Genomic DNA, 461,373 nt, shown 5'->3' on the forward strand with positions numbered 1-461,373 from the left:
TCGCCGAGTGTGGAAGTTGTCTCCGGCCCCTTTCGCTTGCGAAAGAGCGGTTGTTCTGCGTCATCCGTCTGACCTGACTCGCTATCCATAGCACCTACACTTCGAGATCTACTGCACAACTTGCGTGAGTCGAGGCTACCCGCGCAGACATTAAAATTACATTTGCATTTTGTTGATCTGGCGTTGGCATTTGCGCCAAAACCTAAGGTTGCAAGCCCCACGCTATTGCTTTTTCAGCAACCAAGGTTTGCGTCAAGCGAAGGTGCGTTGCGCAAAGCGCAGCCACGCATTGCGGAGTCGGACCACGGCGGATAGCGCACAAAACGCGGCAACATCACTTAGCACGTGCTGCTCCCAATCGTTATCACGCCGATCCTAGGCTTCTATCACGTCAGCCACCGCCCCCATCACCACCACCACTGGACGCGTCTGACATCGCCTGCTGTTGAGAGTGGCCAGCAAGCGTCATTACGGGGCCCGTAGGGTTCTTGTCGATTTCTTCGCGCTCGCGCTGGAATTGCACCATCTCCTGCGCCCGTTGTTGATCCAATGCCTCTGTCTTCTGCAAGGTTTCATTGATGCCAGGCGATGGCGTGTTGAGCGCAGTTTCCGAGTGGAACCCGGGCGTTTTGCCAAAGACGAACGCGACATCGTCTTGGATGATCACTTTGCGGAGTTCATCCGCACGCTCGATCCCTGAATCTTTGACGGCATGGAGCACTTCGGCCGTTTTCCCATCGGACGTGCCCTTCGGGAGCTGAGCCTGGATGGCGGAGAACAACGCGTAATCCCGATGGTCAGACGGAAATGCCGGCCGAGCGACATCTTGGGAGGGTCTCGCTTGCTCGGCCCGATCCTCGTCGTTCATATCTGGGCTTGAACGCCCGCCAGCCCCACCTACGCTCGGCGATGACACATAGGAGGAGGTCATGCGCTCAGGCAAGATGATCTGTGCCGGCATTTCGCTCTGCGTTGGCGTTGCCGGCAATGTCGCTTGCGCAACCTCTGGCTGCGTTGCCTGCAATGGAACAGCCGACGGCGCTTCGTTCTGTGGCGTGACTACGCGGGCTTGTTGCTCGCTACCCTGCTCCACTGATCCATTTGCCGATGCCGGCGCTGTGGGTTTCAAGGCTTCTCGGCGCGCGTGTTGTGCTTGGGACAACGCCGCATCCAGATCTTGCCCAGCAACGCCCGTCGCCGGCAAACCTTGGTCCTGCTGGAACTGCCTCACGGCATGTTCGGTCTCTGGACCGTAGTGCCCGTCTTGCGGCACGGCCTGACCGTTTGGACCCCGGGCATCCGCTTGCTGCAAGCGATACTGCAAGAACTCGACCTCTTGTCCCCGGTCGCCCAGGCGCAACCCTTCCACCTCAGCTGATGCCGACGGCGTTGGAACAGTTGCCTGGGTTGGGGTTTCCTCACGAGACGTGAGAGCTGATGAAGGCGATCCGACACTCGACACAGATGCGCTTGCAGAAGCTGGCGCCACTGCCTCTGCCTTCGGCTGGACTGCGCCGGCTGCCGAGGGTGCGGCAACCTCAGGTGTTCGGGTTTCTTGGGATTCGCGTTGTGGGACAGACTCGGGCTTCGGTTCGGTAGGCTTGGCAACCGGGCGCACGTCTTCTGGCAGCGGCACGTTGACGGATGCAGGAGTCGCGACCGGAGCAGGCGTGCCGACCTCAGCAACAGTAGGCTGCTCAGCGGCGCGTGCAATGTCTCGATCCCGCTGCGCATCAATGGCTGCCTGAGGCGCTTGGGTTTCGTCTACACGCGGATCAGTAGCTGATGTCGCCGCAAAGCTCGCAACCTGTTGCGCTTCTTGCGTGGAAACGCCCTGCCGATTGGCCTCCCGCAGGGCTTGCTCGTAGGCATCGCGCTCTTGGGGCGATTGCGCGTCAATGCGCCGCTCGGGTGCACCCGTCGAAGGCGGTTGCTCCTGCCGAACTGATTGCACCTGCCCAAATGCCTGATGGATCTCATCAGTGCTGGTGGTTGCCGCAACACGCACTACACCATCGGCGTCACGGCTCAAATGCTGGATGGGGCTGTCCACCGAATATTGGCCGGTCGCATCACGCTCCAATGCCAAAGAACTGTTCGCTGCATCAATCCCGTTTGCCTCACGGGTCTTCTGCACCGCAAGCTGGATCGCGCCTGCGGTCTGGGCATTGGGCGCAACGCCATAGGCGGCATACGTCGCTTCTGTATTGGCCTGGTCTTGTTGCTGCGCGGTTGGCGTTTGCCGCGCGGGCATCTGTGCCATTGCCTGCGCATGCTGCTCCAAGGCTGGCTGCAGGCGTTCACGCGTCGCGTTGAGTTCCAACGGAATATTGCCTTCGGCAGCAACGCCGTCATGCCGCCACTGGCCTTGCGTATCGCGCTGATACTGCTTGCCGTCCGAGGCTTGCAGTGAGTCTGGGTTTAAGGCGGCTTGCACGGCCGCTGGCACAGGCCCGAAGTCCTCCCAGCCATTGCGCTGATAGGCAGCTTGATAGGTTGCCGCAATTGCAGCTGGGCCACGGGCAATGTTGGCGTCCACCACCTGAGCTGCTTGCTGATCCAACGCAGCACTGCGCTCGGGGCTTGCCGGATCCACCGTCCAGACAGGTCGATCGTTCCGATCGACTTCGTCGGCGATCATCCGTGACCACTGGCCACTTGCCGGATCATGCCGCCAATCACGCGCATAGAGATGCGCCGCATCTGCCTCACTGGATGGCTGCACATAGGGATTACTGGGTTGCACCTTGCCCAGCGCCTGCTCGGTCGCTTCGCCACTGGCGTGATAGTTCAGCTCGCGCGCTTTTTCAGGCAGCGCGAACATGCCCTGCTTCTGTGGGGTATCCGCGCCATCGTTTTGCAGGTCTGCTTTTTCTTGGCGAAGCCACTGGCTGCCGTTGAACTCCCAGCTCACGCCCTGCTTGTCGGTCTGCGCATAGATCTGACGGTTGTCCCAGAGCGTCACAGCCTTGTCGGCAGCAGCACTGAACAGATAACCATCGGCCACCACCAGCGCGACCGGACCGGTGCCGGTCGTGCCCACAACGGCAGCGGCAGCAGCACCCCCCGCCCAGCCGCCCGCGCCTCGGGCAGCAAAGTGCAACGCTTCTGAGCGCGCAGCGGTGAGATTGTCTTGTGCCAACAACGTGCCAACACGCTCTCCAGTTTGCGACGCATCGTAGGCAGTGGCGGCAACGCCCAAACCCGCAAGCCCTGCTGTCATCCCGGCGCGACGCAAGCCTGGGATCTCAGGCTCAGGCGTGGTCTGGATATTGCGTCCCTGCCACTCATCCCAGCGCTGCTGACCCGCTTGGGCATGCTCGGTTGGCGGACTCATACGCTGACTGAGCGGAAGCGTGCTCTGGTCTAACGCCTTTGATGTTCCTTCAATGGCCGTTCCGCGAAAATACTCTCTGTTGTCGAGCCTCAGAACTTTGTTCTCGCGGAGCGCATCATCACTGGCTGGAATGCGCAGCATGCCCTCGTGTTCACGCGCACGGGCCACGATCAGCTCAAAGGCCGCTTGCTGACCGAGCCGGTCTTTCACACCGGCCAGCGCTTCACGTGGAAGGCCCTCAATCGAGGTGACGTTTGGATTGGCAAGAATGCGAGGCACTTCAATTTCGCCAAAGACACGGCTTGGCTGAGCGTCGCCCACGATGGCATGAACCTCACCTACGGTTGCATCTGCAAACCGTCCAGACGCATCTGCCCAAGGACCTTGCGTGGGGTGGTAAAGCCACTCTGTGGCAGGCCCACGATGAGACCCGTCTATCAGCTCACGAGGCGAAATGTCATAGATGTCGGCGAGCGCGGTATAGAACTCACGGGAATTCAGAAACTTCGATGCCTGGCTTTTATCGATAACCCGGATGTCTTCACCAGAATCGATCATCGATCCAATGACATCAGTCGACCAGATGTCCTTCGCTGCCGGGCCACTATAAAGAACAGTGACCTTGCCGGAGGCATTCGCATCCACCTGTGCGGCGAGCGACCGCAGCGATTCTGGTGTTTGGTAATCGTCAGGGCTCTGACGAATTCTATCGATTGCGTCCTGGGCAGATATCGAGCCATTCACACCAAGCACCCCTCATCGACTTCAAAAACGATGTGGTAGTCCGTGTTCCTGGAATGGACGCCAAAATCCTTGTATGCAAGCAAGGCCTCTTTGAGGTCAGCTATGAATTGCTCCTTGTCAGCCTTGAGATGCTCAGGCAGTCCATCTCCACCATTGATCCACATCAGTCTCCAATGGGACCAACCGGGCTGACCACGCGTGCCTCCACCGTCGACCAAATCCAATCTCAGCGTTAGAAGCTCTCCATGCCAATAGAAGGAAAATTTGGTCTGGTTTCTGACTTCAATTTCAGTGCCGCCACCGTTTGCGACATTGCGTAAATACATGTCGCGATCACGATCAATTGTCCAGTCTCTCGCATTGGTGCCACCGACCACGAAGTCTCTGTCGATCGCTTCTAGGTTGTATTTGACAACATCTGGCTCAGGAATAAATTCATTTACAAATGGCATCTTCATTTCCCGGCAATGGCTTGGAATTTTTCGTCAAGAGCTAATTTCATGAGCCCGAGACGGCGGCAGATAACTTCTTCACCTCGGCTTTTGGTAGCAGCCGTTTGGTGAAGTAGGTATCTTCGTAATACTTAATCTTCTCGCAGAGCACCGGGCTTGGGATGCCTTCATAGAGGAAGACCTCCTTGTCAAAGCCCATCGCTTTCAACTCTTGCGGCAGCATCAAGGCACGGCGTTGCTCGGTTTCGGAGTAGGACACACTGCTTTGCTTGCCACTCGTGTGCGACTTGTTCTTCTTGCGCACCGTGGTGTAGCCAAGCATGTCCGAGTAGTCGTTGGCGTCTTGCTGCTCGCGTGGGGCGTAGACGATTTGCAACGCATGGTTGGTGATGATCGTGCGCGAGACATCCTTGCCATAGGTCGCGTCCAGCTGCGCCATGCTCTGGATGATCGGCAGCAAGCGGATGTTGTAGCCGGCCATGTAGCTCACCGCGCTTGCAATGATGTCGACCCGGCCGATGGACGTGAATTCGTCCATCAGCAGCAAGCACTGGTGTTTGAGCGCCGGGTTGTTCTGCGGCAATTCTTTGGTGTTGAGGTTGATGAGCTGACTGAAAAGCAGATTGATCAGCAAGCGGCTTTCGGCCAGCTTGTTCGGCTGGATGCCGATGTAGATGCTCATCTTCTTCTTGCGCACATCGGTGAGCAAAAAGTCGTTGCCGCTGGTGGCCGCATCCAGGATTGGGTTGATGAACTGGTTGAGCGGCTCCTTGAACGTGCCCATGATCGAGGCGAACGTCTCTTCGGCTTGCGAGAGCAAATTGTCGAACGCCATCTTGGCGTCGCGGCCCAGGAAGTCGCGCTGAGAAAGCTTTTTAAGGTAGCCCTTCAAGTCGCTCCCATCCCCAGACGACACGCGATAGAGCAAGCCAAGGGTTGGGAACATCCAGGTGTCTTTCGGGTGCTTGCGCTTGATCTGATCGTCCAAGCTATCGAACAGATAGAGCGTAAACGCCATGAAGGCGTTGCGCGCTTGGCTCACCCAGAACTTCTGGGCGTCAGAGCCGTCTGGATAGAGCATCGCCGCGATACTCATCAGGTCCGACACGCGAAAGGCGGGATCGGGCGAGATGTAGCTCAGTGGATTCCAGCGGTGGGTGCGCCCGTCTTCGGCAAAGGGGTTGAACAAAAAGACCTCTTGGCCTTGGCTCTTGCGCCAGCCGGAAGTCAGATCGAAGTTTTCCTGCTTGATGTCCAGGACCACCACCGAGCCTTGGTAGTCGAGCAAATTGGGGATGACGATGCCCACCCCCTTGCCCGAACGCGTGGGCGCGGCCAGGATCACAAACTGTTGCCCAGGTAGGCGCACCAACTTGCCACCGTGCTTCCCAACCACAATGCCGGTTGGCGACGGTTTGAGCATGTCCTTCTTGGCCAGATCACTGCCGGAGGCAAAGCTCGCGTCGCCATGCAAGGCGGCGACCTTTCGCTTGAACAGCGGGATCAGCAATGCGATCCAGGCCAGCAGCGGCACACCGAAGCCGAGGGCGCCAGCCAGCTTGATCTTGGTGGCATAGGGAGCGAACTGCGGGAGGTCGAGCGCTTTGACGTAAGACCAGTAGGTGCCGACGGTGAGGGGACCGGCCACCTTCAACAGCATCAGGATCAACTGACCGGAGAGGTAGACCCCTGCGGTGAGGGCGATGAGCAAGAGCGCGATGGCGACACTGAGCTTGATCTTGCCGGTCATGACGCGCTGCCTTCCATCTGTGATCCCTGGCTTGTTTGAAAACGACCGTCCGCTCGCAAGATTACAGGATCACATCGCCCGCTCAGATCGGATGGGTGTTGGCATCTGTGTAGGAATTGTCTGATCTGCACACAGGCCAAGACACCAGCAGCGAGGTCCGATGCACTATGGGCTAGGCGGATCGCTGCGCTGGGCTTTGAGCTGCAATTCGGCGACGACCTTTCGCTGCTCCTCGACGGAGAGCTTGGCGAGCGCTTGGATGGCGTCTGCCACCTCATCGGTCTCGGCGAAGAAAGCAGCCAATGGCATGCCGAGGGCATCGGCCAAGCGCTTGGCGGTGCGTAAATCGCACTCGTTGACGCCCTTCTCGTAACGATTGATGCGCGTCCTGGCCACCTCAGGTGCCAGTCCAGCGGCAACCCCCAAGGCTTCCTGGGTCAGCTCGGCCTTCTGGCGCGCGTGACGGAGGCGGTTGGCGAAGATGAGACGAGCGTCGTCCAGATCCAAAATGTGACCACAAACATGCAATGACGTGTTTGAGCATGAGGTCTCCGACTTGCCTTGTCTGTTACTTTATCAGTAACATGGTTCCGTCAGCCAATCAACTGCGACTGCCAAGCACCAACACCGGTCATTCCTGCCGGTGTGCGGAGGCTTGCAGTCATTGAGCATGCCGGCAATCAGGGCATCCGAACCTGTCGGTCTGGTGGATCCCCAGCGCTCTTCCCTTCCTCTTTTGGAGATGCACATGTCAAAGCTTTGTTTGGCCCTGGTTGGCCTGATGTCGGTCTGTTTGGCCAGCTGCTCGGGCGGCGGCCCCGCTGAGACTGAGCGGGAGCACGCTTTTTTGCAGTTCGTCAAAGCGAACAGCAATGAAGAGGCGCGCATCGAAGACTTCGAGAGCAATCAGTGCACGAAGGCGGAAGGTGCGCCCAGCTACACCTGTGACGTAAGTGCCAAGGTTGAAGCCATGGAGCGGGACTTTGGTCATCAAATGGATGGGGTCTACACCTTCACCAAGGTGGGCGGCACTTGGAAGATCACCGGCCGCGTCCAATAGCCACCGTTGGCAATCCACGATGGTCCAATTCTGTTCTCAGGAGTTCACATGACCGTTAGCACGTTTCTCATCTTGCTTGCCCTGGGCACAGCGGTGCTGGTCGCCGTTGCCGTCAATCGGGCTGACCGATTGCGCAACCAGCGGGAGGCCTTTGGGCGGGAGTTTGATCGCTCCTATTTTGGGCGACAAGGCGCTTTGGCGATCTCGATTGAGCGGTCGCGGTTGAAGATTCGTGCCGGCAGGACAGTAAAGATCTACCCGTTGATGGATGTTCGCTCTTGGGAGAAGCACTGGCACAACTCAAGGCGGGAAGGCACGATCACGGTCAGCGTTCGAGATGTGGATCATCCAGTCTGGACGATCAAGTTCGGCAGCGAGCGCGAGATGAACCAGTGGTATGAGATCTTGAGTCAGGCGATCAATAACGGCGAGAAGCTCTGACCGTTCGTTTTGCAAGCGGCTAGGGGCGGCTTGACGAAGAGCCGCTTTGTGCTACGAATCAAGTGCATCAGCCACTTGGATTCTTCGCCATGCCTCCTTCCGCCAGTCAGCAAGCCTTACCTCTGGACCACCAAGAGCATCAACTCCGCCAAGCCCATGTTGAAGGCTGGATCGCCCAACAGCATGCAGCTGGCTTTGGTATTGATCAGCACATGGCCAATGCGCTCAACGACTATCTGGATGGTCGCTTCGATCTTCTTGGTTTGCTGACAGAGCTTCGTCGTCCCTACTTGAACTGAGCCCGCCAGTGGGTGACAGCATGATGGGCATCTGCGCCACCGAAGCCTCATCAACAGAAGTGTCCATGCCTGGTCCTAGGCGCTCTCGCTGGGCCTGTTCCGCCGCGTGGCCATCCGGCACGCTCAACAGTCGCCCCTCTTGGCGATAGCGGGACAGAAGCTGCTCGAAGCTTGCTTGTCCTTGGACAAAGATACCGTTGCCTCGCATGGCTTCCAAGCGTTCCGTCAAGGGCCGATGCTCAACCGCCTTGGCGATACCGGCCTCGGCAAGGTGCGCATTGATCCGGTCAGCGATCATGGCACGGATCCACTCAACTTCCTCCTTGCCATTCATGCGCCCGTCTAGCACCCGCGTCTTTGTCGTCAGTCCCGATGCTTCCATCTTTCGCGTCGTGGCGAGCAGATGGGTATAGAAGTAGCGTGGGTCATCTTTGGTCGGGCGATGGTGACTCGCTTGCAGGGCAAAGCCATATCGCTCAATCAGGCAATGTGCGATATCGAGCACTAACTCCCAGCGCTTGGGGTCATCGAGTTCGTGCGGCAGCGCAATCGCGAAGTCGCGGCAGACGGTGCTGTTGCGGCGTCGCTCTGCCGCTTCTGCAGCGGCCCAAAGTGCTTGCGGGTCATCTGCCCATGCCGGTGAACCAGCTGGTGCCAGGCAACGCGACTGGATGATGCCTGCCCTGCCCCGGTAGTCGTGGCGAGCGTTCGACTTGGGATCGGTGAACAAGTAGCCGCCGCGATAGGCGGCAGCTGCGATTGCAGAATGCCCTTTGGCTCGGCTGTAAGTTTTGATTCGGGTGTGATAGATGGCCATGTGTATTTCCTGAGTCAGAGTTCATCAGTTCTGACTCAAGATTTGCCAGGGCTCAAGAGCGTAAGACGGCTATTTTCGAGGGTTCTACTTTGCCTGTTATGGAATCAGGCCAGACTTCGATCGACCTCAAAAATCTGCCCCAAACTCACGAAAGGCTGGGCGTATCAAAGCTCAACACTCCATTTAGCAAAGCGCTTGACCGCACCACGGGGATGGTCACCAAGGGGCTGTCCACGCATGCCAAACGCGATCTTGTCGCCGTCTCCCCATTGGCTAGGCATCTGACCAACAACCACCGGACCAGCTGACGTAAGTGATAGTGATGCGGTATCCACCACATCATGTGTTGGAGGCACTCCCTCTTTCACCGATGCGAACCATCCGAACGGTTCGGCCAGAGTCAGGCATGGCGGCATGCCTTTTCCGACCTTTAAGAGCGAGCCTGCGCGCTCTCCTTGGAGCATCAAGAAAGCGAGAACGGGCTCTGGTTCTTCCTGCTGGTTGTTGACCAACATTGCCCAACTCTCTCGGAAGAGAAAGATGCTGCCAGGCAAAAGATCATTGGGCAGCCGATCTGCAAAAGCTTGTGCGGGAACGCTCATTGATTTCTCCCGGTTGATGTCCTACTGGATCTCAGTTGATCCAACGACGGCGCAGCAGCACGACCAGATCTTCTCCGATTCGCTGAGCGTCCATGGATAGCGATTGCCTAACTCGATGGGCCGGTGAAAGGAGCACGGGCGCTTGGTGCTCACCTTCCCGGTAAGACACCTGCATGCTGTTAGGACTGGCCTCGTGCTCAGCACGGGTCCTCCAAGCACCAGCATGCTCTCCCAACAATCGCACCACAGGAACGACATGGCTAAGCCGTTCGGTTGGATCAATATGAGCCAGGAGCCAGGCAGCATAGCCGATAGCGGCTTCCAGCTTTCCTGCGATATCTTCTTCTACGACGACCGATAGCCCCATACCGCGTTCTGGCGGCGGAACAGGCAAGCTGATCAGGACATCCCCGTTGGGCCAAAGTCGGATCGACGCGCCGTCACTACGCTGCGCTTCCTGGACCAACACGAGCGCCTCACCGTTCAAGCCCGCCTTCATCCCCAGGCTCCGATCAAAAACGGCTGGGGCTCCAAAGAGTGCGTGCTTTTGCATGGCATCTAGGAGGAGCTGAGCTTCCATCTCGGCGGGGCGAAGCACTGTTGAGTCCGGTCCAGCTGCAACAGCAAGCTGCAAGACCGCGCCACTTTGCTGATAGCCGCGCTCGATCCGTGGGAAGAGTGTCAGTGCACGATCGCGCAATCCTGTGGGATCGAGGGGCGCCACGGCCTGCGTCAGCTGGAACCGATGGATGGCGAGAGTTGCCTTTTGCCCCAGTTCATCCGCTGAGACAAAGCCGTCCCAGAGCTGACCACCTTGCCAATTGCCGATCTCTCTAATCAAATCGGCTTGATCCGGTTCCGCTTCCATGCCCGACTGCACGAACATCAGGAGTGGCTTACGGTTCCGGGCTTCATGCACCTCTTCGTGGGTTGCCGAGACGCCTCCTGCCTGCTTGGCACCGTAGCGAGGCCCAAGAACGAGGATGACGAGGTCAGCCTCGCGCACACCATTGAGGCATGCGACCTGAGGGGAGCTTGCCCGCGCTCCGAAGTCCTCCGCCATGATGGCTTGATGACCGAGAAGCTCGATGGCCTGCTTGACTGCTGCTCGCTCGGCTTCCATTCCGGTGATAAGCGAACTGATGAAGATTTTCATGTCGAACCCCCTTAGTCAGCAGACGATATCCAGATCGTGGCATTCTCAAAATGAAGACTAGGCATTTTGAGAAGTGAGGTCCAAGCGGCGCTCTGTTCGGTCGATCAGCGCCTTCTGGCGTGTGATGTAACCCGCTCCCTTCCTCAGGCGCGCCATCATGCCAAGCGGATAAATCACACACCCGTAGATCGACAAGCCAAGCAACCCTAGCCCTGGCACGATCCACTTCGCTCCGTCGGTCATAAAGGCCAGTGGGGCAAGCATGATCGCAATGCCCAAGATCCCAAAGCAGCAAAGCACTTGGATTAGCAGGAACTGCACGATATGGAACTTGTCTTGGCCAAGGTGCTCAATTTTCCGCAGCTCGGCTCGATTGATGGCTAGGCTTATCCGATCGTTCCAGAAGATCGCTTTGCCGTAAGCCCAACGCGCCAAGTAGATGACCGCTGAAGCCACCACCCCACCGATCACCGCTTGTGCCAACCAGTTGTCCATGCGTTATCCCCGTCAGTGAGTTTACGGGCTCCTGAGGTCTGCGTGTCAGCCCCTGCCCCAGGGCTGATCTCAGCCGAGTTGTGTCTCAAATTCTGCGACGCCCCCAAAATCATCCCTGCCGACACTGGGGGACCGAATTCGGATTGCCTAACTGTCTTCTTAAGAATATTTAAATTAGGCAAAGCCCTCTTCATTTATCTGGCGTTCATTTTATCTGTGTGAGATATCTCTTGCTTTTCGTCATTTTGTTACTTTTAAACACTACAAGCGCATTGATGGTTTCAAACCCATTTATACCACTGCAATCATTACCCCGTATAGCTTGCCGATAAAATCTTTTATGAAAGTCGAACTGAAAATACAGCTGCTTGAATGACAAATATTGAGATCACCTTAGGCAATCATCGGCACGAAATTTCTGTCCTATTTTATCATTGACAGAAAATCCCCTCCCCTTATCAAACGTCTACCTCCTCAACACTGGATCGTAGATGCACTTTAAACACTCCCAACTTCACAAGTATTTGCAGCACCCCAAAGGTCAGTTATTTATCCGAAGCATTCGCATCGGCAAAGTCGAATTCACTGACATGGTCGTTCAAGACCGAGCCGGCGCGCTTCACCTTCAGGATCTGGTCCAAGCGACTTACGACCATCATGAAAAACTCCGACGACTTCGCCGATCCGGAACTCGCTATCCTGAGCCCCTGCCCTTGGCCACCCCGGCGCGACTCCTCTCTGAAGAGGTCGACGACTTCCTCAAAGACAAGGAGCGGCAGAACCTTCGCACCACCACGATCGATGCGTATCGTCGGACGCTTGCCATCCTTCAACGCGTTAGCGGCAACACCTCTGTTGCTCGGATCGACCACACGCACATCTACCAAATGTGGGATCTGCTGCGATGGGCACCCGAAGACTTCATGACGAACCCCAAGCACCAAGGGTTGAGCGTAGAAGCCTTGATAGCCAAAGGTCAACGCCAAGGGCGGGCCCAACCGGCCAACGCCACCTTGGAACTGCATCGGCGCTTCCTCGCGTCCTTCTTCAACACCCTGGTCAAAGCACGTGCCATCCCACACTCGCCCATGGATGCGTTCAAGCCGGCCAGAGAAGAGCTACTGGCTGATCAGGATGAACCCGAGCGGCTGCTCTCACCAGAGGAAATCCAGAAGATCTTCAACCCCGAGACCTTCCTGCCCTGGGCCAAGAAGTATCCGCACCGTTGGTGGTGCCCGCTCATCGCCCTTTACACGGGCGCCCGGATCAATGAGATCGCCCAGCTCAAAGTGGCTGACATCGTGCAAGACCAAGGCGTGTGGTGCTTCTCGATCCAGAAGACGGTGGACGAGGACCTGGCGCAAAGCGCTGGCAAACGAAGTCGGCAAAGCCTGAAAGGAAAGAGCGCCATCCGTAAGGTGCCGATCCACGCAAGCCTCATCCAGGCGGGCTTCCTCGACTTCCTGGCCGACATCAAGGCGTCTGGTCACCCTCGCCTCTTCCCCAACCTGTCGGCTGGCACCTGCCGCAAGACCGGTGAGCCTAACGGGCGCTACAGCCAGGGCTTCGTCAACCAGTTTGCTGCCTACTTAAAGGGCTTAGGCTTTGGCAAAGGAATCGGATCGCATGCGTTCCGTCACACGCTTGCAACCGAGCTGGACGCCAAGGGCGTGCGGGTCGAGCACATTGCCCTCATCACGGGTCATGCGCTCAACAAGAAAGCGCCAGTGCTGCAGGACAACTATGTCCACAAGTCAGCCAGCAACACACGGAGGATCCAGGTCGAAGCGCTCGGCCACTATCAGCCGGCTGTGAAGCTGCCGGGCTATGTGCGAGGTCAATTTAGGGAGCGGCTGAGGAAGGGAGCGAGGATGTATCCATAGACCGGCGTAAAAGGCGTCTGTTCAACCATTGAGCTGAGCAGCGCCGCCTTCACAGAGGCTACATGCTGTGCGTTTTAATGGACGCGGGGACTGGTGTTGATTCTTGCAAATCCAAGAGGGGCCGACTAAGCATCCCCCGCTCTATCCCCATCCCAAATTCCAGCTGCGGGCCGCCTGAGCCCTCTCGGGCAACGACGACAGGCATCAGCTCAACCAAAGCGCTGAGATCGATAGAGGCGGGCAAACCCGCATCATCAAGTGTCGGAAGATCAAGCCATCCATCTGCCTTTTGGCTGCAGCTGCTTTTGAGAAGCAGATCCAGCTGTACCCCCTTATCGGAAGTGAGCGTCAAACGCACCTCCTTGCAGGATTCGATCGATTGCAGAACGTGACTTTCGATTTTTGAAAGCGCAACGGCTTCGATGCCCAATTGGAACTGACAAAGGTAATGAACCCACGAAAGATTGCTGATCGAGATACTCTTGTTGTCTTTTAATTCAATACCATTGGCTGTTTTAACAAGCGCCTCGATCTGATTCCGGGAGTACGCATCATGTATAACGATACCATCGACATTCTTCTCTTCGGGCACCTCCTTAATTTGCCCAACAACGAGCGTATTTTTGGTTGCGGATGCGGACCAGTCGCTCTTGGCTTGAAAAATAGCCAAGCGTAATCGACCATCTGGCAAAGAAATCACCAGTGCAAAGTCAGCGCCGGAACTGCGCTCGCTGTTTATTCCACTGCCATGCTTGGCGTAGCCGGACCATTGGATCGCCGATGCCTGATCTGATGGGAAGCTTGCTGCGCTCATCGGGTGAGCGGCTACCAGCGCCCCGATCATAGCACCCGTCAATGTCTCTTCATCTAAGCGACTAGAAGAACCGTTAAGAGCCTCTACAGTCTTAGCTGCTAGCTGCAAATTCAGTTCAATTGCCGAGTTAATGTTTTTCGGCAAATCCAAAGAAGCGACAACCCAATCTCTGAAATCCATCTCGCGTCCTTTTCCAAAGATCATAGACTATGCCTTTGGACCGCTGACTGTCTAGGGCACGAGCGGCCAGGAAGGCATCAAGTTCCAAGCCCATGTGAGTTCCTAGTGGCAAATATCTTCGCTGCATGTGGGGAGCAAGAATTTCCAAAGCAAGGCTTAGCCAATCTTTTTTGGCCAGAACTACTTCTTGGCGCGATACACGTAGCACCTCGTCCACAACGACCTCTGCTGCACCTCGGACCCGACTACCCTCGCACCATGATTTCAGTCCATTGATGGTTTCTGCATCTGCAGAACCCAAAAGTTCTCGAAAACGCAAAATGGCCAGATATTGAGGATAAAGACTGACCCCGCGTGAATATAGCCACTTCGCGATATCGGCTCTTGACTCACACTGTCTTCCATGATCCCACTGCGGGTGTGTAACCATCCAACCATGATCGTCGCCAATCGAAGAATTACTCAAATTGTCGGGAGCGACGAAAAATCCGAGGTTTTCCAGTAATTGCGCTTCAAATTTAATATTCATCTTCAAACCTCACCGCAGAAGGTAAGGCAATAAACGCGCCGGTCAAGATTCAAAAAAAAAGAATTTGAAAAATAGTCGGCGCTAGAAGAAAATTCAAAGGGCGCCGAATACTCATCAAGCTCAATCTCCATCAATGTAGCTCACAAATCGTCTTAGTGTCCACGCAAGTTCTTTGAGTTCCGATTCCAATATGAGCATTGGACTTGCTACGTTTAAGCTTTTGTCGATCTGATCTGCAAGCGCGATCGCCGATACACGATCCGCCTTAACGTAGGCTGCAACATTGCTTATACTAAGCCGCTTGCGAAGTATCTCTTTCAAGCGCAGAACAGCATGCATGCCAGCCATGCGCAGCTTTGCTAAAAACTCAGACTCAGAGCCTTCTACCGCCACGAGAAGAGGGCTAATAGTTGCGTCAATGCCCATGGTCGTCCCATCCAGCAATGCAGCCAGGGCGTCGTTTCGATCATTTTCCTTTCTTAAATCAAGAGCCGCATTGTGCACTTGCTCAAACTTCTCAAAGACAGACTGTTCTTCCGGATCATAGCTTCCAGGGAAAATTTCAAATACCTCCGGAGTTAGCCAGTGCGGCTCAGCAATTAGACCGATCAACCTGTCCACCACCTCCCTTCTCCATGCATCTTTAGTAATGGCAAAAATTTCGCGAGATGCCATGTAGTGCAAGGCTCGATAGATATCAAAAAGACGCGTGAGTTCAGCGGGGTTCCTATTGAATTCCTCGTGCGCGCTCTTAATCGCCATCTGAACAGCCTCATCATCATGACTAGCATAATGATTGATTACAGCAATAGGATCATAAGTCTCAACTGCCGTCTCCGCCAAACCAAAATCAATACTCAACTGGCCGTAATCGACTCGTTCCAAACCCAATATATGATCGACAAAAGCGGAGGATGCCGGCCAATTATTATGCTCTTGGGATAGTCCAAGCTCATTCAACAAGTCTGAAAATTTATCTATATCATCAGGATCAGCATCACCATCTCGCTGGTCTCTTTTTCTTTTTTCGTATACACGCATAGTCAGCGCCAGGTCCATACCCTGACTTAAAAACGCCTTTTCTACAATTCTAAGATTGCCAGCATCCTTACTTGTTGCACCAATCCAAAAGAGCAAAGCACTTGGCAAAGAACTCGCGATAGCGCGGCTTATAAGATCAGGCGACAGTGACCTCAACACAATCTCCATTTCAGTTAGAAAAAATCTAACTGCCCGAAGATTTCTCAATTTAGCACCTTCAATCAGGGCAACGAGTCTTTCAGCGCCAGCAAGCATTGCCTCGCGAACTTGCTGATTAGCAAATCCTTTTATTACCTGATCACAAAAATCATGAATGTTTGGCTGCAACACGATTGTCTTGCCAACAATCCTCTCCTTATATTTCCCATACTCATTCTTAAATCGCTCATTGGCTCGCTCCTCATCGGCGATAAGCACGCAGTGAACGCCATTAACATCAATCAAATTAACCACAAACCCGAAGATGACGTTGAAATCACCTGCAAACCGCTCAATATCGTCTATACATATGACACTACGTCCACCTGTCACATCAGCCTTTAGCTTGATGTCGTTGGGATCGACCTTCACGACGCGCAGCAGAGCTCTTCCCACTACTGAGCCTAACTCAATCATTGGCTTTGGACCCAAATCACTGATTGAGGCCTGAAATAGAGCACGCTCAAGATCTTCTGCTGTCTGAAGACCCGCGGCTGAAATCGTAATTGGTGTGATTTCCTCAAGTTGCCTAGCATATCGCTGCCAAACAAAGGACTTTCCCACGCCCCAACTTCCTCCAATCAGCATAGCGTAGCCAGGCTGTGGACCCTGCAGATATAAGTCGAGTTGCTTCATTCCAATCCTCGCTTACCATTTTTAATCTGATTAGATCACTTATTCCTTTAAACTGCTACGGCTGCTTGAGGGCTTTTTAGTGGGATCACTGTGCTTCTCGCTTGTGTTGCCGACACGCTTCCTATGGCCACGCTTGCCCGACATGCTCACATCACTCGTTCATCGCTTCTGAGCGTGCTGCACCTGGTGCTGGTCCCCATTGCCTTGGGCACAGGGATGATATGGCGAGCAAATCCATCCGGCTTTTTCCGCACTACAATGGTTTAGGAATACGCCGTAGGCAGGGGGCCACGTGGCGAGACGCAGGAAAAAGCAAGGCTCAGACCTTACCGTGATCGCATTGATGATCGCATTAGCGATCATCGCGATGGTGCCGAGACAGGTGTGGATTGCCCTCGGCATTACTGTTGTGGTCGCTTTCGGGCTCTACCTCTTCGTTAAGTGGCAGACTCGGAGGAAGCCAGCAGCCCCGATCGTGCGTGAGCCGACGCTCGCCGAACTGACTGGGTTGAAGTCAGCTCAAAGCAAACCTCGCAGCTCTACAGCGCCTGCTCTCGCCAGCGCCAACCGGAAGATCCTGTCTTCCATGCTAGAGGCAGCTCAATCGCCGATTGCTCCATCGCCTTCGCAGAGCAACCGGCTTGCCAGTGAGTTCGTCGCGGACCCCACCATAGCGTTGAGCCAGTCAGTCCCCCCTGCTCCCCAGGTGGCGATTCCACAAAACCCAGCTTTGGCTGAAACCGACCGGCTGGGGAACTTACGGAACGCGATGGCACACATTGCCGAGCACGGCCCGACGACGCCAATAGCACCGCCGACTCCTACCCCTCCCGGGCAGGCGGAAACGTCTCCGATCATTCTTTCAGGCACACGTGCCGCACTTGAACCGAGCGCTACCGGAAATGCTCAGGATCGTCCCGTCTCCCGGCAGCCCAACGGCAATTTGCTTGAAGCAATGCGCGCTGTGGCTGAGCAACCATCAACAAGTCGGCAAGCGAACTCTGCCATTAACGCCGCATTAGACGCTCCGCGCATTATCGTGCCCACCCCGAGCCGCCCGCGCTCCACTGCCTTGCCTAGTCCAAGCGATCTGGGAGTAACCGCAACACCTGACGTCCACAACATCGCCTCTGCACCTACGGAAACCACGTCATCGCCGCAGCAACCGAAGAGCAATCTTCTCGACGCCATGCGTGCGGTCGCCGCTAAAGCATCCATGCCTGGGCCAGCTCAAGCTTTTGCCGACGCCAATCTTGAAGATCAGGGCGCGATCGCACCGATCGCAAGCCAGCCAAGCCCATCTGCAGAAAGAATTGAGGCGATCCAGACTCTGACACCTACTGTGCCGCCTACTCCTGCTCCTGCTCTGCAGCGCGAGGCACATGGGCCATCGACCCCACCACCGTTGCCTGAGGCCTCCCGCACAGAAGCACCCAGGACCATGGACGAGCTTCATCGCACCAGCATCGCCGGCAGTGCACCCGCCAAAGAATTCTCTGTGCCCAAGCCTCCTGAGGGTTGGGAGAAAACACGCTGGGTGCAGCCAGGCGAGATCATCGAAATTCGTGGGGTAAAAATCTCAGGCGGACTGTTCTACTCTGGGGTCAGGCTCGCCACACCAAGGGGAGGGACTGAACCCAGCTTGGTCAATGGCGTTCTCGCCGTTGCACCGACTGGCAACTACCGCGAGCCAGTCGGCTACCAGGAAGACTACGCTGACCTATCTGCAACCGAGCGCCGCGCCTACATCAATTGGCTCGCTTCTGATCGATCCGATCCCGAATGCAACTACCGATACGTGATGTTGTTCTTGTATGGCATTGAACGGCGGGTCTTGATCGATGGGGTCGATGAGCCAGAGTCAAAGCAGGGTTGGCCAGCCATCAAAGCAGCACTGCGGCATCTAGAAGCCGCCTACGGCAAGATCTACACCGTTATCCGATTCCAGATCAACAGTTTGCTCGACTGGATGGAACTCGATGACGTTGGAGAAAAGCTTTACACCAAGCCGCTCCCCCGCTTTCAGCGCACCCATGAACTTCCCTTCTACCTACGCCTAGCGTTGGGTCAATGCTCCTTGGATCGTGCCCCGATTCCAGCACAACTGGCCCTCGCATGGGCACGCCTGAGCCCCGAAATCCCCCTCAGAACTGCCACAACGCGCTGCGCAGAGGAATTCGATCAGCTCTTCGTTGAGCGCTACCGGGAGCTTTTTGATGCAGGGTTGGTCCTGCCCAAGAACCGCACCAAGCTGAAACTTTCGAGACAAACATTTTCCCCTGCCTTTTATGGCAGCAGCTTCAAACCCAAGACCTTTGGCGAAACACCTGATGTCACCGCGCTCACCGCGCCCATCAAGAAACTCAACGAAATCGTCCAGCAATGCACGGATGAACTCGGCCCGCTGAGTCGCCTTATCAACAAGAACCCCGAGGCTCGGAATACGCTGGATGGCTTGCTACACCTGCCAACCAGCATTTGGCCGGCACCGCGCAAAGCAGCGCTCCAATTGCTGGTGGACGAGGTTCAAGATCGTGCGATCACCCTGCCCCTGACTCAGCTTGCCGATCGCTTTGGCAATGGTGGAGCGTCGCTCAACCGAGAAAAGATCCGAGATCTTGCCAGGACGCTCGAAGCGGCTCACATCGGCATGGAGCCTAACGTGCTCGAAGGCGCGCGGGCGCCTGGCGATACTGATCCTGTGGTCCTCTTCGCGTTGTTGCCCGGCCAAACCCATCAAGCCCAAAGCAGCGCGTATCAAATCGCCCTGTTGACCTTGCAACTTGCTTCCACGGTTGCACAGGCCGATGGCGATTTCAGTGCACACGAAATTGACCATCTTGGCCGAGAGATTGATGCATGGAGTCACCTCAGTCCCGCCGACCACAAGCGTCTTCGTGCGCATCTTGTCTGGCTGAGCCAAGCGCCCATCACCCTAACCTCGCTCAAGAAAAAGCTTGATCCGTTGGATCAAACCACCAAGGAAGTGATCGCCGCCTCCATGGCAAGCCTTGCGCAAAGTGACGGCACCGTCTCGCCAGACGAAATGCGCTTCTTGGAGAAGGTCTACAAGACGCTCGGCGTGGAGACCAAGCGTGTCTTTAGTGACGTCCATGCCGTGAGCGCGGGAAGAAGCACCACCAAGGTAGAGCCAGCCAAGCAGTTTCGCCTGGACCCCAAACGTATTGCCGAACTCCAACATGATACCGCCAAGGTCTCTGCCCTCTTGGCTGGCATCTTTACCGAGGATGTGCCTGAGCCCATCATCGAGCACCAAGCACTGCCGCTCCCCAGTCAAAAAGCTGCTTCTACTCCTGGCCTGTTGGGTTTGGATGAAGCGCATAGCGCACTGCTGCGCCTCATGCTCTCCCGACCCAACTGGACGCGCTCCGAACTGGAAGATGGCGCTTCGGATCTGGAGCTGATGCTCGACGGCGCACTTGAACACATCAATGATGCATCGTTTGATGCTTACGACATCCCATTCTCTGAAGGAGACGATCCGGTGGAGATCAACCCTGAGTTCATCGAGAAAATAGAGCAATGAGCAACCCTATTCGTGCCAAGGATCGTGATGCGGTCATCCAGTCATTGCGTGCAGGTGTCGTGCCTCGTGCGGGTCAGCACCTGATCCAGGTCGGGCGCATTCGCGAAGTTGAAACGCTGGTCAGCGACATTGATCGCTTAGCCGATGGCGGCTCCTCGTTCCGACTGGTCGTTGGTGAATACGGTGCTGGCAAGACCTTCTTCCTCAACCTGGTGCGCGCCATCGCGATGGAGCGCAAGCTCGTCGTGGCAAGCGCTGACCTCAATCCCGATCGGCGTTTGCATGCCTCCGGTGGCCAAGCCCGTTCGCTTTATGCAGAGCTGATGCGCAACTTGGCCACGCGCACCAAGCCTGACGGTGGCGCGCTGCCAGGAGTCGTTGAGAAATTCATCGCGACCGCCAAGACCGAAGCCAAAGCAAAGGATGTTCCCACCGAGCAAGTCATCCGCACCAAGCTTGAACAGCTGACGGAACTCGTTAATGGCTATGACTTTGCCGATGTCATTGCGGCTTATTGCAAGGGCTTTGAACAAGGCAATGAGCAACTGAAATCCGATGCCATTCGCTGGTTGCGTGGCGAGTTCTCCACCAAGACAGACGCCAAAGCTGCGCTTGGTGTGCGCTCGATTGTCGATGACGCCTCGGTCTACGATCAGCTCAAACTAATGGGGCGCTTCGTGCGACTGGCCGGCTTTAGCGGGCTTCTGGTTTGCCTGGACGAGCTCGTTAATCTCTACAAGCTTGCCAACGCCCAGGCACGCAACTCGAACTACGAGCAGATCTTGCGCATGCTCAATGACTCCTTCCAAGGAACGGCGGTAGGTCTTGGCTTCGTGCTGGGTGGCACGCCAGAATTCTTGATGGATCCCCGTCGCGGCGTTTACAGCTACCAAGCCCTCCAAAGCCGCTTGGCCCAAAACACCTTTGCCAAAGAAGGGCTGGTCGACTTCTCGGGACCTGTCGTGCGCCTTTCGAGCCTCACTGCAGAAGACTTCTATGTGCTTTTGACCAAGATCCGCCACGTCTACGCAGGCGGTGATGCGGATAAGTATTTGCTGCCTGACGAAGCGATCCAGCAATTCATGGAGCACTGCGCCAATCGGATTGGTGACAGTTTCTTCCGCACGCCTCGCACCACGATTACGGCGTTTATTAATCTGTTGGCCGTCTTGGAGCAAAATCCCGGCACGGCTTGGCAAACCTTGATCGGAGAGATTGAAGTCAAGGAAGACCATGGCGGCGACGAAGATCTAACGGTCCAGGCGGATGACGAACTGGCTTCGTTCAAACTCTAATCGATGAGCCAGTCAAGCGCGTTCTCTCTTCTTTCGCCAGGCATCCAGCGCTACTTGTGGGCGGAGCAATGGGAAGCCTTGCGGGATGTGCAGGAAATGGCCATCCCACTGATCCTGCCTGCCGATCAAGATGTGATCGTTGCCGCCAGCACCGCCTCGGGCAAGACGGAAGCTGCTTTCCTGCCGGCGCTGACCTATCTTGAACAGCAGACCCCAGCAGGTTTGATCGTTTACATCAGCCCCTTAAAAGCCTTGATCAATGATCAGTTCGGTCGATTGGAGCGGTTGTGCGAAGACCTCGACATTCCGGTGTGGCCGTGGCATGGGGACATCAGCAGCACAAGCAAACAGCGCTTCTTCAAGAAACCACATGGCGTCGTTCTAATCACGCCAGAGTCGCTAGAAGCAATGCTGTGCAACCGAGGCACCTCGATTGCCGGCATCTTCAAGCACCTGGCTTACTTTGTGATCGACGAGCTGCATGCCTTCATCGGCAGTGAGCGCGGCAAACAACTTCAATCCTTGTTACACAGGATCGATACCGTCGTTGGTCGCAAACTGCCTCGCATCGGACTGTCGGCAACACTCGGTGACATGCAGGCTGCGGCGTGCTTTCTGCGTCCAGCGGGCACCGCCGCGATTGTAGACGCCCCTTCCGATGCGTCAGAACTTCTCCTTATCATCAAAGGCTTTGAAGAACCTGTTCCTCAAAAGGGCGAAGCTGATGACAAGAAGGAGAAGCAAGAACTAGCACCATTGGCTGTGGCCGAGCATTTGTTCAAAACCCTTCGCGGCAGCAACAATCTGGTCTTTCCCAACAGCCGCCGGGAGGTCGAGCGCTATACCCACCTGCTCAATGGGCTTTGCGAAAAGGCTGGCGTGTCGCGCGAGTTCTGGCCGCACCATGGCAGTCTTTCCAAAGAAATTCGCTACGACACTGAGGCTGCGCTCAAACAAAAGGATCAGCCAGCGACTGCCGTCTGCACCAACACATTGGAACTCGGCATCGATATCGGAGCGGTCAAGAGCGTTGCCCAGATTGGCACGCCCCCTACCGTTGCCAGTCTTCGTCAACGCATGGGCAGATCCGGAAGACGCAAAGGTGAAGCTGCGATCTTGCGCGGCTATGTGATTGAAGATGCCATTGACTCGCAGGCGGATCTTCGAACACGCCTGAGGCTCGACACCTTCCAAACTTTGGCCGTGGTCATGCTGCTCACCGAGAAATGGTATGAGCCGCCTGTGGTCAAAGGTGCGCATCTTTCCACCTTCATCCAGCAGCTCCTTTCAGTCATCGCACAGTATGGCGGCTTGACCGCACCCCAGGCGTTTCAGTTGCTATGCGCGCCTAGCGCTCCTTTCAATCAAGTGTCTCGTGATGCGTTTGTCGAGCTGCTGCGCCATTTGGGTCAACAAGACATCTTGATCCAAGACGGATCCGGACTTTTGCTACACGGGTCTGTCGGTGATCGGATCGTCAACCACTATTCGTTCTATGCAGCGTTCACGGTCGACGAAGAATTCCGGATTGTCGCCGCTGGCAAGCCACTTGGCACCCTGCCCGTTTCTCAGATGCTCACGACCGGCCAACGCATCTTGTTTGGTGGACGCACTTGGCTTGTCGAGCAAATCGATGAGGCCCAGAAGACAATTCATGTATCTGCGACGAAAAGTGGCGCGCCACCATTGTTCAGCGGCGGCGGCGGACGCGTGCACACCAAGGTGCGTCAGACCATGCGCGCGATCTATCAGGGAACACTGACGCCGACTTTTGTGGATGCGTGTGCGCAGCGCTTCATCGACGAAGGACGGACCAGCTACCAGCACCATGGCTTGGATGACCAGCTTTTCCTGGATCGGGGAAGCGACATCCTGCTTCTCACTTGGCTGGGCGATGCGGCCAACGATGCAATCGCTTGCTTACTCAATGCTAGGAACTTCAAGGCACAGGGTAGCCGCCTGGGGGTCGAGATCACGCGGGGTCCGAATGCCCTTGAGAACATCCAGACAGCGCTCAGAGCGATTGCCGCTACACCAACCCCGTCCATTGAAGTGCTATTGGCAGGTGCGAAAAATCTGGCCAGCCAAAAGTGGGACAGTTTGCTTTCGCCCCACTTGCTTCAAGTGTCTTATGCCAGCTCTAACCTAGACCTTGATGAGGCGATGGGTTGGCTACGCAGCTCCTTCCCATCTCGAAGTTGATCTACGAAAACTATGCGCCATATCGAAATTGTCCGATCGAAGCGTTCCACCCCGTCACCAGAAGACGCGAACACTGCATCTTCCAAGAGGTCGTGGTCCATCACCCGCTTCGTCGGTAGTCTGGCTGCCGTGACAACACTGGCTGGGATCGTGCTTCATGGCTGTGGGCATGTCGCCTACACAAGCTATCTCAAAGCCTGGGGCGTTCAAGCCGACCTATTTCCCCAATCGGCCGACTGGAAGGTTGTTCGCGGTTACTATGCCATCGTGCTGCAAGGGCTTGGAATGTTTCGCTCGTTCCCCTGGTTTTCCGTAGCAACAGCCTTTGTTTTTGTGTGGATCGCAGTTTTGATCTACCGGCTGCCCACTCGACCAGTTGGCGAAGGTCGAATTAAAGAATTTTTCTTGCGACGTCCATGGATCAAGCTTATTTCCTCATCGGCCGGCATTGCTGCCTCGGGGGTTTATCTCTCACTGACACTATTTCTCGTCGGCCTGTTGGTGGCGACCCTGCCGGGTTTGCTTGGCGAGCATGCTGGTAAAGATGACGCAAACACAGAAAAGGGTCGACTCCTTGGTCCGGTATCGCGAGGCGATTCAGAACTCTGGGAAAAGGGTGAGCGAAAGATCCGAGGCCACATCATTGCCAGCAGTTCTGACCTGATCGCCATCTACGACATCGATCTCCATCAGGTCCGAACGCTATCGCGTGGCGATTGGGAAATACGAAGAGTAGGTCCTTAGAAGCATAGGTGTCAGGATGCTGGCAACATCTGGTCTTATCTCGGCAACATCTGCTTACAAGCGCACGCTACGAGATGAGTTCATCATCACCGGCCCTGCCGTATCACTCTGCGCCACCCTTTTGCGCTCGTTGGATTGAAGCTCCCTGCGCTGCTTGGCCGTATCAACTCTGGCAATCGCCTCATCAAGCTTCGCCTCAATCGCTTCGTCTGTGATCAGGTCCCGCACGTGATCTAAGTTCACTCGGCGAACCAGAACATCCGCCACTTCATCATGGCCATTTTGGAGTGCAGCAAACAAGCCTGCCTCCGGATAAGCGGTCTTGTGGGCGAACTCCAAGATCGACTTGACCATTCCTGCATCGCCCTTCGTTGCTGCAGCGAACAGTGCTTTCTCGCCAAAGTCGCGAGGCGCGTGGCCTGTTTTGACGATCGCCCAAAGCAGACGCCCCACCAAAGTTGCATGTCCCTTAGAGGCGGCAGCATTGAGACCCAACGAAAAGGTATCTTCCGGATCCGGAAGACCAGCTTCTATCAAGAACTCAACGACCTCGACATGGTTGTTCTCGGCTGCCGCTGCCAAGCCGTGCTGCGCACATTGGATCTTGGATGAATAAGGCAACAGATGCTTGACCACTTCCAAGTGGCCTTCTCGACAAGCGGCGATCAGCGCCCGGCTGTCCTGCGCTTTGGCATCTGAGAACAGGACCAATTGAAAGACGACATCTGCATGACCATGGCGCGCAGCCTCATACAGCGCAAGTGAGTCGTGTTGCAGAGGACTGCACTCTTTGAGCAGTCGTTTGACGCACTCCGTGTGCCCGCGCCTAGCAGCAAGCACCAATGCCTCGTCATCTTCTGCGTCGCAAAACGCCATGAGCTGCTCAACTGCCCGCGCTGAACCCGCCTTGGCAGCGACATCAAGCGGATAGACCGAAAACGACTTCGACAACAGTGGCACCAGTTGATCAATCAAGCTTTCTTTGCCGCTCTTGATCACTACCTCAATGGCGTAGCGTGCCGCAGCATCGCTATCACTTTGAGCCTGACAAAGCGACGTCACATACGTCTCACTCCCCTGCTTCACAGCCTGTCTAATCTTTCTTTTAAGTGCCTGGTCCATTTTCTCTCCTCCCCCTTCAACTTAACGCCATCACGTCTTTCGTCAAGATCACAGCGTGATGGCGTCAGTCGATTGGATAAGCCCAACGGGACTTACAGATCATTGATGTCAGGAACATCATCCTCGTAGTCGCACGCAATGAGCGAGCCGGTTTCATCTTCGATGCGAAGGATCTCAGGCGCGCTGTGCCATTGGTCGAAATCAAAGTCGCTGTAAGCGATCGCGTCGATATCGCATTTGGAAAGTGCTTCCTCTGGCGAGCTCGCCTCAATCGTTGCCCAGTGGACGATTTGGGCATACGCATTAATCTCGATGGTGTATTTCATGCTGCTCTCCGTGCCTGGTAACCCACCAAGCTTCGGAACGCAATCTATGCATCAGGCCCGGATAGCTAAAGGACGAGGTCGTCCCGGGTCGCTGAACAACCATTCATCCGTTGCCTACAATCCTGACGATAAGATGCGCCAGGCAGCCGTTACGTAGGGTGGGTGGTCACGCTACACGGGCTTCGTGTCTTCGTCTAACTCCTGGCGATCCAGCAAGGCCATCTGGGCTGCATGAATCGCCATCAGGTGGGTTCTGTAAGCCTTCCGCCAAAGTTGCTTCTCGCCATTTGACTGCCAAGGTAGCGCTAAGGCTTGATCAATGGTCAGAGCCACCACCGTTGCCCCATCGCGGAAGGCTTCTTCAATCGCACTCATATCAAGGTCCGTGATGCCCGCATGCGAGATCACGCTCTTGATTTTTTCTGAGGACTCGCGGATCACAATGAAGGGAATGCCCTTCCCCGTTCTGCCAAACTTGCCCGAGATAGGCTCTTGGATCTTTTCGCGTGCTTTCGTGATTTTGGCATACCACGTCAAAAGCTCGGCTTTGGTGATGAATCGTGGCGAGCTTTTGCTGGCTGCAAAGGGATTGCCCTGCTCTCGTTTGAGCTTGTCGAACTGTCGTCTCGGGATACCGAGGTAGAACTCGGCCATCGGCTGCGTGAAGCGCGTCGTGCTCGGTGAGCGATCAAGTCGCTGTTTCAGGCCATCGAAGTCCTGGCTGTCGATGGTGACTTTACGCTCATCGCGCTTGGCGATGACTTCAAGTGCTGCGCGGAGAAATCCGTCATCGAAGCTTTCCGCCTTGCTGATATTCGTCATCCGCCCCCCTCACTTGTTCAGGCCTTAATGCGAGAACTTTGCATCGTAAGCTTTGCCACTCGCCAGCCTTAAAGTCCGCGACCGATGCTATTGAGCATAGCCTAACGTGTTCGCAGAGGAAGCACATCGGAAAAGCCATCCGCCGTCTTGGCGACCCAGCGCACCGCGTCTTGACTACCAGTTATGATCGCGAGTTGCATGTGAGCCATCACTACGAGCGCGTTACTTTGTTTGACGATTAGTTCCACGAGTTCAAGCGGGAAGCCCGTTCGTAACCGATGAAGTGCATGTGCACCCGCGTGGACAAACGAGTTGAGTGCCGCCCAAGAGTATTTCTTGAACTCCAAAAACGCCCGTAGCGGCTCGGTTGCCTGCTTCACTGTTTCCAGAGCTTGGAGCATCTTGGAGAGCATCGGCAAGCGAGCAGCTAATGATTCACTTGTCGGTGTCAGCTCTTCCTTCAAGCAGGCCACCTCATCATCGCTTGCACAGTAAAGGACCCAGACGGCTCTCACCAGCGCTTCGAACTGCGCACGGTGGATGATGACCGTCGATGGTCCCGCACGAACCGCAAGAAGACAGCGACTCGCAACGGCATGCTCAATGGAAAGCAGGCAAAGGGCGCGACAGACTTGCAGTCGATCACTTTGATCGAAGCCCGGAAGCTTGGTGATCGATGTCAATGCCTGCAACAGTGCGTCAGACCCATCAAAGAGCTTCTCAACCGGCTCAGACATCGTGCTTCTCCAAGCATTGAAACAGTTGGATCGCATCCTGGCGCATCAGCAGTCGCCTCCTTTGATTTCTCATTTGAATCTTGCCGTAATGGCGTAAGCAGCAAAAGAAGCCTGACGACCGGCCTCAAGCGCAGCGTGATGTCTCTTGCAAGAGCAGGTGCACTGGTGGTCCTATGCCAACAACCGATGAAAGAGGGGCGCTACGCCCACCCTCTTGCTGCAAGGCTGGTGTGCTGACGCCCGCCGATCACCAAGTGGTCCAGCACCCGGATGTCGAGAAGGCCCAGAGCCTGCTGCAGGCGCTCGGTGACCTTGCGGTCGGCCTCACTTGGCTCCGGATTGCCGCTCGGGTGGTTGTGGAAAAGGATCACGGCAGCGGCGTTCAAGCCCAGGGCGCGCTTGGCGACCACCCGAGGGTGCACGTCGCAGCCGTCGATGGTGCCGAAGAAGAGATGTTCGGTTGCCAAGATCTGATGCTTGATGTCCAGGAAGACGACCCCGAAGACTTCGTGCGGCAGGTGAGCGCAGCGGGCAATCAGGTAGTCGCCGGCTTGGTCCGGGCTGTCAATGCGACCTTGCCGATGAAGGCGTTGTTCCAGGATGGTGGCTGCTGCGAGCAAGATGCCCTTTTCGTCCATCTGAATTTGGTATTGGGCTTTGATGTCTCTGGTGCGCTTCATCGGTTCTTCTCCACCAGCGCGTTGTGCGCCTCGTGGGACCCGACAGGCGAAGCGTCCGGCCCTACCGCACCCGGGAGTGAGCACCGTGCACGGCGCACAGCGAAGGGCCGCAACAAAGCGCCAGCGTCGAGAAGGAGGCCTGCCCTTGCGGTCGGGACAGCGAAGCTAAGGTCCCTTTCAGAGGCCCAGCGCTGGTGGATAGCATTGATGGGCGACTCCCCTGCCGGCGATCGAAAAGCCAAGGAGATCCGAGTCCTGTGTGCGCGCAACTTTTGTTCCTAATCCTCGCGCACTTTGCCGGCTGCTTGCTTGCTCGATTGCTTGCTTGCTTGCTTGCTTGCTGTCGCTAGCGTTCGCTCACCGAGAGTGCTTATGCTCACAGCGGTCAAATTCGATAGCCCATGGCGCGCATCTCAGCCGTGCATCGCAGAGTTATGGGACATTCGGACCACCTTCAGAGCCGACCCCAACCATGCCAATCAAACAACGAAAAGCTACCCTGGCTTCTTGAATGCGAGTGCAAATGCTTGCAGCACTGGTGGTCATCTCACTTACGGGATGCACAGCGGCCGCCCCCGCCAAGATCAAGCCTATCGAAGGGCCCGTGCGTCTGAGCGAGATTGCAGCGGTCGACGGTCCCAAGGTGCGTCCCGACCAAGTGATTGAAGACAGCCGTTGCCCGATCGATGTTCAATGCATTCATGCCGGGCGGTTGATCGTCAGGGCGGCCGTGATGGGCGGCGGCTGGTCCAAGCAGATTGATCTCACGCTTGGCGTTCCGGTGCCTGTCGGCGATGGCATGTTAACGCTGGTGGACGCCATACCCTGCCCATCAGCGGGGACACCGCTATTTCATCCACCGCACGTTTCAGCTTCACGTTTAAGGGTGGCCGTTAGCCAAGCGTGTTTAACGTGCAGCGCCCTGGTCATTTGCGCTTTTAGCTTGGTTCGTCAGTGCTGGTGAGCCCATGCCAAGCCAGGAATTCGTCAAGACGCCATCTGACGAATTCAGCATCTTGAGCAGTGAGAGCCTTTGCCTCAACGACCTGCGCCATGCCCGGGAACGCTCGCAAGAAGTGTCAACGGTCGGAGCTCGACGCCCTCAACGTGGGCACTGCGTCGTCCAGGTGATCAAGGTGGATGCGCAACTCAGCTCTGTCCATTGCAATGAGTATCAGCACCCCTGTCGCATCGGCTGAGACACATGCCAGTCCCAGTAAAGTAAGGAAGTGATACAGGTGAAGGTTTGATGCATCACCTTGTCCTGGCTACACCAGACAGCCACGCAGCCAGCACCAATGGAGGCACTCCCACGACAGAGGCTGCCTGTGTGCCGGCACGACGCTGTTCAAGGCGTCTCGTGAGGTGAGCGACCATCGGTCCCGCGTCGTGGACTGATGTGTCCTTGGTGCCCAAGCGCTGAGGGATACGCAAAGTCGGTCATTTCTCCATTTACGCACGCCGCTGTTTACGCACGCGGCTGTAAAAGGCCTTGCTCAGCAGCACCAGAAGACCAGCCTGGGAGATTCGACACTCCATGTGAAATTTAACAAAAAACCGCCCTAAGGCGGTTTTTTGTTAAATTTCACATCGCAGTGGGCGATTTAACGCCGTCATGAAGGCCGTCACTGCACCGCGTCCTCCACCAAGTGACAGGACTATAACGGTCGCGTAACGCACTGTCAAGCACATGGGACAGGCTATTCAGCATTGAGCTTACGAAGCTCCTCAACCTCTTGATCCAGCGAGAGTTTAACCGCCTCTTCCCATCCTCGGGCCACCTCGCGAACCAACTCAAGCTCCCGTTCCAGAGCGGCGATTTTACCCTCAAGCTTTTTCTCACGCTTTACTTCACCTCTATGAGGCTTCTCTGGCCTCATTCCGACAGAGTGAGACACGCCCAACATGATTTCACGCCGCTCAGCCGAGGAGACGCGTGCCGGGTAGCTGTGGTCCCGAGACTCGCCTCTGTGACCAGCATAACTGGGAGGCAAAACGCGAGCGAATGCAACACTGGTGACCATCCCACATAGCACCCAGCTCTCTAACCCGCTATTGGCGTAAAACGGCAAGCTTGCCAAAGTGTCCCGACTAATGGGCACTCGCGTGGGGTCTGCGGGATATCCTGCCTTGGACGTAACCGGAGCTACTTGTAGAGTTCCGTTACCAATACTCAAAACCACAGCTAAGCGTCGCTTGTGCATCTCTCCTCGCAAGTGCATATCGAAGAATGATGTGTTGCCGGCGAATAAACCATCCACCCCAACGACTTGGGGAATATGGCCATACTCCACTTCAACTAACTTTCCTGGGTGCATTAACTCCTTGAGCTTCACGCCGACTTTAGCGACCGTCTCCGCCAAATTCCTGACTGCTGCATTGTGTCGCTGAAGGATAATACGCACGACTGTAGGTGAAGCCCCTACACAAGGTTCGATGGACATGACTTGCCAGCGCGTTGTCTGCTGCCCTGAGAAAGCCTTGCAGCAAATGGTGACTTTCCCAGTAATATGAGGAATAGTCACCCCAAGGATTTCTGAATAATCTTCTCGCCCCAGGATATCCCCGGACGACATATCTACGTATTCGACAGAAATAGTTGTCACGCCTAGCTTTCCTTGCCCTCTTTTGGACATACCCTTTGCCAGCCAAGGCCGCTAAGGCTCCCTGCACCAATACTAACGCAGGCGAGCCCACTCGTTCGGGTGACCAGTGCACGGTGGCGCGACATCTCGTATCAAGGGTCCATCAATATGCGTCTGCTCTGGCCTGGGAAACAAGCGCTTGTGACCAGCAGTCTTTCGGCCTTCCACCCAGTCCCAAAACCCTAGTGCCAGCAGATCCGGATGCAGCGGCACCGTGTGTAGACTCGTTTCGGTTTTGACCTTCTGGTGCTCGCCCTAGTCCGATCAGAAGGGGCTACCGACCAAGCGGTGCAGCCGGCTGGCTTGCTGCACCCGATCAGCAGCGCCACTCCCCACTCACTCAGCTCAGGACTTTAGGTATCATTCGAGGTATCAAAGCAGGCTCAGCTGCAAGACCCGAAATGCTTTAGGGTCAATGGCTTGCGAAAGGGTGTCTTCAGGCTCCGCCCACCTCCACCATTCTCACCTGCAAATCTAGCGTAAGTAGCTTGATTTTGCAAGGTTTTCTGGTGATTTACGACCCTCAAACGATGCCCCTTAAAGGTATCGTTTGAGGTATCGTTTTGCCCAAACCCTTTTTGTTGAAGCGCGCCAGCGGGCTCTATGCCCGCTTTCTTGTGCCCGCTGACCTGCGTCCGCTACTGGGGTGCCGCTTCCTCGTGCGCGCCCTGCCCGGTCGAGGCGACGCCGCCCGGCTGGTCGCAGCCCGCATGGCGGTGGCACTATCGGAGTCCTTCAAGGCGCTGCGGACAGGGACGATGGTGAACGACGACATCAAGGACATCTTGCGCCGGGTGCGCGAGCACGGGCATCAGGATTTGACCATCCAGCAAGTGCGCCTCCCCAATGGACTGACGCTCGGCGGCGTGGAAATCAACACGGCCGAGGACCGCCGGCTTTTCCGGCAGACTGTGCAAGATTTGAACGCCCTGGCGGCTAAAGACCCGCTCATGGCGGGCATGCACGGCTGGGAGCCCCCACAGCCCCCCGCACCGCCTAAGCCGCCTGCCGGGCCGCTGCTGTCCGAGCGCATTGACGTCTACCTCAGCGACATGCGGCGAGCCCAGCGGGCCGTGCGCAACGTGATGGACACCGAATACACGCTGCGCCTGTTCCTCGCCCTCGGCGGCGACAAGCCGATTGAAGAGGTCACGGCCACAGACGTGCGGGCTTTTCTCTATGCCCTGGCGGTCTACCCGGCCAATGCCAGCAAAAAGCCGTGTTTCGTGGGCTGACGCCCTGGAAGTGGTGCAAAAGGCCAAGGGCGGCGGCCACCCCACCCTGCTGGAACGCACCCAGGAAAAGCGCCGCGACCACTTGGCCGCGTTCTTCAATGCGCAAGCCGATGAAGCGCTCATCCCAAAAGCCCCGCACAAGGCCATCATGAACCGCTCCAAGTCCAAAACCGATGCCCCAACCCGCGAACCCTTCACGGCCGCAGAGCTGGCCGCGCTGTTCGATTCCGAAGCCTTTCCTGAGTGGGCCAGCAAATACCCGCACCGCTGGTTCGGCTCTATCCTGGGCGTGGCCACGGGCACGCGCATCAATGAGCTGGCCCAGCTCTACGTCGATGACGTGGCCGAGGTTGGGGGCCGTTGGGGCATCCACATTCGCGCCCAGCGACCGGACCAACGGCTGAAGAACGCGCATTCCTCGCGTTTCGTCCCCCTGTCGGACACCGTCCTGCAGGCGGGGTTCATGGCGTTCGTCGAGGAAGTGAAGCGCGCCGGGTTTGAGCGCCTGTTCCCGCACCTCCAGCACACAGAGGCCGGCGGCTACGGCGACACCATGGGCGACCAGTTCCGCGCCTACGCCATCAAGCGCGGCCTGACCGGCCGCCTGAAATCCTTCCATTGCTTCCGCCACAACATCGTGAGCAACCTGGTCAACGAGCGGGGCATTGCCATCCAGGTGGTGCAGGAAATCACGGGGCACGACCTGACCTTGCCCGGCGGCCTCAAGCACTACGTCAATCCGGGCACCATCCCGAAGCGCTTTGACGCGCTTAATCTCTACGGGCCGCCTGTGGTTCTGCCGCCCTACGTTCCGGGCCAGTTTGACCTTGCCTTCCAACAGGTGCGTCATATTCAGAGACGGCGGGAAAAGCGAGCACAGAATCGTTGAACCGTGCACCCCACGCCGGGCGTGAGAGCCAAACCTGTATTCCCTGGAAACGCCCCATGAAAAACCTTGCTGCCCTTACGGTGCTCCTGACGGGCGTTACTGCTACAGCCGGCGCTGACAGCTTCACCGAGAACGAACTCAATCCGTCAGCTATCGTTCTAGACGGCAGTTATCGATACGAGCTGACAGAGCTTTCGTGCGCAAAGGAAGAGCGCGTCCAAAACGCTTCTGACTCGGCCAGGCCGTCAGCTTTTGGGCGCTGGCTGAGCCAACATGTAATAAATCACCCCAAGACCAAGTCTTTTACTCGGTTTACGGGTTCTGCGTATGACGGCGGGGGCTGTTACGAACGCACGGCGAAAGGCATCCGGGTCTACCGCCCCGACACAGCGGCAGCCGAGCTAACCGCAACCGTCTTGCCTTGCCGTGCCGAACTCACGCAGTCCGGAACCTGCGCAGGGCCTGAGGCTCTTCCCCCTATGACGCCGCACCACTGGACTCCAAGCCCGATTTCTAGCGAAAAGCTCATTGGGACGCTGATGAGTCAGCCTTATGCGCGCTCGGCAGAACATTTCCTTTTTGAGAATCAACCTGCTGTTCTCTGGACAGCAAGCTGCAAGTTGGTCGCGCAGATGCAGATGTCAGAGATGGATGGTGCGGATTTCCCATTCTTTCGATGGCAGGCCTCCCAGCAAGGCAGTCTTCTTACGGTCCAACGCTCCGATGGCACTTATAGCCAAGGATGCTATGAGCGAGTCACCGAAGGCATACGCGTCCATTCCTTCGGCAGTGCAGAACCCTACGTCATGCGCTGGAAGTAGCTATCGGTGAAAGATGGCAGTGGAGCGTGATGCTTTGGTGCTACGAGCGCCCGATATGCTTTGCAGTAACAGAAAAGCACTCATGCGTTTGCCTTCTCAGAGCCTAAAGCTTTGCTAAAGCTCCCCTGCTTTTGCCCTTCGGCTCTCGGGTCCCCTCCGGGGCCCCGAGAGCCGAAGGGCAAAGTCTCCCCTTACCCGCTGACTAAAAAAGCGGTGGGGTGACTTGGCCCGTGCGTTAGTCCCGTGACGGCGACCCCCAGCACTCAGGGCGTGGTGATTCTCTGCTCTGCACCACTACGACAGGTTCACGCGAGCAACCGCGCCGGGTCCGGGTCCTGTCACCAAGGTTCTCTTGGCGTCTCTCCGGTGTTGCTTTACTTTTCCCGTGCCCAGGCGCGTTTTTCCTGGGGCTTCTCCTAGCAACGAACCATTGGTAACGGGACCGCGAATGGGAGACGCTGCTGGGGCCAGATTGAGCACTCCCCAGTTACCATCGACATCTGCGTTACTTGGCTGGCGCGAGTTTCACCCCCCTCGCTTTACTGCCTGCGCACCCGGTGACGGTCAGTCCAAGCCCGCAATGGGCTCCCGGAAACCGTGCGCACCTCAACTCAATGGATCGTCGTGATACGGCTACCAACGGCCTTCGGGCTGGGCAGATTCGGGGGCGAGGAAAGGGAGGGGGGCTTGCGGGTCCGTCCAGGCTTGTTAGAGTGGCTTCAAGGGGCCTTGCCTGGGCATGTCGTAGCTGATTCCTACATTTGCTCGCCTCCGAGTCGGTCAAACTCGGGGGCCGTGGATTCAACATAAGCCGCCCCGGCGCCTTGTCAAGGCCGGGGCGGCTCTTTCTTCGAAACACCATCTAATCAGGACGCGACCAGGGCCATGACCGAATATATCGACTTTGTAAAAAAGGAAATACTGAACTACTTTTCCGAGAAGAAAGCTAACGTCGGCCATGTCCTCCACCCTCCTGCATTCAACTTCCAGCGAGTCATGAATTGGAACCCGAAGCAGAAAGAGGCCCTTGATGCTGCAATTTCTCAGCTTGTTGACGAAGGCATTGTGGAAGAAAAAAACGGCACAATCGCACTCACAAAAAAGGGTGTTGACTCAATCTATTGACAGCGCGCCAATATCTTTTTGAGCTTTGGCGCCGGTGGCCCGCGAAGCGGCAATCTTTGAATAGAGCTCATCGAATGCGGCCCAATCGGTTCTGCCGCTGGGCCCCACTCGCTTTATCCAAGTGCTTGACGTGACATCCTCGCTGTTTGTAAGGACGTTTGCGGCATTCTCCCAGTATGAAATCATTTCTGGAAAACCCTTAAGGGCCGTTGGATATTTCGCCGCCCACACCACAGTGGACGAGTAGAACTGCAGCAACTCGGTTTCGCTTGAAGATGCAACGAGGCCGACTTTTTTGCACAGTTCAACGCAATCATGAATGGTCGGCGCTTTCTCTCCGCGACTCACCAAGACGGCCTTCAACAAAACTTCCAGCGCCAAACCACAAAGCAGATGGTAGGACGGGCGAGCCGCCAGCGGAGTCGAAAACCCCACTGGCTCGCCAAGCAGTTGTCTTACTTCCTCTGGGTGCTCCCGTATCGAAAGCCAGAGGCAGGCCGCAGCCGCTCGCAATCCAGCGGCTTGCGCGAACCAGTGGTTTTCGTGGTTTCGGTCCTCAATCAGGTCGTCCATTCCAACCACCGCAAGCCAAGGGACTTTTAGTCTAGGCCTCGCAGCCAATCGACGGCAAAGAAGCGCGTCGCCTTTCTGGAATGGGCGCTACCCCAGAACGCTCGTCACGAGAAGAAGCAGGGTTGGCGCCAAAGCCACCAAGCCGATGAGCCCAACGACGCCGCAAGCGGTGATGGCCCACAGCTCGCCCGGTAATCCCCCGCTTTTAGCGTTCGCCAAAAGTGGAGCTACGCGGCCATCGCCAATTTCATTGCTGGGGTGATACCGCCGAGCGCCATGTTGGGGCGCTCATGGTTGTACGTCCATAGCCAGCGCGTGGCCTTGTCCTGAACCTGCTCGATGGTGTCGAACAACGTTGTGGCCAGCCAAGCGTAGCGGACGGTGCGGTTGTAACGTTCGACGTAGGCATTTTGCTGCGGTTTGCCCGGCTGGATGTGCTCGATCCGAATGCCGCGCTGCTGTGCCCAAGCTAGCAGCGCGCCGCTGATGTACTCCGGGCCGTTGTCGCAGCGAATGGCGTTTGGCTTGCCGCGCCAGTCGATGATCTGATCCAACGAGCGGATCACCCGGGCCGATGGCAGCGACAGGTCGACCTCAATGCCCAGACCCTCGCGATTGAAGTCGTCGAGCACGTTAAATAACCGGAAGCTGCGACCATCGGCTAACTGGTCGTGCATGAAGTCCATCGACCAGACCTGGTTGATCGTCTCCGGTACCGACAACGGCTCTGGACGCTCACGTACCAGCCGTTTCTTCGGCTTGATCCGCAGGTTCAACTCCAGCTCCCGGTAGATGCGGTACACCCGCTTGTGGTTCCAGCCGAAGCCCTTCACGTTGCGCAGGTGCAGAAAGCATAGGCCGAACCCCCAATCACGATAGGTCGTGGTCAACCGGACAAGCCAATCGGCAATCTGGACGTTCTCCTCGCTGGCCTTGGCTTGATAGCGGTAGCAGGTCTGGCTGACCTCAAACGCCTGGCAGGCATGCCGGATGCTCATCGCCTTGTTCGCCACCGCCCATCGGGCCATCTCCCGGCGTTGAGATGGCCTCACCATTTTTTTGCCATCGCCTCACGAAGTACTTCGGCAGCCATTTGCGATTCGGCGTACATCTTCTTCAGGCGCCGGTTCTCGTCCTGCAGCTCCTTGAGCTGGGACATCAGCGACGCATCCATGCCGCCGAACTTGCTGCGCCACTCATAGAACGTTGCCGAGCTGATGCCGTGCTCTCGGCACAACTCCGGCACTGACGTGCCGGCCTCGGCCTGTTTGAGGACGGCGATGATCTGGCTGTCGGTGAAACGGGATGTCTTCATGGAACCTCATCAGAAAAGGGTACGAGAAAATTCCACTTCTGGCGTCAGCTAACCTGTGGGGGGATTACCCCTCCTAGCACTCCCCCTGGATTGAAGCTCTGCACCGTGCCGCCGACGCAGACGCAAAACGTGAACTGCCCCGCAGGACAGATTGGGACTGTGGCGCAGCAACGCGTGGGCTACTGCGGCGAGGTGGGGGGTGGCTATGAAGCCTGGGCCACAGCAATCTATGGCCCCTGGACGACGGTCAACAGCACCTGCGCGCCGGCGTGCGTGGCCCCCTCGCCCACGTCGGTGGCCATCTCCCGCGATGCGCCGGCCGAAAGCCAGAACGTGGGCTGCCCGGCTGGCCAGGTGGGCGAGCACTGGCAACAGCGCAACCGCGTCGAGAATGGAACTCGCACCACGTCCTGGAGGTGCCCGGCCGCCACCGGGTCCCCCGTGTCGAGCACGTCGGAGAGCTGGAGCGGCACTTACTCCGCCACTAGCGGCTGGGTCACCACGTCCAACACCTGCGCGCAATCCGGCTACCCGTCAGAACGCTACATCGAAGGCTGTTTTGCTTACACAGACGGCGATTCGGTCCGATGCCAATACCCATCGGGCCCCGGTTGGACGGTTCAAGCAGGCGGACCTAACTCGAAGGGTTACACCTGGACGGCTATTCGCTCTCAAGCGCTATGTGCCAGCGGCAAGTCACGATGGATTTTCATCGGCGGTGGCCCGGGTGACGCGGCGTGGGAAGAGTGCTTTTAAAGACTCCCCACCCGCTCACTCTTTCCGTTGACGATATGGAGCAAGCTTCCACCAGCAACAAGCCAACCGTCGCCATTGGCGCGGTCAGCTTTGCTAAAACCACTCGCCCCGTCGTTTCGCAGCGACGAGGCGCGTTCGTTGCCATCCCGATGCTGACGGCTCCACGCCATCGCCGCAGGCGTCATTTTCAATACTTTTTGCCAAGGGTGAGAATGGATCGTTTCCCCCGTATAGGCGAAGCCCTCGAGCACTTCGTTGGTCCGAATGGCGCAGCCATGGGGCACCCCGTCCGTGTAGAGGCGCAGTGAGAAGCGCCGCCCATCGCTAGCAATGGCCCCGCATGCTTCGTTTCCGCTCTGGCGTGTGAATTCGTGAAGCACTCGCCCAGTGCGGCGCAGGAAGTCGGGCAGTGACTCCCCCGGCCCGCTGACGTAGTCGCCCAAGTGCTGACGCTCCCAACCACCCGATTCGATTCCGGTGGGCGGAACCGAACCGCCCTGCGCCCACGCCGGGCCGCCGGCCACCAATGCCACCACCGCCAAGAGTTTCCACAGCATGCCGTCCTCTTTCGAGAACGGCCGCCCACGAGCCCCTTACCGTGCCTGCATGCTACGATTGCGTATCGTTTGAGGTATCGTTTTGAGGGAGTGGTGTCGCCGGCTTTTCCTTGCAGTTCAACTGCTTAGGAAAGGGTGCCGGGACGATCCGCCCACCTCCACCATCTGATCGCGGAAAAGAGCAGTAAGTGCTTGATTCTGCGAAGGTTAGGCCCGGGGTTTGATGTTCAGTTTGAGCCTGCGTTAGGTATCAAACGAGGTATCAAACCCCGTGCCGAAGCCTTATTTTCTGCGCCGCCCTGCTGGGCTGTATGTGCGCTTCTTCGTCCCGACCGACCTGCAAAGCCCTCATTGGCTCGCGCTACCTTGTCCGTCCCGTTCGCTTGTCCCTGGGCGATGCTGCCCGTCTGGCCGTGGCACGAACGATCGGATACGGCCGGGGGCAAGCAGCATGAAGGACGATTTGCTGAGCCAGGCCTTGGCCGCATTGCAAGGCAACGAAGCTCGGCCCTACACCATCAAGGTGGGTGGAATGGAACTGTCTGCTGACGGAGCCGAAGATCATGCCCGGTTGCTCGAAGGGCTGAAAAATCTGCCGTTGCCCTCTTCCACCGAAGTGACGAAGAGGGCCGGGCCGTTGTTTTCTGAACGCGCCGCTATCCATGTTCGTCAGATGAAACGAGTCGGTCGAAGTGCGACCAACATCTTCGACACCGCATACAGCCTCGGCTTGTTCGTTGCATTGGTTGGCGACAAGCCTGTGGAAGACTCAAAAGCCGATGACGTGCGGAGCTTCCTAGAAGCCATCGAGCACTACCCCAGCAACGCGAGTAAAAAAGGCAGAGTTTGCAGGAGTGGCTCCTGCTGACATTTTGAAAAAAGCCAAGAAGGCAGTTACGCCAAGCTTGGGATGCGCACGAAGGAAAAGCATCGAGATCGTTTGGCTGCGTTTTTTAATGCGTTGGCCAGTGAAGATCTGATCAGCAAAGCACCACACAAGGCCATTATGAATCGGTCGAAGGCAAGCACATCCCAAGGACGCAGCGATCTGGACTAGTCCAATCTTACTTGGCACCGCATCCAATTAGGTAATATTCATAGCTAATTACGACTATTTATGCCTAATTTTTAGCTTAAGCAGGCATAATGGCACACCGAGCAAGAGGAGCTCTGTGTGCCGATATACATGGTTAGTTTCGAGTGTAAGAACAACGCCAAAGATTACACAAGCTTATTTTTCACAATTAAATCAATTGGGCACCCTTGGTCTAACCACATAGGATCGACTTGGCTCATCGGCCATCTGGGAAACGCAAGCACCATACGCGACGTGTTAAGGCGGCACCTTGATCAAGAGGATCCCCTTCTCGTGGCTAAGCTGGCAAAGAAAGACGCTGCGTGGTCCGGCTTTTCAACGATGAGTTCTGAATGGCTGTTGCGACACCTCAGCTAGACAATTTTCCGCCGGCTTATGAGATCGCTGCGTTAGGCATAGGCGACAAGCGGCTATCTAGAGCCTTTGCGGCAAAGCGGCTTGTCCCGCAAATCTTAAATTATATATACCCAAAATTGCATAGCACTATCAAGGAGGATCACTGTTGAGCATTATGGCAACTCGGCACGTGGGCGATTACCTGCTTACAGCCCACGTCACCCCGTCTGGCGGTAATTTTCTACCCGAGCTCCTGATTTCGAGGCCCGGCGGTATCACACTTCACTGCTACCCAGTCCCCAGTGTCGCTTTCCCGGATCGGGACGAAGCGTACGCCTACGCCAAGCACTGGATGATCACGTGCTATGTGTCGAGCACAGGCTCAATAAGCGCAGCCTAGCAGCTGCTTGGCATCAGTCCTGACCTTCCACACCCAGGTAGCGGCTAACTGCCTTCGTGATCCAGTTCCCCTGCCCGTTCATGGCGTCTGCTTTGGCCTGGGGGAGTAATCGCTTGTGACCATTAGCCTTTCAGTCCTCCACCCAGTCCCAAAATCCTAGCGCCAACAGATCCGGATGTAGCGGCACTGTCCGCAAGCTCACTTTGGTCTTGACCTTCTGGTGCTCACCCTCGTCCGAAATCCGGATGCATGGGATGTTGTCCTCATTGAACACATCGGCCACCCGCAGCTGCCCCACCTCGGAGGCGCACGCCCCCGTGTAGAGCCCGATGAGCGCCGCCCAGCGCGCATTCGGCGGGAGCCGTGAGACATTGACCGGCGAGAAGACCGCATGAATTTGCTCACGATCAAAAGCCTTGAACCCAAGCTTCCGTCGAGCCCGCCGTTCCCTTACCCATAGCTGACATGACCCTTGGCCGGGTTATCGCCTTGAGGGTAGTGACCGGAGACCATGGCCCAATCGAAAAATCCTCCCTTCCCGCCCATGTAGCTCTGCTTGTTCGTCAGCGTTGGTGTGGACGCAGCCTCCTTCCGCATCTGCTGAGACCAGCGAGCTAAGTCTGACCGCGTAATGGTATGGATCTTCGTCTTCTCACCCAGGTAGTCCACCAATACTTGGATGGCCGACTTCTTGATGACATAGGTCTTGCGCAAGGTGCGCTTGATCGCCTGCAAGCCGAGCAGCGGCTGGAGGTCAGCGGGAACCCGCTACCGAAAGGACCATCGACCGCAGGGCAACGAACGCGACAAATACTGAGGGATACGGATCAACAACGAACCGGCTGCGCACTGCCTTGCCTCCTTTGGAACTCCTGTTGAGCTCCGAAAACGACGACAGCGCGGACCGGTCAACCTCTCAAACCGCGTGCGGGGCAGCACTATCGCCGAAGGTAACTGGTGGTCAAGGTTGCGGCTTCGCTTTGCGCCAGCCGCTGTCAGCAGCCGTGGACTTGACCTATCGCCAGGCCCTGAGGCATCGGTCTCGGAGTGCGGCAAGCCAAGACGCGGCAGCAAGCTGGACTGCTGAGCAGCCATCAGAAGGGGCTACCGATCGAGCGGTGCAGATGACTGGCTTGCTACACCTGATCGGCAGCGCCACTCCCCACTTACTCAGCACAGGACTTTAGGGAGCATTTGAGGCATCAAGGCAGGCTCAGCTGGAAGAACCGAAATGCTTTAAGGTCAATGGCTTGCGTAAGGGCGTCTTCAGGCTCCGCCCACCTGCACCAAACAACGGTCCTAAGACGACCGACCAAGGCCGGGAATTCCCGATGCGGAGGGTTCCCGGCCTTTCCATAGGCGTTGCGAAAGACCGATGCCGGCTAAGCCCGCTGCGTCAGTTAGTGACGTTCACTGCGTAGTCGTGTTCGGCGCTACAGACAACGGCACCGGCAAGGCTGTCGGCAGGGGGCGCATCGCCGCGGAGTTGATCGAATAATGCGAGCAACTCGCTGGCTTCGTGGTGCAGCAAGACCAGGGCGCTTTTGTTGGGCTCTTCCATTGCACGTGCTCCAGAGACGCTCGACGGCGTCCTGATCACGTCACAGCAAACTGCGTGCCAGCATTCCAGCACCCGTTGCTCAAGCGTGTTCGCGCTGCTCTTGCGCTTTGGCGTGCATGGCTTCGAGTGTGACCATACCGGCAATCCGGGCGGCGGCCATGGCACTGCGGTGGTCCGGGAAGCTTGGCGAGAGCGCAGCGCCTGCCAGGTTCCCAGCTCCGCCGACGCCGATCTGTGCGATATCCCAGCCGGCGATCCAGCCTGGGGCGGATATGTCGCCTTTGGCGGCGTAACAGGTCAGCTGGTAGTTGCCTAGAAAAATGACCAACGGCTGCTCTTCTGAATGGGGCATACGAGGATACCGCCACGTCGCTGCGACCGGGGGAGCTGTGCCGTCTGCCAGCTGACTCGCCAAGCAGAGTGGAGCGTAGGCACGCGGCTTGCATCGACCTCAACCAGACAATCGTGCGGGGGAACGCGGTGGTAAACAAACGAACGAAACGCCGCGCTGCCGGGGCGCTGCTGGTAGGCGGACTGATCTTTGTGCTGATCGGCGTGGGTGGTTATCTCACGACGCGGCAGACGCTGTCGGCCGCCAGCTGGGTGACGCATACACAGGAGGTCATTGCCAGCATTGATGAGATTCAGGCGGGCATCCTGTCGGCGGAATCGTCGGTGCGCGGCTATGTGCTGACCGACAACGAGGCCTTTTTAGGCATCTATGCCGATGCGATCGGACGCTTGCCCGAACGTATCGTGCGGCTGGATGCCTTGGTGCAGGACAACCCGGTACAGCGGCGCAATGTCGCGACACTCGGCCGGCTGGTGGATGGGCGCATTGTGCAGATCGACGATCTGTTGCACAGCTATCGCAAGCAGGGCCTGGACGGCGCACGGACGTCGATCGCACGCGGCGTGTTCCAGACCTCTTCATCGCTACGCCGCCAGGTGCAGACCATGACGGAGCTTGAGCGCCAGCAGTTGGTGCGGCGGAACGACGCCACTACGCGCAGTGCGCAATGGGTGCTGTGGGTGACGGTGATCGGTATTGTCAGCGGACTGCTGGTGATGTTGCTGGCCTACCGATTGCTGTCGCGCGAGCTGGAACGGCGCACGCGTGCCGAAGACGAGGCCAGCCATACCAGCGAGCGCCTGGCCGAATCGTTTGCGGCACTTGAACGCACCTCTGCTGGTCTGGAGGCGCTGTCGCGGTACTCAGGGTTGCTGCAGAACTGCCGCGATGCCGAAGAAGCGCTGGAAATCACCGCACGCACGATCGCGCCGCTGATGCCCGGCGCGGCGGGCGCGGTGTATCTGCTGCGTGCCTCGCGCGATCGCGCCGAACAAGTGGTCGCCTGGGGCACGATGGCCGACGACGCCGGTGCCAGCATCGCACCGGACAACTGCTGGGCGCTGCGTCGCGACCGCACCCATGTGGTGATGGACGCCAGCCAGGGCATGCTGTGTCAGCATGCCGGCGTCAATCTCCCGCCGCATGCGGGCACGGCCTGCATTCCGCTATCGGCGCAAGGCACGCAATTGGGAATGCTGGCGTTGCGCAGCGAAGACCCAAGCGATCTCGCATCGCTGACCGTCGCCGAGGCGGCAGCGGAGCAACTGTCGTTGGCGCTGCACAACCTGCGCTTGCGCGAAACGCTGCGCCAGCAATCGATCCGCGACCCGCTGACAGGTCTGTACAACCGCCGCTATCTGGAAGAAACCCTCAATCACGAACTGGCGCGCTGTACGCGGCGGGTGCTGCCGCTGTCGGTGCTGATGCTGGATGTGGATCACTTCAAGCAATTCAACGACCTGCATGGGCACAGCGGTGGCGACCGCGTGCTGGCGGCCATCGGCGAGTTGCTGCTGTCGCAAACCCGCGGTGAGGACATCTGCTGCCGGTACGGCGGCGAAGAATTGACGATCATCCTGCCCGAGGTGGATCTGCCCACCGCCTGCATGATGGCCGAGAAACTGCGCGCCGGCATCGAGGCCTTGCAGGTGATGGGCGATGGCGTCTCACTGCCGAAGGTCACCGCATCGTTCGGCGCGGCCAGCTTCCCCGATCACGCCGTCACCGTGGCGCAGTTGCTGCGGCGGGCGGACGAGGCGCTGTATCGCGCCAAACAGGGTGGCCGCAATCAAGTCGTGAGTGCGCACGTGCTCGCAACCGCGGCGTGAGCGCCGGCGGCCAAGCCTGCTTCGCCAAGCTCATGCAGAGGCATGGTCACGCGGTCGATTCTGGTATCCGCATTTAGCGCTTGCGCCTTGCGGCTGTGGACGCGAGCGACTGCACGACACCGCTTGCGTCATTCACCCGCGCGCATTGCAGTGATGGACGCGCACGCAGATGCATTCGCACACAGGACAAGGCATCAACCGCAGGCGTGGCCAGCGTCATCGGTGGGAATCAGGCCAGCGCTGGCCAGCATGCCATCGATGCGGGTGCGTACATAGGCTGCATCGTCCTGCGTCGCGCTGCGCAGCATCGCTTCCGCACGCGCCTGGAAATCCAGATAGTCGAAGTCCGCATCTTCATCTGCCGACAACTTCGGCAACGCTTCCTGCAACGCGTCCAGACGCATCTCGAGTTCTTCGCGGGTGGGCATGGCAGACTCCGACGACAAAGACGATACAGTTGCCGCAAGAACGTCAAGGATGTGCGAAGCCTTGCGCTGCAACGCTTCATTTTCCTACCCGGCGCGCAGATGAAGACACGCTCAACTTTGACGACACCCCGCCGATAATGTTGCCGACTCCTACAGAACCTTCCCTGTGATCCTCCACCTGCGGCGGGATTTCCGCCTTGGCATCGTCAAGATGCTTGGGCCAATCACTGCGCTGTTGCTTTGCCTCTATGCCGTGTACCTGGCCATGACCGGTCAGGTGGTTGCTTGCCTGGTCACCATGTCGCTGGGCTTGCTCGCGGTCTGGCGCGGCTGGCAGATGCGTAGCGCCGAACAAACCGGCTCCGGCGGCGTGTGGCTGGCGTCGATCAATGTCGGCGGGTGCCTGGTTGCATGCTGGACCGGTGGCGATGGCGCCCTGCCCTGGCTGTTCCCGGTCCTGGCCACCAATTATTTCTTGTGCGGGCCGCGACGGGCGGTGTTGTTGAGCTTGCCACTGCTGGCCGCGTTGCTGTTCTTGCCCGGCTTGATCACCAGCCCCGGCCAGGGCGTTTCGACGATTGTGGTGACGCTGGTGACGCTTGCGGTGGGCTACGTGTTTTCGCTGCGGATGGAGGACGACCGCGTGCATCTGGAAGAGCTGGCCTCGCTGGATGCGCTGACCGGCTTGCCCAATCGCCGCATGCTTGAACGCGCACTCACCCATCAGATCGATCAACGCCAACCGCATGATCGGCTCAACAGCCTGATTATCCTGGATCTGGATCATTTCAAAGAGGTCAACGATCTGTACGGGCATGCCGCAGGCGATGCGGCGCTCTCGGATCTGGCCACCATCCTGCGCTTCGAAGTACGCGAACCGCATCAGGTATTCCGCTTTGGCGGCGAAGAATTCGTGGTGCTGTTGCGGGCCGGTTCGCTTGCGGAACTGGAAGCGGCCACCGAACGCTTGCGCAAGGTGATACGCAACGGCCTGCGTGGACCGGGCGGGCGCATCACCGTCTCGCTGGGTGCGGCACGGCACGACGGCGAAACGCATTGGCAGGACTGGTTTTCGCGTGCCGATGCAGCACTGTATCTGGCCAAGAACGGCGGACGCGACAGCGCGCGGGTGGCAGGGTAAGCGCCACCAGCCAGCGTGCATGCCATTGGCATGCAGACGCACATGGCAGATGGATTGAAGGCACTCGGGGCGAATGCGATTGTGCTGCCGACCGTGTCAGTAGCAACCCGAAGCCCGGCGTGAGCGAACGCACGGCGACGGATGCGCGGCCGATCTTGCCAACGGTCATGCGTAAACGCGTTGGACCACAGCCAGCGGCCTATCGCTTATCGCCACAGCCCAGCCTGCGGGGCGACCCATTGACCGCCCCGCCTGCAGCGTTCAACGATTGACCACGGCCACCGGCGCCGCAGGCGCTTGGTCCTGCTTCCAGCCACCGAGCGCCTTGTACACGCCGACCACGCCGACATTCACTGCCGCCTCGGCCTGCGCCAGTGCATCGTCGGCGGCCAGCTGGGTGCGTTGCGCATCCAGCAGGGTGAGGAAATCTTCCGAACCCTCGCGGTAGCGGATTTGCGCCAGCTGCTCGGCACGCCGCGCGGCATTGGCCTGCTCCACCACGATGGCCAAACGTGCCTGCTGGCGACCATAACCGATCAACGCGTTCTCGGTGTCTTCCAGCGCCAGCAAGACGGCTTGCTGATACTGCGCCAACGCACCTTCAGCCTGCGCCTTGCTGGCACGCAAGCGCGCACGCACAGTGCCGAAGTCGAAGGCCGCCCAGCTGATCGACGGGGTCACCGACCAGGCCTTGGCGTTGCCCTGGGTCAACCTGGCCGCATCGCCGGACAGGAAGCCGACAAACCCGCTCACGCTGATGCGCGGAAACAGATCGGCAGTGGCCACACCCACTTGCGCGGTGGCCGCCGCCAACCGACGCTCGGCGCTGCGCACATCGGGGCGCTGCCGCAGCAAGCCGGCGGTATCGCCCAGCGGCAATGCACGTGCGAACGCCGGCGTGGTGCGCGCAACCAAGGTGGCATCCAGCGCATCCGGCTGCTGGCCGAGCAGGACGGCCAGGCGATGACGGTATTGCGCTTCTGCGGTTTCCAGCAGCGGAATATCCGCTTCGATCGCCTTCAACCGCGCCAAGCTGCTCTGCACATCCAGTTCGCTGCCGGCGCCCAGGTCCCACCGCGTCTGCGTCAGCCGCTGGGTGTCGTGCAGGTTGGTCAGCGTGCGCTTGGACACCTCCAGCTGCTTTTGGGTGCCGCGCAACTCGAAGTAGTTACGCGCCACTTCGGCAGCGACGGTGACCTGCACATCCTGCAGGTTGGCCTGCTCGGCATCCAGATCGGCACGCGCCGCCTCCGATGCGCGCCGCTGACGACCGAACAGATCCAGCTCCCAGGCCGCATCCAGACCGAGCGTGGTTTGCTCGGTGAGAAAGCGCTGATTGCCGGCGACCACCTGCTGCTGCTCGCGACGATCAAAACTGCTTTGCGCGGTGATGTGTGGCGCCTGATCTAGCCGGCGTTCGACGAACACCGCGCGTGCCTGCTTGACGCGCGCCACGGCGATGCGCAGGTCGTGGTTGGCGAACAAGGCGTCGCGCACCAGTTGCTCCAGCACCGGGTCGTCGAACTGCGACCACCAGTTGCCTACCGGCGACTGCGTGCTGTACGCCGGATCCTGCGCGCCTTGCAGCGTCACTGCGGCAGGCGGTTCGGGGCGGTAATCCGGCCCGACCGCGCAACCGCTGAGCACCAGCGCGGCCAGGGTGAGGCCCAGGGCGTTCCTTACCATGGCAACACTTCTCCCAAATGCGTGAAGCTGCCGGTGGCGCCGTGCGCGTCGAGCAGCGCCATCTGCACGCTGCTGTAGGCGCCCTGCTCCACCTCGATTTCGCCGCCACCACCGTTCATGTCGGTTTTGACATAGCCCGGGTGCACGGTGTTGACCTTGATGGCGGTGTCGCGCAACTCGTAGGCCAGATGCACCGTCCAGCTGTTCAACGCGCTCTTGGAAGCGTCGTAAGCGGGAATCTTGAAGTCGTAGATCGGCGAGCCGGGCTGGCTGTGCAAGGTCAGCGAGCCGAGGATGCTCGACACGTTGACGATGCGCCCGGCCAGCGAGCGGCGCAGCAGCGGCAGGAAGGCCTTGGTCACCTCGACCACGGCGAACAGGTTGGTGTCGAACGTGCGCTTCCATACCTCCAGGCTTTGCTGCGACGGAGCGCGCTGCATGTCCTCGATCATGATGCCGGCGTTGTTGATCAGGATGTCCAGATGGCCATGACGCTGCTCGACCGTGCCCACCGCGGCGGCAATGCTGATGTCGTCATTGACGTCGAGCTGGATGGCCTCCACCGGCAGGCCTTCGGCCTGCAATTTCAGTGCGGCGGCGACTGCGTCGTCGCGCTTGCGGCCGGCCAGCAGCGTCTGCACGCCGGCGGTGGCCAATTGCCGAACGGTCTCCAGGCCGATACCACGGGTGGCGCCGGTAACTAATGCGATCTTGGTGTTGCTCATGTGTAAGTCCTTCGAATGTATGTAGGGGGGATGCAACGCGCGCTTAGGCGTTGACGTGCGCATGGTCGTGCGCAACGGCAGGCGGTGTCGCGGGCCCGCGACGGGTCACCCACTTGCGCAGGGCCACGTAAAACACGGGAGTCAGGAACAAGCCGAACAAGGTCACACCGAGCATGCCGGCGAACACCGTGATGCCGGTGACCGAGCGCACTTCGGCGCCGGCGCCATGGCCGAACACCAGCGGCACCGTGCCGGCGATGAAGGCAATGGAGGTCATCACGATCGGACGCAGGCGCAGGCGGCAGGCTTCCAGTGCCGCTTCAACAATGCCCTTACCGTGCATTTCCAGTTCGCGGGCGAACTCCACGATCAGGATCGCGTTCTTGCACGCCAGGCCCATCAACACCACCAGGCCCACCTGCACGAACACGTTGTTGTCGCCACCGGTGAGCCACACACCGAACAGCGCAGACAACAAGGTCATGGGCACGATCAGGATCACTGCCAGCGGCAGGGTCCAGCTTTCGTACAACGCGGCCAGCACCAGGAACGCCAGCAGCACCGCCATCGGGAACACGATCAATGCGGAGTTGCCTTGCGTGGACTGCTGATAGCTCAGGTCGGTCCATTCGATGTTCATGCCGTTGGGCAATACCTTCGGCGCCATGCTGGACAGCTTCTGCATTGCTTCGGTGGACGACAGCACGCGCGGGTCCGCTTCGCCGATGAGGTCGGCGGCCGGGTAGCCGTTGTAACGGATCACCGGATCCGGGCCATAGGTCTGACCCAGTGTGACCATGCTGCCGATCGGCACCATGTCGCCGTTGGCATTGCGCGTGCGCAGGTTGGCGATGTCTTCGACGCTGTCGCGGAACTGTCCATCGGCCTGGGCGATCACCTGATAGGTGCGACCGAAGCGATTGAAGTCGTTGATGTAGGCCGAGCCCAGATAGGTTTGCAGCGTGTCGAACAGGTTGGTCAGCGGCACGCCTTGCGCCTTGGCCTTGTCGCGGTCGACCTTGGCATCGAGCTGCGGCACGTTGGCCTGGTAGGTGCCGATCGGGAACTGCATGCCCGGCGTTTGCGAGATCGCACCGGACATCGCATTCACTGCAGTCTGCAACTGGCCATACCCCAGACCGGCGCGGTCCTGGATGTACAGCGAGTAGCCCGAGCCCTGGCCCAAGCCCAGAATCGGCGGCGGCATGAAGGCGAACGCAAAACCCTGCTGGATCTGGCTGATGCGCGCATTGATTTCCGCATTGATCTGCGCGGCAGTACGGCTGCGCTGACTGAATGGCTTGAGCGTCAGGAACACCGTGCCGGTATTGGGCGTATTGGTGAACTGCAGCGGGTTCAGACCGGGGAATGCGATTGCGTGATCCACGCCTTCGGTCTGCAGCGCGATCTGGGTGATCTGACGGATCACCTCATTGGTGCGCTCCAGGGACGATCCTTCGGGCAGTTTGGTCCCGGCGATCAGGTACAGCTTGTCCTGGGTCGGAATGAAGCCACCCGGCACCACCTTGAACATGAAACCGGTACCGACCAGCAGCAGCAGATACACCACAAACACTGCACCACGCTTGCCCAGCGCACGCGACACCGCACCCTGATACTTGTGCGAGCTGGTGTTGAAGAAACGGTTGAACGGGCGGAACAACCAGCCGAACAAGCGGTCGATCAACCGCGACGGGCCATCCTTCGGTGCGTCGTGCGACTTGAGCAGCATCGCCGCCAGCGCCGGCGACAAGGTCAGCGAGTTGATCGCCGAGATCACCGTGGAAATGGCGATGGTCACCGCGAACTGCTTGTAGAACTGGCCGGTCACGCCCGACAGGAACGCCATCGGCACGAACACCGCGCACAGCACCAGCGCGATGGCGATGATGGGGCCTGACACTTCGCGCATCGCCTGATGTGCCGCCGCCAGCGGACTCAGACCTTCTTCGATATTACGTTCGACGTTTTCCACCACCACGATCGCATCGTCGACCACGATGCCGATCGCCAGCACCAAGCCGAACAGGCTCAGCGTATTGATCGAAAAGCCCAGCAGATACAACGCGGCGAATGTCCCGACCACCGACACCGGCACCGCCAGCAACGGAATGATCGAGGCGCGCCAGGTCTGCAGGAACAGGATCACCACCAGCACCACCAGCAGCACCGCTTCCAGCAGCGTGTGCACCACCGCGCTGATCGAATCACGTACGAACACGGTCGGGTCATAGGCGGCCGACCACGCCATGTCCTGCGGGAACTGCTTTTGCAGCTCGGCCATCTTGGCGCGCACGGCGTCGGACAATTCGATCGCATTGGCACCGGGCGACTGGAACACGCCCATGCCCACGGCGTTCTGGTTGTCCAGCTGCGAGCGCAAGGTGTAGTTGCCGGCGCCCAGTTCCAGACGCGCCACATCGCTCAAGCGCACGATCTCGCCGCTATTGCCGCTGCGGATCACGATATTGCCGAACTCTTCCTCGGTGGTGAGGCGGCCCTGCGCATTGATCGAGAGCAGGAAATCGCTCTTGTTCGGCATCGGCTCGGCGCCGAGCTGGCCGGCGGAGACCTGCACGTTCTGCTCGCGGATGGCGGCGACCACATCACTGGCGGTGAGCCCGCGTGCGGCCACCTTATCCGGGTTCAACCAGATGCGCATGGCGTAGTCGCCGGCCCCGAAGATCTGGACCTGGCCGATACCCGGCAGACGCGAGAGCTCGTCCTTGACCTTCAAGGTGGCGTAGTTGCTCAGGTACAGCGAGTTGTACTTGCCCTTGGGCGAAGTCAGATGCACGACCATGGTCAGCGTCGGCGATTGCTTCTGCGTGGTCACGCCCTGTCGGCGCACGTCTTCGGGCAGACGCGCCTGCGCCTGGCTGACGCGGTTCTGCACCTGCACCTGTGCCTGGTCCGGATCGGTGCCGGGCTTGAAGGTCACGGTGACCACCAGCACACCGTCCGAGCCGGCCACCGACTTCATGTACATCATGTTTTCCACGCCGTTGATGGCTTCTTCAAGCGGCGTGGCGACGGTTTCGGCGATGACCTTGGGGTTGGCGCCCGGATACACCGCGCGCACCTGCACGCTCGGCGGCACCACTTCTGGGTATTCGCTGATCGGCAACAGCGGCATGGCAATCAAGCCAGCCGCGAAGATGATGATCGACAGCACCGCGGCAAAGATCGGCCGGTCGATGAAAAAACGGGAAAAGTCCATGGGAATGGTCCTGAAAGAGGTTGCCGCCGGGTGGCGGCGCGGCACAGCGGCCCCGGACCTTCCTGATGACGAGGCCAGCGGTCACGGGTTGCGATGCAGCGATGAATCAGTGCAGCCGTGGCAGGTGGTGCGTAGTCGCCGGGCAGGCGCGACTGCGCGCAACGTGCGTTGGCGATACCTAATTGGAAGCGGTGCGCTTGTCTGACGCCGGTGCCATGGCCACGGTCTTGGCATCGACCGGCATGCCCGGCATGAAGATCTTCTGCACGCCATCGATCACCACGCGGTCGCCGGCGGCCAGGCCACCGCGCACGATGCGCAGACCATCGGCACTGCGGCCGAGTTCCACATCGCGGCGTTGCGCCTTGCCGTCCTTGTCCACCACATAGACGTACTTGCGGTCCTGGTCGGTCAGCACGGCCTTTTCATCGACCAGCATGGCCTTGAACTGGCCGCTGCCCAACAACTGCACGTGCGCATACAACCCCGGCGTGAACTGCCGCTGCGCGTTATCCAGTACCGCGCGGACGCGGATGGTGCCGGTGCTACGGGTCACCTGGTTGTCCAGGAAATCCACGCGCCCGGTATGCGGGAAGCCCTGCTCGCCGACCAGCCCGATCCGCACCGGCAACTCGCCGCCACGTGCGTCCGGGCGCTCGCCGTTGCGGGCCATTTGCGAATAGCGCAGGAAGGTGCCTTCGTCGGCATCGAAATAGACGAACACCTTGTCCAGCGACACCAGGGTGGTCAGCACACTGGCGCTGTCGCCGGCCGTGACCAGGTTGCCGGCGGTGACCATCGCACGCCCGGCGCGGCCGTCGATGGGAGCGCGCACGCGGGTCCAATCCAGGTTGAGCTTGGCGGTGTCCACCGCGGCCTGGGCGGCCTGCAGGTCGGCGTCGGCCTGATCGGCGGCAGCGCGGCGCTGCTCCCAGGTTTCGGTCGAGATCGCCTGCTGCTCGGACAGTTTGCGCGCGCGTAATGCCTCGCTGCGCGCCAGCGTGGCCTGCGTGCGGGCGCGGACCAGCGAGGCATTGGCACGCGCGAACTCGGCACGGTAGCTACGTTCGTCGATGGTGAAGAGCACATCGCCCTTCTTCACTTCGGCGCCTTCGGTGTAGTTGACCTTGTCGATATAGCCGGATACGCGTGGACGCAATTCGACGCTTTCCACCGGCTCGATGCGGCCGCTGAATTCGTCCCACTGGCTGATCTCCTTCATCAACACAGGCGCGACGCTGACGCTGGGCGGCGGGGGTGCGCCGGTCTCGGCGGCCTTGCTGCCGCAGCCGGCGAGCACCACTGCGAGCACGGCGCCCGCCAACGCGGTACGCAAGGGAAAACGGAACGGGGTGGCGTTCGTGGTCATGGGGAAATCTCTCGGGTGGGGATGGGAAATTGCAGACCGGCCAGCCGGCTCGCCGACGGTGCGGCCGGCGGGCGACGACTGACGGTCACGATGGCTTGTCCGGGCTGGCCAGGCCCGGCAATGAGGGAAACAGCGGCGCGACCGACATCAATGGCGCGGATCCATTCCGGACACGCGTCCTTGGCGCGGCCGGGGGTACACACCGGCTGCTCGACCGACAGCAGATGCACACGGACGCCCAACGGCTTGGCTTCCTCGTGCAACACCTGCGCAAGCATGCGGGAGGCTGAGGCCGCAACCGAGCGATCGCCATGCGCCGACCAGGCACGCAGCGCACACGGGCTACCGAGCAACAGGTAGCGGCCACCGCCATCGGCCTCGGCCAGCAGCGGCAGCAGATGGCGGGCGGCAGCCAGATGCGGCAGCACGTCGCGCTCCAGGCGACGACGCAGGGCGGCCACCGGCCGATCCAACAGACGTCCGGCCTTGGGCGGGCTACCCAGGCTGGCGATCACCGCGCCCAGCGGTCGGCGCCGCTGTGCCAGTTCGGTCGCCAGGCGCTGCGCGGACGCATCGTCGGCAACCGATCCCTGGACGATGTCCAGCAACGGCGAGTCGCCATGCTGCGCGCGCAGGGCATCGAGCTTGACGGTGTCGCGTCCAATCACCACGGTCGGCATGCCGGCGTCGAGCAGCGCGGCAACGATGCCGGCACCCACATTGCCCGCGCCACCAATGACGGCCGTCTCGGACTGGACCATCCCAATCATGGGACTTTCACTCCCGAGATCGGGACAATTCCGCGCTGCACCCAGTGTGCCGGCAGTCCAGTCCGCTGCGCTGGAGCGCCGCCAGCCTGCCGACGCGGCGAACTGGAGAATTGGCGCGAAACGCTGCTGCGAGACCGATTTCCGGCGGAAACCACCGGATCGAAGGCACTTTCGATGGCGCTGCGGGACGTGGAGGACAAGCCGAAGACATCGCACAACCACATGGCCATGCTCCTGCGTAGAAGGGATGCCGCATAAGCTAGGCCTCAAAGCAGCACTTGATTAGTCCGGATTTAGGGGAATAATCGTCCCGCAAGCGGTCTAATCCCTCCTGACCCCGGAAGGCAGTCCCATGACACACGATCTCAACGACACCTTGATCTTCGTCAAGGTGGTCGAACAAGGCAGCTTCATCGCTGCCGCCAACGCGCTTGGGTTGCCCAAGACCACCGTCAGCCGCAAGGTGCAAGAACTGGAAACCCGGCTGGGCGCGCGCCTGTTGCACCGAACCACGCGCCGCATCGGCCTGACCGAAGCAGGCTCGGTGTACCACGAGCATTGCCAGCGCATCGCCCGCGAACTGGAAGAAGCCGAAAGCGCGGTGGGGCAATTGCAATCCGGTCCGCGCGGCTGGTTGCGTTTCACCGTGCCGTATTCGCTGGGCATTACCTGGATCGCGCCATTGCTGGGCGAATTCCATGCGCAATACCCGGAAATCCAGTTGGACATGCATCTGGGCAACGAGAAGTTGGATCTCATCGGCGGCGAAGCCGATCTGGCATTGCGCGTCGGTGCGCTGCCCGATTCCAATCTGGTCGCACGCAAGCTCGGCAGCCTGCGCACGCAGGTGTTCGCCAGCCCGTCGTATATCGAACGCTATGGCGAGCCGCTGCATCCGGACGAATTGCAATTCCATCGCACGCTCGCGTTGCGCAAGAACCGCAATGTGCACAACAACCGCTTTTTCTGGTCGCTCAGCGACGGTAGCGATGTGCGCGATTTCCCGGTCAATCCGCTGATGGTGGCCAACGATCCGGCGGCGCTCAACGGCGCAGTGCTGTGCGGCGAAGGCTTGTTGCTGACCGGCGACGTGATGGCCAAACCCTTCGTGCAATCGGGGCTGGTGCGCCGCGTACTGGCTGGTTGGACGGGGCCGGAAGTGGACTTCAACGCGGTGTTCGCCGGCGGTCGGTTGGTGTCGCCGAAGGTCCGTGCGTTCGTGGACTTTTTGGTGACGCGCATGAACTTCGACGCGGACTACATGATGGCGCAATGCCCGGCCCGTCTGGCCGCGCAGAAGGCCGACAACGACGCGAAAGTCGAAGTGGGCGCAGAAGCGGAATTGCGCGCCGAAGGCAAGCGCATTCTGGAAGACGTCACGGCGTAGTACCGAATCGAATGCGCCGACGGTGTCAGCCGTCTGGCGCAGGCCGTCCGTTCAGCGATGCAGCTCTGTGAGTGCATCTGTGTCACCACATGGCGTGCAGCCGACGACAGCCCGGTACTTTGCAGACGATCTCACTGTGCTGAGTGGTGAGTTGGAAAAGATTGAGGCGTCATCCGTAGTGTCGTTGGCTGCGATTACCTGATGCGCGCAAAAGCCGAATCGGCCGGGCGTGCGGTGCCCTCGCCGCTCGCGGGACACGCCGTAAACCCATCCATGTGGGTTCGTTGGCGGCATCCATGCCGCCAACGGTCCCGCAATCGGCGAGGGCACCACACCAGCACGTTGGTCGTTGCTTCGAGAAAAACTGCTCGTGTTACGAAGCGATGGTGAAGCTTCTTGATTGGGCACTGCGAACTAGCCGCAACTCGCCACCAGCCAGCGACCGTCGCTTCATCAACGCACCGACCATCGTGACTGATCCTTGCCCGCTCACCGTCGCGGGACCCTTGGCGGCATGGAGGCTGCCAAGGAGCCTGTAAGGACGTACTTGTGGCGTGTCCTGCGATGGTGGGCGGGCAAGGGCCCTGCAGCAACACTCAGATGCGCAGTTCTGCAGACGCACCAGCCGATGACGCGAGAAGGGCCGAAACCTCACAACCGTGCACACCAGCCGCTCTAAACCGAAGCGATTGGCTTCGCTGCTCTTGATCACACACCATGCGGAAAAAAGGCCGCTTTCGCGGCCTGTTTTCAGTACATCAGTACATCGCGGGTGAGTCATCCGACTCGCCACGATTCACTGCATCACACTCAACGCATGCCGGTAGTGCTGGCCGCGCCTTCGGCACGTAACGGAATCAGGCGGATTTCGACGCGACGGTTCTTCGCGCGGCCGGCATCGGTGGTGTTGTCGGCAATCGGATAACGCTTGCCCGCGCCCATGGTTTCCATGCGCTCGCGCTGCACACCCTGCGCGGTCAGGTACTGCGCCACTGCACCGGCGCGCTCTTCGGACAAGCGCTGATTCACTGCATCGCTGCCGACGCTATCGGTGTGCCCAACCACTTCCACCATGGTCTGGTTGTACTCGCGCAGCGTGGAGGCCACGCCGTTGAGCGCGGTATAGAACTCAGGCTTCAGTGCAGACTTGCCGAAGTCGAAGGTGATGCCGTCCGGCAGGTTCAGGCTGATGTTGTCGCCCTGACGCTGTACTTCGATACCGGTGTTGGCGGTGCGCTCGCGCAACGCGCGCTCCTGGCGATCCTGGTACTGGCCGATTGCCGCGCCGCTCAGTGCACCGATACCGGCGCCGACCATTGCGTGCTGACGACGCTCGGTGGCGCTATCGCCGGTGAGCAGGCCTGCAGCCACACCAATGGCGGTACCGATCAGCGCATTGCGGCCGGTCCGATTCTGCTGTTGCGTCTGGTCGCCGTACTGATCGCGCTGTACGTACGAGCCGCCGGTGGCGCAAGCGGACAGCGCAATCGCGCTGGCCAGGGCAACGGAAAGACTCTTGGTGGCTGCTGGGGACATGGTGTTCTCCTATGGCCGGACCATCCGGCACTCAATCGTATGCGCGAGGATAAACAGCCCCACGCGACTGCCGCATGATGAAGAACGCCGCACCACGCGCGCAGCGGGCATGCCATTCAGGAAAACGTTTTCGGCGTGGACACGCCACAAGTGCGCCATCACATTCGCACGCGCACGCGCGGCGATACACGCGCACGCTGCCCCGTACCAACTCTTCAGGCAACGCGGCGTGCGCTGTAGAAACAAGCACACACGCATCAATCAGCTACGACTACGCGCGCGATTTTGCATAGGCTGCCAGCGCCGCGTCGCGTCCCTCGGCTAGGCCAATGATCGGTGCGCGCGGGTACTCTGGTGCGAAGCGTGCGAGCGACAACGGATGCAACCAGGGCGCGAAGCGTTCTTTCACCGCAAGCTTGCCCAGCTCGGGCACCCAGCGCGTGATGTAAGTCGCTTGCGGATCGAATTTTTCCGCCTGCGTCACCGGGTTGAACACGCGGAAATAGGGCGCTGCATCGGCGCCGGTGCCGGCCACCCACTGCCAGCCCAGCGTGTTGTTGGCCAGGTCCGCATCCACCAAGGTGTCCCAGAACCAACGCGCGCCTTCGATCCAGTGGATGCGCAGATGCTTGCACAAAAAACTGGCGACAATCATGCGCACGCGGTTGTGCATCCAACCGGTGTGCCAGAGCTGACGCATGCCGGCGTCGACGATCGGAATGCCGGTACGACCACGTTGCCAGGCCTGCAACGCAACCGGATCGACCTTCGCCCAGTCGAATCCTTCGAAGCGCGGATTGAGATTCTGGTTGGTGGTGTCCGGAAAGTGATGCAGCAGGTGATACGCAAAATCGCGCCAGCCCAGCTGGCGGATATAGCCATCGATTTCCGCGCCATTGCGCGCATTGCGATGCGCTTCAAGGGTGCTGGCAATGCGCCAGGGCGCGATCTCGCCGAAGTGCAGATGCGGCGAAAGTTGCGAGGTGCCAACACGATCGGGACGGTCGCGGTTTTCGCGATACCCCGATAGCGCCCCATCGATGAAGATCTCCAGCATTTCGTGCGCGCCGGCTTCACCGGGCTGCCAGTGCTCCCAGAAGCCCTGGTCCCAGCTCAAGTTCGGCGCCAACTGCAGCGTGTCGAGTGCATCTGTCTTCAACGTCGCAGGCAGCGGCGGCAGGCTGCGCGGCGCAGGCGCTGCGGCGGGCAATTGCAGCTGCGTCAGCGCATTGCGCCAGAACGGCGTAAACACCTTGTACGGGCCGCCCTGCTGCGTGGACAGCTGCCACGGCTCGAACAGCAATGCGGAGTTGCAGCTCTGTGCCTGGATCCCGCGCTCGCGCAATTCACGTTTGATCTGCGCATCGCGCGGCTGCGTGGCCGGCTCGTATTTGCGGTTCCAGTACACCGCCACCGCGCCAGTTTGCGCGATCACCTCATCCAGCACCTGCGCACTGTCGCCAGTACGAATGACCAGGCGACTGCCACGCGCTTGCAGTGCATCATCCAGCGCTGCAAGCGAGCGATGCCGCCAGGTGCGCGATGCGGCGCCGGGCCTCCATTGGCCTTCTTCGTGCGGTGCGTCGATGTACAACGCAATCGGGTGATGCCCGGCATCGAGTGCGGCACGCAAGGCCGGGTTGTCCTCCAGACGCAGATCGCGACGGAACCAGACGATGGCGTATGACATACGAACTCGGCAGCGAACGATGAGGCTGGGCAGCATATGCCAGCGGGCGCAACGATGGCGCGATGCCGGGCAACGGATGGCCGCCCAGCGGGTCCACTGCGCTTACTCGAAACTGCCCACCGAGTCGTGCGCCAGATTGTCGAACCGGGTGTACTCACCGAAGAATTTGAGCTTACACGCACCGGTCGGGCCGCCACGGTGCTTGCCGATGATGATCTCGGCCAGGCCCTTGTCCGGCGAATTTTCCTTGTTGTAGTAATCGTCGCGGTAGATGAAGACGATCATGTCCGCGTCCTGCTCGATCGCGCCGGATTCGCGCAGGTCGGCCATCACCGGGCGCTTGTCGGTGCGGGTTTCCAGCGAGCGGTTGAGCTGCGACAGCGCGATCACCGGCACGTTGAGCTCCTTGGCAAGCCCCTTGAGACCACGCGAGATTTCCGAGATTTCGGTCGCGCGGTTTTCGCTGTTGCCCGGCACCGACATCAGCTGCAGGTAGTCGATGACGATCAGGCCCAGGTCGTGTTCGCGCTTGAGCCGGCGGCATTTGGAACGCAACACTTCCGGCGAGACACCCGGGGTGTCGTCGATGAAGATCTTGGTTTCCTTGAGCATCTTGATCGCGCCGGTCACGCGCGCCCAATCCTCGTCTTCCAGTGCACCGGTACGCAGGCGCTGCGCATTGATGCGGCCATTGGAAGAGATCAGACGCATCGCCAGCTGCGAGGCCGACATTTCCATCGAGAACACCGCCACGCCCTTCTTGGACTTGATCGCGGCGTATTCGGCGATGTTCAGCGCAAAGGTGGTCTTGCCCATCGCCGGACGCGCGGCCAGGATGATCAGATCGGTCGGCTGCAGGCCGGCGGTCATCGCATCGAAATCGGTGTAGCCAGTCGGTAACCCGGTGATATTGCCGCCATTTTCGAAGCGATTACGCAGTTCTTCGAAGGCGTCCTTCAAGGCGCCCGGCATCGCGACGAAGTCGGTGCGCCCGCGCGCGCCGGCTTCGGCGATCTTGAACACCGCTTTTTCCGCAGCCGACAGCAGCTCCACGCTCTCGCGGCCCTCCGGCTGAAAGCCGTCGTTGACGATGGTGGTGCCTACTTCGATCAACTGCCGCAGCACCGCCTTGTCGCGCACAATCTCCGCATACGCGGCGATGTTGGCGGCCGACGGCGTGGTGCTGGCCAGCTCGATCAGGTAGGCGCCATCGCCCACCTGCTCCAGCTTGCCCTGCGATTCGAACCACTCGCCCAGGGTCACTGCATCGAACGGGCGGTCTTTCTCGTTCAACTCGCGAATCGCGCGGTAGATCAACCGATGGTCACGTCGGTAGAAGTCGTTTTCGGTGAGCTGGTCGTTGACGCGGTCGAACGCGTCCGGCGCCAGCATCAAGCCCCCCAGCACGGCCTGCTCGGCCTCCACCGAATGCGGCGGCACCCGCAACTGGTCAATCCGCGGCTCGGGACGATCGTAATCGTCGTCATCGCGATCGCGATTGCGCTTGGAACGGAAACCAGGACGAGCGGACATGGACAAACACACCTGACGCGGGGAGACGAGGGCAGGAAGCATAGTCACCGACGGCGCCGACGACCATGCACAACTCTGTGGATAACTGGTGTATAGCCGGTGTATCAGCGTTCTACGCGCCGGTCGTCGCAGATGCCGAGACCCTTGTGCCGCCTGGATTTTCACCCCTCCACCAGGCCCAGCAGGACGCCGCCCGCGAGTGCGGCGCCGCTGTGGTCAACTCAGCGCTTGAGCTGCCCGATCAGGCCCAGGAACTGGTCGATGAAGCCCTGCAGGAACTTGCGGCTGTCGGCGTTGGCGATCTGATCGCCGGGCCCGAACAGGCCGTCCTTGTACTGCAGGAACACCTCTGGCTGGCCAAGCACGTGCATGTTCAGATACGCCAACACGTTGCGCAGATGCTGCTGCGCAGTAGCAGTGCCGATGGCGCCGACCGAGATGCCGACCACCGCCGCCGGCTTGCCGGAAAACGCGCTATCGCCATAGGGGCGCGAGCCGGTGTCGATGGCGTTCTTGAGCACGCCGGGAATCGAGCGGTTGTATTCGGGGGTCACGAATAGCACCGCATCAGCAGCGCGGATCTGCTGCTTCAGGCGCGTGCCTTCGGCCGGGTAATCGCCATCGCGGTCCTGGTTGTACAGCGGGATATCGCCGATTTCCAGGTACTCGAACACGGCCTTGTCGCCGGCCAGATGCTCCAGCGCACGCGCCAGCTGACGGTTATACGACTCTGCGCGCAGGCTGCCGACCAGCACGGCAATGGTGAGCTTGCTCATGGGAATCTCCGTGAAAAACAAGGATCCACCCTACCCAGCCCGATGCTCAGAGCTGGTGAAACCTCGCCGGCATCGGCGACCCAAGCGCCAGTGGATGCACGCGGCGGCATCTGCGCGCACAAGCGCTAGAACCCACTGCCACCCCGTGTCCACACCGCAACGCCACGCATCAGCGCGTTATGGCGGCCCGCTGTGCGCGCCAGTGCGCCTGCCAGGCCTGGAACATCAGCACCGTCCACAGGTGCGTATGCCATTTGCGCTCGCCACGGTTGAAGTCGCGCCACAAGCCAGCCACGGTGTCGGCAGCGAACACGCCCTCGCGCTGCAGCGCGCCGTGTGCCAGCAGATCGTCCGCCCAGCCGTGCAGATCGCCGCGCAGCCATGCACTGACCGGCGCGCCGAAGCCGCGCTTTCCGCGGTACACCATCGCGTCCGGCAGGTAGCGGCATAGCACGCGCTTGAGCAGATATTTGCTGACCCCATCGCGGTACTTCAGCGACAGCGGCAACGACCAGGCGAATTCGGCCACGCGCCAGTCCAGCAGCGGCGCGCGCGCTTCCAGCCCCACCGCCATGGTGGTGCGGTCCACCTTGCACAGCAGATCGTCGGGCAGGTACGCCGCGAAGTCGGCCAGCATCATCGCGTCCGCCGGGGTGCCGGACCCATGCAGCGGGTCAGCCAAGCTGTAGAAACTGTCGGGTTCGGTCGCCCCCAGCACCACCGCGGCCGGGTCGCGCCAGCGCGAAATGCGATTGCGGTAAATGTCCCCGATGCCGCGCGCGCCGGCCTCGGCCACCAGCGCAGCCAACCCACCGGTGCGTGAGGATTCGCCATTGCTGCGCGCTGCCACCGCCATCAGGCGACGCAGCGGGCCAGGCACCAGGCCATGCATGCGCCAGTTACGCAGCGCACGTTGATAGCGGCCATAGCCGAAGAACAATTCGTCGCCGCCGTCACCGGACAGCGCCACCGTCACCCCACCACGCGCCAGCCGTGCCACCAACGCAGTCGGTACTTGCGAAGCATCGGCGAAGGGCTCGTCGAACATGTCCGGCAAGCTCGGCACCACCGCCAGCGCATCAGCGCCGCTGACATAGAGTTCGGTGTGGTCGGTGTGCAGATGCGTGGCGACTTCGCGCGCCAGCGGCGCTTCGTCGTGATGCGAACCTTCGAAGCCAATGCTGAAGGTGTGCACGGGCTGCGCACTCTGCGCCTGCATCATCGCGGTGACGATGGACGAATCGGTACCGCCGGAGAGGAATACGCCTACCGGCACGTCGGCCACCATGCGCAAGGCCACCGCATCGCGCAACACGCTATCCAACTGCTCTTCGGCCTGCGCGTCGCTGCCGGTGAACGGCACAGCGAGCGCGCGTTGCATCGCCTCGCGAGCGTTCCAGAACGGTTGTTGCACCTGATCGGGACGATGGGCGGTAGCGCCAGCCGCCACAGCCTGCGCATCCATGCGCAGCACACGGCCAGGCATCAACTTGAAGGTGTGCTCGTGGATGCAGGCCGGCGCCGGGATGTAGCCCAGCCGCAGCAGCAGCGTGAGCGCATTGCGGTCGACGCCGTTGTCGAAATCCGGGTGCTGCCACAAGGCCTTGAGTTCGGAACCGAACACCAAGGTGTCGCCGGCCCACCCGTAGTAGAGCGGCTTCTTGCCGACGCGGTCGCGCGCCAGGAACAGGCAGTTGTCGCGCTCATCCCACAACGCAATGGCGAACATGCCGTTGCAACGGGTCAGCGTGTCCTCCAGGCCCCACTCCACGACGGCCGCCAGCAACACTTCGGTATCGGAGTGGCCGCGGAAGCGATGCCCGAGCGCGGACAGTGCCGCGCGCAGCTGCGCAAAGTTATAGATCTCGCCGTTGTAGGCCAGCACGTAGCGGCCATCAGCCGAGCGCATCGGCTGATGGCCCAGCGGCGACAGATCAAGAATGCTCAAGCGCTGATGCGCCAGCGCCACACCCGCCTGCGCATCGCACCAGGTGCCTGCATCGTCCGGGCCACGATGGCGCAACGCGGCGCCCATCGGCCGCACCAGCGCATCAAGCTGTTCGCCATGCAGACGCGGCGAAGCCAGCAACAGTCCTGCCAATCCGCACATCGTCAGTGCTCCTGCGTGCCGGCAATGGCTAGTCGCCGGGCGTCGCCGACACGCGTCACGCGCAGCGCGCGCGCGCGCATGGCGAATGCCGATGGAAGAAAGTGCAGCCCAGAGTCCGCCAAGTGCGCAGCAGTGCTGCCGGCAGCACCGTGCAGGTCGCGCGCACGGCTCATGCCGTCACCGAGGCAGCTGCCGGCATCGGCACGAAGCGCGGCAGCACCTGAACGCGTTGCAACCATGCCGTGATCGCCGGCCAGCGCTCCAGATCGAAACCGCCGTCTTCGGCGCAATGGGTGTACGCAAACAGCGCAATATCGGCGATGCCGTAATCGCTGCCGGTGAACCAGGCGTGCTCCTGCAGGTGCTGTTCCATCACTGCCAGCGCCTGCTCTCCACGCGTGCGCAGCTGCGGCAACTCGGCGCGGCGTGCGGCATCGCGCGGCGTCCACAGGCTGATGAACCGCGCCACCGCCACATACGGCTCATGGCTGTATTGTTCGAAGAACATCCAGCTCAGCGCCTGCGCGCGCTGCCACGCGTCGGTGGGCAGATACGGGGTGCCTTCGGCCAGCCAGAACAGGATGGCGTTGGATTCGGTCAACACCCGACCGTCGTCGCGTTCGACCATCGGCACCTTGCCGTTGGGATTCTTGGCCAGGTACTCGGGCGTGCGGGTCTGCCCGGCCACGCTATCCACTTCCACCCAGTGATAGCGGCTGCCCAGTTGTTCCAGCAGCAGGCGCACCTTGTAGCAATTGCCGGAACTGGACATGCCATGGACAGTCAGCGGGGGACGCACGGTCGACATCTAGCTGGCTCCGCGGCAGCAACGAGGGGCTGGCAGTGTCACAGCCCGGCGTGCCTTTGCAAAGCCCTGCATGCAGCAGTGGCACGCCGATGCCACGCTTGCGTGCGCTGCCGCGCAGAGCGCGTTCAGGCCAATGCCGCCACCGCCACCGGCACACTCAACACGGCGATCAGGATGCCCAGTGCCGAAACCGTCAGCGCCCAGGCACCGAATGCGCGCGTACGCGCACAGCCGCTAGCAGCAGCCACCGCCTGCACTGCGCAGACCGACCACCACAGCGCGCCTAGCATCAGCAGCAAGATGCACGTCGCCAGCTGCGCCATGCCGGCCGGATCGGTCGCACCAGTGCGCAGCAACGCCACTTGGCCCTTGAGCGCGACCACCGACGCCAGCAGGCAGACCAGCCACGACAAGGCACAGCCCGCCATCGCCGGCAACACGTGCGTGAGCTGCGTGCCGCTGCCCATCCAGCGCAAGATCTGCTTGAGCAGCACGCATCCCAGCAGGGCGATTGCCACGAACACGATGATGCCACCGGCCTTGGCCCACCATGGCAGCGCGTGCAGCCACACCCATGCCGACAGCAGCGTGGTCGCCGCGAACGCGGCCCAGGCGCTCCACCGCAGCCCAGCGTGCTGCGGCATCCGTATCACCGTGGCATAGGGATCGAACATGATTCCGCCCAGCCCACCGCCGCGCCACCAGAGCAGGCACGCCACCAGTAGCACCACCAAGGCGATCAAACCGGCCAGCGGGTAGCTGAGCGCGCGCCAGTCGGGCGGCTGCGCGCGTCGTTGCGGCTTGAGATCGTGATTGAAGTACAGCAGGTCGCGCGCGCGCTCCATGTCGACCGCAGCACGCGCCACGCCGTTGGCCGGAATACGGTCGGTGAAGCGCTGCCACTCGCCCACGATGACCATCTTTCCGTCGCGCATCGCGATGCTGCGCGAAAAGCGGAACCACGGGTTGGCGATCACTTGCGTGTCCGCTTCTACCTGCGTCGCCGGGTCGCTGTGCACACGCACGGTCTGCCGCGCCAGCCGCGGGCCGCCCAGCGCCAGCGGGCTCTTACGCGCTTGCTTCGGTAGCGCATCCATCCACTCGCCGAGCTGGAACAATGGGAAGCCCAGTTCATCGCCCTCTTTCGCCGGCCACTCCAACCGGTAGGCCTCATGCGTGCGCACATTCAGTGGGTCGGAATCATCGATGCTCGGCACGCTGACCTGCGTCAGCGCGGTGTAATACTGCTGCATGAAGTCCAGATAGCGTTCGCCCACCGTCTGCGCACCATCGTCGTCGAAGCTGCTGGCGACACGCTCGCCGCGGCCCTGGCGATAGATGGTGTCCACCGTGAAGCTCGCCCAGCGCTGCGGCTTGCGCAGCGAAACGGTGACTTCTTCGTTCACTTCGATTTGCGGCAACGCGGGCATCGGCGCTGGCACCTCAACCAACGTGCCCTGCCCTGCAATCACCGGCAAGCCGCGCACGAACGGCAGCGGCCGGCGTTGCGCCAACGGACCGTCTTCGCGGTCGCGCGTGGCATCTACCCACACCTCGCCCTGCGGCAGATGTGCGCGCACCACCACGTGATCGAATGCGTACGGACTGGGTAGCCGCTTCTCCAGCCCGTGGCCGTTGTCGCTGTTGACCAGCACCGGCTCTGCGCGGATGCCGGCCAATTGCAGCAGTGCGATCAGCAGCGTCGCCTTGTCCTTGCAGTCGCCGTAGCGGTTACGCAGCGTGACTTCGGGCGCGTGCGGGGCATGCGAGTTTTCACCCATGTCCAGTCCGACGTAGCGGATCTCGCCCTGCACAAATGCCACGGCGCGCAGCAGCGCATCCTGCGGGTCGTCGCTGCGCAGCTTCAGGCTCTGCACCATCCTGGCGGCCACCTGCGCGTCCTTGAACGACCCCGGATAGAGCTGTGCCGCCCAGGCAGCCACCGTGCCCCAGCTACCGGCAGTGGACACTTCAATCAACCCATAGGGGTCGACATCCTGCGGGGCGTCTTTTTCCTCCTGCACCGCCGCGACGTTGCTCGCGCCGATGTTCAACAGCGTCACCCCATCGACCGTGCGCACATTGCGGCCAAAATCCGGCGCGCTAATACGCCACTGCAGCGACATGGCGGCGGGATAGCGCACACGCACCCGGCGCTCGCCCAGCGGCACGCCGTAGCGCGCTTCGAACACGTCGTAATAGCCTTTGCCGAACACCGGATTGCTGCCGCTGATGGTCACGCCATAGTCGACACGGTCACCCACGCGTAGATCCGGCAAGGTGATCGACAGCGTCAGCGCGCCGTCGATCAACCCACTCTCCAGGCCGCTTTCGCGCCGCAATCTGGCGTAATGCGCCTGGGTGCGCATGTCGATGCGCTTGCCGGCGCGCCAGACGTCCAGGCTGTTGAGTTCCAGCTGCTGGTATTGGGGCTGATAGTCGATGGAAATCTGCCCGGCTTCCTCCAGGCTTTTGGCGCGCTGCACGGTATAACTGAGCCGGCGGTAGGCTTGCGGCACGCTGCCGGTCAGATCGACCTGGTCGGACACCAGCTCATAGCGCAGCCCAGTGGCACCAGGCACGTTTTCGGGCACGGCATCGGCCACTACCCACGCTGGCGTCGGCGCCATGCGTGGCGCCTCGTTGGCCTGCGCTGGCGCGATTACCATGCCGGCGAGCGAACACACGGTCCAGAAAACGCCGCGCAGGCGTCGCATCCCATCCTTGCTGATCAATCACCCACTCCTCGTCAAAACGCATTGAGCCCTGTCAGCGCACGTCCCACCACCAACTGATGCACGGTTTCGGTGCCCTCGTAGGTGATCACCGATTCCAGGTTCAGCGCATGCCGGATCGCCACATGCTCTGTGGTGATGCCGGCCGCACCGAGCAGGTCGCGGCATTCGCGCGCCACATCCAGCGCCATCCGACAATTATTCCATTTTGCCAGCGAGATCTGTTCCGTCCGCAGCCTACCGGCTTCCTTCAAGCGGCCTAGCTGCAAGGCGAGTAGCTGGGCGGTGGAAATCCGCCGCGCCATGTCGGCCAATTTGATCTGCGCGCTCTGCGTGGCCGCCAGCGGCCGGCCGAACAGGATGCGCTCACCGGCATAGGCCAGCGCCTCGCGCAGGCACGCCACTGCCGCGCCGATCGCGCCCCAGGCGATGCCGTAGCGCGCCTGGTTGAGGCAACTCAGTGGCGCCTTCAAACCGGCCGCCTCCGGCAGCCGCATCTGCTCCGGCACGAACACGTTGTCCAGGAATAGGCCCGAGGTAACCGACGCACGCAGGCTCATCTTGTGGCTGATGTCGTGCGCGCTGAAGCCGGCGCTGTCGGTCTCGACCAAAAAGCCGCGTATGCCATCGTCGGTGTGCGCCCAGATGATCGCCAGCCCGGCAATGCTGCCGTTGGTGATCCACATCTTGGCGCCGTTCAAGCGCCAGCCGTCGCCCTCGCGCACCGCGCGCGTCGTCATCGCGGCAGGATCCGACCCGCCCTGCGCCTCGCTCAGGCCGAAGCAACCGATCACCCGGCCGGCGGCCATCTGCGGTAGCCAGCGTTGCCGCTGTTCGTCGCTGCCATAGGCGTGGATGGGATACATGCACAACGAAGACTGCACGCTGACGAAGCTGCGCAGCCCGCTGTCGCCACGCTCCAGCTCCTGGCAGATCAGTCCGTAAGACACCGCGCCCAGACCCGCACCGCCATCGTGTACCGGCAGACTGGCGCCCAGCAACCCTAATTCCGCCAGTTCCGGAATCCACTCGCGCGGGAAGCGCCCGGCATCGAAGGCGTCGCCGATCGCCGGCACCACCCGCGTGTCGGTAAAACGCGCTACCGCCTCCTGCACCGCCCGCTCTTCGTCGGTGAGCAGCGCGCGTACGTCGAACAGGTCATCAGGGCGTACCGGCATGTTGGCTTCCATCGCAAGCGAAGCAGCGATTATCTGCCAGTTGCCGGCCGAACATCGTGGTGCCGGTCGGCCCGGGGGATGGCACAAACGAAAAGAGCCGGCAATGCCGGCTCTTTTCTCATCACTGCGCTACCTGCGCATCGCTTCTGCTCACCCGTTACTGCCGGGTGCTCAAACCATCCTGACGCACGTTGGAGTCGCCCGCCGTCGATGCCATCTGCGTCACCAGCTGACCATCGACAACCGGCAGACGGTCGCTCGTCGGCTTGTCGTTCATGCGCACGGTCTTTTCGAAACCGTCGTAGCGGTAGGTGACGTCATAGGCCACCACGTTGTCGGCATCGCCCAGCGAAATACGCTCGCCCGGCTTGCTGTCCATGCGCATGGTGCCGGTGGTGCCATCGGCATTGCGGTAGGTCACGTCGTAGCCGACCACACGCGAGGACTGCGAGTTGGCATTTTCGGTATGGCACTGACGCTCGGTGCGATCGACCACGCGGCCGCCGACGTGGTCGCGGTCGATGCGATTACCGATGAAGCCACCGCCCACCGCGCCTGCGGCGGTCGCCAGCTTGCGCCCGTTGCCGCCGCCCACCTGGTTGCCTATCAGGCCACCGATGACCGCGCCGGCCACGGTGCCGCCGACATTGCCATCACGCTCGGGCAGACGTTCCTGCACCACCACATCGCGACACACTTCGCGCGGCGAGGTGCTGGTGGTGGTTTCGCGGATGGCGTTGCTATTAATCACCTGCGCGTACTGCGGCTCACGCTGGGTGATCGGAGCCACCTTGACCACGTCGGCATATTCCAGGCCACGCGGCGCCGGCTGGCCATTGGCCACGAAATCGCCGGACGACGGACGGTTATTCATAAAAGCGGCAGTGGCCACGCCTCCGACCAGCAAGGCACCAGCAGCGACCAGTATAGTTGTCGTGTTGCTCTTCATAACCAGCTCCCTGCGGACGCACCGCATTGTTGACGGCCGTGATTCCAGCATGGGAAGCCTGAACGAAAACGCCCTCACTCATGAACGCGACGGTTAAGTTCAGCTAGCGGTTACTTCATGCATCTCTAACAGCCGGAGCACTCGCATGCGAAATCCCCTTGCCGCACGCGCCCTGAATTGGGCCAGCACGCTGCGTTATCCCACCTTGTTCAAGCTAGCCGCCGCGCTGTTTCTGGTGGACTTGGTCATCCCAGACCCGATCCCGTTCCTGGACGAATTGCTGTTCGGCCTGACCACACTGCTGCTGGCCAACTGGAAAACCCGCAAGGCACCATTGCCGGCACCGGTGCGCCGCGACTGATGCAGCTGATCGACAGCCACTGCCATCTGGACGCAGACGAATTCGACCACGACCGCGCTGCGGTGATTGCGCGCGCGCAGGCCGCGGGGGTCATCCAGCAGGTACTGCCGGCGATCACCGCTGCCAGCTGGCCAGGTCTGCGCGCGGTCTGCACGCAAGCGCCCGGCCTCTACCCTGCCTATGGCCTGCACCCGCTGTTTCTGGATCAACACCGCCCAGCGCATCTGGAGCTGCTGGCCGAATGGATCGAACGCGAGCGGCCGTGCGCGATCGGCGAGTGCGGTCTGGATTTTTTCGTCGACGGGCTGGATGCAAAGGCCCAGCGCGACTACTTCGACGGCCAGCTGCAGCTGGCCAAGCGCTTCGACCTGCCGCTGATCGTGCATGCGCGCCGCGCCACCGAGGAAGTCATTGCCCGCATCAAGGCGGTGGGTGGCCTGCGCGGTGTGGTGCATAGCTTTGCCGGCAGCCCCGAACAGGCGCAGCAGTTGTGGAAACTGGATTTCATGATCGGCCTGGGCGGCCCGGTGACCTACCCCCGCGCCAATCGCCTGCGCGGGCTGGTGGCCGGCATGCCGCTGCAATACCTGCTGTTGGAAACCGATGCGCCGGATCAACCCGACGCCAGCATCCGCGGCCAACGCAACGAACCGGCGCGCCTGCGCACGGTGCTGGATTGCATCGCCGAACTGCGCGGCGAAGAGTCTGCGCACATTGCTGCGCAGACCGCCGCTAACGCGCGCAGCTTGTTCGGTCTAGCGCACTGAGCGCAGCATGGGCGTCACCGCGGCCGCGTCGTCAACGCGACCGCGCAATGCGCACGCGACGTTACGCGGCTGCAACCGCCTCGGCTGCCGGCGTCGCCGCGGGGACCTTGGGCTTGAGCAACATCTCCAACGCCTTGCCCACCGCCACGAATGCGAAGGTGCCGGTGATATGCGTGGCCGCGCCCAAGCCTGCCCCGCAATCCAGCTTGAGCGTGGCATCGGCATCGAGCTGCGGGCGGATGCCGCAGACGCTGCCATCGGCCTGTGGATATTTGACGTTCTCCAGCGAATACACCGCCGGCACACCGAAGTAGCGCTGCGGATTCTTCGGGAAATTGAATTCGCTGCGCAGCTTCTTGCGGATCAGCGCCAACATGGCATCGTGCTCGGTGCGCGAAACGTCGCGCACGCGCACCAGGGTGGGATCGGTGCGGCCGCCGGCCGCGCCCACGGTCACCAGCGGCAGCTTGCGCCGCCGGCACCACGCAATGTTTTCCACCTTGACCCGGAAACTGTCGCAGGCATCAATGACCAGATCGAAGCCCTCGCCCAACAGCGTTTCGATATTGCCAGAGGTCAGAAACGCTTCCACCGCATCGGCTTCGATGTCCGGGTTGATCGCCACGCAGCGCTCGGCCATCGCGCGCGCCTTGTTGCGCCCGTACTGGCCGGCCAGCGCCGGCAACTGCCGGTTGGTGTTGGAAACGCACAGATCATCGGCATCGATCAGGCGGATATGCCCCACCCCGGTGCGTGCCAGTGCCTCGACCACCCACGAGCCCACACCGCCCATCCCAACCACCGCCACGCGGCACGCCGACAAGCGCTCGACCGTGCCGACTCCATACAGCCGGTCGATACCGGCAAAGCGTTCACGCCATTGTGCTTTCATCGGCCTATTTTACGCGCCTAGCCCAAGCCGCGCCCACGCCGCCACGATGAACGTTGCATCCCAGGAGCCACCTCATGCACGCCCCGCCTCCCAACCAATCCCGCGCGGCCCGTTACGCCTTCATGCTGGTGCTGGGCGGGCTGATCGGCCTGGTCGCCACTGTCATGGTGGCTAACGCGCTGCAGGCGCGGCGCGACCCGGTGCCCGACAGCCTGATGCAGGTCATGGCCTACCAGTTACGCGCGCTGCGAGCCAATACAGGTGCTGCCTGTACGCCGTCGCAGCAACAGCGCCGACTGCAATCGCTGCGCCTGCTGGCCGACGAGGTCGAGCCAGCATTTCCTGAGATTGGCGAAGACCGTCGCTTCGGCGAGCACGCACAGGCACTGCGCGCCGCGCTGGATCAGGCGCAGGGTCTGCCGCTGGCCGATTGCAACGCCATAGGCCACGTACACACCCGCATTTCCGAGGCCTGCGAGGCCTGCCATCGCGACTTTCGCTGAGGTTTCATGAAGACGGCGCTCGGGTTTCGTTAAGCCTGCAGTGAACCAGTTGGCAGACCGTTCACCTGGACCATCACAGGATGACGTCGCCGCGGCCCTGGCCGCCTTTTCGAACCACCCGGAGAGATCTCATGAAGACCCGACTGCTCGTCATTGGCCTGGCTGCAACCGCGACCCTGGTTGGCTGCGCCACCTCTCAGCCGCAATACGGCAGCTATCGCGGCGACCGCGGTTACGACCAGGGCTACTCGCAGACGCAGCGTTGCGTGGATTGCGGCATCGTGACCCGGATCGACGAAGTCGGCCCGACCCGCTCTGCGCCCACCGGCACCGGCGCGGTCCTCGGCGGCATTGTGGGCGCTGTGGCCGGCCGCCAGATTTCCAAGGACACCGGTGGTAGCACGGGCAACAAGAACGTCTCGGCGGTTGCCGGCGCTGCTGCCGGTGCGCTGGCGGGTAACGCGATCCAGAACAACGTCACCAGCTCCAGCTTCGACGTGCAGGTGCGCATGGACGACGGCCGCGTGATCGTGGTGAACCAGCGCGACCTGGCCGGCGTGCGCGAAAATGCATATGTGCGCGTGGTCAACGGCAAGGTCGTGTTGCGCTGATCCATGCGTGTCTGCGGCGGCGGTATCGCCGCCGCGTCGCCAACTAGCGATGCGTCGCATCCAAATCAAATGTCTCAACGTGCTTCGGGCTGGCGACGCGCCAGTTGCGGCAACAAACGCCCGGACCGGACCCGCACTTCACCCTACGAACTGCGTGCGGCGAGACAACAAGACCGAGAAAACAGAAAGGCCCGATCACGGGCCTTTCTGCTGTCTGCGTGATGCGCCTTACGCAATGGGCCTCAGACCACCTGCACTGCGTCAGCCTGCAGGCCCTTCTGGCCTTGCACGACCGTGAAGCTGACCTTCTGACCTTCCTTGAGGCTCTTGAAGCCCTGGATCTGGATCGCGCGGAAATGGACGAAGACGTCTTCGCCATTTTCGCGGCTGATGAATCCAAAGCCCTTGGCATCGTTGAACCACTTCACGACACCATTCTCGCGTTCGATGTTGGACATCTCGACTGACTCCCTACGACACTGTGATGGACTAGCGGTGGTGGCTGTGATTGCAAGGAGGAAGCGAGGTACAAGGATGTAGCGGATCGGACGATCTACCGCATCAGGCCACGATTCACGGTGACCTTTGCAAACAGCAGCGGCTGCAACTTAACCCGCACAAAACCAATTTTCAAGCACCTCTCGCACCTTTCTGTCAAGCGTGAAATAGGACATTCCTAAACCATCATGGACACCACCGTCGTTTACTACATCCTGGCTGCAGCGCTGGTGCTGATCGGTCTGGCAGGCGTGATCCTTCCTGCCCTGCCAGGCCTGCCATTGGTGTTCGCCGGCCTGTTGGTTGCGGCCTGGGCCGATAATTTCACCCATGTCGGCTGGGTCACGCTGGTCGTGTTGGGACTGGTCACTGCGCTTTCGTTCCTCATCGACTTCTTGGCCACGCTCTACGGGGCGCAGCGCGTGGGGGCCAGCAAAATGGCGTTGTGGGGTTCGGTAATCGGCGGCATTGCCGGCATTTTCTTCATGCCGGTCGGGCTGTTTGTCGGCCCGTTTGCTGGCGCATGGATCGGCGAGTACTACCAGACACGCAAGACCGGCCAGGCCACCAAGGTCGGCATCGGCACCTGGGTGGGCATCATGCTTGGCACCGCCACCAAGCTGGCGCTGGGTCTGTGCATGCTCGGCGTGTTCGCCATCGGCTGGTTTTTCTAGGGTGAGGCCTGAACAACCCATCTGATCCTGAGATCATCCCTCAACGAACAGACCGGACGATCCTGATGCAACTGACCTTCGGCGACGCAGATTACAACGGCAACGCAAGCGGCAGAGCCTGCGCGGCGGGACGATGGTCGATGCCACGATCATTGCTGCACCAGTTCGACCGATAACAAAGACGGCGAGCGCGATCCGGACATGCACCAGACCAAGAAGGCAACCAGCCCTTTGTTCGGGATAAAGGCGCACATTGGGGCGCACGATGAGTCGGGCCTGTTGCAGCACTTGGAATGCACGGCAGCTAAGGAAAGTCTGAACAAACCAACGAACCTCTCAAATTCCAGCCTCTTGCATATCAGTGACGCGCAAAATGTTGCGTTTGGTGCGATTTGTGAAACTTTCTAGCGGTTTTAGCTGCCGTCAGGCAGCACTATGCCCGGGCCGGCAGCAATTGCCGGCGCACCATCCACAGGTTCGACAGCGCAAACAAAGTCAGCACCTGTGCAGTGTTCTTGGCCAAGCCGCGATAGCGCACCTTGGTTTAGCCAAACTAGCGCTTGATCACGCGAACTGAAGCTGTTTGCGCTGTCGAACCTGTGGATGACGCGAACGCAGATGATACCTGCCACAGGCAAGATGTACCTGCGATGGTGGCAACGCCCCGCAACTGCACCGGAAACGGCGCAAAACCCAAGATCTGAGTGGGGTCAGGGCGACCGATATGGCTTGCCGCATCGTCCGGTCGCGTTGATCAGAATATCACCAAGCGCTGCAAGGCGTCCGAAGTGAACTTGCTGCGGCCCGGACTGACCTGATCCAGAAGCGCCAGCGCCGCGAACACGCCTAGATCAGCAGCAACCACTGCGCCCCGTTGGCCAACCCGAAAAGGCCATCTCAGCCGGTGCAATGCCAGCACTCAGATGATCAGCCGTTTGGCGAAGGCTCGGGACTTCCCCGCATCTGTGCTTCGCCTTCCCAACCAGAACTTCGGCCAGCCACAACGCGAATCGGACATATCTTCGCTACCGCTGATCAAGCACGCCGAGCATCAAGGCAAACCAAATATCCGGGGTACGCGACTGCAGCGCAACCGGCCTGCATTCATCCGCTATGGTTGTAAGCGCGATTTGGTAATTCTGCGCCTTGAAGGCTGGCGGAATACCTCCAAGCGGATCCATCGCGCCTGCAAGAAAAAGCTTGCCTTCAAGGCATTTTCGGCCGCATCGCAGTCGCAGCAGCCTTCGAAGGCAACCGATCAAGGTGGACACCGAGCCGATACGTTTTGAATTGAGGGGGACGTCGCTGGGCGCACGCTCCAGTACTTCGGCGATGACGCGCATCGACATCCCGGTTTCATACAACGCATGTAGACGGTATCGTTCCGATAGGTCCAGGCGGCTAGACGACATGGGCAACTCCACTTGGCTGTGAAGTCGCTCAGGTCAGGTCGCCTGGACCACTTCACAACCGTTGGTGTTGCGATCGTTGGTGTTGCGATCCAGAGTTGAAGCCGCCGCCCATCGACGTAAGGCCTGTCAGGCAGGCGACACCCACGGCAGCGCTCCGTAGAAAATAAGGATTCTCTAACTTAATGCAGACGACGACCAACCGCTCCGGTCCCGAGTTAATGGCACACTTATACGAGAATATTCGAAAAGCCTACCCGGCACTTTCTCGCCACCTCGTCAAAACTCCCTTAGTCGAGCTGCCTTGGCTTGGCGCAAACAACCGACGGGTGTGGGCAAAACTGGAGTGCATGCAGCGTACTGGATCTTTCAAATTGCGCGGGGCTTATAATTCTCTGCGCTTGCTTGCCCCCGGTGCCTTTGTCTATACGGCCTCGGCAGGCAATCACGGGCTGGCAATTGCCACATTGGCGCGCGAACTCGGCTTGCAGGCCAATATCTTCGTGCCGTTGAACGCTTCCGAAATTAAGATTCGTCGGCTGCGGGCAGTAGGGGCGCGAATCGTGCAGGGAGGTGCAGATGTCTCTGAGGCCTATGTCGCAGCACATCAGGAGGCACAGGAAAATGGCGGGTATTATATCTCTCCGTTCGATCACCCCGACGTGGTCGCAGGCCAAGGGTCACTGGCACTGGAAATCGCAGAGCAGGATGATCGGCGGTTTGATCACATCCTGCTGCCATTTGGCGGTGGCGGCCTGCTCACCGGTTTCGGCTGCGCGGCGGCCAAGCTATGGCCAGAGACAAGGTTGCATGGAGTGCATCCGGCTATTTTTGGTCGTAACCTACATAACGGCTTCGATGGTCAGCAGATGCTTAAAAGCGTCATGCCCACACTTGCCGATGGACTTGCGATCGAACACGAGCCATACAACTGGCTGTGGCCGTTGATACAGGCATTGGCACCCATTTTTCACGCAGTGCCTGAGGATCGCATCAAGACCAGCATGATGACGCTCTTGCATCAGGAAAGCATTCTGTCCGAGGGAGCGGGAGCCATTGCTTTGGCGCCCTTGCTGTTCGACGAGAGTCCTAATCTGAAAGGCGATATCCTGGTCCTTGTCAGTGGTGGCAATATTTCCGTTCCGCTGCTGGCGAAAGCCATGACTGCCGTCATCGAAGAGCCCAGACTGCGCAAGATAAACGGCCTGAGAGCAAGCACACTCGGCATTGAGCTGTCGGCCTCGGCGTCCGCGCCTGGCAAGACATCTCAGGCTGTCGAAAAGACAAGCACTTACAGCCCATCGCCAATCAGCGAGGCCACGCTTCTGTCGATGTGGCTGCAATTGGTAGATCGTGTAGAACAAGGCTTGGACAAGTTGCAAGCAACCCTGCAGCAACACCTATCGTTTGCCCTGCGCGAGTCGTTGCCAGTAGACCCCATAGTTGAAAGCTTCATGGGAGATGCGCTGGACAGCACCCGTAAAATGATCAGCAGTTGCCGCAGCCCGGGTCTGGACGGGCGTCAGGTTGCGCAGCGATATCGCTTGTTGATTCAAAATTTCGGACTCGCCCGCTCAGCCTTGAACTGGTGTAGTGCAAGTACCGATCAAAGCAGAGAGATCATGTTTTTCGATCCTGCGGACCTGCAAACCAGCTCTGTGAACTATGAACGCTATGGTTCGGTGGCCCTGCGCGAACTTGAACTGAACTTGGTGCGCGCGATCGGGTTTGGTGGAGGAGCGCACACAGCGCTGCTAACCTCCAGCGGCCAAGCGGCCTACTCGACACTGGAAAGCTATCTTTTACGCGAAGTCTTTCCAAAACACCCGGAAGTAGCCCGAGTGGCAAGGGTCCCCTATCTATACTTTGAAGCGCTGGAACAGCTGGAAGCACTTCCGCAGGTTTCAATGACTATCGCGGAGGACTGGAGCGTAGAGGCATTGATCGAATGCGTGGAGCGCACTGACAGCCATGTTGTATTCGCGGACCCCATGGCAAATATCGGTGAACTGCCCTGCTTTGATTTCCAAGCGCTGGCCAACGCCTTGCGTACCCGCGACTGGCGAAACCGCTGGCTGGTTATTGACGGCACCATGATCTCCGGTGGCTTCAACCCTTTCACGCTGTTCGATGCGCCACATCATCCACAAATTCTCTACTTCGAAAGCGGCAGCAAATACCTGCAGTTGGGACTGGATCTACAGATGCTCGGCGTGATTGTTTGCAGCGAGCAACATGCGCCTACCCTCGCCCGGCACCGACGCAACCTGGGCACTGGCTTATACCAAAATCAGGTAGCGCGCTTTCCGTTGTTCGACCGAGAGCAGCTGCTGCAACGCATGCAGCGCTTGACGCGCAACGCCGAGTATCTTGCGGCCTCACTGGACGCCATCGAGCACCCATGCAGTAAATTGCGTGCTGCCTATCCGCGCGACTGGCGTAAGCGACAGTGGAACCATGGTGGAGGTGTCGTCGCCATCACCTTTAGTGAGCCGGGCTTGAACAATCGGCACTGCTTGGAGGGCTTGATCGAACTCATCATCAACAGCTGCCGAACCTCAGGCGTATCGATCACCAAAGGTGTGAGCTTCGGTTTTGGCGTTACCCGTATTTCAGCTGCTGCGGCAATAGCAGAGTCAACAGATCCCTTCTTGCGCTTCTCGATGGGCGAAGAAGCCAGCGAACAGCTGGAACAGCTGGTCGCCTGCGTTACCCAGTCTATTTACACCTTTCTGGAAACCTTCGAATGAACCTCGACATCAGCTCCGACACCTCATTGATACATGCAAGATTACCTATGCGTGCAGGTTTATTGATTTTGCGCGATGCGACTCCGCAAGACGCCGACGCATTTGTCGAATACTGGACGGACAGCCCGAAGTCCTACCTGAACGTACTAGGTGTGGATACAGCACGCTTGGGCGATGCACAGCAAATTCGTGAACGATTTCTGCGTAATATACCGTCCAGCGAACCACTCGGACAATCAACCGTCATTTACTCTCTTTATCTGCACGACATGCTGATTGGTTACACTAATATCAATCGATACGACACTCAGGAAAATTACGTGCACCTGCACATCTACCGCAAAGCCTTGCGCAAAGCGGTAGACCAAGGCCCGAAAGCACAAACAACCGGAGGCGGCGTAGGGGCTTGCACCATAGGTTTGATCATAGCGCATTATCTGAAAAATCTTGACGTGGAGCGCCTGGTTATGCAGACACGCACTCGCAACATGCTTATTAACCGCGCACTGGACCTATATCTACCAGCTTCCAGGACGTGTTATTTCGAAAAGCCTGATGGCCTTTCCGCGCCTGGCGAGTTTCACGTTCGCTACGCCTATAGAGGCCAGCATCATTTTTACCAAGAGCGAGCACAGGTGTTGGCCAGACAAAAGAACTGAACCGTCCCGGGTTGACCCCCCCCCGGGAAACCGGGCCAACGTAAAGTAGAGACTTCGCCCCGCGTGGACTCCCGTGGATTACGAGGAATCAGGCGATGAAGAAATCCCGTTTTACCGAGGAGCAGATTGCGTACGCGCTCAAGCAAGCCGAGCTGGGCATGGCAGTCGGGGAGATCTGCCGCAAGCTGGGTATCGCGGAGGCGACGTTCTATGTGTGGCGCAAGAAAGACGGCGGGCTGGGCCCGTCCGAGCTCCGGAGCTCCGCGGCGTTTCGCCCTCTCAGGCCTCGTTGTTCAGGCCTTCCCTGGTGTCCCGTTCCGTTGATAACTTTGCATAGCCGTTCGATTTTGGCGAGGATCGAGTCAGCTGTCGCAGTCCATTTGAACGGTCGCGGATTTTGGTTGTGGTGTTCGACGAAAGCATTGATCTTGCGTTTAAGATCGACCACCGAGTCGAAGGAGCCGCGTCTGATCGCCCGTTGGGTGATCAGGCCAAACCAGCGTTCGACCTGATTGAGCCAGGAACTGTAGGTCGGCGTGTAATGCATGTGGTAGCGCGGCCGTTTGGCTAGCCATGCCTTGATCCTGGCGTGCTTGTGGGTGGCGTAGTTGTCGCAGATCAGATGCACGTCCAGATCCTGCGGCACCTGCGCGTCTACATGTCGCAGGAACGAGAGAAATTCCTGATGTCGGTGCTGGGTCTTGCATTGGGTGATGACGCTGCCGTTGGCGATGTCCAGCGCAGCAAACAGCGTCGTGGTGCCGTGGCGCACGTAGTCGTGCGTGATGCCTTCGACCTACCCCAACCCCATCGGCAGCACAGGCTGGGTGCGCTCTAAAGCCTGTACTTGGCTCTTCTCGTCCGCGCACAACACAAGCGCATGATTGGGCGGATTCAGATACAGGCCGACGATGTCGCGCACCTTCTCGATGAAGAACGGATCAGTGGAGAGCTTCAAGCGCTTGGAGCGATGCGGCTGCAGGCCGAACAACGTCATGTAGTCGCCCCTGAAAACCCCCAGACCACATCCATTGCAAGGCTTCATCTGCGTTTTCGGTGTGCTGGAATTGCCAGTTTTCGCCCATGCGTACACGCCGTCCTGCCGCCGAGCAGTTGCCTGCCGATGAGCTGTTTCGTTCGCGTCTGGAGAACCAGATCGACTTGCGCCATCCACTGGTCCAGTTGAGCCATCGGTTGCCGTGGAGTGCGTTGGAGCAGGCGCTATCGCCGCGGTTGCCGGCCACCACCGGCACAGGCGGTCGGCCCGCATTGCCGGTGCGTCTGATCGCCGGGTTGCTTTACCTCAAGCACGCCTACGACCTGTCCGATGAAGCGGTGTGCGGACGTTGGCTGGAAAATCCGTACTGGCAGTTCTTCACCGGCGAGGTGGTGTTCCAGACCTGCTTGCCGTGCGATCCCAGCTCCCTGACCCGTTGGCGACAGCGCCTGGGCGAAGCCGGTATGGAAGAGCTGTTGGCGCACACGATCAACACCGCTCACACGATGAAGGCGCTGGATGCACGTGAGTTGTCGCGGGTGATCGTGGATACCACCGTGCAGGAAAAAGCGATCGCCCATCCCACCGACAGCCGTTTGCTAGAGGTGGCGCGCAAGAAGCTGGTGCTGTTGGCCAAGCGACACGGCATCGCACTGCGACAGAGCTATGCGCGGCAAGGTCCGGCGTTGAGCCGCAAGGCCGGACGCTATGCGCATGCGCGCCAGTTCAAGCGCATGCGCAAGGTGCTGCGACGCCAACGCACGATCCTGGGACGCGTATTACGCGATCTGCAACGCAAGCTGGACCAGCTGGAACCCACGGTGCGTGAGCGCATTGGTATCTGGCTGGAGCGCGCACAACGGTTGTTGACACAGCGCCCCAAGGACAAACAAAGACGCTACGCCCTGCACGCGCCGGAAGTGGAATGCATGAGCAAGGGCAAGGCAAGCAGCCCCTACGAATTTGGCGTCAAGGTCGGCATTGCAGTGAGTGCGCGCAAGGGCTTGATCGTGGGCGCGCGCAGTTTTCCCAGTAATCCCTACGACGGCGATACGTTGGCCGAGCAACTGGAACAGGCGCGCGGGCTGCTGCAGGATGTGAATGTGATCCCGCAGGTGGCGATTGTGGATCTGGGGTATCGCGGGCGCGACGTGAAGGGCGTGCAGATCCTGCATCGCGGCCAAGCCAAGACGCTGACACGACGGCAATGGAGCTGGATCAAACGACGGCGAGCAGTTGAGCCGGTGATCGGACATCTGAAACAGGACTGCCGCTTGAATCGCTGCCATCTCAAAGGCGCCCAAGGCGATGCACTGCACGTGCTCGGCTGCGCCGCTGGCTGCAACCTGCGCTGGCTGCTGCGCTGGATCGCATTTTTGCGTGCTTGGTTGCAGGTGGTGCGGGCGCGTTCCTCAACGCCCTCAAGCACCATGTGGCCCGCAAACATGGCACTGGAGCTTTGAGAGGGGTTTTTCAGGGCCGACCATGTAGCGGTGGACGGTGGTGGAGAGTCCTGTCTCCTCCGCCAGCGTGCGTCGCGACCAGTGCGTGTTGCCGTTCGGCTTGCGCGTCAAAGCGGTATTGACCAGTTCGGCTACCTTTTCATCGCTGGTTGTGCGCGGCCGACCGTGCTTGAGTTCGTTGTGCAGGCCGGCAATGCCGCGCTCCCGATAGCGGGTACGCCACAACGTGACGGTTGGCCGGCTCACCCCGTAGCGATGCGCAATTGCCGTCTGCGGCTCGCCGTCGGCCATGCGCAGGATCATCTGCGCGCGGCGCGATAAGGCCGCCGGCAAACTCTGCGAGCGAGCCATCGACTCCAGTTGCAAACGATCGTCGGTACTGACAACCAACGGCTTGGCGGGCCTTCTCATGGCCGAGCACTCCGGTTTCCAAGAGTGCTTCTTTAGACAACGCCAGATAAGAAAAGTTACATGCGGAACGCGACACTAGCTCTTCGCAGCGTTTGGGGGCCGTGTACAGGATCTTCGTCCAGGATGCACGTAACAGCCACATGCGCGTATTGGGCGGGCGCAAGCAATGCGCATACCCACCGTCCGGACGATCATTTCAAGCCACCGCCGGGCGACGTAATCCGAATGTTATGCCACCGTGTACACACTGCACATGCAGACGCGACCGTTAAGCTGCGTGTCCCTGCGCCTGCCTGGCGCGTTTACCTCGGCCAGACTGCTCATGTCCAAGCACCGCACCCGCCCTTTGATGCTGATCGCCCTGGCCGCTGCGCCATTGGCGCATGCGCAGGAAATCGCACCGCAGCCGGCCTCGCCGCAAGCCTGTACCTCGGTCACGTCCGATGCCGCGCGTCTTGCCTGTTACGACAAGGCGCTGGGCTACACCCCACAGCTGACCGCGGAGGCGGATGCCGCAGCGCAATTGGCCAAGCAGAAGGAAGCCAAGTCCGACGACACGCGTACGATCAGCCGGGGCGGCGATTTCTTCCGCGCCGACGGCCAGGACCAACCGAAAGAAGAAGCGGTGGCCAATGCCGGCCGCGGCTCGTTGCTGGATCGACGCTGGGAACTGGCCAAGGACTCCAAGCTGGGGACCTTCCAGCTGCGTGGCTACAAGCCGGTGTATCTGTTGCCGGCGTTCTGGACCAGCGACACCAACCGCACCCCGCAGTCGCCGAATCCGGCTAACTCGGTCAACACGCCGCAGCAACTGGACAGCACCGAGCTGAAGTTCCAGCTCAGCTTCAAGACCAAGGTCGTGGAAGATCTGTTCGGCGACAACGGCGATATCTGGATGGGCTACACCCAGAGCTCGCGCTGGCAGGCCTACAACGCCGATGCGTCGCGCCCGTTCCGCGAGACCAATTACGAGCCCGAAGCGATGCTGGTCTTTCGCAACAACTACAGCATCTTCGGCTGGAAGGGGCGCATGAGCGGCATCAGCCTCAATCACATGTCCAATGGACGTGCCGACCCGCTGTCGCGCTCCTGGAACAGGGTGATCCTGAACTTCGGACTGGATCGCGAAAACTGGGCCCTGACACTGCGCCCGTGGTTCCGCATCAAGGAAGACCGCGCCGACGACAATAATCCCGATATCGAGGATTACATGGGCCGTGGCGACGCGACGCTGGTTTACAACAAGGACGGCCACGAAGTCGCGCTGATCGCACGCCATTCGCTGCGCGGCGGCGACCGCTCGCATGGTTCGGTGCAGCTGGATTACGGCTTCCCGATCACCAACCTGCTGCGCGGCCATGTGCAAGTGTTCGATGGCTACGGCGAAAGCATGATCGACTACAACCACAGGGCGACTTACATCGGCCTGGGCGTATCGTTGCTGGAGTGGTTCTAAGCGCGATGGAATCCGACAGGCGCGGATATCGGCTGATTTCCAGCATGCACCCGTGGTCGCTGGCAGCATGCGCTGGAGTTAATCGATAAAATCGCATGCGTTAATCCAATAGAAAAGCCGGCATGTGCGCATGCCGGCTTTTTTGTCTTGCACCACATGCCGACAGACACTTGGCCCGCCCTGCCACAGCAACATCATGTAGCAGAGGCCTTCTTGCGGAACGGATCACACGTCGAAGAAATCCACCTTGCCGTCCTGCACAGCATCTCGCAGTGCGCGAGGTGGACTCAGATCCAGTCCGTCAGGCCTTCCCGGCGATAGGTTTCCTGAAAAGCCGGGCGCGCCTTCATCAGGGATGCGTGCGCTTGCAGCGCCGGCCAGGTATCGGTCGGGCGTGGCATGTTGCGCGACCAGCGCATCAGCATGGTCAACATGAAATCGGCTGCCGACACGGTATGTCCGAGCAGATAGGGGCCATGGATCTGCAGATGCGCATCGACCTGGGCCCAGGCCGCTTCGAGTTTGCAGCGGGCCTGAACCTGCGCAGCCTCGGCATGCTCGGCACCAGCCGGTTCGCTCGGGTAGAACCAGGCGCGGTATGCCGGCTGCAAGGTGTTGGCGCAGAAGAACATCCATTTGTAGTACGCCGCGCGTTCGGGTGTTCCGAGCGCGGGGGCCAGCGTTGCCTGTGGATGCAGGTCGGCCAGCTGAAGCACGATTGCCGCGGCCTCGGTGAGCACTTGCCCGTCCAGTACCAGCGTGGGCACCACGCCGGCGGGATTGATCGCCAAGTACTGCGGCGATTTGTGCTCGCCGCGTTCGAAATCCAGCGGGTGCAACGCGTGCGGCACATCCAGTTCGATCAGCAGCCAATGCACCACAAATGCTGCGGTGCTGGGGGTGTGGTAAAGCGTCGTCGCCATGCAGATTCCTGAGTGTGAGCGCCTACGCAAGCTACTACACAGCCGCCTGGTAGAGGCGGCTGATGCGCTGAGTCGACTGCAGTGCGGCTACTGCACGCCCATGCCGCCTGACGACTGCTCGCGATGTGGTGCCAACCACTCTTATTCCACCACCACCGGGATCTTGCCGATGCGCGACTGCCACAGCCGGGGGCCGGTCTTGTGCACCGACTCGCCGGTGGAATCCACCGCGACCGTCACCGGCATGTCCTTGACCTCGAATTCGTAAATCGCCTCCATGCCGAGGTCTTCGAACGCGAGTACGCGCGCCGCCTTGATCGCCTTGGACACCAGATACGCCGAACCGCCGACTGCCATCAGGTAGACGGCCTTGTTGTCGCGGATCGCATCGATGGCCGCATCGCCGCGCTCGGACTTGCCGACCATGCCGAGCAGGCCGGTCTGTTCCAGCATCTGGCGGGTGAACTTGTCCATGCGCGTGGCGGTGGTCGGGCCGGCCGGGCCCACCACTTCGTCGCGTACCGGATCGACCGGGCCGACGTAATAGATGAAGCGGTTGGTGAAGTCGACCGGCAAGGTTTCGCCCTTGTTGAGCATGTCGATCATGCGCTTGTGCGCAGCGTCGCGGCCGGTCAGCAGCTTGCCGTTGAGCAGCACCACTTCGCCCGGCTTGAAGCTGGCGACCTCTTCGCGGGTGATGGTGTCCAGGTTCACCCGGCGCGCGTTGGTCGGGTTGTAGGTGAGCTTGGGCCAGTCTTCCAGCGACGGCGGGTCCAGCATCACCGGGCCGCTGCCGTCCAGGGTGAAATGCGCATGGCGGGTGGCGGCGCAATTGGGGATCAACGCCACCGGCAGGTTGGCGGCGTGGGTCGGGTAATCCTTGACCTTGATGTCCAGCACCGTGGTCAGGCCGCCCAGGCCCTGCGCACCGATGCCCAGCGCGTTGACCTTTTCGTACAGCTCCAGGCGCAGTTCTTCGGCGCGATTGGAGGCGCCGCGCGCCTGCAGGTCGACGATGTCGATCGGCTCCATCAGCGCCTCCTTGGCCAGCAGCATCGCCTTCTCGGCAGTACCGCCGATGCCGATGCCGAGCATGCCCGGCGGGCACCAGCCGGCGCCCATGGTCGGCACGGTCTTGAGCACCCAGTCGACGATGGAATCGGACGGGTTGAGCATGGCGAACTTGCTCTTGGCCTCCGAGCCGCCGCCCTTGGCCGCGACGATCACCTCAACGTGGCCGCCCGGCACGATCTTGGTGTTGACCACTGCCGGCGTGTTGTCTTTGGTATTGGTGCGCTTGCCGGCCGGGTCGGCCAGCACGCTGGCGCGCAGCTTGTTGTCCGGATGGTTGTAGGCGCGGCGCACGCCTTCGTTGACCATGTCCTCCACGCCCATCGTGGCGTCGTCCCAGCGCACGTTCATGCCGATTTCCAGGAACACGGTGACGATGCCGGTGTCCTGGCAGATCGGGCGGTGGCCTTCGGCGCACATGCGCGAATTGATCAGGATCTGCGCGATGGCGTCCTTGGCGGCCGGCGATTCTTCGCGCTCATAGGCGGCGGACAGATTCTTGATGTAGTCGACCGGGTGGTAGTAGCTGATGTACTGCAGCGCATCGGCGACGGACTGGATGAGGTCTTCCTGCTTGATCGAGGTCACGGCTGGCTCTACGGCTGGCGGGGGCAATCCGGCCATTTTAGAGCAAACAGCGGGCGCATCCTGGCGGAGCGTTTCTCTGTGCGATTCACCGGGGCGCGATGTCGCCCTTCGTCGATGCACTACTGCACTGGTGGTGCGGGGCGTGGCAAGCGAAGAATCCGCTCACCGGTGCCGGTGCAGCGGCGGGCGGTACGCCTGGCGCACCAATGGAAAGGCACGCATCCGCCCCTGCCCCTTGCCCAACACCCCACGCCCACGCTGCGGGCGGCACACTAGCGCGATGTCAGCTTCCCGTTCCGGCGCCACTGCGCCTGCCGCTCCCCGTACCGGCCCCACCCTGCGCGAGCGTCTGGATGCGCTGCGCAACCTCCCGCCGTTCCTGCGCCAGATCTGGCAGACCAGCCGCTGGCTGAGTGCCAGCAGCATCGGCTTGCGCGTGCTGCGCGCGCTGATGCCGGTGGCCTCGCTCTACATCGGCAAATTGATCATCGACGAGGCGATTCACCTGGTCGGCCAACCGCCGGCGTTCGAGTCGCTTACCCAGGCCTTGGGGAGCGGCCGCCTGAACCGCCTGCTGGAATTGCTGGCGCTGGAACTGGCGCTGGCGATCGGTTCGGACTTGCTCGGCCGGCTGGTCGGTTACGCCGATGCACTGCTGTCGGAGTTGTTCAACAACGCTGCCAGCGTGCGGCTGATGGAACATGCCGCCCAACTAGATCTGGAAGACTTCGAAGACCCGGACCGGCAGGACAAGCTGGATCGCGCGCGGCGCCAGACCATGAACCGCATGAACCTGATGAGCCAGCTGTTCGGTCAGGTGCAGGACGCCATCACCGTGGTCAGTCTGGCGGTGGGCCTGGTGGTGTATGCGCCGTGGTTGATCGTGCTGCTGGCGGTCGCGTTGATTCCGGCCTTCATCGGCGAGGCGCACTTCAATGCATTGGGGTATTCGCTCAACTTCCAGTGGACACCGGAGCGCCGCCAGCTCGATTACCTGCGCCAGGTCGGCGCCAGCGTGGAGACCGCAAAAGAAGTCAAGATTCTCAACCTGCATCGCTTCCTGATCGCGCGGTACCGGCGCCTGGCCGACAAGTTCTTCCAGGCCAACCGCGCACTGGCGCGCAAGCGTGCGTTGTGGGGAGCGTTGCTGGCGGCACTGGGGACGTTGGGTTACTACATGGCCTACGGCTACATCGCCTGGCGGACGGTGCGTGGCGATTTCAGCATCGGCGATCTGACCTTTCTGGCCGGTAGCTTTCTGCGCTTGCGGCAATTACTGGAAGGCTTGCTGATCGGTTTTTCCCAGGTCGCCGGCCAAGCGCTGTATCTGGACGATCTGTACTCGTTCTTCAACATCGTGCCGGACATCCGCTCGCGCCCCAATGCCTTGCCGGTGCCGCGCCCGATCCGTCAGGGCTTCGTGTTCGAGGACGTGGGCTTCCGTTATCCGGATGCCGAGCAATGGACGGTGCGGCACCTGGATTTCGAACTGCGCGCCGGCGAAGTGCTGGCCCTGGTCGGCGAAAACGGCGCCGGCAAGACCACCCTGGTCAAGCTGCTGGCGCGGCTGTACGACCCGGATGAAGGCCGCATCCTGCTCGATGGGCAGGACCTGCGCGACTACGACCTGGACGATCTGCGCGCCAATCTGGGGGTGATTTTTCAGGACTTCGTGCGCTACCACCTGAGCGTGGGCGAAAACATCGGCGTCGGCCAGGTCGATGCGATGAACGATACGCCGCGCATCCAGGCCGCTGCGCAGCGCGCGATGGCCGGCGAGCTGATCGACGGCCTGCCCGATGGCTACGACCAATTGATCGGCCGACGCTTCAAGAACAGCGTGGATCTGTCCGGCGGGCAATGGCAGAAGATCGCCATCGCCCGCGCCTACATGCGCGATGCGCAGCTGATGATCCTGGACGAACCCACCGCCGCACTGGATGCGCGCAGCGAATTCGAGGTGTTCCAGCGCTTCAAGGAACTGTCGGACAACCGCACTGCGGTGCTGATCTCGCACCGCTTTTCCAGCGTGCGCATGGCCGACCGCATCCTGGTGCTCGCCGCCGGCCGCATCGAGGCTAATGGCACCCACGAAGAACTCATGGCGCAGGGCGGGCGCTATGCGGAACTGTTCGAGTTGCAGGCGGCGGGGTATCGGTGAGGCCGGGAATCGGGAATCGGGAATCGTTAAAAGCGGCGTTCCCGCCGTCTGATCGGTGCTGAGCGTCTTGCCACGGAGGCATCCGGGGTCCTTATGCAGCTGCCCCATTCCCCATTCCCTATTCCCCATTCCCCATTCCCGGCCAAATGAGAGCCCCTCTCATTTGGCCGGCTTGAGGTAGAATTGGCCGGTACTCTTCCCACGGCACTTACCGGTATGTCTTCCGCTTTTGGCGCCGAAACGGTGCTTGAGGTCCGTCACTGGACCGATGCCTACTTCAGCTTCACCACGACCCGCGATGCCGGTTTCCGTTTCGAAAACGGGCAGTTCGTGATGATCGGTCTGGAAACCGAAACGCGCCCGCTGCTGCGTGCGTACTCGATCGCCAGCGCAAATTGGGAAGAACATCTGGAGTTCTTCAGCATCAAGGTGCCGGACGGCCCGCTGACCTCGCGGCTGCAGCACATCAAACCGGGCGACAAGGTCCTGGTCGGCAAGAAGCCCACCGGCACGCTGCTGATCAGCGATCTGCATCCGGGCCGCAACCTGTATCTGCTGGGTACCGGTACCGGCCTGGCGCCGTGGCTGTCGATCATCAAGGACCCGGAAACCTACGAGCGCTTCGACAAGGTGATCCTCACCCAGGGCGTGCGCTTCGTGCAGGATCTGGCCTACCGCGATTACTTCGAACGCGAGTTGCCGCAGCACGAATTCCTCGGCGATCTGCTGCGCGAAAAATTGCTGTACTACCCGGCGGTCACGCGCGAAGCCTTCGCCAATCAAGGCCGTTTGACCGAGCTGATGGCCGATGGCCGCATGCAGCAGACACTCGGATTGCCGACGTTGGATCCGGCCAACGACCGCTTCATGATCTGCGGCAGCCCGCAAATGCTAGCCGACCTGCGCACCCTGCTGGATAGCCGCGGTTTCCAGACGTCGCCGCGCATCGGCACGCCTGGGCATTACGTGTTCGAGCGCGCCTTCGTCGAAAAGTGATGCGGCACACGGCAGCGCTGTTATTGCATCCTCGAAGGAGCGCACCTGGGCGCGACCGAGCAGTCCCGGTAATGCCTCATCCTCGGCATAACGCCTCATCTCCTCGGTAAAACCGCGTCGCGCCCGGGTGCGCTCCTACGGTCTGGGCTTGTTGAAAAGTTGGGCATGCGCGCGCGACATCACGCGGCCAGCGCGCGTTCGATGTCCGCGACCAGGGCCTCCGGCTTGGTGGTCGGTGCGTAGCGCTCCAGCACGGTGCCGTCGCGGCCGATCAGGAACTTGGTGAAGTTCCATTTGATCGCTTCGGACCCAAGCAGGCCGCGCTGTTCGTGCTTGAGCCATTGCCACAGCGGATGCGCACCGCTGCCGTTGACCTCGACCTTGGACGCCAGCGGAAAATCCACCGCGTAGTCGAGCGAGCAGAATTGGCGGATCTGCGCCGCATCGCCCGGCTCCTGATGGCCGAACTGATCGCACGGAAATCCGATCACCACCAGCCCGCGCTCGCGGTAGCACTGCCATAAGGCCTGCAAGCCGGCGTACTGCGGCGTAAAGCCGCATTTGGATGCCACATTCACCACCAACAGCACCTTGCCGGCATAGTCGCGCATGGTCTGCGTGCGGCCGTCGAGGTCGGTGAATTCAAAGGTGGAGAGATCGCTCATGCCGGGCTCGGTCGTTCGGAGGAGTGCCAGCGTAGCGCAGCCGTTGGAGTGCGGTACTGCCGTCGTCCTGTGTGCTCAGCAGCCCGTCCACATTGACGCCGGCGATGCGGTCGCGCTCGCCTCCATCGACCACGTTCGCCCATGGCGCACGTTGACCTTGCAGCCATGCCTTTTGTCACACGCCTGTCCCGGCGGGCTGGGTTAGCCTCGGCGGCTCGCACTTTGGAGCTACCTTCTTGACCACCCGTCTCGCTTTTGCCCTGGCCGCTTCCCTGGGACTTGCCATGCCGTCCTACAGCATCGCCGCACCCGCGACCACGCAGGCTGCCACCCAAGCCAACCCCTTCTTTGCCGACAGCACGCTACCGCTGCATTACCCGCAGTTCGACAAAATCACCGACAGCGACTTTGCACCGGCCTTCGACGCCGGCATGGCCGAGCAGTTGAAGGAAGTGGACAAGATCGCCAACCAGAAAGCCAAGCCGAGCTTGGACAACACCCTCATCGCGCTGGAAAAGAGCGGCGCCACGCTCGACCGCGCCACCACCGTGTTCTTCAATCTGGTCGGTGCCGACACCAACGACGCACGCAAGAAGCTGCAGGCCGACTACTCGGCCAAGTTTGCCGCGCATCGCGATGCGATCTCGCTCAACAGCAAGCTGTTCGCGCGCATCCAGACCTTGTACGACCAGCGCGCCAAGCTGGGCCTGGACGCACAAAGCCTGCGCCTGGTCGAGAAGTACTACAGCGACTTCGTCCGTGACGGCGCCAAGCTCTCCGATGCCGACAAGACCACGCTCAAGGCGATGAATGCCGAGCTGGCCAACCTCGGCACCACCTTCAGCCAGAACGTGCTGGCCGAGGTCAACGCCGCTGCAGTGGTGGTGGATGACGTCAAGCAGCTCGATGGTCTGTCCGAAGAACAGATCGCCGCTGCCGCCGAAGCGGCCAAGGCGCGCAAGCTCGATGGCAAGTACGTCATCGTGCTGCTCAATACCACCGGCCAACCGCCGCTGACCCAGCTGAAGAATCGTGAGTTGCGCAAGAAGATCTACGACGCCTCGGTGTCGCGCGGCAGCCACGGCGGTCAGTACGACAACACCGCGCTGGTGTCGCGCATCATGAAGCTGCGCGCCGACAAGGCCAAGCTGCTCGGCTTCCCCACGTATGCCGCGTATTCGCTGGAAAACCAGACCGCCAAGACTCCCGAAGCGGTCAACGCCATGCTCGGCAAGTTGGCGCCGGCTGCGGTGGCCAACGCCAAGCGCGAGGCCGCCGATCTGCAGGCGATGATCGACAAGGAACAAAAAGCCGCACGCAAGCCGACCTTCAAACTCGAAGCCTGGGATTGGGCCTACTACAGCGAGAAGGTGCGCCAGGCTAAATACGACTTCGACGAGTCGCAGCTCAAGCCGTACTTCGAGCTCAAGAACGTGCTGGAAAACGGCGTGTTCTATGCGGCCAACCAGGAATACGGCCTGACCTTCAAGCAGCGCACCGACCTGCCGACTTACCGCGACGACATCACCGTCTATGACGTGTTCGACGCCGACGGCAAGCAGTTGGCGATCTTCATTGCCGACATGTATGCGCGCGAATCCAAGCGCGGTGGCGCATGGATGAACTCCTACGTGTCGCAGTCGGATCTGACCGGTTTCAAGCCGGTGGTGGCCAATCACCTCAACATTCCCAAGCCGCCGGCCGGCCAGCCGACGTTGCTGACCTGGGACGAAGTCACCACCATGTTCCATGAGTTCGGCCATGCGCTGCACGGCATGTTCTCCGACGTCAAATACCCGTATTTCTCCGGCACCAGCGTGCCGCGCGACTTCGTCGAGTTCCCCTCGCAGGTCAACGAGATGTGGGCCGACGAGCCGTCCATCCTGAAGAACTACGCCAAGCATTATCAGAACGGCTCGCCGATGCCGCAGGCACTGCTGGACAAGGTGATTGCCGCGTCCAAGTTCAATCAGGGCTTTGCCACTACCGAGTATCTGGGTGCGGCAATGCTGGATCAGAACTGGCATCAGGTCAGCGCCAACCAAGTACCGGACGCCGCTGGCGTGATGGCATTCGAAGCCAAGGCGCTGCAGCAGGACGGCATCGCCTATGCACCGGTGCCGCCGCGCTACAAGACGCCGTATTTCAGCCACATCATGGGCGGTTACGCAGCGGGCTATTACGCCTACATCTGGTCGGAAGTGCTGGACGCCAATACCCAGCAGTGGTTCAAGCAGCACGGTGGTCTGAGCCGCGCCAATGGCGATCGTTTCCGCAAGACTCTGCTCTCGCGCGGCGGTAGCGTGGATGCGATGGAGCTGTTCCAGAACTTTGCCGGGCATGCGCCGCAGATCGAGCCGCTGCTCGAAAAGCGTGGCCTGACCGAGACAGGGGAAACGCCAAAGCGCTGAGTCCAAAGCGGCTGGCGATGATGCATCGTTCGCTGGCCAGCTATCAACGCGTGCCCCCCTCTCCCGCCGGGGCACGCATGTTTGAGCGCCGCCCCCACCGATCGCATGCAGCGCACTGGCCCAGCATTCCCAGATCGGTGCTTGATCGCAAATTTCGCCGATGCGCTCTTCTGCTGCGCACGGAAGGCACCCCGAAGGGGGGATAAAAGCGACTCCCGCAGTGATGCGGCTTATGCGCCTTGTCGGCTTGTCGGGCACGTGCGCAGTACCGCCATCGGCACAGGTGCGATTGACACGCCCAGTGCGTTCAACTCAATGGCACTTCGCTCATTGACGCTCTCCACAAACAACAACGGCGCCCGGTGAACCGGGCGCCGCTGAACTGCCTCTGCAGCCACGACCACGCATCTGTTTTTCGCGGACTCAGGTCAGGTTACTGCCCCTGACTCGAAGCGCTGGTGTCGACGCCCGCACCGACCGAACCGCTGGCATTGCCCTGTCCATTCCCGGCTTGCACGGCACCAGACCCGGATGCGCTGGCCCCGCCCGACACCCGCGCCGAGGACGGGCTCATGCTGGCGTTAGCAGTGTGCGAGGCGCTTCCGCCAGCTGCACCACTCCCGCTCAGCGCCGGAGTGCCTAGCGTGCCGGCATGACTGGAGGCAGCGGCTCCTTGAACTGTCTGCATGCCAGCCGAGCCAGTCGCGCGGGCAGCGGTCTGCGCGCTGCCGACAGCACTGTTCGCGCCGCTACGTGCCATCTGCGCGGCGTTACGCGCTGTCGCTACGCTACTGGCGGCCGTTGTCTCGGTCATGGTCTTTGCCCCCATGGCGGCATCGCCGGCGGCATCCTTCGTCGCCGAGGCGGCAACGGCACCGCGCGCGGCGGTCCGCTGCGCTGCGCCACGCACATGCCGCGACTGCGCATCGATCGCACGCTGCCCGTGGTCGAGCGTAGACCCCGCGCCCAGGGTGCCAGCGCCGCCCACGTTACCGCCAAGCGTCGCACCGCCCACCCCACCGACGGTGCCGCCCACCGTCCCGGTGAGTCCGCCGGCACCGCCGAGTGCCTGCGCGCCCGCCAGCCCGGGGCCCAGCGCCAACACCGCAACCATCACCGCACTGGAGATCAAGGTCGTGTTCTTCATCGCTATCTCCTCCGCTGCCGCAGCCAATCTGCGGCCTCACCCAACCATACGAACCGAACGCAAGCGGTCATCCCGACCTGACCTTACGCAGACAGGAAGCATTCACCGCTCCGGCACTCGCTGCAGGGGGAGCTCTTCGCCCAGCACGCCGTAGCCATACACCGGGTCGACGCCGCTCGCACCAAGGTCGTGCGCGCTGCCTTGCAACTGTGCACGCAGCGCAGCAGCGGCCTGAGGATCGGGCTGCGCGAGGGATTGCGCCGCGATCCGCGCCACCAGCGGTGCAGCGAAAGAGGTTCCGCGCTGCCGTCTCCACTGCCCTTGCGGCGCGGCGGCAATGATGTCGCCGATCGCGGCAAACACCACCTGGGTACCGCGCCCGGCCTCCGGCAGGACACGCAGCCGCGTGTCGACCGCAGTCACGCCGATCACACCGGGATAGGAGGCCGGATAAAGCGGCGGCGCCGCCGGTCCATCGTTGCCGACGGCCGCCACCAGCAAATGACCGCGTGCCACCAACGCGGCCACCGCACGTTCCAGCAGCCGGTTAGGTGCCCCGACCAGGCTGATATTGATCACCGCGACGCCTTGCTGCGCCATCCAGGCCAACGCAGCGACCAGTTCGACCGCTGCACCGTCGCTGGATGTACCGCAATACAGATCGGCCGCATATAGGGTGCGCGCGATGGGACCATGCGTAACCGCGCGTCCGGCCAACAGCGATGCCACCGCAGTGCCGTGGACCTGAGGGCGCGCGCGTCCATCGCATCCCCAGCGCTGGACCTGTACACCGACCAGCGCAGGATGCGCCGCGTCGACACCGCTATCGATCAGCCCCACCCGAAACCCCGCCGCCGCATCGGTCTGAGCCGAACCGGCAGGCGCCTGGACAGCGGGCGCCTCGCCGGCCTGGGACTCGCTATAGAGATGGTTGTAGACATACTCGCCCTGCGGGTCGAGCTGGCGCAGCCGCTGCATCGCCTGTTGCGTTGCCAGACCCGACGGCGCGCGCAACACCACCACGCGCAACCCGAGCGCATCGAAGCCGCGTTGCTCTGCGACGACGAAACCGGCTGTCTGCGCTGTCTGCAAGGCCGCTGGACTCGGCGCCAACGCCACGATCTGACCACGCATCACGATCGCGCCATCGGCATCGCGATCCAGATCGCGCGGCCGCGCACGCACAAGCGCATCCAGGCGCAGCCTGCGCAACCGCCGCAGATCGCCCTGCGCTTGCTGCAACGCGCGATCCGGCGCAGCCGACAGCGGCGGTACGGCTTGCGTCACGTCGTTCGCCAGCCCTCCGACAGAGGGCAACGCAAGTTGCGCCGACACCGGCTGGCCGACAGCCAATAGTGCAAGCCAGCACCAGCGCGTGCCCCGGATTTTCGCCATCGCCCACCCCACCATGGTCGCTTGTTGCGTGCCATGCCACACTAATCGCGCCTCGCAGACGCACCGTGAACGCTTACAGCGTGCACGGAAGAAAACCACCTTGCCAGACGTATAGCTGATGAATGAGCTTGACCCTGTGGCAACCGTCAGCGACGGCATCTGTGCACTGCTACCGCGACTCAGGCGTTTCGCGCGCGCGATTGCCGGCCATCAGGCCGATGCCGACGATCTGCTGCAGGTGGCGATCGAACGGGCTTTGCGTCATTGCGCGCAGTGGCGGCCGGAAACGCCGCTGCAATATTGGCTGTTTGGCATCATCCGTCATGCCTGGCTCGATGAAGTTCGCGCGCAGCGGCGCAGACGCCAGCTGTTCGTCAGCGCCGCAGAAGGAGAACAGGTAGGCGACAGCCCGATGGAGCGCCAGCAGGAGTGGATGGCGGTACAGACGGCGATGACGCAGTTGCCCGACGAGCAACGGTGGCCGATCGCCTTGGTGTTGATCGAGGGGTTGTCGTATCGGGACGCCGCAGCGGTCCTGGAAATCCCGATCGGCACCCTGACCAGTCGCCTGGCACGCGGCCGCGAAGCGCTACAGGCGTTATTGGAGGAAACCCCGTGAAGGACATCGACCAATCCATTCTGCAGGCGTACGCAGACGGCGCGTTGACACCGGACCAGGCCGAACGCGTCGAAGCCGCGCTAGCGGCCGATCCGCAGCGGGCTGCGGAGGTGCGTCAGTTGCAGCAGGTGAAAGCGCGACTGCGCAACGGCTATGCACCGGTGCTCGAGGAACCCATCCCGGCGCACTTGCTGGATGCGGTGCGACAGCGCCCACCGACCTCGCCGCAGAGCTCTGTCATCACGGCCACCGTCCCTACCCAAGCGCCGGTGCCTGCAATGCAGCGGCATCCAACGCGGCGTTGGGCTGTGCCCGGTTCGATCGCGGCCGCGCTGCTGATCGGCCTCTGGCTGTGGCAACGTCAGCCGCCGCAGCCTGCGCCGTCTGCCGTGTTGGCCGAGCAAGGACACGACGCCGGCGGTGCACTTGCGCTGGCACTGGACCGCCAGCTTTCCGGCGAGCAGCAGGACGAGGTTCGCATGGGCCTGAGTTTTCGCGCGCGCGATGGCCACTATTGCCGCAGCTTTTCACTGAAATCCAGCCACGCTGGATTGGCTTGCCGTCAGGGTGAGCGCTGGCGCATCGAAGTGGTTGCGCCGATGCAGCCGCAAGGCAACGACAGCGAGTTGCGCATGGCCTCCAGCACACTGCCGACGGCCTTATTGGATGCCATCGACGCGCGCATCGACGGCCAGGCCCTCGACGCCGAAGGCGAGCGCAATGCGCGCGCGCGCCAGTGGCGTTAAGCCACGCGCCGAATGCGGCCTGGCGCAAGCGCATCGTGCACCTGCAGTCAACCGCGAACCGCACGACAGTGGTCGCACGGTCCGGAAGGACTCACTCGGGAATCCCATCCACGCTCTCCAGCAGCTTCTTCAACAGCTTTTCCAAACGCAGCTGTTCGGCTTCACTCATGCTCGCGGTCTCTGCATTCACCAGCGTGCAGACATCGGGCAAGAGGCTTTCGATCAAGGCCAACCCGGCAGGCAGCAGCGTCAGTACGATCTTGCGCCGATCGTCTGAACTGCTGGCACGCATAATCAGCCCCTTCTCGCATAGCTGATCGGTCAGCCGGGTGATGTTGGCCGGTTTTTCGCTGGCGGCTTCGGCCACCTCGGTCGGCGTGATCGTTTGCTCCGACGTGCCGTAGAGCATCATCAGAATCTCGTATTCGGGCGGACTGATGCCATATGGCTTGAGCAGTGCACAGGCCTGCGTGTGCAGTCGCTTGTAGAGATGCTTGATCAGTCTCACCAGCACTGCCGGCTCCCGCGGGAACGCTGGATAACGCACGCAGGTATGGTCCACGCGCCTTGCGGTTGGATCGAAACTACTCATATCACCCGTTTGGAATACATTACTGAATGGCCGCGCCATTCAATCACATCAAGCGCTGCGCAACACCTCAGCGAGCGAAGAGATGTACATATTCCGGTGCGACCCAAGGCAGTAATGTGGAGGCAGCGACCTCTGCCGTTTGCGTGCCATCCGAGTACGGGCCCACCTGATACGGCGGAAACACGAACCGCACGGCAGTGATCTGCCCGCTCGCATTCAACACCGGCACAAATTGTGCAAAATTATCCACCTGCGCTGCAGTACCTTCGGCAATCATGCGATCGGCCGATGCAACCTGTTCGGCCTGCTCTTCTACCGGCACGCGATCCGCTTGGACGCGCTGGGTCGCTGCAGCATGCAATTGCGCCGCGACCTCGCTCCCGATTTTTCCCCAGCCTGCCGGGTCCGGAATCAGCGCCTGCGCGGTCAATTGCTTGCGCTCCTTGACCAACCATACCAAGCGCGCCACCAGCGGCTCGCCATGCGCACCGCCGGTGTAACGGCTGCCGTCGGCAGAAATCACGATCAGGTCGGGGGTCTGCAACATGGTCTCGAACGCCAGCGACAGCTCATACGGCACGGCCGGCTTGTCGTTGCCCAGGCCGGACACGGCTTGCATCAGTTCGGCACGCGCGTCCTGCGCATAGCCGCGAATGAGCGCAGTGAGTTCCGGATACGCATCCAGCCCGTGCGGATAGCTGATGCCCACCATATAGGCTGGCGCATGCTCGATCACATCTTCCAGCGGGCCGCCGCTCTCTACGACGGTCGGCGCTGCAGGCGGCGCTGTCGCGACCGCTGCTCCAGTTGCGGGCTCGCTCGGCTCTGCGGCTGTCGGTGCACGTTGCGTACACCCTGCCAACGCGACCAACACCAACAAGCCCTGCACTGCCTTGACTCCAAGCAACCGCCCCATTACCGCCCGCTCCCCTGATAAATAGCGTTACGAAAAGACTCGACTGCTGGTCAGGCCAGCAGATCCTGAAATTGCGGATGTCGCCGCACGTAGGCATCGGCATAGCTGCAGGCCGGCACCACTTTCAAACCGCTTTGGCGTGCATAGTCCAGAGCAGCCTCGACCAGCACTGCAGCGATACCGCGTCCGCCGATCGCGTCTGGCACCTGCGTGTGGGTGATGGTCATGATCTCGCACTGGCTGCGATACGCCAGCTCGGCGCGATGTCCATCGGTATCTATGTTGAAACGCTGCCGGGCAAGATCGTGTGCTGCGTGCACTGTCGACGCCTCTCTCATTGTCTGCGCCAAGCAGGAAGTGGTCGCCAGTGTGACCAGCGCGACGCCGCGCCTGCGTGAAAGTGAATCGATGCTGTGATCGGCGGCGCAGCTTGCGGAAAGCGCGCTCAAGTTCGCTGGGCAGGCGCCGATAGCTGACCCGAAGGCAATGGCTGCAACCGGTCTGCGGAAGCCGCCGACGTCTTCGCCTATCTAAGAGGAAGCCACCGCATGAACCACGATTCGGCAGGACACAGCGCAGACAGCGATAGCTCGTTGCTGGAAAACTTGTTCCAGTTCGCACTCAAAGGCGATACCCACAATCCGGATTTCACGCAGCTCAACGATACCGTGTACGAGCGCCTGCAGCAGGCCTACGGCGTGGCATCCAGCACTGACCAGGAACGCAACGCGGCCTGAGCGGGCGGCGCTGCGCCGTGGCGGTCTCGTCCGTGACGCAGTCGTCGACCGCATTGAGCATGCCGCCGCCGGCTGCGTACCGATGGCGTTGTCTGGAACTGGAGCAGCAGCAAGAAGCCGGCTAGTTCAGGCATCGCTGCACCCGGCCAGTGACTGCGCGCCCTATTGCGAGCCGCCCTCATCTGCCAGACCCACGCCACCGCGGCGCGTCGGCCCGGCTCGGCCTTACTAGCAGCTACTAATCCGCTTCCCGCGGCGGCCCGCTCCGTTCGACCCTGCTGCCGTCGAGCGCCACACTGCGCTTGCTTCAACCACCGTTCGCGCTATGCGACGACTCGGAAACACCCGCTATCAACAGGGGATTGCAAGCCGCCTTATGCCAACACAATCGCCTTGCCGGCCCGCGCTTAGCCGAAGCGCGGATTGGACAGCTGTTCCAGGAACACCTGCCACACGCGCGGCTCCATGATCAGCATGAACATCACACCGAACGCGGCGCCGGCCAGATGCGCGCTGTGGTTGATGCGATCGCCGCCACGGCGGTCCATCCACAGGCTGTAGCCGACGTAGAACACCGCATAGATGATCGCCGGCGCCGGAATGAACAGCACCAGGATGATCGTCCATGGCTGCAGCAGGATGAAGGCGAACAACACCGCTGAGACCGCACCGGACGCGCCCAGGCTGAGGTAATTGGGATTCTTCTGATTCTTCAGGTAGCTGGGCAGGATCGAGACCACCAGTGCAGCCAGATAGAACAACGGATAGGTCAGCACGCTGCCGGTGAGCTCGGCCATCACCTGCTCGATCACCCGGCCGAAGAAGAACAGCGTGACCATATTGAAGACCAGGTGCCCCAGGTCGGCATGGATGAAGCCGTAGGTCACCAGGCGGTCGTACTGCTTGTGCTTGTCCACCGCCGGCGGCCACAGGATCAGCCGGTCGCTCAACTTGCGGTTGTTGAACGCCATCCACGAGACGATGCCGGTGATGGCGATCAGGATCAGGGTAATCATGCAGACCTCAGGCAGTACGGTAATTGTCGACCATGCGATACCGGCGTGCGTACAGGCCGAAGGCCAGAGCCGCCAGGAATGCAAACGCCGCGAAGAAGAACATCAAAAATGCCGCTTCGCTAAGCCCAGTATCGGCGATATGCGCGGTCACCGTCGCGTGGCGCACTGCCACGTTCGACAGCAGCACCCACAGATTGCCCACGGTGGTGGTGAGATACCAGAAACTCATCACCACGCCCTTCATCGACGGCGGCGCCTGGCTGTAGGCGAACTCGATGCCGGTGGCCGACACCAGCACCTCACCGAAGGTCAGCAGCGCATAGGGCAGGATCTGCCAGGCGATGTGCATCGGCTCGCCACCGTCCATCACCATCTGGATCGCGCCCACCGCAATCCAGGCCACGCCACTGAAGGCGATACCGCTGGTCATGCGGCGCAACGGGGTCGGCTCCCAGCCGCCACGGCGTAGCAGCGGATACAGCACCAGGTTGTTGAAGGGAATCAGCAGCATCACCAACAGCGGATTGAGCGCCTGCATCTGCGAGGCGGTGAACCAGGCCGGCATGGTCATCTCGCGCCCCTGCAGTACCCAGGTCGACGCCTTCTGGTCGAATAACGAAAAGAACGGCGTCACCAGCGCAAAGATCACCAGCACCCGCAACAATGCGCGCACGCCTTCGACCGCTGCATCCGGATGCGTACCGCGCGCGCGTTCCAGCTGCCACCAAGTGCCGCCACCGATGCCGGCCAGCAACAGCACCAGTGCAATGCACAGGCACACCACGATGCCCAACTGTTCGATAAGCGCGAAACCGGCCAGCGCCAGCAACACCGACACAACCGCCAGCATCAACCCGGGGCGACCCCGCCCCGGCGCATGCGCCAGTAATGCAGTGCGCACCACCGCAGCGAAACCATGCGGGTCCTTCGGCCGCAGCGGCACCAGCACGTAGCGCTTGCGCCCGAGCCAGAACACCAGCGTGGCCACGAACATCAAAATGCCGGGAATGCCGAATGCCCAGGCCGGGCCAAGATTCTTCAAGGCCAGCGGAATCAGCAACGAGGCGAACAACGAGCCGAAATTGATGATCCAGTAAAAGGCGTCGAACACCACCTTGGCCAGATGCTTGTTGGACTGGTCGAACTGGTCGCCCATGAACGAGGCCACCAGCGGTTTGATGCCGCCTGCGCCGAGGGCAATCAAGCCCAGGCCCAGGAAGAACCCGTGACGGCTGTCTTCGAACAGCGCAAGACAGGCGTGCCCGGCGCAATAGATCAGGCTGAACCACAGAATGGTGTCGTATTTGCCGAAAAAGCGGTCGGCCAGCCAGCCGCCCAGCAGCGGGAAGAAATACACCCCGATCATGAAACTGTGCAGGATGTGCTTGGCTTCGGCCTCGCGGCCCGGCCCGCCAACTTCCTGCAGCAGCAGCGAGGTGATCAGGAACTGCACCAGGATGTTGCGCATGCCGTAGAAGCTGAAACGCTCGCAGGCCTCGTTGCCGATGATGAAAGGAATCTGGCGCGGCAGCCGCGCGCCGGCAGAAGCGCCTGGCGAGATGGAGGTGGTCAAAGGCAGTCCGGTCGTGCTGAAAACAGCCCCTATCGTACCGGCGGGCACCCGCATGCCGCCATTGCGTGGCCCGAGCTGTCACGCGCGGGCGCGGCTGACAGACCGTGTCCCCAGGTGGGCCATGTTGAGCAAGTGTGCGGACAACGGCGCTGGCGCCAACGTTGCGCGGCCTCCGCGTCGTTTTTCGCCCGCCTCGGACGCCGATCACATGGTCGACAGAACCCCATTGCCGCGTTCGGTTACGCTCTCCGCGTTGCATGGATCACGGCGGGACCATGACGCAGTGCAGATTGGCCTCGCACGCTGGCTCGGCTACATTGCAAACGTTTTCCTGGAACACTGGACCGCTGGATGCCCCGCTTCACCCGCCTGGCCCTGAGCCTGTTGCTGCTGACTTCCACTCCTGCCGCCCTGGCTGCCGCGCCGCTGACAACCCAGGCAGAACGCAGCGGTTTCGTGCAGACCGGACACTACGACGAAGTCATTGCGCTATGCGATGCGTTTGCGCAGCGCTACCCACAGGCGGTGCGCTGCATCCAGTTCGGCACCACGCCGGAGGGCCGGCCGATGAAGGCCTTGGTCGCCTCCACCAGTGGCGCACTCGACGCGCAATCGGCCGCGCGGCGCGAACTGCCGGTGGTGCTGATCCAGGGTGGTATCCATGCCGGCGAGATTGATGGCAAGGACGCGGGCTTTTTGGCGCTGCGCGAGTTGCTCGACGGCAAGGCCGGCAAAGGCGTGCTGGACAAGGTTGTGTGGGTGTTTGTGCCGGTGTTCAACGTCGACGGGCATGAGCGCTTCGGCGCCTGGAACCGCCCCAATCAGCGCGGCCCCGAGCAGATGGGCTGGCGCACCACCGCGCAGAACCTCAATCTCAACCGCGATTACGTCAAGGCCGATGCGCCGGAAATGCAGGCCATGCTGCAGCTAGTGCAGCAGTGGGACCCGCTGATGTACGTGGACCTGCACGTTACCGATGGCGCCAAATTCGAGCATGACGTGTCGGTGCAGGTGGAACCCGTGCATGCCGGCGATGCGACCTTGCAGCGCGATGGCACACGCTGGCGCGACGCGGTGCTTGCCGACCTGAAAAAACAGGGCTCGCTGCCGCTGCCGTACTACCCGTCCTTCGTGCACGAAGACGATCCCAGTTCCGGTTTTGCCGACGACGTCTCGCCGCCGCGCTTCTCGCACGGTTATTTCCTGCTACGCAACCGCTTCGGCATGTTGGTGGAAACGCATTCGTGGAAGGATTACCCCACGCGCGTGCGGGTCACCCGCAATGCCATCGTCTCGGTGCTGCAGCAGGCCGCGCGCAATGGCGCGCAGTGGCGTGCCAATGCAGTGGCTGCCGATCAACGCGCCACGCATTTGGCTGGCACGTCCCAGCCGCTGAGTTTCGCTGCCGGCCCGCAGGCGCGCACGGTCGCGTTTCGTGGCTACGCGTATACGCGCACGCCTTCGCCGATTTCCGGCGCGCTGATGACGCACTACGACGAGAGCAAACCGCAAATCTGGCAGGTGCCGCTGCGCGACCAGATCAAGCCCGATGTGGTGGTAGATGCGCCACGCGGCGGCTATCTGGTGCCCGCTGCACAAGCCGCCTTGGTGGGAGAAAAACTGCGCCTGCATGGCATCGCGTTTCAGACCATCGGCAGTGCAGCGGAGCGCCCCGTGCAGACCTTCCGCGCCGATAACGTCAAGTTCGCGGCACGCTCCAACGAAAGCCATCAGACCGTCGAACTCAGCGGGCAATGGCGCGATGAAACCCGCACCGTACCGGCCGGCTCGTTGTTCGTGCCGATCGCGCAACCCAAGGCGCGTTTGGTGATGGCAATACTGGAGCCGCAGGCACCGGATTCGCTGCTGCAGTGGGGCTTTTTCAACACCGCGTTCGAGCGCAAGGAATACATGGAAGCCTACGTCGCCGAAGAGGTGGCGCGCGGCATGCTTGCGCACGATGCCGCATTGAAGGCGCAATTCGAACAGCGCATCGCCAGCGACCCGGACTTTGCCAAAAACCCGCAGGCACGTCTGGAATTCTTCGCCAAGCGCCACGCATCGTGGGATGAGCGCTACCAGCTCTACCCAGTGCTCCGCACCGCGCAGATCGACTTATAACCGCCCCGCCGATTCCGGCACGCGGCCGCGCGGCACCGCCGCGCCGATTCCGGCACTTCGGTGCCCCCTCATTTGTTATGACACAGCACTACAAGGACACCCTGTGCCACAGCTTGATATGAAAACGCTTACAACACCCGTTAATCGCCCTCGCCCCCTTGTATTGGCAGTGGTCATGGGCATGGGCATTGCGCTGGCTGCATCGTTGGCAAGCGCCCAATCGGCACCGGCATCGCAGCCGTGGATGGACACCGCGCTGACCGCGGACCAGCGCGCCGACCGTCTGCTCGCGCAGATGACCGACGACGAAAAATTCCAGATGCTGCGCAGCTACTTCGGCCTGGGCACCGACAAGATTCCCAAGCCTGAAGGTGCGCTCGGTTCGGCCGGCTATGTGCCCGGTATTCCACGCTTGGGCATCCCCGCGCAGCAACTGGCCGATGCCGGCGTGGGCGTGACCAATCCCGGCGGCATCCGCAAGGGCGATTACGCCACCGCGATGCCGTCCGGCCCCTCGACCGCGTCGAGCTGGAATCCGCAACTGGCCTATGCCGGCGGCAAGACCATGGGCCGCGAATCCTGGCAGCAGGGCTTCAACGTGTTGCTCGCCGGCAGCGTCAACCTGCAGCGCGATCCGCGTAACGGGCGCAATTTCGAATACGCGGGTGAAGATCCGTTGCTGGCCGGCACCATGGTCGGCGAATCGATTCGTGGCGTGCAAAGCGAACATGTGCTGTCGACGATGAAGCACTTCGCACTCAACGACATGGAGACACGGCGCAACTTCCATAGCGCGCAGATCGGCGAGCAGGCGATGCACGAATCGGATCTGCTGGCGTTCGAGATCGCACTGAAGATCGGCGACCCGGCCTCGGTGATGTGCTCCTACAACAAGATCAACGGCGTCTACGGCTGCGAGCACGATTACCTGCTCAACCAGGTGCTCAAGCAGGAATGGAAATACCCCGGTTACGTGATGTCCGACTGGGGCGGCGTGCACAGCGGCTCCAAGGCGGCGTTGGCCGGGCTGGATCAACAATCGGCCGGCGAAGTGTTCGATGCGGCGGTGTTCTTCGATGCGCCGTTGCGCATGGCGGTGTCGGCCGGTGTGGTCCCGCGCGCGCGCTTGGATGACATGGTCAAGCGGATCTTGCGCAGCCTGTTCGCGCATGGCGCGTTCGATCATCCGACCCAGCGCCAGCCCATCGATGGCAAGGCCGGTCTGTTGGCTGCGCAGCGCGTGGCCGAAGAAGGCAGCGTGCTGCTGCGCAACGAGCAGGCCACCTTGCCGCTGTCCAGGGACGTGCGCCGCATCGCGGTGATCGGTGGCTACGCCGACAAGGGCGTGATGTCCGGCGGCGGTTCCTCGCGTGTGGACTACACCATCAACGGTGGCAACGCCGTACCCGGCCTCACCCCGACCACCTGGCCCGGCCCGGTGATCGTCCATCCGTCCTCGCCGCTGCAGGCGCTGCGCGCCGCATTGCCGAACGTGCAGATCGATTATGTCGACGGCAAGGACCGCGCTGCCGCGGCACGCGCGGCCCAGGCCGCCGAGGTGGCGATCGTGTTCGCAACGCAATGGGCGGCAGAATCGGTGGACCTGCCGGACATGCGCTTGCCCGACAACCAGGATGCCTTGATCGAGGCGGTGGCCAAGGCCAACCCCAAGACCACCGTGGTGCTGGAAACCAACGGGCCGGTGCGCATGCCGTGGGCCGAGCGCGTGCCGGCGGTGTTGCAGGCGTGGTACCCGGGCATCGGTGGCGGTGAGGCGATTGCCAACCTGCTGACCGGTGCGGTGAATCCCTCCGGCCATCTGCCGGTGACCTGGCCGGTGGACGAATCGCAGCTGCCGCGCCCGTCGATTCCGGGCCTGGGCTTCCAGCCGGCCAAGCCGGGCGAAGACAGCATCGACTACGCCATCGAAGGCGCCAACGTCGGCTACAAATGGTTTGCCGCGCGCAAGCTGACGCCACGCTACCCGTTCGGCCATGGCCTGTCGTACACGCAGTTCCGCATGGGCGGGCTGCGTGTGGAGGCGAACGGCAGCCAGCTCACCGCCAGTTTCGAGGTGGAAAATATCGGTCAGCGCGAAGGGGCCGCCGTGCCGCAACTCTACGTCACCCTGCCCGATGGCCACGCCACCCCGCTGCGACTGATCGGCTGGCAGAAGCTCACGCTCAAGCCGGGCGAACAGCGCAGCGTGCAAGTGATTGCCGAGCCCAAGACCCTGGCAGATTTCGACGCCAAGGCACGTCGCTGGATGATCGCGACGGGCACTTATCGCGTGCAACTGGCGCGCTCGGCGAACGAACCGGTGCAGAGCGCGGAAGTCGCCTTGCAGGCCGCACCGTTGCCGTAAGCGTATTGGGCGCATGCACCGATGCGTACATGCGCCAGCTCGGGCGGGTTGGGTTGCCATGCAGCGCAAGTCGCCACGAAAAAATGTGCCGGATGCGTTGACAGTCTCGCGCGCACCTTGCACAATTCGCCTCCTGAGTCGCCCAGGTGGCGGAATTGGTAGACGCACTAGCTTCAGGTGCTAGCGGGGGCAACTTCGTGGAGGTTCGAGTCCTCTCCTGGGCACCACGACTCACGGTAGATCGTAAAAAACCTCGCTTCGGCGGGGTTTTTTCGTTTGGGCGGTTGCCTGATATATCCCGCTCGCCGTCGCAAGCGCTGTCTGGGGGCACATCCAGCAAGCACGTCAGCCTAGTTTGACGACGACACCCCCAAAGCCGGCGGGCGCCAGGCTGCTCCGCGTCTGAGCACGATGATCCGCAAGCAACGCGCGCGTACAGCAGTGCTGGTTGCGGCTTGCAGATAGCGCGGGACCTCAGCGCGATCCAGCCCCTCCCTACCGTGCGACGCAGTGACTTTCGACACGCGTCACCGGTCGTCACCACAGCTGAGGATGACGCGTCGCCCATCACGGCACTTCGCCCATGCTTCGCCCATTGCAACGTGCCCTGTTGCTGATTGCCGCACTCAGCGCGCAGGCGTCGGCGCAGGATGCCGAAAGCCGCCCATCGCAGACGCATCGCGCGCAGGTGTCTTCGCGGCAATGCGGGCTTGGCACATCCTTCAATGTGCTTGCCGACAGCGGTGGTATCTGGCTGTACCGCGACAACGGCATACCGCGCGAAGTGTTCTTCCACGCAGGCGAACTGAGCATCGATCATCAGGTGCAACCGATCGGTGCTGCAGACCGCGAACGACTACGGAAGATGGAAGAAGAAACCCGCCTGCTGATGCCGCAGGTTTCTGGGTTAGCGCACGAGGTGATCGACCTCAGCTACGACGCGCTGGGCGGTGTGGTCCAGGTATTGACCGGCAGCTGGCTCAACGCCCGCAAGATCGAACGCCTGCGCAGGCGTGCCAGCGATTATGTCGACGGCACGCTGGGCAAAGGGCGCTGGGAGCAACAGGCCTTCGATGGCAACTTCGAGCGTTATGTCGAACAAGAAGCCGACAGCTTCAAGGGCAGTATCGCGCGCCACATGATGTGGCAGATTGCCACTGGCCGCGCGGACGGGATCGATGCCCGTGCGCAAGCGATGGATAGCCAACTGGATGCCAGACTGGACACGCGCGCCAGGACGATTGAAACCAGCGCCGCCGCGCTCTGCGGCCATGTGCAGACGCTGCGCCGCCTGCAGGACGCGCTGGACGTGCGCTACCAGGGACAAGCGCTGCAGTTGCTTGACGTTGACCCTGAAGGCAATCGCGCTAGCAATCTAGCAGCGGCACGCAAACAGAAAACGCTAACCGAACGTGATACTGCAGACGATAACGCTCTTCAGTTATCCCACGCGGCGCAACCGGCAGCCGACAATCGATAACGCGCCGGCAATTCCTGTCACGCATCGCCAGCGCTTCAGTCTAAGTCGTTGGAACTCATCTTGATCGTTTGCCTGATACGCGTAGCGCGCGCAGCGTCTCCCGCTGCGTCATAGGCCTCCGCCAGGCTATCCAATGCATTGCGTGATGCAGGAAACATCTGCGCGTTGAGCATAAACACATCAATCGCTGCGTCGGCGCCCAGGTTGGACAAGATGGTATAGCCGGCCGTATTGATCGCGCGCTCGAGCGCATCCGTGGAGAAGCAGAAATCTGTCCGGAGCGTCTCTGCAAGACTGCCGGGATCTTTCTCGTCGGGCGCACGCAGCGCAAAAGCAATCAACGTTTCAGAGAGCGATTTACTGGGAAACCGCTGCGGCGAAACCCTGGCAAGAACGCTATCCACCAGCACCCTGCTCCACACATTTCGCGCACTGCCATTGGTCAGATAAACGATGCTGTAGCTGTCGCCATCCAACGTCCGATCAAACACGATCCGCACCCTGACCCGCGCACCGCCGTCGTGTCCAACAGACCGGTACGCATCGTCCTGCCCGACCTCCCAGCCGCTGGCGAACCAACCTTGCTGTCCGTTCGCCAACACGCGCGGTTGCCAGAGCCGCTGTAGCGTTGCCTTGCCCACCAATTTTCCGGTGCGCATGGCTTCCAGAAATGTGCTCAGGTCGTCGATGCTTGTGTACAGATCGCCATGACCCAGCGCGTAATCGGGCAATGCCACCTGCGGCTCTTGCTGCAGTTTTCCATCCTTGCCGACATAGGCGGTGGCCACTCCGTGCGCGGGCAGCCTTGAGCGCCCCAGAAATGTGTGCGACAGCTGCAGCGTGTCGATGATTCGCTCTGACGCAACCTGCACGTAGGGCTTGCGGTAATGCGCCTGCAAGAGCTGCGCAAGAACGACGTAGTTGGTGTTGACGTAGCGCGTCTCGCTGCCAGGCACAGAACGCAGAGGTCTGGCAGCCAACACTTCGAACAGCGCTTGCGCAGTCGCTGGCAATGAAGCCTTGGCTTCATCCGTGCCACTCATCTGCGATGGTTCGAAATACTCGGGTAGGCCGGAGGTATGGTTGAGCAGTTGCGCAACGGTGATGCGCGCCCAGGACTGCGGCAACTCGGGCAAATAGCGCCTGGCCGGCTGATCCGGATCGATCTGTCCCGCCTCGATCAGTTGCATGATCAGCGTACTGACGAACAGCTTGCTCACCGAAAACGCCGGGAAGATCTGCTCGGGCGTCACCGCCTGCTTCGTGTCCAGATCGGCAAGCCCATCGACGCCGCGAAACAGCGGCTTGCCGTTGTGCACAACAGACACTGCCTGACCGAGGATGCCGTAGCGCCGACGATTGACCTGCAGTTGCTGGGTCAACGCATCCTCAAGCGACGCAGGCGCGGCGATCGCCGGAAAACAGCACACTTGCGTGACAAGCATCGTCGCAGCCACAAGCCCGCACAGCAGGCGTGCGGACAGCGGCCGCAATCGGCGAGATTGCATGCGATGCAGCGATGGCGACCTGCCATCGAGCAGGTCCCATTGCCTGCGCACCATCCCTGCCGACCACATGACCATCGCCCGCTCCTGCGTTGACGGCGAGAGTCTAGCAGCCTCTCACCAGGGGCTCAGTGCCCCCCGGCCGCCGCTGCGCTGCCGGCACCGGCGCCGAACGGCGGCTTGGCCAGCCACAGGAAGAAGATGATCGCCAGGAAGGTCCAACCAAGCAGATAGAAGATGTCGTTGAAGCCCATCTGCGAGGCCTGATGGTTGATCATGTTATTGAGCGATGCAGCGCCGCGTTGCAGGTCGCCCTGCCCCATCGCAGCCAATTGTTCCTGCATGCCGGGCGTATACACCGAAATGTGCTCGGTGATATGCGCGTGGTGCACCTGGGTGCGATGTGCCCACAGATAGGTGGTTAACGATGCAGCGAAGCTGCCGCCCAATGTGCGCAGGAACGTGGCGAGGCCGGAACCTGCAGCAATTTCGCGCCCGTCCAGATCCGACAGCAGGATCTGCAGCACCGGCATGAAGAACAACGCCACGCCCACGCCCATCACCAGCTGGATGGTCGCCACATGGCTGAAATCCACCTGCAGGTTGAAGTTGGAGCGGAAGAAGCTGGTGAACGACATGAAGATAAAGGCGATGGTGGCCAGCATGCGCAGGTCGAAGCGCAGCGCATATTTGCCCACGAACGGCGTCATCAGTACCGGCAGGACGCCGATCGGTGCGGTGGCCAGGCCGGCCCAGATCGCGGTGTAACCCATGTCACGCTGCAGCCATTGCGGGATCAGCAGGCTCACGCTGAAGAACGCGGCATACGCCACCACCATCGCCAATGTGCCGGCGCGGAAATTGCGATGCCGGAACAGCTTGAGATCGACGATGGGATCCTTGTCGGTCAACTCCCAGATCACGAACACCATCAGCGCCACCGCAGCGATGCAGGCCAACACCACGATCTTGTCGGAAGAGAACCAGTCTTCGTCATTGCCCAGGTCCAACACCAACTGCAGCGCCCCCACGCCGACCACGAGCAGGATCAGGCCGATGTAATCCATACGCGGCTTTTCGAGCTGTTCGGGGCGATGCCGCAACTGCGAACCCACAATGCTGCTGGCGATGATGCCCAGCGGCACGTTGATCAAGAAGATCCATTCCCAACTGTAGTTGTCGGTGATCCAGCCACCCAGAATCGGCCCGGCGATCGGCGCCACCACGGTAATCATCGCCAGCAACGCGAGCGCCTGCCCGCGCTTTTCGCGCGGATAGATCGACACCAGCAGACTCTGGGTGATGGGGTACATCGGCCCGGCAACAAACCCTTGCAGCGCACGCGCCACCACCAGCATGCCCATGCTCTGGGCAAGACCGCAAAGGAGCGAGGCAATGGTGAATGCAAGCGTGGACCACACGAACAATTTGGTTTCGCCGAAGCGCCGACTCAACCAACCGGTCAACGGCAACGCGATCGCGGTGCTGACAGCGAACGAGGTGATCACCCAGGTCGCCTGCTGCGAACTGGCACCGAGATTACCGGCGATAGTGGGCAGCGAGACGTTGGCGATGGTGGTATCCAGCACCTGCATGAACGAGGCCATGGCCAGGCCCACGGTGCACAACGCCACACTGACCGGGCGAAAGCCGGCAGCGGGCGCTGGTGCCGCCGGACCGCCGGGCGCGGTGGGAGCTTGCGAAGACATGGTGGCTTAGCCCGCCTTGCTGGCAGCCTGCGACGGCAGGTTGTCCTGGATGATGCGTTGGATATCGGCGTCAGCGGCCTTGAGCTGCTGCGCATACACGTCGGTGGAGAACACCGCGCCATTGGCCAGTTTGGTCGGCAACACGCTGCCCTGCTGATCGTGCAGATTGACTTCGACCTTCATCGACAAGCCAATCCGCAGCGGATTGCTGGCCAGTTGCTTTGAATCCACAGCGATTCGCACCGGCACACGCTGCACGATCTTGATCCAGTTACCGCTGGCGTTCTGCGCCGGCAACAGCGAAAACGCGCTGCCGGTGCCCAGGCCCAAGCTCTGGATACGGCCGGTGTAGCTCACGCCGCCGCCGTACAAATCAGAATGCAGTTCCACTTCCTGGCCCAGACGCATGTGCTTGAGCTGGGTTTCCTTGAAGTTGGCTTCCACCCACACCTGTTCCAGCGGCACCACCGCCATCAGCACGCTGCCCGGCTGCACACGCTGGCCAACCTGCGCCGAGCGACGTGCGACGTAACCCGACACCGGCGCTACCACGCCGGTGCGCGCATGATTCAAATACGCCTGACGCAGCTGCGCGGCAGCGGTCTGCACGTCCGGCTGATTGGCCACCGCGCTATCGTCCACCAACGCACGATTACGCTCGAAGCTCTCGCGCGAGCCACTCACGGCCGCTTCGGCTGCGGCCAGTTCGTCGCGGGCATGCGCTAGTTCTTCGTTGGAGATCGCGCCGGTGGCAGCCAGATCCTTACGCCGTGCGAAGTCCGAGCGCGCACTGCGCAGCGTGACCTCGCGTGCGGACAATTCAGCCTGTGCGCTCTCCACGCTGCGATACAGACCGCGCACCTGACGCACGGTCTTGGCGAGATTGGCTTCGGCCTGCTGCACCGCGACCTCGGTGTCGGCCGGGTCCAGTTGCACCAGCAACTGGCCGCGCTCCACGCGCATGCCGTCTTCGGCGCCGATGCTCACCACAGTACCGCCCACCATCGGGGTGATCTGCACCTGGTTGCCCTGCACATACGCGTCGTCGGTGTCTTCGTGCCAACGGCCGACCAGGAAGTACCACACCACCAGGCCGATGATCGCCAGGATCACCACAATGGCCACGATGCGCAGCGCAGTACGGCGCTTGCTGGGCGCGGCGGGTGCGGGCTGAGGAGAAGTTGAAGTCGTCTGGCTCATCGTCGATGTCTCAGGAATTCGGTTGTGCGGAAGTGGGCGCGGTGTGTGCGGTATCGCGTGCGGGCTCCGGCGTGAATCCGCCACCCAGCGCACGCTGCAACCTCACCGAGGCCAGAAGTTGTTGCGACTGAAGCCCGGCCATGCGTTGGCGTGCGACAAGCAACTGCTCCTGCACGCTGAGCACTTCCAGATAGCTGCCGATGCCGGCGCGGTAGCGCTGCTGGGCCAGATCGAAGGCAGCCGTTGCGGTCTGCACGGCGTCGTTCTGCGCCTGCGCACGTTGCTCCAGCGAACGCACTGCAGTGACCTGGTCGGCCACCTCGCGCAGCGCAGAGATCACTTTCTGGTTGTAGTCGGCCACGGCCAGGTCGTACTGCGCATCGCTGCCGGCCAGATTGGCGCGCAGCTTGCCGCCGTCGAAGATCGGCAGGCTCAACGCTGGCGCGACCAGACCGAACACCGAGCCGCTTTCCAGCAACTTGCCGAGATCCGGGTTGATCACCCCGCCCAGCGCCGTGAGGTTGAGGCTGGGATAGAAGCGGGTCTTGGCGACTGCGATGTTCTTGTCGGCCGCCTCCACGCGCCAGCGTGCGGCGACCACGTCGGGGCGACGGCCCAGCAGATCCGCCGGCAGCATGCTCGGCAACTGGGTGACCATGCCCGCGCCCACTACCGGGCGGGCGATGTCCAAGCCGCGATCCGGCCCCTGCCCGACCAACGCCGCCAGCGCGGTGCGGGCTTCGTCGATCTGCTGCTGCGCGGACTGCAACTGCTGCTGCGCAGCCGGCACGCGCGCTTGCGTCTGACGCACCTGCAACTCGCTGTCGATGCCGGCGCTGCGGCGTTGCCGGGTCAGCTCCAGCAGCTTCTGCGCACGGCCCAATTCCTCATTGGCCAGGTCGTGCAGACTCCACGCGTAAGCAAGCTGCGCATAGCCTTCGGCAATCGCCGTGGACAGGTTCAATCGCGCCGCTTGCGCATCCACTTCGGCTGCATGCGCCTGATCGACCGCGGCTTCCCACGCACTGCGCTTGCCGCCCCACAGGTCGATGCCATAACGGAAATCCAGCGTCACCTGCGCACTGCTGCCGTACTTGCCACCGAGCTCTTCGCCGGCCATGGATTCGGGCAGCTGCAGTCCGGTGTAGCCACCCGACACCGAGAGGCTCGGGCCGCGCTCAGCCTGCGCACTGCCGATGCGTGCCTGCGCCTGATGCAAGCGCGCATCGGCCGCAGCGAGGCTGGGGCTGTGCTGCAGGCCTTCTGCGATCAGCGCATCCAGTTGCGCATCGCCCAGCGCCCGCCACCAATCGCTGGCTGGCCACGCGGCCGGGCTCAGCATGGTCTGCTGCGCCAGGGTGCGTTCGGCGTGCAGTGTGCTGGGGTCCAGCACGGCGCCTTGCGGAGTCAGACCACGGCTGCTGGCACAGGCGGCCAACGCCAGCGCCAGGGCAGTGATAATGAACGGCCGCGCCAGGCGCATCGAGCGCGGGCGCAGCCTCTGGGTCGGGGAACTAGCAGCGTTCATGAGTTGAGTGCATCGCGGACACGGATAAGAAGTGAGGTAAGAAGTTCGCGCTCGGGCGCAGACAGATCGCGCAGGCCGTGCTCGATGGCGCGTTCACCGCGCAAGCGCAGCCGTTCCCATAACGCCACGCCCTGTTCGGTCATGACGATCTGCAGCGCGCGTCGATCCTGCGCGTGCGGCTCGCGCCGCACTGCGCCCAGCGCTTCAAGCTTGTCGAGCAGGCGGGTCACCGCGCTCGGGGTCTGGTCCAGCGCCAGCGCCAATTCGTTGGCTGTGCACGGCGAGCGCACCGCCAAGACCTTCAGGCCCACGTAGTGGCTGAAGCCGAAATCGGGCAGTTCGCCCTTCATCTCGGCATCGAGTTGGCGCATCAGCGCATCACGCACCTGGCGCAGCAGCAAGCCGAACGACGGCGCGGCGATAGACGAAACATTCATGCCGCACATTTTGTTCCGAAAAATATATTTGTCAACGCAACTATCCCGCCAGGGATTAAACCGCCTGCAAGGATCGCCACCCTACGTGCCGTGCGCACTGGCTCGGTAATACAATTCAGCCAATGAGTATCGAAAACTCGCCAACCCAGGTCGACGCATTGCCACCAGGCGTGCGCGCCAGCTTCGAAAAGGCCGATGGCCCGGTGCTGATCGCGTTCCTGGCAGAGTTGCGCGACGTGTGGGCGCCGGAAACCGCCTGGCACGCGCACGTCCGCGGCCAGCTGATGTATGTGGAACACGGCGTGCTCACCGTGCATACCGAACAAGGCACCTTGTCGCTGCCGCCGGGCTGCGCTGGCTGGTTGCCGCCCGGACGGCAGCACACTGTCGAGCTGGCCGGGCCATTGCGCGGCTGGGGCGTGGTGGTGCGGCCCGATGCCTGCGGCGCCCTGCCTGCGCAAGGCGGGGTGATCCGCCTGACCGGGCTGGCCCGCGAGGCCGTCATGCGGGCCGCACGCTGGCCGCTGGATCAGCCGTTGGATACCGCCCAGCAACGCCTGGCCGCGGTGCTGCTGGACGAGTTGCGGCAGGTGCAGATCGACCACCTGCACCTGCCGATGCCGGCCGACCGCCGGCTATTAAGGATCGCCCGCCAGCTGCTCGACACCCCCGCCGACCCGCGTTCGCTGGAGCAATGGGCCGACTGGGGTGGACTGTCGTCGCGTAGCTTGAGCCGGCATTTCCGCGACGAGACCGGCCTGAGCTTTGCGCAATGGCGACAGCACGCCCGGCTGGCGGAAGGCTTGCGGCGGCTGAGCCAGGGCAGCGCAGTGGCGCAGGTGGCCGACCAGCTGGGCTACAGCAGCCCCAGCGCCTTCGTCAGCGTCTTCCACCGCCATTTCGGCGCCCCGCCCGCCCGTTATTTAGCCAGCCCCCACGCGCGTGGCTTGGCATCCCCCGCCGCATCCGGATAATCGGCGCTCTTCGAGTCCGCGCCCCGGTGCGGACTCCTCTCACGCAGGACCTGGCTTTACATGACCGATCTGACCCGCCCCACCTTCCATGGCTTCGAACAGCTGCCGCTGCGCGAGTACGCCGAACGCGCCTATCTCGACTATTCGATGTACGTGGTGCTCGACCGCGCCCTGCCGTTCCTGGGCGACGGCCTGAAGCCGGTGCAGCGGCGCATCATCTTTGCCATGAGCGAGCTGGGGCTGAATGCCGCCGCCAAGCCGAAGAAATCCGCGCGCACCGTGGGCGATGTGATCGGCAAGTACCATCCGCACGGCGACAGCGCCTGCTATGAGGCCCTGGTGCTGATGGCGCAGCCGTTCTCGTACCGCTACCCGCTGATCGAAGGCCAGGGCAACTTCGGCTCCACCGACGACCCCAAGTCGTTCGCGGCGATGCGCTATACCGAATCCAAGCTGACCCCGATCGCCGAGGTGCTGCTGGGCGAAATCGCTCAGGGCACTACCGACTGGGCGCCCAATTTCGACGGCACCCTGGAAGAGCCCACCTGGCTGCCGGCACGCCTGCCGCACCTGCTGCTCAACGGCACCACCGGCATTGCCGTTGGCATGGCCACCGACGTGCCGCCGCACAACCTCAACGAGATCGTCAGCGCGCTGCTGCGGCTGCTCGACAACCCCGATGCCACGGTCGCGGAATTGTGCGAACACGTGCTGGGCCCGGACTACCCGACCACCGCCGAAATCATCACCCCGGCTGCCGACCTGCGTGCGATCTACGAAACCGGCCACGGCAGCGTGCGCGCCCGCGCCACCTACAAGAAAGAACACGCCAACATCGTCATCGATGCGCTGCCGTATCAGGTGTCGCCGTCCAAGGTGATCGAACAGATCGCCCAGCAGATGCGCGCCAAGAAGCTGCCGTGGCTGGAAGACATCCGCGACGAATCCGACCACACCAGCCCGGTGCGGGTGGTACTGGTGCCGCGCTCCAATCGCGTCGATGCCGAGCAGTTGATGGGGCATCTATTCGTCACCACCGATCTTGAGCGCAGCTACCGCTGCAACCTCAACGTGATCGGCCTGGATGGTCGCCCGCAGGTCAAGAACCTGCGCCAGTTGCTGAGCGAATGGCTGACCTTCCGCAGCGACACCGTTACCCGCCGCCTCAACCATCGCCTGCAGAAGGTCGAGCGTCGCCTGCACCTGTTGGAAGGCTTGTTGATCGCCTTCCTCAACCTGGACGAAGTGATCCGCATTGTCCGCAGCGAGGACGACCCCAAGCCGGTGCTGATCTCGCGCTTTGCGCTGAGCGAAGAACAGGCCGAATACATCCTGGAAACCAAGCTGCGCCAGCTGGCGCGCCTGGAAGAAATGAAGATCCGCGGCGAGCAGGAAGCACTCGCCAAGGAACGCGCGCAGATCATGGCGATCCTGGAAAGCAAGACCAAGCTGAAGAAGCTGATCAAGGACGAGCTGATTGCCGACGCCAAGAAGTTCGGCGATGCGCGCCGTTCGCCGCTGGTGCAACGTGGCGCCGCGCAGGCCATCGACGAAACCGAGATGGTCGCCAGCGAACCGATGACCGTGGTGCTGTCGGAAAAGGGCTGGGTGCGCGCGGCCAAGGGGCACGAGGTCGATCCGGCCGGGATGTCCTACCGCGATGGCGACGGCCTGCTGGCGGCGGTACGCAGCCGCAGCACGCACCAGGTGGCGTTCCTGGATTCGGATGGCCGCGCCTATTCCACCGCCGTGCATACCCTGCCCTCGGCACGCGGCAACGGCGAACCCTTGACCGGCCGTTTCTCGCCGGCGTCGGGCGCGGCGTTCCAGGTCATGGCCAGTGCCGACAACGCCAGCCGCTTCGTGCTGGCGTCATCGCACGGCTACGGCTTTGTCACCCGCTTCGAAAACCTTACTGGCCGCAACAAGGCCGGCAAGGCGATGCTCAATCTCACCGCCGGCTCGCACGTGCTGACGCCGGCGCAGGTAAGCAACCCGCAAACCGATCGCATTGTTGCGGTCACCAGCGCCGGCAATCTGCTGGCGGTGCCGGCCACGGACGTGCCCGAACTGGACAAGGGCAAAGGCAACAAGATCATTGAGATCCCCAAGGCCAAGCTCGGTACCGAACGCGTGGTGGCAGTGGTCGCGGTAGCACCGGGCAACACGCTGCTGGTGCGCAGCGGCGCGCGCACCATGAGCCTGTCGTTCAAGGACCTGGACACGTATGTGGGCGCGCGTGCAAGCCGTGGGTCGTTGTTGCCGCGCGGGTGGCAAAAGGTTGATGGGTTGGAAGTCCAGTAGACGTCAATTCACTCATCCGGCGCGCAGTGGCGCGACTGGACGTGGTGCGCCTCAGGCTACTGAGGCGCGGTCCATTACACGCAGGAGTCTGCACTCGCCGAGGAGCTCGTCCTTCTTCAACGGGGCACGTCTCCCCTGTAGGGCAGTTGAACCTCCACTACTCCTGTGCAATGCGACCAGACATCTGAGCACTTTTGGCATTTCAGGTCACAAACCGGCTGATGCACCGGAATCGCATATTCGCGCTGTCCAGGCGCAACGATGCAGTCGCAAAGTGGCTCACGACACGGCGCACCGCTTCACAACGCGCCATGCTCCACTCTCAAATGACCACAGTGGAGACAGCCACTGACAAGGCGATGCATGGACACGAACTTCTGGTTGGAGCGCTGGCAACTGGGACACACCGGCTTTCATCAGCAAGAGGTGTTGCCGCTACTGCAAAAGCACTGGCCTGCCCTGCACGTGCCGCAAGAGGTCCGTGTTCTGGTTCCCCTGTGCGGGAAGACGCTGGACATGCATTGGCTTGCAGCACGAGGCCATCGCGTGCTCGGCGTGGAGCTGTCGCCGCTGGCAGTAACGCAATTCTTCGATGAGGCAGGACTGCAACCGCAGCGCCACAACAGCGCTGCAGGCGAGCATTTCATCGCCGGCCCGATCGAGATCATCTGCGGCGATGCATTCGCGTTGGATGCCAGCGTGCTGGCCGATTGCACGGGCGTCTACGACCGTGCCGCGCTGGTCGCGCTACCGGCCGAACTGCGCCAGCGTTATCTGCAAACGGTCTACGCGCAGTTGCCAGCGCACTGCCGCGGCCTGCTGATCACCCTGGAATATCCGCAGGCAGAGAAGGCCGGCCCGCCGTTTTCGGTGGACGCAACAGACGTGCATGCACTTTTCGATGCCGCTTGGCAGGTAGACCAGCTGGAAAACCGCGACATCCTCGATCAGGAACCACGCTTCCGCGCTGAAGGTGTCACTGGATTATCGACTGCTGTCTATCGCCTGCAACGCCACTGAGCACCGCTGTCCAAGCGGTACGGCCATCACCTCGGCTGTCGTATGTCGCGCATGCGACCAGTGCCGCCAGCCGTTCAAGACCGCATGGCATTGCGCCAGGTGATGGTTCCGCATCACAGCTCCGTGAAAATGCATCCGGCAACCAGCTGCAAATCGCCGGCAAGTCGCACAGACCATAACCGGAAATGGCAAGGCGCTCGTCCTATGTCGAGCCGATGCCATGCTGCGTCAGTCAGGCCACTGCGCAGCATCGGTTACCGGCTCAACCGGCAGCGTGGCCCTTGTCGATCTTTGAGGTCTGGTACAACTCCAGACCAATACGCTTGATCAGGCCAAGCTGCTGCTCCAACCACCACGCATGGTCTTCTTCGGTGTCCTGCAACTGCTTGAGCAATATGTCGCGGCTGACGTAATCGCCGTGGTCTTCGCATAGCTTCATGCCGGCGGCGAGCGCAGCACGTACTTCGTATTCGACAACAAGGTCGCGCTCAAGCATCTCCACCACGGTCTTGCCCGGCGCAAACTCGGCCGGGCGCATGTCCGGGTCGCCTTCCAGGAACAGGATGCGCCGCAGCAGCGCGTCGGCGTGCTCGGTTTCCTCTTCCATCTCATGATTGATGCGCTCGTACAGCGCCATCAGGCCCTGATCCTCGTAGCGGCGCGAATGCAGGAAATATTGATCGCGCGCCGCCAATTCGCCGCGCAGCAGCTGCTTGAGGTAATCGACGACTTCGGGATGGCCTTTCATGATGTGCTCCAGCAACGCAATGCGTGCATGGTGCCCTAAGCCGGCGGGCAATGATCTAATCGGAATCACTTTCAGTTGCGCTTGCGGCCAGACTCGCTACGGTCATGTCCGCCGGTCACACTTCAACCGGGCTCAAGGAACCGACAATGCGTAAATGGCTGGGCCGGCTGCTGCTGGCAATCGTGCTGCTGGCCCTGATGGCCAGCATGGCGCTCTATGCATTGATGCGCGGCAGCCTGCCGCAGCTGGATGGTGACGGCGCTCTCAGCGGCCTGGCTGCGCCGGTCAGCGTGCAGCGCGATGGGCGCGGCGTGGTCACCATCGATGCGGCGAGCCAGCTCGATGCGATGCGTGCGCTCGGCTACGTGCACGCGCAGGAACGCTATTTCGAAATGGATTTGATGCGCCGCGCGCCGGCCGGCGAGTTGTCCGAGCTGTTCGGCGCCAAGGCCGTGGATCTGGACAAGCGCAACCGCGTGCACCGCCTGCGTGCCCGCGTGCATGCCAGCCTGGACATCGCCGCCGGCAGCCAACGCGCCGCATTGCAGGCGTATACCGACGGCGTCAACGCCGGGCTGGCCGCACTCCGAGTGCGGCCCTGGCCCTACCTGCTGCTGCGCCAAACACCGCGCGCATGGACGCTGGACGACTCCATCCTGACTGGCCTGGCGATGTACGCGGACCTGCAGGACAGCAGCAACCAGACCGAACTGGCTGCCGCGCGCATCCGCGCCGTGGTGCCCCCTGCGCTGGCGGCGTTGCTCGACCACCAGGGTTCCAGCTGGGATGCGCCGTTATTTGGGCCGCCGCAGGGCGACGCCAGTTTGCCGGATGCGGCCACGCTGGACCTGCGACGTCTGCCGCATCCGGCTACCGCACCACACGCGGAAACGCCGACGCCGGGCAGCAATAACTTCGCCGTCGACGGCAGCCTCACCGCCGACGGCCGCGCCATCGTTGCCGACGACATGCACCTTGGCCTGCGCGCGCCCAATATCTGGTTCCGAGCACGCCTGCGCTATGCAGACCGCAACGCGCCAGATGGCAAGGTGGACGTCACCGGATTCACCTTGCCTGGCCTGCCGGCGGTGGTGGTCGGCAGCAACGGGCATGTGGCCTGGGCGTTTACCAATAGCTATATCGATACGGCGGATTTCGCACGCATTCCTGCGCCCACGCCGGGCCATGCGCAAGCGCTGACCACGCATGTGGAAACCATCCACGTGGCCGGTGCAGCGCCGGTGCGTTTCGAGGTGCGCGAAGCGGCGTGGGGGCCGGTGCTGCACACCAACGCTGACGGCAGCATGCTGGCGTTGCGCTGGGCCGCGCAGCTGCCGGGAGCGATTCGGTTGGACTTCGCACAGATGAGCACAGCGGGCGATCTGCAGGCGGCGTTTGCGGTGGCCGACCGCTCCGGCATTCCGGCCCAGAACCTGCTGTTGGCCGATCGCAGCGGGCGTATTGCCTGGCGTCTGATCGGCGCGCGCCCGGAACGCAATGCAGGATGCAGCCCAAGCGGGATTGCCGAACTTGCGACCTCTGGACCTACGTCGAACGCAGCATCAAGCGCACCTGCAGATGCGGCTGCAACACCGTCGATGTCCGGCACTTGCCTGCCGTGGTCGCTGCGCAGCGATGCGGCGCCTGCGCTGATCGACCCGGCGTCGCACCGGCTCTGGACCGCCAACAGCCGCATCGTCGATGCGCAGCAACTGGCCACGCTTGGCAATGCCGGTTACGACCTTGGCGCGCGTGCGCAGCAGATTCGCGACGCGCTCTTCGCAAAGCAGCGCTTCAACGAGCGCGATCTGCTCGCCATCCAGCTTGACGACCGCGCCGTGCTGCTCACGCGTTGGTGGCAGTTGCTGCGCGGCGTGGTCGACCACAGCAAGGACCCGGCGCTGCAACAGATCGCACTTGCCACGCGCGATTGGGATGGACATGCCTCCACCACGTCGACCAGCTACCGCATCGTGCGCGAATTCCGTAGCAAGACCATTGATGCCGTGGAAGCCGGCCTGCTGGCACCCGCCAACGCCGCGCTTGGCGAGGATTTCTTGCAGCCACGTCGCGCGCAGTTGGAAGGCATCGTCTGGCCGTTGCTGCAACAGCGCCCGGCCAACTTGTTACCGCCAGCGTTTGCAAGTTGGGACCAATTGCTCAGCGATGCGGCGCGCAACGCGCAATCAGACGTGATCGCAGAAGATGCGCAGAGCGACGCGCGCGGCCCTCACACCTGGGGCCAGCGCAATACCGCCGCCATCTGCCATCCCATCGCACGTGCACTACCCGCCCTTGCCAAGCGTTGGCTGTGCATGCCGGCCGACCAACTGCCGGGCGACCGCGATATGCCGCGCGTACAAGGCGCGGCCTTTGGCGCCTCCGAACGCATGGTGGTCTCGCCCGGCCACGAGCAGGACGGCATTGTGCACATGCCTGGCGGCCAGAGCGGACACCCGCTATCGCCGTTCTGGGGCGCAGGACACGACGATTGGGTGCATGGACGACCAACACCGTTTCTGCCCACTGCCACGCGCTACACGCTGCAGTTGCATCCACAGTAAAAAAGGGCGGCAACCCTGCTGCGCAGCGGCCAGGGAAGAAGGACTAGGACGTTCAAGCATCGCCGCTCCAAAAGCCCCTCCGCCCTCTGGACAGGGGTTGGGGTGAGGGTACGGCCAACGCGCAGTATTGGATTGGTGCGCAGTGTCGCCGTGCACATCGGCATTCGACAATGCTTGGGCACACAAGCACACGAGGCGTCGGAAGCCGCCTTAAGTCTTCAGATCAGGCGCTTATGGCTATTATTTTTCCCGGCGCTTTGGCCTCCCACCGGGATCAATCGCGGGCACCACGCATCAAGGTCAGCACGGCGCGCTCGACGTCATGCTGGAAGTCGTAGCGCAGCCTTTCCAGCTCCGGAAGCGCGATCACCCGTGCCGCGACATCGACCGGATTACTGAGCGGCCACAGCCCGATGATCAGCGGCAGCGCGTATTTGATCACCTGCTCGAATGCATCCACCGACATCTCTGGCAAGCGCGCGTGGAACGCCTGCGCAGCCTGATGGCGCAACCCCAACAAGTTGAGCTTGAATTCGACCATCCGCTCGAACGACAACTTGCGCTCCAAAATCGACGGCATGATGCTTGTGAGTCGGCACAGCAGAGGACGCGCGCACAACGTCTGCGCAAAGACCGCTGCAATGGATTCGACCGTCGCCGCAGCCTTGTCGCCCTCTGCAAGCGCTATTCCAAGCTCGTCTTGCCAGGCGACATATTCCTCCACGAGCACGTCGATCAGGACAGCTTCGCTGCTTTCGAAGTAGCGATAGACGTTGGATTTTGTCATCTGCGCCTGGCGCGCTAACTCATTGATGCCCAGATCCAGCGCGCCCGGGCTGTCACCAAGCATTGCGCGGGCAGTGGCTAGAAGGTGACGGCGGCGCTCTTGCTTTTGCTCGACCGAGCGCGCGCGGACATACGGCGTGAACGAATTCATACGGAGCACCTGCATTTCACTTGATAAAAGACCGTTGGTCTTCTAAATTAAAGACCAACGGTCTCCTATATTGCCTGAAAGCCAGGATGCCGGCCACTTCGTCCACCACGCACAGAGCGACCACCATGCAGAGCAACAACGCAGACTGGGTTCTTATCACTGGCGCATCCAGCGGTTTCGGCGAGGAATTTGCCAGGCAATATGCAGCGAAGGGCCACCCATTGATTCTCGTTGCGCGCCGGCTGGACCGGCTGCAGGCGCTGGCAGCGACGCTGCGCCGCGCGCACCGTGTGGAAATCATCGCCGAACAAGTTGACCTGTCAGACGTGGCCGCCATCACGGCCTTGCATTCGAGCCTGCGCGAGCGGGGCATCGCCGTCGAAATCCTCATCAACAACGCCGGCCACGGGCTGCAAGGCACCTTCCTGGACACTTCAGTGCAGAGCACCCTGGATATGGTGCAACTGGATATCACCAGCCTCACGGTCATGACCCGGCTGTTCGGCGCCGACATGCGCCAGCGCGGTCACGGCAGGATCCTGCTGGTTGCCAGCCTGCTGGCGCTATGGGGTGTGGTGGATATGGCCGTTTATGGTGCATCCAAGGCGTACGTACTGCGCTTGGGGTACGCGCTGCACCGTGAATTCAAGCACGACGGCGTTACTGTCACCTCGCTGTGTCCGGGCATGTCCAACACCGGATTCGCTCAGGCGGCGCAGCAGAAGATCACCCTCGGATTGAAGCTAGCCATGATGCAGCCGGCTCCAGTCGTCCGTGCGGGCATCCGCACACTCCATAGAGGTCGCATCAGTGTTGTTCCCGGTCTGGGCAACAAGATCAGCGCGGCCATGGTCTGGGCTACCCCTCGCTGGCTGCATCAACCGTTGTTTGCGCGCTTCATGAATGGCTGAAGGGCGTTTGCTCACTGACGGTGCGAGTTCGAAACTCAACCAGAAATGCAGCCCTCCGTCATTTGGTAGGCCACCGGGATTAGAACCTGGAACCAAAGGATTAAAAGCACATACCCTCATCCGCCCTCCGGGCACCTTCTCCCCATGAAGGGGACAATGTCCCGGCGGGAGAAGGAAAGCGATGCATTCTGCATTCCTGGCATCTGCGCCGTCGCGTCTGGCGTGTGTACCTGCGCGCGTGTACCTGCAGATGCACACAAGCAACTCGCACCTGCGTTACCAAGCCTTGTACCCCGCGGGCAGCGGCCTCTGCAATCAAGCGCTCACACCATGCTAAGATGCATTTGATAACCATTCCCATTAGTGACCAATGCGCCCCACGCTTCTTGTCACCGCGCTCGCCACTGCGCTCGCTCTGCATACCCAGCCTGCTCACGCTCAACACACCGCACCCACCGTGACCGAGCTGGATGGCGTGGATGTCGTCGGCCGTGCGCAGACCCTCTACAAATCCGAAGACGCTGCCGTTGCCACGCGCACCGATACGCCGCTGGCGCTGGTGCCGCAGTCGGTACAGGTCCTGCCGCGCGAGTTGATCGACGACCAGGCTGCGCGGCAGATCACCGATCTGTATCGCAGCATCAGCGGCATCAGCTTCTTCAGCTATGCCGGTGTGACCTTGCGCGGCTTCCGCCAGGAGAACGTACTGTACGACGGCCTGCGCGGCGACCCATACGCCGGCTTCTCGGTGCCGCAACTGTTCAACATCGAGCGCGTAGAAGTGCTCAAAGGCCCGGCCGGTGCGCTGTACGGCGGCGGCGAACCAGGTGGTGTCATCAATTATGTAACGCGCAAACCCGGCCATCAGGCGGCGCGGCGCGTGGAGCTGCAGGTCGGCAATCAATCCTTCGGTGCTGCCTCGTTCGAAGCCACCGGGCCGGCGCGCGAAGATGGCCGCATCCGCTACCGCATCGGCGCCTATGCCGATGGCGAAGACGGATTTCGCTGGAATACCGACAGCCAGAGCCAGATTGGCGATGCGTCGGTGGCCTTCGATATCGGCGATACCGGCGAACTGACCCTGCAGTACACCGACATCACCCAAAACCTTGGTGGCAACCGCCTGCGCGGCGTGCCGGTGGATAACGCCGGCAACTTCCTCACCGACCGGCGCTGGAACCACAACGAGCCCACCGACTTCCTGGACATGCGTGCCAAGGTGGCATTTGCACAGTACCGGTTTGCGCCATCCGGCGCCTGGGAGGTGGACATGGCGCTACGTTGGTTCAAGAACGACGAGCATCAGATCTATCACGAGCCGATGGGCTTGATCGACCGCGATCGCGATGGCACTGCCGAATGGATGACCCGACAGCTGCGCAATCAATACCGCGACAATGATGCGATCTCCAGCAACGTCAATGCGGTGTTCCGCACCAGCACCGGCGCAATCGAACACAAGCTACTGATGGGCGCGGACGGTTACCGCCTGGACGCCGATTTCCGCGCGCAAACCGCCAATACTGCCGACAGCGGACGCGTGCGTGGCCCGGTGCCGGGTATCGATCTGTTCAACCCGGTGTACGGGCGCAGCGGTTTCTACGATTACGGCTTGGACACCCTGCCCTGGCGCGCCACCAGCACGCGCAGTCAACGCTATGGCGCGTATCTGCAGGACGAACTCGCGCTGACTTCGCGCTGGTATGCAATGGCCGGGCTACGCTGGGACGGTTTCAAAGACGACAACCTGCTGGACGGCTCACGCGTCACCGGCAACGATCTCAGTTGGCGCGTCGGCAGCACCGTTGTGCTGCGCGAGGGCATCAACGCTTATGCAAGTTACGCCAGCGGTTTTCTGCCGCAGGACGCCGCCAATCAGGACAGCAGCGTGGGCGGCCCGTTCGCACCAGAACGCAGCACGCAATGGGAAGTCGGCCTGAAGACGGCGCTCAACGATGGCGGGCTCACACTCAACACGGCGCTGTATCGCATCGAGCGCAGCAACATCGTGCAGGCCAATGGCCGCATCGTCGATGGTGTCAATCAACTTTCTGCGCTTGGGCTGGTACGCAGCGAAGGCCTGGAAGTGGACCTATTGGCCGACCTCACCGAACGCTGGGTACTTAACCTCACCTACGCTTACAACGATGCACGCGTGCTCGATGCAGGCACCAACGGCATCACCAATGCGTCCGGTGATCGCTTCGCCAATGCACCGCGCAACACCTTCGGTCTATGGACACGCTACGACCTGCCAGCATGGCACTCGGCGATCGCCTTTGGTGCCGACTACGTGGGCGAACGCATCAGCCTGGACGGGCAGCGCGTCAAACCGTATGCCATTTACGACATCAGTTGGCAGACGCAGTGGGACGCGTGGAAATTGCAGATCAACGTCAAGAACCTGTTCGACAAGGTTTATGCGGTGAGCGGTTTCAATACCCGCGCCGGGCACTTTCCCGGCGAGCCGCGCCGCATCTACGCGCAGCTGGCTTACAGTTTCTGACGGTCGCGCAGTTGGTGTGCGCGGTGCGTCCGCCACCCGGTTGCGATGTCAGCGCGCATCATGCATCACGCGTGCGATGTGCGCTTGCGCAGCGCCGGCGTGACTCACGCTTCAAGTGTTGAATCACGCACGGGCTGCAGCGAGTCGCATGCAGACGCACGCGCCAACGGCTTGCAAACACTGCGCGAAGGGGCGAGCACCGTTGTTCGGTAGACGATCGCGACGCCGAATCCCTTTCGTTGCGTTAGCAATGTGACGCACGTCGGTCGATGCGACTGCGTGCACACCGAATGCAGCCTCAACTGCAGCGATGGAATGAACCTGCGCCGAATCGCGCCGCTGCGCATGGGCTGGAACTTAACGTCTGGTGGGACACACTAGAGCCCGTCGCGATGTGGAGATCTGCTCCACACATCGCCCTCTTCCCCACTGACCGGAATCCGCATGCCTTTGCTTGCCCGCTCTGTTTCCGCCCTGTTGCCACTGATGTTTGCGACGGCCTGCTCGGCCGCACCGCCAGCCAAATCCGGCCCACCGGATGCGCCTGTGGCTGCATGTACCGCCAAAGTACGTCCTGGCCAGGACCTGCAAAAGGCCATCGACAAACTGCCGCAAAGCGGCAAGCCGGCGGTGCTGTGCCTGGAAAAAGGCGAGTTCCCGCTCAATGGACTGGTGTCGATCCACCGCGGCAATTTCACCCTGCGCGGCCAAGGCCCCAGCACCATCGTGCGCATGGCCGACGGCGTGCAGCAGCCGGCCCTGGTCGTCGGCGATTACGAAAACCAACAGCCCACCGGCGTCATCCGCAATGTCAGCATCGAAGACATGCAGATCGTGGCCAGCACCGGCGACAAGGAGTTCATGCCCGAGCGCCCCTACTTGAGCAATAGCGCGGTGGTGGTGCGTTCCGGGCAAGGCATCCGGCTTGCCGGTCTGCAGGTCAACAAGTGCCGTAGCGCGTGCCTGCTGAGCGAATTCGATACCCGTGAGATCACCATCGAAAACAACGATGTGTCCGGTGCGATCTGGGACGGCGTGTCGTTCAACCGCACAGCGAAGGTCACGATGGTCAACAACTACATCCACGACAACGTGGCTGCTGGTTTAACCACCGAACACCTGGAAGATAGCGAGATCCGCAACAACCGCTTCGAGCGCAACGGCAGCCAAGGCATCTATCTCTCGGATGCGCGGCGCAATCGCTTCAGCAACAATCAGTTCGATGGCAACAAGGTGGCCGGTGTGTTCCTGGCCTGTGCGGTGCGTTATCGCACGCCCGAAATCCTGTGCTGGGACAACAGCATGAGCCAGGACAACGTGTTCGAGAACAACCGCTTCGCCAACACGCCATTTACCTACACCATCGGCGTAGACCGCGCTGCCAACTGCACGGCAGCCGACTTCAAGCCGAACCTGTGGCGCAACAACCAGGCCGATGTGGCCGGTGTGGATATCGATCCGCAGCGCTATGGCTACTGCGTGCGCCACGAGCAATAAGACACGTGCACCAAGCGCAGCGGCCGGCCGTGCAGCATTGCTCGCCGGCCGCTGCAGTTACGGCAGCCTTACGAGGCCAGCGCCTGCGCGTGCACCCCGGCAATCGCGCGGCCCGATGGGTCTGCCATCGCGGCAAAACTCGCATCCCAGGCGATCGCCGTCGGCGAAGAACAGGCAATCGACTTGCCGCCCGGCACGGTTTCCGCCGCTGCCTGACCGGGGAAAAATTGCTCGAACAAGGTGCGATAGAAATACGCTTCCTTGGTCTGCGGCGGGTTGACCGGATAGCGTCTGTCGGCGGCAGCGAGCTCACGGTCGCTGACGTTCGCTGCGGCATGCGCCTTCAGCCCATCGATCCAGCCATAGCCCACGCCGTCGCTGAACTGCTCCTTCTGACGCCACAGGATCGACTCGGGCAGATAGCCGGCGAAGGCTTCGCGCAACACGCCCTTTTCCATGCGCGTGGCGCCAGTGCTGGTCTTGTCGATCATCTTGAAACTGGCATCCATGCGCATTGCCACGTCCAGGAACTCGCGGTCCAGGAACGGCACGCGCGGCTCCACGCCCCAGGCCATCATCGACTTGTTGGCGCGCAGGCAATCGTAGTTGTTCAGCGCATCGAGCTTGCGCACCAGCTCTTCATGGAATTCGCGCGCGTTCGGCGCCTTATGGAAGTACAGGTAGCCGCCGAAGATCTCGTCGCTGCCTTCGCCGGACAGCACCATCTTGACACCCATCGCCTTGATCCGCCGCGCCAGCAAAAACATCGGTGTGGAGGCGCGAATGGTGGTGACGTCGTAGGTTTCGATGTGGCGAATGACGTCGGGCAACGCATCCAGGCCTTCTTCGAAGGTGTATTCGAAGCCGTGGTGCACGGTACCCAGCGCAGCGGCGGCCACCTCCGCTGCTGCCAGATCGGGCGAGCCTTGCAGCCCGATCGCGAAGGAATGCAGGCGCGGCCACCATGCTTCGGTAGTGTCGTTTTCTTCGACGCGGTGACGGGCGTAGCGCGCAGCAACTGCTGCAACCAACGAGGAATCCAGCCCGCCCGACAACAGCACGCCATACGGCACGTCGGTCATCAGCTGACGGTGCACGGCACGCTCAAAGGCTTCGCGTAATTCCTGCAGCTGCACCTGCACACCTTCCACCTCGGCATATTCGCGCCAGGCGCGCTCGTAGTAACGGCTCAGTGCGCCGGTGGCGCTGTCGTACCAATGGCCGGGCGGGAACTGCGCCGCATCGGCGCAATCGTCCACCAGCGATTTCAATTCCGACGCCACCCGCAGACGGCCTTCGCGGTCGTGCCCCCAGTACAGCGGCACGACACCGATCGGGTCGCGCGCGATGATCACCCGCCCGGCTGCCTTGTCCCACAGCGCGAACGCAAAGATGCCGTTGAGGCGATTGAGATACGAGGCCGGCGCATCTTCGCGATACAACGCATTGATCACCTCGCAATCGGAGCCGGTCTGGAACGCATATGGCTGCCGCAGTTCGGCCTTGAGTTCGCGATGGTTGTAGATCTCGCCATTGACAGCCAGAGCGAGCTGCCCGTCCTCGGACAGCAATGGCTGCGAGCCGCCAGCCGGGTCGACGATGGCCAGGCGCTCGTGCACCAGGATGGCCCCGGCATCGACGTACACGCCGCTCCAGTCGGGACCGCGGTGGCGCTGCCGCTGCGAACATTCCAGTGCCTGCCGGCGCAGCGCCTGCAAGTCGTCACCAGGTTGCAGGTCAAAAATACCGAAGATGGAACACATGGAAATACTCCTGAAAAACTGCGGGGGTTGGCGGCCGGTGAGATAGCGTGCTGCATGGAAATGACACCCATAAAAAAACCCGCATCGGCCGATGCGGGTTTTCTGATTCCTGGGCGTTTGGTGGACGTCGCCTAGTCGCAGACCCGCATCGGCCGCGCACGATTATTCGCGCGCAGGTTGTTGCGGTTGGCGTTATTGCGGTTGGCGAGGAAGATAACCATGGAGCCGACGCTAACCGTTCGGTTTCACCGGCGCAACTGTTTCAGCGGCAACGACGGCGTGCACGCCGCTCGCTCACCTGACCAGCAAGCGCTCGATCAGCGTGCGATACAGCGCTGGCAGTGCTTGAAGATCGGCCACGCGCACGTGCTCATCGACCTGATGAATGCTGGCGTTGACCGGACCGACTTCGATGCACTGCGCGCCCAATGGCGCGATAAAGCGTGCGTCCGAGGTGCCCCCCCCCGTGCTCTCTTCCGGCGGCGCACCGGCGAACTCGCCCAACACCTCACGCGCGACGCTGCGCAACCGCCCTTCCGGGGTATAGAACGGCTCGCCGCTGCGATGCCAGCGCAGCGCGTAGTCCAGCGCATGCCGATCGAGCAATGCAGTGATCTCGGCCTCCAGGCGCGGCGCGTCCCAATGCGGCGTGTAGCGTAGATTGAAGGCCACCTGCAGCTCGCCGGGAATCACATTATTGGCGCCGGTGCCGGCATGGATGTTGGAGAGTTGCAGGCTGGTCGGCGGGAAGCTTTCGAAGCCGTCGTCCCATTGCCGCGCGACTAGTTCGGCCAGCGCAGGCGCTGCCAGATGGATCGGATTGCGCGCCTTGTGCGGGTACGCCACATGCCCCTGCACTCCCTTCACGGTCAGCGTGCCGGACAAGCTGCCGCGACGGCCGACGCGCAACAGATCGCCCAAGCGCTCGGTGGACGATGGCTCGCCGGTAATGCACCAATCGATCGCCTGCCCGCGTTCGCGGAATATGTCGGCGACCCGGCGCACGCCATCGATGGCATCGCCCTCTTCGTCCGAGGTCAACAGCACCGCCAACGTGCCGGAATGCGTGGGGTGCGCGGCGACGAACCGCTCTGCGGCGACCACGAACGCGGCGACGCTGCCCTTCATGTCTGCCGCACCACGCCCGTACAGCACGCCATCGCGAATCTGCGGATCGAACGGATCGCTGGTCCACGCCTCGCGCGGGCCCGGCGGCACCACATCGGTATGCCCGAGCAACACCAGCACTGGCGCACCGCTGCCATGGGTTGCCCACAGATTGTCGACCTCACCCAAGTGCAGGTGTTCGCAGGCGAAGCCCGCGGCAGTCAGGCGCCCTGCAAGCAGTGCTTGGCAGCCAGCATCGTCGGGGGTCACCGAGGCGCGTGCGATCAGATCGCAGGTCAGCTCCAGCACATCGTTCATGTCGTCAGGCCTTATGTGATCACACGGTTGATGCATGCATCGCTGGGGCGGCATCCGGGCCATGCCACTGCATCGCCTGCACGCGCACCGCAAAACGCTCGTTTCCCGGCATGCGGCCGCCGTGGCTGCCGGTGACGACGAAGCCGCAGCGTTGGTAGAACGCCAGTGCTGCGTCATTTCCTTCCAGCAATTCCAACGACAGGCCGTTCGGACGATCCTGCTGGACCGCTGCAACAAGCGCTGCGCCAACACCGCGCCGTTGCGCGTCCGGCGCCACGTACAGCCAGGCGAGTTCCTGCGCATCGTAGGCAACGAAACCCATCACGCGTCTATCCAGCTCGGCCACGCGCAGCGTGTAGTCAAACAGTGACTCACGCTCGGCGGCGATCGGCAGGGGCAGGAATGCTTCGGGCAAGCCGGCCGCTCGCAGCTCTTGCTGCCGCGCCGCATCGTGCACGGCACACAGCTGAAGCCAGTCCTCGCCCTGGTAGGGCCGCACGTTCACTCGACGCCGAACCGCTTCTTGAAGCCGTTATCGGAGAATCCCTGGCTCAACGCGCCATCGTCAGTCACGACCACGGGCCGTCGGATCAGCTGCGGATACTCGCGCAGCAGCAGCTTCCATTCGGCATGCGAGCCAGGCGTTTTTTTGTTGTCGGGCAGCTGCCGCCAGGTGGTCGAAGACTTGTTGATCAAGGCATCGAAGCCGCCCGCCTGTTCGGCCCAGGCGACCAGCGTCTCCGGCTCCGGCTTGTGCTCGCGGTAATCGACGAACGTATAGGCCAAGCCGAAGCGGTCCAGCCACTTGGTCGCCTTCTTGCAGGTATCGCAATTCTTCAATCCGTAGAGCGTGGTCATGGTGTGCCCTTCTCGACTGCGCGGCGCGCGCTTGCGCGTGCCGACAGTGTGTTTGCCAATTGATGGTGTTCAAGGCCGCGTGCCGGGAGAAACACCACATCGGCGCGTGGGCCATGGAATTTCAGCGCCATCCGCAGCGGCGGAATCAGCCCTGCGACATCGACGCGGCGCAGCTCGGCAAGATCCACGCGCTGCGATCGTCCTTGTTGGACGATCTCCAGCGCATTGCCCGCATCGCAGACCTGCGCCCATCGGGTAGACGCCCACGTCAGACGCAAGCTCAGGACCACCATGAGTGCAGGCCCCAGCCAACGCAGAATGTCCAGCTGCTGCGGAACGCTATCGCGCATCAGCGAGCCGGCAGCGTAGACCGCCCCCCATCCCAACCATAGGGCCGGGATGCCCCAACGGATCCAGCCACTGGGCGAACGTGACAGCATGGCGCCGAACACAGGCTGTGTCGTACTCAATCGGCCAGACCGCGCAGCAAGTCGTTGACGCTGGTCTTGCTGCGCGTCTTGGCATCCACCTGCTTGACGATCACCGCACAGTACAGCGAGTGCGAGCCGTCCTTGGAGGGCAACTGGCCGGACACCACCACGCTGTAAGGCGGCACGTATCCATAGGAAATTTCGCCGGTGGCGCGGTTGTAGATGCGTGTGCTCTGGCCGATGAACACGCCCATGCCGATCACGCTGTGGTGGCCGATGACGACGCCCTCCACTACTTCCGAACGAGCGCCGATGAAGCAATGATCTTCGATGATGGTGGGGCTGGCCTGTAGCGGTTCGAGCACGCCACCGATGCCGGCACCGCCGGACAGATGGCAATGCTTGCCGATCTGCGCACACGAACCCACCGTGGCCCAGGTGTCGACCATGGTGCCTTCACCGACATACGCACCGATATTGGTGAAGCTGGGCATCAGCACTACGTCCTTGCCGAAGTAACTGCCGCGCCGCGCCACCGCGCCCGGCACCACACGCACGCCGGCCTTGCGGAATTCGGCTTCATGGAAGCCGGCAAAGCGCGATTCCACCTTGTCCCAGAACGGCGCAGGCTGCGCATCGATCACCGCCATCTCGTTGACGCGAAAATACAGCAGCACGGCTTTTTTCAACCACTCGTTGACGGTCCAGCCGCCCTGCCCATTCGGCTCGGCGACGCGGAATTCGCCGCTCTCCAGGCCGTCGATCACGCGCGTGACCATTGCGCGCGTGGAGCCGTCGATCTCGTCCATGGTCAACGTCGCGCGACGTTCGAATGCGCTTTCGATACCGAATTTGAGTTCATCGCTGCCGACCTGCGTTGCGGCGCTGTGCACGGCCTGCTCGGCAATCGGCAGCGTCTTTGCCGCAGCAGCCTTCTTGCCGGCCGGTGCACAGATCACCTTAGTCGGCTGCTTGACCACGCGCGGCGCAGCGGCCGTCGTCGTCTTGCCGACAGCTTTCTGTGCAGCAGTCTTCTTGCCTGCTGCGTCAGGTGTGGCAGTCTTTTTGCCGACAGCGCCAGCAGTGGCGCTCTTCTTGCCCACGCCGACAAGCGGCGTGGAGGCGGCGGCGACCGTCGCCTTGGCAGCCTTGCCGCGCGTTGCGCCCGTGGACTTGGACGCTGCGTTGGTGGTGGTCGCGCTCTGCTTGCGCGCGGTCTTCTTGCTGGTGGCCATGGGGGGTCTCCGGAGGGCTAGACAGGGTCGAGGCAGGCGCATAGCGCATCGCGCAGGGCCTGCCGGGCGGATTCGGACAACGGGCGGTCGTGCTCGTCGGTGATCTGGAACTGGTCTTCGGCGCGCTCGCCGAAGGTGGCGATGCGCGCGTCGTGCACGCGCAGGTTCTGCATGCGCAACACATGCGCGACATCGGCGAGCAGACCGGGACGGTCGGGCGCGACCAGACTGATGCGGGTGCGGCGGCCGCCCGCGCTTTCGCTGAATTCCACCCGCGGTGCGAAGCGGAAATGCCGCAACTGGCGCGGCACCGCGCGCCGTGACGGGCGCACCTTCTGCAGGTCGCCGGCCAGCACCTGGCGCAGCGTTGCCGCCAGCCGCTGCGGGTCGCCGTCGGCGTAGGTGTCCCGCGGCAGCACTTCGAACACGTCGAAGATCGCATCGTGTGGCGCATCCAGCACGCGTGCACGGTGAATACCGTAGCCCTTGCGATCGAGCGTGGCCACGATGGCCGCAAACAGCCCATCGCGGTCCGTCGAATACACGAACACTTCCAGCGCATCGTTGTCCGGCACCGCGCGACGTGCCTTGACCAGGGTCTGGCCGATGTCCACTTCGATCAGCGACGCTGCCTGCCAGGCCAATTGCTCGGGACGGAAGCGCAGGAAGTTCTCGTCCGGCATGCCGGCGAATTGCCGGTCGATGGTGGCATCGTCATGCCCTTGCGCCTGCATCAGTGCACGTGCGGAATCGCGCGCTTCGCGTAGGCGTTCTTCGCGCGGCGGCGGATGCTCCAGACCTTCGCGCAAGGCGCGACGCGCGGCGAAATACAAATCCGCCAACAAGCGATCTTTCCATGCATTCCACAACTTGGGACTGGTGCCGGCAATGTCGGCGCAGGTGAGTAGATACAAGTAATCCAGCCGTTCGCGCGTGCCGACCAGGGTGGCGAAACGGTGGATCACCTCCGGGTCGGAGATGTCCTGTTTCTGCGCGGTGACCGACATGCGCAAGTGCTGCTCCACCAGCCAGGTCACCAGTTCGGTATCGCCTTCGCTGAGGCGATGCGCAAGGCAGAACGCGCGCGCATCGACCGCACCCAGCTCGGAATGATCGCCGCCGCGGCCCTTGGCGATATCGTGAAACAGCCCGGCCAGCAGCAGCAATTCCGGCTTGCGCAGACGCGGCCAGACTTCATGCGCGATCGAAAACCGCTCGTCCGCACGGCCAGCGGCAAACAGCGCGATGTTCCGCAACACCATCAAGGTGTGCTGATCCACCGTGTAGACATGGAAGAGGTCGAACTGCATGCGCCCGGACACACTGGCAAATGCCGGAATCCACTGCCCCAGCACGCCCAGCCGCGCCATACGATTGAGCGTATCCACCGCGCGCGGACCGCGCAGCAGCGCCATGAAACGATCGCGCGTAGCGGCATCGGCCACGTCATAGGCCGGCAGTTGCTGCAGCACTTCGGCCAGCGCACGCGCAGTCAACGAATGCAGGCCGCGCACCTCGCGATGTGCCGCCCATTGCGCGAACAGTGCGAACACTTGCAACACATCGTCGCCCGGCCAGCTCTCCGAGTCGGCAGCCAGATAGCCGCGACGCAGGCTGAAGCCGCCGCCCAGCGGTTCCGGTGTCGCTTCGCCATCGAACTGCTCTTCGAAGCGCTGCAGCAGTCGGTCGCTGATGCGGCGAATCAACGCAGCGCTGCGATAAAAGCGCTGCATCATTTTTTCCACGCCCAGGCTTTCCAGGTCGTCGGCAAACCCCAGCCGCTCGGCGAGGGTCTTTTGATAATCGAAACGCAAGCGCTCTTCGGGCCGGTTGGCCACGGTGTGCAGACCGAAACGCAGACGGGCGAGCTCTTCGCGCTCGCGACGCAGCGCGGTTGCTTCGTCGAAACCCACATGACCCAGCCCGACCAAGGCCTCCAAGTCCTTGACCCCGAACGCACGCAGCGCCATCCAACCCAGCGTCTGCAGATCGCGCAGACCGCCGGGGCCATCCTTGATGTCGGGTTCGAGGTTGTCGGCGGTGTCGCCGAAGCGCTGATGGCGCGCCAGCAATTCCTCGCGCTTGGCTTGGAAGAAATCGCGCGGCGGCCAGACCTGTGGCGGCGCAATTGCCGCTGCCAGTGCTGCGCGCGCGGCGGCATCGGCCACCAGTGCGCGCGATTCGATCAAGGCAGTGAGCACGGTCTGATCGGCGGCCGCCACCGTGCACTGCGCCGGTGAGCGCACCGCGTGGCTGATCGGCAGACCCACATCCCACAGCAGCGCAAACAAGCGCGCCAAGGCCTGCTCATGCTGCTGCTGCGCAGCGCTTTCTCCCAGCACCAACACATCCACATCCGAGCGCGGGAACAGTTCGCCGCGCCCGTAGCCGCCAACCGCATGCAATGACAAACCGCTATCGGCCGGAATGCAGCGGGTCCAGGCATTGCGCATCAATTGGTCGACCGCGCGTGCGCGCAGTGCCACCAGGCGCTCGATCGGTTCACCCTGATCGAAGCGCTTGCACAGCCGCATGTCCGCATGCACCAGCAGCGGACGGGCCTGTGCGGCCCATTCCGCGTCGCCGGCGACGCCCGGGTCGGGTCGCTCCGCCGGCGTCTCCGTCATACCGGTGCCGGCGAATTGGCCGACAGCGTCAGCACATCCACGCCGTCTTCGGTGACTGCCACCATGTGTTCCCACTGCGCAGACAACTTGCGGTCCTTGGTGACCACGGTCCAGCCATCCGGCAGCGTCTTATGGTGATAGGTGCCTTCGTTGATCATCGGTTCGATCGTGAAGGTCATGCCCGGCTTGAGCACCAGCCCTTCGCCCGGACGTCCGTAATGCATCACCTGCGGCTCGTCGTGATAGACCTTGCCGATGCCGTGGCCGCAGTAATCGCGCACCACGCTGAAACGCTCGGCCTCGGCAAACTTCTGGATCGCGTGGCCCACATCGCCCAGCGTGGCGCCCGGCTTGACCGCCCGGATGCCGCGCCACATGGCTTCATAGGTCGTGTCCACCAGGCGCTTGGCCATCACCGACGGGGTGCCCACGTAGTACATGCGACTGGTGTCGCCGTGCCAGCCGTCCTTGATCACGGTGACATCGATATTGACGATGTCGCCGTCCTTCAACACCTTGGCTGCGCTCGGAATGCCGTGGCAGATCACGTTGTTGACCGAGGTGCATACGCTTTTGGGAAAGCCGCGATAGCCGACATTGGCAGGAATGGTGCCCTGCACGTTGACGATGTGGTCGTGGCAGATGCGGTCCAGCTCGGCAGTGGTCACGCCCGGCTTGACGTGCGGGCCAACGATGTCGAGCACCTCGGCGGCCAGACGGCCGGCGACGCGCATCAGTTCGATTTCTTCTTTAGTTTTTAGATTGACGCTCATGGACGCGATTATCGCCGATTCGGGCTGAATCTGAACGACCCACGCCTGCGTTTTTTGCAGGAACTCGCAGCGTGGCGACGAGCGAACGGTGCAGCAGAAACCCGTCGCAGCCGCCTATTCATGTGTGACGCAGCGCATCCCGCGTCAAAACCTGCATTAACGAAGCCATCCGCAGGACATCGCATTTTCACGAAAAATACCTGCCGAGACAGCGAGATAGCATGTGAATTTCGCGTTATTTTTGGCACAGTTAATGCATCGCAGGGAAAGCGACGACCCGTCGCATCATCAATGACCAGAACGGTCAAGGAAATGTCCATGCATACTGTCCGCCCTGTCCTGCTGTCCCTCGGCCTCCTCTCGACCATTGGCATGGCGAGCGCGGCAGACACCACCACTTTCAACGTCAAGATCGCGGTCACCAAGGCCTGCACGATCACCGCCGCGTCCGCCACGGACGTCGACTTCGGCTCGGTGCTCTCGACCTCGACCGCCAATGCGGACGCCAACGGCAGCGTGACCGCCCAATGCACCGCGTTGACGCCGTACAACATCGCACTGAGCGCGGGCAGCAATGCCGGTACCGCCAACGACGTCACCACCCGCCGCATGAAAAATACCGACGCGCTGGTGACCACCAACAACTTCATTGCTTACCAGCTCTACCAGGATTTGGGCCGCAGCACGGTCTGGGGCAGCACCACCGGCACCAACACGCTTAGCCGCACCGCCACCGGCCTGAATCAGGTCTACCCGGTCTACGGTCGCGTGACCAACCCGTCGGCCAGCAATCCCGCGACCGGTAGTTACCAGGACACGATCACTGCGACGATCGTCTATTGAGCACGCGCATGCCTGTGCATCACCTGTTGTCACGTTTACCTGCCTGGCTGATGTCGGCCGGGCTGGCGACGCCGCTGGTCATGGCCAACGGCGTCCTGCCGACGCCGGCACATGCAGCCAGCCTGCAGCTGGCGCCCACATCGCTGAGCCTGAGCGCCCAGCAGACCGCAGACGGCCTGTGGCTGAGCAACAGCGGCAGCGCGCCGGTCCAGGTGCAGACCCGCGCCTATCGCTGGACCCAACGCGACGGGCAGGATCAGCTCGATCCCACCCAGGATCTGCTGATCAGCCCGCCGATGCGCACCCTGGCCGCCGGCGAGCGCCAGTTGATCCGGGTGATCCGCGCCGGGCCGGCCCCAAGCGGGCAGGAGCAGTGTTACCGCATCATCGTCGACGAGCTGCCCAGCGCCGATGCCGATCGCAAAGGCATGCAGTTCGTGCTGCGTTACTCGGTGCCGATCTTCCTGCTGCCGCCCGGCAACACCGAACCTGCGCCGGACCTGAGCGCGCAAGTGGTTGCCGGCAGCGATGGCAAGGCGCAGATCCAGATCAGCAACACCGGCAACGGACATGCCCAGGTCGCCGACCTGCGGCACCAAGTCGATGGCGCGACCACGACCGCATTGAATGGCTTGGTGGGTTATGTGCTGCCAGGCCAGACCATGCGTTGGTCGCTGGGTGCGCCGCTGGCGCAGTTCGGCCGCGGCACCATCATCGCAAGGATCAATGGTGAGGCTGACGAACGCACCTTGTCGGCCGCGCCGACGGCGCCTTGATGCGGTGCGGCTGGCGATGACGCTGCTTGCGACCGCCAGCTGCCTGAGCAGTGCCGCAGCCGTCGATCTGGCCGACGTGGCGTCGCTTCCCGATCAGCCGCCGCCCAGCGCCACGCCACAGCCGCAAACGCTGTATCTGGACGTGACCTTGAACCAGGCCGACCGCGGCCTGGCGCCGTTCGAACTGGTCGACGGCCGGCTGCGCGGCGCGGTGGACACCCTGCGCAAACTCGGCTTCATCCTGGCCGACCGCGCCCCTGGCGAATTGGTCGATCTGGACCGCCTGCCCGACGTGGAAGTGCGCTACGACGCCGCGCTGCAGCGGCTCGCGCTGCAGGTGCCGCTGGCGCAGCTGTCGTTGTCCACCACGGTGCTGAAAGCAGAAGAAGTGGCACCGCCCAGCGCCACCGCATCGCCAGGCATGCTAGTCAATTACGACCTGTATGCCACCCGCAACGCCGGCGTCAGCAGCGCGTCGCTGGCCACCGAAGTGCGCGCCTTCGGCATCGGCCGCGGCATGGTCGACACCACCGCGGTCTTTCTGGCCTACGACCGCCCACAGGACAACCGCTGGCGCAGCGAAGCGGTGCGCCTGGACAGCGCCTGGCAGATGGATTTCCCCGACAGCGCCACCAGCCTCACCGTCGGCGACTTCTACAGCGGCTTCGTCGACTGGAGCCGCTCGATCCGCCTGGGCGGCGTGCAGATCGGCCGCAACTACGCCTTGCAGCCGTACCGCGTGCTGACGCCCACGCCCAGCTTCCTGGGCGAAGCGACCGTGCCTTCGACCGTGGAGCTCTACGTCGACGGGCTGCGCCAGTACAGCGGCCAGGTGCCGGCCGGACCCTTCCAGCTGGCCGCACAGCCGGGCATCAGCGGCACTGGCCAGGCGCAGATCGTGGTGACCGACGCCTTCGGCCAGGTGCGCCGGCTCGACTTTGCGTTCTACGGCACGCCCCAGTTGCTGGCGCGCGGCGTTTCCGAATGGTCGGCGGGCATCGGCCATCTGCGTCAGGACTACGGCGTGCGCTCGTTCTCGTATGAATCGCGCACGGTGGCCAGCGCCACCCTGCGCAAGGGCCTGCGCGATGACGTCACCGTTGAGGCGCATGCCGAAGCAGGCGGCGGCGTGGCCAATGCCGGCGCCGGCGGCGTGTGGCTGCTCGGGCCCGGCGGCGTGGTCAACGCCGCGTATGCGCATAGCCGGATGGGCGGGCTGCGCGGCGGCCAGTATGTGCTGGGCTTCGCCTGGAACAACCGTCGCTTCAACTTCAATCTAGGTACCCAGCGCACCCACGGCGACTACCGCGACCTGGGCGCGCTGCAAGGCGCGTTGCCGGCACGCATCAGCGACCGCGCGGTGTTCGGCGTCAACGTCAATGCGATCGGCTCGCTGGGCACCAGCTACGTGCGGCTGAGTTATCCCCAGGGCGACACCTCGCGCTACGCCAGCCTGTTCTGGTCGCGCAGCTTCGGGCGCAACTGGGCCGCCAACCTGTCCGGCAACCAGAACCTGGATCTGCGCAGCGACCGCAGCCTGTACCTGTCGCTGTCGACCACCTTCGGCGAGTTGCGCCAGGCCAGCGCTTCGATGCAGCGCAACGGCAACCGCACCGGATTCGTCGCCGATGTGAGTCAGCCGCTGCCCGGCGACGGCGACCTGGGCGGCATCGGCTGGCGCGTGCAGGGACGGGCCGGCGACGACGCCAATGGCGGGCTGGCCGAACTGGGCTGGTTGAATCGGGCCGGCCGCTACAACCTCGGCGCGGCCAATCAGGACGGCGACAGCTTCGGCTACGCCAGCGCCAGTGGCAGCCTGGTATGGATGAACGGGAGCGGCTTTGCCGCGCGCGACATCCAGGATGCCTTTGCGGTGGTCTCCACCGACGGCCAGGCCGGCATCCCGGTGCGGCTGGAGAATCGTCTAATCGGCGTCACCGACGCACGTGGCATGCTGCTGGTGACACCGCTGCAATCGTGGCAACGCAATCAATTGTCGATCGATACCCTGAACCTGCCGGCGGACCTGCGCGTGGATCGCGTCGAAACCACGGTGACGCCGCGCCAACAATCCGGGGTGGCGGTGCGCTTCGGCATCACCCGCGTGCGCGCGGCGATCATCGTGTTGCACGACGCGCAGGGCGCGCCGTTGCCGGTGGGTAGCGTGGTGCAGCGCGAAGGCGACGGCGAGCGGGTGGTGGTCGGCTACGACGGCGAGACCTATCTGGACAACCTGCAGCGCGACAACCGCCTGCTGGTCGAATCGCCGAACGGGCGCTGCACCGTGCAGTTCGCCTACCCAGCCGCTCCCGGCGGGATTCCGCGCGTCGGCCCGCTGGCCTGTCTGGCTGAGCAGAACACACCATGAGCATGCACCCACTCTGGCGCATGCTGCTGGCACTGACGATCGCCACGCTGTGGCTTGCGCCCACCCAGGTCGCGCGCGCCGACACCACCTGCACCGCCACCCTGGGCACCTCGCTGGCGTTCGGCAATGTCGCGACCAACGGCACCAGCGATGCGGTGGCGACGCTCAACGTGTCCTGTTCGACCGCCGCGCTCAGCGTCCTGGGCTATGCGCAGGTGAGCCTGTGCCTGGACCTGGGGCCAGGCAGCGCCAGCGGCGGCCTGTACGCACCGCGCCAGCTGCGCAACACCACCGGCGACAGCCTGGACTTCCAGATCTACAGCAACGCCTCGCGCACCCAGATCTGGGGCGCCACCGCATCGGCCACCCCCTCACCGGTTCTGTTGACGCTGTCGTACGGTGTCCCGGTGATCACCGGCGGCTCGCAGACCACCAGCGTCACCCTGTACGGGCGCATTCCGGCCAACCAGATCCTGTCGATCGGCAACCACACCAGCAGTTTCGGCGGCGCAGACACGGTGCTGCGCTACTCCTACAACGAGAGCGTCATCGGCATGCCGCCGGCACCGAGCAGTTGTACCGCTGGTGGCAGCGGCGCCAAGACCGCCAGCAACGCGTTCCCGTTCACCGCCTCGGCCAACGTGCCGGCCCGCTGCAATACCTACGTCACCACCGATCTGGATTTCGGCAGCATCGCCGGCAGCATCAACTCGGCCATCGACCGCACCTCCACCATCAGCCTGGCCTGTACCAACCGCACCGCCTGGAACATCGGCCTGGACAACGGCGTCAACGCCAGCGGCGGCACCCGACGCATGCGCCACGCCTCCAGCGCCAACTATGTGACCTACCAGCTTTACCGGGATGCCGGGCGCGCCAACCTCTGGGGCACCACAATCGGCGTGGACACGCTCGCCGGCACCGGCAACGGCGTGACCCAGACGGTCACCGTTTACGGCCGTGCGCCCGGCGCGCAATTGCCCATCGCAGGGGCCTACAACGACACGGTGACGGTCTCCATCACTTACTGACAGTTAATAAAGTTCGCATGGGGGACGTCGCTATTTGTTACGTCTCCAATGCAAACGATTGCCTCCATGACACTGGTCACCGTCTTTAAAAGTCTGACCGTGGTTGCGCTCGTCCTCACCGCGACAGCAGCCAGTGCCGCCGCCGGCCGCGGCCCGGAAAATTCCACCCTGCACATCGGCTTGCGGCTGCTCAGCGGCTGCGAGCTGCGCACCACCCCGCCACGTGCCAGTTGCTCCAGGGGCACGCCGATGGCGATCGCCCAGCCGGCACGCGGCACCGAAGCCCCCACCAGCACCGGCCAGGATGCCAGCGCACTTGCCGGGCCAGCGCCCGCCAGTGCGGCACGCATGACCACGATTGCGTTCTGACTATGACCACGCCCCGCTTGCTTGGTTGCTGGCTCGCGCTCGGAATGGCCTGCCTGGCACCGAATGGCAGCGTTGCCGCTGCCGAAATCGCGATTGCCCCCACCACGGCGCACATTCCCGCTGACAGCGACCAGACCGCCGTCTGGCTCTACAACCAGGCCGCAGTACCGTGGCACGCCGAAGCCAAGCTGTACCGGTGGAGCCAGGACGGCGACCGTGAGCTGCTTGAGCCCGCCAAAGCCGCCACCGTCAGCCCGAGCCATTTCGAAATCCCGCCGCAAGGGCGGCAGTTATTGCGGGTGATCCGTCTGGGCCCAAGTCCGGAACAGACCGAAGACAGCTACCGCCTGGTGGTGACCCAGCATGCCTCGGAAGGCGACACCGAACTGTTGCGGTATTCCACGCCAGTCTTCGTCCTGCCCAGCGAGCCGGGCGATGCGCACCCGGCTCTGCAGGCAACCCTGTCGGTCGATGGCGCCGGTCTTGTCTTGAACGTGCATAACGCAGGACTTCACCATGCGCGCCTGGCCGACCTGGCCTACATCGACGCCGGCGGCACCCGCCGCAGCATTCGCGACAACCTGGCCGGCTACGTCCTGCCCGGCCAGACCCGTCAGTGGGCATTGCCGGGCAACCTGACCGTCGGCCATGGCCGTTTCGTGGCACGCGTCAACAGCGATATCGAAACGACGCTGGCGCTGCAGCCGTAGGGATCGGGAATCGAGAATGGGGAATCGGCAGGCGCATCGGCGCCGTCGACTGCATGCGGGGCGTCCGGACGGCCAAGCTCTTGCGATCCCGATTGCCGATTGCCGATTCACAGGCCTGAAGGCCTGGCGGACGCCGGCATTGAACCAATTGCACAGCCCCGGCCTGCCGGCTATACTCCCCCGGCTGTTTTGCGTCTTTCACGCATTGCGTCGTTCACGTCGGACGTCACCGACGAATTCACACCTGCTGCCGCCATCCGCGCCGGGGTGCCCTCACACAGGGTTCGTCGCGGAGGCAACAGGGAAGCCCAACCCCGGAATCGAGTGCGTTTTGATGCGAGTCCCTCGCAACAGCCCGCACATCCATGTGCGGACTCTTCAAAGTCAAGGCCGCGCACGGTGATTCCGCTCTTACGGAGTTACTGCAATGCCCCAAGTCACCATGCGTCAGATGCTGGAAGCCGGCGTCCATTTCGGCCACCAGTGCCGTTACTGGCACCCCAAGATGGCGCCGTACATCTTCGGCGCGCGCGGCAAGATCCACATCATCAACCTCGAGAAGACCGTTCCGCTCTTCAACGACGCGATGAACTTCCTGTCCTCGATCGCGCAGAAGCGCGGCACCATCCTCTTCCTGGGCACCAAGCGCAGCGCGCGCGAGTCCATCAAGGAAGAAGCCGAGCGTTGCGGCATGCCCTTCATGACCCAGCGCTGGCTGGGCGGCACGCTGACCAACTTCCGCACCGTCAAGCAGTCGGTTGCCCGTCTGAAGGAACTGGAAGCCGCCGAAACCGACGGCACCTTCGAAAAGCTGGTCAAGCACGAAGTGCTGGGCCTGCGTCGCGAGCGCGAGAAGCTGGACGCCTCGCTGGGTGGCATCAAGGAAATGAACCGTCTGCCCGACGCGATCTTCGTGATCGACATCGGCCATGAAGACATCGCCATCAAGGAAGCCAAGAAGCTCGGCATCCCGGTGATCGCCGTGGTTGATACCAACTACGATCCGGCCCTGGTCGACTACGCCATCCCGGGTAACGACGACGCCATCCGCGCCGTGCAGCTGTACGCACGTGCCGCTGCCGATGCGGTGCTGGAAGGCAAGGCTGCTGCGCCGAACTCGGCGTCGGTGCGCGAAGAAGAGTTCTCGGCCGAAGCCGCCGACGAAGGCAAGGGCCGTCGCGCTCCGGCCAAGAAGGGCGAGAAGAAGGCCGACGCCCCGGCTGCCGAGTAATCGGCATGCAATGCGGCCGCACCATGCTGTGCGGCCGCAGCCCCGACGGCGCCCTTGCGGCCCGTCGCCGAGGCCGCTGACTACATCTACGGGGGCGGCGGCACGCTGCACCGTCTCCTACTGGCGGAAACACTTCCGCTGCACGCATTCGTCCATATGAGGTAATTCCATGGAAATCACTGCTTCCCTGGTCAAGGAACTGCGCGAGCGCACCGGCGCCGGCATGATGGAGTGCAAGAAGGCACTCGTCGAAAACACAGGCGACATCGACGCCGCGGCCGAGTGGCTGCGCAAGTCGGGTCTGGCCAAGGCCGACAAGAAGGCTGACCGCGTTGCCGCCGAAGGCCGCATCGCCACCGCCCAGGCCGGCGGCAAGGCCGTACTGGTCGAAGTCAATTCCGAGACCGACTTCGTCGCCAAGGACGAGAACTTCCTGGCCTTCACCGAAGTTGTGGCCAACGCCGCACTGAACTCGGATGCTGCCGATGCCGAAGCGCTCAAGAGCGTCAAGCTCGACAGCGGCGAGACCATCGAAGAGCGTCGCGCCGCGGTGATCGCCAAGGTTGGCGAAAACCTGCAGGTACGTCGCCTGGTCCGTATCGACAGCGCCAACAACGTCGCGGCCTACGTGCACGGCGGCCGTATCGGCGTGCTGGTCGAGCTGAAGGGTGGCGACGTCGAGCTGGCGCGCGGCATCGCGATGCACATCGCCGCGATGAACCCGCCGCACGTCAAGGCCTCCGACGTTCCGGCCGAATTCGTTGCCAAGGAAAAGGAAATCGAACTGGCCAAGATGTCTGAGAAGGACAAGGCCAAGCCGGCCGAAATCCTGGAAAAGATCATCAGCGGCAAGATCAGCAAGATCGTCAACGAAGTGACGCTGTACGGCCAGCCGTACGTGCTGAACACCGACCAGACCGTCGAGCAGGCCGTCAAGGCCGCCGGTGCCGAAGTGATCGGCTTCCAGCGCCTGGCCGTTGGCGAAGGCATCGAGAAGGTGGTGGAAGACTACGCCGCCGAAGTGATGAAGCAGGCCGGTCTGGCCTGATCTTCGCCACTCGGAAAAAAGCCGCGGCATGCCGCGGCTTTTTTTTGCCTGCGCGCCACGCATCCGCAGCGTGGCGCGAATCTGAAGCGACCGCATCCGGCAGCGTGACAAGCGGCCGCAACGCTACAGATGCGATCAGCATTGCCGTTACCTCACGATGGCGACCGGGCTTTTGGCATCCATCACGCACGTTTTCCCGCGCGGCAATGGCAGGGCATGGCGCGCCCCACTCAACGACCACAGCTGTATGCTTGTGGTCACTGTCGGCGATGACTCATGCAACCAGATCTCCAGGCCGCCCTGCGCTATTGCCGTAACCTGCCATCGCCTCCCGGCATTGCGCTGCGCATCATCGAACTTGCGCAGGACCCGGATGTGGACATGACCACCACCGCCAACGTCATCGGCATGGACATGGCATTGACCGCGCGCATGTTGCGGGTGGCCAATTCGCCGCTGTACGCCAGCCGCCGCCGCGTCGACAACCTGGGCCAGGCGCTGACCATGCTCGGCCTCAATGCGACCCTGAGCCTGGCGCTGGGATTTTCGATGGTGCACGGCGTGCGCAGCACCTTCACCGCGCATCCGTTGCATGAGCGCATCTGGCGCCGCGCCGGCCTGTGTGCGTTGGCCAGCCGTATCCTGGGCCAGGCCTACGGCATCCGCAAACCCGAAGAATTGATGTTGGCCGGTCTGCTGCAGGACATCGGCAAACTGGCCCTGCTGCAAGGCGCGCCCGAGGTGTACGGGCCGCTGCTGGAACACGCACCCGACAACGCCTCATTGCTGGAAGCCGAACGCGAACACCTGGGCGCCACCCATGCAGAAGTCGGCGCGTGGCTCGCGCATCAGTGGCAGTTGCCGCCGTACCTGCAGAATGCGATCGCACAGAGCGAAGAAGAACCGGCGAGCCTGGAGCCTTTCATGGCCTGCGTGGCGCTGTCCGGACGCTTGGCCGATATCTGGCTCTCGGCCAGTGCGGCCACCGCCACCGAACATGCCCAGCGGCAGGCCCAGGACGTGCTGGAGCTGGATGCCGAACGCTTCGAAAAAGTGATCGAACGCATCGCCGAATCACTACCGGAACTGGAGGCACTGTTCGACATCCGCGTGCCGCAACCCGAGCACATCCAGATGATCTTCGAGCAGGCACGCGAGCTGGCGATGCTGCGCAGCCTGCGTGAATTGCAGGACGTGGCCGAAGCGCGCCGGCATGCCGACGAATCGGAAAACCGGATGCGCCACTTGGCCGAACAGGCCAGCCGCGATGCACTGACCGGGGTGTTCAACCGGCATCAGCTCGGCACTGCGCTGACGCATGAATTCGAACTGGCCTCGCGCCAGGGCTGGCCGCTGTCGATCGCCTTCATCGACCTGGACGAATTCAAGCGCGTCAACGATGCGCACGGGCATCTGGTCGGTGATGAAGTATTGCGCAACTTCGCGCAAACGCTGCAACGAATGGTGCGCACCAGCGACCTGGTGGCGCGCTACGGCGGCGAAGAATTCCTGGTGATCCTTCCCAATACGCCCGCCGATGCGGCGTTGATGGTGATCGAACGCATCCTGACCGAAACCGCACGCACGCCGATGGCGCAACTGCCGGGCGGCCCGCTGCATATCACCTTCTCCGCAGGCCTTGCCACGCACGGCGGTGTCGAGCGCCAGTTCGAAAGCATCGAACATTTATTGCAGGCGGCAGACAGCACGCTGTATCGCTCCAAGCATCGTGGCCGCAACCGCGTCACTGCATACGATGCGACCGATATCCCGACACCGCCAAACCTGCGCGCACACTGAGCACCTGGTCACGCCGCTGCCAACGAAGGAATTTTTACCACGCCAGGTGACGGGCTTCCGCTAGAATTGCCGGCGTTTGCCGATCCCCTACCCCCGAGGTCTCCCCCATGTCCGAACTTTCCTATCGCCGCATTCTTCTCAAACTTTCCGGGGAGGCGCTGATGGGAGACGGGGATTACGGCATCGACCCCAAGGTCATCAATCGCCTTGCGCATGAAGTGATCGAAGCCCAGCAGGCTGGCGCGCAAGTGGCGCTGGTGATCGGCGGCGGCAACATCTTCCGCGGCGCCGGCCTGGCTGCCAGCGGCATGGACCGCGTCACCGGCGACCACATGGGCATGCTGGCCACCGTGATCAATGCGCTGGCGATGCAGGACGCGCTGGAAAAGCTCGGCGCCAAGGTGCGCGTGATGAGCGCGATCAAGATTAACGACGTCTGCGAGGATTTCATCCGCCGTCGTGCGATCCGCCATCTGGAAAAGGGCCGCATTGCCATCTTCGCCGCCGGCACCGGCAACCCGTTCTTCACCACCGACTCGGGCGCAGCGCTGCGCGCGATCGAGATCGGTGCCGACCTCCTGCTCAAGGCAACCAAGGTCGACGGCGTGTACGACAAGGACCCGAAGAAGCACACCGACGCGGTGCGCTACGACAGCCTGACCTACGATCAGGTGATCATGCAGGGCCTGGAAGTGATGGATACTGCCGCCTTCGCACTGGCGCGCGACAGTGACCTGCCGCTGCGCATCTTCGGCATGAGCGAGCCGGGCGTGCTGCTGCGCATCCTGCACGGCGAACAGATCGGCACGTTGGTGCAGGGCCGTAGCTGAGGCTCGGGATTGGGGAATCGCAAAGGCGCAGTGCCGCACGCTGCGCCATTGCCTGCCAACCGGGCACCCGGCATGGAAACGGGGCGGCAAGTGAACCGGCTGCGCGGGTCCTGACGACCTGCGAGTCGTGAAACCTCAGTCCCGGCTATAATCCCCGGATTCAGCTCCACACGGATTCCGGCGATGCTCACCCAGATCAAACAAGACGCGCTCACGCGCATGACCAAGAGCATCGATGCTCTGCGCCATTCCCTGACCACCATTCGTACCGGCCGCGCCTCGCCGGCGCTGCTGGACGGCATCAAGGTCAAGGCCTATGGCACCGACACGCCCCTGAATCAGGTTGCCAGCATCAGCGTGTCCGAAGGCCGCTCGCTGGTCATCAGCCTGTTCGACAAGGGCATGATCAAGGACGTGGAAAAAGCCATTTATGCCTCGGATCTGGGCCTGACCCCGACCGTGGTCGGCACCGTGATCCGTCTGAACCTGCCGCCGCTGACCGAGGAGCGCCGCAAGGAGCTCAGCAAGTCCGTGCATGGCGAAGGCGAAGACAGCAAGGTCGCCATCCGCAACATCCGTCGCGATGCCAACCAGCAGGTCAAGGATCTGCTCAAGGACAAGGCCGTCACCGAAGACGAAGCCCGCAGCGCCGAAGACGACATCCAGAAGCTCACCGACAAGGCGATCAAGGATGTGGATGAGGTCGTCAAGGCCAAGGAACAGGAACTGATGACGGTCTGATCGTGGCATCGCCTGCCATGCATCCAGTCCCCTCTGCTGCTGACATACCGCGCCACATTGCCATCATCATGGATGGCAATGGGCGTTGGGCGCAGCGTCGGCGTCGTCCGCGCGTGATCGGCCACCGTGCCGGCGCGCGTGCGGTCAATCGCACGATCGATTTCTGCCTGGAAAAAGGCGTCTCGGCGCTTACCCTGTTCGCGTTCTCCAGTGAAAACTGGGGCCGTCCGCAGGATGAGGTCGACGCGCTGATGAAGCTGTTCCTGCATGCGCTCGACCGCGAGGTTGAAGAACTGCAGCGGCGTGGCGTGCAGGTGCGCTTCATCGGTGACCGCAGCCGCTTCGCCGCACCCTTGCGCGACCGCATGGCCGGTGCCGAGCGCAGCACCGCCGCCAATTCACGGCTGGTGCTGAGCATCGCGGCCAGTTACGGCGGACGCCAGGACATCGCCGCGGCTGCCCGCGCGTTGGCCGAAGACGTCGCCGCCGGCCGCCTGCAACCGCAGCAGATCGACGAAGCACTGCTGTCCAGCCGGGTCGCCCTGGCCGACCTGCCGGCGCCGGATCTGTTCATCCGCACCGGTGGCGATACCCGCATCAGCAATTTCCTGTTGTGGCAGCTGGCATACACCGAGCTGTGGTTCACCGAAACCCTGTGGCCGGAGTTCGATGCCGGCGTGCTGCAGCAAGCGCTGGACGACTATGCCGGGCGCGAACGCCGCTTCGGCCTGACCAGTGCACAGATCGCCGACAAGGCGACGGAGACGTCCTCCGCATGACCAAGACTCGCGTGATTGCCGCGCTGATCATGGCGCCGCTCGCGATTTGCGCGATCGTGCTGCTGCCTACCCAATGGCTGGCCGCGCTGGCGGCGATCCTGTTCCTGACCGGCCTGTGGGAGTGGCTCAAGCTCTCCGGCATCGACGACAGCCTGCCGCGCACCGTGCTGCTGATGCTCAATCTGCTGCTGATGGTGCTGATGGTGTGGGCCTCGGCTGGCTCCATGGTGTTGTTCCAGATTGCGTCGCTCGTGGGCGTGGCGTGGTGGTTGCTGGCGCTGCTGTGGCTGCGCTTTTTCACCTTCGGTGCCGATCATGGCAATGGTCAGGCGCGTGCGCTCAAGCTGGCGGCCGGCACCCTGGCGGTGCTGCCGGCATGGGCGGCGCTGGTGTTGCTGCATGCCAGCCCGGAGAAAGGCAACCTGTGGCTGCTGACCGCGCTGACCATGGTGTGGGCGGCCGACTCCGGCGCCTATTTCGCAGGCCGTGCGTTCGGCAAGCACAAGCTCGCGCCGCGCGTCAGCCCCAACAAGACCATCGAAGGGTTGCTCGGCGGAATGCTTGCCGGCATTGCGGTCGCTTGCGCGTTCGGCTGGCTGGCCGGGCTGACGCTGGCGCATGTGCCGCAGCTGGTGCTGGTTTCTGCGCTGGCAGTGCTGGCCTCGGTGCTGGGCGACCTGTTCGAGAGCCTGCTCAAGCGTCACGCCGGCGCCAAGGACTCGGGCACGCTGATCCCCGGCCACGGCGGCGTGCTGGACCGGATCGACGGCGTGCTCGCCGCCTTGCCGGTGTTCGCACTCGGCAAGGAAATTCTCGGATTCTAGGCATGGCTGGCACTTCTCTTCGTCAGGTCGCCGTATTCGGCGCCACCGGCTCGATTGGCGCATCGGCGCTGGACGTGATCGCACGTCACCCGCAGCGGCTGCGCGCCAGCGTGCTATCGGCCGGCAGCAAGGTCGAGGACCTGCTGGCGCTGTGCGCCACCCACCGGCCTGCGCATGCGGTGATCGCCGATGCGTCGCTGTACCCGGCCCTGCGGGATGGCCTGCGCGCGCTTGGGCTGGCGACGCAGGCGCATGCCGGCGCCAAGGCGCTGGACGCACTGGCTGGCAGCGACGCCTGCGACACCGTGGTGGCGGCGATCGTGGGCGCGGCCGGGCTGCCGTCCACCCTGGCCGCAGCCCGTGCCGGCAAGCGCCTGTTGCTGGCCAACAAGGAATCGTTGGTGCTGGCCGGCGAGCTGCTGACCCGCACTGCAGCCGCCGCTGGCGCTGAAATCATCCCGATCGACAGCGAACACAGCGCCATCTTCCAGTGCCTGCGCTCCTGCGACGCCAGCCGCGGCGTGCGGCGGGTGATCCTGACCGCCTCCGGCGGACCGTTCCGCGGCTGGGACCGCGCCGCGCTGGCGGCGGTCACGCCTGCGCAGGCAGTGGCGCATCCCAAGTGGTCGATGGGGCCCAAGATCTCGGTGGATTCGGCCACCCTGATGAACAAGGGCCTGGAAGTCATCGAGGCGCACCATCTGTTCGGCCTGCCGGGCGAGCAGATCGATGTGCTGGTACACCCACAAAGTCTGGTGCATTCGCTGGTGGAATTCGTCGACGGCTCCACCCTGGCCCAGCTTGGCCTGCCGGACATGCGCACTACCCTGGCGGTAGGGCTTGCCTGGCCGGAGCGGGTGGAATCCGGGGTCGGCGGGCTGGACCTGCTCAGCCAGGGCCGGCTGGATTTCGAGGCCCCGGACACCGTCGCATTCCCGTGCCTGCGCCTGGCCTGGGACGCATTACGGGCTGGCGGCACCGCGCCGGCGATCCTGAATGCGGCCAACGAAGTCGCTGTTTCAGCGTTTCTTCAGGGCCAGGTGGGTTTCCTAGCGATCCCTGCGTTGGTCGAACACACGCTGACAACGCTCCCGCGGCACAATGCCGACACCCTCGACACCCTGCTTTTTGCCGATGCGCAAGCCCGGCAAATCACTGAACGCGCCCTCGCCCACCACGCCCTTCATGCCTGATCGATCCACGCACGCGAGCTGCACACATGGGTGACTTCATCGGTTCGGTCTGGTGGATGATCGTCAGCCTGGGCGTGTTGGTGACCTTCCATGAATTCGGGCATTTCTGGGTCGCGCGACGCTGCGGGGTCAAGGTGCTGCGTTTTTCGGTGGGCTTCGGCAAACCGTTGTGGATGCGCCGCGACCGCCACGGCACCGAGTTCGTGGTTGCCGCCATTCCGCTGGGCGGCTACGTCAAGATGCTCGACGAGCGCGAAGGCGACGTGCATCCGGCCGAGCTGGACCAGGCCTTCAATCGCAAGACCGTGTGGCAGCGCATTGCCATCGTGGCGGCCGGCCCCATCGCCAACCTGTTGCTGTGCATGGCGATGCTGTGGGCGATGTTTGTGGTGGGCAAGCAGGATTATTCGGCCACCGTCGGCCGTGTCGATGGGCTGGCCGCCGAAGCCGGGCTAACGCCGGGCGAGCGCATCGTGCGCATCGACGGCCGCAGCGTGAGCAGCTGGAGTGACGCCAGCATGCAGCTCACCACCGCGGCAATGGACAAGCGCGATATCCGCGTCCTGACCGACTCCGACGCTGCGAGCAGCAGCGAACACACCTTGCGCCTGTCGCAGCTGCCGGTCGGCTTCGACGAGCGCCGGGTGGCTGCGCTGGCCGGCATCGGCTGGCAGTTCATGATGCAGCCGCCGGTGATCGCCGAAGTGGTGAAGGGCTCGGTGGCCGACGGCCTGCTCAAGCCGGGCGACCGCATCGTGGCCATCGACGGCCAGCCGATCCGCTCGGCCGACGACATCATTGCGCAAGTGCAGGCGCTGGGCGCGCATGGCGGCCCGGGCATGATCGAGGTGGCGCGCGGCGAAGACCGTCTGGCACTGGAAATCGCCCCCCGCAAGTCGCCGCAGGGCCAGTGGATGATCGGCGTGCGTCCGGCTGCCGCGCCGGCCCCGGAATACGACAGCCGTCAGCAATACGGGCTGTTCGCCGCCGTGCCGGCTGCGATCCGTGAAACCGGCCGAATGACGGCCGATTCGCTGGGCATGATGAAGCGCATGCTGACCGGCCAGGCCTCGGTCAAGAACATCTCCGGCCCGGTCACCATTGCCCGCGCCGCCAATGCATCGGCCGAACGCGGGCTCGACTGGTTCCTCTATTTCCTGGGATTGCTGTCGCTCAGCCTGGCGATCATCAACCTGATGCCCATCCCGATCTTGGACGGGGGGCATCTGCTGTATTACCTTATCGAGTTGATCAAGGGCAGCCCGATCAGCGAACGGGCCATGATTGCAGGACAATACGTCGGCCTGGCGGTCCTGGCCGGGTTGATGGGACTGGCGTTCTACAACGACATCCTCGGCCTGGTTCCACGATGAAGCTGCTCCACTCTTTCCGCCTGTTGTCGTCGTCATACGCCGGCATCCAGCAACACCCGAATACGACTCCAACCGGATGTGACATGACGCGTCTTCCCACTCGCCGCCTGCTTGCCCTCGCTCTTGCCGCCGGCCTCAGCCTGCCGGCCGTTGCCCTGGCCGCCGAGCCGTTCGTTGCCAGCGACATCCGCGTCGACGGCCTGCAGCGCATTGCCTCCGGCACCGTGTTCACCTATCTGCCGGTGAACCGCGGCGACACCGTGGACGATGCCAAGGTGGCCGACTCGATCCGTGCGCTGTACCGCACCGGCTTCTTCGAGGACGTGCAGCTGGATCGCCAGGGCAACATCCTGGTGATCACGGTCAAGGAGCGTCCGGCGATCAACAAGCTCACCGTGACCGGCAACAAGGACATCAAGTCCGAGGAACTGCTCAAGGGCCTGGGCGACATCGGCCTCACCGAGGGCGGCACCTTCGACCGCCTGAGCCTGGACCGCGTGACCCAGGAACTGACCCGCCAGTACAACAACCGCGGCAAGTACAACGTGGAAATCACCCCAACGGTGAGCCCGCTGGACCGCAACCGGGTCGATGTGGCCATCGCGATCAAGGAAGGCAAGGCGGCCAAGATCCGCCACGTCAATCTGATCGGTACCGAGAAGTTCGCCAACGAGGACATTCTGGACAACTGGGAATCCAAGGAACACAACTGGGCCTCGTGGTACCGCCGCGACGACCAATATTCCAAGGAAAAAATGTCCGGCGACCTGGAGAAGCTCAACTCCTGGTACCTGGACCGTGGCTATGTGGACTTCAGCATCGACTCCACCCAGGTCTCGATCAGCCCCGACAAGCGCGACATGTTCATCAGCGCCGGCGTCACCGAGGGTGAGCAGTACAAGATTTCCGAGATCAAGGTCACCGGCGACACCGTGCTGCCGCAGGCCGACATCGAGCGCCTGGTGATCCCCAAGGCCGGCGACATCTTCTCGCGTGCGCTGCTGGAGTACACCTCCGATGCGATCACCAACACGTTGAGCAACGTCGGTTATGCGTTCGCCAAGGTCAACCCGATCCCGACCCCGAACCGCGAAGACCGCACGGTGGCGGTGAACCTGCAGGTGGTGCCCGGCCCGCGCGTGACCGTGCGCCGCATCCTCTACAAGGGCAATAGCCGTACCTCCGATGAAGTCTTGCGCCGCGAAATGCGCCAGTTCGAAAACACCTGGTACTCGCAGGCGGCGATCGACCGTTCCAAGATTCGTCTGCAGCGCCTGGGCTACTTCGAAAGCGTCGACGTGGAAACGCCTGCGGTGCCCGGCAGCAACGACCAGGTCGACGTGGTCTACAACGTCAAGGAGACCACCTCCGGCAGCTTCGTGTTCGGCCTGGGTTACTCGCAGAGTTTCGGCGTGACCACTTCGGTGCAGTTGTCGCAGAACAACTTCCTGGGCGGCGGCAACCGCGTGGCAGTGGAGGCCTCGCGCAGCAGCTATCAGCAGCGCTATGCGTTCTCCTACACCAACCCGTTCTTTACCGACGATGGCGTGTCGCTGGGCTACAACCTGTCCTGGCGGTCGCTGGATTATTCGGACTTCAACACCGCCCAGTACAACAGCAAGAACGGTTCGGCGCAGGTGGTATTCGGCGTGCCGATTACCGAGAACGACACCGTCTCGGCGATGGTCGGCATCGACAGCAATCAGATCAACACGTTCCAGGGCCAAACCCCCCAGTCGATCATCGACTACATCGATGCAGTCGGTACGCGCACCTTCCACGCCTGGCGCACCGAATTGGGTTGGGCGCGCGACACTCGCAACGATTTCTTCATGCCCACGCGCGGTATGTACCAGCGCGTGGGCCTGGAAACCACCCTGCCCGGCTCCACGGTCGAGTACTACAAGCTCAACTACCAGATCTCAAACTACTGGCCGATCATCCCGGCGCTGGTGTTGAACACGCGCTTCGAGTTGGGCTATGGCGATAGCTATGGCAAGGACAGCACCCGCGTGTTGACCAACCCGGATGGGTCGACCCGGACCGTCACCGCCAGCGGCCTGCCGTTCTATGAGAACTTCTACGCTGGCGGTACCAATTCGGTACGCGGCTTCGAAGACAACACCTTAGGTCCACGCTCGGAGCGCACCTTGAACTACAACCGCGGCCAGCCGCTGGGTGGTTCGTTCAAGACGGTGGGCTCGGTGGAAATGTATTTCCCGAAGCTGTTCGACAGCCCGTCGGCGCGCATTTCGGCGTTCTTCGACTTCGGTAACGTGTACAACGGCGTGGACAACTTCAAGGCGAACGAGCTGCGTGCGTCCACCGGTGTGGCGCTGTTGTGGCGTGCGCCGGTCGGCCCCATTTCGATCAGCTACGCGTTCCCGCTGAAGAAGGAAGACAACGACGAGATCGAGCGTCTGCAGTTCACCTTCGGCGGTCAGTTCTAAGACTGGCTGGAAAAACAATGGCGGCCCGGATGTCCGGGCCGCCATTGTTGTTTGAACAACGTGGTGTGAAACAGAGTTAGATGTCGTTGTTCCGGACGTTGCCCAGACAGGTGGCGGTGGCGCCCGCATTGGATGAGTCCCGCATTGCACCTGCTGTTCCCAGAAGCTCAACGCGTCGGCGCGCTGCTGCGCGATATCGTTGACCGATGCACGGGTGACTGCACCCAGCAGTATCACGCGACCAAGAATGGCTAGGACAGTTTTCAGATGCGTTTTGCTGGTTCGTCACATCGTTGCGGCCGGGCATGCCACACGCCTGACTGCACCGATCAACCTAGCCATTTCCCCTGTAAAACCAGAAAATTATCGTCTACCCGAGGTTTACCCTGATGCGATTAACCGCCAGTGCGATTGCCGAACAGTTTGGGTTGACCGTTGTTGGTGACGGCAGCACCGAAGTCAGCGGCGTCGCCACCCTGGCCCATGCAGACGCGGGGCAGCTCAGTTTCCTGTCCAACCCACGCTATCGCCCGCAACTGGCCGACACCCATGCCGCTGTCGTGGTGTTGCGTGCCGACGATGCCGAAGCCGCCAAGGGCACCGCGCTGGTCGCCAAGGATCCGTATACCGCGTTCGCCAAGATCGCCGCGCTGTTCGATGTAGCACCGGTACGCGAACCTGGCATCCATGCATCTGCGGTGATCGACCCGACCGCGCAGGTTTCGCCTGGCGCGCATGTCGGTCCGTTCGTCAGCATCGGTGCGCGCAGCCGCGTGGGCGATGGTTGCGTGATCGGCACCGGCAGCATCATCGGCGAGGACTGCGTGGTCGATGACGGCAGCGAGCTGCTCGCCCGCGTCACCCTGGTCACCCGCGTGCGGCTGGGCAAGCGCGTGCGGATTCATCCCGGCGCGGTGATCGGCGCCGACGGCTTCGGCCTGGCGATGGATGCCGGCCACTGGATCAAGGTGCCGCAGCTGGGCGGCGTGGTGATCGGCGACGATTGCGAGATCGGCGCCAACACCTGCATCGACCGTGGTGCGCTGGAAGATACCGTGCTCGAAGAAGACGTGCGCGTGGACAACCTGGTGCAGATCGCCCACAACTGCCGGATCGGCGCGCACAGCGCGATCGCCGGCTGCACCGGCATTGCCGGCAGCGCCAAGATCGGCCGGTATTGCCTGCTCGGCGGGCACGTCGGTGTGGTCGGGCATTTGGAGATCTGCGACAAGGTCGTGATCACCGGCAAGTCGGTGGTGCGCAATTCCATCCACGAGCCGGGCGAGTATTCGTCCGGCACCCCTCTCACCGACAATCGCACGTGGCGCAAGAATGCCGCGCGCTTCAAACAACTCGATGCGCTGGCAAGGCGCATTCTGGCTGTGGGCAAGGAGAACGCATGAGTCACCCCGTTTACGAGCTGCCGATCGACGTCAACCAGATCCAGACGCTGATCCCGCACCGCTACCCGTTCCTGCTGATCGACCGGGTCATCGAACTGGACCTGGAAGCCAAGCGCATCGTCGGGCAGAAGAACGTCAGCATCAACGAGCCGTTCTTCCAGGGACACTTCCCGAGCCGTCCGGTGATGCCGGGCGTGCTGATCATCGAGGCACTGGCACAGGCCGGCGGTGTGATGACCCAGCTCGGCCTGGGCCGCGATGCGCTGTCCAAGTTGTTCTACATGGTCAAGGTCGACAACGCGCGCTTCAACAAGCAGGTGGTGCCGGGCGATGTGCTGATCCTGGAGGTGCAGATGAAGCGCCTGATCCGCAACATGGGATGCTATTACGGCGAGGCCAAGGTCAACGGCGAAATCGTGGCCAGCGCCGAAATCATGTGCGCCGGCGCCAAGGAATAACCTGTCTGGAGGTGAGACACGATGCGTGATTCAACACCTTTGATTCATCCCACCGCCGTCATCGACCCGTCGGCGCAACTGGCCGACGACGTGCGCGTTGGCGCGTTTTCGCTGATCGGCGCCGACGTGCAGATCGGCGCCGGCACCGAGGTGGGGCCGCATTGCTCGATCCACGGCCCGACCCGGATCGGCCGCAACAATCGCTTCATCGGCCACGCCGCGATCGGCGGCGAACCGCAGGACAAGAAGTACGCCGGCGAGCGCACCGAACTGGTGATCGGCGACGGCAATGTGATCCGCGAGTTCGTCACCATCAACCGCGGCACCGGCGGTGGCGGCGGCATCACCACCGTCGGCAACGACAACTGGATGCTGGCCTATACGCATGTGGCGCACGACTGCCATGTCGGCAACCACTGCGTGTTTTCCAACAACACCACGCTGGCCGGCCATGTCAGCGTGGGTGACTACGTGATCATCAGCGGCTTTGCCGGCGCGCATCAGTTCTGCCGTATTGGCGCCCACGCCTTCCTGGGCATGGGCGCATTGACCAACGGCGATGTACCGCCGTTCACCATGGTCGGCAGCGAATCGCTCGGCCGCCCGCGCGGCATCAACAGCGAAGGGCTCAAGCGTCGCGGTTTCGACGCCGAACGCATCAGCGCGATCAAGCGCGCCTACCGCACGCTGTACGTCGCCGGACTGCCCCTGGCCGACGCCAAACTGCAACTGGCCGAACAGGCCAAGAGCAGCGACGATGTGCGCGGGATGCTCGAGTTCATCGAAGCAGCAGAACGGCCGTTGTTGCGATGACGGGAATCGGGAATCGGGAGCCGGGCATCGAGACAGGCGTGCAGGATCGCGCGCCTGCCGTCGGCGACCCGACAGCGCTGCCGATGCCCCAGTCTGCACTCCCCAGTCCCGGTGCGCATACGCGCCCTCCCCGTTTCGCATTGATTGCTGGCGAGGCCTCTGGCGACATCCTCGGCGCAGGATTGATCGAGCAATTGCGGCTGCGCTATCCGACTGCCGAATTTGTCGGCATCGGCGGCGATGCGATGCGTGGAGTCGGTTGCCAGACCTGGTTCGATGCCAGCGAGCTGGCGGTGATGGGCCTGACCGAAGTGCTGCGGCATTTGCCACGCCTGCTCAAACTGCGTAGCGCGTTCCGCGAGCGCGTGCTGGCGTGGAACCCGGACGTGTTCATCGGCATCGACGCGCCGGATTTCAATCTACCGGTGGAGCGCTGGCTCAAGCAGCGCGGCATCAAGACAGTGCACTACGTTAGCCCCTCGGTGTGGGCGTGGCGCGAGAAGCGTGCCGAGAAAATTGGCGTCAGTGCCGACCTGGTGCTGTGCCTGTTCCCGATGGAGCCACCGATTTACGCCAAACACGGCGTGGACGCGCACTTCGTCGGCCACCCGATGGCCGACGATATCGCCTATCAAGCCGACCGCGGTGCTGCACGCGCCACATTGGGTCTGTCCGCCTCCAGCACCGTGCTGGCAGTGCTGCCCGGCAGCCGGCACGGCGAAATCAGCCGACTCGGCGACGCGTTTTTTCAAGCTGCCTGGCTGGTGTCCGAACACATCCCAAACCTGCACGTCGTGGTGCCGGCCGCCAACGCGGGCTGCAAGCAAGTGCTGGCCGAGCAGCTCTCGCGCTCGTCGCTGCCGGTGATGCGCTCGCACCTGCTCGACGGCCAGGCGCGCACCGCGATGCTGGCCGCCGACGTGGTGCTGCTGGCCTCCGGCACCGCGACGCTGGAAGCGATGCTGGTCAAGCGCCCGATGGTGGTGGGCTACAAGGTCGCCCCGCTCACCTACCGCATCGTGAAGATGCTGGGCCTGCTCAAGGTCAACCGCTACGCCCTGCCCAATATCCTGGCCAACGACGACCTCGCCCCCGAGCTGATGCAGGACGACTGCACGCCCGAGCGACTGTGCGTGGCGCTGCTGGACTGGTTCAAGCACCCCGACAAGGTTGCCGCCCTGCAGCCGCGTTACCTGGCCCTGCACGCGGAGCTACGTCGCAATGCATCCGCACGCGCGGCCGATGCGGTGGCTGGGCTGCTGGAAGGCCGGGATTCGGGAATCGAGAATCGAGAATCGGCAGGAGCCCGGTCGTGAAGCGCGTCACTTGCCACGGTGCCGTTGTCGTTCCGACGGCGCAGGACGCGCTTTTTCACGATTCCCTAGTCCCGATTCCCGATTCCCGCCTGATTGCCGGTGTCGACGAAGCGGGCCGCGGCCCACTCGCCGGCCCGGTCGCTGTGGCCGCAGTGGTGTTCGATCCCAGCAAGCCACGTATCAATGGGCTGGACGATTCCAAGCAGCTCACCGCCGAACGGCGCGAGCAGTTGTATGCACGCATCGTCGATCGGGCGCTGGCGTGGTCGGTGGTGTTGATCGACAGCGAGGAGATCGACCGCATCAATATCTACCAGGCGACCATGCTCGGCATGCGGCGCGCGGTGGAAGGGGTGGCGCATGTGGCCGGGTTCGCGCGCATCGATGGCAACCGTGTCCCCAAGGGACTGCCCTGCCCGGCTGAGGCGTTGATCGGTGGCGATGCGCTGGATCGCGCCATCATGGCCGCCTCGATCGTGGCCAAGGTCACCCGCGACCGGCTGATGCACGAGCTGCACGCACAGCACCCGGAATATCGCTTCGACCAACACAAGGGCTACAGCACGCCGATGCACCTGGCTGCATTGCAGACCCACGGACCATGCCCGCAGCATCGGCGCAGTTTTGCGCCGGTCCGGCTGGCGCTGGAAAGCCGCGAGCAGGGATCGGTCGGGATCTAGGACCCGGAGCAGTTGCAGGTCGCGCAGCTGGTTGCGCCGCTGTAAGAGGCGCCGCCGTCCATACGCGGCTTGCCTGGCTGCTGCGGGGTCCAGACCAGCTGAAGATTGGAACGGATTGCCCCGCCGCGAGCGCGGTGAGCTTCTCAATCGCCCGGCCTGGCTGCTTGTCGGGACCAGGAGAGCCGCCTGCCGCGTCATGCGCCAGGGCTGTTGCAGTAACGGATCGCTTTACGCTTGGCCTGGCGACTGCGTATCGAATGGGTCACAGCGGCAAATCGTGGGATGCGTCAGGCCGTTTCAGGCAGGGATCGTGCCACCCGCACCGGCCCGACATTTCCCCAACGCTTCGGGACGCAAGCCCGCCGCGCCTACCTGGAGCCCGGGCGCCAATCGATTCGCCCGCATATTGACCCCATGCTCTCGGCGCCGAGGCGTCACCCTAACCCCGCCGCCCGACCTGTCAAGCCTTGTTCGTCCCCGCCCCCGCCGGTACCCTGACCGCGCATTATTCCGGTCTCGCATGTCCACTTCCCGTTTCGTCCATCTGCACGTCCACACCGAGTTCTCGCTGGCGGATTCCACCATCCGTGTGCCCGAGAAACCGGATCAGGCTGACCCGAAAAAGGCCAAGCAGTCCAACCTGCTGAGCCGGGCAGTCGAACTCGACATGCCCGCGTTGGCAGTCACCGACCTCAACAACCTGTTCGCGCTGGTCAAGTTCTACAAGGCCGCCGAAGGCGTCGGCATCAAGCCGATCGCCGGCGCCGATGTGATGATCGCCACGCCGGACATGGCGCCCTGGCGCATGACCCTGCTGTGCCGCGACCGCGAGGGCTACCTGAGCCTGTCGCGGCTGCTCACGCGCGCCTGGTTGGAAGGCCACCGCCCCGAAGGCGGCGTGGCGATCCATCCGGAATGGCTGCAGGCCGGGCACGCCAACCTGTTTGCCCTGACCGGCCGCGACAGCTTGGCGGGCCGTCTGTTTTCCGAGGGTCGCGCCGACCTGGCCGAGCAACAGCTGGCCGACTGGCAGCGCGTGTTCGGCGATGGCCTGCATCTGGAGCTGACCCGCACCGGGCGCGAGGACGAGGAACGCTTCAACCAGTTCGCCCTGCATACCGCCGGCGTGCGCGGCCTGCCGGTGGTGGCCAGCAACGATGTGCGCTTTCTCTACGCCAGCGACTTCAATGCACACGAAGCGCGTGTGTGTATTTCGTCGGGCCGCGTGCTCGACGACCCCAAGCGCCCGCGCGACTACAGCGACCAGCAATACATGAAGTCCAGCGAGGAGATGGCGGCACTGTTCGCCGACCTCCCCGATGCGATCGACAACACCCACGCGCTGGCGCAGCGCTGCAACATCGAGATGCGCCTGGGCACCTACTTCCTGCCCGCCTACCCGGTGCCGGAAGACGAGACGCTGGACAGCTGGATCCGCAGCCAGTCGCGCGACGGTCTGGCCGCGCGCCTGGAAAAGAACCCGATCGCGCCCGGCAAGACCCGCCAGGACTACGTCGACCGGCTCGAATTCGAGCTGGACACCATCATCAAGATGGGCTTCCCCGGCTACTTCCTGATCGTGGCCGACTTCATCCAGTGGGGCAAGAACCAGGGCATTCCGATCGGCCCGGGCCGCGGTTCCGGTGCCGGCTCGCTGGTGGCCTGGGCGCTGCAGATCACCGACCTGGATCCGCTGCCGTACAACCTGCTGTTCGAGCGCTTCTTGAACCCAGAGCGCGTGTCGATGCCCGACTTCGACATCGACTTCTGCATGGATCGCCGCGACGAAGTCATCGACTACGTGGCGCGCAAGTACGGCCGCGAGCGGGTCAGCCAGATCATCACCTACGGCACCATGGCCGCCAAGGCGGTGGTGCGCGACGCCGGGCGCGTGCTCGGCTTCACGTACGGATTGGTCGACAGCGTCGCCAAGCTGATCCCCAACATCCTGGGCATCACGCTCAAGGATGCGATGGGCGAAGGCAAGGATTCGGAGATGGCCTCGCCGGACCTGATCCAGCGCTATCAGGTCGAAGACGACGTGCGCGACCTGATGGACCTGGCCCGCCAGCTCGAAGACCTCACCCGCAACGCCGGCAAGCACGCCGGCGGCGTGGTGATCGCGCCAGATCCGCTGTCCGAGTTCTGCCCGCTGTTCGCCGAACACGACGAAGACGGGCGCGGCAAGAATCCGGTCACCCAGTTCGACAAGGACGACGTCGAAGCGGTGGGCCTGGTGAAGTTCGACTTCCTCGGCCTGCGCACGCTGACCATCATCGATTGGGCGGTCAAGGCGATCAACGTGCGCCACGCGCGCGCCGGCATCGACCCGGTCGACATCACCACCATTCCGCTCGACGATGTGCCCACCTACAAGGGCGTGTTCGCCTCAGGTAATACCGGCGCGGTGTTCCAGTTCGAATCCTCGGGCATGCGCCGCCTGCTCAAGGACGCGCGCCCGGACCGTTTCGAAGACCTGATCGCGCTGGTGTCGCTGTACCGCCCAGGCCCGATGGACCTGATCCCGGACTTCAACGCGCGCAAGCACGGCCAGCAGGAGATCGTGTATCCGGACCCGCGCACCGAAGTCATCCTGAAAGACACCTACGGCATCATGGTGTACCAGGAACAGGTGATGCAGATGGCGCAGATCGTCGGCGATTATTCGCTGGGCGGCGCCGACCTGCTGCGCCGCGCGATGGGCAAGAAGGTGCCGGCCGAAATGGCCAAGCACCGCGAGATCTTCCGCGAAGGCGCGGCCAAGGGCGGGGTAAGCGCGGCCAAGGCCGACGAAATCTTCGACCTGATGGAGAAGTTCGCCGGCTACGGCTTCAACAAGTCGCACGCCGCCGCCTACGCGCTGGTCAGCTACCAGACCGCCTGGCTGAAACGGCATTACCCGGCCGAATTCATGGCCGCGACGTTGTCCTCGGACATGGACAACACCGACAAGGTGGTCGGCTTTCTCGATGAGGTGCGCAACCTCGGCCTCACCGTCAAGCCGCCGCGCGTCAACGAGTCGGCCTACATGTTCGAGGCGGCCAGCCCGGACACGATTCAATACGGCCTGGGCGCGATCAAGGGCGTCGGCCAGGGTGCCTGCGAGGCGATCGTCGAAGAACGCCAGCGCGGCGGCCCGTACACCACGCTGCTGGATTTCTGCACCCGTGTGGGCACCGCAAAGCTCAACCGCCGCACGCTGGAAGCGATGATCAACGCCGGCGCGATGGATGGGCTGGGCAGCAACCGCGCCTCGCTGATGCTGCAATTGCCCGAAGTGATGAAGGCCACCGAGCAGATGGCGCGCGAACGCGCCTCGGGGCAGAACTCGCTGTTCGGCGGGCCGGATCCGAGCGCCCCGGCGATGCGCCTGGACCTACCCGAAAGCAAGGAATGGCCGCTGGGCCAATTGCTCACCGGCGAGCGTGAAACGCTGGGCTTCTACCTCAGTGGCCACCCGTTCGACCCGCACCGCGAAGAAGTCCGCGAACTGGTCGGCTGCGACCTGGGCGCACTGGAAAAGATCCTGGCTTCGCAACAGCGCGGCGGCAGTGGTGGTGGTGGTGGTGGCGATGGCGAAAAACGCGCCTGGCGCCCGGAAGTCAGTGCCATTCTGGCCGGCCAGGTGATCGGCGTGCGCCGCAAGGGCGACAGCCAGGTGTTCGTGCAACTCGAAGACGGCCGTGGCCGGGTCGAATGCAGCGCGTTCTCCGATGCGATGGCCGAGTTCGGGCATCTGCTGACCCGCGACCGCATCCTGATCGTCAAGGGCGGCCTGCGCGAGGACGAATTCAACGGCGGCTACAGCCTGCGCATCCGCCAATGCTGGGACTACGAGCAGATCTGCGCCGACCACGCACAGCGGCTGTCGCTGCGTCTGGATCTGCGTGAAAAACAGGCTTTCAAACGCATCGATGCCCTGCTGGCAAAGCACCGCCCCGGCAAGACTCCCTTGCGCCTGGACCTGTTGCTACGCGCGCCCAGCGGCGGCGTGGCCGGCATGCTCGATCTCAACGGCGGCCACTCGGTGCGCATCGACCAGCACCTGATGGACAGCCTGCGCGCCGACCCGGCGGTGCGGACCCTGAAGATCAAGTACAACCCTCCGTGGGCGTGAGAAGGGGGAATCGGGAATGGGGAATCGCAAAAGCGAGGCCGCCATCCGTCCTGCTTTGATTCCCCATTCCCGATTCTCCCAACCCCACCGTACGGGTCCATCAGACGCATTCGGCTACACTCCCCGCCTTACGTTGACGACGCCATTGCATGAATCCTAACTACCTCGACTTCGAGCAACCCATCGCCGATCTGGAAGCAAAGATCCAGGAACTGCGCAAGGCCAGTACCGGGCCTGCGGTCAACGTGGAGACCGAAGTGCGTGCGCTGCGCGACAAGGCACGCGTGCGCACGGCGCAGATCTTCCGCGATCTGTCCGCCTGGCAGGTCTCGCAGCTGGCGCGCCATCCGCAGCGCCCGTACACGCTGGACTACATCAACACCATCTGCGACCAATTCCAGGAGCTGGCTGGCGATCGCGCCTATGCCGACGACAAGGCGATCGTCGGCGGCCTCGGCCGTATCGACGGGCGACCGGTGGTGATCATCGGGCACCAGAAGGGCCGCGACACCAAGACCAAGGTGGCGCGCAACTTCGGCATGCCGCGTCCGGAGGGCTACCGCAAGGCCTTGCGCCTGATGAAGCTGGCCGAACGTTTCCGGCTGCCGCTGCTGACCTTCATCGACACTCCTGGGGCCTACCCGGGCATCGGTGCCGAGGAGCGTGGTCAATCCGAGGCGATCGCGCGCAACCTGCTGGAAATGGCCGAGCTGAAAATCCCGGTGATCTGCACCGTGATCGGCGAGGGCGGCTCCGGCGGCGCGCTGGCGATCGGCGTGGGCGACCGCACCCTGATGCTGGAATACGGTACCTATTCGGTCATTTCGCCGGAAGGCTGCGCCTCGATCCTGTGGAAGGACGCGGCCAAAGCCAAGGACGCCGCCGAACAGCTCGGCCTCACCGCCAAGCGCCTGAAGGGCCTGGGCCTGGTCGACAAGGTCATTCGCGAACCCACCGGCGGTGCGCATCGCAATCCGGAACAGATGGGCAAGCGCCTGAAAGCCGTGCTGCTCAACGAGCTGGACGCACTGGAAAAGATTCCGGTGGATGCGTTGCTGCAGCAACGTTACGAGCGACTGCGTAGCTACGGTGCCTACGAAGGGCATTGATCTGCGTGCATGACGACGGCCGCGCCGAGTGCGCGGCCATGGAAAGGACGCCACACCCGCATGTCTCCACTCCTGCTGATCTCACTGCTGCTGCAAGCCGCCTGCTGCGTCCACGTCGTGCGCAGCGGGCGGCCCTTGTACTGGATCTTTCTGCTGCTGGCGTTTTCGCTGCTGGCGGTGCTGGTCTATGTGTGCGTGGCGGTCATCCCCGATCTGCGCAACGACCCACACGCACGCCGTAGCCTCAAACGCGTGCGCAACACCCTGGATCCGCAGCGCGAACAGCGCGATGCCTCACGCCGCCTGGATGTGGCCGACACTCCGGAAAATCGTCGCCAGCTTGCCGAGACCTTGCTGGCGCAAGGCGATTACGCGCAGGCGGCCGAGCATTACCAGGGCGCCCTGCGTGGCTTGTATCGCGACGACCCGCACCTGATGCTCGGCCTGGCCAAGGCCCAGTTCGGACTGGGGCAGCCACAGCAGACGCGGCAGACCCTGGATGCCTTGATTGCGGCAAACCCCAGCTTCCGTTCGCATGATGGGCACTTGTTGTATGCACGCGCAGTCGAAGACAGCGGCGACACCGAGGCTGCGCTGCACGAGTACGAGACGCTGGCACAGGGCTATCCGGGCGAAGAAGCACGCGTGCGCTATGCACAGCTGCTGCAGCGCATCGCACGCCCCGATCAGGCCAAGACGGTCTACGAACAAGTGCTACGTCACGCCGCCGCCTCGCCCAAGCATTACCAGCGCGAGCAACGCGCCTGGGTCGAGTTGGCGCGCAAGGGTCTGCGCGAACTCGACCCGAGCGCCTGATCCAATCGTCACTCGCAGACATCTCCGCAGCGGCACGCGACATGTATCGAATCGATCGGCCATCTGATCAAGGCGACCACCCATGCAGAGAAAGCCTGAAATCGAGGCAGGTCTCAAAGCCGAGATCGATCACCTGCTGGAGCAGTCCGCGCAGACGTTCCGCAGCGGCGCCCTGGCGGAATCGCTCGCTCTGGGATGACAGGCGTGGGCGCTGATCCCCGAGCCCAAACAGCGCTGGGATTACTACCCGCAAAGCCTGTCTGCAAGTTTCGTGAAGGATTACGCCGATCTGCACGACAAGGACAACGTGTGCAAATGGATCCAGCTGATGGCGCTGATGTACGACGACCCAGACCACACCGACCATCTTGTCTTCATGACCGAAGGCGAAGCGATGCTGCAGCTCGGAGATGAAGCGCGCGCCAGAGAGGTCTTCGGCAAAATTTACGCGCTGTACGGCAGGAAGGGATTTGCCGGACACCAGAAACAGTATCTGGAGATGTTGCTCAAGCAATAGCCGACAGGCGCATAACCTCGCCGCGCCTGCTGCGTGCGCCAGTCATCACGTTGGAGATTTAAAGAAATGGACTCGTACAACTCTCACGACGTTCGCAGCTCCATGCCACTAGCCGCTTAAACAATGACGGGCGCCATGCAGGAAGATCGCATCGATCGCCTGAATGTCTCGGAGCAATGGAAGACGCGTTTCCAGGTGATCACAAAGGCCGGTGGTGGTACAACGCAGCCAAATTTTCGCTGCCTGCCGATTGCCGAAAGGAGAGGAATCAACTTCAACTGGCTCGCCTTCCTGCTGGGGCCATTCTATTTCCTGGCAAAGGGCTCTGGCGTCAGGCCCTTGTTTGCGTGCTTCTTGCGATTGCCTTGGTAACCCTCCTGGAGTTCGCAGGCCTCGGTCAGTTCGGGAGGGCGGTAGACTATGGATTCGCTGCGATTTACGCAATCCGAGCTAACGTGAGCTGTTACGCCAACGTTGTCCAAGGCCAGGCTCCGTGGATCTGATGTCCCACCATGCAGTCAAACCGACGCCGTTTCGCGACGCGGTCTGACTCAAGCGTTATCCAGCATCGCCGGACGTCGCTGCATCGCATGCGCAGATCGAGCTGTGGGGTCAGTCGCTGCCGCCGACCGACGGCAGCGTGATGCTTCACGACAGAAGGTCTGCGCGCAGAGGCAGCGTCCCGCGCCTGCGACACCGCACCGCGCAGGTGTTCCTGGCGCGGTGCGGAATGCACTCAGAACGGCTTGGCCAGCACTAGCCAGATCACGCCGACCAGCAGAATCACCGGTACTTCGTTGAACCAGCGCAACGCCCGCCCACTGGGCACTGCGCGCCCCTGTTCGGCGCCTTTGACCCAGCGGCCGGACACGATGTAATGGGCAAGGATCAACGCCACGGCAAACAGTTTGGCGTGCAACCAGCCGCCCGTCACCATCGTCGGGAAATCCGGAATCACCCGGTAGCCCTGCCACAGCACCGCGCCCAGCAACAGCGCCAGGCCGAGCATGCTGTGGCCAAACGTGTAGAGCCGCCGCCCCATCAACACCAAGCGCGCGCGCACTGCGGTGTCGTTCCCGGCTTCGGCGATGTTGACCAGAATGCGCGGCAGATAGAACACCGCGGCCATCCAGGCGATCACGAACAACAGATGGAAAGTCTTGATCCACAAATACAGGGTCATGCGCTGGCTCCACTGGCTCGCGTAGGATGACCCGCATTTTCACCTATCCGCGCACGCGAAAGCAGCTGACGTCCATGCAGCAGTCCGACCCCAAACAGTACGACGCCCACTATTTCCGCCGCTGGTATCGCGATGCGGGCCTGGCCGACCCTGCACGCCTGCGGCGTAAGGTCGCACTCGCCGTGGCCCAGGCCGAGTACTACCTGGAACGGCCGATCCGTAGCGTGCTTGATGTCGGCTGCGGCGAGGCGGCATGGCGCGCGCCCTTGCTGGCGTTGCGGCCGAAGCTGAGCTACCTGGGCTTCGACAGTAGCGCCTATGCGGTTCAGCGTTATGGCCGCAGCCGTCAGATCCACCCCGCCCGCTTCGGCGATTTCGCCTGGCTGCGCCCATGCGCGCCGGTGGACTTGCTGATCTGCTCGGACGTGCTGCATTACGTGCCCACCCGCGAATTCAACCAGGGCCTGCCCGGACTGGCCGAGCTGTGCGCAGGCGTGGCGTTTCTGGAAGCCTTCGCCGAAGAAGACGCATTCGAAGGCGATCACGATGGCTTCCAGGCGCGACCGGCGCGCTGGTATCGCAAGCGCTTCGCCAGCGTGGGCTTTGCTGCACTGGGGTCGCACTGCTGGTTGTCGCCGCAATTGGCCGGAGAAACGTCTGCGTTGGAACGCTGACCGGCGTGTGGGCGACTCCAGGTCATCCATGACAGGAGCTTGGCCCCTCCCCCACCCCATCCCCGCCGGCGCATTTGCTGCCACATTCCACATAACAGCCTCAACCGTCCGCAGCCCCATTAAGGTGCAAATGCGCCAAAACCGGTATGCTGCGCGGCAGCAAAACCGCACGGATGGGTGGAATGCTTTATCAACTGCATGAGCTGACCCGCAATCTGCTAGCCCCCTGGGTGCATCAGGCCCAGGCGAACGCCAAGATGTTTTCCGACCCGGACAGTCTGTGGGCTTCGCTCCCGGGCGCCGAGCGCATGGCCGCCAGCAACGAGTTGTTCCACCGTCTGGGCAAGGAATACGAAAAGCCCGCCTGGGCGCTCGACGATGTCGAGGTCGACGGCCATTCGCTGCCGATCATCGAACGCGAAGTGTTGAGCAAGCCGTTCTGCCGGCTGCTGCGCTTCAAGCGTTTCAGCGACCACGTCGAACTGATCGGCAAGATGAAGGAGCAACCGGCCGTGCTGGTGGTGGCGCCGTTGTCCGGCCATCACGCCACCCTGTTGCGCGACACCGTGCGCACCCTGCTGCGCAACCACAAGGTGTATGTGACCGACTGGGTGGATGCGCGCATGGTGCCGCTGGAAGCCGGTGCGTTCCGGCTCGAGGACTACATCAACTACATCCAGGACTTCATCCGCCACATCGGCGCCGAGCGCCTGCATGTGGTGAGCGTATGCCAGCCCACCGTGCCGGTGTTGGCGGCGGTGTCGCTGATGGCGACCAACGACGAGCCTACACCGCGTTCGCTGGTGATGATGGGTGGGCCGATCGATGCGCGTCGCAGCCCCACCCAGGTCAATAACCTGGCGACGGAAAACGGCATCGAGTGGTTCCAGAACAACCTGATCCACACCGTGCCGTTCCCGTATCCGGGCCATGGCCGCCAGGTGTATCCGGGCTTCCTGCAGCACGCCGGCTTCCTGTCGATGAACCCCAACCGGCATGTGATGTCGCATTGGGACTTCTACACCGATCTGGTCAAGGGCGACCTGCAGGATGCGCAGGCGCACCGGCAGTTCTACGACGAGTACAACGCCGTGCTCGACATGCCGGCCGAGTATTACCTGGACACGATCCGCGTGGTGTTTCAGGACTTCCTGCTGCCGCAGGGCAAGTGGAAAGTGGACGGCCAGCTGGTCAAGCCGTCGGCGATTCGCAACACCGCCCTGTTGAGCATCGAAGGCGAACTGGACGATATCGCCGGCCTCGGTCAGACCGAGGCCGTGCATGATCTGTGCACCGGCATCGACGCCGCGCATCGTCGCCATTTGGTGGTGGAAGGCGCCGGTCACTATGGCATCTTCAGCGGCCGTCGTTGGCGCGAAGTGGTGTATCCGCAGGTACGCGAATTCATCGCCCGCTACGATGCCGACCCGGTCGGCAGTCGTGATCCGGCTACCGTGACTCCGATCCGCAAGCGCAGTAAACGCGCCTGACCGACGCAATAGGAAATTCCCCGGCACGGCCGGGGAATTTTTTGTCCCTCTCTACCTGCGACCGCTCAGGCGAGGTCGCGTGCGGCAGCAAGCGCCGCCATCGGCGCTGCGCACACCGACCTACCGGCCAGGCGCATCACGCAGCCGCCTCACCGCTCTTGACCAGCAGTTGCTTGGCGAACATGCCATGCAGCTTGCCGAAGGCGCGTGCCACATGCAGCGTGACGAATAACAACAGCACGCCCACCAGGAACAACGGCAGCGTCAGCCAGCCGCTGGTGATATCCACGCCATCCCAGGTCAGTACCGCGGCGTTGTCGAACAACAGTGCGAGCGGTGACGCGGCCAAGCCCAACGACAGCGACAACAGCGTGCAAAACACGGTGAAGTAGATAACACCCAGCGGCAGCATCAACAGGAAGTACACCATGGTGCTCCAGGTGCGCACGTCGGTGAACATCGCACCGATGCGTTGTAGCCAGCCACCCTGCAGCCCTGGATGTGGCGGGCGACGCGGCATGCGCACACCAAGCAGCGTTTCGACCAGACGACCTTCCACCAGCGACAACACCCGCACCGAGCCGAAAAACAGCACCAGCAACGGCACACCGATGATCAGGATCATCAACCCGATCGACAGGCTCGCGCCAGCGACGACCCAGGTGAAATAGAAGATGCCGGTGAGCAGCGACAGCAGCATGTAGAACAATGCGCCGTAGGTGCGTGGGTCGGCGGCCACGCCGAAGAACGCGCCGATCCACGATGCGCGTTTGGGTGGCACCGGTGGGCGCAATGCGCGGGTCACGGTCACTTCGGTTTCGCGGTAGATTTCGGCCACTTCCTCCGGCGCGCCGTAGCTGCTGGCCACGCCTGCAATGACCTCGGCTTCGTTCTTGCCTTTCTGCTCTGCCAGTTCGGCACGCAGATACTCTTCGGCGTCGTAGAGCGCGTCCTGAATCATCGCCGGGTCGGCGCCGGACAACGCTTGGCGCAGCTGCAACAGATAATCGGGAATGGTGGTCGGCAACGGATGTGCCTGCGTCATCGTGTTCATACGTGGGTCCCCTCCAGCACTGAATCAACGGAATCTCGGGTGGCACGCCAGGCGGCGGTCCAATCGCGCAGGCAGTCACGCCCGTTATCTGTAATGCGGTAATACCGCCGGGGTGGCCCGGAGGCCGATGGCTCGATATGGCTTTGCAGCAACCCGGCCCCTTCCAGATTGCGCAGGACGGGGTACAAGGCGCTCTGCTTGCCACTGAGCACGCCGTCCAGACGCTCGAGCCGTTTGGCAATGAGATAGCCGTACAGCGGCGCATCGGCCCGGGCCAGGACGGCCAGCAAGGCCAGTGACACCGTGCCCGCACTCAACTCCTTCTGAAATTTGCGTAGGTGGATATCCGGCTCGCTCATCGGCCATCTCCGCTAGGTCGAAGGTGATGCTATGTAGAACCTAGCTATAGTGAATGTGCCGGTCGTCATGGGCGGGATTGGGGATTCGCAAAAGCAAAAACAAAAGCAAAGGCTTGGTCGGCCAGCCTCGCTTGAGCCATCGCGGGCAACGCAATGCGGTCCACCGCAGAGCGCAGCACCGCCGTTGCGACTCTCCCAATGCCCAATCCCCACTCCCCGCCCCACTAGCGCTCGCCTGTGCAAACCCGAGAGCGTTCATGAGCTTAGAACCTTTGGGTTACTGCCTTTCTGGCACGGCTTAACTACAGTCGACATCCCCCGTGCCGATAAGTGTCGCTCAGGGGTTTTTCACTTTTCGATGGGGCACTACGATGCAATTGACACGCTTGGCGCGGCCGGCCGTGGCTGATACTTCCTTTGGTGCCACACGGCGCCTGTGCCTTGCGATCGGGTTGGCGCTGCCGGTACTGGGCTTTGCGCAGACACAACCTGCACCCGTCAATGCCGAACAGACCCAGCCGGAGCCTGCCAAGCCACCGGTCACCGCCGCACCCGCCACCACCACCGCCAATGGCTACCCGCTCGAAGCGCAGGGCTGGGGCGCCAAGCAGGGCGGCAATATGTGGCAGGTGCGCTGGGCCGAAGACTGGTCGTATCTGAAGGACCCGTCCAAGCGCAAAAGCCCGTTCGATCCGCTCAAGTACATCCCGCTCAATGAAGACGGCGATGTGTATGTGTCGCTTAGCAACGAGTTGCGCGTGCGCAGCAACACCATCACCAATCCGGGCCTGATTCCCGGTAGCCATTCGCAGCAGCAGTATTTGCTGCGCGCCTTCTTTGGCGCGGACTTCCATGTCGGCGAACACTTCCGTCTGTATACGGAGTTGGCGCACGGCAGCCTGGATGGACGCAACGAAGGTGCCAAGACCGGCACCCAGGAAAACAACGCGATCCTGCAGCAGGTGTTCTTCGATGTGAAGGGCAACATCGGCGGCGCCGATACCGGTCTGCGCGTCGGCCGCCAGGTATTCGTCGACGGCCCCACCACGTTGATGGCGTTGCGCGACAACACCGATATTTTCGTGACCTTCAACGGCGCGCGCGCCTGGGCAATCGGCGACAAGACGCGTGTTGACGTGTTCGATTTCAATTTCAACCTGGATGGCACCGAAGGCCTGGGCGACGACCGCATCGACCGCTCGCGGCACTTCCGCGGTGTGGTCGGTGGCTATCGCTTGCCGACGGCCAAGCCCATGTATCTGGAGCCGTTCTTCTATCAGTTCCGTAACGACAACCAGGTCTGGGGCCGCCAGACTGCCGAAGAAAACCGCAATTACTACGGCCTGCGCCTGTGGGGCAACGTGGGCAAGCTGCGCACCGACTCGTTCGTGACCGTGCAGCGCGGCAGCTTCGGCGGACGCGACCTGCGCGCCTACATGGCCAGCACCTCCAATGCGTGGACGCTGAGCGACAACGGCTGGAAGCCGCGCCTGGGCTTCCATAGCGAAATCGCTTCCGGTGGCGGTGGCACCTCCGGTACCGGCACGCTGCGCAACAACAACTTCTTGTACGGCAACACGATCTACTTCAGCTGGGCCACGTTCTTCGGCCCGGTGAATCTGGTCACCGCCGCACCGACGTTCACGTTCTCGCCCACCTCCAAGCTCACCGTGAACCTGGAATGGGAAACCCTGTGGCGCCAGACCACCAGCGATGCGATCTACAACAACCAGGCGCGTGCCTACGCTCGCACCCAGAACACCAGCGAGCGCCGCATCGGCACCATGCCGCGCATCAACGCGACCTGGAATATCGATCCGAACTGGTCGGTAACCTTCCGCGCCGAACACTTGATGGCGGGCCCGGCGTTGGAGAAAGCCGGCTACGGTGACTCGACCTTCGTGATGGGCTGGTTGAACTTCCGCTTCTAAGCGCGAAGTGCTCGATGTGCCTGTGCGCATCGCGTCGTTCTTCCATCGCTGTTACGGCATGTTGCGTTTCAGCATTGGGTTCAAGGCCATGTGCGGGCGGCAGGCGTGAGGCAGGCCTGCACGCAACACCCATGGCGATCGCGCCGATTCGGCGGAGAACGGCCAAGACAATCCGTCACAAACTCACTGCAGCGACGCGCTTTTCGCGCGACACATCCGATGGATGCATCGTGTTGATGGAGCATCGCCGAATCTACTGAATGGCATTGGCCTGACGTTCTTCTGTGATCCGGCTGGCCGGCAATGGCCAGCGATATTCACCCGCCTCAGCTTCGCGGCGGGCGTACTGAACCAGGATCAGATGCTTGCCGTCGTCATCGACTTTCAGTGGGCGCGCCTGTTGGCGCAGCGCAGGCGGTAGCGCAGCAAGTCGCTGCGTCAACAGCGTTGCGTCGGCTGGGTGATCGCGCAACCACAGCATCGTCGAAACCGTGCGCAATGCAGCGGCAGTGTCCTGCAGCTTGTGTTGGTAATTTGCATAGTCCGGACGCGACACGCTTGCCAACAGGCAACCGCTGGCATTGGCCACGCAGGCCACCGATGTGGTCTCGGGCACCGGAACGTCGTGCTGTGGTAGCGCCCGATCCTTCGCCAGCACTGCCAGCACCGGCGCGCTGCAAGCCCAGGTAAAGGTCGGCGCCAGCAGGGCCTGGGTGCGCTCGCGGTCCAGCAACTGTGGCGCGACGCGCTCCAGCCAGTTGCGACCATTGCGCGGAGGAGGCACGTCCTGCAGCAGCGAGAACACCATCCGCGATTCGCCATGCAGCGCATGACAGAGCGAGATTTCTTGCGTCGTCGCCGGTGCGAACGCTGCGGCGCAATGTACAGGCAGCGACTGCTGCACCGGTCGCTCGGCCAGCATGTCGGCAAACAGCTGCGCATTGCCACGCAGCATTGCCGCACCAATCATCGTGATCGCCAGGTTGTCGCCGCTGCGCATCAGCACACGGGCAACCTGGGCATCGGTGCAGACGCCGGACAAGGCTTGGGTGGTGCGCCCCTGGACGAAGTCCAGGGCGCTGGCTGTCATCGACAATGGCATCCGCGGCAATTCGGGCAACGGCGTATCGCCCCGTGGCCGGAATGGACTGCGGTAGTCGGCGTAGTCCGCCAATGCCCGCATCCGGGCCAACATCGTCGCCTGTATTGCCAGGGCATCGGCATAGGCCTGCGGGTGTTGGCGCACACGCTGCAAGCAGCCATCGGCACGGGCAGTGCACAGCGCGGGCGCGGTGGATGGCCAACCTGGCAAGCGCGGATAGCCCGCTGCGGCAGGTTGAAATGGCACGCGATCCGGTAGCCGATTGAATCGTTCCACGTCCCGTGCCAGTACCGCCTCGCGCTGCGCTTGCGGTATCGCGTACGACAGCGACCACAGCGCTCCGAACATGTTGGCGCCGCGCAATGGCGGCAGCGGCTGACGCAGCTGCGCCAGCGCCTGACGCTGCGCCTCTGGAATCGGCCAATACCTGGAGACCGCATACAGCGCCAGCACGGCCGCAAGCAGGATGCAGACACCGAGCAAGGCAGCTTTGAAAAACTTGGCAATCACGTGCATACATCCTTCCCTGAGTGCTGCGCATCTTAGTGCCATCGTCACAGGCCTGCGACGGGCAGACCCGACCGTGTCACCAAATGGACATCGCGCGCTCGGGGAATACGCGCACCTCGGCACGCAGAAGGCATTGCGACGGCCAGACGCACGCGAAGCGTTTTGGCCAATCCCGAATGCCCGCCGCCAAATCCGCACGACATCTCCACCGAACGCGGCCGAATGCCTACACTATGCCGATGTCCGAATCCCCCACTCCGCACGCCCGCCCTTCCCTGCAACGGGTCTTTCTAACCGGGTTGCTCACCTTGCTGCCGGTCTGGTTGACCTGGGTGGTGGTAAAGTTCGTTTTCTCGCTGCTCTCCGGCATCAGCAGCCCCTGGGTGGTGCCGTTATCAGAACGCATCGCGGCCTCGTTCCCAGATTATCTGGGCTGGTTCAAGGCGCTATGGGTGCAGAACACCATCGCCCTGATCGCCACGGTGGCAGTCATTCTGTTCGTCGGCATCCTGAGCCGGCGCGTGATCGGCCAGCGTCTGCTGCGCTGGTTCGAGGCGATCATGCGGCGCATTCCGCTGGCCAGCGTGGTCTACGACAGCGCGCGCAAGCTGCTCGATATCTTGCAGACCCAGCCCGGTAGCACCCAGCGCGTGGTGCTGATCGACTTCCCGCATCGGGATATGAAGTCGGTAGGCTTGGTCACCCGCGTGATCAAGGAACAGGGCACTGGCCGCGAGTTGGCGGCAGTGTACGTGCCGACCACGCCCAACCCCACTTCCGGCTACTTGGAAATCGTGCCGGTGGAACTGCTCACGCCCACCGACTGGAGCGTGGATCAGGCGATGAGCTTCATCATTTCCGGCGGCGCAGTGGCGCCAGAATCGGTTCCCTTCACCCGGACTGCGGATCGCTAAGACCATGACCCATGTACGTACCCTCGACGATCGTGCGGTACGCCTGTTCATTGCGCTGGCGGCCTTCTTCTGCGTCAACGCGGCGCTGGCCGAGTTCATCGGCGTCAAGATCTTCGCGCTGGAAGACACCCTTGGCATTGCGCCGTTGAACTGGAATCTGTTCGGCCAGAGCGGCTCGCTCAGCTTCACCGCCGGCACCTTGCTGTGGCCGGTGGTGTTCATCATGACCGACACCATCAACGAGTTCTTCGGCAGTCGCGGGGTGCGCTTCATCTCGTGGGTGGCTGTCATCCTGATCGGCTACGGCTTCGTGTTCGCATTCGCAGCCATCGCGCTTGCGCCTGCTGGCTGGTGGGTCACCGCAGCGCAGAGCCAGGGCGTGCCGGATTACCAAGCCGCGTTTGCGGCGGTGTTCGGGCAAGGCCTGTGGACCATCGGCGGCTCGCTGGTGGCGTTCCTGTTCAGCCAATTGATCGATGTCTCGGTGTTCCACCGCATCCGCCGCGTCACTGGCGAACAACACGTGTGGCTGCGCGCCACCGGCTCCACAGCGGTCTCGCAAGTGGTGGACAGCTTCGTGGTGATCTATATCGCCTTCGTGCTCGGCCCGCAGCATTGGTCCATCGACCAGTTCCTGGCGGTGAGCACGCTCAACTACATCTACAAGATGGGCTTTGCGGTGTTGCTGATCCCGCTGCTGTATCTGGCGCGCCGCGGCATCACCGCCTATCTGGGCGCCGAGCGTGCTGAACAGCTACGCGAAGAGGCCGCTGCCGACTGAGCCGGGCGCCCTCCGGCCAAGGTCATCGCGCCGCAATGTGTTGCGGTGACAACACCGGACCGACAGTGGTCTTCATCATCGCGTAGTAGGCGAACGCACCGTGCGCTCTGGCCCCACACGCGGCATTTCTCCACATGCCGCAGCGCACCACACCACGCAGGTGCAGCACCGCGCCCATGCGCCGCATGAATTGCCCATAGGCGGTATGCCTCCGATGGGTGGCCGTAACCGTGCGGATCGGGCAAGCTCCCCGCTCGCTTGTTTCCGGAGCCGGTAATGCCCCTTCGCTTTTCCCGCCTGCTGTCCCTGGCCATGGCCGCCCTGGTGAGCCTGTCGCTGGCGGCGCCGGCCGATGCGGCCAAGAAGAAGACCGCCAAGGCACAGACCACGCAAACGCGCGCGAAGGCGAGCAAAGGCAAGAAGACCGCCAAGCCGGCGGCCAAGAGCACCAAGGGCACCAGGGGAAAGGGCAGCAAGGCCGCCACGGTCAGACCACGCGCGGTTGCCGCGCCGGTGGTGCTGACCAAGGCGCAGCAGCTCAACCTGTTATACGACCAGTACTGGGACGCCTCGCTCAAGCTCAACCCGCTGCAGGCCACCTTCCAGGGCGAGAGTCGCTACAACGACCAGCTGCCGAACTTCCTGTCGCCGGCGTTCCGCCAGCAATCGCACGATTTCACCGTGCTGTGGCTGGGCAAGGCTGAGGCACTGGGGCCCGATGGCCTAAGCGGGCAGGATCTGCTCAGCTACCAGATCTTCGTGCGCGATGCGCGTAGCGCGCTGGCCGCCGAGCAATTTCCCAGCTGGATGCTACCGATCAACCAGTTCTACAACATCGCCAGCATTGCAGTGGTGTTGGGCTCGGGCACCGGCGCGCAGCCGTTCAAGACGGTCAAGGATTACGACAACTGGTCGCGGCGTGCGCTCGGCATCCCCGATCTGTTCGAGCAAGCCATCGCCAACATGCGTGCCGGCATGCAGGCCGGCGTGGTGCAGCCCAAGGTGCTGATGCAGAAGGTGTTGCCGCAGTTGGATGCGATCATCGCGCGCAACGCCGAAGACAGCCTGTTCTGGGGCCCGGTGCGCAACCTGCCCGCCGACATGCCCGAAGCCGACAAGCAGCGCATCACTGCCGAGTACAAGCGCATGATCGAGGTGCGCATCATGCCGGCCTACCGTGCGTTGCGTGGCTTCATCGCCACTGAATACCTGCCTGCCTGCCGCGACAGCGATGGCCTCGCCGCCTTGCCGAATGGCGCGGCGTGGTACGCCTACGACGTGCGCCAGAGCACCACCTCCGACCTGAGCCCGGAGCAGATCCACCAGATCGGGCTGGAGGAGGTCGCGCGCCTGCAGGGCGAGATCACTGCGCTGACCAAGCAGGTCAAGTTCCGCGGCAACCTGCCCAAGTTCTACAAGTTCATGCAGACCGACAAGCGCTTCGGCTTCCGCAGCGACACCGAGCTGCTAGCGACGTATCGCAGCCTGCAGGGCCGCGTGCAGTTGGCAGTGCCGCGGCTGTTCAACACCCAGGGCATGCCGGCGCTGGAAGTGCGCGCGGTGGAACCGCAGCGCGCGCAATCGGCTGCCAGCGGCTCGTATATGCGTCCCAGCGTCACTGGCAGCAATGGCAGCACGCCGGGCATCTTTTATGTCAACACCTCCGACCTGCCCTCGCGCAAGACCTGGGAAGCGGAGAGCCTGTACCTGCACGAAGCGATTCCGGGACACCACTACCAGCTCGGCCTGCAGCAGCAGCTGACCGACCTGCCCAAGTTCCGCCGCCTAGGAGGCGAGACCGCCTATATCGAGGGCTGGGGGCTGTATGCCGAATCGCTGGGGCGCGAGTTGGGGCTGTATCAGGACCCCTACAACTACTACGGCTACCTGCAAAACGCACTGTGGCGCTCGATCCGGCTGGTGGCCGATACCGGCCTGCACAGCAAGGGCTGGACGCGGACCCAGGCCATCGACTACATGCTGGACAACTCGGCGATGAGCCGCACCGATGCCGAAGCCGAAGTCGACCGCTACATGGCCATCCCCGGTCAGGCGCTGGCCTACAAGGTCGGCGAGATGAAGATCGCGCAGCTGCGCGAGCAGGCGCAGCGCGAGCTGGGGCCGCGCTTCGACGTACGTGCCTTCCATACCGAAGTCCTCAAGGATGGCTCGGTGCCGCTGGAGATCCTGCAGGAAAAAGTGCAACGCTGGATCGCCACGCAAAAGCGCTGACCGCAGCGGGCTGCAGGCCGCGGCTGCGGCGCTTGGTATGCTGGAGGCAGTGTTGGCGATCCGCAGGCCGGGCACCTGCGCTGCCGCCCACAGGACGTGTACCGATGCCTTCTGACGATGAACCGCGCGCATGCCGCATCACCGCACGAGATTCCCTCCCAAGCGCCCTTGCTGTCGCCCGGCCTGACAGAGCGTCTGCGCAACGGCCGGTGGTGGCGCAATCTGATCGGAGAGGCCGGCGCCGAGGTATTCCGCGTGCAGCTCCCCACCGGCCCGGACGTTTTCCTCAAGCAGGCTGACGGCGACGACGCGCAGGCGCCGATCGACGAGATGGTTCGCCTGGCGTGGTTGTCGCGCCTGGATGCGGACATCCTGCCATCGTGCACGCCGAAACCACGGGCGGACGCACCTGGTTGCTGACCAGCGCCATGCCGGGCCGCACTGCCTACACCTGGCTGCAGGACGATCCCGCACGCGGCGTGGCCATCGTGCAGTCCCTGGCTGCAGCGCTGCGGCGCTGGCATGCGTGACCGGTGCACTGCGGCCCGTTCAACGCCGACCATATGCTGCGGCTGGCCCACGCCCGTCGACGCCTGGACGCCGGACTGATCGATGCCGACGATTTCGATGATGCCCGCGCCGGCTGGACGCCTGCGCAGGTCTGGGCGGCGATGCAGGCGCTGCTGGCGGCCTACGCCACCGAACTGGACCTGGACCGTCTCACCTTCCACCTGTACCTGGACGAGTGCTTCTGACAGCCGGCGGATCCTCCCGCCACGCGCCCGGCCTGCCACATCCACCGCTCCGATGGATGACCGCGCGAATCGAATCACGCCTGCGCCCGCGCGACCGCCAACGCGGCGATATCGCGCGGAGTGGTGCGGCAGCAGCCGCCGATCAGGCGCGCGCCTGCAGCCAGCCACTGCGCGTGCTGGTCTGCCAGGCTGCAGGCAGGCGCATCGCCGGCATGCCAGCGTTTTTCGCCAGCGTCGTAGTGCTCGCCCGAGTTGGGGTACACCACCAGCGGCAAGGCGGTCAGCGCCGACAGACTCTGCAACGCGGCGGTGACCCGATCCAGCGCGATGCAGTTGATCCCCACCGCGATCACCTGCGCGCAGGCATCCAGCGCCGGAATCACTTGCGCCAATGGTGTGCCGTCGCTCAGATGATCGGCATCGCGCAAGGTGAAAGAGAACCACGCATGCAATTGCGGAAATTCTTCCAGCAGCAGGCGTAACGCCACGATCTCGTTCGCCGAGGGCAGCGTCTCGCAGGCCAGCACATCTACGCCCGCCGCAGCCAGCGCGGCGATGCGCGGGCGATGGAAGTCCATCAGTTGCGCCAATGGCAACGTGTAGTCGCCGCGGTATTCCGAGCCATCGGCCAGATACGCGCCATACGGCCCGACCGACCCGGCCACCCATAACGGTGCGTCCTGCGGTTGCATCTGCAAATGATCGGCGCGCGCCTGCGCGGCCAGGGCCACGCTGCGCGCGATCAACACCTGCGATTGCGCCAAATCCAGCCCGCGCGCGGCAAATCCCAGCGGCGTGGCCTGGTAACTGGCAGTGATCGCGCACTGCGCGCCGGCAGCGAAGTAGTCGCGATGCACCTGATAGATCAGCTCCGGTTGCTCCATCAGCACGCGTGCCGACCACAGCGCATCGTTGAGATCGCAGCCGCGTTGTTCCAGTTCGGTGGCAAGCGCGCCATCCAGCAGCACATACCCGTCGTGCTGCAACGCCTGGCTGAAAGGCGCATTGGCGCGCGACTGGCGTGGAAGAATCGTCATGCGTGCAGTCTCCGGGCCGCAAGCCACTGGGTAAATGCATAAGCGCCATAGCACAGCGCAACGAACGGAATACCGCACCACAGCGCAATGCGCTGCTGCGGATCGAATGCCAGACCGATGCAGGCCAGAAGACACAGCGAAAAGCCAAGGATCGGTGTCCATGGGTACCATGGCGCGCGATACGCCAGCGTCTCCAGCGCAGTGCCATCGCGCAGCAGTTGACGACGGAAGCGGTAATGCGCGGCGCAAATGCTCAGCCACACCACCACGACCGCAAATCCCGACACTGCAGAGATCGCAACGAACACGGTGTCGGCCGCATACACAGCGGTCAGCAGCGCCAGCAAGCCGCCCAACATGCTCAGTGACACGGCACGCAATGGAATGCCGCGGCCGGTCAACCGCGCCAGGCCCGAAGGCAACGTGCCCTCGTTGGCCAGCGACCACAGCATGCGCGCGGCCGCGTACAGGCCCGAATTGGCCGCCGACAGGATCGCGGTCAGGATCACCGCGTTCAAGATGCCCGCCGCATACGGAATGCCCAGCAGCTCGAACGCACGCACGAAGGGGCTTGTCTCCACCGCCGCCTGGCTGGCCGGCAGCAGCGCGGCCAGCACCAGCACGGTCCCGGCGAACAACACCACCAGCCGCACCAAGGTCGTGCGAATCGCCAAGGGAATCGCACGCGCTGGCTGCGCGGTTTCGCCGGCGGCCACGCCGATCAACTCCGTGCCGGAGAACGCGAAGTTCACCGCTACCATCGTCATCAGAATCGGCAAGGTGCCATGCGCAAACCAGCCATCGGCACGCAGATGCCGCAGCCCGGGCGCGGGCGAGCCATCGGCCAACGGCAGCAGGCCGATCACCGCCGCGCCACCCAGCACGATGAACACCAGGATCGTGATCACCTTGACCAACGAAAACCAGAATTCGCCCTCGGCAAACCAACGTGCCGACACCGTATTCAAGCCGAAGATCAGCGCGCAGAACAGCAGACACCACGGCCACGCCGGACTATGCGGAAACCAGTACTGCATGCAGAACGCCGCTGCGGTAAGGCTTGAGCCCAATGCTACCGTCCAGGTCAGCCAGTACAACCATGCCACCACGTAGCCGGTCGCTGGCCCCAGATAACGCGCCGCATATACATGAAACGCACCGGTCTGCGGCATCGCCACCGCCAGTTCGCCCAGGCATTGCATCACCAGATACACCACCAGCGCGCCGATCAGATATGCCAGTACCGTGCCCAGCGCGCCGGTGCTGGCGATGATGTAGCCGGTGTTGAAGAACAGCCCGGTACCGATCACGCCGCCCAGCGACAGCATCACCAGATGGCGCACCTGCATGCTGCGCTGAAACTGCGGTGCGGTGGTGGACGATGGTTCGGACATGGGTGCGCGTGATCGGGGGTGCTCCATACTGCCACGCGCCCGCAGGCGGGCACAGCCGTGCACACCCGAGCTGTGACGCAGGGCCTGCCGCTCAATGGCGGACGGTTATGCTGCCGATTGGTTTTTTGCTGGCTCTCCCTCATGCCACACCATCGCCTTACAGCCCTGCACACATCGTTGCGTCGCCTCGCTGACTCGAGCTTGCCCGGACGATCGCCCACTCCAGGCAGCGCAACGTGCGCAGGCAATGCTGACCTTGCCGCGCTTTTCGTCGCGCGCACGCGTCTGCGCCGTGCGCGCAGCGAGGAGTGGAACACATCGACATCAGCCACATTGCCGACAGCAGTGCTTCGGAGCGCCGCATGATGCTCGCCGGAATTCACCACGTGGCAATCGCTGGCGACTACGTGGTATCCAAACGGTTTTATTGCCAGATCCTGGGTCTGCGTGTGCTCGACGAGCATTACCGGCAGGCGCGCGACTCGTGGAAACTGGATCTGGCGCTGCCCGACGGCGGGCAGATCGAGCTGTTCTCGTTCCCCAATGCACCACTGCGGCCCAGCCGCCCCGAAGCGCGCGGCTTGCGCCACCTCGCCTTTCGCGTCGAAGACCTTGATGTCGCGGTCGCACATCTCAACGCACACGGCGTGGCGACCGAAGACATCCGCATCGACGAATACACCGGCCGCCGCTTTACCTTTTTCGCCGATCCGGATGAGTTGCCGCTGGAGCTGTACGAGGTCGGCTAGCACCTACAGAACTGGCAGTCCGGTTATGCGGTGCGGTCACATCTGTGGCATCGACGCGTCGAGATGACATGACTTCCGGCGCATGCAGCGATACGGCAATCGCGCTGATGATCCTTGCAACCCAGGACACAGGACCGTCCATGCTACAGATCCGCGCGTTGTCCAAGACCTACGCCAATGGCGTGCATGCGCTGCAAGGCGTCACGCTCGACATTCCCCGCGGCATGTTCGGGTTGCTCGGCCCCAACGGCGCCGGCAAGTCCTCGCTGATGCGCACGCTGGCCACCTTGCAGGAGCCGGACTCGGGCAGCGTGACGCTGACGGACGCAGACGGCAGCAGCACCGACGTGCTCAAGGAAAAAGACCAGTTGCGGCGCCGGCTGGGCTATCTGCCGCAGGATTTCGGCGTGTACCCGAAGGTCAGCGCGCTCGACCTGCTCGAGCATTTCGCCGTGCTCAAGGGACTCACCAACCGTGCACAGCGCAAGGAAGTGGTCGAGCGACTCTTGCAGCAGGTCAATCTATGGGACGCGCGCAAGCGCAAGCTGGGCACCTATTCCGGCGGCATGCGCCAACGCTTCGGCATTGCGCAGGCACTGCTGGGCAACCCGCAGCTGGTCATCGTCGACGAACCCACCGCCGGGCTGGACCCGGAAGAGCGCAACCGTTTTTTGAACCTGCTGGCCGAAATCGGCGAGCACGTGGTGGTGATCCTGTCCACCCACATCGTCGAAGACGTCACCGACCTGTGCCCCACGATGGCCATCATGAACAAGGGGCAGGTGTTGCTGACCGGAAAGCCGGCCGATGCGATCGACATGCTCAACCAGCAGGTCTGGCGCAAGCAGGTCAACAAGAACACCTTGTCCGATTACGAAGCGCGCTTCACAGTCCTGTCCACACGCCTGATCGCCGGCCATCCAGTGATACACGTATTCAGTGCGGACTGTCCGGAACCGGGCTTCGAACAGGTCGCACCCGATCTTGAGGATGTCTATTTCCAGCGCCTGCGCAAGCACGCGCTCGCTGCCTGACGGAGCGCGGCCATGATCCTGGCGTTCCTGCGCTTCGAGCTGCGCGAACAACTGCGCTCGCCCTTTTTGTGGTTGCTGGCCGCGCTATACGCCTTGCTGGCCTTCGCCGCACTCTCCAGCGATGCCGTGCAGATCGGTGGTGGCATCGGCAATGTGCTGCGCAACGCGCCGACCGTCATCGCCAGCGTCCTGGCGATCTTCAGTCTGCTCGGCCTGTTGGTGGCTGCCCTGTTCGTCAGCAACGCGTTGCTGCGCGATTTCGAGCTGGGCACTGCGGAGCTGGTGTTCTCCACACCGGTGCGCCGCCGCGATTACCTGGCCGGCCGCACCGGTGCGGCACTGATCGCCGGCACGGTGATGTATCTGGTGATCGCACTGGGCATGTTCGTGGCGCAGTTCATGCCGTGGATCGACCAGGCGCGGCTGGGGCCGGTCGCGCTGCTGCCATACCTGTGGTCGCTGCTGGTGCTGGTGCTGCCCAACCTGCTGTTCACCACCGCGCTGCTGTCGGTGCTGGCGGTGACCACGCGCAGCATCCTGTGGGTCTACATCGGCGTCATCGTGTTTTTCGTGCTGTACGGCGTGAGCCGTGCGCTGCTGGCCGATCTGGACAACGTCTGGCTCGCGACCCTGTCCGATCCACTCGGCATCCGCGCACTGTCGCAGACGTTGCGCTACTGGTCAGCGGAACAACGCAACCTGCAGCTGCCCCCATTCACAGGCTACCTGCTCGCCAATCGCGCCCTGTGGCTGGGCATGAGCGGGCTGTTGTTCGCGGCGACCTTCGCACTGTTCCGCACCGAACGTAGCGGCACGCGTCGTCGACGCGGCGTGGCGCCTGCTGCATCCAACAGCGCACAGGCAGCCAGCGTGCGCGTCACCACCACCGGCCTCACCGTGACGCCAGTGTTCGCAGCCAGCACGGCCTTCCGGCAACTGCTGCGCCAGATCCGTTTCGATACGCTCGGCGTGCTGCGCAGCGCGCCGTTCGTGGTGCTGCTGATCCTGGGCCTGGCCAACTTCATTCCGACCGCGCTGTTCAATGCGCGCATGTACGGCACCGCCGTGCTGCCGGTCACCTCGTTGATGCTGCAGGCACTGCAGAACAGCTACAGCTTTCTGCTGATCATCGTGGTGCTGTTCTATGCCGGCGAACTGGTGTCGAAAGAACGCAGCAATCGCATCGACGGCATCACCGATGCCATGCCGGTGCCGGACTGGGTTCCCCTGCTTGGCAAGTTTGTGGCCTTGCTGGCAGTGATCGCCAGTTTCCAGCTCGCTGGCGCATTGACGTCGATCGCGCTGCAACTTGGCCGCGGCTACACCACGATCGAGCCGCTGCTGTATCTCAAAACCCTGGCGCTTGGCTCGGTGCTGTATGTGCTGATGGGCGGCATGGCCCTGGTGCTGCAGGTATTGAGCAACAACAAGTTCGTCGGCTATGCCATGTTGATGCTGGTGTTGATTGGGCAATCGGCGTTGTCGATGCTGGACTACACGCAGAACCTGTACAACTTCGGAAGCTGGCCCAACGCGCCGTATTCGGACATGAACGGCTTCGGCCACTTCCTGCCCGGGCAGTTGTGGTTCCAGGGCTATTGGGGCGTCTTCCTGCTGGCCTTGTTGCTGCTGTCCTCGGCGTTCTGGCCACGCGGCGTCGGCCATGGACTGCGTCAGCGGGTACGCCTGGCATTGCAGCGCTTACGCAGCCCCACCGGCGTGGCCTTGGCGGCTAGCCTGCTTGGCGTTGCGGCGATCGGCGGTTGGCTTTACTGGAATACCAACGTGTACAACAGTTTCCTGTCGCCGGAGCAGCGCTTGGACCTGCAGGCACGCTACGAGCGCGATTACCGCAAGTACAAGGATTTGCCGCAGCCGCGCATCATTGCCGTGGACAACCATGTCGACCTGCACCCGGAAACGCAGTCGGTCGTGATCGATGCCACCTGGACCGTGCGTAACTCCCACAGCGCACCGATCGACGAGGTGCATATCGGCATGCAGGGCACTACCGGCGATCGTAGTCTGGTCAAGGTGGATCTCGGCGGGCAAACGCTGATCACGCACGACATCCCGGCCGGCTACCGCATCTATCGGTTACAGCGCCCGCTGCAACCTGGCCAGGAGCGCGTGTTCCGCGTCCGCGTGGACCAGCACCCGCATGGCCTTAGCGCCGGGCAGGCACAGACCGATCTGGTCGCCAACGGCAGCTTCTTCAATAGCCAGGCATTGCCCTGGTTCGGCTACAACACCCAGACCGAGATCACCGACCGCAACGACCGTCGCAAGCGTGGTCTGGGCGAACCGACACGCATGCCCAGGCTGGAAGATCAGGCCGCACGCGCCAACACCTACGTCAGCGACGATGCAGACTGGCTCAGCTTCGCCAGCACCATCTGCACCGCGCCGGACCAGATTGCGCTGGCACCCGGCTATCTGCAAAAGGAATTCCAGCAGGCGGGCAGGCGCTGCTTCCGCTACGTGATGGATCGCCCGATGCTCAACTTCTATGCGTACCTGTCGGCGCGCTGGCAGGTGCGCAAGGCTTACTACAAGAATAGTCCGATCGAGATCTATTACGACTCCAAGCACCCGTACAACGTGCAACGCATGATCGAAGGCGTGCAGAAATCGTTGGCCTATTACGAAGCCAACTTCACCCCGTACCAGCATCATCAGGTGCGCATCATCGAGTTCCCGGGCTATGCCGGATTTGCGCAATCGTTCGCCAATACCATTCCCTACTCCGAATCGATCGGTTTCATCGCCGACCTGCGCGACAAGGACGACATCGATTACGTGTTTTACGTCACCGCGCATGAAGTGGCGCACCAGTGGTGGGCGCATCAGGTGATCGGTGCGAATGTGCAGGGTGCCACGCTGCTGTCCGAATCGCTGGCGCAGTACTCGGCGCTGATGGTGATGGAGCGCGAGTACGGGCGTGCGCATATGCGCCGCTTCCTCAAGTACGAACTGGACCGCTACCTGGAAGGGCGCGGCGGCGAAACGATCGATGAGCTGCCGTTGTACCGGGTGGAGAACCAGCAATACATCCATTACCGCAAGGGGTCGCTGGCGTTCTACCGCCTGCGCGAGGAGATCGGCGAGCAGGCGCTCAATCGCGCGTTGCAGCGTTTCCTGCAGGCCAAGGCGTTTCAGCAACCGCCCTACACCACCTCGGCCGAACTGCTGCAGGCCATTCGTGCCGAGGCACGCCCGGACCAGCAGGGAATGATCACCGACCTGTTCGAGAAGATCACCTTCTACGACAACCGTGTGGTGAGCGCACAGGCCCGCAAGCGCCCGGATGGACGCTTCGATGTGACCGTGCAGGCGCAGGCAGCCAAGTTGCAGGCCGATGGCCGCGGCAAGGAGCATGCGGTGCCGATGGACGACTGGATCGAGGTCGGGATCTACGGTTTGCCCGCCGGCAAGAACGCGCAGGCGCCGGTGTTGGCGCTGCAGCGGCAGCACGTCACCAGCGCCACGCCCAGCGTCACCCTGACCGTCGACGCCCTGCCCATCGAAGCCGGCTTCGATCCCGACAACAAGCTGATCGACCGGGTGCCGGATGACAATCGCAAGCGGGTGACGCTGCAATAGCAGGCGTTCGCGGTCGCTGGCCGATGATCGCCGGTCGGCCGGAGGCGACGCGCACAGCCAACGACTGCAAGCGAGCCGAACAAGTCCGCGACCGCCGAGGTGACGACGCGCCCTGCGCGCGTGATCACTCGATCGCAGCGAACGGACTGCGTTCACCCGCCCTCCCGGATGTCGGACAACGCACGTCGCACGACGGAATCTGCCGACGGAGCGCCGGCCCGCAAGCGGTCAGCCTGCGCAGCCGGCGTTCTCAGTGGGAGCGGCGCAGCTGCGGCACCGCCGCCGCGCGGCATGAACGCATCCCGCAGCGCGTCTTTCCCGCACCATACCCCACGGTATACATTCGTCATCAGGCCGCCGACGGCGGCCACAGCAATCCCTGGGAGGGGACACATGCGCAAGACCTTCAAGACCCTGATGGTGGCCCTGCCGCTGGCCGCCGCCTCGCTGCTGGCCCAGGCGTCCGATTCGCCGGTGGGCCGCTGGAAGACCATCGACGACGAGACCGGCAAGCCCAAGTCGGTGGTGCAGATCGAACAGGCCACCAACGGCACGCTGAGCGGCAAGGTGGTCGAGATCCTGCAGTCCAACCATGGGCCCAACCCGACCTGCGACAAGTGCGATGGCGCGCTGAAGGGCAAGCCGATCAAGGGCATGACCATCCTGTGGGGCCTCAAGGCCGACGGCACTGCCGTATGGGATGGTGGCTCGGTGCTGGACCCGGCCAAGGGCAAGACCTACAAGGCCAAGCTCACCTTGACCGACGGCGGCAAGAAACTGCAGATGCGCGGTTATATCGGCATCGAAGCGCTGGGCCGTACTCAGACCTGGGTACGTGAATAGTCGGGAATCGGGATTGGGGATTCGGTAAGAGCAGGCGCCCGTGAGGGCGCCTTTTTTGCGTGTGTCCATCCTGACGTTACATGCGCGACCAACACCTGCGCGCCTCGACAACACGGCCGCATGATCCTGCTTTGACCGATTCCCCAATCCCGATTCCCGATTCCCAGCCCCAATCCCTGCTCTCGACTAATGCGATAATCGGCTGTCCCCCGCATTACGCCTGCCATGACCCGCACCGCACTCGTCACCACCGCCCTGCCCTACGCCAACGGGCCGCTGCATCTTGGCCATCTGGTCGGCTATATCCAGGCCGATATCTGGGTGCGCGCGCGCCGGTTGCGCGGCGACAAGACCTGGTTCGTCTGCGCCGACGACACCCACGGCACGCCGATCATGCTCGCTGCCGAGAAGGCCGGGGTGACCCCCGAAGCCTTCATCGCCAACATCCAGGCCAGCCATGAGCGCGATTTCGCCGCGTTCGGGGTGACCTTCGATCATTACGACTCGACCAATTCGCCGGTCAACCGCGCGCTGACCGAGGCCTTCTACGCCAGGCTGGAAGCGGCCGGCCACATCAGCCGCCGCTCGGTGGCGCAGTTCTACGACCCAGCCAAGGGCATGTTCCTGCCGGACCGCTACATCAAGGGCATCTGCCCCAACTGCGGCAGCGCCGACCAGTACGGCGACAACTGCGAGGTCTGCGGTGCCACCTACGCACCGACCGAGTTGAAAGAGCCCAAATCGGTGATTTCCGGTGCCACGCCGGAGCTGCGCGATTCGGAGCATTTCTTCTTCGAAGTGGGCCATTTCGACGGTTTCCTGCGCGAGTGGCTCGCTGGCGACGTGGCATTGCCGGGCGTCAAGGCCAAGCTCAAGGAATGGCTGGACACCGAAGGCGGCCTGCGCGCCTGGGACATCTCGCGCGATGCGCCGTATTTCGGTTTCCAGATTCCCGGCCAGCCGGGCAAGTACTTCTACGTGTGGCTGGATGCGCCGATCGGCTACCTGTGCAGCTTCAAGACGCTGTGCGCGCAGATGGGCGAAGACGTCGACGCGCACCTGGTGGCCGGCACGCAGACCGAACTGCATCACTTCATCGGCAAGGACATCGTCAATTTCCACGGTCTGTTCTGGCCGGCGGTACTGCACGGCACCGGCCACCGCGCGCCGACGCGCCTGCACGTCAATGGCTATCTGACCGTGGACGGCGCCAAGATGTCCAAGTCGCGCGGCACCTTCGTGATGGCGCGGACCTTCCTGGATGTCGGCCTGGAACCGGAGGCGCTGCGCTATTACTTCGCAGCCAAGTCTTCCGGCGGCGTGGACGATCTGGACCTCAACCTGGGCGATTTCATTGCGCGGGTGAATGCCGATCTGGTCGGCAAGTTCGTCAACCTGGCCAGCCGCTGCGCGGGCTTCATCGGCAAGCGCTTCGACGGCAAGCTGGCCGAAGCGCTGCCCGATGCCGTGCAGTACGACCGCTTCGTCGCCGCACTGGCGCCGATCCGCGAAGCCTACGAGCGTAACGACGCGGCCAGCGCGATCCGCCAGACCATGGCGCTGGCCGACGAGGCCAACAAGTACATCGACGACACCAAGCCGTGGGTGATCGCCAAGCAGGACGGCGCCGATGCGCAGCTGCAATCGGTGTGCACACAGGGCCTGAACCTGTTCCGCATCCTGGTGGCCGCGCTCAAGCCGATCCTGCCGCGGACCTGTGCCGAGGCCGAAGCCTTCCTGTCGGCACCGATGACCAGCTGGGAAGACGTCGCCCGCCCGCTGACCGCGCACGTGATACAGCCCTACACCGCCCTGTTCACCCGTATCGACCCCAAACTGATCGACGCCATGACCGACGCTTCAAAAGACACCCTCGCCGCGCCTGCAGCCCCGACTGCGGCCACCGTCAGCGCTGCAAAGGTGGCCAACACCGAAGCAAAAGCGGCCACGCCGGCCAATCCCCTGGCCTCCGTCTCGCATCCAGATCTTATTGGCATGGACGATTTCGCCAAGCTCGACCTGCGTATCGGCAAGGTGCTGGTGTGCGAATTCGTGGAAGGCTCGGACAAGCTGCTGCGCTTCGAACTGGATGCCGGCGACTTGGGCAAGCGACAGATCTTTTCGGGCATACGCGCCAGCTACGGTGAGCCGGAAGCGTTGGTCGGCCGCAACGTGGTGTTCATCGCCAACCTGGCCCCGCGCAAAATGCGCTTTGGCATCAGCGAGGGCATGATTCTGTCGGCCGGCTTCGATGGCGGCGCCCTGGCGCTGCTGGATGCCGACAGCGGCGCCCAGCCGGGCATGCCTGTGCGGTGAAGCGGCATTGGATAATGCGGTAATCGGAAATCGGGAATCGGAAATCGTAGAAGCCAGAGCTGATGGTTGAGGGAGACCTGACACGCGTGCTTGGCGCGTCCCCTCATCCGCCCCTGCGGGGCACCTTCTCCCGCACGCGGGAGAAGGAGATAGATCGACGCTGTAGCAGCCCCTTTCCCGCAAGCGCGAGAAGGAGATAGATCGACGCTGTAGTAGCCCCTCTCCCACCTGCGGGAGAGGGGAACAAACCAGTCACCGCGCTTTTAACCAATCCCCAATCTCGACTCCCCAATCCCCGCCCCTCATGCACCTAGCACTGTTCGACTTCGACCACACCATCACCACCTGCGACACCTATGGGCGTTTCCTGCGCAAGGTGGCAACGCCTGCGCAGGTGGCGACGGCGAAGTGGCAGGTGGGACCGTGGGTGCTGGGCTATCGGATGGGCGTGATGTCCGCAGCAACCTTGCGCGCGCGGGTGACGCGACTGGTCTTCAGCGGCCGCTTGCTGGATGACATCGCCGCGCTTGGTGTCGAGTACGCGCGCACCACGCTGCCGGGCGTGCTGCGTGCAGAGATGATGCAGCGCATCGACTGGCACCAGGCGCAGGGGCATGAGGTGGTGCTGGTGTCCGGCTCGCTGGATCTGTATCTGCAGCCGTGGTGCACACAGCATGGGCTGTCGCTGATCTGCAACCGGCTGGACCACAGCGACGGCCGCCTGAGCGGGCGGTATGCCGACGGCGATTGCGGACCGCACAAGGCCGCGCAGATCCACGCGCACTATGACCTGTCGCAGTACGACTGCGTGCATGCCTACGGCGACAGCCGCGAAGACAAGCCGATGCTGGCACTGGCGCAACAGCGCTGGTATCGCGGCAATCCGCTGCACTGATCGCATATGCCCGTGCCCGCGCCCCCTCTGGTCGAACGTCTCGATCGCCTGCTGCCACAGACCCAATGCGGTCAATGCGGCTACGACGGCTGCCGCCCCTATGCGCAGGCCATGGCCGACGGGCTGGCCGACGTCGACCATTGCCCGCCCGGCGGCGATGCGGGCGCACGTGCCCTGGCGCAGGTGCTGGAGGTACCGGCGCGCCCCTTCGATCGCAGCCGCGGCGCGCACAAACCCCCACAGGTCGCCTGGATTGTGGAAGCCGATTGCATCGGCTGCACCAAGTGCATCCAGGCCTGCCCGGTAGATGCCATCGTCGGCGGGGCCAAGCACATGCACACGGTGATCGCGCCGCTGTGCACCGGCTGCGAGCTATGCCTGCCGGCCTGCCCGGTGGATTGCATCGCGTTGCACCCAGCCGGCTGAGCGCGGCGTTCAGTCCGCTATCGCACCCAGCCGATGCCTGCGCGGCCACCGATTCGCGCACATCGCGTCGCGGTCGCACACGGCGCAAGCAGGGTCTGAGCGAGCGCGCAATGTCATGCGCCCATACCTCCAACGCTCTGCACCATGCGCGCTTGCCCACACGTGTTCACACCACCTGTTGCCGCCGCACTGACGCATCACGGCACGCCCCCGCCGTTCCGGCACGGTTCCATGCCGCCGCTAACACCGCCGGTGCCATCACACGCTGCCGCCAGCGACGCCTGGCCATTGATCCCAGCGCTCCAACCACCGTGCCGTCAGGAACGTCCTGACGCAGCCGGCGCATCCGTGCTGCGGCCGCGCTCGTATGGGTATGCACTCCCATCGAGGATCTGCCGATGCGCCCATTTGCCGCTGCCATCGCTGCGTTCACCATCCGTTGCCGGTCGATTCCGCCAATGCTGCTGCTAGTGCTATGCAGCCAGCCACTCAGTGCAGCGGCAGTGACGCGAGTGGATGGCGATGCCTTCGATGGCGACAGCGGCGCGTTGCGGTATCGCGAGTCGCATTGGCTGCTCGACGACGGCGGGCGGCTGGTGCTGTACCGCTGCCCGGACGGGAGACCGTTCGCGCGCAAGCAGGTTGACGGCGGTGGCAGCTCACCCGACTTCAGCCTGATCGACGGGCGCGACGGGTATCGCGAAGGCGTGCGCCAACGCGATGGCGTGCGCGAAATGTTTCAGCTTGTCCCTGGCAAACCCGAACGCCGCACCACGCTGCCGCCCAGCACCGGCGCACGGGTGATCGACGCCGGGTTCGACACCTATTTGCGCGAGCAGTGGGACGCCATTGCGAGCGCACCGCAAAAGGTGGATTTCGTATTGCCCAGCCTGCAGCGACAGTTGGGTTTCCGGGTCGAACGCATGGGCGATACTGCCGGGCAGCGGCGTTTCCGCATCAGTCTGGATGCCTGGTACGGCGCGGCAGTGCCGTCGCTGGAGGTGCGCTACTCGATCGCCAACGAGCGCCTGCTCGAATTCCGCGGTGTGGGCAATCTGCGCGATGCGAACGGCCGCTATCCGCGCGTGCGCATCGTTTTCCCGGATAGCGCCGCGCGCGGCCAGTGCCGAGGAATTACGCCAGGCCCGCGAGCAGCCGCTAACCAAGGCGTGCAGCGCCCCGTGAGCCGCGCCCGCGCCATCTTCACGTTCGACCACGCGCTGTTGCGTACAACGGCCCGGGCACCCATTCCCCGCACAGGAGTACCGTCGTGGCAAAAGCCTATCTCTGGATCAATGCAGTGCTCTACTTCGCCCTGGCGGTGTGGTGCACGCTCTCCCCGGCCAAGACCGCAACGGCGGTGGGCTATACCCAGCTCTCGCCGGCAGGGCAATCCGAATATCTGGTCATCTACGGCGGTCTGCAACTGGGCATGGCGTTCCTGTTCGGCTATTTCGCATGGATCGATCAAGCCCGCACCGGCTTGGTGGTTGCACTGGCGTTCTATGTCCCCATCGTGCTGTTCCGTAGCGTCTCGCTCTCGCGTTTGTGGCCGGTCTCCGCACCCACTGTTGCGCTTGCCGGCGTGGAGATCCTGCTGCTGCTCGCCGCGGTGCTGCTGTGGTTCCAGCGCAAGTGAAAGACACACTCAGCCCAGTCCGGTAGCATCGCGCTCACCTAACCCAACGCCCGAACGCATGAGTGCCATTCCTGGCCACGACGACGATGAGACCGGACGCCTGCTGACCGCAACTGCGGGCGGCGACAGGCATGCTTTCGAAGCGCTGTATCGGCAGACCTCGCCCAAGCTGTTCGGGGTGTGCCTGCGCATGATCCCGCAACGTGCCGAAGCCGAAGAGGTGCTGCAGGACGTGTTTACGCTGATCTGGCACAAGGCCGGGCAGTTCGACCCGAGCCGCGCACGCGGGCTGACCTGGCTGGCGATGATCGCGCGCAACAAGGCAATCGACCATCTGCGCGCCAACGCGCCGCAGCGCCGCAACGTGGCGCTGGACGATGCCGGCGAACTGCGTGCCAGTGATGCCTCGCCGCTGGAGCGCACCGAGCGCGCCAGCACGCGCCGGCGCATCGATCATTGTCTGGCCGAACTGGAGCCGCCGCGCAGCGAAATGATCCGCACTGCGTTCTTCGAAGGCATCACCTATGAAGAACTCGCCGCGCGCACCGATACGCCGATCGGCACGGTCAAAAGCTGGATCCGTCGTGGTCTGGCAAAACTCAAGGCATGTCTGGAACGATGAGCACGCCATTTCCCATCGACCAGGAACCGCCGCGCGACGTGCTTGCCGGCGAATACGTGCTTGGCCTGCTGAGCGCCGAAGAGCGCCTGGCGGCCGAACAACGCGTTGCCACCGACGATCAGTTCGCCCAGGCAGTCCTGCAGTGGCAGGAACTGCTGGCGCCACTGCTGGAAGAAATCGCCGCGGAGACGCCAACGGATCAGGTGTGGGCGCGCGTGCGCCAGACGCTGGGCTTCGATACCCCCTTGCGCGCAGTGCCGTCTGCAGTGCCGGTCAGCTCCAATGCGCCGGCAGCACCGTTGTGGAACAACGTGCGGTTCTGGCGCTGGGCCAGCGTCGGTGGTCTGGCCACCGCAGCGGTGTGCGTGCTTGCCCTGCTCAACGTGCGTACGCCGTCGGCACCGGTGCAGCCGCCGCCGAGCGGCGAGGTGGTGCAGACTCCGGTCACCCAGCCGCAGACCACCAAACCGCCCGCAGCAACCGGGATCGCCATGACCTCGACCCTGGCCACCGAAGACGGTCGCCCTGGTTACGTGGCCTTGATGGATGCCGACAAGCACACCATCACGGTGACGCCGCTGGACCGCACCGCCACCGTCGACAAGGTGCCGGAGCTGTGGTTGATCACCCCCGATGGCAAGGCACATTCGATGGGCACGTTCGACGATCAACGTGCACGCCGTGCGCAGATCCCCGATCAGTTGATGCCCATGCTCAGCAACGACGCGCTCCTGGCCGTCACACTGGAACCGCCGGGCGGCGCACCGGGTGGCGTTGCCACCGGCACGGTGGTTGCCAAGGGTGGCATCAGCACGCTGGCAATGGCGCCCTGATGCAGCACGCCTGACCCCGCTTGCGAGCGCTTCGCAAGCGGGATTTCTTGGAAAACAGCCTCGTCCGCGCCAGCAGTGTCTGGTGCTGGCAATGTGTGCGCAGGTGCGCGATTCATTCGCGCCGCCAAGCGAACCCCAGCCATGCATGCGACGATCAAACGGCCTGGTGCATCTGTTTTCCGGCAGCGTCCGTACTGGGTCACGACTATCCATGGAGAATCACGCGTGCCGAGTACTGGCCCCGACCCTCACGCTGCAGCGTCGCAGTCTGTAACCACGCCACCGCGTGGCGGGTTGGCCGCGCGCATCGGCAGCCTGCGTCGCTGGGTGGATTCGCAAACCGACGAGCCCCTGGACGAAGCGCGCGCCGATCGCGTCGACTGGCTGCGTGCACTGCCCTTCATTGCGCTGCATCTGGCTTGCCTGGCGGTGTTCTGGGTCGGTGCGTCCTGGTTTGCGGTGGGCATGGCGGTGGCGCTGTACGCGCTGCGCATGTTCGCGCTCACCGGTTTTTATCACCGCTACTTTTCGCACCGTGCGTTCAAGACCTCGCGGATGCTGCAATTCGTCTTCGCCGCCATCGGAGCCACCTGCGTGCAGCGCGGGCCCTTGTGGTGGGCAGCGCATCATCGCAACCACCATCGGCATACCGACACCGGCCGCGACCCGCATTCGCCAGCGCAGCACGGCTTCTGGTGGAGCCATACCGGCTGGTTCCTGACCCCGCGCAATTTCCGCACCGATTGGGACGCGATCCCCGATCTGCGCCGCTTTGCCGAATTGCGCTTTATGGACCGCTTCGACATCGTGATGCCGGTGTTTCTGGCGGTGGGCCTCTACCTGCTCGGCGACTGGCTGGCAGATGCTGCGCCCGCGCTGAAGACCAACGGTGCGCAATTGCTGGTGTGGGGGTTTGTGATCTCCACTGTGGCGCTGTTCCATGCCACCTTCACCATCAACTCGCTGGCGCATCGCTTCGGCAGCCGGCGTTTCGAAACACGCGACGACAGCCGCAACAACTGGCTGCTGGCGCTGCTTACCTTCGGCGAAGGCTGGCACAACAATCATCACTTTTTCCCCGGTTCCGCGCGCCAAGGCTTGCGATGGTGGGAATACGACATGACCTGGTACGGGCTCACCGCGATGTCATGGGTGGGGCTGGTATGGGATCTCAAGCCGATGCCGAAGGGGCTCACCCAGCGCGCCGAACGGGTGACGCGATGAGCGAGGGCAGGATTGCCGTGGTCGGCAGCGGCATCGCCGGCCTGGGTGCAGCGTGGCTGTTGTCGCGGCGCTACGAAGTGACCTTGTTCGAAGCAGCCGATTATTTGGGCGGGCATACGCACACGCACGACCTCCTGTTGGAGGGTCGGCGTTACGCGGTGGACAGCGGCTTCATCGTGTTCAATCCGCAGCATTACCCGCTGCTCACACGCATGTTTGCCGAGTTGGACGTCGCCGCGCAGCCGACCACGATGAGCTTTTCGGTACACGATGCGCGCAGCGGGCTCGAATACAACGCCGGCAGCCTGGGCGGGTTGTTCTGCCAGCGCCGCAACCTGCTGAGCCCGCGTTTCTGGGGCATGCTGGCCGACCTGCGCCGCTTCTATCGGCAAGCACCGGCAGTGCTGCACAGCGACGAGCGCTTCAGCACGCTGGGTGCGTACCTGCAGCGGCACGGCTATTCGGATGCGTTTCGCGACCAGCACCTGGTACCGATGGCCTCGGCGCTGTGGTCGTCGCCCTCGCAGACCATTCTCGAATTTCCCATGGGCCAGCTGATCGGCTTCATGGCCAATCACCACATGCTGCAACTCAGCGGCCGCCCGCAATGGCAAGTGGTGCGCGGCGGATCCAATAGCTACGTGCGTGCGCTGCGTCGGCGTTGGCAGGTGATCGAACGCCTGTCAACGCCGGTACAGTCAATCCGCCGTACGCCCAATAGCGTGGTGGTGAAGGCGTCACGTTGCGAGGAACACTTCAACCACGTGGTGTTGGCTTGTCACGCCGATGATGCGCTGGCCTTGCTCAGCGATGCCACCCCAGCCGAGCAGCAGATCCTGGGCGGCATCACGTATCAGGACAACGACACCGTACTGCACACCGATGCTAGCGTGCTGCCGCGCGACCGGCGCGCCTGGGCGGCATGGAACGCGCACGTGCCGGCCGATCCAAATGCCGCCTGCACAGTGAGCTATTGGATGAACGCACTGCAGTCGATCACCTCCCCGCAGCAGTTCATCGTCAGCCTTAATCGCGATCACGAGATCGACCCGAGCAAGGTGCTGCGGCGCATGCGCTATCGCCACCCGGTACAGAACGCAGCCGCACTGGCAGCGCAGACGCGCAAGGCCGAGATCCAGGGTGTGCAGAACACCTGGTTCGCCGGCGCCGCATGGGGCTTCGGTTTCCACGAAGACGGCCTGCGCAGCGGCGTGGATGTGGCGCAAGGCCTGGGAGTGCAGTGGTAATGCAGCTGCTGCGCGAAGCCCACACCGACGCGGTGCACTTGCCCCCTGCCGAGGGCGACGGTGCCGGTCGCGTGGTGGAGCCGTTGCACAGCGCGATCTACACCGGTTGGGTGCGGCATCGCCGATTCATGCCCAAAGCGCTGCAATTCCGTTATCGCCTGTTTTTGATGTATCTGGATCTGTCCGAACTGGATCAGGTGTTTGCGCAGCGCTGGTTATGGTCGGTGGGACGCGCCAACCTGGCGCAGTTTCGCCGCAGCGATTATTTGGGCGATGCACACGTTCCGCTGGACCAGGCGGTACGCGACTGCGTGCAGTCGCACACCGGTGAGCGCCCCGAAGGCGCGATTCGGCTGCTGACGCATTTGCGCTACTTCGGCCACGTGTTCAATCCGGTCAGCTTTTACTATTGCTTCGATCGCCACGACAGCCTGCGCTGGATCGTGGCCGAAATCACCAACACGCCCTGGCAGCAGCGTCACACCTATGTGCTGCCGGTTGCGCAGGCGCGCACGCATCGCGATGTGCACGCGTGGCGCTTCGACAAGCGCTTCCACGTTTCTCCGTTCATGGGCATGCAGCATCGCTACGACTGGCGCTTCAACGTGCCCGATGCGCAGTTGCGCGTGCACATGGATGTGCTGGACGCCGTCGGCGACGATGCCGGCGGCGCCATCGACAACAGCGGCACGCGCCGCTTCGACGCCACCTTGGTGCTGCAACGTCAACCGCTCACCGGGCGCAACCTGGCGCGTACGTTGCTGGCTTATCCGTTGATGACGGTCTGGGTGGTGATCGCCATTCATTGGCAGGCCTTGCGCCTGTGGCTGCGCGGCAATCCTGTCCACGACCACCCTCACCCGCCTGTGCGAGAACCCCGATGAACGCCACGTCCCTGCCCGAACACGCTGCGCCGCGCGCGGCCTCCTGGACGGACCGTCTGCTGCGCAAGCGCCTGCTGGCCACGCTTGGGCAATTGCGCGATGGGCAGTTGCAGCTCCATGAAGGCGGCACTGTCACCACGCTGGGCACGGCCAGCGGCGCGCAGGCGTTGCAGACGCAATTGCGCGTGATCGATCCCGGCTTTTATCGCCAGGCTGCGCTCAACGGCAGCGTCGGTGCGGGCGAGTCGTATATGGATGGACAGTGGCAGTGCGATGACCTGGTTGCCTTGATGCGTCTATTGCTGCGCAACCGTGAGCGGTTGGACGCAATGGAGACCGGCACCGCGCGCCTGGGCGGTTGGGCCATGCGCAGCCTGCATACGTTTGCGCGCAATACCCGCAGCGGCAGCCGGCGCAATATCGCCGCGCACTACGATCTGGGCAACCCGCTGTTCAAGCTGTTTCTGGATGAAAACCTGATGTACTCGTCGGCAATCTTCGTCGATGGCGAAGAAGCGCAAGGCGAAGCGGCGCTGGAGCGCGCGGCCACGCGCAAGCTCGAACGCATCTGCCAGAAATTGCGCCTGGGCCCGCAGCATCATGTGGTGGAAATCGGCACCGGCTGGGGCGGCTTTGCGCTGCATGCGGCGCGCGAACACGGCTGCCGCATCACCACCACCACCATTTCGCGCGAGCAGTTCGAGCTGGCCACGCAACGCATCGCTGCAGCCGGATTGAGCGATCGGGTGACGGTGTTATTGCGCGACTACCGCGACCTGGAAGGTCGCTTCGACCGTGTGGTGTCGATCGAGATGATCGAAGCGATCGGCCATCAGTACCTTGACACGTATTTCGCCAAGGTCGGCACCCTGCTGGCCGACGATGGCGAGGCGCTGATCCAGGCCATCACCATCGAAGACCACCGCTACAAACAGGCGCTGCACTCGGTGGATTTCATCAAACGGCATATCTTCCCGGGCAGCTTCATTCCCTCGGTCGCGGCGATGACCGGTGCAGTCGCGCGCGCCGGCGATCTGCGCCTGTTCAACCTGGAAGACATCGGCCCGAGCTATGCGCTGACATTGCGCGCGTGGCGGCAGCGCTTCATGGCGCAGTTGCCGCAGGTGCGTGCGCTGGGCTACGACGAGCGCTTCATCCGCATGTGGGAGTTCTACCTGGCGTATTGCGAAGCCGGATTCCTGGAACGCTCGATCGGCGATGTGCATCTGTGGCTGAGCAAGCCCGGTGCGCGCCCGCCGCAGTTCGTGCCCGGCCTCGCTGCCGACGCATGAAGCAGCTCGGCAACTACCTCGGCCTGCAAGTGCTATGGCTGGTGGCGGTCAGCGCCGCTGCGCATGCCCGCATCTGGCCAACGCTGCTGGCGCTGGCCGTATTCGCGCTGTACCAGCTGTGGCCATCGCGGCGCGCGCCCGGCGATGTGCCGTTGATGATCGCGGCGTTGTCGCTGGGGTTGCTGTTGGACACCACGCTTGCCGCCGCCAACTGGGTGCGCTACGCCGCGCCGTGGCCAGGCAGCCTGCTGGCACCGCCGTGGATTCTGGCGTTGTGGCTGGGCTTTGCACTCACCCTCAATCATTCGCTGGCCACGGTGATGCAGCGGTCGTGGCTTGCGGTGCTGCTCGGCGCCGTCTTTGGGCCGTTTTCGTATTGGCTGGCGCAACGCAGCTGGCACGCGGTGGAATTTCAATCGCCCCATCTGCATGCCGTGCTTGCCGTGGGCATCGGTTGGAGCGTGGCCTGCGGCGTGTTGTCGCTGTATGCACGTCGGCTGGCGCGACCATTGCCTGAGCACATCACCGGAGAACTGCAATGAATGCCTGGCCGCTGCTGCATGTGGGCGTGTTCGCAAGCGTGGTGATGGTGATCGGCTGGCTGTGGCAACGCCGCAGCGGCAACGCCGGCCCGGTCGATGTGTTGTGGGCGGGCTGCCTGGCGGTGGCTGCGCCGTACTGCGCATGGATGTCCGATGGCGCCGTGCTGCCGCGCGTGCTGGTCGCGGTACTCGGCGGTGTGTGGGGTGCGCGGCTGGCGCTGCATCTGGGCGTGCGCGTGTTCGGCGACCCGCACGAAGATGGCCGCTACCGCGCATTGCGCGCGCATTGGAATGGCAGCCAAAGCAAGTTCCTCGGGTTTTTCCTGGCCCAGGCTGTGGTGGTGGTGCTGTTCGCGGTGCCGTTTCTGGCCGCTGCCAGCAACCCGACTCCTGACTGGAGCCTATCGACCACCATCGCTATTGCCGTGTGGTTGATCGCGGTCGGTGGCGAAGCGTTGGCCGACAGGCAGTTGTCGGCGCACAAGGCCAACCCGGCCAATCGTGGTAAGACCTGCCGCACCGGTCTATGGCGTTACTCACGCCATCCCAATTATTTTTTCGAGTTCGTGCACTGGTTCGCGTATCTGGCGCTTGCCGTCGGTGCCGGGCCGTGGCCGGTGGCGCTGTGCGCGCTCGGCCCGGTGGTGATGTTCGTGTTCCTGTATCGCTTCACCGGCATTCCCTATACCGAGCAGCAGGCACTGCGCTCGCGTGGCGAGGATTACGCCCAGTACCAACGCAGCACCAGCGCGTTCTTCCCGCTTCCCCCTTCGTCCTGAGTTGCCTGGAGAGTTGCATGTCTACCGTTACCGTCCCGCCCTCCACGCAGCCTGAAGAAGCCTTCGCCACGCGGCTCGCCGAATCCGGCGTGCTGCCCGACGCCGCGTTGCGCTACGGCATCCGTCGCCTGTGCGCGCAACGCCTGCGCGACGAGCGCGGCAGCGATGCCGATGCCAATGGCGAACGCCAGCGCGCCTTCATCGACAGCCTGGGTGCCAGCGCGATCGCGATCGAAACCGATGCGGCCAATCGCCAGCATTACGAATTGCCGCCGCAGTTCTTCACCCTGTGCCTGGGCCGCCGGCTCAAGTACAGCAGCTGCTATTGGGACGCCAGCACGCCGAATCTGGATGCCGCCGAAGAACGCATGCTGGCGCTGTACGGCGAGCGCGCCCAACTAGCCGATGGTCAACGCATTCTGGAGCTGGGCTGCGGCTGGGGCTCGTTGACCCTGTGGATGGCCGAGCGCTATCCCAATGCCAGCATCACTGCGGTGTCCAACTCACGCCCGCAGCGCGCGCACATTCTCGAGCAGTGCCGCGCGCGGGCTGAGCAACGTGCAGGTGATCACTGCCGACGTCAACGCGCTGGCGCTGCCACCGGGAGGCTTCGATCGCGTGGTGTCGGTGGAAATGTTCGAGCACATGCGCAACTACCGCGAGTTGCTTGCACGCGTCAGCAGCTGGATGGCGCCGGGCGGCAAATTGTTCGTGCACATTTTTTGCCACCGCGACCTGGCCTATCCGTTCGAGGTGGCCGGCGAAGACAACTGGATGGGCCGGCACTTCTTCACCGGCGGACTGATGCCGGCGGCCGACACCTTGCTGCATTTCCAGCAGGACGTGGTGATCGAACAACGCTGGGTGCTATCAGGCGAACATTACGAAAAGACCGCCAATGCCTGGCTGGAAAACCAGGACCGCCACCGCGACCGGATCATGCCGTTGTTGAAGCAGACCTACGGTGACGACGCACAGCGGTGGTGGCAGCGCTGGCGCATGTTCTGGCTGGCCTGCGCGGAACTCTTCGGCTACGACCAGGGCCGCGAATGGGGCGTGGCGCATTACCGCTTCGTCAAGCGCTGACCGCGCGCCGCCAGCATTCGTTGCAGATACGACTGGCGGCGACACGTGCACCCGCGTGCATGCGCGCATCGTGACAACTGCGCAGCACTCACTCGGTCGCAATGATGCGGTGCGTGCAGTTGCGCGCACCGCCTATCGATCGCTTTACTCGGTGATGCGATCAGCCCGCTTTACTCGGTGATGCGATCAGCCCGCCGCAGCGGTCACCACGATTTCCACCTTCCACTCCGGGCGCGCCAACTTGGCTTGGACGGTGGCGCGCGCAGGCGTGAAACCGTGCGGCACCCACTCGTCCCAGGCCTTGTTCATGCCATCGAAATCGGCGATGTCGGCAAGGAAGATTTCTGCACGCAGGATCTTGGTCTTGTCGCTGGCCGCCAGCGCCAGCAGCTTGTCGATCTCGCCCAGCACCTGGCGGGTCTGCCCGGTGATGTCTTCGCTGGTGTCCTCGGCAATCTGGCCGGCCAGGTAACACACGCCGGCATGGACGGTCATTTCGGACATCCGCGGACCCGCATCGAATCGCTGCAGCATTTTCAGACTTCCTACGGTTGATTGACGCCCGCATTGTCCCGCGAATGCGGCAGACGTGCAGCCCCGTCGCGCACGCAGCGCGCCAACACTGTGCCCGCCCGTACCATCCAGACCACGATCAGCACGATGGCGATCTTCTGGCTGATGCCCAAGGGCGCGCTGGTGACGGTGACGTGGAACAGCAACGCCGCAAACGCGGCCCAGCCCAGCAGGAAGGCCGCGGGAAAATGCGCGCGCCACCGCGGATCACGGCGGAAATACCACGACTGCAGCAACACCGCCGCAATCACACACAGAAACGTCATATCGGCCGACAACACATGCACCATCGCGGCCGCCTGCGGCGCCAGCTCGGGCAGCCAGCTGTCGCCGATCGACACCATGGACAAGCCCACTGCCGCCATCCAGAACAGACCCAGTACGGTGCGACTGCGCGCAGCCGGCGCCAATGCTGCATACAGGCCAAGCGCCAGCCATGCCATCGTGGCGGCCAGCAGGCAGTAGGCGATGCGCAGCAACAAGCCGTACGGGCCGTGCAGATAGGCGCTCAGTTGCGCATCCACCCACCACAGGTCGCTGCGCAGCCATTGCAGCGCCAGCACCAGCCCGATGAACGCCAGGCCCGCAGTGGCGGCGATGCTGCCAGCGTGGCCGCTCCAACGCGGCGGCAGTGCCTGCGCCGGGGCCGCAAACGTCGGGGAATCGGGTGGATTGCGCATCAGCAGCCTGTCTGCCTTCCAACTGTCATGGCAGTCCTGTCGTGTCCGTTCGGCACCTGTGTGCGGCTTTGCCCTATGATGCGCGCGGCCGGCCCGCACAGGCAATAAGTCGGTAGGATCGAACCACGCGTTCACTGGATGTCGGCACCTTCGCAACCACGCTGCATGCACCACCCACCCGACCGGCACATGCACTGCAGATGCGCGCGCGGCACGCCTCGTGCATGCACCCTCCTTCCCTTTCAGCAGATCCCGTTGCCCTCATGACGGATACCCCCGCCTCTTCCGAAACATCCGCCAGCGGTTGGCGTCGCGCCCTGCCGGTCATCATCAGCCTGGCGATCCTGGCGATGGCCCTGCATGCGCTGTCGTCGCAGTTCACCGACCACGGCTACCGCCAGATCCGGCATGCCTTCCGTGCGCTGGGCGCCGGGCAGATCGCGCTGACGCTGCTGCTCGGCTTGAGCAGCTACGCGTGCCTGGTGGGCTTCGACTGGGTGGGTCTCAAGCGTACCGGCAAGCAGCTACATCCGGCGCGGGTGGGCATTACCGCCTTCATGGCGCATGCGGTCGGGCAGACCTTGGGTTTTGCCGCACTCACCGGCGGCGCCGTGCGTCTGCGCGGCTATGGCAGCGTGGGCCTGACCCTGGCTGAGATCGGCCAGGTCGTGCTGATGAGCACGCTTGGCTTCATCTTCGGGGCGTGGGTGCTGCTCGGTCTGGCGCTGATGCTGGAACCGGAAGCGGCCGCGCGCGCGTTACCGATCACTGCGCAAGCCATCCGCATCGCCGGCATCGGCCTGCTGGTCGGCTATGTCGCCATGCTGGTGCTGGTCGGCAAACAGGGCCGCGAGTTCGGCATTCGTAGCCATCGGTTCTGGTTACCAGACCGCACCACCGTGCTGGGCGTCACCGCACTCAGCGTGGTCGAGCTGGGCCTGGCCGCGGCTGCGTTCTATGTGCTGCTGCCGCCAGACCCGGGCACCGGCTACTTCGGTTTCATCGGCATCTGGCTCGTGGCCGTGGTGGCCGGACTGATCTCCACCGTACCGGCCGGCCTGGGCGTGTTCGAGTGGAGCCTGCTCAAACTGCTGCCGCATGTCAGCCCTGCCGCGGTGCTGGCGGCGGCGCTGGCCTACCGGGTCACGTATTACATCGTGCCGCTGCTGATCTCGGTGGCCATGGCGGCCGCCTCCGGGCTGGGTGCGCCGGTACGCGTCGGCGCCAGCACCGCGCGGACCGTGTGGAAGGCCTTGCGCCCGTGGCTGCCGCAGATTCTGGCGCTGGCGGTGTTTGCCGTGGGCGCGGCGCTGGTGATCGACGGCACCCTGCCCACACCCCGCGCGCGCCAGGAAGTGGCGCCGCTGCCGCTGATCGAAACCTCGCATCTGCTGGTCAGCCTGGGCGGCATGCTGCTGCTGCTCATTGGCCAGGGCTTGCAGCGCCGCAGCCATGCGGCCTGGGTACTGGCGCTGGGCGTATGCTTGCTGCTGCCGCCGTTGGCACTGCTGCGCGGCAGCCATATCTCGGTGTCGTTGTCGGCGGCGCTGGCAGCGGTGGCGCTGTGGGCGGCGCGGCGCGAGTTTTATCGTCAGGGCGCCCTGCTGGACGAAGCCTGGTCGTGGCGCTGGCTGAGCAACCTTGGCCTGGTCTTGGTCGCCACATTCTGGCTGCTGTTCTTCGTCTACAGCCATGTCGAATACAGCAACGATCTGTGGTGGCAGTTCGCTACCTCGGCCAACGCGCCGCGTGCGTTACGTGCCGCGCTGATCCTGTGCGTGGGCGTGATCGTCTTCGGCATGGCGCGCTTGCTGCGTGGCGGGCGTCGCCCGATGCCCGCAGCCGATTCACCGACGCTGCAGACGCTGGCACCGATCCTGGCCACCAGCACCGATACGCAGGCCTGCCTGGCGCTGACCGGCGACAAGGCGTTCCTGCTGGATGACCAGAGCAGCGGCTTTGTGATGATGCAACGCTACGGCGGCTCCTTGATCTCGATGGGCGACCCGGTCGGCCCGCCGGAGGTGGCGCGTGCGCTGATCTGGCGCTTCCGCGAAGAAGCCGACCATATGGGGTTGCGCCCGGTGTTCTACCAGGTCGGCGAAAAGTACTGGCAGACCTATCTCGACATGGGGCTGACCCTGGTCAAGCTTGGCGAAGAGGCGATCGTGCCGCTGGAAGGTTTCACCCTGGAAGGCCGCGACCGTGCCGACCTGCGCCAGGCATGGAACCGCGGCAAGCGCGGTGGCCTGAGCTTTCGCATGCTGCAACCCGAGCAGGTGGATGACGTGCTGCCGCGTCTGGCCGAGGTCTCGGACCAATGGCTGGAAGAAAAATCCGGCGAAGAGAAAGGCTTTTCGCTGGGCAGCTTTGACGCGGACTACCTGCGGCGCTTCCCGGTGGCCGTGGCCGAGGCAGAAGGCCAGATCGTGGCGTTCGCCAACGTGTGGTGGGCGCCCGCCGGCGGCGAGCTGTCGGTGGACCTGATGCGGCATAGCGCGCAGGCACCGAAGGGCACCATGGATTTCCTGTTCATCGAATTGTTCATGTGGGGCCAGGCCAACGGCTATACACGGTTCTCGCTGGGCATGGCGCCGTTGTCCGGCCTGGCCGAGCATCGCCTGGCTGGGCGCTGGAACCGCTTCGCCAGCCTGGTCGCGCGCCACGGCGAGCGTTTCTATGGCTTCAGCGGTCTACGCCGCTTCAAGTCGAAGTTTGCACCGACCTGGCGCCCGCGCTACCTGGTCGCCCCCGGCGGCATGCATCTGCCGGCCGCGTTGCTGGATGTCACCCGCCTGATCTCGGCGGATCCGGGACGGCCGGAGTAAGGCCTTGCGGAACACTGGCGCCAGACCTGCGGATCTGGCGGGCATTGGTTAGCCGCTCACCAAGGCGGATGTCGAAATCTCAGGCGCATGTCAGTTCCTGAAATTCTGGCTTGCCAACAGACGGCCGCGAATCGTAGAAGCGCGGTGTCCCGGACCGTGTGGCGGCGTGGATGCCGCCACCGAGCTTCCAGGGATGGATTCACAGCGTGTGCCGACAGCCGATGCGACACCGCGCAGCTGACCAACGCTGCGTTTGATCAATGCAGGTCCTGAGCGAATGCATCGGTCGCTGCGGGCGCTTGCACGCATGCCATCGGCGGCGAACAGCCGCTGAAAGAGCGGCATCTGATTGAATCATCGAACGTCTGTACGTCGCCTTTGGCAGCAACGTACAGAGGCGATACGCCGACACCGACACGTCGGCGCGCGCATCAGAGCAAGCGGTATCGCGCGCCTTACGGCTTCGACAGCGCGTGCATCTGGTCCATGATCGTCTTGGCCAGGGTCGCGTAGTCGCCCTTGAAATGGTGATCGCCCGGCAATACGACCCGCTTGGCCACGTTGGCGGGCAGGCTCGGGCAGAGCGCGTCGTCGTCGTCCTGGCCGTAGATGCACACCGTGGTACCAGCCGGCAGACGCTGTACTTCCGGAGCGATCGGCAGACCTTCGTCATCCGAGCCCAGCCAGTTGCTGACGTGGAACTCGTAGTCGGCCAGCTTGCCGACCGACAACAGTGCCGTCATGCGCAGGTTCTGCTTGGTCGTAGCGGGCAGTTTGTTGATCGCCGCAGGCAGCACGTCGGCGCCCTGCGAAAACCCGATCAGTACCACGCGCTGACGGTCCCAACGCTGCGCATAGATGCGGGCAATGCGATCCAGGTCGTCAGCAAAGCCTTGCGGCGTGCGCTCGGTCCAGAAGTAACGCAGCGAATCCAGGCCGACGACTGGAATGCCTTGCGCGGCGAGTGCGTCGGCCACTTCTTCGTCCAGGCCGGCCCAGCCGCCATCGCCGGAGACGAAGATCACGAAGGTGTCGTCGTCGCTGTCGCCGTCCGGCTTAGCGGGCAGCTCCACCACTGGCAGATCCGCCAGACCGCCCGGCGGCGGCGGCAATGCCACACCCTTCTGCGCGCCCAACGAGCGGACCGCGGCGCGCAGCCCAGGCAGGATGTCGCCTTGCGCAGACCGTCGGAAGGTGCGCGCCTGCGGCACCTGCTTGAGGAAGCCCTCTTCGGCAGCCGCGGGGCAGCGTTTGTCCTGGCTGACGGCAAGCACCCAGGGAATCTGCAGCGGTAGCGGCAGCAACGTGTTGGTGCCGGGGCTGACACCCGGTTGGCAGATCGCCTGATTGGCTACGTTGGCTGGGCACAGCCCGTCGGTCAGCACGCCGGCCAGCACATGCGGCTTGGATTGCGCAGCGATCGCATAGGCCAGCGCCGCACCCTCGCCATCGCCCACCAGCAGCGGCAGGCGATAGGTGGGGATGTGGTAGAAGGCCTGCATGTAGCGCGAGAAATTTTCCACGTCGCCCACCGAGAACGTGCAGGTACCGCCGGCCTTGCGCAGCACTGCGTACAGGTGCGCGGTATCGACCACCGCCACCATCGCACCGTCGGCGCGCAGGCTTTCCGCCTGGGCCTGGCGCTTGGCGGCATTGCCCGCACCGGCCAGCCAGATCACCACCCGTTGCGGCTCGCCCTTGGGCATCAGCACCGGCACCTGCTCGAAGCGGCCATGGCTGACCGGTTCCGGCGCCTGCGCGACGGCCATGCCCGACAGCGTCAACATTGCCGCGCCGCAGAGCGCGCCCCACATTTCAAGTCGTCGCATGTCGCACCATCGGGAAAAGTGGTTCAAAGATAATCGTTCCAGGCGGCAGCGCGAAGTGCAGGACTTCGCTCATTGTGCCTTTGGCCCGCTGACAACCGGCTGGCGTGCTTCCCAGGCCGCCAGGGCTTGGCGGTAACGCGTCAGCTCCTCGGCATACAGATCGTGGACGCACAGCGGGCAGCCGCTCTCGCAGCATTCGTTGGGCGCAGGCGGCTGTGGGGCGATCGGGCGTGGGTCGGGGCTGGAAGCAGCGCTGTCGTGCATCCGGCCATTGTAGCGTGCGCATCGGCCTCATCCGGGCACATCGCATGGAGCCGATGCGCTCAGCGGCCCAGCCGCCGGCGCAGATTGGCGCGCGCTGCGGCGTCGTGATGGGTATGGAAGTAGTCGCTCAGGAAGATGCGCGATTGCTCGAGCACACCGGCCAGGAAGCGGCGGCGATTGAGCTTGAACAGCAGGCGTGGCACGTGCCCGCGATATTCCTCGGCGATGGCCTCATCGTAGGCATCGAACACCGCCGCTGGCGCGGCCAGGATCGCCATGTCGCAGTCCAGGAACAGCGCGGCGTCGTCGTCCACCTCCTGCGGCTGCAGTTGCCCATGCCGCGCAGTGAGCAGGATCAGTGTCTGCACCCGCTCGACATCCAGCTGCGCCTGCGGCCACCAGCGTGGAATGGATTCGGCCGCCATCAATGCCGATTGCGCCTCGTTGTCGCTGCGTCCGGGTTGATACACCGCATCGTGAAACAGCACCGCCAGCCATACCTCTGCCGGCCGCCGCCAGCCCGGCCCGGCAGCGACCTGCGCATAGTGCTGCAGCACCGCGCGCACGTGGCCGAAGTGGTGGTAGGCGCGCGGCGGTGTGGCATAGGCCTGTTCGAGTGCGGCCAGGTGATCGGCATGCAACGGCAATGGCGTGGGGATGTCCATGCGCGCAGGCTACCGCGTAGGCGCGGCGATGCACATCAGCGCAGCGACCAGCGGCCTTCGATCTGGTAGCGCGACTGGCCAAGGAAGCTGCGCACCAGCGCAAAGTCGCGCACGGTCCAGGCAAGCGCATCGCAGCGCCGTTGCGACACCGCCTGATTGCAGTACAGCAGCGTCATGTGCGGCGTGTACTGCGCGTCGCCGGCAATGCCGACATGCGCAAGCTGCTTTCCCAATGCGCCTTGCAGCTCGTAGAGCCCGCGTACCTGCTCTTCGCCACGCAGCACGCAGGGAAGCTGCGAGCGCCTGCCACCGAAGGTACCCACGCGGTCGAATTCCACTGCGAACGCATCCATCGCCACGCGCGCCGCGGCCTGACTGGCGCGGCTCACCAACGATGGCGGCAAACCACCGGCGTAATCGCCTAGATGATGCAGGGTCACATGCAGCCGTTCGCGTGCGAGCGGCTTGCCTTCCGCGTACCCGCCTTGCAGCAGGCTGTCGGCAATCCGCGCCGCATGCTCGGCAGTGGGCGTATCGGCCATCACAGCGAAAAACAGGCGTTCAGTGGTCTTTTCGTCCCCAAGCCCAAGCGACAACTGTGCGTCGGCCGATGACAGGTACAGGAACTGCTGCTTCATGGATGGATGCCACGACCGCGCACCGCGGGCCTGCCTGAAGAAAGGCGGCGGATACTAGCAGACGCGCTGCCTGCCGAATATGCCGTCGTGCGCGCTACCGACGTGGAACCTGTTGCGATGCGTGGAACTGCGATTGCTGCGTCAGGTCGTGCTCTTGCACGCTGTTGCGATACAAAAAGAAACGGGCAGCGTGCGCTGCCCGTCTCCGCCTTGATCGTTTTACCCCGGAGCTGCATCGGATCGGTGACGATGCACTTCGGTCAAGCGCGCAGGTTATGCGGCGCTCTTCATCGCATGCTTGCGGTTACGCATCACATCATGGCAAGCACGCACTTCCGGCAGCAGGCGAAGCGCGGCTTCGCGTGCAGCGGCCGGGGTGTCCTGATCGGCGATGGTTTCGTCGAACGCCTTCAGCAAGCGATCTTCCGACTCTTCCAACTCGGCCACGTAGCCATACTTGGTATCGCCCAGGGTTGCGCGCACCTTGCCGTAGAACTGCTGCATGCTGCCCACCATGGTGCCGTGCTGTTCCGGTGTACCACCAGCGGCGGTGACCACACTGCTCAGGCTGCTGACGATGTCGGTCTTGACGCCGGCAATGCGCCGGAACAGCGTCGCAAGCTCTGCATCACCCACCTTGCCTGCGGCTTCATCATAGAAGTCCTTGCCGTCGCGCGAGATGGCGATAAGGTCGTTGAGGCTGTGCTCGGTTTTGCTCTGAATGCTCATGTGTGGCTCCTTACTGGAATGGACCGACGCTGCGCTTTGCAACGACTGCGCGTGCGGCGGGAGGTGAGTCAATCGATGGACTGATTGCAGTGCCGTCGTGTTGTGTACGGCTTCATCCTCGCGTCGCCTGCATAATCGATATGTGAGCGAAGTGGGCATCATCCTCACGCCATCGTGCAGGCGATGAATCGCAATTCATCCATGCCAACAGCGGGTCAACATCACTTCTGCTGACGGCTGGCCCACATGTTATCGACCAAATTCGGATAGGGACGCCCGGCATCTTCGGCACGCTGTTTGGCGGCCGCTTTCTGCGCGTCGGTCAACGGTGTCGACTTCGCTTTGCCTTTGGGATTCGGGCGCTTCCACGGCGGTGGAGTGAATTCAGTCATGGCGCTGTTCGGTCCGCTTGATTTGGCGCGCAGTCTCGCCGGCAGGCTGTGAGATGGCCGTGGTGATGCAACACGCCCATCGTTGTCCAACTGCTGCGAGCCGTTTGCGAGCGCTCAGTGCCAGGTGCACACCCCCAGATTGGCGTGTGCCGCCTCAGCAGTTCGCCAGCACCGTGCGCTGTTGACGACGCTCCTGCCACACCGCCAATGCGTAGACCAGCAACCCACCGAGCGCAGTGGCCGCGCCAACGTAGCCGGTGGAGGTCCAGCCCCAACCCGCCGTGATCGCCATCCCACCCAGCCATGGACCCAGCGCATTGGCCGTATTGAATGCTGCGTGGTTGGAGGCTGCGGCCAGGGTCTGCGCTTCTGCCGCCACATCCATCAAGCGTGTCTGCAAAGCAGGCGCCAACGCCCCCATGGTGCCGACCGCCACGATGGAGACGAACACCCATACGTCTGATTGCGCAGCCAGCGGAAACGTCAACATCACCACCACCGACCACACCAGCAACACCGGCACTGCGCGGAACTGCATGCGGTCGAACAACCAACCGCCCAGGATGCTTCCCAGTACCCCGCCCACACCGAATGCCACCATCGCCAACGGGACGCGCGCGGCAGTAACGCCGGTCACTGCAGTCAACGTGGGCGCCAGGTAACTGAAGACGCAGAACATGCCGGAAAAACCCACTGCCCCGATCGCCAATGCCAGCCACACTTGCGGCTGATTGAACGCCCGCAATTCGCGCAGCGGCTGCTGACGCGGCTCGTCGGGCTGCGGTGGCAGCAGGATCGCCACAGCTGCGACCGTGCCCAATGCAATCACCGACACCGAGGCATAGGCCCAACGCCAGCTCACGATTTGCCCCAGCCAGGTCGCCAGCGGGTTGCCCACCAGCAACGCGACGCTCAAACCCAACAGGACCCGCCCCACTGCAGTGGCACGTTGATTGGGCGGGCTGATCGATGCGGCCACCAGGGACGCGACACCGAAGTACGCGCCATGCGGCAGCCCGGCGATAAAGCGGCACAACAGCATCGTGTGGTAGCTCGGCGCCAATGCGCTGGCCACGTTGCCCAGGGCATAGAACACCATCAACAGCAGCAACAAGGTACGCCGCGGCCAGCGCGCACCCACAATCGCCAGCAATGGCGCACCGACCACCACGCCCAACGCATACGCGCTGATGACGTGGCCGACCTGTGGCTCGCTAATCTGCAAGCCCTGCGCAATCTGCGTCATCAGGCCCATGGTAGAGAATTCGCTGATACCGATCGCAAAGCCGCCCATCGCCAGCGCAAGCAGGATCAGCACGTAGTCGCGCCGAGGAACGCGTGGCGAAGAAAGATCGGTATCGGTCATGCCCGACTCCAGTGATGGCGAGGCGATCTATTATTGTGCAATGCAGCAGAGCAGGAAAGCTCGCCCTTCGACGCGATTCAGCGCCCGCACCCAACATGGCACAGTGGGATTGCGTTCAACGCGATGGAGACGCTGTGTCCTATCTGCATCGCTCGAATCTGCTTGAGTCCGCCACCATCGCTATGGAGCACCGCGATCGGCGCGGCGTCGCGCCTGGCGCGTGATCAAATTCGATTGGTTGCTGATGTCCAAATCCACTGAATCCCCTTTGTTCTCCCCGGTGCGCCTGGGCGCGCTGGATCTTGCCAACCGCGTGATCATGGCCCCGCTGACGCGTAACCGCGCCGTCGCCGGCCAGGTGCCCTCGCCGCTCGCCGCGGAATACTACGGACAGCGCGCCACCGCCGGCCTGATTGTGGCCGAAGGCACCCAGATCAGTCCGCTAGGCCAGGGCTATCTGGATACGCCCGGCATCCACACCAAGGAACAGATCCAGGGCTGGCGCGCGGTCACTGACGAAGTGCATCGCCGTGGCGGCAAGATCGTGCTGCAGCTGTGGCATGTGGGCCGCGTTTCGCATACCAGCGTGCTGCCCCCGGGCGAAGTGCCGGTTGCGCCCAGCGCCATCCGCGCGGAAGGCAAGACCTTCACCAAGAACGGATTCGAGGACGTGTCCGAGCCGCGCGCACTGGCATTGGACGAAATCCCCGGCTTGATCGAGGACTACCGCATCGCGGCACGCAACGCGATCGATGCCGGCTTCGATGGTGTGGAAGTGCATGCGGCCAACGGCTACCTGCTCGACCAGTTCCTGCGCGAGAGCTCCAACAAGCGCACCGACGCCTACGGTGGCGATATCGAAAACCGCACTCGCCTGCTTGCCGAAGTGGTGCAGGCGATTGCGGACGAAATCGGTGCCGACCGCACCGGCGTGCGCTTGTCACCGGTGACCCCGGTGTATGGCGCGCACGATTCCGACCCGCAGCCGCTGTTCGAGCGTGCGGTCGAGCGCCTCAACCTGATCGGTGGGCTGGCCTTCGTGCACGTGATCGAAGGCGCGACCGGCGGGCCGCGCGACAACATCGCCTTCGACTACGCCGCACTGCGCGCCAAGTTCGATGGCGCCTGGATCGCCAACAACGGCTACGACCGCGGCATGTCCGAACACGCCATCAGCAGCGGCTATGCCGATGCGATCGCCTACGGACGCCCGTTCATCGCCAACCCGGATCTGGTACGTCGCCTGCGCGAGCATGCACCACTGACCGAACTCGACCAGGCAACGATGTACGGCGGCGGTGCCAAGGGTTACACCGACTACTCCGCATTGCCGGAATCTGCCTGATCAACCGCTGATCACGCGACCGCACCTGCCAGCCGGCACGGTGCGGTCGCGTGGGATAAGGCAGATGTACTGCATGCTTGCTGCTGCCGGGTACGCAGTTGCTTGCCTTGCACACAGGCCGCTTGCAGCGCCTTGCAAACTTGGCCTATGACATGCCCCTCAACGACCGCGAAGTAGACTGCTCTTGGCAGCCTACGCGCCGCGTCGCGTCGTTGGCTCTGCGCTTCTTGTTCTTTAAGTTTTTGCTAGTTGTCATGCGCGCCTGACACTCGTGGCCACTGCGACTGTGATCTTCACCGCAAAGCACCAGATCACCACACGCCATTTCGCCCCACCGTCGCGATTGCCGGCACTTCAGCGCTGGCCAATGATGCAGCAACCTCATTGCCAAGGATGTGCGTGGTGCGCCTGCGCGCTGCGGTTCTGCTCGGTAGCACGGTGTTTGGCTGTGGCTTGGCTGTGGCTTGCCTGCTGCATTGGCACAAGCGCAGCATTCAGCGGCGCCGAGCGCCGATTGCCTGGACGCACGCCAGGTGATGAATTGCATCAGGCCGACGCACGCACCCTGGCAGTTGCCGAGCACGATGGACGGCTATTTCGCCTGCAGTTGTCGCAGGACCGCCAGCAACTGGCCGCACAACCGGATGCCAGCGTGATAGCTGCAAACGGCTAGGTCTGCAACGGCGCACAGGCGTATGTCAGCACCGGCGCACGCACGCGCGCTCCTGGACAAGTCAGCTCACGCTTCGCGCATCACGCCTTGCGCAGAAAACAGGTCTTCAACACCAGACCCTTGATCTTTTCCGAGTTGCCTTCGATGTGCTCGGCATCGTCTTCGACCAGGCGGATATTGCGGATCGCCGTGCCCTGTTTGAGCGGAATCGAGGAACCTTTGACCTTGAGATCCTTGATCACGGTCACCGTATCGCCGGCCTGCAGCACGTTGCCGTTGCTGTCGCGCACCATCGTCGTGTTTGCGGCGGCATCGCCGGCGCTCCATTCGAAGCCACAGTCGGCGCAGATCGACATCACGCCGTCGAGATAGGTGTTCTCCAGACCGCATTGCGGACAGGCGGGGACGGTGGACATGCAATTCCTTGATCGAAGCGAGCGTGGATTGTAGCCGTCCGGCCGCGCGATCACGCACCCGGCACGGCGATGACGCGATAGTGCGGCGCTTGTCGAATGCCCCGCAGGTCGCGCGTGTCCCATCAGCCAGCCCCCACTCCCCCGCAAGCAACCGCAGGCTCCGGTAACGCCAAAGCTGCCGCCAGCGGCACAGGCAAGCCCAAAGGCTCGCACCTGGTGGTCTACGTGGCACTGGCCGGAAATCTGGCCATTGCCGTCGCCAAGTTCATTGCCGCCGGCATTTCCGGCAGCTCGGCGATGCTCAGCGAAGGCGTGCATTCGCTGGTGGACACCGTCAACGAAGTGCTGCTGTTGTATGGCCTGCGCCGCGCCGCGCAGCCGCCCACAGCCACCCATCCATTCGGTTACGGACGCGAGCTGTACTTCTGGAGCTTCATCGTCGCGCTGTTGGTGTTCGCGATGGGCGCTGGCGTCTCGCTGTACGAAGGCATCGTGCATTTGCGCAACCCGGAGCCGGCCAAGAGCCATCTGCTCGCCTATCTCGTGCTTGGCGTGTCGATCGTGTTCGAAGGGATCTCGTGGGTGGTGGCATTGCGCGAATTTCGCTCCAAAAAGGGACGCATGGGCTATTTTCAGGCGTTTCGTCAAAGCAAGGACCCAAGCACCTTCACCGTATTGCTGGAAGACAGCGCTGCGCTGATCGGTCTGCTGATGGCGCTGCTGGGTCTGGCCGGTGCGCAGCTATTCGACATGCCCGAACTCGACGGCATCGCCTCGATCGGCATTGCGGGGGTGCTGGCATTTACCGCCTTCTTGCTGGCGCGCGAAACCAAGGGCCTGCTGATCGGCGAACCGGCGCATGCGCATGTCACCGACTCGCTACTGCGCATCGCCGCCAGCGATCCGGACGTGCGTGCTGCCAATGGCGTACTCACCATGCAAATGGGGCCTAACCAAGTGGTGGCCGCATTGAGCGCCGAATTCGAAGACAGCCGCACCACGCCGCAAATCGAGGCCTGCGTCGGGCGGATCGAAGCCGCCGCCAAGCAGCAGCACCCCGAACTCACCGCCCTGTTCATCAAGCCGCAAACTCCGGAAACCTGGCGTGCACGGCGTGCGCAGATCGAGAGCGGCGCAAGCACGGAATAAGCGACGCAACGGCATTGCGGTAGCCATGTGTCCTGTGCACGTGCGTCGTCTTCAAGCATCCGGCGCGACATGGTCGAGCAGCCGTGCTGCCGCGAATGATCGATATAGCCGCGATTGGCGGCCGTGCTACATCACTTCTGCTGCTTATGCGGCCTGGCGTGCCCGCATAACGCATGCGTTTGTGACAATGACTCCACCAAACTGATCCTCGCCTCAACCGCGATCCCGGCTGCGGTTGCATGATCCAGTGCGATTGCCTACGGTGTGCGTGCAGCATCTGTTCGCATCGTGAATGAGCCGATGCATTCCCCTCGATCACCCGTCATGGAGGTTTCCAATGGAAATCAGCCAGGGTCGCGTTGCGACCATTCACTACACTCTTTCCAACGACAGCGGCCAGGTCATCGACCGCTCCACGCCCGATACGCCACTGAGCTACCTGCATGGCGTCGGCAACATCGTGCCCGGCCTGGAACAGGCGCTGGAAGGCAAGCGGCTGGGCGACACGCTCACTGCCGACGTGGTACCCGAACAGGGCTACGGCCCGCGCCACGAGCAACTCATCCAGCATGTGCCCCGCGATGCGTTTCCGACCGATGTCGACGTGGTACCAGGCGTGCAGTTCGAAGCGCGCACGCAGCAAGGTCCGGTCCTGGTCACCGTGACCGAAGTTGGCCCGGACCAGGTCACCGTGGACGGCAATCACCCGCTGGCCGGGCAAACCTTGCACTTTGCGGTGCAAGTGGTGGCGGTGCGCGAGGCCACCACTCAGGAACTGAACGACGGGCACGTGGCCGACCTGGCCGCCTGACCCAGCGTGCGCCGCACGCCTGCACGGGTGCGGCGAGGCTATGCCGTGCTTCGGTATTCACGCAAGCCTGGTTGACGGTCTCGACGGCCGGTACTGTCGCCGTAGTAAAGTGCGCGGCCCGCTCTCCAGGTCTGTCTGCATGAAACTCGGCATCGACTTCGGTACCAGCAACTCTGCCGCCGCGGCGATCGTCGATGGGCAGGTAGCGCCGGTGCGTTTCGGCGAGGCCTTGCAGTTCCGCACGACGGTGTACTTCCCGCAGACCATGCGCGACCCGGACGACTTCAGCCTCACGCCGGCGCTGGAATACGAAGTGGAGCGGCTCATTGACTCGGGCCGCCGCGATGCAGTGGCGGCCGGCCGTACCCCCAACAACGACAGCCTGCGCCGCGATGCGATCCGTATCGTGCGGCGGCAATGGATGGAAGAGCAGGTGCGCGAGCCACGCAGCTCCGCCGCTCTGCTGCAAAACGCGGTTTATGGCGACGAGGCGCTGGACGCCTATTTTCTCGAAGGCGAAGGTAGCTTGGTGCAAAGCCCCAAGTCGATGCTCGGCTATAACCTGCATCCGCGCGCACGCCAGACCATTACCGGCATCGCCACGCATGTGCTGGAGCACATCCGGCTGACTGCCTCGCGCCAGTTCGACATCAATATCCGTCACGCCACCCTGGGCCGCCCGGTGCAATTTCGCAGCTCGATCGGTGAGGCCGGTAACGCGCAGGCACTGGAAATCCTGCAGACCGCCGCGATCGCGGCCGGTTTTGACGGCGTGGATTTTCTCGAAGAACCTGCAGCCGCCGCGATGCATTACCACGTCAGTCACGATAGCCGCCACGACACCGTGGTGGTGGATATCGGTGGCGGCACCACCGACGTTGCGCATGCCAGCGTCGGCGGCAGCGCTGCGCCGCAGGTGCACCGTGCCTGGGGTATTGCGCGCGGCGGTACCGATATCGATCTGGCGCTGAGCCTGGCCGCCTACATGCCGCTGTTCGGCCGCGGCATCACCCGCGTACCGACCCACCATTACGTCGAGGCAGCGATGGTGCAGGACATGACCCGCCAGCGCGAATTCCGTCTACACAAGTACCAGGACGTTCCGGCCCCCTTCGACAAGCGGCTGCAGGCCTTGCAGGACACCGGCAACACCGCACGTCTGTACCGCGGCGTAGAGGCCTGCAAGATCGCGCTCAGCGAGCTCGACCAGCACCGAGCGTCACTGGACTTCATCGAACGCGGTCTGGGCGTGGACGTGCAAGCGCACGCGCTGGTTGCGTCCGCTTCCAACTACCTTGGCGAACTAGAAAGCCTGCTGGCGCAGGTGCGCGCCGATATGCCGACCGCGCCGGCGACGGTGTTCCTCACCGGCGGCATGTCGCGCGCCGGTTATATCCGCGACACCGTGGCTGCCGCGTTCCCGGAATCACGCTTGGTGCATGGCGATCCGTCCTTCGGCGTGGTCCAGGGCCTGGCCTGGGCGGCCGCACAGGACGCCCGTCCGTCCGGCGCTTAACACACTCGGGGACCAGACTCCTTATAATGCAAGGTTGCTGCTTGACGCCCCGCCGTCTTGTCTGCAACGGCACGTACCCTGTGCCACCGCGATTGCGCACCGAACGCCGTCGCACTCTCGACACCGCTTCCGCGCGCGCCACCCTAGCCGCACGCGGTGTCACCGCACTTCCCCGCTACAGGAGGCCACATGGCACGCCCCGCGACCAAGCAGAAATCCCAGCCCAGCATCGCTCGCAGCGAAGGTAAGTCGCAGCCGCTCAGTCGTGAACGTATCGCTGCCGACATCGCCGCGTTCCGCAAGACCGGCGGCCGGATCGAAGTGCTCACCACCAACTTCGGCCCGGCACGCAACGACGGCGACAAGATCGCTTAAGCAGCGAACGACACGCTGCAAATGGCCGTCAGGCAGGTGTGGATTCCCAACCCCTGCCGCGTTCACTGGCCATTGCGCCGCAGTGGTGTGAGCCGCTGTTGCGTGTTGCCGCAAAGCTGGATTGTTGTACCAACGTGCCACCGCAAGGTGGCACGTTTGTTTCCGGGCTTAGTTGGTGTAATCGATTCGCACAGAGCCCGAATGCGACTCCAGTTTGACATCGCCATTGCCGGACCCCATCGTCGCCTTGAGATGCTTTCCAGGGCCGTCTTCCGGCCGTTCTACCCTGCCGGCGACCGAGTGGATATCGCCGCTGAAGACATCCACATCCAGCGCTGCCGACAAATTGCGCGGCACCCCCAGCGTAATCGTGCCACTGACACTCTCCGCCGCAATGCTGCCGCCCGGCGCCAGTCCTGCAACGGTGACCGCGGTCGTTCCGGACACGCTCTGCGTGCGCAATTGCGATACCTGGCCGGCACCGATGCGGATATCACCGGAGACGGACTCGATTGCCACCACGCCGCTGGCGCCTGCCGGTGCGTTGAGCTGCCCGCTCACCGTGCCCAATGTCATCCGTCCGCTACTCACTGTGCTGCGCAACGCGCCACTTACCGTTTCCAGCTGCGCCTCCTTGGCGCGCCCGGCAGCAACCACACCGCCACTGACCGATTTGAGCTGCAGGCGCGCCAGATCGACCTGATCGACATCCACCCCTGCGCTCACCGCATCCACCTGCAGCACCGCGCCGCGCGGCACCCGCAACTCCAGTTCGGCGCCCTTGCTGTTGCGGCTATTGCGTGGGTAGATCACCTCGAACTGCAGCCGGTTGGAGCTTTCGTCCACCTGCAGCCGTTGGCCTTCGCCCAGGCTGCCGGTCAACGCCACCTCATCGCGATCCCAGCCGCGCACGCGAATGCTGCCGGCGATGTTCTCCAACTCCACGCGTCCGCCGCGTGCCAGCGGATGACTTTGCTTGACCGCAGTTTGCGCCACTGCGGGCACAGCGCAGAAGGCTGCCAGCAATAGCAGGGAAAGATGGGCATAACGCATGGAGTTGCTCCTCAGCTTGGAAAGGATGCCTCGCCTTCGCAGGCCAGACGGGTCAATTGCAATCGCTTCGCGTAGGCGCGTTGCAATTGCGACAATAAAAATGCCGAACGTGGGCTCTGCACGATGGCGGCATGGATGGCCTGCGCGCTGCGATCCAGCTCATCGAGTGCCGGCAGTAGATCGGCGGGTACCTGCTGCACCGGCACCTCGGCGATGGCCTGCCGGTAATGCTCAGCCATCGCCTGTGCTTGCGTCACCAGCGCCGGTTGCGCTGCGGCTGGCGACGGCGCCTGTCGATCAATCCCGGGTGCGATGGCGACGAGCGCCACTGCCGCGGCCAGCGCCAGCCCCGCTGCCGGCAGGATCCAGCCGCGCCGACGTAGCGGCACCAATGCAACCACATTGGACCGGTCCGTCAACGCAGGCGCGATACGCTCCCATATCTGCGACGGTGGCTGGCGCTGCGACGGGAGTGCCTGCAACTGCGCGAGCAGAGCGGCATCGTCTTCCTGGTCACGATCGTGCTGGGTGTGATTCATGCGTTTTCTCCAAGCCATGCACGCAGCAAGCCACGTGCGCGATGCAGGTGTGCTTTTGAACTGCCAACCGCCATGCGCAGTTCGTCGGCAATTTCCTGATGTTTCCAGCCTTCGAGGTCGTGCAGCACCAGCACGGCGCGCGCACGCGGCGGCAGCGCTTCCAGGGCGCGCTCCAGGTCCATGCGTGTCGATTGGCAGCCACTGGTGCCGGCAACTTCCGCGAGCATGTCGCCGTCGGCATCGTCAACACTGTGATCACTGGATGCCGAGCGCGCGCGTAGCTCCATCAATGCAGTATTGACCGCCAGGCGATATAGCCAGGTACCCAGCGCGCTCTGAAAACGGAACTGCGGTAATGCCTTCCATGCAGCGACGAAGGTGTCCTGCAGCACGTCATCGGCGCGTGCTGCGTTGCTGCCGCACAGGCGCCACACCAGCGCATACAGGCGTGGTGCGTGACGGCGATAAATCGCCTCATAGGCAGCGCGGTCTCCCCGTGCCGCCATACGCGCCAACGTCACGGTCGTCGGAGCTTTGGCTGGATGGGGCATCGATGGGCACGGGGATGTCGAGCATACCTACTTGGATGTCTCGGGCGACGCAAAGGTTTAGACCTGACCGGAATTTTTTTGGGCTGCGATCGAAGCCGGCTTCCGAAGGGAAATGCACCCCAGATCGCGCGCGTATTTCAGCATTGCCAGCATCCGCAGATGAGTCTGTATTTACCCTGCGCACCTACAGCGCAAGGGACGCCCCGCTACAATGAATGCCCCTTTCGACCCTGCATGATGCGATGTCCGCGCCCGACGCCTTGCCCGCCATGATCCGCAGCCTGTTACCCCAATGGAATCCGGAGTGGCTGGCGATTGCGGTACCAACGGTCAAGATCGTGCTGATTCTGGCTGTTGCCGCGTTGGCACGGCTGCTGCTACGGCAACTGCTGCGGCGCTTGTGTACGCGTTACAGCGTGCCCGCCGAAATGACGATCGGCATCCGCCGTGTAGGGAGCTTCGTCATTTCGGTCAGCGCCTTGTTGATGGCGCTCCGGGTCATCGGCGTCAGGGCAGACACCCTGTGGACTGCATTTACCGGGTTTGCAGCCGTCGGCGCGGTCGCGTTCTTCGCTGCTTGGAGTGTGCTATCCAATATTTTCTGCACATTCCTGATCATCACCACGCGCCCATTTCGGCTGCACGATCACATCGAGCTACTTGAAGGCGGCGACAAGCCGGGCTTGAAGGGACGCGTGATCGATATCAACGTGATCTACACCACGCTGGAAGAGACCGGCGACCGTGCCGGCAGCGTGTTGCAGGTACCCAATAGCCTGTTTTTCCAGCGCACCACGCGCCGCTGGCGCGAGACCAGCAACTTCAACGCCAACCAGACATAGGCGACAAGGCGTTGCTTGCAGAGGCCAGTTCGCCACTGGCGAACGCCAATCACGACGACGCGACCAAGCGGTAGAACCTGAGAACACAGCGCGCGCCATTGCAGCGCCCGCTTGTTACGGTGATGCCGCGTTTACGGGGAGAGAGGCCGCGCTACTTGCAGCACTGGAAAGTCAGCATCAGCCAGTCAACGTAGCTGACTATCCTTGCTGCCACGACGGTTGTAGCCGCCTTGAGCCCCCTGTTCCAGGTCGTGGGCTTCCTGGCAGTTCACGCACAGGTGCACCCCGGGCACTGCCTTGCGGCGCGCCTCGGGAATCGGTGCCTCGCAGTCTTCGCAGTGCGTCAAACTTGGGCCCTGATGCAGCTGGCTGCGCGCACGCTTGATCGCATCGTCGACTGTGGCATCGATCTGGTCCTGTACCGCTCCATCACCCGCCCATCCGGTCGCCATGATCACTACACCTCGCTGGTCCAGACACGTAGATGGTCATTCGCGCAGGCAAATCCAAGCCGCATGTGCACAGTACGCTCAAGCTGGGTGATCTAGCATTCAACTCAGCGCCACTTGCCGGCACGTGCGGCAAGTGGCCAGGCACTCAGTCATCCGCACTCTCAAGGAACTGCAATGGAACAGCCCGTCCACCCGTTTTCCGAACTATTCGCCCAGCTGGGCCTGCCCTCCGACGAAGCCAGCATTGGCAACTTCATCGCAGAGCACTCTCCGCTGCCGGGCGATATGCGCCTGGAAGAGGCGCCGTTCTGGACAGCTGCGCAATCCCAGCTGTTGCGTGAAGAGCGCCTCGACGATGCCGACTGGATCGTGACCATCGATCAGCTGAATATCGCTCTCCATACGACGGCAGACACGACTGGCGTCTGAGCACTGAGTCTGCATGCGCAAATCACGCTTGAGATCGCCTGCGGCGGACATGCTTGTTGGCTGATTCGCGGAACAAAAAAGAGCGGCCATGGGCCGCTCCTTTCGATGGTGGGTAAGCAGCTAGGCAGCGAAGCGCGTGCCCGGCGGCGCGCCCTGCGTCAGGTCACTTTCTTGGCGATCGTCATGCCCAGCACGAAGAGCACGATGGCAATGATGATGCCCGCCCAGAACAGGAACTTGGCGATACCCATCGCAGCGCCGGCCATGCCGCCGAAGCCCAGCGCACCGGCAATCAAGCCGATAATCGCGAAAATGATGGCCCACTTGATCATGATGTTGTCTCCTCATCGGCACCGTGCCGTTGTTCGATCGTGTGCTTGCGACGCAGCGCCGCAAAACATGCACCGCACGCTACCGATTGGAATGTGCCGCATTCGTGAATACGCCTGACACACGCTGCCATACATGCGCTACGTTCAGAGGGCGATCGCCACCGGGATATGACCGCACATGCGTCGTGGAAAGGTCATCACAGCGCGGCAATGTGCAGTCCATGTTCACCTCAACACCCGATCACGACAGATGCTCCCTCCTGCCATGCATCGATGTGCAGCGAGCATGCACTGCCCGTTCGTCGTCAATCAGTTGCACCGGTGAAGTCGCCAGCCGCTATCGCATCGGCGATCATGCGTGCTTCGCCCGCGATCGATCGCCATGGACACTCTTCGCTACCTCACCGGCTATCCGCCTGCTGTCCTGGAGCAGGTTCGCGAGTTGATCGCACAAGACAAACTCGCCACCGTGCTGGCGCGGCGCTATCCGGACCGGCACGCGATCCGCACCGACCGTCATCTCTATGAGTACGTCAAGGCGATGAAGGAGCGCTACCTGCGCTCATCGCCTACCTTGCATAAGGCGATGTACGACAACCATCTACATGTGGTGAAGCATGCCCTCGGCACGCATACGGCGATTTCGCGTGTGCACGGCGGCCGCTTGAAGGCCAGCCGCGAGATCCGCATCGCCTCCGTGTTTCGAGACGCGCCGGAACCGTTCTTGCAGATGATCGTGGCGCACGAACTGGCGCATCTGAAGGAAGCCGATCACAACAAGGCCTTCTATCAGCTCTGCAACCACATGACTCCGGACTACCACCAGCTGGAATTCGACCTGCGCCTGTATCTGACGCAGTTGGCCCTGTCTGCCGATAGCTGATCGTGCAGTACACGTGCCAGGCGTAGAGCGGCTAACAAACCGACGACTCAGCCCCAGGCGGGCGCGGTCGGTGCTCGGAATCGGCATGTGCCACGCGCACATTGCGGTTCCTGCGCGCCGTCTGCACCCGCCTGACGGCTGCTCGCGACGCCTTGTCAGCCACGCCTAGGATGCGCGCATGCAGCCCGCTTTTCTTGCGGATCGCACCTTCGCCGTCCCGCGCCAGCCGCCGGCCTGCCGGTCACGACTGTCCGCAAATGGTTGGAAACGCTGTTGTTCCGGCAGCAGCGCACCGGGATTGGTGAACAGATTCATACACACCGCCCCGCCGACGTGGTTTAAAATGTTGCAGCGCGACGTGATCGGACAGGATCTGTAAACGTCGCGTTTTTTGTTTCCCACTGCACGGGTGCATACCCGGCTTCAGGGAAGGCACATCACGCAGCCCCGCGGAGCCTTCGATGCTTTTCGAAACCCTCGATACCACCGGCCACGAGCAGGTGATTTTCTGTCACAACCGCGACGCCGGACTCAAGGCGATCATCGCCTTGCACAGCACGCGCCTTGGGCCAGCGTTGGGTGGTGTGCGCATGCGCCCCTATCCCAATAGCGAGGCGGCGCTCAACGACGCGCTGCGGCTCAGCCGCACCATGACCTACAAGAACGCCCTGGCCGGCCTGAACGTCGGCGGCGGTAAGGCGGTGATCATCGGCGACCCCAGGACCGACAAGACCGAGGCGCTGTTCCGCGCCTTCGGCCGGTTTGTCGACACCCTGGGTGGGCGCTACATCACCTCCGAGGACGTCGGCACCGACGTCAACGACATGGAACAGATCTACCTGGAGAGCGAGTACGTCACCGGCGTGCACCAGGTGCACCGCGGCTCCGGCGACCCGGCCCCGTTTACCGCCTACGGTGCGCTCCAGGCGCTGATGGCCTCGCTCAATCGCAAACTTGGCCACGAGGAAGTCGGCAAGGCCAGCATCGCGATCCAGGGACTGGGCCATATCGGCATGGAGCTGGTCAAGCTGCTCAAGGAGCGCGGCGCAAAACTCTACGTGGCCGACCTGAATCAGGCGCTGGTGGACCGTGCGGTGGCCGAATACGGCGCAGAAGCGGTACGCCCGGATGAAATCCATCAGGTCCCGGCCGACGTGTTTGCCCCCTGCGCGCTGGAAGGCGCCATCAACGAAGACACGCTGCCGCAGCTCAAGGCAAAGATCATCTGCGGCACGGCCAATAACCAGCTGGCCAGCGCAGCCATCGGCGAAGAGCTGCATCGGCGCGGCATTTTGTATGCGCCCGATTACGTGGTGAATGCCGGAGGGGTGATGAATGTGTCGCTGGAGATCGACGGCTACAACCGCGAACGTGCGATGCGGCTGATCCGCAGCATCTATCACAACCTGGAAAAGGTCTTCGATCTCTCCACGCAGCTGGACGTTTCGCCGCAGCAGGCGGCTGATCAGATGGCCGAAGCGCGCATCGAGGCCATCAGCAAGCTCAAACTGCCGCTGGGCCGCACCGCACCGCGCTTTTTGCACAAGCTGCGCGGCGAGTGAAGCCCTGTCCAGGCATGCTGCCTGGACAGGGAAGACATGGATCAGACAGATAACGCGCCGATCAGAAATCGGCGCTGTAACGCAGGCTCAACGCGCGATCGTCGCCGCGCTCGCCCACCCGCTGGTCATAACCAAAACGCAGCTGGCTCTGCTGACCCAACGGCGCTGCCGCAGTGATCCCGAACAGTCCGCCCGAGCGTGCCGGCTGCATGCCACGCAATGGCGCCCACGCGTCCACACCGACGAAGCTGGCATCCAGCATCAAGCCGTCGCTGCTCAGCGCTTGCTGCCATTCGGCGTAACCGCCCAACTGGATACCGCGCCAGCGATACACCGAGCGCACACCGGCAAGCGCCTGCGTGCGCGAGGACGTGCTCGCGTTGGCACGCAAGCCGAAACCATCGCCGCCGCTTTCGCGGAAGCCATCGCTGCGCAAACGCACATAATCCAAACCCATATACGGGGTCAGGCTTGCATGCGCACCGCCCCAACGGTACCCGGTTTCCAGAGTGCTACTGAGATACGTGCCGCTGTAGTCGCTGAAGGCGCTGCTGCGGTCTTCGCCCAGTTGCAGGCTGCGCTCAATCTGCCGATTGACGTTGCCAAAACCCATCTGGCCCAGCGTGTACGCGGCACCCAACGTCGTGCCCCAGTACAGCTGCGCCTGCACCTGACGATCGCGCCCGCGTGCCCCATCCAGATCGCCCAGGCTGCTCGAGCGCGTTTCGCCGAATGCAAAACCGGTCACCGCACCCGACGCTAGCCGCAGATCGTTGCCCATCATCCAGCCGGACGTGGCGAAGCCCGAGGTGGTCGCACCGCCCTCGCCCGGCCCGCCAAGTGCGCGCTGCCAGTTACCCAACAGGCGCGGCTGTTGCGACAGACCATCGAAATGCGCTGCCAATGCGCGGCGGCCCAAATCGATGGTGTCGAAGGTCATCGCGGCAGATTCCGCGTGCGCACGGCCAGACAGACTGCGCAGCGAGTCTGCAGCGGCCTTGGCGGTTGGCGATTGCTGCAGCGCAGCTGCGGCGCGAATGAAGTCGCCGCTGAGGGCACCATTGCCCTGGAATTGCTGCGCATCGACCTTCTGGAACGCCTGCTCGACGCGAATGGCCGCATCCATCGATGCGGTGCCGATCGCGCCAAGCGATGCGGCGACCGCAGTGACATCCATGCGCTGCAGCGAGACATACGCGGTATTGGCGTCGTAGCTGCGTGTCGCGGTCAGAAAGGTCACGGCCGGACCGCTGCTCAGCGTATCGAAGGTGCCTTGCAGGCCATTGGTCGCTTGCAGCACTGCGTAGGTCGTGTTGTTGACGACGTAATCGCGCCTGCCGAGCAGTTGCAGGTCGCCTGCGATGGTCGCCGTCCCGGCGACATTCAAACGGTCGCCCACGTTCACTGCCAGGCGCCCGTTACTGGCCTGGGTGTAATTGCCGGTCATGGACGCGGTCGCGCCATTGACCTGCAACGTGCCGGCGTTATCAACCTGCCCGCCGATCCGGCCGGCGCCGACCAGGCTCGCACCATTGGCGATGCTCACACGCGCACTCTGCAAACTGGCGGTCTGCAAGGTGCCAGCGAGTACCTGGGTATCGCCGGTGAAGGTATTGGCCGTGCTGCTCAATACCAACGTGCCGGTGCCGCGCTTGGTCAGGCCGCCGGTGCCGCTGATGTCGTTGGCCCAGGTCGAACGCAAGGTGGTGACGTTGACATCCACCGTGCCCCAATCGAAGCGTGCCGGCCCCAGCACTGCCTTGCCGACATTGAGCAACCCATAGCCGAATACCGGGTCCACGCCCGCAGCACCCAGATCAGTGGCGGTTCCCAGCAAGGTCTGGCGCACCAGATCGTTGTTGAAATACGGGAATGCCTGCCATACCAAGGCAGCCGCACCAGAGACTAGCGGCGCCGCGAACGAAGTGCCGCTGCCATAGAAATAACGGATGTTGCCAGCGGTAGCGTCGGGATCGATGAACAGCGAGGTGCCCGGCGCGACCAGGCAATAGCGCATCGCCACACCACAGGCATTGGAGTACGACGCCAGCTGCCTCGGGTTGGCGGTATCCACTGCACCGACCACCAACCAGCCGCGCTCCAGATCGGCCGCCGGCAGCGTTCCATTCGGGCCGGGCTGACTGGGCAGCGCCGCAGTATCCGACGGCTGCGAGCGCGACTCATTGCCCGACGCGAACACCACCAACCCATTATTACTGAGAATGAAAGGGCGGTATTCCTGCGCAATCTGATTGGTCACCGTCGGGTCGTTCCAATACAGCCCGCCCCACGAATTGTTCATGATGCGCACGCCTGCACTGATCAGATCGGCATGCACCGGCCCCAGACCAAGCGGGCCATCGACCTCGTTGCCATCGCCGCTACCGTCGTCTACCGGTGCGCGGTCGCTGATGATGCGTGCAGACACCAGACCGGCGCCGGGGGCGATACCGCCGGGCCACTGACCAACCGCACGTCCGGCCGCCAGCTCGGCCACGACGGTACCGTGCCCGACCACATCGCCCACAGCGGTGTTGTTGGTCCGCGGATCGACATAGATGAAGCTGTCGCTGACGCGTCCCTGCAACGCCGGATGATTGGCATTGATGCCGGTATCGATCACCCCGATGCGATACCCGGCACCGGTAAAGCCGAGCGCTTGCGCTGCACGCGCGTTGGTCAATGCGAGGTGCGCATCGATCGCCGGCTCTGGAGTCGTTGGCGTCGTCACCGGCGGCGGCGGTGAGGTTGGCGGCGGCGGCGGTGGCGAGGTCGGCGGCGGTGCGGCCGGGGTGCTTTGACGGACAATGCCCCCGCCCCCACCGCCGCCGCATGCGGTCAATGCAACAGCCAGCGCCGAGGCCAGCACAGTCCTGGCGACGTCTTTTTTCTTCATTGGTGTTCTCCCCGAACCCATTCCATGGATGGGGCCCAATCGGGCCCGAATAACGCTTTGCTTACTTTAATCGGAAAGCCCGCGCGCGGAGTGCGTGTGCTAGCGCGCCGCGGCCATGAGGCAGATAATCGTTTCACTTTAAACGGTATCTGCTCATGTCCGACATCGTCATCGTTGCTGCCAAACGTACTGCCATCGGCTCGTTCCTCGGTCAATTCAATGGAGTGCCGGCTCCCACTCTGGCCGCCGCCGCCATCCAGGGCGCGCTCGCGCAGTCGGGCATTGCGCCGGCCGATGTGTCCGAAGTCATCGTCGGCTGCGTGCTGCCGGCCAATCTCGGCCAGGCACCGGCGCGTCAGGCCGCGATCGCGGCAGGCATCCCCACCTCGACTGGCGCTACCACCATCAACAAGGTCTGCGGCTCGGGCATGAAGGCGATCATGTTCGGACACGACCTGATCAAGGCCGGCTCAGCCAGCATCGTGGTGGCCGGCGGCATGGAATCTATGAGCAATGCGCCGCATCTGCTGCCTAACTCGCGTACCGGCAACCGCTATGGCAATTTCCAGGCAGTCGATCACATGGCCTGGGATGGCCTGACCAACCCGTACGATGGCCAGGCAATGGGCGTGTTCGGCGAGGCCACTGCCGAAACATTCGGCTTCAGCCGTGCCGACCAGGATGCGTTCGCCATCGCATCGGTGGAACGCGCGCAGGCCGCGCAGCGCAGCGGCGCGTTTGCCGACGAAATCGTTCCGGTGACGGTGGCCACGCGCAAGGGCGAGGTCGTCGTCGACAGCGATGAGCAGCCGGGCAAATCCGACGTGGCCAAGATTCCGACCTTGAAGCCGGCCTTCAAGAAAGACGGCAGCGTGACCGCAGCAAGTTCCTCCAGCATTTCCGATGGCGCAGCGATCACCGTGCTGATGCGCGCAGACGACGCGCAACGCCGCGGCGTGACGCCGTTGGCGCGCATCGTCGGCCATGTCACCCACTCTCAGGAACCCGAGTGGTTCACCACCGCGCCGGTCGCTGCGATCCAATCGCTGGTCGGCAAGATCGGCTGGCAATTGGACGACGTGGATCTGTTTGAAATCAACGAAGCATTCGCCGTCGTGGCGATGACGCCGATCAAGCAACTGGGCATCGCGCACGACAAGGTCAACGTGCATGGTGGTGCGTGCGCATTGGGTCATCCGATCGGTGCCTCGGGCGCGCGCTTGGTGGTGACATTGGTGAACGCGTTGCGCAGCCGCGGAGGCAAGCGCGGAATCGCGACGCTATGCATTGGTGGTGGCGAAGCGACTGCCATCGCTATCGAATTGATTTAATTGTCTTTAACGGCGATTTTGCAAAACTGAATGCGCGTGCGCTTGACACTCGTCTTGTGGCCGTCATCATGTCGGGGGCGCGCAATAGCGCGTTGCCTAATCTAACGACGAGGATTGAAACAATGACCATTAACAAGCTGCTGATCGCAATGGCTCTGGGCCTGGCCCTGACCGCTTGCTCGAAGCCGCCGGAACAGGCTCAGGACGCTGCTGCTTCGGCTAACGAAGCTGCTGCCGACGCGCAGACCGCTGCTGACCAGGCTGCTGCCTCGGGCTCGCAGTCGGCTGACGCCGCTCAGTCTGCTGCCAACACCGCCGCTGCTTCGGCCGACACCGCTGCTGACGCTGCCCAGGCCGCTTCCGGCGCCGCGACCGACGCTGCTGCCGGCCAGGCTGCTGACGCTGCCAAGACGGCTGAAGACACCGCCAAGGCTGCTAAGGACACCGCAGAAGAAGCCAAGAAGTAATCACTTCTTGACTCCAAGCGAGTTCGGAAAAAGCCGCTGGTTTCCAGCGGCTTTTTCTTTGCCTGTAATTCAAGCGCTGCAGGCTGCACCCACCGACAAGAAGACGAGCGACACGCAAGACTGCATCTCCCTACCCGGCGGCTGAATGGCCCGCCGCGCATTGACGCAGGCTGCATCGGCCCCTGCCTAAGCTCCGGCTTCCACCACCGGAACAGGAACAGGACCACCCATGAAGACGATCCGCATGCTGTCGTTGAGCGCCATTGCCGCCCTTACTCTTGCTGCCTGCCAGGGCCCGGATGCCGAGCAGGCCCGCCGCGATGCCGCGTCTGCCGCCAAGCACGCCGCCGCCGCGACCGAACAGGCAGCCGACCGCGCCGCGGTAGAGGCCAAGGCCGCGACTGCCGATGCACGCGTGGCTGCACGCGAATTGGCCGCCGACGCCAGCCGCGCCACCGCCAATGCGGCCGATGCCACCGCCGACAAGACGCGCGAAATGGCCAACAAGGCCGAGCAGAACGCCGACAAGCACGACGCCGATCACACGCAGCACTGAATCCGGATACCTTCTGCAGCATCCCGCAACGCGCCGGCCGTGCGCCGGCGCGCTTCTATCTGCCAACGGGTCTCTCGTGTTGTCGAGGCCGGCAGGCTAGCATTCGCATATGGCCTCCTCTTTTACATCGCGCCGGCGCAACCAGCTGGCGCTGATCTTCTCCGCGCTGATTTTTGTCGTCATCGGAATCGGCATCTTCGTCGGTGCCCGTCGTTCACTGGCCGATGCCGCGCTGGTATCGCATACCCACGAGGTGATCGGCCGTGTCGACGAGATCCAGGCACGCGTGCTCGATGCCGAATCCGCACAGCGCGGCTTCCTGCTCACCGGCAACGACGCCTACCTGCTGAACTACCAGACCAGCGTCGAACGTCTGCCGATCCTGCTCGACAATCTGCGCCGCCTGATCGTCGACAACCCTGCACAGGAACAGCACCTGGCGCAGTTGCGACAGCTGGTAGAAACCCGCCTACGGCAGATTCAGCACGTGCTCGACGTCTATGCGCGAGGTGGCCTGGAGCCGGCACGTGCTGACATCCGACAGAGCGCCTTCCGCACCACCAGCGCGATCCGCGAGCAGGCGCTGACGATGGTGCAGCGCGAGCAGGAACTGCTGGCGCAGCGCGCTGAAAGCAGTGGCCAAAGTGCCAATCTATTGCTTGCGCTGGCGTTGGCCGGCATTCCATTCGGGCTGATGGTGGTCGGCATGGTCTATGCGCTGTTGATGCGCGAACTGCGCCACCGTGCGCAGGCCGAACAACTGGCCGCACAGGCCAATCGCGAGCTGGGCGAGAGCATCGACGCGCTGCAGCGTAGTACTGCGGATCTCAATCTGCTCAGCCGGTACACCGGCCTACTGCAGAGCTGCATCAGCGCCGAAGAAGCGCTGATGGTCAGCAGCCGGACCCTGGCCAGCCTGCTGCCGGGCGTGGCGGGAAGCGTGTACTTGCTGCGTGCCTCGCAGGACCGTGCCGAGGCGATCAGCCACTGGGGCGAGCCGCTGGTGCAGAGCGCGCCGCATCTGTTGCCGGAACAGTGCTGGGCGCTGCGCCGCGGCCAACCGCACATCATCGAAGACCTGGGCCGGGATGCGCTATGTGCGCACATCGAAGAGCTCCCTGGCGATGCATCCGTCACCACCGCGTGCTTGCCGATGTCGGCGCAAGGCACCCAGCTCGGGTTTTTGTTCCTGTCTGCGGCCGGTCCAGGCCCGATGCCGCGGCTGGAAATCGCCGAGGCAGCAGCCGAGCAGTTGTCGTTGGCGCTGAGCAACCTGCGCCTGCGCGAATCGCTGCGCCGGCAGTCAATCCGCGATGCGCTGACCGGACTGTATAACCGCCGCTATCTGGAAGAATCGCTCAGCCACGAACTAGCGCGCTGCGCGCGGCGTGGCCTGCCGTTGTCGGTCTTGATGCTGGACGTGGACCATTTCAAGCAATTCAATGACAGCCAGGGCCATGCCGGCGGCGACCTGTTGCTGGCGGCAGTGGGCGAATTGTTGATCACTCGCTTGCGCGCCGAAGATGTGGCCTGCCGCTACGGCGGCGAGGAATTCACCGTGATTCTTCCTGAAGCCGATGGCGAGGAAGCCATGCGCGTGGCCGAGCAGATCCGCGGCTACATCGCTGCGCTGGCGGTCAGCGACGGTGCGCACTCGTTGCCGAAGGTCACTGCCTCGATCGGGGTGGCCAGCTTCCCGGCCGATGGCGAACAGGGCGCGAGCCTGATCCAGAGAGCCGATGCAGCGTTGTATCTCGCCAAGCACCGCGGACGCAATCGGGTGGAGCGACACGGCGCCGTCAGGGACACGGTAGGCTGAGCACGCACAGCGTCCATCGCGGATTGAGTAATTGGTCACACAAAAGATCTAGTTGCGCGGCGATAGTCGGCGTTGACCCCTAAAGCGAGGCAGTCCGATGTCGATGTGGCGCGATCAAGGTCCCAACAAGAAAGACAACGTTCCGGTCACCCCCGAGGTTCCCGCTGCGGATGGGCGGCTGTTCACTGCCGAGGCCAGCCCGGCGCCGCCGGTACTCGCCGCTGCCCCGCCCAGCGTCGCACCGACGGCTACGGCACCGCAGCGTCACAGCGAGGCGAAAGAGTCGCTGATCGCTGCCGACATCAGCATCGAAGGCAAGATCGAAGGCGCTGGCCATGTGCGCCTGGCCGGCCGCTTCAAGGGCGATGTCAACGTCAAGGGCGATCTGACCATCGAACGCGGTGCCAAGCTCAACGGTGGCGTGCGCGCCAACAAGGTGATCATTGCCGGCGAACTCGAGGGCAATATCGAATCTGCCGCACAAGTCGAGCTGCAGACCTCCGGCGTATTGGTCGGCGACGTCAAGGCCGGCAGTCTCACGGTGGCATCGGGTGCGCGCATGCGCGGCCAGGCCGATTTCGGTTGGGGCGATGATGGCAGCAAGCCGCTCACCGCCACCAAGCCAGTGGCCAGCGGAGACAGCGACGCCACATGAGTGCACTCCGCCCGGGCACGCCCGGTGCCACGCGCAGCTGCCCGCATTGCAAGGCGACGATTCTGGAAAGCGCCAGTGTCTGCCCTGCCTGCAAGCACCACCTGCGCTTCGATTCGGCGGCTGCGCAACACGCGCAGCCGGCGCCGATCGTGCCGCTCAAGGTCGACGGCACCATCCGTCACCCGCCCGATGGCGATCCGTGGGAATACACCGTGGTGGTGGTGGTACGTAACGGCAAGGGCGAGGAGATCCGCCGACACGTCGTCGATGTCGGCGCGATGCACGGTGGCGAAGAACGCGGCTTCACCCTGGCGGTGGAAGCGACCGCGGTGCGCTCGTCTGGGCGGCGCACGCGGCATTAGGGTGCCCGCAGCCTGCGGACGTTTGTTGCACGAACGTGGTGTCGCACGCCATTCCCATTCTCAGGATCTGCACACCGGCTTGGCCAGAGTTGCCGCATGGGCAACGGCAACGACGAGACCTCTCAAACACGCGGCGATCTGGTGGTGCTCGGGCCTGAGGGCCTGTACTGCCCGCAAGGCGATTTCCATATCGACCCATGGCGGCCGGTGCGGCGTGCGGTGATCACGCATGGTCACGGCGATCACGCCCGCAGCGGCATGGGCGAATACCACTGCACGCGCGAAAGCCTGTCCATCCTGCAATGGCGCCTGGGCGAGCAGGTTTATCACACGCATGCCGACGGCGAGGCGTTTCAACTTGGGCGTGCGCGCGTGTCGCTGCATCCGGCCGGACACGTGTTGGGGTCGGCGCAGGTGCGCATCGAAATGGATGGCGAGGTCTGGGTTGCCTCGGGCGACTACAAGCGCCAGCCGGATCCCACCTGCAAGCCGTTCGAGGTGGTGCCCTGCGACACCTTCATCACCGAGGCGACCTTCGGCCTGCCGGTGTATCGCTGGCCGGACACTTCGGACGTTGCTGCCGATATCGCTGCCTGGCGCCGCGAATGCGCCGAACGCGGCGAAGCGGCCATTCTGTATTGCTATGCGTTAGGTAAGGCGCAACGCGTCCTGGCCGAACTACGCGCATGGGAAACGCAGCCGGCATTGCTGCACGGTGCGGTCGCGGTGGGCGTGGAGGTCTATCGTCAGGCCGGCATTCCGATGCTGGAGACACAACCGGTCAGCGAGCATGCGCGGGGCGCCGACTATGCAGGGCAACTCGTCATCGCACCGCCATCGGCGGCCGGCAGCGCCTGGATCCGTCGTTTCCGCAGCGCGCAACAAGGCTTCGCTTCCGGTTGGATGCGCATCCGCGGCAATCGGCGTCGGCGCAATTACGACCGTGGTTTTGTCGTCTCCGACCACGCCGACTGGCCGGACCTGCTGCGCACCATCGAAGAGACCGGCGCGCAGCGCGTCATCGCCACCCATGGCAATACCGACGCATTGATCCAACACCTGCGGGAACGCGGCGTCGCAGCGGAAGCCTTCCGCACTGATTTCGGAGCCGAGGAATGAACCCGCTGCCCGCACGCCGTTATGTCCGCGCGCGTCCGCGCATTCGCCTGAGCGGTGCGCTCGCCTTCCGACCTCATGCATTGGCGTTTTGCGTACATCGCAACGCACCGGCAGCCACGGTCGGTCCACCGCAGCCACAGCGGCGCCAACGCGTGCTTGCCGCGTTTACCCGACGCGCACTGGAGCTGCGTGCAGCCGACCGGTGCGCAACGCTGCCATGAAGCGCTTCGCGGCGTTGTACCGCACTCTAGACCGTAGCACCGGCACGCTCGACAAGCGTGCCGCGCTGGTGGCGTATTTTCGCGATGCGCCGGCGCTGGATGCGGCGTGGGCGCTGTATCTGCTGGCCGGTGGCAAGGTGGCGAGCGCGCGCATGCGCATTGCCAGCAGCGGCGAATTGCGTGAGTGGATCACCGACACTGCCGGTATCGACGCATGGCTGGTGGCCGACAGCTACGACCATGTCGGCGATCTGGCCGAAACCCTGGCCCTGCTGCTAGACGATCCGGTCACCGAAGCGGCCGATCTGCCATTGGCCGAGTGGATCGAACAGCGCCTGCTGCCGATCGCCAACCAGGACGTGGAAGTGCGCAAGGCCTGCATCGTGCAGGCGTGGCGCAGCCTGGCCTTCGACGAGCGCCTGGTGTTCAACAAGCTGCTCACCGGCGCGCTACGCGTGGGCGTGTCGCAGCGACTTGTGCAGCAGGCGTTGGCCGAGTTGTCCGGCGTCGATATCGCGCGCATTGCGCAGCGCATGCTCGGCAGTTGGCGGCCGCATCCAACCTATCTTGCAGACCTGCTGACCAGCGAAGACCTGCCTGGCGACCGCCAGCAACCCTACCCGTTCTTTCTGGCATCGCCGCTAGAGGCCGAGGTCGAAACGCTGGGCGCCATCACCGACTGGCTGCTGGAATGGAAATGGGACGGCATTCGCCTGCAGCTGATTCGCCGTGCAGGCGAAGCGGCCTTGTGGTCGCGCGGCGAAGAACGCCTGGACGGACGTTTCCCCGAGATCGAACACGCTGCGCTGCAGTTGCCCGATGGCACTGTCATCGATGGCGAGCTGCTGGCCTGGCAACCGGAACAGCCCTTGCCCATGCCATTTACTGCATTGCAGACGCGCATCCAGCGCCTCAAGCCCGGACCCAAAACCTTGGCCGCCGCACCCGCGCGCGTGCTGGCCTACGACCTGTTGGAACTGGATGGCGAAGATCTGCGCGAGCGCCCATTACACGTACGGCGCGCACTGCTGGAAGGCGTGCTTTCCACCCTTGCAGATCCGCGCATCGTCGCCTCGCCGCTGGTGCAGGTCAGCGATTGGCAGGCCGCAGCGCAGGTCCGCGTGGAGGCTCGCGAACGCGGCGTGGAAGGGCTGATGCTCAAGCGTGCCAGTTCGGTCTATCAATCCGGCCGCCGGCGTGGCGATTGGTGGAAATGGAAGATCGACCCGCTCACCATCGACGCCGTGCTGCTGTACGCGCAGGCTGGTCATGGCCGACGCAGCACGCTCTACACCGACTACACCTTCGGGCTGTGGCACGAAGGCCAACTGGTGCCGATCGCCAAGGCGTATTCGGGCCTGGACGACAAGGAAATCCTGCAGTTGGATCGCTGGATCCGCGCCAACACCACCGAGCGCTTCGGCCCGGTGCGCGCAGTCACCGCGCAGCATGTCTTTGAACTGGGCTTTGAAGCGGTGAACCGGAGCGCGCGGCATAAGTCCGGCATTGCAGTGCGCTTCCCGCGCATCCTGCGCTGGCGCCAGGACAAGCCGATGGCTGAAGCCGATCACCTGAGCAGCTTGCAGGCACTGGCGCGGTGAGCGCCACACAGCAGACACACGGCACGCCGTTGCAGCAATGGCGTGCCTGGTTCGCGCAGCGCGACTGGACACCGCTGCCGTTTCAACGCGATGTGTGGAAGCGCTATCTCGATGGCGAATCCGGCCTGCTGCACACGCCCACTGGCAGCGGCAAGACGCTGGCGGCATTCGGCGGGCCATTGCTGGAAGCACTGGCCGCGCGCGGGCGCACGCCACCGATCAAACAAGGCAAACCCGCTTCGCCTGCGCGCCGCCAGCAGCAACGCAATCTGCAAGTGTTGTGGATCACGCCATTGCGTGCATTGGCCGCAGACACCGCACGCGCGCTGCGCGAGCCGGTGGACGCATTGGGGCTGGACTGGCAGGTGGGCTTGCGCACCGGCGATGCCAGCGCACGCGACAAGCGGCTGGCACGCAGCGGCAAGCTCGATGTGCTGGTCACCACGCCCGAATCGCTTGCCTTGCTGTTGTCGTATCCGGACACCGCGCCACAACTGTCGGCGCTGCGCTGCGTCATCGTCGACGAATGGCACGAGCTACTTGGCAACAAACGCGGCGTGCTGCTGCAGCTGTGTCTTGCGCGCTTGCGCGGATGGACGCCGCAGTTGCGCATCTGGGGGTTGTCGGCAACGCTGGGTAATTTGTCGCAGGCGCGCGATGTGCTGCTGCCGCATCGCCCCGAGGCGACGCTGGTCTGCGGCGTCAAGCCGCGCACGATGACGCTGGAAACCTTGTTGCCGGAAAGTGGCGAGCGCTTCCCGTGGGCGGGCCATCTTGGCCTGGCGCAACTGGCGCGCGTGCTGCAGAAGATCATGCAACAGCGTACCAGCCTGGTGTTTACCAACACGCGCGCGCAGGCCGAGTTGTGGCATCAAGCCTTGAGTGCGGTATGGCCGGACGATCCGGCCACGCTCGCACTGCATCACGGCTCGCTGGATCCAGCGCTACGCGCAGCCGCCGAACGCGGGCTGGCCGACGGCAGCCTGCGCTGCGTGGTGGCCACCTCCAGCCTGGATCTGGGCGTCGACTTCCCTGCCGTGGATCAAGTGCTGCAGGTCGGCAGTCCCAAGGGAATCGCGCGCCTGTTGCAACGCGCCGGGCGTGCGCGTCATCGTCCAGGCGAATCCGGGCACGTGGTGTGCGTGCCCTCGCATGCACTGGAATTGGTCGAATACGCCGCTGCGCGCCGCGCGCTGGTGCACGGTCATATCGAAGCGCGGCCACCACCGCGTTTGTCGCTGGACGTGCTGGCACAACACTGCGTCACGCTCGCCCTCGGTGGCGGCTTCCATGCCGACGCGTTGTTCGACGAAGTGCGCGGCACCGATGCATTCGCCGCCCTGGAAAAAACCACCTGGAACGCGGTGCTGGACTTCATCGTGCAAGGTGGCAGTGCCTTGGCGCATTACCCGGATTTCCACAAGGTGGTCCGCGACGACGACGGCTTGTACCGCGTGATCGACCGGCGCGTCGCGCTTCGGCATCGGCTGTCCATCGGTACGATCACCAGCGACGGCAGCGTGCGCGTGCAGTTCCTGCGCGGCGGGCGGCTGGGTGCGGTGGAAGAACAATTCATCGGTCGCCTGCGCCGCGGCGATCGCTTCCAGTTTGCCGGCCGCTTGCTGGAGCTGGTGCGCCTGGAAGACATGACCGCCTACGTGCGCGTGGCCAAAGGCGGCAGTGGCGTGGTGCCGAAATGGATGGGCGGGCGCATGCCGTTGTCGTCGGCGCTGGGCAGCGAGGTGGAAGCGGTGTTCGCCGATCCCGCCGGTGCGCCGGAGATGCAGGCCTTGGCGCCGTTGCTGCGGTTGCAGGCGTCGCTGTCTTCGTTGCCGGGGACGGATCATCTGCTGGTGGAAAGCATCAAGGCGCGCGATGGTCGGCATGTGTTCGTGTATCCATTCGCCGGCCGGCAGGTCAATGAGGGACTGGCGGCGTTGCTCGCGGCACGTTGGGGCCGACGCCAACGCAATACCTTCAGCTTCGCGGCCAACGACTATGGCTTTGTGCTGTCGCCGGCGCAGGATGTCGAGATCGATACCGATGTGCTGCAGACCTTGTTGTCGCCGGTGAACCTGTTCGACGATCTGCGCGACAGCCTCAATCTTGGCGAGCTGGCGCGCCGGCAGTTTCGTGAGATTGCGCGTGTGGCCGGGCTGTTGTCGCCATCGTTGCCCGGCCGGGCGCCGCGCAGCCTGCGTCAGCTGCAGGCCTCCAGCGGCTTGCTGTACGACGTATTGCAGCGCTTCGACCCCGATCATTTGCTGCTTGCACAAGCCGAACGCGAAGTGTTCGAAGGCCAGCTAGAACTGGCGCGGCTTGCGCATGCGCTGGAAGATTGCGCGCGCCGCGAGTTGCGCCTGTGCAAACCACGCAGCCTCACTCCGTTGTCGTTTCCGCTCTGGGCCGAACGCGTGCGTGGGCAGCTGAGTACCGAAGACTGGAAGGCGCGCGTATTGCGCGCTGCCGAACAACTGGAGCGCAAGCATGGGCGATAGCGTGCAGCTGCAGCTGGCTGGCGAAACCGTGGAATTGCTCGGCGAACGCGCGTTGTATCGGCCGGCACAACGTGCGCTGTTGATCGCCGATCTGCACCTGGGCAAGGCCGACGTATTCCGACGTGCCGGCATCGGCCTGCCAGCCGGCGGAACCGCGCATGATCTGGAGCGGCTGGATGCGTTGCTGGAACAACGCGATGTGCAGGTGCTATGGATTTTGGGCGACCTGCTGCACGGCCCGGCACCACGCGCCGCCTGGCATCGGCGCTGGAGCGCATGGCGCGAGCAGCATGACGCGTTGCGCCTGATCGCCATCCGCGGCAATCACGACCGTGCACTGGCCGGTGCGGATCTGCAGATCGAAGCCGCTGGCGAACAGGTCGAAGATGGCCCCTTCGTGCTGCGTCACGATCCGTTGCCGCACCCCAATCGCCACGTGCTGTGCGGGCATCTGCATCCATTGGCCAAGTTGCCCGGGCTGTCGCGGCGCTGGCCGGCGTTCTGGTTACGCGAACGCGTCACCATCCTGCCGGCGTTCTCGCAGTTCACCGCAGGCATCGTGCCGACGCTGACAGAAGGCGAGCGCCTGGTTGCCTGCGTGGAAGGCGATGCAATGGCCTTGCCGGTGCGTTAGCCAGCGCCGAAACCGCGCCGGCCGACGCTGCGGCCAAGCACTGCCCTACGCAGCCGCGTGGGCGTTATCGTCTGCCACACGCGCCACCGGTTGCGCTAACGCATCCACGAATTCGGGCGCCAGCGCCAACTTACCGAACCAGCCATGTTGGGTACCGCTGAGCACGCGCAGCATGTGCCCGCGGCCACCCGGCACGCGACCCATCGGACGTAGCAGCAGGTCGCGGCCTTGTGCCCAGAGATCGCGTTCGGACTGGAACAACGGCGTCAGCCAGCGGCTCCAGCGGTGATAGATCGCCACGTGCGCCTGGCGTTCACGCTGATAGCGCTGCAAGGCAGCATCCAGATCGGCGCCTGCGCGCAAGGCATCGCGCATCGCCAATGCATCCAGCAGCGCCATGTTCACGCCTTGCCCCAATTGCGGACTCATCGCATGCGCGGCATCGCCGGCAAGCACGAAGCGGCCACGATGCCAGCGCGACACCACCGCATCGCGATAACTCGCGCGTGCCAGTGCGCCATGCACCTGCACCGTCGCAAGACGCGCATGCGCTTCCGGCCACATCTGCGCCACCTCATCGCGCCAGGCGGCAATGCCGCGCTGTTCCCACGCAACGAAATCGCTGCACGGCAGGCTCCAGAAAAAGCTCAGTCGCGGGGTGTCATCGCCCGTGCGCGTGCCCACCGGCAGCAGGCCGATCATCTTGCGTGCGCCGATATAGCGCTGGCGCAATTCGTCCACGAACGGCCAATCGTCGCGCGGCAAAAGACACCACAGCGCCCCCCACGGATACACGCGATCCAGCTGCGTTCCCTGCGCCTGCGCGCGCAACCGTCGAGGCCGAGCCATCGGCGGCGATGATCAGATCGTAGGGGCCATGCCAGTGCCCGCGTTGATCCTGCACGCGCACGCCCTCGTGATCGATTGCGGTGATCTGCGTCTCCACATGCAGCTGCGCGTGCTGCGGCCAGGCCTCGCGCAGCAGCGTAAACAAAGCGCCGCGCTGCATGCCCACACCCATCAAGCGCGCATCCAGATCGCGGTACTGCATGTCCATCACTGCGCGCCCGCACGGCGTGTCGCCATACAAGCGGCGCACCGGTGCGCCATGCGCAAGCGCCTGCGGCAGCAAGCCCATATTCCAGAGCACCTGCAGGCCGCTGGGCTGCAACAGAAAGCCTGCGCCCACCGGCCCTGGCGCAGGCGCGCGCTCGAATACCTCTAGTTGATGCCCATCGGCGCCCAGCAGCACTGCCAGTGCCTGCCCCGCCGTTCCGTAGCCCACTACGGCAATACGTAATGCTCGTTGCATCGTCCCTGCTCTGTTTCGCTAACACTGGCCGCGCTCACCTGCGCAAAAAAAACCCCGCCGTGGCGGGGTTCTTCAACCGCACAATCGAGTCAGATTACTCGACCGGCGTGATGTTCGAAGCCTGAGCACCCTTCGGGCCCTGGGTCACGTCATAACTGACGCGCTGGCCTTCCTGCAGGCTACGGAAGCCCTTGGAATTGATCGCGGAGAAGTGCGCGAAGACATCGGCGCTGCCGTCCTCCGGTGAGATGAAGCCAAATCCCTTGGCGTCGTTGAACCACTTGACGGTACCGTTCGGCATGGTGATGCGAGACCTTTGCAATAATTAATGGGTGGTGTACGGCGTGCGTACGCCCCGAGTATGCAAAGCTTATGCCCTGATGACAATCACCCGCGTGCAAGTTCGCCAATCAGCTTGGGCAAGCCGGATGATGCAGCATCGACGTTGGCCAACACCTCGGCCATGGTGATTTCCTGCGCGTCGCCACAGCCGGCCGCCCAGTTGGCCACAATCGCCAAACACGCATATTCCAGCCCTTTTTCGCGCGCCAGGCCCGCTTCGGGCATGCCGGTCATGCCGACCAAATCGCAGCCATCGCGACGCATGCGTGCGATCTCTGCAATCGTTTCCAGCCGTGGCCCTTGCGTCGCACCGTAGCAACCGGCCGCCACCATCGTGACGCCGGTCACTTTGGCTGCCGCAATGACCTTGCTGCGAAACATCGGCGAATACGGATGGCCGAAATCCACGTGCTGCACCTCGCTGCCAGGCTCCTCGCAGAAGGTAGAGACGCGGCCCCAGGTGTAATCGATCAGCTGATCCGGGCAGGCCAACACGCGCGGTCCGAACTGTTCGGTGATGCCGCCCACGGTGTTGAGCGCCAGCACTCGCGAGGCACCAATTTGCTGCAGTGCAGCGATGTTTGCGCGGTAATTGACCTTGTGCGGCGGCAGCGAATGGCCTTCGCCATGACGTGCCAGAAAGGCGACGCGGTGGCCGAGCAGCATGCCGACGCGGATCGGCCCGGAGGGCGCGCCGTAGGGCGTTTCGACATCATGCGACTGCACATCGTCCAATTGCGCAAGCGTGTAGACACCAGTGCCGCCGATGACGGCCAATGCGATGGAATTTGCGGACACAACCGACCTCTGCAACAAATCAACAACGGTACGCGCAGCAAGGCGCGCTTGGTAGCTCGCATTCCTGCGAACGGAAAACTGCGGGTTACTGCTTCATCGCATAGATGGCGGGAATACCGCGCAGTTGCTCGTTGACGTCCATGCCGAAACCGAACACGTAACGGTCGGCCACTTCCACGCCCACGTAATCGGCAGTCACACCGGGCACGCAACGGTCGTGACGCTTGACGGTCAACACTGCCACGCGCACGTCGGTAGCGCCCTGCTCCAGGCACCACTGGCGCACGCCCTGCAGCGTGTAACCCTCGTCGAGAATGTCGTCGACCAGGATCACGCGGCGGCCGAACAGCGCGGTGGCCGGGCGGTGCTTCCACACCAATTCGCCGCCGGTGCTCTCGCCGCGATAGCGCGTGGCATGCAGGTAATCGAACTGCAGGTCCTGACCGCGTGCGCCCAGCTCCAGCGCCAGCTGGCCGGAGAACGGCAGCGCGCCGTGCATGATGGTGAGATACACCGGTACTTCGCCGGCATAGTCGCGTGCGATCGCACCGGCAATGGTGGCGACGGCGGCATCGATGGCCGGACGGTCGACCAGCAGATCGGCTTGGGCCAGGGCCTGGGAAATGGTGAGCGTGGACATCAGGCAGTTGTTCCGAAATGGGCAGAAAGAGGAGTAGTGAATGAGGCATCGGTGCCGGCGAGCAGTCCGTCCCAGCCCAATGCGCCGCGGCCGATCAGGCCGATCAATGCGGCGGTATTAAGGCTACGGCCCTGCACGGCCTGCAGCGATTCGGCGACCAGTTCCGGGTGGCAGACAAGCACCACGTCGCAGCCGGCATCCAGATGCGCATGCACCCGGCCTGCCACGCCGCCAGCGCTGAACGAGGCGGCCATGCCGATGTCGTCGGAAAAGACCACGCCGCGGAAGCCCATCTGGCCGCGCAGGATCTGTTCGATCCAGCGCTGCGAATAACCGGCGGGCTCTGGGGCGACCTGGGGGTAGACCACGTGCGCCATCATCACCGCGTCGGCGCCGGCCTCGATGCCCGCGACGAACGGCACCAGATCTTCGGCCTGCAGCACTTCCAGTTGCCGCGGGTCGCTGGCGTGATCCACATGGGTGTCTTCCAGCACGGTACCGTGGCCGGGGAAATGCTTGAGCGTGGCGGCCATGCCTGCTCCATGCAGCGCCTGCACATAGGCACGAGTGAAGGTGGCCACGATCTGCGGGTCGTCGCTGAAGGCACGATCGCCGATGGCGCGGTTGCCACGGCCCAGATCGACCACCGGCGCAAAGCTCAGGTCCACGCCGCTGGCGCGGACCTCGCTGGCCATCAGCTGCGCATGCGCGCGCGCAGCGACCAACGCGGCGTCGGGGTCTTGCGCGTACTGCGCACCGAAGCTCTGCAATGGTGCCAGCGCGCTGAACCCTTCGCGAAACCGCTGCACGCGCCCACCTTCCTGGTCCACGCAGATCAGCACCGGGCGCGGCGCGGCCGCGCGGATCGCCGCCGACAGCTCGGCCACCTGAGCGCGCGAGGCGAAGTTGCGCTTGAACAGCACCACGCCGGCGACGGCATCGTGCTGTAGCCAGTCGTGTTCCTGTGCACTGAGTTCGGTACCGGCAACGCCGATCAGAAGCATGTTGGGGGACTCCCGGGCCAGGCGCCTTGGTGGCGCAGCGCGGCATTGTCGCAGATGCGCGTGGCAGCGTCAGATTGCGCATTCAGCTGTGTGCACCTTCCGCCATTGCGGGCAGGCTTACAGCACCTCGAGATGGGCCCGCCAGTGCGCGGCCTGGGCCTGAATCTGCACCAATACCTCGGGGGCCATGCCATCGAGCTGCCGATACGGCATCGCCAGGCGTTCGTTGACGCCCAGCAGCGGGCGCTGCCGCTGCAGAAAATCCCAGTACAGCGCGTTGTACGGGCAGGCATTCGCGCCGACCCGCAGCTTGCGCTGGTACTTGCAGCCACCGCAGTAGTCGCTCATGCGATCGATATAGGCCGCGCCGCTGATGTACGGTTTGCTGCCGAGCAGGCCACCATCGGCGAACTGGCTCATGCCCACCGTATTGGGCAGCTCCACCCACTCGAACGCGTCGATATAGACGCCCAGATACCAGCGATGCAGCGCCTGCGGGTCCAGCCCCGCCAGCAGCGCAAAATTGCCGATCACCATCAGCCGCTGGATGTGATGCGCATGCGCGTTGGCGAGCGAATTGCCGACCGCATCGGCCAGGCAGCGCATGCCGATCTGCCCATCCCAGAACCAGTGCGGCAGCGGTACATGCTGATCGAGATGATTCAATTGCGCGTAGCCTGGCATCTGCGACCAGTAAACGCCGCGCACGTATTCGCGCCAACCCAAAATCTGGCGGATGAAGCCTTCCACCGCCGCTAACGGCGCATGCCCTTGCCGCCAGGCAGCTTCGGCACGCGCGATCACTTCGCGCGGATGCAGCATCTTGACGTTGAGCGCAAACGACAACAGCGAATGAAACAGGCGCGGGCTGCGCGTGCTCATCGCATCTTCGTAGCGCCCGAAATCCGGCAGCGCATACGCGATGAATGCATCCAGATGCTGCAAGGCTTCGTCGCGATCCGTTGGCCATGGCAGGGCTTGCGCATTCGGCCCACCAAAGCTGCGCACGCCGGCGGCTTCGATCGTGCGCCACAACGCACTGTGATCGTGCGTTGCCCGCCAATCCTGCGGCGCGGGCGGGTCGCCCGGCCACGGCGCACGATTGTCGCGATCGAAGTTCCAGCGCCCGCCTTCCGGCTCGCCGGCCGCATCGAGCAGGATCCGATGCCGTTGCCGCATGCGCCGATAAAACACTTCCATGCGCCACGAACTGCCGGCGCGAAAACAGGCGGCGACTTCGTTGCGTGCAGTCAGAAAATGTTCGCTGTCGACCATGCGCGTCGCAAAGGGCTGCGCAGCGCTCCAGTGCTGCAGCGCTTCATCCAGCCGCCACTCGTCCGGAGCCTGGTACTCCAGATGCTGCGCACGGTAGTGCGCCATCAATGCAGCGAGGTTGTGCGGGATCGATTGCCGGTTGCTGGCGCTGTCGATCGTCACATAGCGCACCCGATGCCCCGCCTGTCGCAAGCCTGAAGCGAACGCGCGCATCGCCGCGAAGATCGCCAGGATCTTCTGGGCATGATGCAGCACGTAGTCGGTTTCCTCGCGCACTTCCATCACGACATAGACCACGCCCGCATTGCGCGTTGCGAACCAACTGTGCTGCGGATTGAGCTGGTCGCCGAGAATCAGACGCAGTGTGTGGGCCGGTGTTTGCTGGGCAGCTTCTGCTGTGGGCGCGCTTGAATCAGGCATCAGTGCGGCGCCCGATCATGCTGGGTGCATGCGTGTATGGATGCGCGCATGCTGACCTCGTCGCGTAAATGAGCATTCGACTTGACCGGCTTGCCACAGCGATCACTGCCGCGCGCATCTGCCAATACCATGCATATCCCTGGCCTTGCACCGCGCCGTGGGTCGTTCTGCGATGTCCGCCACGGCGTCAGTGGCAAGCGCTTTGCACTACATCGCCAGCACACACGTGCTGCGCCAACGCGATCCCGCTCTGCCATGCGCCCTCAACCTTGCCGCCTGCCAGCCAGTCGCCGCACATGCCCAGGCCAAGCTGCGCATCCCAGACACAGCCGATCTGCAACGCGGGGTTGCTGCTAGCGACCGTCCAAAAAGACGCATCGCAGGACCGCGGCATCGGCAAACCGAGCGCTGCAAACTCCGGCACGATGCTGGCGATGACGTCCGCGGGCGTAGCGTCGCAATGTACCTGGCTCCACTCGGCAGTCGCGTGCAACAGCCAAGTCTCAACGCACGCACGCGCAGGCTTGCTGGAATTGCGTGCTACCCAACGTAACGGGCCGGTATTGACGAATAGTGCGTCGTAACCCGGATCGACTGGCCCATCGAAATGCGCCATCAACGCCCACGCAGGATGCATGTGCGCCTGCTGGGCAATCGTCGCCAGCGCAGGCGCGATCTGTGCGAACAACCCAGCCGAGTTCGGTGCCGGAACGGCCAATAGCACCGCATCGAACATGTGCGTTGCCGTGTCTTGCGCGAACGCGACGCGCCATCTCTGCCCGCTACGCTGCAGCGCACGCACCTCGGTAGACAGACGCATATCCAGATGCGCTGCAAGTGCCCTGGCCGGCGCAGCCATATCGGGAACGCCCACATAACGCGTCAGGGCGCTGTGCGAGTGGCTTAACTGCGCGCCGTCCCAGCTTGCGATGCGCGCCGGCCAGGGTGCGGCAACGCCAGCGTCGATCCAGGCATCCACGACCGCCGCAAACGCAGGATCGCGCGCCGTGAAATATTGCGCGCCGTGATCGCATTGCCAGTACTCGCCCGAGCAGGGACGCATGCGACCACCCGGCGTGTCGGACTGATCGAAGACTGTCACGGCATAGCCCGCCGCCTGCAGCTGCTGCGCACAGGCCAGACCGGCCAACCCGGCGCCGATCACCGCCACGTTGTGTGCGCGCGCAGGTAACGTCATTCGGTCGTGCGCGTGCCGGTGCATGCAGGAGATATGTGGGTCACACCGCGCAGGCATCCGGCCCACCGACCGGTGTCGATTCGGCGGCCAACTGCAGCAAGGCCTGCGCAAAACTCTCCGGCGGCTGCGCGCCCTGGATCAGTGCGCGGCCGTCGATCACGAAACTGGGCACCGCACGAATGCCTAACGCGGCAGCCTGCGCCAGCTGTGCCTGTACCTCGACGATGCCTTCTTCCGACTCCAGCATCGCCCGCACCCGTGCCATGGCAAGACCACCGGCCTCACCGGCACGCACCAGCGTTTCGATCTCGCCCACATTCTGGCCTTCGGCAAAATGCGCATGAAACAGCGCCTCCATCACCGCGTCCACATCGCCCTCATGGCTGGCCAGCCAGATCAACCGATGCGCACGCAGCGTGCTGACCTGCACCTGCCCACGGCCGAAATCCAGCGGCAATCCTTCTGCCTGCGCAGTGGCCTGGGTCTGCGCCAGCATCTGCTCGACCCGCGCAGTACCACCGAACTTCAACGCCAGCGCATGGCGCAACGGCGTCGGCTCCAGCCCGGCCTCGGGATCAAGTCGAAACGCGTGATAGTGGATGTCCAAGACCGGCACCTGCGCGCCAAGCGCAGCAATGGCTGCCTGGAAACGGTGCTTGCCGATCCAGCACCAGGGGCACACTACGTCGGACCAGATATCGATGCGCATGACCGGGGATTCGTTGGTGGGGACTGGGGTATGTGGAGCATAACGGGATTGGGGAGTCCGGACTGGCGAGTCGCAAAACGCTAGCCAAGGCCAGGGTTGGAGAGTGGTGATTAGGGATCGCAACACAGTGATCTGGCGCCGAGCGCCCTACTTTCAAGAATCCCCCATCCCACATCAGCTCTCCAAAGCGCCGAGCTGCATGCCAGCCTTTACGAACCCCACATCCCGAATCACCAATCCCCGCTCCAATGCTTAAACGGATGCGAGGCCAGCGCCAGGTTGTAGTAGCGCACGTCGTCGGTAACTTCGGTCCCGATCCACTCGGGCATGGCAAATGCTTCGTCAGCGCATTCGAGTTCGATCTCGGCGACCACCAGCCCGGCGTTGTCGCCAAGGAATTCATCGACCTCCCAGACATGGCCCTGGTAGGCGACCAGATGTCGGCGTTTGTCGATCAAACCACCCACGCACAGCGCCAGTAACGCGCGGGCATCGGCAAGTGGAATCGGATATTCAAACTCCTGACGCGTATGCCCCACCTCGCGCGATTTCAGATTGAGAAACGCGCCTTCGCCCTGAATCCGCACCCGCACCGACGCATTCTGCGTGCCGCCGCGCAGCGCCGCCTGATCGTTGATGTAGCCCTGCGCCATCGGAATCACCGCGTGCGCGGCGTGGCGCCAACCGTCGCCGGTCACCAGGAATTTGCGTTCGATTTCTACGGGCATGGGAATCGGGAATGGAGAATAGGCAATCGCAACAGCATACGGCCAACCGCTTCTACGATTGCCGAATCCCCAATCACCGCCTCTCAAACACCGCAATGCTTTCCACGTGCGCGGTGTGCGGGAACATATCCATCGCGCCCGCCGACACCAGCGTAAAGCCCTGCTCGTTGACAAGATAGCCGGCGTCGCGTGCCAGCGAGCCCGGATGGCAGCTCACATAGACGATGCGCTCGAACTTCTTCAGCGGCAGTTGCTGCAGCACTTCCAACGCGCCCGAGCGCGGCGGATCCAGCAACAGCTTGTCCAAGCCCTGACGCATCCAGGCAGCGTTGCGCTGATCCTGGGTCAGATCCGCGGCGTAGAACTGCGCATTGACCAGACCATTGCGCTGGGCATTCTCTTTCGCCCGCGCCACGAGTCCGGCGTCGCCCTCCACACCCACGACCTCACGCACCAGGCGCGCCAGCGGCAGGGTGAAGTTGCCCAGTCCACAGAACAGGTCAAGTACGCGATCGTCGGGTTTGGCATCCAGCAGCGCCAGCGCGTGCGCGATCATCTTTTGATTGAGCGAGGCGTTGACCTGGATGAAGTCCAGCGGCCGGAATGCCAGCTCCACCTCCCATTGCGGCAGGCGGAACGACAATGGCACTTCCTGCGGCCACAGCGGATGCACGCTGTCCACGCCACCAGGCTGCAGGAAGATCGCAAACCCGTGCTCCTGGGCAAATGCAACCCAGGCCTGTTGGTCGCGCTCGCTAAGCGGCTGCAGATGCCGAATGGTCAATGCCACCGCATCGTCGCCGGCAATGAATTCGATCTGCGGGATGTCGCGCTTGCCGTCCATGCCTTCGACCAGCGCGGCCAGCAGCGGGATCTTCTCGCCGATCTGCGGGATCACGGTGTAGCAAACAGACAGATCGGCCACGAACCGCGGGTCGAGCTCGCGAAAGCCGATCAAGGTCTTGTCTTTCTTCTCCACACGACGCACCGAGAACCGGCCCTTGCGCCGATAACCCCAGTTGTCGCCGGTCAGCGCAGGCAGCACGGCCTGCGGGGTGACATGACCGATACGTTCAAGGTTGTCCATCAGTACGCGTTGTTTTGCGACGATCTGCTGCGATTCCTCCAGATGCTGCAAGACGCAACCGGCGCAGACGCCGAAATGCGGACAGCGCGGGGCGACGCGCTGCGGGGATGCCTCCAGCACCTCCACCGTCTTGGCCTCATCGAAATGACGGCTGCGGGCGGTGGGTTCGGCACGCACCAACTCGCCCGGCAAGGCGCCGCTGATGAAGGTGACCTTGCCGCCCTCGCCGTCGCGGCGCGCCACCCCGCGGCCGTCATGGCTCAGGTCGGTGATGGCGGTCTGGAAGGGGGTACGGTCGAAACGGTTTCTGGTTCTGGCCACGTGGCGACAAGCTGCGGGCAAAAAGGGTGCGTATTGTCGCAGATGCGATCGACGGAGGCCGCCCTGGGCAGCGCAACAATTGTCGCGCTCCACAAACACAGGCAAACTTCGGGTGCGCGCGGCGAATCAGGACGCGGCATCGCTGACAAGGAGGCAGCATGAACATGGCCACACGCCAGGAACCCCACCCACGCCTATTGCTGGTGGAAGACGACCCGATCAGCCGCGGATTCCTGCAGGCTGTGCTTGAAAGTCTCCCGGCCACGGTGGACTGTGCCGATTCCCTGTCTTCTGCCCTCGACCGCGCACGCGAACGTCGCCACGATCTCTGGTTGATCGACGTGAATCTCCCCGATGGCAACGGCAGCGGGCTACTGCGTGCGTTGCGCCTGCTGCACCCGGACGTGCCGGCATTGGCGCACACCGCTGACACCAGCATGGCCATGCAGCGCAGCCTGCAGTCCGACGGGTTTCTGGAAATGCTGATCAAACCGCTGACCTCCGAGCGCCTGTTGCAGGCGGTGCGGCGCGGCCTCGCCCGCGGGCGCTACAGCGTGGCCCCGGTGGGCGTGCTGGACATCGCCGCCAGCGACTGGGACGAGGCGGCGGCGCTCAGTGCGCTCAACGGCCAGCAACACCATCTCAATGCCCTGCGCGAGCTATTCCTGGCCGAATTGCCAGGCACGCGGGATGCAGTGGATTCGGCCCTGCAGATCAGCGACGAACAGGCATTACGCAATCATCTGCATCGGTTGCAGGCCAGCTGCGGCTTTGTTGGCGCAGCGCGACTTGCAGGTGCAGTGCGCCTGCTGCGCGGCGACCCGCAATCGCCGACCGCGCGGACCCAATTCCATGCGGCAGTGGCTGCATTGCTGCATTGAGAGGCACGGCGTCGATCTGCTTTCCAGCTCGGCGCAGCGTTTGACGCATTGCAGTTTTGGAATTGAGATGTTCGTGTATGGCAGCGTTGACAGCACTGCGGCACTGACGACAGCGGCATCGCGCGCATGCCCAGGGCTGGCTCGATCAGCGCCGCCGTGCCAGATCTTCGAGCATTTCCCAGGATTTCAGGCCGCGCCCACCCAGATGATGCAGCAGCACACTGCGCATGCTGCGGCGCAGGCCGGGCATATCGTCCGCGGTCGGCATGATGTCTTCACCCAACGCCAGCAGCGCCGCACCGGTGACGGTTTCGCGACGATCTTGCGCTAGCCGTTCGCTCAACACGCGTAGTGCGCCTTCCTGCGGATCCAGCCGATACCGCGCTGCCGGGTCGATTGGCTGCCCGTCGCTGTCGTGCTGTAGATCGAAGGCGAAGCCCAGCCCCTCCAGCACGTCGCGCTCGAACCGGCGCAACCCCCACGCCAACGGCAGATCGGACGCCAGGTGCGTCCGCGCCTGCGCATAACAGGCATAGAGTTCGGGCACCGGATCGTTACGCGGGGCCAGCCGCAGCAACAATTCGCTGATATAAAAGCCAGCCAGCATGGTGTCGCCAATCAGCCGAGGCGCGGTATCCAGTGCCTCGGCCTGGCGCAGCTGGGCCAGCTCGCCGCGTTGCACGGCGCTGAACTGAATCAGTTGCAATGGCTGCAAGGCAGCACGCAACGCCTGCTTGCGCGGCCCATGCACTCCGCGCGCCAACAGGCCCACACGCCCGTGTTGCTCGGTCAACACTTCCACCAGCAGGCTGGTCTCGCGCCACGCACGCACGTGCAGGACGAACCCGCGTTCGTGCTCGATCAGCATGCGCGGAAGAGCCGAGACTGAAGATTGCGGACCGGAGATTCGATAAAACCACAGGATCGGTCGTCGAATGAAGACGCGACGCGGCGATATTTAGCCAAGCCGATACTGCCAGGGCGGCGGCGCGCAGCTCCGGCGAATACAGAACACCATCTCTCCTGCGATATGCCGGCCAGCTGCTTAACCCGGCGTCGCCCGGTTTCCGGGTCCTCGGTCCCCGGTCCTGGCGTCATTCGTAGCCGAACGCCTTCAGCGCGGCCTCGTCGTCCGACCAGCCTTCGCGCACGCGCACCCAGGTCTCCAGGAACACCTTGGCACCGAACAGGCGCTCCATCTGCAACCGCGCCTTGCCGCCGATTTCCTTCAGGCGGGTACCGCCCTTGCCGATCACGATTGCCTTCTGGCCCTCGCGCTCGACCCAGATCACCGCACCGATCCGCAGCAGCGCGCCGTCTTCGGCGAAGCGCTCGATCTCAACGGTGGTCGCGTACGGCAATTCCTCGCCGAGCTGGCGCATCAGTTGCTCGCGCACCAGTTCGCCGGCCAGAAAGCGCTGACTGCGGTCGGTGATCTCGTCTTCGCCAAACATCGCCTCGGCTTCGGGCACCAGCTTGAGCAGGTCGCCGACCAACGCTTCCAGGCCTTTGCGCTTGAGCGCCGACACCGGATGCACGGCAGCGAAGGTGCGCCCCTCGCTGACCTGGGCCAGGAACGGGAACAGCGCAGTCTTGTCCTTGAGGCGATCGACCTTGTTGACCACCAGCACTACCGGCACCTCGGCGTCGCTGAGCACGCGGAACGCCAGAGTATCTTCCTCGTCCCAGCGGCCGGCCTCGATCACCAGCACCGCCGCGTCCACGCCTTCGAGCGAGCCGCGCGCAGCGCGATTCATCACCCGGTTCATTGCGCGCTTCTGCTCGCGGTGCAGGCCTGGGGTATCCACCAGCACCAGTTGCCCTTCTGGGAAAGTAGCGATGCCCAGCAGCCGATGGCGCGTGGTCTGCGGCCGGTTGGAGACGATGCTGACCTTCGCGCCGACCAGGGCATTGGTCAGGGTGGACTTGCCGACGTTGGGCCGGCCGATCACGGCAACGCTACCGCTGCGGTGGGGGGAAGAGGTTTCGCTCACGTGTTTGAATCCAGTTGTGCGATGACAAGAGTCGCCGCCTGTTGCTCGGCAAGACGACGCGAGGTGCCCTGGCCCTCGGCGCGGGCAGTAGGCTGCTCCAGAATGCAGGCGACGTGGAACTGCTTGGCATGCTCGTCGCCGCTCTCGCTGATCAGAGCGTAATTAGGCAGCGGCAGTTGGCGCGCCTGCAGCCATTCCTGCAGCCGGGTCTTGGGATCTTTTTCTGCCTTGCCCACCGGCAACGCCGCCAAGGAGGCTTCAAACCACGGCAGCACCACCGCACGGCAACCCTCGAACCCGCAGTCCAGGTAGATGGCCGCGACAATCGCTTCGACGGCATCGGCCAGGATCGAATCGCGCCGGTGACCTCCGGACTTCAACTCGCCGGGACCCAGCGTCAGGCGCTCGCCGAGGTTCAACGTGCGTCCGATCACTGCCAGCGCGCCCTCGCGTACGAGTTCGGCGCGCGCACGGGTCAATGCGCCTTCATCGGCCTTGGGCCAACGTTGATACAGCGCCTCGGCGATCAGCAGATTGACGATGCCGTCGCCGAGAAATTCCAGTCGCTCGTTGTGCGGCGTCCCGGCGCTGCGATGCCGCAGCGCCTGGGCGAGCAGAGCCGGATCGGCGAATGCATGGCCGATCGGATCACCGCGCTGGAAGGTTCTATTCGACACCGCGCTTCGTCAGATCCTGTGCCGTATCGAACTTGCCCACCACATCCAGATTGCCAACCAACTCGCGGCGCACTTCGTAGTTGACCTTCATGCGCCAGCCGCCTTCGATACGCTCGAACTTGACGTCTTCTTTTTTGACATTTTCAGAATAGTTGATGTAAAGGCGCTTAAAGAACATGTCCTGCAACTTGGACGGATCCATGTCGGCACTGCCAACTTCGTTGGCCAGCCCCTTCATCGACGTACGCACTGCGTAGTATTCCTGATACATCGGAAACAGCTTCATCCCGATGTACAGGGCAAATCCGACCACCGCCAGCACCACCACGAACGACGTCAACGTCATACCGCTTTGCTTGCGCTTCATTGTGCTTTCCCCGGCACGCCGTGCGTGCATTTACTGGATGCCCGTCCCGATCCGCGATGGATCGAAACTCCCCTTGCAGAACCACCCTTCGCAATTGAGCCAGATCAGGAACGCCTTGCCGCGCAGATTGGCTTCCGGCAGAAAGTGCGTCTGGGTCCAGAACCGGCTGTCCTCGCTGTTGTCGCGATTATCCCCCATCACGAAATAGCTGTCCGCCGGCACGGTCCAGTCGCCCTGCCCGGCCGGCATGTTGCGGTCCAGCCATTCCAGCACGGTATGCGTGCGGCCCGGTAGGTCCTCGACCAGCAGCGTGGTGCCGGTCATCTCGGCACCCTTGCCCTTACCGATGTACTCGCCCTTGACCGTGTAATGCATCGGCTTGTCGTTGATGTACAGGGTATCGCCATGGAAGCCGATCCTGTCACCCGGCAGACCCACGACGCGCTTGATCCAGTTCTGATCCGGCGCATGCGGCGGCTTGAACACCACCACGTCGCCGCGCTTGGGCTCGCCGGTGGGAATGAACTTGGTATTGGTGATCGGCAGACGGAAACCGTACGCGAACTTGTTGACCAGGATGAAATCGCCGATCAATAGATTGGGCATCATCGAACTGGACGGAATCTTGTACGGCTCGGCCACGAAGCTGCGCAGGATCAGCACCACCGCCAGCACCGGAAAAAAGGCGCGCGAGTAATCGATGATCGCCGGCTCGCTGTCCAGCAGACCGGCACGCGCGGCGCGGCGTTTGGCCAAAAACAGCGCGTCCAGCAGCCAGATGAAGCCGCTGCCCAGCGTCAGGACAACCAGGATGATTTCAAACCATTTCATTGATGTTCCTTTCGGAAAGGGAATCGAGAATCGAGAATGGGGAATTGGAACAGCAGGAGCACGTGCACCCTTACGATTCCCGATTCCCGATTTACCATTCCCAGCTACTTATCCATCTGCAGCACGGCCAGGAAGGCTTCCTGCGGAATCTCCACGCGGCCGACCTGCTTCATGCGCTTCTTGCCCTCTTTCTGCTTTTCCAGCAGCTTTTTCTTGCGCGAAACGTCGCCACCATAGCACTTGGCCAACACGTTCTTGCGCATCGCCTTGACCGTGGAGCGCGAGATGATTTGCGAGCCCACGGCGGCCTGGATCGCCACGTCGAACATCTGCCGCGGGATCAGATCCTTCATCTTTTCGCACAGTTCGCGGCCGCGCCGGTCGGCGTAGCTGCGGTGCACGATGATCGACAGCGCATCGACCTTGTCGCCATTGATCAGCGTGTCCACGCGCACGAACGGGCCTGGGTCGAAACGCAGGAAGTGATAGTCCAGCGAGGCGTAACCGCGCGAGACCGACTTGAGCTTGTCGAAGAAATCCAGCACCACTTCGGCCATCGGCAATTCGTAGCTGATCTGCACCTGGCTGCCCAGGTAGTTGATGCCAATCTGGCTGCCGCGCTTTTCTTCGCACAAGGTGATGATGTTGCCGACGTAATCGGGCGGCGTGAGGATATTGGCGCGAATGATCGGTTCGCGGATCTCTTCGACGTTGTTCAGCGGCGGCAGCTTGGACGGGTTGTCCATCGGGATCACGCTGCCGTCGGTCTTGAGCACCTCATAGACCACCGTCGGCGCGGTCGAAATCAGGTTGAGGTTGTACTCGCGCTCCAGCCGTTCCTGCACGATTTCCATGTGCAGCATGCCGAGGAAGCCGCAGCGGAAGCCGAATCCCATCGCCTCGGAGCTCTCCGGCTCGAAGCGCAGCGCGGCATCGTTCAGACGCAGCTTGTCCAGCGCTTCGCGCAGGTCCGGGTAGTCCTCGGCATCGACCGGGAACAGGCCGGCGAACACGCGCGGCTGCATTTCCTGGAAACCGGGCAACGCATGCGGCGCCGGGTCTGCGGCCAGGGTCAGCGTGTCGCCGACCGGCGCGCCATGCACGTCCTTGATGGAGGCGTTGATCCAGCCCACTTCGCCAGCACCCAGCGCGGGCAATTCCTTGCGCTTGGGCGTGAACACGCCGACCTTGTCGACCAGATGCGTGCGGCCGGTGGACATCACCAGGATCTTGCTGCCCGGCTTGATCTCGCCCTGCATCACGCGCACCAGCGAGACCACGCCGAGGTAGTTGTCGAACCAGGAATCGATGATCAGCGCCTGCAGCTTGTCGGTGTCGCGCGGCTTCGGCGGCGGGATACGATGCACGATCGCTTCCAGCACCAGATCGATATTCAGACCGGTCTTGGCGCTCACAGCTACCGCGTCTTCGGCATCGATGCCGATCACCGCTTCGATCTCGGCCTTTGCGCGGTCGACATCGGCGGTGGGCAGGTCGATCTTGTTGAGCACCGGCACCACTTCCAGGCCCTGCTCCACCGCGGTGTAGCAATTGGCCACCGACTGCGCTTCCACGCCCTGCGCCGCATCCACCACCAGCAGCGCGCCTTCGCACGCGGCCAGCGAGCGGCTGACTTCATAGGAGAAGTCGACGTGCCCGGGGGTGTCGATGAAGTTCAAGTGGTAGACCTGACCGTCCTTTGCCGTATACGGCAAGGACACCGACTGTGCCTTGATGGTGATGCCGCGTTCGCGCTCGATCGGGTTGGAGTCGAGTACCTGGGCCTCCATCTCGCGCGCCTGCAGGCCGCCGCACAGCTGGATGATCCGGTCGGCCAGGGTGGATTTCCCGTGGTCAACGTGGGCAATGATGGAGAAGTTGCGGATGTTCCGCATTGAATCAGAGGACATTGAGGTGGGCGCCGGCGGTGCCGTCGTCAGGGTAACGCGGCATTATCGCACGGTCGGCCCCTTTGGGGCCGGAGATTGGGGAATCGGGATTCGGGAATCGCAAAAGCCAGATGGGCTATCGCCTCGCGGAGCCGCTCTTGCCATTCCCGATTCCCGATTCTCCATTCCCTCCGTTAGCCGCCGGCCTTCAAGGCTACATAGCTGGTCGCCTTGCCGTCGGTGACCAGCAGCATGACGACGTCGCCCTTCTTGTAACTGGCCAGCGCGCGATTGAGCTCGGCGACGCTGCCAACCTTGGTGCGGCCGACGCGGGCGATGATCAGGCCTGGCGACAGCGGCGGCTGGGTGCTACGTGCCGCCGCACCGGTCACCGAGGCGATGCGCACGCCCTCGCCCGCTTCCAGACCCAGGCGACTGCGCTCGGCAGCGGTCAGGTCGGCGACTTGCAGGCCGAGCAATTCCACGCTGGCCGGGGCGCTGGGCTTGGACTCATCAGCCGCAGTGCGCGGCGCGGCGCGCTCGCCGCCATCCTGCAGTGGTGCGAGGGTGACTGTCACCTTGCGCGGCTTGCCGTCACGCAACACATCCAGGGTGACCTTGGAGCCCGGCGCCATCAACCCGATCATTGGCGGCAGATCGCTGGCGACTTCGATCGGCCTGCCATTGACCGCACGGATCACATCGCCGACTTCGACGCCGGCCTTGCCCGCCGGACTACCGGCCGGGATATCGTTGACCAGGGCACCACGGCTGTCCGGCAAGCCCAGGCCTTGCGCCTTGAGCGAATCGATCGGTCCCACCGCCACGCCCAGCATGCCGCGACTCACATGGCCGGTGGCCTTGATCTGCTCGGCCGCGCTGAAGGCCAGGTCGATCGGAATCGCAAAACTAATGCCCATATAACCGCCGGAAGCGGAGAAGATCTGTGAATTGATGCCGACCACCTCGCCACGTGTATTGAGCAGCGGGCCGCCGGAATTACCCTGGTTGATCGCCACGTCGGTCTGGATGAAGGGGACATAGCGCTGGTCGGCGTAGGGATTACTGCGGCCGGTGGCGCTGACGATGCCGGCGGTGACCGAATGATCCAGGCCGAACGGCGAGCCGATCGCTACCACCCACTGTCCCGGCTTGAGCGTGTTCGAATCGCCCAGGCGCACGGTCGGCAGGCCCTTGGCCTCGATCTTCAGCAGCGCCACGTCGTATTGCTCATCGCTACCCACCACCTTGGCCTTGAACTCGCGGCGATCGGTGAGCTTGACGGTGACTTCGCTGGCACCATCGACCACGTGGTGATTGGTCAGCACATAGCCATCGGCGGAAATAATGAAGCCCGAGCCCATCGACTTTCCGGCAATACCGCCGTCGTCATCGCCCTGCCCCGGACCACCCGGCCCTTGGCGCGGCCCACCCGGCATCTGAAAATCCGGGCCGAAGAAGCGGCGGAAGAATTCCGGCATCTGATCGTCATCAGGCATCGCACCGCCACCACGACCACCCGGGCCACTGCGCTGCTGACGCGCCATGGCGTCCTTGCGGGTGATCGTGGTTTCGATATTGACCACGCCCGGGCCGACCTGCTCGACCAGATTGGTGAAGTCCGGCAGCCCGGCCACCAGCTGTGGCGCTGGTGTGGTACTGCGATTGGCGGCAATCGGGGCGACGTCCTTGGCAGCGGGTGCGGGCTGCTGCGCGCAGGCGGCCAGCGGCAGGGTCATGGCGATCAGGCCGAACATCTGGGTGCGGATGCGATGGTTCATCAGGTTGCCTCCGATGGCAGGGCGACAGGGGGCCGAACCCGCGTAGCAACACGGGCTCGGCACGATAACGGGAAGGAGAATGCCGAACGGATGAAGACCGGCGACAGGGTCAGTTCTGCGGGACCTGCACCGGCAATGGCCGGCTCGGCGCCGGGCTGGCGACCGTCTGTGGGGCCGGTTCAAACGGATAAAACGCCGTGCCGGGGCGGCTCTGGCGGAAACTGGCGTTCAGCGGGCTCTCGCCAGCCCCGGACAAGGCCGCGCGCGGCCACGGCCGCGCCTGCAGCGTGGTGTCCGGATGCGTGAACGGATTGGACGGCCCAGCCACAACGGCGGATGACGCGGCCGCGGGGGCCGGTGCAGGAGCCGCTGCAGCCACCATGCGGGTCGGCGCCTGCTGCTGACGCGCAGCCGCACTGCGTGCGACTTGTTGATTGCGCGTTGCCGCACCGCGGCGTGTGGATGCCAGCGCAACGGCAGGCACGGCTGCAGCGAGCGCACCCACCTCATCCGGCGTTCCCGGACTCGGTGCGGCCGGCGCCTTCGGCGGCACAGGTCTCTGCGGCGTTTGCGATGCAGGCGGAAGCTGGGCCGCGGTCGCGTACACAGGGGTGTCGGCACCGGGCGCTGCCGTTTGGGGCAGGCGCTCGCGCGCCATGAACAACGCAATTGCCGCGACCGACGCCGCAATCGCCGCGCCGCCAGCCCAGCGCCTGCGTGCGCCTGAGCGAGCCGCAGGCTGCGCTTGCGGGGCCGGCTCCTCGGCAATGGCGCTGCGCACACGCGCCGCGAAATCCAGCGGTGCCGGCGCACTGGCCGCACCGCGCAGCACATCGCCGCACAACTGCCAACGCTCGTGGCAGCCGGCCAATTCTTCGTCGTGGGCCAAACGGCGCAGCAAAAAGCGCGACTCGTCGGCACTCAATTCGCCGTCGACCAGCGCAGACAGCTGCTGGCGATAGTGAAGCTCGAACTTGTCGGTGGTGGACATGTCGGGGTTATGGCTCATACGCGGTTTCGCTCACGGGTAGCGCTCTCGGTCTCCAGCAGAGGCCGCAGCTCGATGTCGATGGCCTCGCGCGCCCGGAAGATGCGCGAGCGCACCGTTCCGATCGGGCAATCCATCTTTCGCGCGATGTCCTCATAGCTCAGCCCTTCCACCTCGCGCAGGGTGATGGCCGACCGAAGTTCTTCCGGCAGAGCTTGGACCGCGCGCATCACCGTTTGTTCCAGCTCCTGTCGCATCAATTCGCGCTCCGGGGTGTCGGTGTCGCGCAACCGGGTTGCTCCATCGAATTGCTCGGCATCGCTGATTTCGATGTCGTCGGTGGGCGGGCGGCGGTTGTGCGCAACCAGATGGTTCTTGGCAGTGTTGACGGCAATGCGGTGCAGCCACGTATAGAACTGGGCGTCGCCACGAAAACTGTTGATCGCGCGGTAGGCGCGCACAAAGGTGTCCTGGGCAACGTCCTGGCATTCGCTCCAGTCGGCGATGTAGCGCCCGATCAACGCAACGATCCGATGCTGGTATTTGCGCACCAGCACATCGAACGCCGCGCTTTCGCCGCGCTGCACACGCCGGACCAGTTCCAGGTCCAGCTCCTGAGGTGTATCGACTTCGGCCATGTCGGGCCGCACTCCTGTCAGCCCACCGAAGTCGGGCAATGAGACCGCCATTGAAAAGAAAAGTTCACACCGATCCGTACCACCGTCACGCATCAGAGGAGCGGCACCGATGCACCGCTGACGACGCCGCGCCGAAGCAGGCATCTCTCCTGTCGACAGGTATGGGTATTTGACGTGAAGGAAACAACCTCTGGATGATAACGACCTTTCCTTATATTGCCGGACGGCCAGACGCATGCTTCCAGGTTTCGACGGGCTTCGATTCAGCCACTGGCAGGCCGACCTGCGCGAGGACGGCGTGGTCGTGCTCAGCCTTGATCGTCAGGGCGCACCGGTCAACGCGTTTTCGCAGGAGGTGCTGCTCGAACTGGGCGCGCTGGTCGAACGCCTGGCGCTGGACCCGCCCAAGGGCGTGGTGCTGCGCTCAGGTAAGGCCAATGGCTTCATCGCCGGTGCCGATCTGAAGGAATTCCAGGAATTCGACCGCAAGGGTACCGTCAACGACGCGATCCATCGCGGCCAGCAGGTCTTTCAGAAGCTGGCAGAACTGCCCTGCCCGACAGTCGCGGCGATCCATGGCTTCTGCATGGGTGGCGGCACCGAAATCGCGCTGGCATGCCGCTACCGTGTGGCTTCTGACGATGGCAGCACCCGCATCGGGTTGCCGGAAACCAAGCTCGGCATCTTTCCCGGCTGGGGCGGCAGCGCCCGCTTGCCGCGCCTGATCGGTGCGCCGGCCGCGATGGACCTGATGCTCACCGGCCGCACCGTCTCGGCCAAGGCCGCGCGCGCAATGGGTCTGATCGACAAGGTCGCCGCGCCTGCCGTGCTGGTGGATGTGGCAGCCAGCCTGGCGCTTGCCGGCACCACGCGCGCGTTCAAGCAGCGCGCAACTGCGTGGGCGACCAATACCTTGCTGGCGCGCAAAGTGCTGGCACCGCAGATGCGCAAGCAGGTCGCACGCAAGGCGCGCAAGGAGCATTACCCGGCGCCCTACGCCTTGATCAACGTGTGGGAACGTACCGGCGGCAGCGGCATCCAGGCGCGCCTGGCGGCCGAGCGCAAGGCAGTGGTCAAGCTCGCCAGCACGCCGACTGCGCGCAACCTGATTCGCATTTTCTTCCTGACCGAGCGTCTGAAAGCGCTGGGCGGCAAGGATGCAGCCGGCGCAGCAACGGCGCCGATTCGCCATGTGCATGTGATCGGCGCTGGTGTGATGGGCGGCGACATCGCGGCGTGGGCGGCTTACAAGGGCTTCGAGATCACGCTGCAGGACCGCGAGCAGCGCTTTATCGATACGGCGCTGACGCGCGGCGGCGAGCTGTTCGCCAAGCGCGTCAAAGACGACGCCAAGCGGCCGGCAGTGGCAGCGCGTCTGCGCGGCGACCTGGCCGGTGCGGGTGTGACCCAGGCCGATCTGGTGATCGAAGCGATCATCGAAAACCTGCAGGCCAAGCGCGACCTGTATCAATCGATCGAGCCACAGCTCAAGCCAGATGCATTGCTGACCACCAACACCTCGTCGATTCCGCTGACCGAATTGCGCGGCCACATCCAGCGCCCGGCGCAATTCGCCGGCCTGCACTACTTCAACCCGGTGGCGATGATGCCGCTGGTGGAAATCGTGCAGCACGACGGGCTGGATCCGGCCAACGTGGCGCGCCTGGCGGCGTTCTGCAAGGCGCTGGACAAGTTCCCGGTGCCGGTGGCCGGCACCCCGGGTTTCCTGGTCAATCGGGTGCTGTTCCCGTATCTGCTCGAAGCGGCCACCGCGTATGCGGAGGGCATTCCGGGACCGGTGCTGGACAAGACTGCGGTCCGGTTCGGCATGCCGATGGGGCCGATCGAGTTGATCGACACGGTAGGGCTGGACGTCGCAGCCGGCGTGGGCGCGGAGTTGGCGCCGTTCCTGCACCTGCCGATTCCGGCGGCGCTGGCCACGGTGGAAGCCGGCAAGCGCGGCAAGAAAGACGGCCAGGGCCTGTACAAGTGGGAGAACGGGCGCGCGGTTAAACCCGAGATTGCCAGCGGCTATACCGCGACTGCGGATCTGGAAGATCGCTTGATCCTGCCGCTGCTCAACGAAGCGGTGGCATGCCTGCACGACGGCGTGGTGGCCGACGCAGACCTGCTCGATGCCGGCGTCATCTTTGGCACCGGCTTCGCGCCCTTCCGCGGCGGCCCGATCCAGCACATCCGCAGCGTCGGCGCAGACGCGCTGCTGGAACGTCTGCAGGCGCTGCACGCGCGCTATGGCGAACGCTTCGCACCGCGCCCGGGTTGGGACTCACCGTTGTTGCGGGAGGCTGTGGTGTAAGGCCAGCGGCTATTTATCGACAGAGTTTGATTTGCAAGAAGGCTGCCGTTGGCAGCCTTCTTTTTGCGTCGGGGCGGCAACTTGCAGATGTTGGCAACTATGACTTCGTGGTCGAAAGCAATGTAGATATATCGCGGCAGGGCCGGACCCTTGCTGTTGCCTGTGCAGGTCGAAACGCGCTAATTCGAGGCCCTGCCGACCTGCACTACCAGCTGTTAATGATGGGAGTGCCCATGCCCATGCCCATGCCCATGCCCATGCCCATGCCCATGCTCATGCTCATGCTCGTGCTCGTGCTCGTGCTCGTGCCCGTGCCCGTGCCCATGATGGGCATGATGACCACCGTCTGCAGCGGGCTTTGGTGTGCCGCACGGCTCGGTGCCGCAGTCGCCGCTCTCCACCTGCAGGGTGACGTGGGCGATGTCGAAGCGGTCGTGCAGCAAGGTGCCGAGCGCATCCCGCAGACCGTCGCGGTCGGTTGCCTCGGTGACGACGATGTGCGCGGTGAGTGCAGGCGTGCTGGATGCCAGTGCCCAGACATGCAGGTCGTGCACGTCTTCGACGCCGGGATGGTTGGTGAGTGCCTGCTGCACCTGGGCTAGATCGATACCCTTGGGGACGCCTTCGAGCAACACGTTGATCGCTTCGCGCAGTAGCACCCAGGTGCGCGGGAGGACCCACAGGCCGATCAGCACGGCCAGTACCGGATCGATCCACTGCCAGCCGGTCCAATGGATCAGCAACGCACCGATGATCACGGCCACCGAGCCGAGCATGTCGCTCCAGACCTCCAAATAGGCGCCTTTGACGTTGAGGCTTTCGCCGCTACCGGCATGCAGCAGCTTCATCGCGATCAGATTGATCACCAAACCGAAGCCGGCGATCAGCAGCATGCCGCTATACGAAATGTCCTGCGGGGCGCGAAAGCGTTGCGTAGCCTCCCATAGGATGTAGCCGCCCACTGCGAACAGCAGCGCGCCATTGGCCAATGCGCCGAGCGCTTCGAGCCGCACATAGCCATACGTACGCCGCGCGTCGGCCGGGCGACGGCTCAAGCGCACCGCGACCAGCGCAATCATCAGGCCGACGGTGTCGGTGGCCATATGGGCGGCGTCGGACAACAGCGCCAGGCTGTTGGTCACGAACGCGCCGATGATCTCTGCCACCAGGAAGGTGGCGGTGAGGCCCAGCGCCCACCACAAGGGCGTTTCGTGGCGAATTTCGCTGGGTGCGTGGTTGTGGTCGTGTCCCATGGATGTCGTGGTCTCGTGCGATGCGCGCACCTTAGGCGCACGCGATGGCGGAGACTATTACACCTACATGTGATGACATGACATCACGCAAGCCATGCGGTTGGCCGGAAAAGCGCAGCGGCCGCGCTCAGCCGCAGACACGGTGGGTGCAAGTGATGAACGCACCCGCAAACGTTGCAGCGCGTCTCCACCATCCGGACCGCTGAGCTATCGATGCGCAGCGCGCTTGGCGCGGCTAACAAAACGTCCCGAGCAGTCGTGACGTGCGCGTGGATGGCGCGGCGGAGCCGCAGTGTACGAACGGCACATACCGATTCCGCGCAGCTGCCGCGCTCGCCTGGCAGCTGCGCAGTCATCGGGTTGCTGCTCTCCGATGCCGATTCAGACCTTGGCGACCAGCTTGACCACGCTGGAAAAATCCAGCGTGCCGTTGCCGGCCTGGCTGTTCATTGCATACAGGTTGCGCGCCAGCTCACCGAGCGGAATCGAGACGCCGGCCTGCACCGCCGACTCGGCCACCAGCCCCAGATCCTTGAGCATCAAGTCGTTGCCGAAGCCACCGCTGTAGCCGCGCGAGGCCGGCGCGTTGGGCAATACGCCTGGCCAAGGATTGCACACTTCGGTGGCCCAGCTGCGCCCGGTGCTGACTGCCATCATCTGCGACAGCACTGCCGGATCCAACCCTTGCGCGACGCCGAGCGCGAGCGCTTCGCCGGTGGCCGCCATGATCACGCCCAAGGCCATGTTGTTGCAGAGCTTGGCGACCTGCCCTGCACCGTTGTCGCCGACATGGAAAATGTTCTTGCCCATGGCTTGCAGCACCGGACGCGCGCGCTCCAGCACATCGGCAGCGCCGCCGACGATGAAGGTCAGAGTGCCGGCTGCAGCACCGGCGGTGCCGCCAGAGACCGGGGCATCCAGCATCGTCAGGCCACGCGCCTTGGCCGCATCGGCCACCTTGCGCGCGGACAGTGGTGCGATGGTGCTGCAGTCGATGATCAGGGCACCGTGTGGGATCTGCGCCAGGATGCCCGAGTCGCCCAGGTACAAGCCTTCGACGTGGCGGCTCGCAGGCAGCATCGAGATCACGACGTCTGCGTCGACCAGAGTGTCCTGCGCGGAGCTGGCTGCATGCGCACCGGCCGCCGCTGCGGCGTCCAGGGCAGACGGTGCGAGATCGAACGCCCGCAGCTGATGCCCGGCCTTGATCAGATTGGCGGCCATTGGCCCGCCCATATTGCCCAGGCCGATAAAAGCGATCTTGCTCATGGTGTCGGTTTCCAAATTAGGACGATCTTCACTACATTGCCGATGTCATTGCGGATTGCTGGTGAGCACGGCGCAACTACCAGTTTTCATGTGCTACGACACAAGGTGAGACGCGGCAACCTCGACGCAATCCGGCGTGAGCAAGCGTGCATCGCGAGTTGTCAGCCACGCAGTGCAGACCTAGGTCGCCTGCTCCAAATCGGCAAGCGGATGCTGGGCAGCCGACCAGGGCGGGACGAAGAACTCGGCGGCCCACTGCGCATCGGCTGCGTCCAGCGATGCTGGCTGCCAGTGCGGTTGGCGATCCTTGTCGATCAACAGCGCGCGGATGCCTTCGGCAAAATCGCCATGTGCCGCCACATGCAAGGCGACCACGTATTCGGTACGGAAGGTGTCGGCCAGCGTCGTGGTGCCCGGATGACGATGCAGCTCCCAGGCCAACCGAGCCGATCCAGGAGCGCCAGCAGCCAAGGTGGCACGTGCAGCCTGCAGCCAGCTGTCTTCGCTCTGCAGCCCCAGGATTGCAGCGACGACCTGTTCCAGCGATTCGCCGGCCAGCAACTGTTCGATCAGCTGTGCGTGGACTTGCAGCGGGCCCGGCTCGGTCGGTTGCGCGATGCCGTGCAGAAACGCACTGAGTTGAGTGCGGTCATCGTTAGCATTGCCTGTCCAGGCGTGCGCACTCAGCGCATCCAGCACCGCTGCGTACTGCGCATGCTCCAGGCGCACGTCGGCGAGTCCTGCATAAATCGCATCGCTGGCGTCCAGTGGCGCGCCAGTCAGCGCCAGAAACAGGCCGGCGCCATGCGGCACACGCCGCAACAACCAACTTCCACCCACATCCGGGAACAAGCCGACGCTGATTTCCGGCATGGCCAGGCGCGAGCGTTCGGTGACCACGCGATGGCTGGCACCCGACATCAAGCCAATACCACCACCCATCACGATGCCGTGGCCCCAACACAGCAGCGGCTTGGGGAACGTGTGGATGCGGTGGTCGAGCCGGTATTCGGCTTCGAAGAACGCGGCGGCATGCGCGTTGGCCTGCGGCGCTGCGCATCGCGCGGCTCTGTCGGGTACTGCGTCGCGATGCGCACGCATGCTCTGGTAAAGGCCATGCAGATCGCCACCCGCGCAGAACGCCTTTTCACCGGCGCCACGCAACACCACACACGCGATCTGCGCATCCTCGGCCCAGGCGCGCAACTGCGTATCCAACAGCCGCGTCATCTGCAACGACAGGCCATTGAGCGTCTTGGGCGCGTTCAAGGTGGCAATGCCAATGCAATGCCCATCGGCGCAGGTGCGCTGCTCGAACAGCACCGGTGCGTCGTCGGTTGCGCTGACCTCCGCCATCAGTGGTTACTCCACTTCGGTGCGCGCTTCTCCAGAAATGCGGCCACGCCTTCGGCCTGATCTGCGTGTTCGAAGAGATCCACAAATGCTTCGCGCTCGGCAATCAGCGCGGCTGCGTGCGTGCCATGGCGCGTGGACTGCACCAGCTGCTTGCATGCCGCCACACTGACTGGACTCTGTTTGCCGGCGCGCTGCGCCCAGGCAATCGCCAATGCGCGCGACTCGCCCTTGCCAACCACCTCCTCCACCAAACCGATGCGCTGCGCCGTGGCAGCATCCACACGCTCGCCCAGCAGGATCATGCGTTTGGCCCAGCCTTCGCCGACCAAGCGCGGCAGATTCTGGGTACCGCCTGCGCATGGCAGCAGACCAACGCTGGCTTCGGGCAACGCGAGATGTGCGTGCTGCTCGGCGATGCGCAAATCGCAAGCCAGTGCGCATTCCAGCCCGCCGCCCATCGCATAGCCGTTGATCGCAGCGATCGACACGCCACGGAACGCGCTCAAGGCTTCGAATGCTTCGCCAAACCGGCGTGCGGCCTCGCGTGCGTTGGCTTTGTCGCCATCGGCGAACTGCTTGAGATCGGCACCGGCGCTGAAGAACTTCTCACCCTCACCGGTGATCACCAGCGCGTAGATGCTGCGATCTGCATCCAGTGCGCGCACCAAGTCGCGCAGGGCCGCCAGGCTGTGCACGGTCCAGGTGTTGGCCGGTGGGTTGCTCAAGGTCACGATGGCGACGTGACCATCGCGCTCGACCTGCAGACCGGTATGGACGCCCTTTTCCCAATCGCTCATCGCAGTTCTTCCTCGCCATTGAGCAGATGACGCGCGACGATCATGCGCATCACCTCGTTGGTGCCTTCCAGAATGCGGTGCACGCGGCTATCACGCAGCAAGCGCTCGATCGGATACTCGCGGATATAGCCGTAGCCGCCGTGGATCTGCAATGCATCGTCGCAGATGGCAAAGCCGGCATCGGTGGCGAAGCGCTTGGCCATCGCACACCAGACGGTGGCATCGTGGCTGCCGGCATCGAGCTTACGTGCAGCGGTGTGCACCATCTGCCGCGCGGCCACCAGCTGCGTGGCCATGTCGGCCAGCTTGAATTGCAACGCCTGGAAATCGGCCAGCTTCTTGCCGAACTGGCGACGCTCGCCCATGTAGCGCCGCGCGGCATCCAGCGCGCCTTGCGCTGCGCCCAACGAACACGCGGCGATATTGATGCGGCCGCCGTCCAGCGCCTTCATCGCCATCTTGAAGCCTTCGCCTTCCTTGCCCAGCAGGTTCTCGGCCGGAATGCGGACGTTTTCGAAGGTCACACCGCGCGTGGGCTGGCTGTTCCAGCCCATTTTTTCTTCCTTGCGGCCATAGCTGATGCCAGGGGCATCGGCCGGCACCAGGAAAGCGCTGATGCCACGTGGGCCGTCTTCGCCGGTGCGTGCCATGACCACCAGCACGTCGGTCGCGCCGGCGCCGGAGATGAAGGCCTTGCTGCCGTTGAGCACATAGCTGTCGCCATCGCGCTGCGCGCGGGATTTCAGCGATGCCGCATCCGAGCCGCTGCCCGGTTCGGTCAGGCAGTACGAACCCAGCTTGGCGCCGCTGGTCATCGCCTCGCCCCATTGCGCGCGCACCGCATCGGTGCCGTAGCTGGCGATCAACCAGGTGGCCATGTTGTGGATGCTGATGAAGGCCGACGTGGATGGGTCCACCGTGGCGAGTTCTTCGAACACCACCGCCGCATCGAGCCGGCGCATGCCCAGGCCGCCCACGCCTTCATCGGTGTAGAGGCCGCAAAAGCCTAGCTCGGCCGCCTTGGCAATGGCGTCGCGCGGGAAGTGGCTTTCCGCGTCCCATTGCGCGGCATACGGAGCAAGTTCCTTGTCGGCGAAGTCACGCGCGGCGGCGCGGAACGCTTCCTGCTCGTCGTTGAGGTCGGCCGCGTTGGCGTGTAGCTGGATGGCTGCATTCATGGCGATCGGGTCACTTGAGAGAGATGGTGGTGTTGACGCCATGGCCCAGCGTCTGGTCGTCGAACCAGCGCGCAGTGACGGTCTTGGTCTGGGTGTAGAACATCACCGCCTGCTTGCCGTACGGGCCCAGGTCGCCGAGCTTGGAAGCGCGCGAACCGGTGAAGGAAAACAGCGGCACCGGCACCGGAATCGGCACGTTGATACCGACCTGGCCCACGTCGATGTCTTCCTGGAAACGCCGCGCGGCCGCACCGGACTGGGTGAACAATGCCGTGCCGTTGCCGTTGGGGTTCGCGTTGACCAAGGCGATGGCCTCGTCCAGCGTGGCGGCTTCCAGAATCACCAGCACCGGTCCGAAGATTTCTTCGTCGTAGATCCGCATGCCGGGTTTGACGCCGGAAAAGATCGTCGGGCCGACAAAGTTGCCTTGTTCGAACCCTGGCACCTGAGGTGCACGACCATCCAGTTCCAGGGTGGCGCCCTGCTCCACGCCGGAGGCAATCAGGCCCTCTACACGCTCGCGTGCGGCGCAGGAAATCAGCGGGCCAACCTCGGTGGCCGGCGCATTGCCGGCGCCGATTTTCAGGCTCTTGGCCTTGCTCACCAACTCGGGAATCCACGCACGCGCTTCACCGACAAGCACCAGCGTGGATGCCGCCATGCAGCGCTGCCCGGCGGCACCGAATGCGGCGCCGACCATCGCATTGAGGGTTTGCTCGCGGTTGGCATCTGGCAGGACCACCGCGTGGTTCTTGGCACCCATCATGCATTGCACGCGCTTGCCCGCCAGCGAGGCGCGTTGATACACGTGCGTGCCCACCTTGGTAGAGCCGACGAACGACAACGCCTTGATATCGGGGTGATCGCACAGCGCATTGACCACGTCTTCACCGCCGTGCACGACATTGAGCACGCCCTTGGGAATGCCGGCTTTCAGCGCAAGTTCGACCAAGCGCATGGTCACCATCGGATCTTGCTCGGAGGGCTTGAGCACGAAGGTGTTGCCGGTGGCGATCGCCATCGGGAACATCCACAGCGGAATCATCGCCGGGAAATTGAACGGGGTAATGCCTGCGCACACGCCCAGCGGCTGCAGCAGGCTATAGGTGTCCACGCCGTTGGCGACGTTGTTGGCCAACTCGCCAAGTTGCAGATTGCCGATTGCTGCGGCGTGCTCCACCACTTCCAGGCCACGGAAGACATCGCCTTCGGCATCGGCCAGGGTCTTGCCCTGTTCGGCGCTGAGCAGCGCAGCCAGTTCGGCCATGTGTTCGCGGATCAGTTGCTGGTACTTGAGGAAGATGCGCGCGCGCGTGCCGATCGGCGTCTTGCGCCAGGTGACGAAGGCGCGGCTGGCCGCGGCCACTGCGGCGGCCACTTCGGCCGTGGTGGCGAACGGCACCTGGGCAAGCACCGACTGATCTGCCGGATTGACCACGTCCTGCCAGTGCGTACTCGCGGACACCACCAACTCGCCATCAATCAACAGGGACACGCGGGGGACGGATTCGCTCATTGCAGGGCTCGCTCGTTAAGAAGGTCATCGGGCCGTTGCAGGCCATCACTTCGCATTGTTCGCATCGACACCAGGCATTCCCAGCCCGCAAATGCTTAATCGCGCTAAGCTGGCGGCGAAATTTTGCGAATCTTGCGAATGCCTCACTCTCAACTCCGCCACCAGCTCGGCCTGCGCCTGCAGCGGCTCCGCCAACGCCATGGCCTGACCCAGGCCGAGCTGGCGCGCCGGCTCGGGCTGTCGGCGAGCTATCTCAACCAGATCGAGCGCAACCAGCGCCCGCTCACGCTGGCGATCCAGCAACGACTCAAGACCACGCTGGGCGACCTGGACGGTCTGCTGGATCTGGACGACCCTGCCGCGCTGGTCGAACCGCTGGACGAATCGCTGCGCAGCCTGGGCCACGCGCTGCTACCTGCCGAACTGCGTGCGCTCGCCGGCAACCTGCCGCAGGTGGCGCAGGCGCTGCTGGACCTGCACCGCGCCCATCAACATCTGCTTGAACGCAACGCCGCGCTGGAGCTACAGATCGGCGTCGAGCACTCGGCGATGCCATCGCTGTCGCCCGGCGAGCAGGTGCGCGACTACTTCAACCGCGCGCACAACTATCTGCCCGAGTTGGACGAGCGCGCCGAAGCGCTCTACGCCGAGCTCGGGTTGACCCCGGAAAATCTGCCGCTACGGCTGCGCCAACGCCTCGCCGATCGTCATGGTCTGCTGGTGAAGGACGCCACCGACCTGCACAGCGACAAACGCAGCATGGATGCGCAGGCGCGCGTGCTGTGGTTGCCAGCGCACTTACGGCCGGGCCAGCAGGCATTCCAGATGGCCGCGCAACTGGCATTGCTGGAATGCGTGCCGCTCCTGGACGCGCGTATTGCCGATGCCGGTTTCGAAGACGCCGAGCGCATCGCGCTCTCGCGGATCGGCCTGTCGAACTATTTCGCCGGCGCGCTGGTGATGCCGTACAGCGCGTTTCTGCACAGCGCGCAAACCTCACGCTACGACATCGAATGGTTGGCCGACCGTTTCGATGTGGGCTTCGAAGCGGTGTGTCACCGGCTCAGCACCTTGCAGCGGCGTGGGGAGGCCGGCTTGCCGATCTTTTTCATGCGGGTAGACCGCGCCGGCAACGTGTCCAAACGTCACTCGGCCACAGATTTCCATTTCTCGCATGTCGGCGGCGCCTGCCCGCTGTGGATCGTGTACGAAGCCTTCAATCAGCCCGACCGCATCCTCACCCAGATCGCGCGCATGCCCGATGGCCGACGCTATTTCTGGCTGGCCCGCCAGGTCAGCAGCGGCCCTCCCGGGTATGGCCGCCCACGCAAGACGTTTGCCCTGGCGATGGGCTGCGACCTGCGCCACGCCGATCAACTGGTGTATGCGCGTGGCTGGGACTTGAACGCGGTAGACGATGCGGTGCCGATCGGCCCGGGCTGCCTGACGTGCGAGCGCAGCGACTGCGTGCAGCGTGCGTTTCCTGCGCTGCCGCGCCTACCGGCAAGCGCGCGCTAGCGTCTTGCCGGGAATTGGAGAGGGAGGAGTCGGGCTTGGAATTGCCACATCCACTGTGATCAACCAGTGCCATTGCCGCAGCGCAGCATTCCAAGCCGAGATAGCTGCCGCAAAATGCTTCATTGGAATGGAATGCCTTGCGCTTCTACCCTGAAGCGGACACATGCAGGACAAGGGGACGCCAGCGCGAGAGCGCGCGCTTCCGGCGCCACGCACACGAACAAACAACGCCCATCACGCAGCACCGCATCACTCGCCACGCCCGCGCGGACGCGCCAGACCCGCCCCTGCGGCTGGCCGCACCAGCAGCCACCACCTTATTCGGTCACTTTGTCCTGGGAGGGATCAACCGATGCCTGTTCACCATACCGGCCTTACGGCCAGCCGGCGTCTGCGCCGCACGCCTGTCCGCGACATCCTCTGCACCACCATCGCCTGCGTGCTGGCCACCGCGTTCAGCGCGCACGCGCAGGACACCGCGCCCACCGCGCCGCCGGCCGGCGATACCAGCACGGCCGCACCCAACGGGCAGGCGCCGGTCACGCTCGACAACATCACCGTGATCGGCCAGCGCGCCAGCCTGAATCAGGCCGTGCAAGCCAAGCAGATGTCCGATCACGTCATGGAAGTGATCTCTGCGGACAACATGGGTCAGATGCCCAACGTCACCGTGGCCGAGGCACTGGTGCGCCTGCCCGGCGTCAACGGCACCCGCGACCGCGGCAACGAGAGCCTGGCCACCGTGCGTGGCCTGGGCCCGCGCATGACCATGGGCACCGTCAACGGGCGCGAGATCGCCTCGTCCGAGCCCAATCGCGCGGTGCGCTGGGAGGTGTTCCCCACCGAGATCGTCTCCACCGTCAAGGTCTACAAGACCCAATCGGCGGATCTGGTCGCCGGCGGCCTGGCCGCCACCGTGGACATCTCCACCATCAGCCCGCTCGACTACACCGGCCCGGGCTTCGTCGGTACCGCCGGCCCGGTGTTCTACGACCACGCCAAGGACGTGGACGGCTACACCCCGTGGGGCAGCCGCTTCGGCGCCAGCTGGGTGCATAAGTTCAACGACACTCTGGCCGTGGCCTTCGGCGCGACCTATCAGAAGCAGAAGAACGCCAGCTCGTCGATCGGCAGCTGGGGCTATACCGATGCCACCACCTCGCGCGATGTCGATGGCGACGGCACCGTCGATCCCACCCCCTGGGGCGCGGCCGATCAGCTCAAGCTGATCGACCAGACCCGTACCGGCGCGATGGGCACCGTGCAATGGCGCTCGGGCAATTTCGAGTTGAAGTTCGACGGGTTGTATTCGCGCATCGAGATCGACGAAGACCAGTTGCAGAACTGGTTCAACGGCCTGGCCTTCAGCACCTTTTCCGGCGCGACCAACCCGTACACCACGCCGGGCTCGTCCTACACCATCGTCGACGGCGATGTGGTGGCCGGCACCTTGGCCAATTCCAACCTGCAGGTCGACCATGTGGTCAGCCACTACAACGAGGTCAAGACGCTCACCGCCGGCGGCCTGAATGCCAAGTGGAACGGCGATGTATGGACCCTGGGCAGCGACCTGTCGTTCTCGCAGGCCAAGCGCGACAATACCTGGCAGGCGGTGCGCTTGGGCAGCAATCCGGACACGGTGTCGTTCGATTTCCGCCGCAGCGTCACACCCACGATCAGCACCAGCTCCGATACGCCCGAATACGGCATTGCCGGGCAGACCGAACCGCAGGCGCTGCGCGACAAGATCGCCGCCCTGGCGCTCAATGCCAGCCGCTCGGTCGATGCAGGCCCGTTCACCTCGCTGGAATTCGGTGCGCGCGCGGCGCGGCGCGAAAAGCAGAACCGGCATTTCATCAGCAACCAGTCCGGCTACGACCAACCGATCTCGGCGTATCAGGATCTGATCTACCCGGTCACCATGCCCGACTTGAACGTCCCCACGCTCACCGGCGGCAATCTGGGCAAGATCGCGCGGATCGGATTCGGCGGCTTCGATCCGAGCACGCTGGACGAACAACTGCTCGACCATTGGAACGTCAAGGAAGACGTGCGCGAAGCCTTCGCCAAAGCAGTCTTCAGCTCGCAGCTGTTCGGCACCGATGTCACCGGCAATGTCGGCGTGCGTCTGGTCAACACCAAGACCACCAGCGAGGGTTTCGATTCGGTGGGCAGCACCATCCAGCCCAGCACCGGCAGCAAGGAATACACCGATGCGCTGCCCAGCGCCACGCTGAATTTCCTGATCGACGACCAGCGCATCCTGCGCTTTGCAGTGGCCAAGGTCATCGCACGCCCGCCGCTGGATGAACTGCGCACCGGCCGTCGCCTGGACGACCCCACCGTCACCGTTGGTCAGCTCACCGGTAGCGGCGGCAACCCGCAGCTGGATCCGTTCAAGGCCACCCAGGTCGATGTGTCGTACGAGTGGTACTTCCACGCCGAAGCGCTGGCGGCGTTGGCGGTGTATCGCAAGGAAGTCGATTCCAGCATCGGCTACCGCACCGACCGCGAAGTGATCAACGGCCTGGATTATCTGGTCAGCGCGCCGTTCAATGGCGGTGGCGGCTACATCAATGGCGCGGAACTCACCTTCCAGACACCGTTCTACTTCATCCCGCACATGGAAAACTTCGGCGTCTATTCCAACTATTCGCTGGTGGATTCCAACCTCAAGGAATTCTCGCCAGAGGACAACCCGCTGCCGTTGAGCGGGTTGGCACGCAAGACCGGCACGTTCGACCTGTGGTACAGCAACGGCAGCTTCGAAGCGCGCGTGGGTTACAAGTACCACAGTCCCTACACGGTGGTGTACGGCTGGAATGCCGCGCGTCTGGCACGCCTGCAGAGCGAAGGCACGGTGGATCTGAGCTTGAACTGGCAGTACAGCAAGCAGCTGGGCTTCCGTTTCCAGGCCAGCAATCTCACCAACGAGCCGTTGCGCGCCTACACCGACAACAAGCCCAACCGTCTGGCCAATCAGGACGATGGCGGCTACCAGGTGTTCGGTCGTCGTTACCAGTTGGAAGCAACCTACACGTTCTAAGCATTGCGTGATCGGCTGCACATGCGTCTGCGCAGCCGATCTGATCTATGCACACCTGCATAGCACCGCAGCCGCTGCGTGCACTCCACTCCGCAAGCCACGTTTGGATTCTGCGCAGCGGCACGATCGCCTGCGGCATGCTGTCACCGCTCCACGTTGTCTCTGTCGAGGAATTGCATGCGCTCATCACGCCGTCTCTGGACGCCCGCGCTACTGGCGTTGGCCATTCCCACCTTCGCACACGCCGCCCCGGCCCCTGCCATGCTGTATCTCGGCGCGGACCTGTCCTACGTCAACGAGATGGAAGAATGCGGCGTGCAGTACCGCGAGAACGGTGTGGTCAAAGATCCGTTCGAACTTTTCCACACACACGGCGCCAATCTGGTACGCGTGCGATTGTGGAACGATGCGCGCTGGACCAAGTACAGCGACCTGTCCGATGTCAAAAAGACCATTGCGCGCGCACGCGCGCAAGGCATGCAGGTATTGCTGGACCTGCACTACTCCGATGATTGGGCCGATGGCGAAAAACAACTGATTCCCAAAGCATGGGCCAGCATCACCGACACCGATGAGCTGGCGCGCACGCTGTATGGCTTCACCTACGACACATTGAGCGCACTCAACCGCGCCGGTTTGATGCCCGAGCTCGTGCAAGTAGGCAACGAAAGCAATTCCGACCTGATGGACAGCCAGCCCTGGGACAAAAAGCGTCCTATCGACTGGCGACGCAACGCCAAACTGTTCAACGCCGGCATCAAGGCGGTGCGCGACATGAGCGCGCGCTCGACGATCAAACCAAGGGTAATGCTGCATATCGCCCAACCGGAACATGTGGAGCCCTGGTTCGCCGCCGCCACCAAGGCCGGCGTGACCGACTTCGACCTGATCGGCATCAGCTACTACCGCAAGTGGTCCACCCAATCGATGGCGCAGCTGGGCAAGACCATCAAGCGCCTGCGCGGCCGCTACGATGCCGATGTGGTGGTGGTGGAAACCGCGTATCCGTGGACGCTTGAAGCTGGCGACACCTCGCACAATCTGCTCGGCGAAGACTCGCTGATCGCCGGCTACCCGGCCACGCCGCAAGGTCAGGCGCGCTACATGGTGGACCTCACCCAGCTGGTCATCGATACCGGCGGCGCCGGCGTGGTGTATTGGGAGCCGGCATGGACCAGCAGCAGTTGCAAAACACGCTGGGGCACCGGCTCGTCATGGGAAAACGCCAGTTTCTTCGACTTCAAGCATGGCAACGAGGTGTTGCCGGCGATCGACTTCATGCGCCACCCGTATACCGGTGTACCTGCGTCGAGCAAACCTGAAGGCAGCAAGCGCGGCGCAAGCACACCAGACAATTCTGCAGAGGCCGAAAAAAGGACGCAGCCATGAGCGGTATCAATCGGCGTGAGTTGTTGCGCGGCATGCTTGCCAGTGGGGTGAGCGCCGCATTGCCAGTGGGCGCAGCCGGCGCATTGGTCTCGGCGGGCGCTGCAGCTGCTACGGCGAAAAACACCACAACGACATCAGCATTAGGCGATGCAGCGCTGGCACCGCGTGAGCGTCTGCTGTTCGACTTCGGGTGGCGCTTCCATCTGGGCCATGCCAGCGATGCGTCGCGCGATTTCGAATTCGGCACCTTCCAGCGCACCTTCGCAAAGGCCGGCAAAGACACCGCAACCGCTGCGCAACTGGCGTTCGACGACAGCGCCTGGCAGCAGGTGGATCTACCGCATGACTGGGCCGTCAGCCTGCCATTTCAACAGGAGCCGATCTCCGCGTCCATGACCGAGGAAGACCCGGCCGCCGCGCATGGCTACAGGCCACTGGGGACGAGTTTTCCGCAGAACAGCGTTGGCTGGTACCGCCGCACGCTGCAGATTCCGGCAAGCGATCTGGGCAAGCGCATCAGCCTGGTGTTCGATGGCGTGTTCCGCGAGTGCATCGTGTTCTGCAATGGGCACATCGTCGGCCGCAATGCCAGCGGCTACTGCGGCTTCGAAGTCGACCTCAGCGACGTGCTCGACTACGGCCGGCCCAACATCATCGCCATACGCGTGGACGCCACGCTGGGCGAAGGCTGGTTCTACGAAGGTGCCGGCATCTACCGGCATTTGTGGCTGCACAAGACCGACCCACTCCACATTCCGCAGGACGGCGTCTTCGTGCGCAGCACAGTGCAGGATGGCAACGCCACTGCGCAGCTTTGCACCGAGGTACGCAACGACGGCATCGCGCCACGCCAGTGCGTAGTGCAAGCGCGCATCACCGCACCGGATGGACGCACCGTGGCACAGGCGGCCAGCACAGCCGTCACGGTTGCGCCCGGCCAGGTGCAGGTAGTGGAACACACGTTGCCGCTTGGGCGGGCCGCGCTGTGGTCGATCGACACCCCGCAGCTCTACAGCCTGACCACCAGCGTGCACAGCGACGGCACCGCGGTCGATGCGCTGGCCACGCCGTTCGGCGTGCGCAGCATCGCCTTCGATGCGCAACGCGGTTTCCTGTTGAATGGCACCCCGCTCAAGCTGCACGGCACCAACAATCACCAGGATCATGCCGGCGTCGGCACCGCCATTCCGGACGCCCTGCACGAATGGCGCCTGCGCCAGCTCAAGTCGATGGGCTGCAACGCCTACCGCAGTTCGCACAATCCGGCCACGCCGGCATTGCTCGCGCTGTGCGACCGCCTCGGCATGTTGGTCATTGAAGAAACGCGCCACATGTCCACCGACCCCGAAGCGATGGGCGAGCTGGAAACGATGGTGCGGCGCGGCCGCAATCATCCCAGCGTCATCCTGTGGTCGCTCGGCAACGAAGAGCCGCAGCAGGTCACCGAACGCGGCGCGCGCATTGTCGCGCGCATGCAACAACGCGTGCGCCAACTCGACCCTACCCGCCCCACGACCTTCGCGATGGACAAGGGCTTCGGCGATGGCGTGGGCCAGGTGGTGGATGTGGTCGGCTTCAACTACCGCACCAGCCAGATGGATGGCTTCCACGCGCAATACCCTCACATTCCGATCTACGGCAGCGAAACCGGCAGCACCGTATCGGTGCGCGGCAACTATCTGCGCGATGACAGACGCGGTTACACCCGCGCCTACGACCTGGACCACCCCTGGTGGGCCAGCACCGCCGAAGCCTGGTGGAGCTATGTGGCGCAGCGCCCGTACATCGCCGGCGGCTTCATCTGGACCGGCTTCGACTATCGCGGCGAACCCACGCCGTACAACCGCTGGCCGAATGTGGCCTCGCAGTTCGGCGTGCTCGATAGCTGCGGGTTTCCGAAGGACAACTATTGGTACTACCGCGCGCAATGGACCAGCGAACCGGTGCTGCATGTGTTCCCGCACTGGAACTGGGACGGTCTGCTGCAGCCCGACGATCACGGCCGTATCGAAGTCTGGTGCCACAGCAATCTCGAAGCGGTAGAGCTGCTGGTCAACGGCGTCAGCCAGGGCGTGCAGCAGGTGCCGGCTTATGGTCATGTCCAATGGCGCGTGATCTATGCACCCGGCGTGATCGAAGCGCGCGGCTTTCGCGGCGGCAAGCTGGTGCTCAGCGAACGCCGTGAAACCACCGGCAAGCCGGCCGCGCTCCGCCTCAGCTGCGACCGCACCACCCTGCACGCCAATGCCGAAGATGTCGCAGTGGCGAAGGTGGAAATCGTCGACGCACAAGGCCGTTTGGTGCCAACCGCCGACAACCAGGTGCAGTTCGCACTGCGCGGCGCTGCCCGGCTGATCGGCGTCGGCAATGGCGACCCCAGCAGCCACGAGGACGACAAGGCACCGCAGCGCAAGGCATTCAACGGCCTGTGCGCGGCGCTGCTGCAGACCACGCGCAGCAGCGGCGACATCGTGCTGCAGGCGACCGCACCCGGGCTGACATCAGCCACGCTGCGCCTGGCAGCAGCAGCCACGCGAGCGCGCGCATCGGTGGTTTGAAGAGAGGCAGTCGCTGCGCACTGCGATGGGAACTGCGGCGCTGCCAGGGCCGGTCCGGCCTTGGCAGCGCACCGGTGCCAGACGTCAGTCGAACGCCATCCCTCGGCATGTTTGAGAAACCGTGCCTGATCGAGCAGGTCCTCCCCGCTGAACGATCGCGGCCAGCGCTGCAGCTGCCTCGACGACACGATCGGCATAGCTTGATCAGACCGACAACTCCCTGCCGCTTGCGTGATGGGCAGCGTTACGTCTGGCTATTTCCCGCAGCCGGATCACGCGGAAAATAGCGGTTGAGCTTTTCTTCCCACGCGCGGAATTGCTCCAACGTATGGGCATCCATCGGGCGCGGGTCGTCGGCCAGTGCTTTCTTCTGCGCCACATAGGCGATGCGTTGAGACGACAGTTCGTCCCACGCCTTTCTGAGCATGACCGGATCCGGGTGCGAGACCATCATCGCCTCCAGCAGCGTGGCCTGTGCCACGCGCGCGGCCAGCAGATCGCTGAGCGCCTCGGTCACGGCCTGCATCCACTCGTGTTGTTTCTGTTCCATATCGACCCAAGTCGCCTGCGTAATGCGCCGCGCACCATAGCGCCTCAGCTGGAACGGCGGCGTGCAAGGGAGTGGAAGCTTCACCACGTGGTGCGAATGCGGCGATTTCCCTCATCATCGCCTCGCCAGGCGCAGCGAAGCGCGCGGAACTGCATCCACCCCGCGATCCCCTCCCACGCGGCGCATGGCCACGCGGGGGCACACGCTCTCATCGCAAGCGCGAGAACGCACCGATACCCGCGATCGCCAGCCGCTCAGCGGGCACCGCTGTTTCCGCGAACGACAGCCGCAGGTAGCGGATCTGGCGGACTTCGGGGAAATTCAGGCGCTGGGTCGAGAGCGCATAGGCGATGTTGGACAGCTCGCCGGCGCCGGCCGGCTGCCAGTGCTGGCCATCTTCGCTGGTTTCGGCGCGATAGCCCTTCGGCGGCGCCGCACCGGTCATCACTGCGCGCGAGGGCGTGAGGCTGAACCCAGCGACCTGGCGCAAGGCACCGAGATCGATGGTCGCCTGCACGGGATGGCCCGGCGTCGGCGCGGGCGTACTCCAGATCGTGCTGGCATCGTCATCGAGCAATTTCGCCGCCCCAGGCGCGCTCGCCTCGACGATGCGCCAGCCGGCGGTGGACAGCACATCCGGCGCATTCGCCGTGGGCCGCGCGACCGGCACCGGTGCAACGGCGCGGAACAGCGCGAATTCGCTGATCGCCGGGCACACCGGCGCCTCAAGCACCACCAGGCGCACCCGGCGGGCGGCGATCGGGCGATCCAGCCGCACGATCCGCTGTGCACCAATGCATTGCGCTTCGGCCAACCGCCGCCATTGCCCATCGACCTCGGCTTCGACCGCAAAGCGGGTGACGCGCACGCCCAGCGGCAGATATTCGCGCAACCGAATCAGGTCGAAGCTGTGCGCCGCCGACAACTCCAGCGTCAGCGTCGGCGTGGTGACATCGTCCGGTGTGGACCAGTAGCTCTCCGGCTGACGGTCGAGTACGCGCGCCGGCTCGAAGCCGGGACCGCGCGATGCGCTGGCGCTGGCCTTGGCGCCCTTGGCCAGATCGATGGCGAAGCTGGCGCGGATCGCGTCGCCGAAACTGTGCAGCACCGCCACGTCATGGTCGGGGATGCGGCCGCGTCGGTCGGGCGGAAGATTGAGATTCATATTGGTGCCGCGCGCGACAGAGGTGTCGAAATAGCGCACCAGGTTCTCCGGGCTACGCACCTTGCCGTCTTCATCAGCGTGATAGAACCAGCCGGGGCGGATCGACGTATTGGTTTCGGCAGGCCACCATAGCGCCCCGCCGCGCACGCCGGAATTGCCGTTTTCCTGGGTGTACGGGGCATTGGGCATGGTCGGCCAGGACGGATCGCCGGCGATCCCATCTTCGTTGCCGCCCCAGCGGATATCGGCGCCGAGCGGGTCAAATGTGCAGGCCATCGGCTGATGCTGGTGCACCAGCGCGATCATCCGTGGCCAGTTGTAGTACGCGGGCGCATCGATCTTGCGCGATTCGCGCGCGCCACCATAGTAGCCGTCGCCGCCATTGGCGCCGTCGAACCAGAACTCGAACAGATCGCCGTAGCCTGTGCAGAGTTCGACGATCTGCTTGCGGAAATAGTCGAGATACCCGGAGCGACCATACTCGGCATGGTTGCGATCCCAGGGCGAGAGATACAGGCCGAACGCCAGGCCCGCGCGTCGACACGCCGCGGCCATCTCGCCGACGATGTCACCCTTGCCGTTCTTGTAGGGCGAGTTGCGGATGCAATGCTCGGTCAGGCGTGTCGGCCACAGGCAGAATCCATCATGGTGCTTGGCCGTGAAAATGAGCCCTTTCAGATTGCCGGCCTTCGCAGCAGCCACGATCTGATCGGCTGAAAAATCGCTGGGATCGAATTTGCGCGGATCCTCGTCGCCGTAGCCCCATTCCTTGTCGGTGAAGGTGTTCATCGCAAAATGCACGAAAGCGTATTGCTCCCACCGATGCCAGCGCAGCTGTCGCGCGCTAGGCACCGCACCCCACGGGGCCGGCCCGTTGGCGCGCGGCGTCTGCGTCATGCGAGCTGCCGATGCACTGAAGCTGGCGGCAGCGGCCGCCACACCCGTGGCAAGAAAGGTACGACGATCGATCATTAGCGCCTTCCGACTTTGCACAAGTTTTGATCTTAGCTTTTCCAACGGCGAAGAGCCCTAACCCCAAAGCAACAGACGCTTTTGCAAGGTGCCGCGCAAAGACTGGCTCTGAGCAGCTGCGTTGAACATCAGGCGAAGCGAGACGCGAGCGTTCGTGGCGTGACGGCTGATTGCCCTGCCACACGTTGCCTTTCTGCTGGCGCGCGCATGGCCATGCGTCTTCCGCATGCGAAGTGAGCTCCTCGACAGACCGAACATGCGTCCCCCGGCCCGGCCTCGCCCTCCTAGCCACTCGCTCGCTGAACCCCATGACCAGCCACCTCTCGACCGACCACTCAAGGATTTTTCGGTGGCTGGGCTTAAACTTGGAGCCCGCGCCGACCTGGGCGGCCCGTGGTCCCTCACAAGCTGTGTGACCTCAGCCACTGGCCCGTTTCATCGCACCTCGATGCATTCCGTTTAGAGGGTCGCAGCAGCAGCGGCGTCACACACGGCACCGCAGCTCTCCGCTATCGCCCTGATTGACCGCCACATCCCGGAAGAATATTTCTTGCAAAGCACTGACACAAAAGAAAAAAACAAGAACATCGGCGGGCCCGTGGAGCACACGCCGCTGATGAAACAATTCTTCGCAGCCAAGTCGGACTACCCCGACCTGCTGCTGTTCTTCCGCATGGGCGATTTCTACGAGCTGTTCTACGACGACGCGCGCAAGGCAGCGCGGCTGCTCGACATCACCCTGACCCAACGCGGCAGCTCCGGCGGTGCGCCGATTCCGATGGCCGGGGTGCCGGTGCATGCGTATGAAGGCTATCTGGCGCGGCTAGTCGCATTGGGCGAGTCGGTGGCGATCTGCGAGCAGATCGGCGACCCGGCGCTGGCCAAGGGCCTGGTCGAGCGCAAGGTGGTACGCATCGTTACGCCGGGCACGGTCACCGACGAGGCGCTACTGGACGAGCGCCGCGACACCTTGTTGATGGCGATCTCGCGCAGCAAGCAGGGTTACGGCCTGGCGTGGGCCGATCTGGCCGGCGGGCGCTTTTTGGTCAATGAAGTGGATAGCGTGGATGCGCTGGAAGCGGAAATCGCGCGCCTGGAACCTGCCGAGCTGCTGGTGCCCGACGAAGACAACTGGCCGGAATTCCTGCGCGGACGCATCGGCGTACGGCGGCGGCCGCCGTGGTTGTTCGATGCCGATAGCGGCCGGCGTCAGTTGCTGGCGTTCTTCAAGCTGCACGATCTGTCCGGCTTCGGCATCGACGACAAACCCTGCGCCACAGCCGCCGCCGGTGCGCTGCTCGGCTATGTCGAGGAGACCCAGAAACAGCGCTTGCCGCATCTGACCTCAATCGCGATGGAAGTAGCCAGCGAGGCGATCTCGATGAACGCGGCCACGCGCCGGCATTTGGAGCTGGACACGCGCGTGGATGGCGACACCCGCAACACCTTGCTCGGCGTGCTGGACAGCACCGTCACGCCGATGGGCGGGCGTCTGTTGCGCCGTTGGCTGCACCGTCCGTTGCGCCTGCGCGACGTGCTGGTGCAGCGCCACCACGCAGTGGCGAGCCTGATCGACTCCGGCGCCGATGCCGACGTGCGCGAAGCCTTCCGCGCGCTTGGCGACCTGGAACGTATTCTCACGCGCGTTGCATTGCGCTCGGCGCGCCCACGCGATTTTTCCACCCTGCGCGACGGTCTGGCGCTGCTGCCGAAGGTTCGCAGCATCCTCGCGCCACTGGATTCGCCGCGCCTGCAGACGCTGCATGCCGAACTCGGCGAGCACGATGCCACCGCGCATCTGTTGATCAGCGCGGTGGCGGAACAACCGCCGCTCAAGCTCAGCGACGGTGGCGTGATCGCCACCGGCTACGACGCCGATCTGGATGAGTTGCGCCGGCTGTCCACCAATGCCGATCAATTCCTGATCGACCTGGAACAGCGCGAACGCGCCAGCAGCGGCATCGCCACGCTCAAGGTCGGCTACAACCGCGTGCATGGCTACTACATCGAGATCAGCAAGGGCCAGGCCGAGAAGGCTCCGCTGCACTACAGCCGCCGGCAGACGCTGACCAACGCCGAGCGCTACATCACCGAAGAACTCAAGAGCTTCGAAGACAAGGTACTGTCCGCGCGCGAACGTTCGCTGTCGCGCGAAAAACTGCTGTACGAAGGTCTGCTCGACGCGCTCGGCACCGAACTGGAGGGCCTCAAGCGCTGCGCGGGTGCACTCAGCGAACTGGACGTGCTGGCCGGCTTTGCCGAACGCGCGCAGGCGCTGGATTGGTCGCAGCCGGAGCTGGAAAGTGCGCCCTGCCTGCGTATCGAACGCGGCCGCCACCCGGTGGTGGAAGCGGTACGCGACCAACCGTTCGAGCCTAACGATCTAGACCTGCACAGCGACCGCCGCATGCTGGTGATCACCGGCCCGAACATGGGCGGTAAATCGACCTATATGCGCCAGAACGCGTTGATCGTGTTGCTGGCGCATATCGGCAGCTACGTGCCTGCCAGCCGTGCGGTGATCGGGCCGATCGACCGCATCCTCACTCGCATCGGCGCCGGCGACGACCTGGCGCGCGGGCAATCCACGTTCATGGTGGAAATGGCCGAGACCAGCTACATCCTGCATCACGCCACGCCGCAATCGCTGGTGCTGATGGACGAGATCGGTCGCGGCACCTCCACTTACGACGGCCTGGCGTTGGCCGATGCCGTCGCGCGCCATCTGGCGCATACCAATCGCTGTTACACGTTGTTTGCCACGCATTACTTCGAGCTCACTGCGCTGGCCGACGAATCGCATGCCGGTGGCGCCAGCGGCATCGCCAACGTGCATCTGGATGCGGTCGAACACGGCGAGCGCCTGGTGTTCATGCATGCGGTGAAAGATGGCCCGGCCAATCGCAGCTTCGGTCTACAAGTGGCCGCGCTTGCCGGCCTGCCCAAAGCAGCAGTCACGCAGGCGCGACGTAGGCTGGTGGAGCTGGAGCAACGCGGCGGCGAAAGCCGCAGCGCGCAGATGGCACCCACCGCGCTGGATGCGCCGCAACAGTTCGGGCTGTTCACCGCGCCTTCCTCCGCTGCGCAGGAAGCATTGCAGGCACTGGATCCGGATGAGCTCACGCCCAAGCAGGCGCTGGAGGCGTTGTACCGCCTCAAAGCATTGCTTTAAGCGGCGCAGCGCAGCAAGCGTTGTTCGGACGCGCGGGTCGGCGGACACCGCAGGCCATTGCATGCCCGTCGTCACTTGGCCCCTAACTCGCCCACCCAGTCAGGGTGGTTGCGCCCGCCCCTTTTAAGTTATGTTATATCGTTACACAATAGCCGAGATGCTTTGCCGTGTTCGAACCACGCCGCCCGTCCGCTTGCGACCCGATCGCCACGGCATCGCCGCGCCGATGAAACGCTGTCCGGATCCCTTGCTGACCGGCGCGCGATCATGCGACTGGGCGTAGCAGTGCTGGCCGCAACCGCGTTGTGGCTGGGCTACATCTGGGTGACCCGCTGACATGTTGGCCTTCCACGCACTGCGTCTGGGCTATGGCACTGAGGTCACCTTGCACGATCTGCATACCCGCCTTGCCCGTGGCAGCCTCACTGCGCTGGTCGGTCCCAACGGCGCAGGCAAGACGACGTTAATGCGCGCCATCGCCGGAGACCTGACGCCGCTGGGTGGACGCATCGAATGCGCTGCCAGACGCGTGTCCTGGTTGCCGCAACGTACCGCGCTCAATACGCAGTTCCCGATCGACGTGCGCGGCTTCGTCGCCATGGGGTTATGGCACCGCATCGGCGCCCTACGCGGACTGACATCAGCAGACGCCGCGCAGTCGGACCAGGCATTGTCGGCACTCGGTCTGGGCGCGCTTGGGGGCCAACCGATCGGCACCTTGTCCGGCGGCCAGCTGCAACGTGCCCTGTTCGCACGGCTTTTGCTGCAGGACGCGGACCTGATCCTGCTCGACGAGCCGTTCACCGCCATCGACCATCACACCACCATCGACTTGCTGGCATTGGTCCGTCGCTGGCACCACGAGGGCCGCACCGTGCTGGCGGTCCTGCACGACCTGGAGATGGTGCGGGGGTATTTTCCCGAGACCTTGCTAATCGCCGGCCGCCAGATCGCGCACGGGCCGACCGCCACTGCGCTGAGCGTGCAGACCCTGCAACAGGCGCGCACCGCCGCCGACGCGCTGACCGCGTCCTTGGCCCCGGCCGCACAGGCGCGCACGCACGGAAACATGCTGTGACCCTGCCCTGGCAACCATTCCTGGACTACGTGTTCATGCAGCGCGCGCTGCTGGGATGTACGGCCATTGCACTCGGCGCCACCCCGATCGGGGTGTTTCTGATTGCGCGCCGCATGAGCCTGATCGGCGATGCAATGGCGCATGCGATCCTGCCTGGCGCGGCAGTAGGCTTTGTGATGTGCGGGTTGTCGCTGGGCGCGATGACGCTGGGCGGCAGCATCGCCGGTCTGCTGGTGGCCGTGCTGACCGGTGCTGTGTCGCGGGCCACGCGGCTGCAGGAGGACGCCTCGCTGGCAGCCTTCTACCTGATCTCGCTGGCGTTGGGCGTGTTGCTGGTCTCGCTCAAAGGCTCCAACGTGGACTTGATGCACGTGCTGTTCGGTAGCGTGCTGGCGCTGGACGACGACGCCCTGCTCCTGCTGTGCACGATCGCAACGCTCACCGTGATCGTGCTGGCCATGCTGTATCGCCCACTGGTGCTCGAATGCGTGGACCCGCAGTTCCTGCGCACCGTCGGCCGCAGCAGCCTGGTCACGCACCAGCTGTTCTTAGCGCTGGTGGTGCTCAATCTGGTGGCCGGCTTCCAGGCACTGGGCACCTTGATGGCGGTCGGTATCATGATCCTGCCTGCCGCGACCGCGCGCTTCTGGGCCAGGCGCCTGGCACCGATGCTGCTGATCGCCCTCGCCGTGGCGCTGCTGGCCTCGGTGACGGGGTTGTTGTTGTCCTATCGCTTCGACCTGCCCTCCGGCCCAACCATCATTCTGGCCGCAGGCACCTTGTACCTGCTGTCCCTGCTGCTCGGCCCGGAAGATAGCCTGGCCGCCAACGCGCGCCCGCGCACGCCACGGGATGCCGCAGGAGAATCGCCATGAGCCGGCACCTGCATGTCCTGCTGGGCGTCAGCCTGCTGGTGGTACTGGCGGCGATCGTCGCGCTGCTCGATGGGGGGCAACCGCCCCCGCGTCCGCAAGGCGTCCAGCCGCTGCGCGTGGTGGTCAGCTTCTCGATCCTGGGCGATCTGGTCCACCAGGTCGGCGGCGACCGCGTTGTGTTGACCACGCTGGTCGGGCCGGAGGGCGACGCGCATGTCTACCAACCCACACCGGCCGATGCCCGCGCGCTGGGAAGCAGCGATCTGGTCGTGGTCAATGGGCTCGGCTTCGAGGGATGGCTGGACCGGCTGGTCCACGCCTCCGGCTACCACGGCAAGATCGTGGTGGCCAGCGATGGCGTGGTCCCGCGCCGTTTCGATGCAGCCAGTGCGCACGCGGGCCATGCGCATTCCGCGCTCGACCCGCATGCGTGGCAGAGCGTTCCCAACGTGGAGCGCTACGTGACCAATATTACCGCCGCGCTCTGCAGCGCAGATCCAAACGGCGCCGGCATCTACCGCGCCAATGCGGCGGCCTACCAACGGCGGCTGCGTGCGTTGCATGCGCAGATCCTGCACAGCATCGCGGCACTACCGCCGCAGCGGCGCACCATCGTCACCTCGCACGATGCGTTCGGCTATTTCGCTGCAACCTACGGCCTGCGCTTCGAAGCGCCACAGGGCGTGTCCACCGAAGCCGAAGCATCCGCCCACGACGTCGCCCGCCTGATCGCGCAGATTCGGCACGACGGCGCGGCGGCCCTGTTCGTGGAAGACATCACCGATCCGCGGCTGTTGCAGCAGATCGCCCGCGAAACCGGCATCCGCATCGGCGGCACCTTGTACTCGGACGCGTTGTCGCATCCCCGGGGGCCGGCGAGCACCTATCTGGACTTGATGCATCACAACCTTACCGCGCTGGTGCAAGCGCTCGACCCCGCCAGGAGTTCCCAATGACTGCCCCACAGATCCCCGTCACCGTGCTGACCGGCTTCCTCGGCGCCGGCAAGACCACGCTATTGAACCGCATCCTCACCGAGCCGCATGGCCACCGCTACGCAGTGATCATCAACGAATTCGGCGAGACCGGCATCGACAACGAGTTGGTGGTCAATGCCGAGGAAGAAATCTTCGAAATGAACAACGGCTGCATCTGCTGCACCGTCCGCGGCGATCTGATCCGCATTCTCGAAGGACTGATGAAGCGCCGCGACTTCGATGCGATCCTGATCGAAACCACCGGCATGGCCGACCCCGCCCCGGTAGCGCAGACCTTCTACGTCGACCCGGACGTAGCCGCCAGGACCCGACTGGATGCGATCGTCACGGTCGTCGATGCGGTCAACCTCGCCACGCACCTGGACGAGGCGCACGAGGCAGCCGAGCAGATCGCCTTCGCCGACGTCGTGCTACTCAACAAGATCGATCTGGTCGAGCCCGCGCAGCTGGACACGGTCCAGGCGCGCCTCCGCAGCATCAATCCCTATGCGCGCATCGTGCGCAGCCAGCGCTGCGAGGTCCCGCTGGACGAGGTACTTGGGCTGGCCGCGTTCACGCTTGAGCGTGTGCTGGAAATCGAACCGGATTTCCTCGACGAAGGACAGACCCACGAGCACGAGGAGGATATCGGCTCGGTCTCGTTGCAGCTGCAGCAGCCGCTGGATCCGATGCGTTTCCAGCAGTGGTTCGGTGCGCTGCTGCGCGACCACGGCACCGACATCCTGCGCTGCAAAGGCATCCTGGATCTGGCCGGCGAGCACCGCCGCTACGTGATCCAGGGCGTGCACATGCTGACCGATGGCGACTTTCTGGATGCCTGGCCGCCGGGACCGGCGCGCGTGTCCAAACTCGTGTTCATCGGTCGGGACCTGGAGCGCATGCGCCTGCGCGAGGGATTCAGCGCCTGCGTGGCGGCATGAGCGCGCCGCTGCAACCGCAGGCCGCCGAGCAGGCATCACGCGCATCGGCGTCCGGCCGGTTGTTGCGCATCGACGCCGTTCCGGTCGCCGCTGCCGTCAGTGGCGGGCGCCTGGCGACGGCCTGGGGCGACGGCTGCATTCGCCATTTCGCCAGGCAGCAGGCACCGGACTGCATGCAGGTGCACGACGGCGCGATCCTGGCCTTGGCCGCCGACGACGCGGGCGGCCTGCTGAGCGGTGGCGACGATGGCGTATTCGCACGCACCGATGCCGCCGGAATGCAGGTGCTGGCGCATTTTCCCGGGCAGTGGGTCGAACACGTCGCCGTCAGCGCCGAAGGCGGGCAAGCCTGCGCGGTCGGTCGCCGCGTGCATCTGTGGGACGCCGCTGGCGGCAACCAGGTGCTGGAGCATCCCTCCAGCGTGGGCGGTATGGCCTTCGATCGCAGCGGCCGATGTTTGGCGGTCGCGCACTATGGCGGGCTCACGCTCTGGACGCGCGATGGCCCCGAGTGGAGCGCGGCGTCGCTGGCCTGCCGTGGCAGTCACCTCGGCGTGATCTGGTCGCCGGACGGCCGGTACGTGCTGAGCAGCATGCAGGAGCAAGCAGTGCATGGCTGGCGCGTTGCAGATGGCATGCAGCTGCATATCGCCGGCTACCCCGGCAAGGTGCGGCAGTGGAGCTGGATCGAGCCGATGCCGTGGTTGGCCAGCGGTGGTGCCACCGCCGCCTTGCTGTGGCCGTTCGACGGCAAGAACGGACCGCTGCAGCGCACGCCGCTGGCATTGTTCCAGGACGATGGTCAGAGCCTGGTCAGCGCGCTGTGCACGCTCCCTGGCCGCGCCACGGTACTGGCCGGCAAGAGCGACGGCAGCATCCTGATGGGCGAGGCGACCACGCCACAGCAATGGCATGTGCTGCGCCATGCCGGCGGCACGCCGCTGACGCTGCTGGCGGTGCTGCCGGAGCCGCATTGGTTGCTGGCCGCGCACGCCGACGGCGCGGTGCTGTGGATGCCCTTGCTGCCGCCATGAGTCCGTTCTGGATACACCGCATGCCGCTGCAGACGTGCCCTGTCGCGTTTCCTCCACCCGGCGCGCCCGCCGGACCCGCACCCTCCCTTTCCAGGCCCACGGTCCCTATGTCCCTTCACTCTCGCAGCCCGCGTGCCTCGGCGCTACCCGTCGCCTGGATCTTCAGCGTCGCAGCGGCGACGGCCTTGCACCCGGGCAACGCCGTCGCGGCGCAGGGATACGATCCCAACGCGCGTACGCTGGATGCGATCAATGTCCAGGCAGAGTCTCTACCCACGCCCCTGCTGCCCACCGCCGGGCGACTCGGCCTGTCGCCGGCGCAGACACCGGCCACACTCGATGCGATCGATGCCGACACCATGCAAGCGCGTGGAGTGCAGAGCGTCGAGCAGGCGGTGACCACCCTGCCCGGCATCACCAGCGGCGGCTCGCCAGGCAATCTATCCACCCTGACGATGCGCGGTTTCAGCGGCGACCAGATCACCATGTTGCACAACGGGCTTTATCTGGGACCGTCGAGCATGACCACACGCCCGCAGAACAGTTTCAATCTGCAGAGCGTGGAAGTGCTCAAGGGGCCGGCATCGGTGATCTACGGACAAGGCGCGATCGGCGGCGTGGTCAATGTGATCGACAAGCAACCGAGCTTCGACACGCCCAGCTACGATGTGCTCGCCGGCGTCTCGCGCTTCGGTGGCCGGCAAGCAGGACTTGGCGGTGGTGGCCGCCTCGACGACAGCGTGGCCTATCGCGGCGATATCAGCCGGGTATCCTCGGACGGCTTCGTGCACGCCACCGGCTCGGACACGCTCAATGTCAGTGCCGCGCTGCTCTGGCGACCCAGCGCCACGCTGCGCGCGCAGGTATCAGTGGACTACGCCAACGACCATCCCAGCACCTATTTCGGCACGCCGTTGCTACCCGACGCCGCTGCACGTGCGCCGCTGCACGACGCGCTGCGCAGCACCGATGGCCTGGTGGTGGATGCGGCCCTGCGCCGTAACAACTACAACGTCGCGGACGCAGACATCGCCTCGCGCCAGCTGTGGCCGCAGGCCTGGCTGCTCTGGTCGCCGAACCAGACCATCAGCGTTCGCAGCCTGCTCTATGCCTTCGACGCCTCGCGCCGTTGGGTCAATGCCGAAAGCTATGCCTACAACGCCAGCAACGGGCGGATCGATCGCGACCGTTTCTTCGTCTTCCATCGTCAGCATCTGTGGGGCAACCAGACCAGCGTAACTATCGACCAGCCGGTGGGCGGGCACGCCAATCGACTGGTGGTCGGGCTGGACTACAACCGGATGCAGTTCGTGCGCGAGCGCGGCTTTCCCGATGGCGACAGTGTCGATATCGATACGCTGGGACCGAGCGGTGTCTTCGGCGAGCGTCAGCGGCGACGCAGTCCGACCCGCTGGACCAATACCGCGCTGTTCGTGGAAGACGCGCTGGACCTGGATGCACAGCTGAAACTGGTGCTGGGCGGGCGCTGGGACTCGCTGGATCTGGATCGTCGCAACTTCACCGCGGACGGCCAGTTTCAGGCCGCCACCAGCTTTTCGCGGCATTACCGGCCGAACAACGCCCGGGTCGGGTTGGTATACGCGCTGACCCCGACGGTGACGCCCTACATCTCCTACACCACCGGCAGCGATCCGCCTGGTTCCAATATCTTGCTGGTCAATGCCGGCGAAGACTTCGGACTCAGCACATCGCGTCAGTACGAAGCCGGCATCAAGGCCTCAAGCAAGGATCAGCGCACCAGTGCCACCCTGGCGCTGTACGACATTCGCCGCGACAACATCCTGAGCCTGACGGCCCAGGACATGCTCAGCAACATCGGGGCCCAGACCTCGCGCGGGATGGAACTTTCGGCCTCGGCCAGACTCACCGAACAATGGGCTGTGGACGCCAATCTGGCTTACACCGACGCCCGCTACCGCGACTTCATCGACAGCAGCACCGGTCACGACGTCTCCGGCAATCGCCCGCCCAATATTCCGGGCACCGTCTTCAACCTCTGGACCCATCTGGATGCGGTCGGCGCGTTGCCGTTGGAACTCGGGCTCGGCCTGCATGGCGTGGGCAAACGCTACGGCAATACCGCCAACACGTTGCAGCTGGAGCACTACGCGTTGACCGATATCTATGCCACCTATCGGCTGACCCCATCGGTGGCGCTGACACTGCGTGCGGACAATCTGTTCGACAAACGCTACGTGCAGTGGGCCGACATCTCTTATCCCCAACAGGTGATGCTGGGCCAACCGCGCAGTTACGCGCTTAGCCTGCGTGCCACGTTCTAGCCGGCGCCTATGGGCGCATCTGGCATGGCTGCATCGGTGGTTCGGGGTCGCAGTGTGCCTGGCGTTTGTGGTGTGGTTCAGCAGCGGCATCGTGATGCTGTTCGTGCCGTTCCCCTCCCTGCCCGATAGCGCCCGTCGCGCCGGGAGCGAACCGCTGGTGCTGGCACAGGTCAAGATCGCGCCGGCCATGGCCCTGGCGGCCAGCGGCGGCGGCGACGGCATGCGCTTGATCTCGGTCGCCGGGCAGCCGCGCTATGTGGTCGATGGCGCCATCTCTGTGCGCAGCGTCGATGCGCACAGCGGAGTCCTGCTCGGCCTGCTCAACAGCACACAGGCACGCGAGGTCGCTACGCGCTTCGCCCATGCACGGGTGCGCCGGCTGGTCGGGCCACTGCAGGTGGACCAGTGGAGCGTGCACCAGCATTTCGATACCTGGCGTCCGTTTTACCGCGTCGAGCTGGACGATGCCGCAGGGACCGAGCTGTACGTGTCCGCCCGCAGCGGCGAGGTGATGCAGCGCACCCGCGCCAGCGAGCGGTGCTGGAATTGGCTGGGCGCGATTCCGCACTGGCTGTATTTCACCGTGCTGCGCCACGACTTCGGCACCTGGGATCGCACGGTGTGGTGGGTGGCGCTGGCCGCCTTGATCGGCGCGATGTCCGGAACCTTGCTCGGCCTGTACCGCACATGGCAGATCCGCATGCGCCAGCGGGCCGGCTGGTCGGCATTTCGTGGCGTGCTGCGCTGGCACCACGGACTCGGCCTGGGCGGCGCGGCGATCGTGCTGGTGTGGATCTTCAGCGGCTGGCTGTCGATGGATCATGGTCGGCTGTTTTCGCGTGGGCAGCCGTTGCCGCAAGCGGTACAGCGCTACGCGGCGGCCTCGCTGCAAAAAGCGCTGGCGGGCGTCGCACCTGGCGCACTCCAGCCACTGGATGGCAGCAGCGAGATCGCGTTCAGCGTCGTCGGCGCACAGGCATGGGCAAGTGGCCGCGGCGGCGGGGTCGCCAGCGCCACCTTGGCGTTGTCCGGTCTGTCCGCAGAGCGCATGTCGGCGCAGGCACGCCGCGCCGCGATTCTCGCCGCGGCGGCCAAGACATGGCCACTGGCGGCCGATCCCGACCACAGCGACGCGCAACACGATGACGCCTTGTACCGTGAGGCCGACGCCATTCCCGACGATGCCCTGCGCCTTGCCCTGGCAAGGCCGCAGGACGCAGCGCTCTACGTCGACGCGCAGACCGGCCGGCCACTGCTACACCTTGATGCAAGCCGCAAGGCCTATGCCTGGTTGTACTTTGCGCTGCACACCACCCGCCTACCAGGCCTGAGCACCCATTCGCGGCTGCGACTGGCGTTGCAACTCACCGTGCTGGCGATCGGCTGGTGTCTGAGCGTGACCGGCGTCATCCTGGCCTACAGAAGGCTGCGTGCCAGCGTACGGCCGCGCCGCTGCATTGCGCGTCCTCCGCCCAAGGCGCATAACCGAGCACTGAGACGGCTTGGCGCCGCTAACAACCCGTAGCGGGCAGACGCCAGCTGGGCGTGGACAGTGCGCGCAGAACCGGGGTGGCAGGGGCATGCACATTCCGGGCGCCGGCCACGCTTGCCTGACGGCGAACGCTGTCGTTTTGTCAGCGCCCTAGACGCCTTCCGACGCGCGCGAGGAGTGGTGCCCGGTGATCAACCACTGACCCTCGATCTCTTCGAAGGTGAACAAAAAGCGGGCGTTCACTGGTTCGGACACGCCCTTGCGAACGAACACGAAGGTATACAAGCCACCGATCACCACCGTGCCTAATTTGGAGCTCACCCGCTTTTTCTGCACGGTGACGCCGCAACTTAAGCCATCGACCGCCAGGAAGGACTCGAAATAAGTGCGTCGGTCCTCATACCGGCCACGGATATCGTCCGACAGCGTGGGCACCAGGATCGCGTCGGCCGCGTACAACGCGAGCAAGGCATCGATATCGCGCTTGCCCACGGTTTCCGCCCAGCGCAGCAGCACCTTGCCTGCCTCGGTCAGGCAATAGGCGGCAGTGCGCGCGGGGGCAGCGGTTTGGGGAGTCTCAGCAACGGCATTGGCAGTCATGGGAGTTTCTCTTAGCGGCGTCGTGAAGCGGGCAAGCGAGATACGCCTGGCGCATCTGTTACAACATAACAAATGCGTTGGCGCGATGCGTCGGCGCGCTACTTTGGCCTGAGCGTCGTGCCCTCGCCGCCGGTGGCGCAGGGATATCAGCCATGTGCAGCATCCTCACTCGCCCCTGGCACGCCGGCCGCTTGCGTGGGTTTCCTGTCGCTGCCGATCGCGGTGCACGCGCAGATGTGTGAAGCAGGAGGTTGAATCGAATGAAAGCGGCATGCTGCAATCGCCGCGCGGATACTGCGGCAGTCGCAGGCCAATAGCTAAAAACTATCGCAGTAGTCATATCATTCTAATTCCTCTAATCGAAAGGACGGCTTATCGTGCCTGCGTTGATGCAGTAGAGCCGGCTAGCCTGCTCGCCCGGATCGCCGTCCTTCCGCCACCTCGCACCGCTGCGCACCGCAACAGGAATCAGATCGCTGCGCATCGCAATCCTCTCTTTCACGTCTCTGTTCGTCTCGCACGCGCCGGCCGCATGGGCGCGCTGCTTCCCCAAGTGCCACCGCACACAGGTACAGCCATGACCACCGAAGCAAAGTGCCCGTTCAACCACGCCGTCGTCGGCACCGGAACCACCAATCGCGATTGGTGGCCCAAGCAGCTGCGCGTGGATCTGCTCAACCAGCATTCGAGCAAGTCCAATCCGCTGGGCCCGTCGTTCGACTATGCCGAAGCGTTCAAGCGCCTCGATCTGCAGGCGCTCAAGCAGGATCTGCATGCGTTGATGACCGATTCCCAGCAATGGTGGCCGGCCGACTTCGGCCATTACGGCCCGTTGTTCGTGCGCATGGCCTGGCATAGCGCCGGCACGTATCGCATCGGCGATGGACGTGGCGGCGGCGGACGTGGGCAGCAGCGCTTCGCACCGCTCAACAGCTGGCCTGACAACGTCAATTTGGACAAGGCGCGCCGCTTGCTGTGGCCGATCAAGCAGAAGTATGGCCAGGCCATTTCCTGGGCCGACCTGATGATTCTCACCGGCAACGTCGCGCTGGAATCGATGGGCTTCAAGACCTTCGGTTTTGCTGGAGGCCGCGAAGATACCTGGGAGCCGGATCAGGATCTGTACTGGGGTCGCGAAACCAAGTGGCTGGGTGGCGACGAGCGCTATTCGCGCGGTTCGCCGGGCGTCGACACCGATGGCCACGGCGTGATCGACATGGACGACGACAGCGAAGTACCGCACAGCCGCGACCTGGAGAACCCGCTGGCCGCGGTGCAGATGGGCCTGATCTACGTCAATCCGGAAGGCCCGGACGGCAAGCCCGACCCGATCGCCTCGGCGTGCGACATCCGCGACACCTTCGCGCGCATGGCCATGAACGATGAAGAAACCGTGGCGCTGATCGCCGGCGGCCACACCTTCGGCAAGACCCACGGCGCCGGCCCGGCCGACGATGTGGGGCGCGAACCTGAGGCCGCGGACCTGGAAGCGCAGGGCTTCGGCTGGCACAACAGCTTCGGCAGCGGCAAGGGCGGCGACACGATTACCAGCGGTCTGGAAGTCACCTGGACCACCACGCCGGCGCAGTGGAGCAACGACTACTTCGACCACCTGTTCGGTTTCGAGTGGGAACTGAGCAAGAGCCCGGCCGGCGGGTACCAGTGGGTCGCCAAGAACGCCGACGCCATCATTCCCGACGCGCACGATGCGTCCAAAAAGCATCGCCCGACGATGCTGACCACCGATCTGGCACTGCGCTTGGACCCCGCGTATGAAGCCATCTCGCGTCGTTTTCATCAGCATCCCGAGCAGTTCGCCGATGCATTCGCACGCGCCTGGTTCAAGCTCACCCACCGCGACATGGGCCCGCGTTCGCGCTACCTGGGCGCAGACGTGCCTGCGGAAGAGTTGGTATGGCAAGACCCGTTGCCGGCGGTCGATCACGCATTGGTCGACGCGCAGGATGCAGCCGCGCTCAAGCAGACCATCGTGGCGTCCGGCCTCAGCGTGGCGCAGTTGGTGTCTACTGCGTGGGCGTCGGCCTCCACGTTCCGCGGCTCGGACAAGCGCGGCGGCGCCAACGGCGCACGCATCCGCCTGGCCCCGCAGAGGGACTGGCAGGCCAATCAGCCCGAGCAACTCGCCAAGGTGCTCGGCAGGCTGGAGCGCATCCAGGCCGACTTCAACGCCGCGCAATCGGACGGAAAGAAGATCTCGCTGGCCGACCTGATCGTGCTGGCCGGTAATGCGGCCGTCGAGCACGCAGCGCAGGCCGCCGGGCACAGCGTCACCGTACCGTTCGCACCCGGCCGCACCGATGCGTCGCAGGACCAGACCGATGTGGAATCCTTCGCCGTGCTCGAGCCGGTGGCCGATGGCTTCCGCAATTTCGCCAAGCGCCGCTACGCAGTGCCAGCCGAGGCCCTGTTGATCGACAAGGCGCAGCTGCTCACCCTCACCGCACCGGAGTTGACCGTGCTGGTCGGCGGCTTGCGCGTGCTGGGCGCCAATGTCGGCGATTCGAAGAACGGCGTGTTCACCACCCGCCCCGGTGTGTTGAGCAACGACTTCTTCGCCAACCTGCTCGACATGCGCACCGAGTGGAAGCCCACGTCGGAGGCGAAGGATCTGTACGAAGGTCGCGATCGCAGCACGGGCGAACGTCGCTGGACCGGCACGCGTGTGGATCTGGTGTTCGGCTCCAACTCCATCCTGCGTGCGGTAGCCGAGGTCTACGCCAGCGCCGACGCACAGGAGAAGTTCGTGCACGACTTCGTTGCCGCCTGGACCAAGGTGATGCAGCTGGATCGTTTCGATCTGGCATAAGCACCTTCACTCACATGCCGCTGCACAACGCATGTGAGTGAGCACCGCAACACGAACGCCCCGGGTGATCGGGGCGTTTGCGTTTGCAAGGTTTGCTAACCGCAGCTGCGCGCTACAACGCGTCGATATCGCCCAGTGCAGTGATCAGCCGGCGCGCGCGCTTGTCCGGCTTGCCCTCGGGCGCACGATAGCCAGTGCGCTCGGCTGCGCGCTGTAGGCGCCATTGCGCGCGGGCTTCGCGCGAGCCATCGCTTTCAACATACAGCGCCTGTGCGACCGGCGCCGGGCCGCGTACATCACTGAGCGCGGCAACGGTGATCTCGAAGATTTCGCCACCGCGGTCGATACGCAACTGCTCGCCGCTGCGCAGCGTGCGCGATGGCTTGGGACGCTGCCCGGCGACATCCACCTTACCCGTCTCCACTGCGTTCTTGGCCAGGCTGCGTGTCTTGAAAAAGCGCGCCGCCCACAGCCAGACATCCAGCCTGACCGTTGTCGTCTGTTCCTGCTCCAGATTCATGCGTCTCGCGGTCTCGTGTCGTGCGTTGGCTCGCGCGGCACATCGTGGGATGCACGCAAGCACTGCGATCTTTCGGAGCGCCGGCGTGGCGGCCGGCGTGGTCGGCGACGATGGTTTGCGCCAAAACCGATGTTTGGGCAGTGGCTGCGGAACTCAAGCGGCTAGAACCAGAAGCATCCTCGAAGAGGCGCGGCGACACTGCGCTGGCTACCTTCAGCCACAACAGCCAGGCCAGTGGATCCGGGCGCCGGTCCTGTTGCATTGCAGCCGCATGCACCGTGCATCCGGGCTCACCCGCGCAATGCTAGTGTGCGCACCTTCTGCGCCATGATACGACTGCGATGCCCAAATCCGCTGTCCTGACCGAAGGCCCGATCGGCAAGAACCTGCTGTTGTTCGCACTGCCGATCATGGCCGGCAACATCGCCCAGTCGCTCAACGGCTCGGTCAACGCGATCTGGATCGGCCGCTATCTGGGCGAAGAAGCGCTGACCGCGGCGGCCAATGCCAACAGCATCATGTTCTTCCTGATTGGCTCGGTGTTCGGCATCGGCATGGCCTCGACCATCCTGATCGGCCAGGCAATGGGCGCGCGCGACATCGCCCAGGCGCGCAAGGTCATGGGCACCAGTGCGAGCTTCTTCGGCGGATTGTCGGCCGTGATCGCGGTGTTCGGCTGGTATCTGGCACCGCACCTGCTCACCGCGATGGGCACGCCGGCTGCGTCGCAAACGCTGGCGGAAGACTATCTGCGCGTGATTTTCCTGGCGATGCCGACGCTGTACCTGTTTGCCTTCCTGTCGGCTGCATTGCGCGGCACCGGCGATGCGCGTACGCCATTTCGTTTCTTGTTGCTGTCGGTACTGTTGGATATCGTGTTCAACCCGTTGCTGTTGTTCGGCATCGGCCCGTTTCCGGCATTAGGCATTGCCGGTGCAGCCTGGGCCACGTTGATCGCGCAAGTCGTCGCACTCGCCGGGCTGCTGATTTATCTGCGCAAAAAACGCCATGTCTTGTGGCTGGGCCGGAACGACCTGCGCCTGTTTCTCATCGACACCACCATCTTGCGCGCTCTGATCGTCAAAGGCGTACCGATGGGCTTACAGATGGTGATGATCTCGCTGTCGATGATCGCCATGCTGTCGCTGGTCAACAGCTTCGGTACCGAAACCGCTGCTGCGTTCGGCGCTGGGCTGCAGCTGTGGAACTACGTGCAAATGCCGGCAATGGCGGTGGGTGCCGCCTGTTCGACGATGGCCGCCCAGAACGTCGGCGCCGGTCAGTGGCCGCGCGTGGATGCCGTCGCGCGTACCGGCATCGCCGCCAACTTCTTGATGACGGGCCTGCTGATCGTGCTGCTGATCTTGTTCGATCGCTGGACCCTGGCCCTGTTTCTGCCCGAAGGCAGCGCCACGCTGGAGATCGCGCGACACCTCAACCACATCGCGATCTGGTCGTTCCTGCTGTTCGGTGTCAGCTTCGTGGTCTCGGGTGTGGTGCGCGCCACCGGCGCGGTGATTCCGCCGTTGTTGATTCTGGCGTTTTCGCTGTGGGGCGTGCGCGTGCCGCTGGCCAACGTCCTGCTGCCGCATCTGGGCGCCGACGCGGTGTGGTGGAGCTTTCCGATCAGCTCGACCTGCTCGATGCTGCTGTCGCTGGGGTATTACCGCTGGGGCGGCTGGCGCCAGGCACGCATGCTGGCCACGCCCACCCACCTGTCCGAACTGGCAGCGGCGGCCGAAGTACCAGCGCATCCGGCATCACCGGTCGCCGACCCGGCCCCGCTCACCGGCGTGCCAGGCGCACAGCAACCGCTACCGCGGGCGCCGCAGCCTTAGTCGCGGTTGCTGCAGGCGTGCGAATGGATTCCGGGAGCTGCACTCCCTACGCCAGAGCACCACGAGCAATCCAACGTCAGCAGCTGAGGACGCGTCCATCCAAGCGCGAACTCGTCGTGAGGATCTGCGCGTGGTGCGGATCTGAAAGACGCTAGCGAGGTCTTGCGTATCGGCGCGACGAATACCTGCAATCCACAACGGTCTTCTGACGTTGATCCAACCAGACCGGCAACAACTACATAGCAAGCGAGCGTCGACTTGGCGCGCATCGAGTGCCGGGAATCGTCGCAAAACCAAGCGCCCTGCGGACAACACCGACCGCGCTCGCTTCACAGACTCCGTCAACGCCAGTCGCGATTGCCACGACCCCACGTCAGAACCGCTGGGACATGCATTCCCACACACGCAAACAGCCGCCCGAAGGCGGCTGTTTGGCAATGGCGGGGCAACCCCGCCATTGTGACTTACTCAGCCTTGGCAGCAGCCTGGCGAGCGGCCTTGGCCTGTGCGGCAGCGGCCAGATCTTCCTTGATGCGGGCAGCCTTGCCTTCCAGACCACGCAGGTAGTACAGCTTACCGGCGCGCACCTTACCGCGGCGCTTCACTTCGACCGAGTCGATGATGGCGCTGTGGGTCTGGAACACGCGCTCGACGCCGAAGCCGTGCGAGATCTTGCGCACGGTAAAAGCGGAGTTCAGGCCGGCATTCTTGGTCCCGATCACGACGCCCTCATAGGCCTGCACGCGCTCGCGGTTGCCTTCCTTCACCTTGACGTTCACCACAACGGTGTCGCCCTGGTTGAATTCCGGCAGCTTGCGCTGAATCTGGGCGGCTTCGAAGTCAGCCAGGATGGTCTTGTTGAGTTTGCTCATGATGGGCACCGCGTGTCTGGTGATATTGGACCGGCAGTCGCCGCACGGCGATTGCTCGAGGTTCGTAAGAGGGCCAGACGCAAGGCTGGCCAGCAAGCCGCATATTGTACCCCAATCAATCTTGCAAGAGCTAGCGGTGAGCCCTTATTTCTCGTCGCCCGGGGCGAGTTCGCGGCGAAACTCGTCCAGCAGACGGCGATCGTTCTTGTCCAACCCGGCCTCGTCCAGCAGATCCGGGCGACGCAACCAGGTCCGGCCCAGCGACTGCTGCCGGCGCCAGCGCGCGATGGCGGCATGGTTGCCCGAACGCAGCACGTCCGGCACATCGCCCCAGGCATGGGTAGACGGATGGCTGTAGTGCGGGCAATCCAGCAGACCATGCGGCCCTTCGAAACTGTCCTGCGCGGCAGATTCGGCGTCGTTCAACACCCCGTCCTGCAAGCGCGTCACCACATCCACCACCACCGCAGCGGCCAACTCGCCTCCGGACAACACGTAGTCGCCGATGGAGATTTCCATATCCACCGCCTGCGCCAGGAAGCGCTCGTCCACCCCCTCGTAGCGCCCGCACAGCAGCACCATGCGTGGCAACTGGGCCAGCTCGCGCGCAAGCTCCTGTGTGAGCGGGCGCCCCTGCGGACTGAGGTAGATCACCGGTGCCGGCCGCGCATCTGCGGCTTGCACCGCATCCAGGCAGGCCCGCAATGGCTCGATCAGCATCACCATGCCGGGCCCGCCACCGAATGGACGGTCGTCCACGCGGCGGTAGTTGCCCTGCGCATGCTCACGCGGATTCCAGCCCTGCAATTCCAGCAAGCCACGCTCCTGCGCGCGCCCGACCACGCCGAACGCCGCGCATTGCGCGATGAACTCGGGGAACAAGCTAATGACGTCGATGCGCACTGGAGAATCGGGGATCGGGATTGGGGAATGGGTAGAGCAAGCGCAGAGCCGAAGCGCCGCTTTGATCAGAAATCCGGATCCCAGTCGACCACGATCAGATTGGCCTCGAAGTCCACGGATTTGACGAAATCCGGAAACACAAACGGAATCATGCGCTCGCGATCGCCACGCACGACCACCACGTCATTGGACCCAGTGGAGAACAGGTGCGACACCGTGCCGAGCTTGACGCCCTCGACGGTCTCCACCTGCAACTCTTCAAGATCCACCCAGTAATACTCATCTGGCTTGGGTGGCGGCAGCGCACTGCGCGCGACGTAGATTTCAGTCCCGTGCATGGCTTCAACCGTGTCACGGTCGGTGACGTCGGGGAACACCGCAATCAGATTCTTGCCCTGGTCACGCCCACGCACGCCGCTGATCAAAGACTCCTGTCCCGACGGCGCGCGCACGATCCACGGTTGGTACCGGAAGATCGCACTACGCGGCTCGGTCCAGGATTCGAGCTTCAGCTCGCCCTTGACACCAAAAGCGCCGACAACCCTGCCTAACAGGATGCGGCGCTCGGTCTGCTTCATCTGCGTCGACTCTGGGCCGGGTGGCGACACCCGGCCCTCAAGATCAGGCCGCGACGGCCTGGGACTTGGCTTCGCGATACAGGTTGCGCACCTTGTCGGTCAGCTGCGCACCGTTGCCGACCCAATGGTCAACGCGGGCGATGTCCAGCACAATGCGCGGTTCTGCGCCCTGCGCAACCGGGTTGTAGTAACCCAGACGCTCGATGTTGCGGCCGTCGCGCGCGCTGCGCACGTCGGTCACGATGATGTGGTAGAACGGACGCTTCTTGGCGCCGCCGCGGGTCAGTCGAATCTTGACCATGGTGTCGTTTTCCTGAGTTGCCCAGTCGCCAGAGTGGCGCGGTAAGCCGGCGATTATAACGGGCTCCGGCGGCGAAGCCAAGCCACCCGATGCCAGCACACCGGATCACTCAGATCGCTTGCCAGACATGGGTTTGCAGGGCCCTCTCCAGCAGCGGCAACTGGGCGGCATGCGGCCCCCAGCGCGCAGGCCCCAGCGCCACGATGGCCTGCTGTCCACGCGCATTGCAGGCGAATGCGCCGTCGAAACGCTCCAGTTCGCCCAGCCCCACCGGGCGGCTGACCTGGGCGATACCCAGCGTCTTCAGCCCGGACTGCAGCAACTGCTGCCGGGTCCCCAGCAGTGCCGGCCCCTGCGGCCAGACCAGCCCGCCGCGCTCCCACAGGCCCAGATTCCAGAATGCGCCCTCCAGCACCCTGCCCTGCCGGTCCTGCAGCACCACATCGTCGTGGTCGGCCTGCATGGCCAACCGGCGCAGATGCAGGAGCGGGAACGTGCCGACATGCTTGAGCTCCGGCCGCTCGCGCATGTAATCGGTCACCTGCACGCGCAACCCGGTCGCGGGCATGTCGGCCGGCGGCGAGATGGCGACCAGCACATCCAGTGCGACCTCGCGCAACGGGTTGCGGAAATCGTAGTCGGGCGCGGACACGGTGACGCGCAGACTGGCATCGGCCATGGCCGATGCGAGCAGCGCAGCGCGCATCTGCGCCCGCAGCTGGTCTGCTTCCAGCTCCTGGCCGAACAGCGCGCGACTGCCTTCCTGCAGGCGCTGCAGATGCAGCTCAAGCCCCAGCGTGGCGCCGTCGCGCACCTGCAGCGTGGTGAAGTGGCCGTAGTTGATCAGCGCAGCAGCGCCGAGCTGCTGCGCGCTCGCCGGAGCGCCATTGCAGAAGATCAGCGACATAGCAGCACCTGCGCCTGCCTCCACCACTGCGCAACCAGTTCGTCGGCCGGCTGGGCTGGCGCCATCCATGCGGATTGGCCCGCCCAGGCCTGCATCGCTGCCAGACGGTTGTCGCGCGCCGCTGCCTGGCGCATCGCTGCGGTCAACCCGCGCTGCACCGGATACGGCGCAGGCGGCGGCGCATCCGGTGCAGCGGCGGCTCGCACGTAGGGCGTGAGCAATGCCCGCCCCAGGCGCCCGGAAAACGCGCGGGTTGGCTGGGTATGTTCCGGCTCGGCGGCCGCCAGCGCATCGGCCCAGGCGCTTGGCAGCGCCGCTTCGGGCGTACGCAACAGGCCGGTGCCGATCTGCACTGCACTTGCGCCCAGCGTCAGCGCCGCGGCAATACCGCGTGCGTCGGCAATGCCGCCGGCAGCGATGACCGGGATGTCTAGATGATCGGCCAGACGCGGCAACAGCGCGAATAGCCCGGTCATCTGTAGCGCCGCGCGGCCGGTATCGAACGCACCGCGATGACCACCGGCTTCGGCACCTTGCGCGACCACCGCATCGGCGCCTGCCACCTGCGCCGCCAGCGCTTCCTCCAAGGTAGTGGCGCAGGCGAACCAGGCGATGCCAGCACTTTTTAGGCGTGCCACCTGATCGGGCCGAAATACGCCCATGATCGAGGACGCAACCGCTGGGCGCGCAGTGAGCAAGGCATCGAATTGCGCATCGAAATCGGCAGGCGCTGCATCGCCTGCAGCCTCCGGCACCTGCGGCCCCCACTGCGCAAGAAACGCACGCAGGCGCGCTTCGGCAGCCGCATCACGCGCAGGCGCGGGGTCGGGAATCCACAAATTGACTTGCGCAGGTCCTGCGCTGGCCTCACGAAATGCCGCCATCCACGCCACGATGTCCTGCGGCTGCGACAACACCGCACCCATCGCGCCCATACCGCCGGCATTGGCGACAGCGGCCGACAGCGGCACCGGGCAGGCGCCGGCCATGGGGCTGAGCAGGAGCGGGATGCGCAAACCGAAGCGCTCGCAGAAGCGGGCGACGCGTGCGTACGGGCCATCCAACCGGAGCGAGTGTGTCATGACGACCTCAGCGATGGCCTTCGAGCAGTTGCACGATCCTGGGCCACTGCATCTGCCGCGCCAGATCCAGCGCGGTTTTTCCCAAGGGTGTACGCAGCGACGCATCCGCGCCGTGCTTGAGCAGCAGTGAGACCGGCTGGTAATTTCCGGCCAGGGCGTCGCGCTGCAGGAGCGTCCAACCGGCATCGTCGCGGAAATGCACCATGTCGGGCTGGTCGCGCAGACCCTCGTCGAACTTGGCGCCCATGTTCTCGCTCATCGGATGCTCGCACTCGGACGGATCCTGCTCCGCTGCAGTGGGCCGAGCCGGCTTGCTGCCGAACAGCTTGCCCAACAAGCCGCCTTCGCGCTCCTGTACGCGCGCACGCACCAGGCGCACTGCACCCGGACCACCGAAATCCAGGCCCCATGCAGCATCGTGTTCGGCGCGTTCGTCCTGCGGCATCGTGCGACGCATCGCGTCGATGGTATGGCCGCCATAAGCCAGTCCATCGATGACGTACATCCAGTCTTCCAGTTCGCCGATCGGCGCAGACACAGCCTCGCCGGCGGCCAGCCCCGAGATCCATGCCGGGTCATTGAGCAGGCTGCCGGACAACTGGTCGCCGTCGAACTGCACGTCCGATACCCACATGTGCTCGTGCGAAGGCGCACCAACCGCCGATGCGTCGGTGGCAAACGGTAATTTGATCGCTGCCAGGGACAAAGCCGGCACGATCCGACGATATTCCCAAGACAGTTCGCGCCAGAAATACTTGAACGTCGTGCGTGCATCGGCATACGCCGCCAACATCGCAGCGTCGTCCTGTGCGGGATACATCCGGCTTTCTGTCATCTGTCCATCTCGAAGGCGAGCCGCGCGCCACGTGTCGAAAACCGCAGGGCTGCGGCAAGATCTGGCCAGTGGCGCGCAGCCTGGCACCTATCTCGGAAGGTCTTCGCTTCAACGGCTGGCATGGCGATTTTCAATCGACCACCGCATAGTCCAACTGATGCGTCTTGGCGTGGTCGCAACGCCCAGGCACGCATCACGCAAGTGCGCCGCGCATCAACGCGATGCATCCGGCGCACATGCGCAGCCCCTCAGACTCACCGGAACGGCATACCGCCGCGGCCGCCCATGGCGCCCATCATGCCCTTCATGTTGCGCATCAGGCCCTTCATGCCGCCGCCGGCCAGTTTGCCCATCATCTTTTCCATCTGCTGGTACTGCTTCATCAGCTTGTTGACGTCGGCCGGCAACATGCCCGAGCCACGGGCGATGCGGGCGCGGCGCGAGCCGTTGAGCAGGGCCGGGTTGCGACGCTCTTTCTTGGTCATCGAATTGATGATCGCGATCATGCGCGGCACTTCCTTGCCGGTGACCTGCTGCTTGACGTTGTCCGGAATCTGGCCCATGCCCGGCAGCTTGTCCATCAGCCCATGGATGCCGCCCATGTTCTGCATCTGCTCGAGCTGTTCCTTCATGTCGTTGAGGTCGAACTTCTTGCCCTTGGCGACCTTGGCGGCGAGCTTGGCGGCCTTTTCCTGGTCGACGCTGTGCTCGACCTGCTCCACCAGCGACAGCACGTCGCCCATGTCCAGGATGCGGCTGGCCACACGGTCGGGGTGGAACACGTCCAGGCCGTCGGTCTTTTCGCCGGTACCGACGAACTTGATCGGTTTGCCGGTGATGTAGCGCACGCTCAGCGCGGCACCGCCGCGCGCGTCGCCGTCGGTCTTGGTGAGCACCACGCCGGTCAGCGGCAGCGCCTCACCGAAGGCCTTGGCGGTGTTGGCCGCGTCCTGGCCGGTCATCGCGTCGACCACGAACAGGGTTTCGGTGGGGCTGATCGCGGCGTGCAGCGCCTTGATCTCCTCCATCATCGCCGCATCGATGGCCAGGCGGCCGGCGGTATCGACCAGCAGCACGTCGGCGAAGGACTTGCGCGCATCGCTGATGGCGGCGCGCACGATGTCGACCGGCTTCTGCGCGGCGTCGGAGGGGAAGAACAGCACGCCGACCTGTTCGGCCAGGGTCTTGAGCTGCTCGATCGCGGCCGGGCGATAGACGTCGGCCGAGACCACCATGACCTTCTTCTTGCGCTTTTCCTTCAGGTGCTTGGCGAGCTTGCCGACCGTGGTGGTCTTGCCCGCACCCTGCAAACCAGCCATCAGGATGATCGCCGGCGCCGGCACGTTGAGGTTGAGGTCGGCAGCGGCTGCGCCCATGACGGCGGTGAGCTCGTCGCGCACGATCTTGATCAGCGCCTGGCCCGGGGTCAGCGACTTGAGCACTTCCTGACCGACCGCGCGCACCTTGATGCGCTCGATCAGCGCCTGCACCACCGGCAGCGCCACGTCGGCTTCGAGCAACGCGATGCGCACTTCACGGGTGGCTTCGCGGATGTTCTCCTCGGTCAGGCGGCCGCGGCCGCGCAGGCGCTCCATGGTGCCGGAGAGACGTTGGGTAAGGGACTCGAACATGCGCAAGGGACCGCGTGAGGGGAAACGGGCGTCGATTATAGCGGCACCGGCTGACGGCCTGCCCCGGCGAGCCGCCGCCGGCGCCGACCTGCCCTACCCGGCCTGGTCAACACGTCCAAGCCGGTCTGGCTGAGCAGCCGCTAGCCCAATCGGGGCTAGGTCACACCCAACTCCACGGTCGCTCCGCTGCCAGGCCCGCCTCAGCTCTCGCGCGACCCACGGCTTCCGCTTTCCGAATGCCAATTCTGGAATCCCGAATCCCTGCCCCACCAATATGCGAAACTTCTACGATGACAATCGTTCTCATCGCGTTCGCCCTGTATCTGCTGGCCACGGCACTGCTCACCCAGGCGGTGTTGCGCGATGGCAATCAGGCGCCTGCGCGCTGGCTGGCGCCCGCGTTGGCCGCGGTGGCGCTGCACGCCGGTTACCACGTGCTGGTGGCCGTGCGTACCGCTGGCGGGCCCGACATGCATTTCTTCGCGGCGCTGTCATTATGCGGGCTGGGCATGGCTGCGCTGACGGCGGTGTTTGGTGGCCGCGGGCGGATGGCGGCGGTGGGCGTGGTGGTGTTTCCGCTGTCGGCGATTCTGCTGGCCTGCTATCACGCCTACGGCCACGAGCCCAGCTCGGACCTGGGCTGGCGGCTCGAATTGCACGCGTGGCTGGCCTTGCTGGCCTACGCCACGCTGGGCATCGCAGCGCTGCTGGCGATCATGCTGTGGCTGCAGGAACGCGCGCTGCGCCGGCGCGATTTCCACACCTGGCTACGCGCACTGCCGCCGTTGACCGAGCTGGAAACGCTGCTATTCCGCACGATCACGGTGGGCTTTGTGCTGTTGAGCCTGACCCTGCTGACCGGCCTGTTGTTCGTGCAGGATTTCCTGGCACAGCGGCTGCTGCAGAAAACCGTGCTCAGCATCCTGTCGTGGATCGTGTTCGGGGCGCTGCTGATCGGCCGCTGGCGCAACGGCTGGCGCGGCAGCAAGGCGGTGCATTGGACGCTCACCGCAATGGCGCTGCTGGTGCTGTCGTTCTTCGGCAGCAAGTTCGTCATCGAGCTGGTGCTGGGGCCGCGCTAAGCGTGGCGTGAACAGAGCGGCGTCGCTGATGTCGAAGTCGACGTTGGCCGGATGCAACCCCCGCATTCGGCGCATCCTGGCTGACGTGATAGTGCCGCGCGCAGGCGCGCGCCCATGACTCGATCTTCTACGGGCCGCTAGGGGCACCCAAGGCCGCTGGCACCCCAAGGCAGAGGGCGACCGGAGAGCTCGTCACTTTATAGCTCACAACGCAATCAGCGGAATCGGGTTGCGCGTGCCCGCACGACGCAACCCAGCCAGCTCCTTGTTCTAAAGAATCTCTCACGCATCCAGCGCGGCACGCACGGCGTCCCAGGGCTGGTCCTGCCCCGCACTGGCGAAGTGGTAGCTGATGCGGCGGCGGTAGGTTTCGCCAGGCCGCAGGATCGTCGAAGGGAAGTTGCCGTGATTGGGCGCGTCCGGATAGTCCTGCGGCTCCAGGCATACGCCACGCCCCAGTCCCGGATGATGTGCGTCTAGATGTTGGCCTTCATACAACTGCACCGCGGGGGCATCGCTGCGGATGCGTAGCGCCACGCCGCTGTGCGGCGAATACAGCTCGGCAACGCAGTCCGCATCGGCGGCCAGCACCAGGCACTGATCGTAACCCTTGCCGAGAACGACCTGTGGATGGGCCAGATCTGTGTTGTCGGCGAGCGTAGCAGGCTGGCGGAAATCGAATGGCGTACCGGCCACCGACGCGATCTCGCCAGTGGGAATCGATTCGGCATCCACCGGCAGGTAACGATCGGCCGGCACACGCAGCACTTGCGCTGCGGCACGCAGCTGCGGGTCGCCGGACAGATTGAAATATGGATGATGGGTAAGGTTCAACACAGTCGTGGCATCGCAGTGCGCTTCGAAGTCCAGCTGCAGGCTCAGCCCCTGAAGCTGCAGGCTCGCCCGCACTTGCAGATTGCCGGGGTAGCCCTCTTCGCCATCGGGTGAGTCGTAGCCCAGCACGACGCAATCGGGCGCCTGCTCCAGCACGCTCCATACGCGTCGCCCGAAACCGCGCAGCCCGCCATGCAACTGGTTGCGCCCTTCATTGGCCGCCAGCACGTGGGTGACGCCGTCCAGCGTATAACGCGCCCCGGCGATGCGGTTGCCGAAGCGGCCCACCAGGATGTTGAGACTGTCGCCATCGGCGGCGTAGGCAGGCAGATCCGGCAAGTTCAGCAGCAACGGCACCACTCCCTGTGCGGTGGTCAACTGCAGCGCATGCAGGATGCCGCCGTAGGTGAGCACTTCCGCCTCGAGACCGGCCCCGCTGCATAGCGTGAGCGCGTGAATCTCGACACCGTCTGGCAACTGCCCGAACACTCGCTGCATGGATCGTCCTGCCGATGAGGGAAGCTCGCGAGCATAGCCGCACGACGCGGCTGCCGGCCATGCTGCTGCGCACATCCTGGCCCAGCGACTGCCGCGTTCGCCTGCAATGGTCGCGCTGCAGCAATACAAAGTGCCATCACCCGCACTACGCTGACAGCGCGCTGTCCCTCACAGCAGCACCCGCCCGACTACCGACCAGCACAGGAGCACCGACCCGATGCAGTGGATTTCCCTCGCGTTGCGGACATCGCGCAGGCAGCTGTTGAACGCCGTTTTCGTCGCCGCGTCACTTGCCAGCGCGCCAGCCGCCTTCGCTGCCGACGTCAAAGTCAGCGGCACCTTGCGCGTGGATCAGCCCGGCGCGCAGGTGTCGCGACAACTGTTCGGCCAATTCGCCGAGCATCTGGGCACCGGCATCTATGGCGGCGTGTGGGTGGGCGAGGAGTCGCCGATTGCCAACACGCGCGGCTATCGCAACGACGTGGTCGCCGCATTGAAAGCCATCGCCGTGCCCAACATCCGCTGGCCCGGCGGCTGCTTTGCCGATGAATACCATTGGCGCGATGGCGTGGGCACGCCGGCCAGGCGCCCGATCAGGGTCAACACGCATTGGGGCGGCGTGGAAGAGTCCAATCGTTTTGGCACGCACGAGTTTATGGATTTCACCGAATTGCTCGGCACCCAGGCCTATATCGCTGGCAACGTGGGCGATGCTGCGCCGGAAGAGATCGCGCAGTGGACCGAATACATGACCGCGCCGACACGCTCGAGTCTGGCCAACGAGCGCCGCGCCAATGGCCGCGACGCGCCCTGGCAGGTCCCCTATTTCGGCGTGGGCAACGAGTTGTGGGGCTGCGGCGGCAATATGCGCGCGGAGTACGCGGCCGATGTGTTCCGTCGCTACCAGACGTTCGTCAAGTCGCCAGCCACCCAGAAGATCCTCAAGATCGCTCCTGGCCCGAGCGATGACGACTACCACTGGACCGAGGTGATGATGCGCGAAGCCACCAAGTTCATGGATGGGCTGAGCATGCATTACTACACCATTCCCGGGGGCTGGCCGCCGCGTGCCTCTTCGACAACGTTCGACGAAGCCGCATGGATCCAGACGCTGTCGCGCACGCTGGTGATGGACGAGTTGATCACCAAGCACAGCGCGATCATGGACAAATACGACCCAGCCAAGAAAGTGGCCTTGGTCGTTGACGAATGGGGCGCGTGGTACGCGCCGTTGCCCGGCACCAATCCTGGCTTCCTGCAGCAGCAGAACAGCCTGCGCGACGCGCTGGTGGCCTCCCTCAACCTGGACATCTTCAGCCAGCATGCCGAGCGCGTGCGCATGGCCAACATCGCACAGATGGTCAACGTGCTGCAGGCGATGATCCTCACCGATGGCGACAAGATGGTGCTGACGCCGACCTATCACGTGTTTGCGCTGTACAAGCCCTACCAGGACGCCACCCACCTGCCGCTGCAATTGCAAACACCGGAGTACCGTCATGGCGACACGCATGTGCCCGCAGTGCACGGCTCGGCGGTCAAGGCGAAGGACGGGAATGTGTATGTTGCGCTGACCAACCTGGATGCAAGCATGCCCGCCTCCGTCAGCGTGGACGTGCAAGGGCTGTCTGCACGCCGTGTCGATGGGCAGATTTTGACCGCGCCGGCGATCACTGCACACAACACCTTTGCGCAACCACGCGTCGTCGAGCCGAAGACGTTCAACGGTGCCCGTCTGCAAGCGACGGTGTTGACGGTCGCGCTGCCTGCGCACTCGGTGGTGATGCTCAAGCTGCAATGAGCCCGCCATCGCAGGCGTGTCGCCCTGGGAGCAGATAACAAACCGACTGCGCAACCACCACGCAGGCCAGGCCGGTGCTCGACATCATCATGTAACGCGCGCCCACGACGTGAGCGCGCCATCCACGCCCGCCTGGCCGTCGCTGGCCATGTCTGGTTGGCCAACCTCGACGGATACGGGGGCCGATGTCGGCAGCGCGTCCGGCTCTGCGAGCCGCCACTCTGGCGGCAGGCGTTCGAGTAGATGCGCCATGAAGGCACGCACCTTCGGAGTGAAGTCGCGGCGGTCGGCCACACAGAGGTAGATCCGCAGCGGCTCCGGCAAGGCCTGCGTGGTGCTGCCCGGATCGGAGACAAACAGCGGCTGCAGCTCGCCGCGCTGCAGGTAGGGCTGCACGACATAGGCGGCCAGGCGCGCGATGCCGGCACCGGCAGCGGCCATGGTGGCGAGCGCATCGATATCGTCGCTCACCATCGCCTTGCCCAATTCCGGCTGGAAACGCACGCCATTGCGCATGAAATTCCACGGCAGGCAGCGTCCGTCGACCGGGTAACGCAGCAACAGGCAATCGTGATACTTCAAGTCGTCCGCGCCTTGCGGCATCCCGCGCTGCGCCAGATAATCGGGCGCAGCGCAGATCACCATTGGCACCTGGGCGATGCAACGTGCCACCAGGCCATCTTCGAGTTGCGCCTCGATCCGCAGACTGACATCCACGCTTTCCTGCGCATGCTGCACGGCACGGTCGGTGCATAGCAGCTCGATCTCCAGCTGCGGGTAACGCTGCCGCAGCGCAGGCAGCATCGGTGCGAGCACGTGACGCGCGAATGCAGCGGTGCTGGCCACGCGCAATCGCCCCGCCGGCGCATGCTGCGGGCCGGCCACCAGCTGCCGTGCACGCTCCAGGTCGCGCTCCAGCTGCCTCACCTGTTCGAAGTACAGCGCGCCGCGCTCGGTCAGCGCCAGACTGCGGGTGGTCCGGTGCAGCAGGCGCACGCCCAGGTGGTGCTCCAGCCGCGCAATGTTCTGGCTGACCGCAGCGGCGCTGACGCCCAGCAACTTGGCGCCACCGGCAATGCTTCCCGCATTGACGGTACTGACAAAACTGCGAATCGACTGAAGAATATTCATTTTATGAACAAGTATTCCCTGGCGATTCGTAAGATCTTCTTACGTAAGCCGCAAGGTTACGCCATCTACCCGGCCTGCGACCCGCATCCTAGAGTTGCACCACGCCGCTGATTCGCGGCAAGCGAGGTCACCGCATGTCGTCATCCCCACCCTCCTCCGCACTGGCGCGCCCACGCTGGAAGCTCGGCGTCCGCGCCACTCCGTTCGTGTTTGCGTTTTACATGGCCGCGATCATGGCGCTACTGATGTGCATCGTGATTACCGGCGCCAACACCGGCCTGGCGCCAGGGTTCGGGTGGCGCGTCCTGGACGCCTACCGCATCGCAATGCCCACTGCGTTCTGCTGCGTGCTGGTGGTGCGGCCGCTGGTGGTCCGCCTGGTTGCGTGGACGGTGCATGCGGGGCATTGAGCAACGCCGGCAACGTTGCTGACCGCCAGATGGATGAGGCATCCATGGCCCACGGGATTGTCTGCGAGTACCGCGCCCGGATGTCCTGAGCACGCTGCAAGCGCTTCCATGCGCCCTCGACAATCTCCGGGCTTTGCCGGGTGTACGCAAGCGTGCCGATTGGAGGCAGTACCAGCTGCGGGCATTGCCGATCGCACCAGCGACCGGCGTCATACCATTGATGGTTCATTCCGGAATGGACACCACGAAACGGAATCAGATCGAACAATTGCTTTGACTCTAAACCAAGCGCTGCGCATGACCTGGGACCCGCAGTTCATTCGCGTCTCGATCGACGGGCAGCAGTATTTCGAATTTGCGATTTCCAATATCGAAGGCGCCTCGTTGCACGAATTCCATCAGCAGCAATATCTGCTGCTCAATCTGGCGGTGGGTGGCACCTATACCGGGGTGACCTCACCGGCCGCAGTCACCGCGCCGCTACCGGGCAAGATGGAGATCGGTTACATCCGCCTGTATCAGAACCCAGGGTCGCAGTTGTACGTGGGCGCGCAACATGCGGTGCCTGCGGGGCGATTTGGCGTGTTTACCGAACAAACCGATACCAGTGCGCGGCTGATCTTCGGCCAGGATGCCGAGCTCTATCTATGGAATCGCCTCATCCCGATTGCGCAGGCGCCGTTCGAGGGCGGCAGTGTCATGGCCGTACCGCGCCAATGCCGGCGCGTGGTTTGGGTTAGGCATCCAGAGCGACTATCGCAATCTCGCAGCGTATGCCGGCGTTGCGTTAAAACTGCAGGTCAAGACCACCACGCCATCGACATTCAAGATCGGCATCAACACCAGCTTTGGCGACAGCTGGGTGGATTTTGCGGCCGGTGGCAACCAGTACGGACTGGTGCGCGATGGCGCCTGGCACGAGGTGAGCATCCCGTTCAGTGCGTCCTACGATTTAGATCTGCAGGCGGTCAAACAGCCCTTCATGCTGATGGCCGATCCGCCGGCTGCACCGGTGGAAATCGCCATCGACAAGGTGTATTAGCAGAGCCGGTGATGAAGCACCGCAGCCAACGTTTATGCGTTGGCTGCAGTGCGCTTGAGCATGTCGATGAGCTGGCGCAGGCGATACGGCTTGGGCAGGAAATCGACCTGAGCGGGCAACGGCGGCAACTGCGCCTTGGCCAAGCCCGAAGCCAGAATGACGCGCGCCTGCGGCAGCAGCTGTGCCACCTGCTCGCTCAATTCGATGCCCGACATGCCGTTGGGCATGCGGATATCACTAAACACCACATCGTACGGACCGCTGCCGCGCAACATGCGCAACGCGCTGTGGCCATCATCGGCCGTGTCGACACTGATGCCAGCATCGCGCAGCGCTTCGCCGATCAATTCGCGCAGTTCTTCTTGGTCTTCCACCATCAGCAGGCGAAGGGATTCAGTCATGCTCAGCCTCCTCAACGGCCGGGAGAAACACAGTGACAGTAGTGCCGCGTCCAGGTGCGGTCTCAAGCGCGACGAAGCCACCGGACTGGGATGCAAAGCCATAGACCTGGCTCAACCCCAGGCCTGAGCCCTTGCCGACATCTTTGGTGGTGAAAAACGGCTCGCTAGCACGTTGCGCCACGTGCGCCGACATACCTGGACCGTCGTCGCGCACCGCAACGGCGACGTACCGGCGCTGCACACCTTGCGGGTCTGACGGCGCGGTGCGTTGAACGGCAGAAGTGATCAATGCGATGGCGCCGCCAGCAGGCATCGCATCGCAACTATTGAAGACCAGATTGAGCAACGCCGCTTCCAGCTGGCCGGGGTCTACGCGCACGTCCGGCACTGATTCGGCAAACTGCAGCGACAGGCCCACAGCCGACGGGCAGGCACGTCGCAACAGTTGCAGCGAACGCGTCACGATGTCTTGAACGGCGTGGCGCTCAGGATTCAGCCGTTGGCCACGCGCGAAGGCGAGCAGTTGCCGCGTCAACAAGGTGCCGCGATCTACCGCGGTTTGCGCCGCTTCGATCAGCATGCGGGTGCGTGCATCCTCGCCTGCGCGTAGCGCGATCAAATCCAGACTGGTCACCATCACCGTCAACAGGTTGTTGAAATCGTGCGCCATGCCTAGGGTCAATCGACCCAACGCTTCGACTTTTTGCCATTGCAACAACGCCTGTTGCGTCTGCTGCAGCAACTGCTGCGCTTCATGCCGCTCGGTGAGATCGCGGGTCACTTTGGCAAACCCCACCAACACGCCGAATTCCAGCACCGGTTCGATCACCACACTGGCCCAGAACCGGCTGCCGTCCTCGCGCAGGCGCCAACCTTCTGCGGCGAAGCGCCCTTCGCGCCTAGCGATCTCCAGATTGCGGCCAGGCTCATCACGTTGCGCATCTTCGGGCAGATAAAATCGCGAGAAATGCGTACCAATCACTGCGTTTGCGCTGTAGCCCTTGAGACGCTCGCCGCCTGGGTTCCAGCTGCGGATATGGCCAGCGATATCGAGCATGTAGATCGCGCAATCGGACACGCTCTGCACCAACAGCTGACACTGCCGGCTTTCGTAAGAAAGCGGCCCTGCACTGTCGACGGCCGTTTCCGCATCCATCGCGCAATGTTTCCCCGGTGAAAGCGCGCGACCATAGTGATGGATGCGTGAAGGCTGCGTGCAAGCTAACCCGGCAGCAAAAAGCGTCAGATTTCCGCCGATTTGCGCGTGAAATTTATCGGCTAACATGACCGCCCTCTTAAGTTCGGTCCGCGCGCCTTATGCAAAACATCTCGACCGCACGCGACCGCTGGATTTGGGTCATCGCGGGGGCCTTGATGGCTAGCACGCTGGGCATGGAGTTGGTCACACCACTGGGTTATGCGGTGTGGCTGACCTACTTCGTAGCGGTCGGCGTGACGGTGTTTCAGAACCGTCCGCAGGTACCGCTTGTCGTGGGCGCGTTGTCGTGCGTCTTGCTGGCGATCGGCTTTGAGCTTGCGCCACCGAGCACCAACTCGAGTTTTTCATCGGTCAACCGCAGCATCGGCGGCGTATCGTTTCTGGCGATGGCGTTGGTGGTGATGCAGGCGATCCGCGCACGCCGGCATGCCGAATTCGCGCTATGGCTGCAGCAGGCAGAGAACACGGTCGAAGCCAGTTTGCGCGGCGATCGAGCGCCGCAGGAGTTGGCCGACGCCGCGGTGCGCGCCTTGTGCGAGACGCTGGATGCGCAGGTCGGCGCGCTGTATCGCATCGAAGGCGAGCGCCTGCGGCTCACCGGTGGTGCGGCGCTGCCGCCCGATCTTCCGCAGACGCTGCCAACCACTGCCGGCCAACTGGGCGAAGTACTGCAACGTGGCACGGCGCGGCGCCTGCGTGGTGTGGACGCGGGGCATTTGCAGATCGCCTCCGGGCTGGGCCAGAGTGGCTGCCAGGAGCTGCTGCTGGCACCAATCACTGCCGATGGACGGGTGATCGGCATCATCGAGCTCGGGCGCGTGACTGACCCACGCACCGCCGGCTCGCGCGAAGAAGAACTGCTGGCACGCTGCGGCGAAAATATCGGCCTGGCGCTGCGCACCGCACTGCTGCGCGCACAACTGGTGGCCTTGCTGGAAGAAACCCAGCGGCAGAGCGAAGAGTTGCAGACCCAGCAGGAAGAGCTGCGCGTTGCCAACGAGGAACTGGAAGAACAGAGCCGCAGCCTGCAGCAATCGCAAAGCGATCTGGAAGGGCAGCAGGCAGAATTGGAACAGACCAACGTACAGTTGGAGGAGCGCACCCAGGCACTGGAAGCGCAGAAGCAGGCCTTGCTGATCGCGCAAAATCAGCTGGTGCGCAATAGCAACGAGTTGTCCACCGCCTCGCGCTACAAGTCAGAATTCCTGGCCAACATGTCGCACGAGTTGCGCACCCCGCTCAACAGTGCGTTGATCCTGGCCAAGCTATTGGCCGACAACAAGGACGGCACGCTCAGCGCCGAGCAAGTGAAATACGCGCAGGCCATCCTATCGTCCAACAACGACCTGCTAACGCTGATCAACGACATCCTGGACCTGTCCAAGATTGAAGCGGGGCACGTGGAACTGACCAACGAAACCGTCGCTACCAGCTCGGTGCTGCAGCGCCTGCGCGAAACCTTCGAACCGCTGGCGCGGCAGAAAGGCCTGACATTGGAGATCGCAGCCGATGCCGATGCGCCGATGCAGCTGATGGTCGACAGCCAGCGCCTGCAGCAGATCCTCAAGAACCTGCTGGCCAACGCAATCAAGTTCACCGAACACGGCAAGGTCAGTCTGTGGGTCCAGGCGCATGCGCCGGGACGTGTGCGTTTTGCGGTGACCGACACCGGCATTGGCATTGCGCGCGAACAGACCGAAGTGATCTTCGAAGCGTTCCGTCAGGCCGATGGCAGCACGCGCCGCCGCTATGGCGGCACCGGGCTGGGTTTGTCGATTTCGCGCGACCTGGCGCAACGCATGGGCGGCAGCATCCGTGTGGACAGCGAGCCGGGCCGGGGCAGTTGCTTTACGTTGGAATTGCCCACCGATGGCGCACCTGCGGAAGTGATCAGCACCGCTGATGTGACCGCGAATGCCGCCACGGCACCGCATTCGGCAGCGGGCGGCTCCATGCACCTGCGCAGCGGCATGTCAACGGCCGCGCAACCCGGCGCGCATGCTCTTGCCGCCGCCCACATCGCTCCGCTGCCGATCGCTTCGTCCAGCGCTGCACCGATCCAGCGCGCCGACGATGATCGCGACCAACGCAGCCGTCCCGGCCGCCTGATTCTGGCGGTGGAAGACGACACTCGCTTCGCGCAGGCGCTGGTGGACCTGGCCCACGAACTGGATTTCGATTGCGTGGTGGCTCCCAACGCAGAGGAAGCGCTGCGCCTGGCGGCAGAGCTACGCCCCAGCGGCATCCTGCTCGACATCGGCTTGCCGGATGCCTCTGGCCTGAGCGTGCTCGAACGCCTCAAGCGCGACCCGGCCACACGTCACGTTCCGGTGCACGTCGTGTCCGCGTTGGAGCGCAGCCAGATTGCACTGGAGCTTGGCGCGGTCGGTTATCTCATCAAGCCGGCCACGCGTGAGTTGTTGGCCGGTGCGATCCGCCAACTGGAAGAAACCAATGCGCGTGCAGTGCGCCGCCTGTTGATCGTCGAAGACGACAGCGCATTGCGTGCGAACTTGCAGTTGCTGTTGGCGCGCGACCAGTTGGACATCGTCGCGGTCGGCAGCATCGCCGAGGCGATGGAGCAGCTTGCAGGCTCCACCTTCGATTGCATGGTCACCGATCTGGCCTTGCCCGACGGCAGCGGCTACGACTTGCTCGAACGCATGGCCGGCAACGATGCGGTCGCCTTCCCTCCCGTGATCGTCTACACCGGGCGTGCGCTCACCCGCGACGAAGAACAACGCCTGCGCCGCTATTCCAAGAGCATCATCATCAAGGGCGTGCGCTCCCCGGAGCGCCTGCTCGACGAAGTAACGCTGTTCCTGCATAGCGTGGAAGCGTCGTTGCCCAGCGATCAGCAGCGCCTGCTGCGCGAAGCGCGCCGCCGCGATGCGGTACTGGACGGCGCCACCGTCCTGCTGGCTGAGGACGACGTGCGCAACATCTTCGCGTTGTCCAGCGTACTCGAACCGCTGGGCGTGACGCTGCAGATCGCACGCAATGGCCGCGAAGCACTGGAACACCTTGCCAAACACGAGGTGGACCTGGTGCTGATGGACATCATGATGCCGGAGATGGATGGCATCACTGCGATGCGGCAGATCCGTGCAAACCGTCAATGGCAGGATCTGCCCATCATCGCGCTGACCGCCAAGGCCATGGCCGACGACCGCGAACGTTGCCTGGAAGCCGGCGCCAACGACTACATCGCCAAGCCCATCGATGTGGACAAGCTGGTGTCGCTGTGCCGCGTGTGGTGCTCGCGGCAATGAACCCCGTGGAGCTGTTCGATCTGGAACTGCGCATGCTGCTGGAAGCGGTGTACCAGCGCTATCACTACGACTTCCGCGACTACGCGGTGTCGTCGTTGAGGCGGCGCATGCGCCATGCAATGGCGCGTTTTGACTGCGCGCGCGTGGCCGATCTGCAGCACCGTTTGCTTCACGAGCCTGACACCTTTGCGCAGGCGATGCAGTTCTTCACCGTGCAGGTCTCGGAGATGTTCCGTGACCCGGCGTATTTCCGCATGCTGCGCGAGCATGCGGTGCCGGTGTTGCGTACCTATCCCTCGATCAAACTGTGGGTGGCAGGCTGCAGCACCGGAGAAGAAGTCTGGTCGCTGGCCATCCTGCTGCACGAAGAAGGGCTGCTGGAAAAGTCGGTGATCTATGCCACCGACATCAATCCCGAAGCGTTGAGCCTGGCCGAAGCCGGTGCCTACGGAATCGATCGCATTGCGCAGTTCAGCCGTAATTATCTGGATGCCGGTGGTCGCACATCGCTGTCTGACTACTACACCACCGCGTACAACGGTGCGGTATTTGACCGGCGCTTGAAGCGCAATATCGTGTTCGCCGATCACAGCCTGGCCACCGACACAGTGTTTTCCGAAGTACACCTGGTGTCGTGCCGCAATGTGTTGATCTATTTCAATCGCAGCCTCCAGGATCGTGCGGTAGGGTTGTTCTACGATGCGCTGGTACATCGCGGGTTTCTAGGGCTGGGCAGCAAGGAGTCGCTGCAATTCGGCGCGCATGCGCAGGCGTTCGAGTCGTGCGCACGCGAACAGCGGCTGTATCGGAAGGCCGCATGAGCCGCACGCCTGACGCACAGCATTTCGACGCGATCGTGATCGGCGCATCCGCGGGTGGCGTGATGGCTTTGCAGGCGTTGTTGTCCGGCCTGGCAGCGGATTTACCAATGCCGGTACTGGTTGTGCTGCATCTGCCGCGCGACCGCCCCAGCCACATCGCCGAGCTGCTGAATGCGCGCTGCGCGCTACCGGTGCGCGAGGCCGAAGACAAACAACCGCTGCTGGCAGGCACCGTCACTGTCGCCCCGCCCGACTACCACCTGCTGGTGGAAACCCGCGACAGCCTGGCGTTGTCGATGGATGCACCGGTATTGTTTTCGCGCCCCGCAATTGACCCCTTGTTCGAATCAGCTGCCGACGTGTTCGGCGACCGCCTGCTGGCAATTCTGCTCACCGGTGCCAGTAGCGATGGCAGCGCCGGTGTAGCGGCAGTGCGTGCTGTTGGCGGCACCGCCTGGATCCAGCGCCCCGATGATGCTGCCGCGTCGCTAATGCCCGCCTCCGCCCTCGCCCATGCCGGCGCCGATGCGGTGCTCACCTTGCAGGCCATCTGCACCCGACTGGAAGCCTTTCACGCATGAACCTCACCGCGACCGGCCCGGCTGCAACCAGCAACGATGCCGAATCAACCAAGATCCTGATCGTGGACGATGTGCCGCAGAATCTGGTGGCGATGGAAGCGCTGCTGCAACGCAACGGCACCCGCGTGCTGTGCGCCGCGTCCGGTGCGCAAGCGCTGGAACTGCTGCTGGAACACGACGTGGCGTTGGCGCTACTGGACGTGCACATGCCGGAAATGGACGGCTTTTCGCTGGCGGAGCTGATGCGCGGTTCGCAGCGCACCCGGCACGTGCCGATCATTTTCTTGACCGCCTCGCCGAACGATCCGATGCGTGCCTTCCAGGGTTACGAAACCGGCGCGGTGGATTTTCTGCACAAGCCGATCGAGCCGCACGTGATCCTGAGCAAGGTCAATGTGTTTATCGAGTTGTACCAGCAGCGACGGCTGCTCAAGGCGCGCAATGCCTCGCTGGAACGCGCGCTCACGCTCAACGAAACCATGATGGCGGTACTCACCCACGACTTGCGCACGCCGCTGTCGGTGATCCTGCTATGCGCGGACAAACTCGGACTGGATGTCGATGCCGGCAGCTCGGCTGCGCGCACGCTGGAGCATCTGGAAAACAGCGCGCACCGCATGTCGCGCATGGTCGAGCAACTGCTGGATTTTTCGCGCCTGCGCACCGATGGACTGCCGATGCAGTTCGGCCCGTGCAATCTCGGCGAGGTGGCGCACAGCGTGGTGGGCGAAGTGGCGCAGGCCAATCCGCACACCACCATCGACCTGCGTACCGAAGGCGACCTGGATGGCGATGGCGACGGCGACCGGCTGGCGCAGGTGGTGTCCAATCTGGTCGGCAATGCCGTGCTGCACGGCGGCCGCCATCCGGTGCAGGTGCATCTGGATGGACGCGAGCACGACACGCTGCGCCTGTCGGTGCGCAACGCCGGCCACATTCCCGACAGCCTGATGCCGCGTCTGTTCGAACCGTTCAAGGCCAGCTTCCATGCCAGTCAGGGCCTGGGGCTGGGGTTGTTCATTGCCGACCAATTCGTCAAGGCACACGGTGGCACACTGCAGGCACGCAACGAAGAGGGCGATGTGGTGTTCGAAGCCAGACTCCGCCGCCACAATCTGGCAGCCTGACCGCCGCGCTTCTCACAGCGCCTGCAACGCCAGCGGTAACAATGCTGCGTAGCCAGCGCATATCGCGCCGATGAATCTGGCGCTTCCTCCAGCGAGCTTTGGCGGCCAGGCGCCACCATCGATCAACGCACAGCATATCGACTGCCGTATCGACTGACGCCGCTCCAGCGAACCCGGCAGTCGCCCTCTGGCAGCTCATGTGACAGCCAACTCAAGCAGTGCTGCCACGCTGCATGCACCGTATGCTCGTGCGGCCAGCGCGCTGGATGCACGCTTCTGCCCCACTGCTCTCCAGTTCTTGGTCGCACCAACATCCCTTGGTTGTCCTCAGGTGCACACCGTGCGCCCTGTCTGCGGAGGTGGTTATGTCGTATATCGATGGTTTTGTGCTTGCCGTCCCCACGGCCAACAAAGACGCATTTATCGCGCATGCCCGCATGGGCGATGCAGTCATCATGGAGTACGGTGCCCTGCGCGTGGTGGAGTGCTGGGGCGATGATGTCCAGCAGGGGCAATGGACTGACTTCTATCGCGCAGTCGATGCAACCAAAGAGGAAACCGTCGTGTTTTCTTGGATCGAATGGCCGGACAAGGCCACCCGCGATGAAGGCATGCGCAAGATGATGGAAGACCCGCGCATGGATCCGTCCGTCAACCCGATGCCGTTCGACGGTAAGCGCATGATCTACGGTGGCTTCGTGCCTGTCATGACGCTTGGCCAATCGGCCTGAGCGCTGCAGCTCGCCACGCATCCGCATGCCGGTACAGCCGCCGGCCCTCGGTACAGCGTCTTTGGCATGGCAGCTACACTGGCGGCATGCAGCCTGCGCGCCGCCAGCGATCGCCGGGCAGCGCCGCCTCCTGGAGACCGACATGACCGACGCACCGCTTCTGATCGCCTGCCCGAGTTGCGCTGCGATGAACCGCATCGCGTACACGCGCCTGCGCGATGCGCCCAATTGCGGCAGCTGCCATAAGCCGCTGTTTCTGGGGACACCGGTGGCCCTGTCGGCTGCGGACTTCGACAAGCATGCGGCGCGCAGTGCACTACCGCTGGTGGTGGATTTCTGGGCGCCGTGGTGCGGGCCGTGCCTGAGCATGGCGCCGCAATTTGCCGCCGCCGCCGCGGCACTGGAACCGCAGGTACGCCTGGCCAAGGTGGATACCGACCTGCATCCGGCGCTGGGCACGCGCTTTGGCATCCGTAGCATTCCCACCTTGCTGGTCATCCACAGTGGGCAGGAGATCGGCCGTCATTCCGGCGCGGTGAGCAGTGCGCAGATCGTCAGCTGGGTGCGTTCGGTATTGGGCAATCGGTGACGCAACAAGAAGGCCAGCTGGGCATGCGCGCAGCTGGCCTGTATCCACACAAAAAACATCACTGCGGCGCTGATGCAGCAGTGAACGCAGTCAAGCCATCAATCCATTACTGCCAGTTGACGTTGAGCGACACGCCCACGACCCGCGGCTCGTTGTAGACCGCGGCCATGTAGTTTTCGATCACGCCCTTGACGTTTTTCTCGTTGGTGATGTTGCGGGCGAACGCGGCCACTTCCCATGCACCATAGCCGCCGGTATACCCCAACTTGAGGCCGCCTTCGAAATTGCCGTCGGAACGAAACTCGGTGGAGTCGTACAGCACGAAGCTGGTCTGGCCCTGCTTGTTCCAGTCGGTGGACACGAAGAACGCGCCGTCGTTGCCTACCGGGATGTCGTAGCGCGCGGCCAGGTTGAGGTTGTACTTGGGCGCGTTGGGCAGCGGGTTGCCGTCGATCTGCGCGAAGGTGTTGGCACCCACGCGGATGGTCGGGTCGTTGACCGTGCACACCACCACGCCATTGAGCGCGCAGGCCTGTGCGTAGACGCGTTTGTCGTGGATTTCGCTATGCAACAGGCTCAGGCCGGCGGTGATCGACAGGTTGGAGATCGGGCGCCAGTCCAGGTCCGCTTCCATGCCGTACGCCTTGGCCTTGTCGGCATTGAACAGCACGCCATTGCCGTCCGAGTCGTTGCCGTTGAGCTGGATGTCATCGACCGTGTAGGTGAAGCCGCTGACATTCAAACGCAGACGATTGTCGAACAGGCTGCTCTTGATGCCGGCTTCCCACGACAGGATGGTTTCCGAATCGGCGGTGGTGAAGTCCGAATTGAACACCGCGCTGCGGCCCTGGATGGTGGGGCCACGGAAGCCGCGTGCCACACGTGCATATACGCTCAGCTGCGGGTCGATTGCATACATCGCACTCAGGTCCCAGCTGGGCTGGGTATCGGACATGCGTACGTCGCGCCGGCCGCGATACGTCACCACACCGGCGGCGGTATCGGCTGTCTTGAGCAGACGGGTTTCCTTGGTGTCCTTGGTTTGGCGGATGCCGGCGGTCAGCGTCAGCGCGTCGGTGGCCTTGTAGCTGAGCTGTCCGAAGCCGGCCCACGAGGTATTGGTGTTGCGCAGGCGCACCCAGTTGTTGGGATTGCGCGCAGCGGTCTGCAGGAAATACGCACGCTGATAAAAATCGGTGGTGTCACGGCCATCGAAGTAGAACGCGCCCACCTGCCATTGCAGCGCATCGTCGCCTTCGCTTGCCAGGCGCAGTTCCTGCGTGTACTGGTCCAGATCGCGAATCTGTCCCATCGACTGACCAAAGCCGTTCGGCACGCCATTGACCGGGTAATTGGCTGCAGCGCCGCCGTCGGTATCGCCACGGCTATAACCGGAAGTGGTTTCGTAGGCGGTGATGGAGGTCAGCGACACGCCGCCGAAGTCGTAGATCGCCTTGAGCGAGCCGCCATCGGTTTGATACGCCTGCGGGTTGTCATGCGCTTCGTCGTAGGCCACGCGATCGCGCGGCACATCGACCTTGTCGCTACCGCGCGTTACTGCATTGCGCAGGAACAACGTGGAAGTGCCGTCGTAATCGCGCGTGTGCACCGAGCCCAGCAGCGAGAAGGCATCGTTAGGCTTGAGCAGCACCTGTAGACGTGCGTTGCGGTCGTTGTAGCCACCCATCGCGTCCTTGCGCGGCGTGCGTGTGCCGTCGGCGCTGCTGCCGGCGAAGGTGTTGTCCACCCAATCGTCGCGATGCTGATACAAGGCCGAGACGCGGAACGACAGCACATCGTTGATGGGGCCGCCGAAGCCGCCATCCAGCGAGATGGTGTTGTAGCTGCCGTAGCTGGCATTGACGCGCCCGGTGTAGGTATCGCTGGGCTTGACGGTGTCGAACTTGACGATGCCCGCGGTGGTGTTGCGGCCGAACAGCGTGCCTTGCGGGCCACGCAGCACTTCAACCTGATCCACGTCATAGACCGGGTTGGATTTGAGCACCACATGCTCCAGCACCACATCGTCCTGGATGATGGAGACCGGCTGCGAGGCACCCAGATAGAAATCGATATTGCCCAGGCCACGGATATAGAAGCGCGGGAAGATGCGCCCGGTGGTGGTTTCGGCGTAGAAGCCGGGCACACGCCCGGACAGGGCCAGCAGCGTGTCGTCGCCGCCGGCGGTGTACTCGCGCATCGCCGCGCCCTGCACCACGCCTACCGAGACCGGCACTTCCTGCAGGTTCTGCTCGCGGTGCTCGGCGGTGACGGTGACCGTATCCAGCGCAGTCGGGCTGCCTTGGCCCTGAGTCGTCGGCGCTTGCTGCGCAGACGCGGTTGCCGCCAGCGACGCAAGCAACAGGCCAGCGCAGGCACGCGCCAGCGGCGTGCGCTGCAACGCGGTGCGGCGGCGCGCGGCGAGCTGTGCAATAGCGGATACCGGCGACGGAAAGACAGGCGAGTACAACGACATGCGGGTTGATCCTAAGTAGTGATGCGAGGTGATGACACAGCGTCGAGGCCGTTCGGCATGGCACGCCGTCCGGCGGCGCAGCGCGGCGCCGCGCGGCGCAGCGCGCACGATATGTCAGCAATGTTGCAGCGGAGTGGCAGCCCCCCCGACCCACACACAGCCACGAGCGTGCAGACATGCCAACACGCAGCGCTGGCATCGCAAAACGTCATGCCGTGCCACCGCGCGTGGTGTCATGCTGGCGTTGCGCCAGGGCCTGGCATCAGGGGATCTCGTGAAACGACTCGGATGGATGGCCGGCCTGCTGGCCGCATTGAACTGTCAGCTGGCGCATGCCGGGACGGCGCTGATCACTCAGATCGATTACCAAGGCGACGATGGCGGCCCCGTGCCGACTGCCGCGCAATACCGCAATCCGGTCGTGGCCGGTTTCCATCCGGACCCGTCGGCGGTGCGCGTCGGCGACGATTTTTACCTGGTGAACTCCAGCTTTGGCTACTTCCCCGGCCTGCCAGTGTTCAAGAGCAGCGACTTGGTGCACTGGAATCAGATCGGCAACGCCATCGACCGACCGACCCAGATCCACTACGGCAACGACGAACTGACCCGCGGCCTGTTCGCCGCCAGTATCAGCTACCACGAAGGTACCTTCTACATCGCCAACACCTGTTTTTACTGCGATGGCGGCAATTTCCTGATCACCGCCAAGGACCCGGCCGGGCCGTGGTCGGATCCGATCTGGCTGGACGTCAAAGGCATCGACCCCTCGCTGTTCTTCGATGACGACGGCAGCGCCTGGCTGGTCAACAACGACGTGCCCGCCGGCAAGATGCGCTACGAGGCGCATCGCGCCATCTGGCTGCAGCAGCTGGATCTGGCGCGCATGAAGTTGGTCGGCACGCGGCAGGTGATCGTGGATTCCGGCTTCAAGCCGGCGACCAATCCCGAACACATCGAAGGCCCGCATCTGTTCCGCCGCGATGGCTATTACTACCTCACCGCGGCCGAAGGCGGCACCGGCGAGCAGCACGCGCAGATGATCTACCGCAGCCGCCAGATCACCGGGCCGTACGACACCTGGAGCGGCAATCCGGTCCTCACCCAACGCGATCTGGACCCATCGCGCAGTGCGCCGATTACCTCGGCCGGCCATGCGCAGTTCGTCGAACTCAAGGACGGCACCTGGTGGGCGGTATTTCTCGCAACGCGCCCGTACCAGGGCAATCACTACACCCTGGGCCGCGAGACCTTCCTGTTGCCGGTGCAATGGCGCGACGGCTGGCCGGTGGTGCTTCCGCATGGCACTCCAGTTCCCGCAATCGCCACGCGCCCCGCCTTGCCGGCAGGCACGCAGACTCTGCCCACCACCGGGCCGATGCAATGGAGCGAGCGCTTCCAGGATGCGCGCGTGCCGATGCGATGGATGACCCTCCACCCGCCGACAACGCCGTGGTATCTGCCGGGCGCGCAAGGCTTGCGGGTGACGCCGGCGAAGGTTGCGCTGGGCGATATCGGCCGTGGTCAGCCGGCCTATCTAGGCCATCGCCTGCAACATCACCACGCAACCTTGGTCGCCAGCGTGGACGGCAGCGCGCTGGCCCCTGGCGAACAAGCCGGCCTGGCAATCGTGGCCAAGGAGAGCAATTTCCTGGCCGCCATGCTGGTGCGCGACGATAGCGGCACCTCGGTGGTGCTGTATCGGCGCGCGGGAGCGCAGCAGCCACCTACCGGCACGGAGCTGGCACGCGCGCCATTGCCGGATGCCACACAGCCGGTCAAGCTGCGCGTCGCCCTGGATGCTGCGCGCGTGCACGTGGATTACGCAGTGGGTGAGGGGCAGTGGCAGACGCTGCTCGAACAAGGCGATGCGCGTGTGCTCAGCACCGAGTCGGCCGGCGGTTTTCTTGGCGCCACCTTCGGGCCGTACGCGTATGCGCGCTGAGCGGCGTGCAGAAACTGGACTGCACGCGTGGCGCATTCCCGTCCCAAGTACCAGCCGCGCGCGCTCCGCAGCTACGCATCGGCTGTACTAGCCGATCTAACGCCCTACGCCCGCGCCAGCACGCTGCTGTCGAGCATCTGTCCCACCGTGTTGAGCAGATCGTTGAGGCTGAAGGGCTTGGGCAACAAGGCCATGCCTTCGGCCAGAAATTCCTGCCGCGTGGCCGCGTTTTCGGCGTAGCCGGTAATGAACAGAATCGGCAGGCCCGGGCGTAGCATGCGCGCCACGTCGGCCATGTCGCGCCCGTTCATGCCAGGCAGGCCGACATCGGAAACCACCAGGTCGATGTGCACGCCGGTGCGCAATTGTTCCAACGCACCATTGGCATCTTCGGCTTCGATCACCTGGTAGCCCGCATCGCTGAGCACCTCGCTCACCATCATGCGCACCACATCGGTGTCGTCGACCAGCAGGATGCGTTCGTTGCGCGTGCGCGGCGCGCTCGGCGCCAGTGCCGGCAGCACCTCGTTGGCCGAGAGCCCACGCGGCAGCAGCAACGCCACCGTGGTGCCACGGCCCACGGTACTGGTGATGCGCGCGGTGCCGCCGGATTGACGTGCGAAGCCGTAGGTCATCGACAAGCCCAGGCCAGTGCCTTCGCCGATCGGTTTTGTGGTGAAAAATGGCTCGAACACCTGATCAAGAATGGCCGGCTCAATACCGCTACCGTTGTCGATCACATTCACTGCAACGTAGTCGCCGTCGTCCAGTTCCGGATCGTTGCGTGCGGTGTAGGCCTCGCTCTGGATACGAATGGTGCCCTGCCCCTTCAATGCATCGCGCGCATTGATCACCAGGTTGAGCACCACGTTTTCGAGCTGATTCGCATCGGCGATCGCCACCAGCGGCGTGGATGCAAGCTCCAGTTCCAGCTCGATGTTTTCGCCGATCGAGCGCTGCAGCATGTCTTCCAGCGAACGCACGCGGATGTTGACGTCGAACGGTTGCGCATCCAGCGATTGCTTGCGTGCGAACGCCAGCATGCGCTGGGTCAGCGCGGCGGCGCGGTGCGCCGAGCCGGTGGCGATCTCGGCCAACCGCGGCACGCGTTCGATGCGGTTGGATTCCACCGCCAGCTGGATCATGTCCAACCCGGAAATGATGCTGGTCAACAGGTTGTTGAAGTCGTGCGCGATGCCGCCGGTGAGCTTGCCCAGCGCTTCCATCTTTTGCGCCTGCAGCAGCTGGATTTCGGTGCGCTGGCGCTGCGCGATCTGATGCGCGAGCTCGCTGGTGGCGGTATCCAGCTCCTGGCGTTGCTCACGCTCGCGCAGGCGTTGCTCGGTGACGTCTTCCACCATCAACAAACCCAAATCCGGCTCGCGGTACGGCGACACCCGCCATTCGGTCTCGCACAGCTTGCCATCGCGCAGCAGGGTCAACGCACCGCTCCAGCGCTCGCGCTGCGCCAGCGCGGTGGTCAGTGCATGCACGGTGGAGGCCTGATCCAGCCCGGCAGCGTGGATCGCAGCGCCGGGCGTGGCATTGCCGATCAAACGCTGAAACGCGGCATTGGCCTCGTGCGTGTGCAGGTTGGCATCCACCACCGCAATCGGCGCGCTGATGTGTTCGAAGATTTCACGGAAGCGCGCCTCGCTGACCCGCAACGCCTCTTCGGCGTTGCGTGCGCGCAGCAGCGTGCGCAACGTGGCCACCAGCACGTTGGGGTCGACCGGATGGATCAGATAGGCGTCGGCGCCGGCCTCCAGCCCGGTGATCATGTCGCCGGTGGCAATCGAAGCAGCCGAGACATGCACCACCGGCAGCAACGCGGTGCGCGGTTCCGCGCGCAACGTGCGCACGATATCGAAGCCGCTCATGTCCGGCAGATTGACGTCCAGTACCACCGCGGCAAACGTCTGCGCGGCCAGCTTGGCCAGCCCATCGGTGCCGGTGCCGGCCTCTTCGACCACGAACTGGTGATGCTCAAGCACGCGCCGCACTGAATAACGCGTCACCGCATTGTCGTCGACGACCAGAATGTGCTGCTTACTGCCCACGTGCATCCTCCACTGCCAGCGTCACCGGCAGCACCACGTAAAATTCCGAGCCCTGCCCGACCACGCTATTGACTCCCACTCGGCCACCCAGCAACTCGGCGAACCGCTTGCAGATCGACAACCCCAAACCGGTGCCGGTCAGGCGTTTTTGCAACGGCGAATCCACCTGTACAAAATCTTCGAACAAGGCCCCGTGAAGCTCGGCCGGAATACCGATGCCGGTGTCTTGCACCCCAAAGCGCACATGGGCCTCGCCTTCCAGCTGCGCGAACACGCGCACATGCCCCTGGGGTGTGAATTTGAGTGCGTTGGAAATGAAATTGCGCAGGATTTGCGCCAGCTTCTTGTCGTCGGTGTAGAGCATCGGCAACACCGGTGGATCGTCGAAGACGAGCATGGTCTTGCCGGAATCGGTAAGCGGACGGAACATGCCGCGCAAGGCCGCGAACAGGTCCATCAGATCGAACCAACCCGGCGAAATGGTGATGCGCCCGGCCTCAATCTTGGCCAGATCCAGCAGGTCGTCCACCATCTCGGTGAGCTCGCGCGCCGAACCGCTGACAAAGCGCACCTGCTTGAGCTGCTCGGCGTTGAGCGGCCCGTCCATGCCATCTTCCAGCAAGCGGGTGATGCTCAGGATCGAACCCAGCGGGGTACGGAACTCATGGCTCATGTACGACAGGAAACGGCTCTTGAGTTCGGAGACATCGCGCAGCTGTTCGGCCTGCTGGTCGAGCTCGGCATACAGCGCCAGCACACCCTGATTGGTTTCTTCCAGTTCCTCGCGCAAGGCCTGATTCTGCTGTCGCAAGCTTTCCAGTTCGGCCGCTGCATCGATAGCCGGGACATCAGTGGTCCACTTCATTGCATGCCTCCTAAGCGCATGACGAACACACAGCAATCGTCACGGCCGCGCGTGTAATCGCGTAACAGCAGCGCCGCCACAATGCGTGGGTGGCGCGACAGCAGGCCGGGGTGATCGCGCAGATTCCAGCGCGATTGCAGGCCATCGCTGTGCATCACCAGCAGCTTGCCAGCCGCATGCGGAAAGTCGAAAGGGTGCGTCTTGCGAAACTGCACCCCGACGATGCCTGGGTGCGAAGGCATGCCGCGCACGCCATCGCCGTCGCACAGCGAAGCGACAATATTGCCTACACCGGCAAAGCGCACCTGGCCGCTGCTGCCGTCGAATTGCATGACTGCTGCCGCGCCTCCGCGCGTGCCAGTCATGCCGGCGTGCAGGCGCGCGATGCGTTCGCCGGGCTCGCCACTGGCCAGCGCGGCAACGCGCGTGCCGGCATCGGCGGCATCGGCCGCGCCTGGCCCGTGGCCCAGCCCATCGATCACGCTGACGGTCACCCGTTGCGCATCCATCGCCATGTGCCACCCATCGCCGCACACTATTTCGTTGTGCAGCGGTACGCGTAGCGCGCCGTAGGGCAGATCAAATTCCGCACGTGGCTGGGAGAACACGCGTGCCAGCACGATCGCGCCCTTGGCATCGGAATACGCGTCCAGCACCTGCGCCTGGCGCTTGATCGCGCCCAAGCCGGTGCCCGGCGTGCCGGCGGTGGAATAGCCATCGCGCAGGCCATCTGCAAGCGCAAAGCCCGGGCCCTCGTCGATGGCACACAGCTCCACGCCCATGCCGGTGTCGCGTGCAGCCACCGCAGACAGCTGCAGCAAACCACCACGCCCGTGTTTGACCATGTTGGTAGCAAGTTCGGTGGCAACCAACGCCACTCGGCCACAGCCGGCGTCATCGAAGGCAAGTATCTGCGCCAAGGCGGTTGCTTCGCGGCGCGCCTGCCCGACCTGGCTCGTTTCCTCGACACGAAACGTGCGGGTTACGGCGCCGGTAACATTCACTTCCATTTGGTGATGGTGATTCGCGTGCCTTGGCCCGGCGTTGTGTCGAGGACGAAGTCGTCCACCAGCCGGCGGCTACCGGACAGGCCCAGGCCAAGTCCACCACCGGAGGTCCAGCCATCGGTCAGCGCCAGGTCCAGATCGGGAATGCCAGGCCCCTGGTCGCGAAAGGTCAGCTGTACACCCTTACGGATGCCGCTTTCCACCAGCGCCCAATCCATGTCGCCGCCGCCGCCGTAGATCACGGTGTTGCGCGCCAGCTCGCTGGCCGCGGTGACCAGCTTGGTCTGGTCAACCAGCCGCAGGCCGCATTGCACCACCAGCTTGCGCACGGTCTGCCGCGCGAGCACCACATCCTGTTCGGTGCGCACCGGTTGCGAACCCGTCGTCATGCAGCCTCGTCGGGTTGCTGCAACAGCCGCATGCCGCGTTCGACATTGAGCGCAGTGCGTACCGAGGGCAAGGTCAGCCCCAGCTCGACCAGCGTGATCGCCACGGCCGGCTGCATGCCCACCACCACGGTCTTGGCGTCCATGATCGCGGCCAGCCCGGAGATGGTGCTGATCATGCGGCCGATGAAGGAATCGACGATGTCCAGCGCGGAAATGTCGATCAGCACGCCACGCGCGGAAGTGCTGCTGATCTTTTCCGACAGGTCTTCCTGCAACTGCAGCGCGAGCTGGTCGTGCATGTCCACCTGGATGGTGACCAGCAGCAGGTCGCCCATCCGCAGGATCGGGATGCGCTCCATATCAGCCCGCCTTGCCCACGGTCACGCCGATGCGCTTGAGCGCCAGCGCCAGCGCATCGGACAGGTTGGCCTTGGTGACGATGCCCTGCAGGTCCAGGCCCAGGTGCACGATGGTCTGCGCGATCTGCGGGCGCACGCCGCTGATGATGGCATCAGCGCCCATCAGGCGGATCGCAGTGACGGTCTTGAGCAGGTGCTGCGCCACCAGCGTGTCCACGGTGGGCACGCCGGTGATGTCGATGATGGCGATTTCCGAGCCGGTATCGACGATGCGCTGCAGCAGCGACTCCATCACCACCTGGGTGCGCTGCGAATCCAGCGTGCCGATCATCGGCAGCGCCAGCACGCCCTCCCACAGCTTCACTACCGGCGTGGACAGCTCCAGCATTTCTTCCTGCTGGCGCACGATGATGTCTTCGCGGGTCTTCTGGAACGCCTTGACGGTGTACAGGCCCAGGCGATCGAGCAATTCCGACAGCGCCCATAGCTGCTGGCCGAGGTCTTCCGGAGTGCTGGCGTATTCGCGCTGCACCAGCGCGAACAACACGCGCTTGAGCGAGAAGATGAAGTTGGCGGTTTCCTGCGAGTCGAAGCCGCGCGTGGCGCGGTCACGCGAGAGATTTTCCAGGAAGCGGCGTACTTCGCTCCACTCGGCACTGTCCAGGCTGCTACCGTCGTCTTTCAACGAGGTCACCAGCAAGCGCAGGAATTCGCCGGCCTGCGCTTCGAACTCCTGCCGCGACAGACGCGCATCGTTGCCCAGGCTGGAACCCAGCCATGCAGCCAACAACGCACTTTCCTGGCCACGAATCGCATCGATCGAGCGCTGTTGCAATGCCACCATGAGATCACCCACCAAAAGAATGAAGAGGTTGGGCATGCGGGCTGGACTGCGCCCTGACTGACGCGGCGCCCCCACGCCGATGCGTAGCAGAGTAAAGCAATTCAGATTGTGCAACCAGCGACACAACCTGTAGCGGTCATCCGGGCCCCGCCGAGCGCAGTGTGACATTGCAGCGCCCGCGCCGAACGTGCGCCGGTCCACGCCTGCGGATATGCACTGTGCCGCTAGAGATACCAGGCGAAACGACAACGATCCGCGGACAACCGCCCGACCTACCTCGCATTGCCTGCAGTGCGTGGCGCCACCGGTGGCGTGTTGTCGTCGGGCCGGCAACGACCCCATTGCGGCGGCTACCGCCGGTGTACGCGCACTGGCCGACGCGCTATCGCGCTATGCCAGTGACGACGAGGCGAGCTCGCCGCACGCGGTGCTCGAACGCAATGCTCTCAATCCAGCAGGCACGCTGTGGAAAGCGCGGTGTTGCATCCGGGGTGGCGCCGTGTGGCGACATGAACGCTGCCAGCACACCCATGATGGATGACAGGATTCCCGACACCAAATGCGTCGCTACGCATCAAACGTGAGGCCAGAACGCACGCCACACATCCCGAATGCCCAATCGCCAATCCCCAACCCCGGCGGCGATCGCATCAACGGCCACCGCCAGACAGCTCTGATCGCCGCCCTACAACCCGTAACGCTCCACCGCATCCAGATGCGGCTGCGGATCCTGGCCGCAGGCTTCGGCAAGTCGCAGCCAGCACATCGGATGCGACCAGCGCGAGGTCGTGCATCGCAGGACGCGATGCAGTTCCTGCGGGGCGACGTTTTCCGGAAGCGCCACGGTGAACAACACGCCCGGCAGCCCGGATGTCGCATCCTCCGGGTCGAACGCATCCGGATGGTCCGGGTCGACCACGCGATAGTCGTCGCGACTGTGCAGCCACATCTTCCAGCCGCGCATTTCCATGTCGGCACGCATCGCCTCGATCACCTCGTCGCCAGGATGCACGCCGTCCACCAGCCAGCTGTTGGCATAGTCGCCCGCCTGCAGCACATGCACCTGCGCGTAGGTCGGCACGAAACGTTCGCGTTCGGCCTCATCTTCCGGCGGCGGATACAGTAGTTCGGCGTCGAACACCACCCAGTCGCCGACATGCTGGCGCCGATGCGCAGGCGCGTTTTCGGCGATGCGTGCAGTCGCCGGACCGGTGCGGCGCGCGTAGTACTCGGCCACTTCGCCATCATCCATGCAACGGATGATGACCCAACCCCAGGTCTCTTCGACCACGCCGTTGGTGCTGCTGAGCTCCATGCCGATGGCCTGCGCAGACGCACGCACCGCGTCCCAATCCTGCGCGGCGCTGGCCGCCGTCATGTGGTCCCAATGCGCAGAACGCGGATCTTCCTGCAGCTCGGTGAGTTGCCGATAGACCGCGGCGGCTTCGGCAAACCGCCCGGTAGTGAGGTACATGCGCGCCAACAAGCCGCGCGCGCCGTGCGAGCCGGGCGATAGTTCCAACAGCGCGGTGCATGCCTGTTCCAGCGCCGGCCAATCGGCCAGCCGCTGCGCAAGCTGGGCCTCGCACCACAGCGCCGCCACCGGCACCTGCGGGCGATACAGCTGCGCCAGCCGGCGCACGCCCGCGTCATCGCCCCGGCCCAGCAACAGATTCATCAGCCGGAAGGTGGGGCTGGTTTCGCGATCGGCATGCCGCTGGACGAAGGCCCACAGCAGCGCAATCGCCTGCTCGTCTGCCGCGCAGGCACTCAATGCGGACGCTGCAGTATCGACCAACTCGGCATCGTCCGGACGCTCGGCCACCGCCTGCAGCAACCATTGCGCTTCGCGCTCGGGATTGCGCACGACATCATCGCCCTGCGCGTTCAACCATTCCAGCAACTGCGCGGCAGCGACCGGCACCTCCTCGCCCGCCGATGCGGCTGCGATGCGCGCAGCCCAGCCGTCTAGCGCCAGCGTGGCGCCACGGTCCTGCCGCAACTTGGGCGCATGCGCACGCGCCTGCGCCAGATGCCGGCGTGCCGTCCACACCGCACCGCGCCGCAGCGCCAGATCGATCGCGAGCTCGGCGGCTTCGATCAGGATGCGATGCGCACCGACCTGCGCGTAATGATCGAGCATTACCTGCAAGCGGCTGCCCAGATCCCAGCTATTGCGCTCGGGGGCGCGCGGTACCAGCACCGCCACTGCACGCAACCAGTGCAGGCGGTAACGCGGGGCAACCTCGCGCCATGGCAGCAGCGCTTCCATGGCTTCATCGTCGCGCTGCAACAGGGCCAGCGCGCGCGCCTTCTGCAGGCGCCGCGGCTGACTGCAATTGGCCCACTCGGCGCCTTCGCGCGCGGCGTCGCGCTCGCGTTGTTCCACCAGCACCAGCGCTTCCTGTGCACGCCCAAGCGCAAGCAGGATCGAGATGCGCATGTCTGCCACCCCGTCGTAGAGTTCGCCTCCATGCGCCTGGATGGTCTGCGATTGCTGCTCCAGATACTGCAGCGCTGCGTCACCGCGCCCGTCGTCGAGCAAGGCATCGGCTTTTTCGCAGCTCAGGCATTGGTAACACGACCAGCTAGGATCGATGCGGCCAAGGGTTTCATCGCACACATCAATGCGTTCTTCCACCCAGCCGGGGCCATCGATGTTGGCGTAGCACGCGGCCAGATCTTGGGTCACGCAGACCGACTGCGGGCACTCCACCGCATCGGTACGGTGCGCGCGCTCGAACAGCGCCACCGCATCGCCCAGCGCGCGCTCGCCTTCGCACAGATTGCCGACCCGGTTGCGCATTTCCCAATGGCCGACGAACACTTCCAGCCAGGGGTTGGCCAGCGTCTTGCCCAGCGCACGCGCCTCGGGCAACAGCGCTTCGGCACGCTCGATCTGCAGATCGCAGATATGGTCGGTCAGGCGCGTCAGCAGCTGCGCGTTCTGCGGCTGCCCGGCTTCGCCCAGGTCGTCCTGCAGCTTCTCCACCCAGTTCCAGATTTCCATCGTGTCGCTCCTGCGATGCGGCGCTCAGCGCACCAGCAATTGGGTCACGGCCTGGGCGAGATCGCCGAAGGCCTTATTCAGGTCGGAAACGCCCGCTTCGGTGCTGCCCGGCTGTGGTTGCGTGCGCCCTTGCGACGAGACGATTACCTTGAGCGAGCGCAGCAAGCGCGCCGCCACCGCCGCCTGCGGATTGCCCGCACGCTGCGCGGCCAGCACGGCCTGCAGCGCGGGATTATCAAGATTTAGGTACAACCGCTGGGTCTGCCGTGCTTCGATACGTGCGGTGAACTGACGCGCCAGGCGCAACGCGGCAGTGGAGATGCGCTTGTCGTTCTCGTCCTGCTCCAACCGGCGCTTCAGCTCGGCCTCGCGATCAAGCACCACCACCAGCGGTAATTCCTGCGGGCTGAAACGCGCCGGCACCAACGCTTCCCCATCGCCCAAGTGCTGTTCCAGCCACGCCAGCTCGTCGGCCGGCAGGGTGTCCAGATGGAATAACTGGCGGTTGCCCTGTTCGGTGCCCAGCTCGACCAGGCGCACCCCCTTGGCCTGCGCCCAACGCCGCAAAAACGGCACCACCGCATACCGGTTGCCATAGGCCACCGGCACGCCCATCGCACGGAACAGCATTTCTTCGAAACCACTGTCGCTATCCAGGATCACATGCACCGCGCCGCGCGCCGGCAATTGCTGCGCCGGCAGATCGCCTTGCGACGTCGGCACCCGCACGTGTTCCAGTAGTAATTCGAACAGGCGTTCATCGCACAGCGCCGCGCCCAGCAGGGCTTCGTTATGGCGCAGCAGGATGCGTCGCCATGCCTCCGGTTGCTGACGTGCGACATCGGCCAGGCCTTGCACCAATGCCTCGAACAAGGCGTGCTGCACCGCGCTGTAGACCGTATCGCGCTGCAGATCCTCGCGGCTTGCAGTGGGCGTCAATCGATTGGATTCGATCACCCCACCGATAAAGCCCGCCCACGGCGGCAGCAGTTCGCGCGCGTTGTCGTCCAGCAACATGCCGCGCAGGAACACCGACAGATTGCGGTTGTCGCTGGTGCCGTAGGTCGCACCGTCCTGCACCCATAACAAGCCGACCGCATCGCTGCCATCTTCCGCACGCACCGGCATGCAGCATAGCGGCTCGAAGTTGCGCTCGAAGCGCGCGGCGAACTCGCGTTGACGGCGCCAGGCCTGCACCGGATGCAGCGGCACGGCGTCGTGCATGCGCCACGGCGGCGGCTCGGGATTGATCGGCTGCGCATCGGCGCCGATCCAGATCGGCTCGCGCAACAGCGCGCAGTAGCGCGACAGAATCTCGCGCAGCCGCCCTTCCTGCGCCAACGACAGATACTCGCTGCGTAGTTCCAGCACCACCTCGGTACCCACCTGCGCACGCGCAGGAATCGGGCTGACGGTGTATTGCTCGGCGTTGCTGGAGATGTAGCAATGGCCCAACGTCGGAGACTGGTACGAGGTGGTGCGTACGGTCACCCGCCGCGCCAGCACGAAGGCAGACAAAAAGCCAAGCCCGAACATGCCGATCAGGCCGCTGTCTTCGTGCCCCCCCTGACGTAGCCCACGCGTGTAACCCACGCCCACGGTGGCCAGGTAATCGTGGATTTCCTGCTGGGTCAATCCAGCACCGGTATCGACGATGCGCACGATGCCCTGGGCAGTATCGGCATGCACTTCAATGCGCGATTCGCCCTGCCAATCGGTTTGTTCCAGACGACGACGCAGGATGGAATCGTGCGCGTTCTGCACCAGCTCGCGCAGCGCGACCACTGGGGTGGAATACAGATGCTTGCTGAGGACAGACATCAGCCCATTGAGATCGACGCCTGCCCGACGGATCTGCGCGGCGTCGTTCGCCTCGGGAGTGTGATCTTGCATGATCGGTCGTCGTTTCCTTGGCGGCGACGCCCATCCTCGGACGCGCCCCCTGGGTGCCAGTGCCAGCCGGAAAGGATAGCCGCAAGCCACCTCGCACGCACGTCTCAATTCAGCTCCTGCCCTACGTTACGCACTGCGATGCCCGCTGCATCACCCGCCCGAACGACCCGCCACGGCCCGGTAGCGCTACCAAGCCGTGGCGTGCAACGTTACCGCTGCAAGGTCTCCATCGGCGCCTCGTTGAAGTGCTGGCGATAGCCCTTGGCCAATGCCGAACGACTGCCCACGCCCCAGCGGCTGGCCGCTTGCAACACGCTGCCGCAACCGCCTTCGGCCAGCAGTTCGTCGCGGATGCTCTGCATGCGGTAACGACGCAGCACCTGGGTCGGCGACAGCCCGGTCGCGGACTTGAACGCCTGCTGCAGTGCGCGGCCGGTGACCCCGATTTGTGCGGCCACCTCATTGATCGACAGATCCGAGCGGTGCGCGTTGGTGATCATGTAGCTGTACGCACGCCGATATTTGGCCGGCAAGCGGGCGGAAATATCGTCGCTGACGTGCGCTGGGGTGCCGCTTTCCAGCAAGCGTGGCGCTTGCACTTCGCTGCGAAGGCATTGCACCGCGCCCAGCGCATAGCGGTTGTAGAGCAACAAGGCTTGTTCCGTGCGTCCCATCGCCTGGCTGATCTTGGCCTGGCAGTACTCGAACTCCAGATTCCAGCGCGGCGCGTGATGCCGGCCGGCACCGGCCAGCGCGCGCTCGGCCAGATCGGCACGCCCCACCGCCAAGGCGGCAAGCGCCAGTTCTACCTGTGCGTCCTGACGCGCGCACGGCGGGCAGCCAGTGGCCGCGGACGGCAACGCATCGATCTGCGCATCGAAGCCGAAGGTATCGCCACCGGCGATGCGCAGCAGGTTGCGCACATGCCGCATGCGCTGTGCCAGCACCGGCATGCTCTCGGCCAGATCGGCGATGCACGCGCGCAAATCGCTGGGCTCGAAGGCATGCGCGACATCTTCCTGGCGCAGCGTGGCCTGCCAGAACACATGGTCGCCCATGCGATCGGAGCGGCGGATGCGCAGTTGCGCAATCATGTCCAGACGTAGCGCAGTGGAGATGCGCAACCAATCGGAAGCACCGCTCTCCAGTTCGGACAGTACCTCGTTGGCGCGCTCCAGGGTCTGCAAGGCCAGCGTGCTTTGGCCCAGATGGAAGTGGGTCAGTGCCTTGCCCAGCAGGCTCTCGCCGCACAGGCTGGGCGGCGTTTCGCGGTCCATTGCCAACTGCGCGAAGCAATTCAACGCCGCACTCAGGCGCCGCTGGCTCAGCATCAACCACGCGGTGTTCCGGCACGACAGCAGGCGCAATTGGCGCTGCTGCCCGCGCATGGCCTTCAAGGCCTGCCGATACGCGTCTTCGGCCTCTTCTTGATATTCCAGGATCAGCAGCGCATCGCCGCTGGCACCGAACAGGCTGACCTCATCATCGGCGCCATCCACTGCGCCCTGTCCGTCGCGTCGCTGTTGGAGATGTTGCAGTCCCTGCGGCCAAGCACCAACCAGCATCCTGCTCGTATAGGTAGGAAGACGTTCTGCGTAAGACAACGCAGAGATCGCTGCAAAGTAGGTGGAAAGGATCATGCCGGTCTCTCTCTTGGGGGGCGGAGCAAAAGACAAGGAACGCCGAACTCGCTGGCGCAAACGATTGTATGCAGCGGATCCAATAGAATTTCTCACTTGAAGACACTGAAAAAATCAAAAAACCTCACTCTGTCCTCAAATGTGCACGTCGTGCGTTTCGCGAGATGCAGTGATTTTTTGCATACCTTCAGCAGTGTCGTGTGCCGGACATTTCATGCCATCCGGTCGGGTATTGATGCGATTTTTCTGCGCCAATGCGCTTATGCAGCCAGACAACGTCTGCGAACGCGCTGCTTCCACGCGCATTGACCGTTGTCGGCCGCAATCATTGCAATTGTGTGACCACGCATACCGCCGGTGGCTTGATGGTCAGCAGCAGGCGTATCGCGCCGCCACATCACTGCAAACGTATTCCAGATATGCGCGATTGCACGACGAATCGCAATAGTTTGGTCTAGACCTCGGCGGGTGAATGCATCTCACCGCACGCATCGGTGCATCGCTACGCGTTACCGACACGCAATTAGCGCACGGCCCAGGCACGCCTGAGATGTAAGAGCTCCGTTACGTCTAGATGAGCGCAAGTTAAAGCCAATCCACCCAAACCCGAAGAAGCGTACGCAAGCGTGAAACTTTTCGTCCTTGCAATGGTACATACCATTCGTCCGGTGCTGCCGGACTCCCCTACGGCAACCAACTGGTCCGACGATGCATCGATCTCTCCCTCTGGGTTTTGTCTTGGCGTCGGACGCCCAGCATCGGCACCCGACCCACGCGTGGTTTGCGCGCCGCCACGGGAAGGCCGACTGATGAATGACCATTGCCCCCCCGCCAATGGATCGGCGTTTTTATTGACCCAGGACGCGCGTCTAGCCTCTCAGGTCAATGCCAGCCTCGCACCGCTTTCGCGCAATTTCTCGGTGTTTTCCGATGAACTTGAGCTTCTGCGTTCGTTGCGGCATTCGCCTTGCGAGTTGCTGGTCTTCGACGCCAGTTGCGTCGCCTCCGACGACAGCTCGCTACTGGCCTGGCAGCGCTGCCATAGTGGTCAGCCCACGCCGCTGATCGTGCTCGGGCGTTTCGATTGCGCCAACGACATCTTGGACTGGTATCGCGCGGGCGCGCAGGAGGTGCTTGCGCTCCCCTTCAATTCCCACGAATTGCAGGTTCGCGCTGCCCTGGCGCTGTCGCCGGTGGCGCATGCCTGCCCAGAGACGCAGCAACTCAGCGTTGGTCCATACCAGTTGATCCGCGATGAAAATACCGTCTATCTGGATGGCAAGCCGATCGTCCTGACCGCACGCGAGTTCTCGATTGCCTGGCTGCTCTTTTCCAGCCCGGGCGTGTGCTTCCGACGTTGCCAGCTGGCCAAGGCGGTCTGGGGCAGCCACACCGAATTCACCGATCGCACCATGGAGCAGCACATCTACAAGCTGCGCAAGAAACTGCAGCTGAGCAATCACAGCAGCGCGGTGCGTATCAGAACCGTGTATTCGCACGGCTATAAATTGGAACTCGCGCTGCACGACAAAGACGCACCGACGATGAGCAAGGCTGTCACCCCGAGTCTCAGCCCGGCACATCGCACAGCCGCCTGCTAAGCAAGCACACCGCTGCACGTGCGCGATCTGCGTTGCGCAAGTCTCGCGATGAAGACGTCTTGTGCGCTGTAGCGAGAGTGTTTGACGACACTGCGTGCGTTGGCACGCTATCGACGACAAATAACGTGCAGGCGCATGTCATCCGCATGCTGCGCCGTGAATCGCGTGCTATCTGTACCGACTCAGCTGCATCGTTCATTGCACGCCCCTGTGCACATGCTGAGACCGGTGTTGCGCCGCATCGGTGCATCGCTAATGCGGCGTGGCATCGACGAATGACGCCCCCCGCCCTGCTGCGAGGAGACTCCACATTCGAAGATGCGCTGAGCATGCAGGTGCGTCGCCGCGTGCCATCCCTGTGGTCCGAGGCTTATCCCCCTGCCTGCAGAATACGGCCTTACTGGCAATCGTCACGCGCCACCAAGTGACGTTCCACCTACGCCAACGCGCAGCAGAGCGATCTGCGCACCCCACATACGACAACGGCGCAGGAAGCTCCCTGCGCCGTTGTCCGCTTTCATGACGCGTAAGTTACTGCTTGGGATTCTCGCCGTACTGGTTCGGGCCAGGCGTGCCTTCTATGCACATGAAAACCAGCAACACGAACGCACCGACGTATGGCACAAGGCTGATCAGATAAAACCAACCAGACTTGTCCTGGTCGTGCAGGCGACGCACCGTCACAGCAATAGCCGGCACAATCAACGCCAAACAAACGATCATCATTACTGCACCGATCAGCCACGCCAGCGCGCCGGGGCCGTTCTCGTTGCCCATCGTCGCTGCAGCGATGGCAAACAGGCCGCCAAACACGATCAGCACCAGAAACTGCATCAGCGCGAACATCCAATATTCCTTGCGACGCGAGCGACCATTGAAGTCGGCGTAGCGCTTGAGCGGCAGCAACATCCATTCCATCGTGATTCTCCTTAAAACGGCAGTGAGCGGTGTCTGCAATCCGGTGCACAGTGCAACGGGCCGCGCATGTTGCCATAGCCGCACTCTTTCTGAAAACGCTTTCTCGACCCCCAAATGCAAATACCGCCGTTTGTCCGACAAACGGCTTGCAGGCGTCTGAGCAGCGCGATGCAAGCAACCCATTGACATCGGAGCGCGCCTGGAGGCGCGCCGTGTCTTCCTACGTCTACCACTCCCGAGGATGGGCCTTGCGGCAGCGGTTATCAGGACGCCGGCCGGATCATCGATGGTCTGCCTGCAGCCGGCTGGAGCGATGCCAGCATGCCGCTGCCGACCATGGCCGAGAGGCCGCTTCCGCCGCGTCCGCAGATTGCTGAACCTAAAGAGCCCAAGACCCACGCGGCGCGGACGTCAGTCGGCCGCTGCTTCCAGCGCCTGGCTCAAGCGCTCCACCGCAACGATTTCCATCCCCTTGATGCTGGTGGTCTTGGGCGCATTGGCTCGCGGCACGATGGCGCGTTTGAAGCCATGCGTCGCCGCCTCCTTCAGGCGGTCCTCGCCGTTGGGGACGGGGCGGATTTCGCCGGACAGCCCCACTTCGCCGAACGCGATGGTTTTTTCGGACAATGGCCGGTCGCGTAGCGACGACAGCACAGCCAGCAGTACAGGTAAATCGGCCGCAGTTTCCTGCACGCGGATGCCGCCCACCACATTGACGAACACGTCCTGATCGCCCACCACGATGCCGCCATGGCGGTGCAGCACTGCCAGCAACATCGCCAGCCGGTTCTGCTCCAGACCCACCGCCACACGACGCGGATTGGACAATGGCGATGCATCCACCAGCGCCTGCACCTCCACCATCAGCGGCCGGGTGCCTTCGCGGGTGACCATCACGCAGCTGCCGGGCTGCTGGGTGCTGCCGCCAGACAGGAAGATTGCCGATGGGTTGGAAACCTCCTTGAGGCCTTTTTCGCCCATCGCGAAGACGCCTAGCTCGTTGACCGCACCGAAGCGGTTCTTGAACGCGCGCAACAGGCGGAATCGGCTACCGCTCTCGCCTTCGAAGTACAGCACCGCATCGACCATGTGCTCGAGCACGCGTGGGCCGGCAATGCCGCCTTCCTTGGTCACATGGCCGACCAGAAACACGGCGGTGCCGGTTTCCTTGGCGTAGCGCACCAGTCGCGCTGCGCTCTCGCGCACCTGACTCACCGACCCTGGCGCTGCGGTCAGCGATTCCGTCCATAGGGTCTGCACCGAATCGGCCACGATCAGCTTCGGCCGCGCCACGCTGGCGTGCTGCAGGATATTTTCGATACCGGTTTCGGCCAGGGCGTTCAGTCCTTCCAGCGGCAGATCCAGGCGCACCGCGCGCCCGGCCACCTGCGCCAGCGATTCCTCGCCGGTCACGTACAACACCGGCAAGGTGCCCGCCATGCTGGCCAGCGCCTGCAACAACAACGTGGATTTGCCGATGCCGGGGTCGCCACCGATCAGCACCACCGCACCTTCCACCAGCCCGCCGCCCAACACCCGATCGAACTCGCCGATGCCAGTGGACACGCGCGCCTGCTCGGATTGCTGCACATCCTTGAGCGCAGTGATCTTGGGCGCCTCGGCCTTGCCGGCCCAACCACTGCGTCGCGATGCCGCAGGCGAAGCCTTGCCGCCGGGCGTGGCGCTTTCCAGCACGATTTCGCTGAGCGTGTTCCACACCCCGCACTCGGTGCATTGTCCTTGCCACTTGTTGTATTCGGCGCCGCACTCGCCGCAGACATAGGCGGTTCTGGCTTTGCTGGCGGCGCTCTTGGCCATCGGAACATCCGGAAAAGCGGTGGGAGCGCTACTGTAGCCTCGTGGCGTCTCGCAGGGCGAGAACGGCGCCATGCGCAGGTGCCGCGGCGCTATGCCTGCGCGCGCAGGCGCGCGTCGCCATGCGCGTGCTCGCCCCAGATCCGGTCGATGCCCTCGGCCAGACGATCCAGGTCCTGTTCGGTATGCGTAGCCATCACACTGATGCGCAGGCGCTCCTGGCCGCGCGGTACCGCCGGGAAGTGCACCGGATTGACGAACAGCCCCAACTGCTCAAGGCGCATCGCCGCCGCCTTGGCATCCATGGCCGGCGGAGTGTGCACGACCAGGATCGCCGAGGGCGTGGACACGTCCAGTCCCCAGGGCAGCGCATTGAGCCGCGCGCACAAGCCGGCGGCATTGGCGTGTAGCTGGTGCATCCGCTCAGGCTCGGCAGCGATGACATCCAATGCGCCATGCGCCGCCGCGATCGTGGCCGGCGGCAGTGCGGCGGAGAACATGTACGAGCGCGATATCCAGCGCAGATACTCGATCAACGGACGCGAAGCGCACACGAAGCCGCCATTGACCGCCAAGGTCTTGCTGAAGGTGCCCATCAACACGTCGATTCCCTGCGCCACGCCGAAGTGCTCGCCGCTGCCGCCGCCATGCGCGCCGAGCACACCGGTGCCGTGTGCATCGTCGACCACCAGCAGCGCCGAATGGCGCTTGCATAGCGGCACCAGCTCATCCAGCGGCGCCAGGTCGCCATCCATCGAGTACACCCCTTCCACCGAGACGAAGGTGTCCTGCTCGCAGTGGCCACTGCGCTCCAGCCAATGCGCCAGACGCTGCAGGTCGTTGTGCGGGAACCGGCGCGAGGAGAGCCCGGCCAGTTTCAGCCCGTCGAACCAGGACGCATGAGAATACTCGTCGTAGTACATGCGGTCGCCGTTGCGTGCCAGCGCGCCGGGCAAGGCCAGGTTCGCGGAAAAACCACTGGAGAAGATCATCGCGTCCTCCTGGCCCTTGTGCGCGGCCAGACGCTCCTCCAGTTCGCGGGTGATGCGCAGGTAGCCATTGAGGAACGGCGGCCCGCCGATACCCGTGCCGTATTCTGCGATGGCACGCCCTACCCGCTCGCGCACGTGCGGATGATTGGCAAGGCCCAGATAATTGTTGGAACCGAACATCAGCACTGGACGCGGCGCGCCACCGGCGTCATCACGCAGCAGCACTTGGCGATCGGCCGGAGAGCAAATCTGGCGGTGGTACGGCATGCGCCCTTGCTCGCGGTCATGCGCAACTAGCGTCGCGACATACTGCGCCCGCTGCCGCAGGCGCATGCCGCGGTTGTCGAACAACAACGCCGGATCAAAGTTCTCGCCACTTTGGGGGAGCGGGTCGCATTGACCAGCAGCGTCGGCTGCGAGAGAAACGGTAGGCAAAGAAGGCTTCATCGTGGTGCCCGTGGCAGGTTGATCGAGGGTTGAAAGGCCGCTGGCTAGCGGCCCCAACTACGATCGCGCGCCTCCCCGTAAAGGCGCTATACCTGTGCGTATAAACAACCACGTCGGCGAGATAAAACTTGCGTAACCGCGCATGCGCCACGCGGCCTAACTACCTGGCCCCAGCCACCGCTGTGCGGTCCATGCACCGCGGCGTAGCGACACTCCGACGGCTTATCGGGCCTTGTACAACTCGCTCAGGCGATCCGGCTTGCCGGCGATACGTTCCAGATGCGGATACAGCAGGCCGCCGTGGTAATCGATGCGCACGCTGTCGTAGCGGTCCAGGCGCTTGACCAGCAACTCGATCGGCGCGGTGGTGCCCTTGGCCTCCTTGATCGCGTCCTTGATCACCTCGCTGCTGAAGGCGCGGCCATTGACCGCCACGATGGTGTTGCCGGCGATCAGGCCGGCATTGAAGGCAGGGCCGTCCCACAGCACATCGCCGATATCGCCAGAGGACTTCAGGGACAGGCCAAGCGAATAGGTCAGGCTGGCGTCCTTGTCCTCGCTCTCGTCGGCCTTGGTAGCCAGATTCGGCTCCTCGTTGTAGACCAGCTTCCAGCCGTTGGCCTCGATGCCAGCGTTCAAGGAACCGTGCCCGTCCATGCGGCTGCGCAACAGGCTGGCCCAGTCGTAGGGCGCCACGCCATTGAGCGTGGCCACGATGTCGTCGAAGGTGTACGGGTTGACGTCCCAATCGCCGTTCTTCATGCCGAAGAAGGCCTTGCCGAAATCGTCGATGGAGCGCTTGTTGTTGGTCAACTCGCGCAGCTTGCTGTCCACTTCCAGCCACATCATCTGGCCGCCGGAGTAATAGTCTTCGGCCATCTGATAGCTACGGTAGGCCTTGGGGCGGCGCATCGACATGGTCGGGTCGTTGGTGGTGTCCTGCACGGTGCGCCAGGCCATGCCGGGGCGACCGCGCGCGTAGTTCGCCGCCACGCCGGCCAGCATCTCGCGTGCTTGGTCCTGCGTCCACAGGCCCGAACGTGCAGCCATCACTTCGCCCCAGAACTGGGTCTGGCCTTCGTACAACCACAGCAGGCTGTCGCCCATTGGGACGTTGAAGTTCGGCGTCGCCAGGTCGGCGCCGCGACGGTACTTGCCATTCCACGAATGGTTGAACTCGTGCGCCAGCAGGTCGCGCCCGGTCCAGCTCTTGTCCCACTCGGTGAAGTAGGTCGGCACACCGCTGTTTTCGCTGGAGCGGTGATGCTCCAGGCCGATGCCGCCCAACTTCTTGGTCAGCGCCAGCAGGAATTCGTAGTGATCGAAATGCCGCGCACCGTAGAGCTTGTCCATCTGCTGCACCAGCGACGCATGCGCCTTGATCTGCTCGGGCTTGGCCTCCAGCGACTTGGCTTCGTCGGCGAACACGTTGAGGTAGACCGGCTGCTTGCCGCCGCTCAGTTCCACGCGCTTGTAGTACTTGCCGGCGAACATCGGCGAGTCGACCAGGTCGTCGAAGTCGATCGGCTTGAAGGTCACGGTGTCGCCAACCCGGCGGTCGGTCTCCAGCGCCGTGGCATAGCTCCAGCCAGCTGGCAAGGTGACGCTGGCCTGCGCCTTGATGTTGCGTGCGAAGACGCCGGCCGGATACAGCGCCGTGGTGTTCCACTGCAGGTTGAGCATCTCCGGGGTCATCATCACCCGGCCCTGGTTGGGGGCCTGCGGCGAGAGGAACTTGAACTCGGCCACCAGCTCGCTGGCGCCCTGCGGCACGTCCACGGTGAAGGCATACACATCGAACTGGTCGCGCTTCCACGGCACCACCTTGCCGTCGACCTTGATCACCAGCCCCGCGAGCTTGTCGATCGGCCCGGTCGGCGAGTGATTGCCCGGAATCCATTGCGGGTACAGCAGCGTCATCGGGCCCGGCCGGGCCGGCATGGTGGTTTTGACCTTGAAGATGCGATGGGCCAGATCGGTGGCATCGACGTCGATCTTCAAGGTGCCGTCGAACGGTATGTCCTGCGGCGGTGCGGTTTGCGCAGCCGCAGGCAGCGACAACGCCGCCAACAACGACACGGACAACAGGGTGGGTATTTTCATCGCAACTCCGCAGGTGACCTGGAACAGGCAAGCCCACGATGCTAAGCGCCTGCCTGTGCTTCCCCGTATGCCATTGGTCATGTTGCGGGCGAAATGGTGCGTAAAAAAAGGCCGCCAATCACTTGGCGACCTCTTCTTCAACGTTGCTGCGATCGGGCGTGGCGCCGTCTCAATGCATCATGTTGACGTTCATGTTGTGCAGCACCCACAGCGAACCGACGATCACGATGCCGATGATCAGCAGCGAGAACAGACCCACCTGCACGTTGGAGCGCTGTTCCGGCGTGCGGTCCATGTGCAGGAAGTACACCATGTGCACCAACATCTGCACCGCGGCCATGACCGAGATCACGATGACGGTGACGCCCTTGGAGAACGCGCCGCTCATCACCATCGCAAACGGGATGACGGTGAGGATCACGGCCATCACAAAGCCGATCAGATAGGACTTCAAGCCGCCGGCATGCGCGTCGGCAGCGGTTTCGGTGTGGTGGTGATTGGCCATTACAGCGCTCCCAGCAGATAGACGACGGTGAACACACCGATCCAGATGATGTCCAGGAAGTGCCAGAACAGACTCAGGCAGGCCAGACGCGTGCTGTTGCGCGCGGTCAGACCGTTCTTGGAAATCTGGATCACCAGCACCGCCATCCACAGCAGGCCCGAGGCCACGTGCAGACCGTGCGTGCCCACCAGGGTGAAGAACGCCGACAGGAAGGCACTGCGACCCGGGCCGGCACCCTCATGGATCAGGTGGTTGAACTCCCACACTTCCATGCACAGGAAGCCGATACCCAGCAGCGCGGTCACTGCCAGCCAGCCGTACAGGCCACCCATCTTGCGCTTGTGCGCGGCAATCATCGCAAAGCCGAAGCTCAAGCTGCTGAACAACAGCAGGAAGGTTTCCACCAGCACGAACTTCAGGTCGAACAGCTCCTTGGCGGTCGGCCCGTCCACCGTGGCGCCGGAGAGCACCGCATAGGTGGCGAACAGACCGGCAAACAGCAGGCAGTCGCTCATCAGATAGACCCAGAACCCGAAGACGGTGTTGCCACCGCCGTCGTGATGCTCGTGGTCGTGATCGTGGCCGCCCGCGTGGGCGGCGTGGTCAAGCGTGGTCGAGGAAGCCATGGTCATACCACCTTCGCGGCCTGCGCCGCCTGTTGCTGTTCGAGCAGGGCGAAACGTGCGTTTTCGATGCGCTCCACTTCGTCGGCCGGTACCCAGTAATCGATGTCGTCATCGAACGTGCGTGCGATGAAGCTGCCGATCATGCCCACCAGACCGATGATGGCCAGCCACCAGATGTGCCAGATCAGACCGAAGCCCAGCAGCACGCTGAAGGCACCGATGTAGACGCCTGCGCCGGTATTACGCGGCATGTGGATCGCTTCGTACTTGGATGGACGCACCCAGCCCTTGCCGTTCTGCTTGTCGGCCCAGAACTGATCGCGGTCGTCGATGTGCGGCAGCACGGCGAAGTTGTAGAACGGCGGCGGCGAAGAGGTTGCCCATTCCAGCGTACGGCCATCCCACGGATCGCCCGTGTAGTCCATATGCTCCTTGCGCTTCCACACGCTGTAACCGATCTGCACCAGGTTCAGGAAAATACCCATGCCGATGATTGCGGCACCCACAGCAGCCACGTACAGCCACGGCGCCCACTCGGGGTGGTTATAGGTGTTCATGCGACGGGTCATGCCCATGAAGCCGAGCACGTACAGCGGCATGAAGGCCACGAAGAAGCCGATAATCCAGCACCAGAACGAGGCCTTGCCGATCTTCTCGTTGAGCTTGAAGCCGAATGCCTTCGGGAACCAGTAGGTCAGGCCTGCCAGGTAACCGAACACCACGCCGCCGATGATCACGTTATGGAAGTGCGCGATCAGGAACAGGCTGTTGTGCAACACGAAGTCCACGGCCGGAATCGCCAGCATCACGCCGGTCATGCCGCCGATGGTGAAGGTGATGATGAAGCCGATCGTCCACAGCACCGGCGAGGTCATGTGCACGCGACCGCGGAACATGGTGAACAGCCAGTTGAAGATCTTCACGCCGGTCGGAATCGAGATGATCATCGTCGTGATGCCAAAGAAGGCATTGACGTTGGCACCCGAGCCCATGGTGAAGAAGTGGTGCAGCCACACCACGAACGACAGCACGCCGATGCACGAGGTGGCGTAGACCATCGAGGTGTAGCCGAACAAGCGCTTGCGGCTATAGGTGGCGATCAACTCGGAGAAGATGCCGAACGCCGGCAGGATCAGGATGTAGACCTCCGGATGACCCCAGATCCAGATCAGGTTGACGTACATCATGGCGTTGCCGCCGCCGTCATTGGTAAAGAAGTGCGTGCCCAGGTAACGGTCGGCACCCAGCAGCGCCAGCGCCACGGTCAGGATCGGGAACGCTGCGATGATCAGGATGTTGGTGATCAGCGCGGTCCAGGTGAAGATCGGCATGCGCATCAGGGTCATGCCCGGCGCGCGCATCCGCATGATCGTCACGAAGAAGTTGATGCCGGTGAGCAACGTGCCCAGGCCTGAGACCTGCAACGCCCAGATGTAGTAGTCGACACCGACCCCCGGGCTGTATTCCAGTCCCGACAACGGCGGATAGGCCAGCCAGCCGGTCTGCGCGAACTCACCCACACCCAGCGAGATGTTGATCAGCGCTGCGCCGGCCACGAACAGCCAGAAGCTCAGCGAGTTCAGGAACGGGAACGCCACGTCGCGTGCGCCGATCTGCAGCGGCACGATCAGGTTCAACAGGCCCGTCATGAACGGCATGGCCATGAAGAAGATCATGATCACGCCATGCGCGGTAAAGATCTGGTCGTAGTGATGCGGAGGCAGCACGCCTTCACCACCATTACCGGCCAGCGCCTGCTGGGTGCGCATCATCGCCGCGTCGGCAAAGCCGCGCAGCAACATGATCAACGCCACGATGATGTACATCACGCCGATGCGCTTGTGATCCACCGAGGTGAACCACTCTTTCCAGAGATAGCCCCACAGCTTGTACTTGGTGATGGCGCCCGCGATGAGCAGGCCGAGCAGGCCGGCACCACCCAGCGCGACCATGATGATCGGCTCGTGGTACGGAACTGCCTCGATGGTAAGTTTGCCTAGCATCACTTGTCTCCAGAAGTGCACATGGCGACCGGCTCCGTAGCCGATGCCTGATGGTCGCCGTGGCCTTTGTTGTGGCCCGGACCATGCATGTATTTGTCGACCAGCGAGCGGAACATGCCGTCCTGCACCGACGAGTAGTAAGTGACCGGATATTGTTCCTTGTCGTTACGATTGGCAGCCAGCACCTGGTACTCGGCAGCGTTCAACGTAGTCGGCGACGCCTTGACCTTGGCCACCCACGCATCGAAACCTGCCTGATCGGTGGCATGCGCCTTGAAGCTCATCTTCGAGAAGCCGTGGCCGCTGTAGTTGGTCGACAGGCCGAAGTATTCGCCCTGCTCGTTGGCCACCAGATGCAGCTTGGTTTCCATGCCCGCCATCGCGTAGATCATGGTGCCCAGGTGCGGAATGAAGAACGAGTTCATCACCGTGTCGGAGGTGATCTTGAAGTTCAGCGGCGTGTGCACCGGGAACGCGATCTCGTTGACGGTGGCGATGTTCTGGTCGGGATAGATGAACATCCACTTCCAGTCCAGCGATACGGCTTCGATATTGATCGGCTTGACGTCCGAATCCAGCGGCCGGTAAGGGTCCAGCGCGTGCGACGAGCGCCAGGTCAGCACTGCCAGCACCAGGATGATCACGCACGGGATCGACCACACCACCACTTCGATGGCCGTGGAGTGCGACCAATCCGGCTCGTAGCGAGCCTTGGTGTTGGAGGCGCGATATTTCCACGCGAACGCAATCGTCATCACGATCACCGGGATGACCACGATCAGCATCAGCACCACCGAGGTGATCAGCAGTTGCTTTTCGTCGTGGCCGATCTGGCCTTTCGGATTGAGGATGGCCGAGTTGCAACCTGCCAGCAGCAGGAAGGGCAACATCAGACCTGGACGAAGTAAACGCCCGAGCTGTTTCAGCGGAATCATCGGTCGATCCAAGTGCGAAGGAACGCCAGCCTCGTTCGTCGTATCCGTCCTGGGATGTTCCCGACGCAGCTGTCTTCCCAGAGGAGATGAACTGCGCAGAACGAAGACACGGGTTAGCGCGCTAATTTTAGTCTTTGCTGCACCTGCACGAAACCCATTGGCAATGATCTGACGCAATAAATACGCGCCAATTTGTGCGACATGTTGTCGCAGCGCAGCGCGAGGCAAGAATTCCGCCGTTGCGTTTGCAAAAGGGGCAGGTTTGCACGCACGCAACGCATGCGAGGACTACGTGAAACGCGGTGTTTCGGCGCTTCAAAACGCAACTGGGCCGGTACAGGCCGACCCAGTCTTGAAGCGTGGTGCCGGAAATAGGAATCGAACCTACGACCTACGCATTACGAATGCGCCGCTCTACCAACTGAGCTATTCCGGCGAGCCGTCAATTGTAGGAGCGCAGCTGCCCCCGGGTCAATCGCTGCAAGCGCCGCATCGTGCCTAGCCATCGCTCAGCTGACCAGACGCAGCCGCAGCTCCTTGGGCAGCGCGAACACCATCGATTCCGGCTCGCCTTCCAGCTCGGAGACGCCGTTGGCCCCCAGCTCGCGCAAACGCGCCAGCACGCCATCAACCAGCACCTGCGGCGCAGAGGCCCCGGCGGTGAGGCCGATATGCTGCTTGCCGACGACCCAGGCCGGATCGATCTCGCTGGCGTTGTCGATCAGGTAGGACTCCACCCCGTCACGCCGGGCCAGCTCGCTCAACCGGTTGGAATTGGAACTGTTGGGCGAACCGACCACCAGCACCAGATCGCACTGGCGCGCCAGATCGCGCACCGCATCCTGGCGGTTCTGTGTGGCGTAGCAGATGTCGTCATGGCGCGGCCCCTGCATTGCCGGGTAGCGCGCACGCAAGGCCTCGATGATGCCCATGGTGTCGTCCACCGACAGCGTGGTCTGGGTGGTGTAGGCAAGATTCTCCGGTTGGCGCACATCGAGCGTGGCGACCTGTTCGATGTCTTCGACCAGGTAGATCGTGCCCGGCCCGCGTTCGCGGCTCCACTGCCCCATCGTGCCTTCCACTTCCGGGTGGCCGGCATGGCCGATCAGCACCACGTCGCGGCCGGCCCGGCAATGCCGCGCAACCTCGAAATGCACCTTGGTCACCAGCGGGCAGGTGGCATCGAATACCTTCAGCCCACGACGCTCGGCCTCCAAGCGCACTGCCTGCGAGACGCCGTGCGCGCTGAAGATCACCGTGGCATCGTCGGGCACCTCGTCGAGTTCTTCGACGAAGACCGCGCCACGCTGCTTGAGGTCGTCGACCACGAAACGGTTGTGTACGACCTCGTGGCGCACATAGATCGGCGCGCCCAGCGTTTCGATCGCACGCTTGACGATCTCGATCGCACGGTCGACACCGGCACAAAAACCACGGGGATTGGCGAGCAGGACATCCATGGCGGACATTCTACGGGAATGGAGGATGGGGGGTCTGACCGGGCGGTACGCGTCTGCAGGCAGGCTTCAGCGCAGATTCCCGGTTCCCGACGCCTGCTTGCCGGTTTTGTCGAACAACCCGAACACCGCGATGCCGATCGCGCCGCCCACGATCGCCGAATCGGCGATGTTGAAGGACGGCCAGGTGTGGCTGCCGATGTACCACTGGATGAAATCCACCACGTGGCCATGCATCAGCCGGTCGATCACATTGCCGATGGCCCCGCCGATCACCAGCGCGTAGGGCAGCGCGCTACGCCAGTGCCCGCGCGCGGTGCGCGAGAGCCAGAACGCCAACAGGCCGCTGATGCCCACCGCCAACGCGGTGAAGAACCACAGCTGCCAGCCGCCGGCATCGCTCAAGAAGCTGAAGGCCGCACCGGTGTTATAGGTGCGGTACCAGTTCCAGAAGCCGTCGATGACCGGCACAGGGGTGTATTCCGGCAGGCTGGAGAGCACCCAGGCCTTGCTCCACTGGTCCAGCCCGACCACCACGGCCGACAGCAGGAGCCAGATCAGGGCGGAGGGTTTGGGTCTTGCGGTCATGGAATCACCTTAGCTGTTGCGTCTGCCGGGTTCGGGAGACGCTGCCCGACGGGCAAATCGGTCAGCGGCGCCGGATGCGCCATCGCGGCCCTCATCCGGCGCTGCGCGCCACCTTCTCCCGCTTGCGGGAGAAGGATATTGGAACGGACTCCCGCTTGCGGGAGAAGGGTATTGGAACGGACTCCCGCTTGCGGGAGAAGGGGTATTGGAACGGACTCCCGCTCGCAGGAGAAGCAATCAAGACATCAGAACCAGCGACGCTAGAACCAGCGACGCTGCTCGCCCGGGCCTTCGATATTGCTGACGCAGCGGCTGCACAGTTCCGGGTGACGCGGATCGCTGCCCACGCTGGCCTGGTGGTGCCAGCAACGCACGCACTTGGCCTTTCTGGTCGGCTGCGCGCTGACGAAGATGTCGTCGGTGCTGGCCGCAGTCACGGTCACGTCGCCACTGATGAACAGGAAGCGCAACTCCTCGGCCAGCGGCTGCCAGCGCGCGGCAGTCTGCGCATCGGCGGCCACGGTGATCTCCGCTTCCAGCGCCGCGCCGATCGCCCCGTTGGCACGCATCGGCTCCAGCACCTTGGCCACCTGCTCGCGCAAGGCCAGCAGCCTGTCGACATCGGCACTGCTCAGCGCAGCATCGGCCGGCAACGGCGCCAGGCCGTCGTACCAGGTGGCGAACAACACGTTGTCGACCCGCTTGCCCGGCAGATAGCCCCACAGTTCCTCGGCAGTGAAACTCAGCACCGGCGCGATCCAGCGCACGAACGCCTCGGCCACGTGATACATCGCGCTCTGCGCCGAACGGCGGCCGCGCGCATCTTCGGCCATCGTGTAGAGGCGGTCCTTGGTGACGTCCAGGTAGAGCGAGCCCAGGTCCACGCTGCAGAAATTCAGCAGCGCCTGCACGATCTCGGCGAAGTCGTAGCGCGCATACGCGGCCACGATCTTTTCCTGCAATTCGTGCGCGCGGTGCACGATCCAGCGGTCCAGCAGCACCATGTCGTCCAGCGCCACCAGGTGTTGCAGCGGATCGAAGCCGTGCAGGTTGCCGAGCAGGAAGCGCGCGGTATTGCGCAGGCGGCGATACGCATCGGCATTGCGCTTGAGGATCTCCTGCGACAGCGACATCTCGTTGCTGTAGTCGGCCGAAGCGATCCACAGACGCAGGATGTCCGCGCCCAGGGTCTTCATGATGTCCTGCGGCTCGATGCCATTGCCCAGCGACTTGGACATCTTGCGGCCGTGCTCGTCCACGGTGAAGCCGTGGGTCAGGCACTGCTTGTACGGGGCCGCCTTGTCCATCGCCACGCCGCTCAGCAGCGAGGACTGGAACCAGCCGCGGTGCTGATCGGAGCCTTCCAGATACAGGTCGGCCGGCTTGGGCAGGCCGCGGTCCACCAGCACCGCTTCATGGGTCACGCCGGAGTCGAACCACACATCCAGGATGTCGGTGATCTTGTCGTAATCGGCTGCTTCATCGCCCAGCAGTTCGGCCGCGTCCAGCGTGTACCACACGTCCACGCCGCCCAGCTCCACGCGGTCGGCGACCTGGCGCAGCAACTCGGTACTGCGCGGATGTGGCTCGCCGGTTTCGCGGTGCACGAACAGCGCGATCGGAACGCCCCAGGTGCGCTGACGCGAGATGGTCCAGTCCGGGCGCCCATCGACCATGCCGGCGATACGCGCCTGGCCCCACGACGGATACCAATGCACGTTTTCGATGGCTTTCAGCGCATCGGCGCGCAGGTTGGCCTGCTCCATCGAGATGAACCATTGCGGCGTGGCGCGGAACGCAATCGGCGTTTTGTGTCGCCAGCAATGCGGATAGCTGTGCTCCATCTTGCTGGCCGCCAACAGCACGCCGGTGTCGCGCAGCGCTTCGATGATGACGTCGTTGGCTTTCCAGATATGCAAGCCGGCCAGCACGGTGTCGCCCAGCGGCGGCGTCGACGGCAGATACACGCCGCGCCCATCCACCGGGTTGATCTGCGCGGCGCCATAGCGCTCGAGCAGGCCGTACTGCTTGGAGACCTGGTAGTCCTCCTGGCCATGGCCCGGTGCGGTATGCACCGCGCCGGTACCGTCCTCGGCCGACACGTGGTCGCCCAGCAGCAGCGGAATCTCGCGCTCGGCATAGAACGGGTGGTTCAGCAGCATCCGCTCCAGCGCCGCGCCCTTGGCATGGCCGTGCACCACCACCGTGTCCACGCCATAGCGCGACAGCGCCTTGCCGGCCAGGGCCTCGGCCACCACCAACCAGCGCGGCTGGCCGCGATCGGCCGGGCCTTCGACCAGCACGTAGTCCAGTTCCGCGCCCAGGCTCACCGCCAGCGACGCCGGCAGCGTCCACGGCGTGGTGGTCCAGATCGGCACCGCCACGCCCACGCCCGCCGGCAGGCTGGCGCCGAACGCGGCAGCGACAGCCGCCGGATCACGCGCCGGATAGGCGATATCCACCGTCGGCGACACCTTGTCGGCGTATTCGATCTCGGCCTCGGCCAGCGCCGAGCCGCAATCGAAGCACCAGTGCACCGGCTTCACGCCACGGGTCAGATGGCCATTGTCGACCACCTTGGCCAGCGCGCGGATCTCGTTGGCTTCGAAGCGGAAATCCAGCGTCTTGTACGGGTTGTCCCAATCGCCGATCACGCCCAGGCGCTTGAAATCGCGGCGCTGCAGATCGATCTGCTCGGTGGCGTACTCGCGGCACTTCTGGCGGAACTCGGCTGCGTCGAGCTTGACGCCGACCTTGCCGTACTTTTTCTCGATCGCGATCTCGATCGGCAGGCCGTGGCAATCCCAGCCCGGGATGTAGGGCGCATCGAAGCCAGCCAGATACTTCGACTTGACGATGATGTCCTTGAGGATCTTGTTGACCGCATGGCCCAGATGGATCTGGCCATTGGCATACGGCGGGCCGTCGTGCAGCACGAACAGCGGGCGCCCTGCCGCATTGGCGCGCAGTTGCGCGTACAGCCCCTCGCGCTCCCAGCGGTCCAGCATCGCCGGCTCGCGCTTGGGCAGGTCGCCACGCATCGGGAATTCCGTCGCGGGCAGATGGAGAGTGGCTTTGTAGTCTTGGGTCACAGGTCTCTACCGTTGCGCTGCGTTGTCTGAAGTGTCTGCACATCCATGTGCAGACGTTTGCGAGGAGCTCGCATGTCCATTGTCCGCACATGGATGTACGGGCTCTTGCGAGGGACTCGCATCATAGGCGGGCTGTTGCGAGGAACTCGCATGTGTTGCAGAAACTGCGTGCCTGTCCAGCACCGAACGCGCCTGCTCGGCATCACGATGCATCTGCACGGTCAGCGCGTCCAGGCCATCGAACTTCTCTTCGTCGCGCAGCTTGGCGACGAATTCGACCTCGATATGCCGGCCATACAGATCGCCCTGGAAATCGAACAAATGCGCTTCCAGCAGCGGCTCCACACCGGCCACGGTCGGGCGCGTGCCAAAGCTCGAGACCGACGGCCACGGCCGCTCGGCAACACCATGCACCCAGGTCGCGTAAATGCCCGACAGCGCCGGCGTGCGCGGGAAACGCAGGTTGGCGGTGGGATAGCCCAGGGTGCGGCCAAGCTGCTTGCCGCGCACCACCCGCCCGCCGATGGCATACGGACGGCCAAGCAATTGCCCGGCGTGCGCGAACTCGCCCGCGCCCAGCAGCTCGCGGATGCGCGTAGCCGAGATGCGCTCGCCGTGCAGGTGCACCGGCGCGATTTCGCCCGCCGCAAAGCTGTAGTGCGCACCGAGCGAGCGCAGCAGGCCGATATCGCCGCCACGCCGATGGCCGAAACGGAACTCCGGGCCGATCCAGACTTCGCGCGCACATAGCCGGCCGACCAGCGCCAGGCGTACAAAATCTTCCGCGCTCATCTTCGACAGGCGACCATCGAAACGGATCATGCCAACGCTGTCGGCACCGTAGCCGTGCAACCCTTCGATCTTGGCGCGGGCCAGGGTCAGCCGCGGCGGCGGCGCGGCGGGCGCAAAGAACTCGCGCGGCAGCGGCTCGAAGCTTACCGCCACTGCTGGCACGCCGAGTGCGCGCGCGCGCCACGGCGTGTTGCACCAGCGTCCGATGCCCCAGGTGCAGGCCATCAAAAGCGCCGATGCAGACCACGCTTCCGCGCGGGAACAGCGTCCCGCCATCGACGTCTCTAAACAGCGTGCTCATTCCTCGATCCAAACAGATGCCGGCCAGCCGGCCGGCCCTCGTTGATGCGTAACCTGTAAGTATAGCCGTGCCAGTCAAGCCGCATGGGCGCGCACGTGGGCGCGGCAGCGCCCAACTAACCACCCTGCGATTGGCTGCGCGACACGCTACCCAACGCAGGCGACCGTGCAGCACGCCCACGCATGTTCGGCAGTCACCCTAGCCTTCGCGCAGATGCCGCGGCCGCAGCCCCAGCGCCAGCTGCGCGACCAGATAGGTCGCCCCGCCACTGCCCACCAGCACCGCCAGCCAGCCAATGCGGCTCCATTTGTCCATCTGCGTAAACGACGGCAGCCACCACAGCAGGCTCAACAGCACCGCCACCATCGCCGCACATGCCAGCAGCAGGCGCAGCGCATAGCCACCCCAGCCTGGCCGGCGCTGGTACACCCCGGACTTGCCCAGCCAGTACCACAGCAATCCCAGATTGAGATAACTCGACAGGGCACTGGCGATACCCAGCGCCAGATGCAGGCCCGGCTGCTTGCCCAGCGCCTGCATCACGCCCTGCGCCCTGAGCTCGGGCGGCACCATGATCTGGTAGACCACCGCCAGCAGCGCGAAGTTGAACACCATGTTGGCGATCAGCGCCGCGACCCCGGCACGCACCGGGGTGCGGGTGTCCTGACGCGCGTAGAAGGCCGGCAGCAGCACCTTGAGCATGGCGTAGGCCGGCAGGCCGAAGCTCAATCCGTAGACCGACATTGCGGTCATGCGGGTGTCGAATGCAGTGAACTGGCGGTACTGGAACAAGGTCGCCACCAACGGCTCGGCCAGCAGCAGCAAGCCCAGCATGGCCGGCATCGCAATCAGCAAAGTGGTGCGGAAGCCCCAATCCAGCGCGCCCGAGAACGCGGTGCGGTCGGTTTTGACGTGATGGCGGGCCAGCGCCGGCAGGATCACCGTACCCAACGCCACGCCGAACACACCCAGCGGCAATTCCAGAAAGCGATCGGCCAGCGACAGCCACGATTGCGAGCCATCGGCCAGGCGCGCGGCAATCACGGTATCGAGCATCAGGTTGATCTGCGCAATCGACGAGCCGAACAAGGTCGGAATCATCAACGTCAGCACCTTGCGCACATCCGGGTGATTCCAGCCCCAGCGCGGCAGCGTCAGCAGGTCGATACCTTTCAGCGCTGGCAGCTGGAACAGCAGCTGCAGCGCACCGGCCACCAGGACCGCCCAGCCCAGCGCCAGGATCGGCACCTCCAACCGCGGCGCCAGCCACAGCGCGCCGGCGATCATGCACAGGTTGAGGATCACCGGCGTCAGCGCCGGAATGGCGAAGCGCTGGAAGCTGTTGAGCGCGCCGCCGGCCAGCGCCGTCAACGAAACGAACAGCAGAAACGGAAAGGTCAGCCGCAGCAGATCGACCAACAATCCGTATTTTTCCGGATCGGTTGCCGCGCCATCGGAAAACACCGCGGCCAGCTGCGGGGTGAAGATCAACCCCAGCGCAGTGATCAGCAGCAACATCCCGCCCAAGGTCCCGGACACGCGCGCCATCAGTTCGCGCAGATCGGCGTGCGGGCGGGTTTCCTTGACCTCGGTGAACACCGGCACGAACGCGGTGGCGAATGAGCCTTCGGCGAACAACCGGCGCAGGAAATTGGGAATGCGGAACGCCACCCAGAACGCGTCGGTCACCGCATTGGCGCCGAAGGTAGTGGAAATCGCCTGGTCGCGGATCAGGCCGAGCACCCGCGAGATCATGGTCATACTGCTGAATGAGAGCAGGCCTCTCAACATGCCGGGCTTGCTCACGCTGCGTCCCTCTTGACAACTGACTTGACGTACATATTTGGGTCCATCATACTTTCGCGCTTGCTTTTTCCACCATACCGATTTTTCAGGAACCCACCACCGTGGCCAATATCAAGTCCGCCAAGAAGCGCGCCAAGCAGACCATTGTGCGCAATGAGCGCAACACAGGTCAGCGTTCGATGCTGCGCACCGCCGTCAAGAAGGTGATCAAGGCCCTTGACGCCAACGATGCTGCAGGCGCCGAAGCTGCTTTCGCCGTTGCCCAGCCCATCCTCGACCGTTTCAGCGCCCGTGGCCTGATTCACAAGAACAAGGCTGCGCGTCACAAGAGCCGCCTGACCGCTCGCATCAAGGCCATCAAGGCCGCGTAAGCGATCAGATGGCGCATTGCCGGAAGCCTGGCTTCCTGCAACATAGAAAAACCCGGCCTTGGCCGGGTTTTTTGTGCGCTTGCGCCTGCACTCAGCCCGCATTGCGCGCCTCGAGCTCGTCTTCGCGCTGGCGGTCGAAGAACGCCATGACGTCTTTCATGATCGGGAACGTGCCATCACGCCCAAGGGCGGATACCAGGTACCACGGCGCTGTCCAGCCCAGCTCGGCCACGATGGTTTCGGCAGCGGCACGCGCTTCGTCTTCGAACATCAGGTCGGCCTTGTTGAGCACCAGCCAGCGCGGCTTCTTCAGCAATTCGGGATCATGCCGTTCAAGCTCGCGCTCGATGGTGCGCACCTGATCGGCCGGCGACACCCCTTCCACGCCACCCTCCAGGCGAAATATCCACCAGATGCAGCAGCAGGCGGGTGCGCTGCAGATGGCGCAGGAACTGCGTGCCCAGACCGGCGCCGTCGGCAGCGCCTTCGATCAGACCCGGCACGTCGGCGATGACGAAGCTGCGGTAGGCCTCGACACTGACCACACCCAGATTCGGATACAGCGTGGTGAACGGATAGTCGGCCACCTTCGGCGTTGCCGAGGACACTGCACGGATCAGGGTACTCTTGCCGGCGTTGGGGAAACCCAGCAGACCGACGTCGGCCAGCAGCTTGAGCTCGAGCTTGAGTAGACGCTCTTCGCCTTCTTCGCCGGTGGTGGACTGGCGCGGTGCCCGGTTGACCGAGCTTTTGAAATGCATGTTTCCCAGGCCACCCTTGCCACCCTTGGCCACCAGCAAGCGGTCACCATGCTGGGTGAGGTCGCCGATCACTTCATCGGTCTGCACGTTCATCACCACGGTTCCGACCGGCACCACGATGACGCGGTCTTCGCCGCCCTTGCCATAGGCCTGACGGCCCATGCCGTTCTCGCCGCGCTGCGCCTTGAAGGTGCGCTCATGGCGGAAGTCGACCAGGGTGTTGACGTTCTCATCGGCCACAATCCAGACGCTGCCGCCGGCACCGCCATCGCCACCGTCGGGACCACCCAGCGGAATGAACTTCTCGCGGCGAAAGCCGACACAGCCATTGCCGCCATTACCGGCGGTCACCAGGATTTCTGCTTCGTCGACTAACTTCATGAGATGACAACCGGGAATTGGGAATTGGGAATTGGGAATAGGGAATGGGCAAGCACAAGCAGCCCATTACCGCTGGCGAGAACATCACCAGCACGACAGCAGAAAACGCGATAGGGCACACAGCCGGCTTTTACGACTCCCGACTCCCGATTCACAATTCACAATTCACCGCCGTCAAACGAAAAACCCCGCCGAAGCGGGGCTTTCCGTGTCGTTGGCAACCGCGCTGGGCGCGGCTGCGAACTGGCCTGCATGGAGCGGGCGATTACGCCTCGGCAACCACGCTGACGGTGCGACGCTTCTTCGGACCCTTGGTGGAGAACTCCACCTTGCCGTCGACCAACGCAAACAGCGTGTGGTCACGACCCAGGCCGACGCCGGCGCCCGGATGGAACTGGGTGCCGCGCTGACGCACGATGATGTTGCCGGCGTCGATGGCCTGGCCACCAAAGATCTTCACGCCGAGGTACTTCGGGTTGGAATCGCGACCGTTGCGCGAGGAACCTACGCCCTTTTTATGTGCCATGACTGGTTCTCCTTACTTCTTGTCGCCACCGGCGATGCCGGTGATCTCGATTTCGGTGTAGTACTGACGGTGTCCCTGACGCTTCATGTGGTGCTTGCGGCGACGGAACTTGATGATGCGCACCTTGTCGGCGCGGCCGTGGGCCACAACCTTGGCGGTGACCGAGGCGCCCTTCAGCGCATCGCCCAACTTGATGCCATCGCTATCGCCCAGCATCAGGATGGTGTCGAACTTGATCTCATTGCCTGCTTCGACTTCGAGCTTTTCCACGCGGAGCGTTTCGCCCTGCGCGACGCGGTATTGCTTACCGCCGGTTACCAGAACTGCGTACATGACCAGGTGTTCCTCTGTAGTTATTATGGTCGCCTGACTTGCCCATGGGGCAGACAGGAGCGGGATTGTACTGGCCTAGCGGGTTTCGGGTCAACCCGCAAGCGGGTGCGCGGCCGCGCACCCGAATCGGACGGGTAGAACGCATCATCCGGCCGCCACAACGGCCCCGGCAGACTGGCATTTGAGGCAATTGCCCTCACCTAGGTCGGCGGGTAGGCTGATCGACTGCCACTCATTCCTGCTGAGCACGCTCGCACCACTGCCGGTTCGCCGGCCCGACATCGGATCCCCCATGGCGATGGATTTCATCCGCATCCGCGGCGCGCGGACGCACAACCTCAAGAACATCGACCTCGACCTGCCTCGCGACAAACTGATCGTGATCACCGGCCTGTCCGGCTCGGGCAAGTCGTCGTTGGCGTTCGACACCATCTATGCGGAGGGCCAGCGCCGCTATGTCGAGTCGCTGTCGGCGTATGCGCGCCAGTTCCTCAGCGTGATGGAAAAACCGGACCTGGACCACATCGAAGGCCTGTCCCCGGCCATTTCGATCGAACAGAAATCGACCTCGCACAACCCGCGCTCCACGGTCGGCACGATCACCGAGATCTACGACTACCTGCGCCTGCTCTATGCACGTGTGGGCCAGCCGCGCTGCCCGGATCACGGCTTCCCGCTGGAAGCGCAGACGGTCAGCCAGATGGTCGACCACATGCTCACCCAGGATCAGGAACAGCGTTACATGTTGCTGGCGCCGGTGATCCGCGACCGCAAGGGCGAGCACGCGCAGGTGTTTGAACAACTGCGTGCGCAGGGCTTCGTGCGCGTGCGCGTGGACGGCGAGCTGTATGAGATCGACGCGGTGCCGGCACTGGCACTGCGCCAGAAACACACCATCGAAGCGGTCATCGACCGCTTCCGTCCGCGCGAAGACATCAAGCAGCGCCTGGCGGAAAGTTTCGAAACCGCGCTCAAGCTCGGCGAAGGCATGGTCGCAGTGCAGTCGCTGGACGACCCGGCAGCGGCCCCGCACCTGTTCTCGTCCAAGTACAGCTGCCCGGTCTGCGATTACTCGCTGCCGGAGCTGGAGCCGCGGCTGTTTTCGTTCAACGCACCGGTGGGCGCCTGCCCCAGTTGCGATGGCCTGGGCGTGGCCGAATTCTTCGACCCGGACCGCGTGGTCGTGCATCCGGAACTGTCGCTGTCGGCCGGTGCGGTGCGCGGCTGGGATCGACGCAATGCCTATTATTTCCAGTTGATCGCCTCGCTGGCCAAGCACTACAAGTTCGACGTGGACGCGGTGTGGAACACCTTGCCGGCCAAGGTGCGCCAGGCGGTGCTGTTCGGCAGTGGCGATGACGTCATCAGCTTCACCTACTTCACCGACGCGGGCGGGCGGACCACGCGCAAGCATCGCTTCGAAGGCATCCTGCCGAACCTGGAACGCCGTTACCGCGAGACCGAATCGCCGGCCGTGCGCGAAGAGTTGACCAAATACGTCAGCCAGCAGCCCTGCCCAGCCTGCAATGGCACGCGTCTGAATCGCGCCGCGCGCAACGTGTTCGTGGCCGATCGTCCGCTGCCGGAGCTGGTGGTGTTGCCGGTCAACGAAGCGCTGAATTTCTTCCGCGGATTGTCGCTGCCGGGTTGGCGGGGCGAGATTGCGGCCAAGATCGTCAAGGAAATCGCCGAGCGCCTGGGCTTTATGGTCGATGTAGGCCTGGATTACCTCACATTGGAACGCAAGGCCGACACCTTGTCCGGCGGCGAAGCGCAGCGTATCCGCCTGGCCAGCCAGATCGGCGCCGGCCTGGTCGGCGTGATGTACGTGCTGGACGAGCCGTCGATCGGCCTGCATCAGCGCGACAACGAACGCCTGCTTGGCACGCTGACGCGGCTGCGCGATCTGGGCAACACCGTCATCGTGGTCGAACATGACGAAGACGCCATTCGCCTGGCCGACCATGTGCTGGATATCGGCCCCGGTGCCGGCGTACATGGCGGCGAGATCTGCGCGCAAGGCACGCTGCAGGACATTCTGAAATCGCCACGTTCGTTGACCGGGCAGTACCTGTCCGGCAAGCGCCGCATCGAGATTCCCAAGCAGCGCCACAAGCCCAACCCGAAGATGATGCTGCATCTGCGTGGGGCGACCGGCAACAACCTGAAGAATGTCGACCTGGAGATTCCGGCCGGCCTGCTGACCTGCATCACCGGCGTCTCCGGGTCGGGCAAGTCGACGCTGATCAACGATACGTTGTTCACGCTGGCGGCCAACGAAATCAACGGCGCCTCGCATACGGTGGCACCGCATCGCGAAGTCGAAAATCTGGACCTGTTCGACAAGGTCGTGGATATCGACCAGTCGCCGATCGGGCGTACACCGCGCTCCAACCCGGCGACCTACACCGGCATGTTCACCCCGTTGCGCGAGCTGTTCGCGCAGGTGCCCGAGTCGCGTGCACGTGGTTATTCGCCGGGCCGTTTCAGCTTCAACGTGCGTGGCGGTCGCTGCGAGGCCTGCCAGGGCGACGGCATGATCAAGGTGGAGATGCACTTCCTGCCCGACGTTTACGTGCCTTGCGATGTCTGCCACGGCAAGCGCTATAACCGCGAAACGCTGGAGATCCGCTACAAGGGTTTCAATATCAGCGACGTGCTGCAGATGACCGTGGAAGATGCGCTGCGGCTGTTCGAGCCGGTGCCGTCGATCGCACGCAAGCTGGAAACGCTGGTCGATGTGGGATTGAGCTACATCAAGCTGGGCCAGAGCGCGACCACGCTCTCCGGCGGTGAAGCGCAGCGCGTCAAGCTGTCCAAGGAACTGTCGCGTCGCGATACCGGACGCACCCTGTACATCCTCGACGAGCCGACCACCGGCCTGCACTTCCACGACATCGAAGCGCTGCTCGGCGTGCTGCACAAGCTGCGCGACGAGGGCAACACGGTGGTGGTGATCGAACACAATCTGGACGTGATCAAGACCGCCGACTGGATCGTGGACCTGGGTCCGGAGGGCGGCCATCGCGGCGGCACCATCCTGGTCTCCGGTACGCCGGAAGATGTGGCTGCACACAAGGCGTCCTACACCGGGCAGTTCCTGGCCAAGATGCTGCCGTCGGTGAAGGCGCGCGAGACGCGTCCGGCGGCGATGGCCAACAAGCCCGATGCACGTCCGCCGCGCAAGGTCAAACCGGAGAAGGTGGCCAAGGTCGCCAAGTCCGCCACCAAGAAAACCGCAAAGAAGAAGGCAAGCTGATGAGCGAACACAAGGTGTTGGCACGCATCCCGATCAGCGTGCGCTGGCGCGACATGGACAGCATGGGCCATGTCAACAACGCCAAGTACATTTCGTATCTGGAAGAAGCGCGCGTGCGCTGGATGCTGGGCGTGCAAGGCGTGGCGATGACCGACCGCATCGCGCCGGTGGTTGCCGCCACCAACGTCAACTACAAGCAGCCGTTGATCTGGCCGAATGACATCACCGTCGAGTTGTTCGTCGAACGCCTGGGCACCAGCAGCGTGACCATCGGCCACCGCATCTTCGACCAGAAGGACGACAGCAAGCTGTACTCCGATGGCAACGTGGTGGTGGTGTGGATCGATACGCAGACCGGCAAGAGCGCGGCGCTGCCGGATGCGGTGCGCGCGGCCAGCACCTGAGTGTTAGCGACCCGGCTGCCGAGGCGCCTCACGGTTAAAAACTGACGGCGGCTCTTCCGGGAGCCGCCGTGTTGGTTTGCACGCTGGGGTGTTACGCGACAGTCGACCAACCATCAAGACCCCGGCGCGCGCTTGCGTGCTTCCAACGTGGCCTCGATTTCGCGACCGTCCTGCAAGGTAAAGTTCACCGGCACCTGCGCACCCTCCTGCAGCGGCGCAGTCGCGTCCATCAACATCAGATGCAGGCCGCCCGGCGCCAGCGGGACCGACTTGCCGGCCGGCAATGCCAGCTCCGGCACCGCACGCATGCGGTTGACACCATTGGTTTGCGTGCTTTCGTGCAAGGAGACATCGGCAAACACGCTGCTCTTGGCAGCAGTGATCTTCAGCGACTGCGCACAGCCGTTATGAAACTGCCCGAAACCCGCTGCCATTCCTATGCCTCCCGGCGGCGGAATGCGGATCCAGCCATTCTTGAATTCGGGCAGGCATTGCGCCGACACGCCCGCACTTGCCACCAGCGCAAACGCCGCGAGTGCCACGCCCGCACGCCTGACCCGCCCGCTTCGACTGCCGTCTATCATGACCCGACCTCCAGGAGCCCCGAATGAGCATCCAGATCTTAGACCATGGCCGTCTTCGCGAAATCCGTCTGGCGCGTCCGCCGGTCAATGCGCTGGACAGCGCGCTGTGCCAGGCGTTGAGCATTGCGGTGCAGCAGGCCGGCGATGAGGTCGATGGCATCGTGCTGTCGGGCAGCGAGCGGATTTTTTCCGGCGGCATGGATGTGCCGCATCTGCTGGCGCATGGCACCGACCGCGCCGCGCTACTGGCCAGTTGGACCGCGTTCTTTGGCGCCGCGCAGGCGCTGGCCAATAGCCGCGTGCCGGTGGCGGCGGCGATCGGCGGGCATGCGCCGGCCGGTGGCTGTGTGCTGGCACTGTGTTGCGACTACCGGGTGATGGCGCGCAGTGCCGACACCGCAAAACCCTATGCGATCGGCCTGAACGAAGTGCAGGTGGGCCTAGCCGCGCCGGAAGGCATCCAGCGCCTGTTGCGTCGCGTGGTCGGCGCGCACCGCGCCGAGCGCCTGCTGATCTCCGGGCAACTGCTACCAGCCGAACAAGCAGTCAAGATCGGCCTGGTGGACGAGCTGGTCGACGGCGAGCTGGTCACCGCACGTGCGGTGGCATGGCTACAGGAGCTGCAACAGCTGCCGCGCCAGCCGATGCTGACCACGCGCGCGATTGCGCGCGCGGACCTGCGCGCGGCATTGGCCCCCGAGTTGATCCGGCTGGAGCGCTTCATCGATGGCTGGTACGCGCCGGATGCGCAGACCGCGCTGCATGGCTTGGTGGCGCGCCTGCAGAAGGCCTGAGCCCCGCCGTCGCGGCGCCCATTGGGCGGGCCGGTATACTCGCCATCCGTCGCATGCCAGGCCAGCCCCTTGTCCGCCACCGCCGAACCCGTCGTCTCCGAACTGATCAGCCTGCTGTCGCTGGAGCGTCTGGAGGACAACCTGTTTCGTGGCCAGAGCCGCGACATCGGCACCAAATACGTGTTCGGTGGGCAGGTGCTGGGCCAGGCGTTATCGGCAGCGCAGGCCACGGTCGAAAACGGCCGTCAGGCGCATTCGCTGCACGCGTATTTCCTGCGTGCCGGCAATATCGACCACCCCATCGTCTACGACGTCGACCGCACCCGCGATGGCGGCAGTTTTTCAGTACGCCGGGTCACGGCGATCCAGCACGGCAAGGTGATTTTTTTCTGCGCGGCCTCGTTTCAGGAGCACGAAGACGGCGCCGAGCATCAGTCGGCGATGCCTGTCGTACCGCCACCGGAAGACATCGAACCGTCCGCCCCGCTGGCACCGGAGGTGTTGAGCAAGCTGCCGGCCAAGGTGCAGCGCTGGCTGTCGCGCGGCGGCCCGTTCGAGTTTCGCCATGTGTTCCCGCGCGACGAACTCAAACCGCCCAAGCGCCCGCCGTTCCAGCAGATGTGGCTGCGCTTGAGCAATCCCATCGGCGACGATGTGGGCCTGCATCGAGCGCTGCTCGCGTATGCCTCCGATTTCCAGTTGCTGGGCACCTCAACATTTCCGCACGGCATCAGCTATTACACGCCGAACGTGCAGATGGCCTCGCTCGATCACGCGCTGTGGTTCCACCGCCCCTTCCGCACCGACGACTGGCTGTTGTACTCACTCGATAGCCCCACTGCGCAGGGCGCGCGCGGCCTGGCGCGCGGGCAGTTCTTCACCCGCGACGGCGTGCTGGTGGCCAGCACCACGCAGGAAGGATTGATCCGGGTGGTGCCCGACGGCAGCACGATTGCCGTGCCGGGCAAGGAGTAGGCCTCCACGCGCGACAGAGCCGCGCGCTGTTTGATTGCCAGTTTGCACGCGGGCCGCGCGGAAGGCAGCAGAGCACCTCTCCCAGCGCGCCGCAAGCTGGCATCCTTGCCCGCCCTGCGTACGCGGCCACCTGACTGCACCACCCGCATCCTGATGTTCCATCTTGAACCGGCGCCGCAGCGGCGCCATCTGTTCCGGACCCAACGGCGTTTTCCACCATGCGCAAGATCTTCAGCAGTCAACGTATCGAAACCGCCGAAGGCGTGGCCAATCTCTTGCGCGATGCGGGCATCGAGATCCGCCTCAGCAATGGCCGCTCTTACCAGAGCAAGCGCGGCGGCCAGTTCAGCTACCTGGAACAGAGCAATGCCCAGGCGCAGCCCACCGTCTGGATCGTGCATGCCAATGACCAGCCGCGTGCGCGCGAACTGCTGCGTGACGCCCGCCTGCTGGACACCACCCGCCGCGACCTGCCGAATGTGGAATACACCTTCCGCGAAGGCGAGAACGGCTCCAGCTCCAGCGCGCGTAGCTGGGCCTGGCGCATCCGCCTGGTGCTACTGCTGGTCATCGGCGCCATCGCCATGGTGGTGGTGATGTGCCATCGCAGCGCACCAGCACCAGCGGCACAACCGGCATCGCAGCAGGCGCCAACCCAAGATGCCGCCCAACCGGCAGCAGAAGACGAGGAACTGCGCGTGCGGATCCAGCCGGCGCACTGAGCACTGCGCGCCCGCGCAGCCAGCCGGTGGCGCAACGGGTACCATCCTTATCATCGCGGTCACATCCATAGCCAGCAGGCGTCATGCTGGCGACAGGACACCGATTGCGCCGATGAACGCCGACACGCTGGATCTGATGTTGCAACGCGAATTGCCCAATGCCGCGGCTGGCTGCCAGCAGGCTTACGGGCGCATCGTACTGGCCTGCCAGAACACGGTGACCGCGATCGCCCTGGCGATCACCCGCGACCTCGCGGCCAGCGAAGATATTGCCCAGGAGGCCTTCCTGCGTGCCTGGCAGCGGCTGGCGCAGCTGCATCAACCGGCCAGTTTCTTGCCATGGCTTCGGCAGATCACCCGCAACCTGGCGCGCGACTGGCTGCGCGCCAACCGCCATCGCGCGCTCAGCGGCGAGGCGGCCGAGTTGGCCATCGCGATGGCCGCCGACCCGGCACCCTCGCCCGCTGACCAACTGTTGCAGGTGGAAGAAGAGATCGCCGCGCTTGACATCATCTCTGCATTGCCCGAAGAAAGCCGCGAAACGCTCCTGCTGTATTACCGCGAAGGCCAGAGCTCGCAACAGGTTGCCTCGCTCGTTGGACTCAGCGACGCAGCGGTGCGCAAGCGCCTGTCGCGCGCACGTGCCAGCGTACGCAGCGAGCTGCTGCGCCGGTTCGGCGACTTCGCGCGTGGCAGCGCCCCCAGCGTGGCGTTCGCAAGCGCAGTGAGCTCGGCCACCCTGTTGGGCGCGCCGGGAAAGGCAAGCGCGGCGATTGTGCTGACGGGGATGGGCAGCGCGGGCAAGTTGGGCGCGAGCGGGTTGACCGGCTCAGCGCTTGGTGGGGGCGGCGCTGCTGGTGCGCTCAGCATCTGGCTCGGCATGCCGGCATTGTTCGCTGCGTGCGCGGTGCTGGTTGCCGGGATCGGCACGTACTGGTCGTACTGGTATCTGCTGCGCTTCGCACAGACCGCCAGCGAAGCAGCGGCGATCCGTCGTTTCATGCACATCACCACGCTGACCTCGGTGCTGGTGTGCGGCAGCACGCTGCTGCTGAAACACCTGCAGGCGGGCGCGTGGGCATCGGTTCTGACGCTGTGCGCGGGCATGGCGGTGCTCAACTATCAATCCCTGCGCATCCTGCCACGCGTCATGCGCCCCATGCTCGAACGCGATGCGCGCAGACGCGGCGCCACCCGGGCACCGCTGCTGTACCGCTGCATGTTCAGTCCGGGCGCGATGGTGGTGAGCACGGCGGCTGTCATTGTGCCGATCGTGCAGCACTACCTGCGGTCGGGGATGTTTTGATCCGGGGTGACCTCACCGCTGCACCGGCAGTGCCAGCGCTTCCGAGACGAGCGCATGCGGCTGCGGATCCACCCGCGCTGACGGCAGCACCCGCTGCGTACGCAGGCGTGGCGACATGGTCATCGACAGCGCGTACTGGAGCACGCTCCGACGCGGCCTGCATGCAGGCAACGGTGAACGCCGCAGGCAACAACGTCGCATGATCCGAAGTGATGCGTTCGTATCCGACTTCAGCAGCCACCGGGTAGCGGCCACACTGCTATAAGCAGGAAGAATTCAACAAGACCCCCGGAGTAATCAAGTGAAGGCAAGTCTCTTCACCAGTCTGCTGATGATGGCCAGCATGAGCGCGCATGCAGACGGACTGACTACATCTCCCGATGGCAAGACCCTGTCGGTGAGTTTCGGAGCACCGACCTTCAAGCAGGTGCTTCACTACAACAAGATGTACGACAAGAAACCGTTCCCCGATGCGGAAATCTATTATTTCAGCAACGGCACGTACAAGATCATTTCCCAAGGGGAAAACCATTACGGCGTCTATGTCATGCAGGGAGGGTTCGACGACCAGACCTACACGATCCGCTTCATCTCCCTGCCCTCGGAAGACTGGGGCAACAAGACCGCATTCCATCAACTGACCTTCGTGCGCGGCGACAAGCAGAATGTCTTTATCCAGAACGCCATCGTCGACACCGGCGAAGCGATCGCGCAGCAGAACGGAACCTACACGCTGGAGAAAAACACCGTCTCCAATCCGGTTCCCACGTCCTGGAAGCACGACTGAGCGTTGCACCAGCGCCCAGGGTCCGGCCCAAACGCAAGCGCCCTCCCGCCACACGAGAGGGCGCGGTCGATCGGCGCCTTGTTACCTACTGCAGACAGCTGGGTGAACTCACTGATCACCCGAGCGGCGCTCGCCGGTGAACCACGAGCGCCGCGATCAGCGAGACCTTAGCGATTGGTCGCAGGTGCGGTGGCTGGCGCCGGCTTGCCATGGTCGCCGCGCCCCTCCCGCCCCTCCATCCCGCCCGCTCCGTGCCCGCCACGCCACTTGGACGCAGCATCGAACTCGGCCTTGCTCAGCTTGCCGTCCTTGTCGGTGTCGGCCTTGGCGAACCATGCATCGCGATGCTGCTGCATGCGCAGCTCGCGGTCGGCACGGTCAATGAAGCCGTCCTTGTTGAGATCCATCTGGTCGAAACGCGCGGCGAACTTCGGGTCAGCCTTGGCTTCTTCGCGGCTGATGCGGCCGTCCTTGTTCGTATCGAGCTTGGCCATCCATTCGCCACGCCCGCCACGACGATGATGCGGTCGCTCGTCGCGCGACAGCTTGCCGTCCTTGTTGGTGTCCAGCGTGTCGAACTGCGCGGCCAGGGCCGGATCGGCAGCCGCTTCGCTGCGGTCGATCACGCCATCGCCGTTCTTGTCGAGCTTGGCAGGACGCGGCGCATCGCCGGAAGCCGGCACGGTGGCGGCGAACGCGGCGCCGGTGGACAGCGCGGCCAGCACGGCCAGGGCGAGGAAAGGTTTGCGTGACGTCATGAGACACTCCTGAGAGATAAGAACCACCGCGGCACCTGCATGGGCCGCATCGCATGGGTGGTGCGTGCGGATCATCCGTGCGCTGCCACCAACACCCACATCAACGAGCCACCGATGCGCACGTTGACGTGCGGGCCGGGCGTATTCATCCGGCGGACAGTCGCCGCTGCTGCGACGCGCAGGCGCTATCCTTCGGCCATGGCCATCCATGCCGACACCCACGACGACCTGCGCCTGTTCCAGACCGGCGAGCATGCCTGTGGCTATTGGTCCGACCGGCAAGCGCGCGATCTGGTGCTGGATCCGCACGACCCGCGCCTGGGCGCGATGTATCCGCAAGCGCTGGCATGGGGCTTCCGTCGCTCCGGCGATCTGGTCTACCGGCCGCACTGCGAACGGTGCCGCGCGTGTGTACCGGTACGCATCGCAGTGGATGCGTTTGTTCCCGACCGCAGCCAACGCCGTTGCCTGGCGCGCAACCAGGATCTGGTCGTACGCGTGGTGGCCGCCGAGCGCACCGACGAACAACTCGCGCTATATCGCCACTACCTCAAGCACCGGCACCCCGGCGGCGGCATGGACGAGCATGGCGCCACCGAATTCGACCAGTTCCTGATCGGCGGTTGGTCGCACGGGCGCTTTCTGGAGATCCGCGAACCGGCCACGGCGCACCTGCCCGGCCGGCTGCTGGCGGTTGCAGTGACCGATCTCACCGAGCATGCGCTGTCGGCGGTGTACACGTTTTACGCGCCCGAGGCGGCAGCGCGCAGCCTGGGCACGTTCGCGATCCTGCAGCAGATCCAGTGGGCGCAGCGCGAGCGACGCGCGCATGTCTATCTGGGGTACTGGATCGATGGCCACGCGAAGATGAACTACAAGCGCCGCTTCAGCGCACTGGAAGCCTACGATGGCCGCCACTGGCGCGGCTTGCCCGGCCACACATCGGGCGATTGAACCGCCGGATTGCGACATCGGCGTGTCGCATCCCGCATGCGAGAATCCAGCGATGATCAAACCTTTCCTGCTGCTCGCGCTGACCGCCTTGTGCGCGGCCTGCGCCCACAGCGCACCGTCGCCCAAGATGCCCACCGACACCCTCGCCGCCAGGCCCGCAGCGGCAACGCTGCGCATGGCCACCTACAACACCTCGCTGTATTCGGACCAGGCCGGCGGCCTGATCCGTGAGTTGCAGGGCGATAGCGCGCATGCGCGCAAGATCGCTGCGGTACTGCAGCGCGTGCGCCCGGATCTGGTGCTGCTCAACGAGTTCGACTTCGACCCGGAACACCGCGCTGCCGATCTGTTCCAGCAACGCTATCTGCAGGTTGCCCAGCAGGGCGGTGGCGAGGCGTTGCGTTATCCGTACCGCTATCTGGCACCGGTCAATACCGGCGTGCCGAGCGGTCTGGATCTGGACAACAACGGCAGCATCGGCGGCGAAGGGCGCGCGCGTGGCAACGATGCCTGGGGCTATGGGTTGCACCCCGGCCAGTACGGCATGCTGGTGTTGTCGCGCTACCCAATCGACGAGCAGGCAGTGCGTAGTTTCCAGCTGCTGAAGTGGAGCGCGCTACCCGGTGCAGTGCGACCGATCGACCCAGCCAGCAAGACGTCGTACTACAGCGATGCCATCTGGGCACAGCTACGGCTTTCGTCCAAATCGCATTGGGATGTCCCGGTGCGCACGCCGATGGGTGTGGTGCATGCACTGGTGTCGCACCCCACCCCGCCGGTGTTCGACGGTGCCGAGAAACGCAACGCTGCGCGCAACCACGACGAACTGCAACTGTGGCGCGCGTATCTGGACAACGCACCCGAGAGCCAACGCTGGCTCTGCGACGACAAGGGTGGCTGCGGTGGCCTGTCCGCCGATGCACGCTTCGTCATTCTGGGCGATCTCAACAACGACCCGGTCGATGGCGCCGGCCGCCATGCGGCGATCCGCGCCTTGATCAAGCACCCGCGCGTACTTCAATACCCCACCCCGCGCAGCGATGGCGGCGCGGAGAAAACCGCCGAATACGCCGCGCTGGGCATCGCCCACAGCGGTGACCCGCATCAGGTGACCGGCGACTTCGGCCCGCAGGCCGGCACCATGCGCCTGGACTACGTGTTGCCGTCACGCCAATTCACCCTGATCGGCAGCGGCATCTTCTGGCCGGCCAGCAGCGCGCCGGAAGCTGCAATCGCCGATGGCAGCGACCATCATGCGGTGTGGGTGGATGTGGCTGGCGACTAAGCAATCGGACCGAGGCTCGGAGATGTCATGCTCTGGGCCTGGCGTCGACGGCTGCATATAACATTAAGGCTATACGCAAGAAGGGGAAGATTTAACCAACACACGCATCCTAACGCCATGTCAGAGGAGCAGATAACTTCCGGAAGTACCTGAGGCAGTGATTGACAAGGTTCACAAGGACCGCCCGATAAATTTGGGTGGTCCGGATTCAGACGACAGGCTTACACTCCCTCGCAGACAGGTATCGCAAGGAAGTTGAATGAGACTGTATTTCCACAAAGCGCACCGTTTACTACGTATTTTTTTTCTGCCGTTGGCGCTCGCCTGCCTCGCGAGCGCGTGCAGCGCAGGCAAGCCGCCGTCTTCTGAAAAGGAAGACCTTCTGCTCAGCCGACCATTTCCGGTGGATGCGACGGACGCCCATGTGCGCTTCGAATTCGAGGCGACACCGAAGAATGTAAATCTCACTCAATCCTACATCGTCGGATTGACTTTAAACCGCAAAGGCGAGCTCGATCCAGTCACTTTCTTAAATAACGGGGAACCTCCTTCCCGGTATGCGGTACGTGTCGAAGCCTGCAAATGGCTCGGGAATCAATGCCAGAAAATATCCACTGAAGACGCTTTTCAAGCCTATATCAAAAAAGAACCTGCACGAAGTAAATTTTTTGAATGGCGATCCGGAGACGAGGAAAAAAAATACATTGATGTTACAGCACACACTGCAGACACCAGCAACTGGATTGTTTGCTACTTACCAATAGAAAGTTACGGCCGATACCGCATCGACGTCTCATCTCAACCAGGAAATCCATTGCTCAAAGACCCGTCCGCGCAAATTTCTGTTCAGCGGAAATGGAGTTCCTCCAAATAACTAGCATCAACTAGAAAGGAGCATCTAATGGACAGACAGAATTACACAGTAACGATCGTTATTGCCGCGCCCGGGACGCCCCTTTATACAAATGGAAAACAACAATTGGCGGATGGCGAAAAAGCCACATCTGGCCCAGGACACATGTTTTTCGTACTCGACGATGGCAAAAACAAGCCATCCAGTTATGGCTTTGCCCCGATCACCCATGGACAAATGAATGGCCCAGGGAAAATCTACGACACAGATGCAGGCGAATACCACAATCCAGCATACTCAAGAACTATCGAAATAAGCAAAGAACAATATAAAAAAATCAATGAATTTGGAGTAGAGCCAGAAAAATTTGGCTTCGACAAGGAATACAAGGACGTACGCAACAATTGCGTCGATTTTACCTGGGCAGCCCTCAATCATGCCGGACTCCATCGAAACAAGAGCATCGATGTGAATGGCTTGCTTGGTCCAGGAGCCGGACAACTGCTTCCGGATGTTCGCATTCCTTTGCCAGTAGAAGGCTCGGGAAAAGATGCTTACCGCCCGCTACGCAATATCCACGGTGTGGAGAGCATTGAGGCACCATTTCCGCACAGTCCATTGAACAAGGAAATCCGGAACCCGCTTCCGGCGCAAAGGTCGTTGCAGCAGCACATTCTCAGCGAAGAGCGGCACGCGCCATCGTTGAAGGACCCCACGCATCCAGGCTACCAACTGTTTGCACAGGCGCAGGATCACGTACAGACGCTGGATCGCGAACACGGACGGCAAACGGACGCGCGCAGCGCCAATCTTGCGGGCTGCTTGGCGGTGCAATCCTGCAAGATGGGAATGGACCGCATCGACGAAGTGAGACTGAGCGACGATGCCTCGCGCGCATTTGCTATGCAGAACAATCCTTACTCGGCCGGATCGCACGACCAGTTGCGCGCCCATGTCGATACGGTTTCCGCACTCAATACACCGCTGGAGCAGAGCAGTCATGCATGGACGCAGGCTGCAGCCGAGCGCGTGCAGGCAGAGCAGCAACGGAACCTGCAACAGGAGCAAACGCAAGCTCCATCAGCTCGAACCATGAGCTGACCGGGCGAGAGTCGCAGGCAGTTCATTCCCTGGCGCCTCGCCTGTTAGCTATTAACTGACTTTTCAGAGCCAGCAACCAAAGTCTACGGTGCAGCAATCTTTCCACTGCACCAATGCGAGTCGACAGGAAACTCAGGCAGTCAGCTGAATCGTCAGCGCCGCAGCCGCCACACGCGCTTTCTCGCGTGCCGCATCGATACTCTCTGCGCGTGCCAGGGTGACGCCGACGCGGCGATGGCCGTCCACGCGGGGTTTGCCGAACAGGCGCAGTGCGGTGTCCGGGTCGCGCAGTGCATCGGACACGTTGTCGAACACCGGCACGCCGTTGCCATGTGCCAGTAACGCGCACGATGCAGAGGGACCGCTCTGACGGATCACGCCGCCGTCTTCCGCGCCCACCGGCAGGCCAAGAATGGCGCGGGCGTGCAGCGCGAATTCGCTCAGTTCCTGCGAGACCAGGGTGACCAGACCGGTGTCGTGCGGGCGCGGCGACACTTCGCTGAACCACACTTGGTCACCCTTGACGAACAATTCCACGCCGAACAGGCCCCACCCGCCGAGATCGTCGGTGATGGCTTTGGCGATCTCCTGCGAGCGGCGCAATGCCGCAGCCGACATCGGCTGCGGCTGCCAGCTTTCGCGGTAGTCGCCATCCTGCTGCCAATGCCCGATGGGGTCGCAGTACGAAGCGCCGCCGGCATGGCGCACGGTGAGCAAGGTGATTTCGTAATCGAAATCGATGAAGCCTTCGACGATGCAGCGACCGGCGCCGGCACGCCCCCCGGTTTGCGCGTACGCCCACGCCGCATCGATATCGGCCTCGCTACGTAAGGTGCTCTGACCTTTGCCCGAGGACGACATCACCGGCTTGACCACGCACGGCAAACCCACTGCCGCAATCGCCTCGCGGTATTCGGCAGCGGTATCGACAAAGCGATACGGCGAGGTCGGCAGACCCAGCGTTTCGGCGGCCAGGCGACGGATGCCTTCACGGTCCATGGTCAGGCGTGCGGCACGCGCGGTCGGGATGACCTTCTGGCCCTGCTCGCGTTCCAGCGCCACCAGGGTTTCGGTATGGATGGCTTCGATCTCCGGCACGATCAAATGCGGCCGCTCGCTGGCGATCAGCGCGCGCAGGGCGGCGGGATCGAGCATGTCCAGCACGTGCGAGCGGTGTGCCACCTGCATCGCCGGTGCATTGGCATAGCGGTCGGCCGCGATCACTTCCACGCCGAAACGCTGCAGCTCAATCGCCACTTCCTTGCCCAATTCGCCCGAGCCCAGCAACAACACGCGGGTGGCGGAAGGCGACAGCGGGGTGCCGAGGGTGGTCATGGGCGCAGTCCAGAACGAGAGGGGCCGCCATTCTAACGGCTGCAAATGCCGACGCCGACGAACGGCTATTGCTTATCTGATATCACATTGATATCTTTTTCTAACTCCACAAGGACTTGCCCTCATGAAAGAGAAGCCGATCGGTTCGTTACCCGGCATTCCCGTCGTCCTCGTCGCAAGTGCAGGCCTGATCGGTGCGGCCTGGTACGTGTTGACGATGATGGCCAGTACCAGCGTCACACCGGCCGCTTTCATCACCGCAGTGCTGGTCGTGGCAGCGTGCATTTTCATGCTGGCCGGCATGTACACCCTGGAGCCCAACCAGGCCGCGGTATTGAGCCTGTTCGGCAAGTATGTCGGCACCGTCAAAGACGCCGGCCTGCGCTGGAATGTGCCGTTCTACGCCAAACGTCGCGTCAGCCAGCGCGTGCGCAATTTCGAAAGCGGCCGACTCAAGGTCAACGAGCTGGATGGCAGCCCGATCGAGATTGCCGCGGTGATCGTGTGGCAGGTGCTGGATGCCTCCGAAGCGGTCTATAACGTGGACGACTACGAGAGCTTCGTGCATATCCAGTCCGAAGCAGCGCTGCGCGCGATGGCCACCAGCTACCCGTACGACCAGCACGAAGATGACCAGATCTCGCTGCGCAGTCACCCCGCCGAAATCAGCGAGCAGCTCAAGCGCCATCTGGACGAGCGCCTGACCCAGGCCGGCGTGGACGTGATCGAGGCGCGCATCAGCCACCTCGCCTACGCGCCGGAAATCGCCCAGGCCATGCTGCAGCGTCAGCAGGCCAATGCCGTGATTGCCGCACGCTCGCGCATCGTGGCCGGCGCAGTGGGGATGGTTGAAATGGCGCTGTCCGAATTGCAAAAGAATGGCGTAGTGCAGTTGGACGAAGAGCGCAAGGCGCATATGGTCAGCAACCTGCTCACCGTGTTGTGCTCTGATCGCGGAACCCAACCGGTGGTCAACGCCGGCTCGCTGTATTGAGGCGACGCAATGAATGTCATGGTGCCGTTGGTCGTCGCTCTTTCCGGATTGCCGGCATTGGCAATCGCCGCGTCCATCGGTGCGGACGATGACGACCGCGCACGCGGCCTGGGCCTGCGCTGGGCGCTGATCAGCCTGGTGCTCCTGGTCGGCGCCGCGTGCCTGTACTGGGCCGGCGACAACCGCGCAGGCATCTATGCGGTGGTCATCGGCATGATCATCGGCGTCAACGTGCTGATCGTGTCGATGGTGATGCACCTGCGCCGGCACGGCAGCCGCAGAGACGGCAAATGAGCGAAAAAAAGGCCTACCCGCTGCGTATCAACGCCGATGTGTTGGCCGCCGTGCAGCGCTGGGCCGACGACGAATTACGCAGCCTCAATGCGCAGATCGAATACGTGCTGCGCGATGCGCTGCGCAAGGCGGGGCGGCTGCCGAAGCCGCACGACAACAAGGAACCGGAATCATGAGCAAGCGCTGGAGCTATCTGACCATCGAATTGAAGCCGTCGTTCATCGGCAGCATCAAGACCGAGGACGTCCAGGCCGAACTGGTCAAGCAGGGCAACCTCGGCTGGGAACTGGTCAACATCGTCATGCCGGCACCGCTGAGTGCGACGCTGCTGGTGTTCAAGAAGGAACTCTGACATGGGCAAGCGTCGGGCGTTTGCACTGGCCTGCGTGATGCTGTAGACCAGTGCGCTTGCCGCTTCGCCGCAGCAGACGTTCGCCGCCCTGCTGGAGCGCTTGCAGGCCGGCGATATGGCCGCTGCCGAAGCCACCTTCACCCCTGCGCTGGCCGCAACGCTGTCAAGCGCAAGGCTTGCCGATGCGTGGCACTCGCTGTCCAGCCAATTGGGCTCCCTGCAACAGCGCGGGCCTGTCAACGAACGACAGCAGGACGGGCCGACCCTGATCGAGCAACAGCTGCAATTCGAGCATGGTGCACTGCTGGCGCACGTTTCGATCGACCACGACGGCAAGATCGCCGGGTTGCTGTTCACTCCCGCTGCGGCAGCACCGCCACCGCCACTGGCAGCCGATGCCGGCTTTGCGGAGCAGGCGCTGGCGGTCGGCCCGCTGCCGGGCACCCTGGCGCTTCCGGCAGGCAAGGGGCCATTTCCGGCGGTGGTGCTGGTGCACGGCTCCGGCCCCCAGGACCGCGACGAGACGATCGGGCCGAACCGCCCATTCCTCGATGTAGCGCGTGGTCTGGCCGCGCAGGGCATCGCAGTGCTGCGCTAAGACAAGCGCACCTACGCCCTGCCCGACAGCTTCGCCGGGCGCATGGACGATGGCTTCACCATGGACGAGGAAACCACCAACGACGCGGTCGTCGCGATCGCCACGCTGGCGCAGACGCCAGGCATCGATCCCAAGCGCATCTTCGTGATGGGCCACAGCCAGGGCGGCATGCTCGCCGCCCGTATCGCGCGCCTCTCCGGCAGGGCCGCCGGGATTATCCTGTGGGCCGCACCGGCACGCCCGCTATTGGATCTGCTGCTCGATCAGAACCGCTACCTGCTGAGCCTGGAGGGTGCTCCCTCGGCGCAGGGCCAGGCTGGAGGGTGCTCCCTCGGCGCAGGGCCAGGCGCGCTTGGCCGAGATCGAACGGCGCATCGCCAAGGTGCGCAGCGACCGCGCAGTCTCCCGCAACGATTCGCCACTGGACGCCACTGGACATACCGGCCGTCTATTGGCGCGCGTTCGACACCGTCGATCCGGTCGCCGATGTGCGCACCCTGCACGTCTCTGTGCTGTGGCTGCAGGGCGAGCGCGATTTCCAAGTCACCGCACCCGACTGGCAGCGCTGGCAGCAAGCATTGGGTGACGACCCACGCGCAACTATGCATCGCTATCGGCAACTCAACCACCTCGGCATCGCCGGCAGCGGCGTCGCCGCCCCAGGCGAGTATGGCCGCGCCGGACACGTCGCCACCGAGCTGATTGCCGACACCGCACAGTGGATTCACGCACAGCGCTGATCGGCGGTGACTGGCGCTCGCGCTTGCCACGCCACGTAGGCGCCGCACACATGACCACGCCTCGGCACTGCATGTGCCAAGACACCAGCGCCGCTACCGTCAACCGGGCAGCGGCGGTTAAGCGTTCCGGCGACCCGGCGATGCCAGCGGCGTGCATCGTCGGATGAATGGCATCTGGTCGCATGCAGCGCGTGGGCCTACCCTGTACGGATGCACCCCGCTCCCGCCCATCTGCTCAATACCGAAGCCATCGAACTGGTGCCGGCCGCGTTGCTGCGCGCGCGCAGCAACGCTGATGCGCGCCAACTCGCCCGGGCCACCTGGTTGCTGCGACGCAAGCGCGACGGCCGCTATCTGGCCACCGCCACCGTGCACCGCGTACAGGCGCTGGTGCCGCGCCTGATGCACGAACCCGGCATCGACGCGGCGCTGGATCGTCTCGACGCGCTGGCCGCACGCCGCTGGTGCGGCGATGCCGAGCCGCTTCCGTTGAGCGCATTGCACGCACGTCTGGCCGGACTCGGCCTGGATGCAGCGGACTATGCCCGCACCACCCAGCTGTCGATCCATGCCGAACCGGCAACGCTGCACGCCGCCGGGTACGATCGCTACCGACGGCCGTTGTGGCTCAGCGCAGGCGCCGCACGTGCCTGGCGCCACCTGCGCAGCGCCGCCGCCGGCGACGACATCGTGCTCGATGCGATTTCCGGCTACCGCAGCCACGACTACCAACTGGGCATCTTCGAACGCAAGTTCGCGCGCGGGCTCACCCTGGCGCAGATTCTGGCGGTCAACGCAGCGCCGGGTTTCAGCGAACATCACAGCGGCGACGCACTGGATATCGGCACACCGGGCGAACCGCCGGCCGAGGAATCCTTTGAAATCACGCCTGCATTCGCCTGGTTGCGCAGCAACGCGCACGAGTTCGGCTACCGCCTGAGTTACCCACGCAACAACCCGCATGGCATCGTCTACGAGCCGTGGCACTGGCGTTGGTCGGCGACGTAAGCCGGCCGCACCTGCGTCATGCGCTACGCAAGGCAGCCCGACACACCTACCCAGCTTGTCTTCCAGCGCTGCAAGCGCACTACTCCTGCGAACGCGGTGTCGGTACTTTAGTGGCCACGCTAAAATCGGCGATCTTCCATAGATAAAACGCGGCGTAGGTGCGGTAGGGTCCCCAGCGTTCGCCGCGGACGGCCAGCGCCTTGGGGGTGGGCATCTGCTCCTGCTTGTCCACGCGCTGGGCACCTTTGCGCACGCCCAAGTCGTCGATGGGCAGCAGATCGGGGCGGCCTAGGCGGAACATCAGCATCATTTCCACCGTCCAGCGGCCGATGCCGCGTACTGGCACCAGGGCGTCGACGATGGCGTTGTCGTCCATGAACGCAAGCCTGCGTAACGAGGGAATCTCGCCTTCGCTTTCGCGCCGTGCCAGATCGCGCAACGCCAGTGCCTTGTTGCCGGAGACGCCGCAGGCACGCAGTGCTGCATCGTCGATGCGACCGAGCGTATCGGCATGCAGCCGCTGCGCGCCGATCGCCACTTCCACCCGCGCCACGATGGTGGATGCCGCCTTGCCGCTGAGCTGCTGGAACAGGATGGCGCGTGCCAGCGCATCCACCGGGTCGAACGGTTTGCGCCACCCCGGCTGCGGGGCGATCGGGCCGATGCGCTTCATCCACGCACCCAGCGCGCGATCGCGCCGGGACAACTGCGCGAATGCAGCCTCCACATCGAATCCGCGGGCGTGGCGCGGCACGCTCAGCGCCTCAAGGCGCCGATGGCCAGCACCACCCAGCCCAGCATCAGGCTGATGCCGCCGATCGGTGCCAGGCCGGTCGGCCAGTGCAGCAACGCGCCGCCGACCAGGCTGCCGGCGAACAGCAAGGTGCCGAGCAACAGCAGGTACAACCCTATCCGGCCGAGCACACGCGTTTCGGTGGCGCCCAGCACGGTGAGCACTGCGCCGTGGCCGAACGCATACAGCGATGCAAGCTGCAGGCGCGACTGCACCAGTGCATCAGCCACGCCGTGCGAAGCGTAAGCCGATAAACCGACCGCAACGGCAGCCAGCAGGCCGCCGCAGAACGCCAGCAGCGAAGGGTGTTTCTTACGACGATCGAGCAGGGACATGCAGGCAACTTCCATGGCAGCGCCGCAGCGCAAAAAAAACGCGCCGCAGGACTGCGGCGCGTTTTTGGTCTGGATCACGTCATCGTGCTGAGACGATTACTTGATGGCCCAGTAGACGTCGTACGTACCGTCCTGGGTGAACGACTTGTCCACACCGCCCTTCCAGGCTTCGTACGGACGATCGGTCACATCCATGCCGCTGGTGGCAGCCCATGCACGCAACGAATTACGCACTGCATCCAGACCGGCCATGTGGCCTGCATAGGTCGCAAATGCCGACCGGTGAGCCGGAACGCGCTGGTACTTCACCGGTGCTTCGGACGGGATGTTGAGCTTCAGCTCTTCGCCCGTTGCAGCCACCGGCGTTGCATCGACCGGTGCTGCGGCCGCAGCGTCGTCCTTCTTGGCGTCGGCTTTGGCGGTACCTGCCTTAGCGTCGGTCTTCGGAGCGCCACCGGCGCGCTTGCGTACCGGCTGCACGACGTCGAACGCGTACTTGTCGGAGGCGAAGTCAGTGGTCACGATGCGCACCGGACCAGCAGCCTCGAGGCCGTTGGACTCCATTACGCGCTTGATCCACTCCTGGTTGTCCTTGATCGACTTCTTGATCGTCTCATTGTCACGATCGATGTTGCCGGCGGTGACGACCAACAGGTCCTCGGCCGGCACATCGACGATCTTGAGATCGCTCAACACCGGCTTGCCGTCAAGCTCAGCGCGGTAGTCGAAGTTCGGCACAGTGGCCAGTGCGGTCGCCAGACGCGACAGACCCAGCTTCAGGTCGTCGCCCACATGGCGGCTAACGTACAGGCCAGCATAACGACCGAACAGGTTCCAGCCGTACTTGACGCTGTAGTCCTGGGTGATCTTGACGTTCTTGTTGTTCTTGCCGGTCGGCACCAGGGTGAAATTGGTGACCTTGTCGTAGCCCTTGGTGGGATCTTCGATCGCGATCTCAACACGCTCGTTCTTGACGCTGTTGGTGATCTCCCAGCTGCCGTTGCCGATATAGCCCTCGGTGGAGCTGTATTCGACGCGTGCACCCTTGCCCTCTTCCGGGCCGGCCAGCTTCAGCTGGATCTTCGGGTCACGCAGCACGAGCGGGTTCCAATCCTTGAAACGACGGAAGCTGTTCACGGTATCGTAAACAATCGTCATTCTGCGGTTGGTCTCAACACTCTCGGACATCTGCCGCTCCGAGGGCAACACCAAGCCCACCACGACAAACAAGCCAGCCACGATCCCCAAGGCGATCAGGAACTCGATAATACGGGTCATTCAGGAGGTCTCCGGGGCCGATCCCACGGCCGGGTTGAGTGAAGCGAAGCCACCATCCTAGCAGGCTTCGAGAAAGATGTTCAGTTGTGCGACGGGTAGCGCGGTCTTGCGGTGTCATTCACCGCGCAACACGGCGCGTGGAGGATGCGCAATCGCAACCTGCACAAGGGTTTGGGCGATTGCGCGCCGCTATCATGCACATCACGCGCTGCATGTGTGTGATGTTGCGGTTGCCGTGCGGCAGTGCACGGCGCCATATCGCGGCTCGAACGGGCCTGCGGCGCCCTGAATGCGATTTCCCGCCCTGCCGCAGGCACGCGCAGCGTCGAGGTCAACGGCGCCGCGCCGATCTCACACCAACTGCAACTCGAACGCCTTCAGTACCGCGCGCGTGCGGTCGCGTACGCCGAGCTTGGAGAGGATGTTGGAGACGTGATTCTTGATGGTGCCCTCGGCCACGCCCAGCGAATTGGCGATTTCCTTGTTGGAAAACCCGCTCGCCATCAGCCGCAGGATCTCGGTCTCGCGGTCGGTCAGCGGGTCGGGCCGGTCCAGGCTGACGAACTCGTTGCGCATGTGTTCCAGACCCGACAGCAGGCGCTGGGTCACTGCCGGCTGCACCAGCGAGCCGCCGTCGGCCACGGTGCGGATGGCGCCAACCAGCTGTTCCAGCGAGACGTCCTTGAGCAGATAGCCCTTGGCGCCGGCCTTGAGTCCGGCCAGCACCAATTGGTCGTCGTCGAAGGTGGTCAGGATGATCGTCGGCGGCAGCGTGCCGTCGCGCGAGAGCATCTGCAGCGCTTCCAGGCCGGACATCACCGGCATGCGCATATCCATCAGCACCACGTCCGGCTGGATCTGCGGAATCTGCTCCACCGCCTGCTTGCCGTCGGAGGCCTCGGCCACCACTTCGATCCCGTCGTCCAGCGCCAACAGCGAGCGGATCCCCTGGCGCACCAGGGTTTGATCGTCGACCAGGCACACACGGATCATCACAACACTCCTTGGGTCACGGCCGCAGGCATCAGTGCCGGCGCGCCTGGAACAGCGATGCGCAGGCCGAAGCCCTCACCCCGCCGGGTTTGAATCTCAAGCTTCCCACCATACTGGTTCAGCCGCTCGCGCATCCCGCGCAGCCCGTTGCCGGGCGCAACCGCATCCGCGCCGTGGCCGTCGTCGCGGGCGTCGATCAGTACCGTATCGGCATCGCGGCGCACCTGGATCCACAGGTTGCGCGCGCCGGCATGGCGCACCGCATTGGTGATGATTTCCTGGGTACAGCGCAGCAACACGTGGGCGCGCTCGGGGTCGTCCAGGGTCAGCGGCTGGGCGATGTCCAGGTGGATGTCCAGCGACGGCACCTGGGTCACCAGCGGGCGCAGCGCCGCTTCCAGGTCGATGGCGCCGCTGTCGCGCAGGTGGCTGACCGCTTCGCGCACATCAGTGAGCAACAATTTGGCCAGGGTGTGCGCCTGGCGCACGTGTTCCTGGGCCTGACCCTCGGTGATGTGGCCTGCCACTTCCAGGTTGAGACTGAGCGCGGTGAGGTGGTGGCCGAGCAGGTCGTGCAACTCGCGCGAGATGCGGGTGCGCTCGTTGATGCGTGCGCTTTCGGCCAGCAGCGCGCGGGTGGCGCGCAGTTCGGCATTGAGCCGGCGCTGTTCTTCGCGCGCATCGGTCTGCTGGCGTGCGACCAGGCTGGTGACGAAGATGAACATCGAAAAGCCGCCGTACAACAGCGACTGCATCAGCGCCGCGAACAGGGTGAAGTCCGGGCGCAGGTAGTAAAACACCGGCAACACCGCCAACTGACTCAGCACCAGCCACAGCACGCCCACGCGTAGCGGCAGCAGCCACGGGATCACCCCGGCCGCCACCATCATCAGGATGCTGCCGAGCCCGGTCCCGCTGAGATAGCTCACCGCCAGCGCGCAGATGGTGAGCAGCAGCAGGATCAGCCGGTCGTACCAGTGCGCGTGGCCGCCGCTGTTCAATCCACGGGTCAGCCAGAAGTAGCTGGCACCGAAGCCGATGAAGAACGCCGACATCATGACCGCTTCGGCCACGCTGCGGCGGTCGCCCTCTTCGGCCGGCGGCCAGTACGTGTACACCAACGGCATGACGATCATCGCCCAGGTGAACAGGCCGGCGAAGCGCAGGACGCGCGTATGACTGAGGTATCCCAACATGTCCGCATCTTAGGCGTAAGCGACCGCGCTGGCCTCTTGCCGGAAGTCATGCATGCCGGCCCGTACACGCGGATACGGTCAACGGATGCGGGAGCAGCAGAGGCGGTGATGCTGACGCGGCGATGCATACCGGCGCATGCCGCGCGCCGGGCCGATCGTGCGCGCCGGGTCGCCCGCTTCAGGCCACGCATGTAATAATCCGACGCAGATCCGATTTAGGGTCGACGCGTTACCCCACGGAGTCCCAATGTCGATCGTCATCCGCGACGTACGCGAGCACGAGCTCGATTCCGTCCTGGCCCTGAACAACAATGCCGGACTGGCGATCCTGCCGCTGGATTCAACCAAGCTGCAACGTTTCTATGAGCAGGCCGAATATTTCCGCGTCGCCGAGCGCGACGGCAACCTGGCCGGGTTTCTGGTCGGGTTCGGCAGCAGCAGTGCCCACGACAGCAGCAATTTCGCCTGGTTCCGGGACCGTCATCCGGAATTCTTCTACATCGACCGCATCGTGGTCGCCAGCCGCCGCCGCGGCGGTGGCGTCGGGCGAGCGTTTTATGCCGATGTGCAGAGCTATACCGAGCTGCGTTACCCGCAGTTGGCCTGCGAGGTGTTCCTGGACCACGGCGCCGACGCGGCCTTGCTGTTCCATGGCAGCTTCGGCTTCCGCGAGGTCGGCCAGAACACCATGGCTGATGTGGAAGTGCGCGCCAGCATGTTGATGAAAGACATGTGTAGCTACCGGTGGGTCAAAGAGACCTATGGCGGCAAGTTGCCCGAAGACTTGCCATGGGTGGGCCGGCCGCGTCATGCCGCCACCGCCAACCCATCGACGGGGAGCTGAAGGCGTGGCAAGTGTGAGTGTGGATTTTGAACAGGCCGGCGAACTCAAGATCGGCCAGGTGGGTATCGCCAACCTGCGCGTGCGCACGCTGGACGTGCCGCGGCTGGTGCAGGAAATGCGCGAACGCGTGACCCGCGCACCCAAGTTGTTCGGCCGTGCGGCGGTGATCCTGGATTTCGGCGGACTGTCGCAGGTGCCGGACCTGGCTACGGCCAAGGCGCTGCTGGATGGTCTGCGCGAGGCCGGCGTGCTGCCCGTGGCGCTGGCCTACGGCACCAGCGAGATCGACTTGCTGTCCCAGCAGTTGGGCGTGCCATTGCTGGCCAAATTCCGCGCCCAGTACGAGTCGGCCGCGGTTAGCCCGCCGCCGCCGCCACCCGCGCGTGCCGAACCGTCACCACCGGCCGCGCGACCGGCCCCTGGCCGGATGCAGCGCACCGCGGTGCGTTCGGGCCAGCAGTTGTATGCGGAGAACTGCGACCTGACCGTACTCAGTACGGTGGGTGCCGGGGCCGAGGTCATCGCCGACGGCAGCATCCATATCTACGGTACCCTGCGTGGCCGCGCTCTGGCCGGCGCGCAGGGCAACCCCGACGCGCGCATCTTCTGCCGCGACTTCCACGCCGAACTGGTCGCCATCGCTGGCCATTACAAGGTGCTGGACGATGTTCCCATGGACCTGCGTGGCAAGGCCGTCCAGGTCTGGCTGGAGCAGGATCAGATCAAGATCGCTGCGCTTGATTGACGCGGCCCAACCACAGAAATATTCGGAGAAATCCTTTGGCTGAAATCATCGTAGTCACCTCCGGCAAGGGCGGCGTCGGCAAGACCACCACCAGCGCAAGCCTGGCCTGCGGGTTGGCAAAGCGCGGCAAGAAAGTCGCGGTCATCGATTTCGACGTCGGCTTGCGCAACCTGGACCTGATCATGGGCTGCGAGCGGCGCGTGGTGTACGACTTCGTCAACGTCGTGCATGGCGAAGCAACGCTCAAGCAGTCGCTGATCAAGGACAAGCGCTTCGACAACCTGTACGTGCTGGCTGCCTCGCAGACCCGCGACAAGGACGCGCTGACCCAGGAAGGCGTGGAAAAGGTGCTCAAGGACCTTGCTGCCGACGGCTTCGACTACATCGTCTGCGATTCGCCGGCCGGTATCGAAAAAGGCGCATTCCTGTCGATGTATTTCGCTGACCGCGCGGTGGTGGTGGTCAATCCGGAAGTGTCCTCGGTGCGCGACTCGGACCGCATCATCGGCCTGCTCGATTCCAAGACCCGCAAGGCCGAGGAAGGCAAGACGGTGCCGGCGTTCCTGCTGCTGACCCGCTACAGCCCGGGTCGCGTGGAAGGCGGCGAGATGCTCAGCATCACCGATGTGGAAGAAGTGCTGGGCCTGAAGGCGATCGGTGTCATTCCCGAATCCGGCGATGTGCTCAACGCCTCCAACAAGGGCGAACCGGTGATCCTGGATGGCGAGTCACCCGCCGGCCAGGCGTATGACGACGCAGTCGCCCGCATCATGGGCGAGGAGCGCCCGATGCGATTCACATCCGTGGAGAAGAAAGGCTTCTTCAGCAAGCTGTTCGGAGGGTAAGCATGGGCCTGCTCGATTTTCTCAAGAGCAAGAAGAACACCGCCGAGACGGCCAAGAACCGCCTGCAGATCATCATTGCGCAGGAGCGCAACCACCGCGGCGGGCCGGATTACCTGCCGCTGCTGCAGCGCGAATTGCTGGAAGTGATCAAGAAGTACGTCAACATCGATGCCGATGCGGTACGTGTGGATCTGGTCAAGGATGGCGAACACGATGTGCTGGATATTTCGGTCGCCTTGCCGGAAGACGGCGACAAGTAAACGCAAACAACGGCACCGCGTTCGCACGGTGCCGTTGTTGCATGTGACCCGACCGCGAGCCATTGCGCATGACCACCGCCACTCCTGCAACGCCCATCTCTGCAGATGTTCTGTGCGTGGCCGATATTGGCCTGGACGCACCTGCCGCCCTGCTCGCGCGCTATGGCTTGCGCCTGCATCGCGTGGAATCGGGCGCGGCGATTCCCGGCAGTTTCTGGGGCGAACCGGAAGCCGGCATCATCGGCTGCGATGTGTACGTGCGCGACGACACACCGGTGCATTCGCTCCTGCACGAAGCCGGACATCTGATCGTGCTGCCCGCGGAAAAACGCGCCGCGGTGCATACCGACGCCACCGATTCGGTGGATGAAGAAGACGCCACCTGTTACCTGCAGATCCTGCTGGCCGAGCAGTTGCCCGGCGTGGGCAGCGCGCGCCTGATGGCCGACATGGACAGCTGGGGCTATACGTATCGCCTGGGCTCCACGCGCGCCTGGTTCGAGCAAGACGCAGAGAATGCGCGTAGCTGGTTGCACGCACGCGACTTGTTGCCGGCCTGATCCTGCGCTGAGCGTTGGAGCGGCGAGCACATCGTCGCGCGCAGTCGTTCGGCGGGTGCGCAAGGCGCACGCAGGAATCGTGCTGGATGCGTGAGACAGACAGCACCGAGCACCGTCCGCACAGCGGCAAGCGCCATCGGCATGTGAATTACCCTCAATGCACCGTCGCAGTGGCGCCGGACAGATCCAGCGTCGCCACCGTGCCCTGCCCTGCGTTGGAATCCAGCTGCAAATGCCAGCCCAGGTGTTCGCATAGACGCCCGATCAATTCCAGCCCGATACCACTGCCCTGGCGTGCCTTGCCGCGTGCCAAGCGCGTGTAGATGGCGCTGATTTCTTCCGGCGTCATGCCGTGGCCCGGGTCGGCGATGCGGACGACACCGGGCGCCGATAGCGAGATACGAATGATGCCGCGGTCGCTGTTTTCGATGGCATTGCGCAGCAGGTTGCCAATGGCAGTCTGCACGATGGCGACCGGCGCGGCCAGGCGACACGGCGGCATCGGGTCCACAACCAGCTGCAGATCCTTGTCGGCGCACAGATGCGTATGATCGGCCACGATATCCGGCAGCAATTGGTCCAGCCGCAGCGAATCGCTGCTGCGCACCAGCCGGCCAGGGTCCTTGGCCAGCACCAGCAGCAAGGTGATCAACTGTTCGACCGAGGCACTGGTCTGCGCGATGCGCTGCAGCTGATGGCGGACCTCCGACGGCGTGCCGGGTTGGTCCAGCGCCAGCTCCACCGCATTGCCAATCACCGCGATGGGCGTGCGCAATTCGTGGCTGGCGCTGTCGATGAAGGCGCGCTCGCGGTCCACGAACTGGCTATTGCGCTCGAGATAATTGTTGAGCGCATCGGCAATCACGTAAAGCTCGGCGCTGCCCTGTGGCCCGACCGCAATCTGCTGCGCACGCTGCTCCGGACGCAACGCGCCGATGTCGCGCGCCAGTTCGACCAGCGGGCGCACCAACCGGGCCATCGCATAGGTCCCCATCAGCAAGGTGATGCCGATCAGTGCGATGCCAGCAGCCAGCATCCAGCGGGTCAGGAATTTTTCCAGCGCTTCGAAATCCGAGATGTCCAGCACCAGCGCCAGGCGGCCGGCATGCGCGGTGTCGCGCACCATCACCGCGCTCTGGCGGCCGGCGATTTCCAGGCCGTCGTGCAAGCCAGGATGCAGGGTGCGCAATACCGCTGGTGTACGCGCGAGGTCGTCGATGCGGTACAGCCGCAAGGTGTCCGAGTCCTGCCAGTGGTAATCCGGATTCTGCACGCTGCGCTCGAGAATGCTGTCCAGTTCGGAATTCAGCAGCGAGCGCCATACGCCGTGTTCGGCACGTTCGTGCAGGTATTGCGCAGTGCCGAACACCGCCAGCGTCATCAACAGCGTGTAGCCGAACAACCACACCAGCACGCGGCGACCCAGGGGACGCTGCTTAGACATCGCTGCTGTCGCCTGCGCCAGGCGCCTCGGCCGCATCCAGCTGCGCCAGCCGGTAGCCCAGGCGCGGCAAGGTGTGGATCAGCTTTTCTGCGAACGGGCCATCCACGCTGCGGCGTAGCTCGTAGATATGCGAGCGCAACATGTCGCCGTCGGGCGGGTCGTCGCCCCACAGCGATTGTTCCAGGCGTTGCCGCGTCACCGCCGCCGGGCTGGCCTGCATCAGCACTTCCAGCAGCTTGCGGCAGGCCGGGTACAGATGGAGCACCTGGCCGGCGCGAGTGGCCTCAAGCGTGGACAGGTCAAGGCGCAGGTCGGCCACTTGCAGCAGCTTGCCGCGGCGGCGACCGTGTGCACGCGCCAGCAAGGCTTCGATGCGCACTTCCAGCTCGGGTAGCGCGAACGGCTTGGTCAGGTAATCGTCGGCGCCGGCACGGAAGCCGGCAATCTTGTCCGGCAATTCGTCGCGCGCGGTGAGCATGATCACCGGTACCTCGGATTGGTGCTGTTCGCGCAGCCGGCGCAGCACCTCCGGGCCATCCATGCGCGGCATCATCCAGTCCAGGATCAGCGCGTCGTAGTGCTGGGTGGTGGCCAGGTGCAGGCCGGTGATGCCATCGGGCGCGGCGTCCAGGGTATGCCCGCGCGCTTCGAAGTAGTCGAACAGGTTGGCAACCATATTGCGGTTGTCTTCAATGACCAGTAGCCGCATGAGCGGGGTTCCAGGGCGGCCCAGCAGGCACAATGTGCGCATCCTAACCGAGGCCAGCCGAACACGGCCGGTATCGCCGGCACGGCCGTCCAATCGGTTGCGCTCGAATCACCCGCGCACCTGCGACGCCTGCGCTGCCACCCTCGATGCGGCGCGCTCTGCTCCGACAAATTTCCGACCCACTTGCCAGATAGTGTCCGCCCGCATTTACTCAGAGCGTGCGCGTGTCGCCTGCCATCTCTGCCTGCTCATCCCGCCAGCGTACGCTGCTGGCCGCATTGCTGTTGATTCTCTTCAGCCTGCTGGCCGGTCTGGGCATGCGCCAGCCCAATCCGCCGGACGAACCGCGCTTCGTGCTGGCTGCGCGCACCATGGTCGAGACCGGTCAGTGGCTGTTGCCGCACCGTGGCAGCGAGTTGTACGCAGAAAAACCACCGGTGTTCATGTGGTTGCAGGCAGCGACCTACGAAGCGATACCGCACTGGCCGGTGGCCTTCCTGCTGCCGTCGCTGCTGGCCGCCCTGGCCACGTTATGGCTGACATGGGATATCGCGCGCCGGCTGTGGAATCGGCGCGTGGCGGCCTATGCGGTGCTGGCATTGTGCACGGTGCTGCAGTTCGGCCTGATGGCCAAGCGTGCGCAGATCGACATGGTGCTGGTGGCGCTGACCACACTCGCGTTGTGGGGAATGCTGCGACACCTGCTGCGAGGGCCGGACTGGCGCGCATGGACGCTGGGCCTGTTTGCCGCCGGTGTCGGCACGGTGACCAAGGGCGTCGGCTTTCTGCCGCTGCTGCTGTTGCTGCCGTGGATGGCGCTGCGACGCACACACATGAGCGTAGTGCCGGCGCGCGCGCAGGCAGGGCGTAGCTGGTTGCTGGTGCTGCCGGCCTTCGTGGCGGGCACCGCCGTGTGGTTGGGTCCGCTGTGCATTGCGCTGCTGCACAGCGACGACCCACAGCTGCATGCCTACGCGCACGAGCTGTTGTTCAAGCAGACCGGCACGCGCTATGCGCACGCCTGGCATCACGTCAAACCATTCTGGTACTACCTGCAGGTGATCGCCACCCTGTGGCTGCCAGGCTGCCTGTTGTTGCCCTGGTTACTGCCGGCCTGGTGGCGGCGGCTACGGCGCGGCGACCCGCGCCATGTGCTGCTGCTGGCCTGGAGCGTGTTGGTACTGCTGTTCTTCAGCGCCAGCCCGGGCAAGCGCGAGGTCTACATCTTCCCGATGCTGCCGGCGCTGTGCATTGCAGCGGCGCCGCTGCTGGCCGGGTTGTTGCGCCGGCGCGGCGTGCGCATGCTGCTGACCGGATATGTGCTGCTGCTTGCCGTCGCCGGCCTGGTGCTGGGCGGCGGCATTGCGCTGCACCTGCACTGGGCCGAAAGCACTGCAGTCAAGCGCGGCATGGAGCTTGCCGCGCTGCAGTCGGTGGGCATCTGGTTGATGGGCCTGGGGGTGGTCGGCCTGGCGGCGACCGCTTGGTCGCGCGGCAAACGCGCGGGTACCGCCTTGGTGGTGATGACCGCAACGCTGTGGGCGATCTACGGCCTGGGGTTGATGCCGGCGCTGGATCCATACAGCTCGTCCGCACGTTTGATGCAGCGCGTGGGCCAGCGCATCGGCCCGAATGCAGAGCTGGGCATGCTGGCGTGGCGCGAACAGAACCTGCTGCAGGCCGATCGCCCGGTGACCGACTTCGGCTTCAAGGCGAGCTGGGAGGACCAATGGGCCAAGGCCGGCCCATGGCTCGCGCAAGCGCCGCACACCCGCTGGCTATTCGTGCTCAAGCAGGCGGTACCGGCGTGTATCGATCCGGCGCAACGCATCGAGATCGGCGAGTCCAATCGCAATCAATGGGAATTGCTGCCGGGCACGGCGTGGCATGCCGGTTGCATCTCCACTGCGCCCGACGCCGAACAAACCGGTAGCGAAGGCGATGCAGACTGAATGCTTGGTGTCGGGTTAACGGCCGAGCAACTCCGGTCCGACCGCTTTCCGACATCCGGGTTTCGAAGATGTCGGACATTGACACAGGCCGACATCTTTAATGACAACGCTTCCCAGCCATGCGCCAACCGTGGCGTATCCCGCCACTGGTCTGGAGGCGCACTTCTTCGTGCGTCATCTGTGGCTGCCGCTGGCCTGCGTGTTGTTGGCGAGCACACTGCTGATGGGTGCCGGTGGCGACCAATGGATCGCCGATGTGCTGTATCGGCTGGAAGGCGGCCACTGGCTGCTCAAGGACCATTGGTTCACCAGTGGCGTGATCCACCGCATTGGTAAATGGTCGAGCACGGCTGCCGGTGTCGGCGTGCTGGTGCTGGCCATCGTTGCCTGGTGCAGGCCACGCCTGAAGGTGCTGCGCTGGCCGTTGACCTACCTGGCCGCATCCGTCGCACTGTCGACCTCGCTGGTATCGCTGCTCAAGTCGTGGACTGGGATGGATTGCCCGTGGGATCTGAGCCGCTATGGCGGTACGCAAGCGATGATCGGGCTGTTTGAATCGCGCCACGGTGTTGCCGCGTCCGGTTGTTTTCCTGCTGGCCATGCCAGTGCCGGTTATGCATGGGTAGCGCTGTATTTTTGTGCGCTAGCGCTCCGTCCTGCATGGCGGTTTACAGGTTTGTTTACAGGGTTGGCAGCAGGTCTCATTTTCGGTGTTGCACAACAACTGCGCGGCGCGCATTTTCTCTCCCACGACCTGTGGTCGTTGGCAGTGTGTTGGGTGAGCGCACTTGCACTGTACTGCGTGATGCTGCAAAAGCCGCGTCGCTTACTTGGCTTGATGTTGTTATCGGGGGATGCAGCATGAGCACTTGGTTACCGGAACCGCGCCGGCGTAGTGGCCTGCGCGCGCTGACGTGGAGTACGCGGCCGACAGTATCCACCGAAGCGCTGGTACTGCTGTCGAGTCTATTTTTTGCACTCGTCTGCAATCAGCTGTTCTGGCGCACGGCCATGGCCACGCATCCGGGCAGCATTGGATTTGCCATCTCGTTGATGGCGTTGCTGGTGGCCGTGCATGCGCTGCTGTTGGGCGTCTTGGTCTGGCGCTGGAATGCAAAGCCGCTGCTGACGCTGCTGCTGTTCACCACGGCCCTGGCCGCACACTACATGGACAGCTACAACGTCTATCTGGATGCGGACATGCTGCGCAACGTGCTGCATACCGATCACAAGGAATCGCGCGAGTTGCTGACACCCGGCCTGATCCTGCCGCTGCTGTGCTACTTCCTGATCCCAACAGCGCTGCTATGGCGCACGCGTCTGCGCGCGCGCAGCGCGGGAAAAGCGTTCCTGATGCGGGTGAGCTTTCTGCTGGTCGTGGCGGTGGCAGGTGCTGCGGGCACCATGCTGTCGTCGCAGGATATTTCCGCGTTGATGCGCAACCACCGCGAAGTGCGTTACCTGGCCACGCCGATCAATTACATCGTGGCACTGCGGCAGAATCTCAAATCCGATTCGCCGATGAAGCGCGCTCCCAAACAGCCGATCGAACACGACGCCATGGCCACGCCGCGTGCGCCGGGCAGCCGCCCGCGCCTGTTGCTGGTGGTGCTGGGTGAAACTGCGCGCGCGCAGAACTGGGGCCTCAACGGCTATGCGCGGCAGACCACGCCGGAGCTGGCGCAGGCCGGGGTGATCAACTTCCCCGACATGCATTCGTGCGGCACCAGCACCGAGGTCTCGGTGCCCTGCATGTTCTCGCCATACGGTCGTCGCGACTACAACGAGGACATGATTCGCGGCCATCAGTCGTTCCTGCACGTGCTGGAACACGCAGGTATTTCGACGCTATGGCGCGACAACCAGTCCGGTTGCAAGGGCGTGTGCGACGGATTGGAGATCCAGAAGCTGGACGATGCCACCACACCTGGCCTGTGCGCAGATGGCCGCTGCATGGACGAGATTTTGCTGAGTGATCTGGCCACGCAGGTGCGGGCAAAGCCCGGCGACCGCGTGGTGGTGGTGCATCAACTGGGTAGCCACGGGCCGAGTTACTTCGAACGCTACCCAGCGCAGTTCGAACGCTTCAAGCCCGTCTGCAAGACCGCAGATCTAGGCAGCTGCAGTCGCCAGGACATCGTCAACGCCTACGACAATTCCCTCCTGTACACCGACCATTTCCTCAATCAGGCCATCCACACTCTGCGCGGTCTTCAAGACTACGACACGGCGATGATCTATCTCTCCGATCATGGCGAATCGCTCGGCGAAAAAGGCCTGTACCTGCACGGCGTGCCGTATGCCATTGCGCCCAAGGAGCAGACCCATGTGCCGATGGTGATGTGGTTCTCGCCGGAGTTCGCGCGCGATCGCGGCCTGGATGAAGCCTGCCTGCGCCACCGCGCAGGGCAATATACCGATCAGGATGCGCTGTTCCCCTCGGTGCTTGGGTTGATGCAGGTCAAGACCAGCGTCTACTCGCCCGAGCGCGACCTGTTCGCCAAGTGCACAGGCACGACGGCGCTGCGCTGATCGGCAGCGCCTGCAGCTAGCCCGTGCCATCGCATGCGTGGCGGGCATTGCCCCTTGCCCTGAAACCCGGCGCGCTCTAGCCTTCGCCGGACTTCACCGCAAGGACCACCCGTGAATCCTCGTTTGCTGTTGCTGGCGTTGGCTGTGGCTGCCGGCACCCTGAGCCTGTCGGCCTGCCGCCGGGATGCGGCACCGCCCGCCAAACCTGTCGCGACTAAAACTGCCCCGGAGGAAAGCGCCGACCAGTTCGTTGCGCGCATCAGCGCCGAATACAAGGCGGCCTATCCGGAAACCACTGCCGCGCAGTGGCTGTCGTCGACCTATATCAACGGCGATTCGCAATTGCTCGCGGCCAAGGCCAACGAGCGTTCGCTGGCGCAGCTGGATCGCTGGATCGAACAATCCAAGCAGTACGCCGGCACATCGATGTCGGCCGACAGCGCGCGTGCGCTGCAATTGCTGAAATTCATGAGCGCCCTGCCCGCACCACGCGACCCGGCAAAGCTGGCCGAACTCACCCGCATCGCCGCCAAGATGGAAGGCGATTACGGCAGCGGCAGTTACTGCATGGGCGAGGGCGAGCAGCGCCGCTGCCGCCAGCTCGGCGAACTGGAACAAGTGCTGGCCAGCAGCCGCGACTACACCGAACAACTCGACGCCTGGCAGGGCTGGCACAGCACCGCACAGCCCATGCGCAAGGATTACCAACGCTTCGTCGAGCTCGCCAACGAAGGCGCGCGCGGACTTGGCTTCGCCGACGTCGGGGTGTTGTGGCGCAGTGGCTACGACATGCCACCGGCGCAACTGGCCAGCGAAACCGACCGCCTGTGGGAACAGGTCAAACCGCTGTACGCGCAGTTGCAGTGCTATGCGCGTGGCAAACTCGATACGCAATACGGCAAGGACAAGGGCGAGGTCGCCGGCGGCCTGTTGCCGGCGCATCTGATGGGCAATATGTGGCAGCAGGACTGGAGCAATCTGTGGGATCTGCTGCAGCCCTACCCCGGTGCCGGCGATCTGGACATCACCTCAGCGCTGGAAAAACAGTACCAGGGCAACCTCACTGCCGTGCTGGCACGCAACACCGGAGGCGATGGTGGCGCAGCCGCACGCTTCAATGCCGAGCGCGAAGCACAGCTGCGCACCGCCAAACAGATGACCGAGCGCGCGCAGGATTTCTACACCTCGCTCGGCATGCCCAAGCTGCCGGACACCTATTGGCAGCGCTCGCAGTTCATCAAACCGCTGGACCGCGATGTGGTCTGCCACGCCAGCGCCTGGGACATGAACATGGGCGGCGAACCGAACCAGAACATCGGTGCGGATGTGCGCACCAAGATGTGCATCAAACCCACCGAAGAAGATTTCACCACCATCTATCACGAGCTAGGCCACATCTATTACGACCTGGCCTACAACCCGTTGCCGCCGCTGTTCCAGAACGGCGCCAACGATGGGTTCCACGAAGCGATCGGCGACACCATCGTGCTGGCGATGACGCCCAAGTATCTGCAGTCGATCGGCATGGTGGGCGAACAGCAGACCGGCCGCGAGTCATTGATCAATTCGCAGATGCGCATGGCGCTGAGCAAGGTGGCGTTCCTGCCGTTCGGCCTGATGATTGATCGCTGGCGCTGGGGCGTGTTCGACGGGTCGATTACGCCCGAGCATTACAACCAGGCGTGGTGGGAACTCAAAGCCAAGTACCAGGGCGTGGCGCCGGTGAGCGCACGTGGCGAAGAATTCTTCGATCCCGGCGCCAAGTACCACGTGCCCGGCAACACGCCGTATACGCGCTATTTTTTGGCGCACATCCTGCAATTCCAGTTCTACAAAGGCCTGTGCCAGGCGGCCGGCCATCAGGGCCCGCTGTACGAATGCAGCTTCTACGGCAACAAGGACGCCGGGCAGAAGTTCTGGTCGATGCTGCAGCGCGGCTCCAGCCAACCGTGGCAAACCACCCTCAAGGAACTCACCGGCAACGACAAACTCGACGCCGGCCCGATGCTGGAATATTTCGCGCCGATGAGCGAATGGCTGAAGCAGCAGAATCAGGGGCAGATGTGTGGGTGGCAGACAACTGCCGCCGCTCCGGCGACCACGATAGCTGCGCCTGCTGCGCCGCGCTGACACACGATGCTTACCGTTATGTCACTGCCGAATCGCGGCAATGACATAACGTCTTGTCACCAAACGCGCTTGTGCAGCCAAGCTCAATTGAGCTTGGCGCCGCCCTGCAATCGTTCGCTCAATTTGGTCTTGAATTGCTCGAACTCCATGCCGTCGGCACGGGCTTCGGCGTGCGCGGCGTCCTTGAGGGCGTCCGAGTAGGTCAGCCGTACCGGCGTGCCCTGGCGTTCGTGCAGCTCGGCGGCGCGCATGATCAGCGCCAGTACCTGCGCGGCGCTGGTGCTTTCGCCGGCGATGCGGCCATCCATGCCCAGCACCCATTCGCCGTCGCGGCGGACGATGCCGGCCAGAAGCGTGCGTTGCTGATCGCGGAGTTCGGCATGCGGTTCGATCGGGGAGACCGGCGCGGGATTGGCGGCGGCCTGGTTGCGCTGGCGCTCGGCGGCGCGCTTGCGGGCATCGCGGCGCAACTTGGAATCGGTGGACATGCAGGCTCCTGTGGGGTCAGAGGTGGTCGGCCGGCTCCAGAGGCACTGCCTCGGTGGCCTGGCGGTGTCGTAAACGGCGTCCGCTGCGGCGTTCCCAACGCCAGAATAGCCAGCCCAGCAAGAAAAAACCGGTCATGCCGATCGCCAGATGCCGCGGGTGTTCACTCAGCAGCGGCGACAGCACGCCGGCCACCACCGTATTGGTCATCAACTGGGTGAAGGCCTGCAGCGAGGACGCCAGGCCGCGCTGCAGCGGGTACATGTCCAGCACCGCCAGCGCCAGGATCGGGAAGATCAGCGCCATGCCCATGCCCGCCAGGAAGATCGGCAGCACCGCCCACGGCAAGGCGATCTGCACCACCGCAAACGTGTAGGCCTGATTGACCAGCGCCGCCACCCCGCAGCAGATGAAGCCGATGCGGATCTGCCGCACCGGGTCCATGCGCCCGGCCATGCGCCCGGACAGGAACGAACCCAGCGTCATGCCGCCGATGGTGGGAATGAATAGCCAGGCGAAGTCGCCTTCGCCCAGCTTCAGATGCTGCATGATCAGCACCGGCGCCGAGGCGATGTACAAGAAGATGCCGGCAAAATTGAACGACCCGGCCGCAGCCAGACGCTGGAAGCGCGGGTTGAAGCCGATGCGCACATAGTCCTGCAGCAGGCGCTTGAACTGCAGCGGCGTACGCGCTTCCACCGGCAGGGTCTCCGGCAGCCAAGTCATGGTTGCCACCAGCAGCACCAGGCCGAACACCACCAGAAACCAGAAGATCACCGGCCAGCCGGCGCCACTGAGCAGGATCCAGCCGCCAATGATCGGCGCGATGGCCGGCGCAATGCCGAAGATGATCGACACCTGGCTCATCAGCCGCTGGGCATCCGGTCCATTGAACAGGTCGCGGATCACCGCGCGGCCGACGATCATGCCCACGCCGGCCGACAAGCCCTGCAGCGCGCGGAACGCCAGCAGCATGGGCAAGTCTTGCGACAGCGCACAACCGACCGAGCCGGCGATAAACAACGCCAGACCGCCCAGGATCACCCGCTTACGGCCCCACGCATCGGACAACGGCCCGTGCGCAATGCTCATCAGGCCGTAGGCCAGCAGATAGACGCTGATGGTCTGCTGGATCGCCACCTCGTCCACCGCCAGGCTGCGGCTGAGCTGCGAGAACGCCGGGAAGATGGTGTCGATCGAAAACGGGCCGAACATCGCCAGCCCAGCAAGCAGCAGCGCCATGCGACGGGTGGAGGGAACAGCAGAAGTCATGCGCAACGGTATCCGGAGAACTCCCCACGCGCAGGCACCGACAGCGGTGGTCAGGCCAACGACCGCAGCGGCAGGCACGGGGGCAAAGGAGCCGACACTTTACGCCAACTGCCAACGCATGCGGCCAGCGTTGGAGCGCATGCACGGCACGCAGACATCAGATCGCCGTCGCGCCCGCTTCGTACCAGCACGGCATCGTCCTCCTGCCCAGCCGAGCGCCTGCGAGCACGTGCAACAACGAAGCCGGCATTGCTCGGCGCCAGTGGAAGCGGCAGCGATCAGTCGGCTGCGGTGGAGCGCTCCTGCAACCGCTGCCAGTCGGCGATCGACTGATCGCTCACCACCCGTCCCCGCTCCAGGGTAATGACGCGCGCGGCCATGCCCACGGTTTCGCGCCGATGCGCCACGATGATCCGGGTGACCTGCATTGCCTGGATGGCGCGATTGACGCGCTGCTCGTTCATGACGTCCAGATGGCTGGTCGCCTCGTCCAGCACCAGGATGCGCGGCGACCTGTACAGCGCGCGCGCCAGCAAGACGCGTTGCCTCTGCCCGCCCGACAACCCGGTGCCCGACTCGCTCAACAACGAAGCGTAGCCGAGCGGCATCTGCTCCACCTCCTGGTGCACGCCGGCGATGCGCGCGCAACGTTCGATCTGCGCTTGGTCCGGCTCCGGGTCGAAGAAACTGATGTTTTCGCTGACCGATCCGGTGAACAGCAGATCGTCCTGCATCACCGTGCCGACGATGGCGCGATAGTGCGTCAGCGCCGCGTCGCTCAGTGGGCGCCCGCCGATCTTCACTTGCCCGGCGCTGGGTTTCAGCAGGCCGAGGATCACCTTGACCAGGGTGGTCTTGCCGCACCCGGACGCGCCGGTGATGGCCACGCATTCCCCGCTGGCGATGCGCACGCTGACGTCTTCGAGCACCGCCGGGGTATCGTCGGCGTAGCGGAAGCCGATACCGCACAGTTCGATGGTGGTGTCGTTCCAGGCCGGCGCATCGAGGCGCTGATCGGCCTCCTCGCGCGGCTGATGGACGATGTCGGCCACCCGCTCCAGATGGACGCGCAACAGGCGGAACTCCACCAGCCGATCGATCAGCTCGGACAAGCGCATGGCGAACTGCTCGCGATAGGCCATGAATGCCAGCAGCATGCCCAGGGAAAGCTCTGCGCGCAGGATCGCGAACGCGGCGAGCCAGATCACCAGCACCCGCTCGCATCCGAACAGCAGGCGCTTGAGTGACGACTGCCAGACCTCGCCCTGCGCCAGGCGCAGTTGTGCATTGGTCTGTTCGGCCAGCAGATGGGTCCAGTCCATGCGCCGCACCTGCTGGCGACCGAACAGCCGCACGCCCTGGATGCCGCGCACGCTCTCCAGCAGGTGGGTGTGCTGGCGCGCGTCCCACAACAACTGCTCGGCGGCGGCTTCGCGCATCCGCCGCAGCCACAGCCATCGTGTCGCCGCATACAGCGCTACCGCCACCAGCGTGATCGCGCTGAGGCCGACGCTGTAGACCAGCATCAGGCCGAGGGTGCCGATCACCAGCACGCCATCGACCAGGGTCTGGGTGAATCCGGTCGTCAAGGTGCGTTGCACCTGCGTGATCGAGGCGAAGCGCGACTGGATGCCGCCGAGGTGACGCTTCTCGAAATACGCCAACGGGAGTGCGAGCAGGTGCGCAAACACCTGCCCCATCCATTGAAAGCCCAGCTGTGCCGACACGCTGGCGATCAGCCATCCGCGCAGCAGGGCGATGCACGATTGCAGGACCACCAGCAACAGGAACCCGGCGCCAAGGACATGGATCAACCCGATGTCGGCCGACGGCACCGCCTGATCGACGATCCACTGCAGTTGGAACGGCATTCCCAGGCTGAGCACCTCGAGCGCGAATGCCAACGCAAGCACCTGCCAGACCGCCCGTCCAAGCCCGTGGACACGACCGATCAACGAGGACAACGCCACTGCCGGCGCCGCAGCTTGCGGACGGAAGTCGGGGGCCGGGCTGAGTTCCAGCGCGATTCCGGAGAAATGGCGAGCGAATTGGCCTGGCGTCAGGCTCCGTGGCCCGCTGGCCGGATCGTGGATCTGCAGACGGCGGGCGCCCACCCGCTTGAGCACGACGAAATGATTGAGATCCCAATGCACGATGCAGGGCAGCTGCAACTCCGGCAGCGCGTCCATTTCCAGCCGCAACGCGCGCGCCTGCAGACCGAGCGCCTGCGCGATCGCGACCAGATTGGCCAGGTTGGTCCCCTGCCGCGACAGCAGGAACCGGCGGCGCAGTTCGGCCAGGCCGACGTGGCAACCGTGATAGTGGGCGATCATGGCCATGGCCGCCAATCCGCATTCGCCGACTTGCCCCTGCAGAATCATCGGCAACGCACGCACGCCGGATGCTCGGCGCAGCTGCGCCCACCACCGGCTCATCGCAGCGTGCCGTGCAAGCTGGACAGCGGCTCGAACGCCCACTGCGAGAAACGCCGCCATTCCAATGCCAGCGTGCCCTGCACGCGCATGCCCGGTCGCAGGACCGCCGTGCGTCGTGCACGCAGCGCGGCATCCCCAGCCAGGCGCACCCGCACGCGGTATAACGGTTCGCTCACCGACGTAGCGTCGACGCGCGGCGGCTCGGGCGCCGCGGCGATCTCGACCACCCGCCCGGCAAACTGACCGTAGTGCTGGTAGGGCAAGGCATCCAAGCGCAGTTGCACCGGCATCCCGGGCCCAATCAGCCCGGCGGCCCGGGAGGGCGCATACAACACGACCTCGATCGCCATGGACGTCGGCAGCAGATCGGCCAGGCGTTGCCCCTGCGCGACCGCCTGGCCGATCTGCAGCGGTCGCAGCGCCACACGCCCGGCACGCGGCGCGCGCACTTCCCAACGCGACGCGGCAGCCTGCTCGATCGCCGCACGCCGGTCCTCCTGCAGGCCGGCACCGGCCATCGCCAATTGTTGGCGCAAGCTCGACGGTAGCTGCTGCAACTCGGCCTGGGCCTGCGCAAGTGCATCGGCCAAGGCCATGCGCTCGCGCTGCAGCTCCAGGGTATGCGCGCGTTGGTCGAGCACGTCGGCCTGCTTCTCGTCGACGAATTGCCGACTGACCAGGCCGCGCGTCAACGCGGTGCGGTAACGCTGCTCGATCGATTGGGTCAGCTGCTGCCGATGGCGCAGCAAGTCCAGCTCGGCATCGATCTGCTGCAGACGATCGCGCAGGCCGGCCAGCGCCCGCACAGCCGCCTGCTGTTGCACGCGCCCCTGGACACGCAACTGCGCCATCGCCTCGACGGCCAGGCGCTGCTGTTCGGCCAGCACCGCAGCGGCACGCTGGGTCGGCCTCCCGCGATCGTCACGATGTTCGGACGACAACACGAACAGCACCTGGCCCGCAGCGACGACCTGGCCCTGCACGGCGCCGACCTGCACCACCACGCCCGACTGTGGGGTGGTGAGGGCGATCAGTCCGCCCGCCGGGACGACCGTGCCATACAAGGTCTGGCTACGCGCGAAGCCCAGGCGGAAGAATCCGACCAACAGCAGGATCACTGTCGCCATCAACAGGCCCACGCACCAACGCAGCACGCCATGCTGACGCAGCACCACCGGCCCGAGCCGACTGCGCTGCCGGTAGTCCACCGCCTCGCGTCGGAACAGGGGCGTCATCCGCCAGCGGCCGCCGACGCCCGCCCGTGCTGCCCGCCTGCCCGGTATTTCCGCTGCCGCGTCGCCGTGCGCTGCCACGCCACGTGCCTGCTCATACCAGCAGGGCTCCATGCGAGGGCCCGTGTTCCCAGAAGGCCAGTTCCTGCAACCGTTCGAATAGCGCCGGCGGCAACACGCTGCGCCGGGGGACGTACTGCACCCCGCGACGGACACGATGCAGGTCCGGCATCTGCAGCGCGGCATCGAAGCGTTCGGCCTCGGCCTGGACACCGGCATAGTCGTGCGCGAACGCCGGCAGTTGCAGGAAGGCGTAGATTTGCTCCATCGCCTGCGCCGGCCGCTGCGCCAGCGTGTCGTAGCGCAACAGCAGCAGACGATCGGCATGTTCGCCGTAGAACGCCTGGCGCAGCCCATCCAGCGCATAGCCCACCACGCCGCGCGGTGCGGTCAGCAGGTCCGCGCGCAGCGAGACCGAGTCTTCCGGGTCGTAGCCGAACAACGCCGACAAGCGCAGTGGCTGGGTCTGCGCCAGGCGCTCGAAGCTATCGACGACCCAGCCGACATCGCGTACGCAACAGATGAGGCGGCTGCGCGGGAATAGCGTCGCCAGACCTGTCAGGCGGCTGCACCAGGCGCGGTTGGTGTCGAACACCGTGCCCAGCCCCTGGCGATCCTGGTAATAGGCGTCGAATACCGAACGCAGCAGCCGCACCCGCTGTGCGTCGTCGATCTGCACGTTGGAGGGATGTTCCTCGCTCATGCCCATCAGCATCGCCGCGTAGAGTCGCGCGACCGGCGAGGTGACATCTGCGTGCAAGTGCGGGTTCTGACGCAGCAACGCGGCCAGCAGGGACGACCCCGCCCGCGGCAGCCCTGAAATGAAATGGTAGTCCACCTCGCGCCTCCCCTGTCCGATGCTGGTCGGCGGCGGCATGCCGGCGGGACGCATCGCCAGCAAGCGTGCATCGTGCGCCACAGCACACGCGGACACGCTGCGCAAAAGCGCTGCGCTTTGCGAATGCCAGCGCTCCGGCCGGGCGGTCGGGAGCGCTTGCGGTGACCGGCATCACATCGCCGCGTACCGGCACGGACCTGGCGGATGCGAGGTTCGTTCCCGCGCACACACCGTCGTGCGCCGGCCTTGGGTCGCCACGGCACCCGCGCACGCTGGATCGCATGGTCCTGCCACCGGCTCTACGCTCCAGCGACCAGTGTCGTCTCATCGGCCACCGGGCAGATGGCCGAGGCGGTCACGCAGTCGTCCCTTCGGGCGGCGTGGCACTGCGTACGAAGGGAAAACCCGTGAGGACTTCTATATGAACCTGTCGAAAAAATCGCCAACCAATGGCGCGCAATCGTTGCAGCGGCCCGCCGGGGCCAAGGGCCAGCTGGAGCCCCTGGACCAGCGCCTGTGGAAGCATGTCGGCGGTGGGGACTATCCCCCGCCGGGCGCCAATACCAAGCACGATCCGCCGCCGCCCAAACACGGGCACCATTGATCCGCCTGCGCTAGCAGGAGCGAGCGGCCGCTGCCGTTGCCGGACCACCCGGTAACGGGGGAACAGCGACCGCTGAAACCCTGGAGGCCGGACCAGGCGACTCGCCCGGTCTCTGGCGGCTCATGGCCCCGCGAAGCGTTTCGCCAAGCGGCCGGGCGCTGGCTATACTAGCCGGGCAACACGGTGGGAGAAGCGGCACTGCCGCTGCCGAAGGCGCAACAGCCCGTAATCGCTCAGGCCCGATACCATCTTCAACACAACTCTGGAGAGACCGGCCGCGGCCGGCGCCGAAGGGGCACGGAATGCAGGCAGGCCAGGTGCCATGCCGCGTTTTTAAACTCTCAGGCAAAAGGACAGAGGGGCGCGAGGAAGACCGTCGCTGCGGCAGGTCGTGGTGCGCGCATGCGCGTCATACCGGTTGCGGTGCGGGTCGACCATTCGTCTGCCCCTGCCCCGGATGCCCGCCATGTCCCAGACCCCGTCTTCCCTGCGCGACCTCGAACACCACAGCGCGTTCGTCGAGCGCCACATCGGCCCCAACGACGCGGAAATCGCGCAGATGCTGGAGGTGGTGGGCCACGCCTCCCTGGATGCGCTCACCGACGCCATCGTGCCGGGCAACATCAAATCGCCGGCCGCGCTCGCGCTGCCCGAGGCGATCACCGAAGAAGAAGCGCTGGCCAAGATCCGCTCCATTGCCAGCAAGAATCAGGTACAGCGCACCTTTATCGGCCAGGGCTATTACGGCACCCACACGCCGAAGGTGATCCTGCGCAACATCCTGGAAAACCCGGCCTGGTACACCGCGTATACGCCGTACCAGGCCGAGATCTCGCAGGGCCGCATGGAAGCGCTGATCAACTTCCAGACCCTGTGCGCCGACCTCACCGGCATGCAGATCGCCAACGCCTCGCTGCTGGACGAAGCCACTGCCGCGGCCGAAGCGATGACCCTGGCCAAGCGCTCGGCCAAGTCGAAGTCGGACACCTTCTTCGTGCACGACGCGGTGCATCCGCAAACGCTGGAACTGCTGCGTACCCGCGCCGAGCCGCTGGGCATCGTGCTGCGCTTAGGCCCCCCGGAAGAAGCGCAGCAGGCCGAATGCTTCGGCGTGCTGCTGCAATACCCGGACAGCTTCGGACACATCGGCGACCACGCCGCGCTGGCCGATGCCGTGCATGCGCAGGGCGGCCTGGTGGCGGTGGCCACCGATCTGCTCGCACTGACATTGATTGCCGCGCCCGGCGAATGGGGCGCGGACATCGTGGTCGGCAATTCGCAGCGCTTCGGCGTGCCGTTTGGCTTCGGCGGCCCGCATGCGGCCTTCATGGCATGTCGCGATGCCTACAAGCGTTCGATGCCGGGCCGTTTGATCGGTGTGTCGATCGATGCCGCCGGCAACCCGGCGTACCGCCTCACCCTGCAGACGCGCGAACAACATATCCGCCGCGAGAAGGCCACCTCCAACATCTGCACCGCGCAGGTGCTGCTGGCAGTGATGGCTTCGATGTATGCGGTGTATCACGGCCCCGACGGGCTGACCCGCATTGCGCGCCGCACGCACCGCCTGGCTGCCATCTTGGCTGCTGCACTGCGCAGCGCTGGCGTCACCGTGGGCGAGCATTTCTTCGACACGCTGCACGTCAAGGCAATCGATGCCAATACCATCCACGCCAAGGCGCATGCGGCCGGTATCAACCTGCGTGCCATCGATAGCGAAGCGGTCGGCATCAGCCTGGACGAAACCACCACGCGCGCCGATGTGGTTGCGCTGGCGCAGCTGTTCGGCGCCACGGCGGATGTGGACGCACTCGACGCCGCCACCGCCGATGCCCTGCCGCAAAGTCTGCTGCGCACCAGTGCGTTCATGACGCACCCGGTGTTCAACACCCACCACAGCGAACACGAATTGCTGCGCTACATGCGCTCGCTGGCCGACAGGGATCTGGCGATGGATCGCACCATGATCCCGCTGGGCAGCTGCACCATGAAGCTCAACGCCACCGCTGAAATGATTCCGGTGACCTGGCCCGAGTTCGGCGCCATCCATCCGCTGGCACCGGCCGAACAGTCGGCTGGCTACGCGCAGCTGATCGATGAGCTGGAAGCGATGCTGGTCGAGTGCACCGGCTACGACGCGGTGAGCCTGCAGCCCAATTCCGGTGCGCAGGGCGAATATGCCGGCCTGCTGGCGATCCGCGCGTATCACCGTTCGCGCGGTGAAGCGCATCGCGATATCTGCCTGATTCCCGAATCCGCGCACGGCACCAACCCAGCCTCGGCGCAGATGTGCGGCATGACCGTGGTGGTCACCAAGTGCGATGCCAACGGCAACGTCGATGTCGAGGACATCCGCGCCAAGGCGGAGAAATATTCCGACCGTCTCGCCGCGTTGATGATCACCTACCCGTCCACGCACGGCGTGTTCGAAGAAGATGTGGTGGCCATCTGCGAAGCGGTGCATGCGCATGGCGGTCAGGTCTATACCGACGGCGCCAACATGAACGCGCTGGTTGGCGTGGCCAAGCCCGGCAAGTGGGGCTCGGACGTGTCGCACCTCAATCTGCACAAGACCTTCTGCATTCCGCACGGCGGCGGCGGCCCGGGCGTGGGCCCGTGCGCGGTGAAATCGCATCTGGCGCCGTATTTGCCTCGTGCCGGCATCCATGCCGGCGAAGGTCAAACTGCCGCCATCCATGGCGGCGGATTCAACTCCGAAAGCGGGAGTGGACACTCCTCGCGCATCGGCGGCATGGTCAGCGCGGCGGCCTACGGTTCTGCCTCGATTCTGCCGATCAGCTGGATGTACGTGACCATGATGGGCAGCGCTGGTCTGCGCAAGGCCACGCAGGTGGCATTGCTCAACGCCAACTACATCGCCAAGCGCCTTGCGCCGCACTACAAGACGCTCTACACCGGTCGCAATGGGTTGGTGGCGCATGAGTGCATTCTTGACGTACGCCCGCTGGAGAAGACCAGCGGCATCGGCGCCGAGGACATCGCCAAGCGGCTCATCGACTTCGGCTTCCATGCACCGACGTTGAGCTTCCCGGTGGCCGGCACGCTGATGGTCGAACCGACCGAAAGCGAATCGCAGCATGAACTGGATCGCTTCATCGACGCCATGATCCAGATCCGCGAAGAGATCCGCGCCATCGAAGACGGCCGCCTGGACCGTGAGGACAATCCGCTCAAGCACGCACCGCATACCGCAACGCAGGTGTCGGCCAGCGAGTGGACGCATGCTTACCCGCGCGAACTGGCCGCCTTTCCGCTGCCCAGCCTCAGGCAGCAGAAGTACTGGCCGCCGGTGGCACGCGTGGACAACGTCTATGGCGACAAGAACGTCATGTGCGCGTGCATCCCGGTGGATGCGTACAAGGAAGACGCCGAAGCCTGATCGACGCACCAGCGACCGTCAGCCAAAACCCGGCCGGTAACAGGGCTGGGTTTTTTTTGCACTACGCAGGGCTGCCAATGCCCGATACACACGCCATCGGGTGGCCGTGGCACTGCGGCTTCCCTGCAAGCCACCAGCTCGCTAGTCGAAACACCTTCCATCGCAGCGGTCGCGACAGATGTCATTAGCGAAACATCCGCCTTGAGCGAGATCGGACACATACCTGCAACATGCGATCGCACGTTCGTTCGGCAAATGGCGCCGACCACGCGCGCCAACTGCTGCTCGGCGCGCGTACACCTAGCGCACGTTTGCCTGGCCTACACGTGCCATCAGGATGATGGCGAACGCTCTCACTCCACAGCGGACCCTGGCGCATGCATGAACTGAAATACTTCGGCACCGTGCTGATGGCCGCCTGCCTGCTGATTGGCTGCGCACCACGGCGTCCCGGCGAGGTGCCGGCGCTCGTTCACGCACCCGATGCACGCGCGGAGGTGGTGCAGACCGCGGCTGGCCCGGTGCGTGGTGTTGCCAGTGCGCAAGGTCGGGCATTTTTAGGCGTGCCGTTTGCAGCGCCACCGGTGGGCGCATTGCGCTTCCGCGCGCCGCAGCCGCCGCCCCCATGGACGCAGGTCCGCGATGCCACCCAAGCCGGGCCGGCCTGTCTGCCGCGGTATCGCTTCGGGCAGAAACATGTCTCCGAAGATTGCCTCACGCTCAATGTCTACGCACCGCCCGGCCCCGCACCCGCGCATCCACGCGCGGTGATGGTGTGGATCTATGGCGGCGCGCTGGAGCTGGGCAGCAATGTCGACTACGACCTGAGCGCGTTGGCCGCGCGCCAGGATGTCGTTGTGGTGGCACCCAATTATCGGCTGGGCGTGTTCGGTTTCTACGCGCATCCCAGCCTGCGTGGCGAGGGCGAGGGTGCGTACGCATTACTCGATCAGCAGGCGGCGTTGCGCTGGGTACAGCGCAATATCGCCGCGTTCGGCGGGGACGCGCATAACGTCACGGTGTTCGGCGAATCGGCCGGTGCATGGAGCATCTGTTATCAACTCGCCTCGCCTGGCGCGGCCAGGTTGTTTCAACGCGCCATCCTGCAAAGCGGGAGTTGCCTGGCGAGCGATTCCAGCATTCCGCAGCGCGAAGCAGAAAGCGGCGGCGCGCGCATGGCGCAGCGTCTGGGCTGCGCGCAGACCAGCGATGTCGCCGCATGCCTTCGCGCATTGCCGGCCGACACGCTGGCCGATGCAACACCACAACGACGCGGGCTCACCGGCAGCGATGCGTGGGCACCGATGTCCGGTGGTGAGGTACTGCCGCTGCCGCCGGCCGCCGCAATTGCCAACGGTCAACATGCACAGGTGCCCGTGCTGATCGGCAACAATCGCGACGAAGGGCGTCTGTTTGCGCAACTGCTGTCCTATATCGGCAAGCTCAACCTGCACAGCGGCTATGAAGCGCGCGTGCAGCGCATGCATGCATCCCCTGCGCCGATCCTGGCGCAGTACGCAGATGTCGCCGCGCAATCGCGCTGGGAGGCGTTCGCCGACATCGTCACCGATGGCGGCTTCGCCTGTCCCACGCGTCGGCTTGGGCAGGCACTGCGCACGCATGCGCCGGTGTACGCCTATGAATTCGACGACCCGCAAGCGCCGTATGGTTTGTTGCGCCTGCCGTTTTCGCCTGCATTGGGCGCTTTTCATGCTTCCGAATTGGTGTATCTGTTCCAGCGCCCGTGGGTGCTCAGTGGCCAAGCGCGGTTCACACCGGCGCAACAGGCGCTTGCCGATACGCTGCAGGATTACTGGGGTGCGTTCGCACGCACTAGCGATCCCAACGGTGGCGGGCGGCCGCAGTGGCCGCGCTTTGATGGCGATACACCGCTCACGCTGTCGCCGCACAGGATCGGCGCAACGCCCGACTTCGTGCAGCGCCATCGTTGCGCGTTCTGGGAGACGCATGCAGACACTGCGGCAACATCGGTGCAGCCATCGTCGCAGTAACGCGGCTGCATCGGCTTAGCCCGGCCGCCACTCTACCAACGCGACAGGAGCCAATCATGTCCGAATCCACTGCATCCCCCTGCGCAAAGGTGCGACTGCGTAACGGCCGTCGCGTGCCCGCATTCGGCCTGGGCTCCTGGAATCTGGGCCAGGGCCGGCATGCGCCGCAGCAGGAAATCGAAGCGCTGCAACTCGGGCAGCAATTGGGCATGCAGTTGATCGACACCGCCGAGATGTATGGCAACGGCCGCTCGGAACAGTTGATCAGCCAAGCCATGAGCAGCGCACAGCTGCCCTATGTGGTGTCCAAGGTGTTGCCCAGCAATGCCAGCGCGCGCGGGATTGCGCGTGCCTGCGAAGCCAGCCTGCAACGGCTTGGCGTTCGTACGCTAGATCTGTACTTGCTGCACTGGCGAGGCGGCAGCGACCTGGCCGAGGTGGTGGACGCGTTCGAAGCATTACGCGATGCCGGCAAGATTCGCGATTGGGGGGTGTCGAACTTCGATGTGGATGACATGGAAGAGTTGTGGGCAATCGATGGCGGTTCGCATTGCCTGGTCAACCAGGTGCTGTACCACGCTGGTAGCCGCGGCATCGAGTTCGATCTATTGCCGTGGTGCGCCGCGCACGATGTCGCTGTGATGGCCTACTCGCCGCTTGGTAGCCGTGCGTTGCTCGATCATCCAGTGCTGCATGCCATCGGCGCGCGTCGTGGCGTGGCAGCAACTGCAGTCGCGCTTGCCTGGGCGATCCGCAGTGGCAACGTGATCGCCATCCCCGAATCCGGTACACCGGCACACGTGCGAGCCAATGCCGCCGCCTGCACGCTGCAATTACATGCAGATGATGTTGCAGAACTTGATCGCGCATTCGCGCCGCCGACGCGAAAACAGCCGCTCGATTTGCTCTGACACGCAATGGTCGCGTTCGCCGCATGCGTATTTGCGCGATGCTGCGCGCGCCATGCAACACACTGCGACACGGCGCACTGTTCGCGGCGCATGTGAGTATTCGTTCGCATGCAGACACATGCAATTAACAGCACCACTCCCAGGCTTTGCTGCTAGCCCGCATCCCAAGCCCGCCAGAGTGGAGTCCCCATGGCCAAGTCCCCCAATAAATCCGCGCAGGTTCCTGCCACCGCACCTGCAAGCGTCACCTCCGATGTATCGCGCGGTACTGGCGATGAGTTGCACCAGAAGGTCGGTGGTACGCATCCGCAGCTGACCACCAACCAGGGCATTCCGGTTGGTGACAACCAGAACTCGCTGCGCGCAACGCCACGCGGTCCGACGTTGCTGGAAGATTTCATCCTGCGCGAGAAGATCACCCACTTCGATCACGAGCGCATCCCCGAGCGCATCGTGCATGCACGCGGCAGCGCCGCGCATGGCTACTTCGAGCTCACCAAATCGCTAAGTCAGTACACCACCGCCAAGATCTTTACCGAAGTCGGCGAAAAAACACCGCTATTCACGCGCTTTTCCACCGTCGCAGGCGGTGCCGGGTCGGTGGATACACCGCGCGATGTGCGTGGATTTGCGGTCAAGTTCTACACCAAGGAAGGCAATTGGGATCTGGTGGGCAACAACATCCCGGTGTTCTTCATTCAGGATGCGATCAAGTTCCCGGACCTGATCCACGCTGTGAAAATGGAACCGGATCGCGGCTTCCCGCAGGCCGCCAGCGCGCATGACACGTTCTGGGATTTCATTTCGCTCACCCCCGAGTCGATGCACATGATCATGTGGGCGATGAGCGACCGCACGATCCCGCGCTCGTTGCGCATGATCGAAGGTTTCGGCATCCACAGCTTCCGTTTCCTCAATCACAAAGGCGAGAGCACCTTCGTCAAGTTCCATTGGCGTCCCAAGCTGGGCCTGCAATCGACCATCTGGGATGAAGCAGTCAAGATCGCCGGTGCCGACCAGGACTTCCATCGCCGCGATCTGTTCGAAGCGATCCAGAACGGCGACTTCCCGGAATGGGAACTTGGCGTGCAGTTGTTCACCGAGGCCGAAGCGGATGCATTCCCGTTCGATCATCTCGATTCGACCAAGGTCATTCCCGAAGAGTTGGTGCCGTTGCAGATCGTCGGCCGCATGGTGCTCGACCGCTGGCCGGACAACTTCTTCGCTGAAACCGAACAGGTTGCCTACTGCCCGGCCAACATCGTGCCCGGTATCGACTTCAGCAACGATCCGCTGCTACAAGGCCGCCTGTTCTCCTATCTGGATACGCAGCTGAGCCGCCTGGGCGGACCGAACTTCCATCAGATTCCGATCAACGCGCCCAAGTGCCCATTCGCCAACAATCAGCGCGATGGTCACATGCAGATGGGCGTACCGAAGGGCCGTGTTGCCTATGAGCCCAGTTCGCTGCAGGCAGATGCGCCGCGTGAGGCGCTACGTGGATTTCCCAGCCATGCAACCCCGGCCGAAGACGGCGTAAAAGGCCGCGTGCGCGCAGAGAGCTTCGCCGATCATTACAGCCAGGCGAGACTGTTCTTCCGCAGCCAGACCGCACCGGAACAGGCGCATATGGCATCGGCCTTGGTATTCGAACTGTCGAAGGTGGAAGCCCAACACGTGCGCGAAGCCATCGTGGGCCATTTACGCCATATCGACCATGATCTCGCGCAGCGTGTGGCCGATGGCATGGGCATGACCGCCCTGCCGCCAGCACCACCGGCTGCAGTAGCGCCGATCGACATGCCGTTGTCGCCCGCCTTGCAGATCATCGGCAAGATGAAAGACACCTTGAAGGGGCGCACGGTTGGCATCCTGATTCACGACGGCTCGGATGCAGCAGCCATCAAGGCTGTGCGCAAGGCGGCGGAAGCTGCAGGCGCAACGGTCAAGATCGTCGCCCCCAAGCTCGGCGGCGCCAAGCTCAGCGATGGCAAGCAACTGGCCGCCGATGGGCAGCTGGCCGGCACGCCTTCGGTGGTGTTCGATGCCGTGGCGGTGCTGCTGTCGTCGGAGGCGGCCAAGCTGTTGACGCGCGAATCGGCGGCGCTGGATTTTGTGAGCTTTGCGTGGGCGCATCTGAAGGCCATCGCATTCGACGATGGCGCGCAATTGCTGTTGAAAGCCGGCAATGTCGGCAAGGATGCGGGCGTCGTTCCCGCAGCCGATACCAAGGCATTCATTACCGCCGCAAAGACGCGCCAGTGGGCACGTGAGCCGAAAGTGCGCATGCTGGCGTAACCGCACCAGGGAAGATCCGATAACCCGGCTCAAAACCGAGGGACGCCACATCAGCCGCGTTGGCGGCGATAAGCCCCTCGGTTTTCGCCGCTACCGCGCGTTTGCGGGGTAGCGGCGGTTACGGCGCCCCCATTCCCACGGCAGGCGTCAACTGTTCGCTTTCGCCAGAGCTTCGATAACGCGCGAACAGGCATTGATCGATACACTGCGTCACAACGGTCTGGACGGGCTGTTCGCCTAGTTGCTGGCCAGACTTACCCTGGGCGAAGCTTCTGATCGAAGCGCTGACGATATGCTGGTGATTGCCGGAGAAGATGCACCTCACAAGGTCATCAGCATTGATGTGACCGGCTTTCGCTACGATCGGGAGAAGGATACTCCGGCAAATTCACGGGATCCGCTTCGGTATGGTTGGGGAGACGTCATTCGGACTCCTGCACGGGCGCTGCACATGCTGCTTGATGCAAGCGTGATGAGCAGTCGTTACGCGAAAGGCCTGGATGGCGTACATGCCATGGTCATCGACGCCATACGCGAGGCGCTTGCCTGGCAAGTCACGCCTGAAGTGGAAATGGTCAAGCAGTGGTACACCGCGCTCGATATAGACTCCGCCACGTCCTCTTTGCGCTCGTTGGGCGATCAATTGAAAGGCATGTCTGGCGCGGATTGGATGCCGCGCTGGTGAACCAGGTATTGCAACGTCACTCCTCCTTCCTCAGCAACGTGGCTCAAAAAGCCCGGAAATGACGGCTGCGACCAGTACGTGCCACGGACTGCAAGTGCGCGATACCAGTCCTGCCGACGGCGACGGTCTTAGATGAGCCGTGCCTCGGCTCGCGCCGACGCTTCCCGGTGCACTGGCGACGGATTTTGACACTCGCTCGTCCTGCAAGCGTTGTCAGGCAAAGAGACCCCAAGCTCCAATCCTGCCAAATTGCCTCTATCAGATGCTTACGTTTTCATGTCCTTGTCAGGCCTGCTGCAACCTGACCGCTCACGTTGAGTGATCGGTGTAGCGCTGAGGGCGTTTGTTCGGGAGATCTGTTTCCTTGGTGAGGACAGACTGAGCGTCGTGGTTATTGTTGCCCACCAGCGCCAGCCGCCCAAAGCTGGCCCAGCAGCTTCGAGCCGATTGTTGCCCGGTGCACCTTGGCCTCGGTATTTCCGAGGGCGCGCATCATCTCTTCCCAGCGTGGGCCCAGGTTGACCTCCCTCGCCGTCTTCAGGTGGACGGCGGTCAAGTCCTTATAGTGGAGCGCGCGCAGCCCAGCGGGCGTTACCAGTTTTTCGGTATGTACGTGGACAAACCAGGGCGCGGGAATGTCTCCATTTGACTGCGGCGTGTGGTCGATACGCACTTCGAATAGCCTGCCACGGGTGCCACGGTCGCCCTCCGAGGGAAGGCGATTCGGCGCCGTGATGCGTGCCAGTCCATTCATCGCCAACAGGCGCTCCAGATGCGGCGCACGCGGTTGCGGATCGGTCTTGAGCGCATCGGCTTCGCGCCGTTCGAAATCATGCTCGATCCTGTGGAGAAGATGCAGTTGCGTGTCGAGTTGTGCGATGCGCTCGTCTCCTGCACGGAGCTTGCTTTTGAGCTGCAGCAGACGCTCACTCGATCCGAACCAGCCCTGCATGGACGTCCTGGCAAAATCGAAGGCCGTCGCCGCGTCATGCCTGGAGTCGCCGATCAGTCGCTCTACGTCGGTGGTGTCCTTGCCAAGGCGCTTGGCGAGCGCGATGAAATCTCCCCCGAGTTCTGCCACTGGCAACGACTCCAGGGGAGTGCCTCTCAGTATCTCGTCGGCCTGTTTTTGCGCTGCGCTGCGCGCATCCATGACCCGCTGCGCGGGCGCTGCCGTTGAGCTGGAAGCATCAGGCGTGCGCGTGCGCGCCTTGCGTGACCTGCTCGATTTGCGTGCTGTCGTTGTCGACACGCTTGGTGTTACCGACGCCGGTGCCTGTTCGGGCGAAGCCGCTGCTGCGCCAATCAGCTGTCTGTCCTGGACGGCGAACTGGCACATATCAACAATCGCCTGGCGTTGGTCGGCAAGTGCCTGTGCAAGATCGAGCATCGGTAGCCATAGGTGATCTCTGGCATCCCCTCCTTCCTCGATGAGCACGGCAGCATCCATACACAGCTGCGTTGCCGCTCGGCCACGCATCTCGGCGTATTCGACAAGCACATTCTCGTGCATGGCCAGCATCTCCGGCGTCAGCGAATGCTCGGTTGAGAGATAGCGTTCAATATGCATCTTGGTCAGCGCCGTGAACGCTTGTCCGACCTTGGCTTCCATGCACCTGTCTACTTCTTCAAGCGCGCGCAGTCGATCTAGCACCTGTGGCAGGCTGCAACCACTTGCTTGATCGGAGAGTCTTATTGAATATATTTCGTACAGCACTCCACGAACGGTTTGCATCCGCGTGTGACAAGATTCCATCGTCATCCTGATGATCGGCAGCTGGGCTTTCATCGAGTCGCACGGTGCCCGATTCGTCATCGGCGACTTGATACGTCGCAAAACCTCTTCCAACGCTGCAATGGCATCAAGAAGATGAGCGCGTAACGCATGCCATGATTCCGGCTGCTGCAGTCGGACGGCTTGGCTATCAAACCCCGCAAAATCGCTTCTTTCCGTAAGCACAGAATCCAATTCCTGGGTCAATTTCTGATCGATCATTCTTTCGCATGACACATAGTTCATTGCTGCGGCTTGTGCGAGAGACGAAACCAATTGATTCTCATGGGCTTCGATGTCGGGGGGTGACATGCGGCGCTGAATCTTGAGCTCGCTCAGCGCCTGCAAGCCTTGTCGAGCGGATTCGATTGCAGAAGCGCCGGACCTGAGTCTTGCTTCAAGGGATTTTGCGTCCACTGAATCCCTCGACGCTACGTTTGTGGCCAGGTGATTGAACAGCTGCAACCTGGACGAGGCCCTGTTCAATACCTCGAACGGATCTGGTCCTCCCGAGACAGATGCCGGGGTAAAGAGCAGCGCCCTGACATCCCTGACGTTAGCGGATGATGATGCGGGCGCACTGGCTCTGGAAGCTCTGGCGGCCCTCGGCGCTCTGATGGCAAGCCCGCTGAGTTGCGCGGAGGGAGGCCCTATGTCGGTAGGCACGCTCGCGTTTGCCCCCGCATCCTGTGGTGCTGCCGCTGGCTGAGTGAATGACGCGGGATCCACTGGGGTTTGATTGGTCGCTGGGGTTTGATTGGTCGCTCGAACTCTCGGCACGATGCATCCTCCGATATTGCCATTTCAATTGCCACACATGACGCCCAGATGTGCCTGCTCTCGGCAGATGCGCGACCTGGTGGTTTGGGTATGCGACGGGACGTTGACCGTTGTGGCTATCGCTGCCCACCAGCGCCAGCCGCCCAAAGCTGGCCCAGCAGCTTCGAGCCGATTGTTGCCCGGTGCACCTTGGCCTCGGTATTTCCGAGGGCGCGCATCATCTCTTCCCAGCGTGGGCCCAGGTTGACCTCCCTCGCCGTCTTCAGGTGGACGGCGGTCAAGTCCTTATAGTGGAGCGCGCGCAGCCCAGCGGGCGTTACCAGTTTTTCGGTATGTACGTGGACAAACCAGGGCGCGGGAATATCTCCATTTGACTGCGGCGTGTGGTCGATACGCACTTCGAATAGCCTGCCACGGGTGCCACGGTCGCCCTCCGAGGGAAGGCGATTCGGCGCCGTGATGCGTGCCAGTCCATTCATCGCCAACAGGCGCTCCAGATGCGGCGCACGCGGTTGCGGATCGGTCTTGAGCGCATCGGCTTCGCGCCGTTCGAAATCATGCTCGATCCTGTGGAGAAGATGCAGCCGCGTGTCGAGTTGTGCGATGCGCTCGTCTCCTGCACGGAGCTTGCTTTTGAGCTGCAGCAGACGCTCACTCGATCCGAACCAGCCCTGCATGGACGTCCTGGCAAAATCGAAGGCCGTCGCCGCGTCATGCCTGGAGTCGCCGATCAGTCGCTCTACGTCGGTGGTGTCCTTGCCAAGGCGCTTGGCGAGCGCGATGAAATCTCCCCCGAGTTCTGCCACTGGCAACGACTCCAGGGGAGTGCCTCTCAGTATCTCGTCGGCCTGTTTTTGCGCTGCGCTGCGCGCATCCATGACCCGCTGCGCGGGCGCTGCCGTTGAGCTGGAAGCATCAGGCGTGCGCGTGCGCGCCTTGCGTGACCTGCTCGATTTGCCTGCTGTCGCTGTCGGCACGCTTGGTGTTACCGACGCCGGTGCTTGTTCGGGCGAAGCCGCTGCTGCACCAATCAGCTGTCTGTCCTGGACGGCGAACTCACACATGTCAAGAATTGCCTGACGTTGGTCGGTAAGCGCCTGTGCAAGATCGAGCATCGTTGGCCATAGGTGATCTCTGGCATGCTCACCTTGTTCGATGAGCGCGGCGGCATCTACACACAGCTGCATCCCCGCTCGGCCGCGCATCGCGGCGTATTCGACAAGCACATTCTTGTGCATGGCCAGCATCTCCGGCGTCAGCGAATGCTCGGTTGAGGACAGACGTTCGATATGGACCTGGATCACATGCTTGAGCGCTTCGCCTACCTCGGCATGGTCAAGGCTGTCGATTTCTTCGAGCTCCCTCAGTCCGTCAATCACCTGGAGCAGGCCGCAATCGCTGGCCTCATCGGCAAGTCTCCTTGAATGTATTTCGACGAGCATTCCGCGGACGGTCTGCATCCGTTCATGGCACGATCCCATCATCGCCCTGACGACCGGGAGATTGGCCTGGAGCGACTCACGCGGCCCCTGACCCGTCATCGGCGACCTGATGCGCTGGCAAACTTCCTCCATCGCTGCAAAGGCATTCAGAAGATGAGCGCGTAGCGCAAGCCATGGTTCCGGTTGCTGCAGACGGATGGCGTCAGCGGACAACACCACCATCTCGACCCTTTGGGTCGGCACATGGCCCAATTCGGTGCTCATTTTCTGATCGATCATCTTCTGGCATGCGCCGTAGTGAAGCGATGCGGCTACTGCGAAATGCCGCACCAGGAAATTCTCGTGTTCTTCGATATTGTCGACCGGCATGCGTTTTTGGATATTTAACTCGGCCAGCGCCTGCAAGGCCTGTCGAGCGGATTCGATCGCAGACGTTCCGGACCGGAGTCTTGCTTCCAGGGCTCTGATATCCGATGGTTCTGTCGGCACTACGTTTTGTGCCAAGTCGTTGAAGCGTTTCAGCCTGGATGAGGCCTTGCTCAATACTTCGAAAAGATTTGGCCCTTGCGCAACTGACTGCGCGGCAAAGAGCGCTGCCATGACGTCCTGTGCGTTGGTAGACGATGCCGCTGGGAGATTGGTTCTGGAGGCTCGGCCCAGCCGCCGCGGCCTGATGGAAAGCCCGCCGAGTTGCGCGGAGGGCGTCGCGCTGTCGGCAGAAGTGCTTGCGGCTGATCCCGAGCCCGATGGTGTCGGTGCAGTTTGAATCAATTGCGCGGGATCCGGTGGGGCCTGCTTGGTCGATTCAATTTTAGGCACGGTGCATCCTCCGATATTGCCATTCAATTTGCTTGCACACGGCGTCCTGATGTCCCCCAGTCCCGGAATATGCGTGGAACGTGGTGGTGTCGTACACCAGCCCTTGCGAGCCAGCAGCGATGCTTGTTGCCAATGCGTTGCGCAGGAACCGCGTTACCTGTGCCATGGCGCACGATCCGCCTGCCTTATCGTGTTGCAAATTGCAGTGCCTGCGTCGCTCGCTGCTGGATCCACCCGGTATTCTTCATCATGCGATTACAGACGACGTGTGCAGCGAAATCCGTATTGCCGTTTCAACACAAGCAACTCGACCGACTCAGGTGTCGGTGTGCATGCCATCGCTGCCTTAGAGCAGCTAACAAAACAACGGTGCAGCCGCCAGGCGGGCGCGGCCGGTGCTCGGAATTCATGTACCAGTCGTACACTCCGGTTCCTGCGCGCCGTCCGCACCTACCTGACGACTGCTCGCTAGGTTTTGTTAGCCGCTCTTAGTAAACCACCGAATGCTGCGCTGTTTGCATGCTGCGCGAATGCTTGGTGACTGATACGAAGACGACCCGACTGCCCACGCAGCTATTCAAGGACGAGACAAGGCTATCAAGGCATCTCCCAATAACTAGGCGCCTATCAAGGCCCGTTACCGCGTCCGACGCCCTTTGATGATCGGCACAACGCTCAGGAATCAAGAGAGCACAATAATGTTGCAGGCTCGGTGGCCGCCCATCCACGGCATGCCCTTGTTTGGAAAACACCTAATCAGGCAGTTCAAGAGATTTTTAGGCCCAACTCACGTATTGCGCATGCACGTTGAGATGCCCCACCCTCTACACTGCTTCGGTTGAACACTGCTGCGCACTCGCCAACGCACGATATTCGCGTGGCGTCATGCCCACCGCTTGCTTGAATTGCCGCGCGAAGGCACTTTGATCGCTGAAGCCGCAGGCGTGGCCGATTTCGGTCAGGCTCTTGGTTCCATGCAGCAGATGCATCGCCATCTGCAGGCGCAGCTTGGCCAGCACTTGCTGCGGCGTGAGCTGGAATACCTTGCGGAACGAGCGTTGCAGCTTGGACATCGAAAACCCGGTGATCTCTACCAGCGCCTGCATGCGGACGTTCTGCGCGTAATTGGCATTGAGATACGCCAGCGCAAGCCGCAGCTTTTCATACTGCGATTCGTGCCCGTCCTGCGGGCCCAGATCGCGCGAGATGCCGATGATGCCTTGTACCTTGCCATCGACCAGCAACGGCCGCTTACAGGTGAGACACCAACCCGGCTCGCGGTTGGCGAACAGATGCAGCTCCAGCAGGTTGTCGATCACCTCACCTGCCAGCACCTGCTCGTCCTGATTGGCGTAATTGGCCCCCAGGCCACTGGGATAGACCTCGGCAACACGCTTGCCGATCAGGTCCTTGCGCGATTTCAGCCCCAGTCGCCGCAGCATGGTCTGGTTGACGTGGGTGTAGCGGCCCTCGCGATCCTTGACGAAGAACAACACGTCCGGCACGGCATCGAACAACGCTTCCAGATCGGCAGGATCGATGCTCTTCATGCGAGAGGATTCATGCAGTGCAATGGGCTCGGGATCGGGAAAGGCGCATCAACCGCGGCGCGCGATCGAAACAACCCGCCGCCCGCCGCCCGCCGCGCCATGATACGCCGCACGCGCGACCGGCCTGCGCCTGGGTGACTCAGCGCGTGTTGTTGCCCGCGTCGACTGCAGCCGGTGCCGCCTTGGCATCCACTGCCGCAGCGGTCGGGTTGCCGATGCGATCCAGCGGCACCTGTCGCGCACGCCAGCTCTGCACCACCGCCGCACCGGCCTGCGAGCCCACCTGCACGCGCAAGCGCGCACTGCCACCGGGCGCAATGAACTGGACTTCGCAATCGCCAGCGGCCATGCAGCTATCGGCCGCAAGTGGATCCACCAGCTGCCAGCCCTGCTCCATCACCGCCTGCACAAACGCGCGATACCCCATGCCGGACTTCAGCGTGGCCGGCAATGGCACGCTCGCATCGCTGTCTGGCTCGGACACAGGCAGTGCCACCGGTGCGCGCGCAGGCGCAACGGCAGGCCGCGATGCGGCGCCCAAGGCAGGACTACAGATCAGAGCGATTGCCCACAATGCGGGGCGGAACGACGTGCGCATGCAAACGGTCCTTGCGATCCTGGCAGGGAACTGGGAACTGGGAAGAAGAAGATGCGCTATTTTGACACGCCTGTGATGCGCTGCGGCAAAACGTAGTCGGGATGCATTGGCCCGTCATCCGGATGGCAGCGCCGCAATGCCTCCAGCGCAAGCGTACTCATCCGCATGTATTGGATGATCGAAGTAACCGTCTGCAACGCGCCGCGCCGGGATCGCCGCCGCCGGCATACGTCATCCCAGCGACGGGTAATTTGATGGCGACCATCGCGACTTGCGCTTGCCGATCACCGAGCCCATGGCACCCGCTCAACAACCCGACACGCCGCACCAGGCGGCGTGTCGGTCGCACGTTACTGGCCGATGTGCTGCTTCAGCCAGCTGTTGACGGTGTCGTGCCACAGGATGCTGTTATCCGGCTTCAGCACCCAGTGGTTTTCGTCCGGGAAGTACAGGAACTTGGAATCGATGCCCTTGCGCTGCAGCGCGGTGAACGCGGCCAGGCCTTGTTCGACCGGGATGCGGAAATCCTGCTGGCCGTGGATCACCAGCATCGGCACCTTCCAGTTGTCCACGTGCAGCACCGGGTTGAACTTCTCGTAGCCGGCCGGGTTCTGCCACGGCGTGCCGCCGTTTTCCCATTCGCTGAACCACAATTCCTCGGTGGCGTAGCCCATGGTGCGGTTGTCGAACACGCCGTCGTGGTCGACCAGGCACTTCCACGGCTGGTTCCAGTTGCCGGCCATCCAGTAGACCATGTAGCCGCCATAGCTGGCGCCCAATGCGCAGGCCTTGTCGCCGTTGAGGAAGCCATACTGCTTTTGCGCGGCGGCCCAGCCTTTTTGCAGATCTTCCAGCGGGCGGTCGCCCCAGTGCTGGCTGATGGCGTCGGTGAACTCCTGGCCGTAACCGGTGGAGCCGTGGAAGTCGATCATGACCACCGCGTAGCCCTGGCCAGCGTAGGTCTGCGGATTCCAACGGTTACTCCAGCCATTGCCGAAGCTGCCCTGCGGGCCGCCGTGGATCAGGAACGCCACCGGATAGGTCTTGCCTTCCTGGTAGTTGTAGGGCTTGACCACGTAGCCATGCACGGTGTCGTTGTTCCACCCCTTGAACTGGAACTGTTCGTAGTCGCCGAACTGCACATCCGGCAGCAGTTCGCCGGCGCTCTGGCTGATCGCGCGCAGACCCTGGCCTTGCGTGTCGCTGACGAAGACCTGGTCGCCACTCTTGAGCGAGCTGCGGGTAAACGCCAGCGTGTTGCCGGCCAGCGTCGGTGCATGCACGCTGCCCTCGCCCACCAGCTTGGTCGCCTCGCCGCTGGCGATATCGATCTTGAACAGCGGATGCTCACCGAGATCGTCGGCGCTGGTGTAGAGGCTGCTACCGTCGTCGCTCAGCACGATTTCGCCAGCCGAGCGGTCCCACTTCGGCGTAATCTCGCGCGTCTTGCCGCTGGCCACATCCATCGCCATCAGACCGAAGCGGTCGGCCTCGAAGCCAGGGCGCTTCATCGCGCGGTAGTACAGGGTCTTGCCGTCGGTGCTGAACACCGGGCCGGCATCCCAGGCGGGGTTAGACGCCGTCAGATTGACCGGCGCGGACTTGCCGGTGGCATCCAGGCGGTACAGGTCGAAGTTGGTCTGCCACGGCTCGTCGTTGCCGGTGGGCCTGCCGCCGGTCTTGGCGTTCTTGCCCGCTTCCGGGCCATGCGACTGCGGAATGCGCACGCTGGCGACCACGCTGCTGCCATCGGGCGACCAGGTGTAATCGTCGTTGCCGCCGAACGGCTTGGACGGCGCATCGCCGGCCAGGGTGGCGCTGATCGCCGACGCCCCGACCACTGCTTTTGCACCGGCTGCGGGCAACTCGGCCACGAACAAGGTATTGCGGCGGCCATCGTTCCAGGTATCCCAGTGGCGCACGAACAACTGGTCGTACACCACGCCGCTAGCCTTGCTGTTCTTGAGCTCGCCTAGCGTCTTCTTGGTGCAGCCCAGGTCCGAACCGCAGTCCTGGAACACGCCTGCGCTGAAAGCGACGCGCTTGCCATCGGGCGACAGCTTGTAGCTATCCACATCCACCGCAAACGCGGTGAGTTGCTGCGGGGTGCCGCCGGCCATCGGCTGCGCGTAAAGCTGTTGGCTGCCGGTTTTGCTGCTGAGGAAGTAGACCGTTTTGCCATCCGGCGACAGCGCCGGGCTGTTGACGTTCCAGCCTTCCGGGGTCAGCCGCTTGGGTGGCGACAGATCGCGAGTGCGCAGATTACGCACCCACAGGCTGGTGGCCGGCTTGCCATTGGCGGTCTTGGCCTGGCGCTTGGCGAACAGCACCACGCTGCCATCCGGGCTGAGCGTGGGCGAGGACACCCTGTCCAGCGCCACCATGTCGCGCACATCGAAACCGCGCGCGGCGGCGAGGCTTGGCAGGGCAGCCAGCAAACACAAGGGCAATACGGCGTGACGCAGCTTCATCGAGATCTCCGGCAACGGCAAAACGTCGATGGTAGGCGTTGCTGCAGCACACGCGCAAAGGCAGGAGGTCATGCGGCGCGACGTGGTGCGCCGCGCACTGATGCGCCTCGCCCATGCCGCCTGCACGCGGCACGGGCAGCTGAGCGCTTTAGAAGCGGTGCGACAGACCTACGTAGACCTGCGTGTCGGGCGTGCGGTCGTTGAGGCCGAAGTTGGCACCCACATCCAGCTGCAACAGCGGGTTGAGCAGATACGACGCCGCGATGTCGGCCGAGTACTGCTCGACGGTCTGCGCAGGGTCGCGGTTGATCGAGGACCACAGTTCAACGGCCATCGACAACTTCGGCGTGAGCGGGCGCGCCAGATTGATCACGTTGACGATGGCGACATGCTTGCCGCTGCCATCGCTGTCGGCCAACCAATCCAGTTCCGGCCCGAAGGTCAGCGAGAAGCTGCTGGGCAGCACGAAGTTGACCGGTAGCGCGAGGCCGCCTTCCCAGGTGTCGTTGCCCAGACCGGTACGTGCGGTGGGTGCCTTGACGAACGGCAGCAGCGCCACGCTGGCGGTGTCGCTCTCGTAGACGCGCGCCTTCATGCGCAGATAGAGATCGCCGCCGCCGCTCAGGCTGCTGCGCTCGCCGGTGGCGCGGTCGGTGGTCTTGACCTGTAACTGTGGCGCCCAATTGAGTTGCAGATCGATACGATCGCTGACGCCGTACTTGAGTGTGGGATTGGTGAAGTATGAGGTTTCCGTGCGTGTGCCGGGCTGGCTGTCGCGGGTGTAATTGCCGATGTCGGTTTCCAGCTGCCAATCGCCAGCCGGCACGGTGCAGGTGGCATTGGCCTTGGTCGGCCGATCGGTGCAGAGCGCCGCTTCGGTGGCGTCTTGCGCGTGCGCCTGAACTGCGAGGCTGCTCAGCGCTGCAGTGACGATGACGGCGAGCAGCGATGCGGGTGTCTTGCGGAAAGACGAGCGCGAGGTGATGGTTGGCATTGCGGTGATTCCAGGGCAAAGCGCGGCACAGATCGCAGGACCGTGCAGCGTTGAAGAGTGGGATGTGTGAGGCATTACTAGGCGCTGTATGGCGGCGCTACGCTTGGTCGGCCGTGCCGCAATTGCGGTTTTTCAGGGCGGCGTCAGTGCAGTCGCTATGCGATGCATCCGCCCACTGCAGAGAAGTGCGCAGGCTTGCACTGCCAGACACTTGCCTGGCGTTGCAGCGTCAAGCACAGCGCGTGAGCGCGCCACGGTCTACAGCGTGGTTGGGATCGGGATCAGTCCAGGCAGGCAGCACTCATGGCGCACCGTTCGTGCGGGAGACGGCACGATAAGCAGGAGCGGCATAAAGTCGCTATGCACGGCAGCTGCGCAGGACGTAAAGCCGGCGCAAAGTCGTTCTGGTGTGTGTGATGGCAACCGGGCCATCGCAACGTTGAGTCGAAGTGCGTCGTGCGGACGACCAGGCGCCATTGCAGCGCTGGCAGGCGCAACGTGTTTCGCAGTTGCCTTGAGCCAGGTGGCCCACGCAGCTGTTTCTCGATCAATCAGATCGGTAATGGATCAAGCAGCGCATATAACGATACGCGGCTTGCAGATGGCGCATGCAGACCGCATGCGCCATCGAGCATCACACTCAGACCGCCTGTTCGCCGCGCTTACCAACGCGATACAGCAGCCAGCCGACCAGGGCCAGAATCGCCAGGCCAAACCACTGATTGAGCTGCAACGCAGCCGGCAACGCCAATACATCGGCGCGGCTGGACAGCACGATCGGCACCGCAATGGCGATGCCCATCAATGCCTCGCCGGTGATCAGGCCAGCGGCAAACAGCACGCCCGGACGATGCACGCGGTCGCGGCCGTCTTCGTCGTCGGCACGGATGTTGTGGAAGCGCTCGACCAGATGCGCGATCAGGCCACCGATGAAGATCGGCACCATCAGTTCCAGCGGCAGATAGATGCCGATGGCCGCGGCCAGCACCGGCACGCGGAAGCGCTTGCCGGTGGCCTTCAACCATTCATCCAGCGCGATGATCGCCGCGCCCACGCCGGCACCGATCGCGATCATGCTCCACGGCAGCTGGCCGCCGAACAGCCCCTTGGCCACCGAGGCCATCAACGTGGCCTGCGGCGCACCCAGCGAGTTGGGATGCTGTGGCGTTGCCGGGCCGATGCCGTAGGCCTGGGCCAGCAGATTCAGCACTGGCGCCATGATCAATGCGCACGAAAACGCGCCAATGCCGAGCATCAGCTGCTGCTTCCACGGCGTGGCACCGACCAGATAACCGGCCTTGAGATCCTGCAGATTGTCGCCGCCCACCGCCGCCGCACAGCACACCACCGCACCGATCATGATCGCCGCCACTGCGCCCAGCGGTGCGGCGCCGATGCCCACCGGCACCAGACCGTCCTTACCCAGCAGCAACACCAGCACCGCCGAGGCGAACAGGATGGTGGAGATGGTGATGCCCGACACCGGATTGTTGGACGAACCGATCAAGCCGGCCAGATAGCCCGACACCGACACAAACAAAAAGCCTGCCACGATCATGATGATGGTCATCGGGATCGACACATGCCACTGCTGCACGATGGCCTGATACAGGCCCAGCAGCGGCAGCGTGCACAGCACCAGCGCCACCAGCATCCACTTCATCGGCAGATCGCGCTCGGTCTCGGCAACCACGCCGCCGCCACTCTTGCGCGCGGCGGCAAAGCCGCTCTTGACGCCGGAGAACAGCGATTTGCGCAGCGAGAACAAGGTCCACACGCCGCCGATCAACATCGCGCCAACACCGAGGTAGCGGATCTTCGCACCCCAGATGCCGAAGGCGGTATCGGCCGCCGACGCACCGACCAGGCTCTGCGCCAGCGCCGGGTCACTGCCCATGAAAAACTGCTGGTACAGCGGGATGGCAATGTGCCAGGACAGGATGGAGCCGGACAGCACCACGATGCCGACGTTCAAGCCGACGATGTAGCCCACCCCCAGCAAAGCCGGCGACAGGTTGGTGCCGATGTAGCCGACCAGACGGCTGCTGCCCAGGTAGGTGGCCTGCGCCCAGGTGTCCGGGATCACGCGCAAACCGCTGGCGGCGGCGAGCTTGACCAGCGCGCCGATGGCGCCGGAGGCGGCCAGGATCTTCAGGCCCGGGCCGGGATTTTCGCCGGCTTTGAGCACTTCGGCCGCCGCCTTGCCTTCGGGGAAGGGCAGCGGGTCTTCGACGATCATCGAGCGCCGCAGCGGCACCGAGAACAGCACCCCGAGCAGGCCACCCATGCCGGCGATGCCGAGCACCCACCAGTACTTGAAGTCCGGCCAGTAGCCCATGATCACCAGCGCGGGGATGGTGAAGATCACCCCGGCCGCGATCGACGAGCCGGCCGACGCACCGGTCTGGACAATGTTGTTTTCCAGAATGGTGCCGCCGCCGAGCAGGCGCAGCACGCCCATCGACACGACCGCCGCCGGGATGGCAGTGGCAATGGTCAGGCCGGCGAACAGGCCGAGGTAGGCGTTGGCGGCCGAAAGCACCACCGCCAGCACGATGGCCAGCACGACGGCACGGAAGGTGAGCTGGCGCGGCTGCGCGTCGTGGCTCATTGGGCATTCCCCTGTAGGCAAAAAATCCGTACCACGCTAGCGCCTGGGCCGACGCGAGTCCAGCTGCGGCGCGGCGTGACAGTGTGCGTGCTGTGGCCGGTGGGCTTGGACGCGACCGCAGGGCAGGCCTGCCGGCGATAGCTCGCTGGATCACTGCAGGAAGCTGCCAGATCAGCGCGAAGCAAGGCATGGACCACCCGGAACCGATCGCAAGTCAGACGTCCGATGGCACCCACCTGCCAGCGAAACTATCAACGGGACAGCGAAGTAAGGGTGCGGCCGCAATGTTGCTCCCTGCAGAGGCAGGCAAGCTGCGTGTGAGCTTGTCCGCACCGACCAAGCGGTGAAGATTCGCCACCTTCATTCGGCCCGGATGAGACGGCATGCTCATTCCGCCACCTGCCGCTCCTGACCAAAGGACCTGCCATGTATCGCCACAACGCCTTATGTCTCGCCTTGCTTTCTGCCGTTTCAACCCCTGCGCTCGCCGCGCCCCCCACTGAGATGGATGCAGCGCCAGTGAGCGCGGCACCGCAACCGGAGCAACTCGGTGCTGCGAGCCTGCAGTCGGCAGGTTTGCATGGCGGCCTCATGTCCACCCAGGTGGCACACCTGGCTGCCCCCACCGACAAGCAATTGAGCCTGCTGCGTGAGCGCCGCATTGCGCAGCTCAACCATGGGCAACCCTTGCAGATCGGCTTTTCGCGTGCGGTCCCGCAGCCGCGGGTGAACCTGGCCGCGCTGGACTGGCAACTCGCAGGCAATGGCACGCGCGTGGCCACCTTGAAGCTCAGCTCCGCAAAGGCGGCCTCGCTCCGTGCGGCATTAGTGTTGCGTGGCGCCGGTGCAACACCCGGCATGCCCTCCCAGGTGGTGTTGCGCTTCGCCGACAACCACGGGCATGTCTTTGAGCGCTCCGGTGCCGATTTCGTCACCGCCGGCGATGCCATCGGTTGGTCGCCGGTTGTCGACGGAGAAGACCTGCTGATCGAGATCGCGCTGCCGGCGGGCCAATATCCCGAGAACTTCAGCCTCAGCATCCCCCAGTTATCGCATCTGGATATCAGCCCCAGTGCCAACACGCAGGACTTCATGTTCAGCGCCATCGGCAACACCAGCTCCTGCGAAAGCGATATCGTCTGCCGTGCCCACCCTAGTCGCGGCTTTCTCGATGCGTCGAGCGCAGTCGCGCGCATGGTGATCACCGACAGCAATGGGTCGTTCTCGTGCACCGGCACCTTGCTCAATAACGCCAACTCGCGCAAACGTCACCTGTTCTGGACTGCCTCGCATTGCGTCAGCACCCAGAGCGTTGCCAACACCTTGCAGACCTACTGGTTCTACGATGCAGCACGCTGCAACAGCACCTCCGTCAGCAGACAGGCGACCACACTCAGTGGCGGCGCGGTGTTGCGCTACGCCAACTCAACACGCGACATCTCGCTGCTGGAGCTGAGGAGCCCGCCACCGCCGGGGGCGTTCTATGCAGGTTGGAGCAGCGCTGCGATCGGTGCCATCGGCACCCCGATCGTCGGCATCCACCACCCGAACAATGCGCTCAAAAAATACTCGCTAGGCACCGTGACCGCGCTCGAGACCTCCTTTGAGGACAAGAGCCCGCTATATCAGGTGCACTGGCACGAGGGCGTCACCGAAGACGGCTCCTCCGGCTCGGGTTTGTTCACCGTGGCAAGGAACGGCGCATACCAGCTGCGGGGTGGTTTGTTCGATGGCACCTCGTCCTGCTCGGCGCGGCGCGATCCCGATTACTACTCGCGCTTCTCGGACGTGTATCCCCGGATTTCCAAATACTTCGGCAAGTAGCTCGTCGATTGGTGTGGCAGGCGACGCATCGCCTGCCACACGATACCGGCAGCCGCTGCCGCACTGCGCGTGAGCAACAGACTTGCAGCCACCGGCTAGGCGCCGAACAGGCTTAGTGCAGCAACTCAGCAAACGCGCGATCGGCCTCGATCACCTCCGGCAGCGCGGCGAACAAGGCCTCCAGATCCACGCCGTCCATCAGCGGGCCGCGTACCGATTCCAATGCCGCCGGGGTGGCGCCGCCGTGCGCATGCAACGCATCGGAGACCTGCACTGCCTGGGCGACCAGCAACGGCATGCGTGCGCCGTCGGGCGCGGCCGCCGGGCGAACCTGATAGGCGATGGCTTGCTGGATGATCACCGGCAGCTGCCAGCGACGTACCAGCTCGGCGCCGACTTCCGGGTAGCCGAAACCCAGCTGCAGGGTTTCTTCGGCGGCGTGGCCGGCCGATGAGGTGTCGTGATTGATGCGGCTGGCGTAATCCGGTGCGCCGGACTGGATCAGCAACTCGCCGATGTTGTGCATCATGCCGCAGGTGAAGGCGGTTTCCGGATCCAGGCCGTGCTGGCGCGCCAGCAGGCGGCAGATGCCGGCCACCTCGAAACTATGGCGCCAGAAGGACTTCAGATCGAAGCCGGGGCCGGCGCGGAACGCACCGGTCATCGCCGAGGCAAGCACCAGCGTGCGCAGGGTGTTGAAGCCCAACCGCATGGCTGCGTCTTCGACGCTGGTGGAATCGCGCAGGCCATGGAAACGCGCCGAATTGGCCAGCCGCAACACTTTGGCGGCAATCACCGGATCGCGCTCGATGCTGTGCGCCAGCGTATCGATATCGGTCTGCGGATCGTCGAATTGACGGATCAGGTCCTGCGCCACCTTGGGCACGGTGGGCAAGGTGTGCAACTGGTCGAACAACGCCTCCAACTTCATGATCGCCTCGTGGGTGAAAGACAAGCCAGCGCGGCCGCGCGGATATGCATGGTGTAGCACAGACCGGTTTGCTGCCAATGACCTGGGGCAGATGCATTTACTCACGCTTGTGGCTGCGTGACTCAGGACGTTGCTTGGCCACTTGGCCCGAAGCAACCAGCGCAGCAAGCGAGCTCGACAATTTACGGGCACACGACCGCATCGATTGCGTCAGTCGGCCTTGGCACCACGCAGTGATTTGGACAGATTGGCGGCCCGCGCCTTCGCGATCGGGATCGAACGTCCTGAGTCCGGGTGCCAGATCGCGGCAGTCGTCAACGAGGCTGTGAGCGACGCGCTACAGGAAGCCGAACGGCTGCTGGTCGAACGTCTGGCATCGATCAGCCTAGCCGTACTCGTCCAGACATTGGAGGAACGGCGCGACCCCGTCAGCGTCTGACCAATATCGGCATGCTTCCCAATAACGATGGTGAAGCGGGAAAACTCCCGCATGCCCATTAATGGGCTTGCGGCTGCATAAGCTCTATCGTGATTTGGTCGGGGCCTGAAACGTAGGCCACCAGCGTTCCCTTCCTTGGCCCACCCGCAATCGGCAGTGGACTACCCTTCGCCTTCCATCCTGCTGCCTCCACGCGAGCAATAGCGGCATGAATATCGTTTACGGTCAGAGCTAGGTGGGCCGCACCAATCGCCCCCGCGCTGTTCGGCACCGCCCCGTTCTGGCGCCCTTTTGAATATTGTAATAGTTCGATCACATAACCGTCTGGTGCCCTGACGATTGCCGTTTTTACATTGGGATCATCGACACCAGTCACCTGATACAGGAAATCGCCCCCATCTCGGACTGCCGCTCAAGCTTAAAGCCGAGTGCTCCTGTCCAGAACCGAACAGCTTCGTCCAATGACGATACCGCGAAGCCTGTGTGGTCCACGGCGATTATTCTTGCGTCGTTGTTCATTGCGTCACTCTCACTAGACCGTGCTTGAGGTGTCGGAGCTTGCGCCCTAGCTGCAACCGACGCCAGCAGCATGACGAATATGATCTTCATGGTGACGCGCTACCGCGAAGGCCTCTTCCCGAAAAAAACGGTTGTCAGGAAGGTCGGAGCGTTCCCAAAAAGCCAGCAGTTGGGTATAGAACGCACATAGAACCTAGCCGCAATCCACGGCCCGAAAAGCATCAATGGAAATCGCGCGACGGCAGCTGCATGTCGCCGAGCAGGTCGCTGAGATCGTGCAGGTCGCCGGCGATGAGGTGCTCCACGCCGTCCACGCGTTCCCAGCGGCCGCGCACGGCGAGCAGACGCGAATCCAGCAGCGCGCGGCGGCGGCGTAGCGCCAGGTGCGACCAGACGATGACGTTGATCATGCCGTGTTCGTCTTCCAGGGTGACGAAGATCGTGCCCTTGGCGGTGGCTGGGCGTTGGCGCTGGGTGACCAGGCCGGCGACATGCACGCCGCTGCCGTGGCGACGGCCCTGCAGGTCGCGCAGGCCCAGGATGCGCCGCTGGCGCATCTGCGGGCGCAGCAGCGCCATGGGATGTTGGCGCAGGCTCAGGCCCACCGACCGATAGTCGGCCAGGATTTCTTCACCCATCCGGGGCGCCTCGAACTCTACCGGGCACTCTTCCGGGCTGCCGGGCAACAAGGGCCGGCGCGCTTCCACGCCGGCCATCGCCCAGCGCGCGACATTGCGGTTTCCCACCATGCCCTGCAAGGCGCCGGCCTCGGCCAAGGCCAGGCGCGCCGTTTCGTCGAGTGCGGCGCGCAGACAGAGATCGCCGATATCGGCGAAGGCCCGCTGCGCGCGTGCAGCGGCAATGCGGTTGGCCATCACTTCCGATAATCCAGCGACCTGGCGCATGCCCAGCCGGATCGCCGGTTGTTCGCCGGGGTCTTCGTCGCTGCGCCAGGGCCGGCCACCGACCAGGGTGTTGTCCCAGTCGCTGTGCAATACATCCACCGGCAGCACCTCCACGCGCGCGCGCTCGGGACTGCCACGGCGCGCGTCCTGCACGATCTGGCTGGCCGAGTAGAACCCCATCGGCTGCGCGTTGAGCAACCCGCAGGCGAATGCGGCGGGTTCGTGCCGTTTGAGCCAACAGCTGGCATAGACGAGCTTGGCGAACGAGGCGGCATGGCTTTGCGGAAAGCCGTAGGAACCGAAGCCCTTGATCTGCTCGAAGATCTGGTCGATGAAGGTGGAGGCATAGCCCTTGTTTTCCATCAATCCGCGAATACGCACGCGATGCGATTCCATATCGCCACCGCGGCGCCAGGCCGCCATCGAACGGCGTAGCTTGTCGGCCTCGTCAGGGTCGTAGCCGGCGTGTATCACCAATTCCATGACCTGCTCCTGGAACAGCGGGATCCCCAGTGTCGGCCCGAGAATCTTCTCCACGCCTTCGGAGGGATAGCTGATCAGGCTCTTGTCTTTGCGACGTTGCAGGTACGGATGCACCATGTCGCCCTGGATCGGGCCAGGGCGCACGATCGCCACTTCGATCACCAGGTCGTAGAACTCTGCAGGTTTGAGCCTCGGCAGCATCGCCATCTGCGCACGCGACTCGATCTGGAACACACCAACCGTATCGGCGCGCTGGATCATCTTGTAGGTCGCCGCATCCTCATCGGGCAACGTCGCCAACGCGTACTTGCGACCCCGATGGCCACGCACCAGGTCCAGCGTCTTGCGAATGCAGGTCAGCATGCCCAGCGCCAGGCAATCGACCTTGAGCAACTTCATCGTTTCCAGATCGTCCTTGTCCCACTGGATGATGGTGCGGTCGGCCATCGCGGCGTTTTCCACCGGCACCAGCAGCGACAAGGGTTCGTCGGAGATGACGAAACCCCCGACATGCTGCGACAGATGACGCGGGTGATCGCGCAGGTGCTCGGTGACCGCAAGAATCTTGTTGATCAGCGGATTGGCCAGATCGAATCCGGCTTCTTCGATACGCTGCTCCATCGGGGTGTCTCCATTGCCCCAGCCGTAGCAATTGGCCAGCAACGCAATCTGGTCCGGCGGCAGACCGAACGCTTTGGCCACATCGCGCACTGCACTCTTGCCGCGGTAGCAGATCACCGTGGCCGCCAGCGCCGCGCGTTCGCGGCCGTATTTGTTATAGACGTATTGCAGCACTTCCTCACGGCGTTCGTGCTCGAAATCCACATCAATATCTGGCGGTTCGTTACGTGCTTTGGACAAGAAGCGCGAGATCAACAATCGCGTCTTGATCGGATCAACCGACGTGATGCCGAGCGCATAGCAGACTGCCGAATTTGCTGAAGACCCACGTCCCTGACACAGGATGCCTTGGGAGCGAGCAAACCGCACCACGTCCTGTACGGTGAGAAAGAAAGCCTCGTATTCCAGTTCGGCGATCAGTGCCAATTCTTTCTCGATATCGTCGCGCACTTTCTCTGGCGTACCATTCGGCCATCGCTCACGCATCCCCTCCTCGGTGAGTTTTCGCAGATAACTCGCCGGCGTATGCCCCTCCGGCACCAGTTCGCGGGGATAGGTGTATTCAAGCCTGGAAATATCGAAGCTGCAGCGCGCGGCCAGCTCCACCGTGGCCTGCAGCAGCGCCTGCGGATAGATATTGCCCAGGGCGCGTCGCGTGCGCAGGTGGCGCTCGCCATTGCGGAACAGATGCGCGCCGCACTCGGCCAGCGGGGTGGTGTGGCGGATGGCGGTCAAGGTGTCCTGCACGATGCGCTCGCGGCGCTGCGCCATGTGCACATCGCCACTGGCCAATGCAGTCATGCCCAGTTGCTGCGCCAACAGTTGCAAGGCAAGCAGACGCGCTGCGTCGTCCTGTTCGCGATGCAGTTCCACCGCCAGAAACGCTCGCTCGCCGAACACCTGCTGCAGCCAGGCGCCCTGCTCGGCCTGCGGCTGCGCACCGGGCAACCACAGCGCGAACACACCGGGGAGGACATCGCGAAATTGCGCCTGGACCTCGGCACGCCCGAGCCGATACGCGCCCTTGCCTGCCGCACGCCGCGCGGTGGTGATCAGCGCGCACAACTGCGGATAGCCGTGCGCGTTTTCCACCAGCAGCACGAAGCGGGTGCCGTCAACGAGCGTGAATTCACTGCCGACGATCAGCCGCAGGCCGGTGGCGCGGGAGGATTCCAGGCCACGCACGATGCCGGCCAGCGAGCACTCGTCGGTGATGGCCAGGGCGCTGTAGCCGCAGTGTTGCGCACGTGCGAACAGCTGCTCGGCACTGGAAGCGCCACGCAGGAACGAAAAGTCCGACAGGCAATGCAGCTCGGCATAGCCAGGCAGGCCGTCGGCGTGCTGCGCATGGACGATGTCGTCGTTGGCAGCGCGCAGCCGCGCAGCCACATTCCAGGCGCGCGGCATGCGCCCGCCGGGGGTGTCGCGGTCTACACCATCGATGGCGTCATCCCAACTCATGGGCGGATGCCTTCAACAACGCTGCGCCATACGATGTTGCAATGCGCGGCAGATCGCGTCGTTGCAGATACTGCTGCGTGTTGCCTGCAGTCCTGGCATCGGCCATGCACCCCCGCGCCGCAACCACCCGCCAGGCGGCACGTGCCAAGAGACCGCGCTGGCATGCCTGCGATCACGCAAACCACCCATGCAGCATCCAGCCATCTAGCCGGCCAGGCGCGGCGAAGGCCCAGCCGCGCCGGCCGCGCGCGGTCTCCACCACGTAGTAATCGCGTCGCGCCTCGTCGTCGTCCCACCAACCGCTTTCCAGCCGTTCGGGACCGGAGACGATGCGCAGGTGCGGATCGTGCAACGGCACCGGCTGCGGCAGCAACCAGGTGGGCCGCGGCGGGCGTGGCGGCGCGGCGGCTTCGCGCACCGCATCGCCGATGGCGCGACGCCAGGCGCGCTCCGGGCGCGGGTCGTCGGCCGGCAGCACGCGGTACACCGCCTCATCGCCCAGGCGCGCACGCAGCCGTTCGCGCAGTTGCGGCCAATCCACCGACTGCTGCGCACGCTGGTCGAACAAGTCGCGCATGGCCGGCACGAACGGTGGCAGCTGGCGCGCCAACAGCCGCATCGCCACCACCGGCTGCGGAATCTCCACCCGCTCCAGCCGGTTGCGGGCCAGCTCGAACAACAACGTGGGCGCACGCTCCGGCGTCAGCAGGCCAATCTCCACATCGGTCGCGCCTTCCTCGTGTTCCAAACGCAACAAAAAACGCTGCACCCCGCCATCGCGGATGGACAGATACGTGCACAGATCGCCGATCAACCTGCGCAGCGGGAACAGCAGTGCCGGATGGGTTTCCACCTCGTAGCCCAGCTCCACGCGTTGGTCGAAGTGGTCCGGGGGCGCGTAGCACTCCAGCGTGTCATCGACAGTGCCGTAGAGGCGATCCAGATGATCGAGCAGGCCCGCACCGAAGCGCCGGCGCAGCCCGTCACGCGGCAAGGCGCGCACCGCCGCAAGCGTGCGCACGCCCATGTGCTGCAGACGCTCGCCGGCATCGTCGGGCAACGCGGCGCGGCGCACCGGCACCTTATCCAGCGTGCTGTGCAGAGCCGGCAACTGCGTTACCACCATGCCGTCGCGCAGGCCAGCCAACACGCGCGCCGCACGCGGTGTGGGCGCCAGCGCAAGCCGGTGCTGGAAACCCAAGGCCTGCAGCTCATTGCGCAGGCGACGCTCGAAGCGCGGCCAGGGGCCGAACAGGCGAAAGCTGGCACCGGCTTCCAGCACGATGGCGCGCGACCATTGCTGGCTCACCAACGAACTATGCCGATACGCCCAGGCCGCAAGAAACCGCTGGGTACGCGCTTCGTTCTGCGTGTCGTAATCGACCGTGCGCACCTGTTCCATCAAGGCATGCGCCGCAGACAGGCGCATGCCGGGGTTCAATCCTGCAGCGGCAGCAGCGGGATTGACCGAATGCAGGCTGCGCAGCTGCGCTGGCCCCTGCACCAGCACCAGCGGCGCCTGCGGCTCTTCAAGCCGCCGTAGAACGGCGTCCAGCGCCAGCTGCGGCAATAGGATGCAGGCCCACAACATGCGCGCCTCAATGCGCCAGCCGCAACGGCTGCGACGGCACCTGACCGCCGCGGCATTTGCGCACCTGCCAGGCATCGCGCTCGGGCAGGAATTCCAGCCGCAAGGCCGCCGGCGATGCATTCACCGCATGGCGGCGGTCGCGCAACGCGAACGCACAGCAATTGCCGCTATCGGCCGCCACCTGCAACCGCCGCAGCGCACGCGCATCGCCAGTCTGCGGCCAACCCAGCACCGCGGCGCACGCGCCGCTGCGCAGGCATTGTTCGAACGCCCATAACGCTTCGCGCGGCTCGGCCTGCACCACTTCCAGATGTTCCAGCACCACCCCGCCCGCCTGCCACGCTGGTGCGTAAGGAATGAACGGCGGCGCCACCAACACCACCCGACTGCTGCTGGCGGTCATGCGTGCCAGCGTAGGCAGCAACAAGGCAATCTCGCCGATGCCATGGGTGGGCAACAGCAACTCGGTCAACGCACGCCGCGGCCAGCCGCCGTCGGGCAGCAGTGCATCCAGTGCCGCATGCCCGGTGGATTCGCCGCCGTTGGCGGTGGCTGTGCCCTGGCCCGCACGCCAGACCGTGCGCGCGGCCAGCAGGGCATCCAGCGGCAGTGCCAGCGCGGCATTGCCGTGTTGTCGCAGCGGCACGGGCTCGCTCATCTCAACCCTGCCGGATCAGGCCGCAGTACAGCCCTTCGATCGCGAAGTCGGCATCGGCCGCCACCACGATCGGCGCATGCGCGCGGTTGCGCGGCAACAGGCGGATGCGTTCGGCACCGCGCTCCAGGCGCTTGATGGTGATTTCGCCATCCACCCGCGCCACCACGATTTGCCCATCGCGCGCCTCATTGCTGCGATGCACGCCGACCAGGTCGCCATCCAGGATGCCGTCGTCGATCATCGAATCGCCTTGCACTTTCAGCAGGTAATCCGGACGCAAGGAAAACAGCGTGCGGTCCAGCCACAGCTGCCGCTCCAGGCCGATATCCGCCCCGATCGGCACACCCGCCGCCACCCGCCCCAGCACCGGCAAGCCCAGCAAGGCATCGCGCCCGGCGCCACCGGGCACGCGGATGCCGCGTTTCTGATTGGGCAGCAGCTCGATCAACCCGGCCTCGGCCAGTGCCTGCACATGCTTTTGCGCGGCATTGCGCGAGGCAAACCCGAAGGCCTGCGCGATCTCGGCCAGACTGGGCGATACGCCTGCCTGGGCCTGCTCCTGCAGGAACGCCAGCACGGCGGCACGTTGAGGGGTAAGTGGTGGCATCGGAGCGCGGCAGCCGGGCGGGACAAGGTGTACATTTGTACACCTATCGGTCGCAGCAGGCGAGATTGGCTAGCTGAGCCGCTTCAGCACACCGCTTGCGACCGGTCGAGGACGGAGTTATAACTTACGTATTAACGCGAGGTGGCATCATGAAACTCAAGATCACTGCGATTGGCAACTCCGCCGGCGTCATCCTGCCCAAGGAACTGTTAGCGCGCCTGCGGCTTGGAAAGGGCGACGAACTCTATGCGCTGGAAACGCCCGACGGCATCAAGCTGACCGCCTTCGACCCGACGTTGGCGGCGCAGATGGATGTGGCCGAGCAGGTGATGCGCGACCGCCGCACTTTGCTCAACAAGCTGGCGCAGTAACCCACACGCATGATCATCTGGATCGAGCGACCACTTGTCTTGGCTATTCACGACCGCCAGCTGGCCGAGCATGGTGGTGGAAGCGGTGTGCGCGACGATGCGTTACTCGACTCAGCGCTTGCGAGACCTAAACAATTGTCGGCGTATGGGGAACCACCTCCGGACCTGGCGGCGCTTGCAGCCAGCCTAGCGTATGGCTTGGCCCGCAATCATCCATTTGTCGATGGCAACAAACGCACCGCAGCTGTGGCGTGCGAAACCTTCATCGTGCTCAACGGAGCCACTTTGCAGGCAGGCGATCTGCAGCTTTACGGTTTTTATATCGGCCTGGCGGATGGCTCGCTCGATGAAGACGCTTGTGCAGCTTGGCTACGCCCACGCTTGCAATCCCGGCACCAGCAACGCGTACATGAATCAGTACCGGACTACGGTTGAGGTGGGACGCGCTGCCGCATCAGCAGCGCTCCTCGTGCCTGCTGCGCGGCAGCCTTTTTGCTTGTTCTAAAAGTGGCTATAAAACAACTACGCAGCAACTAGGCGGGCAAAGTCGGTATCCGAGGTGGCATGGACCACTCGTATCCTCCAGCTACTCCGCTCCGTCCGCGCACACCTGAAAACTAATCGCCACATCAGGTAGCAGTGCTAGGCGTCCTTGGTTCCGGCACGCTTCCGCGTCGCAGCCGCTTTCTTCGCGGCCGCCTTGCGCACTGCCGGGCCCTTGGTCTCTGCCGCCTTCTTCGCTGCTGCCGAACGGTCGCTGGCCACGCGCTTTTTGGCAGCGCCTGCGGCCTGTGCAGACAAGGCCTGCTTACCCACCGTCTTCTTGTCGGTGGTGCCCTTGCTCGCTGTCTTTAAAGCTTTCTTGGCGCCCGCCGAGCGTGTAGGCGACACCGGCTTCTTGGAAATTGCAGCTGCCTTGTCCTGCGCGGCTTTTTTCTTGGCGGCCTTGGACGCGGAGCCGGACGCTGAAACATCCACGCCATCGCCGCGCGCCTTGGACAATCCGACCGCAATGGCCTGCTTGGTGCTTTTCACACCGTGCGCGCCTCCGCGCACCTGGTCGATTTCTTCTTTGACGTATTCGCCAGCCTGTTTACTTGCCGATTTGCCTTCGCGCTTGTCCTTGGCGGCAGCGCGGCGCGTCTTGGTCTGCGGCATGGCACTTCCCAGGCGATGGATGGTTGCTCGATGTCACAAGCGCGGCGTCAATACGCAGTGGGCACGATGCTCACCTGCCGTTGCAGCACGGCTGGCGTCCTGCCATCCATGCGCCTGCACAGAGACTGATCGCATCACCACATCCGCCAGCGACACGCTACGCCTCACCGGCCGGTCGTGGTTTGCCTTGCACAGCGTAGGCGGGCGGATGATAGAACCTAACCGTCTTCAACGGTGTGTGGCCAGTGTTACGGATCTCATGTGTTTCACCGCGCTCGATGGCAATCAGGCTGCCGGCTTGTAGCGCATGCGTCTGCCCCTCGACGAGGGCCCCGCCGGTGCCATCCACCACGTACAACCACTGGTCGGCACCACGGTGGCGATTGTCGGGCCCGCCTTCGCCTTTCCCCGGCGCAATCACCATTTCGGCGGCTTGCACTTGGCGCACCGAAAACAGCGCCTTGAACGCCTCGGTCAATGGCAGTTGCGCACTCTGCATCTGGCGCTCCCGCGGGGTGAGGCGACCCTGAGCCGAAGCATGTCAACGTGCTGGCAATAATGCGTAGCTGTTGCGGCAATGCCATGCCCAAATGTGTTCGGGCAGATGCGCCTGCACAGGTAAATCCAATGCGCGATAGCCATCGAGCACATCGCCCAGCGCGCGTTGCGCCGGCGTGGGACCTGTCAGGCCATCCAGCTCGTCCGCGCTCAACTGCACTGCGGCCCAGTCGTAGAGTCGATCGATGCGCTGCGCCATTGACGCCTGCAGCCAATCGCGCAACACGAAGACGCGATACCCGTGCCGTTGCAATGCGGCTACCGCATTTTCCAATGCCTCGCCTACGCCCCGAAACCATTCGGTATGGCCGCCGGCTGCTGCGCGGATGGCCATCGGTGCCGGTGCGTTATGCGCAAGCACGGGGCGACGCAGTTGCAACTCCAAATCGCGGGCATCGCGCTCGCGCTCGGCTTCTACCAGCACCCCGCGTTCCAGATCGAAAAACTCGAACCAGCGCGGGTGCAAGCTACCGATGCGCCCCAACGGATCACGCGAGAAACCGATCTTGCAATGGTCTTCCCACTGACAAGGGAATACATAGGTGAAACAGCGCCCATCGATAGCAATCGGCGTACTGCTGCATTCGCGCACGCTCATCGGCGACCTGCATGCGCGCGCATCGCCTGCACAGCATGCGCGCCCTCCGGCGCCGGTTCCCAACCGAACACGCTGCGCCCGCCATAGCGATGCGAATCGCGGCGCTCCTGTGCGATGTAGTCTTCCACTGTCGGCCCGTGTGCAGTGGCTTCGAGACGACGCGCCTGAGCGTCCAGCCGCGCGATCGCCTGCAAGCGTTCGTCGTTACCGAGTTTGGCCTGCTGCATCGCCTGCTTGAGTACCCCGATCGTGTGATCGAGCACGCGTGTCGGCACCGGGAACGGTTGCCGGTCCTTGCCGCCATGTGCAAGCGAAAAGCGTGCTGGGTCGCTGAAACGGCATGGCGTGCCGTGCACCACTTCGGCCACCATCGCCAGCGAGCGCAAGGTGCGTGCACCCACGCCGGGGACTTGCAGCAATGCGGTGAAATCGCGGGGACCCGCTTCTGCGGCTGCGGCCAGGCTGGCGTGCAGACGGCGGGTGATCACGTTTTCGCTGCGCACGTCATGATGATCAGGCATGGACAGATGCGGTTGCTGCGCTGGGTCCCAGGTGTGCCCGGCGAACAGATCGCCGGTGACCGGAGCTTGCACAGCAGTCGCTGCAGCAGGTGCCTCCGCACCCGCAATCCGTTGCCAGTGGCGTGCCAGCTGATCCGGCGCTGTGTTACGCAACAACTCCACCTGCGCATCGCGCGAGGCAGCCGCGCGACGGTCGGCAAGATTGACGATGTTGCCTTGATGCGCACCATCGATGGCGGCATGCGGCGCATCCACAAAACTGCTCAGTCCTTCGGAGAGCCAGTGATATCGGCGCGCCTGCTTGCGCTGCCCGTGCATGCCCTGCTGCACCACGACCCAGCGGCCGTCGTCGCTGACGATAAAGCTGTGCAGATACAGATCGAAGCCGTCCTGTACTGCGGCGCTATCCACCTTGGCGACCAGTCGGCTGGCCTGCGCCAATGCGGCGCCATCCAGCCCTACGGCATCGCCCACTGCCAGCAATTCTGCAGGCGTAGCGCGCGAATGCCGGCCGCGCCCGCCACACACATGCAGACCCAGTTCGCTGGACAACGGCGTCAACCCACGCTTGAGTGCACCGATCACACTCGTGGTAATGCCCGACGAATGCCAGTCCATGCCCATTACCGCGCCCAACGACTGGAACCAGAACGGGTGCGCAAGCCGCCGCAACAATTCATCGCGCCCATAGCTGTGTACGATCGCCTCGCACATCACCGCACCAAGCCGCGTCATCCGCTCCCCCAACCAATGCGGAACGCGTCCGCCATGCAGCGGAAGATCTGCACTGCCGCCGCGCCGGCTCATTGCTGCCACCTCGTATTCATTCGACAAGGATAACGGCGGTGCGTCGCAGCAGCTGGGACGCAGATGCGTCAGCGCACGCGTAAAGCTGACCAATTCAGCGCAGCAGTGACTGCATGCACGCCACACGTACCGCGTACACACGCGCAACGCATGCAAGCGCGAGCATGCAGTGCTCGCACCGCCGTTGCTGAATGCGGTAGCGAAGCGTTGCATCAATGTGAATCGCACACGTGGTCACTTTGCGTTGACCACAACGCCGTCAAGGTGATGGCCCTCCTCAGCCATCGCCACGGGGTTCGCATGACTGCCACATCCGCCACTGCCCATGACACGGCGCCGGCAACTGCCGCCACCAGTGTGCCGACCTACCCGGTCAACCTGCGCATCAACGGCCAGCCTTATCAACTGCAACTCGCAGCCTGGGTGAGCCTGCTCGATTTGCTGCGCGACCACCTCGACCTGACCGGCACCAAGAAAGGCTGCGACCACGGCCAGTGTGGCGCCTGCACAGTGCTGATCGATGGCCGCCGCATCAACAGCTGTCTGACCCTGGCCGTCATGCAGGACGGTGCCGACATCACCACCGTCGAAGGCCTGGCAAATGGCGATGAACTGCATCCGCTGCAACGCGCCTTCATTGCCAACGACGCATTCCAGTGCGGTTATTGCACCCCTGGGCAGCTGTGCTCGGCAGTGGGCTTGATCAACGAAGGCAAAGCGCACGACCGCGACCAGGTGCGTGAGTTGATGAGCGGCAACATCTGCCGTTGCGGTGCCTATCCGCAGATCACCGATGCCGTGATGGACGTCATGGGCAAGTCCAGCGACGGCAGCGAAAGCGCGGCCACCCCATGGACGCCAGGGACGGTGCCGGCATGATTCCGCTCACCTATACACGCCCGGCCACCGTCGATGCCGCACTTGGCGCCATTGCAGTGCGCAGCGGCGACGCACAACCGGTGCCATCCGAAGTGCCGGTGCGGCTGATCGCCGGCGGCACCAATCTCACCGACCTGATGAAACTGCAGGTGATGCGACCCAGCCGCCTGGTCGACATCAACCGGCTGCCACTGGACAGCATCAGCACCCAACCCGATGGTCGCCTGCGATTGGGCGCGCTGGCACGCAATGCCGACACTGCCTATCACCCGGATGTGGAAGCGCGTTACCCTTTATTGAGCGCAGCAATTCTGGCCGGCGCCTCGCCACAGATTCGCAACATGGCCAGCAATGGCGGCAATCTGCTGCAGCGCACGCGCTGCATGTATTTCTACGACCATGCCACGCCGTGCAATAAGCGCGACCCGGGCACCGGCTGTTCGGCCATTGGCGGGCTGACCAAATACAACGCCATCCTTGGTACCAGCGCGCACTGCATCGCCACCCATCCGTCGGATATGTGCGTGGCATTGGCGGCGCTCGATGCCGTGGTGCATGTGCAAGGTGCCACTGGCGAGCGCGATATTCCCTTCGCGCAGTTCCACCGCCTGCCAGGCGAACACCCGGAACTGGACAGCACCTTGGCGCCTGACGAGTTGATCGTGCATATCGATCTCCCGGACGCACAGCGCTTCGTCGCACACAGTGCGTATCTCAAGATCCGTGAGCGCCTCTCGTATGCGTTCGCGCTGGTATCGGTGGCAGCCGCGTTGGATCTGGCCGACGACGGCAGCATCCGCGAGGTGCGCGTTGCACTGGGCGGCGTAGCGCACAAGCCGTGGCGCAATGCAGATGCAGAAGCACACTTGGTTGGCCAGTCAGCCAATGCCGACACCTTCGGCCGCCTGGCCGATGCGCTGCTGCAGGGCGCACAACCGCACGGCGAAAACGCCTTCAAACTGCCGCTGGCACGCCGCGCCATCGTGCGTGCATTGAGCGTTGCGCGCCAAGGCACCATCGACAACCGCGGGCGCACCAATGCGCTGGAGGAATTGCCATGAACGCACGCAGCACCGACCTGTCCGGCAGCCAGCTGAGCCCACCGGTTGCCGACAGCGGCACCGGTTATCGCCCCACCGGCACCGGCGTCACCCGCATCGATGGACGCGCAAAAGTCACCGGCCAAGCGCGCTACGCAGCCGAATGGCCGGTCTCGGATCTGGCTTATGGCGTGGTGGTCAACAGCAGCATTGCCAAGGGTGAGATCGTCGCATTTCATCTGCAGGCTGCGCGCGCAGTGCCCGGCGTGCTTGAGATCGTCACCCACGAAAACCGCCCGCACATGCGCGGCATGGATCTGTTCTACAAGGACATGACCGCTCCGGCCGGTTCGCCATTCCGTCCGTTGTACGACAACAAGATCCTGTACAGCGGCCAGCCCATCGCGCTGGTGGTTGCCGAGACCTTTGAAGCCGCCCGCCATGCCGCGCATCTGGTGGAGGTGGAGTTGTTGCAGGATCCACACGCCACCAACTTGATGACCAATCTGGACCGTGCGCACAAACCCAAGCCCTTGAAGGCCGGCTTTTCGCCGCCGCCCAAGGACAAGGGCGAGCCGGACGCCGCCTTCGACACTGCCGCATGCCAGGTCCAGGCCGACTATTACAGCGGCGTGGAGCACCACAACCCGATGGAGTTGTTCGCTTCTACCGTCATTCGCGGTGCCGATGGTCACTTCACCATTTACGACAAGACCCAGGGTTCACAGAACAGCCGTTGGTATGTGTCGCATGTGTTCGGGCTAAGCAAGCGCAAGGTCACTGTACGCAACCCGTATGTGGGCGGCGCGTTCGGCTCCGGGCTGCGCCCGCAGTATCAGTTGCCGCTGGCGGTCATGGCATCGATCGTGCTGGATCGGTCGGTGCGCGTGGTGCTGACGCGGCAACAGATGTTCACCTTCGGTCATCGCCCAGAAACGCTGCAGCGGCTCAAGCTCGGTGCGGACCACGACGGCACGTTGCGCTCCATCTGGCATGAAGCCATCGCCGAAACCTCACGTGGCGAAGACTACGTGGAAGTGGTGGTCAACTGGAGCGGCCAGTTGTATGCCTGCGACAACGTGCACCTGGGCTACAAGTTGGTCAGCCTGGACCGATACAGCCCGATGGATATGCGTGCGCCGGGGGCCGCGCATGGTGTCCATGCGCTGGAAGTGGCGATGGACGAGCTGTCTTATGAGGTCGGCATCGATCCGCTGGCGCTACGCTTGAAGAACTACGCCGAGGTCAACCCGGCTGACGACAAGCCGTATTCCACCAAGGCGCTGCGCCAGTGTTACGAGCGAGGGGCCGAGCGCTTCGGTTGGGCGCAACGCCCTCTGCAACCGCGCGCACGCAAGGAAGGCAGCGAGTGGGTGGGCTGGGGCATGGCCACCGGGCAATGGGATGCGATGCAGATGTTCGCGCGTGCACATGCGGTACTGCACGCCGATGGCCGTTTGGTGGTCAGCAGCGCGGCGAGTGACATCGGCACCGGCACCTATACGGTGATGGCAATGATCGCTGCCGAAGCCTTGGGACTGCCGCTGGAGCAGGTGACGTTTCAACTCGGCGATTCGACCTTGCCGGTTGCACCGATCGAAGGTGGCTCTTCGCATGTCACCACGGTGGGCTCGGCGGTGGATGGGGTCTGCGGCAAGTTGCGTGGACGCTTGTTGCGGCTGGCCAAGGCCCTGCCCGATTCGCGCTTCGCCAAGGCCAACATCGACGATGTGGTGTTTGCCGAGGGCAGGCTTGCATTGCGTGCCGATGCCAGCAGCGCCGTCGCCTTGACCGACCTGCTGCGCACTGCAGGACTGGAGCAAATCGAAGACAAGTTCCTCCTGCTGCCAAACGTGCTCAAGCAACGCAAGTACACCCGTGCCACGCATGGCGCCGTGTTTGTGGAGGTCCGCGTGGACGAGGAACTGGGCACGGTGCGGGTCACCCGCGTCGTCAGTGCGATTGCGGCGGGGCGCATCCTCAACCCGATCACCGCGCGTAGCCAGATCGTTGGTGGCGTGGTCTGGGGCATCGGCCAGGCGTTGCACGAACACACCCAATCCGACCATCGCTTTGGCCGCTTCATGAATCACGATCTGGCGATGTATCACGTCTCGGCCAACGCCGACATCCACGACATCGACGTGATCTTTGCCGACGAAGACGACCGCATCGTCAGCAGCCTGGGCGCAAAGGGTGTGGGAGAAATCGGCCTGGTCGGCGTTTCAGCGGCCATCTGCAATGCCATCTTCCATGCCACCGGCAAGCGCATCCGCAGCACGCCGATGACGCCGGACAAGGTGATGGCGGACTGATGCGCGTTGCCCCCTGCGCCTGCAGGGATGCATGGTGCATGCATCAGGAAAGGCAGCTAGCCGACCCAGTCGTTTTTTTGCTGGTCCAGGTGTTTACGACATGCGGGTTCAATGCATTCTGTGCATTGGGCCCGTTGTTTCATTACACCGCTACTGCCTGCGCACTCTGTGCGGCACTGCATTGGCTGACCAATGCAGCAGATGCCACCCACCCAATCAGCGCCGCGCAGTGTTCTTCTTGACTGGTGTCTCGGTACGACCCGCACGCACCGTGGCCATGGCCATGGTGATCAGCCCGGCAATCAAACGACGCAAGACCGCCTCGTTCTCGGCCGACGCTTTCAGGCTGGTGGTCGCAAGCCGCAGGATGTAGGCCAGATCGGCGGCCGACATTGCGCTGTCATTGCGCACATGCGGGCGCAACAGCTGCACCAGCGTGTCTTCCAGCTGCTGGTAAAGCGCATCCAGTGCATCGGGTGCATACACGCCGCAATTGGCCACCAGATCCATGCCGTTTTCCGAATCGATCACCGCCGCCACCGGTTCCAGCACCCAGATATCGAACAGATGCTGCAGCTGGGTCTGCAGATCCTGTGTGTCGCGCACGCGTTGCGCGGTTTCGGCCGTGCAAAACGCCTGCTGGCGTGCGACCTGCGCGGCGAAGATCGCCTCCTTGTTGGCAAACGCGGCATACAGCGAGGGCCGCGACATCTGCGTGGACTGCGCAATATCGCTCATGCTCACCTTGCGGTAGCCATGACGCAGGAAAAGCTGCAACGCCGTGTCCATGACACGCTCTTCCTTGCTGAGGGCAGTCGCAGGATGCGCGACGGACGAGGAATTCGGCGACTTTACACTTGACATTATTTGTAAATAAGTAAATATTACAGGTTCCGCAAATTGTAAAGCACAACCGTCGCCATGACCTCAGCGCACACGCCCTCTGCTGGCCTCGCTCGCCCCACCCGCGCCTACGCCGCGCTCGAAAAAGAAGGCCCCCTGGTGCCCTGGCAATTCGAGCGGCGTGCCGTACGCCCCAACGATGTGGCGATCAAGGTGCTGTTCTGCGGCGTCTGCCACTCGGACCTGCACTCGGTGAACCACTGGGCCAGCGAATACCCGTTGGTGCCCGGCCACGAGATCGTCGGCGAAGTCATCGAGCTCGGTGCACAGGTCGGCGGCTTCGCGCTGGGGCAAACCGTCGTGATCGGCACCATCGTCGATTCCTGTCGTCACTGTCCGCCCTGCCAGGCGCACGACGAAACGTACTGTCGCGAGTTCCCCACGCTCACCTTCGATGGCGTGGACCGAGTCGATGGCAGCCGCACACGCGGCGGCTACTCGGAGTTTTATGTGTCCGACGCGCGCTTTGTCTACGCCTTGCCCGAGGGCCTGGACCCCGCTGCCGCCGCGCCATTGTTGTGCGCGGGCATCACCACCTTCGCGCCACTGCATCGGTACGGCATTGGCCCCGGACACACGGTGGGCGTGGTCGGCATCGGCGGGCTTGGCCATCTGGGCGTCAAGTTCGCGCGTGCGATGGGCGCACACGTGGTCGCCTTCACCACCTCGCCCAAAAAAGCCGCCGAAGCGCAGCGCCTAGGCGCGCACGAAGTGGTGCTCTCCACCGATCCGCAGCAGATGCAGGCGCAGGCCTTCCGCTTCGATTTCATCCTCGACACCGTCTCGCGTCGCTATCCGTTGAACGCGATGCTGCTGGCATTGAACCTGGACGGCACGCTGTGCTCGCTGGGCCTGCCCGACCACTTGGACTTCCGCCCGGTACTGCTCGCGATGGGTCGCCGCAAGCTAACCAGCTCCGGCACCGGCGGCACCGCCGATACCCAGGCCATGCTGGCGTTCTGCCAACAGCACAACATCGTGGCCGATATCGAACTGATCCGCATGCAGGACATCAACCACGCCTTCGCACGCGTGCAAGACAACGATGTGCACTACCGGTTCGTGGTCGATATGCAGGCGTCTGTGCTGTAGATCTTCAAACGGCAACTCGGCATCGTCCTGCGCGGCGCAGACTTGCTGTGTATCGGCCAGGCATTGAAGCCGACCGTGGCGCCGGAAGTGTTCGATCTGTGGGTGGCACCTTCGGCCGATGCAGCGGGCGTCTTGGCGAGCATTGAATCGATGGCCTAAGCGCGACGTTCAGTGCGAACAGCGATCGCCACACTCGGCACACGCACTCAATTGGTCAGGACACGACTGCGCGAAAAGTGGCGACGCAGCACATCCTCGACCAACTGTTTCGGCCGCTTATTCCCCGCGCAACACCTGTAGCAGGAACGGTGCAGTGCGGCTACCGCGATGACGCGCCACGACATCCGGGGTTCCGGCCACCACGACATTGCCGCCCGCGCCGCCCGCGCCCGGGCCCATGTCCAGCACCCAATCGCTGCTGGCTGCCACGCGCATATCGTGTTCGACCACGATCACCGTGTTACCTGCGTCGACCAGCCCTTGCAGCTGGGCCATCAAGGTATCCACATCGGCCGGATGCAGGCCGGTGGTTGGTTCGTCCAGCACGTAGACAGTGTCGCGTCGCTGTGCGCGTTGCAGCTCGGTAGCGAGCTTGATGCGTTGCGCTTCGCCACCGGACAGTTCGGTGGCCGGCTGGCCAAGGCGCAGGTACCCCAGCCCCACTTCGCGCAACGCCTGCAGCGGACGCAGCACGCTGGCGTCGTCGACGAAGAACACGGCCGCCTGCTCCACCGTCATCTCCAGCACCTGCGCGATGTTTTTACCGCGCAATTCAATCTCCAGCGTCTTGGCGTTATAGCGCGCGCCGTGGCAGGTGGGACACGGTGCATAGACGCTGGGCATGAACAGCAATTCCACATTCACCGAGCCTTCGCCCTCGCAGGTAGCGCAGCGGCCCTTGGCCACGTTGAAGGAGAATTGGCCCGGGTCGTAGCGACGCCGACGTGCAGCAGGCGTGGCCGCAAACAGCTTGCGCACGGGATCGAACAGCCCGGTGTAAGTGGCCAGATTGGAGCGCGGCGTGCGACCAATGGGTTTTTGATCCACACGCACTAGCCGGCGTACCTGCTCCAGCCCGGCGACAATTGCGCCACCCAACGGCACCTGCGTGCCGCGCTCCAGCGGATCCAGTGCTTCGTCTTCTTCTGCCTGTGCCTGCCCCAGATGGGCAGCTAGCAATTCAACAAGCGCCTGGCTCACCAAGGACGATTTGCCTGAGCCGGACACGCCGGTGACGGTGGTAAACACGCCCAGCGGCAGATCCACATCCAGCGCACGCACGTTGTTGCGCGTGATGCCGCGCAGCTGCAGCCAACCGCTCGCTGCGCGCGCATGGCTGCGCACCGGCGGCGGGGTGCCGAACAGATAGCGCCGTGTCGAAGAAGCCTGCACCTGCTGCAGCCCGGCGGGCGGGCCGCTATAAAGCACCTGCCCGCCATGCACGCCGGCAGCAGGACCAACATCCACAATCCAGTCTGCGTGGCGGATGACGTCCACTTCGTGTTCGACCACGAAAACCGAATTACCGGCCGCCTTGAGTTGATCCAACGCGCCCAGCAATGCCTGTGCATCGGCTGGATGCAAACCAGCCGACGGTTCGTCCATCACGTACACCACGCCGAACAATTGCGAGCGAATCTGGGTAGCAAGCCGCAGCCGCTGCAACTCACCCGGCGACAAGGTGGGCGTGCTGCGTTCCAGGCTGAGGTAGCCCAGACCCAGCGCCTGCACCACCTCGATACGCGCGCGAAGATCCGCAGCGATGCGTTGGGCGGCGATCACTTGTTCCGGATGCTGGCTCTTACCCTTGCGCGTACCTTTGGATGGCTTGGCTTCGGCCGCGGGGCGCAGCAACTCGGCCACCTCGTCCAGTGGCCGTCGCGACAGCTCACCGATATCCAGCCCGGCAAACGTGACCGACAAAGCCTCGCGGCGCAAGCGCTTGCCATCGCATTGCGGGCATTGCGTGCTGAGCAGGTAGTGCGCCACGCGCTTTTTCATCTGCGCGCTCTGCGTGGTGGCGAAGGTGTGCAGCACATAACGCCGCGCACTGGTGAAGGTGCCCATGTAACTGGGCTCTTCCTTGCGTTTGAGTGCGCGCTTGACCTCGGCCAGGCTGTAACCGGCGTACACCGGCACCACCGGTTGTTCGTCGGTGAACAAGATCCAGTCGCGGGTTTTCTTCGGCAACGTGTGCCACGGCACATCCACATCGTGGCCCAGCGTGGTGAGGATGTCGCGCTGGTTCTGCCCGTGCCAGGCGCCCGGCCAGGCGGCGACTGCGCGGTCGCGAATGCTCAGGCGGCTGTCGAGCACCATGGTCGCTTCGGTGGCGTCGTAAATCCGCCCCAAACCGTGGCAGGTGGGGCATGCACCTGCAGGCGTGTTCGGCGAAAAGCCATCGGCATAGATGATGTCCTGCCCCGGCGGATAATGGCCCGCACGCGAATACAGCATGCGTAGTGAGTTGGAGATGGTGGTGACGCTGCCCACCGACGAGCGCGCACTTGGCGCGCCGCGCGCCTGCTGCAAGGCCACCGCCGGCGGCAACCCATCAATGGCATCCACTTCCGGCACGCCGACCTGGTCGATCAGGCGCCGCGCGTACGGCGAGATCGAATCCAGATACCGCCGCTGCGCCTCGGCAAAGATGGTGCCAAATGCCAACGATGATTTGCCCGAGCCGGAAACGCCGGTGAACACCACCAGCGCGTCGCGTGGGATATCCACGTCCACATTCTTGAGGTTGTGTTCGCGTGCGCCACGCACGCGCACCAGACCAGTGGGAGAGGACGTTGCCTTTGACATGACTACCGAAACCAGAGATCGACAAGGCGCCAGCCTAGCGCGCGCGACATGCAGCCGGTGTAGCGATGCTGATCGGCCGCAGGCCACGCCCTGGCGGGACACGTGCGTCAGATGGCTTGGCGTGGCTAATCAGGCTGGGCGAGCAATCGCGGGATGGGCATGAACGACGCGGGGGGAACCACTGTGTCCACGTATGCCATGTCGATGCCCTCGCCCGTATGGCGGCGAGCGCAATCGTGTTGCTAGCGGCCCCTAGCCAAGCGCATGCGCAGGTGCCACTTGTTCGCCGGTGTCGGCCAGTGCTTGCATGCGCCTCACCACGCCACTGAACAGCCGTGCGGTGGCGGCATCGCGTATGCGAAAGATCTCCTCGAGCGCAGCGTAATACCACAGCGTGCCCTCGCGCCCGGCAGTGAACACGTTGAAGATGTCCTGGCCAACGGCAGGGTTTTCCAGGTCCTGCACGATGCTGCGCGCGTTATAGAGCTTGTCGCAGCCGGAGACCAGCAAGGCGCGCTCGGGCGTGTTGCGCAGGTGCTCAAGATAGGCCTGCTTGCGCTCGCGCCAATCGCGCTTGCGTGCACGCTCACTGTTGTCCACGTCGGCCTTGTCTTCGGCGGTGGCATCGGTGCATGCCATCACGATGTCGGCCACCGCATCGCCGAACTGCGCACGGATCGAGGCCTCGTGCCCGCCGCCGCAGTCTTCCACCACATCGTGCAGCAAGCCGGCGATGGCCTGCTCCTCATCGCCGCCGCATTCCAGCACCAGCGTGGAAACGCCGAGCAAATGGCTCAGATATGGAATCTGCGTGCCCTTGCGCACCTGTCCGGCATGGGCGATGCGCGCGTAATCCACAGCCAGGGCATAGCGTTCGGTGAGAGCGGTCATGGGGCGTCCGATGCGAGCGATGGCGCATTATCGCCGAGCCCGGCCACACGCAGGGTGAGGATGTTGCGGTGCGCAATCCGGGCTCAATGACACGCCACTACGGCCGATAGGATTAGGCTCGATCCACGCCGCACGATGGTGTCTACCTCATGACCCAAGTTCCTGTTTGCAACGCCTGCCGCGATGGCCAAGCATTTCCCACCGCCATCACCATGGCCTTCCAGCCGATCGTCGATGTCGCAAAGCGCAGCATCTATGCCGGCGAGGCATTGGTGCGCGGCATCAACGGCGAGTCGGCCGGCAGCATCCTGGCCGCGGTGGATGAGCGTAACCGGTATGCCTTCGACCAGGCCTGCCGCATCAAGGCGATCGAATGCGCTGCGCAAATCACGCTGCCGGCCCTGCTGTCGATCAACTTCATGCCCAACGCGGTCTACAACCCCGAGCACTGCCTGCGCGCCACGCTCTCGGCCACTGCGCAACACGGCTGGCCGCTGGACGCGATCATCTTCGAGGTCAGCGAGCAGGAACACCTCGCCGATCCCGCGCATCTGCTGGAGATCCTGCGCACCTACCAAGCGCGCGGCATGAAAACTGCCATCGACGACTTCGGCGCTGGCTATGCCGGGCTTGGCTTGCTGGCCGAGTTTCAGCCCGACCTGCTCAAGCTGGACATCGCCCTGATCCGCGGCATCGACACCGACCGCAGCCGCCAGGCCATCGTGCGCCACGTCACCCGCATGTGCGAAGAACTCGGCATCGCCGTCATTGCCGAAGGTATCGAACAACCCGACCAATACCGCACCCTGCGCGACATGGGCATCCACCTGCAGCAAGGCTATCTGTTCGCCAGACCGCAGATCGGCGCGCTGCCGCAGGTGCATTGGCCGGAGTGAGTTTGCGCGTGTGCGTCCCGATGGCGTGGCATTGAGCCACTTCTGCAGAAACACTCAAACCACGCACAGCGGCTTCACGGGAAAACAAAGCGCACCGAACGCGCTCTTACGAATCCTCACTCCCAACTCCCCGATCCCGGCGGCGCATCAGCGCCGCTCACACATACCGCGGAATCGGCCCCAGCTGCGGCGTGTGATCCGGCAGTTCCACTTCCACTTCGTCCGCATAGCACCAGCCCCAGCCTTCCGGCGGGTCGTAGCCTTCGATGATGGGATGGCCGGTGACATGGTGATGCGCGGTGGCGTGGCGGTTGGGCGAATCGTCGCAACAACCGACGTGGCCACAACTGCGGCACAGGCGCAGATGCACCCACTCGCTATCGATGGCCAGGCATTCTTCGCAGCCGCGCGCACTGGGCGTGACCTCGTTGATCTGATCGGTATGGCTGCAGGGTTGGCTCATGCGCTGGTCGACTCCTGGGTGGCGCTGGCAAGTTCGGAGACCGGCACCGGGTTGGACTGATGTGCGAGGTATTGATGGATCTGCGCAACCACGGCGGCGCCCTCGCCCACAGCAGCGGCCACGCGCTTGACCGACCCCGCGCGGACATCGCCGATGGCGAACACGCCCGGCCGATTGGTTTCCAGCGGCAGACACGCCGCTACGCCGTCACCGCGTGCCGTGCCGGTAATGACAAAGCCGCGCTTGTCGGTGTCCACGCAGTCCTGCAACCAGCCGGTATTCGGGTCTGCGCCGACGAACAGGAACAGGTGCCGCAACTCCACGCGCTCGGTTGCACCATCCTTGCGTGTGCGCAGCACCGCCGCCTGCAGTCCGCGCTCGGGGTCGCCTTCTAGCGCGGCAACTTCGGTGCCGGTATGCAGCTGCACATTGGGCAACGCGGCAATGCGCTCAATGAGGTATTGCGACATCGATGCTTCCAGCCCCTCGCCGCGAATGATCAAGTGCAATTGCTTGACTCGCGGCGCCAGGAACGCCACCGCCTGCCCTGCGGAATTGCCGCCGCCCACCAATGCCACCTCGCCGCCCTCGCACAGGCGCGCCTCCACCGGCGAAGCCCAGTACGAGACACCGTGGCCTTCGAAGCGCTCCAGTCCCTGGATCTCCGGGCGCCGGTAACGCGCACCCGAGGCGATCACCACGGTGCTGGCCAGCACCTGTTTGCCATCGGCAAGATCCAGCTTCAGCGCACCATCGTCTCGACTACATTCCAGCGTGGCCGCCTCGATCGGAATCGCCAATTCCGCGCCGAATTTCAACGCCTGGTTGTATGCGCGCCCGGCCAGCGCCTGTCCGGAAATCCCGGTGGGAAACCCGAGATAATTTTCGATTCGCGCCGAGGCGCCAGCCTGCCCACCGATGGCGCGTTGATCCAGCACCAGCACCGACAAGCCTTCGGACGCGGCATACACCGCCGTCGCCAGACCCGCAGGGCCTGCACCCACAATCGCCACGTCGTAGCGCTTGTGCGGGTCGATATCCGGGGTCATGCCCAGGCAATGCGCGGCCTCGGTATCGCTGGGCTGGCGCAGCACGCGACCGCTTGGGCACACCATCACCGGCAGATCGTGCTCCTGGATGCCCAGGCGCTCGACCAGCGCACGGCCGTCGTCGTCGGAGACGTCCATCACTGTGTTGGGATAGCCGTTACGCGTCAAAAAGCCCTGCAAACGGGTCAGATGCGGGTCGTCAGGCTCACCGATCAGGACCGAACCCGACGCATCGCCTTCGATCAGCCCGACCCGGCGCAGGATCAACGCGCGCATCACCACTTCGCCCACTTCGGCCGAACTGATCATCAGGGCGCGCAGATGCGCAGTGTCGAACGGCAACGCCAGGCAGCCCTCCTGGCCAGCACGTCCAGCTGCCAGCGATGCGCGCCCCGCCAGCTGACTCACCTCGCCAGTGAACTGGCCGGGGGTGTGCCGGGTAATCGGCTTTTCGTTGCCCAGTCCGTCGCGGCGCACCACCTCGATGGCGCCTTCCAAAACGACCCAGACCGGCGCGTGCGCATCGCCGACCTCGAACACGATCTGGCCGGCGTCGAACCGCTGCGCCGGCCCGCTGGCGAAGCGCCGCGTGGTCGCCAATTGGCCCGCGTCCAGCTCGGGAAACATCTGATGGTGGCGGGTGGCGTCCAGAGGCATGGATCGGCAGCGTTTGAAGGGGGTTGCATGCAAGCATGGCCAGTGGTGACGGCAATGGCAATCACCCGAAATGGGCAATGTCAGCCATGACGGACGCAGCACAGATGCAAGCGCACGCGAGTGGATGCCGCTGTCAAAGTAACGTGTTTGTCGCCCTGCACCAGCCAGCGCTCAGCCGAGCGCCACCGTGGAAACGGGAAAAGGGCAAACGGCCACAAGCGTGCGCGTTACCGCTGCGTCGACTGCCAATGCGGGCCATGCTGCCCGGCAGCCATACGCTCGGCCGGGCGCACGCGGAACACCACGCTGATGCGCTCCGCCACCGGGCGCGTGGTTTTGGCAATGCCGTGCGTATGCGTCAGCTGCGAGGCATGGCTCATCGCCAGCAGGCTCCCCGGTGCCAGCTCCAGCACAACTGCCCGTGTGCTCGCGTCATTAGCGCGCAGCTGCATCCGGCGCGTGGCACCCAGCGACAGCAGCGCAATCGGATGCGGCGCCACCAAGGTGTGCAAGGCGTCGTGATGCATCGCCACGCTGTCGCGCCCATCGCGATAGAGATTCAAGCCCACCGCGTTGTACGGCGCCGGGAGCACTGCCTGCACCGCGTCGAGCAAGCGCTGCAGTGGCAGAGCCGCAGGCAATGCGCCGTCTAGACGGTATGACGCCAGCAGGCGCGGCACGTCCACCACCCGGTCGTACATCTCGCGGCGCTGGCTGCGCCAATCGGCGCCATCGCGCAGCGCCGCGAATGCGTCCTGCGCCAGCGCAGGCGGCAGCAGCTGCGGCCAATAGCGCACGCCACCTTCACTATCGTCGAGCACCTGCAACGGTGCGATGGGAGCATCGAACAAATCCATCGACCTGAGATGTGGGCGCCGGCAGCCGATTTCAGCAGCAAGGTTCCATCATGCGCGACACCAGGCCGAGCAGTTCAGTTCCACGCTTCGGGGCTCGATGCGGGCGGTATCGATGTCGGCTGCGGCACGCGCGCGTCACTGAGCACGCACTACGCACCACTGATGAGTCCCGCGATCGCGACGCGTGCGAGCCTGGCGATGCTCGCCTTGCAGCTCGGTGAGTGGTGACATTCCGGGACTGCGCAGGTCCGTGGTTGCGTCGGTTTTGTCGGCACTTGTCAGGGCCACTGCAGCTAAGAAAGCGGGCCGAACGGATGCGGCGGACTTGAAACACGTTGCACGCCGCGGTGGATGCCCGTACACAGCTACTTGGATCACCGCATTCCAAACCAGCGAACCCAACCATTACAGCAAGTCCATCGCACCGCTTCGCTGTAGCGGGTACGTGCAGCTGTGCTACGGTCCGGCGCTGCATCCGCTTGGAGCATTCTGCATGTCGTCTCGGTTGATCGGCCCACGTCGGGTTCGTTGGCTGGCAGTGCTTGCCGCCGTCGTCGCATGTTCAAGCAACGCTGCGCCCCGCGCGCCGGTGGCTGCCTTCGACGCGGTGGATCCGTTCATTGGCACCGGTGGCGAGGGCCACACCTATCCTGGCGCCACGCTGCCGTTCGGCATGGTGCAATTGAGCCCGGATACGCAGATCAAACCGCGCAAGGAAGCCTACGGCTGGGCCGCCGGTTACCGGCATGGCGACACCACCATCGTCGGTTTTTCGCATACGCATTTTTCAGGCTCCGGGCATTCGGACCTGGGCGACATCCTGCTGATGCCGCAGGCCGGCGAGGCCAAGCTGGAACGCGGCGATGCCAGCAAGCCCGGCAGCGGCTATACCGCGCAGTTCGACCATGCCAGCGAACAGGCGCAACCTGGCTATTACGCGGTGACCTTGAAAGACCGCAACATCCGCGCCGAACTCACCGCCAGTGCGCGTGTGGGTGTGCATCGCTACACCTTCCCCGAGGGCGCACCGGCGCATGTACTGGTGGACCTGCGCACCAGCCTGTACGACTACCCCGGCAAGGTGCAGTGGTCGCGGCTGCGCGTGCACAGCGATGGCACGGTGACCGGCTTTCGCGAAACGCGCGGCTGGGCGCCGGGCCGGCAGTTGTATTTCGCCATGCGCTTCTCACGCCCGCTCACCGCCACGCAACTACACGACACCGAACAAGACATTGCATACAAGGGCTTTCCGCCGCCCGGCGAGAAGAATCCTGCGCAGCGCGCACAGATCGAAGGCCGGCAACTGGTTGGCGTATTCGATGTCGCCAACGATGGCACGCCGCTGGTGGTCACCGTGGCGCTGTCGCCGGTCAGCGAAGACGGCGCCATCGCCAACCTGCAGGCCGAAGTGCCGGACTTCGATTTCAACCGCGTTCGCGCCGATGCCCGCGCGCACTGGACCCAGGCGCTGTCAGCGATCGATGCGAAAGGCACACCGCAGCAACGCACCCAGCTCTACACCGCGCTGTATCACACCCTGCTCGGGCCAACACTGTTCATGGACAGCGATGGCCGTTACCGCGGGCCGGACAACGCCGTGCATCAGGCAGACGGCTGGACCAACTACTCCACTTTCTCGCTGTGGGATACCTATCGCGCATTGCATCCGCTGCTCACCCTGGTGCAACCGGCGCAACGCAGCAGCGATGTGGTCAATTCACTGCTCGCGTCGCGTCGCGAAAGCGCCTACGGCATCCTGCCGGTGTGGGCGTTCCACGGCCTGGAAACCTGGTGCATGATCGGCTACCACGCGGTGCCGGTGATTGCCGATGCCTACATGAAAGGCATCGGCGGCTTCGATGCCGACGAGGCGCTCGATGCCATGGTCGCCAGCGCCAACTACGGCCCCTACGACGGCATCGCGCAATACCGTGAGCTTGGCTACGTGCCCATCGACGAAGAAGGCGAGGCCGCGTCCAAGACGCTGGAATACGCCTTCGACGACTGGACCATCGCGCGCATGGCCGACAAACTCGGCAAGCGGGAGATCGCTGCCGAATTCAGCAAGCGTGCCAGCAACTGGAAGCACGCCTTCGACCCGGCCAGCGGCTACATGCGCGCGCGCACCCGCGCCGGCAACTTCCGCGAGCCGTTCGACCCTTCGGCCAGCGGCTATGGCAGCGACTACACCGAAGGCAATGCGTGGCAGTACTCGTGGTACGTACCGCAGGACGTGGCTGGGCTCGCCGCCGCACACGGCGGCGACGACAAACTACTGGCGCGCCTGGATGCGGTGTTCGATGCCAAGGTGGACCCTAAGGTCTTCGAGCACATGGAAGACATTACCGGCCTGATCGGCTGGTACGCACACGGCAACGAGCCCAGCCACCATGTCGCCTATCTCTACGCCTATGCCGGCCAACCGTGGCGCACCCAGGCGCGCCTGACCCAGATCATGCACAGCCAATATCACGCCGGCCCCGAAGGCCTGGCCGGCAACGACGACCTCGGCCAGATGTCGGCTTGGTACGTGTTCACCACACTGGGTTTTTATCCAGTCGCACCAGGCAGCAACCAGTACATCATCGGTCGCCCGTTCCTGCCGCGCGCCACGCTCAACCTGCCCAACGGCAAGCATTTCAGCGTGATCGCCGATGGCCTGAGCAACGCACGCGGCTACATCGGCAGCGCCATCCTCAACGGCCAACCGCTAACCCGCGCCTACCTCACGCACGCAGACATCCAGGCCGGCGGCGAGCTGCGTTTTCGCATGCAGGCCACGCCCAACACGCAATGGGCCACCGATCCGGCCCAGCGGCCGTATTCGATGTCGACGCCTGCATCGGCTCAGTAGTAGATCGCCATCCGCAGCCCGCAGGTACCGCGTTCCACCACCGTCGGCAGACTGCCGGCGGTGCCTGCGGTGATGCGCTGCGCGCTCTCGGCTACCGTTGCGTAATACGCAAACGCCAGCGCATCGTCGGCCTCCCACACGGCAATCCATCCGCTGCGTGCACCGTCCACGCCCACACAAGCGTGTCGTTCCACGTCTCCGATCTCGCCAAAGGAATGCACCGATTGACTGCCATGTGTTGCAACGTGCCTGTCCTGCGTCGCGCGTTCACATGGCGCACAACATTTATTCACCCGTGCGCATCATCGCCGTTCTCACACTGGCTTGCATCGGCACGCTGTTAAGGGCGTGCCGCGCCATCCCCCAATGCAGGAGCCAGTGCATGTCCAGCACCAAGAACCAGTACGCAATGCAGAACCCGCTCACCCAGTTTCCGCAGCCCAAGTTTCCCGAGCAGACCCAGGAAGCACCGGGCACCATCCATGCATTGCAGCCAAAGGCCGACCACGGCGAGCAAAGCTACCAGGGCTTCGGCCGCCTGAAGGGCCGCAAGGCGCTGATCACCGGCGCCGACTCGGGCATTGGTCGCGCTACTGCAATCGCCTACGCACGCGAAGGCGCCGACATTGTGCTGAACTACCTGCCGGAAGAAGAGCAGGACGCCGCGGAAGTGGTGAAGTTGATCCAGGCCGAAGGCCGCAAAGCCATCAGCATCCCCGGCGACCTGAAGGACGAAGCCTTCTGCAATGCACTGGTGGCACGCGCGGTCAAGGAGCTCGGCGGGCTGGACCTGCTGGTCAACATCGCCGGCAAACAGACCGCAGTCAAAGACATCGCCGACATCACCACCGAACAGTTCGACGCCACCTACAAGACCAACGTCTACGCGATGTTCTGGCTGTGCAAGGCGGCCATCCCGCATCTGCCGCCAGGCGCGTCCATCATCAATACCGGCTCGATCCAGTCGTATCAGCCCTCGCCCACCCTGCTCGACTATGCCTCCACCAAGGCGGCCATCGTCAACTTCACCAAGGGGTTGGCCCAGCAGGTGGCCGAGAAGGGCATCCGCGTCAACGCCGTCGCACCCGGCCCGGTATGGACCCCACTACAGCCCAGCGGTGGTCAGCCACCGGAAAAGATTCCCGAGTTCGGCTCGGAAACCCCGCTCAAGCGTGCCGGCCAGCCGGTCGAGATGGCACCGCTCTACGTCATCCTGGCTTCGCAGGAATCCAGCTACGTCACGGGCGAAGTATTCGGTGCCACCGGCGGTCTGCTGCTGTCGTAAGCCAGCTGAAAACGGACTTTCAGCGTCACGCCACCGGAACCCTTGCCGATCGCTGGTGTGCAGCGATCGGCAAGGGTTTCTTCGGTGGCGTTTTTGATACTGACGGCTGCATCAACCGGCGATGCATCAGGAGGGTGGATGCGCCGCGTCGTTCGACCGGTCACTCAAGCCGATTTCAAGCGCATGTAGCCCCCTTCTCCCACCGGGAGAAGGTGCCCGAGGGGCGGATGAGGGTACGCAATCTCCCAACAACACTGCGACCGGCATCCACGCCTACTGCGTCATCACCACCGTCTGGATCGCATGCGCCGGAATCTCCAACTCGCTGGATGCGTCGCCCACATACAGGTTGTAGCGGATCGCCACGTCGCTGGCATTCATCACCACCGTCGCCAGTGACCCATCGCGATTGGCGAATGCAGTGGTCATCAGATTGCTCCGGCTGCTGGCCGCACTGACCCGCCGCGCACCGGGACGGATGAACTTGGAAAAGTGGCCGATATACCAGTAGCTAGGCGTATAGATCACCTCGCCGGTACGCGTGTCGGCATGCACCGGTGCGAAGCAGTAGTTGCCCACATGATTGGGGCCGCCGTTCTGGTCGAGCAGGATGTTCCAGTCGGTCCAACCCACCGCCCCATGATTGAGGTCGTTGATGATGGCGGTGCCATAGCGCTCGCCATTGGGCCAGTACTGCAACTTGGCGGGGTCGAACTTTTCCACCGCCGCTTCGGTCAGCAACAGCGGCTTGTCCGGGTACGCCTGCGCCACCGCTGCGACGTTCTCCACCATCGGCGCGAATCCGGCCCAGGTTTCGTACCAATGAAAGCCCATGCCCCACGCGTATTTCGCCGCGTCCGGGTCGTCGAAGATCACATGCGCGCGGTGCAGCATCATGTCGCGGTTGTGGTCCCACACGATGATCTTGCGGTCGCCATAGCCGGCGCTAGCCATGGTCGGGCCCAGGTGGTTCTTCAAAAAGTCGCGTTCTTCCTCGGCGGAAAACACCATCGACTCCCAGGTCTGTACCGCCATCGGTTCGTTCTGCAGGCTGATGCCCCAGATCGGGATGCCCGCCTTTTCGTAGGCGGCAATGAAGCGCGTGTAGTACGTGGCCCAGGCCTGCGCATACTGTGGCAACAGCTTGCCGCCCTTGAGCATCGTGTTGCTGTCTTTCATGAAGGCAGGCGCACTCCACGGGCTGGCAAACGTGGTGAGCGTGCCGCCGGCCGCCGCGATGGCCTGGCGCAACATCGGGATGCGGTATTTCGCATCGTGGCTGACCGAAAAGCTCTTCAGCGCGGCATCGCCTTGCTTGATGTAGGTATAGCTGCCGCTGCTGAAGTCCGAGCTATGGATGGTGGTGCGCGCCAACGTATAGCCAATGCCCTTTTGCGGATCGTAGTAGGCGGTGAGCAAGGCACGCTGCGCACGCTTGGGCAGCTTGGCAAAGGTCTCTGCGCTGGAATCGGTGATCGCACCGCCGATGCCCAGCACTTGCTGAAATTGCCGTTGCGGATTGACGAAGATGGAGTTTTCTTTCTCGGTTAGCGCATGCCCTGCGGCAGGAGCGACAACCGTGCTGATGCGCATCTGCTGCGTTGCGCCTTGCGAGGTTGTGTAGACGCGTAATGCGCCATCACGGCTCGCCGCCGGTGAGGTTTCATCTGCCGCCGTTGTCGTTGCGGCGGATGCAACAGCCGTCGCTGCTGCATTCGCGCTGCTCACCGTGCTCAGCCCCATGCCTAACATCCCCGCCACCAACCACGTCATCGCTCGCTTCACCGCACCCTCTCCCAGGTAGATGGCGCCAGCCTAACCGACCAACGCGCTGCACCATCGCCAAGCAAACGAGCGCAAGCGCAATGCATTTTGAAATCAGTTCTTCCTTCTCCCATCGGCAGAAGGTGGCGCGCAGCGCTTGACCAGCGCCGCCGTTGTCGTCGTCGACGCCATCCCCGGTCCGATCACCGCTGCACGCACACCGCCAGCGCAGCGTCCAATGCACGGTGCCCGCGCATGATCTCACCCTGTCCGTTCTGCCCCAAGCCCAGCACCAATGCCTCCGGCACCGCCAGGGCCACTGCCGACGCCACACGCGCAGCGGTGGCAATCTGCAACTTGCCTGCGCCCGCGCGCAGCGCGGCTTGGACGGCCAGCAATGCCGCGCCAGGCACGCACATCGAGCCGCCCACCATCAGCGCGCGACCACGCTGCTCCTTGTCGCCGCCAGGCGATGGGAGTGGCATCGCACGCAGTGCAGCAGCGGTCAGGGTGCGAATGCGTGCGGCAGCCATCAACGCGCGCCGGCCGGGCGATCGGATTCGGTCGTCACCGGCTCATCGGCCAGCTCTGGCGGGACGAACTTGGTGCGCACCAGGTGCAGCGATTGCCCATCGGCCGCGGCCGCATATTCGGTGACGCCACAATTGGGCACGTCGCCTTCGCGGTCGATGGCCAGGATGGTGCCCTCGTCCATCCGCTCGATCAGGTAGCGGAAGCAATTGACGATCACCTGATGCCCCACGATCAACACGCGCGCACCCACATGGTTGCGCTGCAGATCGCCCACGATGCTGCGCAGGCGGAAAATCACATCGCACCAGCTCTCGCCACCGGGCGGGCGGAAATAGAACTTGCCTACCAAATTGCGCTGCTCGAACAACGCCGGAAACGTCTCACGAATGCCCGACGTGGTGTAGCGGTCGAGCACGCCGAATTCCTTCTCGCGCAGCCGCTCGTCCACGCTCACTGCATCGGCCGGCTGCCCGAGCGCGCGTGCAACCGCAGCGGCAGTCTGGCGTGCCCGCACGTAGGTGGAACTCAAGATCAATGTGGGGCGCTCGTGCTCGGGCAACCCGGCCATCCAAGCGCCCAAAGCCTCGGCCTGGCGCTCACCCAACGCCGATAGCGGAATATCCGCATCACGGTGCTCCAGGTCGATCAATGCTGCCCCATTGGACTCGGCCACATCGCGCGCCACGTTGCCCGCACTCTGCCCATGCCGCACCACCCACAACCGCGCCGGCCACTGCGCCGACACTCCTGCAACCGCACTGTTCTCACTCACACCCGTCTCCTGCATCACGTCGGCACCACGTGTCGCACAGCCACCGTGAACAGCTGGTCGACCATGCATGCGGCCACGCCGCTGCGCCACCGGTGTCATCCATGCGCCGCACACAGCGCACGCAGCAACGGACATGCGCTACGGCACGGGCCAGCGCAGATCCAACGGATGCGTCCCCCTGTCTCGGTATACTGCAGGCCCCCGACACACCGCTCGCCCATGTCCAACGTCCTTCAGCTGCGCACCGCAAAACAGCGCGAAGAGCTCCTGGTAGACGACGTACTGGACGCCGCCGAACGCTGCATCGACGAGATCGGCCTCTCAGCCACCAGCTTCGAACTCATCGCAGAACGCACGCGTCTGTCATGCGGCAGCCTGCTGCAACGTTTCGAAGACAAGGACGCGCTGGTGCGCGCACTGCTCGAACGCAATTACATGCGCGCCATCCGCCAGATGTGGATGGTAGAACACCCGGCCAACGTCCATGTGGTGGATTTCATCGCCGGCCTGCTCGAAGACTGCCTGCTGCAGGAAATCAACATCAAGCGCACCCGCATCGACCTGGAACTGCACCTGGCCACCCTGCGCGACCCGGTGCTGGCCGCCTTCATGCGCAGACAGAGCGCATCGCTGATCGAACACCTCAGCGCCCTGCTCAAGCGCCTGCTGCGCGGCCACGCCGACCCGGCCAGCAGCGAACAGGAATTCCAGGCCCGCGTCTTCGCCGTCGCCGCCATGTGCGGCGGCCTGCACAGCGTGATGACCAGCGGCATGGAACTCAACCGCATGCATTTGCAGTTGATCCTGCGCGAGAGTTTGTCGGGCATCCTCAAGTCGGCGCCGGTGTAATTCTGAAGCAACACCTGCTCGGCGATTGCGGGCCGCGCTCCCGGCATCTTGCAGGCAGGTCGCTCAATCTGCCGACGACGTGGACGCCTCTTCCGTTGCACGGGCCCTGGCTGCCTGCAGGAGCCGAGTGACCAGACCGTGCGCATCGTCGCCAGCACCGCTTGCTGCCTTCCACAGTTCCGGCGGCAGACGGGAACGCTCGACCGTCATGAGGTGCATCAGATCCCTGGCCAATGCCAGCCGCTCGCCTTCGTCCATGTCAGGCCCAGGAGGGTCAGCGTCCGATCTGGTCACCATGTCGACCGCCTCATCCAGGCGGGCCTCGGTCGTTCCCAACTCGCTTGCCCGCTGCGCCTTCGTCGGCACTTCGTACCGGCGGGCCTGCGCCTCCACGTAACGAGCGGCCATCACATCGGCCAGCCTCATCCCCAAGAAGGCGGCCAGCGCTCCCACTGCCTGACAGCCACTGACCACAGCAAAATTCTTGTAATACAGATCATCGTTGAGATAGCCGTACGCCGCCGCGGCAGGTGCCTGGAGTGCCGCAAACCCTCCGCATACAGCAGCCCCGGCGGCGCCCACATATGCGATCGAGCGTCCCGCATTGGCGAGGTGGACACCACGAGGCGTGCCAGGCGCCATGAGCCGCGCCTCGCGGACGGGCCGGCGTGGCAGGCTCTGGGCCAGTTGTGTGTTGGCATGCGGGTCGCTGGCCGGTGCAGACGGGCCGGCATCTGCCACGGTCGTGCCCTCTTGCTGCTCGCGCCTGGCGCCTCGGCGCGTGGCGGACGTCAATGCTAAAGGTTGCATAGTCACCTCTCCGCGATCGATGCACGCCATTGTCCCCCAGCGTGATCGGGCATGACGCATCCGGCCGAAAAACCATTGCCGAACACGAAACAAGCGGCGCTGCGCATGCCAAAGCGCAGAAGCGGTCCACGTCCGCACCACCACATCGCCGCAGGCAAACGCGCGCGATGGCTGGCGATCGCGTCGAAATCGAGTGTTCGTCACCACCGCCGGCGCCGATCCCGCGCGCCAGATGCCAAGACCTGCGGCACTGGCGCAACTTCGCCAACGCTTGCACTGCTTCGTTCATTGCGCCCTACGCACGCATCACTGCCTCAATCATGATGCGGGTGATGCAGCCGGCATCGCTGCTGAGTGGCTCCTGGTGCCAGTGAGCTCACTCCGGCTGCCGCATGCCACGCGTTGCAAGCGAACCGCTAGAGCCACCTCCCCTGATCGTTGACCACACTGTCCTCGACGATGAAACAGATCTCCGGCAACCTCACGCTCCCTTCCACGGCGCTGCGCGCAGACGCAGAGCGCGATGCGCCCGAAACTGCACAGGCGCCCGAGCAACACACCCCACCCCATCCCGTCGCAGACCATCCGCTCAACCTGCTGGAAAAAAGAAGAAGCACCACCGGTGTGCTCGCGGACGAAAGTTCGCGCCTGCAGGTCGTGGTGCCCCGCATGCAGGCATCGTTGGCACCGCAAACCTGGTCGTCATCCAGCAGCGATTCGCCAACGACGCCTGTCACCGGCCGCAGCCCTCGTCTGGGCCCGCAGCCCGGCTCACCGACGTGGGCCTGCCTGCTGGAGACGCCGGCGCACACATCGGCCCTTGCGGGCGCCGACAGCAGCGACGCATTCCAGAACTTGCGCAACGCACGGCGGCTGGTAAGCGACATGCGCCATGCCCGCCACCACGTCGTGCTGAGCCCGCGTTTGGTGAAATCGCTGACCAGCCGATCCGAACGCCCGGACTTGATCCAGAAGCTATCGGCCTTGAGGCCCGGCGCCTTGGATGTAGACAGTGGTTTTCTCAAAGTGGCACTGGAAACCGGATACGAAGGCACTACAGGAACGCTGGACGCAATGCCAACCGTCGGCACCGGCGCATCCGCCTCGACCTACGCGGTTCGGCTGGCCGAAGATCTCTGGCAGGGCGGGCAAAATTGCGGACGCGACTTCATCTTCAAGGCCTTGTTGTGCACGGACCCGCAACGGCCGATCCCACCGACACTGTGCGACCCTGCCACCGTTGCAGACGCACCGGCGCTGCAGGAACGGATCGCTGCGCGCAAAGCCATGATCTTCCAGGAGTATCAAATGATCAGGTCGGTGGATGCGGTGCCGTATATCGTCCACGCCCACGGCGTGGTGCAGATCGAACACACCTTCGGAATTTTGCTGGAAAAAATCGACGGCATCAGCGTGCGCAGCATGATTGGCCGCGCACGCATAGCGCTGCAACAAGGCGCCATCACCGCCATGGAGTATCTCGGCCTGGCCCGGCAGCTGATGGCCGATGTCCTGGTGGGGATCGCCTGCTGCGAAGACGCCGGCATCGTGCATCAGGACATCTCGCACAACAACGTCATGTACGACCAACCCATGAAGATCTTTCGGCTGATCGACATGGGGCTCGGCTCAGAGGAAGGCGACCCTAACCGTGGCGGCACACCGGGCTTCTACGACTTGAGCACCCCTGCCAGGCATGCGCGCGACGTCTACAGCGTGGCGCAACTGCTGGTGCATGTGCTCAAGCGCCCCGACTACAACATGGGCATGATCGGGATCAATCGCGCCAAGACCGCAGACACGTTCCCTTTCATGGATGCGCTGCAGGCCCTCCCCGCCGATCACAAGTGCAACATCGTCCGCTTCTTCAACAGCATGCTGGACGATGGAACCGGCGAGCGTACCAAGGCCGAGGTCTTGCTGCGCGACCCTTTCTTCACCGAACCGCCGCTCCCGCGACGGGACCGGATTCATCGCACCTACGGACAACTGAAGCGCTTGCCTTCTTTTAGCAGCACCCTCGGCGACAGATGAGCGCGAACCGGTAGACCACGTAGTCTGTCGTGGCTGGGTTTAGAAGTGCGGGATTGAACAAGTGAGGCAAAGGCGCATGCACGTCCGCAGCCTCACCACTAACTGGGCATTCAATCTTCACCGGTTCTCACTGCCATCGATAAGGCAATTAGTGCATCTATTCGGCAGTGATCAAAACGGCAACAAGATCCAGTCGGCACAACACGTCATGGCGAGGGATGCGTGCCTTCGATGACAGCGCACTCCACATCGTCCAGCACCCGGCCCACCTGCTCGGCCAGTAGCTCCAGACAGACCGCCAACTCATCCATGCAGATAGCCGGCTGCCGCGCCCGCTCTTCGGCCTGCGTGCGTGGCTGCGCCAGGCGCGCCAGAAAGCGCATGTAGTCGCGCAATTGCTGCAAACGATATTGCGCGCCTTCTGGCAGGTAGTAGCCCGGGTGTGACTGCGCATCGCGTACAACGTCCGACATGGCCTGCTCCTCATTCCATGGAATCGCCCCCGCCCGCCGCAAAGCGACGGACGGGAAGTCGGGAGGCTCGAAACCGCTAACAGCCGGCGGGCGTATTCCCCTTGCGGGTGTTGTATTAGCCGCCCTCCCGACACAGGCATCGCGTCGGTTGCGTCTGCAAAAAGATGCAGGCACAAAAAACCCACCGGTTTGTCGGAGGTGGGTACCGCTGTTAGCGGAGTTTCGAGGCTCCGTAGAGTGATCGTGCTACTCCAGATTACCGTCGTCAAGGATTACCGCCGTCAAGGCCTTCGGCACCTGCAATTTCACATAGGCAGTAGACCCATTTCAAACGAATCATCAGGCAGAAGCATCCATGCTGCCGCCGAATTTCATCGCGGCAACGACTTAGTTGTCGACGAGACTGGGAATTCACAGGAAAAAATTGCGCAGTTGCCAACAAGGTCGCTGCGACGGCCCAAGCCATCGCATATCGGTCCATCGCATCCGGCGCTAGAATGACCACGGCAGTGTCGGTGACCTATGATGGCTGCCGCGAGATGCCATCCCGCCGGGCGCCAAGTACGGATACGCGTGTGACTGTCGACAGCAACTTTTCCTTCCTGCAGGAACACGATCCGGTCTTCTTCAAACTGGCCTCGATGGCCGAGCAGGTCTTTGCCAGCGATCCCAATACCACGCTGATCAAGCTCCGGCAGTTCGCCGAAGCGCTTGCCCAGGATCTCGCTGGGCGCGCCGGCATCATCCACGACCAACGGACGACCCAGGCGGATCTGATCTACCAGCTCGCACGCGAGCTGCGCCTGGACCGGCGGATCCAGGAGCTGTTCCACGTACTGCGGGTCGAGGGCAACAAGGCGACCCACGGCTTCACCACGCAGCACCGCGAAGCGATGGATGGCCTGAAGGTCGCCCGCGACCTGGCGGTCTGGTACCACCGGGCCTTCGGCAGGAACGCCGCCGAATTCAAGGCGGGTGCTTTCGTGCCCCCGAAGGATCCAGCCGCGCCGTTGCGTGAAGTGCAGGCCGAGGTCCATCGCCTGAAAGCGGAGCTGGATACCGCCCGCCAGCAACACGATCAGAGCCAGGCGCTCGCCGAACTCAAGAGCAGCGAAGCCAAGCTCAACGCCGAGCTCGCCGAAGCGATGGACGTCGAAGCGCGTGCGCAGTCGGCGCTGGCAGTCCAACGCGAACAGGAACTGCAACGGCTTCGCCAGGACTTCGAACAACGCATCGCCAGCCTGCAACGGCCGGATACCGCTCGCCAGGCCGCCACCCAACAGGTCGCCGGCGCCACCCAGCAGGCCAGCAACAACTTCGACCTCAGCGAAGACCTCACCCGCATCCTGATCGACCAACAGCTGCGCGAGGCCGGCTGGGAAGCAGACTCGCTCGACCTCACCCACGCCAAGGGCATCCGCCCGGAAAAAGGTCGTAATCTCGCCATCGCCGAGTGGCCCACCAAGGTGCCGCGCGCCAACGCCGACTATGTGCTGTTCGCCGGCCTCACGCCGGTCGCCGTCGTCGAGGCCAAGCGCAAGCAGATCAACATCGCCGACCGGATTCCCCAGGCCGAGCGCTACGCGCGCGACTTTGTGATGCGTGGCGAGCTGGCCCCCGCCTACCCGGCCCCCCCCTCGATCGCAGGCTGGGCCGACGGCCAGGGTAGCCATTTCCAGGTGCCGCTGGCATTCGCCTGCAATGGCCGTCCTTTCGTGAAACAGCTGGCCGAGCAATCGGGCATCTGGTTCCGCGAC

382 protein-coding genes, 2 tRNA genes, 4 other RNA genes, 23 pseudogenes and 1 riboswitch (2 of these 412 cut by a window edge) are annotated in these 461,373 nt (G+C 63.5%); of the genes and pseudogenes, 197 read left to right on the forward strand and 214 right to left on the reverse strand.

Annotated features, from left to right (window positions below; all coding sequences use genetic code 11):
• From M0D43_RS03285 to M0D43_RS03305, 5 genes are all read right to left on the reverse strand, one after another.
• Positions 1–89, reverse strand: partial view of an HlyD family secretion protein gene (locus M0D43_RS03285; RefSeq protein WP_252163538.1) — the start only. 1,210 nt of this gene lie to the left of the window's left edge; the window shows 89 of its 1,299 coding nt (coding positions 1–89); it begins with the start codon at positions 87–89; its stop codon lies off the left edge, out of view.
• Between the two features lie 302 nt (positions 90–391).
• Positions 392–4,081 carry a peptidoglycan-binding protein gene (locus M0D43_RS03290; protein WP_313905550.1) on the reverse strand — a complete coding sequence of 1,230 codons (3,690 nt, stop codon included), beginning with the start codon at positions 4,079–4,081 and terminating at the stop codon, positions 392–394.
• Positions 4,078–4,539 carry a hypothetical protein gene (locus tag M0D43_RS03295; RefSeq protein ID WP_017172619.1) on the reverse strand — a complete coding sequence of 154 codons (462 nt, stop codon included), beginning with the start codon at positions 4,537–4,539 and terminating at the stop codon, positions 4,078–4,080. The genes M0D43_RS03290 and M0D43_RS03295 overlap by 4 nt, the downstream gene beginning before the upstream one ends.
• A gap of 40 nt (positions 4,540–4,579) precedes the next feature.
• On the reverse strand, positions 4,580–6,283 hold the full coding sequence (locus M0D43_RS03300) for a type IV secretory system conjugative DNA transfer family protein (RefSeq protein WP_260807924.1): 1,704 nt from the start codon (positions 6,281–6,283) through the stop codon (positions 4,580–4,582).
• 165 nt (positions 6,284–6,448) lie between these two features.
• Positions 6,449–6,790: a helix-turn-helix domain-containing protein gene (locus M0D43_RS03305; protein WP_017172667.1), complete on the reverse strand. Its 342-nt coding sequence runs from the start codon at positions 6,788–6,790 to the stop codon at positions 6,449–6,451.
• A gap of 235 nt (positions 6,791–7,025) precedes the next feature.
• Here M0D43_RS03305 and M0D43_RS03310 point away from each other — a divergent pair, with 235 nt between their 5' ends.
• Together M0D43_RS03310 and M0D43_RS03315 are read left to right on the forward strand one after the other, a co-directional pair.
• Positions 7,026–7,343: a hypothetical protein gene (locus M0D43_RS03310; protein ID WP_006449057.1), complete on the forward strand. Its 318-nt coding sequence runs from the start codon at positions 7,026–7,028 to the stop codon at positions 7,341–7,343.
• Between the two features lie 48 nt (positions 7,344–7,391).
• The gene (locus tag M0D43_RS03315) at positions 7,392–7,784 is read left to right on the forward strand and encodes a hypothetical protein (protein WP_039446093.1); all 393 of its coding nucleotides are present in this window, start codon (positions 7,392–7,394) and stop codon (positions 7,782–7,784) included.
• Between the two features lie 225 nt (positions 7,785–8,009).
• Here the strand turns inward: M0D43_RS03315 and M0D43_RS03320 are convergent, their stop codons facing one another.
• The 4 genes from M0D43_RS03320 to M0D43_RS03335 all read right to left on the reverse strand — a co-directional run bounded on the left by M0D43_RS03320 (position 8,010) and on the right by M0D43_RS03335 (position 11,153).
• On the reverse strand, positions 8,010–8,900 hold the full coding sequence (locus M0D43_RS03320) for a MobA/MobL family protein (RefSeq protein WP_252163540.1): 891 nt from the start codon (positions 8,898–8,900) through the stop codon (positions 8,010–8,012).
• Positions 8,901–9,064: 164 nt separating this feature from the next.
• Positions 9,065–9,502 (reverse strand): hypothetical protein, encoded by a 438-nt coding sequence (locus tag M0D43_RS03325; protein ID WP_252163541.1) that lies wholly within the window; start codon positions 9,500–9,502, stop codon positions 9,065–9,067.
• Between the two features lie 31 nt (positions 9,503–9,533).
• The gene (locus M0D43_RS03330; protein ID WP_252163542.1) at positions 9,534–10,658 is read right to left on the reverse strand and encodes a DUF4062 domain-containing protein; all 1,125 of its coding nucleotides are present in this window, start codon (positions 10,656–10,658) and stop codon (positions 9,534–9,536) included.
• Between the two features lie 57 nt (positions 10,659–10,715).
• The gene (locus M0D43_RS03335; RefSeq protein WP_252163543.1) at positions 10,716–11,153 is read right to left on the reverse strand and encodes a hypothetical protein; all 438 of its coding nucleotides are present in this window, start codon (positions 11,151–11,153) and stop codon (positions 10,716–10,718) included.
• Between the two features lie 713 nt (positions 11,154–11,866).
• On the opposite strand from M0D43_RS03335, the gene M0D43_RS03340 reads away from it, so the two are divergent.
• The gene (locus M0D43_RS03340) at positions 11,867–13,036 is read left to right on the forward strand and encodes a tyrosine-type recombinase/integrase (RefSeq protein WP_313905551.1); all 1,170 of its coding nucleotides are present in this window, start codon (positions 11,867–11,869) and stop codon (positions 13,034–13,036) included.
• 58 nt (positions 13,037–13,094) lie between these two features.
• Here the strand turns inward: M0D43_RS03340 and M0D43_RS03345 are convergent, their stop codons facing one another.
• The 3 genes from M0D43_RS03345 to M0D43_RS03355 all read right to left on the reverse strand — a co-directional run bounded on the left by M0D43_RS03345 (position 13,095) and on the right by M0D43_RS03355 (position 16,434).
• Positions 13,095–14,030, reverse strand: a complete 936-nt coding sequence (locus tag M0D43_RS03345; RefSeq protein WP_252163545.1) for a hypothetical protein — start codon at positions 14,028–14,030, stop codon at positions 13,095–13,097.
• Positions 13,978–14,559, reverse strand: a complete 582-nt coding sequence (locus M0D43_RS03350; protein WP_252163546.1) for a hypothetical protein — start codon at positions 14,557–14,559, stop codon at positions 13,978–13,980. The genes M0D43_RS03345 and M0D43_RS03350 overlap by 53 nt, the downstream gene beginning before the upstream one ends.
• A gap of 120 nt (positions 14,560–14,679) precedes the next feature.
• The gene (locus M0D43_RS03355) at positions 14,680–16,434 is read right to left on the reverse strand and encodes a P-loop NTPase fold protein (RefSeq protein WP_260807928.1); all 1,755 of its coding nucleotides are present in this window, start codon (positions 16,432–16,434) and stop codon (positions 14,680–14,682) included.
• A 331-nt stretch (positions 16,435–16,765) separates the two neighbouring features.
• Between M0D43_RS03355 and M0D43_RS03360 the strand changes: the two genes are divergently transcribed.
• From M0D43_RS03360 to M0D43_RS03375, 4 genes are all read left to right on the forward strand, one after another.
• Entirely contained in the window at positions 16,766–19,981 is a 3,216-nt protein-coding gene (locus M0D43_RS03360) for a TerB N-terminal domain-containing protein (RefSeq protein ID WP_260807929.1), read from the forward strand.
• Positions 19,978–21,276 carry an ATP-binding protein gene (locus M0D43_RS03365; protein WP_252163549.1) on the forward strand — a complete coding sequence of 433 codons (1,299 nt, stop codon included), beginning with the start codon at positions 19,978–19,980 and terminating at the stop codon, positions 21,274–21,276. Before M0D43_RS03360 ends, M0D43_RS03365 begins: the two co-directional genes overlap by 4 nt.
• A gap of 3 nt (positions 21,277–21,279) precedes the next feature.
• Positions 21,280–23,478 carry a DEAD/DEAH box helicase gene (locus M0D43_RS03370; protein WP_252163550.1) on the forward strand — a complete coding sequence of 733 codons (2,199 nt, stop codon included), beginning with the start codon at positions 21,280–21,282 and terminating at the stop codon, positions 23,476–23,478.
• A 129-nt stretch (positions 23,479–23,607) separates the two neighbouring features.
• Positions 23,608–24,222: a hypothetical protein gene (locus M0D43_RS03375; RefSeq protein WP_252163551.1), complete on the forward strand. Its 615-nt coding sequence runs from the start codon at positions 23,608–23,610 to the stop codon at positions 24,220–24,222.
• A 54-nt stretch (positions 24,223–24,276) separates the two neighbouring features.
• On the opposite strand, the gene M0D43_RS03380 is transcribed toward M0D43_RS03375, so the two are convergent.
• The 5 genes from M0D43_RS03380 to M0D43_RS03400 form a co-directional block, all read right to left on the reverse strand.
• Complete coding sequence (locus tag M0D43_RS03380) at positions 24,277–25,344, reverse strand: ankyrin repeat domain-containing protein (RefSeq protein WP_252163552.1); 1,068 nt, start codon at positions 25,342–25,344, stop codon at positions 24,277–24,279.
• 92 nt (positions 25,345–25,436) lie between these two features.
• Positions 25,437–25,670 carry a hypothetical protein gene (locus tag M0D43_RS03385; RefSeq protein ID WP_252163553.1) on the reverse strand — a complete coding sequence of 78 codons (234 nt, stop codon included), beginning with the start codon at positions 25,668–25,670 and terminating at the stop codon, positions 25,437–25,439.
• Between the two features lie 171 nt (positions 25,671–25,841).
• The gene (locus M0D43_RS03390) at positions 25,842–26,492 is read right to left on the reverse strand and encodes a hypothetical protein (RefSeq protein WP_252163554.1); all 651 of its coding nucleotides are present in this window, start codon (positions 26,490–26,492) and stop codon (positions 25,842–25,844) included.
• A gap of 101 nt (positions 26,493–26,593) precedes the next feature.
• Positions 26,594–27,229 carry a DUF6988 family protein gene (locus M0D43_RS03395; protein WP_134979738.1) on the reverse strand — a complete coding sequence of 212 codons (636 nt, stop codon included), beginning with the start codon at positions 27,227–27,229 and terminating at the stop codon, positions 26,594–26,596.
• A gap of 200 nt (positions 27,230–27,429) precedes the next feature.
• The gene (locus M0D43_RS03400) at positions 27,430–27,909 is read right to left on the reverse strand and encodes a JAB domain-containing protein (protein ID WP_425510708.1); all 480 of its coding nucleotides are present in this window, start codon (positions 27,907–27,909) and stop codon (positions 27,430–27,432) included.
• Between the two features lie 511 nt (positions 27,910–28,420).
• Between M0D43_RS03400 and M0D43_RS03405 the strand changes: the two are divergent.
• Positions 28,421–28,806, forward strand: a pseudogene (locus tag M0D43_RS03405) (hypothetical protein).
• 41 nt (positions 28,807–28,847) lie between these two features.
• Here M0D43_RS03405 and M0D43_RS03410 read toward each other — a convergent pair.
• The 3 genes and pseudogenes from M0D43_RS03410 to M0D43_RS03420 all read right to left on the reverse strand — a co-directional run.
• Positions 28,848–29,072: pseudogene (locus M0D43_RS03410) on the reverse strand (hypothetical protein).
• Positions 29,073–29,609: 537 nt separating this feature from the next.
• Positions 29,610–30,515, reverse strand: a complete 906-nt coding sequence (locus tag M0D43_RS03415; protein WP_252163556.1) for a type II toxin-antitoxin system PemK/MazF family toxin — start codon at positions 30,513–30,515, stop codon at positions 29,610–29,612.
• Positions 30,516–30,653: 138 nt separating this feature from the next.
• A pseudogene (locus tag M0D43_RS03420) lies at positions 30,654–30,809 on the reverse strand (integrase); the annotation flags it as partial.
• Between the two features lie 308 nt (positions 30,810–31,117).
• Here M0D43_RS03420 and M0D43_RS22100 point away from each other — a divergent pair.
• The 4 genes from M0D43_RS22100 (at position 31,118) to M0D43_RS03435 (ending at position 34,624) form a co-directional block, all read left to right on the forward strand.
• Positions 31,118–31,789, forward strand: coding sequence for a DUF6538 domain-containing protein (locus M0D43_RS22100; RefSeq protein ID WP_425510638.1), 672 nt, complete (start codon positions 31,118–31,120; stop codon positions 31,787–31,789).
• Positions 31,758–32,678, forward strand: a complete 921-nt coding sequence (locus M0D43_RS22105) for a site-specific integrase (protein ID WP_425510639.1) — start codon at positions 31,758–31,760, stop codon at positions 32,676–32,678. Before M0D43_RS22100 ends, M0D43_RS22105 begins: the two co-directional genes overlap by 32 nt.
• Before the next feature lie 56 nt (positions 32,679–32,734).
• On the forward strand, positions 32,735–33,499 hold the full coding sequence (locus M0D43_RS03430; RefSeq protein ID WP_252163557.1) for a hypothetical protein: 765 nt from the start codon (positions 32,735–32,737) through the stop codon (positions 33,497–33,499).
• An 885-nt stretch (positions 33,500–34,384) separates the two neighbouring features.
• Complete coding sequence (locus tag M0D43_RS03435) at positions 34,385–34,624, forward strand: hypothetical protein (RefSeq protein WP_252163558.1); 240 nt, start codon at positions 34,385–34,387, stop codon at positions 34,622–34,624.
• Here the strand turns inward: M0D43_RS03435 and M0D43_RS03440 are convergent.
• From M0D43_RS03440 to M0D43_RS03450, 3 genes are all read right to left on the reverse strand, one after another.
• The gene (locus M0D43_RS03440; protein ID WP_252163559.1) at positions 34,613–35,197 is read right to left on the reverse strand and encodes a HEPN domain-containing protein; all 585 of its coding nucleotides are present in this window, start codon (positions 35,195–35,197) and stop codon (positions 34,613–34,615) included. The two genes, M0D43_RS03435 and M0D43_RS03440, sit on opposite strands and share 12 nt — an antisense overlap.
• 227 nt (positions 35,198–35,424) lie before the next feature.
• A protein-coding gene (locus M0D43_RS03445) for an IS3 family transposase (protein ID WP_252162113.1) occupies positions 35,425–36,512 on the reverse strand; the annotation gives its coding sequence in 2 pieces (ribosomal slippage) (positions 35,425–36,260 and positions 36,260–36,512; 1,089 coding nt in all).
• A gap of 752 nt (positions 36,513–37,264) precedes the next feature.
• Complete coding sequence (locus M0D43_RS03450; RefSeq protein ID WP_252163560.1) at positions 37,265–37,825, reverse strand: hypothetical protein; 561 nt, start codon at positions 37,823–37,825, stop codon at positions 37,265–37,267.
• A 271-nt stretch (positions 37,826–38,096) separates the two neighbouring features.
• On the opposite strand from M0D43_RS03450, the pseudogene M0D43_RS22110 reads away from it, so the two are divergent.
• Positions 38,097–38,861 (forward strand): annotated as a pseudogene (locus tag M0D43_RS22110) (integrase); the annotation flags it as partial.
• A gap of 812 nt (positions 38,862–39,673) precedes the next feature.
• On the opposite strand, the pseudogene M0D43_RS03460 reads toward M0D43_RS22110, so the two are convergent.
• The 3 genes and pseudogenes from M0D43_RS03460 to M0D43_RS03470 form a co-directional block, all read right to left on the reverse strand.
• A pseudogene (locus M0D43_RS03460) lies at positions 39,674–40,485 on the reverse strand (DUF6538 domain-containing protein); the annotation flags it as partial.
• Positions 40,486–41,053: 568 nt separating this feature from the next.
• On the reverse strand, positions 41,054–41,218 hold the full coding sequence (locus M0D43_RS03465; RefSeq protein ID WP_252163562.1) for a hypothetical protein: 165 nt from the start codon (positions 41,216–41,218) through the stop codon (positions 41,054–41,056).
• Between the two features lie 79 nt (positions 41,219–41,297).
• Entirely contained in the window at positions 41,298–41,546 is a 249-nt protein-coding gene (locus M0D43_RS03470) for a hypothetical protein (RefSeq protein WP_252164951.1), read from the reverse strand.
• A 152-nt stretch (positions 41,547–41,698) separates the two neighbouring features.
• Here M0D43_RS03470 and M0D43_RS03475 point away from each other — a divergent pair, with 152 nt between their 5' ends.
• Positions 41,699–43,399 carry a sensor domain-containing diguanylate cyclase gene (locus M0D43_RS03475; protein ID WP_252163563.1) on the forward strand — a complete coding sequence of 567 codons (1,701 nt, stop codon included), beginning with the start codon at positions 41,699–41,701 and terminating at the stop codon, positions 43,397–43,399.
• 194 nt (positions 43,400–43,593) lie between these two features.
• Here the strand turns inward: M0D43_RS03475 and M0D43_RS03480 are convergent, their stop codons facing one another.
• Positions 43,594–43,899, reverse strand: coding sequence for a hypothetical protein (locus tag M0D43_RS03480; protein WP_252163564.1), 306 nt, complete (start codon positions 43,897–43,899; stop codon positions 43,594–43,596).
• A 94-nt stretch (positions 43,900–43,993) separates the two neighbouring features.
• Between M0D43_RS03480 and M0D43_RS03485 the strand changes: the two genes are divergently transcribed.
• Positions 43,994–44,968 carry a GGDEF domain-containing protein gene (locus M0D43_RS03485; protein ID WP_252163565.1) on the forward strand — a complete coding sequence of 325 codons (975 nt, stop codon included), beginning with the start codon at positions 43,994–43,996 and terminating at the stop codon, positions 44,966–44,968.
• 261 nt (positions 44,969–45,229) lie between these two features.
• On the opposite strand, the gene M0D43_RS03490 is transcribed toward M0D43_RS03485, so the two are convergent.
• The 6 genes from M0D43_RS03490 to M0D43_RS03515 form a co-directional block, all read right to left on the reverse strand.
• On the reverse strand, positions 45,230–46,654 hold the full coding sequence (locus M0D43_RS03490) for an efflux transporter outer membrane subunit (RefSeq protein ID WP_252163566.1): 1,425 nt from the start codon (positions 46,652–46,654) through the stop codon (positions 45,230–45,232).
• Positions 46,648–47,379 carry an SDR family oxidoreductase gene (locus M0D43_RS03495; protein ID WP_101363238.1) on the reverse strand — a complete coding sequence of 244 codons (732 nt, stop codon included), beginning with the start codon at positions 47,377–47,379 and terminating at the stop codon, positions 46,648–46,650. Before M0D43_RS03495 ends, M0D43_RS03490 begins: the two co-directional genes overlap by 7 nt.
• Positions 47,380–47,422: 43 nt before the next feature.
• Positions 47,423–50,599 (reverse strand): efflux RND transporter permease subunit, encoded by a 3,177-nt coding sequence (locus M0D43_RS03500; RefSeq protein ID WP_252163567.1) that lies wholly within the window; start codon positions 50,597–50,599, stop codon positions 47,423–47,425.
• A 178-nt stretch (positions 50,600–50,777) separates the two neighbouring features.
• Positions 50,778–51,968: an efflux RND transporter periplasmic adaptor subunit gene (locus M0D43_RS03505; RefSeq protein ID WP_252163568.1), complete on the reverse strand. Its 1,191-nt coding sequence runs from the start codon at positions 51,966–51,968 to the stop codon at positions 50,778–50,780.
• A complete protein-coding gene (locus M0D43_RS03510) occupies positions 51,965–52,738 on the reverse strand; it encodes an SDR family NAD(P)-dependent oxidoreductase (protein ID WP_252163569.1) in 774 nt (257 codons plus the stop codon). Before M0D43_RS03510 ends, M0D43_RS03505 begins: the two co-directional genes overlap by 4 nt.
• Positions 52,735–52,962: a hypothetical protein gene (locus tag M0D43_RS03515; RefSeq protein ID WP_252163570.1), complete on the reverse strand. Its 228-nt coding sequence runs from the start codon at positions 52,960–52,962 to the stop codon at positions 52,735–52,737. The genes M0D43_RS03510 and M0D43_RS03515 overlap by 4 nt, the downstream gene beginning before the upstream one ends.
• Before the next feature lie 128 nt (positions 52,963–53,090).
• On the opposite strand from M0D43_RS03515, the gene M0D43_RS03520 reads away from it, so the two are divergent.
• Entirely contained in the window at positions 53,091–54,125 is a 1,035-nt protein-coding gene (locus M0D43_RS03520; RefSeq protein ID WP_101363243.1) for an XC_2801 family transcriptional regulator, read from the forward strand.
• 810 nt (positions 54,126–54,935) lie between these two features.
• On the opposite strand, the gene M0D43_RS03525 is transcribed toward M0D43_RS03520, so the two are convergent.
• The 10 genes from M0D43_RS03525 to M0D43_RS03570 form a co-directional block, all read right to left on the reverse strand.
• Entirely contained in the window at positions 54,936–55,661 is a 726-nt protein-coding gene (locus M0D43_RS03525; protein WP_101363245.1) for a YiaD family glycine zipper/OmpA-like lipoprotein, read from the reverse strand.
• 271 nt (positions 55,662–55,932) lie between these two features.
• Complete coding sequence (locus M0D43_RS03530; protein WP_260807935.1) at positions 55,933–57,351, reverse strand: cryptochrome/photolyase family protein; 1,419 nt, start codon at positions 57,349–57,351, stop codon at positions 55,933–55,935.
• Positions 57,352–57,453: 102 nt separating this feature from the next.
• Entirely contained in the window at positions 57,454–58,884 is a 1,431-nt protein-coding gene (locus tag M0D43_RS03535; protein WP_046963458.1) for a replicative DNA helicase, read from the reverse strand.
• 221 nt (positions 58,885–59,105) lie between these two features.
• A complete protein-coding gene (locus M0D43_RS03540; protein WP_101363248.1) occupies positions 59,106–59,660 on the reverse strand; it encodes an NADPH-dependent FMN reductase in 555 nt (184 codons plus the stop codon).
• A gap of 169 nt (positions 59,661–59,829) precedes the next feature.
• Positions 59,830–61,770 carry an asparagine synthase (glutamine-hydrolyzing) gene (gene asnB, locus M0D43_RS03545; RefSeq protein ID WP_260807937.1) on the reverse strand — a complete coding sequence of 647 codons (1,941 nt, stop codon included), beginning with the start codon at positions 61,768–61,770 and terminating at the stop codon, positions 59,830–59,832.
• Between the two features lie 2 nt (positions 61,771–61,772).
• A complete protein-coding gene (locus M0D43_RS03550; RefSeq protein ID WP_260807938.1) occupies positions 61,773–61,943 on the reverse strand; it encodes a hypothetical protein in 171 nt (56 codons plus the stop codon).
• Positions 61,940–62,578: a glutathione S-transferase family protein gene (locus M0D43_RS03555; RefSeq protein ID WP_252163573.1), complete on the reverse strand. Its 639-nt coding sequence runs from the start codon at positions 62,576–62,578 to the stop codon at positions 61,940–61,942. The genes M0D43_RS03550 and M0D43_RS03555 overlap by 4 nt, the downstream gene beginning before the upstream one ends.
• Before the next feature lie 125 nt (positions 62,579–62,703).
• Positions 62,704–65,247, reverse strand: coding sequence for a DUF3857 domain-containing transglutaminase family protein (locus tag M0D43_RS03560; protein ID WP_260807939.1), 2,544 nt, complete (start codon positions 65,245–65,247; stop codon positions 62,704–62,706).
• Positions 65,248–65,327: 80 nt separating this feature from the next.
• On the reverse strand, positions 65,328–66,503 hold the full coding sequence (locus M0D43_RS03565; protein WP_252163575.1) for an acyl-CoA dehydrogenase family protein: 1,176 nt from the start codon (positions 66,501–66,503) through the stop codon (positions 65,328–65,330).
• A 145-nt stretch (positions 66,504–66,648) separates the two neighbouring features.
• Positions 66,649–67,440: a glycine zipper 2TM domain-containing protein gene (locus M0D43_RS03570; RefSeq protein WP_252163576.1), complete on the reverse strand. Its 792-nt coding sequence runs from the start codon at positions 67,438–67,440 to the stop codon at positions 66,649–66,651.
• Positions 67,441–67,585: 145 nt separating this feature from the next.
• Here M0D43_RS03570 and M0D43_RS03575 point away from each other — a divergent pair, with 145 nt between their 5' ends.
• Both M0D43_RS03575 and M0D43_RS03580 read left to right on the forward strand, forming a co-directional pair.
• Positions 67,586–67,801, forward strand: a complete 216-nt coding sequence (locus M0D43_RS03575; protein WP_260807941.1) for a DUF6116 family protein — start codon at positions 67,586–67,588, stop codon at positions 67,799–67,801.
• Positions 67,801–68,568, forward strand: coding sequence for a TatD family hydrolase (locus tag M0D43_RS03580; RefSeq protein WP_260807943.1), 768 nt, complete (start codon positions 67,801–67,803; stop codon positions 68,566–68,568). The genes M0D43_RS03575 and M0D43_RS03580 overlap by 1 nt, the downstream gene beginning before the upstream one ends.
• 61 nt (positions 68,569–68,629) lie before the next feature.
• Here M0D43_RS03580 and M0D43_RS03585 read toward each other — a convergent pair whose 3' ends face one another.
• Complete coding sequence (locus M0D43_RS03585) at positions 68,630–69,460, reverse strand: tRNA threonylcarbamoyladenosine dehydratase (protein ID WP_260807945.1); 831 nt, start codon at positions 69,458–69,460, stop codon at positions 68,630–68,632.
• A 74-nt stretch (positions 69,461–69,534) separates the two neighbouring features.
• Between M0D43_RS03585 and M0D43_RS03590 the strand changes: the two genes are divergently transcribed.
• Complete coding sequence (locus M0D43_RS03590; RefSeq protein WP_260807947.1) at positions 69,535–69,963, forward strand: cytochrome c; 429 nt, start codon at positions 69,535–69,537, stop codon at positions 69,961–69,963.
• A gap of 131 nt (positions 69,964–70,094) precedes the next feature.
• Positions 70,095–70,574 (forward strand): glycine zipper 2TM domain-containing protein, encoded by a 480-nt coding sequence (locus M0D43_RS03595; RefSeq protein ID WP_252163581.1) that lies wholly within the window; start codon positions 70,095–70,097, stop codon positions 70,572–70,574.
• Positions 70,575–70,816: 242 nt separating this feature from the next.
• Here the strand turns inward: M0D43_RS03595 and M0D43_RS03600 are convergent, their stop codons facing one another.
• Positions 70,817–71,032, reverse strand: coding sequence for a cold-shock protein (locus tag M0D43_RS03600; protein WP_003483561.1), 216 nt, complete (start codon positions 71,030–71,032; stop codon positions 70,817–70,819).
• Between the two features lie 228 nt (positions 71,033–71,260).
• On the opposite strand from M0D43_RS03600, the gene M0D43_RS03605 reads away from it, so the two are divergent.
• Positions 71,261–71,746, forward strand: coding sequence for a DUF456 domain-containing protein (locus M0D43_RS03605; RefSeq protein WP_252163582.1), 486 nt, complete (start codon positions 71,261–71,263; stop codon positions 71,744–71,746).
• Between the two features lie 103 nt (positions 71,747–71,849).
• Positions 71,850–72,052: pseudogene (locus tag M0D43_RS03610) on the forward strand (IS5/IS1182 family transposase); the annotation flags it as partial.
• Positions 72,053–72,179: 127 nt separating this feature from the next.
• Here M0D43_RS03610 and M0D43_RS22115 read toward each other — a convergent pair.
• Positions 72,180–72,290, reverse strand: a pseudogene (locus M0D43_RS22115) (IS5/IS1182 family transposase); the annotation flags it as partial.
• A 222-nt stretch (positions 72,291–72,512) separates the two neighbouring features.
• Here M0D43_RS22115 and M0D43_RS22120 point away from each other — a divergent pair.
• Positions 72,513–72,673: pseudogene (locus M0D43_RS22120) on the forward strand (DNA-binding protein); the annotation flags it as partial.
• A gap of 353 nt (positions 72,674–73,026) precedes the next feature.
• Here the strand turns inward: M0D43_RS22120 and M0D43_RS03620 are convergent.
• Positions 73,027–73,158 (reverse strand): annotated as a pseudogene (locus tag M0D43_RS03620) (helix-turn-helix domain-containing protein); the annotation flags it as partial.
• Between the two features lie 182 nt (positions 73,159–73,340).
• Between M0D43_RS03620 and M0D43_RS03625 the strand changes: the two are divergent.
• The 3 genes and pseudogenes from M0D43_RS03625 to M0D43_RS03635 form a co-directional block, all read left to right on the forward strand.
• Positions 73,341–75,905: a pyridoxal-phosphate dependent enzyme gene (locus tag M0D43_RS03625; protein WP_260807951.1), complete on the forward strand. Its 2,565-nt coding sequence runs from the start codon at positions 73,341–73,343 to the stop codon at positions 75,903–75,905.
• Entirely contained in the window at positions 75,902–76,564 is a 663-nt protein-coding gene (locus M0D43_RS03630) for a GNAT family N-acetyltransferase (protein WP_260807953.1), read from the forward strand. Before M0D43_RS03625 ends, M0D43_RS03630 begins: the two co-directional genes overlap by 4 nt.
• A 95-nt stretch (positions 76,565–76,659) precedes the next feature.
• Positions 76,660–76,821, forward strand: a pseudogene (locus tag M0D43_RS03635) (transposase); the annotation flags it as partial.
• A 74-nt stretch (positions 76,822–76,895) separates the two neighbouring features.
• On the opposite strand, the pseudogene M0D43_RS03640 reads toward M0D43_RS03635, so the two are convergent.
• Positions 76,896–77,558 (reverse strand): annotated as a pseudogene (locus tag M0D43_RS03640) (IS630 family transposase); the annotation flags it as partial.
• An 89-nt stretch (positions 77,559–77,647) separates the two neighbouring features.
• On the opposite strand from M0D43_RS03640, the gene M0D43_RS03645 reads away from it, so the two are divergent.
• The gene (locus M0D43_RS03645) at positions 77,648–79,024 is read left to right on the forward strand and encodes an IS5 family transposase (RefSeq protein ID WP_260807955.1); all 1,377 of its coding nucleotides are present in this window, start codon (positions 77,648–77,650) and stop codon (positions 79,022–79,024) included.
• Here the strand turns inward: M0D43_RS03645 and M0D43_RS03650 are convergent.
• A complete protein-coding gene (locus tag M0D43_RS03650; RefSeq protein WP_260807957.1) occupies positions 78,983–79,435 on the reverse strand; it encodes a helix-turn-helix domain-containing protein in 453 nt (150 codons plus the stop codon). The two genes, M0D43_RS03645 and M0D43_RS03650, sit on opposite strands and share 42 nt — an antisense overlap.
• A gap of 322 nt (positions 79,436–79,757) precedes the next feature.
• On the opposite strand from M0D43_RS03650, the gene M0D43_RS03655 reads away from it, so the two are divergent.
• The gene (locus M0D43_RS03655; protein ID WP_260807959.1) at positions 79,758–80,891 is read left to right on the forward strand and encodes a phospholipase A; all 1,134 of its coding nucleotides are present in this window, start codon (positions 79,758–79,760) and stop codon (positions 80,889–80,891) included.
• Between the two features lie 287 nt (positions 80,892–81,178).
• Here the strand turns inward: M0D43_RS03655 and M0D43_RS03660 are convergent, their stop codons facing one another.
• Together M0D43_RS03660 and M0D43_RS03665 are read right to left on the reverse strand one after the other, a co-directional pair.
• Positions 81,179–81,814: a glutathione S-transferase family protein gene (locus M0D43_RS03660; protein ID WP_260807961.1), complete on the reverse strand. Its 636-nt coding sequence runs from the start codon at positions 81,812–81,814 to the stop codon at positions 81,179–81,181.
• A gap of 141 nt (positions 81,815–81,955) precedes the next feature.
• Positions 81,956–83,473 (reverse strand): fumarate hydratase, encoded by a 1,518-nt coding sequence (locus M0D43_RS03665; protein WP_260807963.1) that lies wholly within the window; start codon positions 83,471–83,473, stop codon positions 81,956–81,958.
• A 280-nt stretch (positions 83,474–83,753) separates the two neighbouring features.
• Here M0D43_RS03665 and M0D43_RS03670 point away from each other — a divergent pair, with 280 nt between their 5' ends.
• Positions 83,754–85,634 (forward strand): ABC transporter ATP-binding protein, encoded by a 1,881-nt coding sequence (locus M0D43_RS03670; protein WP_252163590.1) that lies wholly within the window; start codon positions 83,754–83,756, stop codon positions 85,632–85,634.
• A 216-nt stretch (positions 85,635–85,850) separates the two neighbouring features.
• Entirely contained in the window at positions 85,851–86,630 is a 780-nt protein-coding gene (locus M0D43_RS03675) for a ferredoxin--NADP reductase (protein ID WP_252163591.1), read from the forward strand.
• A gap of 179 nt (positions 86,631–86,809) precedes the next feature.
• Here the strand turns inward: M0D43_RS03675 and M0D43_RS03680 are convergent, their stop codons facing one another.
• On the reverse strand, positions 86,810–87,295 hold the full coding sequence (locus M0D43_RS03680) for a glutathione peroxidase (RefSeq protein ID WP_252163592.1): 486 nt from the start codon (positions 87,293–87,295) through the stop codon (positions 86,810–86,812).
• Between the two features lie 236 nt (positions 87,296–87,531).
• On the opposite strand from M0D43_RS03680, the gene M0D43_RS03685 reads away from it, so the two are divergent.
• A complete protein-coding gene (locus M0D43_RS03685; RefSeq protein WP_260807965.1) occupies positions 87,532–89,706 on the forward strand; it encodes a M3 family metallopeptidase in 2,175 nt (724 codons plus the stop codon).
• Between the two features lie 433 nt (positions 89,707–90,139).
• Here M0D43_RS03685 and M0D43_RS03690 read toward each other — a convergent pair whose 3' ends face one another.
• Together M0D43_RS03690 and M0D43_RS03695 are read right to left on the reverse strand one after the other, a co-directional pair.
• Positions 90,140–90,853 carry a hypothetical protein gene (locus M0D43_RS03690; protein WP_260807967.1) on the reverse strand — a complete coding sequence of 238 codons (714 nt, stop codon included), beginning with the start codon at positions 90,851–90,853 and terminating at the stop codon, positions 90,140–90,142.
• Positions 90,854–90,955: 102 nt separating this feature from the next.
• Complete coding sequence (locus M0D43_RS03695; RefSeq protein ID WP_425510640.1) at positions 90,956–92,290, reverse strand: S8 family serine peptidase; 1,335 nt, start codon at positions 92,288–92,290, stop codon at positions 90,956–90,958.
• A 76-nt stretch (positions 92,291–92,366) separates the two neighbouring features.
• Between M0D43_RS03695 and M0D43_RS03700 the strand changes: the two genes are divergently transcribed.
• Together M0D43_RS03700 and M0D43_RS03705 are read left to right on the forward strand one after the other, a co-directional pair.
• Positions 92,367–92,867: an RNA polymerase sigma factor gene (locus tag M0D43_RS03700; RefSeq protein WP_252163596.1), complete on the forward strand. Its 501-nt coding sequence runs from the start codon at positions 92,367–92,369 to the stop codon at positions 92,865–92,867.
• Positions 92,864–93,613: an anti-sigma factor gene (locus M0D43_RS03705; protein WP_252163597.1), complete on the forward strand. Its 750-nt coding sequence runs from the start codon at positions 92,864–92,866 to the stop codon at positions 93,611–93,613. Before M0D43_RS03700 ends, M0D43_RS03705 begins: the two co-directional genes overlap by 4 nt.
• Before the next feature lie 91 nt (positions 93,614–93,704).
• On the opposite strand, the gene M0D43_RS03710 is transcribed toward M0D43_RS03705, so the two are convergent.
• From M0D43_RS03710 to M0D43_RS03720, 3 genes are all read right to left on the reverse strand, one after another.
• Complete coding sequence (locus M0D43_RS03710) at positions 93,705–94,205, reverse strand: MarR family winged helix-turn-helix transcriptional regulator (RefSeq protein ID WP_252164952.1); 501 nt, start codon at positions 94,203–94,205, stop codon at positions 93,705–93,707.
• 67 nt (positions 94,206–94,272) lie between these two features.
• Positions 94,273–95,121 (reverse strand): PdaC/RsiV family protein, encoded by an 849-nt coding sequence (locus tag M0D43_RS03715; protein ID WP_252163598.1) that lies wholly within the window; start codon positions 95,119–95,121, stop codon positions 94,273–94,275.
• A 50-nt stretch (positions 95,122–95,171) separates the two neighbouring features.
• Positions 95,172–95,459, reverse strand: a complete 288-nt coding sequence (locus tag M0D43_RS03720; RefSeq protein ID WP_252163599.1) for a GNAT family N-acetyltransferase — start codon at positions 95,457–95,459, stop codon at positions 95,172–95,174.
• 210 nt (positions 95,460–95,669) lie between these two features.
• Between M0D43_RS03720 and M0D43_RS03725 the strand changes: the two genes are divergently transcribed.
• Positions 95,670–95,858, forward strand: a complete 189-nt coding sequence (locus tag M0D43_RS03725) for a hypothetical protein (protein WP_252163600.1) — start codon at positions 95,670–95,672, stop codon at positions 95,856–95,858.
• 407 nt (positions 95,859–96,265) lie between these two features.
• On the opposite strand, the gene M0D43_RS03730 is transcribed toward M0D43_RS03725, so the two are convergent.
• Together M0D43_RS03730 and M0D43_RS03735 are read right to left on the reverse strand one after the other, a co-directional pair.
• Positions 96,266–96,874 (reverse strand): rhomboid family intramembrane serine protease, encoded by a 609-nt coding sequence (locus tag M0D43_RS03730; protein WP_260807972.1) that lies wholly within the window; start codon positions 96,872–96,874, stop codon positions 96,266–96,268.
• Between the two features lie 7 nt (positions 96,875–96,881).
• A complete protein-coding gene (locus M0D43_RS03735; RefSeq protein WP_252163601.1) occupies positions 96,882–98,447 on the reverse strand; it encodes a POT-type proton-dependent oligopeptide transporter in 1,566 nt (521 codons plus the stop codon).
• A gap of 351 nt (positions 98,448–98,798) precedes the next feature.
• Here M0D43_RS03735 and M0D43_RS03740 point away from each other — a divergent pair, with 351 nt between their 5' ends.
• From M0D43_RS03740 to M0D43_RS03755, 4 genes are all read left to right on the forward strand, one after another.
• On the forward strand, positions 98,799–100,568 hold the full coding sequence (locus M0D43_RS03740; protein WP_252163602.1) for a M14 family metallopeptidase: 1,770 nt from the start codon (positions 98,799–98,801) through the stop codon (positions 100,566–100,568).
• Positions 100,569–100,743: 175 nt separating this feature from the next.
• A complete protein-coding gene (locus M0D43_RS03745; RefSeq protein WP_252163603.1) occupies positions 100,744–102,933 on the forward strand; it encodes a beta-glucosidase family protein in 2,190 nt (729 codons plus the stop codon).
• Positions 102,934–103,073: 140 nt separating this feature from the next.
• Positions 103,074–103,160, forward strand: a tRNA-Leu gene (locus M0D43_RS03750).
• A 356-nt stretch (positions 103,161–103,516) separates the two neighbouring features.
• On the forward strand, positions 103,517–104,413 hold the full coding sequence (locus tag M0D43_RS03755) for a DUF2884 family protein (RefSeq protein ID WP_252163604.1): 897 nt from the start codon (positions 103,517–103,519) through the stop codon (positions 104,411–104,413).
• Positions 104,414–104,448: 35 nt separating this feature from the next.
• Here the strand turns inward: M0D43_RS03755 and M0D43_RS03760 are convergent, their stop codons facing one another.
• Genes M0D43_RS03760 through M0D43_RS03780 form a run of 5 tightly spaced genes read right to left on the reverse strand, consistent with a single transcriptional unit; the run spans position 104,449 to position 110,792 of the window.
• Positions 104,449–105,996 carry a serine hydrolase domain-containing protein gene (locus M0D43_RS03760; protein WP_313905047.1) on the reverse strand — a complete coding sequence of 516 codons (1,548 nt, stop codon included), beginning with the start codon at positions 105,994–105,996 and terminating at the stop codon, positions 104,449–104,451.
• Between the two features lie 50 nt (positions 105,997–106,046).
• Positions 106,047–107,627 (reverse strand): DHA2 family efflux MFS transporter permease subunit, encoded by a 1,581-nt coding sequence (locus tag M0D43_RS03765; protein WP_252163606.1) that lies wholly within the window; start codon positions 107,625–107,627, stop codon positions 106,047–106,049.
• Positions 107,628–107,633: 6 nt separating this feature from the next.
• Positions 107,634–108,827, reverse strand: coding sequence for an HlyD family secretion protein (locus M0D43_RS03770; RefSeq protein WP_252163607.1), 1,194 nt, complete (start codon positions 108,825–108,827; stop codon positions 107,634–107,636).
• 10 nt (positions 108,828–108,837) lie between these two features.
• The gene (locus tag M0D43_RS03775) at positions 108,838–110,355 is read right to left on the reverse strand and encodes an AdeC/AdeK/OprM family multidrug efflux complex outer membrane factor (protein ID WP_286365591.1); all 1,518 of its coding nucleotides are present in this window, start codon (positions 110,353–110,355) and stop codon (positions 108,838–108,840) included.
• The gene (locus tag M0D43_RS03780; protein ID WP_252163608.1) at positions 110,352–110,792 is read right to left on the reverse strand and encodes a MarR family winged helix-turn-helix transcriptional regulator; all 441 of its coding nucleotides are present in this window, start codon (positions 110,790–110,792) and stop codon (positions 110,352–110,354) included. The genes M0D43_RS03775 and M0D43_RS03780 overlap by 4 nt, the downstream gene beginning before the upstream one ends.
• A 122-nt stretch (positions 110,793–110,914) precedes the next feature.
• Here M0D43_RS03780 and M0D43_RS03785 point away from each other — a divergent pair, with 122 nt between their 5' ends.
• The 3 genes from M0D43_RS03785 (at position 110,915) to M0D43_RS03795 (ending at position 115,090) form a co-directional block, all read left to right on the forward strand.
• Positions 110,915–111,766, forward strand: coding sequence for an AraC family transcriptional regulator (locus M0D43_RS03785; protein WP_252163609.1), 852 nt, complete (start codon positions 110,915–110,917; stop codon positions 111,764–111,766).
• A gap of 60 nt (positions 111,767–111,826) precedes the next feature.
• The gene (gene parC / locus M0D43_RS03790; protein WP_252163610.1) at positions 111,827–114,070 is read left to right on the forward strand and encodes a DNA topoisomerase IV subunit A; all 2,244 of its coding nucleotides are present in this window, start codon (positions 111,827–111,829) and stop codon (positions 114,068–114,070) included.
• A 363-nt stretch (positions 114,071–114,433) separates the two neighbouring features.
• The gene (locus M0D43_RS03795; protein ID WP_252163611.1) at positions 114,434–115,090 is read left to right on the forward strand and encodes a thiopurine S-methyltransferase; all 657 of its coding nucleotides are present in this window, start codon (positions 114,434–114,436) and stop codon (positions 115,088–115,090) included.
• A gap of 262 nt (positions 115,091–115,352) precedes the next feature.
• On the opposite strand, the gene bfr is transcribed toward M0D43_RS03795, so the two are convergent.
• Positions 115,353–115,838: a bacterioferritin gene (gene bfr, locus M0D43_RS03800; RefSeq protein ID WP_011408338.1), complete on the reverse strand. Its 486-nt coding sequence runs from the start codon at positions 115,836–115,838 to the stop codon at positions 115,353–115,355.
• Between the two features lie 146 nt (positions 115,839–115,984).
• Here bfr and M0D43_RS03805 point away from each other — a divergent pair, with 146 nt between their 5' ends.
• Positions 115,985–118,402, forward strand: a complete 2,418-nt coding sequence (locus tag M0D43_RS03805; protein WP_252163612.1) for a penicillin acylase family protein — start codon at positions 115,985–115,987, stop codon at positions 118,400–118,402.
• A gap of 274 nt (positions 118,403–118,676) precedes the next feature.
• Here M0D43_RS03805 and M0D43_RS03810 read toward each other — a convergent pair whose 3' ends face one another.
• Positions 118,677–119,339 carry a TetR/AcrR family transcriptional regulator gene (locus M0D43_RS03810; RefSeq protein WP_252163613.1) on the reverse strand — a complete coding sequence of 221 codons (663 nt, stop codon included), beginning with the start codon at positions 119,337–119,339 and terminating at the stop codon, positions 118,677–118,679.
• Positions 119,340–119,464: 125 nt separating this feature from the next.
• Here M0D43_RS03810 and M0D43_RS03815 point away from each other — a divergent pair, with 125 nt between their 5' ends.
• The 3 genes from M0D43_RS03815 (at position 119,465) to hpaM (ending at position 124,253) form a co-directional block, all read left to right on the forward strand.
• On the forward strand, positions 119,465–120,250 hold the full coding sequence (locus M0D43_RS03815; protein ID WP_252163614.1) for an SDR family NAD(P)-dependent oxidoreductase: 786 nt from the start codon (positions 119,465–119,467) through the stop codon (positions 120,248–120,250).
• Between the two features lie 370 nt (positions 120,251–120,620).
• On the forward strand, positions 120,621–122,756 hold the full coding sequence (locus tag M0D43_RS03820) for a TonB-dependent siderophore receptor (RefSeq protein ID WP_252163615.1): 2,136 nt from the start codon (positions 120,621–120,623) through the stop codon (positions 122,754–122,756).
• A 444-nt stretch (positions 122,757–123,200) separates the two neighbouring features.
• Positions 123,201–124,253, forward strand: coding sequence for a type III secretion-associated outer membrane-bound protein HpaM (gene hpaM / locus M0D43_RS03825; RefSeq protein ID WP_252163616.1), 1,053 nt, complete (start codon positions 123,201–123,203; stop codon positions 124,251–124,253).
• A 68-nt stretch (positions 124,254–124,321) separates the two neighbouring features.
• On the opposite strand, the gene asnB (M0D43_RS03830) is transcribed toward hpaM, so the two are convergent.
• The 8 genes from asnB (M0D43_RS03830) to map all read right to left on the reverse strand — a co-directional run bounded on the left by asnB (M0D43_RS03830) (position 124,322) and on the right by map (position 133,365).
• The gene (asnB, locus tag M0D43_RS03830; protein ID WP_252163617.1) at positions 124,322–126,016 is read right to left on the reverse strand and encodes an asparagine synthase B; all 1,695 of its coding nucleotides are present in this window, start codon (positions 126,014–126,016) and stop codon (positions 124,322–124,324) included.
• A 294-nt stretch (positions 126,017–126,310) separates the two neighbouring features.
• Positions 126,311–127,441 (reverse strand): succinyl-diaminopimelate desuccinylase, encoded by a 1,131-nt coding sequence (gene dapE / locus M0D43_RS03835; protein ID WP_260807973.1) that lies wholly within the window; start codon positions 127,439–127,441, stop codon positions 126,311–126,313.
• A 19-nt stretch (positions 127,442–127,460) separates the two neighbouring features.
• Positions 127,461–127,946 (reverse strand): GNAT family N-acetyltransferase, encoded by a 486-nt coding sequence (locus M0D43_RS03840; RefSeq protein ID WP_252163618.1) that lies wholly within the window; start codon positions 127,944–127,946, stop codon positions 127,461–127,463.
• Complete coding sequence (locus tag M0D43_RS03845; protein WP_252163619.1) at positions 127,943–128,299, reverse strand: arsenate reductase; 357 nt, start codon at positions 128,297–128,299, stop codon at positions 127,943–127,945. The genes M0D43_RS03840 and M0D43_RS03845 overlap by 4 nt, the downstream gene beginning before the upstream one ends.
• Positions 128,296–128,769, reverse strand: coding sequence for a hypothetical protein (locus M0D43_RS03850; RefSeq protein WP_252163620.1), 474 nt, complete (start codon positions 128,767–128,769; stop codon positions 128,296–128,298). The genes M0D43_RS03845 and M0D43_RS03850 overlap by 4 nt, the downstream gene beginning before the upstream one ends.
• On the reverse strand, positions 128,766–129,965 hold the full coding sequence (dapD, locus tag M0D43_RS03855; protein WP_252163621.1) for a 2,3,4,5-tetrahydropyridine-2,6-dicarboxylate N-succinyltransferase: 1,200 nt from the start codon (positions 129,963–129,965) through the stop codon (positions 128,766–128,768). Before dapD ends, M0D43_RS03850 begins: the two co-directional genes overlap by 4 nt.
• A 17-nt stretch (positions 129,966–129,982) precedes the next feature.
• Positions 129,983–132,592: a [protein-PII] uridylyltransferase gene (locus M0D43_RS03860; RefSeq protein WP_252163622.1), complete on the reverse strand. Its 2,610-nt coding sequence runs from the start codon at positions 132,590–132,592 to the stop codon at positions 129,983–129,985.
• Positions 132,589–133,365, reverse strand: a complete 777-nt coding sequence (map, locus tag M0D43_RS03865; RefSeq protein ID WP_046963027.1) for a type I methionyl aminopeptidase — start codon at positions 133,363–133,365, stop codon at positions 132,589–132,591. The genes M0D43_RS03860 and map overlap by 4 nt, the downstream gene beginning before the upstream one ends.
• 318 nt (positions 133,366–133,683) lie before the next feature.
• On the opposite strand from map, the gene M0D43_RS03870 reads away from it, so the two are divergent.
• The 16 genes from M0D43_RS03870 (at position 133,684) to bamA (ending at position 151,731) form a co-directional block, all read left to right on the forward strand.
• Positions 133,684–134,208: a Csu type fimbrial protein gene (locus M0D43_RS03870; RefSeq protein ID WP_425510670.1), complete on the forward strand. Its 525-nt coding sequence runs from the start codon at positions 133,684–133,686 to the stop codon at positions 134,206–134,208.
• Positions 134,209–134,216: 8 nt separating this feature from the next.
• Complete coding sequence (locus M0D43_RS03875) at positions 134,217–134,984, forward strand: fimbrial biogenesis chaperone (RefSeq protein WP_252163624.1); 768 nt, start codon at positions 134,217–134,219, stop codon at positions 134,982–134,984.
• A gap of 16 nt (positions 134,985–135,000) precedes the next feature.
• Entirely contained in the window at positions 135,001–137,352 is a 2,352-nt protein-coding gene (locus tag M0D43_RS03880; RefSeq protein ID WP_260807974.1) for a fimbria/pilus outer membrane usher protein, read from the forward strand.
• Positions 137,349–138,383: a Csu type fimbrial protein gene (locus M0D43_RS03885; RefSeq protein WP_260807975.1), complete on the forward strand. Its 1,035-nt coding sequence runs from the start codon at positions 137,349–137,351 to the stop codon at positions 138,381–138,383. The genes M0D43_RS03880 and M0D43_RS03885 overlap by 4 nt, the downstream gene beginning before the upstream one ends.
• Before the next feature lie 48 nt (positions 138,384–138,431).
• Positions 138,432–138,752 carry a hypothetical protein gene (locus M0D43_RS03890; protein ID WP_252163627.1) on the forward strand — a complete coding sequence of 107 codons (321 nt, stop codon included), beginning with the start codon at positions 138,432–138,434 and terminating at the stop codon, positions 138,750–138,752.
• A gap of 2 nt (positions 138,753–138,754) precedes the next feature.
• Entirely contained in the window at positions 138,755–139,462 is a 708-nt protein-coding gene (locus M0D43_RS03895) for a fimbrial biogenesis chaperone (RefSeq protein WP_252163628.1), read from the forward strand.
• Between the two features lie 427 nt (positions 139,463–139,889).
• Positions 139,890–140,693 carry a 30S ribosomal protein S2 gene (gene rpsB / locus M0D43_RS03900; RefSeq protein WP_101363299.1) on the forward strand — a complete coding sequence of 268 codons (804 nt, stop codon included), beginning with the start codon at positions 139,890–139,892 and terminating at the stop codon, positions 140,691–140,693.
• A gap of 169 nt (positions 140,694–140,862) precedes the next feature.
• On the forward strand, positions 140,863–141,741 hold the full coding sequence (tsf, locus tag M0D43_RS03905; RefSeq protein ID WP_260807976.1) for a translation elongation factor Ts: 879 nt from the start codon (positions 140,863–140,865) through the stop codon (positions 141,739–141,741).
• Between the two features lie 276 nt (positions 141,742–142,017).
• A complete protein-coding gene (locus tag M0D43_RS03910) occupies positions 142,018–143,541 on the forward strand; it encodes a sensor domain-containing diguanylate cyclase (RefSeq protein ID WP_252163630.1) in 1,524 nt (507 codons plus the stop codon).
• Positions 143,542–143,648: 107 nt separating this feature from the next.
• On the forward strand, positions 143,649–144,371 hold the full coding sequence (gene pyrH / locus M0D43_RS03915) for a UMP kinase (protein ID WP_010366166.1): 723 nt from the start codon (positions 143,649–143,651) through the stop codon (positions 144,369–144,371).
• A gap of 183 nt (positions 144,372–144,554) precedes the next feature.
• The gene (frr, locus tag M0D43_RS03920; protein ID WP_101363303.1) at positions 144,555–145,112 is read left to right on the forward strand and encodes a ribosome recycling factor; all 558 of its coding nucleotides are present in this window, start codon (positions 144,555–144,557) and stop codon (positions 145,110–145,112) included.
• 17 nt (positions 145,113–145,129) lie between these two features.
• Positions 145,130–145,891 (forward strand): polyprenyl diphosphate synthase, encoded by a 762-nt coding sequence (gene uppS / locus M0D43_RS03925; protein WP_162301025.1) that lies wholly within the window; start codon positions 145,130–145,132, stop codon positions 145,889–145,891.
• Complete coding sequence (locus M0D43_RS03930; RefSeq protein ID WP_101363305.1) at positions 145,888–146,715, forward strand: phosphatidate cytidylyltransferase; 828 nt, start codon at positions 145,888–145,890, stop codon at positions 146,713–146,715. Before uppS ends, M0D43_RS03930 begins: the two co-directional genes overlap by 4 nt.
• Positions 146,716–146,717: 2 nt before the next feature.
• Positions 146,718–147,908 (forward strand): 1-deoxy-D-xylulose-5-phosphate reductoisomerase, encoded by a 1,191-nt coding sequence (locus M0D43_RS03935; protein WP_252163631.1) that lies wholly within the window; start codon positions 146,718–146,720, stop codon positions 147,906–147,908.
• A 26-nt stretch (positions 147,909–147,934) separates the two neighbouring features.
• Complete coding sequence (gene rseP, locus M0D43_RS03940) at positions 147,935–149,281, forward strand: RIP metalloprotease RseP (protein ID WP_260807977.1); 1,347 nt, start codon at positions 147,935–147,937, stop codon at positions 149,279–149,281.
• 83 nt (positions 149,282–149,364) lie between these two features.
• Positions 149,365–151,731, forward strand: coding sequence for an outer membrane protein assembly factor BamA (gene bamA / locus M0D43_RS03945; RefSeq protein WP_162301026.1), 2,367 nt, complete (start codon positions 149,365–149,367; stop codon positions 151,729–151,731).
• Positions 151,732–151,807: 76 nt separating this feature from the next.
• On the opposite strand, the pseudogene M0D43_RS03950 reads toward bamA, so the two are convergent.
• A pseudogene (locus tag M0D43_RS03950) lies at positions 151,808–151,998 on the reverse strand (hypothetical protein).
• A gap of 122 nt (positions 151,999–152,120) precedes the next feature.
• Here M0D43_RS03950 and lpxD point away from each other — a divergent pair.
• The 10 genes and pseudogenes from lpxD to M0D43_RS04000 all read left to right on the forward strand — a co-directional run bounded on the left by lpxD (position 152,121) and on the right by M0D43_RS04000 (position 163,332).
• Positions 152,121–153,134 carry a UDP-3-O-(3-hydroxymyristoyl)glucosamine N-acyltransferase gene (lpxD, locus tag M0D43_RS03955; RefSeq protein ID WP_260807978.1) on the forward strand — a complete coding sequence of 338 codons (1,014 nt, stop codon included), beginning with the start codon at positions 152,121–152,123 and terminating at the stop codon, positions 153,132–153,134.
• Positions 153,131–153,592, forward strand: coding sequence for a 3-hydroxyacyl-ACP dehydratase FabZ (gene fabZ / locus M0D43_RS03960; protein WP_260807979.1), 462 nt, complete (start codon positions 153,131–153,133; stop codon positions 153,590–153,592). The genes lpxD and fabZ overlap by 4 nt, the downstream gene beginning before the upstream one ends.
• A 21-nt stretch (positions 153,593–153,613) precedes the next feature.
• The gene (lpxA, locus tag M0D43_RS03965) at positions 153,614–154,405 is read left to right on the forward strand and encodes an acyl-ACP--UDP-N-acetylglucosamine O-acyltransferase (RefSeq protein ID WP_252163634.1); all 792 of its coding nucleotides are present in this window, start codon (positions 153,614–153,616) and stop codon (positions 154,403–154,405) included.
• Between the two features lie 83 nt (positions 154,406–154,488).
• Entirely contained in the window at positions 154,489–155,721 is a 1,233-nt protein-coding gene (lpxB, locus tag M0D43_RS03970) for a lipid-A-disaccharide synthase (protein ID WP_252163635.1), read from the forward strand.
• Positions 155,718–156,401 (forward strand): ribonuclease HII, encoded by a 684-nt coding sequence (locus M0D43_RS03975; protein WP_260807980.1) that lies wholly within the window; start codon positions 155,718–155,720, stop codon positions 156,399–156,401. Before lpxB ends, M0D43_RS03975 begins: the two co-directional genes overlap by 4 nt.
• A gap of 520 nt (positions 156,402–156,921) precedes the next feature.
• Positions 156,922–160,518, forward strand: coding sequence for a DNA polymerase III subunit alpha (gene dnaE / locus M0D43_RS03980; RefSeq protein ID WP_260807981.1), 3,597 nt, complete (start codon positions 156,922–156,924; stop codon positions 160,516–160,518).
• A 149-nt stretch (positions 160,519–160,667) separates the two neighbouring features.
• Entirely contained in the window at positions 160,668–161,627 is a 960-nt protein-coding gene (locus M0D43_RS03985; protein ID WP_252163637.1) for an acetyl-CoA carboxylase carboxyltransferase subunit alpha, read from the forward strand.
• Positions 161,628–161,687: 60 nt separating this feature from the next.
• Complete coding sequence (locus tag M0D43_RS03990) at positions 161,688–162,443, forward strand: tetratricopeptide repeat protein (RefSeq protein WP_252163638.1); 756 nt, start codon at positions 161,688–161,690, stop codon at positions 162,441–162,443.
• 45 nt (positions 162,444–162,488) lie between these two features.
• Positions 162,489–162,960: pseudogene (locus M0D43_RS03995) on the forward strand (hypothetical protein).
• Between the two features lie 123 nt (positions 162,961–163,083).
• A complete protein-coding gene (locus tag M0D43_RS04000) occupies positions 163,084–163,332 on the forward strand; it encodes a hypothetical protein (RefSeq protein WP_252165180.1) in 249 nt (82 codons plus the stop codon).
• 364 nt (positions 163,333–163,696) lie between these two features.
• On the opposite strand, the gene M0D43_RS04010 is transcribed toward M0D43_RS04000, so the two are convergent.
• The gene (locus M0D43_RS04010) at positions 163,697–164,143 is read right to left on the reverse strand and encodes a HemJ family protein (protein WP_101363318.1); all 447 of its coding nucleotides are present in this window, start codon (positions 164,141–164,143) and stop codon (positions 163,697–163,699) included.
• A 74-nt stretch (positions 164,144–164,217) separates the two neighbouring features.
• On the opposite strand from M0D43_RS04010, the gene M0D43_RS04015 reads away from it, so the two are divergent.
• Together M0D43_RS04015 and M0D43_RS04020 are read left to right on the forward strand one after the other, a co-directional pair.
• The gene (locus M0D43_RS04015) at positions 164,218–164,817 is read left to right on the forward strand and encodes a methyltransferase (protein WP_252164956.1); all 600 of its coding nucleotides are present in this window, start codon (positions 164,218–164,220) and stop codon (positions 164,815–164,817) included.
• A 146-nt stretch (positions 164,818–164,963) separates the two neighbouring features.
• A complete protein-coding gene (locus tag M0D43_RS04020) occupies positions 164,964–166,307 on the forward strand; it encodes a polyhydroxyalkanoate depolymerase (RefSeq protein WP_252163639.1) in 1,344 nt (447 codons plus the stop codon).
• 136 nt (positions 166,308–166,443) lie between these two features.
• Here the strand turns inward: M0D43_RS04020 and M0D43_RS04025 are convergent, their stop codons facing one another.
• Both M0D43_RS04025 and M0D43_RS04030 read right to left on the reverse strand, forming a co-directional pair.
• Entirely contained in the window at positions 166,444–167,361 is a 918-nt protein-coding gene (locus tag M0D43_RS04025) for a sensor domain-containing protein (RefSeq protein WP_252163640.1), read from the reverse strand.
• Positions 167,358–167,720: a PadR family transcriptional regulator gene (locus M0D43_RS04030; RefSeq protein WP_252163641.1), complete on the reverse strand. Its 363-nt coding sequence runs from the start codon at positions 167,718–167,720 to the stop codon at positions 167,358–167,360. The genes M0D43_RS04025 and M0D43_RS04030 overlap by 4 nt, the downstream gene beginning before the upstream one ends.
• Before the next feature lie 371 nt (positions 167,721–168,091).
• Between M0D43_RS04030 and M0D43_RS04035 the strand changes: the two genes are divergently transcribed.
• Positions 168,092–169,651 (forward strand): alginate export family protein, encoded by a 1,560-nt coding sequence (locus M0D43_RS04035; protein ID WP_252163642.1) that lies wholly within the window; start codon positions 168,092–168,094, stop codon positions 169,649–169,651.
• A 253-nt stretch (positions 169,652–169,904) separates the two neighbouring features.
• On the opposite strand, the gene M0D43_RS04040 is transcribed toward M0D43_RS04035, so the two are convergent.
• Positions 169,905–171,269: a hypothetical protein gene (locus M0D43_RS04040; protein WP_252163643.1), complete on the reverse strand. Its 1,365-nt coding sequence runs from the start codon at positions 171,267–171,269 to the stop codon at positions 169,905–169,907.
• A 233-nt stretch (positions 171,270–171,502) separates the two neighbouring features.
• Between M0D43_RS04040 and M0D43_RS04045 the strand changes: the two genes are divergently transcribed.
• From M0D43_RS04045 to M0D43_RS04065, 5 genes are all read left to right on the forward strand, one after another.
• Positions 171,503–172,177, forward strand: a complete 675-nt coding sequence (locus M0D43_RS04045; protein WP_101363324.1) for a DUF502 domain-containing protein — start codon at positions 171,503–171,505, stop codon at positions 172,175–172,177.
• Between the two features lie 4 nt (positions 172,178–172,181).
• Positions 172,182–172,958, forward strand: a complete 777-nt coding sequence (locus M0D43_RS04050; RefSeq protein ID WP_252163644.1) for a queuosine precursor transporter — start codon at positions 172,182–172,184, stop codon at positions 172,956–172,958.
• Positions 172,959–173,234: 276 nt separating this feature from the next.
• Entirely contained in the window at positions 173,235–175,190 is a 1,956-nt protein-coding gene (locus tag M0D43_RS04055) for a DUF885 domain-containing protein (protein ID WP_252163645.1), read from the forward strand.
• A 117-nt stretch (positions 175,191–175,307) separates the two neighbouring features.
• Positions 175,308–175,610 (forward strand): protein kinase family protein, encoded by a 303-nt coding sequence (locus tag M0D43_RS04060; RefSeq protein WP_252163646.1) that lies wholly within the window; start codon positions 175,308–175,310, stop codon positions 175,608–175,610.
• 143 nt (positions 175,611–175,753) lie between these two features.
• On the forward strand, positions 175,754–175,945 hold the full coding sequence (locus tag M0D43_RS04065; RefSeq protein ID WP_252163647.1) for a hypothetical protein: 192 nt from the start codon (positions 175,754–175,756) through the stop codon (positions 175,943–175,945).
• A gap of 74 nt (positions 175,946–176,019) precedes the next feature.
• Here the strand turns inward: M0D43_RS04065 and mmuM are convergent, their stop codons facing one another.
• Together mmuM and mmuP are read right to left on the reverse strand one after the other, a co-directional pair.
• Positions 176,020–176,982 (reverse strand): homocysteine S-methyltransferase, encoded by a 963-nt coding sequence (gene mmuM / locus M0D43_RS04070; protein WP_252163648.1) that lies wholly within the window; start codon positions 176,980–176,982, stop codon positions 176,020–176,022.
• Positions 176,979–178,376, reverse strand: coding sequence for an S-methylmethionine permease (gene mmuP, locus M0D43_RS04075; RefSeq protein ID WP_260807982.1), 1,398 nt, complete (start codon positions 178,374–178,376; stop codon positions 176,979–176,981). Before mmuP ends, mmuM begins: the two co-directional genes overlap by 4 nt.
• A 362-nt stretch (positions 178,377–178,738) precedes the next feature.
• Between mmuP and gloA2 the strand changes: the two genes are divergently transcribed.
• From gloA2 to M0D43_RS04165, 18 genes and pseudogenes are all read left to right on the forward strand, one after another.
• Positions 178,739–179,125: an SMU1112c/YaeR family gloxylase I-like metalloprotein gene (gene gloA2, locus M0D43_RS04080; RefSeq protein ID WP_252164957.1), complete on the forward strand. Its 387-nt coding sequence runs from the start codon at positions 178,739–178,741 to the stop codon at positions 179,123–179,125.
• A gap of 140 nt (positions 179,126–179,265) precedes the next feature.
• Entirely contained in the window at positions 179,266–180,159 is an 894-nt protein-coding gene (locus tag M0D43_RS04085) for an ABC transporter ATP-binding protein (protein ID WP_252163649.1), read from the forward strand.
• A gap of 12 nt (positions 180,160–180,171) precedes the next feature.
• Positions 180,172–183,762, forward strand: a complete 3,591-nt coding sequence (locus tag M0D43_RS04090) for an ABC transporter permease/M1 family aminopeptidase (protein WP_260807983.1) — start codon at positions 180,172–180,174, stop codon at positions 183,760–183,762.
• Between the two features lie 393 nt (positions 183,763–184,155).
• Positions 184,156–184,605: a DUF2147 domain-containing protein gene (locus M0D43_RS04095; RefSeq protein ID WP_252163651.1), complete on the forward strand. Its 450-nt coding sequence runs from the start codon at positions 184,156–184,158 to the stop codon at positions 184,603–184,605.
• Between the two features lie 225 nt (positions 184,606–184,830).
• Positions 184,831–186,921 (forward strand): methionine--tRNA ligase, encoded by a 2,091-nt coding sequence (metG, locus tag M0D43_RS04100; protein WP_260807984.1) that lies wholly within the window; start codon positions 184,831–184,833, stop codon positions 186,919–186,921.
• A 304-nt stretch (positions 186,922–187,225) separates the two neighbouring features.
• Complete coding sequence (locus M0D43_RS04105; RefSeq protein WP_252163652.1) at positions 187,226–187,816, forward strand: HAD family hydrolase; 591 nt, start codon at positions 187,226–187,228, stop codon at positions 187,814–187,816.
• 6 nt (positions 187,817–187,822) lie between these two features.
• A complete protein-coding gene (gene rnfB / locus M0D43_RS04110) occupies positions 187,823–188,242 on the forward strand; it encodes an Rnf electron transport complex subunit RnfB (RefSeq protein ID WP_252163653.1) in 420 nt (139 codons plus the stop codon).
• A 398-nt stretch (positions 188,243–188,640) separates the two neighbouring features.
• Positions 188,641–189,427, forward strand: a pseudogene (locus M0D43_RS04115) (hypothetical protein).
• Positions 189,428–189,512: 85 nt separating this feature from the next.
• The gene (locus M0D43_RS04120) at positions 189,513–189,881 is read left to right on the forward strand and encodes a DUF4345 domain-containing protein (RefSeq protein ID WP_252163655.1); all 369 of its coding nucleotides are present in this window, start codon (positions 189,513–189,515) and stop codon (positions 189,879–189,881) included.
• 58 nt (positions 189,882–189,939) lie between these two features.
• Positions 189,940–190,503 carry a sigma-70 family RNA polymerase sigma factor gene (locus M0D43_RS04125; protein ID WP_252163656.1) on the forward strand — a complete coding sequence of 188 codons (564 nt, stop codon included), beginning with the start codon at positions 189,940–189,942 and terminating at the stop codon, positions 190,501–190,503.
• On the forward strand, positions 190,500–191,336 hold the full coding sequence (locus tag M0D43_RS04130; protein ID WP_252163657.1) for an anti-sigma factor: 837 nt from the start codon (positions 190,500–190,502) through the stop codon (positions 191,334–191,336). Before M0D43_RS04125 ends, M0D43_RS04130 begins: the two co-directional genes overlap by 4 nt.
• 225 nt (positions 191,337–191,561) lie before the next feature.
• A complete protein-coding gene (locus M0D43_RS04135; RefSeq protein WP_252163658.1) occupies positions 191,562–192,560 on the forward strand; it encodes an acyl-CoA desaturase in 999 nt (332 codons plus the stop codon).
• Positions 192,557–193,807 carry an NAD(P)/FAD-dependent oxidoreductase gene (locus M0D43_RS04140; protein ID WP_260807985.1) on the forward strand — a complete coding sequence of 417 codons (1,251 nt, stop codon included), beginning with the start codon at positions 192,557–192,559 and terminating at the stop codon, positions 193,805–193,807. Before M0D43_RS04135 ends, M0D43_RS04140 begins: the two co-directional genes overlap by 4 nt.
• Positions 193,807–194,691, forward strand: a complete 885-nt coding sequence (locus tag M0D43_RS04145; RefSeq protein WP_252163660.1) for a DUF1365 domain-containing protein — start codon at positions 193,807–193,809, stop codon at positions 194,689–194,691. Before M0D43_RS04140 ends, M0D43_RS04145 begins: the two co-directional genes overlap by 1 nt.
• Positions 194,688–195,983: an SAM-dependent methyltransferase gene (locus tag M0D43_RS04150; protein WP_252163661.1), complete on the forward strand. Its 1,296-nt coding sequence runs from the start codon at positions 194,688–194,690 to the stop codon at positions 195,981–195,983. Before M0D43_RS04145 ends, M0D43_RS04150 begins: the two co-directional genes overlap by 4 nt.
• The gene (locus M0D43_RS04155) at positions 195,980–196,525 is read left to right on the forward strand and encodes a DUF2878 domain-containing protein (RefSeq protein ID WP_252163662.1); all 546 of its coding nucleotides are present in this window, start codon (positions 195,980–195,982) and stop codon (positions 196,523–196,525) included. Before M0D43_RS04150 ends, M0D43_RS04155 begins: the two co-directional genes overlap by 4 nt.
• Positions 196,522–197,304, forward strand: coding sequence for a DUF1295 domain-containing protein (locus M0D43_RS04160; protein ID WP_260807986.1), 783 nt, complete (start codon positions 196,522–196,524; stop codon positions 197,302–197,304). Before M0D43_RS04155 ends, M0D43_RS04160 begins: the two co-directional genes overlap by 4 nt.
• 17 nt (positions 197,305–197,321) lie before the next feature.
• A pseudogene (locus tag M0D43_RS04165) lies at positions 197,322–198,390 on the forward strand (SAM-dependent methyltransferase).
• Positions 198,391–198,576: 186 nt separating this feature from the next.
• On the opposite strand, the gene M0D43_RS04170 reads toward M0D43_RS04165, so the two are convergent.
• Both M0D43_RS04170 and M0D43_RS04175 read right to left on the reverse strand, forming a co-directional pair.
• Positions 198,577–198,924, reverse strand: coding sequence for a RidA family protein (locus M0D43_RS04170; RefSeq protein ID WP_252163664.1), 348 nt, complete (start codon positions 198,922–198,924; stop codon positions 198,577–198,579).
• Between the two features lie 11 nt (positions 198,925–198,935).
• Positions 198,936–199,814: a DUF998 domain-containing protein gene (locus M0D43_RS04175; protein ID WP_313905071.1), complete on the reverse strand. Its 879-nt coding sequence runs from the start codon at positions 199,812–199,814 to the stop codon at positions 198,936–198,938.
• A gap of 92 nt (positions 199,815–199,906) precedes the next feature.
• On the opposite strand from M0D43_RS04175, the gene mprF reads away from it, so the two are divergent.
• Positions 199,907–202,471 carry a bifunctional lysylphosphatidylglycerol flippase/synthetase MprF gene (gene mprF / locus M0D43_RS04180; RefSeq protein ID WP_252163666.1) on the forward strand — a complete coding sequence of 855 codons (2,565 nt, stop codon included), beginning with the start codon at positions 199,907–199,909 and terminating at the stop codon, positions 202,469–202,471.
• Positions 202,472–202,926: 455 nt separating this feature from the next.
• Here mprF and M0D43_RS04185 read toward each other — a convergent pair whose 3' ends face one another.
• The 7 genes from M0D43_RS04185 to M0D43_RS04215 all read right to left on the reverse strand — a co-directional run bounded on the left by M0D43_RS04185 (position 202,927) and on the right by M0D43_RS04215 (position 208,354).
• Positions 202,927–204,300, reverse strand: a complete 1,374-nt coding sequence (locus tag M0D43_RS04185) for a virulence factor (RefSeq protein WP_252163667.1) — start codon at positions 204,298–204,300, stop codon at positions 202,927–202,929.
• A gap of 69 nt (positions 204,301–204,369) precedes the next feature.
• Entirely contained in the window at positions 204,370–204,564 is a 195-nt protein-coding gene (locus M0D43_RS04190) for an oxidoreductase-like domain-containing protein (protein ID WP_011258646.1), read from the reverse strand.
• A 59-nt stretch (positions 204,565–204,623) separates the two neighbouring features.
• The gene (locus M0D43_RS04195) at positions 204,624–205,229 is read right to left on the reverse strand and encodes an HD domain-containing protein (RefSeq protein WP_252163668.1); all 606 of its coding nucleotides are present in this window, start codon (positions 205,227–205,229) and stop codon (positions 204,624–204,626) included.
• A 35-nt stretch (positions 205,230–205,264) separates the two neighbouring features.
• Complete coding sequence (gene thpR, locus M0D43_RS04200) at positions 205,265–205,867, reverse strand: RNA 2',3'-cyclic phosphodiesterase (protein ID WP_252163669.1); 603 nt, start codon at positions 205,865–205,867, stop codon at positions 205,265–205,267.
• A gap of 273 nt (positions 205,868–206,140) precedes the next feature.
• Positions 206,141–206,596: a PA2169 family four-helix-bundle protein gene (locus M0D43_RS04205; RefSeq protein ID WP_252163670.1), complete on the reverse strand. Its 456-nt coding sequence runs from the start codon at positions 206,594–206,596 to the stop codon at positions 206,141–206,143.
• A gap of 221 nt (positions 206,597–206,817) precedes the next feature.
• Positions 206,818–206,988, reverse strand: a complete 171-nt coding sequence (locus M0D43_RS04210; RefSeq protein ID WP_252163671.1) for a hypothetical protein — start codon at positions 206,986–206,988, stop codon at positions 206,818–206,820.
• Between the two features lie 154 nt (positions 206,989–207,142).
• On the reverse strand, positions 207,143–208,354 hold the full coding sequence (locus M0D43_RS04215) for an MFS transporter (protein ID WP_252163672.1): 1,212 nt from the start codon (positions 208,352–208,354) through the stop codon (positions 207,143–207,145).
• Between the two features lie 220 nt (positions 208,355–208,574).
• Here M0D43_RS04215 and M0D43_RS04220 point away from each other — a divergent pair, with 220 nt between their 5' ends.
• Both M0D43_RS04220 and M0D43_RS04225 read left to right on the forward strand, forming a co-directional pair.
• Positions 208,575–209,699 (forward strand): alkene reductase, encoded by a 1,125-nt coding sequence (locus M0D43_RS04220; protein WP_252163673.1) that lies wholly within the window; start codon positions 208,575–208,577, stop codon positions 209,697–209,699.
• A gap of 541 nt (positions 209,700–210,240) precedes the next feature.
• Positions 210,241–210,372, forward strand: coding sequence for a hypothetical protein (locus M0D43_RS04225; RefSeq protein WP_260807987.1), 132 nt, complete (start codon positions 210,241–210,243; stop codon positions 210,370–210,372).
• A gap of 80 nt (positions 210,373–210,452) precedes the next feature.
• Here the strand turns inward: M0D43_RS04225 and M0D43_RS04230 are convergent, their stop codons facing one another.
• Positions 210,453–210,788, reverse strand: coding sequence for a zinc ribbon domain-containing protein YjdM (locus M0D43_RS04230; RefSeq protein ID WP_252163674.1), 336 nt, complete (start codon positions 210,786–210,788; stop codon positions 210,453–210,455).
• A 96-nt stretch (positions 210,789–210,884) separates the two neighbouring features.
• On the opposite strand from M0D43_RS04230, the gene M0D43_RS04235 reads away from it, so the two are divergent.
• The 4 genes from M0D43_RS04235 (at position 210,885) to M0D43_RS04250 (ending at position 214,639) form a co-directional block, all read left to right on the forward strand.
• Complete coding sequence (locus M0D43_RS04235) at positions 210,885–211,937, forward strand: cation diffusion facilitator family transporter (RefSeq protein WP_252163675.1); 1,053 nt, start codon at positions 210,885–210,887, stop codon at positions 211,935–211,937.
• A gap of 337 nt (positions 211,938–212,274) precedes the next feature.
• The gene (locus tag M0D43_RS04240) at positions 212,275–212,748 is read left to right on the forward strand and encodes an FKBP-type peptidyl-prolyl cis-trans isomerase (RefSeq protein WP_252163676.1); all 474 of its coding nucleotides are present in this window, start codon (positions 212,275–212,277) and stop codon (positions 212,746–212,748) included.
• Positions 212,749–212,887: 139 nt separating this feature from the next.
• Positions 212,888–214,264 (forward strand): Hsp70 family protein, encoded by a 1,377-nt coding sequence (locus M0D43_RS04245; RefSeq protein WP_252163677.1) that lies wholly within the window; start codon positions 212,888–212,890, stop codon positions 214,262–214,264.
• Positions 214,265–214,453: 189 nt separating this feature from the next.
• Entirely contained in the window at positions 214,454–214,639 is a 186-nt protein-coding gene (locus tag M0D43_RS04250; protein WP_010366034.1) for a hypothetical protein, read from the forward strand.
• 168 nt (positions 214,640–214,807) lie between these two features.
• Here M0D43_RS04250 and M0D43_RS04255 read toward each other — a convergent pair whose 3' ends face one another.
• Genes M0D43_RS04255 through M0D43_RS04265 form a run of 3 tightly spaced genes read right to left on the reverse strand, consistent with a single transcriptional unit; the run spans position 214,808 to position 216,782 of the window.
• Entirely contained in the window at positions 214,808–215,692 is an 885-nt protein-coding gene (locus tag M0D43_RS04255; RefSeq protein WP_252163678.1) for a DUF4097 family beta strand repeat-containing protein, read from the reverse strand.
• An 11-nt stretch (positions 215,693–215,703) separates the two neighbouring features.
• On the reverse strand, positions 215,704–216,231 hold the full coding sequence (locus tag M0D43_RS04260) for a hypothetical protein (protein ID WP_252163679.1): 528 nt from the start codon (positions 216,229–216,231) through the stop codon (positions 215,704–215,706).
• Positions 216,228–216,782 carry an RNA polymerase sigma factor gene (locus M0D43_RS04265; RefSeq protein WP_252163680.1) on the reverse strand — a complete coding sequence of 185 codons (555 nt, stop codon included), beginning with the start codon at positions 216,780–216,782 and terminating at the stop codon, positions 216,228–216,230. The genes M0D43_RS04260 and M0D43_RS04265 overlap by 4 nt, the downstream gene beginning before the upstream one ends.
• Before the next feature lie 242 nt (positions 216,783–217,024).
• Here M0D43_RS04265 and M0D43_RS04270 point away from each other — a divergent pair, with 242 nt between their 5' ends.
• Positions 217,025–217,624 carry a mechanosensitive ion channel domain-containing protein gene (locus tag M0D43_RS04270; protein ID WP_252163681.1) on the forward strand — a complete coding sequence of 200 codons (600 nt, stop codon included), beginning with the start codon at positions 217,025–217,027 and terminating at the stop codon, positions 217,622–217,624.
• A gap of 185 nt (positions 217,625–217,809) precedes the next feature.
• Here M0D43_RS04270 and M0D43_RS04275 read toward each other — a convergent pair whose 3' ends face one another.
• Positions 217,810–218,076 carry a DksA/TraR family C4-type zinc finger protein gene (locus tag M0D43_RS04275; protein WP_101363363.1) on the reverse strand — a complete coding sequence of 89 codons (267 nt, stop codon included), beginning with the start codon at positions 218,074–218,076 and terminating at the stop codon, positions 217,810–217,812.
• A gap of 174 nt (positions 218,077–218,250) precedes the next feature.
• Between M0D43_RS04275 and M0D43_RS04280 the strand changes: the two genes are divergently transcribed.
• Positions 218,251–218,505, forward strand: a complete 255-nt coding sequence (locus tag M0D43_RS04280; protein WP_252163682.1) for a DUF2789 domain-containing protein — start codon at positions 218,251–218,253, stop codon at positions 218,503–218,505.
• A 158-nt stretch (positions 218,506–218,663) separates the two neighbouring features.
• On the opposite strand, the gene M0D43_RS04285 is transcribed toward M0D43_RS04280, so the two are convergent.
• Positions 218,664–218,837, reverse strand: coding sequence for a DUF1328 domain-containing protein (locus tag M0D43_RS04285; protein WP_003489471.1), 174 nt, complete (start codon positions 218,835–218,837; stop codon positions 218,664–218,666).
• Between the two features lie 382 nt (positions 218,838–219,219).
• On the opposite strand from M0D43_RS04285, the gene M0D43_RS04290 reads away from it, so the two are divergent.
• Positions 219,220–219,720 carry a YgjP-like metallopeptidase domain-containing protein gene (locus tag M0D43_RS04290; RefSeq protein ID WP_252163683.1) on the forward strand — a complete coding sequence of 167 codons (501 nt, stop codon included), beginning with the start codon at positions 219,220–219,222 and terminating at the stop codon, positions 219,718–219,720.
• Positions 219,721–219,805: 85 nt separating this feature from the next.
• A non-coding RNA gene (locus M0D43_RS04295) (sX9 sRNA) lies at positions 219,806–219,881 on the forward strand.
• A 4-nt stretch (positions 219,882–219,885) separates the two neighbouring features.
• Here M0D43_RS04295 and M0D43_RS04300 read toward each other — a convergent pair.
• Positions 219,886–220,035, reverse strand: a complete 150-nt coding sequence (locus M0D43_RS04300; protein ID WP_252163684.1) for a hypothetical protein — start codon at positions 220,033–220,035, stop codon at positions 219,886–219,888.
• Positions 220,036–220,181: 146 nt separating this feature from the next.
• Here M0D43_RS04300 and M0D43_RS04305 point away from each other — a divergent pair, with 146 nt between their 5' ends.
• Entirely contained in the window at positions 220,182–221,282 is a 1,101-nt protein-coding gene (locus tag M0D43_RS04305) for a Glu/Leu/Phe/Val dehydrogenase dimerization domain-containing protein (protein ID WP_101363366.1), read from the forward strand.
• A gap of 61 nt (positions 221,283–221,343) precedes the next feature.
• Here the strand turns inward: M0D43_RS04305 and M0D43_RS04310 are convergent, their stop codons facing one another.
• Positions 221,344–224,178, reverse strand: a complete 2,835-nt coding sequence (locus tag M0D43_RS04310) for an autotransporter serine protease (RefSeq protein WP_260807988.1) — start codon at positions 224,176–224,178, stop codon at positions 221,344–221,346.
• Positions 224,179–224,333: 155 nt separating this feature from the next.
• On the opposite strand from M0D43_RS04310, the gene M0D43_RS04315 reads away from it, so the two are divergent.
• The 11 genes from M0D43_RS04315 to pdeM all read left to right on the forward strand — a co-directional run bounded on the left by M0D43_RS04315 (position 224,334) and on the right by pdeM (position 235,441).
• Complete coding sequence (locus M0D43_RS04315; protein WP_252163685.1) at positions 224,334–225,509, forward strand: thiolase family protein; 1,176 nt, start codon at positions 224,334–224,336, stop codon at positions 225,507–225,509.
• A gap of 122 nt (positions 225,510–225,631) precedes the next feature.
• Entirely contained in the window at positions 225,632–225,976 is a 345-nt protein-coding gene (locus tag M0D43_RS04320; protein WP_260808238.1) for a hypothetical protein, read from the forward strand.
• Positions 225,977–226,205: 229 nt separating this feature from the next.
• Entirely contained in the window at positions 226,206–226,532 is a 327-nt protein-coding gene (locus M0D43_RS04325; RefSeq protein ID WP_101363369.1) for an XAC1346 family secretion chaperone, read from the forward strand.
• Positions 226,533–226,641: 109 nt separating this feature from the next.
• A complete protein-coding gene (locus M0D43_RS04330) occupies positions 226,642–228,351 on the forward strand; it encodes a diguanylate cyclase (RefSeq protein WP_260807989.1) in 1,710 nt (569 codons plus the stop codon).
• Between the two features lie 97 nt (positions 228,352–228,448).
• Positions 228,449–229,006: a bactofilin family protein gene (locus tag M0D43_RS04335; RefSeq protein WP_252163686.1), complete on the forward strand. Its 558-nt coding sequence runs from the start codon at positions 228,449–228,451 to the stop codon at positions 229,004–229,006.
• Positions 229,003–229,368, forward strand: coding sequence for a hypothetical protein (locus M0D43_RS04340; RefSeq protein WP_101363372.1), 366 nt, complete (start codon positions 229,003–229,005; stop codon positions 229,366–229,368). The genes M0D43_RS04335 and M0D43_RS04340 overlap by 4 nt, the downstream gene beginning before the upstream one ends.
• Positions 229,369–229,464: 96 nt before the next feature.
• The gene (locus M0D43_RS04345; RefSeq protein WP_252163687.1) at positions 229,465–230,487 is read left to right on the forward strand and encodes a ligase-associated DNA damage response exonuclease; all 1,023 of its coding nucleotides are present in this window, start codon (positions 229,465–229,467) and stop codon (positions 230,485–230,487) included.
• Positions 230,484–230,708, forward strand: coding sequence for a hypothetical protein (locus tag M0D43_RS04350; RefSeq protein WP_252163688.1), 225 nt, complete (start codon positions 230,484–230,486; stop codon positions 230,706–230,708). The genes M0D43_RS04345 and M0D43_RS04350 overlap by 4 nt, the downstream gene beginning before the upstream one ends.
• Positions 230,705–232,309, forward strand: a complete 1,605-nt coding sequence (locus M0D43_RS04355; RefSeq protein WP_252163689.1) for an ATP-dependent DNA ligase — start codon at positions 230,705–230,707, stop codon at positions 232,307–232,309. Before M0D43_RS04350 ends, M0D43_RS04355 begins: the two co-directional genes overlap by 4 nt.
• Complete coding sequence (locus M0D43_RS04360; RefSeq protein WP_252163690.1) at positions 232,306–234,807, forward strand: ligase-associated DNA damage response DEXH box helicase; 2,502 nt, start codon at positions 232,306–232,308, stop codon at positions 234,805–234,807. The genes M0D43_RS04355 and M0D43_RS04360 overlap by 4 nt, the downstream gene beginning before the upstream one ends.
• Positions 234,797–235,441: a ligase-associated DNA damage response endonuclease PdeM gene (gene pdeM / locus M0D43_RS04365; protein ID WP_252163691.1), complete on the forward strand. Its 645-nt coding sequence runs from the start codon at positions 234,797–234,799 to the stop codon at positions 235,439–235,441. Before M0D43_RS04360 ends, pdeM begins: the two co-directional genes overlap by 11 nt.
• A 45-nt stretch (positions 235,442–235,486) precedes the next feature.
• Here pdeM and M0D43_RS22080 read toward each other — a convergent pair whose 3' ends face one another.
• From M0D43_RS22080 to rlmD, 11 genes are all read right to left on the reverse strand, one after another.
• Positions 235,487–236,182 (reverse strand): FAD-dependent oxidoreductase, encoded by a 696-nt coding sequence (locus tag M0D43_RS22080; RefSeq protein WP_343231763.1) that lies wholly within the window; start codon positions 236,180–236,182, stop codon positions 235,487–235,489.
• Positions 236,103–236,753, reverse strand: coding sequence for an FAD-dependent oxidoreductase (locus tag M0D43_RS22085; RefSeq protein WP_260807990.1), 651 nt, complete (start codon positions 236,751–236,753; stop codon positions 236,103–236,105). Before M0D43_RS22085 ends, M0D43_RS22080 begins: the two co-directional genes overlap by 80 nt.
• A gap of 94 nt (positions 236,754–236,847) precedes the next feature.
• Complete coding sequence (gene cspE, locus M0D43_RS04380) at positions 236,848–237,054, reverse strand: transcription antiterminator/RNA stability regulator CspE (protein ID WP_003488188.1); 207 nt, start codon at positions 237,052–237,054, stop codon at positions 236,848–236,850.
• Positions 237,055–237,140: 86 nt separating this feature from the next.
• Positions 237,141–237,893 (reverse strand): S-methyl-5'-thioinosine phosphorylase, encoded by a 753-nt coding sequence (locus tag M0D43_RS04385; RefSeq protein ID WP_252163693.1) that lies wholly within the window; start codon positions 237,891–237,893, stop codon positions 237,141–237,143.
• Positions 237,894–237,978: 85 nt separating this feature from the next.
• Positions 237,979–238,533, reverse strand: a complete 555-nt coding sequence (locus M0D43_RS04390; protein WP_252163694.1) for a hypoxanthine-guanine phosphoribosyltransferase — start codon at positions 238,531–238,533, stop codon at positions 237,979–237,981.
• Positions 238,533–239,537, reverse strand: a complete 1,005-nt coding sequence (nagZ, locus tag M0D43_RS04395; RefSeq protein WP_252163695.1) for a beta-N-acetylhexosaminidase — start codon at positions 239,535–239,537, stop codon at positions 238,533–238,535. Before nagZ ends, M0D43_RS04390 begins: the two co-directional genes overlap by 1 nt.
• Positions 239,538–239,654: 117 nt before the next feature.
• Positions 239,655–241,232: a cryptochrome/photolyase family protein gene (locus tag M0D43_RS04400; protein WP_252163696.1), complete on the reverse strand. Its 1,578-nt coding sequence runs from the start codon at positions 241,230–241,232 to the stop codon at positions 239,655–239,657.
• A gap of 187 nt (positions 241,233–241,419) precedes the next feature.
• Positions 241,420–242,454 (reverse strand): NAD(P)/FAD-dependent oxidoreductase, encoded by a 1,035-nt coding sequence (locus tag M0D43_RS04405; RefSeq protein WP_252163697.1) that lies wholly within the window; start codon positions 242,452–242,454, stop codon positions 241,420–241,422.
• Positions 242,455–242,470: 16 nt separating this feature from the next.
• Complete coding sequence (locus tag M0D43_RS04410) at positions 242,471–243,139, reverse strand: DsbA family oxidoreductase (RefSeq protein ID WP_252163698.1); 669 nt, start codon at positions 243,137–243,139, stop codon at positions 242,471–242,473.
• Between the two features lie 230 nt (positions 243,140–243,369).
• A complete protein-coding gene (locus M0D43_RS04415; RefSeq protein ID WP_252163699.1) occupies positions 243,370–243,867 on the reverse strand; it encodes a CYTH domain-containing protein in 498 nt (165 codons plus the stop codon).
• A 73-nt stretch (positions 243,868–243,940) separates the two neighbouring features.
• The gene (gene rlmD, locus M0D43_RS04420; RefSeq protein ID WP_252163700.1) at positions 243,941–245,275 is read right to left on the reverse strand and encodes a 23S rRNA (uracil(1939)-C(5))-methyltransferase RlmD; all 1,335 of its coding nucleotides are present in this window, start codon (positions 245,273–245,275) and stop codon (positions 243,941–243,943) included.
• 158 nt (positions 245,276–245,433) lie between these two features.
• Here rlmD and M0D43_RS04425 point away from each other — a divergent pair, with 158 nt between their 5' ends.
• Positions 245,434–246,156, forward strand: coding sequence for a response regulator (locus tag M0D43_RS04425; protein WP_252163701.1), 723 nt, complete (start codon positions 245,434–245,436; stop codon positions 246,154–246,156).
• Between the two features lie 145 nt (positions 246,157–246,301).
• On the opposite strand, the gene recO is transcribed toward M0D43_RS04425, so the two are convergent.
• The 9 genes from recO to rpoE all read right to left on the reverse strand — a co-directional run bounded on the left by recO (position 246,302) and on the right by rpoE (position 255,321).
• Entirely contained in the window at positions 246,302–247,024 is a 723-nt protein-coding gene (gene recO, locus M0D43_RS04430) for a DNA repair protein RecO (protein WP_101363388.1), read from the reverse strand.
• 226 nt (positions 247,025–247,250) lie between these two features.
• Positions 247,251–248,150, reverse strand: coding sequence for a GTPase Era (gene era, locus M0D43_RS04435; protein ID WP_065469151.1), 900 nt, complete (start codon positions 248,148–248,150; stop codon positions 247,251–247,253).
• Positions 248,147–248,827 carry a ribonuclease III gene (gene rnc / locus M0D43_RS04440; protein WP_101363389.1) on the reverse strand — a complete coding sequence of 227 codons (681 nt, stop codon included), beginning with the start codon at positions 248,825–248,827 and terminating at the stop codon, positions 248,147–248,149. The genes era and rnc overlap by 4 nt, the downstream gene beginning before the upstream one ends.
• Positions 248,817–249,224, reverse strand: a complete 408-nt coding sequence (locus M0D43_RS04445; RefSeq protein WP_101363390.1) for a DUF4845 domain-containing protein — start codon at positions 249,222–249,224, stop codon at positions 248,817–248,819. Before M0D43_RS04445 ends, rnc begins: the two co-directional genes overlap by 11 nt.
• The gene (lepB, locus tag M0D43_RS04450) at positions 249,225–250,025 is read right to left on the reverse strand and encodes a signal peptidase I (protein ID WP_101363391.1); all 801 of its coding nucleotides are present in this window, start codon (positions 250,023–250,025) and stop codon (positions 249,225–249,227) included.
• Positions 250,026–250,129: 104 nt separating this feature from the next.
• Entirely contained in the window at positions 250,130–251,920 is a 1,791-nt protein-coding gene (gene lepA / locus M0D43_RS04455; RefSeq protein ID WP_162301041.1) for a translation elongation factor 4, read from the reverse strand.
• 188 nt (positions 251,921–252,108) lie between these two features.
• Complete coding sequence (locus M0D43_RS04460; protein ID WP_252163702.1) at positions 252,109–253,695, reverse strand: DegQ family serine endoprotease; 1,587 nt, start codon at positions 253,693–253,695, stop codon at positions 252,109–252,111.
• Positions 253,696–253,804: 109 nt separating this feature from the next.
• Positions 253,805–254,704, reverse strand: coding sequence for a sigma-E factor negative regulatory protein (locus tag M0D43_RS04465; protein WP_252163703.1), 900 nt, complete (start codon positions 254,702–254,704; stop codon positions 253,805–253,807).
• Positions 254,701–255,321 (reverse strand): RNA polymerase sigma factor RpoE, encoded by a 621-nt coding sequence (gene rpoE / locus M0D43_RS04470; RefSeq protein WP_252164959.1) that lies wholly within the window; start codon positions 255,319–255,321, stop codon positions 254,701–254,703. Before rpoE ends, M0D43_RS04465 begins: the two co-directional genes overlap by 4 nt.
• A gap of 235 nt (positions 255,322–255,556) precedes the next feature.
• Between rpoE and M0D43_RS04475 the strand changes: the two genes are divergently transcribed.
• Positions 255,557–257,638, forward strand: coding sequence for a 3-hydroxyacyl-CoA dehydrogenase NAD-binding domain-containing protein (locus tag M0D43_RS04475; RefSeq protein WP_252163704.1), 2,082 nt, complete (start codon positions 255,557–255,559; stop codon positions 257,636–257,638).
• A 215-nt stretch (positions 257,639–257,853) separates the two neighbouring features.
• Here M0D43_RS04475 and M0D43_RS04480 read toward each other — a convergent pair whose 3' ends face one another.
• From M0D43_RS04480 to M0D43_RS04510, 7 genes and pseudogenes are all read right to left on the reverse strand, one after another.
• The gene (locus M0D43_RS04480; RefSeq protein ID WP_260807991.1) at positions 257,854–258,891 is read right to left on the reverse strand and encodes a cation diffusion facilitator family transporter; all 1,038 of its coding nucleotides are present in this window, start codon (positions 258,889–258,891) and stop codon (positions 257,854–257,856) included.
• A 233-nt stretch (positions 258,892–259,124) separates the two neighbouring features.
• Positions 259,125–259,200: non-coding RNA, sX9 sRNA (locus M0D43_RS04485), on the reverse strand.
• Positions 259,201–259,272: 72 nt separating this feature from the next.
• Positions 259,273–260,175 carry a 3-hydroxyisobutyrate dehydrogenase gene (gene mmsB / locus M0D43_RS04490; protein WP_252163706.1) on the reverse strand — a complete coding sequence of 301 codons (903 nt, stop codon included), beginning with the start codon at positions 260,173–260,175 and terminating at the stop codon, positions 259,273–259,275.
• A 160-nt stretch (positions 260,176–260,335) separates the two neighbouring features.
• Positions 260,336–261,516, reverse strand: a pseudogene (locus tag M0D43_RS04495) (enoyl-CoA hydratase/isomerase family protein); the annotation flags it as partial.
• A complete protein-coding gene (locus tag M0D43_RS04500) occupies positions 261,516–262,313 on the reverse strand; it encodes an enoyl-CoA hydratase (RefSeq protein ID WP_101363398.1) in 798 nt (265 codons plus the stop codon). The pseudogene M0D43_RS04495 and the gene M0D43_RS04500, both read right to left, overlap by 1 nt.
• Positions 262,310–263,491, reverse strand: a complete 1,182-nt coding sequence (locus M0D43_RS04505; RefSeq protein WP_252163708.1) for an acyl-CoA dehydrogenase family protein — start codon at positions 263,489–263,491, stop codon at positions 262,310–262,312. The genes M0D43_RS04500 and M0D43_RS04505 overlap by 4 nt, the downstream gene beginning before the upstream one ends.
• A gap of 10 nt (positions 263,492–263,501) precedes the next feature.
• On the reverse strand, positions 263,502–265,007 hold the full coding sequence (locus M0D43_RS04510) for a CoA-acylating methylmalonate-semialdehyde dehydrogenase (RefSeq protein WP_252163709.1): 1,506 nt from the start codon (positions 265,005–265,007) through the stop codon (positions 263,502–263,504).
• 138 nt (positions 265,008–265,145) lie between these two features.
• On the opposite strand from M0D43_RS04510, the gene M0D43_RS04515 reads away from it, so the two are divergent.
• From M0D43_RS04515 to galA, 4 genes are all read left to right on the forward strand, one after another.
• Positions 265,146–266,525: a helix-turn-helix domain-containing protein gene (locus M0D43_RS04515; protein ID WP_252163710.1), complete on the forward strand. Its 1,380-nt coding sequence runs from the start codon at positions 265,146–265,148 to the stop codon at positions 266,523–266,525.
• Positions 266,526–266,877: 352 nt separating this feature from the next.
• On the forward strand, positions 266,878–269,571 hold the full coding sequence (locus M0D43_RS04520; protein WP_260807992.1) for a TonB-dependent receptor: 2,694 nt from the start codon (positions 266,878–266,880) through the stop codon (positions 269,569–269,571).
• Between the two features lie 177 nt (positions 269,572–269,748).
• Complete coding sequence (locus M0D43_RS04525; RefSeq protein ID WP_252163711.1) at positions 269,749–270,960, forward strand: glycoside hydrolase family 53 protein; 1,212 nt, start codon at positions 269,749–269,751, stop codon at positions 270,958–270,960.
• Positions 270,957–273,518, forward strand: coding sequence for a beta-galactosidase GalA (gene galA, locus M0D43_RS04530; protein WP_252163712.1), 2,562 nt, complete (start codon positions 270,957–270,959; stop codon positions 273,516–273,518). The genes M0D43_RS04525 and galA overlap by 4 nt, the downstream gene beginning before the upstream one ends.
• Positions 273,519–273,762: 244 nt before the next feature.
• On the opposite strand, the gene M0D43_RS04535 is transcribed toward galA, so the two are convergent.
• Both M0D43_RS04535 and M0D43_RS04540 read right to left on the reverse strand, forming a co-directional pair.
• Positions 273,763–274,116: a hypothetical protein gene (locus tag M0D43_RS04535; RefSeq protein WP_101363663.1), complete on the reverse strand. Its 354-nt coding sequence runs from the start codon at positions 274,114–274,116 to the stop codon at positions 273,763–273,765.
• Positions 274,117–274,276: 160 nt separating this feature from the next.
• Positions 274,277–276,205, reverse strand: coding sequence for an alpha-L-fucosidase (locus tag M0D43_RS04540; RefSeq protein WP_260807993.1), 1,929 nt, complete (start codon positions 276,203–276,205; stop codon positions 274,277–274,279).
• Positions 276,206–276,821: 616 nt separating this feature from the next.
• On the opposite strand from M0D43_RS04540, the gene mutS reads away from it, so the two are divergent.
• The 7 genes from mutS (at position 276,822) to M0D43_RS04575 (ending at position 286,585) form a co-directional block, all read left to right on the forward strand.
• Positions 276,822–279,377: a DNA mismatch repair protein MutS gene (mutS, locus tag M0D43_RS04545; protein ID WP_252163713.1), complete on the forward strand. Its 2,556-nt coding sequence runs from the start codon at positions 276,822–276,824 to the stop codon at positions 279,375–279,377.
• Positions 279,378–279,714: 337 nt separating this feature from the next.
• Positions 279,715–280,455 (forward strand): metal ABC transporter ATP-binding protein, encoded by a 741-nt coding sequence (locus M0D43_RS04550; protein ID WP_252163714.1) that lies wholly within the window; start codon positions 279,715–279,717, stop codon positions 280,453–280,455.
• Entirely contained in the window at positions 280,452–281,330 is an 879-nt protein-coding gene (locus tag M0D43_RS04555) for a metal ABC transporter permease (RefSeq protein ID WP_252163715.1), read from the forward strand. Before M0D43_RS04550 ends, M0D43_RS04555 begins: the two co-directional genes overlap by 4 nt.
• The gene (locus M0D43_RS04560) at positions 281,327–282,286 is read left to right on the forward strand and encodes a metal ABC transporter substrate-binding protein (RefSeq protein ID WP_252163716.1); all 960 of its coding nucleotides are present in this window, start codon (positions 281,327–281,329) and stop codon (positions 282,284–282,286) included. The genes M0D43_RS04555 and M0D43_RS04560 overlap by 4 nt, the downstream gene beginning before the upstream one ends.
• On the forward strand, positions 282,283–283,248 hold the full coding sequence (locus M0D43_RS04565; protein ID WP_252163717.1) for a CobW family GTP-binding protein: 966 nt from the start codon (positions 282,283–282,285) through the stop codon (positions 283,246–283,248). Before M0D43_RS04560 ends, M0D43_RS04565 begins: the two co-directional genes overlap by 4 nt.
• Entirely contained in the window at positions 283,245–284,282 is a 1,038-nt protein-coding gene (locus tag M0D43_RS04570) for a WD40 repeat domain-containing protein (RefSeq protein ID WP_252163718.1), read from the forward strand. Before M0D43_RS04565 ends, M0D43_RS04570 begins: the two co-directional genes overlap by 4 nt.
• Positions 284,283–284,389: 107 nt before the next feature.
• Positions 284,390–286,585: a TonB-dependent receptor gene (locus M0D43_RS04575; protein ID WP_252163719.1), complete on the forward strand. Its 2,196-nt coding sequence runs from the start codon at positions 284,390–284,392 to the stop codon at positions 286,583–286,585.
• 7 nt (positions 286,586–286,592) lie between these two features.
• Here the strand turns inward: M0D43_RS04575 and M0D43_RS22125 are convergent, their stop codons facing one another.
• The 3 genes from M0D43_RS22125 to M0D43_RS04590 all read right to left on the reverse strand — a co-directional run bounded on the left by M0D43_RS22125 (position 286,593) and on the right by M0D43_RS04590 (position 288,677).
• Positions 286,593–287,408 carry a hypothetical protein gene (locus tag M0D43_RS22125; protein ID WP_425510643.1) on the reverse strand — a complete coding sequence of 272 codons (816 nt, stop codon included), beginning with the start codon at positions 287,406–287,408 and terminating at the stop codon, positions 286,593–286,595.
• Between the two features lie 686 nt (positions 287,409–288,094).
• Positions 288,095–288,167: non-coding RNA, sX9 sRNA (locus M0D43_RS04585), on the reverse strand.
• Between the two features lie 60 nt (positions 288,168–288,227).
• Positions 288,228–288,677 carry a DUF4440 domain-containing protein gene (locus M0D43_RS04590; RefSeq protein WP_252163720.1) on the reverse strand — a complete coding sequence of 150 codons (450 nt, stop codon included), beginning with the start codon at positions 288,675–288,677 and terminating at the stop codon, positions 288,228–288,230.
• 577 nt (positions 288,678–289,254) lie between these two features.
• On the opposite strand from M0D43_RS04590, the gene katG reads away from it, so the two are divergent.
• Positions 289,255–291,504, forward strand: coding sequence for a catalase/peroxidase HPI (katG, locus tag M0D43_RS04595; protein WP_252163721.1), 2,250 nt, complete (start codon positions 289,255–289,257; stop codon positions 291,502–291,504).
• 112 nt (positions 291,505–291,616) lie between these two features.
• Here katG and M0D43_RS04600 read toward each other — a convergent pair whose 3' ends face one another.
• Entirely contained in the window at positions 291,617–292,024 is a 408-nt protein-coding gene (locus M0D43_RS04600; RefSeq protein ID WP_101363414.1) for an Hsp15 family ribosome-associated heat shock protein, read from the reverse strand.
• A gap of 341 nt (positions 292,025–292,365) precedes the next feature.
• On the opposite strand from M0D43_RS04600, the gene M0D43_RS04605 reads away from it, so the two are divergent.
• Positions 292,366–293,862 (forward strand): MATE family efflux transporter, encoded by a 1,497-nt coding sequence (locus M0D43_RS04605; RefSeq protein ID WP_252163722.1) that lies wholly within the window; start codon positions 292,366–292,368, stop codon positions 293,860–293,862.
• A gap of 464 nt (positions 293,863–294,326) precedes the next feature.
• Here the strand turns inward: M0D43_RS04605 and rplS are convergent, their stop codons facing one another.
• From rplS to ffh, 8 genes are all read right to left on the reverse strand, one after another.
• Positions 294,327–294,734: a 50S ribosomal protein L19 gene (rplS, locus tag M0D43_RS04610; RefSeq protein WP_005989873.1), complete on the reverse strand. Its 408-nt coding sequence runs from the start codon at positions 294,732–294,734 to the stop codon at positions 294,327–294,329.
• 144 nt (positions 294,735–294,878) lie between these two features.
• Positions 294,879–295,637, reverse strand: a complete 759-nt coding sequence (gene trmD / locus M0D43_RS04615; RefSeq protein WP_252163723.1) for a tRNA (guanosine(37)-N1)-methyltransferase TrmD — start codon at positions 295,635–295,637, stop codon at positions 294,879–294,881.
• A gap of 65 nt (positions 295,638–295,702) precedes the next feature.
• Positions 295,703–296,215: a ribosome maturation factor RimM gene (rimM, locus tag M0D43_RS04620; protein ID WP_252163724.1), complete on the reverse strand. Its 513-nt coding sequence runs from the start codon at positions 296,213–296,215 to the stop codon at positions 295,703–295,705.
• Between the two features lie 43 nt (positions 296,216–296,258).
• A complete protein-coding gene (gene rpsP, locus M0D43_RS04625; RefSeq protein ID WP_101363418.1) occupies positions 296,259–296,516 on the reverse strand; it encodes a 30S ribosomal protein S16 in 258 nt (85 codons plus the stop codon).
• Positions 296,517–296,625: 109 nt separating this feature from the next.
• Positions 296,626–297,423 (reverse strand): aminotransferase class IV family protein, encoded by a 798-nt coding sequence (locus tag M0D43_RS04630; RefSeq protein ID WP_252163725.1) that lies wholly within the window; start codon positions 297,421–297,423, stop codon positions 296,626–296,628.
• A complete protein-coding gene (locus tag M0D43_RS04635) occupies positions 297,414–298,505 on the reverse strand; it encodes an NAD(P)H-dependent flavin oxidoreductase (protein WP_252163726.1) in 1,092 nt (363 codons plus the stop codon). Before M0D43_RS04635 ends, M0D43_RS04630 begins: the two co-directional genes overlap by 10 nt.
• Positions 298,506–298,512: 7 nt before the next feature.
• Positions 298,513–299,340 carry a DUF2314 domain-containing protein gene (locus M0D43_RS04640; RefSeq protein WP_252163727.1) on the reverse strand — a complete coding sequence of 276 codons (828 nt, stop codon included), beginning with the start codon at positions 299,338–299,340 and terminating at the stop codon, positions 298,513–298,515.
• 254 nt (positions 299,341–299,594) lie between these two features.
• Positions 299,595–300,971 carry a signal recognition particle protein gene (ffh, locus tag M0D43_RS04645; protein ID WP_101363422.1) on the reverse strand — a complete coding sequence of 459 codons (1,377 nt, stop codon included), beginning with the start codon at positions 300,969–300,971 and terminating at the stop codon, positions 299,595–299,597.
• Between the two features lie 290 nt (positions 300,972–301,261).
• On the opposite strand from ffh, the gene M0D43_RS04650 reads away from it, so the two are divergent.
• The gene (locus M0D43_RS04650) at positions 301,262–302,053 is read left to right on the forward strand and encodes a cytochrome C assembly family protein (RefSeq protein WP_252163728.1); all 792 of its coding nucleotides are present in this window, start codon (positions 301,262–301,264) and stop codon (positions 302,051–302,053) included.
• A gap of 282 nt (positions 302,054–302,335) precedes the next feature.
• On the opposite strand, the gene M0D43_RS04655 is transcribed toward M0D43_RS04650, so the two are convergent.
• On the reverse strand, positions 302,336–303,385 hold the full coding sequence (locus M0D43_RS04655; protein ID WP_252163729.1) for an aldose epimerase family protein: 1,050 nt from the start codon (positions 303,383–303,385) through the stop codon (positions 302,336–302,338).
• Between the two features lie 217 nt (positions 303,386–303,602).
• On the opposite strand from M0D43_RS04655, the gene M0D43_RS04660 reads away from it, so the two are divergent.
• Positions 303,603–305,186, forward strand: coding sequence for an alpha-N-arabinofuranosidase (locus M0D43_RS04660; RefSeq protein ID WP_252163730.1), 1,584 nt, complete (start codon positions 303,603–303,605; stop codon positions 305,184–305,186).
• An 87-nt stretch (positions 305,187–305,273) separates the two neighbouring features.
• Here M0D43_RS04660 and M0D43_RS04665 read toward each other — a convergent pair whose 3' ends face one another.
• Positions 305,274–306,317, reverse strand: coding sequence for a LysR family transcriptional regulator (locus M0D43_RS04665; protein ID WP_252163731.1), 1,044 nt, complete (start codon positions 306,315–306,317; stop codon positions 305,274–305,276).
• A 134-nt stretch (positions 306,318–306,451) separates the two neighbouring features.
• Here M0D43_RS04665 and M0D43_RS04670 point away from each other — a divergent pair, with 134 nt between their 5' ends.
• Positions 306,452–306,727 carry a DUF2798 domain-containing protein gene (locus tag M0D43_RS04670; protein WP_252163732.1) on the forward strand — a complete coding sequence of 92 codons (276 nt, stop codon included), beginning with the start codon at positions 306,452–306,454 and terminating at the stop codon, positions 306,725–306,727.
• Positions 306,728–307,021: 294 nt separating this feature from the next.
• Positions 307,022–307,769 (forward strand): annotated as a pseudogene (locus M0D43_RS22130) (glycoside hydrolase family 16 protein); the annotation flags it as partial.
• A 32-nt stretch (positions 307,770–307,801) separates the two neighbouring features.
• Here M0D43_RS22130 and M0D43_RS04680 read toward each other — a convergent pair.
• Together M0D43_RS04680 and M0D43_RS04685 are read right to left on the reverse strand one after the other, a co-directional pair.
• Complete coding sequence (locus M0D43_RS04680) at positions 307,802–308,170, reverse strand: response regulator (RefSeq protein ID WP_252163734.1); 369 nt, start codon at positions 308,168–308,170, stop codon at positions 307,802–307,804.
• On the reverse strand, positions 308,163–309,326 hold the full coding sequence (locus M0D43_RS04685) for a two-component system sensor histidine kinase NtrB (protein WP_252163735.1): 1,164 nt from the start codon (positions 309,324–309,326) through the stop codon (positions 308,163–308,165). Before M0D43_RS04685 ends, M0D43_RS04680 begins: the two co-directional genes overlap by 8 nt.
• 161 nt (positions 309,327–309,487) lie before the next feature.
• Here M0D43_RS04685 and M0D43_RS04690 point away from each other — a divergent pair, with 161 nt between their 5' ends.
• From M0D43_RS04690 to trxC, 6 genes are all read left to right on the forward strand, one after another.
• Entirely contained in the window at positions 309,488–312,661 is a 3,174-nt protein-coding gene (locus M0D43_RS04690; protein WP_252163736.1) for a response regulator, read from the forward strand.
• Positions 312,634–313,482, forward strand: a complete 849-nt coding sequence (locus M0D43_RS04695; RefSeq protein WP_252163737.1) for a CheR family methyltransferase — start codon at positions 312,634–312,636, stop codon at positions 313,480–313,482. The genes M0D43_RS04690 and M0D43_RS04695 overlap by 28 nt, the downstream gene beginning before the upstream one ends.
• Entirely contained in the window at positions 313,479–314,063 is a 585-nt protein-coding gene (locus M0D43_RS04700; protein ID WP_252163738.1) for a chemotaxis protein CheB, read from the forward strand. Before M0D43_RS04695 ends, M0D43_RS04700 begins: the two co-directional genes overlap by 4 nt.
• Positions 314,060–315,190 (forward strand): hybrid sensor histidine kinase/response regulator, encoded by a 1,131-nt coding sequence (locus M0D43_RS04705; RefSeq protein ID WP_252163739.1) that lies wholly within the window; start codon positions 314,060–314,062, stop codon positions 315,188–315,190. The genes M0D43_RS04700 and M0D43_RS04705 overlap by 4 nt, the downstream gene beginning before the upstream one ends.
• A 365-nt stretch (positions 315,191–315,555) precedes the next feature.
• Positions 315,556–315,921 (forward strand): DUF1428 domain-containing protein, encoded by a 366-nt coding sequence (locus M0D43_RS04710; protein ID WP_101363434.1) that lies wholly within the window; start codon positions 315,556–315,558, stop codon positions 315,919–315,921.
• Positions 315,922–316,063: 142 nt separating this feature from the next.
• Positions 316,064–316,510 (forward strand): thioredoxin TrxC, encoded by a 447-nt coding sequence (gene trxC, locus M0D43_RS04715; protein WP_260807994.1) that lies wholly within the window; start codon positions 316,064–316,066, stop codon positions 316,508–316,510.
• 106 nt (positions 316,511–316,616) lie between these two features.
• Here trxC and M0D43_RS04720 read toward each other — a convergent pair whose 3' ends face one another.
• Positions 316,617–318,986 (reverse strand): TonB-dependent receptor, encoded by a 2,370-nt coding sequence (locus M0D43_RS04720; protein WP_252163741.1) that lies wholly within the window; start codon positions 318,984–318,986, stop codon positions 316,617–316,619.
• A gap of 235 nt (positions 318,987–319,221) precedes the next feature.
• On the opposite strand from M0D43_RS04720, the gene M0D43_RS04725 reads away from it, so the two are divergent.
• Entirely contained in the window at positions 319,222–320,928 is a 1,707-nt protein-coding gene (locus M0D43_RS04725; RefSeq protein WP_260807995.1) for a glycoside hydrolase family 43 protein, read from the forward strand.
• Between the two features lie 104 nt (positions 320,929–321,032).
• Here M0D43_RS04725 and M0D43_RS04730 read toward each other — a convergent pair whose 3' ends face one another.
• The 9 genes from M0D43_RS04730 to M0D43_RS04770 all read right to left on the reverse strand — a co-directional run bounded on the left by M0D43_RS04730 (position 321,033) and on the right by M0D43_RS04770 (position 332,920).
• Positions 321,033–322,988: a response regulator gene (locus M0D43_RS04730; RefSeq protein ID WP_260807996.1), complete on the reverse strand. Its 1,956-nt coding sequence runs from the start codon at positions 322,986–322,988 to the stop codon at positions 321,033–321,035.
• Positions 322,978–323,853 (reverse strand): sensor histidine kinase, encoded by an 876-nt coding sequence (locus tag M0D43_RS04735; RefSeq protein WP_252163743.1) that lies wholly within the window; start codon positions 323,851–323,853, stop codon positions 322,978–322,980. The genes M0D43_RS04730 and M0D43_RS04735 overlap by 11 nt, the downstream gene beginning before the upstream one ends.
• A complete protein-coding gene (locus M0D43_RS04740; RefSeq protein ID WP_260807997.1) occupies positions 323,850–324,863 on the reverse strand; it encodes an ATP-binding protein in 1,014 nt (337 codons plus the stop codon). The genes M0D43_RS04735 and M0D43_RS04740 overlap by 4 nt, the downstream gene beginning before the upstream one ends.
• On the reverse strand, positions 324,854–325,249 hold the full coding sequence (locus M0D43_RS04745; RefSeq protein WP_101363439.1) for an anti-sigma regulatory factor: 396 nt from the start codon (positions 325,247–325,249) through the stop codon (positions 324,854–324,856). Before M0D43_RS04745 ends, M0D43_RS04740 begins: the two co-directional genes overlap by 10 nt.
• Entirely contained in the window at positions 325,246–325,608 is a 363-nt protein-coding gene (locus tag M0D43_RS04750) for an STAS domain-containing protein (RefSeq protein WP_101363440.1), read from the reverse strand. Before M0D43_RS04750 ends, M0D43_RS04745 begins: the two co-directional genes overlap by 4 nt.
• 1 nt (position 325,609) lies before the next feature.
• The gene (locus M0D43_RS04755; RefSeq protein ID WP_252163744.1) at positions 325,610–326,452 is read right to left on the reverse strand and encodes an STAS domain-containing protein; all 843 of its coding nucleotides are present in this window, start codon (positions 326,450–326,452) and stop codon (positions 325,610–325,612) included.
• Positions 326,453–327,137: 685 nt separating this feature from the next.
• Complete coding sequence (locus M0D43_RS04760) at positions 327,138–329,462, reverse strand: tetratricopeptide repeat protein (protein ID WP_252163745.1); 2,325 nt, start codon at positions 329,460–329,462, stop codon at positions 327,138–327,140.
• 24 nt (positions 329,463–329,486) lie between these two features.
• Positions 329,487–331,355 (reverse strand): ATP-binding protein, encoded by a 1,869-nt coding sequence (locus M0D43_RS04765; RefSeq protein ID WP_252163746.1) that lies wholly within the window; start codon positions 331,353–331,355, stop codon positions 329,487–329,489.
• 209 nt (positions 331,356–331,564) lie between these two features.
• Positions 331,565–332,920 carry a helix-turn-helix transcriptional regulator gene (locus M0D43_RS04770; protein ID WP_252164960.1) on the reverse strand — a complete coding sequence of 452 codons (1,356 nt, stop codon included), beginning with the start codon at positions 332,918–332,920 and terminating at the stop codon, positions 331,565–331,567.
• Between the two features lie 884 nt (positions 332,921–333,804).
• Between M0D43_RS04770 and M0D43_RS04775 the strand changes: the two genes are divergently transcribed.
• The gene (locus M0D43_RS04775; protein WP_252163747.1) at positions 333,805–334,596 is read left to right on the forward strand and encodes a response regulator transcription factor; all 792 of its coding nucleotides are present in this window, start codon (positions 333,805–333,807) and stop codon (positions 334,594–334,596) included.
• 531 nt (positions 334,597–335,127) lie between these two features.
• On the opposite strand, the gene M0D43_RS04780 is transcribed toward M0D43_RS04775, so the two are convergent.
• From M0D43_RS04780 to murJ, 14 genes and pseudogenes are all read right to left on the reverse strand, one after another.
• The gene (locus tag M0D43_RS04780) at positions 335,128–335,514 is read right to left on the reverse strand and encodes a DUF805 domain-containing protein (RefSeq protein WP_101363444.1); all 387 of its coding nucleotides are present in this window, start codon (positions 335,512–335,514) and stop codon (positions 335,128–335,130) included.
• A gap of 411 nt (positions 335,515–335,925) precedes the next feature.
• Positions 335,926–337,332, reverse strand: a complete 1,407-nt coding sequence (radA, locus tag M0D43_RS04785) for a DNA repair protein RadA (protein WP_101363445.1) — start codon at positions 337,330–337,332, stop codon at positions 335,926–335,928.
• 89 nt (positions 337,333–337,421) lie between these two features.
• Positions 337,422–338,768 (reverse strand): aminotransferase class I/II-fold pyridoxal phosphate-dependent enzyme, encoded by a 1,347-nt coding sequence (locus M0D43_RS04790; RefSeq protein ID WP_252163748.1) that lies wholly within the window; start codon positions 338,766–338,768, stop codon positions 337,422–337,424.
• Between the two features lie 222 nt (positions 338,769–338,990).
• Positions 338,991–340,871 (reverse strand): M61 family metallopeptidase, encoded by a 1,881-nt coding sequence (locus tag M0D43_RS04795; RefSeq protein ID WP_252163749.1) that lies wholly within the window; start codon positions 340,869–340,871, stop codon positions 338,991–338,993.
• Between the two features lie 169 nt (positions 340,872–341,040).
• On the reverse strand, positions 341,041–341,376 hold the full coding sequence (gene cyoD / locus M0D43_RS04800) for a cytochrome o ubiquinol oxidase subunit IV (protein ID WP_101363447.1): 336 nt from the start codon (positions 341,374–341,376) through the stop codon (positions 341,041–341,043).
• Complete coding sequence (cyoC, locus tag M0D43_RS04805) at positions 341,376–342,008, reverse strand: cytochrome o ubiquinol oxidase subunit III (RefSeq protein ID WP_008577121.1); 633 nt, start codon at positions 342,006–342,008, stop codon at positions 341,376–341,378. The genes cyoD and cyoC overlap by 1 nt, the downstream gene beginning before the upstream one ends.
• Positions 342,005–344,005 carry a cytochrome o ubiquinol oxidase subunit I gene (cyoB, locus tag M0D43_RS04810; RefSeq protein ID WP_101363448.1) on the reverse strand — a complete coding sequence of 667 codons (2,001 nt, stop codon included), beginning with the start codon at positions 344,003–344,005 and terminating at the stop codon, positions 342,005–342,007. Before cyoB ends, cyoC begins: the two co-directional genes overlap by 4 nt.
• On the reverse strand, positions 344,005–344,940 hold the full coding sequence (cyoA, locus tag M0D43_RS04815) for a ubiquinol oxidase subunit II (RefSeq protein WP_252163753.1): 936 nt from the start codon (positions 344,938–344,940) through the stop codon (positions 344,005–344,007). Before cyoA ends, cyoB begins: the two co-directional genes overlap by 1 nt.
• A 360-nt stretch (positions 344,941–345,300) precedes the next feature.
• Positions 345,301–345,376, reverse strand: a tRNA-Thr gene (locus tag M0D43_RS04820).
• A 73-nt stretch (positions 345,377–345,449) separates the two neighbouring features.
• A complete protein-coding gene (gene ispH, locus M0D43_RS04825; protein WP_252163754.1) occupies positions 345,450–346,400 on the reverse strand; it encodes a 4-hydroxy-3-methylbut-2-enyl diphosphate reductase in 951 nt (316 codons plus the stop codon).
• Between the two features lie 66 nt (positions 346,401–346,466).
• Complete coding sequence (gene lspA / locus M0D43_RS04830; RefSeq protein ID WP_252163755.1) at positions 346,467–346,985, reverse strand: signal peptidase II; 519 nt, start codon at positions 346,983–346,985, stop codon at positions 346,467–346,469.
• Between the two features lie 260 nt (positions 346,986–347,245).
• Positions 347,246–350,077 (reverse strand): isoleucine--tRNA ligase, encoded by a 2,832-nt coding sequence (gene ileS / locus M0D43_RS04835; RefSeq protein WP_252163756.1) that lies wholly within the window; start codon positions 350,075–350,077, stop codon positions 347,246–347,248.
• A 6-nt stretch (positions 350,078–350,083) separates the two neighbouring features.
• Positions 350,084–351,170: pseudogene (locus M0D43_RS04840) on the reverse strand (bifunctional riboflavin kinase/FAD synthetase).
• Positions 351,171–351,368: 198 nt separating this feature from the next.
• Complete coding sequence (murJ, locus tag M0D43_RS04845; protein ID WP_252164961.1) at positions 351,369–352,961, reverse strand: murein biosynthesis integral membrane protein MurJ; 1,593 nt, start codon at positions 352,959–352,961, stop codon at positions 351,369–351,371.
• A gap of 116 nt (positions 352,962–353,077) precedes the next feature.
• Between murJ and rpsT the strand changes: the two genes are divergently transcribed.
• Positions 353,078–353,347 (forward strand): 30S ribosomal protein S20, encoded by a 270-nt coding sequence (gene rpsT / locus M0D43_RS04850; protein ID WP_003484323.1) that lies wholly within the window; start codon positions 353,078–353,080, stop codon positions 353,345–353,347.
• Positions 353,348–353,438: 91 nt separating this feature from the next.
• Here the strand turns inward: rpsT and obgE are convergent.
• The 3 genes and pseudogenes from obgE to rplU form a co-directional block, all read right to left on the reverse strand.
• Positions 353,439–354,489: pseudogene (obgE, locus tag M0D43_RS04855) on the reverse strand (GTPase ObgE).
• Positions 354,490–354,754: 265 nt separating this feature from the next.
• Positions 354,755–355,015: a 50S ribosomal protein L27 gene (gene rpmA, locus M0D43_RS04860; protein WP_003484326.1), complete on the reverse strand. Its 261-nt coding sequence runs from the start codon at positions 355,013–355,015 to the stop codon at positions 354,755–354,757.
• 12 nt (positions 355,016–355,027) lie between these two features.
• On the reverse strand, positions 355,028–355,348 hold the full coding sequence (rplU, locus tag M0D43_RS04865; RefSeq protein ID WP_005989959.1) for a 50S ribosomal protein L21: 321 nt from the start codon (positions 355,346–355,348) through the stop codon (positions 355,028–355,030).
• 292 nt (positions 355,349–355,640) lie between these two features.
• On the opposite strand from rplU, the gene uvrA reads away from it, so the two are divergent.
• Together uvrA and M0D43_RS04875 are read left to right on the forward strand one after the other, a co-directional pair.
• Positions 355,641–358,607 carry an excinuclease ABC subunit UvrA gene (gene uvrA, locus M0D43_RS04870; protein ID WP_252163758.1) on the forward strand — a complete coding sequence of 989 codons (2,967 nt, stop codon included), beginning with the start codon at positions 355,641–355,643 and terminating at the stop codon, positions 358,605–358,607.
• On the forward strand, positions 358,607–359,011 hold the full coding sequence (locus tag M0D43_RS04875; RefSeq protein WP_243391101.1) for an acyl-CoA thioesterase: 405 nt from the start codon (positions 358,607–358,609) through the stop codon (positions 359,009–359,011). Before uvrA ends, M0D43_RS04875 begins: the two co-directional genes overlap by 1 nt.
• A gap of 113 nt (positions 359,012–359,124) precedes the next feature.
• Here M0D43_RS04875 and M0D43_RS04880 read toward each other — a convergent pair whose 3' ends face one another.
• Positions 359,125–359,553, reverse strand: a complete 429-nt coding sequence (locus M0D43_RS04880) for a copper chaperone PCu(A)C (RefSeq protein WP_252163760.1) — start codon at positions 359,551–359,553, stop codon at positions 359,125–359,127.
• A 65-nt stretch (positions 359,554–359,618) separates the two neighbouring features.
• Here M0D43_RS04880 and M0D43_RS04885 point away from each other — a divergent pair, with 65 nt between their 5' ends.
• The 5 genes from M0D43_RS04885 to M0D43_RS04905 all read left to right on the forward strand — a co-directional run bounded on the left by M0D43_RS04885 (position 359,619) and on the right by M0D43_RS04905 (position 364,179).
• The gene (locus tag M0D43_RS04885) at positions 359,619–360,389 is read left to right on the forward strand and encodes an enoyl-CoA hydratase/isomerase family protein (protein ID WP_252163761.1); all 771 of its coding nucleotides are present in this window, start codon (positions 359,619–359,621) and stop codon (positions 360,387–360,389) included.
• Between the two features lie 69 nt (positions 360,390–360,458).
• Positions 360,459–361,364 carry an acyl-CoA thioesterase II gene (tesB, locus tag M0D43_RS04890; protein WP_252163762.1) on the forward strand — a complete coding sequence of 302 codons (906 nt, stop codon included), beginning with the start codon at positions 360,459–360,461 and terminating at the stop codon, positions 361,362–361,364.
• Positions 361,365–361,582: 218 nt separating this feature from the next.
• Positions 361,583–362,086, forward strand: a complete 504-nt coding sequence (locus M0D43_RS04895) for a putative signal transducing protein (RefSeq protein ID WP_252163763.1) — start codon at positions 361,583–361,585, stop codon at positions 362,084–362,086.
• 112 nt (positions 362,087–362,198) lie between these two features.
• Positions 362,199–363,392 (forward strand): RNA polymerase sigma factor, encoded by a 1,194-nt coding sequence (locus M0D43_RS04900; RefSeq protein WP_252163764.1) that lies wholly within the window; start codon positions 362,199–362,201, stop codon positions 363,390–363,392.
• 301 nt (positions 363,393–363,693) lie between these two features.
• A complete protein-coding gene (locus M0D43_RS04905) occupies positions 363,694–364,179 on the forward strand; it encodes a hypothetical protein (RefSeq protein ID WP_252163765.1) in 486 nt (161 codons plus the stop codon).
• A 167-nt stretch (positions 364,180–364,346) separates the two neighbouring features.
• Here M0D43_RS04905 and M0D43_RS04910 read toward each other — a convergent pair whose 3' ends face one another.
• On the reverse strand, positions 364,347–364,937 hold the full coding sequence (locus M0D43_RS04910; RefSeq protein WP_252163766.1) for an EF-hand domain-containing protein: 591 nt from the start codon (positions 364,935–364,937) through the stop codon (positions 364,347–364,349).
• A 39-nt stretch (positions 364,938–364,976) separates the two neighbouring features.
• Here M0D43_RS04910 and M0D43_RS04915 point away from each other — a divergent pair, with 39 nt between their 5' ends.
• From M0D43_RS04915 to M0D43_RS04930, 4 genes are all read left to right on the forward strand, one after another.
• Positions 364,977–365,891, forward strand: coding sequence for an arginyltransferase (locus tag M0D43_RS04915; RefSeq protein ID WP_260807998.1), 915 nt, complete (start codon positions 364,977–364,979; stop codon positions 365,889–365,891).
• The gene (locus M0D43_RS04920; protein WP_252163767.1) at positions 365,845–367,176 is read left to right on the forward strand and encodes an endonuclease/exonuclease/phosphatase family protein; all 1,332 of its coding nucleotides are present in this window, start codon (positions 365,845–365,847) and stop codon (positions 367,174–367,176) included. The genes M0D43_RS04915 and M0D43_RS04920 overlap by 47 nt, the downstream gene beginning before the upstream one ends.
• 259 nt (positions 367,177–367,435) lie before the next feature.
• The gene (locus tag M0D43_RS04925; RefSeq protein ID WP_260807999.1) at positions 367,436–368,050 is read left to right on the forward strand and encodes a hypothetical protein; all 615 of its coding nucleotides are present in this window, start codon (positions 367,436–367,438) and stop codon (positions 368,048–368,050) included.
• 27 nt (positions 368,051–368,077) lie between these two features.
• Complete coding sequence (locus tag M0D43_RS04930) at positions 368,078–369,130, forward strand: XVIPCD domain-containing protein (protein ID WP_252163769.1); 1,053 nt, start codon at positions 368,078–368,080, stop codon at positions 369,128–369,130.
• Positions 369,131–369,262: 132 nt separating this feature from the next.
• On the opposite strand, the gene purT is transcribed toward M0D43_RS04930, so the two are convergent.
• On the reverse strand, positions 369,263–370,465 hold the full coding sequence (purT, locus tag M0D43_RS04935; RefSeq protein WP_260808000.1) for a formate-dependent phosphoribosylglycinamide formyltransferase: 1,203 nt from the start codon (positions 370,463–370,465) through the stop codon (positions 369,263–369,265).
• A gap of 124 nt (positions 370,466–370,589) precedes the next feature.
• Between purT and M0D43_RS04940 the strand changes: the two genes are divergently transcribed.
• The 8 genes and pseudogenes from M0D43_RS04940 (at position 370,590) to M0D43_RS04975 (ending at position 374,451) form a co-directional block, all read left to right on the forward strand.
• The gene (locus M0D43_RS04940) at positions 370,590–371,459 is read left to right on the forward strand and encodes an SPFH domain-containing protein (protein ID WP_252163770.1); all 870 of its coding nucleotides are present in this window, start codon (positions 370,590–370,592) and stop codon (positions 371,457–371,459) included.
• A gap of 9 nt (positions 371,460–371,468) precedes the next feature.
• Positions 371,469–371,753: a hypothetical protein gene (locus tag M0D43_RS04945; RefSeq protein ID WP_252163771.1), complete on the forward strand. Its 285-nt coding sequence runs from the start codon at positions 371,469–371,471 to the stop codon at positions 371,751–371,753.
• The gene (locus tag M0D43_RS04950; protein ID WP_101363471.1) at positions 371,750–371,929 is read left to right on the forward strand and encodes a type II toxin-antitoxin system antitoxin; all 180 of its coding nucleotides are present in this window, start codon (positions 371,750–371,752) and stop codon (positions 371,927–371,929) included. The genes M0D43_RS04945 and M0D43_RS04950 overlap by 4 nt, the downstream gene beginning before the upstream one ends.
• Entirely contained in the window at positions 371,926–372,105 is a 180-nt protein-coding gene (locus tag M0D43_RS04955) for a DUF4177 domain-containing protein (RefSeq protein WP_101363472.1), read from the forward strand. The genes M0D43_RS04950 and M0D43_RS04955 overlap by 4 nt, the downstream gene beginning before the upstream one ends.
• Before the next feature lie 115 nt (positions 372,106–372,220).
• Entirely contained in the window at positions 372,221–372,703 is a 483-nt protein-coding gene (locus M0D43_RS04960) for a DUF3887 domain-containing protein (protein WP_252163772.1), read from the forward strand.
• 60 nt (positions 372,704–372,763) lie between these two features.
• Positions 372,764–373,072: pseudogene (locus tag M0D43_RS22135) on the forward strand (alpha/beta hydrolase family protein); the annotation flags it as partial.
• A 119-nt stretch (positions 373,073–373,191) separates the two neighbouring features.
• Positions 373,192–373,443: a hypothetical protein gene (locus tag M0D43_RS04970; protein ID WP_252165181.1), complete on the forward strand. Its 252-nt coding sequence runs from the start codon at positions 373,192–373,194 to the stop codon at positions 373,441–373,443.
• Between the two features lie 210 nt (positions 373,444–373,653).
• On the forward strand, positions 373,654–374,451 hold the full coding sequence (locus M0D43_RS04975) for a M15 family metallopeptidase (protein ID WP_252163773.1): 798 nt from the start codon (positions 373,654–373,656) through the stop codon (positions 374,449–374,451).
• 79 nt (positions 374,452–374,530) lie between these two features.
• On the opposite strand, the gene M0D43_RS04980 is transcribed toward M0D43_RS04975, so the two are convergent.
• From M0D43_RS04980 to M0D43_RS05000, 5 genes are all read right to left on the reverse strand, one after another.
• The gene (locus M0D43_RS04980; RefSeq protein ID WP_252163774.1) at positions 374,531–375,205 is read right to left on the reverse strand and encodes a DNA-3-methyladenine glycosylase family protein; all 675 of its coding nucleotides are present in this window, start codon (positions 375,203–375,205) and stop codon (positions 374,531–374,533) included.
• A 2-nt stretch (positions 375,206–375,207) separates the two neighbouring features.
• Entirely contained in the window at positions 375,208–375,594 is a 387-nt protein-coding gene (locus tag M0D43_RS04985) for a DUF423 domain-containing protein (protein WP_252163775.1), read from the reverse strand.
• 81 nt (positions 375,595–375,675) lie between these two features.
• Positions 375,676–376,857 carry a polyketide cyclase gene (locus M0D43_RS04990; RefSeq protein WP_252163776.1) on the reverse strand — a complete coding sequence of 394 codons (1,182 nt, stop codon included), beginning with the start codon at positions 376,855–376,857 and terminating at the stop codon, positions 375,676–375,678.
• 351 nt (positions 376,858–377,208) lie between these two features.
• Positions 377,209–377,850 (reverse strand): response regulator, encoded by a 642-nt coding sequence (locus tag M0D43_RS04995; RefSeq protein WP_252163777.1) that lies wholly within the window; start codon positions 377,848–377,850, stop codon positions 377,209–377,211.
• A complete protein-coding gene (locus M0D43_RS05000) occupies positions 377,850–379,046 on the reverse strand; it encodes a sensor histidine kinase (RefSeq protein ID WP_252163778.1) in 1,197 nt (398 codons plus the stop codon). Before M0D43_RS05000 ends, M0D43_RS04995 begins: the two co-directional genes overlap by 1 nt.
• A 247-nt stretch (positions 379,047–379,293) precedes the next feature.
• Between M0D43_RS05000 and M0D43_RS05005 the strand changes: the two genes are divergently transcribed.
• From M0D43_RS05005 to M0D43_RS05025, 5 genes are all read left to right on the forward strand, one after another.
• On the forward strand, positions 379,294–379,890 hold the full coding sequence (locus tag M0D43_RS05005) for a GNAT family N-acetyltransferase (protein ID WP_260808001.1): 597 nt from the start codon (positions 379,294–379,296) through the stop codon (positions 379,888–379,890).
• A gap of 4 nt (positions 379,891–379,894) precedes the next feature.
• The gene (gene minC, locus M0D43_RS05010; protein ID WP_252163780.1) at positions 379,895–380,635 is read left to right on the forward strand and encodes a septum site-determining protein MinC; all 741 of its coding nucleotides are present in this window, start codon (positions 379,895–379,897) and stop codon (positions 380,633–380,635) included.
• Positions 380,636–380,670: 35 nt separating this feature from the next.
• Complete coding sequence (minD, locus tag M0D43_RS05015) at positions 380,671–381,480, forward strand: septum site-determining protein MinD (RefSeq protein ID WP_065469246.1); 810 nt, start codon at positions 380,671–380,673, stop codon at positions 381,478–381,480.
• Positions 381,481–381,482: 2 nt separating this feature from the next.
• Positions 381,483–381,740, forward strand: a complete 258-nt coding sequence (gene minE / locus M0D43_RS05020) for a cell division topological specificity factor MinE (RefSeq protein ID WP_005994583.1) — start codon at positions 381,483–381,485, stop codon at positions 381,738–381,740.
• A 68-nt stretch (positions 381,741–381,808) separates the two neighbouring features.
• Positions 381,809–382,300, forward strand: coding sequence for a hypothetical protein (locus M0D43_RS05025; protein WP_252163781.1), 492 nt, complete (start codon positions 381,809–381,811; stop codon positions 382,298–382,300).
• A 154-nt stretch (positions 382,301–382,454) separates the two neighbouring features.
• Here M0D43_RS05025 and M0D43_RS05030 read toward each other — a convergent pair whose 3' ends face one another.
• Positions 382,455–383,744 carry a sensor histidine kinase gene (locus tag M0D43_RS05030; protein WP_252163782.1) on the reverse strand — a complete coding sequence of 430 codons (1,290 nt, stop codon included), beginning with the start codon at positions 383,742–383,744 and terminating at the stop codon, positions 382,455–382,457.
• Positions 383,737–384,453 (reverse strand): response regulator transcription factor, encoded by a 717-nt coding sequence (locus M0D43_RS05035; RefSeq protein WP_101363483.1) that lies wholly within the window; start codon positions 384,451–384,453, stop codon positions 383,737–383,739. The genes M0D43_RS05030 and M0D43_RS05035 overlap by 8 nt, the downstream gene beginning before the upstream one ends.
• A 218-nt stretch (positions 384,454–384,671) precedes the next feature.
• Here M0D43_RS05035 and M0D43_RS05040 point away from each other — a divergent pair, with 218 nt between their 5' ends.
• The 4 genes from M0D43_RS05040 to M0D43_RS05055 all read left to right on the forward strand — a co-directional run bounded on the left by M0D43_RS05040 (position 384,672) and on the right by M0D43_RS05055 (position 391,067).
• The gene (locus M0D43_RS05040; RefSeq protein ID WP_252163783.1) at positions 384,672–386,405 is read left to right on the forward strand and encodes an ArnT family glycosyltransferase; all 1,734 of its coding nucleotides are present in this window, start codon (positions 384,672–384,674) and stop codon (positions 386,403–386,405) included.
• Between the two features lie 100 nt (positions 386,406–386,505).
• Positions 386,506–387,270 carry a phosphatase PAP2 family protein gene (locus M0D43_RS05045; RefSeq protein WP_252163784.1) on the forward strand — a complete coding sequence of 255 codons (765 nt, stop codon included), beginning with the start codon at positions 386,506–386,508 and terminating at the stop codon, positions 387,268–387,270.
• Positions 387,267–388,937, forward strand: a complete 1,671-nt coding sequence (locus tag M0D43_RS05050) for a phosphoethanolamine transferase (RefSeq protein ID WP_252163785.1) — start codon at positions 387,267–387,269, stop codon at positions 388,935–388,937. The genes M0D43_RS05045 and M0D43_RS05050 overlap by 4 nt, the downstream gene beginning before the upstream one ends.
• A gap of 111 nt (positions 388,938–389,048) precedes the next feature.
• Entirely contained in the window at positions 389,049–391,067 is a 2,019-nt protein-coding gene (locus M0D43_RS05055) for a M2 family metallopeptidase (protein WP_252163786.1), read from the forward strand.
• A gap of 83 nt (positions 391,068–391,150) precedes the next feature.
• On the opposite strand, the gene M0D43_RS05060 is transcribed toward M0D43_RS05055, so the two are convergent.
• From M0D43_RS05060 to raxST, 5 genes are all read right to left on the reverse strand, one after another.
• Entirely contained in the window at positions 391,151–391,555 is a 405-nt protein-coding gene (locus M0D43_RS05060) for a hypothetical protein (protein WP_011260005.1), read from the reverse strand.
• 16 nt (positions 391,556–391,571) lie between these two features.
• Positions 391,572–392,825: a multidrug effflux MFS transporter gene (locus tag M0D43_RS05065; protein ID WP_252163787.1), complete on the reverse strand. Its 1,254-nt coding sequence runs from the start codon at positions 392,823–392,825 to the stop codon at positions 391,572–391,574.
• A 278-nt stretch (positions 392,826–393,103) separates the two neighbouring features.
• Positions 393,104–395,260 carry a peptidase domain-containing ABC transporter RaxB gene (gene raxB, locus M0D43_RS05070; RefSeq protein WP_252163788.1) on the reverse strand — a complete coding sequence of 719 codons (2,157 nt, stop codon included), beginning with the start codon at positions 395,258–395,260 and terminating at the stop codon, positions 393,104–393,106.
• Positions 395,257–396,606: an HlyD family secretion protein gene (locus tag M0D43_RS05075; RefSeq protein ID WP_252163789.1), complete on the reverse strand. Its 1,350-nt coding sequence runs from the start codon at positions 396,604–396,606 to the stop codon at positions 395,257–395,259. The genes raxB and M0D43_RS05075 overlap by 4 nt, the downstream gene beginning before the upstream one ends.
• A complete protein-coding gene (gene raxST, locus M0D43_RS05080; RefSeq protein WP_252163790.1) occupies positions 396,587–397,390 on the reverse strand; it encodes a RiPP modification sulfotransferase RaxST in 804 nt (267 codons plus the stop codon). The genes M0D43_RS05075 and raxST overlap by 20 nt, the downstream gene beginning before the upstream one ends.
• Positions 397,391–397,811: 421 nt before the next feature.
• Here raxST and raxX point away from each other — a divergent pair, with 421 nt between their 5' ends.
• The 6 genes and pseudogenes from raxX to M0D43_RS05110 all read left to right on the forward strand — a co-directional run.
• The gene (raxX, locus tag M0D43_RS05085) at positions 397,812–397,994 is read left to right on the forward strand and encodes a RaxX family RiPP (RefSeq protein ID WP_252163791.1); all 183 of its coding nucleotides are present in this window, start codon (positions 397,812–397,814) and stop codon (positions 397,992–397,994) included.
• A 252-nt stretch (positions 397,995–398,246) separates the two neighbouring features.
• Positions 398,247–398,361: riboswitch (glycine riboswitch) on the forward strand.
• A 99-nt stretch (positions 398,362–398,460) separates the two neighbouring features.
• Positions 398,461–401,394, forward strand: a complete 2,934-nt coding sequence (gene gcvP, locus M0D43_RS05090) for an aminomethyl-transferring glycine dehydrogenase (protein WP_260808002.1) — start codon at positions 398,461–398,463, stop codon at positions 401,392–401,394.
• Between the two features lie 377 nt (positions 401,395–401,771).
• Positions 401,772–403,406 carry a carboxylesterase/lipase family protein gene (locus M0D43_RS05095; RefSeq protein ID WP_260808003.1) on the forward strand — a complete coding sequence of 545 codons (1,635 nt, stop codon included), beginning with the start codon at positions 401,772–401,774 and terminating at the stop codon, positions 403,404–403,406.
• Positions 403,407–403,462: 56 nt separating this feature from the next.
• Positions 403,463–404,317, forward strand: a complete 855-nt coding sequence (locus tag M0D43_RS05100) for an aldo/keto reductase (RefSeq protein ID WP_252163793.1) — start codon at positions 403,463–403,465, stop codon at positions 404,315–404,317.
• A 189-nt stretch (positions 404,318–404,506) separates the two neighbouring features.
• Positions 404,507–406,615 carry a catalase gene (locus M0D43_RS05105; protein ID WP_252163794.1) on the forward strand — a complete coding sequence of 703 codons (2,109 nt, stop codon included), beginning with the start codon at positions 404,507–404,509 and terminating at the stop codon, positions 406,613–406,615.
• Between the two features lie 184 nt (positions 406,616–406,799).
• Positions 406,800–407,362, forward strand: a pseudogene (locus tag M0D43_RS05110) (type III secretion system effector protein); the annotation flags it as partial.
• A gap of 329 nt (positions 407,363–407,691) precedes the next feature.
• On the opposite strand, the gene xopP (M0D43_RS05115) reads toward M0D43_RS05110, so the two are convergent.
• Both xopP (M0D43_RS05115) and xopP (M0D43_RS05120) read right to left on the reverse strand, forming a co-directional pair.
• Positions 407,692–409,854, reverse strand: coding sequence for a type III secretion system effector XopP (xopP, locus tag M0D43_RS05115; RefSeq protein ID WP_286365595.1), 2,163 nt, complete (start codon positions 409,852–409,854; stop codon positions 407,692–407,694).
• A gap of 116 nt (positions 409,855–409,970) precedes the next feature.
• The gene (gene xopP / locus M0D43_RS05120) at positions 409,971–412,115 is read right to left on the reverse strand and encodes a type III secretion system effector XopP (RefSeq protein ID WP_260808240.1); all 2,145 of its coding nucleotides are present in this window, start codon (positions 412,113–412,115) and stop codon (positions 409,971–409,973) included.
• Between the two features lie 408 nt (positions 412,116–412,523).
• Here xopP (M0D43_RS05120) and M0D43_RS05125 point away from each other — a divergent pair.
• Positions 412,524–412,599: non-coding RNA, sX9 sRNA (locus M0D43_RS05125), on the forward strand.
• A gap of 340 nt (positions 412,600–412,939) precedes the next feature.
• On the opposite strand, the gene M0D43_RS05130 is transcribed toward M0D43_RS05125, so the two are convergent.
• The 5 genes from M0D43_RS05130 to M0D43_RS05150 form a co-directional block, all read right to left on the reverse strand.
• A complete protein-coding gene (locus M0D43_RS05130; RefSeq protein ID WP_260808004.1) occupies positions 412,940–413,665 on the reverse strand; it encodes an AraC family transcriptional regulator in 726 nt (241 codons plus the stop codon).
• 139 nt (positions 413,666–413,804) lie between these two features.
• Positions 413,805–414,263: a hypothetical protein gene (locus M0D43_RS05135; RefSeq protein WP_260808005.1), complete on the reverse strand. Its 459-nt coding sequence runs from the start codon at positions 414,261–414,263 to the stop codon at positions 413,805–413,807.
• Between the two features lie 350 nt (positions 414,264–414,613).
• Positions 414,614–416,734, reverse strand: a complete 2,121-nt coding sequence (locus M0D43_RS05140; protein ID WP_260808006.1) for a S9 family peptidase — start codon at positions 416,732–416,734, stop codon at positions 414,614–414,616.
• Between the two features lie 148 nt (positions 416,735–416,882).
• A complete protein-coding gene (locus M0D43_RS05145) occupies positions 416,883–417,728 on the reverse strand; it encodes a transporter (RefSeq protein ID WP_252163799.1) in 846 nt (281 codons plus the stop codon).
• Positions 417,729–418,368: 640 nt separating this feature from the next.
• The gene (locus M0D43_RS05150) at positions 418,369–420,339 is read right to left on the reverse strand and encodes an OPT family oligopeptide transporter (RefSeq protein ID WP_252163800.1); all 1,971 of its coding nucleotides are present in this window, start codon (positions 420,337–420,339) and stop codon (positions 418,369–418,371) included.
• Positions 420,340–420,765: 426 nt separating this feature from the next.
• Between M0D43_RS05150 and M0D43_RS05155 the strand changes: the two genes are divergently transcribed.
• Positions 420,766–422,163, forward strand: a complete 1,398-nt coding sequence (locus M0D43_RS05155; protein WP_260808007.1) for a trypsin-like serine peptidase — start codon at positions 420,766–420,768, stop codon at positions 422,161–422,163.
• 112 nt (positions 422,164–422,275) lie between these two features.
• Here the strand turns inward: M0D43_RS05155 and M0D43_RS05160 are convergent, their stop codons facing one another.
• The gene (locus M0D43_RS05160; protein ID WP_252164963.1) at positions 422,276–423,094 is read right to left on the reverse strand and encodes an HDOD domain-containing protein; all 819 of its coding nucleotides are present in this window, start codon (positions 423,092–423,094) and stop codon (positions 422,276–422,278) included.
• 205 nt (positions 423,095–423,299) lie between these two features.
• Between M0D43_RS05160 and M0D43_RS05165 the strand changes: the two genes are divergently transcribed.
• Positions 423,300–423,533, forward strand: a complete 234-nt coding sequence (locus tag M0D43_RS05165) for a hypothetical protein (protein ID WP_260808008.1) — start codon at positions 423,300–423,302, stop codon at positions 423,531–423,533.
• Between the two features lie 58 nt (positions 423,534–423,591).
• Here M0D43_RS05165 and M0D43_RS05170 read toward each other — a convergent pair.
• The 5 genes and pseudogenes from M0D43_RS05170 to lexA all read right to left on the reverse strand — a co-directional run bounded on the left by M0D43_RS05170 (position 423,592) and on the right by lexA (position 430,378).
• A pseudogene (locus M0D43_RS05170) lies at positions 423,592–424,052 on the reverse strand (VOC family protein).
• 221 nt (positions 424,053–424,273) lie between these two features.
• Positions 424,274–427,522, reverse strand: coding sequence for an error-prone DNA polymerase (locus M0D43_RS05175; RefSeq protein ID WP_260808009.1), 3,249 nt, complete (start codon positions 427,520–427,522; stop codon positions 424,274–424,276).
• 172 nt (positions 427,523–427,694) lie between these two features.
• Positions 427,695–429,113: a Y-family DNA polymerase gene (locus tag M0D43_RS05180; RefSeq protein WP_260808010.1), complete on the reverse strand. Its 1,419-nt coding sequence runs from the start codon at positions 429,111–429,113 to the stop codon at positions 427,695–427,697.
• Between the two features lie 7 nt (positions 429,114–429,120).
• A complete protein-coding gene (gene imuA, locus M0D43_RS05185; protein ID WP_252163805.1) occupies positions 429,121–429,771 on the reverse strand; it encodes a translesion DNA synthesis-associated protein ImuA in 651 nt (216 codons plus the stop codon).
• Between the two features lies 1 nt (position 429,772).
• The gene (gene lexA, locus M0D43_RS05190) at positions 429,773–430,378 is read right to left on the reverse strand and encodes a transcriptional repressor LexA (RefSeq protein WP_252163806.1); all 606 of its coding nucleotides are present in this window, start codon (positions 430,376–430,378) and stop codon (positions 429,773–429,775) included.
• A gap of 149 nt (positions 430,379–430,527) precedes the next feature.
• Between lexA and M0D43_RS05195 the strand changes: the two genes are divergently transcribed.
• Together M0D43_RS05195 and M0D43_RS05200 are read left to right on the forward strand one after the other, a co-directional pair.
• Positions 430,528–430,749 (forward strand): AbrB/MazE/SpoVT family DNA-binding domain-containing protein, encoded by a 222-nt coding sequence (locus M0D43_RS05195; protein ID WP_010363114.1) that lies wholly within the window; start codon positions 430,528–430,530, stop codon positions 430,747–430,749.
• A 9-nt stretch (positions 430,750–430,758) separates the two neighbouring features.
• Positions 430,759–431,184, forward strand: a complete 426-nt coding sequence (locus M0D43_RS05200; RefSeq protein WP_252163807.1) for a type II toxin-antitoxin system death-on-curing family toxin — start codon at positions 430,759–430,761, stop codon at positions 431,182–431,184.
• A 207-nt stretch (positions 431,185–431,391) separates the two neighbouring features.
• Here the strand turns inward: M0D43_RS05200 and M0D43_RS05205 are convergent, their stop codons facing one another.
• The 4 genes from M0D43_RS05205 to M0D43_RS05220 all read right to left on the reverse strand — a co-directional run bounded on the left by M0D43_RS05205 (position 431,392) and on the right by M0D43_RS05220 (position 434,391).
• Entirely contained in the window at positions 431,392–431,907 is a 516-nt protein-coding gene (locus tag M0D43_RS05205) for a DUF6496 domain-containing protein (protein WP_260808011.1), read from the reverse strand.
• A gap of 157 nt (positions 431,908–432,064) precedes the next feature.
• A complete protein-coding gene (locus M0D43_RS05210; RefSeq protein WP_252163809.1) occupies positions 432,065–432,406 on the reverse strand; it encodes a cupin domain-containing protein in 342 nt (113 codons plus the stop codon).
• Positions 432,407–432,448: 42 nt separating this feature from the next.
• Positions 432,449–433,063: a GIY-YIG nuclease family protein gene (locus tag M0D43_RS05215; protein ID WP_252163810.1), complete on the reverse strand. Its 615-nt coding sequence runs from the start codon at positions 433,061–433,063 to the stop codon at positions 432,449–432,451.
• Positions 433,060–434,391 carry a DUF763 domain-containing protein gene (locus M0D43_RS05220; RefSeq protein ID WP_252163811.1) on the reverse strand — a complete coding sequence of 444 codons (1,332 nt, stop codon included), beginning with the start codon at positions 434,389–434,391 and terminating at the stop codon, positions 433,060–433,062. Before M0D43_RS05220 ends, M0D43_RS05215 begins: the two co-directional genes overlap by 4 nt.
• Before the next feature lie 300 nt (positions 434,392–434,691).
• Here M0D43_RS05220 and M0D43_RS05225 point away from each other — a divergent pair, with 300 nt between their 5' ends.
• Genes M0D43_RS05225 through M0D43_RS05235 form a run of 3 tightly spaced genes read left to right on the forward strand, consistent with a single transcriptional unit; the run spans position 434,692 to position 438,625 of the window.
• On the forward strand, positions 434,692–435,270 hold the full coding sequence (locus M0D43_RS05225; RefSeq protein WP_252163812.1) for a (2Fe-2S)-binding protein: 579 nt from the start codon (positions 434,692–434,694) through the stop codon (positions 435,268–435,270).
• Positions 435,243–436,331, forward strand: a complete 1,089-nt coding sequence (locus tag M0D43_RS05230; protein ID WP_252163813.1) for an FAD binding domain-containing protein — start codon at positions 435,243–435,245, stop codon at positions 436,329–436,331. The genes M0D43_RS05225 and M0D43_RS05230 overlap by 28 nt, the downstream gene beginning before the upstream one ends.
• Positions 436,328–438,625, forward strand: coding sequence for a xanthine dehydrogenase family protein molybdopterin-binding subunit (locus M0D43_RS05235; protein WP_252163814.1), 2,298 nt, complete (start codon positions 436,328–436,330; stop codon positions 438,623–438,625). The genes M0D43_RS05230 and M0D43_RS05235 overlap by 4 nt, the downstream gene beginning before the upstream one ends.
• Positions 438,626–438,841: 216 nt before the next feature.
• Here the strand turns inward: M0D43_RS05235 and M0D43_RS05240 are convergent, their stop codons facing one another.
• Positions 438,842–439,414, reverse strand: coding sequence for a TetR/AcrR family transcriptional regulator (locus M0D43_RS05240; protein ID WP_252163815.1), 573 nt, complete (start codon positions 439,412–439,414; stop codon positions 438,842–438,844).
• Between the two features lie 132 nt (positions 439,415–439,546).
• On the opposite strand from M0D43_RS05240, the gene M0D43_RS05245 reads away from it, so the two are divergent.
• A complete protein-coding gene (locus M0D43_RS05245; RefSeq protein ID WP_252163816.1) occupies positions 439,547–440,620 on the forward strand; it encodes an NAD(P)-dependent alcohol dehydrogenase in 1,074 nt (357 codons plus the stop codon).
• Positions 440,621–440,896: 276 nt separating this feature from the next.
• Here the strand turns inward: M0D43_RS05245 and M0D43_RS05250 are convergent, their stop codons facing one another.
• Together M0D43_RS05250 and M0D43_RS05255 are read right to left on the reverse strand one after the other, a co-directional pair.
• Positions 440,897–443,428: an excinuclease ABC subunit UvrA gene (locus tag M0D43_RS05250; RefSeq protein WP_260808012.1), complete on the reverse strand. Its 2,532-nt coding sequence runs from the start codon at positions 443,426–443,428 to the stop codon at positions 440,897–440,899.
• Positions 443,429–443,680: 252 nt separating this feature from the next.
• Positions 443,681–444,319: an HD domain-containing protein gene (locus M0D43_RS05255; RefSeq protein ID WP_252163818.1), complete on the reverse strand. Its 639-nt coding sequence runs from the start codon at positions 444,317–444,319 to the stop codon at positions 443,681–443,683.
• A gap of 149 nt (positions 444,320–444,468) precedes the next feature.
• Between M0D43_RS05255 and M0D43_RS05260 the strand changes: the two genes are divergently transcribed.
• On the forward strand, positions 444,469–445,215 hold the full coding sequence (locus M0D43_RS05260; RefSeq protein WP_252163819.1) for an EAL domain-containing protein: 747 nt from the start codon (positions 444,469–444,471) through the stop codon (positions 445,213–445,215).
• 157 nt (positions 445,216–445,372) lie between these two features.
• On the opposite strand, the gene M0D43_RS05265 is transcribed toward M0D43_RS05260, so the two are convergent.
• From M0D43_RS05265 to M0D43_RS05275, 3 genes are all read right to left on the reverse strand, one after another.
• Positions 445,373–445,678, reverse strand: coding sequence for a UBP-type zinc finger domain-containing protein (locus tag M0D43_RS05265; RefSeq protein WP_252163820.1), 306 nt, complete (start codon positions 445,676–445,678; stop codon positions 445,373–445,375).
• Entirely contained in the window at positions 445,675–447,384 is a 1,710-nt protein-coding gene (locus M0D43_RS05270; protein ID WP_252163821.1) for an FAD-dependent oxidoreductase, read from the reverse strand. Before M0D43_RS05270 ends, M0D43_RS05265 begins: the two co-directional genes overlap by 4 nt.
• Positions 447,385–447,611: 227 nt before the next feature.
• The gene (locus tag M0D43_RS05275) at positions 447,612–448,241 is read right to left on the reverse strand and encodes an alpha-ketoglutarate-dependent dioxygenase AlkB (protein WP_252163822.1); all 630 of its coding nucleotides are present in this window, start codon (positions 448,239–448,241) and stop codon (positions 447,612–447,614) included.
• A 493-nt stretch (positions 448,242–448,734) separates the two neighbouring features.
• Here M0D43_RS05275 and M0D43_RS05280 point away from each other — a divergent pair, with 493 nt between their 5' ends.
• Positions 448,735–451,095, forward strand: a complete 2,361-nt coding sequence (locus M0D43_RS05280; RefSeq protein ID WP_252163823.1) for a GH92 family glycosyl hydrolase — start codon at positions 448,735–448,737, stop codon at positions 451,093–451,095.
• Here the strand turns inward: M0D43_RS05280 and M0D43_RS05285 are convergent.
• Positions 451,089–451,289 (reverse strand): hypothetical protein, encoded by a 201-nt coding sequence (locus M0D43_RS05285; RefSeq protein ID WP_252163824.1) that lies wholly within the window; start codon positions 451,287–451,289, stop codon positions 451,089–451,091. The genes M0D43_RS05280 and M0D43_RS05285 overlap by 7 nt on opposite strands.
• Before the next feature lie 188 nt (positions 451,290–451,477).
• On the opposite strand from M0D43_RS05285, the gene M0D43_RS05290 reads away from it, so the two are divergent.
• Positions 451,478–452,380: an SDR family oxidoreductase gene (locus tag M0D43_RS05290; RefSeq protein ID WP_252163825.1), complete on the forward strand. Its 903-nt coding sequence runs from the start codon at positions 451,478–451,480 to the stop codon at positions 452,378–452,380.
• 273 nt (positions 452,381–452,653) lie between these two features.
• Here M0D43_RS05290 and M0D43_RS05295 read toward each other — a convergent pair whose 3' ends face one another.
• The 3 genes and pseudogenes from M0D43_RS05295 to M0D43_RS05305 all read right to left on the reverse strand — a co-directional run bounded on the left by M0D43_RS05295 (position 452,654) and on the right by M0D43_RS05305 (position 455,465).
• On the reverse strand, positions 452,654–454,132 hold the full coding sequence (locus tag M0D43_RS05295; protein ID WP_252164964.1) for a glycoside hydrolase family 30 protein: 1,479 nt from the start codon (positions 454,130–454,132) through the stop codon (positions 452,654–452,656).
• Between the two features lie 159 nt (positions 454,133–454,291).
• Positions 454,292–454,677 (reverse strand): annotated as a pseudogene (locus M0D43_RS05300) (NAD(P)H-hydrate dehydratase); the annotation flags it as partial.
• A complete protein-coding gene (locus M0D43_RS05305) occupies positions 454,677–455,465 on the reverse strand; it encodes a histidine phosphatase family protein (protein WP_252163826.1) in 789 nt (262 codons plus the stop codon). The gene M0D43_RS05305 and the pseudogene M0D43_RS05300, both read right to left, overlap by 1 nt.
• Positions 455,466–455,669: 204 nt before the next feature.
• Here M0D43_RS05305 and M0D43_RS05310 point away from each other — a divergent pair, with 204 nt between their 5' ends.
• A complete protein-coding gene (locus M0D43_RS05310; RefSeq protein ID WP_252163827.1) occupies positions 455,670–456,299 on the forward strand; it encodes a TetR/AcrR family transcriptional regulator in 630 nt (209 codons plus the stop codon).
• Between the two features lie 63 nt (positions 456,300–456,362).
• Here the strand turns inward: M0D43_RS05310 and xopAV are convergent, their stop codons facing one another.
• On the reverse strand, positions 456,363–457,139 hold the full coding sequence (gene xopAV / locus M0D43_RS05315) for a type III secretion system effector XopAV (RefSeq protein ID WP_252164965.1): 777 nt from the start codon (positions 457,137–457,139) through the stop codon (positions 456,363–456,365).
• 408 nt (positions 457,140–457,547) lie between these two features.
• Between xopAV and xopAU the strand changes: the two genes are divergently transcribed.
• Positions 457,548–459,143 (forward strand): serine/threonine protein kinase, encoded by a 1,596-nt coding sequence (xopAU, locus tag M0D43_RS05320; protein WP_260808013.1) that lies wholly within the window; start codon positions 457,548–457,550, stop codon positions 459,141–459,143.
• 206 nt (positions 459,144–459,349) lie between these two features.
• Here the strand turns inward: xopAU and M0D43_RS05325 are convergent, their stop codons facing one another.
• Positions 459,350–459,616, reverse strand: coding sequence for an XAC0095 family protein (locus tag M0D43_RS05325; RefSeq protein ID WP_252163828.1), 267 nt, complete (start codon positions 459,614–459,616; stop codon positions 459,350–459,352).
• Between the two features lie 575 nt (positions 459,617–460,191).
• On the opposite strand from M0D43_RS05325, the gene hsdR reads away from it, so the two are divergent.
• A protein-coding gene (hsdR, locus tag M0D43_RS05330; RefSeq protein ID WP_260808014.1) for a type I restriction-modification system endonuclease crosses the window boundary here: on the forward strand, positions 460,192–461,373 show its 5' portion. The gene runs 2,292 nt beyond the window's last position; the window shows 1,182 of its 3,474 coding nt (coding positions 1–1,182); the start codon lies at positions 460,192–460,194; its stop codon lies beyond the right edge, outside the window.

Origin of the sequence: Xanthomonas prunicola, assembly GCF_025266575.1 — a bacterium.
Taxonomy (GTDB): Bacteria; Pseudomonadota; Gammaproteobacteria; order Xanthomonadales; family Xanthomonadaceae; genus Xanthomonas; species Xanthomonas prunicola.

Excerpts from the sequence above, each read along its gene's own strand:
- M0D43_RS03935 (WP_252163631.1), top strand. The coding sequence starts at position 146,718 with ATGGCTGGCACTTCTCTTCGTCAGGTCGCCGTATTCGGCGCCACCGGC.
- M0D43_RS04705 (WP_252163739.1), top strand. The coding sequence starts at position 314,060 with ATGAACCTCACCGCGACCGGCCCGGCTGCAACCAGCAACGATGCCGAA.
- ffh (WP_101363422.1), bottom strand. The coding sequence starts at position 300,971 with ATGTTCGAGTCCCTTACCCAACGTCTCTCCGGCACCATGGAGCGCCTG.
- M0D43_RS03345 (WP_252163545.1), bottom strand. The coding sequence starts at position 14,030 with ATGGATTTCAGAGATTGGGTTGTCGCTTCTTTGGATTTGCCGAAAAAC.
- M0D43_RS04755 (WP_252163744.1), bottom strand. The coding sequence starts at position 326,452 with ATGGTGGCATTGCAACAGCGCTCGATCGATGCGATTCGTGGCCAGGAA.
- M0D43_RS04665 (WP_252163731.1), bottom strand. The coding sequence starts at position 306,317 with ATGAATATTCTTCAGTCGATTCGCAGTTTTGTCAGTACCGTCAATGCG.
- M0D43_RS04090 (WP_260807983.1), top strand. The coding sequence starts at position 180,172 with ATGATCCTGGCGTTCCTGCGCTTCGAGCTGCGCGAACAACTGCGCTCG.
- M0D43_RS04945 (WP_252163771.1), top strand. The coding sequence starts at position 371,469 with ATGAATGTCATGGTGCCGTTGGTCGTCGCTCTTTCCGGATTGCCGGCA.
- fabZ (WP_260807979.1), top strand. The coding sequence starts at position 153,131 with ATGAGTCACCCCGTTTACGAGCTGCCGATCGACGTCAACCAGATCCAG.
- M0D43_RS04940 (WP_252163770.1), top strand. The coding sequence starts at position 370,590 with ATGAAAGAGAAGCCGATCGGTTCGTTACCCGGCATTCCCGTCGTCCTC.
- M0D43_RS04040 (WP_252163643.1), bottom strand. The coding sequence starts at position 171,269 with ATGCACGTGATTGCCAAGTTTTTCAAAGCTGCCTTGCTCGGTGTCTGC.
- rnfB (WP_252163653.1), top strand. The coding sequence starts at position 187,823 with ATGCCCGTGCCCGCGCCCCCTCTGGTCGAACGTCTCGATCGCCTGCTG.
- M0D43_RS04925 (WP_260807999.1), top strand. The coding sequence starts at position 367,436 with ATGAGACTGTATTTCCACAAAGCGCACCGTTTACTACGTATTTTTTTT.
- M0D43_RS04285 (WP_003489471.1), bottom strand. The coding sequence starts at position 218,837 with ATGATCAAGTGGGCCATCATTTTCGCGATTATCGGCTTGATTGCCGGT.
- M0D43_RS03520 (WP_101363243.1), top strand. The coding sequence starts at position 53,091 with ATGACACACGATCTCAACGACACCTTGATCTTCGTCAAGGTGGTCGAA.
- hpaM (WP_252163616.1), top strand. The coding sequence starts at position 123,201 with ATGCCTTTGCTTGCCCGCTCTGTTTCCGCCCTGTTGCCACTGATGTTT.
- M0D43_RS03575 (WP_260807941.1), top strand. The coding sequence starts at position 67,586 with ATGCGAAATCCCCTTGCCGCACGCGCCCTGAATTGGGCCAGCACGCTG.
- M0D43_RS04605 (WP_252163722.1), top strand. The coding sequence starts at position 292,366 with ATGCCCAAATCCGCTGTCCTGACCGAAGGCCCGATCGGCAAGAACCTG.
- M0D43_RS04760 (WP_252163745.1), bottom strand. The coding sequence starts at position 329,462 with ATGGAAATCTGGAACTGGGTGGAGAAGCTGCAGGACGACCTGGGCGAA.
- mutS (WP_252163713.1), top strand. The coding sequence starts at position 276,822 with ATGAAACAATTCTTCGCAGCCAAGTCGGACTACCCCGACCTGCTGCTG.
- M0D43_RS04765 (WP_252163746.1), bottom strand. The coding sequence starts at position 331,355 with ATGCAAGATCACACTCCCGAGGCGAACGACGCCGCGCAGATCCGTCGG.
- M0D43_RS05310 (WP_252163827.1), top strand. The coding sequence starts at position 455,670 with ATGTCCAACGTCCTTCAGCTGCGCACCGCAAAACAGCGCGAAGAGCTC.
- M0D43_RS04565 (WP_252163717.1), top strand. The coding sequence starts at position 282,283 with ATGACTGCCCCACAGATCCCCGTCACCGTGCTGACCGGCTTCCTCGGC.
- M0D43_RS04780 (WP_101363444.1), bottom strand. The coding sequence starts at position 335,514 with ATGGAATGGATGTTGCTGCCGCTCAAGCGCTACGCCGACTTCAATGGT.
- M0D43_RS04920 (WP_252163767.1), top strand. The coding sequence starts at position 365,845 with ATGGCCGCCACTGGCGCGGCTTGCCCGGCCACACATCGGGCGATTGAA.
- mmuM (WP_252163648.1), bottom strand. The coding sequence starts at position 176,982 with ATGACGATTCTTCCACGCCAGTCGCGCGCCAATGCGCCTTTCAGCCAG.
- M0D43_RS04885 (WP_252163761.1), top strand. The coding sequence starts at position 359,619 with ATGAGCATCCAGATCTTAGACCATGGCCGTCTTCGCGAAATCCGTCTG.
- M0D43_RS05140 (WP_260808006.1), bottom strand. The coding sequence starts at position 416,734 with ATGAAGCTGCGTCACGCCGTATTGCCCTTGTGTTTGCTGGCTGCCCTG.
- bamA (WP_162301026.1), top strand. The coding sequence starts at position 149,365 with ATGACGCGTCTTCCCACTCGCCGCCTGCTTGCCCTCGCTCTTGCCGCC.
- M0D43_RS03540 (WP_101363248.1), bottom strand. The coding sequence starts at position 59,660 with ATGAGCAAGCTCACCATTGCCGTGCTGGTCGGCAGCCTGCGCGCAGAG.
- M0D43_RS04290 (WP_252163683.1), top strand. The coding sequence starts at position 219,220 with ATGGACACTCTTCGCTACCTCACCGGCTATCCGCCTGCTGTCCTGGAG.
- M0D43_RS04590 (WP_252163720.1), bottom strand. The coding sequence starts at position 288,677 with ATGACTGCCAATGCCGTTGCTGAGACTCCCCAAACCGCTGCCCCCGCG.
- M0D43_RS04950 (WP_101363471.1), top strand. The coding sequence starts at position 371,750 with ATGAGCGAAAAAAAGGCCTACCCGCTGCGTATCAACGCCGATGTGTTG.
- M0D43_RS05265 (WP_252163820.1), bottom strand. The coding sequence starts at position 445,678 with ATGAGCCAACCCTGCAGCCATACCGATCAGATCAACGAGGTCACGCCC.
- M0D43_RS05305 (WP_252163826.1), bottom strand. The coding sequence starts at position 455,465 with ATGCAGGAGACGGGTGTGAGTGAGAACAGTGCGGTTGCAGGAGTGTCG.
- M0D43_RS05255 (WP_252163818.1), bottom strand. The coding sequence starts at position 444,319 with ATGACCGCTCTCACCGAACGCTATGCCCTGGCTGTGGATTACGCGCGC.
- M0D43_RS03765 (WP_252163606.1), bottom strand. The coding sequence starts at position 107,627 with ATGTCTTCGCAAGCTCCCACCGCGCCCGGCGGTCCGGCGGCACCAGCG.
- M0D43_RS04775 (WP_252163747.1), top strand. The coding sequence starts at position 333,805 with ATGAATGACCATTGCCCCCCCGCCAATGGATCGGCGTTTTTATTGACC.
- M0D43_RS03560 (WP_260807939.1), bottom strand. The coding sequence starts at position 65,247 with ATGGTAATCGCGCCAGCGCAGGCCAACGAGGCGCCACGCATGGCGCCG.
- M0D43_RS04215 (WP_252163672.1), bottom strand. The coding sequence starts at position 208,354 with ATGACCGATACCGATCTTTCTTCGCCACGCGTTCCTCGGCGCGACTAC.
- M0D43_RS05135 (WP_260808005.1), bottom strand. The coding sequence starts at position 414,263 with ATGCGCACGTCGTTCCGCCCCGCATTGTGGGCAATCGCTCTGATCTGT.
- M0D43_RS04650 (WP_252163728.1), top strand. The coding sequence starts at position 301,262 with ATGACAATCGTTCTCATCGCGTTCGCCCTGTATCTGCTGGCCACGGCA.
- M0D43_RS04260 (WP_252163679.1), bottom strand. The coding sequence starts at position 216,231 with ATGAATCACACCCAGCACGATCGTGACCAGGAAGACGATGCCGCTCTG.
- M0D43_RS03740 (WP_252163602.1), top strand. The coding sequence starts at position 98,799 with ATGCCCCGCTTCACCCGCCTGGCCCTGAGCCTGTTGCTGCTGACTTCC.
- M0D43_RS04750 (WP_101363440.1), bottom strand. The coding sequence starts at position 325,608 with ATGGAGCGCATCCCGATCCTGCGGATGGGCGACCTGCTGCTGGTCACC.
- lpxD (WP_260807978.1), top strand. The coding sequence starts at position 152,121 with ATGCGATTAACCGCCAGTGCGATTGCCGAACAGTTTGGGTTGACCGTT.
- M0D43_RS03385 (WP_252163553.1), bottom strand. The coding sequence starts at position 25,670 with ATGAAATACACCATCGAGATTAATGCGTATGCCCAAATCGTCCACTGG.
- M0D43_RS05245 (WP_252163816.1), top strand. The coding sequence starts at position 439,547 with ATGACCTCAGCGCACACGCCCTCTGCTGGCCTCGCTCGCCCCACCCGC.
- trxC (WP_260807994.1), top strand. The coding sequence starts at position 316,064 with ATGACCGACGCACCGCTTCTGATCGCCTGCCCGAGTTGCGCTGCGATG.
- M0D43_RS05060 (WP_011260005.1), bottom strand. The coding sequence starts at position 391,555 with ATGTCCACCGATTCCAAGTTGCGCCGCGATGCCCGCAAGCGCGCCGCC.
- M0D43_RS04125 (WP_252163656.1), top strand. The coding sequence starts at position 189,940 with ATGAGTGCCATTCCTGGCCACGACGACGATGAGACCGGACGCCTGCTG.
- M0D43_RS04515 (WP_252163710.1), top strand. The coding sequence starts at position 265,146 with ATGCCTCACTCTCAACTCCGCCACCAGCTCGGCCTGCGCCTGCAGCGG.
- M0D43_RS04335 (WP_252163686.1), top strand. The coding sequence starts at position 228,449 with ATGTCGATGTGGCGCGATCAAGGTCCCAACAAGAAAGACAACGTTCCG.
- M0D43_RS03370 (WP_252163550.1), top strand. The coding sequence starts at position 21,280 with ATGAGCCAGTCAAGCGCGTTCTCTCTTCTTTCGCCAGGCATCCAGCGC.
- M0D43_RS05210 (WP_252163809.1), bottom strand. The coding sequence starts at position 432,406 with ATGCAGAGTGCGCAACTGCCATTGACCGAGGCGTTCAAGGCGCTGTTT.
- M0D43_RS03680 (WP_252163592.1), bottom strand. The coding sequence starts at position 87,295 with ATGAGCGATCTCTCCACCTTTGAATTCACCGACCTCGACGGCCGCACG.
- M0D43_RS04745 (WP_101363439.1), bottom strand. The coding sequence starts at position 325,249 with ATGACGACGGGTTCGCAACCGGTGCGCACCGAACAGGATGTGGTGCTC.
- M0D43_RS04930 (WP_252163769.1), top strand. The coding sequence starts at position 368,078 with ATGGACAGACAGAATTACACAGTAACGATCGTTATTGCCGCGCCCGGG.
- M0D43_RS05145 (WP_252163799.1), bottom strand. The coding sequence starts at position 417,728 with ATGCCAACCATCACCTCGCGCTCGTCTTTCCGCAAGACACCCGCATCG.
- M0D43_RS04310 (WP_260807988.1), bottom strand. The coding sequence starts at position 224,178 with ATGAAGAAAAAAGACGTCGCCAGGACTGTGCTGGCCTCGGCGCTGGCT.
- dnaE (WP_260807981.1), top strand. The coding sequence starts at position 156,922 with ATGTCCACTTCCCGTTTCGTCCATCTGCACGTCCACACCGAGTTCTCG.
- M0D43_RS04445 (WP_101363390.1), bottom strand. The coding sequence starts at position 249,224 with ATGCACGCACGGCGTGCCGGGGAAAGCACAATGAAGCGCAAGCAAAGC.
- M0D43_RS04000 (WP_252165180.1), top strand. The coding sequence starts at position 163,084 with ATGACGGGCGCCATGCAGGAAGATCGCATCGATCGCCTGAATGTCTCG.
- M0D43_RS03930 (WP_101363305.1), top strand. The coding sequence starts at position 145,888 with ATGACCAAGACTCGCGTGATTGCCGCGCTGATCATGGCGCCGCTCGCG.
- rpsP (WP_101363418.1), bottom strand. The coding sequence starts at position 296,516 with ATGGTCAAGATTCGACTGACCCGCGGCGGCGCCAAGAAGCGTCCGTTC.
- M0D43_RS03795 (WP_252163611.1), top strand. The coding sequence starts at position 114,434 with ATGGACACGAACTTCTGGTTGGAGCGCTGGCAACTGGGACACACCGGC.
- M0D43_RS03715 (WP_252163598.1), bottom strand. The coding sequence starts at position 95,121 with ATGGGGCGGTTGCTTGGAGTCAAGGCAGTGCAGGGCTTGTTGGTGTTG.
- M0D43_RS04305 (WP_101363366.1), top strand. The coding sequence starts at position 220,182 with ATGCTTTTCGAAACCCTCGATACCACCGGCCACGAGCAGGTGATTTTC.
- M0D43_RS03895 (WP_252163628.1), top strand. The coding sequence starts at position 138,755 with ATGACCACGCCCCGCTTGCTTGGTTGCTGGCTCGCGCTCGGAATGGCC.
- M0D43_RS04875 (WP_243391101.1), top strand. The coding sequence starts at position 358,607 with ATGAGCGAACACAAGGTGTTGGCACGCATCCCGATCAGCGTGCGCTGG.
- M0D43_RS04600 (WP_101363414.1), bottom strand. The coding sequence starts at position 292,024 with ATGAATCTGGAGCAGGAACAGACGACAACGGTCAGGCTGGATGTCTGG.
- M0D43_RS03645 (WP_260807955.1), top strand. The coding sequence starts at position 77,648 with ATGCGTACACGCCGTCCTGCCGCCGAGCAGTTGCCTGCCGATGAGCTG.
- cyoD (WP_101363447.1), bottom strand. The coding sequence starts at position 341,376 with ATGGCCAATCACCACCACACCGAAACCGCTGCCGACGCGCATGCCGGC.
- M0D43_RS03690 (WP_260807967.1), bottom strand. The coding sequence starts at position 90,853 with ATGAAGAACACGACCTTGATCTCCAGTGCGGTGATGGTTGCGGTGTTG.
- M0D43_RS03310 (WP_006449057.1), top strand. The coding sequence starts at position 7,026 with ATGCACATGTCAAAGCTTTGTTTGGCCCTGGTTGGCCTGATGTCGGTC.
- M0D43_RS22105 (WP_425510639.1), top strand. The coding sequence starts at position 31,758 with ATGCCAGCAAAAAGCCGTGTTTCGTGGGCTGACGCCCTGGAAGTGGTG.
- radA (WP_101363445.1), bottom strand. The coding sequence starts at position 337,332 with ATGGCCAAGAGCGCCGCCAGCAAAGCCAGAACCGCCTATGTCTGCGGC.
- mmuP (WP_260807982.1), bottom strand. The coding sequence starts at position 178,376 with ATGTCCGAACCATCGTCCACCACCGCACCGCAGTTTCAGCGCAGCATG.
- M0D43_RS04955 (WP_101363472.1), top strand. The coding sequence starts at position 371,926 with ATGAGCAAGCGCTGGAGCTATCTGACCATCGAATTGAAGCCGTCGTTC.
- dapD (WP_252163621.1), bottom strand. The coding sequence starts at position 129,965 with ATGGCCACCAGCAAGAAGACCGCGCGCAAGCAGAGCGCGACCACCACC.
- M0D43_RS05000 (WP_252163778.1), bottom strand. The coding sequence starts at position 379,046 with ATGTTGGGATACCTCAGTCATACGCGCGTCCTGCGCTTCGCCGGCCTG.
- M0D43_RS05220 (WP_252163811.1), bottom strand. The coding sequence starts at position 434,391 with ATGAGCCGGCGCGGCGGCAGTGCAGATCTTCCGCTGCATGGCGGACGC.
- M0D43_RS04710 (WP_101363434.1), top strand. The coding sequence starts at position 315,556 with ATGTCGTATATCGATGGTTTTGTGCTTGCCGTCCCCACGGCCAACAAA.
- M0D43_RS03390 (WP_252163554.1), bottom strand. The coding sequence starts at position 26,492 with ATGACGAATATCAGCAAGGCGGAAAGCTTCGATGACGGATTTCTCCGC.
- M0D43_RS04560 (WP_252163716.1), top strand. The coding sequence starts at position 281,327 with ATGAGCCGGCACCTGCATGTCCTGCTGGGCGTCAGCCTGCTGGTGGTA.
- M0D43_RS03400 (WP_425510708.1), bottom strand. The coding sequence starts at position 27,909 with ATGAAGCGCACCAGAGACATCAAAGCCCAATACCAAATTCAGATGGAC.
- M0D43_RS03585 (WP_260807945.1), bottom strand. The coding sequence starts at position 69,460 with ATGAAAGCACAATGGCGTGAACGCTTTGCCGGTATCGACCGGCTGTAT.
- M0D43_RS04415 (WP_252163699.1), bottom strand. The coding sequence starts at position 243,867 with ATGCCCGTAGAAATCGAACGCAAATTCCTGGTGACCGGCGACGGTTGG.
- M0D43_RS04735 (WP_252163743.1), bottom strand. The coding sequence starts at position 323,853 with ATGAAGTGGACCACTGATGTCCCGGCTATCGATGCAGCGGCCGAACTG.
- M0D43_RS05275 (WP_252163822.1), bottom strand. The coding sequence starts at position 448,241 with ATGGATTTGTTCGATGCTCCCATCGCACCGTTGCAGGTGCTCGACGAT.
- M0D43_RS04050 (WP_252163644.1), top strand. The coding sequence starts at position 172,182 with ATGACCCATGTACGTACCCTCGACGATCGTGCGGTACGCCTGTTCATT.
- M0D43_RS05065 (WP_252163787.1), bottom strand. The coding sequence starts at position 392,825 with ATGACTTCTGCTGTTCCCTCCACCCGTCGCATGGCGCTGCTGCTTGCT.
- M0D43_RS04475 (WP_252163704.1), top strand. The coding sequence starts at position 255,557 with ATGCTTCCAGGTTTCGACGGGCTTCGATTCAGCCACTGGCAGGCCGAC.
- M0D43_RS03845 (WP_252163619.1), bottom strand. The coding sequence starts at position 128,299 with ATGACCACGCTCTACGGATTGAAGAATTGCGATACCTGCAAGAAGGCG.
- M0D43_RS05230 (WP_252163813.1), top strand. The coding sequence starts at position 435,243 with ATGGACGCCAGGGACGGTGCCGGCATGATTCCGCTCACCTATACACGC.
- lpxA (WP_252163634.1), top strand. The coding sequence starts at position 153,614 with ATGCGTGATTCAACACCTTTGATTCATCCCACCGCCGTCATCGACCCG.
- M0D43_RS04680 (WP_252163734.1), bottom strand. The coding sequence starts at position 308,170 with ATGACTGAATCCCTTCGCCTGCTGATGGTGGAAGACCAAGAAGAACTG.
- M0D43_RS03775 (WP_286365591.1), bottom strand. The coding sequence starts at position 110,355 with ATGAACGCTGCTAGTTCCCCGACCCAGAGGCTGCGCCCGCGCTCGATG.
- M0D43_RS04085 (WP_252163649.1), top strand. The coding sequence starts at position 179,266 with ATGCTACAGATCCGCGCGTTGTCCAAGACCTACGCCAATGGCGTGCAT.
- nagZ (WP_252163695.1), bottom strand. The coding sequence starts at position 239,537 with ATGCTTCTGATCGGCGTTGCCGGTACCGAACTCAGTGCACAGGAACAC.
- M0D43_RS05205 (WP_260808011.1), bottom strand. The coding sequence starts at position 431,907 with ATGCCGCAGACCAAGACGCGCCGCGCTGCCGCCAAGGACAAGCGCGAA.
- M0D43_RS05030 (WP_252163782.1), bottom strand. The coding sequence starts at position 383,744 with ATGTCTAAGCAGCGTCCCCTGGGTCGCCGCGTGCTGGTGTGGTTGTTC.
- M0D43_RS05105 (WP_252163794.1), top strand. The coding sequence starts at position 404,507 with ATGGCCAAGTCCCCCAATAAATCCGCGCAGGTTCCTGCCACCGCACCT.
- M0D43_RS04280 (WP_252163682.1), top strand. The coding sequence starts at position 218,251 with ATGGAACAGCCCGTCCACCCGTTTTCCGAACTATTCGCCCAGCTGGGC.
- M0D43_RS03570 (WP_252163576.1), bottom strand. The coding sequence starts at position 67,440 with ATGAAGAGCAACACGACAACTATACTGGTCGCTGCTGGTGCCTTGCTG.
- M0D43_RS03630 (WP_260807953.1), top strand. The coding sequence starts at position 75,902 with ATGAACCTCGACATCAGCTCCGACACCTCATTGATACATGCAAGATTA.
- M0D43_RS05325 (WP_252163828.1), bottom strand. The coding sequence starts at position 459,616 with ATGTCGGACGTTGTACGCGATGCGCAGTCACACCCGGGCTACTACCTG.
- M0D43_RS04185 (WP_252163667.1), bottom strand. The coding sequence starts at position 204,300 with ATGCGACGACTTGAAATGTGGGGCGCGCTCTGCGGCGCGGCAATGTTG.
- M0D43_RS04265 (WP_252163680.1), bottom strand. The coding sequence starts at position 216,782 with ATGCCCCATCCAGCCAAAGCTCCGACGACCGTGACGTTGGCGCGTATG.
- M0D43_RS04995 (WP_252163777.1), bottom strand. The coding sequence starts at position 377,850 with ATGATCCGTGTGTGCCTGGTCGACGATCAAACCCTGGTGCGCCAGGGG.
- uppS (WP_162301025.1), top strand. The coding sequence starts at position 145,130 with ATGCATCCAGTCCCCTCTGCTGCTGACATACCGCGCCACATTGCCATC.
- M0D43_RS04190 (WP_011258646.1), bottom strand. The coding sequence starts at position 204,564 with ATGCACGACAGCGCTGCTTCCAGCCCCGACCCACGCCCGATCGCCCCA.
- M0D43_RS03315 (WP_039446093.1), top strand. The coding sequence starts at position 7,392 with ATGACCGTTAGCACGTTTCTCATCTTGCTTGCCCTGGGCACAGCGGTG.
- M0D43_RS04345 (WP_252163687.1), top strand. The coding sequence starts at position 229,465 with ATGGGCAACGGCAACGACGAGACCTCTCAAACACGCGGCGATCTGGTG.
- M0D43_RS04975 (WP_252163773.1), top strand. The coding sequence starts at position 373,654 with ATGCACCCCGCTCCCGCCCATCTGCTCAATACCGAAGCCATCGAACTG.
- M0D43_RS04640 (WP_252163727.1), bottom strand. The coding sequence starts at position 299,340 with ATGACAGAAAGCCGGATGTATCCCGCACAGGACGACGCTGCGATGTTG.
- M0D43_RS03565 (WP_252163575.1), bottom strand. The coding sequence starts at position 66,503 with ATGGAAGCCAACATGCCGGTACGCCCTGATGACCTGTTCGACGTACGC.
- M0D43_RS03435 (WP_252163558.1), top strand. The coding sequence starts at position 34,385 with ATGACCGAATATATCGACTTTGTAAAAAAGGAAATACTGAACTACTTT.
- M0D43_RS04960 (WP_252163772.1), top strand. The coding sequence starts at position 372,221 with ATGGCCGCTGCCGAAGCCACCTTCACCCCTGCGCTGGCCGCAACGCTG.
- M0D43_RS04140 (WP_260807985.1), top strand. The coding sequence starts at position 192,557 with ATGAGCGAGGGCAGGATTGCCGTGGTCGGCAGCGGCATCGCCGGCCTG.
- M0D43_RS05075 (WP_252163789.1), bottom strand. The coding sequence starts at position 396,606 with ATGGAGCCCTGCTGGTATGAGCAGGCACGTGGCGTGGCAGCGCACGGC.
- M0D43_RS04510 (WP_252163709.1), bottom strand. The coding sequence starts at position 265,007 with ATGAGCGAATCCGTCCCCCGCGTGTCCCTGTTGATTGATGGCGAGTTG.
- M0D43_RS03670 (WP_252163590.1), top strand. The coding sequence starts at position 83,754 with ATGTCAGCTTCCCGTTCCGGCGCCACTGCGCCTGCCGCTCCCCGTACC.
- M0D43_RS04795 (WP_252163749.1), bottom strand. The coding sequence starts at position 340,871 with ATGAAAATACCCACCCTGTTGTCCGTGTCGTTGTTGGCGGCGTTGTCG.
- M0D43_RS04355 (WP_252163689.1), top strand. The coding sequence starts at position 230,705 with ATGAAGCGCTTCGCGGCGTTGTACCGCACTCTAGACCGTAGCACCGGC.
- M0D43_RS05155 (WP_260808007.1), top strand. The coding sequence starts at position 420,766 with ATGTATCGCCACAACGCCTTATGTCTCGCCTTGCTTTCTGCCGTTTCA.
- M0D43_RS04230 (WP_252163674.1), bottom strand. The coding sequence starts at position 210,788 with ATGTCCACCGTCCCCGCCTGTCCGCAATGCGGTCTGGAGAACACCTAT.
- M0D43_RS04020 (WP_252163639.1), top strand. The coding sequence starts at position 164,964 with ATGCTGCGCGGCAGCAAAACCGCACGGATGGGTGGAATGCTTTATCAA.
- M0D43_RS03985 (WP_252163637.1), top strand. The coding sequence starts at position 160,668 with ATGAATCCTAACTACCTCGACTTCGAGCAACCCATCGCCGATCTGGAA.
- M0D43_RS03365 (WP_252163549.1), top strand. The coding sequence starts at position 19,978 with ATGAGCAACCCTATTCGTGCCAAGGATCGTGATGCGGTCATCCAGTCA.
- M0D43_RS03395 (WP_134979738.1), bottom strand. The coding sequence starts at position 27,229 with ATGTCTGAGCCGGTTGAGAAGCTCTTTGATGGGTCTGACGCACTGTTG.
- M0D43_RS04540 (WP_260807993.1), bottom strand. The coding sequence starts at position 276,205 with ATGATCGATCGTCGTACCTTTCTTGCCACGGGTGTGGCGGCCGCTGCC.
- parC (WP_252163610.1), top strand. The coding sequence starts at position 111,827 with ATGACCGATCTGACCCGCCCCACCTTCCATGGCTTCGAACAGCTGCCG.
- M0D43_RS03300 (WP_260807924.1), bottom strand. The coding sequence starts at position 6,283 with ATGACCGGCAAGATCAAGCTCAGTGTCGCCATCGCGCTCTTGCTCATC.
- gloA2 (WP_252164957.1), top strand. The coding sequence starts at position 178,739 with ATGATGCTCGCCGGAATTCACCACGTGGCAATCGCTGGCGACTACGTG.
- M0D43_RS04685 (WP_252163735.1), bottom strand. The coding sequence starts at position 309,326 with ATGGATGCGGAAACGGCCGTCGACAGTGCAGGGCCGCTTTCTTACGAA.
- M0D43_RS04520 (WP_260807992.1), top strand. The coding sequence starts at position 266,878 with ATGCCTGTTCACCATACCGGCCTTACGGCCAGCCGGCGTCTGCGCCGC.
- M0D43_RS04145 (WP_252163660.1), top strand. The coding sequence starts at position 193,807 with ATGCAGCTGCTGCGCGAAGCCCACACCGACGCGGTGCACTTGCCCCCT.
- M0D43_RS03655 (WP_260807959.1), top strand. The coding sequence starts at position 79,758 with ATGTCCAAGCACCGCACCCGCCCTTTGATGCTGATCGCCCTGGCCGCT.
- M0D43_RS03555 (WP_252163573.1), bottom strand. The coding sequence starts at position 62,578 with ATGTCGACCGTGCGTCCCCCGCTGACTGTCCATGGCATGTCCAGTTCC.
- M0D43_RS04160 (WP_260807986.1), top strand. The coding sequence starts at position 196,522 with ATGAATGCCTGGCCGCTGCTGCATGTGGGCGTGTTCGCAAGCGTGGTG.
- M0D43_RS05235 (WP_252163814.1), top strand. The coding sequence starts at position 436,328 with ATGAACGCACGCAGCACCGACCTGTCCGGCAGCCAGCTGAGCCCACCG.
- M0D43_RS05025 (WP_252163781.1), top strand. The coding sequence starts at position 381,809 with ATGACCACCGCCACTCCTGCAACGCCCATCTCTGCAGATGTTCTGTGC.
- M0D43_RS03885 (WP_260807975.1), top strand. The coding sequence starts at position 137,349 with ATGAGCATGCACCCACTCTGGCGCATGCTGCTGGCACTGACGATCGCC.
- M0D43_RS04725 (WP_260807995.1), top strand. The coding sequence starts at position 319,222 with ATGCTGGCGTTGCGCCAGGGCCTGGCATCAGGGGATCTCGTGAAACGA.
- M0D43_RS03465 (WP_252163562.1), bottom strand. The coding sequence starts at position 41,218 with ATGGAAGAGCCCAACAAAAGCGCCCTGGTCTTGCTGCACCACGAAGCC.
- M0D43_RS03530 (WP_260807935.1), bottom strand. The coding sequence starts at position 57,351 with ATGTCATACGCCATCGTCTGGTTCCGTCGCGATCTGCGTCTGGAGGAC.
- rpoE (WP_252164959.1), bottom strand. The coding sequence starts at position 255,321 with ATGGCCGAAGTCGATACACCTCAGGAGCTGGACCTGGAACTGGTCCGG.
- M0D43_RS03325 (WP_252163541.1), bottom strand. The coding sequence starts at position 9,502 with ATGAGCGTTCCCGCACAAGCTTTTGCAGATCGGCTGCCCAATGATCTT.
- M0D43_RS04055 (WP_252163645.1), top strand. The coding sequence starts at position 173,235 with ATGCCCCTTCGCTTTTCCCGCCTGCTGTCCCTGGCCATGGCCGCCCTG.
- M0D43_RS04170 (WP_252163664.1), bottom strand. The coding sequence starts at position 198,924 with ATGCTGCAGCGATTCGATGCGGGTCCGCGGATGTCCGAAATGACCGTC.
- galA (WP_252163712.1), top strand. The coding sequence starts at position 270,957 with ATGAGCGGTATCAATCGGCGTGAGTTGTTGCGCGGCATGCTTGCCAGT.
- M0D43_RS04195 (WP_252163668.1), bottom strand. The coding sequence starts at position 205,229 with ATGGACATCCCCACGCCATTGCCGTTGCATGCCGATCACCTGGCCGCA.
- M0D43_RS03535 (WP_046963458.1), bottom strand. The coding sequence starts at position 58,884 with ATGTCCGCTCGTCCTGGTTTCCGTTCCAAGCGCAATCGCGATCGCGAT.
- pdeM (WP_252163691.1), top strand. The coding sequence starts at position 234,797 with ATGGGCGATAGCGTGCAGCTGCAGCTGGCTGGCGAAACCGTGGAATTG.
- M0D43_RS03595 (WP_252163581.1), top strand. The coding sequence starts at position 70,095 with ATGAAGACCCGACTGCTCGTCATTGGCCTGGCTGCAACCGCGACCCTG.
- M0D43_RS04400 (WP_252163696.1), bottom strand. The coding sequence starts at position 241,232 with ATGCCTGATTCAAGCGCGCCCACAGCAGAAGCTGCCCAGCAAACACCG.
- raxB (WP_252163788.1), bottom strand. The coding sequence starts at position 395,260 with ATGAGCCGGTGGTGGGCGCAGCTGCGCCGAGCATCCGGCGTGCGTGCG.
- M0D43_RS04570 (WP_252163718.1), top strand. The coding sequence starts at position 283,245 with ATGAGCGCGCCGCTGCAACCGCAGGCCGCCGAGCAGGCATCACGCGCA.
- M0D43_RS05280 (WP_252163823.1), top strand. The coding sequence starts at position 448,735 with ATGTCGTCTCGGTTGATCGGCCCACGTCGGGTTCGTTGGCTGGCAGTG.
- dapE (WP_260807973.1), bottom strand. The coding sequence starts at position 127,441 with ATGAACGATGTGCTGGAGCTGACCTGCGATCTGATCGCACGCGCCTCG.
- M0D43_RS03660 (WP_260807961.1), bottom strand. The coding sequence starts at position 81,814 with ATGGCGACGACGCTTTACCACACCCCCAGCACCGCAGCATTTGTGGTG.
- M0D43_RS04035 (WP_252163642.1), top strand. The coding sequence starts at position 168,092 with ATGCAATTGACACGCTTGGCGCGGCCGGCCGTGGCTGATACTTCCTTT.
- M0D43_RS05045 (WP_252163784.1), top strand. The coding sequence starts at position 386,506 with ATGACAACGCTTCCCAGCCATGCGCCAACCGTGGCGTATCCCGCCACT.
- cyoC (WP_008577121.1), bottom strand. The coding sequence starts at position 342,008 with ATGACCATGGCTTCCTCGACCACGCTTGACCACGCCGCCCACGCGGGC.
- M0D43_RS03730 (WP_260807972.1), bottom strand. The coding sequence starts at position 96,874 with ATGATTACCCTGATCCTGATCGCCATCACCGGCATCGTCTCGTGGATG.
- M0D43_RS04550 (WP_252163714.1), top strand. The coding sequence starts at position 279,715 with ATGTTGGCCTTCCACGCACTGCGTCTGGGCTATGGCACTGAGGTCACC.
- M0D43_RS05175 (WP_260808009.1), bottom strand. The coding sequence starts at position 427,522 with ATGAGTTGGGATGACGCCATCGATGGTGTAGACCGCGACACCCCCGGC.
- recO (WP_101363388.1), bottom strand. The coding sequence starts at position 247,024 with ATGCTGATCGAGCACGAACGCGGGTTCGTCCTGCACGTGCGTGCGTGG.
- M0D43_RS03805 (WP_252163612.1), top strand. The coding sequence starts at position 115,985 with ATGCGTAAATGGCTGGGCCGGCTGCTGCTGGCAATCGTGCTGCTGGCC.
- M0D43_RS04900 (WP_252163764.1), top strand. The coding sequence starts at position 362,199 with ATGAACGCCGACACGCTGGATCTGATGTTGCAACGCGAATTGCCCAAT.
- pyrH (WP_010366166.1), top strand. The coding sequence starts at position 143,649 with ATGTCCGAACTTTCCTATCGCCGCATTCTTCTCAAACTTTCCGGGGAG.
- M0D43_RS03380 (WP_252163552.1), bottom strand. The coding sequence starts at position 25,344 with ATGGACCAGGCACTTAAAAGAAAGATTAGACAGGCTGTGAAGCAGGGG.
- thpR (WP_252163669.1), bottom strand. The coding sequence starts at position 205,867 with ATGAAGCAGCAGTTCCTGTACCTGTCATCGGCCGACGCACAGTTGTCG.
- M0D43_RS03755 (WP_252163604.1), top strand. The coding sequence starts at position 103,517 with ATGCTTCGCCCATTGCAACGTGCCCTGTTGCTGATTGCCGCACTCAGC.
- minE (WP_005994583.1), top strand. The coding sequence starts at position 381,483 with ATGGGCCTGCTCGATTTTCTCAAGAGCAAGAAGAACACCGCCGAGACG.
- M0D43_RS04910 (WP_252163766.1), bottom strand. The coding sequence starts at position 364,937 with ATGACGTCACGCAAACCTTTCCTCGCCCTGGCCGTGCTGGCCGCGCTG.
- M0D43_RS03330 (WP_252163542.1), bottom strand. The coding sequence starts at position 10,658 with ATGAAAATCTTCATCAGTTCGCTTATCACCGGAATGGAAGCCGAGCGA.
- M0D43_RS04390 (WP_252163694.1), bottom strand. The coding sequence starts at position 238,533 with ATGTCCACGCTCACCATTTCCCAGGCCCTGGCCCAAGCCGATCTGCTG.
- rpsB (WP_101363299.1), top strand. The coding sequence starts at position 139,890 with ATGCCCCAAGTCACCATGCGTCAGATGCTGGAAGCCGGCGTCCATTTC.
- uvrA (WP_252163758.1), top strand. The coding sequence starts at position 355,641 with ATGGCGATGGATTTCATCCGCATCCGCGGCGCGCGGACGCACAACCTC.
- M0D43_RS05195 (WP_010363114.1), top strand. The coding sequence starts at position 430,528 with ATGAAACTCAAGATCACTGCGATTGGCAACTCCGCCGGCGTCATCCTG.
- M0D43_RS03600 (WP_003483561.1), bottom strand. The coding sequence starts at position 71,032 with ATGTCCAACATCGAACGCGAGAATGGTGTCGTGAAGTGGTTCAACGAT.
- M0D43_RS04985 (WP_252163775.1), bottom strand. The coding sequence starts at position 375,594 with ATGGAAGTTGCCTGCATGTCCCTGCTCGATCGTCGTAAGAAACACCCT.
- M0D43_RS04060 (WP_252163646.1), top strand. The coding sequence starts at position 175,308 with ATGAACCGCGCGCATGCCGCATCACCGCACGAGATTCCCTCCCAAGCG.
- M0D43_RS03815 (WP_252163614.1), top strand. The coding sequence starts at position 119,465 with ATGCAGAGCAACAACGCAGACTGGGTTCTTATCACTGGCGCATCCAGC.
- M0D43_RS05250 (WP_260808012.1), bottom strand. The coding sequence starts at position 443,428 with ATGTCAAAGGCAACGTCCTCTCCCACTGGTCTGGTGCGCGTGCGTGGC.
- M0D43_RS04240 (WP_252163676.1), top strand. The coding sequence starts at position 212,275 with ATGGAAATCAGCCAGGGTCGCGTTGCGACCATTCACTACACTCTTTCC.
- M0D43_RS22085 (WP_260807990.1), bottom strand. The coding sequence starts at position 236,753 with ATGCAACGAGCATTACGTATTGCCGTAGTGGGCTACGGAACGGCGGGG.
- M0D43_RS05180 (WP_260808010.1), bottom strand. The coding sequence starts at position 429,113 with ATGTTGTGGGCCTGCATCCTATTGCCGCAGCTGGCGCTGGACGCCGTT.
- M0D43_RS04065 (WP_252163647.1), top strand. The coding sequence starts at position 175,754 with ATGCTGCGGCTGGCCCACGCCCGTCGACGCCTGGACGCCGGACTGATC.
- rseP (WP_260807977.1), top strand. The coding sequence starts at position 147,935 with ATGGGTGACTTCATCGGTTCGGTCTGGTGGATGATCGTCAGCCTGGGC.
- M0D43_RS04030 (WP_252163641.1), bottom strand. The coding sequence starts at position 167,720 with ATGAGCGAGCCGGATATCCACCTACGCAAATTTCAGAAGGAGTTGAGT.
- M0D43_RS04205 (WP_252163670.1), bottom strand. The coding sequence starts at position 206,596 with ATGAGCATTCAGAGCAAAACCGAGCACAGCCTCAACGACCTTATCGCC.
- M0D43_RS03760 (WP_313905047.1), bottom strand. The coding sequence starts at position 105,996 with ATGGTCATGTGGTCGGCAGGGATGGTGCGCAGGCAATGGGACCTGCTC.
- M0D43_RS04575 (WP_252163719.1), top strand. The coding sequence starts at position 284,390 with ATGTCCCTTCACTCTCGCAGCCCGCGTGCCTCGGCGCTACCCGTCGCC.
- M0D43_RS04465 (WP_252163703.1), bottom strand. The coding sequence starts at position 254,704 with ATGAGCCATAACCCCGACATGTCCACCACCGACAAGTTCGAGCTTCAC.
- lepA (WP_162301041.1), bottom strand. The coding sequence starts at position 251,920 with ATGCGGAACATCCGCAACTTCTCCATCATTGCCCACGTTGACCACGGG.
- M0D43_RS03605 (WP_252163582.1), top strand. The coding sequence starts at position 71,261 with ATGGACACCACCGTCGTTTACTACATCCTGGCTGCAGCGCTGGTGCTG.
- M0D43_RS03890 (WP_252163627.1), top strand. The coding sequence starts at position 138,432 with ATGCAAACGATTGCCTCCATGACACTGGTCACCGTCTTTAAAAGTCTG.
- frr (WP_101363303.1), top strand. The coding sequence starts at position 144,555 with ATGCTCACCCAGATCAAACAAGACGCGCTCACGCGCATGACCAAGAGC.
- xopAV (WP_252164965.1), bottom strand. The coding sequence starts at position 457,139 with ATGGCGTGCATCGATCGCGGAGAGGTGACTATGCAACCTTTAGCATTG.
- M0D43_RS04690 (WP_252163736.1), top strand. The coding sequence starts at position 309,488 with ATGCAAAACATCTCGACCGCACGCGACCGCTGGATTTGGGTCATCGCG.
- M0D43_RS04250 (WP_010366034.1), top strand. The coding sequence starts at position 214,454 with ATGGCACGCCCCGCGACCAAGCAGAAATCCCAGCCCAGCATCGCTCGC.
- M0D43_RS05200 (WP_252163807.1), top strand. The coding sequence starts at position 430,759 with ATGATCATCTGGATCGAGCGACCACTTGTCTTGGCTATTCACGACCGC.
- rplU (WP_005989959.1), bottom strand. The coding sequence starts at position 355,348 with ATGTACGCAGTTCTGGTAACCGGCGGTAAGCAATACCGCGTCGCGCAG.
- M0D43_RS03525 (WP_101363245.1), bottom strand. The coding sequence starts at position 55,661 with ATGTCCCCAGCAGCCACCAAGAGTCTTTCCGTTGCCCTGGCCAGCGCG.
- M0D43_RS04700 (WP_252163738.1), top strand. The coding sequence starts at position 313,479 with ATGAGCCGCACGCCTGACGCACAGCATTTCGACGCGATCGTGATCGGC.
- M0D43_RS03590 (WP_260807947.1), top strand. The coding sequence starts at position 69,535 with ATGCACGCCCCGCCTCCCAACCAATCCCGCGCGGCCCGTTACGCCTTC.
- lspA (WP_252163755.1), bottom strand. The coding sequence starts at position 346,985 with ATGACCGCAAGACCCAAACCCTCCGCCCTGATCTGGCTCCTGCTGTCG.
- M0D43_RS04525 (WP_252163711.1), top strand. The coding sequence starts at position 269,749 with ATGCGCTCATCACGCCGTCTCTGGACGCCCGCGCTACTGGCGTTGGCC.
- raxX (WP_252163791.1), top strand. The coding sequence starts at position 397,812 with ATGAACCTGTCGAAAAAATCGCCAACCAATGGCGCGCAATCGTTGCAG.
- M0D43_RS04740 (WP_260807997.1), bottom strand. The coding sequence starts at position 324,863 with ATGGAAGTGAATGTTACCGGCGCCGTAACCCGCACGTTTCGTGTCGAG.
- lepB (WP_101363391.1), bottom strand. The coding sequence starts at position 250,025 with ATGAAATGGTTTGAAATCATCCTGGTTGTCCTGACGCTGGGCAGCGGC.
- M0D43_RS04255 (WP_252163678.1), bottom strand. The coding sequence starts at position 215,692 with ATGCGTTATGCCCATCTTTCCCTGCTATTGCTGGCAGCCTTCTGCGCT.
- M0D43_RS04405 (WP_252163697.1), bottom strand. The coding sequence starts at position 242,454 with ATGCACCGGCACGCGCACGACCGAATGACGTTACCTGCGCGCGCACAC.
- M0D43_RS04235 (WP_252163675.1), top strand. The coding sequence starts at position 210,885 with ATGCCCCGCAGGTCGCGCGTGTCCCATCAGCCAGCCCCCACTCCCCCG.
- M0D43_RS04130 (WP_252163657.1), top strand. The coding sequence starts at position 190,500 with ATGAGCACGCCATTTCCCATCGACCAGGAACCGCCGCGCGACGTGCTT.
- M0D43_RS05050 (WP_252163785.1), top strand. The coding sequence starts at position 387,267 with ATGAGCACTTGGTTACCGGAACCGCGCCGGCGTAGTGGCCTGCGCGCG.
- M0D43_RS03880 (WP_260807974.1), top strand. The coding sequence starts at position 135,001 with ATGACGCTGCTTGCGACCGCCAGCTGCCTGAGCAGTGCCGCAGCCGTC.
- M0D43_RS03550 (WP_260807938.1), bottom strand. The coding sequence starts at position 61,943 with ATGAGCCGTGCGCGCGACCTGCACGGTGCTGCCGGCAGCACTGCTGCG.
- M0D43_RS03350 (WP_252163546.1), bottom strand. The coding sequence starts at position 14,559 with ATGAATATTAAATTTGAAGCGCAATTACTGGAAAACCTCGGATTTTTC.
- M0D43_RS04425 (WP_252163701.1), top strand. The coding sequence starts at position 245,434 with ATGAACATGGCCACACGCCAGGAACCCCACCCACGCCTATTGCTGGTG.
- M0D43_RS03505 (WP_252163568.1), bottom strand. The coding sequence starts at position 51,968 with ATGACCACGAACGCCACCCCGTTCCGTTTTCCCTTGCGTACCGCGTTG.
- M0D43_RS04410 (WP_252163698.1), bottom strand. The coding sequence starts at position 243,139 with ATGCGCATCGATATCTGGTCCGACGTAGTGTGCCCCTGGTGCTGGATC.
- M0D43_RS04790 (WP_252163748.1), bottom strand. The coding sequence starts at position 338,768 with ATGAAGCCTTCTTTGCCTACCGTTTCTCTCGCAGCCGACGCTGCTGGT.
- M0D43_RS05225 (WP_252163812.1), top strand. The coding sequence starts at position 434,692 with ATGACTGCCACATCCGCCACTGCCCATGACACGGCGCCGGCAACTGCC.
- M0D43_RS04720 (WP_252163741.1), bottom strand. The coding sequence starts at position 318,986 with ATGTCGTTGTACTCGCCTGTCTTTCCGTCGCCGGTATCCGCTATTGCA.
- M0D43_RS03770 (WP_252163607.1), bottom strand. The coding sequence starts at position 108,827 with ATGAGCCAGACGACTTCAACTTCTCCTCAGCCCGCACCCGCCGCGCCC.
- M0D43_RS04330 (WP_260807989.1), top strand. The coding sequence starts at position 226,642 with ATGGCCTCCTCTTTTACATCGCGCCGGCGCAACCAGCTGGCGCTGATC.
- M0D43_RS03440 (WP_252163559.1), bottom strand. The coding sequence starts at position 35,197 with ATGGACGACCTGATTGAGGACCGAAACCACGAAAACCACTGGTTCGCG.
- M0D43_RS04480 (WP_260807991.1), bottom strand. The coding sequence starts at position 258,891 with ATGGGACACGACCACAACCACGCACCCAGCGAAATTCGCCACGAAACG.
- M0D43_RS04340 (WP_101363372.1), top strand. The coding sequence starts at position 229,003 with ATGAGTGCACTCCGCCCGGGCACGCCCGGTGCCACGCGCAGCTGCCCG.
- M0D43_RS04500 (WP_101363398.1), bottom strand. The coding sequence starts at position 262,313 with ATGAGCGATTGGGAAAAGGGCGTCCATACCGGTCTGCAGGTCGAGCGC.
- M0D43_RS05005 (WP_260808001.1), top strand. The coding sequence starts at position 379,294 with ATGTCGATCGTCATCCGCGACGTACGCGAGCACGAGCTCGATTCCGTC.
- M0D43_RS04300 (WP_252163684.1), bottom strand. The coding sequence starts at position 220,035 with ATGAATCTGTTCACCAATCCCGGTGCGCTGCTGCCGGAACAACAGCGT.
- M0D43_RS03625 (WP_260807951.1), top strand. The coding sequence starts at position 73,341 with ATGCAGACGACGACCAACCGCTCCGGTCCCGAGTTAATGGCACACTTA.
- M0D43_RS04105 (WP_252163652.1), top strand. The coding sequence starts at position 187,226 with ATGCACCTAGCACTGTTCGACTTCGACCACACCATCACCACCTGCGAC.
- M0D43_RS05295 (WP_252164964.1), bottom strand. The coding sequence starts at position 454,132 with ATGTTAGGCATGGGGCTGAGCACGGTGAGCAGCGCGAATGCAGCAGCG.
- M0D43_RS03495 (WP_101363238.1), bottom strand. The coding sequence starts at position 47,379 with ATGAGCAACACCAAGATCGCATTAGTTACCGGCGCCACCCGTGGTATC.
- bfr (WP_011408338.1), bottom strand. The coding sequence starts at position 115,838 with ATGAAAGGCCATCCCGAAGTCGTCGATTACCTCAAGCAGCTGCTGCGC.
- M0D43_RS03860 (WP_252163622.1), bottom strand. The coding sequence starts at position 132,592 with ATGACGGAGACGCCGGCGGAGCGACCCGACCCGGGCGTCGCCGGCGAC.
- M0D43_RS05215 (WP_252163810.1), bottom strand. The coding sequence starts at position 433,063 with ATGAGCGTGCGCGAATGCAGCAGTACGCCGATTGCTATCGATGGGCGC.
- murJ (WP_252164961.1), bottom strand. The coding sequence starts at position 352,961 with ATGTTGAGAGGCCTGCTCTCATTCAGCAGTATGACCATGATCTCGCGG.
- M0D43_RS04660 (WP_252163730.1), top strand. The coding sequence starts at position 303,603 with ATGCAGTGGATTTCCCTCGCGTTGCGGACATCGCGCAGGCAGCTGTTG.
- M0D43_RS04670 (WP_252163732.1), top strand. The coding sequence starts at position 306,452 with ATGTCGTCATCCCCACCCTCCTCCGCACTGGCGCGCCCACGCTGGAAG.
- M0D43_RS04025 (WP_252163640.1), bottom strand. The coding sequence starts at position 167,361 with ATGAACACGATGACGCAGGCACATCCGTTGCCGACCACCATTCCCGAT.
- M0D43_RS03745 (WP_252163603.1), top strand. The coding sequence starts at position 100,744 with ATGGGCATGGGCATTGCGCTGGCTGCATCGTTGGCAAGCGCCCAATCG.
- M0D43_RS03510 (WP_252163569.1), bottom strand. The coding sequence starts at position 52,738 with ATGATTGGGATGGTCCAGTCCGAGACGGCCGTCATTGGTGGCGCGGGC.
- rplS (WP_005989873.1), bottom strand. The coding sequence starts at position 294,734 with ATGAGCAAACTCAACAAGACCATCCTGGCTGACTTCGAAGCCGCCCAG.
- M0D43_RS04320 (WP_260808238.1), top strand. The coding sequence starts at position 225,632 with ATGACCATTAACAAGCTGCTGATCGCAATGGCTCTGGGCCTGGCCCTG.
- mprF (WP_252163666.1), top strand. The coding sequence starts at position 199,907 with ATGACGGATACCCCCGCCTCTTCCGAAACATCCGCCAGCGGTTGGCGT.
- M0D43_RS03320 (WP_252163540.1), bottom strand. The coding sequence starts at position 8,900 with ATGGCCATCTATCACACCCGAATCAAAACTTACAGCCGAGCCAAAGGG.
- M0D43_RS04315 (WP_252163685.1), top strand. The coding sequence starts at position 224,334 with ATGTCCGACATCGTCATCGTTGCTGCCAAACGTACTGCCATCGGCTCG.
- M0D43_RS03700 (WP_252163596.1), top strand. The coding sequence starts at position 92,367 with ATGAATGAGCTTGACCCTGTGGCAACCGTCAGCGACGGCATCTGTGCA.
- M0D43_RS03820 (WP_252163615.1), top strand. The coding sequence starts at position 120,621 with ATGCGCCCCACGCTTCTTGTCACCGCGCTCGCCACTGCGCTCGCTCTG.
- M0D43_RS03450 (WP_252163560.1), bottom strand. The coding sequence starts at position 37,825 with ATGCTGTGGAAACTCTTGGCGGTGGTGGCATTGGTGGCCGGCGGCCCG.
- M0D43_RS04325 (WP_101363369.1), top strand. The coding sequence starts at position 226,206 with ATGAAGACGATCCGCATGCTGTCGTTGAGCGCCATTGCCGCCCTTACT.
- tsf (WP_260807976.1), top strand. The coding sequence starts at position 140,863 with ATGGAAATCACTGCTTCCCTGGTCAAGGAACTGCGCGAGCGCACCGGC.
- M0D43_RS03355 (WP_260807928.1), bottom strand. The coding sequence starts at position 16,434 with ATGAAGCAACTCGACTTATATCTGCAGGGTCCACAGCCTGGCTACGCT.
- imuA (WP_252163805.1), bottom strand. The coding sequence starts at position 429,771 with ATGAGCGAGCCCGTGCCGCTGCGACAACACGGCAATGCCGCGCTGGCA.
- M0D43_RS04990 (WP_252163776.1), bottom strand. The coding sequence starts at position 376,857 with ATGACCCGTATTATCGAGTTCCTGATCGCCTTGGGGATCGTGGCTGGC.
- M0D43_RS03720 (WP_252163599.1), bottom strand. The coding sequence starts at position 95,459 with ATGAGAGAGGCGTCGACAGTGCACGCAGCACACGATCTTGCCCGGCAG.
- rimM (WP_252163724.1), bottom strand. The coding sequence starts at position 296,215 with ATGAAGCAGACCGAGCGCCGCATCCTGTTAGGCAGGGTTGTCGGCGCT.
- M0D43_RS03580 (WP_260807943.1), top strand. The coding sequence starts at position 67,801 with ATGCAGCTGATCGACAGCCACTGCCATCTGGACGCAGACGAATTCGAC.
- M0D43_RS04350 (WP_252163688.1), top strand. The coding sequence starts at position 230,484 with ATGAACCCGCTGCCCGCACGCCGTTATGTCCGCGCGCGTCCGCGCATT.
- M0D43_RS05240 (WP_252163815.1), bottom strand. The coding sequence starts at position 439,414 with ATGGACACGGCGTTGCAGCTTTTCCTGCGTCATGGCTACCGCAAGGTG.
- M0D43_RS03910 (WP_252163630.1), top strand. The coding sequence starts at position 142,018 with ATGCAACCAGATCTCCAGGCCGCCCTGCGCTATTGCCGTAACCTGCCA.
- gcvP (WP_260808002.1), top strand. The coding sequence starts at position 398,461 with ATGTCCCAGACCCCGTCTTCCCTGCGCGACCTCGAACACCACAGCGCG.
- M0D43_RS04460 (WP_252163702.1), bottom strand. The coding sequence starts at position 253,695 with ATGAACCATCGCATCCGCACCCAGATGTTCGGCCTGATCGCCATGACC.
- M0D43_RS04045 (WP_101363324.1), top strand. The coding sequence starts at position 171,503 with ATGTCCGAATCCCCCACTCCGCACGCCCGCCCTTCCCTGCAACGGGTC.
- lpxB (WP_252163635.1), top strand. The coding sequence starts at position 154,489 with ATGCCCCAGTCTGCACTCCCCAGTCCCGGTGCGCATACGCGCCCTCCC.
- M0D43_RS05270 (WP_252163821.1), bottom strand. The coding sequence starts at position 447,384 with ATGCCTCTGGACGCCACCCGCCACCATCAGATGTTTCCCGAGCTGGAC.
- M0D43_RS04915 (WP_260807998.1), top strand. The coding sequence starts at position 364,977 with ATGGGCCGCATCGCATGGGTGGTGCGTGCGGATCATCCGTGCGCTGCC.
- M0D43_RS04270 (WP_252163681.1), top strand. The coding sequence starts at position 217,025 with ATGTCCGCGCCCGACGCCTTGCCCGCCATGATCCGCAGCCTGTTACCC.
- M0D43_RS03725 (WP_252163600.1), top strand. The coding sequence starts at position 95,670 with ATGAACCACGATTCGGCAGGACACAGCGCAGACAGCGATAGCTCGTTG.
- M0D43_RS05035 (WP_101363483.1), bottom strand. The coding sequence starts at position 384,453 with ATGCGGCTACTGGTCATTGAAGACAACCGCAATATGGTTGCCAACCTG.
- M0D43_RS05130 (WP_260808004.1), bottom strand. The coding sequence starts at position 413,665 with ATGAAGAGCATCGATCCTGCCGATCTGGAAGCGTTGTTCGATGCCGTG.
- rpmA (WP_003484326.1), bottom strand. The coding sequence starts at position 355,015 with ATGGCACATAAAAAGGGCGTAGGTTCCTCGCGCAACGGTCGCGATTCC.
- M0D43_RS03710 (WP_252164952.1), bottom strand. The coding sequence starts at position 94,205 with ATGAGTAGTTTCGATCCAACCGCAAGGCGCGTGGACCATACCTGCGTG.
- M0D43_RS03295 (WP_017172619.1), bottom strand. The coding sequence starts at position 4,539 with ATGAAGATGCCATTTGTAAATGAATTTATTCCTGAGCCAGATGTTGTC.
- cyoA (WP_252163753.1), bottom strand. The coding sequence starts at position 344,940 with ATGATTCCGCTGAAACAGCTCGGGCGTTTACTTCGTCCAGGTCTGATG.
- M0D43_RS05150 (WP_252163800.1), bottom strand. The coding sequence starts at position 420,339 with ATGAGCCACGACGCGCAGCCGCGCCAGCTCACCTTCCGTGCCGTCGTG.
- asnB (WP_252163617.1), bottom strand. The coding sequence starts at position 126,016 with ATGTGTTCCATCTTCGGTATTTTTGACCTGCAACCTGGTGACGACTTG.
- asnB (WP_260807937.1), bottom strand. The coding sequence starts at position 61,770 with ATGTGCGGATTGGCAGGACTGTTGCTGGCTTCGCCGCGTCTGCATGGC.
- M0D43_RS04245 (WP_252163677.1), top strand. The coding sequence starts at position 212,888 with ATGAAACTCGGCATCGACTTCGGTACCAGCAACTCTGCCGCCGCGGCG.
- M0D43_RS03990 (WP_252163638.1), top strand. The coding sequence starts at position 161,688 with ATGTCTCCACTCCTGCTGATCTCACTGCTGCTGCAAGCCGCCTGCTGC.
- M0D43_RS04630 (WP_252163725.1), bottom strand. The coding sequence starts at position 297,423 with ATGTCGCTGATCTTCTGCAATGGCGCTCCGGCGAGCGCGCAGCAGCTC.
- M0D43_RS03650 (WP_260807957.1), bottom strand. The coding sequence starts at position 79,435 with ATGAGAAGGCCCGCCAAGCCGTTGGTTGTCAGTACCGACGATCGTTTG.
- M0D43_RS03675 (WP_252163591.1), top strand. The coding sequence starts at position 85,851 with ATGTCTTCCGCTTTTGGCGCCGAAACGGTGCTTGAGGTCCGTCACTGG.
- M0D43_RS04505 (WP_252163708.1), bottom strand. The coding sequence starts at position 263,491 with ATGAATGCAGCCATCCAGCTACACGCCAACGCGGCCGACCTCAACGAC.
- M0D43_RS04150 (WP_252163661.1), top strand. The coding sequence starts at position 194,688 with ATGAACGCCACGTCCCTGCCCGAACACGCTGCGCCGCGCGCGGCCTCC.
- katG (WP_252163721.1), top strand. The coding sequence starts at position 289,255 with ATGACCACCGAAGCAAAGTGCCCGTTCAACCACGCCGTCGTCGGCACC.
- M0D43_RS04155 (WP_252163662.1), top strand. The coding sequence starts at position 195,980 with ATGAAGCAGCTCGGCAACTACCTCGGCCTGCAAGTGCTATGGCTGGTG.
- M0D43_RS03875 (WP_252163624.1), top strand. The coding sequence starts at position 134,217 with ATGCCTGTGCATCACCTGTTGTCACGTTTACCTGCCTGGCTGATGTCG.
- metG (WP_260807984.1), top strand. The coding sequence starts at position 184,831 with ATGACCCGCACCGCACTCGTCACCACCGCCCTGCCCTACGCCAACGGG.
- M0D43_RS04895 (WP_252163763.1), top strand. The coding sequence starts at position 361,583 with ATGCGCAAGATCTTCAGCAGTCAACGTATCGAAACCGCCGAAGGCGTG.
- M0D43_RS04015 (WP_252164956.1), top strand. The coding sequence starts at position 164,218 with ATGCAGCAGTCCGACCCCAAACAGTACGACGCCCACTATTTCCGCCGC.
- M0D43_RS03335 (WP_252163543.1), bottom strand. The coding sequence starts at position 11,153 with ATGGACAACTGGTTGGCACAAGCGGTGATCGGTGGGGTGGTGGCTTCA.
- map (WP_046963027.1), bottom strand. The coding sequence starts at position 133,365 with ATGAGCGTCAATCTAAAAACTAAAGAAGAAATCGAACTGATGCGCGTC.
- M0D43_RS05290 (WP_252163825.1), top strand. The coding sequence starts at position 451,478 with ATGTCCAGCACCAAGAACCAGTACGCAATGCAGAACCCGCTCACCCAG.
- lexA (WP_252163806.1), bottom strand. The coding sequence starts at position 430,378 with ATGCCACCACTTACCCCTCAACGTGCCGCCGTGCTGGCGTTCCTGCAG.
- ispH (WP_252163754.1), bottom strand. The coding sequence starts at position 346,400 with ATGGATGTCCTGCTCGCCAATCCCCGTGGTTTTTGTGCCGGTGTCGAC.
- M0D43_RS04210 (WP_252163671.1), bottom strand. The coding sequence starts at position 206,988 with ATGACTGAATTCACTCCACCGCCGTGGAAGCGCCCGAATCCCAAAGGC.
- M0D43_RS03810 (WP_252163613.1), bottom strand. The coding sequence starts at position 119,339 with ATGAATTCGTTCACGCCGTATGTCCGCGCGCGCTCGGTCGAGCAAAAG.
- M0D43_RS05260 (WP_252163819.1), top strand. The coding sequence starts at position 444,469 with ATGACCCAAGTTCCTGTTTGCAACGCCTGCCGCGATGGCCAAGCATTT.
- M0D43_RS04275 (WP_101363363.1), bottom strand. The coding sequence starts at position 218,076 with ATGGCGACCGGATGGGCGGGTGATGGAGCGGTACAGGACCAGATCGAT.
- purT (WP_260808000.1), bottom strand. The coding sequence starts at position 370,465 with ATGACCACCCTCGGCACCCCGCTGTCGCCTTCCGCCACCCGCGTGTTG.
- cyoB (WP_101363448.1), bottom strand. The coding sequence starts at position 344,005 with ATGCTAGGCAAACTTACCATCGAGGCAGTTCCGTACCACGAGCCGATC.
- M0D43_RS03785 (WP_252163609.1), top strand. The coding sequence starts at position 110,915 with ATGAGTATCGAAAACTCGCCAACCCAGGTCGACGCATTGCCACCAGGC.
- M0D43_RS03515 (WP_252163570.1), bottom strand. The coding sequence starts at position 52,962 with ATGTGGTTGTGCGATGTCTTCGGCTTGTCCTCCACGTCCCGCAGCGCC.
- M0D43_RS04655 (WP_252163729.1), bottom strand. The coding sequence starts at position 303,385 with ATGCAGCGAGTGTTCGGGCAGTTGCCAGACGGTGTCGAGATTCACGCG.
- M0D43_RS04010 (WP_101363318.1), bottom strand. The coding sequence starts at position 164,143 with ATGACCCTGTATTTGTGGATCAAGACTTTCCATCTGTTGTTCGTGATC.
- M0D43_RS03490 (WP_252163566.1), bottom strand. The coding sequence starts at position 46,654 with ATGGTAAGGAACGCCCTGGGCCTCACCCTGGCCGCGCTGGTGCTCAGC.
- M0D43_RS04770 (WP_252164960.1), bottom strand. The coding sequence starts at position 332,920 with ATGCTGGTTGGTGCTTGGCCGCAGGGACTGCAACATCTCCAACAGCGA.
- M0D43_RS03870 (WP_425510670.1), top strand. The coding sequence starts at position 133,684 with ATGCATACTGTCCGCCCTGTCCTGCTGTCCCTCGGCCTCCTCTCGACC.
- cspE (WP_003488188.1), bottom strand. The coding sequence starts at position 237,054 with ATGCCGAACGGTACCGTCAAGTGGTTCAACGACGCCAAGGGATTTGGC.
- M0D43_RS04095 (WP_252163651.1), top strand. The coding sequence starts at position 184,156 with ATGCGCAAGACCTTCAAGACCCTGATGGTGGCCCTGCCGCTGGCCGCC.
- M0D43_RS03780 (WP_252163608.1), bottom strand. The coding sequence starts at position 110,792 with ATGAATGTTTCGTCTATCGCCGCGCCGTCGTTCGGCTTGCTGCTGCGC.
- M0D43_RS05160 (WP_252164963.1), bottom strand. The coding sequence starts at position 423,094 with ATGAAGTTGGAGGCGTTGTTCGACCAGTTGCACACCTTGCCCACCGTG.
- M0D43_RS05095 (WP_260808003.1), top strand. The coding sequence starts at position 401,772 with ATGCATGAACTGAAATACTTCGGCACCGTGCTGATGGCCGCCTGCCTG.
- M0D43_RS03500 (WP_252163567.1), bottom strand. The coding sequence starts at position 50,599 with ATGGACTTTTCCCGTTTTTTCATCGACCGGCCGATCTTTGCCGCGGTG.
- M0D43_RS22125 (WP_425510643.1), bottom strand. The coding sequence starts at position 287,408 with ATGATCCATCGACAGCCAGCCGCTGAAGATCCACACCAGCACGATCGC.
- M0D43_RS05100 (WP_252163793.1), top strand. The coding sequence starts at position 403,463 with ATGTCCGAATCCACTGCATCCCCCTGCGCAAAGGTGCGACTGCGTAAC.
- M0D43_RS04635 (WP_252163726.1), bottom strand. The coding sequence starts at position 298,505 with ATGACACACTCGCTCCGGTTGGATGGCCCGTACGCACGCGTCGCCCGC.
- M0D43_RS03430 (WP_252163557.1), top strand. The coding sequence starts at position 32,735 with ATGAAAAACCTTGCTGCCCTTACGGTGCTCCTGACGGGCGTTACTGCT.